407 protein-coding genes, 5 tRNA genes, 1 pseudogene and 1 riboswitch (2 of these 414 cut by a window edge) are annotated in these 460320 nt (G+C 56.8%); of the genes and pseudogenes, 158 read left to right on the forward strand and 255 right to left on the reverse strand.

Going from position 1 to position 460320, the window contains the following annotated elements; all coding sequences use genetic code 11:
• From ACOZ42_RS08290 to ACOZ42_RS08300, 3 genes are all read left to right on the forward strand, one after another.
• On the forward strand, positions 1–221 hold the 3' portion of the coding sequence (locus ACOZ42_RS08290) for a multicopper oxidase family protein (protein WP_426345816.1). 1288 nt of this gene lie to the left of the window's left edge; 221 of the gene's 1509 nt are visible here — the last part of the coding sequence; its start codon lies off the left edge, out of view; the stop codon is at positions 219–221.
• A gap of 153 nt (positions 222–374) precedes the next feature.
• Positions 375–1577 (forward strand): formate-dependent phosphoribosylglycinamide formyltransferase, encoded by a 1203-nt coding sequence (gene purT, locus ACOZ42_RS08295; protein WP_426345817.1) that lies wholly within the window; start codon positions 375–377, stop codon positions 1575–1577.
• A 21-nt stretch (positions 1578–1598) separates the two neighbouring features.
• Positions 1599–2057 (forward strand): hypothetical protein, encoded by a 459-nt coding sequence (locus ACOZ42_RS08300; protein ID WP_003799974.1) that lies wholly within the window; start codon positions 1599–1601, stop codon positions 2055–2057.
• Positions 2058–2250: 193 nt separating this feature from the next.
• Here the strand turns inward: ACOZ42_RS08300 and pap are convergent, their stop codons facing one another.
• The 3 genes from pap to ACOZ42_RS08315 all read right to left on the reverse strand — a co-directional run bounded on the left by pap (position 2251) and on the right by ACOZ42_RS08315 (position 7154).
• On the reverse strand, positions 2251–3780 hold the full coding sequence (gene pap, locus ACOZ42_RS08305; protein ID WP_059317621.1) for a polyphosphate:AMP phosphotransferase: 1530 nt from the start codon (positions 3778–3780) through the stop codon (positions 2251–2253).
• 347 nt (positions 3781–4127) lie between these two features.
• Positions 4128–6455: a MobH family relaxase gene (mobH, locus tag ACOZ42_RS08310; protein WP_426345818.1), complete on the reverse strand. Its 2328-nt coding sequence runs from the start codon at positions 6453–6455 to the stop codon at positions 4128–4130.
• A gap of 159 nt (positions 6456–6614) precedes the next feature.
• Complete coding sequence (locus ACOZ42_RS08315) at positions 6615–7154, reverse strand: hypothetical protein (RefSeq protein WP_131071802.1); 540 nt, start codon at positions 7152–7154, stop codon at positions 6615–6617.
• Between the two features lie 530 nt (positions 7155–7684).
• On the opposite strand from ACOZ42_RS08315, the gene ACOZ42_RS08320 reads away from it, so the two are divergent.
• From ACOZ42_RS08320 to ACOZ42_RS08435, 24 genes are all read left to right on the forward strand, one after another.
• On the forward strand, positions 7685–8239 hold the full coding sequence (locus tag ACOZ42_RS08320) for a hypothetical protein (protein ID WP_045931322.1): 555 nt from the start codon (positions 7685–7687) through the stop codon (positions 8237–8239).
• Entirely contained in the window at positions 8236–9468 is a 1233-nt protein-coding gene (locus tag ACOZ42_RS08325; RefSeq protein ID WP_257724048.1) for a hypothetical protein, read from the forward strand. Before ACOZ42_RS08320 ends, ACOZ42_RS08325 begins: the two co-directional genes overlap by 4 nt.
• Positions 9468–10040, forward strand: a complete 573-nt coding sequence (locus ACOZ42_RS08330) for a hypothetical protein (RefSeq protein ID WP_094196720.1) — start codon at positions 9468–9470, stop codon at positions 10038–10040. The genes ACOZ42_RS08325 and ACOZ42_RS08330 overlap by 1 nt, the downstream gene beginning before the upstream one ends.
• An 11-nt stretch (positions 10041–10051) precedes the next feature.
• Positions 10052–10843 (forward strand): transglycosylase SLT domain-containing protein, encoded by a 792-nt coding sequence (locus ACOZ42_RS08335; RefSeq protein ID WP_021446581.1) that lies wholly within the window; start codon positions 10052–10054, stop codon positions 10841–10843.
• The gene (locus tag ACOZ42_RS08340) at positions 10833–11384 is read left to right on the forward strand and encodes a PFL_4695 family integrating conjugative element protein (RefSeq protein WP_426345819.1); all 552 of its coding nucleotides are present in this window, start codon (positions 10833–10835) and stop codon (positions 11382–11384) included. The genes ACOZ42_RS08335 and ACOZ42_RS08340 overlap by 11 nt, the downstream gene beginning before the upstream one ends.
• Positions 11374–13638, forward strand: coding sequence for a type IV conjugative transfer system coupling protein TraD (gene traD / locus ACOZ42_RS08345; protein WP_426345820.1), 2265 nt, complete (start codon positions 11374–11376; stop codon positions 13636–13638). Before ACOZ42_RS08340 ends, traD begins: the two co-directional genes overlap by 11 nt.
• Positions 13635–14417 carry a TIGR03747 family integrating conjugative element membrane protein gene (locus ACOZ42_RS08350; protein ID WP_426345821.1) on the forward strand — a complete coding sequence of 261 codons (783 nt, stop codon included), beginning with the start codon at positions 13635–13637 and terminating at the stop codon, positions 14415–14417. The genes traD and ACOZ42_RS08350 overlap by 4 nt, the downstream gene beginning before the upstream one ends.
• 40 nt (positions 14418–14457) lie before the next feature.
• The gene (locus ACOZ42_RS08355; RefSeq protein ID WP_003799953.1) at positions 14458–14784 is read left to right on the forward strand and encodes an RAQPRD family integrative conjugative element protein; all 327 of its coding nucleotides are present in this window, start codon (positions 14458–14460) and stop codon (positions 14782–14784) included.
• A gap of 22 nt (positions 14785–14806) precedes the next feature.
• Entirely contained in the window at positions 14807–15058 is a 252-nt protein-coding gene (locus ACOZ42_RS08360) for a TIGR03758 family integrating conjugative element protein (protein WP_045931317.1), read from the forward strand.
• Positions 15059–15103: 45 nt separating this feature from the next.
• The gene (locus tag ACOZ42_RS08365) at positions 15104–15514 is read left to right on the forward strand and encodes a DUF2976 domain-containing protein (protein WP_426345822.1); all 411 of its coding nucleotides are present in this window, start codon (positions 15104–15106) and stop codon (positions 15512–15514) included.
• Between the two features lie 15 nt (positions 15515–15529).
• Positions 15530–16069: a TIGR03750 family conjugal transfer protein gene (locus ACOZ42_RS08370; protein ID WP_009454033.1), complete on the forward strand. Its 540-nt coding sequence runs from the start codon at positions 15530–15532 to the stop codon at positions 16067–16069.
• Positions 16066–16866 (forward strand): PFL_4703 family integrating conjugative element protein, encoded by an 801-nt coding sequence (locus tag ACOZ42_RS08375; RefSeq protein ID WP_080584946.1) that lies wholly within the window; start codon positions 16066–16068, stop codon positions 16864–16866. The genes ACOZ42_RS08370 and ACOZ42_RS08375 overlap by 4 nt, the downstream gene beginning before the upstream one ends.
• An 11-nt stretch (positions 16867–16877) precedes the next feature.
• The gene (locus ACOZ42_RS08380) at positions 16878–18038 is read left to right on the forward strand and encodes a TIGR03749 family integrating conjugative element protein (RefSeq protein WP_045931316.1); all 1161 of its coding nucleotides are present in this window, start codon (positions 16878–16880) and stop codon (positions 18036–18038) included.
• Between the two features lie 15 nt (positions 18039–18053).
• Positions 18054–19628 (forward strand): TIGR03752 family integrating conjugative element protein, encoded by a 1575-nt coding sequence (locus tag ACOZ42_RS08385; RefSeq protein ID WP_426345823.1) that lies wholly within the window; start codon positions 18054–18056, stop codon positions 19626–19628.
• Positions 19615–20124, forward strand: a complete 510-nt coding sequence (locus ACOZ42_RS08390) for a TIGR03751 family conjugal transfer lipoprotein (RefSeq protein ID WP_045931315.1) — start codon at positions 19615–19617, stop codon at positions 20122–20124. Before ACOZ42_RS08385 ends, ACOZ42_RS08390 begins: the two co-directional genes overlap by 14 nt.
• The gene (locus ACOZ42_RS08395) at positions 20114–23035 is read left to right on the forward strand and encodes a conjugative transfer ATPase (RefSeq protein WP_426345824.1); all 2922 of its coding nucleotides are present in this window, start codon (positions 20114–20116) and stop codon (positions 23033–23035) included. The genes ACOZ42_RS08390 and ACOZ42_RS08395 overlap by 11 nt, the downstream gene beginning before the upstream one ends.
• Complete coding sequence (locus ACOZ42_RS08400) at positions 23032–23511, forward strand: TIGR03757 family integrating conjugative element protein (RefSeq protein ID WP_426345825.1); 480 nt, start codon at positions 23032–23034, stop codon at positions 23509–23511. Before ACOZ42_RS08395 ends, ACOZ42_RS08400 begins: the two co-directional genes overlap by 4 nt.
• A 9-nt stretch (positions 23512–23520) precedes the next feature.
• Positions 23521–24867, forward strand: coding sequence for a TraU family protein (locus tag ACOZ42_RS08405; RefSeq protein ID WP_426345826.1), 1347 nt, complete (start codon positions 23521–23523; stop codon positions 24865–24867).
• A 19-nt stretch (positions 24868–24886) separates the two neighbouring features.
• Positions 24887–26278: an integrating conjugative element protein gene (locus ACOZ42_RS08410; protein ID WP_426344992.1), complete on the forward strand. Its 1392-nt coding sequence runs from the start codon at positions 24887–24889 to the stop codon at positions 26276–26278.
• A complete protein-coding gene (locus ACOZ42_RS08415; RefSeq protein WP_426344993.1) occupies positions 26275–26676 on the forward strand; it encodes a hypothetical protein in 402 nt (133 codons plus the stop codon). The genes ACOZ42_RS08410 and ACOZ42_RS08415 overlap by 4 nt, the downstream gene beginning before the upstream one ends.
• A gap of 14 nt (positions 26677–26690) precedes the next feature.
• Entirely contained in the window at positions 26691–28319 is a 1629-nt protein-coding gene (locus ACOZ42_RS08420) for a conjugal transfer protein TraG N-terminal domain-containing protein (RefSeq protein WP_426344994.1), read from the forward strand.
• 432 nt (positions 28320–28751) lie between these two features.
• Complete coding sequence (locus tag ACOZ42_RS08425; RefSeq protein ID WP_426344995.1) at positions 28752–29051, forward strand: hypothetical protein; 300 nt, start codon at positions 28752–28754, stop codon at positions 29049–29051.
• Between the two features lie 518 nt (positions 29052–29569).
• Entirely contained in the window at positions 29570–30286 is a 717-nt protein-coding gene (locus ACOZ42_RS08430; protein WP_426344996.1) for a glycosyltransferase family 32 protein, read from the forward strand.
• Positions 30283–32520 carry a family 16 glycosylhydrolase gene (locus ACOZ42_RS08435; protein ID WP_426344997.1) on the forward strand — a complete coding sequence of 746 codons (2238 nt, stop codon included), beginning with the start codon at positions 30283–30285 and terminating at the stop codon, positions 32518–32520. Before ACOZ42_RS08430 ends, ACOZ42_RS08435 begins: the two co-directional genes overlap by 4 nt.
• A gap of 320 nt (positions 32521–32840) precedes the next feature.
• Here ACOZ42_RS08435 and ACOZ42_RS08440 read toward each other — a convergent pair whose 3' ends face one another.
• The 3 genes from ACOZ42_RS08440 to ACOZ42_RS08450 all read right to left on the reverse strand — a co-directional run bounded on the left by ACOZ42_RS08440 (position 32841) and on the right by ACOZ42_RS08450 (position 33915).
• Positions 32841–33167 carry a type II toxin-antitoxin system PemK/MazF family toxin gene (locus ACOZ42_RS08440; RefSeq protein ID WP_321216509.1) on the reverse strand — a complete coding sequence of 109 codons (327 nt, stop codon included), beginning with the start codon at positions 33165–33167 and terminating at the stop codon, positions 32841–32843.
• Entirely contained in the window at positions 33164–33316 is a 153-nt protein-coding gene (locus tag ACOZ42_RS08445) for an antitoxin MazE-like protein (protein WP_426344998.1), read from the reverse strand. Before ACOZ42_RS08445 ends, ACOZ42_RS08440 begins: the two co-directional genes overlap by 4 nt.
• A gap of 227 nt (positions 33317–33543) precedes the next feature.
• Positions 33544–33915 carry a hypothetical protein gene (locus tag ACOZ42_RS08450; RefSeq protein WP_426344999.1) on the reverse strand — a complete coding sequence of 124 codons (372 nt, stop codon included), beginning with the start codon at positions 33913–33915 and terminating at the stop codon, positions 33544–33546.
• A 152-nt stretch (positions 33916–34067) separates the two neighbouring features.
• Here ACOZ42_RS08450 and ACOZ42_RS08455 point away from each other — a divergent pair, with 152 nt between their 5' ends.
• The 6 genes from ACOZ42_RS08455 to ACOZ42_RS08480 all read left to right on the forward strand — a co-directional run bounded on the left by ACOZ42_RS08455 (position 34068) and on the right by ACOZ42_RS08480 (position 38177).
• Positions 34068–34874: a SprT-like domain-containing protein gene (locus ACOZ42_RS08455; RefSeq protein WP_426345000.1), complete on the forward strand. Its 807-nt coding sequence runs from the start codon at positions 34068–34070 to the stop codon at positions 34872–34874.
• A gap of 92 nt (positions 34875–34966) precedes the next feature.
• On the forward strand, positions 34967–35455 hold the full coding sequence (locus tag ACOZ42_RS08460; protein WP_426345001.1) for a PH domain-containing protein: 489 nt from the start codon (positions 34967–34969) through the stop codon (positions 35453–35455).
• 21 nt (positions 35456–35476) lie between these two features.
• Complete coding sequence (locus tag ACOZ42_RS08465) at positions 35477–36235, forward strand: DsbC family protein (protein ID WP_426345002.1); 759 nt, start codon at positions 35477–35479, stop codon at positions 36233–36235.
• Between the two features lie 12 nt (positions 36236–36247).
• Positions 36248–36847 carry a hypothetical protein gene (locus tag ACOZ42_RS08470; RefSeq protein WP_426345003.1) on the forward strand — a complete coding sequence of 200 codons (600 nt, stop codon included), beginning with the start codon at positions 36248–36250 and terminating at the stop codon, positions 36845–36847.
• 11 nt (positions 36848–36858) lie between these two features.
• Complete coding sequence (locus ACOZ42_RS08475; RefSeq protein ID WP_426345004.1) at positions 36859–37752, forward strand: hypothetical protein; 894 nt, start codon at positions 36859–36861, stop codon at positions 37750–37752.
• Between the two features lie 104 nt (positions 37753–37856).
• Complete coding sequence (locus ACOZ42_RS08480) at positions 37857–38177, forward strand: H-NS family nucleoid-associated regulatory protein (protein WP_426345005.1); 321 nt, start codon at positions 37857–37859, stop codon at positions 38175–38177.
• A gap of 453 nt (positions 38178–38630) precedes the next feature.
• Here ACOZ42_RS08480 and gapS4b read toward each other — a convergent pair whose 3' ends face one another.
• The 15 genes from gapS4b to ACOZ42_RS08555 all read right to left on the reverse strand — a co-directional run bounded on the left by gapS4b (position 38631) and on the right by ACOZ42_RS08555 (position 52037).
• Positions 38631–39761, reverse strand: coding sequence for a GapS4b family protein (gapS4b, locus tag ACOZ42_RS08485; RefSeq protein WP_426345006.1), 1131 nt, complete (start codon positions 39759–39761; stop codon positions 38631–38633).
• On the reverse strand, positions 39758–40702 hold the full coding sequence (gene gapS4a / locus ACOZ42_RS08490) for a GapS4a family protein (protein WP_426345007.1): 945 nt from the start codon (positions 40700–40702) through the stop codon (positions 39758–39760). The genes gapS4b and gapS4a overlap by 4 nt, the downstream gene beginning before the upstream one ends.
• Before the next feature lie 2 nt (positions 40703–40704).
• Positions 40705–41715: a nucleoid-associated protein gene (locus ACOZ42_RS08495; RefSeq protein ID WP_426345008.1), complete on the reverse strand. Its 1011-nt coding sequence runs from the start codon at positions 41713–41715 to the stop codon at positions 40705–40707.
• A 393-nt stretch (positions 41716–42108) separates the two neighbouring features.
• Complete coding sequence (locus ACOZ42_RS08500; RefSeq protein WP_426345009.1) at positions 42109–42492, reverse strand: hypothetical protein; 384 nt, start codon at positions 42490–42492, stop codon at positions 42109–42111.
• A 165-nt stretch (positions 42493–42657) separates the two neighbouring features.
• A complete protein-coding gene (locus ACOZ42_RS08505; protein WP_426345010.1) occupies positions 42658–44955 on the reverse strand; it encodes an SNF2-related protein in 2298 nt (765 codons plus the stop codon).
• 112 nt (positions 44956–45067) lie between these two features.
• Positions 45068–45694, reverse strand: a complete 627-nt coding sequence (locus tag ACOZ42_RS08510; RefSeq protein WP_426345011.1) for a hypothetical protein — start codon at positions 45692–45694, stop codon at positions 45068–45070.
• Positions 45695–45775: 81 nt separating this feature from the next.
• A complete protein-coding gene (locus ACOZ42_RS08515) occupies positions 45776–46117 on the reverse strand; it encodes a hypothetical protein (protein WP_003799880.1) in 342 nt (113 codons plus the stop codon).
• Between the two features lie 109 nt (positions 46118–46226).
• Entirely contained in the window at positions 46227–46784 is a 558-nt protein-coding gene (locus ACOZ42_RS08520; RefSeq protein WP_003799878.1) for a JAB domain-containing protein, read from the reverse strand.
• Between the two features lie 280 nt (positions 46785–47064).
• Complete coding sequence (locus ACOZ42_RS08525; protein WP_426345012.1) at positions 47065–48180, reverse strand: DUF6094 domain-containing protein; 1116 nt, start codon at positions 48178–48180, stop codon at positions 47065–47067.
• Position 48181: 1 nt separating this feature from the next.
• Entirely contained in the window at positions 48182–48487 is a 306-nt protein-coding gene (locus ACOZ42_RS08530) for a hypothetical protein (RefSeq protein ID WP_426345013.1), read from the reverse strand.
• 107 nt (positions 48488–48594) lie between these two features.
• On the reverse strand, positions 48595–48930 hold the full coding sequence (locus tag ACOZ42_RS08535; protein ID WP_426345014.1) for a hypothetical protein: 336 nt from the start codon (positions 48928–48930) through the stop codon (positions 48595–48597).
• Positions 48931–49119: 189 nt separating this feature from the next.
• Complete coding sequence (locus ACOZ42_RS08540; RefSeq protein WP_026484857.1) at positions 49120–49428, reverse strand: hypothetical protein; 309 nt, start codon at positions 49426–49428, stop codon at positions 49120–49122.
• Between the two features lie 78 nt (positions 49429–49506).
• Positions 49507–49782 carry a hypothetical protein gene (locus ACOZ42_RS08545; RefSeq protein WP_003799870.1) on the reverse strand — a complete coding sequence of 92 codons (276 nt, stop codon included), beginning with the start codon at positions 49780–49782 and terminating at the stop codon, positions 49507–49509.
• A gap of 530 nt (positions 49783–50312) precedes the next feature.
• A complete protein-coding gene (locus ACOZ42_RS08550) occupies positions 50313–50927 on the reverse strand; it encodes a DUF3275 family protein (protein ID WP_426345015.1) in 615 nt (204 codons plus the stop codon).
• A gap of 411 nt (positions 50928–51338) precedes the next feature.
• Positions 51339–52037 carry a DUF3577 domain-containing protein gene (locus ACOZ42_RS08555; protein ID WP_426345016.1) on the reverse strand — a complete coding sequence of 233 codons (699 nt, stop codon included), beginning with the start codon at positions 52035–52037 and terminating at the stop codon, positions 51339–51341.
• A gap of 386 nt (positions 52038–52423) precedes the next feature.
• On the opposite strand from ACOZ42_RS08555, the pseudogene ACOZ42_RS08560 reads away from it, so the two are divergent.
• Together ACOZ42_RS08560 and ACOZ42_RS08565 are read left to right on the forward strand one after the other, a co-directional pair.
• Positions 52424–52965, forward strand: a pseudogene (locus tag ACOZ42_RS08560) (tyrosine-type recombinase/integrase).
• A gap of 282 nt (positions 52966–53247) precedes the next feature.
• The gene (locus tag ACOZ42_RS08565) at positions 53248–54270 is read left to right on the forward strand and encodes a hypothetical protein (RefSeq protein WP_426345017.1); all 1023 of its coding nucleotides are present in this window, start codon (positions 53248–53250) and stop codon (positions 54268–54270) included.
• 566 nt (positions 54271–54836) lie between these two features.
• Here the strand turns inward: ACOZ42_RS08565 and ACOZ42_RS08570 are convergent.
• From ACOZ42_RS08570 to ACOZ42_RS08580, 3 genes are all read right to left on the reverse strand, one after another.
• Positions 54837–55924, reverse strand: a protein-coding gene (locus ACOZ42_RS08570) for an IS3 family transposase (RefSeq protein ID WP_411762154.1) whose coding sequence is annotated in 2 segments (ribosomal slippage) — positions 54837–55672 and positions 55672–55924 — 1089 coding nt in all. Because the reading frame shifts where the segments join, the coding sequence is not laid out codon by codon here.
• A 758-nt stretch (positions 55925–56682) separates the two neighbouring features.
• Positions 56683–59109, reverse strand: a complete 2427-nt coding sequence (locus ACOZ42_RS08575) for an AAA family ATPase (protein ID WP_426345018.1) — start codon at positions 59107–59109, stop codon at positions 56683–56685.
• Positions 59110–59436: 327 nt separating this feature from the next.
• Positions 59437–59871 (reverse strand): C-terminal helicase domain-containing protein, encoded by a 435-nt coding sequence (locus ACOZ42_RS08580; RefSeq protein WP_240688297.1) that lies wholly within the window; start codon positions 59869–59871, stop codon positions 59437–59439.
• Between the two features lie 297 nt (positions 59872–60168).
• On the opposite strand from ACOZ42_RS08580, the gene ACOZ42_RS08585 reads away from it, so the two are divergent.
• Both ACOZ42_RS08585 and ACOZ42_RS08590 read left to right on the forward strand, forming a co-directional pair.
• Positions 60169–61377, forward strand: a complete 1209-nt coding sequence (locus tag ACOZ42_RS08585; protein WP_426345019.1) for a tyrosine-type recombinase/integrase — start codon at positions 60169–60171, stop codon at positions 61375–61377.
• A gap of 65 nt (positions 61378–61442) precedes the next feature.
• Entirely contained in the window at positions 61443–61820 is a 378-nt protein-coding gene (locus ACOZ42_RS08590; RefSeq protein WP_240688296.1) for a tyrosine-type recombinase/integrase, read from the forward strand.
• On the opposite strand, the gene mcrC is transcribed toward ACOZ42_RS08590, so the two are convergent.
• The 6 genes from mcrC to ACOZ42_RS08620 all read right to left on the reverse strand — a co-directional run bounded on the left by mcrC (position 61783) and on the right by ACOZ42_RS08620 (position 80447).
• Positions 61783–62949: a 5-methylcytosine-specific restriction endonuclease system specificity protein McrC gene (mcrC, locus tag ACOZ42_RS08595; RefSeq protein WP_086060014.1), complete on the reverse strand. Its 1167-nt coding sequence runs from the start codon at positions 62947–62949 to the stop codon at positions 61783–61785. The genes ACOZ42_RS08590 and mcrC overlap by 38 nt on opposite strands.
• On the reverse strand, positions 62949–65156 hold the full coding sequence (locus tag ACOZ42_RS08600; protein WP_426345020.1) for an McrB family protein: 2208 nt from the start codon (positions 65154–65156) through the stop codon (positions 62949–62951). The genes mcrC and ACOZ42_RS08600 overlap by 1 nt, the downstream gene beginning before the upstream one ends.
• Positions 65153–71107 carry a DEAD/DEAH box helicase gene (locus ACOZ42_RS08605; protein ID WP_426345021.1) on the reverse strand — a complete coding sequence of 1985 codons (5955 nt, stop codon included), beginning with the start codon at positions 71105–71107 and terminating at the stop codon, positions 65153–65155. The genes ACOZ42_RS08600 and ACOZ42_RS08605 overlap by 4 nt, the downstream gene beginning before the upstream one ends.
• On the reverse strand, positions 71107–76203 hold the full coding sequence (locus ACOZ42_RS08610) for an Eco57I restriction-modification methylase domain-containing protein (RefSeq protein ID WP_426345022.1): 5097 nt from the start codon (positions 76201–76203) through the stop codon (positions 71107–71109). Before ACOZ42_RS08610 ends, ACOZ42_RS08605 begins: the two co-directional genes overlap by 1 nt.
• Positions 76200–79478: a DISARM system SNF2-like helicase DrmD gene (drmD, locus tag ACOZ42_RS08615; protein WP_426345023.1), complete on the reverse strand. Its 3279-nt coding sequence runs from the start codon at positions 79476–79478 to the stop codon at positions 76200–76202. The genes ACOZ42_RS08610 and drmD overlap by 4 nt, the downstream gene beginning before the upstream one ends.
• 63 nt (positions 79479–79541) lie before the next feature.
• The gene (locus ACOZ42_RS08620; protein ID WP_086060011.1) at positions 79542–80447 is read right to left on the reverse strand and encodes a WYL domain-containing protein; all 906 of its coding nucleotides are present in this window, start codon (positions 80445–80447) and stop codon (positions 79542–79544) included.
• A 300-nt stretch (positions 80448–80747) separates the two neighbouring features.
• Between ACOZ42_RS08620 and ACOZ42_RS08625 the strand changes: the two genes are divergently transcribed.
• From ACOZ42_RS08625 to ACOZ42_RS08650, 6 genes are all read left to right on the forward strand, one after another.
• Positions 80748–81134 carry a hypothetical protein gene (locus tag ACOZ42_RS08625; RefSeq protein WP_426345024.1) on the forward strand — a complete coding sequence of 129 codons (387 nt, stop codon included), beginning with the start codon at positions 80748–80750 and terminating at the stop codon, positions 81132–81134.
• A 21-nt stretch (positions 81135–81155) separates the two neighbouring features.
• Positions 81156–82115 carry a DUF932 domain-containing protein gene (locus ACOZ42_RS08630; RefSeq protein WP_426345025.1) on the forward strand — a complete coding sequence of 320 codons (960 nt, stop codon included), beginning with the start codon at positions 81156–81158 and terminating at the stop codon, positions 82113–82115.
• Between the two features lie 80 nt (positions 82116–82195).
• The gene (locus ACOZ42_RS08635; protein WP_426345026.1) at positions 82196–83191 is read left to right on the forward strand and encodes a YqaJ viral recombinase family protein; all 996 of its coding nucleotides are present in this window, start codon (positions 82196–82198) and stop codon (positions 83189–83191) included.
• Positions 83192–83284: 93 nt separating this feature from the next.
• Positions 83285–83785: a JAB domain-containing protein gene (locus ACOZ42_RS08640; protein WP_426345027.1), complete on the forward strand. Its 501-nt coding sequence runs from the start codon at positions 83285–83287 to the stop codon at positions 83783–83785.
• A gap of 87 nt (positions 83786–83872) precedes the next feature.
• Entirely contained in the window at positions 83873–84766 is an 894-nt protein-coding gene (locus tag ACOZ42_RS08645; RefSeq protein ID WP_426345028.1) for a hydrolase or metal-binding protein, read from the forward strand.
• A gap of 53 nt (positions 84767–84819) precedes the next feature.
• Complete coding sequence (locus ACOZ42_RS08650; protein ID WP_180071034.1) at positions 84820–84966, forward strand: hypothetical protein; 147 nt, start codon at positions 84820–84822, stop codon at positions 84964–84966.
• Between the two features lie 53 nt (positions 84967–85019).
• On the opposite strand, the gene ACOZ42_RS08655 is transcribed toward ACOZ42_RS08650, so the two are convergent.
• Positions 85020–85265 carry an AlpA family phage regulatory protein gene (locus ACOZ42_RS08655; protein ID WP_180071035.1) on the reverse strand — a complete coding sequence of 82 codons (246 nt, stop codon included), beginning with the start codon at positions 85263–85265 and terminating at the stop codon, positions 85020–85022.
• A gap of 91 nt (positions 85266–85356) precedes the next feature.
• A complete protein-coding gene (locus ACOZ42_RS08660) occupies positions 85357–85938 on the reverse strand; it encodes a YagK/YfjJ domain-containing protein (protein ID WP_180071036.1) in 582 nt (193 codons plus the stop codon).
• A 593-nt stretch (positions 85939–86531) separates the two neighbouring features.
• Between ACOZ42_RS08660 and ACOZ42_RS08665 the strand changes: the two genes are divergently transcribed.
• A complete protein-coding gene (locus ACOZ42_RS08665) occupies positions 86532–87341 on the forward strand; it encodes a hypothetical protein (protein WP_221081205.1) in 810 nt (269 codons plus the stop codon).
• Between the two features lie 174 nt (positions 87342–87515).
• Positions 87516–87854: a type II toxin-antitoxin system RelE/ParE family toxin gene (locus ACOZ42_RS08670; RefSeq protein ID WP_180071038.1), complete on the forward strand. Its 339-nt coding sequence runs from the start codon at positions 87516–87518 to the stop codon at positions 87852–87854.
• A 178-nt stretch (positions 87855–88032) separates the two neighbouring features.
• Here the strand turns inward: ACOZ42_RS08670 and ACOZ42_RS08675 are convergent, their stop codons facing one another.
• The 12 genes from ACOZ42_RS08675 to ACOZ42_RS08730 all read right to left on the reverse strand — a co-directional run bounded on the left by ACOZ42_RS08675 (position 88033) and on the right by ACOZ42_RS08730 (position 100097).
• Positions 88033–89742, reverse strand: a complete 1710-nt coding sequence (locus ACOZ42_RS08675) for an SNF2-related protein (protein ID WP_426345029.1) — start codon at positions 89740–89742, stop codon at positions 88033–88035.
• 52 nt (positions 89743–89794) lie between these two features.
• The gene (locus tag ACOZ42_RS08680) at positions 89795–90232 is read right to left on the reverse strand and encodes a single-stranded DNA-binding protein (RefSeq protein ID WP_426345030.1); all 438 of its coding nucleotides are present in this window, start codon (positions 90230–90232) and stop codon (positions 89795–89797) included.
• A 66-nt stretch (positions 90233–90298) separates the two neighbouring features.
• The gene (locus ACOZ42_RS08685; protein ID WP_426345031.1) at positions 90299–90625 is read right to left on the reverse strand and encodes a hypothetical protein; all 327 of its coding nucleotides are present in this window, start codon (positions 90623–90625) and stop codon (positions 90299–90301) included.
• A 199-nt stretch (positions 90626–90824) separates the two neighbouring features.
• A complete protein-coding gene (locus tag ACOZ42_RS08690; RefSeq protein ID WP_426345032.1) occupies positions 90825–91943 on the reverse strand; it encodes a PFL_4669 family integrating conjugative element protein in 1119 nt (372 codons plus the stop codon).
• A gap of 45 nt (positions 91944–91988) precedes the next feature.
• Positions 91989–92378: a hypothetical protein gene (locus ACOZ42_RS08695; RefSeq protein WP_045929874.1), complete on the reverse strand. Its 390-nt coding sequence runs from the start codon at positions 92376–92378 to the stop codon at positions 91989–91991.
• A 184-nt stretch (positions 92379–92562) separates the two neighbouring features.
• Complete coding sequence (locus ACOZ42_RS08700; protein WP_426345033.1) at positions 92563–94197, reverse strand: hypothetical protein; 1635 nt, start codon at positions 94195–94197, stop codon at positions 92563–92565.
• Between the two features lie 7 nt (positions 94198–94204).
• Positions 94205–94801, reverse strand: coding sequence for a hypothetical protein (locus ACOZ42_RS08705; RefSeq protein ID WP_426345034.1), 597 nt, complete (start codon positions 94799–94801; stop codon positions 94205–94207).
• 6 nt (positions 94802–94807) lie between these two features.
• Positions 94808–95413, reverse strand: coding sequence for an STY4526/YPO1902 family pathogenicity island replication protein (locus ACOZ42_RS08710; protein ID WP_003799847.1), 606 nt, complete (start codon positions 95411–95413; stop codon positions 94808–94810).
• Positions 95410–97089, reverse strand: a complete 1680-nt coding sequence (locus ACOZ42_RS08715) for a ParB family protein (RefSeq protein ID WP_426345035.1) — start codon at positions 97087–97089, stop codon at positions 95410–95412. The genes ACOZ42_RS08710 and ACOZ42_RS08715 overlap by 4 nt, the downstream gene beginning before the upstream one ends.
• A gap of 62 nt (positions 97090–97151) precedes the next feature.
• A complete protein-coding gene (locus tag ACOZ42_RS08720) occupies positions 97152–98096 on the reverse strand; it encodes a ParA family protein (protein WP_426345036.1) in 945 nt (314 codons plus the stop codon).
• Between the two features lie 516 nt (positions 98097–98612).
• Positions 98613–99575, reverse strand: a complete 963-nt coding sequence (locus tag ACOZ42_RS08725) for a DUF4892 domain-containing protein (protein ID WP_426345037.1) — start codon at positions 99573–99575, stop codon at positions 98613–98615.
• A 93-nt stretch (positions 99576–99668) separates the two neighbouring features.
• Positions 99669–100097 carry a hypothetical protein gene (locus ACOZ42_RS08730; RefSeq protein WP_094196770.1) on the reverse strand — a complete coding sequence of 143 codons (429 nt, stop codon included), beginning with the start codon at positions 100095–100097 and terminating at the stop codon, positions 99669–99671.
• A 1068-nt stretch (positions 100098–101165) separates the two neighbouring features.
• Between ACOZ42_RS08730 and ACOZ42_RS08735 the strand changes: the two genes are divergently transcribed.
• On the forward strand, positions 101166–104732 hold the full coding sequence (locus tag ACOZ42_RS08735) for an AAA family ATPase (RefSeq protein WP_426345038.1): 3567 nt from the start codon (positions 101166–101168) through the stop codon (positions 104730–104732).
• On the opposite strand, the gene ACOZ42_RS08740 is transcribed toward ACOZ42_RS08735, so the two are convergent.
• From ACOZ42_RS08740 to ACOZ42_RS08845, 22 genes are all read right to left on the reverse strand, one after another.
• Entirely contained in the window at positions 104701–108693 is a 3993-nt protein-coding gene (locus ACOZ42_RS08740; RefSeq protein ID WP_426345039.1) for a type VI secretion protein IcmF/TssM N-terminal domain-containing protein, read from the reverse strand. The genes ACOZ42_RS08735 and ACOZ42_RS08740 overlap by 32 nt on opposite strands.
• Before the next feature lies 1 nt (position 108694).
• Complete coding sequence (locus tag ACOZ42_RS08745) at positions 108695–109375, reverse strand: DotU family type IV/VI secretion system protein (protein ID WP_415301705.1); 681 nt, start codon at positions 109373–109375, stop codon at positions 108695–108697.
• Positions 109376–109380: 5 nt separating this feature from the next.
• Entirely contained in the window at positions 109381–110778 is a 1398-nt protein-coding gene (tssK, locus tag ACOZ42_RS08750) for a type VI secretion system baseplate subunit TssK (protein WP_426345040.1), read from the reverse strand.
• Between the two features lie 7 nt (positions 110779–110785).
• Positions 110786–111427, reverse strand: coding sequence for a type VI secretion system lipoprotein TssJ (tssJ, locus tag ACOZ42_RS08755; RefSeq protein ID WP_426345041.1), 642 nt, complete (start codon positions 111425–111427; stop codon positions 110786–110788).
• Positions 111428–111429: 2 nt separating this feature from the next.
• Positions 111430–111834: a DUF4150 domain-containing protein gene (locus ACOZ42_RS08760; protein ID WP_240208672.1), complete on the reverse strand. Its 405-nt coding sequence runs from the start codon at positions 111832–111834 to the stop codon at positions 111430–111432.
• A gap of 29 nt (positions 111835–111863) precedes the next feature.
• Positions 111864–112535 carry a DUF3540 domain-containing protein gene (locus ACOZ42_RS08765; RefSeq protein WP_415301708.1) on the reverse strand — a complete coding sequence of 224 codons (672 nt, stop codon included), beginning with the start codon at positions 112533–112535 and terminating at the stop codon, positions 111864–111866.
• A gap of 13 nt (positions 112536–112548) precedes the next feature.
• Positions 112549–113505, reverse strand: a complete 957-nt coding sequence (locus tag ACOZ42_RS08770) for a pentapeptide repeat-containing protein (RefSeq protein WP_426345042.1) — start codon at positions 113503–113505, stop codon at positions 112549–112551.
• Positions 113502–116003 carry a DUF2169 family type VI secretion system accessory protein gene (locus tag ACOZ42_RS08775; protein ID WP_301605742.1) on the reverse strand — a complete coding sequence of 834 codons (2502 nt, stop codon included), beginning with the start codon at positions 116001–116003 and terminating at the stop codon, positions 113502–113504. The genes ACOZ42_RS08770 and ACOZ42_RS08775 overlap by 4 nt, the downstream gene beginning before the upstream one ends.
• A gap of 13 nt (positions 116004–116016) precedes the next feature.
• Positions 116017–118902 (reverse strand): type VI secretion system tip protein TssI/VgrG, encoded by a 2886-nt coding sequence (tssI, locus tag ACOZ42_RS08780; RefSeq protein ID WP_426345043.1) that lies wholly within the window; start codon positions 118900–118902, stop codon positions 116017–116019.
• A 3-nt stretch (positions 118903–118905) separates the two neighbouring features.
• Positions 118906–121587 carry a type VI secretion system ATPase TssH gene (tssH, locus tag ACOZ42_RS08785; RefSeq protein WP_426345044.1) on the reverse strand — a complete coding sequence of 894 codons (2682 nt, stop codon included), beginning with the start codon at positions 121585–121587 and terminating at the stop codon, positions 118906–118908.
• Positions 121574–122602, reverse strand: a complete 1029-nt coding sequence (gene tssG / locus ACOZ42_RS08790; protein ID WP_426345045.1) for a type VI secretion system baseplate subunit TssG — start codon at positions 122600–122602, stop codon at positions 121574–121576. The genes tssH and tssG overlap by 14 nt, the downstream gene beginning before the upstream one ends.
• On the reverse strand, positions 122566–124284 hold the full coding sequence (tssF, locus tag ACOZ42_RS08795; protein ID WP_094196780.1) for a type VI secretion system baseplate subunit TssF: 1719 nt from the start codon (positions 124282–124284) through the stop codon (positions 122566–122568). The genes tssG and tssF overlap by 37 nt, the downstream gene beginning before the upstream one ends.
• Before the next feature lie 40 nt (positions 124285–124324).
• On the reverse strand, positions 124325–124744 hold the full coding sequence (tssE, locus tag ACOZ42_RS08800; RefSeq protein WP_003799822.1) for a type VI secretion system baseplate subunit TssE: 420 nt from the start codon (positions 124742–124744) through the stop codon (positions 124325–124327).
• Positions 124745–124756: 12 nt separating this feature from the next.
• Positions 124757–125242 (reverse strand): Hcp family type VI secretion system effector, encoded by a 486-nt coding sequence (locus ACOZ42_RS08805; protein ID WP_003799821.1) that lies wholly within the window; start codon positions 125240–125242, stop codon positions 124757–124759.
• A gap of 143 nt (positions 125243–125385) precedes the next feature.
• The gene (tssC, locus tag ACOZ42_RS08810) at positions 125386–126873 is read right to left on the reverse strand and encodes a type VI secretion system contractile sheath large subunit (protein ID WP_003799819.1); all 1488 of its coding nucleotides are present in this window, start codon (positions 126871–126873) and stop codon (positions 125386–125388) included.
• A 2-nt stretch (positions 126874–126875) separates the two neighbouring features.
• Positions 126876–127379: a type VI secretion system contractile sheath small subunit gene (gene tssB / locus ACOZ42_RS08815; RefSeq protein ID WP_003799817.1), complete on the reverse strand. Its 504-nt coding sequence runs from the start codon at positions 127377–127379 to the stop codon at positions 126876–126878.
• Between the two features lie 38 nt (positions 127380–127417).
• On the reverse strand, positions 127418–128845 hold the full coding sequence (locus ACOZ42_RS08820) for a TssA family type VI secretion system protein (RefSeq protein ID WP_426345046.1): 1428 nt from the start codon (positions 128843–128845) through the stop codon (positions 127418–127420).
• A gap of 288 nt (positions 128846–129133) precedes the next feature.
• Positions 129134–129796, reverse strand: a complete 663-nt coding sequence (locus ACOZ42_RS08825; protein WP_426345047.1) for a hypothetical protein — start codon at positions 129794–129796, stop codon at positions 129134–129136.
• A 444-nt stretch (positions 129797–130240) separates the two neighbouring features.
• The gene (locus tag ACOZ42_RS08830; RefSeq protein WP_336579481.1) at positions 130241–130702 is read right to left on the reverse strand and encodes a GNAT family N-acetyltransferase; all 462 of its coding nucleotides are present in this window, start codon (positions 130700–130702) and stop codon (positions 130241–130243) included.
• An 80-nt stretch (positions 130703–130782) separates the two neighbouring features.
• Positions 130783–131910 (reverse strand): site-specific integrase, encoded by a 1128-nt coding sequence (locus ACOZ42_RS08835; RefSeq protein ID WP_240208665.1) that lies wholly within the window; start codon positions 131908–131910, stop codon positions 130783–130785.
• A 71-nt stretch (positions 131911–131981) separates the two neighbouring features.
• Entirely contained in the window at positions 131982–132494 is a 513-nt protein-coding gene (locus tag ACOZ42_RS08840; RefSeq protein WP_003799808.1) for a ClbS/DfsB family four-helix bundle protein, read from the reverse strand.
• Positions 132495–132575: 81 nt separating this feature from the next.
• The gene (locus ACOZ42_RS08845; RefSeq protein WP_415301713.1) at positions 132576–133160 is read right to left on the reverse strand and encodes a hypothetical protein; all 585 of its coding nucleotides are present in this window, start codon (positions 133158–133160) and stop codon (positions 132576–132578) included.
• Positions 133161–133374: 214 nt separating this feature from the next.
• On the opposite strand from ACOZ42_RS08845, the gene ACOZ42_RS08850 reads away from it, so the two are divergent.
• The 3 genes from ACOZ42_RS08850 to ACOZ42_RS08860 are packed head-to-tail and all read left to right on the forward strand — an operon-like array spanning position 133375 to position 135135.
• Positions 133375–133944, forward strand: coding sequence for a cytochrome b (locus ACOZ42_RS08850; RefSeq protein ID WP_240208663.1), 570 nt, complete (start codon positions 133375–133377; stop codon positions 133942–133944).
• Positions 133941–134504 carry a YceI family protein gene (locus ACOZ42_RS08855; protein ID WP_336579479.1) on the forward strand — a complete coding sequence of 188 codons (564 nt, stop codon included), beginning with the start codon at positions 133941–133943 and terminating at the stop codon, positions 134502–134504. Before ACOZ42_RS08850 ends, ACOZ42_RS08855 begins: the two co-directional genes overlap by 4 nt.
• Positions 134505–134562: 58 nt before the next feature.
• Positions 134563–135135 (forward strand): YceI family protein, encoded by a 573-nt coding sequence (locus tag ACOZ42_RS08860; protein ID WP_336579478.1) that lies wholly within the window; start codon positions 134563–134565, stop codon positions 135133–135135.
• Positions 135136–135167: 32 nt separating this feature from the next.
• Here the strand turns inward: ACOZ42_RS08860 and arsC are convergent, their stop codons facing one another.
• Entirely contained in the window at positions 135168–135512 is a 345-nt protein-coding gene (gene arsC / locus ACOZ42_RS08865) for an arsenate reductase (glutaredoxin) (RefSeq protein ID WP_003799803.1), read from the reverse strand.
• A 122-nt stretch (positions 135513–135634) separates the two neighbouring features.
• On the opposite strand from arsC, the gene ACOZ42_RS08870 reads away from it, so the two are divergent.
• The 3 genes from ACOZ42_RS08870 to ACOZ42_RS08880 all read left to right on the forward strand — a co-directional run bounded on the left by ACOZ42_RS08870 (position 135635) and on the right by ACOZ42_RS08880 (position 138139).
• On the forward strand, positions 135635–136333 hold the full coding sequence (locus tag ACOZ42_RS08870) for a glutathione binding-like protein (RefSeq protein WP_003799802.1): 699 nt from the start codon (positions 135635–135637) through the stop codon (positions 136331–136333).
• Positions 136334–136345: 12 nt separating this feature from the next.
• Positions 136346–137140 carry an RsiV family protein gene (locus ACOZ42_RS08875; RefSeq protein ID WP_426345048.1) on the forward strand — a complete coding sequence of 265 codons (795 nt, stop codon included), beginning with the start codon at positions 136346–136348 and terminating at the stop codon, positions 137138–137140.
• A 159-nt stretch (positions 137141–137299) separates the two neighbouring features.
• Positions 137300–138139, forward strand: a complete 840-nt coding sequence (locus ACOZ42_RS08880; RefSeq protein WP_003799800.1) for a DUF2789 family protein — start codon at positions 137300–137302, stop codon at positions 138137–138139.
• 160 nt (positions 138140–138299) lie between these two features.
• Here ACOZ42_RS08880 and ACOZ42_RS08885 read toward each other — a convergent pair whose 3' ends face one another.
• The 3 genes from ACOZ42_RS08885 to holB form a co-directional block, all read right to left on the reverse strand.
• Positions 138300–139154, reverse strand: a complete 855-nt coding sequence (locus ACOZ42_RS08885) for an ankyrin repeat domain-containing protein (protein WP_003799799.1) — start codon at positions 139152–139154, stop codon at positions 138300–138302.
• Between the two features lie 485 nt (positions 139155–139639).
• Positions 139640–140410, reverse strand: a complete 771-nt coding sequence (locus ACOZ42_RS08890) for a TatD family hydrolase (RefSeq protein WP_059317606.1) — start codon at positions 140408–140410, stop codon at positions 139640–139642.
• Between the two features lie 17 nt (positions 140411–140427).
• Positions 140428–141477 (reverse strand): DNA polymerase III subunit delta', encoded by a 1050-nt coding sequence (gene holB / locus ACOZ42_RS08895; protein WP_003799797.1) that lies wholly within the window; start codon positions 141475–141477, stop codon positions 140428–140430.
• Positions 141478–141613: 136 nt separating this feature from the next.
• On the opposite strand from holB, the gene ACOZ42_RS08900 reads away from it, so the two are divergent.
• Positions 141614–142423, forward strand: coding sequence for a hypothetical protein (locus tag ACOZ42_RS08900; protein ID WP_003799796.1), 810 nt, complete (start codon positions 141614–141616; stop codon positions 142421–142423).
• 86 nt (positions 142424–142509) lie between these two features.
• On the opposite strand, the gene mltG is transcribed toward ACOZ42_RS08900, so the two are convergent.
• Positions 142510–143517, reverse strand: a complete 1008-nt coding sequence (mltG, locus tag ACOZ42_RS08905) for an endolytic transglycosylase MltG (protein WP_003799795.1) — start codon at positions 143515–143517, stop codon at positions 142510–142512.
• Between the two features lie 202 nt (positions 143518–143719).
• Between mltG and ACOZ42_RS08910 the strand changes: the two genes are divergently transcribed.
• Positions 143720–144643 (forward strand): YgfZ/GcvT domain-containing protein, encoded by a 924-nt coding sequence (locus ACOZ42_RS08910; protein ID WP_301605764.1) that lies wholly within the window; start codon positions 143720–143722, stop codon positions 144641–144643.
• Here ACOZ42_RS08910 and mmsB read toward each other — a convergent pair.
• The 5 genes from mmsB to ACOZ42_RS08935 form a co-directional block, all read right to left on the reverse strand.
• Positions 144618–145514, reverse strand: coding sequence for a 3-hydroxyisobutyrate dehydrogenase (gene mmsB, locus ACOZ42_RS08915; RefSeq protein WP_301605766.1), 897 nt, complete (start codon positions 145512–145514; stop codon positions 144618–144620). The two genes, ACOZ42_RS08910 and mmsB, sit on opposite strands and share 26 nt — an antisense overlap.
• A 58-nt stretch (positions 145515–145572) precedes the next feature.
• On the reverse strand, positions 145573–146700 hold the full coding sequence (locus tag ACOZ42_RS08920; protein ID WP_003799788.1) for an enoyl-CoA hydratase/isomerase family protein: 1128 nt from the start codon (positions 146698–146700) through the stop codon (positions 145573–145575).
• Positions 146697–147845 carry an acyl-CoA dehydrogenase family protein gene (locus ACOZ42_RS08925; protein WP_059317602.1) on the reverse strand — a complete coding sequence of 383 codons (1149 nt, stop codon included), beginning with the start codon at positions 147843–147845 and terminating at the stop codon, positions 146697–146699. The genes ACOZ42_RS08920 and ACOZ42_RS08925 overlap by 4 nt, the downstream gene beginning before the upstream one ends.
• Positions 147846–147994: 149 nt before the next feature.
• Positions 147995–148348: an RnfH family protein gene (locus ACOZ42_RS08930; protein WP_426345049.1), complete on the reverse strand. Its 354-nt coding sequence runs from the start codon at positions 148346–148348 to the stop codon at positions 147995–147997.
• The gene (locus tag ACOZ42_RS08935) at positions 148341–148775 is read right to left on the reverse strand and encodes a type II toxin-antitoxin system RatA family toxin (protein WP_003799783.1); all 435 of its coding nucleotides are present in this window, start codon (positions 148773–148775) and stop codon (positions 148341–148343) included. Before ACOZ42_RS08935 ends, ACOZ42_RS08930 begins: the two co-directional genes overlap by 8 nt.
• 59 nt (positions 148776–148834) lie before the next feature.
• Here ACOZ42_RS08935 and smpB point away from each other — a divergent pair, with 59 nt between their 5' ends.
• On the forward strand, positions 148835–149299 hold the full coding sequence (gene smpB / locus ACOZ42_RS08940) for an SsrA-binding protein SmpB (RefSeq protein ID WP_003799781.1): 465 nt from the start codon (positions 148835–148837) through the stop codon (positions 149297–149299).
• 32 nt (positions 149300–149331) lie between these two features.
• Here the strand turns inward: smpB and ACOZ42_RS08945 are convergent, their stop codons facing one another.
• Complete coding sequence (locus ACOZ42_RS08945; protein ID WP_003799776.1) at positions 149332–150642, reverse strand: NAD(P)/FAD-dependent oxidoreductase; 1311 nt, start codon at positions 150640–150642, stop codon at positions 149332–149334.
• A 462-nt stretch (positions 150643–151104) separates the two neighbouring features.
• On the opposite strand from ACOZ42_RS08945, the gene ACOZ42_RS08950 reads away from it, so the two are divergent.
• Positions 151105–151626: a TetR/AcrR family transcriptional regulator gene (locus ACOZ42_RS08950; protein ID WP_426345050.1), complete on the forward strand. Its 522-nt coding sequence runs from the start codon at positions 151105–151107 to the stop codon at positions 151624–151626.
• A gap of 469 nt (positions 151627–152095) precedes the next feature.
• Here the strand turns inward: ACOZ42_RS08950 and ppsA are convergent, their stop codons facing one another.
• Positions 152096–154462, reverse strand: a complete 2367-nt coding sequence (gene ppsA, locus ACOZ42_RS08955) for a phosphoenolpyruvate synthase (protein ID WP_003799770.1) — start codon at positions 154460–154462, stop codon at positions 152096–152098.
• Between the two features lie 169 nt (positions 154463–154631).
• On the opposite strand from ppsA, the gene ppsR reads away from it, so the two are divergent.
• Complete coding sequence (gene ppsR, locus ACOZ42_RS08960; RefSeq protein ID WP_003799769.1) at positions 154632–155465, forward strand: posphoenolpyruvate synthetase regulatory kinase/phosphorylase PpsR; 834 nt, start codon at positions 154632–154634, stop codon at positions 155463–155465.
• A gap of 388 nt (positions 155466–155853) precedes the next feature.
• Here the strand turns inward: ppsR and ACOZ42_RS08965 are convergent, their stop codons facing one another.
• The 16 genes from ACOZ42_RS08965 to rpsB form a co-directional block, all read right to left on the reverse strand.
• On the reverse strand, positions 155854–156636 hold the full coding sequence (locus ACOZ42_RS08965; protein WP_131070601.1) for a TrmH family RNA methyltransferase: 783 nt from the start codon (positions 156634–156636) through the stop codon (positions 155854–155856).
• A 10-nt stretch (positions 156637–156646) separates the two neighbouring features.
• Positions 156647–157252, reverse strand: coding sequence for a ribonuclease HII (rnhB, locus tag ACOZ42_RS08970; RefSeq protein ID WP_131070602.1), 606 nt, complete (start codon positions 157250–157252; stop codon positions 156647–156649).
• Positions 157249–158430 carry a lipid-A-disaccharide synthase gene (gene lpxB, locus ACOZ42_RS08975; RefSeq protein ID WP_426345845.1) on the reverse strand — a complete coding sequence of 394 codons (1182 nt, stop codon included), beginning with the start codon at positions 158428–158430 and terminating at the stop codon, positions 157249–157251. The genes rnhB and lpxB overlap by 4 nt, the downstream gene beginning before the upstream one ends.
• 77 nt (positions 158431–158507) lie before the next feature.
• Positions 158508–159296, reverse strand: coding sequence for an acyl-ACP--UDP-N-acetylglucosamine O-acyltransferase (gene lpxA / locus ACOZ42_RS08980; protein WP_131070604.1), 789 nt, complete (start codon positions 159294–159296; stop codon positions 158508–158510).
• A gap of 3 nt (positions 159297–159299) precedes the next feature.
• The gene (gene fabZ / locus ACOZ42_RS08985) at positions 159300–159755 is read right to left on the reverse strand and encodes a 3-hydroxyacyl-ACP dehydratase FabZ (RefSeq protein WP_003799758.1); all 456 of its coding nucleotides are present in this window, start codon (positions 159753–159755) and stop codon (positions 159300–159302) included.
• A gap of 12 nt (positions 159756–159767) precedes the next feature.
• On the reverse strand, positions 159768–160898 hold the full coding sequence (gene lpxD, locus ACOZ42_RS08990; protein ID WP_426345051.1) for a UDP-3-O-(3-hydroxymyristoyl)glucosamine N-acyltransferase: 1131 nt from the start codon (positions 160896–160898) through the stop codon (positions 159768–159770).
• A 6-nt stretch (positions 160899–160904) separates the two neighbouring features.
• Complete coding sequence (locus ACOZ42_RS08995; RefSeq protein WP_003799754.1) at positions 160905–161459, reverse strand: OmpH family outer membrane protein; 555 nt, start codon at positions 161457–161459, stop codon at positions 160905–160907.
• Between the two features lie 61 nt (positions 161460–161520).
• Entirely contained in the window at positions 161521–163863 is a 2343-nt protein-coding gene (gene bamA, locus ACOZ42_RS09000; protein ID WP_003799752.1) for an outer membrane protein assembly factor BamA, read from the reverse strand.
• A 52-nt stretch (positions 163864–163915) separates the two neighbouring features.
• Positions 163916–165238, reverse strand: a complete 1323-nt coding sequence (gene rseP, locus ACOZ42_RS09005) for an RIP metalloprotease RseP (protein WP_003799750.1) — start codon at positions 165236–165238, stop codon at positions 163916–163918.
• Between the two features lie 11 nt (positions 165239–165249).
• The gene (locus tag ACOZ42_RS09010; protein ID WP_003799748.1) at positions 165250–166452 is read right to left on the reverse strand and encodes a 1-deoxy-D-xylulose-5-phosphate reductoisomerase; all 1203 of its coding nucleotides are present in this window, start codon (positions 166450–166452) and stop codon (positions 165250–165252) included.
• 40 nt (positions 166453–166492) lie between these two features.
• Positions 166493–167347 (reverse strand): phosphatidate cytidylyltransferase, encoded by an 855-nt coding sequence (locus tag ACOZ42_RS09015; RefSeq protein WP_003799747.1) that lies wholly within the window; start codon positions 167345–167347, stop codon positions 166493–166495.
• 13 nt (positions 167348–167360) lie between these two features.
• The gene (gene uppS, locus ACOZ42_RS09020) at positions 167361–168125 is read right to left on the reverse strand and encodes a polyprenyl diphosphate synthase (protein WP_039943063.1); all 765 of its coding nucleotides are present in this window, start codon (positions 168123–168125) and stop codon (positions 167361–167363) included.
• A gap of 25 nt (positions 168126–168150) precedes the next feature.
• On the reverse strand, positions 168151–168711 hold the full coding sequence (frr, locus tag ACOZ42_RS09025; protein WP_003799742.1) for a ribosome recycling factor: 561 nt from the start codon (positions 168709–168711) through the stop codon (positions 168151–168153).
• 19 nt (positions 168712–168730) lie between these two features.
• A complete protein-coding gene (gene pyrH, locus ACOZ42_RS09030; protein WP_003799741.1) occupies positions 168731–169447 on the reverse strand; it encodes a UMP kinase in 717 nt (238 codons plus the stop codon).
• A 93-nt stretch (positions 169448–169540) separates the two neighbouring features.
• Complete coding sequence (gene tsf, locus ACOZ42_RS09035; protein ID WP_039943062.1) at positions 169541–170419, reverse strand: translation elongation factor Ts; 879 nt, start codon at positions 170417–170419, stop codon at positions 169541–169543.
• 112 nt (positions 170420–170531) lie between these two features.
• Positions 170532–171281 carry a 30S ribosomal protein S2 gene (gene rpsB / locus ACOZ42_RS09040; RefSeq protein ID WP_003799736.1) on the reverse strand — a complete coding sequence of 250 codons (750 nt, stop codon included), beginning with the start codon at positions 171279–171281 and terminating at the stop codon, positions 170532–170534.
• Between the two features lie 785 nt (positions 171282–172066).
• Between rpsB and map the strand changes: the two genes are divergently transcribed.
• From map to ACOZ42_RS09060, 4 genes are read left to right on the forward strand one after another with little or no spacing between them, the layout of a single operon-like run.
• A complete protein-coding gene (gene map, locus ACOZ42_RS09045; RefSeq protein WP_059317597.1) occupies positions 172067–172870 on the forward strand; it encodes a type I methionyl aminopeptidase in 804 nt (267 codons plus the stop codon).
• Positions 172871–172873: 3 nt separating this feature from the next.
• Positions 172874–175438, forward strand: coding sequence for a [protein-PII] uridylyltransferase (locus ACOZ42_RS09050; protein WP_426345052.1), 2565 nt, complete (start codon positions 172874–172876; stop codon positions 175436–175438).
• 14 nt (positions 175439–175452) lie between these two features.
• On the forward strand, positions 175453–176166 hold the full coding sequence (locus ACOZ42_RS09055) for a MarC family protein (protein WP_003799729.1): 714 nt from the start codon (positions 175453–175455) through the stop codon (positions 176164–176166).
• 4 nt (positions 176167–176170) lie between these two features.
• On the forward strand, positions 176171–176671 hold the full coding sequence (locus tag ACOZ42_RS09060; RefSeq protein WP_426345053.1) for a disulfide bond formation protein B: 501 nt from the start codon (positions 176171–176173) through the stop codon (positions 176669–176671).
• Between the two features lie 396 nt (positions 176672–177067).
• On the opposite strand, the gene purF is transcribed toward ACOZ42_RS09060, so the two are convergent.
• The 7 genes from purF to aceE form a co-directional block, all read right to left on the reverse strand.
• The gene (gene purF / locus ACOZ42_RS09065) at positions 177068–178552 is read right to left on the reverse strand and encodes an amidophosphoribosyltransferase (protein ID WP_059317595.1); all 1485 of its coding nucleotides are present in this window, start codon (positions 178550–178552) and stop codon (positions 177068–177070) included.
• Between the two features lie 23 nt (positions 178553–178575).
• Positions 178576–179064, reverse strand: a complete 489-nt coding sequence (locus ACOZ42_RS09070; RefSeq protein WP_003799724.1) for a CvpA family protein — start codon at positions 179062–179064, stop codon at positions 178576–178578.
• Positions 179061–179891 (reverse strand): SPOR domain-containing protein, encoded by an 831-nt coding sequence (locus ACOZ42_RS09075; protein WP_426345054.1) that lies wholly within the window; start codon positions 179889–179891, stop codon positions 179061–179063. The genes ACOZ42_RS09070 and ACOZ42_RS09075 overlap by 4 nt, the downstream gene beginning before the upstream one ends.
• Positions 179892–179929: 38 nt before the next feature.
• Positions 179930–181327, reverse strand: coding sequence for a bifunctional tetrahydrofolate synthase/dihydrofolate synthase (gene folC / locus ACOZ42_RS09080; RefSeq protein WP_426345055.1), 1398 nt, complete (start codon positions 181325–181327; stop codon positions 179930–179932).
• Positions 181328–181413: 86 nt separating this feature from the next.
• Positions 181414–183186 (reverse strand): dihydrolipoyl dehydrogenase, encoded by a 1773-nt coding sequence (gene lpdA / locus ACOZ42_RS09085; RefSeq protein ID WP_003799719.1) that lies wholly within the window; start codon positions 183184–183186, stop codon positions 181414–181416.
• 9 nt (positions 183187–183195) lie between these two features.
• Positions 183196–184881: a dihydrolipoyllysine-residue acetyltransferase gene (gene aceF, locus ACOZ42_RS09090; protein ID WP_426345056.1), complete on the reverse strand. Its 1686-nt coding sequence runs from the start codon at positions 184879–184881 to the stop codon at positions 183196–183198.
• Between the two features lie 11 nt (positions 184882–184892).
• Positions 184893–187601 carry a pyruvate dehydrogenase (acetyl-transferring), homodimeric type gene (gene aceE / locus ACOZ42_RS09095; RefSeq protein ID WP_003799716.1) on the reverse strand — a complete coding sequence of 903 codons (2709 nt, stop codon included), beginning with the start codon at positions 187599–187601 and terminating at the stop codon, positions 184893–184895.
• 267 nt (positions 187602–187868) lie between these two features.
• Here aceE and ACOZ42_RS09100 point away from each other — a divergent pair, with 267 nt between their 5' ends.
• From ACOZ42_RS09100 to ACOZ42_RS09120, 5 genes are read left to right on the forward strand one after another with little or no spacing between them, the layout of a single operon-like run.
• Positions 187869–189626, forward strand: coding sequence for a PAS domain-containing sensor histidine kinase (locus tag ACOZ42_RS09100; RefSeq protein WP_003799713.1), 1758 nt, complete (start codon positions 187869–187871; stop codon positions 189624–189626).
• Positions 189623–190246, forward strand: a complete 624-nt coding sequence (locus tag ACOZ42_RS09105; protein ID WP_003799711.1) for a response regulator transcription factor — start codon at positions 189623–189625, stop codon at positions 190244–190246. Before ACOZ42_RS09100 ends, ACOZ42_RS09105 begins: the two co-directional genes overlap by 4 nt.
• The gene (gene folD, locus ACOZ42_RS09110) at positions 190247–191110 is read left to right on the forward strand and encodes a bifunctional methylenetetrahydrofolate dehydrogenase/methenyltetrahydrofolate cyclohydrolase FolD (protein ID WP_003799710.1); all 864 of its coding nucleotides are present in this window, start codon (positions 190247–190249) and stop codon (positions 191108–191110) included.
• 15 nt (positions 191111–191125) lie between these two features.
• Complete coding sequence (locus ACOZ42_RS09115) at positions 191126–193198, forward strand: M3 family metallopeptidase (RefSeq protein WP_059317591.1); 2073 nt, start codon at positions 191126–191128, stop codon at positions 193196–193198.
• Positions 193199–193228: 30 nt separating this feature from the next.
• Positions 193229–193840 (forward strand): SCO family protein, encoded by a 612-nt coding sequence (locus ACOZ42_RS09120; protein WP_426345846.1) that lies wholly within the window; start codon positions 193229–193231, stop codon positions 193838–193840.
• Positions 193841–193979: 139 nt separating this feature from the next.
• On the opposite strand, the gene ACOZ42_RS09125 is transcribed toward ACOZ42_RS09120, so the two are convergent.
• Entirely contained in the window at positions 193980–195365 is a 1386-nt protein-coding gene (locus tag ACOZ42_RS09125) for a dihydrolipoyl dehydrogenase (protein WP_426345057.1), read from the reverse strand.
• A gap of 129 nt (positions 195366–195494) precedes the next feature.
• On the opposite strand from ACOZ42_RS09125, the gene ACOZ42_RS09130 reads away from it, so the two are divergent.
• On the forward strand, positions 195495–195956 hold the full coding sequence (locus ACOZ42_RS09130; protein ID WP_426345058.1) for a MerR family transcriptional regulator: 462 nt from the start codon (positions 195495–195497) through the stop codon (positions 195954–195956).
• Positions 195957–196149: 193 nt separating this feature from the next.
• Here ACOZ42_RS09130 and ACOZ42_RS09135 read toward each other — a convergent pair whose 3' ends face one another.
• From ACOZ42_RS09135 to ACOZ42_RS09180, 10 genes are all read right to left on the reverse strand, one after another.
• Positions 196150–196719, reverse strand: coding sequence for a nitroreductase family protein (locus ACOZ42_RS09135; protein ID WP_059317587.1), 570 nt, complete (start codon positions 196717–196719; stop codon positions 196150–196152).
• Between the two features lie 50 nt (positions 196720–196769).
• Positions 196770–197507 carry a pyridoxine 5'-phosphate synthase gene (pdxJ, locus tag ACOZ42_RS09140; RefSeq protein ID WP_003799697.1) on the reverse strand — a complete coding sequence of 246 codons (738 nt, stop codon included), beginning with the start codon at positions 197505–197507 and terminating at the stop codon, positions 196770–196772.
• 55 nt (positions 197508–197562) lie between these two features.
• A complete protein-coding gene (locus ACOZ42_RS09145; RefSeq protein WP_003799695.1) occupies positions 197563–199026 on the reverse strand; it encodes an efflux transporter outer membrane subunit in 1464 nt (487 codons plus the stop codon).
• Positions 199026–202220 (reverse strand): efflux RND transporter permease subunit, encoded by a 3195-nt coding sequence (locus ACOZ42_RS09150; protein WP_059317584.1) that lies wholly within the window; start codon positions 202218–202220, stop codon positions 199026–199028. The genes ACOZ42_RS09145 and ACOZ42_RS09150 overlap by 1 nt, the downstream gene beginning before the upstream one ends.
• A 5-nt stretch (positions 202221–202225) precedes the next feature.
• Positions 202226–203464 (reverse strand): efflux RND transporter periplasmic adaptor subunit, encoded by a 1239-nt coding sequence (locus ACOZ42_RS09155; protein WP_003799691.1) that lies wholly within the window; start codon positions 203462–203464, stop codon positions 202226–202228.
• 308 nt (positions 203465–203772) lie between these two features.
• On the reverse strand, positions 203773–204567 hold the full coding sequence (locus tag ACOZ42_RS09160) for an ABC transporter ATP-binding protein (RefSeq protein WP_426345059.1): 795 nt from the start codon (positions 204565–204567) through the stop codon (positions 203773–203775).
• Entirely contained in the window at positions 204567–205463 is an 897-nt protein-coding gene (locus ACOZ42_RS09165) for an ABC transporter permease (RefSeq protein WP_059317583.1), read from the reverse strand. The genes ACOZ42_RS09160 and ACOZ42_RS09165 overlap by 1 nt, the downstream gene beginning before the upstream one ends.
• 79 nt (positions 205464–205542) lie before the next feature.
• Positions 205543–206511, reverse strand: a complete 969-nt coding sequence (locus ACOZ42_RS09170) for an ABC transporter substrate-binding protein (protein WP_003799686.1) — start codon at positions 206509–206511, stop codon at positions 205543–205545.
• Positions 206512–206609: 98 nt separating this feature from the next.
• Positions 206610–207371 carry a spermidine synthase gene (locus ACOZ42_RS09175; protein ID WP_426345060.1) on the reverse strand — a complete coding sequence of 254 codons (762 nt, stop codon included), beginning with the start codon at positions 207369–207371 and terminating at the stop codon, positions 206610–206612.
• 517 nt (positions 207372–207888) lie between these two features.
• Positions 207889–209070, reverse strand: coding sequence for an acetyl-CoA C-acyltransferase family protein (locus ACOZ42_RS09180; protein ID WP_059317581.1), 1182 nt, complete (start codon positions 209068–209070; stop codon positions 207889–207891).
• 194 nt (positions 209071–209264) lie between these two features.
• Here ACOZ42_RS09180 and ACOZ42_RS09185 point away from each other — a divergent pair, with 194 nt between their 5' ends.
• The gene (locus tag ACOZ42_RS09185) at positions 209265–209726 is read left to right on the forward strand and encodes a universal stress protein (protein ID WP_003799679.1); all 462 of its coding nucleotides are present in this window, start codon (positions 209265–209267) and stop codon (positions 209724–209726) included.
• A gap of 61 nt (positions 209727–209787) precedes the next feature.
• The gene (locus tag ACOZ42_RS09190; RefSeq protein WP_426345061.1) at positions 209788–210573 is read left to right on the forward strand and encodes an isocitrate lyase/PEP mutase family protein; all 786 of its coding nucleotides are present in this window, start codon (positions 209788–209790) and stop codon (positions 210571–210573) included.
• Between the two features lie 76 nt (positions 210574–210649).
• Here the strand turns inward: ACOZ42_RS09190 and ACOZ42_RS09195 are convergent, their stop codons facing one another.
• Positions 210650–210790, reverse strand: a complete 141-nt coding sequence (locus ACOZ42_RS09195; protein ID WP_157784319.1) for a hypothetical protein — start codon at positions 210788–210790, stop codon at positions 210650–210652.
• A gap of 282 nt (positions 210791–211072) precedes the next feature.
• Between ACOZ42_RS09195 and ACOZ42_RS09200 the strand changes: the two genes are divergently transcribed.
• Positions 211073–211966, forward strand: a complete 894-nt coding sequence (locus ACOZ42_RS09200; protein WP_003799675.1) for a LysR family transcriptional regulator — start codon at positions 211073–211075, stop codon at positions 211964–211966.
• 192 nt (positions 211967–212158) lie between these two features.
• Here the strand turns inward: ACOZ42_RS09200 and ACOZ42_RS09205 are convergent, their stop codons facing one another.
• Entirely contained in the window at positions 212159–214426 is a 2268-nt protein-coding gene (locus tag ACOZ42_RS09205) for an Orn/Lys/Arg decarboxylase N-terminal domain-containing protein (protein ID WP_426345062.1), read from the reverse strand.
• Positions 214427–214592: 166 nt separating this feature from the next.
• Between ACOZ42_RS09205 and ACOZ42_RS09210 the strand changes: the two genes are divergently transcribed.
• From ACOZ42_RS09210 to ACOZ42_RS09235, 6 genes are all read left to right on the forward strand, one after another.
• Positions 214593–214666, forward strand: a tRNA-Cys gene (locus tag ACOZ42_RS09210).
• Between the two features lie 562 nt (positions 214667–215228).
• Positions 215229–216011: an exodeoxyribonuclease III gene (gene xth, locus ACOZ42_RS09215; protein WP_003799672.1), complete on the forward strand. Its 783-nt coding sequence runs from the start codon at positions 215229–215231 to the stop codon at positions 216009–216011.
• 15 nt (positions 216012–216026) lie between these two features.
• On the forward strand, positions 216027–216356 hold the full coding sequence (locus ACOZ42_RS09220) for a hypothetical protein (RefSeq protein ID WP_003799670.1): 330 nt from the start codon (positions 216027–216029) through the stop codon (positions 216354–216356).
• 38 nt (positions 216357–216394) lie between these two features.
• A complete protein-coding gene (gene gmk, locus ACOZ42_RS09225) occupies positions 216395–217039 on the forward strand; it encodes a guanylate kinase (RefSeq protein ID WP_003799667.1) in 645 nt (214 codons plus the stop codon).
• 35 nt (positions 217040–217074) lie between these two features.
• On the forward strand, positions 217075–217278 hold the full coding sequence (rpoZ, locus tag ACOZ42_RS09230; RefSeq protein ID WP_003799665.1) for a DNA-directed RNA polymerase subunit omega: 204 nt from the start codon (positions 217075–217077) through the stop codon (positions 217276–217278).
• 21 nt (positions 217279–217299) lie between these two features.
• Positions 217300–219579, forward strand: coding sequence for a RelA/SpoT family protein (locus tag ACOZ42_RS09235; protein ID WP_219234867.1), 2280 nt, complete (start codon positions 217300–217302; stop codon positions 219577–219579).
• A gap of 136 nt (positions 219580–219715) precedes the next feature.
• Here the strand turns inward: ACOZ42_RS09235 and ACOZ42_RS09240 are convergent, their stop codons facing one another.
• From ACOZ42_RS09240 to ACOZ42_RS09255, 4 genes are all read right to left on the reverse strand, one after another.
• Positions 219716–220060 carry an AzlD domain-containing protein gene (locus tag ACOZ42_RS09240; RefSeq protein ID WP_100214767.1) on the reverse strand — a complete coding sequence of 115 codons (345 nt, stop codon included), beginning with the start codon at positions 220058–220060 and terminating at the stop codon, positions 219716–219718.
• 9 nt (positions 220061–220069) lie between these two features.
• Positions 220070–220753, reverse strand: coding sequence for an AzlC family ABC transporter permease (locus tag ACOZ42_RS09245; RefSeq protein WP_165477512.1), 684 nt, complete (start codon positions 220751–220753; stop codon positions 220070–220072).
• Between the two features lie 21 nt (positions 220754–220774).
• Positions 220775–221647, reverse strand: coding sequence for a peptidoglycan DD-metalloendopeptidase family protein (locus tag ACOZ42_RS09250; RefSeq protein WP_426345063.1), 873 nt, complete (start codon positions 221645–221647; stop codon positions 220775–220777).
• Positions 221648–221716: 69 nt separating this feature from the next.
• The gene (locus ACOZ42_RS09255) at positions 221717–223675 is read right to left on the reverse strand and encodes a SurA N-terminal domain-containing protein (protein ID WP_426345064.1); all 1959 of its coding nucleotides are present in this window, start codon (positions 223673–223675) and stop codon (positions 221717–221719) included.
• Between the two features lie 286 nt (positions 223676–223961).
• Between ACOZ42_RS09255 and ugpQ the strand changes: the two genes are divergently transcribed.
• A complete protein-coding gene (gene ugpQ, locus ACOZ42_RS09260; protein ID WP_240208839.1) occupies positions 223962–224708 on the forward strand; it encodes a glycerophosphodiester phosphodiesterase in 747 nt (248 codons plus the stop codon).
• 25 nt (positions 224709–224733) lie between these two features.
• Complete coding sequence (locus tag ACOZ42_RS09265; RefSeq protein WP_426345065.1) at positions 224734–225588, forward strand: 23S rRNA (adenine(2030)-N(6))-methyltransferase RlmJ; 855 nt, start codon at positions 224734–224736, stop codon at positions 225586–225588.
• A gap of 16 nt (positions 225589–225604) precedes the next feature.
• Here the strand turns inward: ACOZ42_RS09265 and ACOZ42_RS09270 are convergent, their stop codons facing one another.
• Entirely contained in the window at positions 225605–226339 is a 735-nt protein-coding gene (locus ACOZ42_RS09270) for a pseudouridine synthase (protein WP_003799654.1), read from the reverse strand.
• Positions 226340–226375: 36 nt separating this feature from the next.
• On the opposite strand from ACOZ42_RS09270, the gene ACOZ42_RS09275 reads away from it, so the two are divergent.
• The gene (locus ACOZ42_RS09275; protein ID WP_003799653.1) at positions 226376–226951 is read left to right on the forward strand and encodes a chorismate--pyruvate lyase family protein; all 576 of its coding nucleotides are present in this window, start codon (positions 226376–226378) and stop codon (positions 226949–226951) included.
• Between the two features lie 50 nt (positions 226952–227001).
• Positions 227002–228210, forward strand: coding sequence for an MFS transporter (locus ACOZ42_RS09280; RefSeq protein ID WP_336579456.1), 1209 nt, complete (start codon positions 227002–227004; stop codon positions 228208–228210).
• Between the two features lie 89 nt (positions 228211–228299).
• On the opposite strand, the gene ACOZ42_RS09285 is transcribed toward ACOZ42_RS09280, so the two are convergent.
• The 3 genes from ACOZ42_RS09285 to ACOZ42_RS09295 are packed head-to-tail and all read right to left on the reverse strand — an operon-like array spanning position 228300 to position 230865.
• Positions 228300–229142, reverse strand: coding sequence for an aldo/keto reductase (locus ACOZ42_RS09285; RefSeq protein WP_003799651.1), 843 nt, complete (start codon positions 229140–229142; stop codon positions 228300–228302).
• 57 nt (positions 229143–229199) lie between these two features.
• Positions 229200–229538: a P-II family nitrogen regulator gene (locus ACOZ42_RS09290; RefSeq protein ID WP_003799650.1), complete on the reverse strand. Its 339-nt coding sequence runs from the start codon at positions 229536–229538 to the stop codon at positions 229200–229202.
• Positions 229539–229551: 13 nt separating this feature from the next.
• Entirely contained in the window at positions 229552–230865 is a 1314-nt protein-coding gene (locus ACOZ42_RS09295; protein ID WP_003799649.1) for a mechanosensitive ion channel family protein, read from the reverse strand.
• A gap of 144 nt (positions 230866–231009) precedes the next feature.
• Between ACOZ42_RS09295 and argH the strand changes: the two genes are divergently transcribed.
• Positions 231010–232431, forward strand: coding sequence for an argininosuccinate lyase (argH, locus tag ACOZ42_RS09300; RefSeq protein ID WP_059317576.1), 1422 nt, complete (start codon positions 231010–231012; stop codon positions 232429–232431).
• Between the two features lie 166 nt (positions 232432–232597).
• Entirely contained in the window at positions 232598–233440 is an 843-nt protein-coding gene (locus ACOZ42_RS09305; protein WP_336579454.1) for an ROK family protein, read from the forward strand.
• Positions 233441–233721: 281 nt separating this feature from the next.
• Here the strand turns inward: ACOZ42_RS09305 and ACOZ42_RS09310 are convergent, their stop codons facing one another.
• Both ACOZ42_RS09310 and ACOZ42_RS09315 read right to left on the reverse strand, forming a co-directional pair.
• Positions 233722–236172 (reverse strand): penicillin G acylase, encoded by a 2451-nt coding sequence (locus tag ACOZ42_RS09310; protein ID WP_426345066.1) that lies wholly within the window; start codon positions 236170–236172, stop codon positions 233722–233724.
• Positions 236173–236326: 154 nt separating this feature from the next.
• Positions 236327–237739, reverse strand: a complete 1413-nt coding sequence (locus ACOZ42_RS09315) for an NAD(P)/FAD-dependent oxidoreductase (protein ID WP_426345067.1) — start codon at positions 237737–237739, stop codon at positions 236327–236329.
• A gap of 228 nt (positions 237740–237967) precedes the next feature.
• Between ACOZ42_RS09315 and ACOZ42_RS09320 the strand changes: the two genes are divergently transcribed.
• Positions 237968–238645, forward strand: coding sequence for a TetR/AcrR family transcriptional regulator (locus ACOZ42_RS09320; protein ID WP_426345068.1), 678 nt, complete (start codon positions 237968–237970; stop codon positions 238643–238645).
• Positions 238646–238963: 318 nt separating this feature from the next.
• On the opposite strand, the gene rlmD is transcribed toward ACOZ42_RS09320, so the two are convergent.
• From rlmD to surE, 4 genes are all read right to left on the reverse strand, one after another.
• Entirely contained in the window at positions 238964–240274 is a 1311-nt protein-coding gene (gene rlmD, locus ACOZ42_RS09325; RefSeq protein ID WP_426345069.1) for a 23S rRNA (uracil(1939)-C(5))-methyltransferase RlmD, read from the reverse strand.
• 295 nt (positions 240275–240569) lie between these two features.
• Positions 240570–241394 carry a peptidoglycan DD-metalloendopeptidase family protein gene (locus ACOZ42_RS09330; protein ID WP_003799634.1) on the reverse strand — a complete coding sequence of 275 codons (825 nt, stop codon included), beginning with the start codon at positions 241392–241394 and terminating at the stop codon, positions 240570–240572.
• A 23-nt stretch (positions 241395–241417) separates the two neighbouring features.
• On the reverse strand, positions 241418–242242 hold the full coding sequence (locus ACOZ42_RS09335; RefSeq protein WP_003799633.1) for a protein-L-isoaspartate(D-aspartate) O-methyltransferase: 825 nt from the start codon (positions 242240–242242) through the stop codon (positions 241418–241420).
• Positions 242239–242979 carry a 5'/3'-nucleotidase SurE gene (gene surE, locus ACOZ42_RS09340; RefSeq protein WP_003799631.1) on the reverse strand — a complete coding sequence of 247 codons (741 nt, stop codon included), beginning with the start codon at positions 242977–242979 and terminating at the stop codon, positions 242239–242241. The genes ACOZ42_RS09335 and surE overlap by 4 nt, the downstream gene beginning before the upstream one ends.
• Positions 242980–243094: 115 nt before the next feature.
• On the opposite strand from surE, the gene plsY reads away from it, so the two are divergent.
• Positions 243095–243736 carry a glycerol-3-phosphate 1-O-acyltransferase PlsY gene (plsY, locus tag ACOZ42_RS09345; RefSeq protein ID WP_003799629.1) on the forward strand — a complete coding sequence of 214 codons (642 nt, stop codon included), beginning with the start codon at positions 243095–243097 and terminating at the stop codon, positions 243734–243736.
• 3 nt (positions 243737–243739) lie between these two features.
• On the opposite strand, the gene tsaD is transcribed toward plsY, so the two are convergent.
• Complete coding sequence (gene tsaD / locus ACOZ42_RS09350) at positions 243740–244798, reverse strand: tRNA (adenosine(37)-N6)-threonylcarbamoyltransferase complex transferase subunit TsaD (protein ID WP_426345070.1); 1059 nt, start codon at positions 244796–244798, stop codon at positions 243740–243742.
• 187 nt (positions 244799–244985) lie between these two features.
• On the opposite strand from tsaD, the gene ACOZ42_RS09355 reads away from it, so the two are divergent.
• Positions 244986–246278 carry an NCS2 family permease gene (locus ACOZ42_RS09355; protein ID WP_426345071.1) on the forward strand — a complete coding sequence of 431 codons (1293 nt, stop codon included), beginning with the start codon at positions 244986–244988 and terminating at the stop codon, positions 246276–246278.
• A 120-nt stretch (positions 246279–246398) separates the two neighbouring features.
• Positions 246399–246779 (forward strand): thioredoxin, encoded by a 381-nt coding sequence (gene trxA, locus ACOZ42_RS09360; protein WP_039943056.1) that lies wholly within the window; start codon positions 246399–246401, stop codon positions 246777–246779.
• A gap of 62 nt (positions 246780–246841) precedes the next feature.
• On the opposite strand, the gene ACOZ42_RS09365 is transcribed toward trxA (ACOZ42_RS09360), so the two are convergent.
• From ACOZ42_RS09365 to tadA, 6 genes are all read right to left on the reverse strand, one after another.
• Positions 246842–247105 carry a DUF2024 family protein gene (locus ACOZ42_RS09365; RefSeq protein ID WP_426345072.1) on the reverse strand — a complete coding sequence of 88 codons (264 nt, stop codon included), beginning with the start codon at positions 247103–247105 and terminating at the stop codon, positions 246842–246844.
• Between the two features lie 24 nt (positions 247106–247129).
• Positions 247130–247672, reverse strand: coding sequence for a peroxiredoxin family protein (locus ACOZ42_RS09370; RefSeq protein WP_336579450.1), 543 nt, complete (start codon positions 247670–247672; stop codon positions 247130–247132).
• A gap of 201 nt (positions 247673–247873) precedes the next feature.
• The gene (locus ACOZ42_RS09375; protein ID WP_003799618.1) at positions 247874–248470 is read right to left on the reverse strand and encodes an IMPACT family protein; all 597 of its coding nucleotides are present in this window, start codon (positions 248468–248470) and stop codon (positions 247874–247876) included.
• Between the two features lie 8 nt (positions 248471–248478).
• Positions 248479–250077: an ABC-F family ATPase gene (locus ACOZ42_RS09380; RefSeq protein WP_003799616.1), complete on the reverse strand. Its 1599-nt coding sequence runs from the start codon at positions 250075–250077 to the stop codon at positions 248479–248481.
• A gap of 63 nt (positions 250078–250140) precedes the next feature.
• A complete protein-coding gene (locus ACOZ42_RS09385; protein WP_059317570.1) occupies positions 250141–251103 on the reverse strand; it encodes an LD-carboxypeptidase in 963 nt (320 codons plus the stop codon).
• Between the two features lie 40 nt (positions 251104–251143).
• A complete protein-coding gene (tadA, locus tag ACOZ42_RS09390; RefSeq protein WP_426345073.1) occupies positions 251144–251692 on the reverse strand; it encodes a tRNA adenosine(34) deaminase TadA in 549 nt (182 codons plus the stop codon).
• A 61-nt stretch (positions 251693–251753) separates the two neighbouring features.
• Between tadA and ACOZ42_RS09395 the strand changes: the two genes are divergently transcribed.
• The 7 genes from ACOZ42_RS09395 to ACOZ42_RS09425 all read left to right on the forward strand — a co-directional run bounded on the left by ACOZ42_RS09395 (position 251754) and on the right by ACOZ42_RS09425 (position 258546).
• Positions 251754–252698: an ABC transporter ATP-binding protein gene (locus ACOZ42_RS09395; protein WP_003799613.1), complete on the forward strand. Its 945-nt coding sequence runs from the start codon at positions 251754–251756 to the stop codon at positions 252696–252698.
• Positions 252695–253456 carry an ABC transporter permease gene (locus ACOZ42_RS09400; protein WP_003799612.1) on the forward strand — a complete coding sequence of 254 codons (762 nt, stop codon included), beginning with the start codon at positions 252695–252697 and terminating at the stop codon, positions 253454–253456. The genes ACOZ42_RS09395 and ACOZ42_RS09400 overlap by 4 nt, the downstream gene beginning before the upstream one ends.
• Before the next feature lie 341 nt (positions 253457–253797).
• Positions 253798–254598, forward strand: coding sequence for an arginase family protein (locus ACOZ42_RS09405; protein WP_003799611.1), 801 nt, complete (start codon positions 253798–253800; stop codon positions 254596–254598).
• A 31-nt stretch (positions 254599–254629) separates the two neighbouring features.
• Positions 254630–255379, forward strand: coding sequence for a YqcI/YcgG family protein (locus ACOZ42_RS09410; protein ID WP_336579449.1), 750 nt, complete (start codon positions 254630–254632; stop codon positions 255377–255379).
• Positions 255372–256280, forward strand: coding sequence for a DMT family transporter (locus ACOZ42_RS09415; RefSeq protein ID WP_426345074.1), 909 nt, complete (start codon positions 255372–255374; stop codon positions 256278–256280). The genes ACOZ42_RS09410 and ACOZ42_RS09415 overlap by 8 nt, the downstream gene beginning before the upstream one ends.
• Positions 256281–256294: 14 nt before the next feature.
• Positions 256295–257287: a cysteine synthase A gene (cysK, locus tag ACOZ42_RS09420; RefSeq protein ID WP_059317569.1), complete on the forward strand. Its 993-nt coding sequence runs from the start codon at positions 256295–256297 to the stop codon at positions 257285–257287.
• A 2-nt stretch (positions 257288–257289) separates the two neighbouring features.
• Positions 257290–258546 (forward strand): Zn-dependent hydrolase, encoded by a 1257-nt coding sequence (locus tag ACOZ42_RS09425; protein ID WP_165477514.1) that lies wholly within the window; start codon positions 257290–257292, stop codon positions 258544–258546.
• A 45-nt stretch (positions 258547–258591) separates the two neighbouring features.
• Here ACOZ42_RS09425 and ACOZ42_RS09430 read toward each other — a convergent pair whose 3' ends face one another.
• The 3 genes from ACOZ42_RS09430 to ACOZ42_RS09440 form a co-directional block, all read right to left on the reverse strand.
• Entirely contained in the window at positions 258592–259110 is a 519-nt protein-coding gene (locus tag ACOZ42_RS09430) for a GNAT family N-acetyltransferase (protein WP_235587616.1), read from the reverse strand.
• Between the two features lie 48 nt (positions 259111–259158).
• On the reverse strand, positions 259159–259644 hold the full coding sequence (locus ACOZ42_RS09435) for a YajQ family cyclic di-GMP-binding protein (RefSeq protein WP_003799603.1): 486 nt from the start codon (positions 259642–259644) through the stop codon (positions 259159–259161).
• Between the two features lie 74 nt (positions 259645–259718).
• Complete coding sequence (locus ACOZ42_RS09440; RefSeq protein WP_003799601.1) at positions 259719–261371, reverse strand: acyl-CoA synthetase; 1653 nt, start codon at positions 261369–261371, stop codon at positions 259719–259721.
• Between the two features lie 201 nt (positions 261372–261572).
• Between ACOZ42_RS09440 and crcB the strand changes: the two genes are divergently transcribed.
• Together crcB and ACOZ42_RS09450 are read left to right on the forward strand one after the other, a co-directional pair.
• Entirely contained in the window at positions 261573–261959 is a 387-nt protein-coding gene (crcB, locus tag ACOZ42_RS09445; RefSeq protein WP_003799599.1) for a fluoride efflux transporter CrcB, read from the forward strand.
• Positions 261956–262708, forward strand: coding sequence for a glutamine amidotransferase (locus ACOZ42_RS09450; protein ID WP_003799596.1), 753 nt, complete (start codon positions 261956–261958; stop codon positions 262706–262708). The genes crcB and ACOZ42_RS09450 overlap by 4 nt, the downstream gene beginning before the upstream one ends.
• On the opposite strand, the gene ACOZ42_RS09455 is transcribed toward ACOZ42_RS09450, so the two are convergent.
• Positions 262657–263484 (reverse strand): AraC family transcriptional regulator, encoded by an 828-nt coding sequence (locus ACOZ42_RS09455; RefSeq protein WP_003799594.1) that lies wholly within the window; start codon positions 263482–263484, stop codon positions 262657–262659. The genes ACOZ42_RS09450 and ACOZ42_RS09455 overlap by 52 nt on opposite strands.
• A gap of 85 nt (positions 263485–263569) precedes the next feature.
• Here ACOZ42_RS09455 and ACOZ42_RS09460 point away from each other — a divergent pair, with 85 nt between their 5' ends.
• Complete coding sequence (locus ACOZ42_RS09460; RefSeq protein WP_003799592.1) at positions 263570–264574, forward strand: bile acid:sodium symporter family protein; 1005 nt, start codon at positions 263570–263572, stop codon at positions 264572–264574.
• A gap of 170 nt (positions 264575–264744) precedes the next feature.
• On the opposite strand, the gene ACOZ42_RS09465 is transcribed toward ACOZ42_RS09460, so the two are convergent.
• The 14 genes from ACOZ42_RS09465 to ACOZ42_RS09530 form a co-directional block, all read right to left on the reverse strand.
• Entirely contained in the window at positions 264745–265560 is an 816-nt protein-coding gene (locus ACOZ42_RS09465; protein ID WP_003799590.1) for a TlpA disulfide reductase family protein, read from the reverse strand.
• Positions 265561–265652: 92 nt separating this feature from the next.
• The gene (locus ACOZ42_RS09470; RefSeq protein WP_003799588.1) at positions 265653–266321 is read right to left on the reverse strand and encodes a phosphoribosylanthranilate isomerase; all 669 of its coding nucleotides are present in this window, start codon (positions 266319–266321) and stop codon (positions 265653–265655) included.
• Between the two features lie 59 nt (positions 266322–266380).
• Positions 266381–268054: a TRAP transporter large permease gene (locus ACOZ42_RS09475; protein ID WP_003799586.1), complete on the reverse strand. Its 1674-nt coding sequence runs from the start codon at positions 268052–268054 to the stop codon at positions 266381–266383.
• 2 nt (positions 268055–268056) lie between these two features.
• The gene (locus ACOZ42_RS09480; protein WP_003799584.1) at positions 268057–268674 is read right to left on the reverse strand and encodes a TRAP transporter small permease subunit; all 618 of its coding nucleotides are present in this window, start codon (positions 268672–268674) and stop codon (positions 268057–268059) included.
• A 175-nt stretch (positions 268675–268849) separates the two neighbouring features.
• A complete protein-coding gene (truA, locus tag ACOZ42_RS09485; protein ID WP_003799582.1) occupies positions 268850–269674 on the reverse strand; it encodes a tRNA pseudouridine(38-40) synthase TruA in 825 nt (274 codons plus the stop codon).
• Between the two features lie 15 nt (positions 269675–269689).
• Positions 269690–271096, reverse strand: a complete 1407-nt coding sequence (locus ACOZ42_RS09490) for a type IV pilus assembly protein FimV (RefSeq protein WP_426345075.1) — start codon at positions 271094–271096, stop codon at positions 269690–269692.
• A gap of 2 nt (positions 271097–271098) precedes the next feature.
• The gene (gene asd / locus ACOZ42_RS09495; RefSeq protein WP_003799579.1) at positions 271099–272223 is read right to left on the reverse strand and encodes an aspartate-semialdehyde dehydrogenase; all 1125 of its coding nucleotides are present in this window, start codon (positions 272221–272223) and stop codon (positions 271099–271101) included.
• A gap of 45 nt (positions 272224–272268) precedes the next feature.
• On the reverse strand, positions 272269–273345 hold the full coding sequence (leuB, locus tag ACOZ42_RS09500; protein ID WP_003799578.1) for a 3-isopropylmalate dehydrogenase: 1077 nt from the start codon (positions 273343–273345) through the stop codon (positions 272269–272271).
• Positions 273346–273446: 101 nt separating this feature from the next.
• A complete protein-coding gene (gene leuD, locus ACOZ42_RS09505; RefSeq protein ID WP_003799577.1) occupies positions 273447–274097 on the reverse strand; it encodes a 3-isopropylmalate dehydratase small subunit in 651 nt (216 codons plus the stop codon).
• A 13-nt stretch (positions 274098–274110) separates the two neighbouring features.
• Entirely contained in the window at positions 274111–275514 is a 1404-nt protein-coding gene (leuC, locus tag ACOZ42_RS09510) for a 3-isopropylmalate dehydratase large subunit (protein WP_003799576.1), read from the reverse strand.
• A gap of 502 nt (positions 275515–276016) precedes the next feature.
• On the reverse strand, positions 276017–276844 hold the full coding sequence (locus tag ACOZ42_RS09515; RefSeq protein ID WP_003799575.1) for a M48 family metallopeptidase: 828 nt from the start codon (positions 276842–276844) through the stop codon (positions 276017–276019).
• Positions 276845–276909: 65 nt separating this feature from the next.
• On the reverse strand, positions 276910–277971 hold the full coding sequence (aroC, locus tag ACOZ42_RS09520; protein WP_003799574.1) for a chorismate synthase: 1062 nt from the start codon (positions 277969–277971) through the stop codon (positions 276910–276912).
• Between the two features lie 96 nt (positions 277972–278067).
• Positions 278068–279534 (reverse strand): protein adenylyltransferase SelO, encoded by a 1467-nt coding sequence (locus tag ACOZ42_RS09525; protein WP_003799573.1) that lies wholly within the window; start codon positions 279532–279534, stop codon positions 278068–278070.
• A 9-nt stretch (positions 279535–279543) separates the two neighbouring features.
• Positions 279544–279954 (reverse strand): DUF2069 domain-containing protein, encoded by a 411-nt coding sequence (locus ACOZ42_RS09530; RefSeq protein ID WP_003799572.1) that lies wholly within the window; start codon positions 279952–279954, stop codon positions 279544–279546.
• An 80-nt stretch (positions 279955–280034) separates the two neighbouring features.
• Between ACOZ42_RS09530 and ACOZ42_RS09535 the strand changes: the two genes are divergently transcribed.
• Positions 280035–281387, forward strand: coding sequence for a YihY family inner membrane protein (locus ACOZ42_RS09535; RefSeq protein ID WP_003799569.1), 1353 nt, complete (start codon positions 280035–280037; stop codon positions 281385–281387).
• Positions 281371–281832 (forward strand): CBS domain-containing protein, encoded by a 462-nt coding sequence (locus ACOZ42_RS09540; protein ID WP_003799568.1) that lies wholly within the window; start codon positions 281371–281373, stop codon positions 281830–281832. Before ACOZ42_RS09535 ends, ACOZ42_RS09540 begins: the two co-directional genes overlap by 17 nt.
• Before the next feature lie 21 nt (positions 281833–281853).
• Here ACOZ42_RS09540 and dusA read toward each other — a convergent pair whose 3' ends face one another.
• Positions 281854–282846 (reverse strand): tRNA dihydrouridine(20/20a) synthase DusA, encoded by a 993-nt coding sequence (gene dusA, locus ACOZ42_RS09545; RefSeq protein WP_237714390.1) that lies wholly within the window; start codon positions 282844–282846, stop codon positions 281854–281856.
• Between the two features lie 203 nt (positions 282847–283049).
• Here dusA and ACOZ42_RS09550 point away from each other — a divergent pair, with 203 nt between their 5' ends.
• Together ACOZ42_RS09550 and ACOZ42_RS09555 are read left to right on the forward strand one after the other, a co-directional pair.
• Positions 283050–284021: a homoserine kinase gene (locus ACOZ42_RS09550; protein WP_003799565.1), complete on the forward strand. Its 972-nt coding sequence runs from the start codon at positions 283050–283052 to the stop codon at positions 284019–284021.
• A gap of 14 nt (positions 284022–284035) precedes the next feature.
• Positions 284036–284812, forward strand: coding sequence for a BPSS1780 family membrane protein (locus ACOZ42_RS09555; RefSeq protein WP_003799563.1), 777 nt, complete (start codon positions 284036–284038; stop codon positions 284810–284812).
• 370 nt (positions 284813–285182) lie between these two features.
• Here ACOZ42_RS09555 and ACOZ42_RS09560 read toward each other — a convergent pair whose 3' ends face one another.
• The 20 genes from ACOZ42_RS09560 to ACOZ42_RS09655 form a co-directional block, all read right to left on the reverse strand.
• On the reverse strand, positions 285183–286049 hold the full coding sequence (locus tag ACOZ42_RS09560; protein WP_336579434.1) for a type II secretion system F family protein: 867 nt from the start codon (positions 286047–286049) through the stop codon (positions 285183–285185).
• Positions 286046–286894: a type II secretion system F family protein gene (locus tag ACOZ42_RS09565; protein WP_059317560.1), complete on the reverse strand. Its 849-nt coding sequence runs from the start codon at positions 286892–286894 to the stop codon at positions 286046–286048. Before ACOZ42_RS09565 ends, ACOZ42_RS09560 begins: the two co-directional genes overlap by 4 nt.
• Complete coding sequence (locus tag ACOZ42_RS09570) at positions 286891–288564, reverse strand: ATPase, T2SS/T4P/T4SS family (RefSeq protein ID WP_426345076.1); 1674 nt, start codon at positions 288562–288564, stop codon at positions 286891–286893. Before ACOZ42_RS09570 ends, ACOZ42_RS09565 begins: the two co-directional genes overlap by 4 nt.
• Positions 288554–289882, reverse strand: coding sequence for a type II and III secretion system protein family protein (locus tag ACOZ42_RS09575; protein ID WP_003799555.1), 1329 nt, complete (start codon positions 289880–289882; stop codon positions 288554–288556). The genes ACOZ42_RS09570 and ACOZ42_RS09575 overlap by 11 nt, the downstream gene beginning before the upstream one ends.
• A gap of 38 nt (positions 289883–289920) precedes the next feature.
• Positions 289921–290802, reverse strand: a complete 882-nt coding sequence (cpaB, locus tag ACOZ42_RS09580) for a Flp pilus assembly protein CpaB (protein ID WP_059317558.1) — start codon at positions 290800–290802, stop codon at positions 289921–289923.
• Positions 290799–291419 (reverse strand): hypothetical protein, encoded by a 621-nt coding sequence (locus ACOZ42_RS09585; RefSeq protein WP_426345077.1) that lies wholly within the window; start codon positions 291417–291419, stop codon positions 290799–290801. The genes cpaB and ACOZ42_RS09585 overlap by 4 nt, the downstream gene beginning before the upstream one ends.
• A 2-nt stretch (positions 291420–291421) precedes the next feature.
• Positions 291422–292018, reverse strand: a complete 597-nt coding sequence (locus tag ACOZ42_RS09590; RefSeq protein ID WP_003799551.1) for a hypothetical protein — start codon at positions 292016–292018, stop codon at positions 291422–291424.
• Positions 292015–293277, reverse strand: coding sequence for a hypothetical protein (locus ACOZ42_RS09595; RefSeq protein ID WP_240208628.1), 1263 nt, complete (start codon positions 293275–293277; stop codon positions 292015–292017). Before ACOZ42_RS09595 ends, ACOZ42_RS09590 begins: the two co-directional genes overlap by 4 nt.
• Positions 293274–293531, reverse strand: a complete 258-nt coding sequence (locus ACOZ42_RS09600; RefSeq protein ID WP_003799547.1) for a hypothetical protein — start codon at positions 293529–293531, stop codon at positions 293274–293276. The genes ACOZ42_RS09595 and ACOZ42_RS09600 overlap by 4 nt, the downstream gene beginning before the upstream one ends.
• Positions 293532–293804: 273 nt before the next feature.
• Positions 293805–294500, reverse strand: coding sequence for a fumarylacetoacetate hydrolase family protein (locus tag ACOZ42_RS09605; protein ID WP_003799545.1), 696 nt, complete (start codon positions 294498–294500; stop codon positions 293805–293807).
• Positions 294497–295033 (reverse strand): inorganic diphosphatase, encoded by a 537-nt coding sequence (gene ppa / locus ACOZ42_RS09610; RefSeq protein ID WP_003799543.1) that lies wholly within the window; start codon positions 295031–295033, stop codon positions 294497–294499. The genes ACOZ42_RS09605 and ppa overlap by 4 nt, the downstream gene beginning before the upstream one ends.
• A gap of 28 nt (positions 295034–295061) precedes the next feature.
• A complete protein-coding gene (locus ACOZ42_RS09615; RefSeq protein WP_426345078.1) occupies positions 295062–296564 on the reverse strand; it encodes a heme biosynthesis HemY N-terminal domain-containing protein in 1503 nt (500 codons plus the stop codon).
• Positions 296565–296567: 3 nt separating this feature from the next.
• Entirely contained in the window at positions 296568–297773 is a 1206-nt protein-coding gene (locus ACOZ42_RS09620; protein WP_230406166.1) for a uroporphyrinogen-III C-methyltransferase, read from the reverse strand.
• A gap of 177 nt (positions 297774–297950) precedes the next feature.
• Positions 297951–298751 carry a uroporphyrinogen-III synthase gene (locus ACOZ42_RS09625; RefSeq protein ID WP_415301739.1) on the reverse strand — a complete coding sequence of 267 codons (801 nt, stop codon included), beginning with the start codon at positions 298749–298751 and terminating at the stop codon, positions 297951–297953.
• A gap of 6 nt (positions 298752–298757) precedes the next feature.
• The gene (gene hemC, locus ACOZ42_RS09630; protein ID WP_003799535.1) at positions 298758–299720 is read right to left on the reverse strand and encodes a hydroxymethylbilane synthase; all 963 of its coding nucleotides are present in this window, start codon (positions 299718–299720) and stop codon (positions 298758–298760) included.
• Positions 299717–299842 carry a hypothetical protein gene (locus tag ACOZ42_RS09635; RefSeq protein ID WP_003799533.1) on the reverse strand — a complete coding sequence of 42 codons (126 nt, stop codon included), beginning with the start codon at positions 299840–299842 and terminating at the stop codon, positions 299717–299719. The genes hemC and ACOZ42_RS09635 overlap by 4 nt, the downstream gene beginning before the upstream one ends.
• A 4-nt stretch (positions 299843–299846) precedes the next feature.
• Entirely contained in the window at positions 299847–300551 is a 705-nt protein-coding gene (locus ACOZ42_RS09640) for a TerC family protein (protein WP_003799530.1), read from the reverse strand.
• Positions 300552–300844: 293 nt separating this feature from the next.
• Positions 300845–301726 (reverse strand): succinate--CoA ligase subunit alpha, encoded by an 882-nt coding sequence (gene sucD / locus ACOZ42_RS09645; protein ID WP_003799528.1) that lies wholly within the window; start codon positions 301724–301726, stop codon positions 300845–300847.
• Positions 301727–301747: 21 nt separating this feature from the next.
• Positions 301748–302908, reverse strand: coding sequence for an ADP-forming succinate--CoA ligase subunit beta (gene sucC / locus ACOZ42_RS09650; RefSeq protein ID WP_003799526.1), 1161 nt, complete (start codon positions 302906–302908; stop codon positions 301748–301750).
• A gap of 84 nt (positions 302909–302992) precedes the next feature.
• Positions 302993–303571 carry a DUF2889 domain-containing protein gene (locus ACOZ42_RS09655; RefSeq protein ID WP_039942913.1) on the reverse strand — a complete coding sequence of 193 codons (579 nt, stop codon included), beginning with the start codon at positions 303569–303571 and terminating at the stop codon, positions 302993–302995.
• Positions 303572–304072: 501 nt separating this feature from the next.
• Here ACOZ42_RS09655 and ACOZ42_RS09660 point away from each other — a divergent pair.
• On the forward strand, positions 304073–304993 hold the full coding sequence (locus ACOZ42_RS09660) for a LysR family transcriptional regulator (RefSeq protein WP_003799522.1): 921 nt from the start codon (positions 304073–304075) through the stop codon (positions 304991–304993).
• A gap of 180 nt (positions 304994–305173) precedes the next feature.
• On the opposite strand, the gene recX is transcribed toward ACOZ42_RS09660, so the two are convergent.
• The gene (gene recX / locus ACOZ42_RS09665) at positions 305174–305812 is read right to left on the reverse strand and encodes a recombination regulator RecX (RefSeq protein ID WP_235587613.1); all 639 of its coding nucleotides are present in this window, start codon (positions 305810–305812) and stop codon (positions 305174–305176) included.
• Complete coding sequence (gene recA, locus ACOZ42_RS09670) at positions 305809–306891, reverse strand: recombinase RecA (protein ID WP_426345079.1); 1083 nt, start codon at positions 306889–306891, stop codon at positions 305809–305811. The genes recX and recA overlap by 4 nt, the downstream gene beginning before the upstream one ends.
• A 206-nt stretch (positions 306892–307097) precedes the next feature.
• Between recA and ACOZ42_RS09675 the strand changes: the two genes are divergently transcribed.
• From ACOZ42_RS09675 to ACOZ42_RS09690, 4 genes are all read left to right on the forward strand, one after another.
• The gene (locus ACOZ42_RS09675; RefSeq protein ID WP_003799515.1) at positions 307098–307787 is read left to right on the forward strand and encodes a response regulator transcription factor; all 690 of its coding nucleotides are present in this window, start codon (positions 307098–307100) and stop codon (positions 307785–307787) included.
• Positions 307788–307889: 102 nt separating this feature from the next.
• Positions 307890–309260: a sensor histidine kinase gene (locus ACOZ42_RS09680; protein ID WP_003799514.1), complete on the forward strand. Its 1371-nt coding sequence runs from the start codon at positions 307890–307892 to the stop codon at positions 309258–309260.
• Between the two features lie 4 nt (positions 309261–309264).
• A complete protein-coding gene (locus ACOZ42_RS09685; RefSeq protein WP_059317549.1) occupies positions 309265–310938 on the forward strand; it encodes an MFS transporter in 1674 nt (557 codons plus the stop codon).
• A 167-nt stretch (positions 310939–311105) separates the two neighbouring features.
• The gene (locus ACOZ42_RS09690) at positions 311106–312002 is read left to right on the forward strand and encodes a recombination-associated protein RdgC (protein WP_003799509.1); all 897 of its coding nucleotides are present in this window, start codon (positions 311106–311108) and stop codon (positions 312000–312002) included.
• A 33-nt stretch (positions 312003–312035) separates the two neighbouring features.
• Here ACOZ42_RS09690 and ACOZ42_RS09695 read toward each other — a convergent pair whose 3' ends face one another.
• The gene (locus ACOZ42_RS09695) at positions 312036–313088 is read right to left on the reverse strand and encodes a helix-turn-helix domain-containing protein (RefSeq protein ID WP_003799507.1); all 1053 of its coding nucleotides are present in this window, start codon (positions 313086–313088) and stop codon (positions 312036–312038) included.
• Between the two features lie 115 nt (positions 313089–313203).
• Here ACOZ42_RS09695 and ACOZ42_RS09700 point away from each other — a divergent pair, with 115 nt between their 5' ends.
• The 5 genes from ACOZ42_RS09700 to ACOZ42_RS09720 all read left to right on the forward strand — a co-directional run bounded on the left by ACOZ42_RS09700 (position 313204) and on the right by ACOZ42_RS09720 (position 319183).
• Positions 313204–314811: a long-chain-fatty-acid--CoA ligase gene (locus tag ACOZ42_RS09700; RefSeq protein ID WP_003799505.1), complete on the forward strand. Its 1608-nt coding sequence runs from the start codon at positions 313204–313206 to the stop codon at positions 314809–314811.
• A 44-nt stretch (positions 314812–314855) separates the two neighbouring features.
• Positions 314856–315650, forward strand: a complete 795-nt coding sequence (locus tag ACOZ42_RS09705; protein WP_003799503.1) for a crotonase/enoyl-CoA hydratase family protein — start codon at positions 314856–314858, stop codon at positions 315648–315650.
• A gap of 51 nt (positions 315651–315701) precedes the next feature.
• Positions 315702–316019, forward strand: a complete 318-nt coding sequence (locus tag ACOZ42_RS09710; RefSeq protein ID WP_003799502.1) for a DUF485 domain-containing protein — start codon at positions 315702–315704, stop codon at positions 316017–316019.
• Complete coding sequence (gene actP / locus ACOZ42_RS09715) at positions 316016–317584, forward strand: cation/acetate symporter ActP (protein WP_003799500.1); 1569 nt, start codon at positions 316016–316018, stop codon at positions 317582–317584. Before ACOZ42_RS09710 ends, actP begins: the two co-directional genes overlap by 4 nt.
• A 78-nt stretch (positions 317585–317662) precedes the next feature.
• The gene (locus tag ACOZ42_RS09720) at positions 317663–319183 is read left to right on the forward strand and encodes a CoA-acylating methylmalonate-semialdehyde dehydrogenase (protein ID WP_003799498.1); all 1521 of its coding nucleotides are present in this window, start codon (positions 317663–317665) and stop codon (positions 319181–319183) included.
• A gap of 179 nt (positions 319184–319362) precedes the next feature.
• Here the strand turns inward: ACOZ42_RS09720 and ACOZ42_RS09725 are convergent, their stop codons facing one another.
• The 5 genes from ACOZ42_RS09725 to ACOZ42_RS09745 all read right to left on the reverse strand — a co-directional run bounded on the left by ACOZ42_RS09725 (position 319363) and on the right by ACOZ42_RS09745 (position 330067).
• Positions 319363–320658, reverse strand: coding sequence for an aspartate carbamoyltransferase (locus ACOZ42_RS09725; RefSeq protein WP_003799495.1), 1296 nt, complete (start codon positions 320656–320658; stop codon positions 319363–319365).
• A 212-nt stretch (positions 320659–320870) separates the two neighbouring features.
• Entirely contained in the window at positions 320871–321248 is a 378-nt protein-coding gene (locus tag ACOZ42_RS09730) for a hypothetical protein (RefSeq protein WP_003799494.1), read from the reverse strand.
• Positions 321249–321361: 113 nt separating this feature from the next.
• Positions 321362–321937: a hypothetical protein gene (locus ACOZ42_RS09735; protein ID WP_059317545.1), complete on the reverse strand. Its 576-nt coding sequence runs from the start codon at positions 321935–321937 to the stop codon at positions 321362–321364.
• A gap of 74 nt (positions 321938–322011) precedes the next feature.
• Positions 322012–324174 carry a penicillin-binding protein 1C gene (pbpC, locus tag ACOZ42_RS09740; RefSeq protein WP_426345080.1) on the reverse strand — a complete coding sequence of 721 codons (2163 nt, stop codon included), beginning with the start codon at positions 324172–324174 and terminating at the stop codon, positions 322012–322014.
• On the reverse strand, positions 324158–330067 hold the full coding sequence (locus ACOZ42_RS09745) for an alpha-2-macroglobulin family protein (protein ID WP_301605833.1): 5910 nt from the start codon (positions 330065–330067) through the stop codon (positions 324158–324160). Before ACOZ42_RS09745 ends, pbpC begins: the two co-directional genes overlap by 17 nt.
• 343 nt (positions 330068–330410) lie before the next feature.
• Between ACOZ42_RS09745 and ACOZ42_RS09750 the strand changes: the two genes are divergently transcribed.
• Entirely contained in the window at positions 330411–330947 is a 537-nt protein-coding gene (locus ACOZ42_RS09750) for a hypothetical protein (RefSeq protein ID WP_003799485.1), read from the forward strand.
• A gap of 77 nt (positions 330948–331024) precedes the next feature.
• On the opposite strand, the gene ACOZ42_RS09755 is transcribed toward ACOZ42_RS09750, so the two are convergent.
• Positions 331025–332173 carry an NAD(P)H-dependent flavin oxidoreductase gene (locus tag ACOZ42_RS09755; RefSeq protein WP_426345081.1) on the reverse strand — a complete coding sequence of 383 codons (1149 nt, stop codon included), beginning with the start codon at positions 332171–332173 and terminating at the stop codon, positions 331025–331027.
• Between the two features lie 122 nt (positions 332174–332295).
• Positions 332296–333717 carry an oxygen-independent coproporphyrinogen III oxidase gene (hemN, locus tag ACOZ42_RS09760; protein WP_426345082.1) on the reverse strand — a complete coding sequence of 474 codons (1422 nt, stop codon included), beginning with the start codon at positions 333715–333717 and terminating at the stop codon, positions 332296–332298.
• A gap of 196 nt (positions 333718–333913) precedes the next feature.
• Between hemN and ACOZ42_RS09765 the strand changes: the two genes are divergently transcribed.
• The 7 genes from ACOZ42_RS09765 (at position 333914) to ACOZ42_RS09795 (ending at position 340561) form a co-directional block, all read left to right on the forward strand.
• Positions 333914–336841: a monovalent cation/H+ antiporter subunit A gene (locus tag ACOZ42_RS09765; protein ID WP_003799479.1), complete on the forward strand. Its 2928-nt coding sequence runs from the start codon at positions 333914–333916 to the stop codon at positions 336839–336841.
• Positions 336841–337182: a Na+/H+ antiporter subunit C gene (locus ACOZ42_RS09770; protein ID WP_003799476.1), complete on the forward strand. Its 342-nt coding sequence runs from the start codon at positions 336841–336843 to the stop codon at positions 337180–337182. Before ACOZ42_RS09765 ends, ACOZ42_RS09770 begins: the two co-directional genes overlap by 1 nt.
• A gap of 44 nt (positions 337183–337226) precedes the next feature.
• The gene (locus tag ACOZ42_RS09775) at positions 337227–338813 is read left to right on the forward strand and encodes a monovalent cation/H+ antiporter subunit D (RefSeq protein WP_407927747.1); all 1587 of its coding nucleotides are present in this window, start codon (positions 337227–337229) and stop codon (positions 338811–338813) included.
• Positions 338813–339298 carry a Na+/H+ antiporter subunit E gene (locus tag ACOZ42_RS09780; RefSeq protein WP_003799469.1) on the forward strand — a complete coding sequence of 162 codons (486 nt, stop codon included), beginning with the start codon at positions 338813–338815 and terminating at the stop codon, positions 339296–339298. The genes ACOZ42_RS09775 and ACOZ42_RS09780 overlap by 1 nt, the downstream gene beginning before the upstream one ends.
• Positions 339295–339576 carry a K+/H+ antiporter subunit F gene (locus tag ACOZ42_RS09785; RefSeq protein WP_003799468.1) on the forward strand — a complete coding sequence of 94 codons (282 nt, stop codon included), beginning with the start codon at positions 339295–339297 and terminating at the stop codon, positions 339574–339576. The genes ACOZ42_RS09780 and ACOZ42_RS09785 overlap by 4 nt, the downstream gene beginning before the upstream one ends.
• On the forward strand, positions 339573–340001 hold the full coding sequence (mnhG, locus tag ACOZ42_RS09790) for a monovalent cation/H(+) antiporter subunit G (protein ID WP_003799467.1): 429 nt from the start codon (positions 339573–339575) through the stop codon (positions 339999–340001). Before ACOZ42_RS09785 ends, mnhG begins: the two co-directional genes overlap by 4 nt.
• Positions 340002–340183: 182 nt before the next feature.
• Positions 340184–340561, forward strand: a complete 378-nt coding sequence (locus ACOZ42_RS09795; RefSeq protein WP_219234895.1) for a hypothetical protein — start codon at positions 340184–340186, stop codon at positions 340559–340561.
• Positions 340562–340654: 93 nt separating this feature from the next.
• Here the strand turns inward: ACOZ42_RS09795 and ACOZ42_RS09800 are convergent, their stop codons facing one another.
• The 10 genes from ACOZ42_RS09800 to ACOZ42_RS09845 all read right to left on the reverse strand — a co-directional run bounded on the left by ACOZ42_RS09800 (position 340655) and on the right by ACOZ42_RS09845 (position 350835).
• Positions 340655–342541, reverse strand: coding sequence for a potassium transporter Kup (locus ACOZ42_RS09800; protein ID WP_051010389.1), 1887 nt, complete (start codon positions 342539–342541; stop codon positions 340655–340657).
• Positions 342542–342544: 3 nt separating this feature from the next.
• The gene (locus tag ACOZ42_RS09805; RefSeq protein WP_003799464.1) at positions 342545–343684 is read right to left on the reverse strand and encodes a sensor histidine kinase; all 1140 of its coding nucleotides are present in this window, start codon (positions 343682–343684) and stop codon (positions 342545–342547) included.
• A gap of 39 nt (positions 343685–343723) precedes the next feature.
• Positions 343724–344404 carry a response regulator transcription factor gene (locus tag ACOZ42_RS09810; protein ID WP_426345083.1) on the reverse strand — a complete coding sequence of 227 codons (681 nt, stop codon included), beginning with the start codon at positions 344402–344404 and terminating at the stop codon, positions 343724–343726.
• Between the two features lie 89 nt (positions 344405–344493).
• On the reverse strand, positions 344494–344994 hold the full coding sequence (locus ACOZ42_RS09815; RefSeq protein WP_003799462.1) for an ExbD/TolR family protein: 501 nt from the start codon (positions 344992–344994) through the stop codon (positions 344494–344496).
• A gap of 2 nt (positions 344995–344996) precedes the next feature.
• Positions 344997–345854 carry a MotA/TolQ/ExbB proton channel family protein gene (locus ACOZ42_RS09820; RefSeq protein WP_059317537.1) on the reverse strand — a complete coding sequence of 286 codons (858 nt, stop codon included), beginning with the start codon at positions 345852–345854 and terminating at the stop codon, positions 344997–344999.
• A 9-nt stretch (positions 345855–345863) separates the two neighbouring features.
• Positions 345864–346625, reverse strand: coding sequence for an energy transducer TonB (locus ACOZ42_RS09825; protein ID WP_426345847.1), 762 nt, complete (start codon positions 346623–346625; stop codon positions 345864–345866).
• 250 nt (positions 346626–346875) lie between these two features.
• Entirely contained in the window at positions 346876–347973 is a 1098-nt protein-coding gene (locus ACOZ42_RS09830; protein ID WP_426345084.1) for a sulfate/molybdate ABC transporter ATP-binding protein, read from the reverse strand.
• 18 nt (positions 347974–347991) lie between these two features.
• Positions 347992–348879 (reverse strand): sulfate ABC transporter permease subunit CysW, encoded by an 888-nt coding sequence (gene cysW, locus ACOZ42_RS09835; RefSeq protein WP_426345085.1) that lies wholly within the window; start codon positions 348877–348879, stop codon positions 347992–347994.
• Complete coding sequence (gene cysT, locus ACOZ42_RS09840) at positions 348876–349790, reverse strand: sulfate ABC transporter permease subunit CysT (protein ID WP_003799457.1); 915 nt, start codon at positions 349788–349790, stop codon at positions 348876–348878. Before cysT ends, cysW begins: the two co-directional genes overlap by 4 nt.
• Positions 349791–349815: 25 nt before the next feature.
• Positions 349816–350835 (reverse strand): sulfate ABC transporter substrate-binding protein, encoded by a 1020-nt coding sequence (locus tag ACOZ42_RS09845; RefSeq protein WP_003799456.1) that lies wholly within the window; start codon positions 350833–350835, stop codon positions 349816–349818.
• A 487-nt stretch (positions 350836–351322) separates the two neighbouring features.
• Between ACOZ42_RS09845 and ACOZ42_RS09850 the strand changes: the two genes are divergently transcribed.
• Positions 351323–351736, forward strand: coding sequence for a BON domain-containing protein (locus ACOZ42_RS09850; RefSeq protein ID WP_003799454.1), 414 nt, complete (start codon positions 351323–351325; stop codon positions 351734–351736).
• A gap of 140 nt (positions 351737–351876) precedes the next feature.
• On the opposite strand, the gene ACOZ42_RS09855 is transcribed toward ACOZ42_RS09850, so the two are convergent.
• The 4 genes from ACOZ42_RS09855 to ACOZ42_RS09870 form a co-directional block, all read right to left on the reverse strand.
• Positions 351877–352086, reverse strand: coding sequence for a cold-shock protein (locus tag ACOZ42_RS09855; RefSeq protein ID WP_003799452.1), 210 nt, complete (start codon positions 352084–352086; stop codon positions 351877–351879).
• 427 nt (positions 352087–352513) lie between these two features.
• Positions 352514–352589 (reverse strand) — tRNA-Val (locus tag ACOZ42_RS09860).
• A gap of 91 nt (positions 352590–352680) precedes the next feature.
• Entirely contained in the window at positions 352681–352953 is a 273-nt protein-coding gene (locus tag ACOZ42_RS09865; protein ID WP_003799450.1) for an HU family DNA-binding protein, read from the reverse strand.
• Between the two features lie 341 nt (positions 352954–353294).
• Positions 353295–353480, reverse strand: a complete 186-nt coding sequence (locus ACOZ42_RS09870) for a hypothetical protein (RefSeq protein ID WP_219234902.1) — start codon at positions 353478–353480, stop codon at positions 353295–353297.
• Between the two features lie 44 nt (positions 353481–353524).
• Here ACOZ42_RS09870 and cobA point away from each other — a divergent pair, with 44 nt between their 5' ends.
• The 7 genes from cobA to nirJ are packed head-to-tail and all read left to right on the forward strand — an operon-like array spanning position 353525 to position 358930.
• Complete coding sequence (gene cobA, locus ACOZ42_RS09875) at positions 353525–354307, forward strand: uroporphyrinogen-III C-methyltransferase (RefSeq protein ID WP_003799445.1); 783 nt, start codon at positions 353525–353527, stop codon at positions 354305–354307.
• Complete coding sequence (locus ACOZ42_RS09880) at positions 354304–354681, forward strand: c-type cytochrome (protein ID WP_272942514.1); 378 nt, start codon at positions 354304–354306, stop codon at positions 354679–354681. The genes cobA and ACOZ42_RS09880 overlap by 4 nt, the downstream gene beginning before the upstream one ends.
• Positions 354678–355841 carry a cytochrome D1 domain-containing protein gene (locus ACOZ42_RS09885; RefSeq protein ID WP_336579352.1) on the forward strand — a complete coding sequence of 388 codons (1164 nt, stop codon included), beginning with the start codon at positions 354678–354680 and terminating at the stop codon, positions 355839–355841. The genes ACOZ42_RS09880 and ACOZ42_RS09885 overlap by 4 nt, the downstream gene beginning before the upstream one ends.
• Positions 355831–356817, forward strand: a complete 987-nt coding sequence (locus ACOZ42_RS09890; protein ID WP_240208616.1) for an Lrp/AsnC family transcriptional regulator — start codon at positions 355831–355833, stop codon at positions 356815–356817. Before ACOZ42_RS09885 ends, ACOZ42_RS09890 begins: the two co-directional genes overlap by 11 nt.
• The gene (locus ACOZ42_RS09895; RefSeq protein ID WP_003799440.1) at positions 356810–357295 is read left to right on the forward strand and encodes an Lrp/AsnC family transcriptional regulator; all 486 of its coding nucleotides are present in this window, start codon (positions 356810–356812) and stop codon (positions 357293–357295) included. Before ACOZ42_RS09890 ends, ACOZ42_RS09895 begins: the two co-directional genes overlap by 8 nt.
• A 1-nt stretch (position 357296) precedes the next feature.
• Positions 357297–357794, forward strand: a complete 498-nt coding sequence (locus ACOZ42_RS09900; RefSeq protein ID WP_301605836.1) for an Lrp/AsnC family transcriptional regulator — start codon at positions 357297–357299, stop codon at positions 357792–357794.
• Positions 357795–357796: 2 nt separating this feature from the next.
• Complete coding sequence (gene nirJ, locus ACOZ42_RS09905) at positions 357797–358930, forward strand: heme d1 biosynthesis radical SAM protein NirJ (RefSeq protein WP_039942901.1); 1134 nt, start codon at positions 357797–357799, stop codon at positions 358928–358930.
• A 382-nt stretch (positions 358931–359312) separates the two neighbouring features.
• Here nirJ and ACOZ42_RS09910 read toward each other — a convergent pair whose 3' ends face one another.
• Genes ACOZ42_RS09910 through ACOZ42_RS09920 form a run of 3 tightly spaced genes read right to left on the reverse strand, consistent with a single transcriptional unit; the run spans position 359313 to position 362259 of the window.
• The gene (locus ACOZ42_RS09910; RefSeq protein ID WP_426345086.1) at positions 359313–360293 is read right to left on the reverse strand and encodes an NAD(P)-dependent oxidoreductase; all 981 of its coding nucleotides are present in this window, start codon (positions 360291–360293) and stop codon (positions 359313–359315) included.
• 48 nt (positions 360294–360341) lie between these two features.
• Entirely contained in the window at positions 360342–360686 is a 345-nt protein-coding gene (locus ACOZ42_RS09915; protein ID WP_003799432.1) for a c-type cytochrome, read from the reverse strand.
• Positions 360687–360699: 13 nt separating this feature from the next.
• On the reverse strand, positions 360700–362259 hold the full coding sequence (locus tag ACOZ42_RS09920; RefSeq protein ID WP_230406167.1) for a nitrite reductase: 1560 nt from the start codon (positions 362257–362259) through the stop codon (positions 360700–360702).
• A gap of 318 nt (positions 362260–362577) precedes the next feature.
• Between ACOZ42_RS09920 and ACOZ42_RS09925 the strand changes: the two genes are divergently transcribed.
• The gene (locus ACOZ42_RS09925) at positions 362578–364050 is read left to right on the forward strand and encodes a PLP-dependent aminotransferase family protein (protein ID WP_003799428.1); all 1473 of its coding nucleotides are present in this window, start codon (positions 362578–362580) and stop codon (positions 364048–364050) included.
• A gap of 13 nt (positions 364051–364063) precedes the next feature.
• Here ACOZ42_RS09925 and ACOZ42_RS09930 read toward each other — a convergent pair whose 3' ends face one another.
• The 3 genes from ACOZ42_RS09930 to rnr all read right to left on the reverse strand — a co-directional run bounded on the left by ACOZ42_RS09930 (position 364064) and on the right by rnr (position 368754).
• Positions 364064–365299 (reverse strand): cystathionine gamma-synthase family protein, encoded by a 1236-nt coding sequence (locus tag ACOZ42_RS09930; protein WP_039942898.1) that lies wholly within the window; start codon positions 365297–365299, stop codon positions 364064–364066.
• 158 nt (positions 365300–365457) lie between these two features.
• On the reverse strand, positions 365458–366204 hold the full coding sequence (gene rlmB, locus ACOZ42_RS09935; RefSeq protein WP_003799424.1) for a 23S rRNA (guanosine(2251)-2'-O)-methyltransferase RlmB: 747 nt from the start codon (positions 366202–366204) through the stop codon (positions 365458–365460).
• A gap of 72 nt (positions 366205–366276) precedes the next feature.
• Positions 366277–368754, reverse strand: a complete 2478-nt coding sequence (gene rnr / locus ACOZ42_RS09940) for a ribonuclease R (protein WP_003799422.1) — start codon at positions 368752–368754, stop codon at positions 366277–366279.
• 109 nt (positions 368755–368863) lie between these two features.
• On the opposite strand from rnr, the gene ACOZ42_RS09945 reads away from it, so the two are divergent.
• Positions 368864–368948: transfer RNA gene (locus tag ACOZ42_RS09945), tRNA-Leu, on the forward strand.
• Between the two features lie 512 nt (positions 368949–369460).
• Here the strand turns inward: ACOZ42_RS09945 and ACOZ42_RS09950 are convergent.
• Positions 369461–369703: a heavy-metal-associated domain-containing protein gene (locus ACOZ42_RS09950; protein WP_100214765.1), complete on the reverse strand. Its 243-nt coding sequence runs from the start codon at positions 369701–369703 to the stop codon at positions 369461–369463.
• Between the two features lie 678 nt (positions 369704–370381).
• A tRNA-Leu gene (locus tag ACOZ42_RS09955) sits at positions 370382–370466 on the reverse strand.
• A 151-nt stretch (positions 370467–370617) separates the two neighbouring features.
• A riboswitch (SAM-I-IV-variant riboswitch) is annotated at positions 370618–370711 on the forward strand.
• Positions 370712–370829: 118 nt separating this feature from the next.
• Between ACOZ42_RS09955 and ACOZ42_RS09960 the strand changes: the two genes are divergently transcribed.
• Positions 370830–371174 carry a hypothetical protein gene (locus tag ACOZ42_RS09960; protein ID WP_003799419.1) on the forward strand — a complete coding sequence of 115 codons (345 nt, stop codon included), beginning with the start codon at positions 370830–370832 and terminating at the stop codon, positions 371172–371174.
• Here ACOZ42_RS09960 and ACOZ42_RS09965 read toward each other — a convergent pair.
• Positions 371171–371971, reverse strand: coding sequence for a siderophore-interacting protein (locus tag ACOZ42_RS09965; protein WP_059317529.1), 801 nt, complete (start codon positions 371969–371971; stop codon positions 371171–371173). The two genes, ACOZ42_RS09960 and ACOZ42_RS09965, sit on opposite strands and share 4 nt — an antisense overlap.
• A 2-nt stretch (positions 371972–371973) precedes the next feature.
• Complete coding sequence (locus ACOZ42_RS09970; RefSeq protein WP_003799415.1) at positions 371974–372546, reverse strand: PadR family transcriptional regulator; 573 nt, start codon at positions 372544–372546, stop codon at positions 371974–371976.
• Positions 372547–372706: 160 nt separating this feature from the next.
• Here ACOZ42_RS09970 and ACOZ42_RS09975 point away from each other — a divergent pair.
• Positions 372707–372791 (forward strand) — tRNA-Leu (locus tag ACOZ42_RS09975).
• A gap of 726 nt (positions 372792–373517) precedes the next feature.
• Here ACOZ42_RS09975 and ACOZ42_RS09980 read toward each other — a convergent pair.
• Positions 373518–374591: an NAD(P)/FAD-dependent oxidoreductase gene (locus ACOZ42_RS09980; protein ID WP_059318860.1), complete on the reverse strand. Its 1074-nt coding sequence runs from the start codon at positions 374589–374591 to the stop codon at positions 373518–373520.
• Positions 374592–374894: 303 nt separating this feature from the next.
• A complete protein-coding gene (locus ACOZ42_RS09985; protein ID WP_415301755.1) occupies positions 374895–375575 on the reverse strand; it encodes a prepilin peptidase in 681 nt (226 codons plus the stop codon).
• A 225-nt stretch (positions 375576–375800) separates the two neighbouring features.
• On the opposite strand from ACOZ42_RS09985, the gene ACOZ42_RS09990 reads away from it, so the two are divergent.
• Entirely contained in the window at positions 375801–377828 is a 2028-nt protein-coding gene (locus ACOZ42_RS09990) for a DUF4139 domain-containing protein (protein ID WP_426345087.1), read from the forward strand.
• 2 nt (positions 377829–377830) lie between these two features.
• On the opposite strand, the gene ACOZ42_RS09995 is transcribed toward ACOZ42_RS09990, so the two are convergent.
• On the reverse strand, positions 377831–378709 hold the full coding sequence (locus ACOZ42_RS09995; RefSeq protein ID WP_003799407.1) for a LysR substrate-binding domain-containing protein: 879 nt from the start codon (positions 378707–378709) through the stop codon (positions 377831–377833).
• Between the two features lie 140 nt (positions 378710–378849).
• Between ACOZ42_RS09995 and ACOZ42_RS10000 the strand changes: the two genes are divergently transcribed.
• The 6 genes from ACOZ42_RS10000 to ACOZ42_RS10025 all read left to right on the forward strand — a co-directional run bounded on the left by ACOZ42_RS10000 (position 378850) and on the right by ACOZ42_RS10025 (position 385652).
• Positions 378850–379926 (forward strand): putative 2-aminoethylphosphonate ABC transporter ATP-binding protein, encoded by a 1077-nt coding sequence (locus ACOZ42_RS10000; protein WP_003799405.1) that lies wholly within the window; start codon positions 378850–378852, stop codon positions 379924–379926.
• Positions 379913–381724, forward strand: a complete 1812-nt coding sequence (locus ACOZ42_RS10005; protein ID WP_336579345.1) for a putative 2-aminoethylphosphonate ABC transporter permease subunit — start codon at positions 379913–379915, stop codon at positions 381722–381724. Before ACOZ42_RS10000 ends, ACOZ42_RS10005 begins: the two co-directional genes overlap by 14 nt.
• A gap of 7 nt (positions 381725–381731) precedes the next feature.
• Positions 381732–382598: a phosphonoacetaldehyde hydrolase gene (phnX, locus tag ACOZ42_RS10010; protein ID WP_426345088.1), complete on the forward strand. Its 867-nt coding sequence runs from the start codon at positions 381732–381734 to the stop codon at positions 382596–382598.
• A gap of 36 nt (positions 382599–382634) precedes the next feature.
• Positions 382635–383654, forward strand: coding sequence for a putative 2-aminoethylphosphonate ABC transporter substrate-binding protein (locus ACOZ42_RS10015; RefSeq protein ID WP_240208609.1), 1020 nt, complete (start codon positions 382635–382637; stop codon positions 383652–383654).
• Positions 383654–384784 carry a TIGR03364 family FAD-dependent oxidoreductase gene (locus ACOZ42_RS10020; RefSeq protein WP_003799398.1) on the forward strand — a complete coding sequence of 377 codons (1131 nt, stop codon included), beginning with the start codon at positions 383654–383656 and terminating at the stop codon, positions 384782–384784. Before ACOZ42_RS10015 ends, ACOZ42_RS10020 begins: the two co-directional genes overlap by 1 nt.
• Before the next feature lie 325 nt (positions 384785–385109).
• Positions 385110–385652, forward strand: a complete 543-nt coding sequence (locus tag ACOZ42_RS10025; RefSeq protein ID WP_003799396.1) for a GNAT family N-acetyltransferase — start codon at positions 385110–385112, stop codon at positions 385650–385652.
• Positions 385653–385715: 63 nt separating this feature from the next.
• Here ACOZ42_RS10025 and ACOZ42_RS10030 read toward each other — a convergent pair whose 3' ends face one another.
• Positions 385716–385958 carry a hypothetical protein gene (locus ACOZ42_RS10030; RefSeq protein WP_235587731.1) on the reverse strand — a complete coding sequence of 81 codons (243 nt, stop codon included), beginning with the start codon at positions 385956–385958 and terminating at the stop codon, positions 385716–385718.
• A gap of 146 nt (positions 385959–386104) precedes the next feature.
• Between ACOZ42_RS10030 and ACOZ42_RS10035 the strand changes: the two genes are divergently transcribed.
• The 3 genes from ACOZ42_RS10035 (at position 386105) to ACOZ42_RS10045 (ending at position 387805) form a co-directional block, all read left to right on the forward strand.
• On the forward strand, positions 386105–386767 hold the full coding sequence (locus ACOZ42_RS10035) for a dienelactone hydrolase family protein (protein WP_426345089.1): 663 nt from the start codon (positions 386105–386107) through the stop codon (positions 386765–386767).
• A 6-nt stretch (positions 386768–386773) separates the two neighbouring features.
• A complete protein-coding gene (locus ACOZ42_RS10040; protein WP_003799391.1) occupies positions 386774–386998 on the forward strand; it encodes a DUF3820 family protein in 225 nt (74 codons plus the stop codon).
• A gap of 99 nt (positions 386999–387097) precedes the next feature.
• Positions 387098–387805: a glutathione binding-like protein gene (locus tag ACOZ42_RS10045; protein WP_426345090.1), complete on the forward strand. Its 708-nt coding sequence runs from the start codon at positions 387098–387100 to the stop codon at positions 387803–387805.
• A 355-nt stretch (positions 387806–388160) separates the two neighbouring features.
• On the opposite strand, the gene ACOZ42_RS10050 is transcribed toward ACOZ42_RS10045, so the two are convergent.
• Positions 388161–389027: a pirin family protein gene (locus tag ACOZ42_RS10050; protein ID WP_426345091.1), complete on the reverse strand. Its 867-nt coding sequence runs from the start codon at positions 389025–389027 to the stop codon at positions 388161–388163.
• A 79-nt stretch (positions 389028–389106) separates the two neighbouring features.
• On the opposite strand from ACOZ42_RS10050, the gene ACOZ42_RS10055 reads away from it, so the two are divergent.
• The gene (locus ACOZ42_RS10055) at positions 389107–389754 is read left to right on the forward strand and encodes an alpha-ketoglutarate-dependent dioxygenase AlkB (RefSeq protein WP_003799381.1); all 648 of its coding nucleotides are present in this window, start codon (positions 389107–389109) and stop codon (positions 389752–389754) included.
• A gap of 11 nt (positions 389755–389765) precedes the next feature.
• On the opposite strand, the gene ACOZ42_RS10060 is transcribed toward ACOZ42_RS10055, so the two are convergent.
• Positions 389766–390554: a deaminated glutathione amidase gene (locus tag ACOZ42_RS10060; protein WP_426345092.1), complete on the reverse strand. Its 789-nt coding sequence runs from the start codon at positions 390552–390554 to the stop codon at positions 389766–389768.
• 1009 nt (positions 390555–391563) lie between these two features.
• Here ACOZ42_RS10060 and ACOZ42_RS10065 point away from each other — a divergent pair.
• Positions 391564–392736 (forward strand): MFS transporter, encoded by a 1173-nt coding sequence (locus ACOZ42_RS10065; RefSeq protein WP_426345093.1) that lies wholly within the window; start codon positions 391564–391566, stop codon positions 392734–392736.
• A gap of 89 nt (positions 392737–392825) precedes the next feature.
• On the opposite strand, the gene ACOZ42_RS10070 is transcribed toward ACOZ42_RS10065, so the two are convergent.
• Complete coding sequence (locus ACOZ42_RS10070; RefSeq protein WP_426345094.1) at positions 392826–394022, reverse strand: MFS transporter; 1197 nt, start codon at positions 394020–394022, stop codon at positions 392826–392828.
• A gap of 96 nt (positions 394023–394118) precedes the next feature.
• Between ACOZ42_RS10070 and ACOZ42_RS10075 the strand changes: the two genes are divergently transcribed.
• The 3 genes from ACOZ42_RS10075 (at position 394119) to ACOZ42_RS10085 (ending at position 396416) form a co-directional block, all read left to right on the forward strand.
• Positions 394119–394883 (forward strand): AraC family transcriptional regulator, encoded by a 765-nt coding sequence (locus ACOZ42_RS10075; protein WP_426345095.1) that lies wholly within the window; start codon positions 394119–394121, stop codon positions 394881–394883.
• A gap of 25 nt (positions 394884–394908) precedes the next feature.
• Complete coding sequence (locus ACOZ42_RS10080; protein ID WP_426345096.1) at positions 394909–396111, forward strand: benzoate/H(+) symporter BenE family transporter; 1203 nt, start codon at positions 394909–394911, stop codon at positions 396109–396111.
• 116 nt (positions 396112–396227) lie between these two features.
• Complete coding sequence (locus ACOZ42_RS10085) at positions 396228–396416, forward strand: DUF3008 family protein (protein WP_003799369.1); 189 nt, start codon at positions 396228–396230, stop codon at positions 396414–396416.
• Here ACOZ42_RS10085 and ACOZ42_RS10090 read toward each other — a convergent pair whose 3' ends face one another.
• Together ACOZ42_RS10090 and ACOZ42_RS10095 are read right to left on the reverse strand one after the other, a co-directional pair.
• Positions 396417–397175, reverse strand: coding sequence for a LamB/YcsF family protein (locus ACOZ42_RS10090; RefSeq protein ID WP_003799367.1), 759 nt, complete (start codon positions 397173–397175; stop codon positions 396417–396419). It lies immediately after the preceding gene.
• Positions 397172–398113, reverse strand: a complete 942-nt coding sequence (locus tag ACOZ42_RS10095; RefSeq protein ID WP_039942897.1) for a LysR family transcriptional regulator — start codon at positions 398111–398113, stop codon at positions 397172–397174. Before ACOZ42_RS10095 ends, ACOZ42_RS10090 begins: the two co-directional genes overlap by 4 nt.
• Positions 398114–398256: 143 nt before the next feature.
• Here ACOZ42_RS10095 and xdhA point away from each other — a divergent pair, with 143 nt between their 5' ends.
• From xdhA to ACOZ42_RS10130, 7 genes are all read left to right on the forward strand, one after another.
• Positions 398257–399750, forward strand: a complete 1494-nt coding sequence (xdhA, locus tag ACOZ42_RS10100; protein ID WP_219234912.1) for a xanthine dehydrogenase small subunit — start codon at positions 398257–398259, stop codon at positions 399748–399750.
• The gene (gene xdhB / locus ACOZ42_RS10105; RefSeq protein ID WP_426345097.1) at positions 399750–402077 is read left to right on the forward strand and encodes a xanthine dehydrogenase molybdopterin binding subunit; all 2328 of its coding nucleotides are present in this window, start codon (positions 399750–399752) and stop codon (positions 402075–402077) included. Before xdhA ends, xdhB begins: the two co-directional genes overlap by 1 nt.
• Positions 402074–403042: a xanthine dehydrogenase accessory protein XdhC gene (gene xdhC, locus ACOZ42_RS10110; protein ID WP_059318853.1), complete on the forward strand. Its 969-nt coding sequence runs from the start codon at positions 402074–402076 to the stop codon at positions 403040–403042. The genes xdhB and xdhC overlap by 4 nt, the downstream gene beginning before the upstream one ends.
• A gap of 24 nt (positions 403043–403066) precedes the next feature.
• Positions 403067–404392, forward strand: coding sequence for a guanine deaminase (gene guaD / locus ACOZ42_RS10115; protein WP_003799356.1), 1326 nt, complete (start codon positions 403067–403069; stop codon positions 404390–404392).
• A 187-nt stretch (positions 404393–404579) separates the two neighbouring features.
• The gene (locus tag ACOZ42_RS10120; protein ID WP_059318852.1) at positions 404580–405881 is read left to right on the forward strand and encodes a methyltransferase family protein; all 1302 of its coding nucleotides are present in this window, start codon (positions 404580–404582) and stop codon (positions 405879–405881) included.
• A 59-nt stretch (positions 405882–405940) separates the two neighbouring features.
• On the forward strand, positions 405941–406615 hold the full coding sequence (locus ACOZ42_RS10125; protein ID WP_003799351.1) for a response regulator transcription factor: 675 nt from the start codon (positions 405941–405943) through the stop codon (positions 406613–406615).
• A gap of 3 nt (positions 406616–406618) precedes the next feature.
• Positions 406619–407923: a sensor histidine kinase gene (locus ACOZ42_RS10130; protein ID WP_426345098.1), complete on the forward strand. Its 1305-nt coding sequence runs from the start codon at positions 406619–406621 to the stop codon at positions 407921–407923.
• Between the two features lie 278 nt (positions 407924–408201).
• Here the strand turns inward: ACOZ42_RS10130 and rpoD are convergent, their stop codons facing one another.
• The 19 genes from rpoD to ndk form a co-directional block, all read right to left on the reverse strand.
• Complete coding sequence (gene rpoD, locus ACOZ42_RS10135; protein WP_039942896.1) at positions 408202–410424, reverse strand: RNA polymerase sigma factor RpoD; 2223 nt, start codon at positions 410422–410424, stop codon at positions 408202–408204.
• Positions 410425–410682: 258 nt separating this feature from the next.
• The gene (dnaG, locus tag ACOZ42_RS10140) at positions 410683–412680 is read right to left on the reverse strand and encodes a DNA primase (RefSeq protein WP_003799346.1); all 1998 of its coding nucleotides are present in this window, start codon (positions 412678–412680) and stop codon (positions 410683–410685) included.
• Positions 412677–412889 (reverse strand): 30S ribosomal protein S21, encoded by a 213-nt coding sequence (gene rpsU, locus ACOZ42_RS10145; protein ID WP_003799344.1) that lies wholly within the window; start codon positions 412887–412889, stop codon positions 412677–412679. The genes dnaG and rpsU overlap by 4 nt, the downstream gene beginning before the upstream one ends.
• 122 nt (positions 412890–413011) lie before the next feature.
• Positions 413012–413557, reverse strand: a complete 546-nt coding sequence (locus ACOZ42_RS10150; protein ID WP_003799341.1) for a phosphoribosyltransferase — start codon at positions 413555–413557, stop codon at positions 413012–413014.
• A gap of 152 nt (positions 413558–413709) precedes the next feature.
• Positions 413710–415005 (reverse strand): adenylosuccinate synthase, encoded by a 1296-nt coding sequence (locus ACOZ42_RS10155; RefSeq protein WP_003799340.1) that lies wholly within the window; start codon positions 415003–415005, stop codon positions 413710–413712.
• A gap of 74 nt (positions 415006–415079) precedes the next feature.
• The gene (locus ACOZ42_RS10160; protein ID WP_415301766.1) at positions 415080–416237 is read right to left on the reverse strand and encodes an ATP phosphoribosyltransferase regulatory subunit; all 1158 of its coding nucleotides are present in this window, start codon (positions 416235–416237) and stop codon (positions 415080–415082) included.
• A 170-nt stretch (positions 416238–416407) separates the two neighbouring features.
• Positions 416408–417295: a protease modulator HflC gene (gene hflC / locus ACOZ42_RS10165; protein WP_003799336.1), complete on the reverse strand. Its 888-nt coding sequence runs from the start codon at positions 417293–417295 to the stop codon at positions 416408–416410.
• Positions 417296–417304: 9 nt separating this feature from the next.
• Complete coding sequence (gene hflK / locus ACOZ42_RS10170) at positions 417305–418624, reverse strand: FtsH protease activity modulator HflK (RefSeq protein WP_003799334.1); 1320 nt, start codon at positions 418622–418624, stop codon at positions 417305–417307.
• Positions 418608–419696 carry a GTPase HflX gene (gene hflX, locus ACOZ42_RS10175; RefSeq protein ID WP_039942895.1) on the reverse strand — a complete coding sequence of 363 codons (1089 nt, stop codon included), beginning with the start codon at positions 419694–419696 and terminating at the stop codon, positions 418608–418610. The genes hflK and hflX overlap by 17 nt, the downstream gene beginning before the upstream one ends.
• A gap of 78 nt (positions 419697–419774) precedes the next feature.
• Positions 419775–420011, reverse strand: coding sequence for an RNA chaperone Hfq (hfq, locus tag ACOZ42_RS10180; RefSeq protein WP_003799329.1), 237 nt, complete (start codon positions 420009–420011; stop codon positions 419775–419777).
• Between the two features lie 115 nt (positions 420012–420126).
• Complete coding sequence (gene hisC, locus ACOZ42_RS10185; RefSeq protein ID WP_131070664.1) at positions 420127–421209, reverse strand: histidinol-phosphate transaminase; 1083 nt, start codon at positions 421207–421209, stop codon at positions 420127–420129.
• A complete protein-coding gene (gene der, locus ACOZ42_RS10190; protein WP_003799325.1) occupies positions 421209–422567 on the reverse strand; it encodes a ribosome biogenesis GTPase Der in 1359 nt (452 codons plus the stop codon). The genes hisC and der overlap by 1 nt, the downstream gene beginning before the upstream one ends.
• The gene (gene bamB, locus ACOZ42_RS10195; RefSeq protein ID WP_426345099.1) at positions 422564–423742 is read right to left on the reverse strand and encodes an outer membrane protein assembly factor BamB; all 1179 of its coding nucleotides are present in this window, start codon (positions 423740–423742) and stop codon (positions 422564–422566) included. The genes der and bamB overlap by 4 nt, the downstream gene beginning before the upstream one ends.
• Before the next feature lie 3 nt (positions 423743–423745).
• Positions 423746–424381 carry a YfgM family protein gene (locus tag ACOZ42_RS10200; protein WP_003799318.1) on the reverse strand — a complete coding sequence of 212 codons (636 nt, stop codon included), beginning with the start codon at positions 424379–424381 and terminating at the stop codon, positions 423746–423748.
• Between the two features lie 2 nt (positions 424382–424383).
• Positions 424384–425667, reverse strand: coding sequence for a histidine--tRNA ligase (gene hisS / locus ACOZ42_RS10205; protein WP_003799315.1), 1284 nt, complete (start codon positions 425665–425667; stop codon positions 424384–424386).
• A gap of 42 nt (positions 425668–425709) precedes the next feature.
• Positions 425710–426996, reverse strand: a complete 1287-nt coding sequence (ispG, locus tag ACOZ42_RS10210) for a flavodoxin-dependent (E)-4-hydroxy-3-methylbut-2-enyl-diphosphate synthase (RefSeq protein WP_039942894.1) — start codon at positions 426994–426996, stop codon at positions 425710–425712.
• Positions 426993–427487 (reverse strand): helix-turn-helix domain-containing protein, encoded by a 495-nt coding sequence (locus ACOZ42_RS10215; RefSeq protein WP_415301769.1) that lies wholly within the window; start codon positions 427485–427487, stop codon positions 426993–426995. Before ACOZ42_RS10215 ends, ispG begins: the two co-directional genes overlap by 4 nt.
• Entirely contained in the window at positions 427484–428632 is a 1149-nt protein-coding gene (rlmN, locus tag ACOZ42_RS10220; protein ID WP_003799309.1) for a 23S rRNA (adenine(2503)-C(2))-methyltransferase RlmN, read from the reverse strand. The genes ACOZ42_RS10215 and rlmN overlap by 4 nt, the downstream gene beginning before the upstream one ends.
• A 150-nt stretch (positions 428633–428782) precedes the next feature.
• Complete coding sequence (gene ndk, locus ACOZ42_RS10225) at positions 428783–429208, reverse strand: nucleoside-diphosphate kinase (protein WP_003799306.1); 426 nt, start codon at positions 429206–429208, stop codon at positions 428783–428785.
• A gap of 253 nt (positions 429209–429461) precedes the next feature.
• Between ndk and ACOZ42_RS10230 the strand changes: the two genes are divergently transcribed.
• The gene (locus ACOZ42_RS10230) at positions 429462–432314 is read left to right on the forward strand and encodes a valine--tRNA ligase (protein ID WP_426345100.1); all 2853 of its coding nucleotides are present in this window, start codon (positions 429462–429464) and stop codon (positions 432312–432314) included.
• A gap of 397 nt (positions 432315–432711) precedes the next feature.
• Here the strand turns inward: ACOZ42_RS10230 and trmD are convergent, their stop codons facing one another.
• The 7 genes from trmD to ACOZ42_RS10265 form a co-directional block, all read right to left on the reverse strand.
• A complete protein-coding gene (gene trmD / locus ACOZ42_RS10235; protein WP_426345101.1) occupies positions 432712–433473 on the reverse strand; it encodes a tRNA (guanosine(37)-N1)-methyltransferase TrmD in 762 nt (253 codons plus the stop codon).
• A gap of 87 nt (positions 433474–433560) precedes the next feature.
• Entirely contained in the window at positions 433561–434160 is a 600-nt protein-coding gene (gene rimM, locus ACOZ42_RS10240) for a ribosome maturation factor RimM (RefSeq protein WP_131070666.1), read from the reverse strand.
• 32 nt (positions 434161–434192) lie between these two features.
• Positions 434193–434453: a 30S ribosomal protein S16 gene (rpsP, locus tag ACOZ42_RS10245; protein WP_003799298.1), complete on the reverse strand. Its 261-nt coding sequence runs from the start codon at positions 434451–434453 to the stop codon at positions 434193–434195.
• A 136-nt stretch (positions 434454–434589) separates the two neighbouring features.
• Positions 434590–434844: a sulfurtransferase TusA family protein gene (locus tag ACOZ42_RS10250; RefSeq protein WP_301605846.1), complete on the reverse strand. Its 255-nt coding sequence runs from the start codon at positions 434842–434844 to the stop codon at positions 434590–434592.
• Entirely contained in the window at positions 434844–437471 is a 2628-nt protein-coding gene (gene alaS / locus ACOZ42_RS10255; RefSeq protein WP_426345102.1) for an alanine--tRNA ligase, read from the reverse strand. Before alaS ends, ACOZ42_RS10250 begins: the two co-directional genes overlap by 1 nt.
• A 284-nt stretch (positions 437472–437755) precedes the next feature.
• Positions 437756–438688, reverse strand: coding sequence for an allantoinase PuuE (gene puuE / locus ACOZ42_RS10260; RefSeq protein WP_003799295.1), 933 nt, complete (start codon positions 438686–438688; stop codon positions 437756–437758).
• 11 nt (positions 438689–438699) lie between these two features.
• Positions 438700–439455, reverse strand: coding sequence for a GntR family transcriptional regulator (locus tag ACOZ42_RS10265; RefSeq protein ID WP_426345103.1), 756 nt, complete (start codon positions 439453–439455; stop codon positions 438700–438702).
• Between the two features lie 205 nt (positions 439456–439660).
• On the opposite strand from ACOZ42_RS10265, the gene uraH reads away from it, so the two are divergent.
• Positions 439661–440014, forward strand: coding sequence for a hydroxyisourate hydrolase (gene uraH / locus ACOZ42_RS10270; RefSeq protein ID WP_003799293.1), 354 nt, complete (start codon positions 439661–439663; stop codon positions 440012–440014).
• 58 nt (positions 440015–440072) lie between these two features.
• Entirely contained in the window at positions 440073–441305 is a 1233-nt protein-coding gene (locus ACOZ42_RS10275; protein ID WP_240208593.1) for a urate hydroxylase PuuD, read from the forward strand.
• A 125-nt stretch (positions 441306–441430) separates the two neighbouring features.
• Here the strand turns inward: ACOZ42_RS10275 and ACOZ42_RS10280 are convergent, their stop codons facing one another.
• The 8 genes from ACOZ42_RS10280 to ACOZ42_RS10315 all read right to left on the reverse strand — a co-directional run bounded on the left by ACOZ42_RS10280 (position 441431) and on the right by ACOZ42_RS10315 (position 453206).
• On the reverse strand, positions 441431–441919 hold the full coding sequence (locus ACOZ42_RS10280; protein WP_131070670.1) for a hypothetical protein: 489 nt from the start codon (positions 441917–441919) through the stop codon (positions 441431–441433).
• Positions 441920–443154: 1235 nt separating this feature from the next.
• The gene (locus ACOZ42_RS10285) at positions 443155–443997 is read right to left on the reverse strand and encodes a hypothetical protein (protein WP_059318844.1); all 843 of its coding nucleotides are present in this window, start codon (positions 443995–443997) and stop codon (positions 443155–443157) included.
• The gene (locus ACOZ42_RS10290) at positions 443994–445097 is read right to left on the reverse strand and encodes a TcpQ domain-containing protein (protein ID WP_426345104.1); all 1104 of its coding nucleotides are present in this window, start codon (positions 445095–445097) and stop codon (positions 443994–443996) included. The genes ACOZ42_RS10285 and ACOZ42_RS10290 overlap by 4 nt, the downstream gene beginning before the upstream one ends.
• Before the next feature lie 103 nt (positions 445098–445200).
• Positions 445201–446514 (reverse strand): extracellular solute-binding protein, encoded by a 1314-nt coding sequence (locus ACOZ42_RS10295; RefSeq protein WP_003799285.1) that lies wholly within the window; start codon positions 446512–446514, stop codon positions 445201–445203.
• A 7-nt stretch (positions 446515–446521) separates the two neighbouring features.
• Positions 446522–447775 (reverse strand): D-amino acid dehydrogenase, encoded by a 1254-nt coding sequence (locus ACOZ42_RS10300; protein WP_003799284.1) that lies wholly within the window; start codon positions 447773–447775, stop codon positions 446522–446524.
• Between the two features lie 37 nt (positions 447776–447812).
• Positions 447813–448847 (reverse strand): CDP-6-deoxy-delta-3,4-glucoseen reductase, encoded by a 1035-nt coding sequence (locus ACOZ42_RS10305; RefSeq protein WP_426345105.1) that lies wholly within the window; start codon positions 448845–448847, stop codon positions 447813–447815.
• Positions 448848–448908: 61 nt separating this feature from the next.
• Positions 448909–451218: a DNA topoisomerase IV subunit A gene (gene parC / locus ACOZ42_RS10310; protein ID WP_426345106.1), complete on the reverse strand. Its 2310-nt coding sequence runs from the start codon at positions 451216–451218 to the stop codon at positions 448909–448911.
• 20 nt (positions 451219–451238) lie between these two features.
• Positions 451239–453206, reverse strand: a complete 1968-nt coding sequence (locus tag ACOZ42_RS10315) for a DNA topoisomerase IV subunit B (protein WP_426345848.1) — start codon at positions 453204–453206, stop codon at positions 451239–451241.
• A 226-nt stretch (positions 453207–453432) separates the two neighbouring features.
• Here ACOZ42_RS10315 and trxA (ACOZ42_RS10320) point away from each other — a divergent pair, with 226 nt between their 5' ends.
• From trxA (ACOZ42_RS10320) to gdhA, 3 genes are all read left to right on the forward strand, one after another.
• Positions 453433–453759 carry a thioredoxin TrxA gene (gene trxA, locus ACOZ42_RS10320; RefSeq protein ID WP_003799275.1) on the forward strand — a complete coding sequence of 109 codons (327 nt, stop codon included), beginning with the start codon at positions 453433–453435 and terminating at the stop codon, positions 453757–453759.
• A gap of 69 nt (positions 453760–453828) precedes the next feature.
• The gene (rho, locus tag ACOZ42_RS10325) at positions 453829–455085 is read left to right on the forward strand and encodes a transcription termination factor Rho (RefSeq protein ID WP_003799272.1); all 1257 of its coding nucleotides are present in this window, start codon (positions 453829–453831) and stop codon (positions 455083–455085) included.
• A gap of 141 nt (positions 455086–455226) precedes the next feature.
• Positions 455227–456567 carry an NADP-specific glutamate dehydrogenase gene (gene gdhA / locus ACOZ42_RS10330; protein WP_003799268.1) on the forward strand — a complete coding sequence of 447 codons (1341 nt, stop codon included), beginning with the start codon at positions 455227–455229 and terminating at the stop codon, positions 456565–456567.
• 189 nt (positions 456568–456756) lie between these two features.
• On the opposite strand, the gene ACOZ42_RS10335 is transcribed toward gdhA, so the two are convergent.
• The 4 genes in view from ACOZ42_RS10335 to ACOZ42_RS10350 are tightly spaced (at most 32 nt apart) and all read right to left on the reverse strand, a layout consistent with a single transcriptional unit that may run on beyond the window.
• Complete coding sequence (locus tag ACOZ42_RS10335; protein ID WP_165477515.1) at positions 456757–457371, reverse strand: flavin reductase family protein; 615 nt, start codon at positions 457369–457371, stop codon at positions 456757–456759.
• 13 nt (positions 457372–457384) lie between these two features.
• Positions 457385–457990, reverse strand: coding sequence for an aromatic-ring-hydroxylating dioxygenase subunit beta (locus tag ACOZ42_RS10340; RefSeq protein WP_131070677.1), 606 nt, complete (start codon positions 457988–457990; stop codon positions 457385–457387).
• Positions 457987–459300 carry an aromatic ring-hydroxylating dioxygenase subunit alpha gene (locus tag ACOZ42_RS10345; RefSeq protein ID WP_003799263.1) on the reverse strand — a complete coding sequence of 438 codons (1314 nt, stop codon included), beginning with the start codon at positions 459298–459300 and terminating at the stop codon, positions 457987–457989. Before ACOZ42_RS10345 ends, ACOZ42_RS10340 begins: the two co-directional genes overlap by 4 nt.
• Before the next feature lie 32 nt (positions 459301–459332).
• Positions 459333–460320: the 3' portion of a dipeptide ABC transporter ATP-binding protein gene (locus tag ACOZ42_RS10350; protein ID WP_426345107.1), read on the reverse strand. The gene runs 899 nt beyond the window's last position; 988 of the gene's 1887 nt are visible here — the last part of the coding sequence; its start codon lies beyond the right edge, outside the window; the stop codon is at positions 459333–459335.

A 460320-nucleotide genomic window follows, 5' to 3' on the forward strand; every position in this document is an offset into this window, starting at 1 on the left:
CCTTCCATCTGCATGGGACCCAGTTTCAGGTCCTCGCCCGACAAACCGGGATGCAGTCGGTTCCAGAGGCGTTCCGCGCCTGGAAAGATACTGTCAATCTGCGTCCCAGAGAAACTGTGCGTCTGGCATTCCGACAGGAGCTACCGGGCCTGCGAATGTTCCACTGCCACATCCTGGAGCATGAGGACCTGGGCATGATGGCTCAGTTAATGGTGGAATAGAGGCCGCGCATCCTGCGGTCTCGGTCAACAAAGTCCGCCTTGCCGGTGTGTGTGCCGGCAGGGCGGACAAAGCCGTCCCCCCTTTTAAAAAGCAGGCACGGCCTGCATTACAATAGCGCTTTTGACTTTCTCATTTTCTGCGGAGCATGCACCATGAGCCTGTTGGGCACCCCCTTATCGTCGTCGTCGGACAAAATCATGCTCCTGGGCTCGGGAGAGCTGGGCAAAGAGGTGCTGATTGCGCTGCAACGTCTTGGGGTGGAAACCGTCGCTGTCGACCGCTACGAGAATGCGCCGGGGCAACAGGTCGCCCATCACGCGCGCACGATCACCATGAGTGACCCCGACCAACTGCGCGCCCTGATCGAAAAAGAAAAGCCCACCTTAGTGGTACCGGAAATCGAGGCAATTGCCACGGGCGTGCTGGAAGAATTGGAAGCGCAAGGTCTGGTCCGTGTCATCCCTACCGCTCGTGCCGCCAGACTCACCATGGATCGCGAAGGTATTCGTCGTCTTGCCGCGGAAACTCTGGGTGTGCCCACCAGCCCCTATCAGTTCTGTGAATCACTGCAAGAACTCCAAGCGGCCATTGACAGCAAAATCGGCTACCCCTGCGTAGTCAAACCGTTGATGAGTAGTTCAGGCAAAGGCCAAAGCAAAATCAGCGGCCCCGAGGACGTTGCCCAAGCCTGGGACTACGCGATGGCTGGTGGCCGCGTCAGCCAGTGCCGCGTCATCGTGGAGGGCTTCATCGATTTTGATTACGAAATTACCTTGCTGACCGTGCGCGCTGTCGGCGCCGATGGTCAGATTGAAACCCAGTTCTGCGATCCCATCGGTCACCAACAAGTGGATGGCGATTACGTGGAAAGCTGGCAGCCGCAGCCCATGAGTCCCCAAGCGTTGCAAAGCGCGCGCGAGATTGCCCAGGCGGTCACTCAGAACCTGGGCGGTCAAGGTCTGTTTGGTGTCGAGCTTTTCGTCAAAGGCGATCAGGTCTGGTTCAGCGAAGTTAGCCCGCGTCCCCACGACACCGGCATGGTGACCATGGCAACTCAATGGCAGTCGGAGTTTGAGCTGCACGCACGTGCCATTCTGGGCCTGCCTGTCAACACCGCCTTGCGTATGCCCGGTGCCAGCGCAGTGATTTACGGAGGGGTAGACGCCAAAGAGGTCGATTTCCTGAACGTAGCTCAGGCGTTGCGCATTCCGCAAACCGATATCCGCTTGTTCGGCAAACCCGAAAGCTTCGAGAAACGACGCATGGGTGTCGCTCTGGCGGCACATGACGACCTGGAAACTGCTCGTGAAAATGCGCGTCAGGCGGCGGCCACGGTGACCGTTCAAGCCCGCTAAGTCCAAAGACCGGTCGTCGCCATGCCCATTATCCTCGTCCTGCTGCTAATCGGCATTCTTGCGGGGCTGATGCAGGGCGGCGTGCAGCTTTTCAATCGGGTGAACGCCAGCGCGGGTGTAATGGCCGCTATCCTCAGTCTACTGGTGGCAGTGGCCATACTGCTGACACCATTCATCCTCTGGCGTCGTCATCACCTGGCTATTCACGGAAAAAAACAGCATGGCCAACGCATTGTGGAGCTGGCATTCGCTGATGGTTCCTTACGACTGGATGCCCTGCAAAAGCGGGGCCATATTCAGACCGGGCAGGGGAGCCGCGCCTTTATTTTTGCGGATATTGACACCATTGAAGTGCAGGGCAGGGGCTTGACGCTGCTACTGCGCAACCCCGTACAGCCTTGGCATATCCGTCCCACCAATGCCGCCGATCTCCGACGTTGGCACAAAATACTTCGTCTTGCCGCCAGCCAGGATCTCTAAGCGGCGTCCGCACTGCGGGACCAGGCCAAACAGCGCTAAATGAACGCGGTGCTGACGAGCCTGTGAGCGTAGCGTCAAGACACATCATCACGATCCGGTGTGCGTGTTCCCAGGGCCGCCCACCATTCCCACACAAATCCGCCCCAAATGCAGGATGACTGCATTTGGGGCGGATCATTAGCAGCCCGCTGTTTTATACCTGCTCACTGACCTGATCGGCCAAAGCCGGCTCATTCAGGCTGATCATATGTTCGTCCAAAGATTCCAGAGTCTCGACCACGGTGCGCAATACCTGGATGCGAGCGGCTTTTTTATCTTTACTGGGCACAATATGCCAAGGCGCCATATGAGTGTCAGTCTGAGCAAACATATCTTCAGCCGCCCGTTGATAAGCCGCCCAGTTTTCCCGATTGCGCCAATCTTCTGGCGTGATCTTGTAATTCTTGAAGGGCGTTTGCTCACGGGCCTTGAAGCGCTTGAGTTGCTCATCTTTATCAATATCCAACCAAAACTTGATCACGGCCGTGCCATTGGCAAGCAATTGCGCCTCAAATTCGTTGATTTCTTCATATGAGCGTTGCCAGGCGGCCCGGGAAATCAGCTTTTCCACCCGTTCCACCAGAACTCGGCCATACCAAGAGCGATCAAAAATCGCGACCTCGCCCAGCCGCGGCAACTTACGCCAGAAGCGCCATAAATATGGCCGTGCCCGTTCCACCGCATTGGGAGCGGAAATAGGATGAATATCGTAAATGCGAACATCCAGCGCTTCGGTCAGACGACGAATCGTGCCGCCTTTGCCAGCGGCATCGCGCCCTTCAAACACCAGTACCAGAGAATGATTACGAAACGCCTTGCTGCGTACCGCGGTCGACAGACGCCCCTGCCAATGCAGGAGTTCCGTGTCGTAATCGAGCACAGGCTCTACAGGGGGAGGGGACAGCAAGGAAGCGGCCGGAACATTCAAGCGAAACGGGAAGGCATGCGGCTCTCTGACCTGACGCGGGACAATAGGCTTGTCCATCGCTTGCAATACCACTTTTGCCAAGGACACATCACGCAGATTCTTGTCCGCACTGGGGATGACCACCCAAGGCGCATAGTTACGATGAGTCAGATTGATGGTCTGCGTGGCGGCGTTACGCAAGGTCTTGAAGTGTTTGTGAACTTTCAGGTCAGCCTTGCTAACGCGCCATGCCGTATTGGGGTCAGCCATCAGCATGGCACAACGATCCAGCTGCGCCTGGGCAGACAGGTGGAACCACAACTTGAGCACCTGCACACCCTGATAGGCCAATTGCGCCTCAAACCGGTTAATCAAGTGGGTATATAACGCAATCCTGGCCGGATCGGGCGTTTTACGCGCCAGCTCTTTCATCAGGGGTGCATACCAGGAGCCAAACACCAGTCCGGTCTGACCCCGTGCCGGCAAGCGATTCCAATAACGCCACATAAGGGGACGCATGGCTTCTTCTTCACTGAGTTTGCCGAACGCCAAGGTATGCACATGACGCGGGTCCAACCAGGTGTTCAGGGTGTTGATGGCAGATCCTTTCCCCACACCGTCCATGCCGGCCACCACAATCAGCAAGGTTTGATCGGCTTTTTCCAGCCGTTCGTACTGTTTGAGCAACAAGGCTTCGCGCAGTGTTTCGATCTGCGCCTTGGCCAACTCATCACTTAAGCTGGGGTCGCGTTCAGCAAACTGTAGTACATGGCCCATCGTGTTTTTGCTCCGTTTTACTTAGCAATCCACTATAACCACGCCAGGGAAAACTTAACTACCTTGGGCGTAAAAATAATCGGCGCAAGATAAACGGAGGGGAGACCGAAACGGAACTGCGCCTCAACCAGAAACATTGATCGATTCGCGACTTTACATAATATACATTATGCGATGTTTTCCAGCCGTCCTCTAGGGAGGAAAACGAGCCTGTTCAGCAGTCTTTTGCATTATGTGAAGTTAGGCACCTCACAGTAATCTAAACCGAAACCCCGTCGAAACGTTGAATTGCACGACTGATCGGACGGTAGCACAGCACTTTATCCTGTGTCAAACATCCCCTTCATTCAACGATCCAACTTCAATACTGGATTGACGGGCGGCACGGGTAAAACAAACCGGTCCGGGTCCATCAACACCACCGCCGCCAACGAGGCGACCGGCACATTGCCTTTGCCAATGATCTGGTAGCGCAAGATGTTGACCTTGCCACCACCTTCTATTTGCCGCATCCGATGCCACCCAGCTTTGATAACTTCTCGCTGAATCTGCATCCCCATGGCGTCGGCCTGTTCTTCAGGCCCTGTTTGAGCCGCGTAGAGCTTGAAAATCTTGGGTGAAATCAGTGCCATGCCTTCTTCTACAAAATGCACGGGGGCCCCAGATTCGTTGTACTTAATCTCACGGCTGGCCAAGCCTTGCTGCAGCCACTGTATAAACGCCATCGCCGCTTCGCTAGGTTCCTTCACAGGAGCTTCATGCGGCAGTTCTGGCAAGCTAGGCGTCAACACGACCGGCGTGGTGCTTGCCTGGCTGAACATACGTTGAGATTTTGCCTGTGTCTTTGGAGCAAGCTCTGGCTCAATAACCGACGCTTTAGGCGTCGGTAAGGCTGGTAATGCTCCAGGTGTGTGCTCAACAGAGGCTGGCACAACACTTTTAGCCTTTGCTGCAGCTATGGCTGTTGCTTCATGTTGATGTGATTTTTTGCCTGGGCGTGCGCTGCTAACCGTTGCTGTCGGCGCTGAGTTCACAGGCGTGGGCTTATGCGACGCTTGCGGTGGGCTGCGATGAATAATGTTGGATGCTGTATCAGCTTCATCCAGAAAATCATCGTCAACATCAAAGCCATCTACGGCGAGTTCGGCTGGCAAAATCACCGTCTCGTCGTCGTATACCTGAATTGAAGCAGTTTGGTGAGTATTGCTTGAGGTTGGCACAGGTTTGGGCTGGTTGCCGCTTTGCGTTGCGCCATTTTTCGGTGTTTGCCGCTTGGCTGCGCCAGTTGACGCATTTTTGGGCTTTCTAAACTCCATTGCTGGTACGAGATTACGCTTGGGTGCTGCAGTTTGGGAACGAGCTGAAGCAGTTTTGGCCGTTGTGGCCACCTTTTGCGGCAATATTCCTTCATCAATGTGTTCTGGAGCAGCTTTGGCTTGAATGACTGTTGTGTCAGCGCTGTGCTCACAATCAACCGCAGCTGGATCAGCCTCTGTTTCAAACTCATCATCGCCACGCTTGGCCCGGACATGGATCTCTCCGGACATCGCCGGTGGGTATAAGTTTGGATCATCATAGAGCTTTGACAGTGGAAAGCGCAGCACACTTAGTCTGTGTCGATATTGATGGGCTTCTGTGCCCTCTTCTGTTGCCGGCGTTTGCCCGTTGATTTCAACGTGCCAAATAGCTTGGCCAGAATGAGGACTGACTTGCAAGATTCCATATTCCTGCCATGTGTCAAACAGCCTATCGTTCTTGGCCTCTCCAGGTACAGACTCGTCAGGCTCATGCTTTTTAATCCAGGCCCGCGTGGCATCGGCCAAACGCTTAGCCACAAACCACACAGAGCCGTCATACACCCATCCGGCAGCTCCAGTACGATTGAGCGGCAATTCCGTTCCAGACTGCAACATGCTTTTGAGCGCTTGCATGAGTAAATCCACCAGCGGTACTGCATTAGCTGTCGCAAAACGAGCCTTACTGCCCTTCATCAATGCGTTGCTGGTGGAGGCCTGGTCAGCGCGTTTGATAATGTCAGCCAATAATCCATCCTTATGGCCAGACAAATAATGAGTCAGCGCATCAAAGGCGTGAGGCGTTTGAGACAAAAAAGTTAAGGCAGATTTTGGTGCAATCTGATGAAGCAGGGTCAGTGCCAGGCGATTATGGGCCTGGTAGTCCCGGCTGGCTTTTGGCTCAAACTCGACCCGATACTCCAGATCCAGACGCCCCTGCCCCACTTCGAACAAGGAGCCAGCCAGCGGTTTCCATCGCAACGGTTCATCCATCGCCCCGCCTCGCCATAAGATCCGTAGGTCTGTCATCGGTTTGGCAATGTCATGAAGCAGTGCCGCGTAGAAGACCACATAGGTCCACTGATCACGCTCGGCGTCAATCTGCTCAACGGGAGCATTCGTAGGTAAAAAATGCGCGTTTCGCCAGGTCATGGCTGCCAATACCATCTCCAGCGTATGGGCCAACAAACCACCAGCGTGGGCGTGATGGTGTGCTTCTGAGGCAGGCATAAGCTGGACGTATTCTGCATATCGTCGGATAGCTGGGATGAAATCTCGTCGAAAAACAGGATCTGCTACGCGAGACTGCAGGAACATTTGATGAACCGCTTTTTGAGCTTTCAGCAGACGGATCAAGTCATCAGACTCAAGAACACGCAACCACCCTTCCTCCCGCCCTGCTACACGTTGGGCAACTGGAACTGGTGGGGGGCTTGGAGGTGGCGGAACCGGTGCGGGCTTAGTCGTACTGGAGGCGCGTCGCGGAATAAAAGTGGAGAACTTCGAGATCCAAGGCGGGGTTCGGCGGTGAGTCATGCTCTAACGTTCAAGCAAATGGGCTCGCAACGTCTCCAGAGTCGGACGAGGATGTCGCAATGTGAGCAAAATATGCAGTGACTCAGTGGGATGTTGCGGATCGCCCAGCTGCAGGAAATGGAACCAGCTCATCTGCAGTGGATTCCATTGAATTGAATCAGGATCAGGCAGCATATTTTTGCCCCAGTGGGCCCGATAATGGACAAATGGCTGCTGCAAAATATCTTCAACAATGCTCTCTTTGCGCCCTGCGAGATCTACGGCCTGGCTGCTTTCTTGCGCCAGGTTCTGACAATGATTCTTCAAAATCTCTCTCACACACAGATGAGGATCATCTTCATCCTCGGCATAAATTTCTAATCCGTCATAACGCGATAGCCAGGCTGAAAAATGGGGGACCCATTCAGCCAATCCGAGCTCAGTCAGGAGCTCGACAATGCGGTAAATCGCATGAGCACGGTCGTGCGCATCACGCCCAAAATGGGGGAACCCAGGATCGGGGTATGGATGCTCGTTTTCAGCGAGGTGGGCGAGGATAGTCATAGCGGCCACTCTACAAAGCGGTTTGCTATCACTCAACGCGATACCGGGTGCGACGTAACCTAGGGTTCTCGCTTGCGCGCAACGTTAAGTTCTGATAAGTCACAGCCCGCTATGCTGGCCGAGGCCATTTGCAGCGCTTCACCCAGCCCCTGGGTGAAGCGCTGCGTAACCCGTAAGCCCCCTTTTCCCCTACCTGTAAAGCCTTTCCCGACGGCCACCGGATTTTTAGGTGGACGGCGGCCCTTTGGATAAGGCCCTTGACCCGTAGCAACCTTTTCCCAGTAGCGGATTGACGCCCCGGCAGTCCGTCAACACATTCTTGTTCTAGTTGTATTGTGCAATGCAAAACATTTTAACTTGAATACCCTTTCTTCACTTACTCAAAAACGCATATAGCAGGCCGCGCGGATAACGCACATAACTGTTTTCGTCAAGCTGAAACCCCGTGTTACGTGACCTTGGGTTAACGAGCGACACCTTGGGGTGCCTTTGCAACACTGAACGCCATTCTCAATCGGATGGAGTACTTCATGAGCTGGACAGCTAGACTCGCTGTTGCCGCGCCACTGGCTGTTTTGGCGTTGCAGGCCCAAGCCCAGGTCGGGGATACCTACGACAACGGCACACAGGTGCGAATAGGACAATACAGCACACAAGCCAGCACACCAGGGCATAGCGTTTCTGATCCCCTGTCTGTGTTTGTGGCACTGACTTACCCACGTCAAGACGTAGCCACCATTGATGGTGCGATTGAGTACACCCTCAAACGGACTGGCTGGCAGCTTGATCGCTCCAAGCTGTCGCTAGAAGCCGCGCAGTTTCTTCGCTTACCCCTTCCAGAGTCCCAGCGGTCGCTGGGCACGTATCGAGTGCGTGATGTCCTAAATGCACTCGTAGGTGAGACCTGGCGCTGGGACGAGGACCCCATCCGTCGCAGACTGTGGATCAGTCTAGCGGCACAGCCGACTCTGTCAGGCGTCGAACTGACACAGAATTGGCTCCACGCCCAAACCTACCCCGTCACAGTTGACCCTAAAAAGCCGTGGTTGCCCCTGACCGAGCGCATCAGCGGGGTGCAGCCATGAACCAACAAGATCAACAATGGCAACAGCAGCAAGACGATCTTCGCCGCCGGGAGCAAGCCGAGCAGCTAGAGCGTGAACGGCTCGAGCGCTTGGAACATGAACGAATGGAGCAAGACCAGCAGCTTGAGCGTGAACGCCAAGAAAAGCTGGATCAGCACGACTATGACTCCCGTCGTGAGTTGGAGGACGCTACCCCAAACAAGCCAGGTGTCTTGCGAACAGTCATGCAAATTTTGTTCTCTCGCAAAGAACCAACGGCAAGCGTTGAAAAACAGAACGTGGAGCCCGTGTTTTCGTCTGTAGTGGATCCCCTGACCGAGACGCAAAACAATGAAGCAGTCACCGATTTCTTTGCTGAACAAGAAAATCAACCGCAAGCAGCCAGCGTTACGCCATCCCCATTGGCATCCGCAGCGCTTACCGATGCTCCAACGCTCAAGAAAAAGACAGGCTATCCGTGGAAGCTAATCCTGGCGTTGGTGCTTTTTGCTGTCCTTTTCTTGAGCTGGAAATACCTGTTTAACCAACCTGTGGTTGAGCAAACAGCCGCCTTGTCGGCAGCCGAACCTTCACTGGCTGAAATCGAAGACCAGGTCGCCCCTGTTGAGGATGAGGAAAAGGGTTCTGAGCCCTCCCCTGCTCCCACCACCAGTGAACTAGGCAATGTAGAGAAAGCTTCTGACATGCCCATGGGAACAGATCCGATAGACACGGCAGAGTCAACGGAATTCCAAGAACTTTCCATTGATCTCGGAGAGTCGTTCCCATCGAACCTTGAAACATCGCAAGCCTCGTACGCCGTTCAAGAAACACCAACATTTGAGGTGCAAATCTCGTCCCTGCAACGTGATGTCAACGAAATCAGGCAGTTACTCAATGAGCTCTTACAACAAAACGAACAGTTGATTGCTCTGTCCACACCTGCACCTACACCTGAACCAGAACCAGAGGCGGTGCCAGTTGTTGAACCTGCCCCCGTGAAAAAGCCGGTCACTCGTCGAGCCAAGGCCGCACCGAAGCCAAGCGTTCGTCTGGTCTCAGTCGATATGTGGGATGGCAAACCCTCCGTTGTCGTCGCCAGTACACGCGCAGGCGACAACCAAACCTTAGTGATGCGACCAGGTGACACCGTCAACGGCGTCACGCTGCAAAGCGCAAGCGCATCCGAGCGCAGCGCCTCTTTTCTCGTAAACGGAAAAACCACCAAATTAACTGTGGAGGGCCAGTGATGCCGCGCCTTATGAAAATCAAAGCAGCAGCCATCAGCCTGCCCCTGTTTTTCCCTGCGATGGCGCATTCGCAAACCCAGGCCACCGCTCAGCAGCGTACCGAAGAAGTCGCCAATGCTACGCAGTCACAAGGACGTAATCCGATTGCGCTGGATGCCGTAGATCGCCTGCGCGCCAATATTTGGGGCTTAACCGACGAAGAAATGTTGCGCGCCAAAACCTTGCTGGAAGGCCCTCGCAAAGCATTCTCGGTGGAAAACCTCTCGCCTATCGAAGCGCTGGGCATTCACGCGACCTCGGAAGCAGAGCGCCGTAAGTATGCCGAAATGTTCGCCCGCGCCTTTCATGCCGACGTGGAGCGCTCATTGGCATGGAATCGTGCTTTCACCGAAGCGATGGCACGCCTTTACCCAAATGAGCCAGTTGTCAATTTCAGTCAAATCCCACCCGTTCCCGCCACGGTAGGTGCGGCTGACACATTGAACGTGCCGCGCACGGCCATCATCGAGACCCCCGCTCCGGGCTACACACCTCTGACTCAAAGTGTGCCAGCACAGGGCTCTGCGAAGTGATGGGTACCCCCATGCACCGCCGACAGTTTCTTGGCGCCCTCACGGCACTGACGGCCAGTGGCGTCATGACGCGCTCGTGGGCAATGGCTGCACCTGCGCAATCGGAGCTGGCGCAGCCTGAAGGCCTGGACCCGCAATGGTGGCCATATTGGTCAGATACGGCTGTGCGCATTGAGCCCAAGATCACACCCCAGGAGCAGACGACTATCCCCCACGGCTATGTTCGTCAGATGCCTCGCACACGCACCCGTCCTGGTGCGCCGATCGTGACGGCATCCTTGTTGCCACCCCGCGCTTATGACTGGGCGGGACAGCGCTGGAACATAGATCCGTGGCTGCTTTACGGCGTGGCACTGCAAGAGTCGCAAATGAAATTTGGTCGGCAGACGCTGCCCTACCCTTGGACTCTGTGCGTCAGAGGTGCTGCTAAGCGCTATGGCTCCTATGAGGCCACCCTCAAGGCCTTGCGCAAGTATGTGGATGTCAGAGGTATCCGCAATGTGGATTGCGGTGCGATGCAGGTGAACTGGGGCTACCACAACGACAAGCTCCAAAGCTTTGAACGTGCTCTGGATCCCTACCCCAATCTCGATGTAGGTGCACAAATTCTGCGTGAACACTTTGACCGCAACAGTTCCTGGCGTTTGGCGGTCGCTCTCTATCACACGGGCTCCAGAAATACGCAAGAACGAATCAGCCGCGGGAATCGCTATAGCCGTGGCGTTTTCAACAAATTAGCCAACCTGGGCTTAGATGCGTCGGAACTGGCCACTTCAACCGGTTGGAGGCGATATGCACCGTAATCTCGCCCTCGCCTTCTTTGCAGCGACCACACTGATCTCCAGCTCGGTCAACGCTCAGACTGCACCGGTCGTCCTGGACGATTCGGTTCCGGCTGTTTCCTATTATTCGGCCTTAATTTCAGGTGCAGACCAACCTGGTGTTGGTGCCGGCATCCAGTTTCCGCTGACGTCGAACTTGCTACAACCTGGCGTGCTTAAGCCATCGGCTGTTCCAGTATTTAACCCAAAATGGATGACCCAAACATTAGCTATTGTGGGTGACGACAAAGGCTCAGAAGAATGGCTCAAGCTCCATTTGGAACGCCTGCTTTCTCTGCAGGCCACTGTCATTGTGGTATCCGCAGCCAGTGAAAAACGCTTTAAAGACATCCAGCGACAAGCCAACGCATTGCCAATCGTCCCTGATCCCGGCCACTGGACACAGAGCCGTCTTGCCGCAGCGCATGTGACTGTCTATCCCGTGCTGATTGGCTTGGACGGTCAAGCGCGACAGATCATCTTCTCAGAAGGTTTTGAACGAGGTGAAGCGCATGAAAAATAACGCCGTCTTGGAAGCGTTACTGCGTCCACCTGTCGAAATTTGGAGTGCGGCAACGGCCTGGTCCGTCACGGCCACGGCTGCCCTGGCGCCTTGGGCGCTGATGATGCCCCCTTCTTTGGGCTACGTTGCAGCAGCAGGATCGGGCTACTTTGGCGGGGTCCGCTTTAAGCAGGCGATGCGGATCAAGCGTTATCACCATCACCTGAAATACTACAAAGTCACGAAAATTGCTCCCGCCAAAATTCCCGTGGCACCGGGCGAGTTTTACCTGGGCGAAGGGTTCGAGTGGTCGCAAGCGCACACACAACGTAAACGTGAGGCCTTGCAACCGCAGGCCAAGCGTTTTGTGCGTCCATCGGGCAAAGAGCTGGCTCTACGCAGCCTGGGTTCAAAAGCCATCGAACAAGCGCAAGGCAAAGGCCCCGTCAAACCCATTGTGCGAGCCATTGCAGGAATTGCGGGCATTGATCATTGGCTCAACCCATTGCAGCCTCATCCAGACTTAGGTGGCTCACCCATCGTGCATGGCGTGGGCAGCATGGACGAAGCCCCCGTCAAGATTCGCCAATCTTCTCGCAATGGACACATGCTGGTCATGGGCACCACGCGCGTGGGCAAGACCAGGTTGCTGGAGTTATTTGCCACCCAGGACATTCATGCTGGGCACGTCACTATCGTGATCGATCCCAAGGGGGATGCCGATCTGATGCTGCGTATGTATGCCGAATGCGCTCGTGCAGGCCGCCTGGACCAGTTCTACATGTTCCATCTTGGCTACCCCGAGATCTCAGCCAGGTACAACGGCATCGGCAACTTCTCCCGTATCACCGAAGTCGCCACTCGTGCCACCAACGCCTTGCCCAGCAGCGGAAACTCCGCCGCTTTTAAAGAGTTCTCCTGGCGTTTTACCAATATTGTGGCTCAGGCCCAAGTTGCGCTGGGTCGTGTCCCGACCTATGAAGCCTTGCTCAAAGATGTGACCGGCATTGATGGTCTGTTCATGGACTATGCCCGCATGGTGTTTGGCCAACAAGCCCGCCAAGGCCGTCTGATCGACTGGGAAGTAAGACTGGCCAGCCTTGAGCTCGCGCTGCAGGATCGCAAAACCGCGCCGCCGGGGCCAAGAGCCTTGGCCGATCGACAGCCCGAATTTGTAGCAATGTTTTTGCTCATCAAAGAGGCCAAGATCAACGATACGGTCCTCGCAGGACTGGCAGCCGCCTTTAGCTATGAACGTAGTTTCTACGAAAAGATCATCGCGTCCTTGGGGCCATTCCTGGAGAAGTTGACCACCGGCGCAGTAGGCAAACTGATCTCACCTGACTATTACGACCAAACCGATAAGCGTCCCATCTTCGACTGGATGAGCGTCATCCGGCAGGGAGGCGTGGTCTACGTAGGCTTAGATGCCCTCTCTGATTCCGTGGTCAGCTCTGCGGTCGGTAATTCCATGCTGGCCGACTTGGTCAGCGTGGGCGGCAAACTATACAAGACCGGACTGGACCCTCATGCCCCAGACGGCAAAATCGTGTTGCCGACCATTTGTGCGCACTTTGACGAGGTCAATGAGATTGCAGGCCCTGAATTTGTGCCCATGGTGAACAAGCTGGGGGGCTCGGGCTTTCGGATCACCGCGTACACACAGTCAGCATTTGATATTGAGGCAAAAGTCGGAGATAAGGCCAAAGCGGGCCAGATCCTGGACAACTTTAACCACCTGGTCATGCTGCGCGTGCGTAGTGTCACTACGGCCAAGCTGCTGACGGACCAGGTTCCCGAAGTCGAGGTGGTCCATCTCACGCCAATGTCAGGCGTCACAGACACCGCCGCCCAAGGCACCGGCGTCGATTTCATCAGTCGCAACGATGATATCTGGACCAAAACCAAGGTCCCTATGATTGAACCAGCCGATGTGCTGGAACTACCGCAAGGCCAAGCCTTTGCGCTACTTGAAGGCAATCGACGCTTCAAGATCCGAATCCCGTTGGCTGATGCAAGAAACGACGAATTTGTACCGCAGTCTTTGCAAAACGTCGCCGCACAAATGAAGGCCCGCTACCGGACTTCCGAGCAATGGGCCAGTGAAACCGACTGGTTCACTGAAAACTGGCTCAATAGCCAGCCAATCGCCGATGGCACGGGCATGATCGCCACTGATCTGGCGGTGCAGGATCCTGACCCCGATGACGACACTCAAAGCAACAGCGCGATAAACACTGACACGATGGGCCTGATCACAAGGGGGCACGGATGAGTACCAACTCGACCAGCCGCCCTGTTAAGCCCACCACTCGCGGCCCCATTTTGATGACATTTGAGATGGTCATGGGTTTGCTTATGGTCTCTGTCTCAGCATGTGTGCTGGGATTGTTCATAGAACTGGCCGGCATTCATACGATTTGGAAGGACCAAGGCACGGGCCATGCTCGCTCTATCGTGGAGCAGGACCTGAGCTATATCGAGGCTGCCCCGAAGAGCCTGATTATTCCCAATACAGTGGCCTTCTCAAACAAGATGCTCGGCTACATCTCATGGCCTTACGAGAAGTTCGGAATCTTGCAGTGGTATGCCAATAGCCATGACCCCTCCATGCAGCGTCAACAGGCCCTTCGTCGTGCACAAGAAATAAAGGCAAACGGCAACAGCCTCTCCTCCAGGCTGAAAACGATTGGCGCTGATGCCAGCCAATTTATCAGCACGGTACTCGTGCTTTCCATGTATGTCGCCATGGATGTAGCGCTTCGACTTTCGATTGCCCTTTATGCGCTGCCAGCCTTCGTTCTTGCGTGCCTAGTGGGTGCGGTCGATGGCCTGGTACGGCGTGACTTGCGCCGGTGGAGCGGCGGCCGTGAGTCCTCCTTTGTATATCACCACGCTAAGCGATACACCGCCTGGGCGCTGACTGGCGGATTCGGACTGTATTTGACTTGGCCCTTCGGTGGCTTCAACCCCGCTTACATGGTTCTGATTTTCACCGCGCTGGTTGCTGCAACGCTCAGCACCACAGTGGCTTCCCTCAAAAAGTATATGTAGCGCCTCTCGCTCACATCACGACATTGGAGAAACGACAGAAATGAAACCACAGCAATCTGGCCCCTCAGAACGTAAGACTCATCGCGCCTGGGCAGCCGCGCTCATGCTCGTCGCATGCGCCACCGTTCAGGCTGGTGATGCCGATAGTGAGCGCGAAAGTCTGGCACGAATTGAAAACGAGCTGGCCGTCGTACAGCAGATGGTGGCCGCGGCCTCTCGTGATGCCCCTCCATCTCAACGTGTCAATTTTCGATATGAGTGGTTGATCAATGATCTGGACGTGATGCGTCGGGGAATTCAACAACACCTTAATGCCCCTATGCAGCCGCGCCCGGTCGAGCCACTGCGAGGCGACTACCGCCAATGACGCAGCTTCAGGAGATCTCCTTATGGGCATGAACAATGCACAGCTGGGTTCGAGCATGAGAGAGGCGTTTGCAGCGGGCTCGGGTGTTGACCCAAACGCCATGAAAGTCGTGCTGACGATCATCACGGTTGCGATTGTGGTTCTGTTCTTTGCCTGGCTAGTGATGACCGCCCTGGATAACTACCGGGAGGGCCAACTCAAGCAGGAAGAGGTGGTCTGGGCCTGCGTCAAATTAGTTGTGCTGTTGTCCTTAATCCTGTGGGTGTTGGTTTGACGCTCACAGGACTTCTTAACACATCAAACCATACGGAGTTTAGCTATGACCACACTGAACGCTCTGTTGGCGGCACCCCGAGCGGGGTGGCAAAAAGCCAAGCGTCACTTCGCGCAAGCCACTTTGATCCCTGCTGTAGCGTTACTTTCGTCACCTGCCAGGGCGGCTTTGCCCACAATGCCCACACCGGGTTCTGGCATTGACGGGGCTCAAGTTGCCGATGGCGATTGGCTTGGAGCGATGGGCGCTTACTGGAAACAGGGCATCACTATTCTGGCCATGATCTTTGTCGGCTACTTTTTCCTGAAAGTCGTCATGGGTGCGATCACGAAGTGGAACCAATACACCCGCGGTCAAGCTGATATCAGTGACCTGAAAGAGTACGTAATTACTGGTGGCGTGTTGGCCATTGCACTCGTTGCCATGGCAACGTATGCCATCGCCACGCTCGGGTAAAGGGGAAAAGTCGATATGGCTCGCAAGCCCTCTGCCCCACACCTTGAACAGCTAGATGAGCAAGTTACCCAGGGCATCGCTACGCCGATAACCGATCGCGTGAATGTTCAACCAGCCATTCTGAACGGTATGACGGTCGATGAAGCACAAATCATCGGTCTGATCTCCGTCGTGGTGTGTCTGCTGCTGGGCTTGGTACTGCTGGCCATAACCGGCTTCTGGCAAACACTTTTGGCCATCATGCTATTTGGACCATTAGTCATTTTGTGGTTTGCCTCTAAATACCTGGCGGGACTTAAGCGCAACCGTCCTGACGGCTATTACAACCAGGCTATGCACCACTGGATGGCCTCTCGTGGGTGGGTGAAAGCCAAATTCATCCGCCACAACGGTTATTGGAGCTTGGGCCGGACCTTGCCCTTTAGCTTGTCCACTTCATTCAACCCTAAACCGTCCCGTCAGAACGTTGTTTCTACGGGCGAAACGGCCATCCCCTCTTCTTGCGCTGCTCAAGGTGTGACACCGATAGCGGATAAAGCGAGCAACAACGTATGAGTTCAAAATATTTAAACGCCCTGGCCACTGTTCAGGCGACAAATAAAAGACTGGGCGCACTTGTTTTAGTTGTCGCCGCTCTTGGGGCTGTGGGTATGTACTTTGCTGCCCGCACACCGCATCGAATCGACGTCAATTTGCACCCCAACATTCAAGGCGGGGATGTCGTCACCGTGACCGACGGCCAGTCGCCGGTCCCTGACGTCAATGTGTATGGCTTTGCCTACTACATCTGGCAGCAGGTCAACCGCTGGCAAGCCGACGGGTACAAGGACTACGGCAAGCAAATCTACTACTACCAGGCCTACATCACCCCGTCTTGTCGCGCTCAGCTAGAGAACGACATGAACACAAGAGATAGAGCCGGTGAGTTGCGATCACGCACACGCATCATGACCGAGATTCCAGGGTTTGGGTTTTCACCCAGACGAGTCATTTCGCAAGGCACCAACACCTGGACAGTACTGCTCGACATGCAATTGCAAGAGACATTTCGCGGTCAACAAATCAAAGACATCTACATACGGTATCCGATGCGTGTCGTGCGATATGACGTTGACCCCGAGAAAAACCCCTGGAAGCTGGCCATTGACTGCTATGGCAACAACCGCCCTGCCCGCCTGAATCCTGACGAAGTCGCCGCAGTACAGAAGAACAACCAAAGTCCCGAGCTGCCAACTGAGTCAGAAATCGTGCCCGCCACATTGCCCGGCACGATCACCGACCCGGCAACCAACGTGACCGACCCCGCTCCGACACCTATCCAGGTGCGACCCGTCCAACCTCAAAGCGAGTGAGATTGTCATCCATGAAAGCCATTCTTAGCATTCGCAAAACAGCTCTGGCCTGCGCTCTTTTGGGGCTGGCCCAGTACGCACAGGCACAAGTGCGAGACTTGGGGCCAAACTTGGAGAGCGTACCAGCAGATCTTATTGCTCCAGCCCCTGACAGCGTCAACTCAAGTGTCAATGTGGGTTCTGCAACAAACGCAGCAGTGAATAACGCGCCCGATCTGGGAGAGATTCCCAATCTTGGCTCCTCACCCTCTAACGCTGAGTATCAAACCGCTGGCGTCAATGTGATGGGTGACCAAGCTATGGTGGTGAGCACTGTGGATGCGGCCATTCAACAGGCCAAGGATAATCAGGACGAAAGCGGCACGACCATCCGCAAACCGCCACAAAACAAACCGCATGGCGTCGAGCGAGCCGTGTTTAATCGAGCTCCGGTACGTGCGCCACTGCCTGTGGGCATCGAACGCATGATTACCTTGCCTGCGCCTGCCGCCCTGCATGTGCCATCGGATATGTCCAAGATTGCCAGAATCGAAGTCATTGATCGCACGATGTACATCACGGCCCTCCAGCAGTTCACACCCGTGCGAATCATTGCTGAGCTCATTGACTCTGGGCAGCAAATTCCCTTCGATCTGGTTGCCGACAGCACAACAGCCAGTGCCCGTAGCGAACTTCAGGTTTTTGTCGTTGCTTCCTCATCGCCTGGTTCAGAGGAGATCGGAGGTGATGGTCCCGCTTCCCAAGCGGCAGCGCAAGCGACCAGCATGGCCAATGAACACACATTGAGCCAGCAAATGGCGGAATCAGCACCGACAGATATGGTCCAGCTCACCCGCTACGCCGCACGCCAGCTTTATGCCCCAAAGCGGCTTGCCACCCCGTTCTCAGGTGTGCAGCAGGTCGAAGTCACTGCTGAGCCAATTGCCAACCTAATACGTGGCGTCCATGTTGTATCCACCCCCGTTGGTCAGTGGCGTTCTGGCCAGCTCTATGTGACAGCCGTTCTCATCAAGAACCGGTCACATAACCCCTTGGAGATTCCACTTGAGCAAGTGCGCGGCCAATGGATTGCAGCCACCGCGCAGCACGGTCGAATTGGCCCAGCCGGTTCCGAGACGGACACCACCGCCATTTATCTGGTGTGCCAGCGCCGATTTGAAGCCTGCCGGTAATAAAGGAACAACAGCATGAGCAGCACGTCCAGCAACAAACTGATCCCCATCCTCGGTGGTGTCGCCGTCTTAATAGTCAGCGTGGTGATATACAGGCAATTTACGGGTTCAGGAGAATCTACCAACTCGGTATTGACCTCCATTCCTACACCTGAAAGTGCCACACTGCATACCGCGCAAGGAGCGGACAACGACAACGCCGCCGAAACCCTACGCACCGTCACCGCCAGCAATGAACAGTTGCGGCGTGATGTGGCACGCGTGATCGAGATGAACAATCAACTCATCGCCGAGAATAAGCGCGTGGGCGGTGCTAATGCCACGGTCTCGCGTCGCATCGAACAAGAGCAACGCGACACGCTCAATCTTGACGGACCCCGTACGGACTCGATCGACCCAACCGGCGACGAGACGGGCGCCAAAAACGCAGTCAACCTCACCTTGAAGCGTGGCTCCGAAGCAGTCGATACGTTTTCACGCGCCTTTCAACTGTCACCGGCCCGCTCTGAGACCGAAGCAGCCAATCGGGCTGCTCAGACGCGAACGACTCCCCTGGTCCCACAACAATCATTTTCCCTGGGAACAGAATCGCCCACTCCGACTGTTACCTCATCAGGGCCATACCGTGTTTTACCTCCCATGGGGTATAGCGCGGTAACGCAGTCCGAGCAGGGCCGCAATGGCAATGACGGACCAGCCATTACGCGCTATGTCCGCACCAGTGGCAATCAGGCCTATGCCAATAGCTCCATGGGCCCTGTGTCCAGGACCACCGCCACACAAACACGGTCAGCACCACAAGCCGCCAAGCCTGAACCGATTCCGTACTTTACTGTTCCCGAGAACTCGACACTGGTCGGCGCAGTATCGATGACCAGTCTCATCGGACGTGTGCCCATTGATGGCCGTGTCACTGACCCGATGCAGTTTAAAGCGATTGTCGGCCGCGACAACCTGGCAGCCAATGGCTTTGAATTACCAGCAGACATTGAGGGGATGATCGTCACCGGTGTGGCAATCGGCGATATGGCGCTGTCGTGCTCAGAAGGAAAAGTGCGCTCGGTCACCTTTGTCTTTAATGACGGCACGGTTCGCACCATCTCTGAGCGCTCCAAAGGCGGGGGGAATGCCAACGTCAATGGCGGCGGTAGCACCCAGGACCTGGGCTACATCTCTGACGTACACGGCAATCCCTGCATTCCTGGCAAATTCGTCACCAATGCCCCGGCCTATCTGGCCGACCTGGCCATGCTCAAGGGGCTGGATGTCGCCGCACAAGCTTACTCCGATGCCCAGCGCACCGTCTCCAACAATCTGGGCACGGGCAATACCACCTCTCAAATCACCGGCTCACGCAGTGGCTACGCCATGGGGCAAGCGGCCTCTGGCGCAACCAATGAGATCGTCGCATGGATGACCTCCCGTTTGAAGAATAGCTTCGACGCCGTTGTAACCCCGGCTGGCAAGCAAATAGTTATTCACCTGGATAAAGAACTGCAAATTGACAAGATGCCCAACGCCCGCAAGCTGGTGTACCGCCAGCAAGGGACGCAGCAGCTTTCTCGTGGAGCACATTATGGTCTGGAATAAAACTGCCCAACGCCTGGCGCTGACTCTAATCACCACCGCCATGTTCAGCGGTTGCACCGTCATGATGGATCGCGAATCCCCACTTAATGAGGTCACTAAGGATTCGCCAACGGTGCTGGACGTCTACCGGGGTACTGATTATCGAAACGAAGCGACTCGTCAGTCGCGCATTACCCCCCAGGAGCGGATGCGTGAGCGCACTCAGGCTAGACCGATTAATCCAGGTGATGAGTTAACCCAGCGATATTGGTCAGCTGTTGATTCCATGAACCAGCGATTCGCTCGGCTGCCAAATCCTGACCTGGTAATGGTGGTGTTTCCGCATCTGGCCAAGGGCCAGTATCCGGTTCCAGGCTACGTGACCGTCTTCCCGATGTACGACCAGACACAGTATGCGCTACCTGGTGAGGTCACCCAAGATTTACTGCAGTGGCGAGGTGACTACTTTGAGGCAAAATCCAGCGCCAAGAAGAAGGGAGGCGCAGATGATCGCTAATGTGGCCAGCTTGCTCGGATTCACGCGTCAACGTGCAGCGCAACCAGGCAGTAAGCGCGCTCCTCAAGTCACCGCACAGGCATCGTCTCCTGGCCAGACCGTTGCAGATCGTCGACGCATGGCCCTGCGGCCACCGTCGTTTACCGACATGCTGCCCTATATCAGCTATGCCCCCGATGAGCGCATTTTTGTGTTGCGTGATGGCAATACCCTCGGGGCAATGTTTGAACTCTCGCCCATTGCGACCGAGGCCATGCCTATCGAAATCCTGAATGAACACGCCCAGAAGATTCAGGAGGCCTTGCAAGCCATGCCATCGGTCAACGGCGCACCGTGGATTGCTCAGTTTTTTGTCAATGATGACCGTAACCTGGATCATCTTAATGACACTTTTACCGACTATATCCTGGAGCAACACAAGGACGATGGCCTGGGCCAGGAGATCCTTAACTCGCCTTTTACCCAGGCGGTATTGGATGAAGTGCGCTCGCACCTGTCGAATGTCTCGCAACCCAATGGTCTGTTCACCGATACGCTTGTCACCGGTCAAGTCTGGCGCGGGCAAATCCGCCGTGTTCGTTGTTGCCTGTATCGTCGATTTGGCGGTGCAGCCGATGATCCACAAACGCCGGTGCAGCAAATCGAGTCGGTGGCCAACACCATCATGGCCACGTTTTCCGAAGCCGGTGTAGCCGTTCGCCGCTGCACCGGAAAAGACCTCTATGAGTGGCTACTGCCGTTTTTTAACCGCGATCTACCCTGGGCGCCTGGCACGCAAATGATGCGTGAATTACCCTATCCCGGCGACACCCCGTTAACCGATGACGAGGACACGCCCATTTTTGGATGGGACTTGTCTGAGCTGTTGAGTATCAATGAGCCCCGTTCGGACCTGGAGCAAGGGTTATTTGAGTTTGATGGCGTACCGGTCAAAGCGCTGACTTTGCAAAATATGCGCAAGCAGCCAGAAATCGGACACTTCACGGCCGAGTTGGCCAATGGCAAGGAACGATTTGCACGTTTTGATCGGCTACCTCCCGGTTCGATGCTCTCAGTGTCCATTACCATCGCGCCGCAACACGTCGTAGAGTCACAAATTGAGCGGATCCGGGATGCCTCACGCGCCAAGACTGCGCAGGCCATCGAAACCTACCGGGAATGCACCAACGTTTTGAATGAAATAGTTCGGGGCAACCACCTGTTTCCAATGATGGTGACCCTGTACGCGACTGCCACCAGCACAGATGAACTCGATAGCAACATCAACACGATTAATGCGCTGTTGATCCCATCGGGCCTGAAGTTCATCAGTAATCAGCATGACCTGGTCCCGCTGGACACATTCATGCGGGCGCTGCCCTTTAACTATGACCCCGCCTTCGATAATCAGGTACTTCGTCGATCCCGCTTGACCTTCGCCTCCCATATTGCGCGTCTGTTGCCATTGTATGGCCGTGCCCGTGGCACACCTCACCCCGGCATGTGGTTCTGGAATCGTGGCGGGGAACCCTTGTTTGTGGATCCGCTCAACAAACGCGATCGTAAAAAGAACGCGCATATGCTGGTGCTGGGACCGACCGGAGCCGGTAAATCGGCCACCTTGAACTACATCGCCATGATGACGATGGCCATTCATCGGCCACGGCTGGTGATTGTCGATGCCGGGAACTCCTTCGGTCTTTTGGTGGATTTTTTTAAAGACCGAGGGCTATCGACCTACAAAGTTGAACTGAACAGTAGTGCAAAAGTGTCCTTGCCACCGTTCGTTCATGCGTACCAACTACTAGATGATAGTGAAGTGATGGAGAGTTTTGTGGCGGCCGAGCAGCAGGCACGAAGCAACGCAGGCCTGCCCGATGACGAACTGCTCAATGCCCTGCTTGGCCAAGATGATGGGCCGTCGGCTGCCGACGTGTCTTTTCATGAAACGTTCCAGGCCAGGGAAGAGGACGAAGAGCAGGACGACGAGCTGGATAAAAGAGACTTGCTGGGCGAGATGCTGATTGCCGCGATCCTGATGATCACAGGCGGTGAAGCGGACGAAGTCGCACAGATGAGTCGAGCCGACCGGTACTTGGTATCACGCGCCATCATCATGGCCGCGATCAGTTGCAAAGAACGGGGAGCCAAGCACCCGTTGACACAAGATGTGGCCCTGCAGCTGATGCACATGAATAAGGACCAGACCATGTCACCGGCGCGGCGTGCACGCGCCGAAGAAATGGGTCAGTCCATGATGACCTTCACCCAGGCGCTGCGAGGCAAATTATTCAATCGTGAGGGACAGGACTGGCCAGATGCAGACGTCACTCTGGTCGAGATGGGTACGCTCACTCAAGACGGCTATGAAGATGCCTTGGCAGTTGCGTACACAAGCCTCATCGACTCAGTACAGTCCCGTGCCGAGCTGAACCAACACTCTGGTCGCCCGATGGTGTTCCTTACGGACGAGGGCCACTTGATCACAACCAATGAGCTGCTTGGCCCCAAGATAGCCAAGGGCACCAAAATGTGGCGCAAATTCAATACCTGGTTCTGGCTTGCCACACACAACCTGAAAGACTTTCCCGACTCTATGGAGCGCGTGCTCTCGATGTGTGAGTACTGGATGCTACTGACCATGGACAAAGCAGAGATTGAAGAAGTGGTGCGATTTCGGTCGCTCACCAACGAGCAGCGAGCCATGATGGAATCCGCCCAAAAAGAGCCGCCGAAATACACGGAAGGGGTTCTGATTTCCGCGACCGGCCAGATGCTCTTTCGCAACGTCCCTCCAGCTCTCCCGATTGCATTGGCCATGACTGAGGGCCATGAGAAAGCACACCGACGTCGCCTGATGGAAAAGCATGGAATCAACGAAATGGGGGCTGCTCAAATGGTGGCACAAGAGCTGGCGCGGAGTCGCGCATGATCAAGATACGCTCACTTAGCAAAGGAGTTTCTCGTCTCACGGCTTGCATCGCGCTTCTGACTGCACTGCTTGCCGTCGTCACACCAGCGACTGCGCAACAGCCTGACCAAGACCTGTACGCAGGGGTCATGACCGTAGAGGTGTTTGCCAACACTGCCATGCCGGTAACACCAAGCACTTCACCACACTATGCCTTGTCCATCTACCGCTTGGATGCAATGAATAATCTCGAAGCTCAGATGAATGAAGGTATGCCACAAGACGAAGCAGAAGCGCGCCTATGGGTGGCTAACAATGAAGCCCGCTTACGACAAATGATCCAACCCATGGTCGCCAGTGCGGTTAACGGCCTGGCACGCGCACAGCGTTATCAGATTGACCGCTTACCGGCCGTGGTTATCAACCAGCGCTATGTGGTCTTTGGGTATGTCGACGTTGACCAGGCGCTTATGGCCTGGCGTGACAGCCAAAATTAAGGGGCGCTCATGTCTATCACTACTTTGCGCTTTAGGCACATGCTTGCGATTAGTTTGCTGGTACTGGCAACCGCGCTGCGGCCTGTTCAAGCAACAGCTGCCACAACCACGGCGGGCGTCGTCACCAATACGGTCGCAGCACTCCCCAGTTGCACGTCCTATCAGGTCAAAGGCATTTGCGTCTGGCTGGTCTGCATCCCGCTCATTGGCTGCTTCATCCGGACGTCGGTTCGGGTTGCACATTATGTGCCCGATGTCGTGATCAGCACCTACAACGATCCTCTGGCTCACCCTTGGGCTGAGGTGGGTAAGCCATTGGCGACGGCTATATCCTCAGTGGGATCAGCCGCAGTCGGCGCCCCAATCGATGCCTCAGCAGGAACACAGCGCGAAGGCACCGAGGTGACTACCTATAAGAGTGCGGATGCCATCGGCAACCCGGCAGGCTTGATTGCCAGTATCGCCGGCGGCTACATCCCCAGCTTTGGCAGTTCATTCCAGTTTCCAGGCTATAGCGAATTGTTGGCCTTCACTCGCACAGAGCTGCCTCGTATCGCGCAGTCTTGGAGACAAGTTCCTCAGCAACTGGGCAACGAGTTTATTGAAGCAGCCCGTGCCATGGCCAATGCACCAGCAGACATCATTTCCTCCGTCTCTGCATTTCCGGCAAAACTTGGCGAGTTGAGCTCATCGATTGGAAATTTGAGCAATGTTTTTGGTGGAAACGTCAGCACCCAAGCCATTGGTTTGTCCGGCGTTGATATGGTGGGTGCAGATTTTGGGCCTATCAGAGACATGGTGCAGATCGCTCAACGCCTGGGTGCCTCCGGTGGACTATCTGAGATGTTCTGCCCAGGCTCAGCGTCGGTGTTCAATCTGCATTTTCAGTCAGACATGGACGCGATGAGCTGGCGAGGGTTTTGGCCGCTAGAGATGCTCTACCCCCAATCATGGGTGCCTGGTACAGGGGAAGTAAGCACCTCGCCCCTTTCCACTACCTGGGGGCCTATATACCCACGTAACGGCGAGCTTGTGCAGTCACACCCAGTAAAGGCCTCCGCCGTGCTGGCCACGCGTGTCGGAAGCATCATCTCGCAATCGGCACAGCCCCACATTTACAAGCGTCTGCAACCCGGTAGTGGCTACAAGTACTTCCCCACCTCTAAGCCCACTACCTGGCAGATGATCTATCCGAGCGCTCAGCGGTCCTGCATGACCTTTGGTGCAGATGACTCGATGAGCCTGGCCAGCTTTGGCGATTACAAAACCGATGGTGCCGATGGCTATATGTGGAATATGTGGAACCACTATGACTGCTGCCGCATCCGTGGTGAGTTTTTATACAGCATCCCTTAAGCGAAGGACGAGAATATCTATGCAACAACCACAACGCCCGTTCACACTGCGCTTGAAACCAGCAGCCATGATACTGGCTCTTGCGTTGACCTCCATGAGCGTGATGCCCGACGCCTACGCGCAACCCGTACGCGGCGCTTCGCTGTATTACCGAATGGGAGGCGGCTCGCCCGGCGGCTCTGCAAATTATCGCGGCCAGGTCGCTCACAACTTAGGCTTTGGAGGAAATGCTCGACTGAACTATTCATGTGGCAAGTTTGATATAGGCCTATCTTGGGCCAACATCATGAACAACCTCAACAACCTGGGCCAGACGGTGACTGGGGCGATTCAATCTGGTATCGCTGCCCTCCCCTTGTACGTCTTGCAACGCGCACAGCCAGGCCTGTATCAGATTTTTCAAAACTATTCGCAAAAGGTGGATCTCCTGCTCGGGGCCAGCCTTAAATCCTGCGAAGAGATGGAGGCCATGGTCAAAGCGGGGCAGAACCCCTATGAGGATTGGATCAAGATGGCCAAAGGTGAAGGCTGGAAAATCAAGGCCTCTGCGCAAGGTGACATTTACCAGGCGAAAATCGACATTGAGAAAAATGAAGAGGCAAATAAAGCTGGAGTGCCATGGGTGTTTGGCCAGAATGCCGGGGGTGTAGGAGGCCGACCCATTGAGCCGGTGCGAGATCTCTCTGTGGCAGGCTATAACGCTACCCTCAACAAACCAATCACCGCATCGGAAACCACGGACTACAGTAATTCTCCAGCCGAGAAGAACTCTCGTCTGGTTCGTGCGTTTAAATCGCCGGCAGAACTTGCCCAATGGACAACCGAAGTCCTGGGGGATCAGAAGGTCTATACCTGCGGCCAGCATCACTGCCCCGCCCCAACCACGGTCGTGACCTCCAGCGGACTGGGGCCCAAATATGAAGCTGAAGTCGATTTCGTCCAGCCTAAGCTAGAAGCAATGGCCAACCCATCGAACTCGGCCACGTATGCCGATCTCGCAGAAATTTCAGCTCCTGGCTTTGCCGTGTCTCCCCAGTTGCTCGACTCATTACGGGCGATGCCGCCTGACACCCGCAGCATCGCTGTGAACCGCATTGCTCAGGAAATGGCGATGCACCGGGTGATCAATAAAGCATTGGTGGCGCGTAGCGTGTTGATGACAGGTCTGACCTTACCGGAGGTTACGGCCGCAGGAGATGCCATCCAAAACACCCAGGCTTCGGTCGATCGCTTAAGTGGCTACATTGACGACTTGATGTATGAGGCTCGGATCCGCAAGGATCTAACGTCCCAGACGGCATTGTCGATCATCAACACCCAGTCCGCCATTGACACACAATCACTGAACGTACCGGGTGGCAACCCTGTTGATCCTGCCCCAGCAGTGGGTGGACGGGTGCCTGGACTATGACACAAGTCTCTCTCACCAAAAAACGCAGCTGGCTGTGGCGAGCACTGATATGGCTCGCCAACGGTTTGGCCGGATTTCTCCTGCTCATTGGGCTGCTCGGCGCACTAGCGCAGTCGTTTATCGGACAGGAACATAAACTTCTGAGCCTTCTTGAGGGGACATCGTCAGTACGAGATATTGGAGCAATCGCGCAATGTCTGGCAGCACTACTCATTATTTGGCGCTGGCCAGCCGTCGTGCGCTGGCTCCAAGCCAGACATATTGTTCAAGGATTCGAATATGACGCCGTGCTGGCCAGCCGCCGCAAGGTGGCGGCATTTGCCACGCTGTACTTAGTTTTGATTCCGATTGGCCTTGACCGCATCTGGCGCTGGGTGACAGCGCTCATCGCGGCTTAGCTGGGGAATAAGCCATGCAACTAGACAGTTACCTCGAACTCTTTACCACTTTCTACGGGTGGGCTTTTGCCAATATTTTTGGCGAGATCGTGACCGGCACCGGCTTGGTCGTCATCCCCTTTCTAGTGGTAATCCTCAATGCCTGGCGCGAAGCTGGCCAGCGGGGAATGCAAGACATCGGCGTTATGGGGGTCATCAAAAGCGTACAAACGCAGCTCATCGTCATGTTGTTTGTGATGTCGGTCTGTTTTTTCACTTCGCCCATCACAAGCCTCACGTATGCGCGCTTGTCGTACGTGCCTCCTCCTTCGATTGATAACCCGAACCCTGTAGAGGCAACGCCTGGAGCCAGTGGCAGCACCTACGATACGGCACTACGCGATGCTATTGATGGAAGCATGAGCCAGGCCAGCGGGCTGAGTAACGTGCCCCTATGGTGGTATTCCATTATGTCCATCAGCTCTGGGATCAACAATGCCTTTCGCAATGGCATGAATAACTCCGGCTCTGATATGCGGGTTCTGGAGGATATGGCCAAGAATGCCACAATCGAAGACCCCGCGTTGCTCGGTGATGTGCAACGGTTTTATAGCGAATGCTTTATCCCGGCACGCAGTCAGTATTTGCGCAGCGATCGCAGCAGAATGAGTGCAACAGGCGCGTCAATCCTGGCAGAGTCAAATACCGACTATGGACCTACTGATGTGGATTGGATGGGCAGCCAGTTTTTCAGAACTGAGCCTGGGTATTACGCCTCCATGCGCAGCCGTGCTCCGGTCACCGGTTTTGCTATCGATTACTCCCGTGATACCGAATACTACGACCCATCAAGCGACGTGGATCCACAAGTCACCGGCGCGGTAAACCCAGAGTTTGGACGCCCAACCTGCAAGCAATGGTGGGAGAATCAGTTACGAGAGAAGCTGATAGACGGAAGCCCAGGTGTTCGAGCCTTCGCGTCGAGAGCGGCTAGTGTTCTCACGTTTACGTCATTCGATAAACAGAAGGATGAAGTGGCTAGACTGGCGTCAACCGCAGCCAATCCAGTCTTTGTCGATTTCGATCAAATGATGGGCACCCCTTATGATGCTGCCACAATCGCGGGTCGAACGATAACGGGCGCTGGGAGTACCCTCGGTGTAGGAGGCGCAGCTTTCATGGCCAGCATGGCTTGGATGCCATTGGTGACCTCGTTACCCATGATTCAGGCATTGGTCCTCATGGGTATCTACGCTTTTCTTCCCTTGGCCACTTTGGTCAGCGGTTTCAGTCTTCGGGTATTGTTCTTAGGAGCTATGGCCATTCTTACCATCAAAATGTGGGCATCGATGTGGTACATCGCCACCTGGATCGATGGCCACCTAATCAATGCCATGTACCCTGGTGCTCTGGGCAATATATTTGTCCAAGAAGCCATGATGATAGGTAAAGGAGCCATTCCAGCGGGCTACAAACGAATGGTGCTGAACACTATCTTATTGTCGTTGTATGTCGGGCTGCCAGTCATTTGGTCGTCAATGATGGCCTGGGCTGGGCTCAAAGTGGCGGGTGGTATCGATAAAATGGTAAGTGAAGGAGGAAACGGAGCAGCCAACTCGGGACGGCTTCCATTGTTAGGGAAGATTTTTGGTGGAAAGAAGTAAAATCTAATTGCTTAGTCACACCAAGCAAACACAACTTACTTATAGTTCTAGGAAGACGTTATGATTCCTAGAGCTCCACTTTATTTTTATCTGCTCTGACTTGACTCAGACAAATTATCGGTAATATAAAAAGTTTAAAAATAGATTTTTTATTAGAGTGTACAAATACACTAGATTGCAAACAGAACTTAAATACTCTTACTATGGCTTGATCTAGCAGGCAATAGCTGATCAAGTCTGGTGGATTTCAGAACATCTGCTTTCGGCCAAGAACAGCTCCTCGATCATGGATCTACCGTAGTCTCCAAAACCAAGAACAAGATTTTTTAGATACAGTAACAAATGACTCGCCTAATGAACGGAAGCTTCATACAGTGCTATGTCAGCTAGACATGCTTGATGCATTTCTTCTAACCGTTATTAGAGGTTTATATGTTTACGACTCCAATCATAATTGCGTATATTATTTGGTTTATTGGAACAACCATCATCATTTGTGTTGGACGCTTTTCTTCCAAAAATCGCGGATTGTTATATTCAGGTGGATTAGCTTTGTTAGGTGCGTTAGCTGGATATTTTGCAATTCACTATTTTTTTGAGACTGCTTTTCAATGCCAAAAGGCATCCTGCTGGGCGGAAAAAGTTAGTGCTGACGGCCTTGTGCAGTTCGTGCTCCTCACCTGGGGCGCAATGGGTGGTTCAATTATCGCTCGTGCTATTGATGTGAGGTAGCAAGCTACCCTAAAAGCTCATTCCGGCTGACCTGCATAGTATTGGTGGCTTATCTCTAGCGTGAGCGATTGTCTATAGTGGGTCGATAGCTGAACTGAAAGCTTGATACCAACCCACTGCTGCCATTCGTAATGTCCACAGCCACCTGCTGTGCAGCGATAGCGAACGTTGGTTGGTCGGTTCACGCACGCCCTACGAGCGTGCCTCGGTTTCGTCAGCGAGATCCGGGCCATATAAACGCTCGCGCGGCATGCACCGTGGCAGCAACAGGCGATAACCCGCGCATTTCTCAACGACACCACATCGTTGATTGCGCAAGATTTTTTTGTCACCCGAGAAAATCTAACTTGCTATTAAAACTCTTATACGACGAAAAAAGGCCATGAGAACCCATGCACCTCGAAGACGATAGCCCCAGTCATCACCGGCAACGATCAGACTTCTTTCGACGGCTTGTTCAAGCACCACCACCATCAACGGCTCCAGACAATCAGAGGCCATCAATTCCCAGGCGAATCGTGCAATACTGGCATGACTTGCAGGCGCTGCCTGCTGACGTGCTGGAGTGCATGAATTCTTGGTCGAAGTGGGGATCATGCGGATTCGAATACCGTATCTTCGATGCGCGCAGCGCGGCTCGCTTCATTGAACAATCGCTGGAAAGGGAGCATCTGCGGGCGTTCATGCGCTGCTACCACCCCGCGATGCAGGCGGACTACTTCCGATTGTGCTATCTCGTCATCAATGGAGGAATGTACGTCGATGCCGATGACGAGTGCATCGCCAACGACATCTCGGAGCTATTCGTCGGGAGCGGCGTTAAGGTTCAGCCACTTTGTTACGACATTACTACAGACTCGATGGTTCAGTGCGAGGTCTTCCTGCAAGCGGACACCAACTGGGACGGGTTGATTTTCTACGTCAATAACAACCCGTTGATCGCTTGCGAGGGAGACCCAATTATCAGTCGAGCACTTGAGCGTGCAACCCTGCGCTTGGACTGCGCAGCCGAGGATGAGCTGCTGGAGATTCAATCAACTACCGGCCCGGGCAACCTGTCACGCATCATCTTTGAAATGTGTGCGCAATGCCTTGATGATCACCAGCTGACCGTACTTCGGACCTGGGACTCGATCGGCATATCTAAGTGGCCGCTGAGCTATCGTGCCGACGGAAGAAACTGGCGAAGATCAAACGGGAAACGGTTTGCCTTTGATGGGGAGGGGGCACCATGAACCTCTTCAAGCCGCTGAGGGGCATCCGTCACCTATTGCACGCCATGTTCTTGCGCTTGCGCGTGCTGTTTCCGAAACAAACGGCCAACGCGTTCGGCCCCGTGGACGGAGCCTACTCGGGCAGGATCAGCGATATCTATGTGATTAACCTAGATCGGCAGCCGCAGCGATTGGTGGCTGTTTTCCGAGAGCTAGACCGCATCGTGGATTGCACGAGGCAGCCACTGTCAAAGCGACTTATCCGGCACGCAGCCTGCGACGCGCGGGCCCTACCGGCGGCGACACTTGCTGGTGTAGAGATTGAGCCCTACTACACGCTTGCGGATCAATTATCCGTCGACCCGTACCCACAAGTTCTACCGGACACGTTCGATCTGACTCGCGAGATCCGAATGAGCAATGCAGAAATTGCGGTGGCTCAATCTCACATTGACATTTGGAAGAAGATAGCCTGTTCTAAGGCACAATACACGCTGGTGCTAGAGGACGACGTGTGGTTCGAACAGAGCTTTGGCCGCCTTGTCGATACTGCGTGGCAGGAGATGCGAGAGAGCGACGGGACCGATCCTGACTTTGACGTGCTTTACTTATCGTTCAAAGAAGTGAAGCACGGTGCTCCCAAGGTTGCACTCTCGCGCAGCGTCTTTCGGCCAGAGCGTGGGCTTTGGTATCTCTCGGGCTATGTACTGTCAAAGCGTGGCGCTCAGCGGCTTCTTGCACGCCTGCCGTGTCGTGGACCAGTCGACCTTTGGATCAACCAGCAATTCTCAGTAATAGACGTTCGCGCTCTGTGCCGCTCTGTCATTCCTCAGCGCGTCGATCTGCTGTCCACGAACTCCTACTCAATTCTCCCCGTCTTAAGCCAGATTGGGGTTCTTTCCGATACAGCGCCTGGGACGTTCCATCAGCGTCCCACGGAAACACCGGTGTTTGCCTTTGGCTCTCAGAGCATTGGCCTATCCTCCCTGGCTATGGCCTTGTCTATGCTGGGCTATCGTTGCTGCAGCGACTTGGACGAACTTCCACCTATGGAGAGAGATCGCTTGCTTCGAGGTCAGAGCGGACGCGTTTTTGATGCCTACGTGAATGTCGCGGCGCTTGAACCTCACATCGCGCAGCTCAAGGAAAGGTATCCGGGGGCAAAGTTCATCTTCGTCGGTAAAATCCCGAAGATCTTACCGCTGCCCCCTGAGAGCGTCTTGCACCAGCCCGCCTTCCCCGAGGGCTGGGTAGAACTGTGCGAGTACTTGCGCTTGCCGCCACCCAGTGCCAGCTATCCTTACGCTGCGGAGCGAGGCTTTCGTCGTCTTCGCCTTCCTCCATCCGCAGGTGAAAGACAAGCAAGAGGCAAGCGGCTGAAGCATGATGTTTCGCCGTGGGTTGTTCCGCTATCGCACCACTGGCACGGTATCGACGTGGAGCAATGCGAGCCTAAGCCGTGGTGGGAGGCAGCTCGCGCTCGGTTTGACGACCATTTGAGCGAACTAGACATGTCTCGTTGGCTGCTGCGCGACGATACGTTCCCTGGAAACCTTGCACTCTTTAGACCTGATAGCGTGCGAGTTCTGCCTTCTGGTGGTTTAGATTTGGTGGTCGCAAATGCGTCGCTTGGTGTTCGTGAGCTAAGCGCAGGCGCTGTTTCCAGCCAAGGGCGGTTCCTGTATGGACGCTTTGAAGCAACTTTGAGAGCGACCAACATTCCTGGCCTAGTCTCGGGCTTTTTCCTCCACAGAGACCTTCCGCGCCAAGAGATCGATGTGGAAATCGCCGGTAATCGTCCAGACCTGATGCTGGCCAATGTCTTCTTCAACCCGGGCTGCGACGGCGCAAAGTTCGACTACGGTTACCGGGGCACACCTTTTGCCATCAAGCTCGGGTTCGACGCCTCTGAAGCGTTCCACACCTACGCAATCGAGTGGGCCCCTGACGAGATCCGATGGTTCGTCGACGATCGCCTTGTGCATCGGAGAGTTCTCTGGGATCCTACGCCGATTCCCGATCTGCCCATGACGCTGCATGTCAATACCTGGCCGACACGGTCCGAGGAACTTGCAGGAAGACTTGTATGCGAGTCTTTACCCGCTGTTGCTACGGTTCGGCGAATCATGGTGGATGCGAATAGCACCGACGTGCAGAATACCGCTGTCTCGGACAGTGAGGAGTTAGGGGGGGCTAGTCGATACGGTACAAAAAGCATAGCCGACATCCTAGTGAGAGAGGAGCCCGGCGCTTAAGGGGCCGCTTTCAGACTCAGCCGTTCGCCGTTACGAACCAGACGACAGCTTTTGGCCGAAAAAGTCTCCGAGGAATTACTCAGTCACTCACGATCTCCCCAGTAGAACTCCCAGCTAGGATCCATCCGATCCAACGGATCGGGGACTTCCGGTGCAGCCATATTGTTCCGATTCTCCCTGCTACTTGAATTAATCAACAACAGAAAGAAATCAACTGCGAGTATCACTCCTATCCATGCCACCTTGGCAAGAAAAATACTTCCATGTCGAGCTAGCTTCAAAGCATATTTCATATACCTCCGCCCTCCTCACACTCCGTATTACTTAGCGATTCCCAAGAAAACAGCAAGGCACCGTTCAATTTCCACCAGTGTATCAGCACTAATAGATCCAAAGGCTTGGCCAATCTTATCTCGTTTAACGGTCAATGCCTTATCGATCATGATTTGTGATGGTTTTTGTAGACCATTTTCTGGGTCTGGCTGAATGCTAATGCGCAATAAGGGCGCATTCACAATTGTGCTGGTCACTGGAAGTACAGTGACCGAGGAATGGGCAGCAAATAAATCCGCCTGGATCACTAACGCAGGCCGAGGCTTTCCAAAATCCCCTTGCATTGCAACAGTAACTAGATCCCCACGTCTCATTCTGTCCAACCATCCAGGTCAGCCATAGCCTCATCCATAAAATGTTCTGTATCCACATCGGTCTTGTCTGCCTTGGCTACCCGCTGCGCCTGGCGGCGGCATTCCGCCGCAAAATCAGGCCGACGTGTATCAGGCACCCAAAGCTGCACTGGGCGCAATCCTGCTTGCCGGAGGGAATCCCGGTGCTTCTGAACTCTCGCGTTTACATTTGCCATCTTGACCTCCATAACTATGCACTTATAGTACGGCCATCACCCGTTACATGCAACATGCTTCGACAGTTGTATGCAACGCCAAGACAAGGCCCCTTGAGTTCGTGATCGATAGCCCAGCGTCCCCCGCTCAAGCCGAAACAGCCATCAATTACATCACCCCATCAACGGAGCTTGCTTCGTGCCTGTTGGTTCCGCTCTTGCATCACCTGCATTACTTCCTCATGGGTGTACAACCTGGCATTGGGATCACTGACTTTACCCAGAGCTTCTTCAACCTCGCGGGCCATCCGCTCGTATTCCTCCGGCCATAGCACCTGCTCCATGCACAGCGACGCCTGCCCCAGCAAGTGCAGCAGGCCGAACAACCGCATGTCGTTGGTCGCGACGATATGATCCCGAATCCGTTCCTGTATTGCTACGCTGGCTTGGTGTGCCGCAGGCGTGGCCGTCCCTTCGTAGTCGGTTGGGAATTCCGTTTCCTCAGCAATCCGTGCCCAAATGCTGGCCAGGGCCTCAATGTTGGATGTACTCATTTCATTCCATATAGGCTTTAAAAAACTGCAGTTTCAGGAGCACGAAATCTCATGCAGTGACTAGGTTAACTGTCTCCAACCTCAAATTTGGCCAATACTTAGACGCTAAATATAGTGTATTGTGCAATACAAATACATATTTCAAGACCCCTATGAACAAGAGAACGGTACCGACCCACCAAACATATACCGAGCTGCAGCAGGCCTACGATCATTTCAATGACGCCCTGTTCGACGGCAAGCTGCCTAACTGCCTGATTACATTGCAGCGTGAGAAACGCTCAATGGGCTATTTTTCAAGCCAGCGATTTGTAGATGCTCAAGGCACCTATACAGACGAAATAGCGATGAACCCGGCCTACTTTGCCGTCGTGCCCTTGATCGAAACCATGCAAACTTTGGTACATGAAATGTGCCATCTCTGGCAATTCCATTTCGGCAAGCCTGGGCGTGGCAGGTATCACAATGATGAGTGGGCCTCGAAGATGGAAGCGATTGGACTGATGCCCTCTTCGACTGGCCAACCTGGTGGCGCTCGCACTGGCCAACTCATGGCTGATTATGCGATTGAGGATGGCAAATTTGTGAAAGCATGCGCCGATCTGCTCACCCAGTCATTTTGTCTGACCTGGTACGATCGCTTTTCACATGCCGACGCACCTCGTAGCGCCGCTGAGCGCTTGGACAGCTCAGTAGGAGGAGGAGCCCCTCCATACATCGCGCTTCCAGCACTCACTCAAGCCTTAGCATCCAGTGCCACCTCCACGAGCAACGCCGCCCAGGGCGACGGGAGTATGCCCGTAAAGCCCACCGGCAATTCAAACCGATGGAAGTACGTCTGCCCATGCGGCACAAGCGTCTGGGGTAAACCAAAGTTGAAGATTATCTGCGGATCCTGTGAAAGTACATTCACATCGCCGGACGCCGCTCGACTAAGCGCCAACAGCGAATCGGCCTAGAATTGATTTAAAGGCTTGTCAAGTCGAAACCCTTGGTTATGTGCCCAAGGGTTTGAACAGACACACACCTCATGCGGCCCTACAGTGGCCACATGGACCCATTCGACACCCCTCCTCCACTATCGCAGGCTGCTGCCAGCCACATTGCGCCTCCTGCTTCTACGCGAGAGACAGAACTTATTTGGGCGGGCACAGAAGGCCAGCTGGTCAATCTCGGCTGGTTCATTGTCGCCATCCTGTTTTGCTGGCCAGTCATTCCTGTCCTATGGGCGATATACCGTTATCTTAAAGTTGCCAATCATCGATATGAGCTAACGAACCAGCGCTTGCTTGAATACAGCGGAATCATCGTCAAGCATGTTGAAACCCTGGAGTTATATCGGGTCAAAGACATAGCCGTTTCAGGCACTCTCCTTCAAGCATTATTTGGCCGTGGCCGTGTCATTTTGCAAACCACCGACGTCTCCACGCCAACAGTCCACTTGAGCGCTATTACCAGCCCACAGCACGTATCCCAACTTCTTCGTGACGCGGTAGAACATTGCCGCGTAGCCCGTGGCGTACGCGCCTTTGATTACTGAAAACCAGGAACTTGCCAAACAATGACCGCGCCTACCTCTTCTCGTTCTCCTCTGCTGATGCGACTCGTTGCCAGCGCAAGCCTTGGTCTGGGCCTGGCCACAGCATCGTGGGCTCAGGAAGTACCGCCTGACGTACAAGCTGCCATCGAGCAGCACACTCAAGGGTCTGTACCGATCGATAGCATCTCCACTACACCTATTCCCGGCATGTACCAGGTCGTCAGTGGCAACGAGATTTTCTATAGCGACTCGACCGGACGGTACGCATTTGTCGGGGGGGCCCTCATGGACATGAAAGACCGCCGCGATGTGACCGCACCAGCCCTGGAGAAGCTCAACACGATTCCATGGGAATCACTACCGCTAAGCCAAGCTATTGTGGAAGTTCATGGCAACGGACAACGCAAGATGGCCGTCTTTGAGGATCCGCTTTGCCCTATCTGCCGCGTGTTCACAAAATTCGTCGATCAGCTTGAAAACGTAACGGTCTATCGATTTGTCTTTCCTGTTATTGACCCGCAATCAGCCCCCATCGCCCGCAAAGCCTGGTGCTCGCCAGATCGAAACACTGCCTGGAACATGGTCATGAATGGACGAAACATAGACGGTCGTGAAGACTGCGACATTACTGGGCTCGTGGAGATTTTAAAGTTCGGAGAAGCAAACAATATCGCTAACACACCTACAGTTATATTGGGGAACGGAAAGCGGTTAGTTGGCGCAACACCTCCCGAGCAATTTATTGCAGAATTAGATGCTTCTGGAATAACCACACATTAAGGGATATAAAAAATGAAGTTTTTAAAACTAGCGGGCTTATATTTTTTAGTATCGCTATCCTTTTCTGGTATTGCAAATGCGCAATCAGCAGCAAAACCAGTATCTTTTCCAGCCAATCTCAAATGGTCCCCTATGACACTAGTTGGGTTCAATACTGGAAATATGGAAATGCCCCACGCTTCACGTGCGGAAATCAGCCTGGCCCGCTCAATTTGGGACAAGGAAATAGAATCCACAGGCCCCGGCATTAAACCGAACACCAAAAGCCCATCTTTTATCTTACTGAAAGCCTTTTCAGCAGGAAATGAGCAATTTGTTTTTTCGATTTTTGACTCAGGCTTCTCCAACGGCTGCATCCCACCGGCCAATGGCCGTGGCATCGAGGATATGTACTCGATTTGCCCTATGCGAGTGACTCAGATGAATACCACCCAATCCGCGTCACAAGACTTCCCTGAATACTGCCACCTCTACCCCGAGCCAGCAGAAAAACCAGGTGAAATCAATCAGTCTCAGATCGCCTTTGATGCCAACACTATGACTGCATACTTCCGCACTATTCAGTACGGTAAACATGTGGCTGCCTGCGATCGAACTCTGCGTATCCAATAACGGGGGCATCAATGAGGATCTTCAAGCAGTTGTTACCAGCCTGGCTTGTAAATGCGGTCTCGGCAGTGGCAATTGCAGCCGCACTTGTCACTGCAACACAAGTGGCTGATGCTATTCGCAACTCGCCAAATGCGAGCCCATGGCTTAAGGCAAATGCAGATGCCGTTGGCCGCTTGGCCATGTTTGAGTCCAGCGGCCAGCTTGATGTCTACAATGGCTCCTGCTGCACTGGAATCCTGCAGATGAATAAGAAAAACATCCGAAAATATGCGGAAACATCGCCGGAGGACTTCAAAACCTGGGATCTGCAAAGTCAAGTTGATGCCTGGTCCAAGCTCACCACTGAAGCTATGCAAGCACGGGCGCCCAAGACTCTTGCTGGGCTGGGAACCTTCGATGGCCGAGAAATCGATGGTGATATGGTACTGGCATGCGTCCAGCTCGGAATCGGGAATTGCCAGAAAATGATCAACTCAGGCAGTTGTAACGGCTTTGCGGATATCAATGGGACGACCATCTGCAAAATGGCTGACCGTATACGAAATGGCCCGCCTACGGGTAATAACGGCGATCCAGTAGACGACATCATTCAACCCAACCCTGATCAAGGTGGCACCTACAGGCCACCCGTCGATCCGTGCATCCGTGAAGGTGAAGGCTGCCTGCCTTTAACCGAAAGCCTGGAGCAAGGATTTGCATCTGGATCTGGCGTCAGCATGGGTAACTTGCGACTCATCATTTTTGCGACATCCACTGCGTTTGTTATCCTTATCTTGATGTCGTTTATTACGGCGCTTTTTCGTAACTACTCAACTGGTTCAATCGAAAAGGTTGAGCTTGTAAGTGGCGTACAGAAAACCATCATGATCGGAATGTCATTCATTGTTGTGATGTCGTTGCTCTAACTCCAGCAAATCAAAAATAGCTAGGTCGTGTATATTTGGTCAATCTCCGTTTTAGAAAAGCCACCTTTCAGTTTAGTCAGTTGAGAGAAAACAATGAGGACTACATGAGAAAAGAATTTAACTCCGTCTCCGAAATAAAAAAAGAAATTACTCGACTGCAACGTGATGCCAATAAAATTAAACAAAAAATAAGATCTAAAGTAATCAGCGATATTCTTCGATCAATGAAGGAGCACGACCTGCGCCCTGAAGATATCGTTCAGGCGTTTCATCACAAGCCATCACGAACCAAAGCGGCATCAAAAATCAGATATCAGCATCCAGATGGCCATACCTGGACTGGTAGAGGGCGCACACCAATGTGGATCAAGCAGATCGAATCGGAAGGTCGCTCCAGGGAAGACTTTGCAGTTAACAGTGACTGAACCCAATCTTAAAAGGCAGGCATCATACTAGACCTGGAGCCAGATTGACCGATGCACATGCGCTCGATGGATGTCTCATTTCAACACTGTTCTTATGGAAACGGCGGCGCCGGACTTCTATAGCATGCGTAGCCATAAATGCTAGGTTACGCAACCAGGGAAGACCTACCGCTGCGTCAAGCCTAATCCGCCAAGACAGCATATAAGCATTCATAGTTGTGAACACTCAACAAAATCTAAGGCCTGGCAGAAATCCACCTGGGAGCCCCATCCGTCGACGCTATTGGCTCTTGCCCCCTTACGCAAGAATAGCCTCTTCGCCATGTAGAGATAGAGTCTTTTAGCATGCTCAAAACGTCTTCTTGGTTGGCGTGGCCGAACCGTAACGGGCAATTACGTTTTCAAGGCTTAATCAGTCTAGACCTGCCAGCTAAGTATTTACAGTTAAAGACCTTACATTCTTTCTGTGACAATACGCTCAAATTGGGTCTCAACTAGACCTCTAACGTGACGTGAAATCTGAGAATTAAGCTCTTTTTTAGAGTCAGAATTAACTGTGTGATCGTAAGTGACCCTTAGTACCTCAAAAGTAAGCTCTGCATCATCCTTCGCAGACTCAACTCTCGAAGGAGTGCTGAAAAAGAAGCTCACTCTGAATTCACCAGAATTTGCGGCTGAAGCGTATCCAAAGGTGACATCCATTCGTTGAACGTGGTAATAGGGATAATACTTTTCATCGGAGATAAGGAAGATGTCATTCAGTTTTTCGCCATCGATTTTTAGGCGCTTAACCGTTTGATTCATCCATGAGACTTGGGGATCATTGGGCAGCGGAGGGCCTGATGCATCGCGATTAATTTCCATTTCGTTTACGCTACCCTTAGCGATGAAACGCCCATACCCCCCAGTCAACCTTTTAAAGAACCGGACCCTCTCAACGTTCGTGAAGCTGTCAAATGTGATCCGTCGCTCAATTTCGCTCTTTGTGATGCCAGATTCTTTGAGCACCTTGGACATGCGAGCGGTCATCCGCCTACTCGCAATCTCCGTTTCCTTGGAGGAATGGGTTGAAGAAAAATCTAGCTTCAAACTCCCTCCTTGAAGTTCGATAGCTACTTCTCCATCAAAGCGTAGTTCTCGCTGCGTCCAGTCCTTGCTGAAATCTTTGCGAACGATAGAAAAAGGAATCCGAACCTTATCCTTGCCCTCGACAATAACTCCTGGCGTATCGATTACTTCGATATTCGCAATGCCTACGAAGGGATTGAAATCAGAGTCAAAGAGCTGCTTGAGTGGCGTAATCCAATCCACACCTGAGGCGACCAAGTCGAGAGCGGATACTTTAACTTTAGGTTTTGAGTCACGATCCACCGATGCCTCAATTAAAGCGGAATAGCCTGATGGCGTTAGTAGTGTGGCCGCTAAAAGAGGCACTGTAATCGACTTATCGTTGCTCCCGGAGAATATTCCCTTTGCCTTTAATACCGAATTAACTTCTCCATATGAGATGTGCTCACTATTGAGTAGCACCCTAAGTTCGGCCCCCAATGGAATTAGGTAGTTAGAATCCAGAACCTGCTTCATTGCGGTGCCTCCTGAAGAAGATCAAGAATCGAGCGATTGAATGAGAAAGGGGAGATTTTCTCTGGACGGCTATGAAAAGCGAGTCGCGCCTGAGCAGCTACCTCATCATCACGTGCCGGATTGTAGTTTGGCATACCGATTTTGATGCTGGTTATCAATCCTGACGCAAAGCTCAACCCATATGCCATCAAATTCTTGTATGAGGTGGAATCGAAGCTCTCGTTGGCATAGATGATTAACTCTTTTGTCCCATCTACCATCAAAACAGCGGGGATGATATCTGCAGCCAGCAGTTCAAGCGGAAGCTCTTTTCCTGTTCTCATCTCATCAACTGTTATTGATGTTCCGATGCGCGGATAGAAAAACTGATAATCACCATCCGTAGAACGCCTACGCAAATCGTCCACCACCTTCAGAAGAAATGTTGCCCGGCCGTTGTCAACCACATAAAATGGTGCATCAGTATTTAAATCAAGTCGGGACGGCGCCAGATCACTCAGAATGCTCTTTTCGATGTCTTCATGATCATTATGAAGCCAGATAAGAAGACCTGCGTGATATCGATTTTTTTTAGCCTTGAAGTTTGTGGCAATCTCGCGCAACGTCTGGTTGTACTTGGCGCATTCAATTGTCTGCTCTAACTCCTTAAGGTGCGCCTTGAATTGCGCCCTTAGTGTCCCCTCCTTTGGATAGCTACCGATGATGTTTTTGTTGGAAACATGAACAAAGTCAGTCCTATCGTCATGAAAAGGATTGTTGTAAAGATAAATTTGATCCTCGCCGTGACTTTGACGTTGATTCCCTTTGTCGTTGACATGAGTTGGCGTGTTGCAGCTAATCGAGATATTGTGGATTAAATGTTTCCAGCCGATCCGCTCAAGTAGCGCGCTGGCTAATGTCTCGCCGATCTCTCCCGATTTTTTTGATTTCTCCCCAGCCATCGCTACGCCCCTTTTACTTGAATGTCCACAACAACTCGAAATCCACTCTTGGTAGATTTCACGTCAATTGATGATATCTTTGCATCTGGGTTTGATACCAATAGACTGACTCCTTCCGCTATGCGTGCCTTTGTGACAACTTCTTTTGTGTATTTAGCTAGACGCTTGCTCTCGATCGGTAGGTCAGTATCTAGAGTGATGCCATATCTGAGACGGGTACCGACGAGAAGCTTATCTATGCTTTCATCATCAATGTAATTCTTTGAAATCCGCCGAAGATCTGTCAACGACAAAGATTCTCTCTCGGTGAGTAGATCCTCTACTTGTCGAGCGAACTCCAACGCATTACTCGGTGTCTCTACCTTGTTGGAAATGGCCTTAAGCAACGCTCCAGCCACTTGCGCACATTTTTTGGGTGTTTGGGCGGGAGAGGCTTTTAGGAAGTTTTCAATCCAGTACTTCGTCTTTTGACTGAGATTGTCAATCACAAGCACCTTGAGACTGCCTGAGAGGACAATTGCGCCTTTCTGAATCTTATCGAGAGATATACCGCTTCGCTCGATCACCCGGATGACACCTTCTTCCTCCCCAACATCTAGATAATCATCCTTCGTTTCAACTCTGAAAAAACCTAGAGCCTGGAGTACGTGCCCGTCGATTCTGATGTCGTCAAAAAGAATCACAATAAATTCCCCACCCCCTATATTTGGGTGACTGGAGCAGCTATATAGATGCTTTGCTATCGCCTCGCTACTTTCCTTGAACTTTTCCCGGTGGGAAAACACACTGGCAGCATAGTGATTGATGATGTTTAGGGAGATATCTGATTCATGAGCCAAATAATACTCTTGACCATTCCGTACGACCGGGGCCAAGAGATTTCTTAACAGGAGGTCGTCTAGTGTACTGGATCGTTGACACTCTATTTTCGATAAATTGAGTCCTTCATCCCTAATTTTGTTTCCAACCCTGTGAACAATGACTTTTAAAACCTTCGCTGAACTTATATCCATTTTTACACTTCTCAATTAAGTGGAGACTTTATCTGACATGTTATTTCTTGTTGGCTTAATGGAGGGGCTAGATTAGATATAGCATGACCTTTTTGGTCGTCTCAAATAGCACGCTCGCCAAGGTATAGATTGGATGGCGTATGACTCAATCCATGACTTGGAATCCAGGTTCCGCAAATTAGGCCCGGGCACACAAGGCCGACTACGGATTGTAATATAGGGTAATTTTTAGTCCAGCAGGCAATCTTCTGGTTACTAGCGGGCAGAGCTTTACAGGCTGCTTTTGAACTTGATGGGCCGCTCCTGGCCGAACTCAGTCCTTCACTGTAACCTCAAGTCAGGACAAAGCATGATGGGTAATGCCAAGTCAAATCTGCTTTACTAAAAATTGCTTCAAAATCCACCGCGCACTCCGAAAAGTTGGGTGATGAGCGGGTGTTTAGCTCCAAATTCTCTAATCTTCTGAGTCGTTTCCTTCCGTATATTCATTGCTGCGGTGACTGGTGACAATAGCTCTTTCGCCTTCTGCTTACCATATTTTGCAACTCGCTCTTCGTGTCCAAGCCCATCCTGAGGCTGAGCAGTTTGTATACTTTCGTATGCAGCCTGATCCGCCTTTATCAAAGCTTCGTACTTGCTTAAAAGTGCCTCACGCTCGCTCTTTGTGTAGAACTCATCAGCAAGTTTGAGTATGGCAAAAATCTTCAATGGCTTCTGGATTTCGGCTAGCGCCTTAACGATCTCCTGAGCTTGATCCACTCCTTTGTTAAACGACATTCGAATCTCTCCAATTTTCAATAAATAGATAAACAATTGATTGGTCGAGCAAAACGCTTTCCTAATGCTAGCCACTATAGCCAATATTCCTTCTAAAAATACATATCGTCTGTCGACAAAAAAATGCCCCTCACATAGAGGGGCAAAGTAGGAGTGATGTCAAGGCTAAGCGTTGGCCAATAACTGCTTTGCTAACTGCACTTCGATACTGTCACCGGCATCATTCAGAACATCCAAGCCACAATCAGGCATATCCCCTGACGTTGACTGCGTAACAGCGATCTTCTTGGCCATCAGCCTTAAACACTCCACCTGACTGGAGCCCGAGTAGCCTAAGAACACGACCTTGACTGGATGCTTCTGGCCAATCCGCCATGACCGCCTAGCCGCCTGCATTAACGTGTAGACGTTAAAACCAGACTGCATAAACACAAGCGTAGGAAACTCCAGCAGATCCAGGCCAGTCTTGACCAGCTCAGGATTGGTGACAAGGACGTCAATACCCCGCTCCACCTGGTCTCCGACCCAGTCTTCACGGCGAGCTGCGTCAACAGAGGCACGCAACACCGCAACTTTGAAGCCGTGCATCTCCAAATGTGCCTTGAGACGCGCTGTGGTGTCACGTGTACCCGAGTAAATCGAGTACACCAGCACCTTTCTTCCTTGGGCCTTCTCCTGTTTGCATAGATCCAAAAGCTGTTGCTCTTTGGGGGTAAGCTCAGACTCCTGAAAAACAGGCCCTTGAGAAAACAAGACTGCCTTACTTCGAGGGTGCCGGACGGTTTCTAGGCGAAAGCAGCACTCTGGCCAAGCCAGTAGCGTATTCATCACAACCCCAAGCAAGCTATTGTCCTTCTGGGCCAACGCCTTCTTGAGCTCGTACACCAGGTGCTTTGCCATGCGCTGATAGGCCTCATCCTGTGCCTGGCTCATTGGTACGTTAATGAAGTGCTCGTCATAGTCAGGCAAGACGTTCTGGCCAATGTCGCGCAACTTCAAGAAAACGGTGATCGGCACTACATACCGCATAATGCCAACCGGACCAAAGCCAGGAGCTTTACTGGTCCGTACCGTCATCTGCTTACCTTTAGCGGTGCGATGCGATGGGCCAGTGCTTTCCTTGTACACGTCTTTGAGCACGCCATGCTCACGCATGAACGCCATAGCTGCGCTTCCCATTGACCCATTACGAGCAGGTTTGAAGCCATCTTGAATCATCTGTGTCGGATTTATTCTCCACAAAAGATGAAACAAGTCATCGGCATAGCCCCCCATCAGTGTCCCAGTGAGCAGCAGTGTTTTTTGGCATTGGCTGGCCAGCACGCCCATGGCCTGGCCTTGGGCTGAGCCCTCATTTTTGTATTCATGGCCTTCATCTACAACCAAAAGACCGAAATACCCACGAGGCAAGTAGCGTTTGATGAACTCAGTGGCTTGATAGCCCCCCTCCCCTATACTGAACTCAAAGGACGCGAGGGATCGCTCCATACGCATGGCCTGCCGATCGGAGAAAACAAGCTCGCCAGACTCATCCATGAGGTTGAGAAACTCATAGACGTTATCGTCGAGCATTCCCCCAAGCAGATCCTCTCCAAAAATCGAGAGCAACTTGCGAGCGGTTTTATCTCCGATCGTCGGCATTTGCTTCAAAGCACCCAACACCAGATCGTGCATGGAGTCGATACGCTTACCTGCACGAATCAACGTCCAAAGCGTGCTATCGCAGTGGCTGCATTTGCAGCGTCTATCAGCAAGCATGAGTGCGGCCGCCTCAACGGAGAGCGGCATCATTTCACCATCCGCATTCTCACGTTCGATGGGTTCCATGCAATCAGGGCAGCAAGCAAACCTAAACCGTTGACCATCTTGCAATACCTGGCGAGTCAAAAATGCCGGTTTCCAGTGAAACCCCATGCGCATACGCACACGCCCAAGCACAAAGAACTCTGGCTTGCTGGTTTTCAAACCGAGGGCATTTCGTAGCGCCAACAGTTTGCGTAGCGTACCTGGCCCATTCAGAATCCAAACCTTGGCGCCAGGCACGGTGGCCAGAATCTCACGTCGCCACTTATAGACCAGGTGAGGCGGCGAAACGATCAGGGTACGTGGATGTGTACTCTGCATTAAAGCCGCAACACATATGGCCATCATGGTTTTGCCCGTGCCCATATCCGCATTGAGTACCGCTGCCGGTTCATTGTGATCCAACAACAGCTTCACAACGGCGTGTACAGCATGCGCCTGGGCTTCAAATGGCTGACGAGTCAGATTGTCCAGAACGTGTTGCCGCGCACGCCAAACGGGAGTTTGAGTGTCCAGGTCCGGATCGTAAATAGGCGGGTTCTGGCGACGGACTTGCTCCAACAAGCCCTCACCAAACTGATCAATAAAATTGGCCAGAGGCATATGCAGCTCATCGGCATCTTGCTCTGGGGTATCTAGCTGGGGATGTATAGCGCCCATACTGGCTCTCCACAAAAGGGATACGGGGAGCCAGCGGGGCTGCTCCCCGCATGGGTTAGAAAAAAATGTAGAAAAGGCTGGATCCGGTAATCAGCCAATCAGCTTAGAAAAACTACAACTGCAAACGTAGGCGCCCTACCCTGACCCCATCAGAGATGAAATCAAGAAAATGCTCACTTAGGCTCACCCGAACTGCCTTGACAGGGCCAAGCGTGGGATACAGATCGCTGCCCATTATCTGCACAGCGTGCTTATAACGGCACCACGCCAAAACCTCTGCACGCCAATGGTCCAGAAGGGCCACCGGCGACAAGCTTTTGATCAGTTGCCAGGCACGATCATCAAGATCATGCTCCTGAGCCTCGTTAAGGCTGGCCAGGTCGCTCTCTGCTGAGTAGTGAAGAGCCCAACCGATTCGATTCGCACGGTCTGGCTCCTGTAGATTCTTGTCAAATACCCACAGTTGCCCCAGAGGACCAAACAGGTTTTGCTTAGGCAACCTGCCGGTGTGTTTGCCTAAGCGATCCACACCGCCAACCTCCACTAAGTGGCGTTGGCCATCATCGCCGCGCAAGTGAAAGCGTTGTATACCGCCTTCCTTATTGCCCAACTGCATCGCAGCCATGAATTGCATCAGCGATCCATCGCGTCCATACAGCGAAACGAACAAAAAGCGACCGTCCAACTCTCGGATGCAGGCATCTGCCCAGACTTCAGGAAACTCCTCTACTTGGTACATCACCGAGCTCCATAGTTATGCGACTGGCCCCTTCCTCGCAAAAAGGAGGAAGAGGCCAGGCCGCGCCGTTTAGAGAGATGGTCAAACCGAGCGCACGGCAAATGAGCCGTTAGCTTGATGGGTGATGTCTCGATTCCCCACGTTGTTCCAGGAATCGCGTTCGACCTCAGTGAACATATTTGCTGGCACAGTGATTTTGAGCCGGTGCAACACCGCTTTAAAGTGCTCCAGGCTCAAACCAAATGGGTTTGATTCATAAAGATTGCTATACAGATACTGATCATCGAACGCGGTCACGTCCGGATCAACAAAATCCGCCCGCTTTTCGATTACCAGAAAATAATGACCTAAAGGTCTATCCCAGCCCAAGAGCACAGTGACGGGATGATCCTTGTACGTGGTTTCAAAGTAATGACGACTCATGACAAACTCCAGAAAATGAGTCGCAACGCCCCATAAGGGCCGCAGCGACCCCATGGGTACAGGTTAAAAACGCCCAAATGCGGGCTAAACAAACAAGAAATGACTCAAGTTACAGGTCGCCGTGCTCAGCGAACGAATAGCTAGTTGTGTCTGCTGAAGGCCCGACGATCAAATGGTCCAAAACCCTTACGTCGATCAGCTCCAATGCGTTTTTCAGCCGCTGAGTGAGTTGTAGATCTACCTGGCTAGGCTCTAACCTTCCGCTTGGATGGTTGTGAGCCAAAATGATCGCGCCAGCGTTGCTCCTGACCACCTCTTTAACGACCTCACGAGGATAGACAGCCGTTTGACTCAGGGTGCCGTGGAACATTTCTCGATACTGGATCAAGCGAAGTTGGTTGTCTAAAAAGAAGACAGCGAAAACCTCATGTTCTAGGCCAGCCAAACGAGCGACAGCATAGCGTTCCGCAATGCTCGGGGTTGACATGGGAGCTCCCGAAGGCACTAAAGACACAATCGCCTCACGTGCGGCCTCCAATATCTGCCCTGGAGTCGCCAACACGTAGTGCCCATGCGCATCAGCAACATGCAAATGCGCGGGTTCAGGCGCTGCCTGAGCGTATACAGACGGCGCGATGGGTAAAATCGACGTATTGAAAGAAGACATGGGTATCTCCAAAAAGCTGGAGACATCCGGCCCCTTGAGGACGGATGTCCCCAAGGGATAAGACGAGGCTACTGACATGCCATGCATGACGGCAGCAGATAAGAAAAACTACCCAGGCAGTCAAAGACCACCTTGATGCGTTTACAGGGTTGAACGCACCTATAGAAACCTCTTTAGGCTTGATGAGAAGGTTTCCCCAAATGGCCTGGACCAGGCCCCTTGAGGAACCCTTCTAATGAAGGGTGAATAGCGCCAACCATTGGCACTGAGGGGTAAAGCATCAGCTGATCTTCACTATCTGACCAAGCCGATGATCGGCAGTAAATTCAATTGCATTGATCGTAGGCACAAACTTATCCAGCATCGTGATGGTCTCTGAGACATTCCCTTTCTCATCCACCTCCAGGTTCTGGATACGTTCTTTCTTCTTAAAGGTATCCCCCTTTATCAGAAAAATCCGGCCGTCTTTCGATTCAATGCAGCCAGTCACCTGGCCGGCCGCCAGCGCAAGCGCCAGGTGCCATTGAGTCATCGTACGAAGCGGTCTTCTGTGACTGGTCCGCACCTGAGAGAAATGAACATCAAAGCCTTGCCACAATAGACTCGCCTTCCATGTATTGAGCTCGTCTTTCAATTGAGCGGCATCGATTCGCACCGCATGAAAGTCAAGCTCCGCATCAGCTGCTGGCACCTGGTAGGGCTCATCATCCCAGACCTCTGGCAATACTTGATCTACGAACTCTCCGGCCTGAGCCTGCGCAAGCCAATCAAGAACGCTTTTACGTGGATGTGTGCTTCGGATTTTGGTCCCGAAGATCACACATTGTTTGAATTGCTGTTCGGGGGCCATAAAAAACCGCAAATTGTCGAAATTACGGGCCAAAAATGTCCGAATCTCAGCATCTAAGGCGTAATACGGAATGATGTAGATAAGCACCCCACCCTCAACCAGGAATGATGCCGTTTTCTTTAAGAATGTGCGCTCCAGACGCTCGGCCTTGTCAGAATCAGCGTTGGCCAGGTTCGCTGCATCACTGATCCCAAACCCGTAAGGAGGATTCAGAAACAGTAGGCCAATACTGCGAGCCTTAACCACGACGTCATGAAGGTCCGCGTGAATAACCCTATCTAAGAGGGTTTTCGCGTGCCAGGCCCGTTCCTTATCAAACTCAACACCCAGAGCCTCAATGCTTACTGAATCTTCACCAGCACGCTCCTGAAGGCCAAGACGAATGTCAGCCAGTGCCGCCCCTTCCCCGCAACATGGGTCAAGCAAGCGCATAGGTCTTGATGCTGGCATGAGGAAGTGTTGAATCCGCTGCAAAGTCTCGTCATCGGTCGGGTAGTACCCGGCTTTGACGAAGTTGCGAGCCAAGCGGGTGAACAAAAGCGCCATTTCACACCTCCTGAGCATCAATGAGCGAGATCTCACGTCCAAACACCAGGCCTGCTGTTTCAGGTGAAGGCTCGCCATTCTGAGATATCCACCAACTGGGTGGTTGAAGGGGGTAAACAAGCAGGCCAAGGTATGGACCTTGTGAGGCAAAGCAAACGATTCTGCATTTACCAATATTGTTAAACCTGACCATCACAGTTTCGCCAATGGCTGGAACAGGTTCTGGCCCGGTCCAGATCAGTCGATCATCGGTACGGTTTCTGTCAGTTGTGTAGAGCGGTAAGGTGAAATAACGAACAACGATCATATGGGTCTCCGAAAAATACACGACGAGAGACCCAGACGGATCGTCCCGCCGGGAAAGTGATAGCGATAATGCAAACCCATTCAGATGGGTTTGCATGGGTTAGAGGATCAGTACTCCGATGGCAATGTCAGCGTGGTGCAGGATCGATCCGATTCTGTAACGATCCAGATTTTGAGATGGTCATTGACGCGATACGACGACATCAGTCGCCCTCCACACGCTAGAGACCGCTGGTTAAATCGCCAATCTTCGTGGCACAGATCGCCCCAATCACCAATAGCGTGACGAGCCAGGTACTCACAAGCGTTGATCGAGCCTTCTTGATCCAGCTTGGTAACACCTGGCGTAGCCACAACCACACCGAGCTCAAAGCGTGGCAGCACATCGGCAAGAGGCGAGAGATCGAAGGAATCCCTGCACACTGGTTGAGTCTGTTCAGTCATAGTCGGCCTCACTAAAAATGCGCAGGCCATACCCATGCGGGTCTGTGCCCGCAGGGTTGAAAATGGAAAAACAAAAGAAAAGCGAATGTCACCAAGCCTATGAAAGACCTGGCATACATTCGCTAATTTGGAAGAGCGCACTCCTCATTGGGCACACAGAGGTGTGCTGAAATGGTCGCGTGCTAAACGCTAGGGCATGAACATCTTCATGCCGCTTAAGATCAGACCGGCAAAACCAGCCAGCATCAAGCCAAGACGGATGGTCATATCCCGCTTGGTCACCTCGATGTCTTTTCTGGTCACCTCAATGTCGTGCTTCAGTTCAGTGCGAAGCGCGGCAATGTCGTGTTCAACCTTGGCTGTCCACTTCTCCAGCACTTGATCAAGTGTGAGTGCCATAGCACCCTCCATTGCGATGGCCACCTTTTCGGCAACCTCTTGCTTCATACCGGCATCAACCAGGCCCTGCCGCAGCAGGAACAAGTCAGATGGACTCATTGACATATAGTACCCCTTAAAAAATCAAGAGGGCTATCAACCCGCGAGGGTCAAAGCCCCCAAGGGTCAGTTAAAGAATCAAGCGGCTACCGCTGTAGCGCCGAATCGCAGCCAATGAAGTGCTTGCAGACGCTGCTTGAGATCACCTGGCAAGCGTTGGGCCAAATCTTGTCGAACAGAGCAACCTTGGACCAGACGTACGAACGAGCACACCTGTGCGGGTGCCAACTCATGTCGAACAGCCAGAAACTGCTCAAATCCCTCTTCATTCGCCTGGGAAAGCCAGTCATTAAAGAGGGAATGCAGACTCTTGCGCTGAGCCGTCGTGATAGGGAAAAAATGCAGTTGAGCCATGATCGTCTTCCAAAAAATGGGGACGACCAAGCCCCAGGGGACACGGTGTCCCCACGGGGTTAGTAAGAAGCGCAGGTTAAATCTGCGTGAGTGAATAAAGCGAGTTACCCAGGCAGCACTTACTGCCTTGGCGCGTTTACAGGGTTGAACGCACCTGATTGAAACCATCGTTGGTTTGCTTAGATGATTTCCCTTGCAGGCCTGGCCTGATTGTCCTGGCTCGCAAGGGAACCCATCTAGGTTCCGGGCTTACATAACAAATTAAAATTCATACCCCCTCACTCCCCTTGGTGGATCCAAGGTGTGCATCACCGAAATGGAGGTCCTGGTGACAAATGAAACGGCGCGCAAGTTACGTGGCTGATTTTGCTATCACCAGCTCCGGCTTAGCGCAAAAGCTGCGGGCGCATGGGGACGCCGCCTCCCAGATTCAACGATGCACCAATGCACTGTGCGGTCTGGCTCATGGTCTCGATCGCATCAAGAACATAAGTCAAACCGCCACCTTTGGGCGGTTTAGAAATGAGGGTTTACTGGGCAAACCAGATTTGTTGCTTCGCATCGAAACGGTAACCATGACGTTGGCCAAGTTCAGCTGCTTGCCGTCGTAGCAGCGCACGTTCTACAGTCGCATCAAGTTTGATGGGCTCTCGGTTGGCAATGGCACGAAGCATTTCTGCGTCAAGCAACCCATCATGCTCTCCCTGCGTAGACTCCAGTGGCACAGAATCCAAAGACCCTGACTGGGGCTTCCCACCCTTATTAAAGTGGCTAAAGTCTTTTGCGGTAGATGGCGGGGGTACTGACTTTTTAGATGCTGCAACCCGTATAGGTCGTTGCTCGTCAATGGGGTCAGGCTCAGCTTGCTCATGAGCAGTCGATAATTCGGCCTGGCTCTCAACTTGTAAATCGTGCAAACGCGCACGAATTTCTGTCACCCCTTTGCCAAACGCGATGTATTGCGACAGATAGATTTCACTAATCCACACAGTTGCCTGGTACTCACCTTCCTCAAACTGATCCAGGAGTGGGTCTTTGACCTTGAACTCACCAAAAGCAGTTGAAAGGTCTGCAACGCAGAACGCACCATTTCGACTTTGCCGAATCCGCTTTACGCGCAGCTGCGCTCCATCTATACGGATCATCGTGATCTCCTTCAGAAAAACAGGGAGACCACATCCAGCCGGAAGAGATCTCCCGGTGGGGTGTGAAATGAAAGTACCCGTTCAGCTTACGCCGGACGGGTACAGGGGGGCTTGAATGGTGGCCATCCAACTTGCGATCGGATAGTACTTTAGAGCACGTGAGGTTCCAGTTTGAACGTGCAATTCAACGGACGTACTCGTGTCAGATGTACCCCAACTCTATACAGAGCGTTCACGTTTCAGGGGTTGACGTGTCGTGCCCGAAGGCGACCAGGTTATTCAAGTGAAACCTGAAAACACTCGCAAAACCGAATTAGTTTAGTCGCTAATTTTTGCAGCATCAAGGAGAAGAAAACCCTCGCACAGCCCCCAGTGGGAACAGTAACGAGGGTTTTGATGAGGCATTAAAAATTAAGCAACGCTCTGATGGGCATAACTTGCAGCGTATCGAAGCGCACTACTTGCTCCATATCCTGCTTGATATGCCGCAGCGCCTTGGTTCACGGGCACCGGAGTGCTGTTGAACTTTGGCGTTGCTGTACCTTGAGCGCTCTCCTGTGGTGCTTTATTTTCAGACTGGTCTTGCTCAGGCACATCCTGAGAAGATTCATCATCGGTCGAGGAGTTCTGCAAAGGAGCATCCTCCTGAAAAGGAATGTTATCCATACTGGACTCTTCTTGCAATTCACGTCGGAAAATATTAACGCCATCAACAGTGACACTGTTGATCAACAACAGACGTCCCTTGATAAGTGCGGCAGGCTCTTGCTCGCCAGTTGTACGTCCCTTCTCATCGCGAAGGTTGCGCATGTAGACGTGTGTGTAGATATCACCCACACGAAACGATACGAAAACCTTACGTTTCGCCTCAACATCACCCATGAGCTTTTCCACCATTTCAATGGCTTCGCTCCCAGAGACCCGAAGGTCAAAGTAGGTGTAGTCAGGTTCATCAGTATTTCCACGCACGGCGGAAATCGAGCAAGCAAGAAAGGGTTGTGCCTTGCGGCCAGAACCTTTGGTTTCAACCCAGCGTACGCGGTTCAGATAACCGAGACCGTTAACGTGAAGATTGAAGTGGTTGGAAGTTTGAGCGGAAGCGGTCGTCATGATGGTGAACTCCAGAAAAATGGACTGGAGGAACACGCACCCACCCAAGAGCCGAATGGCCTGGACAGGGAAAGCGGGTTCCCTGTCCGGGTAGCAAAGAAGAAGATGTACTCTGGTACTGCCTAAGAGGATCAGTACGTGCGTCTTTCAAGAGTTGAGACGCCGCTGTGGGGTGCCTTATGGCGATTCACGTAGCAAAGTTATCAATGAGCAATGATAAAGTCAATAGCACGACTGATATACGCTAACTCAGGCTTGGTTTGGAGGCGCCTACTGATTTGGCCTCAACAGCCCCAGAGCGTCCGCTACCGGCCTTGGATTCAACCGGTCGAAAGCATACTGTTCGTTGGCAAAAATGGGGGTTCCTTTCATCGAAGGAGAATCCCATGAAATTGGATCTAAATGAAGCAAAACCGTTCTTTCCTTGGAACAAGGGAGGCTTGTTGGCCAAAAGGCTCCGCTGAACCTGAAAGAAATCTGCGCGATCCGCATACGGCTCCAGCTATCTGAAAAAGTGCGGGATCTGGCGCTATTCAACCTAGCCATCGACAGCAAATTACGTGGCTGCGATTTGGTCAGCTTGCGCGTTTTCGACATTTCACAAGGGAAGATCATCTACCCACGAGCTATCGTCATGCAGCGCAAGACACATCGACCTGTGCAATTCGAGATTAATGAATCGCCGCACCTGTCTACGCGGCAGTATGCACGCATCGTTGCCGGTTGGGTCAAATCGATCGGTTTAGACCCTGTGACATATGGCACGCACACTATGCGTCGAACCAAGGCGAAGCTTATCTACCGGCGAACGAAGAACCTTCGGGCCGTCCAACTATCTCTTGGACATACCAAGTTGGAGAGCACAGTGCGATACCTTGGCATCGAAGTCGACGATGCGTTGGAAATGGCAGAGCAGACAGAAACGTGAGGTTTGCTTACAATTGGACAGCGCATCTATCCAGATTGTCGCTGTTCGGCCACCTTCCGCCGTTCAGATTCGTCATCATTCGGATGCTTAGGCGTTGTCTCTGCTTCGGTAACCGGCCATCGGACTGTTAATAGTGCAGCATCCCCGTGCAGTGGAGAGGGCACCTGCTGACCAGAACGCGGCCGGGATCGATAACTCGCTTCAATCGGTAGTACTTCCTTGATCGAGAAAAAGTTGGCTTGGGTGATAATGCATAGCTCCTATCTCGAAAGGTCCCTCATCATGCTCAATCCCATGTTAGTACAGTACTTAGTCGGCCTGTGTTGTCTTCGCTACGATCCGGACGCAGTTGAAGTCACAATCGGTGACATGGTTTTGGATGAGGCCGCAGAGAAGGAGCGGGACGTTGACATCACAGTCACAATCGTCGACGAAAACGGAGAAATATCGGCGTTTAAAGCGTCGGAGGTAAAGCACGAGGGTAAACCGCTTGATGTTGGTGCTGTAGAGCAGTTGATCCTCAAACTAAACGACATGCCTAAGGTGACGCATAAGGCGATATTTTCAACTTCTGGATATACGAACGGCGCTCGTAAGAAGGCCGCTTCGCATAGCGTCGATCTCTACACACTGCAACCTTGGGAAAATCGAATTGAAAATGATTTTCCAGATTTCCCTGGCGTTGGTACACCTAGAGAATTTCTGAGTCATCTTTCGAGTAGCCTCTTGTGTTGGCCGCAGTGCAAATTATCCATTACAGGTGGTCCCGGGGCTCCGACGTCTTTTACCATTAATGAGGAGGATCGAATTTATGCCCATAACGGGTCTGCACACCAGGCGTATCCGACGTTTGGTGCATACCGACACGCACTTTTGCTGAAATCCACAGAGATCCTTTACAATCTGGAGCCTGCACAGACTATCCTTCATACGTTTCCCTACGGGTTGCACGAGCAAGGTGACTTATTTTTAGGTCCCGCATGGCCACACACGCACACATTGGATGTGCGCGCAGACGAGGTCTACGCAAATGTTGGCGAAGGAGTACCTTTTCGATTAGATTCAATCACTATATCTGGCCATCTCCAATGGCAGCGTCGGAATCCAAAAATTGAATTCAATATTTTGAGGCGTGTCACCGACAATGCTGTTTTTGCCGGTGCGGCCGTAGCTGCCCATGGCGTCGACGATGAAAAAATGTTCGCGATGATTTTTCCAGATAAAGGCCGTGAATTAGGAATTCATCTTTTCAGCATTTCTGAAAAGCAAAAAAATATGATTCGTAAGTTGAAAATAAAAGGCTAGCAGGCGTCAGAATTCCAGCTAACTCGGCCTTGATCGATGACACGCATGACCGCTTCGGTGCCAAAAAGAGACAAAGCGGCATGCCATCGCCGAACGGCAGAGAAGGGTCGAAAGCAGCAATTCATGACAGGCTATTTCCGGCCAGAAGCAGTCGGTGGTGACCGGTGAAAGCGGTCTCTCAAATTAGAAGTGAGCGGCCTGCGGGCTTTTCGCGCAGGTCCGCCCGACTGACAGGTTATGCATCAAATTAGCCAAGACCTAATGCCTTCAACTTTTCTATATAAGGCAACATCAATGCTTCGTCTGGAACGGACACCCAATCTGGAGGAGTAATAGCCGCAGGAGCGAACACATAGAGGTTTAGGCAACCCTTCGCGCCACCAGCACGATAGCGATCGACTTCTGCGCAAATAACTGCATGGTAACCGAGCTCCTTCGCTGGTGTTATGACCTCGTTGATCCATAGGCGCGTAAAGTTCTGCACCTCCTGGTGCGCATGCGCTCTTTCTTTTATGGAAGTGGAACGGTAATCCCCCCATTTTTAGCAATTGCCAGAAGTAGGCATGCTATGCGGCCATGGCCAACCGCTGTTTTGGGGTAACTCCGCCCAAGGCCATATTTGGGCGCTCATGATTGTATGACCACATCCACTGCGTGGCGACGCGCTGAACGTGATCCAGATCGTCCCAGTGATACTGGGACAACCATTCGTATCGAACGGTTCTGTTGAACCGCTCAACGTAGGCGTTTTGTTGCGGCTTGCCCGGCTGGATGTATTCGAGCTTGATGTCCCATGCGCCCGCCCATTCTACGATGGCTGTGCTCAGGTACTCCGGACCGTTATCACAGCGAATGGCTGAAGGCTTGCCTCGCCATCCGATGATCTGCTTTAGTGTGCGGATCACCCGTTCAGAGGGCAGCGAGAAGTCCACTTCGATACCCAACGCCTCGCGGTTGAAATCGTCGATTACGTTGAGTACGCGGATGCTGCGCCCGTCCGCAAGTTGATCGTGCATGAAGTCCATCGACCAGACCTGGTTGATATGCGACGGTATCGTTAACCGCTCAGGAGCCTGCCTAACCAGACGTTTTCGGGGTTTGATCCGCAGGTTCAGTTCAAGCTCGCGGTAGATCCGATATACACGCTTGTGGTTCCAGCCAAATCCTCGCACATTGCGCAGGTACAGGAAACATAGTCCAAAGCCCCAGCTGCGATGGTTGTCGGTCAGACGCAGCAACCAATGGGCGATCTCCTCGTTCTCGACGTCGGTCTTGGCGACATACCGATAGCAGGTCTGACTGATACCAAACGCCGCGCAGGCCAAACGCACGGATAGGCCTCGGTCTTGTACGGCACGTTGGGCCATCTCGCGGCGACGAGATGGCTTTACCACTTTTTTTCGAGTGCCTCCGTCACAATCTCGGCCTTGAGCTTCTCCTCGACATACATCTTGCGTAGCCGCGCATTCTCGGCTTCCAGCTCCTTCATGCGCGCCATCAGCGACACGTCCATGCCGCCGTACTTCGAGCGCCACTTGTAGAACGTCGCTGAGCTGATGCCCAGCTCCCGGCATAGCTCCGGCACCGCCAAGCCAGACTCCACTCGCTTGATGGCCTCTATGATCTGGCTATCTGTGAATCTTGATCGCTTCATGTTGTAGAACTCCTCAATGAGAAAATTCTACTTCTGACTGCATCGCTTTTGTGGGGGGATTACCGAACTATCATTCGCTATTTTTTGGAGATGTCCAAGGCGACTTCCTAGTTCCTGATTTTTTGTATGCAGGCGAAGAATTTCTCCCGTAGAACATGCGTCAATCCAGGTCTCAAAGCTCTGCATGAGGACATGGTGTCTCGCAATATCTTTCTTAATGAGACGCGTCCAGTGCTCTTTAGTAACATCAGATTTCTGACGAAGATCGAGCACCTTTGCCGAGTCTACGAGCTTAGCTCTGCATAGGCCTCCGCAAATTTCGCCAGCGCCTCGAGCCAGTTGCATGTCCTTCGTTAATGAAATGAATGGATGCGGATGTAGTTCGGGCTTGTACTTGGGAGTTGTGGGCGGCGTAGCCCACTCCAAGAAATACTCTTCAGTTCCGTGATACCAATAATCGATCTCTCCAGACATTTTCTTCCTCTTAGCTTCGCCCATAGCGGTCATCCGATTCACAAGATAATTTAGATCGCAAGGCCTGCGGGATAAACAGGACCGTGCGGGATATTATGAAGACTGAATTCTCCTAGAGCCGGCGTAAATCATAGGCCCTCAAGGGAAGACCTGTTCAAAAAATCTAGGCATATAACTCCGCAAAACCTCGTTAACTAAGTCAGCTTTCGACCCGTTACGGCCATGCGGCATGGAATGATTTATTTGGCGCTTCGCTCAGGCAATCGGCTATTGGGAGCGATCCTTTAGCCTACTCGCTCAGGCTCGCCAATGCTCTTCAACAGAGCGTTGTATTGCACCTTGTCGGCAGTGTAAATCTTATCCAAGACATAGTTAGCTACCTTGGCGATCTCAGGAATCTCCACGGGCTTAAAACCTCTATCTGGGACCGCCTCCAGGTGGGAAAACTCGTTATTAAGCCGATTAACCAGTGCAACTGCTGCATCTTCCTCTTCCCCAAAGAATTTCTTAATCCGTTCAAAGGCGTCGTTTTTATCATCATGATAGGGGTACTTGAAGAACAGAAAGGCTTCGAGAAATTTCCGCAGGTTGTTGCCAAAGCCGAAAAATGGTTCATGGCTATCTGCTGCGGCAGCTTGATCTTTGCATTTGTAGATTTGATGAAAGAGGTAGTGAAACTCAGTTATGTAGTCTTTGAGATAAGACGGCATGAGCAAGATGTTGCTTGAAGCGCCGTTGCGCTCGATCATGAAATGCTCGTGGTCATCGACACTTTTCGTCCTGCCTTCACCAGCAGGGATTTTCTTCTTCGGAATAGACAGGCGCTTGAGGTACTTTAAGAAGTCCAGATTATGGGTGGATATAAAAAGCTGCTTGTAGCGGTAGGCGTTTGAACCATCAGTATTCTTGATCGGCTTGGCAATCAAACTCTCAATTAAGCTGAACATGAAGAAGATATGATTTCCGTCTAGACTAGAAATTGGATCATCAATGTAGATGATCAGTTCTTTGCCTTTGCTCTCAGGTTCTTCTAGCTTGGCAATAAAATAGCAGAAGGCGATCAGGCTGCACTCGCCTTCGCTGAGGTTGTACGCGGCTTTGCCGTTTCGCGTGATTTCAAACTTGACAGTGGCGTTGTCTGCGCCGTCGCGGGCCTCAAGCTTGATACCATCATGGCCGAAGAAGTTGTTGAGCAGAGAGTTGACTCGCTCGGCCCCCTTCCGCTCATCCTTTTGCTTGGCTCGGAAATTTTGGACTTCTGCTTCCGCGTCACGGATCTCTTTTTCCGCGTCCGTATAGGCCATGCCTGCCGTGTCGGCGCTGGTCTTGAGGGTAGCTATGCGGGCAATCTCCTTGCTATAGGTGATCGCATCAATAAACGCGAACACGTCGATCAAGCGAAGCGCATCTCTGGCAGCAGTCTTGTCTTTTTCCAGGGTCCTTGTCTTGCCGTTGCTCGTGACGATCAGCGCATTAATGTCCTGAACATGCTTCTCGATCTCTTTGGCGTCGTGCGAAGGGGGCTTCAGAAGCACGAGCTGGAACAGATTGTTTTTTCGAGCCTCAAGCGACTTCTTCAGGAATTCCAAATCTTTTTTGTAGACATCAAGCGCTTCCGACAGTGCCTTGCTGCTCGCTTCAAACGTAGTACGCTCATCCGCATAAAACTGAGCACCTGTGAAGGTAATGAGCCCAGCAATGGATTTTATCTCGTCCATAACCGACGCTATAGCAGCATCCAAGGCAGTTTCTAAGTCGCCCGACTCTTTGCTGAAGTGCTCGTCCAGCACTTGCCAAATGTCGTGCGGCAAGTCTTGTTGGCAGAAAGCACAGGTATCCCGTTTGTCCCGGTGGTGTCCGATACCTTGTTTGACCCATAGCTGCAAAGCGCTGTCCTTGAGCAGTTCTTCAATCGCTTTGGTAGGCGTTATCATCTTGGACAGAAGAGGTTCAGCAGTGGCCCTCAGCGACTCCAGCTTGAGGGTGATGGCCAGAGTGCCTTGAATGTCAGGTAAGGCTTCCTGCTTGAGCAAGATGAGTTTGCTTGCTTGCTCCTCAGGGGTCAGTGCGATGAAGCCGGGCTTACTGGTGGAAGCAATGTCGCGTTTGATGTGGTCGATGGTGTAGACGGGCACGCGGTACAGGGGGTTCTTCTTGATTTTCTCAGCAGCATGTGAGCGCAGCTTCTGTTCCAAGCCCTTCAAAGCCGTGCTGTGGGCTGTCTTGGTGCGATCGCGCTCTCTCTTCTTGGCCTCCAGATCAAAGCGCAGTCCAGCCTTGCCCTCCACACTACCAAGCTTGGCCTCGAGAGCAGCAATGGCGTCGTCAATCTCTTTGTTCTGCTCACCGACGATGGCGAAGGTCTTAATAACGCCTCCGATCTCCTGACTGACCAGGAAGCTCAGGTTGTCGGTCACGAAGTCGCGGTTGTAGACCCGCACGTCATAGTTGTGGGTCAGCAGTTCCGCATCGGTGACGGCACCTTGCTCACCAGTCACGATGAAGGATGAGTCAATATAGTTCAAGGGTAGTTTGCGCGTTTCCAGAGCACGAAAAACACGAGAGAGAGTCGTCTTGCCAGAGTAGTTGCGTCCGTAGAGGATGTTCAGACGCTGGAAGAACTTGACGTTTTTGCCGCTGTCCCGAACGGTCTGTTTCCACTCCAGACCTTGGAAGCTACCAAAGCTTGCTATGTCTATCTGATTAATCACCGGCCCAGTCCTCCTATAGCGCCCCTCAGGCTGTTCGACACTGAATGTTGCTGCAGTCTACAAGGCTCCCTTTGCCTAAGGCAATGCCTTACCGGCCAAGGAGCATTTCCCTTCGATAATCGAGTGACTGGTTAGATAGTGGGTCGACGCCTGGACGTTCACCGTAGCCACACTTAAACGTCGATTTGTGGCCGATTGCAGCCAAATCCTAGTAGCCGGAACCGCCCCAAATTGGAAGTACGATGTGAAAAGCCCGATAGCTGCTTTGCAGGAGTTGCTTTCAGATCCGTCGGCTATCACCCGACTTGAACCATTTGCCCTCCTTGATTATCGGAGCGATTCAATAAGCATGATCACTGCGGCATCACTCGTTTGCAGCGTCGTTACAGCTTCTACAACATCAATTTCTGTCTCACGCTTGCCCTCCAGAATCTTCCACACAGCCTCATCAATCGTGTCGGGTATAAGCGGGACGATAACCATCACATCCCGCTGCTGGCCCATTCGATACGCCCTATCCTCGGCTTGGCGCATAAGCGCCGGGGTCCAGGGCATAGAAGCAAAGGCCACGTAGTTAGCAGCAGTCAGAGTAATCCCAACACCCGCTGCCATCGTGGTGCCGATGAACACCCTGACCTCGGGGTCATCCTGGAACATATCGATTGCCTTCTGCCGCTTGGTCGCAGAGTCAGCCCCAACCAGACGCACGGCCTTAATGCCGGCCGCCGTGAAGGCGTCATGCATGGCGTTGACTGTGCTCATGTACTCGCAAAAGATGATGATCTTATCTTCAGCCTGCAGACCTTCAACCGTTTCAATCAGGAATGGTGTTTTGAGCGTTTCCAGGCACAGGCGCAGAATATTGAGTGATGTAAACCGGGGTCAACCAAGCTCAATTTTTATTATAAAAATCAATTAGATAACGTATTTCCTAGTCAACCAAGGTCTACCTGCACTCACCAGAATCAAGCACCAAGTGGTGAGTACAATGGTGAGTATAATGCTCAATAAGCAGAAATTCTCTGCGGCCAGTGGTGAGTACATTTAGAGGAAGACGTTATGGCAGTACTTACAAGCAAGTCAGTTAGTGCAAAGCTCAAAGGACCACCCGGACATTTTGCTGATGGCAACGGCCTATACCTTGTAGTACCAGCCCGGGGACGCTCCTATTGGGCGCTGCGCTTCACGACCAACGCTAAGCGCAAGCAAATGACGCTGGGTAACGTGGATGACCTGTCTCTTGCTGATGCACGGCTAGCCGCTGCTTTACAGATGAAGCAGCTTCGTGAGGGTCTGGACCCTCTTGTTGAAAAGAAAAGAGCCAGCTATAGCGACATCAAATGTGTTGATGACCTGTTCAACGACTGGCACGAAGGCAACGTCAAGCGTCTGAAGCACCACCACATCCCCTTTCGGGTCTACACCAAAGAAATTTCACCTGTCATTGGGCAAATGAAGCCAGATGCTGTCACGGGCCGCGACATCAGGCAGGTCTTGAGAAACATAGCGGAAAGCAATAGACCGAGCACCGCCAACGATGCGTTGATGTACTGCAAGCAACTGTTTAACCATGCCGTCAAGCTGGATTTGATTGCCAGCAACCCGGCCAGCGCCTTCGCCGTAGACGATGCGGGCGGCATAGAAAAAAGCAGAGACAGAGCGCTCACCACCGAAGAGCTGGCCTTCATCTTCAAGATATTCCGGGAAGAATCAGATAGCTTCACCCGGGACAACTACTTGGCCTGTGCGCTCTTGGTCTTGCTCGGAGTCAGAAAAGCCGAGCTAACTGAAGCAAGGTGGAGCGAGTTCGATCTGGATGAAAAGGTTTGGTATCTGCCTCAGGAGCGCAGCAAATCCCGTGTAGCCATTGACATCCCCCTGCCAGACCTGGCTATCCAATGGCTGAACGAACTCAAGGTGCGCGCTTTTGGTTCCGCTTATGTCTTCCCTAACAGACGAGCAAGCAAAATGCCCCACATGGGCTCGGACACTTTAAATCGGGCGATATCCAAACTGTTTGGGAGAGAGCCAGGAAGAGCAGTACAGCCTGAGAACAAGATGGGTGATCTTGAACACTTCACCGTCCATGACCTGCGACGCACGTGCCGCAGCCTGTTGGCCTCATTAGGGGTGCCTGGCCATGTGGCCGAGCGATGCCTTAACCACACACTGAAGGGCGTGGAGGGTATCTACAACCGTCACGACTACTTCAATGAACGAAGGGAGGCGTTGGAACTACTGGCCAGAAAACTGGCGCCGTTGATGTGAGGCTTATGTACGCCAAGAAGTGCATGTCCCCTGCCGCCCCGTCGGGTATAAAAGCAATAATATTAATGAGACGCATTTATAATTGGTCGGGTGATAAAGAACTGATTTTTACGAGCGACAATAATTCCCAAACAGCCATGAGTGAGAACACCATCAACAAGGCGCTTCGGACCATGGTCTATGACACCAAGTCTGAGGTGTGCGGCTATGGTTTTCGAACCGTGGCATGTAGCGCTCTGATCGAATCGGGCTTGTGGTCGAGAGACGCAGTTGAACGGCAAATGAGCCACCAGGAACGGAACTCCGTCCGGGCTGCGTATATTCATAAGGCCGAGCACTTGGAGGAAAGGCGGCTGATGATGCAGTGGTGGGCGGATTTTCTGGATGCGAACAGGGAAAAGGCGGTTAGCCCGTACGAGTTTTCTCGAAGGGAAAATCCATGATCTGCATCGCGCGGTCTGGCGCGCAGAGTCGCAGCAGCTGCGCTCGAATGACCGCAGGAGTTGCCGTCAAATCCACAGTGGCGAACCGAATGGCGTGCCCCTGGATCAGCACTGTCTCGTCCACCATCTGGCCGATCGCAGGATGCAACATTAATCCGCTCGCGCGATCTGCAAGCGCATCGCCGCACCCAACCTGGGAGCGCAGATAGGCATAGATCTGGTACACGTATCCGCTGCGCAGGGTTTCCTCACGGTACCAACCGCTCGTCACGATCGAGGTGAACTTGGTATCGATGACAATCCGCCGCCCGGTCGACGGGTTTTCGAGCACGATATCCGTTCGCATCGTCGGCAGAATCTTGTCGATTCCCGCCGTCTTCTGCTCGATCTGCCAGGACAGTGTCCCGCCGCAACGCACACGCCAGCCCTGCGGGCTCAATACGACTTCGTAGAAGCCGCCGACAGCTCGCTCGAATAAACGGCGCACCCAAGTTGCCTCGCGGTCTGGCAGAGAAAGCACATTCGCACCAGACGCCTCCGTAGGCAGCGCCAGATCGAACGCCAGCTTTGCGGCCGCAACCATGAAGCGGTCGTCCGCATCGTTACGGCCAAAACGATCGGTGCTCATTTGGGCACGGGTCGGAGCGTCGCCTGATACACCCATTGCCTTCATGCCACCCGCAAGTGCGCGGCACCGATGAGCAACGTCCTTCCTCTGAACGATTCTGGAGATGGATTCCAAAGCTGCTCGGACGAAACGATTGCGTGGGGTGTCGATGGTGAGTTCGTCAAACCGGCACGCCACCAGGCCTCTATCCATCAACTGATGGCGTTCGGTGGTCAAGACGTCGATCCGGCCACGCACGCGATTGATGACTGCGTCACGAGGTCGATATCCAAGACTCAAGCGGCGACGCTGCCGCACCTCAACCGCGTGGGCAAGGATCTCCGCAACTAGATCCGGTAGATCGTCCGGGCTGTCTTCCAAGCCGATCTTGCCGATGCCGCGAGTGCGGAACAGGTCAGAGGCGTAGAGCATCAGCAGCCAGAGGTTGCGCACCGGAATGCGTCCGATGAACCCCTCAGCGCTCATGGATGCACTTTCCACCTGTTCTGCGACGGCGGTCATCACCAGCCCTGCGTCAGCCGTGCAATCGCCTTTTGTGCTTCGTCGGGCGCATCGAACCAGTACTCATCCAGCAACGGGCCGACCTCCGTCTCCACGACCTGCTGGAACCACTTCTTCGTGTCTCCCGCCTCCAGTCGATGTGCAGGTGTCACATAGCTGTGACCAATTCGGAATTGCTTGCCAAGGCGCGCATCCGCCGCGATCTGGTCGTTCAGCTCGGTGATACGGCGCTCGATGTCCGCGACTAAGCCCGGATCGACAGCACACTCCTTGACCACCCACTCCCGCCAAACCTGGCCCAGTCTTGGCTCCAGCCCAACGAAAGCAAAGCGGCGACGCAATGCCAGATCGACCAGTGCAAGCGATCGGTCGGCGATATTCATGGTGCCGACCACATAGAGATTCTCGGGAATATGGACGGGACGTCGTTTGCCGTCCGCATCCGGATAACAGAGTTCCAGCGCTTCGTTGGGCGTCCGCTTGCCGGCCTCAAGCAGCGTCAGCAACTCGCCGAAGATCTGCGCTGGGTTTCCACGGTTGATCTCCTCGATCACCACGACAAACTTCGACGAAGGGTCCTTTGATGCGGCCTTAATGGCTTCCATGAAGACGCCGTCCGCCAGCGACAACTTGCCTTCGCCAGTGGGGCGCCATCCTCGAACAAAGTCCTCGTAGGACAGGTTGGGGTGGAACTGCACTGCGCGGACCTTGCTGTCGTCCTTCTGGCCCATGAGCGCGAACGCGAGCCGTTTGGCTAGCCAGGTCTTGCCCGTGCCCGGAGGCCCCTGAAGGATGAGGTTCTTTTTTGTGCGCAGACGATCGAGCAAGCGGTCAATCTCGGCCCGCTCCAGGAAACAGCCGTCCTTGAGGATGTCCTCCACCGAGTAGGGAACGATTGGCGCTGCCACCTGAAAGGCTTCGCGAACTTCACCTTCAGTTTCCTGTTCTGCTCCGGCATTGGTACCGATATCGCCAGCCGGCACAGGCTCGTCAACCGTGTCTTTGTACATCCAGGACGCAAGCGACAAGTCAGGGAAACTGTGGACCGGATAGCCGTCTTCGCCGAAGCGCGAACGCAAATCGTCCAGCAGCTTCAAATAGGCCTGACCATCACATGGGCCTTGCTGACCACTGATGGCGACATTCAGGCCGAGCCGCTTGTTGATGTAGTGGCGCGACTGGCTATCCAGGGTCAGGAATTCCCACGGATGCGCCCAGTAGAGACCTGTCGAAAGGTTCCATGCGACACCCCATACTTGGGTTGCCTCGTCATAAGCCCGGATGAAGGCATCGCGAGTGTCCAACTGGTCGCCATCGACCATCTTGCTCGCGGCAACGAATACCTTCCATAGCGCGTCGATGTCGCCCGCACCACGCTTGTCGGCATAGGCAAAAAACCAGGAACGTTGGTTGTTAAGAACGGGAATGCCTTCGAATGAAGGCGGGACCGGCACCGTCACACCCAGCAACTTGGCAAGTTCACCCGCGATGATCTTGCGGTTGGCATCGGTCATGGATCGGTTAAAGGTGCCCATCGTGGTGAATGGGCAAATGTCCCGCAGCGAACCACTGGTTCCATCGGGAAACTTATCCTGGAGATAGGTCAGCCCCGGCACCCGGGACGCGATCTCGTGGATGCCCTCGATGAGCGAAGTTCGATCGTCTGCGTGGGCCAGCAGCTTTTCGGCCACTGCCTCGTAGAAGTCCGTCCACTCGAAGCGCTGCTTTTCTGGCAACGTCGTGCCGTAACGCTCCCGCCAAAAGGGCTCGTTGCGAAAGCGATCCACATCCTGCGGCTGGCCGTCAAACGCAAATGCAATCAGCGCATCATTCATCCATTCGCCGGGAAGCACACGCCAGACGGTCCCTCGGTGAGTGTAGAAGTACCATTCTCGTACCGGCTCGACCTTGGCCCAGTCCACCTTCACCCTCTTCCCGTCGTTCAGATTTTCAGTGATGGTGCCGACCGCCTTGATGCCCATAACCGAAACCGCTCGACCTCGGCTATCGAAAGGCAGACCGTGTTTTCGCGTATAAGACGACTTGATGGCGATCCGCTCTCCCGGGCGCATGGAACGCACTACATCGAGGAGTTTGTCGTCATAGCCATTCTCCCAAATTCCATCTGCAAGAAATCGCGGCATCTGGTCATCAGTACCGCCGTAACTGGCCCCGACGAACCAGGTTGCACGGTGCTCCACACTCATCCCACCACCTTTACAAACTCAGCAATCACTCGAACAGACCCTTCATCTTTAGGCTCCAGGAACAGTGGCTGATAAACAGGATTCAAGGGTTTCAGCGTAATGCGGTCGTGCTGCCATTCTCCGTCAGCGTGGGCAACTTTTTCACTGCTGTACACCTTCAACGTGTACTCGCCCCCAGTGTCGGCATCGGTTACCCCTGCGTGCCAAACCAATAACTTTCGCCCCTGCCGGCTACCGGCGGGGACTGGCCGGAACAGGCAGTAGCTACCATCAGGTACCAGCGGCTCCATGGAACGCCCCACGACCTGAGCCAGGAACATCCCCGGCTCCAGCTTGTGGTTATCAATGCTCACCCACTCCTCAGCATAGTCAGCCAGTGCCACCAGGCTTTCCTGCTCATGACTCCAGGCGCCTGCGGCAGCCTGCAGCCCTATCAGAGGTACGCAATTAGCGTAGGGCTCAAAGGCAGAATCAGAGGGGCTGACCGTTCTGAAGGGCAGCACATTGCTTTTTACCGCATTAGGCTCAGTAGTTACCTTCCCGGCCTGATCAAACCATGCATCATCGTCAGCCAGCTCCTTGGCTCTGGCCCTGCCAAGCACGGCGCGAGCAATCCGGCGCATATGCTCACGCATCACCGTTTTGTCGTACAGCTCCTGGAACTGGATCTCGATGACTTCGTAGTCAGTGTTCAGCAGTTCCTGACGGATCTGTCGGTCCTTGGCAACTGTCTGCGCGTTGCCATGCAGATGCTCACTCATACCGTCCAGGTAAATGCAGACACCTTCGTACTGGTCGTTGGGTTCATGGAAATACACATCCGGACGAGTGGTGATACCGCCGGAAAGCAGTATCGGGCGTTCCGTTTCGAATGCCGGCATACCGGCGGCTTTGAGCAGCGCTACCAACTGCTGTTCAGGGGGATTGCCCGGTTGCTGGGTCAGGGTCTCATCCGGCAAAACCGGCGCCAGCTCGTGACTGAGACTCAAGCTATCGCCCCAGTCATTGAATGCTTCCAATGCCGTATGGCGGTTTAGCTTGTCGTGGTAGAAGGAGTTGCGGAAATGCTGCAAACAATCCACACAGGATGACTCGCAGGCAGATGGACACTCCTCGGCCAGTCGGCGGGCTGCTGCCACCACATCCGGCCAGTGGGCTAGCAACTGCTCCAGCAGGCCAGAACCACCCGGCATAGGGTCATACAGCAATGCATCGACCGTTTCGCTGCCAGGCTTGCCAATCACCTGCACCTGCAGGTCGGAGATCTCCATGTCCAGCACTTCTGCCGCCCCCTGTCGCAACGACTCCATGACGCTGTAGGCAGTTTCCTGGGAGAAACAGTCCTGCAGTACCAGCGCGTCAGCTACCACTTCGGCGTAGAACGCGATGTTCTGAATAGGCCGCCCGCATCGTTCAACATGGTGCTCGTTAAACTTGTCGAGCTCCTGCTGACTGCTCATAGCTGAGCGACTGGCACCACAGACCAGACACAAGGGATAGCCCAACAAGGCACCAGAGCGCACCTGGGAGGCAGCGCCGACGTTGACCAGACGCATGTGCATACCGTGTTTAAGTTGCAGCTGGGATTTACCCCACTCGTAAAGACTACCCCCGGAATGCCGCCCCTGATCCTGGGCAAATACTGCCGTCGCCATCTGGAAGCGGTAATCTTCATCATCGGAAATATAAGAGTGGTGCGGTGCATCCACATCGCAGATAGCGACACCCGGAATTTGCGCTATCGACATCGAGCTGGCTTCGCTGCCCGCCTTGGATGTCGGGCCTGTCTCCTGAACAGATTCACTGGCGACATCCACGGCAAAGGTCAGCGGTTCTTCCGGAATCAGATGAAAATGCCGCGGCACAAACTTGTGAGCGTTGGCATAGATCAAGTTGCCGGGCACGTACTCGCGCACGGCCAGCGCCGTGTTGCGACGGAGTTCCCAATCGCTGATGTCACTGCTGTGGCGGGGTGCCACATGGGTCAGGGTGACCGCGCCGGTATCTAGGCCGTAACCCGGCAGGAAGCCTTCAGCCGCCAGCACGCCGTAGGTGTTGGTATCGTCGATGCCTTCAGCCTGATTGCGGTTGCGGCGCGCCTCACCCTTGAGTTTTTTCACCAGACGCTCGCAACGGGCACGCAGCGCCTCTTCGTCAGCATCCAGCGCACCCTTGCCTGCGGCGACCTTACGCAGCCGCTCCAGCTGGGCGAGCGCCCACTGCAAGCGCTGGAACAGGCGATCGATCACCGCTTGCAACTGATCGGCAAAACCTCCGATGACAGATTCTAGCTGTTCACGGCTGACCACTTCGCTGTCGCTAGCCGGCCAGCCCTGCTGGAAAGCTTTCAATACGGCACTCAGCAAAGCCGGTTGATGCGCCGCGATTTGTTCTGCCAGTGGCGCAACCGATAAGGGCGCCTCACGCACCATGCCTTCGGCAGTAAACAGATAAGGCCGGATCTGGCCTGGCAAACAAGTACCCAGCGCCTGCTCCAGATTCCTTTCTTGCGTGTCTGGCAAGCTGTTGGAGCGCAGCATCTGCAGCAGGGTGGTCAGCACTGTCGCGTTGACATGCTTGGCCACCATAACCGGGTTGCGCAGGTTGAAGCTGGGGGGCTCCACCAACCCTTCGAGCATTTTCAATGGCTCGTTGAAGTAGGCACGGTCATGGCTGGTCGTTCGGGCGTAGGTCAGATCCAGCGCCATGCGGAACTGGCGCCCAGCCCGGCCGGCACGCTGCCAGTAGTTGGCCGGCAATGGCGGTACGTTGCGCATCAGCACCGCATCCAGCGCACCGATATTCACGCCCATTTCCAGCGTGGGTGTACACACCAGCGTATTGATGCGCTCACTTTCACCCTTGAAAGCATTCTCGATGCGCTCACGTTCAGGGCCGGGAATCTGTGCCGAATGCTCGCGGGCGCGCAGCATGGAAAATTCTTGATCCAGCAAGAGCAAGTCGTAGTTGTCCGGGTTTTCCTCCTCGAACACCAGCTTGCCGTTACAACGCCAGGCCATACAGGTCATCCCCGGGTTGACCCGGGCATGCAGCCGACGGCAGGTCTGGCAGCGGTACATGCCGGTGGAGGGCACCAACATCAGGTTGTCCACGTGCACCTGGGTGGAGCCGTGACAGCCCGGCAGGTTCTTGCCACGGGCACCCTTAAGCTGGACCTGGGTGAGCAGCTCAAGCTCATCGCTACACAGGCGCCATACGTCGTGCAAAAACGCCTGGATTTGGTCATGCGGCACGCCCCAAGCGCCAGCCGCCTGCTTGGCTGAGCTGTCGTAGTTGCTGAACCATTGCTTGATGCGGCCCTTGTCGTGCTGGCCATCCCGTTCGAATACCAGCGCCTCAGGCACACCGCGCATGATAGGCAGATAACCGCGCAACACCTCTTTCTCGCCATCCAGCCAGAACTTGGAAAACATACGGGTAATGGGATCGAACAGCATACGCCGGGAGCGGGCGGCATCCAGCAGCGAGGCAATGCCTTCACGCAGGTCCTGCGCCGTGCACCCCAGGCTTGCTGCCCACTTCTGAATCACCGGATGAGTCTCATCCAGCCCTCGGTAATGAATTTTCAGTCGGCCCAGAGGTTCCAAACCGGTGCTTTGTCGTGCACCCAATGTCAGCTCGCGTAGCACCTGGGCACGCAGGAACCATTTGCGTTCCTCGGCGTGCGCCAGACTGGTTTCCGACTTGCTCTCCACCCGCCAGACTTCAGGAATCAAGGCGCGCGACAACTCGTCGTCGGCATCCAGGTACTGATCCAGCCACAGCACCAGATCACTGACCGACACCGCACCGGCACTCAGTTTCTTGTAGATCAACTCCCGCAGACGATAGCGGCGCGAACGGTCCTGCATCCACCCGGCCTGAAAGGCCGCATCCTGTCGATTGTCTGCAAATACCAGCAGACGCTTGCGCTCGGCCCGGTGAATCATGCTTTGCGCTAGTACATGCACGTCGGCCACACCGGTGGCACGCACCGGACGCGCCGGCTCACGGTAACTGCCGGTCACCCGGCGGCCGTGGGCGCCACAGGACACACAGCGGGTCAGGCGACCAATGTGGTCTTCTTTTTGTTGCACAAAATGCAGCGCCTTCAGCACCTTGTTACGGCCGCAGCCGACGCACTCCGGCAACTGCCGGTCGTGGGTGGTGCCGCAGTAGCGGCAGACAAACAGCACTTCGGTGCGCGAAGGCTCCTCCTCCCCATCCGAACCCACCTGGTGGTCCAACGAAACCGCACGCACCCCACCCAGGGTAATGTCGGTTGCCCGCCAAGCGCGGTTCTTGCCTTCAGCGGAGCCGCCACCCGGTTCGCTGCTGGTGAAGTTGAAGTCTTCCAATCCGTGCTCGAAATAATGCTGGCCGCAGGTGGTGCAGCTGGATAGCGGGAAGGGCTTCAACTCTGTGTCACGGCCTGCATCGTCGCTGATGGCATCTTCGGCAGACAGCCACAACCTGGCAGGCTGACCTTGGCCTTCCTCGAAGGTCACCACCGCACCGCTAACCCCGCGCACGAAGCCGTGCACCACCGGGCGCAGCAAAGGCCGGTCGCCATTTCGTGCCGCCGCGCCCAGCGCCAGCCAGATCAAAATTTCCTCTTCGGTAATCGGGCGACCCAGGGCTGCGTTCAAATCTTCCAACAGACTGGCTACCGCTCGCGGCCTGCGCAGGGCCTCGGCAATTTGGTAGACCACCTCGTTGTGGCTGAGCCACTGGTTCAGCGCTTCACGCCAGTTATCGCCGGCCATGCGCATGCCACTGGTGGTTTGGAACCAGATGCGGAAGGCTTGCAGGTCAGCAGCATCAACCTCGGCCTTGTCCAGGGTGCCAAGCATTTCCAGCACGGTTTTCAGCTGCATGGCCTGATCGCCATTGAACGGCGCACTCACGCTGCGCGGCTCGCCCCAGATGTCCTCTTCGTAGGCCTCTCCAATCAGCTCGACACTTTGGCCATCAATGCCAAAAAAGCGGCTGGCAAACTCGCGGCCAGCCTCGATGCCGCGACGCGGATCGGCAATGGTGGCCGAGGTGGCGATGCAGGTGGTGCTGTTTTCATCCTTGCCGCAATAGGCGCGCAGTCGGCGGATCAGGCAGGCGGTTTCGGCACCACCGGCGCCGGTAAAGGTGTGCGCTTCGTCGAAGACCATGAACTCCAGACGGGCGTTATCGAACAGTTCCAGGTCCTGCTGCCGGGTCAGCAGCAGTTCCAGCTGTTTGACGTTGGTCAGCAGAATGCGCGGCTGCTGGCCGTTGGTGCGCATGGCTTCGCGGCTTACCCGCTCCTCCGCGGGATGCAGGGCGACGTCGATCTTCTGCTGCTGCATCTGCTGCAACTTGCTGCGGTAATCCACCACCGTGCTGCCAGGATCGAGCCGTACACCATTCACGTCCGCTTCGGTACGCGGGGTCTTGCCCACATACATGCCAAAGGTAACGCCTGTGCCCACCAGCAGCTCGCGCATGCGCTGCAACTGGTCTTCGGCCAGGGCGTTCATGGGGTAGACGATCACCGCTGTGACACCCGCCTCAACACCTTCATCACGCAACTGCAGGCAGCGGCTGATGATCGGCAGCAGGAAAGATTCTGTCTTGCCCGAACCGGTACCGGTCGCTACCAGGGTGGTACGACCATCCTTGATGGAACGGAAGGCTTTCTCCTGGTGCAGGTAGGCTCCAGGGTACGGGGACAGCTGGCGAATATGCGGATGCAGCACGCCTTCCTTGACCAGTTGCTCCAGGCTGGCACCCTTCATAAAGGTGCGCGACAGTGAAATAAACGGCCCCTTCATCAGCGGCGTATTGCGGGTGTGCTCCAGATTGAGCAGGTCGCGCATCTGCCGATACAGCCCCTCATCGGCAAAGGCATAGGTGCTGAGCTGGTAGCGCAGAAAATCGCTGACCACATCTTCGGTATAGGTAATGGGGTTCAGCATCAGAACAGTGCTCCCTGCGGTGATTCTGTTTTATAAGTCGCCTGCTCTTCGGCAACGCCGTCGGCGGGCTCGGGCTCGGGCAGCGGCACAATGCGGCGGATCAGCTCGGCATGGGCGGCGCATTCCTGCCAGGAGCGCTCCACATCCTCGTTGAGTTGCCAATCGTAGAAGCGCGGTCCAAGGCGCGAGGCCACCGGCTGGTATTCCTGCGCACGCTCATCATGGCCCAGACCATAATCGGCCAGGCGCAGCTGTTCGGGGATCATCCAGCCTTCCCCATCATTCTGAGCGAGGAAGGCGTCGAGGCCTTTTTGCTGCAGGTCGTGGAAGGCGATCAGCGAAAGGACGGTATGGCGCAATTCCGGGTCTTTATCCTTGTCGATACGCCAGAAGCCTTTGGGGTCAATGATTCCTGAGTACTTTGAGTCTCCGTGGCCACCAACAGGCACATCGCAGCCCCTGAGAAGGAAAGACATTTCCCGCACAGACAAGTTATAGAGATGGCCGTAGATGGCATCCAAAATTGCTCGTACACGCAAGCGTTCACTGTTAGAAGTAGCCCAACCTTTCCGCCATGATTTCCGTTTAATTGTCGCATCTAATTGGGGCTCTTCTGCAACCAAGGCGCAAAGTGCCATGGCTTGAGATGGTGAACAAAAAAGCAGACTAGTGATATGCGCGATTAATTTGTTATTGGCTCTAATACTGGATGGCGAGACCACGGATGTCTCATCCATGATGAACTCGCTGAGGTTTAAGCCTCCAACTCTATTGCGTAGGTGGTAGTCGTACGCCAAAGAGTTCAGATTTGTACTTACGGCAACAGATGTCAGATACGATCGCTTATGCGGCCTATAAAAGAACACGCTATCGCCAGCAGGATAAATATCCAGAAAACTGGAAATAGCTGTTCTTGAGTTTGTAGCAGACCCAATACGCATGTACGCGATTTTGGGATTCATATTGCATTTAGGTGATCCGGCAACATCGTCGAGCGCAGCCATATATTGCGGCTCAATTACCTTCTCCTCAAACGGAATATCCCGCCATACGGCCGAGCGCCCCTTACCACTCACCCACCCCTTCTCACTGAAATCGAACTGCCCAATCATCCGCCCTTCATAGAGCGGCAACGCCACATCCTCGATCTCGTCCACCTGCAGCGCTTGCCGCCCATCTCGCGACAACACCAGCCCCGGCTGACGATCCAGAATGTGCTGCGGGCCGTTGTAATCCTGCCAGGGACCTTTCAGCCAGTGGCCATACTCGTCGGGGCGGTAGCCCTTCTCCTCCCATTTGGGCCGCGGCGGGAACAGCTTGGAGTCGTTGGTCATGTGAAATTCGGTGGCGTACTTGATGCCCCAGCCGTTTTCACTCTGGTCGCCCAGCAGCACGCCGTTGGCGTAGATCTTTTGCAGCACGCGCAAATCCTGCTCGCTGCGGATCTCAAGAATGGCCTTGGAATACGGTGAAAACTCCTCCACCCGCGCCCGCGGATAGGCCAGCACATGGCGCTCGGCCTGCTCCCAGTCGTCCACGTTGCGGTGCATAAAGGCGGCGCGGATGGCCTGGGTTTGCCCGCCCTTTTGCACAATCAGCGGGCAGAATTTAAAGGATCGGTGAATATCGAAAATGCCTTCGCGGTTTTCAAAGCCAAACAGCCATTGCCAGTCGCACTGGGCCAGGAACAGCTCACGCAGGTCGGTGGTGCCCTTGTCGGTATAGATACCGCTGGGCACGATCATACCCAGCCGCCCCTGGGTGCGTAGCAGGGCGTGACTCAGCTCCAGGAACATCTTGTAGGTGTTCAGGTCTGCCGAGCCTTGGTGGATGAACGGGTGTGCGGTATCAGCGAAGCCCTTGTTTTTCCTACGCTGCTGCTGCCACTTCTTGTGCAGGGCCAGCGAGGCGTCAAAGCTATTCTTGCCTCGTCCCCCCAGGTTGAGGTCGTGCCACTGCTTTCCATCCTTCTGGTTGAGCCTGTCGCCAAACGGTTGACCAACGTATTTAGCCCAGTTCGACAGGCCCTTGAGGTTGGCGTTGTAGGCAATCCAGTCGTGTTCCAGTTGCGGCCAGGCGCCGAAGTAGTCCAACTGTTTGCCCAGGGCATCCTGCTTGCCATAGGCGCGGTACAGCGGGTCGTGATTGGAGAAGAACTCCTTGGAGTTGGGCTTCTGGATTTCCCACGGCGGGTTGCCCAGCAGCGCATCAAAACCGTCCTGAGTGGCGGTGAATACATCCGGGAATTCCAGCTCCCAGTGGAAGAAACGCTGGCGGCGCGCCACCTCGGCGGCAATGGCCAGTGCCTGTTCACCAGGGTTGGCAAAGTCTCGCGGCAAGGGGGCCAGCTCGATCTGCTCACCCGTCCAGAACCACAGCGCGCACCACAGGTCCATGCGCGCTTTCAGCGCGTGGTAGTGCGGGTTGTTCAGCACCTCCTGCTGGTATATCTCGGCGCGCTTTTCGCTTTCATGCACCGGCAGGCGGTGCAGCTTGCGGAATACCTTGAGCAGCTCGTCGTGCACGTTGGCCGCGTCCAGCCCGCCTTCCAGTGTCAGCTGGCCGCTGAGCAGCGCCTGTAATTGTTCAGGCACGGCTTTGGCTCGCGCCTTGATCGCATCGGTAAAGACGTCGCCCTTGCGCTTTCCTTTAGCGTCCTCGTACCAGTGGTTGATCAGGTTGTCCGGCTTGTTCTTCTGGTAATCCTTGTCACCGCCCTCGCGCTGCCAGGCCATGGCCGGGTAATCGCGGTAGGTATCGAACCAGGTACCAACCAGGGCGTTACCGACCTTGAGCTTGTGGTCGAGGAAACCAAAGGGCAGGTCGCGATCCATGGTTTCGACCCACAGCGCCATACGCCCCAGTTCCACCGCCAGCGGATCAAGGTCCACACCGTACAGGCATCGCTCCACAATGTGACGCTTGAGCTGGGCGCGCAGGGCCTCTTCAAAACCATCATCCTTGGGGTTGAGCTTGGTCATCTCGTCGCTGAGCAGTTCAGCCAGCTTGCCGTCGGCCATGCGCGGCACACCGCCGTCTTCGCTGCGCTCGATCAGTTTGTGATGGAACAGCGACTGGGTGAGCGCTTCGGTGAGGTAGCGCAGGGCACCAGCGAGGAAGGAGCCAGAGCCCATGGCCGGATCGCACACCTTTAGGGCCAATATCTGTTCCGGGGTTTTCGGTGCCCACTCCACCACGTTGTCCAGGCCGGTGCGCGGGTCGGTCTCGGTTTGCACGGCGTCGTAGGCCAGCGGCTGCAGGGTACGGCGCACGGTGGGTGCGGCCAGTTGCGGACGGGTATAGAAGGTGCCCGCGCCCTTGCGGGTGCCACCCCAGCGCACCAGAAAAAACTGGCCGGGCGCCACAATGCGGGCGCAGAGCTGCTTGGCGGCCCTTTCCAGCGCCTGCTGGGCTTCGTCGGCAGCGGTATTGGCTTTGCGGCCACGGGGCTTTTTCACCAGCCCGGCAATCTGCGCGGCATGCTGTAGCCAGGTGTTGGCGCGCAGCAGATGATCTTCGCTGAGGGTCAGCTCTTCGCTGTCGTCACTGGTGTTGGTGTCTTCCTCTGAGTCGTCTTCGACGGCGTCTGCCTCTTCATCGCTGCTGTCATCGAGGTCAGCGGATTCTTCGGCGCCCTCATCCGCCTCCTCCTCACTGTCGTCACCGGTGGAGTCTTTTTTCTTCAGCGCCTCAAACAGCTGCTTGATCGCCTTGTCATCCATGGCTTCCAGCTGTGACAGGGTCAGCGCCGGCTGGTTGCCGACCGCCAGGAAGATGACCGGGTCGTTATCAGCGGCTTGCTTCAATTCAAAATCAAGCAGGCCCTCATAGAGAATGCCGATGTATTCCGAGGACAGGGTGGAGAAATCCACCGGCGCATCCACCCAGCGGCTGCTGCGGCCCTGACGCACTTTCATCTTGGTGCGGGTCAGCAGGCGCAGCAGTTTGTGCACCTGCAGGTCGCTGACCAGGTTCTGACTGCTTTCCAGCAGCGCCAGCGCGCAGGAAATGCCGTCGTCACTGGCAGGGTTGCCCGGCTCAAACAGCGCGCCGCCGTATTGCGGGACGCTAAGGCGTTCATGGGCCGAGCCTTCGTGGATCAGATTGAACAAGCCAATCAGGCGCGGCCAAGCACTACGGCCCTGACTCAAGCGCTCGTTGCCGCGGCCACCGGCACGCCGATCCAACTGATGACGCAGCCCTTCCAGGCTGTAGGCCTGCTGATAGATGGGGTTGTCGACCGGCATCAGCCCACGGGCTTCGGCGAACAGGGTAATAATGCAGCGCATGATGATGCGCGAGCCGGCGACGTACAGATCCTTGTAGTCGTGGGCCTGCCCCTGCTGCTGAGCCTGCTCGATAGCGACGTGGGAGGCGGTAATCAGCTCCTCGACGCCCTGACGAACACGCTCGCCCAGCACATTGGACAGTTCCGCCTGGCCCTTGCGTGAGGCGCTGATGGCCTGCAACAAGCGGTTCTGACCTTGCTCTGCCAGCAGGGTGCTGCGGTTGAGCAGCGTGCGCCAGATCAGCGTTTGCGCTGCCGGCTGCCCCTCACTGAACCACAGTTCGATATCCCATTCACACCAGGCCTCGTAATCGGTGCCGGCGTGTACCAATCGCCACTGCCGGCCATTGGTAACCAGCGCCAATGCCTGCCCGGTACGACGCAGCCATTCCACCACCCGGCCAAGCAACTGCTTTGAGCGCCCGACACCCAGGCGGCTGGCAAATTGCCGCGAACCGCTATCGTCGGGGGTGAACAGAGCCAGGGTTTCGCCGTTAGGCCCCAGCCACAGGCGTCGGGGTTTGATCTGAACACCAGTGAAGCTGCGTACCACCCAGCGGCTGTCGACAGCCTGGGCTTTTTGCCACTCTTCGGCAGGCAGACCAGAAAGATCCTGCAGGATGTAATCCAGCAGGTTGCCCAGACTCTCGCTGCTGCCATCAAAGGCCGTGAGGGCGCGACGGAGCTTTTCAGCCTGGTAATCGGACATGGCCGCGGCCGGATCTGGAAAGAACTCATCCAGTTTGGCCGGAGATATCAACAGGCCGCCATGCCGCAGCTGTGCCCATCCTTCTGCATGCAGACTCATGCACCCACCTCCGGAAAGCGAATTTCAATGGTGACCGGGAATACCTGGGCTTCGCCACGCAGGGCAAAGCGGCGTGGCAGCACCTGTTCAAGAATGCGGGTTTTCTCTTGACTCAGGCGCTCCTGCAGGTCGCCAAACTGGTTCTGCCGACGTTTGAGTTCATCCTCCAGATCGCGCAGGCGCTTTTCAGCCAGGGCGTCGGCATCGTCCAGCAGGCTGTATTGAATGTGAGTGGCACGTTGGGCTTCAATTTCGCGCTTGAGCTTGTCGATACTCTGCACTTTCTGCAGGGCTGCGACTTCACGGATGCGTTGCTCAAAGGCCTCTTTTTCATGGCTCTTGGCCTGGTCATAGGCAGATTTCAGCTGGGTGCGCAGGGTCTGAGTCAACTCGCGGCGATAGCAGGCCAGCAAGGTTCTGATGTCGTCTTCGATGTCATCCCAAAGATCACGGGCAGCGGCCATATCACCTGCGCTTTGTCTGCCAAGTTGGCCACAGTGAGGCCCGTTGTAGGGTAACGGCTGACCCAGTGCGCTGTTTTGCACTGGAAGTGCCAGAGTTCGCGTCCAGTGGTGAAAAGTTTCACGCAGATCGTTGACGGCCATTTCCTCAACCGTGAACAGCACCAGCGCCTGGGCGCCGGCGGGGACCTCTCCCCGACTCACCAACCAGCGGCTGGGCGGCTGGAAGTCAGTCTGGCCACCGGGGAAGCGCAGACGCGCAAAGGCATTGAGTGACTGACGCAGCAACGGATGCCCCAGATGCAGCAATACCGTGTCGGGAGAGGGGCGAAATACCGGCCGGCCATTGACGTTGTGAATGAAAAAACGGTTATCGAACACCAGCCAAGGCATGGCGCCGCTGACACCCTTTTGTGAGGGCAGCCGCAGACTGTCATCGACCACGGCCTGCCAGCGGCTGGGTAGCGGCGTGCGAAGCCGCATCCGACCCAACGCATCCGGCCCCTCCAGTACCTCGCGGGTCGCACCCAGTCCCATGGCGATAGCCAGGGTTGCCTTGAGGGTGTCGGGGCTTAAATCCAGATCGTCCATCAGTTGTTGCAGACGCTGCTTTTCCTCTTCGCCACGCTCTTCGGTGTGCACCTGGGCATCTTCCGTGGCGCTGCGTCGGTTATTGATCTGCAGGTCCAGATCACCCAGCACATCCTGGTCTTCATTCATCTCCATCATGCGGCGCTGGAAGGCGGCATCAAAGAGTTCACCGACCGATCCCAGATCCTCGCGGATATCGTTGACCTTGCCCAGTACGCGGGCAACAAACTGCAGGTCGCTGTCGTCTTCGCTGGTGAAGTGGAAAATGGTGACGTCGCGTGACTGGCCGTGACGGTCGATACGACCATTACGCTGTTCAAGACGCGACGGGTTCCAGGGTATCTCGTAGTGCATCAGCAGGCGGGCAGTGTGCTGCAGGTTGAGACCTTCGGAGGCTGCATCGGTGGCCACCAGAATACGCACCGGGGAATCCGGGTCGTTAAAGGCGCGCTTGACGGCCTCGCGCTCATCCTCATGCATGCCACCGTAGAGCTGACAAATGCTGCCGGGCTCGGTGCTGTATTCGTCATTCAGGCGATTGACCAGGTAATCGAGGGTGGTTTTGTACTCGGTGAAGATGATCAGGCGCTCATCACCTTTCCACTGCTCGGCATTACGCAACTCCTTGCCAATCAGTTCACGCAAACGCTCAAAGCGTGCATCCGATTTCGGCTTGGCTTCGATAACAGGCTGCTTATCCAACCCCAGTGACGTGAGAGCTGCATCGATCGCCTCAATTTCTGGCTGCAGTAGCTCGACATAGGGATGCATCCAGGCGCCGACCACCTGAGCGGCATGTCGGCTGCGGCTCTCGCGCTCCTGGTCATCGTCGATGTCTTCCTCACTGGCGCGGCGGGCTGCTGCGACTTCGGCGGCCTGCAGTGCCTCCTTCGTGGCCAAGCCCTCCTTGAAGCGCAGCCAGCTGTCGGCAAAGGCTACCGGGCACGACAGCAACCGTTTGCGCAGAATCTCAATGGCAAAATTGAGCACCATGCGCGCTTCCGGCGCTGTACGGATGATGCCTTTCAGTTGCGTACAGAACTTACGCACGGCAACCGCCAGCTCCTGCTCCGGCCTAAACATATACAGCGGCAGCGGTTCAAGGTAACGCTTGGCAAATCGCGGCGCGCGGCCTGCCTGACGGTCCTGATCGTTGATCTCACTTTTTAGTCGGCGGATCAGCACATCGCCGATCATCTTGCGTTCTTTGTCGGTGAAGTCCGGGGTTTGGGTGAATCGTACCGGGTCCAGTTGTTCCAACAGCCCGGAGAAGCACCGGGTATGCCCGTTATGCGGGGTCGCTGTGAGGAACAGTCGGTGCTCGAAATACGGCGTCAGCAGCCGCAGCATCTTGGCCAGGTCGCTGTCTTCACCAAAGTTGGACGGCATCAGGTTGTGCGCTTCATCGACAATCAGCAAATCCCAGGGCAGCTGTGCCCCGCCCCGCTGCTTGATCGATTCACAGTTGGCAATGAATTGTTCCAGCACATCCGGCTGACGCAGATAGTGGTAGGACGTGATGATCCGCGGCAGTGCCCGCCAGGGGTTGGCGTCCAGCCCCATTTCCTTTTGCAGCTTGTGGGTGGCAGCCTTGTCGACAATGTCGAAGCCGAGAGAGAACTTCTCTTCCATCTCCTGCTGCCACTGGGTGCGCAGCGATGCCGGGGTAATGATCAGCACGCGCCGAATGCGACGCTTGCGAATCAGCTCGGCAAGGATCAACCCGGCTTCAATGGTTTTACCCAAACCCACGTCATCAGCCAGTAACAGCGACACACGCGGCATACGCATGGCTCGAGCCAGCGGCACTAACTGGAAATCATCAACACTCACGGCACCGTAAACAGGAGCAGTCGGTACCGGGTCGGAGCGCTCAGCCGGATTGCTGGCTGACAAGAAGGGAGTGAGCGCACTCCAGCGAGCGGCGCGCTGCAGGGCCAGAAACTCGTCCTGCTGCATGGGGGCTTCGCGATCTAGTCTGGGCAGTGCGTTGGGTTCCAGCACCACCGGGGAACGTTCACGCTCCCACAACAGCGACTCTTCGGCATCACCATCGGCATCACTGAACTCGATAGTGACCAAATGCAGAAGGGCTGAGCTTTTGCTGTCACTGAAAGGTTCGACGGCGGAGATAACGCCACGGCGGTTGCGAACGGTGGCGAGCATGCCGACACGGGGAAGACTGTCCTTATCCAAACCCGGATTATTTTTTTCTTCTTTCATGGTCATTCCTGTGCCAGACAAGGTACACCAGTAGCATCGGCGCGTTTTGGGTCGTAGGCCACGTTATTGCTCTCCCTTGTTTTGGTCGGGCGAGCGGTACCCGGGCGCCAACACAGCGTTCTTGACGCCGTACAGCGCCAGGTGATCTTTAAGCCAGAGCCTGAACTCATAACCGCGCAGACTGTGGTCCGGAGAGCAGTCCACACTCCACTGCCGCAATATGTATCCAGCGGTGGCAGCACGCAGCTTCATTCGCAGTGACCCGCGAACCATGCCGTAATCCATCTCCGTAATTTCAGGGCGAGGCCGGTCCGGGTGCGGCACGATCTCCAGCTCAACAATCCGGGTCCATTGGATGTCCTGATCACTGCGCTCATGGGGCTGCACATCTGCACCCTTCATAAGGACCGGGCGCTTGATCCGAGTGATGACGAAATCCCGGAACTCCTGCGACTTCCGGTCGAAGGCACGGACGTGCCACCGCAACCCGTTGTCGATCAGCGCGAACGGAACGATTTCCCGCTCGGTCAGGCCACTGGAGATGGAGTGGTATTCGATGCCAAGCGGACACTCCTGGTGAATCGCTCGGGTCAAGCTTGCCAAGACATCCAGGTCTGGTTGAGTGAGCCGTGACTGGCTTTCGCTCGCCACCCACGCCTTGAGTCTCGTCGGCTCGCCATCGCCGAATCCCTGAGTCAGCCACGACAACACCCGTTCGGGCGGAGAGTCAAATATCGGTCGGAATTCCGGACCCAAGACATAAGACTTCCCCCTGGGGTCGTAATTAAGGTTGCCGGGCGCCAAGTCGCGGTACAGCGCTAGATCTCGGGAGGCAGCAGCAGACTGGATCCCAAAACGCAGAACCACGTCCTGACGACGTATTTCCCCCATAAAGCGTACGCGCAACTCCACAAACGCGAGCCGGTCACGTTGTGGCTGGGTGAGCTCTGCAAGCTTTTCTAAAGACATTGTGACTAAATGGGTCCAGGTATTACTACGTAAATATCGACGTCAGTATATTGACCATATCAGCAGACGTCCATCGTATTTTTTTGATACGCACCTGAACCCTATTTTTATAACCACCGCTTTTAGTCACAAGGCTGTGGCGTTGCCAGGCCTGGGTAAAGCTAGACTCAGCAAGCGCATTACAGCTCGAAAAACGCCCTGGTTCGGATCGCAGATTTTTTCACTCACATATCACCTTGATGAACGCAGGCAGCAACTGCTGCCTGCTTATGCCGTCTTCCTCTTCATCAAGGAGTTTCAATGTCTAAAACCTTCGCTACCCCGCCCCCGGGTGAGCAGCAGGCTCCGCATCCCTCTCGAGGCATCATCTTCTGCCCGCGCTGCGGCTCTCCCAAAACCCAGACCAAGAATCGGGCCAAGAAGCTCGGTGGCGCCTTCGGTACGTGCTTCGGTATCGCCAATTCGTTCTCTGGCGCTGCCAAGGGCGCCGCTGCCGCTGCTGCCATCGGCCTGAGAGCAACTGCCCAAACTTCCTCTCTGAACAGCATCACCGCCTCCGTGCTTGGTGCCCTGGCCGGTGGAGCGATAGGTTGTGCCAGCGGTGCTGCCTTAGGCCAAGTTATCGATGACACGGTATTGAACAACTACCTGTGTCTGCACTGCGGCCATTCCTTCCCGACCCCATAACCCTTCTTCTGGAGAACCATCATGGCTCACCTCATTGAACAAATGGCCTATGTCGGCCAAACGCCCTGGCACGGTTTGGGTAATCAACTCTCTGCCAACCAACCCCTTGAAGTCTGGCAAAAACAAGCCGGAATGGATTGGGACATCAAAGAAGCGCCCGTTCAGTTCATGGATACCGTCGATGACCACCAGAGTCGCCTCGTCACCTTTCCTCAAAGCAAGGTCCTGTACCGTTCCGACACGCAAGCTCCTCTGTCTGTTGTCAGTCAGCGCTATCAGGTCGTGCAGCCCCGCGAGATTCTGGAGTTCTACCGAGATCTCACGGAAGTCTCCGGCTTTCAACTGGAAACAGCCGGTGTCCTGAAGGGCGGCAAGAAGGTCTGGGCGTTGGCACGTACAGGCCACTCGGCCACGATTCAGGCGAACGATGTCACCAACGCGTATGTGCTGCTGGCTACGGCTTGCGATGGCACCTTGGCGACCACAGCTCAGTTCACCGCCGTGCGGGTCGTCTGCAACAACACGCTGGCTGTCGCCATCGATGACAGCCGTGGCGCCGTAAAGGTGCCTCACAGCACCACCTTCGATGCAGAGGCCGTCAAGCGTCAATTAGGCATCTCGGTATCCAGTTGGGACACGTTCATGTATCGCATGAAGATGCTCAGTGAACGCCCGGTCAAGAACTCCGAAGCGGAAGCGTTCTTCCGGCAACTGTTTACCGATCCACGCCAAGATGCCGCTGCACAGCCTAATGAACGGGCCATGTCCAAAGCCATGGAGATCTATAACGGTCGGGGTCGGGGTGCAGAGCTAGGCTCTTCCAAAGGAACAGCGCTCGGTCTGCTCAATTCCGTGACGGAGTTCGTTGACCATGAGCGACGCGCGCGCAATACCGACTACCGACTGGATTCTGCCTGGTTCGGCCAAGGCGCAGCCCTGAAGCAAAAAGCGCTGGATCGCACTCTTGCGATGCTGGCATGAAACATACCCTTTTCACGATCACGGCATAAGGCCCGGCAGCTGGAGAGCGCCGGGCCTTATGCTTTTTATGGAGTTCACTCATGAATACCGCTGTTCAAATTCAGCCGCAGCTTCGCCCTGCTCTGCGTCTGATCAAAACCAATACGCTCTCCCGCGATGAATGGCTGGAAGTGCGCAAACATGGCATCGGCAGTTCGGACGCTGCTGCCGCCGTCGGTCTGAACCCCTACAAGAGCCAGCTACAGCTGTGGATGGAGAAAACAGGTCGGGATGCTGATCTACCCCAACCCGATCCCGACGATACGACGTCTCCCGTCTATTGGGGTACGTTGCTGGAACCCATCGTCGCCGCGTCCTACACCAAGCAGACCGGTCGCCGAGTACGTAAGGTTAATGCGGTGCTACAGCATCCCGAGCGGCCTTGGATGCTTGCCAATATTGACCGTGAAGTGATCGGTGCGGGCGATGTGCAGATTCTGGAGTGCAAGACAGCCGGGGAATTCGGCGCACGTCTCTGGAAGGATGGCGTTCCCGAGTACGTTCAAATGCAAGTGCAGCATCAGTTAGCCGTGACGGGCAAACACGCAGCAGATGTCGCCGTATTGATTTGCGGACAACAGCTACAAGTCCACCGGATTCAGCGTGATGATGATCTGATCGCCAAGCTCATGATGCTTCAAGAGCGGTTTTGGCATTACGTAACCAGCGACACGCCGCCCCCTGTCGATGGTTCAGATTCAGCGGCCACTGCGTTGCAATGCCTCTATCCTCGCGATAACGGGGACCGTCTGGATTTCAGCCAGGACAGTCAAATGTCTGCACTCTTCACTGATCTCCAGGATGCGCGTTTCCAGTTGGATAAATACAAGAAGCTGGAGGAACAGTACAAACAGAAGATCCTGCAGGCCATGGGTAATGCCAGTCACGCCACGTTTGAAACTGGCTCAGTCAGCTGGAAGCGTAGCAAGGACAGCACTGCCTTGGACACCAAGCGCCTTCTGGCCGATTCGCCGGAACTCTTGGCGCAATACAGCCTCACCCGCGCTGGAAGCCGTCGTTTCTTGATCCAGGCATGACGCATTGGCGCAGAAACAAACTACCTACACCCCATCCCATTATCTTCATCTGGCCGTCCTTCGGGGCGGCCTTTTTGTTATGAAGGACACAGCATGCGGTATCACAAACTGAAAGCAAGCTCAGAGCCGGGCAGCTACCTCATGGAGTCTGCACTTGTCACGGAAGACGACATCCTGACGATGGCCAAACAGCTCTCTCGCAAACGGTTAAGCAAAGGCCGGTCGTTGACGGCACCACACGTCGTCAAAGACCACGTTCGCGAGCTCATGCACGACTATCAGCATGAAGTCTTCGCGGTACTTCTGCTCGATTCCAGGTTCAGGATCATCGGGTTTCATGAGTTGTTCCGGGGCACCATCAGTACGGCCAGCGTTTACCCGCGGGAAGTCGTCAAACTGGCTTTGGAGCACAACGCAGCCGCGCTCATCATGGCTCATAGCCATCCGTCAGGCGATCCCACCCCAAGCATTGCTGACGTCGACCTCACCAAGACGCTGAGAGACGCCTTGGCACTGGTCGATGTAAAGGTGCTCGATCACATCGTTGTAGCGACTGAAGGGTGCGTGTCACTGGCTGAGCATGGTGCCATATAAACGCCCATCATCTTTTTCGCATCCGCGTTATCCGTTTACACATGCCCGTTGGTTGACCAGCGGGCGTTCGTTTTTTTGGAGATCACCATGATCAAAGGACTATCCATCACGCCGCCCGTACTGGGGCGCATCTCCATCGGTCGCGTCGTTGAACGTAACGGCAAGCGTTTACCTGAAAAGGACGACCAATTCACCATCACCAGCCAGGTACAAACCAAAGACGGTTGGGTTCTTCACCCCTTCGATGAAACCTTGCGTAAGAACAGCCCCAACGGAAAGCTGCGCTCGATTCCCGTGACCCTGCTTTTCAATGACCCTGATCTGAACCTGCGTGCAGAGTATTCACTCTTCGACCGTAACAACGGACGTCCGATGTGTGTCGGGAACGGCGAAACATGCCGACGAGTTACCACGACTGGCATCCACACCCTGCCATGCCCAGGCACCGATGGCTGCGAAATGGCCAAAGGCGGTGCCTGCAAGCCTTACGGACGACTCAACGTGAAGTTAGGTGACGACGATGAACTGGGCACCTTCATCTTTCGCACCACCGGCTACAACAGCATCCGTACCTTGGCGGCACGTCTGCATTACTTCAAGGCCATTTCCGGCGACCTGCTGGCCTGCATGCCCCTGGAGCTACGTCTGCGTGGGAAAAGCACTGCCCAATCACGTGGTACGCCGATCTACTACGTCGATCTGACCGTACGAGAAGGAATGACGCTGGACGAAGCGCTCACCCACGCGCAACAGACCTATGCGCAACGCCAAGCCCTTGCTTACGACCAGAAGGCCTTGGATGCCGTCGCTCGGGCTGGATTTGGCAATGGCGCGTTCGAGGATGATCCAGATGAGGCGCTGGATGTGATGGAGGAGTTCTATTCAGGCCGGCCGGTAGAAGACTCCAAGCCCATACAAAAACCGTCGTTGAACGCAAAGCTGGAAAGGATTGCTGCGGAAGCGGAAGTGGCATCAGCCTGATGACGCGGTATCGCACCGAACGCCAATTCACCCAACGATAAAGGAGAGCATCGATGATCAAAAACTTGCTTGCCACCGTAGGCTTCGCCGTGTTCGTGCATTACGGCTACCAGCATTACCTGCGGTATCAGAGGCTCAAGGCAGAGAACGCCTGTTTGCGGGAGAAATGGAAGGACTGTGTGGGCAAGGCTAATCCTTGAACCCCATATGAGTGACGTACGTGATGACGTCGGTTACGGCTGAAAAGATCCGATCAAGCGGCCCGAGATTCCTGGATGCGTTCCTGTATCCAGGTTTCCAATTCACTTTTCAACCACCTGGACCTCCTTCCAAATTTCACTGGTTTGGGAAATTTCCCCTCTTTAATCAGCTGGTAGAACCATTTATCAGTCAGCCCAGTATAGCGAGCTATGAACCCCATATCGACGAATTGATCTTCGAGCAGCGATATGGGAATGGGTGTGGGCTGAGCGCTTGCAATGGCAGCAGGTGTGGTCATGTTGTTCTCCTGTCTTGTTAAAAGGCAGGAAGTCGACGTCGACCGAAGGGGCCAACATCTCTTCCACAACATGACCCAACAGAATAAAAAACTACAAGCTGCTCCCGATTGATCTCTCTCCATCCCCATAGCGCTTGGTCAGGTTCTTTGCCAGATAGTCCGCGATTACAAGCACACCTTGAATCTGAAATCTGATATCGGCACTATTCTTATCAAGATAAAAGGTTCGTCCAAACTCAACCAACGGGAAAAAATCCGGGTGATTCAAGTTTGTTGCGCTGAGCCAAGCCTGTCTTATCATGGAAGATAAATTACCGGCTATGGCCAGATAGTCTCCCAACGAGTGGTATACATCTTTGTTAAGAAATAGCAGAATGTGATAATGCTTCTTCCTATTGACGTCGCCGTACTCCCGCACCCAAACGTAATTCAGGTTACAGGATAGTTTCCTTCGCCAAGCCTTCTCTTTCCGTTTTAGATCAGCCCTGATTTTGGCTTTCAGTGACGCGAAAAATCGTGTAATCACACGCGAGTCAGTCTGTGCCAGTGTTTCGACTTCAGGAAACCGTAAATCACAGCGAACAACAAAAAGTCTCGGATGAACCTCCAAGGCTTTCAGAGTCGTATTGAAGTTTATTGCTTGATACTCAGGGTTATAGCGATGCGATTTCATTCTCATTACCTTTGGCGTTTATGTCATAGGTAATGGGTGTTCAATGTTTTTTTATTTAAAACAGCATTCATAGCAATACAGGCATTTGGATGCCCGATTACCTCATCAGCTTCTAACTCTATTACTAAACCAACAATATCTGGTTGAGAAATGGGTGTGAAACATCCCTTTCTTGGCACCCGCATGGCTGACGGACTGGCGTCTTGAACGGCAAATATTGCTCTGATGTTATCTGGCCGTAATTACCTTTCCACACTTGAGCAACCACGCTGCAAATTCGACCAGCCTTACATCCACTACGACTCTTTGACGAGGCTAAGCGAAGCGTGCTGCCGCACCACAGAAACGTCCCAGCATCGGACGTGAGGTAAAAAATCGGAAGGCACAGACCTAGACTGGTGTTGTTCACACACGCATTGCAGACTATGATGCGTCGTTTTCCCTTCGTTTCCATAGGGGATTACGTAAAATTTTCGCTATGTAGTGGAAAGATAGTTCGCGTATAGTTCCTATGTAGCGACGTCATAGCTCAGAGCTAGTTTCTCAGTAGTTCCAAATAGATAATAACTATCAATATTAGTAAGAATATAGGTATGGCTGTCATCATCAAAGATGAGTTGCAAGGTTTGTTTCCACACTGGCCCTTGGGGCGTCGCGAGACCATTTGGCTATGGCTTTATCTCCGATCGAAAGGAGCAGGCTTCCACCGCGACAGTTTCGGCACACGCAATACTCGCGCTCAAATCGCGCACTATATAAAGCGAAATAACCTTACCGCCACAATCGATAATGAGCGGAACCGCACTCTCCTTCCCGAGCATGTATTCGACTGGATCGAGAAAAGGGGACGGCAGGCGACTTGGCTACTTCGAAAGGCGGAGCATACGTATAAGGGGAAACCGATATTTCCTGTTCACCTGACGCCAAGGGAACGCCTAGTAGCATGGTTTGATTATGAGAATATCGAGAAGATAGAAAAGCTAGATAACCTAAAATATTTGAACGAATCTTGGGTCAAACAACAACTTCAAGATAAGTCGCTATCTTGGTACGCGAGCGCGGGGAAAGAAAGGCAGAAATGTGAAATTGCTTGGATGTGGTATCAGGAGCATCACAGATCGGTAGCCTTGCGGGCTACAGAGTTCTCTAGCCTTGAAAATATTTTGGAGTTTCTAGATGGCACCACTTTCAGTCACGAAGAGAAGCTTCATCATCTTGAGCAAATCAAGAGGCGATTCAAGGCCAAGCAAACGCAGGCCAATCGCCAAGGCAAGCGACAAACCAATCTCTCTCTGTCGGATGCCGCCAGGACACAGCTCGACCAACTTGCCAAAAGGGAACGCATGAGCAAGACCGAAATTATCGAATTTCTCATTCAGAACGCCCATGAGAGAGGGTTGTGAAGCACCTGGGATATACGACAGCAAAATACTCATTTGCCGGGGCTGACCGGCAGGTAACAGCGATACCATGACAACCATCCGCTTCGAGAAAGACTCGCTCAAATCCTATTCGGCACGGGCATAGCGACCATTGCCACCATTGAATCTATCCGCAACTTGCGTATAATTTGACTGATGAAAGCCGTCTTCGTCGAACTGCCCGCCTTCACCCGTTACCGGGCCGATTACCTGGACGACGAGCAATTTCGTAGTCTGCAAGTAGCCATGATGAAAAACCCAGAGGCGGGCGACGTCATAGAGGGTACGGGCGGCCTGCGCAAGCTGCGGCACGGTGACCCGCGCCGAGGCAAGGGCAAACGCGGTGGTTTGCGAGTGATCTATTACTGGTGGGACGGCGGCTCGCAGTTTTGGCTTTTCACCCTGTACGACAAGGACGAAATGGCCGATTTGAATCCCGACGAGAAGAAGGCGCTCAAGGGTATGTTGAAAGTAGAATTGGAGGCGAGGCGATGAAAAAGCGGAACCTGTTTTCAGAAATCACTGAGGGCTTCGACGCCCTGGCGAACGCACGCGCCGGTAAGCAAACACTGCGTACGCACGAGGTAGAAATCAACCCCGCACCGGAGGTAACCGCAGCCGAATTGACGGCGCTGCGCGAGCGCCTGAACCTATCGCGCCCTGTGTTTGCACGCTACCTGCGCACCAACCCACGTACTCTGGAGAACTGGGAACAGGGTCGTGCCAAGCCCAACGCCCAAGCTGCCCTGCTGATCCGTCTGGTCGAGAAGTTTCCCGACACCATGAAGCGACTGGCGGAGGTATGAACCCCTGACAAGCCTACACCGTAGCCAAGTGGTGGGTACATTGGTGAGTACAATCGTAAAAATAGATAAAAAATCAATATAACTAATTGATTATAAACAGTCTTTTTATTCTGATCGACATACAGGCGCAGCTTAGTGATTTTGGGCATGGCCATCAGGCTCATATCATCGTAGATCTCCTTATAGGCCGCCAGGCCTTCACTAGGCGAGATGTAACGGACTGAATGGGTCTTGGCGCCCAGGTCGAGTACATCCTTACGCCTGCGTAGCATCCACCCGCCCAAGGCGCGGGCTAAGGCCGCTCGACGATCACGGGAGCCGGTGAACTCTTTGCGGAACTCTTTCAGTTCCATACGGCCAAGCGGGTGGCCGGTAAGTCGCAAGAGCGTGTGCAGCTCAATTTCACGATTCAGAAGAGGTGTACCGGTTACCACATAGCGTTTCGGAATACGCGTGGCCATCACAAAAGCATTGCGCGTACGCCCGGATTTATGCTCCTTAAGATAATGCGCTTCATCAATAGCCATGGCCCCAAACTCAAGCTCGACCTCGCGCACCAGGCCACCCAATCGTTCGTAATTCGCAATGACCCACTGACAACCGTACAAGGTTGAGATCCGATCATCCCCGGCAAAGCCGACTACAGCATCGGGATACACTGCGTGGATCTCGCGTTCCCAGTTGATACGCAAAGAGGCGGGACAGACTATAAGCACTCTACCCTGCCCCGCAGCTAGACGAGCACCTACAACAGTCTGCCGTGTCTTACCCAAGCCCATATCGTCGCCCAAGCACGCTCCTGTCTGACCTGCTAGGTGACGGACGCCATCGACTTGATACTCCCGTAAACCTGCGCCCACAGCGATCGCAGCCAGCACTGCTTCATCGATGTCGACCGCGTTGCTTTGCTCCAGGTCGGCAGACAAAAAACCCGCTCCATCCACATCTTGGGCGGGGCCGCTTTCCCCTTGCTCAGGAGTCGCAGCAGGTACCTGGATGGGCGATTCATCCGCGCTTGATGAAACCAGTTCTTCGAGTACGACGGGCTGCTCATGCACGAACGTATACTCAGGCGCCACGCCTGCCAGGTCACGGAGCACGTGCTGGATGTGCGCCACTTCACCGCGTACTTGCCACGCCGCAGCGGGCTTATGAAATCTCCCCTGTAGCGCACGCATGGCACGCACGCACAGCCCATCGTAAGAAAAGCTGACGGCATGTTGGCCATGGTTGAGCTCGCCTCTGGCCAGCTCAAAAATTTGGACGTCGAGCAGTTGGGTAAAGTAATCAGGCTCGGGGGCCCTTATAGCCGCCTTTAATAGCACAGCAGCCCCGTCAAAATCAACATGCTCACGCAGATAGTGCGCCTGCAACCAAGCTAAGGCATGGTCAGCACTGCCCTGCTCCAATACCCACATCCGCCGTCCAGGACACCACCATGCCCCAGCTTTAGACAACCGGGCGGCCATTCCTGAAATATTGAACAGTTGTAGCCCAAGCCTGCGCCCATCAAAAACAGCTTGAATAAGTAACTCAGGGGCCTTAAGCGAGATTGGGACAATATTCAACGGCAGCACCTTACTTTCATAACACCTCCATATCTATGAACATTGCCCCCTATCTTGTTAATTACGCTGGAACATCCTCATCCGTCGGCACATCTTGATCACGCGCTGCCGCAGGCCGGTTTGCTTGTTTGTAGGTGATCGACTCAATGCGAGTGAGCTGCAGGGCTACATCCTCAGCAACGATTTTGATGACTTGTACCTCGGCATTCGTGGTCTCATCTTTGGCAAAGAAGTCCCGCTCCTCGCCAATAACCAGCACTCGGGCCCCCTTGCGCAAAAACTGCGCGCACGCCTCGGCCTTGCTGCCATAGATCTCGACCTCGCGCCAGAAACCCCCAATCTGCCCAACTTCGCCAGTGGCCTGGTCTACCCCATAACGTCCAAAGTACACACGCATACTGCACACACTAAACTCTTCGCCCGAATTGTTCTTACGAGGAATACGTTTCAAGGTGGGTGAGTCGCCCAGGTTGCCCTTACCAATAAACAAGTTCTGCATATCAACTCCTTTCGGTGAAAAACAATCGACTTGACCGTATGGTCAGACCGCCCTGCATTAGCTAGATCACGTCCCACTTCGGCTCGGAATTGGCCTGGCAAAAGTGGGCACTTTGCGCTGCTGACTCAGTAACTTCAGTTCACGTACGAGTCCACGCAATTTGAGGTGTTGCGAATTGAATTCTTGTGCCTGAGCATTGGCCTGTTCGTACCACTGCCGCAGCACGGTCGGTAGGACCGCATATCTTGAGTGCGCCTCCTCCCATGACAGATGCTTTCTTGTGCCAATCTCTCGCCAACGCAGCGCCATATAGCCGTCCGCTTTACGACGGTGCTCGGCCAGATACATGGAATAGCCAGCCACTTTCTTTGTGGCAGCACAGAGAGCAACCATGTCTGCCTCAACCTGGTCAACTTGCATGAGATGGTGGCGCAGCGACTGGGCGGTGCCCCTACCCGTAAAGGGCTTTGTGTCAATCACGCTCTGACACGTTTCGTTCCCCAAGGTCTTCCTTGCCCACTCAACCACATTGACACGTAGACTTCGAGTTCGCTTCGTCATCCTTTCGCCCTTTCCTCACAGAATCCTTTCTTCACACCAAATCCGAATCGGCATCTTGAAACTGATTGGCTTCGCGCTGTGCTTCAGCTTCGGCCAGTTGCACACCTACTGACTGCAACAGGCTCCTTTCCTTCTCAGTTAATGTGTATCGTCGCCGAGAATGTCGTGGTTGCAGCTTGGCGGTAAACACGTCGGCAGGGACCATGCCGAATACTTCGCGCACGAATTCCACACGCTGCTTGCCCTCTTCTGAGGCATGCTCCGTGATGAAGTCCAATCGGGACAGCGCATTGATGTCTGGCTGCATGAGCCAACGTGAGAACCTGGCGACCTCATTGAATACGCGACGGATAAAGCGTGTCATTTCCGTGATTGAGCGTCGCATCTGCTGGTCGCTTAAGAGCGTCTTGCGACCCAGTGTTTTCTGCAAACGGATGAAGTAGTCATAATCAACAATCAAGCGGCTGATGCTGTAGCCATAGGGGGATCGGAACCCCAATTGCAAAGACTGCGGTTGAGCAGACTTCAGCACGGAATAACTCAACCCTCGTTGCTGCTGACTGGACAGCAAAGTCTCGGCAGCCTTGATCTCCTCTTGCAGCCGCTCATTCACTTCTTCCATGGATTGCTCATGACGCAGCAAAGACCAGTCAGCGTAGGGATTGTCATTACCCGTCAACAGCCATAAGCTGCGCAAAGAACTGGCGACACGACGACCACCTACGATAGGGGCCACATCCGAGCCAGGCTCACGAACACGCCCCATAAACAGCCTGAATGCCTCCTTGGTATGCAGGGTCATCAGATCGTCTTCCGAATCGACCAGAGAGCCCAAGTCATCCATAGCGAAGAACTCGGCTGGTTTGACGTCAGGGTCCGAACCCTTGCGCGTCTGGAACTTGGCCTGCATACGTGCCAGTTGATCTTTACGATCTTCCAGTTCGATATACCGCTCATAAAGTGGATCATCCTCACGCATCGGCCCTGCCATATACGCGGCCAGCAAGGCTTCCTCACCGGTGATCGAATATCCATCGGCGAAGGGGGAGTTCTCCTCCGTAGAGAACCCAATAAGAGACTTGGGTGCGGGAACTACAGCGGGCTTGTCACTAGATTTGAGTCGTGGCTGCTTATCAGTCGAAGTAGGCATAGGTAGTCACTGAGAAGAAAAATGAATAGAAGGTGACGGACATCATCAGATCGTCGACCCCTTGAAATCTGCCAGCGGTGTTACGTTGACAGCATCCAGAAATGGGAACGTATTGGCACGGAATCCAGGCAACATGCCGCTCAAAGGGTCTTGATTGAGGAATTCCAACAAGGCGTCACTGTTGACTGTGACCAAGGTGCGGTAATTAGGCTGAGGCATCACGTTAATAAGTCCCATGGACTCCAATCTTTTTAATGATCGCTGCACCTGCTTGGGTGACACTTGCCCCCTCAATGAATCCAAAGCCATCTTCACTGCTGAAGTTTTGACTTGGCGTTTATCTCCATGGTCTTGCAAGACAGTATGTAAAACTAAGGCATCGCTGTATTTGCAGATGCGATGCAAAAGATGGACAAACAATTGTTCGTTAGTCATAGAAACGATCTCCTGAATCTGTTTAAGGCATTGAGACAGAATGTCCCACCTCCCAACCGTTGGGCATTGAGACAAAACGTCTTACCTCCCACCCGGTGGGGATTGAGACAGAATGTCTTACCTCCCAACTGTTGGGGATTAAGACAAAATGTCCTACCGAATGGGGTACGGATGAGTCCGGCGGTCATGGCAGCTTCCTCATGGTCTGCACCTGCTGGCGCAACTGAGCAAAGGCCTCCTCTTTCGTCATTGGAGGCAGAGTTGTCGTCAGGTTTGTATTGAGAGCCTTGATGTGCTCTTGGACGGCATCTTGAGCATGTCGATTTTGTTCACGCTGGCTCGCAATGCTTTGCGCATATGCCAGTTGCACACGACCGGATTCCAAGCCGACACGCAGCGAATGCAAATAGCCTGGAGGATTCGTGATTTGCTTCCCTGGATTGCGCAACTGACCTTCCAACTCATCAAGCAAACTCTGACGATGCTCTGGCTTGGCAATGGACAGCACCTTGCGCACAGCCTCATGCCATTGCTTGCCAAGCACACTGGGTAAGCTGATATCAACCTCGTCGTTTTGAACATTCAAATCATCACGACGACACCCCGCTATCTCGGCCAGTGCTTTAGATTTATCCCCTCCAGACGCCGTGGTAATAGCGGGTCTTGTAGTTGTTTGAAGAGATATTGTTGTATTGTTGTTTCGCGGTTTGGGCAGCTTAGTTTCGCGTTTTGGGCAAGTTAGTTTTGCGGTTTGGGCAGCAAGTTTCGCGGTTTGGGCAACAGGGCCAGTTGTGAGATCGCTTGTTTTTGTGAGTTGTTCACAAGCTGCACCAGGACTCACTGAGGTCTGAGCAAAGAGACGTCCAGGATTCATGCTGGCAGGGTCACGCAACGCGTGCTGGACGGTTGCATTCGCCCGTGCTGCGCCAGCACTATCCAAATCAAACAGTGGCCTTTGTGACTGTGTGCCAGCTCCAAATAATTTGCTTGATCGTGATGGCGCAGGCTTCTGCCCATTCACAGGAACAGGTTTAGATACCGATGTCAGTTTCGGAGCATCAGCAATGGGTGGCTGATCGGTAGGCTCAGACTTGAGGGGGAACTGCTCCTGTCCATGTAATAAAGGGCATAAAGCCAGCAGGTTAATGCGTATACGATTGCCTGCTTCCTGGAGTAGACCCATCTGTTTCAGGCGATCACGGGCATTGCGTTGTGTTTTGCTGGTCAAGCAGAGGGCGTTACGAATCGCCTGTTGAGACAGCGTAAATTCACCCTCGATGCTTCGGCTGTAAGTGAGAACATGCCGTTGCTGAATCAGCAGATACGAGAGGTACAAGCCAGAGGCCACATTGCCCGCAATATCCGCCAAGGGCCGATAAAAGCTCACGTAACGTTTCAGCAATGGTGCGAGCTGCGCCCAGCTTGCTTTCTGATCAACAACCGAGATCCCCAAGCAAGAAGCAAGACGATCCAGGTTGATACGGTAATGGAGCTTGGCCGGTCTACCAGCCAGCTTTTCCTGAATCAGCGAATGTTGAACAAGTAAGAGACGAGCGCTCTCCTGCTCTCGGGTACTCAATCCCGTTGCTTGCGTACACTGTTTTGCCGTCAGAAAGAACCAGCCATCACGATTTTTATAGTGAACGGCAGTATGCCGAGCCCAATAGAGCGCGTGCCCCAGAAACAAAGCAGCTTTGAAATTACCCAGCGCTTCAGCCAGGTTTGGGTAGTACTGCACAAACCCTTGGCTGGTGAGCAACTGTATAGCCTCATCAATTAGAGACGCCGTCGTTGTATCGGTGTTTAATGCGGCACCCATAGCCATCTCATCCGTATCGCTTGGAAAGAACGGGTTGTGACGACGATGAGCCTTGTTGTTGATGAACCTCTTCGAGCGAGTTAGCCAATGAAGCGGATGCTTGGAGAATGGCATCCGCAACAACATTCAGATGCAAGCGGTATTCCGGCACACGCCCTGGCCCCGACTGTTCACTTAACATGCCCAGTGCAATCAAGTCGCGTCGGCATGTCCGCTGCTGAGAGGCAGTAATCCCGGTGACCTGATGACATTGAGTCGCCGATAGGCGAAACACATAATCATCCTCCTGGAACTCCTCGGGCATTGCTTGAGCAACCCGTTCCAGCACAGACGAAAGCCATAATCCCGTGATGACATTGCCCGTGATATCGACATATAGGCGATGGAAGCTGATTGGCGTTTGCCCCATCAAATTCAACAGCGCCGCTTGCGCTAAAAAGTCTTCCCTTGGTGCGTCTTTATGATTCTGGGAGCCATCGACATGAGAGGACGGTAAGGCCCACCCTCCCTGTGTCTGGCCATCACAATTACGTTCTGACGCAGGCAGAGTCGAAGGACGCGGCGCAGTTGTAGAAGTGCTTGGCATAGTCATAATTTCATCCATGTGGCTTTATCCTTGCAGTGGTGGTGTCGTCGGTTTTATTTCCAAACCAAGCTCATCATCTTCAGCAAACTCGACAATGGTTTGCTGGAGGACACTGATTCGCAGCTCAGGAAACTGTTGGTGTAAGGCGTAGATTCGGTCTCGGCAGGGTTGCTCAGACATCGATTGCTGAATATCGAACCAGGCTCGATGGATGGCATCACGCACAGCGACTGGAGGCAGGGCCGTACGGCCGCCAGGCTCCCCTCCCGGCCTGAGCTGTGCGCGCAAGTCCCGGTACTCCTCGTGGGACAGCTTGAAATACGCACACACCATCCGACGCGAAGCGCCATGAATCACAAAGTATTCGCGTAACTTGGCGTGCTCACGCCGCATATCGAGCAGATGTAACCCCTTGCTGATGACTTGTTCAGACAGTGAGAACCACATTTCCTGCGGAGAGTTGGCCAGATTCGTGATGTCCCGAGTGGTTCGGTAACGCAAATCATCGAGAAACTCGGGTGAGTAGCCCGCACGCAGTAGAGAGTCCATGTGCCCGCCATCGATTTGCTCAATAATGTGGGCCAGCAACATGCGCCGTAGAACAGGACATTGAATGGGAATTTTGTTCATGAAATCTCCTCCATCACATCCGGCATGAACAAGGGCACAAACCCGTCCAGTTGACGCTCTGGGTAACGGGTCCGAACCCGTTCCATTTCTGAGAGCAGACGTGTGACCAACGGCCCCAATTGCTCATGCCGCAATACCAGGCTCACGGTTTGGAGCGAGACATGGTCAAATGCCTCGCCCAGTAATTCCTGTGCTCCTTCCTGAAACTGTTCCTCGCCCTGCTCCCAAAGCTGTTTCCAAGCAATGGTGAAGCCATCGGCTTCGTGTGGAATGAGCTGCGTAAATCGACGATCAAGCTGACCGGTGAGGCTGACCAGGATTTTCCACAAGGCTCTGCGGTAAATAACCAATTCTGGTTCCAGCTCAATCCCATCGACATACCCAATACCTTGTGAAGGAAAGTCCAGGTAAAAGCCAAAGATGTGGTGGGGCTGATCGCTTTTAAAAAGCACATCCGACATGTCGATCAGGCTCTGAAACTCGCCTAACACCGTAAATATCGGCTGTGGATCGAACCCTTCCCCCTCTCCGCTCAAGACCACGTTCTGGGAGACCGATGGGGAAGCTGGCAAAAAGGCACCGCCAGAACTGTCGGGCTTACTCTTAGGCGTAGGCACACTGGCCAACATTCGACCGAGTGGAGGCTGAGTAGGTGGTTGAATTGCTAACGGCTTGGGGTCCACTGGCGCCGTGGGAGTGGCTTCGATCAGCCTCAGGGTCTCAACCTCCAGGCGCGGGTTCGCCTCTAGAGCCTGGGCCATGGCCAGCAGTTTCTCAGGGGCTACACCCAAGGTGTCAGCGATGGCTGCGTTGACCTCATCAAGCAACTGCGAGACGTCTACAACCTGCTGAGCACTCTGATCTGCCGTGACAGATTGTTGGCTCATCACAGCGGCGTACTTGTGCAAGATTGTCTGTAGCGCTGTTTCAGCGACTGCTTGCTGGCCAAACTTGTCAGCCAGCTTCAGCCACTGTGAGATCTGCGGTTTCAATAGCAGGTTCACATCGCGCGTTTGTAGCCAGCGCCCGATCGGGGTCAGATACTCAACCGCAAAAAGGAAGTTTTGCAGCATACTCATGCCGAAATTCAGGCCGCTGGCCTGGCGCAACTCCCTGTTCAGTTCCGTGGTTGAAAGCGATTTGCCCGATTCTTCCTCGAAATGCTCCTTAAACGACAGCACGCCCTGAGCTTTCTCCCAGAACGAAATCTCGCCACGCTGCTCGTTTTCAGCCAGGTGCGCCGCAATGGTCGGCGCGTCCCCTTTCCAGACCTTGACGATGACCGTCAGCCGCGCAAAGCGTTGGTCACCCTCTTCGTACAGCTCTTTCGCAATACGCAGCCGTGTATTCCCGCCACCGTAGACCATATAACGCGGCTGACCAGGACGCCTGGTAACGCTGATATGGTTCAGGATCCCATTGGCCCGAATCGACGCCTTGATCTCGTCATAGAGTGGGTTGATTTCGGTACGCGGGTCAAATTCGTACCGATCAATATCGGTAACCGCCAAATTTGAAATACTGCCATCGACCACATCCATGGGCGTCATCGCACCCATGGCGTTCAGCGGTGGCGGCGTGCCCATCAGGGAACGTTTGGCGATATCTTCGTAATTCGATTTTTTTGAGGACACGGGACTGGTCTCTCTTAGTGTTGAGCTCAACTCAGCGTTCATGCGCAACTGCGCGGCACGCTGACTGGCGGTCAGCAATTCCGGAGTTTTAGACATGGCACGCTCTACGAATTAGTCGTGAGCGGGCTGTCTGGCTCGTCTGACTCAGAGATAGGGACATGCAATGCCGCTAGCGCGGGAGCTAACTCATTGCGGTGATTGGGAGTGAATTTATTGCTCAGGTTGGGGATCAATTCCCACAGCAAACTGTGCATGTGATCGCCCGCTCTAACCGGATCAATCCAGTGAGCCGGGACTTGAGCAGTAGCGGCTTTTTTGTAGGCGACCGCTTGGGGAATCTGGGTGGCCAGCACGGTCACACGCCCGCTCATTTCAATGAACTGATTGCGGATTAGGCTGGACATGGTGCGACTGTCGACCGTGTTCTCGCTACGGTTAATCACGCACTGGATTGCGGGCACTTTGTAGCCCAGGTTGGAGGCAGATTCGTGACGGGCGACCAGTTTGATCGTACCGTCAACAAACTCACGGGCCGACAGAACATCAGGGGCTACAGGAGCGAGAAGCACATCCGCCGCATTGACGGCTGCGTCTTGTAGGTGGCCCACTGCCCCTTGGGTGTCGATGATGCAAACGTCGTACTGAGCACGGATATCCGGGTTACTCAGGGCCATCCGGATACGCACCAGGCGATCAAGCTGATTAGATAACCAGATTTGAAGGGGGCTGTCGTCACGCTGAGTGTCGGAGCACACAATATGCAAGAAACCGCCCTGCACATTCAAACTTGAACGATCACTCTCAAATTCAGCAGGAGGAAACTCGACGTGACTAATGCAGTCCGTGGTGAGTGCTCCCGACATCACCATTTGCGTTAAGCCATAAGGGGCTTGATGAGCCAGTTTGTAATAGCGAGTCAGAGATGGCTGAATATCCGCATCAATTAAAAGAACGCGATATCCGAAATCAGCAAGCAATCCACCTAAATTGGCAGTTAATGTAGTTTTGCCAACACCACCTTTAGTGGCAACAGTTGTGAACGTAAGCATTTTAAAAACCTCGTTGAAAAAGCAACGAGTTTTCTGCTTAAATTACTGTATAAAAAATACTAATAAACAGGTGGACTTAACATAAAGCGACATTATGCGATAATTACCAGCGAACTAAACAAGAGGTCTTTATTTGTCCCACACAGCAGTCTCGCAGGACCTTCAAGCAACTGATTTTCAAGCAAAAAAGCATTCAATACAGTCAAAATCCGGCCGCCTGTCGTTGCTTCGGTGCACCGGCCACCTGCACCCATAAGGTCTACACCCAATCCTGGGCAATGCGCGCTTTCAGTTCCCTTATATCGGATTGATTGCCCCTAGGGCTGGGCTCGATGTGTTTTGTGGCATGAGTGTAGCCACCACAAGCACGCCCAAGCACAGCCGCTCAAGATCAACCCGCCACAGATACAGAGCGGTGTAGGACGACGGAACGAACGCAAGCCCTATCCCTGATCGCCCGAGCCCGCAGCCAGCACACTGGTTCTGGTCATCTCGTTGCTTGCGCCTGAGATAGTGTTACTGCACTACCAACTCAACTCGTCTATTGCGCGCGCGCCCTTTTTCGTCTGCATTGCTTGCTACCGGAGAAAAAGATGCGACCCCTTTAGCCAGCAAGTTTTCCGCCTTAACACCATATGAAGTATGTAAAGCCTGAACAACTGCCTGAGCTCTACTCTGCGACAAGGTCAGATTGGCATCAAGCGAACCTTGATTATCCGTATGGCCCACCACATATACTTTTAGGTCTGGATGGCTAGAGAGCAATTTAGCCATTTCTGATAAGGCCGTATCCGATTCTGGTTTTATCTCTGCTTTAGCGCTATCGAAGTAAATGCCTGGAACCGTGACATACCCTTGGCGTTCGAGTGATTGTTGCAACTCGTCCGCTTGTAGCACTTTAATTTGATCCAGTTCCAATTGGGCACCTTCTACGATTTCCTGATAGAGATAGGTCCTGTTATTGGACACATCATCCACCACATGCAGAAAAACGTGGACCTCTCCTGCCTCATCACTACGACGGGTGAGCAAAACACGCTCACTGGAACTACCAAAGACCGCATCGCCAAATGCAGTAGGTCGAACGCGTCCTTCAAGGGAAATAAAGGGCATCATATCCGGACCACACGTCTCTGGGCCATGGCAGGCAAACAGCGTTTCAAACCCGCCTTGCTGCAGCGCTTTCTCGTAATTTCGCAGAACCTCCAATGCTGAATGCTCGCCCGGAATCCGGTAAGCGATGCGAGTGACCTTGCCCTCCAATTCAAGCAATTGCCCCGGTGCTTTCTTGTCCTTAATGATTCCCGCAGGCAACACGGCGGCATCGTAGTTTTTTCTCAAATAGTTGCGAATCTCTGCCCCTGGGAATCGACTCAAAAGCGGATGATCGCTAGAACCTTTGACGTCAGCGGCAAAAACAGCTGGTGTATCCACTATCAGCAACACCAGAAACACGAAAGATAAAATTGTCTTTAACATATATTTTAATTATAAAAATAAACCGCTATTTATTACTATTTACATTCTGATTTTTTGATTCTTGATTTCTATGAGCATTAATATTTTTTGTTGTTATAGGTTCCGCAATGCACGTCGGACTTCTCCACATTTTGCGGGATTGGTGAGTTCAAAATCCGTCACCAAACGCGTCTTTGGATCGTAGGACATCGTTAACTGACAGGGACGGAGTATGTCTCTGTCCTCATAAATAATACCTGTCGTCATTCCTGGTCGATCCAAGTTATGGTATGCGTAAGTATCTGCCTCCACGGTGACTCGTTGGTAGTAGGAAAGATTCCACTTATAGGCAGGCTCTCCATTCAAAACGGTTTCAACTTCCCCGCTACGACCAAAAGCATCACGATATTTTTCTATGCTCTCCCCCCTTACCATCGGTTTTTCTATAAGCTGAATACCTAACGCGGAGCCTATTTCAGCAGCACAGCCACCAAGACTTATCAGGGTTAAAAACGAAATAATTAATTTTATGATGTGTGTCATTTTATATAAAGAGATACAAATTGTATTAAACGATCAGCTTGGCATAATTCCAAAAGCCATGCGTTTTTAACACACATTCTGCAAGCTCAGGCTTAAAATTTTTCTCTTTTCCAAAGCATGCTCGATAAAAAAACTCTAAGAGAATCTGCACTCTTTTTCACTCATAGCCATGTTGCAAGGCTATGACGGAACGCCTGGCTAAGCACTCAACGACTCAGCCCATATCCATTAAGCCTCCACAATCGCCATAGTCGTTTTAATACGCAACTGTGTACGGCAAGCCCCTTCTTTTAAACGCAAGGTCAAAAGTATCTGGGTTGTTTGCCTTCTAGAGGGAAGCGGACACCCACTGCATACGGCGTGTAGTGATTTGCTCGTAACTAGCATTGAACAATCCCACATGGAGGGAACGGTCTGTGCCCAGTACAGAGAGAAACAATGACTTCCGGTGCCCCAGCCGTTCTGAGTACACGTCAAATCCCGACAAGGAAAGCACCATAAGGTTGGGGCACAGACCCAAGCCGACAAGGGCAACCGCCCTGAGCCTTGCGTGCAAAGCGCAAGACCAGCCATGCGCGACAGTTCTGGCGAATCTGAGCACGGCCGGAGCAACACCATTCTATCGGGACCTGTACCCTGCTCCGTCGATCCTGCTACGCAGACCGGCCCGCCAATAGTCGTTTTTTCAGCGCTATGTGATGTCGCGTTTGAGCCGCCGTAATCCTCACAAAGCCATTAACAGCCAATTATCGCCCCCCATGTGATCTATGTTTTGCCACAGCCGCGTAATAAATCAGAGGCCTAATTAGTTTTGTTACAAGCCGACGCGGCCCGCTGCATGCCTTGTGTTCGCGCGGCCAAGCTTGATGGGTCCCTCATAGCGGTATTGGGGATCAGGTTTCCTTCCCGGTTAAACCAAAAATAAACGCCTGCAAACCAGAATGAAGCCTTTTGTTGCATCACTCTAACATTTACTAACGCAGGGTGCAGTCGGCAGGGATGGAAAACAAGATGGGAATGCAAACGGGGATCTCGAGACAGGGTCCCAACCGAATTGAACTCTATTGTTTGGGAACCTTTCGTTTATTGATCGACGGGCAGGACCGCAGTCACCTGTTAAGTTATGACAAGGTCAAGCTGCTGCTCGCTCTTTTGATGCTGGCACAGGGCCAGGCAATAGCACGAGTCAAGCTGGCCGATATGCTCTGGCCCGAGAGCGACCCCGAGCAGGGGCGCGCTCGGGTGCGCCATGCCTTGTATGTGTTGCGTCAGGCATTGGCCCCCCTGTCCAAGGTGCTGCTCAGCTCCACGGCAAGCCTGACACTGGAGTCCGATACCGTCTGGAGTGACGTTCTGTACATAGGCAGTTCCACGGCGACCGAGCTGGACGAAGCGCGCAACAAACTAAGCCTGTACCAAGGTCCATTTCTGGAGGGCCTTAAATTGCCCGGTAGTGACAGTTTGATGAGCTGGCACAACAACTGGAATGCACGCCTGGACATCGAGCTGGCGCAATGCCGACACCATCTGATCAAGGCATTGATGGCCAGCGAACAGCAGCAGGCAGCCCTGGCGTATGCCAAAACCTGGGTCAATCTGTGGCCTGAGGATGAATCCTGCCACCGTTTACTTATCCGACTTTTGGTGCAGGACAATGATCATGACGCGGCCATGCTGGCCTATCAGCAATGCTGTGATGTGCTCCAGCAGCGTCTGGGTGTACAACCTGACGCACAGACGCGCGCTTTGCTGGGCACCGGTGTTAACGCAGCGCCCGCCTTACATGGGCCGTCCGATCCCGAAGGCTACCACTTTCGGGCCATGGCTACGGTAGCCATTGCGATTGGCTGGCGCCCCAACCCGGACAGCGGCGACGATCCCATGGAGACGGATTACGAAACCAGAACCTTTCTCCTGCGCGAAACGCATGAGCGTGTGGTGCGCTGTGCTCGCGAACACGGGGCCTGGATAGAACAGGAACATAACGCCACCTTGCTGGCGCATTTCGGTTACCCCGCCATCAATGAGCGTCCCGTGGCCCCTGCCCTGACCCTGGCGCGCACGCTGGCCGGTCTCAGCCGGCCAGCCCAAGTCAGTCTTGGCCTGGCCGTTCATGCTGATGTACTGCCCATTGATCCGACCACGCCCATCAACGCACACCATTTGCTCTGCCAATCCGTCATTTCCCTGGCCTGGCAAGCAGACAATGGGGCGGTCTTGCTCAGCAGTCAGGCGGCTGCACGCCTGTCGTCCTGGTCTCTGGAGGCCTTGCCATCAGGCAAAGAACCATCCTCATACCAGTTACGCCTGAGCGAAACCGCCACCGATACCGGCCGCATTCACGGACGACTGCGCGAGTTCGATATTCTGCTTCAATACTGGAGCGGTCGTCTTAGCGCGGCGCCACGCATGCTGTTGCTGCATGGTCATACCGGAATGGGCAAGACCAAGCTGCTGCGTTCGCTGCAGGACTATGTGCGCAATGTGGAAGGTGCCGTCGTGGCGCTGCAGACCCAGGAAAATGATGTACGCAGCCCTTACGCACCGGTATTGCGCTGGCTACAAAAAGAGCTGCGATATGTCACACCGAATACCGCCGACACCCGTAACGGCGAGCAGGACGCGCAGCTACATCAACGATTGATGGCCCAGTACGACCTGAGCGTTGCGCAGGCCGATATTCTGCATCAGACCTTGATTGAACCGTCCACACTCGGCCAGAGCGTAGTGCGTGAACAAACGCAACACGTCTTGCTGGCCCTGTTGCACGCGCTTTGTCGGAACCAGACCTTGTTGCTGACCTGGGAGGACTTGCACTGGTGTGATGCCGCCAGCCTACAATTGTTGCAGCGTCTGCTGGCAGGCGAGGAGCGGCTGCGCATCGTGGCCACCTCTCGCCAGGCCTTGCCCGAGTCCTGGCCTGTCCTGCCCTTGCGGATTGGCGCACTCGCCCACCAGGACATGAATGAACTGATCAGTCAGCGCAGCCGCTCGATCAAGCTGCCTCGCGATATTCGCACGCACATCATCGAGCACAGTGAAGGCAGCCCCATGCTGGCACGCGAACTGCTGCACTTATATCAGCTCGGTCAGGACCTGACCCTGGTGCCGCGCTTGCTGGACCAGTGCGCCGCCCATTTGCGCCGCCTGACGCCGCTACAACGCGAACTGGCCTACTTGGCAGCCCTGCTGCCCGATATTGACGAGCGCCTTGCCAGCCGTTTGCTGGAGCAACCCCAATCGACCATCCGTACCGCTTTGCAGATCCTGGAGCAGCATGAATGGTTGATGTCCACCGAGCAATCCCGCTGGCGCTGCCCCGATATACTGGGCAACTGTCTGCGCCAGCTCATTATCCGTCCCGAGCGCGAACGACTCGGACGGCGGCTGGCCGAGCATATGGTCGAGCATAATCACGCGCCATCGGCTATTGCCACCCTACTGGGGCAAGTTCGCTACCAGGATACGGTCCAGTGGTGGCAACGCGCCATCGAGCACGCACTCGAACACGGCCAGTTACAGGAAGCCGAGCGCTACCTGTCACAGGCTTTACGCAGCCGGCGCTTCATCGCCGATCCCACCGTGCATTCACAAACCAGTTTTGCACTGCACCTGACTAAAGCCTCCTTAAGCACCGCGGCCACGGGCCCGGGCTCTCCCCGTTCGGTAGAAGCCTTCGAGCAGGTCAACGAGCTCAGGGACCCTGAAGAGCCCCTGACCTTGCTGGCCAGCCTGTGGGGCGAATGGTTGACCCGTCACAATCGCGGACAATTGGACGGTTCCTTGCCGATTGCCGAAAAAGTACTGCGCTTGTCCCAGGATCAACTCAACGAGGCTTGGCAAGGCTGGGCCTGGTACGCATTGGCCCAGCATCGCCTGTGGCGGGGCGATCCGGTACAGGCAGAAACGTTGCTGGTGCGGGCCCTGCCGTTGATCGGCATGTCGGCCGAACCCCAGGATGCCCAGGCCCTGCCATCCCAGAAGCCCTCGCAGGCGCTGGCCTATGCCTCGTTGGGATTGTGTCAGGCCTTACAAGGCCATTTTTCCACTGGTTTGCAAAATGCCCGCCACGCCGTCACCCTGGCCAGCTACCACCATCATCCTTTGGCGGGCGCCATTGCCTCCCGGCTACATCTGATGCGTATTTACTACCTGGCCGGAAATCTGCAGGAAATGGCTCAGGAGAGTTTGGCGTTGACTGGAACGCAGTCACCGGCCAAGCCCGATACGGTCTGGATTGCACTGGCGCAGATGCATCAATTACTACCCGCTGTGCTACAGACCCGCAACGCGGACCTGATTGAGCCCATGCAGGCCGCGATCGAACGTATACGCATGGATATGCCTGTTGCTGTGGAAGGACAACTGTGCATGCTGGCTCGCGCCCTGCTTAGCCTGGCGCGCGACGACGCCGCGTTTGCCGTATTGGCCGAAGCCGAACAGATCAGCGAACAACACGGATCCGTGCTGATGCTTCCAGAAATACAGTGTCTGCGCGGCGATATCTGGCTACAGCGCCAATGCCCGGACCTGGCCAGCCAACACTGGCAGCAGGCCCGGGAAAGCATGGACCAGCATGGGCTGCTGGCCTACCAGCACTGGCTTAACGATCGCCAGGCACTAATTCCGGGTTGACCCGCAAGGCCTGGGCAATCTGCCCGGCCACGATGCGGGCTTGTTCGCGGCTGTCATAAACCGGGCTTTGCACCCGGTACAGATCTTTGCGTCCCGGACGAGGCAAGGGAATCTGCACCGCGTCAATCCCCAGCGCATCCAATTGCTCCACGGCAGCGCGGGGATCGGCAAACACCCCCACCTGAACACGCCAGCCCTGCTGCGACCGCTCCTGAGCCGGCGTCGCTAATGAGGCCGCCACTTGCTCGGGCGCAGGTTTGGCGGCCCGTTTTGAAGCGGGCTGAACAGCCTGCTTTTGCGGTGCCGGTGCAGTCGGGGCCGAATCGGGCGGCAATGGTCCCTCCTCCTGAAACACCGTTACTGGCGAACGCCAGCACTGGGTCACAATGCGCTCGGGCACCAGATCCTGCGTCCAGCTCGGTTGCGCCATCGGACTGCTCACGCCGGACTGCGCCTCGCGCAGGGTCAGCAATTGCTCGTTGATCTGAGCCTGTCGGGCCTGAATGCGATGCAACTGGTTCACGTTATCCACCAGATTACGTTGCCCCTGCAAACGCCAGTTCAAGACCAGCCACTGTACGCCGGCATCGATCAGACGCTCTTCTTGCTGCGGGAAGTCGCTGGCCTGGAAACGGTGCTCACCACTGCTGAACTCGTGCAAAAAGTCGATAAAGCCTTCTGCGCCCGGATAGACCCGCTCCAGCACAAAGCCTGGAAACTGAATCTGCAGCACTGCATCACCACACTGCCCCTGTGCCCATGCAAAGGTAGCCCTGGAGGGGAAGTTGAAGTTATCCAGCCGCGTCACACCGCTGGCACATTGCAAACTCAGGCGGGTGCGTTGAGGCAATTGACGCGCCCCGGTGTTGAGCAGCGGCGGCTCGGCATCGATCACAACGGCAGCGGCCAAGGACTGAACCGCTTTGGCCTGTTTATCCAGCTCAGCCAGCTCCTGCTGCAAGGTTTCGATCTGGCTACCGCGCACACGCGCCGCCTGTTCATCGTGCAGGCGCGTTTCGGCATGCGCCACCTGCCGCGCCTGAACGGCGTTCGCGTAGGCATAGAACTGCCCACTAAGCGGCATGCTCTGCCCCAGCGCACTGCGCGGTCCGTAACTTTGCGCATCACGGCTCACAAAGTAGCGCAAATCACCCTGCAAGAACTGAGGCACGGTGCCACGATCACCGTACAACAGTTCATAGGCCAGGACGGGACTGCGCACACCCTGTACCACACTCAAGACCGAAGCGGCCCATTGATCCTGCAAACCGCAGGCGGTGCGCCGGGCGGTGTAATCCAGCACCAAGGCCAGCGGACCACGCATCAGAGTCCACACGGCATCCTCACGGGCTGTATCGCGCTGCAACTGGGTGCGCAAGTCATCCAGGCTGTGTTGGGCATCGTGCAGCAACGACTCTTGCACTTGCGGGTCCTGTCCAAACCCCCAGGTCTGGCGTGCCAGTTCCTGCGCGCTGCCCGGCCCCTGCAACAAGCGCTTGATCGCATCGGCAAGTTGAGTCTGATAGGCACGCAACGGCGCAATGCCCGCCAGACTGGCGCTGACGCCCTGCATGCTTTGTGTCAACGACTCCCCCTGCTGCACCGAGCGCAGCCCCACATGCCCCAGTGCATTGACGCGTTGAGCCTGATCCAGCCAGCCTGCCAGACCCTCCTGGGCGGGGGCCTGACGGGCGGCCAGACGCAGTTGCTGCAACGTCAGCATACTAGCCACCCAAGCCGGGCGTTCTCCGGCAGGCACCTGCTGAAACAGCCCATCGACCGCTTCAAAAAGACGGGCATAGGGATCAGCCACTGAAAACAGACTGCTGATGGCGCCATCCCAATCCGATTCGGTCTGCAAATAAAAACGGGCATCGTTAAAGCGCACAATGAAGCGATACCAGGCGTCGTAGGACAGTTGCCGGAAACCCTGTTCCAGCACATCACTTTGCCCCATCCAGAAACTGCGCTCACCCGAGGCTTCGGCCAGCTCCTGGACAAAGCCCGAGATCGCTGCCGTACCGGTCTGCGTCAAACCGGCAGCGATCACAGGCGCCCTAGCATCGGGCCGGACACTCCAGAAATCCGCCAGCGTAATCGGACGGATGCTGTTTTGAAAATCCGCCCAGGCCAGCAACCAGGAGGGCGAGCGAGCACGCAAGCCCAACTGGCGCAGCGCAGCCTGCAACGCATCCAGCTCCCCTTGCAGTTGAACCCGCTCGGGGGACCAGCGCAGATAATCCACATATTGTTGACCAAGCAGCACACCCGTCTGCAGACCGACTTGCCGGGAGGCCGAGTCACCATACAAGGTCGCCAGCTCCATGCCCGGCAAAGGCCGACCTTCAAGCGGGCTGCCGCGTAACTGGCCGGCCACCAGATTGATGCGACGCACCAAATACTGACTCCAGGCAGCCACTTCTGTCTCGCTGCCGCTACGACTGACGCGTGGCAGATCCTGCACAATCAATGGGTCCAGAAACGCCTGCAGGATTTCGCGCCGGAACGCATCCACAAAACGTTGCTGGTAAAACTGCTGTACCTGGCGCACATGGCCCTGAAACGGCAACCAGGCCTGGATGCCGTGATTGGCGCTGTCCAGCCTGCCAATGGCACTGCGCCAGATATTGAGCGACTGCACATCTTCGTCCAGCGCACCCTTTTGCATGCGTGTTTCGAGCTGCTGCAACGGTTGGGCCGCAAAGGCTTGCAAACTCGAGCGGGCACGTTCACTGGAGTAAAACAAGCCGCCTGCCAGCGCACCACACAAGAGCAGCCAGGCCAGAACCAGAGAATGACGCAACACACGGCGCCAGGGCGACCAGCGGTCGAAGACTTGCCAGCCATACCGGCAAGACGGCAGGATGCGATCGAGCACGTCGCGGGCAAAGGCAATGCCTTCACGAGTTTGATGCGGAGTGCGCACCTGCCAGTACAGGCCACGCAATAAAGGGGTGGCCGAATACGGCGTGGCCTCGAAAGCCGGGGCCAGCAAGTCTTGCAGGATGGCTTGTTGTGCCGCGATACGTTCGGGCAATTCAAACACCGGCGCAGGCTGCACTCCATGCTGACCGAGTACAATCCGCAATTGCGCCATTCGTCGCCCCACGGACTCGAACGCCTGCGCCAGAAACTGCAGCGAGCCCTGCTCGGCCCCTTGTCCGCCCACCATATAGCCCAGCGCCTGATCGTAGACCTCGGGCGGCAATTGCTGCAGCCAGGCAGACAGACCGGGAACCTTCTCGCCCCCTTGCAACATCAGCCAGACAGGAATGCGCGCCTGAAAAACACGCGCCAAGGCATCATGGCGAGCCCGCATCTGCTTGCCCGCCGCCTGCAACTGTTCCTGATTGGCCTGCAATAGCCAGGACAAGTCGATATTGAAAACCAAGCCGTTAAGCGGCTCGCGTCGGCGCGTGCGCATCAGTTGGTGCAACAGACGCGACCATGCCGCTTCTTGGGCCGTGTGCTCATCCGCGCCGAGCACCGGCCCAGCCCACACCATGACACTGGCTTTCATGAAAAACCAGCCCACGCCCTGATCCAGGCCTGGCCCCGCTGCGGGCAGCGATTGCACCGCGAGCCGGGCATAATCGTCCTGAGTCTGGCAAGGTCCAACATCCAGGCTCAGCATCCAGGGCAAGGCATACAACGATGAACGCCGTCCCCCCAGTCGTGCCTGACGCAGCACCTGCAAGCCGGCTCCCCATTGGGCGTCAAACGCGGCATGCTGGCTGCCCTCCACACGCGGCATGTCGCGCGCCAGACGCCGGCGCAAACGCCACGCCAGCCAGCGCCGACGCAGCCCCGCGGCCAGCCAGATCAGCAATAGTGCGACCAGCACCAGCGTTGGCAAGGCCCACAGCGGCCAGCCCTTGTGCATCACATACAACCAGGCCAGCCCCGTCAGCACGAGCAGCAGCGCCAAGAAGCCCAGCACACGCAAACTTCGTTTCAACATATCAATGGTCCATCAACAAAGCGCTGGCCAGATTGGCCAGTGAGTGATCCAGATACAGATACAGCACCAGCACCAGCAGCAACGGTGCCAGCAGCAGCGTCACCGTGTATCCACTGGGCCGCCCCGTCAATCGCCCGGCTGGCCGCGGGGGCGTGGCCTGTCCGGTACCCGACTGCGGAAACAGCGCCTGTCCCGCCGCAAAACCCGGCATGCCCTGCTCATGACGTATCTGCTCGAGCAACTGCACTCGCCAGGACTCAAACTCACCGGGCGCGCGCGCCGCATATTCACCCTGAAATCCGGCAACCAGCACCAGGCCGTACACCTCACGCACCTGCGTGGCATTCTCGGGCAGGGACTGCAACCGTTGATAAAACTCGCTGCCAGCGCGCGTGGTGGCAAAGTAATGACGCTGCAACGGCGTCAAACGCCAGTGTCCGGCCCCGGGCCAGGGACTGGTCATGGCCGCCTCGTCAATCCAGGCCACAATCGCAAACAGGGCGGCACCGACCTCGGCCTGTTCATAGCCGCGCTCACGGGCGCGCGCGCAGGCCTGATCCAGCGCCTCGATCAACGCCGCACCGCTTTGGGCTGCATCGGCTTCCTGAGAAAAGTGAGTACGCGCCTGACGCATGACCGTCAAAAAGAAAGAAGCCAGGCTACTGTCCTGTATCATGGGCATCGCGCTCACCATTTGCTGACAATCAGTTCAATCTGCAGGTTCTCGGGCGCGCCTAGCGCAACCAAGGACACTGCGCGTGTCTGCTCCAGTGCCGCCCAGCCCGGCGACATGGGATCGATGTAGCAGTACAAGGCTCCCGGACGACGAGGAATGCCGCGTGGCGGTTCGGCCAGTTTGAGCAGCTCGACCCCTCCCAGCGAATGGGTCACCAGCAATTCAACCTGATCGGGAGCACACAGCTTGAAGTCGCCCGCCAGCGATTGCAAACGCTCTTGCTGCTCGACTCCGGCATAGGCCACCAGGTGATAGCGTTGCCGAGCGGCAAAAAACGCGTCCGGCAGCTCAGCCTCGTACAAGCCTGCGCTGGCGCCAACAGGCTGCAAACGGATCAGCAATTCAGGAGCCGCAACAATTTCATTGAGCAAGGCGCTGATCAGGGTGCTCATGGCGTGAAACCCCGCTGCCAGATCTTCGTGCTGATACGGCGGGGCCAGCACCTTGCCATCCCGGGTCTCGCCCATCATGTCGTAGCGTTCCGAGAACGTGGACAGCTCGCCGACCAACTGCCGCAACAAGCCGTAGACCTGCCAGGGATGCGTCTGCGGAGCCTCCAGCACATGATTGAGCATGGGGCCATAACGATTGAGCACCTGCAAAGCCACCAGCAAGCTCAGGTGGTTACCGTCCAAATCCTCCGTCCTGCCCAAGCCGCCAGGTTTAAAGACTTCCAACTGCCGTGCGCGTCCGGTCAGCTCGTCGCGGATGCGTCGTATCGTCTCGATCAGCCAGGGACTGGCCGACAAATTCAGGCTGGGGGGGATGTACTGGCGCTGCAAACGCGCCTGATCGCCGTCCTGCTCCAGCCGCGCCACAGCCAGCAGTTCATAATGACCCAGCTGAGGCAATTCCTCGTCCCAGAACACGCGCAAGACGTAATTCATCAAGTCCAGTTGCCCCTCAGGGCCATGCGCGTAATCATCCGCCACCGTGACCGGATCGGCAGCCGCCACCATGCGCGTGCTCACCGTCTGAGCCTGGCCCGGATCGTCAACCACACTCACATTGGCCTGGCCAGGCATCATGCGCCGCAGTCCAAGGTACACCGTACGGCCAGTGGCCAGATCCGCCAGTTCAAAACCGCGCGACTCAATCACGGCATTGCCGGGATACTGAATGAAACTGCCGTCGCGCAGCCGCGCTGTTAAGGCCAGCACCCTGAAATCCAGCGTCTGGAATGCCGCCTCGTCCAACTCCAGTTGCAGCACACCCCATGGGTACGGCTGAGTCTGGGCCATGAATAAAGCCAGACGCTGGTAGAACAGATTGTCGTTATGCTGGAAATGCTGGGGCTGCAAAAACAGACCCTGGTGCCAGAAGATCGGTTGCAAAGGATGAACGCTCATGAAATCTCTATGGGTGTTGGTGACCGACGGGCCAGGGGCCCGCTGCCGGCAAGGTGGCCGGGGGCGGAATGACAGTATCAGTCTGACTCTCGATGATGGCTTGCGGGCCCAGCCGCAGACGAATGCGCAACGGCTCGGGCCGGGCCTCGTACTCACGGAACATCAGGCCATGGCCGTCAAGCTTGGCGCCAAACTGATAAAGACGGGTGCTGCGGGCGGGGTCCAGGTGCTGATAGCCCAGCGCGACGGCGACGTAACGGGCCTTGTCCATGCGTGCCAGCCGGATGCGCCGCTTGACGCCCGGCTCGATAAAAATACGATCCAGACTGAGCAAACCCGTCGGCGCGCTATCGGCCATCAACAGACTGGAGAGCTGATCGGGGCTGCTTGAATACGGCTCAAACACTGAGGGTTCGACCATCTGCGCCACCACCATCAGCACCGTATGCGCCTGCCCTCCCCAGGTGTTCAACTGTGGGTCGGCATTGACCTCCAGCACCAGCGCATCACGCTCGTACTCCCACTGCAGATCCTTCAAGGCCTCGTCCTTGGACTTGGTCTTGAACATGCCGCAGCCGGTCAACACCAGTGCGGCCAGCAAGACCAGCGCGGCGCGGCGACCCATACGAACACTATGACTGTGCCTCATCCTCAGCTCCCCACCATCACGGTACTTTGACTAGGGCTGATCACCGTCCCGACCGCATTGACCGGCATGCCGTTGTGGCCCGTCATGCAGCCCATCCGCACAGCCGGTTTGCCACCCACCATCACCGTCATGCTGCCGTTCATGAACTGCACTTCACCTTTGATTCGATTGCTGGCTACGCCGCCGACGGTGCCAACCTCATCACCGCTGCTCATCATGATTTTGCTGGCCTGATTCAAAGCCGGCATATTGACCACCAGCACATTGCGCACCAAGCCCGAGGGCTGGGCCATCTGCGTCGTCGCCAGATTGGGAAAAGGCGTAGGCACGGGACCGGCCGGAGTCGGCACCTTGCACACATCGGGAATTGCATTGGCCTGCGCCCCGCCATTGTTGAGCATGAACATAAATAAAAATCTCCTTGGCAATACCGGGCCTAGCCCAGATGCACCTGCTGGCCGTCCACGACCACACGTTGGGCGCCACGCAGCTCAGCGCTGCGGGCCCGCACACGCCAATCCCGCTCGATGACCAGCCGCTGAGAGGCAGCCGCATAGTCATCGTGTCCCGCCACACGCGTAACGCGCTGACCAGCATGTAGCTGGCTCTGGCCATCGACCTGCTGACGCTGGCCGCTATACTCCTGCCGCTGTGCAAAATAGCTGTGCAGGGACTGTCCGGCCAGATGCACGTTCCGGGCCTGTAACAGATACTGTTCCGCCTGTAGCGCCACATCCGCCCCTTGCAGCACTACGGCCTGCGCCGCTTGAAAATGCAAACCGCCGCCAGTCTGGACACGGACGCTGCCAGCACTGCGCACCACGGTATCAGCGGGCAGATGCAGCTGCGCCGTGTGACCGGAGCGCTCCAACACCGCCAGGATGTAGGCCTGCCGCCCATCGAACGTCAGCAAGACCAGATCGCCTACTTGTGGCTGCAACAGGCAGGAGGCTGCCAGCGGTGCAAAGCAACTGCCCATCGTGCCAAGCACGCCCCAGCGCTGGCCGGCCTGGACATAGACTTTGGCCGGCACGGTTTGCCACTGAGCGACCTGCGAGGGCTCCTGCGCGATGGACGGCTGCTCAGAACCTGAACTCAGACAAGACATCTGCATCTCCTTTTTATAGAGCCGACAAAGTCCAGCGCGCGTCGGCACGCCAGCGCTCGGCCTGCAGGCGTGGGATATCGTCACCCTGCAGATCTTGCTTGTCACAGCCATCCCAGCACACCTGATGCAGATCGGCTCCGTGTACGCGCATGCCTTTGGCCTGCGCGCTGCTCAGATCAGCCCCTTGCAAACGCGCATAGCTCACATCGGCATATTCCAGACAGGCGCCCGACAGGCAGAGCCCCTGCGCATGCGTATGCCCCAGTCTGGCCTGTGCCAGACGGGCTCCGCGCGCACTGGCCTGCGGCAAGCGTGCATAATTGAATATGGCCCCCTCCAGACGGGCCCCGTCCAGGCAGGCTCCATCCAGCGTGCTGTAAGCCAGCGACAGAAACGGAGCCACAATCTGCGACAGGTCGGCTCGCTCCAGATCACAATGCTCAAACGCACATTGTTCGAAACGGCCTTGTGCCAGATGCGCGTGCGCCAGACTGGTGCGACGCACCTGAACCTGAAACCACTGCGCGGCCACCGCCTGCAAGCCAGCCGCCTCACAATCCATCCATAAGGCCGGCCCGATTTGCTCGGGCAGGCGCAAGCCCCTCAGATCGCAGTGTTGCCAGGTCACGCCGTGCATGAGTGCCTGACTAGCCTGCACCTGGCTCAAATTGCACTGCAGCCACCAGCCATCGTCCAAAGAGGCCGCGCTCAAATCCGCGCCGCTGAAATCGCAGCGCTCAAAGTGCGCCCGGCTCAGTGCGGCCCCGCTCAAGCGCGCCCCCTGGAACTGGCAGTCGACCAGCACCGCATCCGATAAATCACAGGCGCTCAGATCGGCACCGCGCAGGTTCAATCCGTCCGCCCGCAAACCGTCGAATTTCAAACCACTATATTGACCGCCGGACAAATCCAGATCTCGAATTGGGCCCAGTTCGATCAGGGCCAGCAACTGCTCTGCACTCAAACTCATCGTGATTTACCTCCTTGTGTGTGTCGGGCCCAGTCAGGCAAATGGCCTAGCAGCGCCCCTTCCAAGTCCACGCTACGCACTGTGGCACTGCCCAGTTGCGCTCCATACAGATTGGCTCCACGCCAATCGGTTTGGTCAATCAAGGCGTAATCAAACGCCGCATCCAGAAAATTGGCGCCGGGCCAGCGCGCTCCTGTCCAATTCACTTCTTTGAAAATGCTTCGTGCAGCTTGCACCTGCCAGCCCGTCGCAGCGCGTAAATCGCAGATCTGTAAAAAAGCATCGCTCAGATCAGCCTGGTCGAAGCGGCTGCCGCCCAAGTCACTGTCCTGCATACTGGCCCCCCGCATATCGGCAGACCGCATATCGGCCTCACGCAAGATGCAGCCACTGTCCAAGCGCACATCGGCCATCTGCGCGCCCACCCAGTCCACAGCGTGGCCCTGCGCGCCGGAAAAAGTGGCGCCCCGTAATACCGCTTGCGAGAAACACGCCCGATCCAGCGTGCATTGCGACAGATCAGCGCCATCCAACTGTGCGGCATGCCAATTACTGCCTGCCAGACGGCAACTCGTCATTCCCAGGCGCTCGGCCTGTGCCTGGGCAAAGCCGCCACCTTCCAGCGAGCAGTTTTCCCATTGCCCAGCAGCCAGTCGGGCCGCGCTCAGAACAACGCCCTGCAAATCACAGTTCTGTAAACGAGCACCGGTCAGATTCAATGCATCGATCCTTTTGCCCGCCAGAATGCATGCTTCCAACACGGCGCCGCTCAGATCGGCCCCGTCGAGCTCCACACCCCGCAGATCCAGCCCCATCAGATGACACCCGCGCAGGCTATGGCCCGCCTGTCGGTGGGCATGAAATTGCTCCAGCGTGTCGATAAACTGCTGCGGTGCTCCTTGAGCAGCCAACCCAGCCTGCAACACGGCCAGCTCGGCAGCCAGACTGTCCAGACGCTGATCCATTTCGGCCAACTCAGCGTGCAGGCTAGTCCCTTGCTCCTCCAAGGCATCAAAGGCGGAAGGCGGCACATCGGCCCAACCGGCCTTGGCAGCCTGTATCTCGGCCAGCATGTCCACCGGTCCGGAGGTCGAGGGGGCGCGAGGTAATTGCGCCAGCGCCAGCAAGGGCTTTTCATCCAGCTCCAGACGCGTGGCCACGTCCTTGACCTGCGCCAACAACTGGTCCTGTCCCTGTTGCAAGGCATGTTCGATGCTTTGCAGCGGATCGCTATCCTCGGCCTTTTCGCTCAGAACCAGAGCGGCCAAAGGCGCAATGCGCGGCAAGGAAACCGGGCTATACGGAGCCAGACGTTCTTCCATATCCGCAATCCAGGCATTGCCCTGCGCTCGACCTTGCTCCAGGCTGTCCTGCAACTGGGCCAGGATCTGCGGGTCCGCCTGCGACGCGTCGGCCATCTGCGGCAGGTCGCTCAACGGCTCCATCTCTTTGTCCTGCGGTGTTTCGTGCGCCATACCCTGCGCACCAGCGGCTGCATGCAGCGCTGTCCAACGTGCCTGCAGATCAGGCAGGCTGCCAGCCGGCTCGTGCGCGTACTCGGTAAAGACTGCCGCAGCGGCAACATCGGCCGCATCGGCACGCTGGACCGGGATGCTGGCCCGATACAGCATCAGGACACGTTCATCTTGAGGAAACAGCCACACCGTATCCAGATCAAGGACCGCCTCCTCAATCCGTTCACTCCCTTTTCTGCGCAGCAGCAAACGGGGGCGCAGGCCTGGCAGGCGGCCCGACACTTCCGGTCGTTGCGGATGCATCCCCTGCACACGCCAGGACTCCGTGCCTTGCCAGTAACCATCCCGTACCTGATCCTGAGGAAAAGCATCGAACAATCGCGGATCAGTATCATCAGGCAGCCAGGGAAAGCGCTCTTTCTCCCAGCGTTCATCCACCGTCCCCACCCAACGCATGCGTGAGCCAGCGCCAGCGGGCAGACGCGTCAATATCGCCGGCCCCCATCGGTCAGCCGGCGAAAGCACCGGCGTATCCGGATGTTCGGTATGAGGCAGCAAGACACCCTGCGCCTGCTCCGGGTCTTTCAACCACCCGCAACCGTATGGGTTTTCGTTGTAGCCTGCGCCACCATACGCCTGGCGCAAGGTCAAGGGCAGCGACTGAAACGGCTCGGCAGCACTAGCACGCCAACCTGCCAGCGTGTGTTGCCAGCGACGCGTGCCATGCACATGGAGGGTTTTTTGCAAGTGGCCCAATTGGACCTGGACCGCCATGGCCGTCGTGTGCTGCCCAGGGGGCGCCCAGGCCTGTCCCGCTACGCCATAACTGCCCCGTGTCTTTTTCAAACCCGCATCAAAGGCCTCATCCGGAAAATGCGCCAGCAACCACGGCCAGGCCTGGGCTTCGGGCAGGCATCCGCCCGCTTGCCAGACATAGCCCAAGGTCACCACCCAGCGCGCTTGACCTGCCTGGGCATGGTAGGCCTGCATCAGCAGCACATCATCGGGTTTGTCGATATCCATAGGGGCAATGTTCCTAATTGAGCTTCACAATGCCGTTGGCCTTGATATTGACCGAGGCCGTGCCATTGATGCGTACGTTCTGGCCGGCCACATCAATCATGGGAGCCTTCATGTAAACCACCGTGTCTTTCACCTTGAGCTGCCCCGTCATGGACATGGATTCCAGAATCACACCCGCATTACCCGCTTTAATCACGACCTGAGCCTTGCTGATCTTGATCTTGGAGATCAGGACTTCCCAGGACAGCAAAGACGTGGGCGCTCCAGTTACGGTGGCATTGCCAGCGATCAGCGTATCGATTCCTCCGGTTCCCACGACATACTTGATTGTGCGGCTGGTCAGCGAGTAGGCATTGGCCACCGTAATGGACTGCTTGCCATAGGTGCCCTCCATATCCACCACCTTGGTGCTTTGACTGCGCACCACCCGTTTCTCGGCCCCCAGGATGATCTTCTTCTCATCGCCTTTGGTAATGCGGCTCTGATCGCTCAACTCGACTTTGGTGTAGTCGCGCAGATCCAGCTCCTTGGAGCCGCTATACTTGATCCCCACGCTATAGCCCACGGTAATGCTGCTTTTGAGCGAGGCTGAGGCACTGACTTCCGCGCCCAGCGACGTGGATATCTTGATGGGATTGACATTCAGCAGCGAAATATCCAGCACCTTTTCCGGTGCCTTGAGGTAGGACAGATCAACCCAGCCATCGGTCCCTTCCTTGACCTTCTTGGCCGATTGATTGATCTCATCCATCAGTTCTTTGAACTTTTCGCTGGACGTTTTTTCCTTCTTTGCCTCCGTCGTATCCTTCTTGTCTCCGGTATCCTCGCCCGCTGCCTCCCCTTCTTTTTTGGGTTCCTCAGATACGGACTTGCCTTGCTCGAGCCTGTCCAAAGCGCTATCTAGTTTGGCCAGCAGGGCTTGCAACTGCTTTAAGGCCCCATCCAGATCAGGCTGCCCGCCTGCCGTGGCCTGCGCATTCTTTTGCAGTTGGGCCAACATCTGCGCCAACAGCGCCCGTTTGGCCTCCAGGGCTTTCATCTGCACGGGCGCGGTGGCCGTCGGCAAGCTGGCCTCCTCTTCCAGAAAGTCGGCCATGGCCTGATTCTGTGCCTGCTTCAGGCGTTCGCGCGGTTCGGGATCGGTATCAACATTGCCCTTGTTGCCCACTTCCAGGTGGTAAACACCAGGCACTTGTTGAATGAACGAGCGTCCCAGCAGGCCCATATGCCCCTGTGTACTCAGACGCACGCCCGAGCGATGGGGGCTGGCCGGGTCCGCGCCCAGATGGAAAGTGCTCCCCAGCGTAGGCGAGGACAAACGCGTATGCTGGGCGCCCAGTCTGTCCTCGAACTCCAGAGCATTCTGACCGGCCGTGCGCAAGCCCGGCTGAGTCGCCGTATCCTGATTGCGAATGCTAGGATTTTCTTCGTTTGGAATGGCCGAAACAATCACCGGCCGGTCCGGGTCGCCGCCCAGAAACGACACCAGCACCTCCGTTCCCTTGAGCAAAGGAAAATTCATGCCATGCTGGCTGCCCGCATACGGCGTGGCCATGCGCACCCAGGCGGAGTTGCCACCATCGGGGCGATTCGCATCAACAGGGGCAAACAAAAAGCGTATGCGGTAACAACCGTGCTCGTTGATCTGGGCATATTCGCCCTGGCCTTCGGCCACGACGATCGCGCTCAAGAAGCCAACCACACGGGGCTTGGGAGTGACGCGCGCCGGGCGAAATTGACGCACCTCGGGCAGCACCGTCAAGGAAGCCTGATAAAAAACCTGCTCATGCCCCGCCGCACCACTTTGGCGCGGCAAGGGCTGGCGCCCCTCGTGGCGCAGCGCAATCACAAAGTAGCGCTGGTTGAAATCGTGGCGGAAATGCTCATGCAACTGCACGGGATAACCGGCCCGTACTCCCGGCGCCAAAGCCACACCCTGAAAACGACTACGCTGGCAGGCAATTTCTTCGGCACGCAAGCTCGCCATGCGCTCGCCATCGTCCTGCTTGCTGAAGTGGGCCCCATAGATCTCCACACTTCCCACGCCATCGAACCTGTCTTGTGGCGGCTGCCCCTGCGGGTCGATAGCCGCTTTCATGGTCAGATTCAATGAAGGCTGGCTAACCGAGAAATCCCGCAGCACCACCGAGCGCGGCGACACACTCAGCGCATGATCGAAACGCGAAACCCCAATCCGATTCTGTTCACCGCTCAAGGCACCGGCCGGTCGCCAATACAGGGGGACAGCCTGCCGAGGCTGGTCCGTGCGCTCATGACCAAACACCAGAATTTCATGGTCTGCGCCCTGTTCGAACCAGTAGTAAACGCCCTCGTGCTCCAGTCGCCGCGAGAGAAAGTCCAGGCTGCTCTCCTCGAACTGACAAATAAACGCAGTGCGCGTCGCCATCAACAGGTCGGAGGACAAACGCAGGCAATACTGCGCGCCGGCATCCTGGGCTGGCTCGCCTTGCCGGCTCAGGCCGCACTGCGCCAGTACCATGCGAATGATGGTGCCCAGATCAGGTTTACCGCCTGCCTGTGCATCGGCTTCCATATAAACTCGCGACAGGCGAAACATGCGCAGCAGCGCCGTTTGCGGCTCAAGCACGGCTCGATAATGGGCAAAGCCATCATCACGATGCGTCTGCCGCAATTCGGTAATAATGCCGTGCCAGGGCAGCCAACGCTCCTGCGCATCAAGCACGCTCAAGGTAGCACGCGCTCCCAGCAGTTCTTCCAGATCGATATCGTCGCGTGCGGAGGCCAGCTCGATCTCGAAACGATAAGGCCGCGACACGGCCTCCTCGCCGGACCAGCGCGTCACCAGAAAAAGGTCAGGATCGGCCAGGCCACAACGGAAGCTGGCCAAGGCCTGTTCGGTATCGTAGTCATTGAGCATGCCTTAGCTCCCCATCCGTATCACCCAGGGCTGCGATGCCTGCGGACCCACATCTACACTCAAGGCGGTCGAGCCATCACCGTCGGCCATCCAGGCCAACACCCGGTCAGACAGCGCCGGCAACAGGCTCTTGCGCAAAATAAAGTCGATATTGCGCGCGCCACTGTCTACCTCGGTACAACGCGCCGCAATGGCCTGAGCAACCGCGGGGGTAAATTCCAGACTCAACCCATTGCTAACTTGCAAGCGCTGCACGATGCGAGCCAGTTTTATCTGCACAATCTGCGCCAAAGCCTCATCCGACAGCGTGCCGTAGGGCACCACCGTCATGCGCGCCAGCAGAGCCGGCTTGAAATGCTGCGACAGTGTCGGGCGGATACGCTCGGCCAGTTCATCAGTCTGCGGCGGGGGGGACTCGGCCCGGGCGGCCGTCACGATGTCGGTGGCCAGATTGCTGGTCAGGAAAATGACCGTATTGGAAAAGTCGATCAGCCGACCTTCGCCATCGGCCAGCGAGCCTTTGTCAAACACCTGATAAAACAGATTGACCACATCCAGATGAGCCTTTTCCACCTCGTCCAGCAGCACCACACTGTAGGGCCGTTTTCTGACAGCTTCGGTCAGCACGCCGCCTTCGCCATAGCCCACGTAGCCGGGAGGTGAGCCGACCAGCCGGCTGACAGTGTGTTTTTCCTGAAATTCGCTCATATTGATGGTGGTCAGCGCCTGCTCACCGCCGAACATCTCATCGGCCACCGCCAACGCTGTTTCTGTCTTGCCCACCCCCGAAGGACCGACCAACAAAAACACGCCCAGCGGCTGGCGCGGATCGCGCAAGCCGGACTGCGCCGCCTTAAGCACCTGGGCTATCTGCGCGAGGGCCTCATCCTGACCCCGGATGCGCTGACACAACTGCCCCGCCAGTCCCAGCACGGCACTGGCCCCATCGCGCTGCATCTTGCCCAGTGGCACGCCGGTCCAGTCCGAGACCACCTGCGCGACCGTATCGGGCCCGACCTCCGTAAACAAGAGAGGGGCATCGCCCTGCAGGCGGCACAATTGCTCGCGTGCCTGGCTCAACGCCTGGGTCAAATCCTCGGGCGACAAGTCCGGCTCCACCGCCGCATCACCGTGTTCAGGTCCGGCCTTGTCGGGGTCTGCCTGCAAGCGGGCCAGACGCTGCCGCAAATCCAGGACCTGCTCGGCAGCTGCCCGTTCGGCCTGCCAGCGTTCGACCAGCGCATCCAGATCCTGTTGGTCCTGCTGCACGTGTGCATCGATCTGCTCAAGACGCGCCGCCTCGATACGATGACCGTGCGCCTGATCGCGTTCCAGGGCCTCACGCTCGCGGGCCAAACCCGCCAGACGACGTTCTATCCGCTCCACCCCGGCAGGCTTGACTCCTAGACTGATACGCACGCGGGCTGCTGCCGTATCCAATAAATCCACAGCCTTGTCCGGCAACTGTCGACCCGTGATGTAGCGCTCCGACAAGGTGGCTGCGGCCTGCAAGGCATCGTCGCGCACGCTCACACCATGCACCGCCTCGTAGCGGCTCTTGAGCCCACGCAGTATCTGCACCGCCGTGGCACTGTCAGGCTCGTCCAGTCGAATCAATTGAAACCGTCGCGTCAGGGCCGGATCGCGCTCGAAATACTTCTTGTACTCGGCCCAGGTGGTCGCGGCAATGGTGCGCAGCTCACCACGCGCCAAGGCCGGTTTGAGCAGATTGGCGGCATCGCTGCCACCGCTGGCGCCACCGGCGCCAATCAGCATATGCGCCTCGTCGACAAACAAGATAATGGGCTGCGGTGAGGCCTTGATGGCATCAATCACACCACGTAGCCGTTGCTCAAACTCCCCCTTGACGCTCGCCCCGGCCTCCAGCAGCCCCAGGTCCAGGCCCAGCAAGCGGGTACCGCGTAAAAACTCCGGCACATCGCCTTGCTCGATGCGCAAGGCCAGCCCCTCGACCACCGCTGTCTTGCCCACGCCGGGTTCACCCACGCAAATGGGGTTGTTCTTGCGACGACGCGCCAGAATGTCGATCATCTGGCGGATCTCATCGTCACGCCCGAATACCGGATCTATCTCACCGCGCGCCGCCTTGGCGGTGTAATCTTCGCAAAACCGCGCCAGTGCGCTATCAGCGGCCGAGGTCGCCGTGGGCGGTGCCCCCTTGGACGCGTCGAGCGGCTCGTAAGCCTGCTCAGCCGACGTCCCGGTCCAGGCGGCAAACTGCTTGTGCAATTGCTCACTGGAGAGGGCGCGCAAACTCTCGCCCCACGGTGTACCTGCGGCGTAATAACCCAGCCGCATCAACAAGGCCAGCAACACGGCACCACTACGCACATGGCGGCCCCCCAGATTGACCGAGGCGACCAGCCAGCTGTCTTGCAAGCACTCCGTCAGCATGGGCGAGAAAACCGGGCGACCCGGATTGCCGCTTTTGAAGCGTGCCAGTGCATCCTCCAATTGGGCGGCCAGTCGCAGGCTATCAATCTGGCTCTGGGCCAGAATGTGAGCCAGATCGCTGCCCGTCTCGCTCAGCAGGCGATGCAACAGGTGCTCAATGCTGATTTCATAATGCCCCCGTGCCAGGGTCAGGCCTGCGGCAGACTCCACGGCCGCTGTGCACAAGGGATTGAGCCTGGCAAACAAAGGCTTTAAGTCAACGAGCATCATGATCATCGTTCTCCGCAGTAAAAAGATTCAAGCCGAAACGCACCGGCCGCTCGGCCAGTACGCGGCTACGGCCTTGGCCCAGCCATGTATTGCATCCCAGCCGCTGCCAACCCCGGCCCAGACAGGCCCCCTGGCGCTGCTGCGGCTCCAGCCACAACTGCAGCTCACACTGCAGCGGAGCCTGTAAATACCAGGCCACGGTGCGGCTGACCCGATCAAACAAGGGCGCACCCGGCAATAAGTCGTGAAACAACTCGGCCTGCAAAGGGCCAATTTCGATATCGGCATTGCCGGCGCAATCGAGCACCTGTTCGCCCAGCACACTGTCCTCACCCAAACTACAGGCCTGTCCGCCCAAGCGGCTGCGATAGACCGGGGCAATGCGGACAAAGCGCGGTGCACAGGGGTGGACCCGCACCGGCAAGCCCCCCAACAAACCTGCCAACAGGCTTTGCAAACCCAAGGCGGAACGTGACTTCATGCCCAGATTGCCGGCAAAAGGCAGGAGCGCCTGTGCATCATCCTGGCGCTCAGGCGTCTCACGCAGCCCTACCAGGGCATATAGCTGGCGCAGGCGCTGGCCGTCACGACGCTCGTGCACAGCCAGCCAGATGCGATACTTTTCCCAAGCCTGATACAGCAGCGGATAAAGCGCCGCATGCACAATGTCGATAAAGTCGCGGCGGGCCGAATATCCCTGCATCGCCTCTTGAATCAGGTCCTCGGTATAAAACGTGGGCAGCGGCGAGGTCACCCCATACAAGCCAAAGAAATTGGCTTCAATATGAAAACGGCCATCGACACCGCATTCGACCTTGGCCAGATCCGACTCGGGGAATGCCAATGTCAATGCCGGCCGAATACGCACGCGCTCGCGCAAGGCCGCATCGTCGCCCAGATGCTGGCGCAGCAAACGCGCCGCCTGGAAAAAGCTGTATTGGGGGGCCTGGGTCTGCAAATCCTGCAGCAGCCCAGCCTCTACAACAGGCGTTGCTGACCGATTTGCGCTGGCCATTGCAGCGTCTCCCCATGGACCGTGTCATGCAGCGTCAAGGCGATGAAGGTATTCATCGTGGCGCAGCCGGACAAAAATTCGTTCAAGACAGAACCGAACAGATACAGGCTGCCGGGACCTGAGAAATGATCTCCTGCGCACTCGATGCGAACCGTACTGCCCTGCACAGGCATGCCGCGCACCATGCGCCGCTGGCTTTGCACCTGCACCTGCTGAATAGATTCGATCTGGCGCAATCCGGCGGCCCGCTGCCCGGACTCCCCGCGTTGCTCGGGCAGATACAGCAACAGCAATTTGCGCAGACTCTCGGCGCTGGACAGCGCCATCTGATTGGCCTGCATGTGCGAGAGCACGCGCCAGAGCAAATCCTGCGCCAGATAGGGTTCGCGATAGGAGGTGACCCCGGTGATGTTGGAGAAGGTCACTCGCACCGGCGACCGGTCGGTCGCCTCGCATATCTCGCCCAGGCGCAGATCATCCGGCCCGCTGCCGTCTGTGCAGCTCAGGCGCAAGGACAGGACCTGCTCACCGTCTTGCGCCAGCCCAGCGCCTGGCAAGCTTAAATAATGCTCACAACCCGAGCCCAGTGCCGAGGCACGTACGCGAATGTGATAGGACTGGGCGCCCGGCACACAGTCGCTGGCCGGCTGATAGCCTTGTTCCAGCCCATCCGCACTGCGCAGGTCCACCCGGTCCACACTGTAAATCTGAGCACCCTGACGCCCCGTGACTGGCCGGATACGATATTCCGGCTGCCGGTGATCCACGTACAAGGGCTGGCCATCCAGGGGGTACAAGTTGACGGCCGGGCTCGCATGTAAGACAAAATTGTCCACACTGACCTCAGGAGCCCAGTCGGGCAGACGGTCAAACTCAAAACGCAACACCAGCCGCGTCCCCTGGCGGGCACGCCAGCGCTCCAGTCCCTTTAGTTCCAGAAAACGCAGCTTTTCAGGCAGGGCAAAATATTCATGCAAAATGCGCCAGGCCGGATGCGCGCCTGCCGGCCAGGGTAATAAAGGATAGGCGGGGTCAAAGCCAAACGGACGCAGACACGCCGGCTCCAGCCGCACCATGCTGCCTTGGGGCGAGCCGACATAGATGGCGCGCGTGTCACGCATAAGAATTCGAAACAAGCCGCTGGCCACCGTCTCGCTGCCGCCCAGCCACAGCCGTAACGAGTTCCCTTCCCATTGAGCGGCATCCAAGCCTGTCAGAGCCAGTTCCAGCACCAGCGCCGGCACCTGACTGGCGCGCTGACCTGCATCCCAATAGGCGTGTTCCAGACGCAAAGGCTCAACAGCGACCGGATAAATCGCATTGAATACCGCGCGTTCACCGCGCTCGCCGGAAGAGGAAAAAGTCGTACCGACCGGCACCTGCAAGGTTTCACCGGTCACGCTGCGCGGACTGTACTGCATGATGGTCATGCACGGCACCGGCCGCAGGAACTGCGGAAACATCAGTTGCGCCAGACTTTGCACAAACTCAGGAAAATCGTCGTCCAGACGCTGGCGCACAAGCCCCGTCATGAAGGCCACACCTTCGAGCAGACGCTCTACATCCGCATCGACCGCGGCCGCACTGCCCAGCAAGGGGGCCAGAGCGGGATTGCGACGCCCAAACTCCGCGGCCAAGGAGCGCAGATTATGCAGTTCCTGTTCGTAGTATCGATTCAACATTCCCATTTCCCTGGAGCACACGCAATGGCCAACACGTTTGTCATTGCGCTTGCAACGACACCCGGCCAGACGAGGAGATTGACGTAGCCAGCCGTATTGGCAGCTCGTGGTCGTCTACCTGCACCAGACCTTCGAGCGAAAAGCTCAAGGACAGCACTTCACTGCCCTGCTCGCTGACCTGCACTTTGGGCGCTTTCAGGCGCGGCTCGTAGCGTTCGATCATGCGGGTGATACTGTCGATGATCTCGCGCGTGGACCCGCTGCTAAAGGAGCCGGCCAGATTGGTGAAATCCGGCACCCCGAACTCCGGGTCCAGTGGCACGCTGCCGCGCCGGGTATTGAGGATGCGCTGCAGATGCTCGCGTATCGAGACCACCAGCACCTGGGCACGCGTGGCCTGGGTCTGGATCTGTCCCGTCTCCAGCGCAGCAATGCGCTCCAGCAGACGCAACTCGCGCATCCCTTTTCCCTCTTACTTTGGTGTGAGCCAGGAGTCTTCGGCCTCGATGCCGTCCGGCTCCCAGGTCCAGACGATTTTTTCGTAGGTCAGGGCGATGTCTTCCATGTGGCCGAACTGGCGGTTCTCGGGAGCCAGGCAGTTAGGGACCCAGGTGCGCGAGCTGGTGACGACGGCCTTTTCCAGGCGAATCGTGTAGTACTTTTCTTCCGTGCCCTTGGGGCTAATACGGTAAAACTCCAGCTCGACTTTGCTCAGTTGTTCGCCCGAGCACTGTGCCTGGAAGATCTTGGGCGAGGACTTGTCGATTTCCTTGGTCAAGGTAATACCCAGGTGCTGGCGCTTGCCCGAGGGCAGGCCCGTCTGGGGGCTCTTGGGCAGTTCAATACGATGATCGACGGCCTGGATCAGAATCTTGCCGCTGTGACCCTGAACTTCGCAGGACCCTTCGATCTTGCCCTGGGTTTCGCCTTCAAGCGTGAGATAGCATGGCATAGGCATGGTAAATTACTCCTGTTGTTAACTGACTGTGTGATGACTTAAGCAGTAGTTGCCAATACCGGGTACACCACGACGTCTGGCTGGCGTCGCGCCGGTGCCTCAAGGCGGCGATCCTGTGTCAGCAGGATCGCCCGCCCTCAAACTCAGTTTTTGTCCAGCTTGCCCACCAGCGACAAGGTGAACGATGCGCCCATGTACTTGAAGTGCGGACGCACTTTCAAGCCCACGCGGTACCAGCCTGGATCGCCTTCCACATCCGAAACGGTCACCTCGGCCTGTCGCAAAGGCCGACGGCTGCGTACACCCGCGCTCGGGTTATCCATATCGGCCACGTACTGACGAATCCACTCGTTCAGTTCGGCTTCCAGGTCATTGCGCTCTTTCCAGGTGCCGATGTTCTCGCGCTGGATCACCTTGATGTAGTGCGCCAGACGGCTCACCACATAGATGTAAGGCAGTTGCGTGCCCAGCTTGTAGTTGGTCTCGGCCACCTTGCCTTCTTTGTTGTTGCCAAAGAACTTGGGCTTTTGCGAGGAATTGGCCGAAAAGAAGGCCGCATTGTCCGTGTTCTTGCGCATGGTCAGGGCGATAAAGCCTTGTTCGGCCAACTCGAATTCGCGTCGTTCGGAGATCAGCACTTCGGTCGGGATCTTGGTCTGGGTCTCGCCCATGGCCTCGTAGTTGTAAATAGGCAGATCCTCGACCGCCCCGCCGCCTTGCGGACCGATGATGTTGGCGCACCAGCGATAACGTGCAAAGCTGTCGGCCAGTCGGTCTGCAAACGCAAAGGCCGCATTGCCCCACAGAAAGTTCTGATTGCCGCCCGACACATCTTCGTTGTAATTGAAGGTCTTGGCCGGTACCGTGTCCTCGCCATAAGGCACGCGCAGCAGAAAATGCGGCAAGGTCAGGCCCACGAAGCGGGCGTCATCGGACTGACGAAATGAATTCCACTTGGTAAATTGCGGGCCTTCAAAAACCGCACTCAGATCTTTCAGATTGGGCAGTGCCGAGTAATTATCCACGCCAAAAAACTGCGGTCCGGCCGATGCAATGAAGGGCGCGTGCGCCATGGCCGACACGCTGGCCAAGGACTGCAGCAGCTTGATGTCCTGGGTGCCGGGACCAAATTCGTAATTGCCGATGATCGAACCAAACGGCTGACCACCGAACTGTCCGAATTCCGCCGTGTAGACAGCGGTATACAAGCCCGAGCGGGTGATATCGGTGGCATCCTCAAAGTCTTCCAGCAGTGCCTGCTTGGACACATTCAGAATGGCCAGCTTGTTGTTCTCACGAAAATCCGTGCGATCGACCAGAAATTTCAGCCCTGTCCAGGCCGACTCCAGACGTTGAAAATCGGCATGGTGCAAAATCTGGTCCACCTGACGGCACAGTTTGCGATCCAGATTGGCGATCATTTCATCGATCAGGCCCTGGCTGATCTTCTCGCTTTGGCGACCTGGCTCAAGCAGCTCGGCTACAAAGGCTTCCAGCCCCTGGCGGGTAATGGCATAGGCCTCATCATCAGGACGCAGGCGAGTCGATTCAATCAGCTCATCGAGCAGCGAACCGCCTTCCTGGGCGCCTTGCGCAGTCTGAGCCTGCTGTTCCGGTGTGTTTGCAGTCATGTTTATTCCCCTTGCTTGTCCTGTACGCCCAACTCAGCCAGCAGACGCTGACGCGTGCCTTCGTCCTGTACCAGTCCCTGCAGACGCTTGCGAAAATCAGGCAGATTGCCCAGTGGCCCTTTCAATGCCTTGAGTGCGTCGCGCAAGGCAATCAACTGGCGCAGTTCGGGCACCTGATCGACCAGCGCATCGGGCTGAAAGTCGCGCATGGACTCAAACCGCAGGTCCACAGTCAGTTGATCGTCCGGCCCGGCCTGCTCATTGAGCTTGTCCTGCACCAGCAAGGTCAGCGACAGATTCTGGGCCTTGAGCACGTCGTTGAACGTATCCTTGTCCACGCTGACCGGCGTACGCGCATCCAGGGGCGTACTGTCTTCGCGCAAGGTAAAGTCGCCCAGCACTAACTGGCGAAACGGCAGCTCCACCTGCTCCTGGGCATCACCCGTGGCGGGTTTGTACACAATATTGACGCGCTCTTTGGGGGCGACGGAACCATCAGCAGCCATGTCGGTTTCTCCTGTTTAGAAAATCGGGGTCTGTTCTTTCATCGGGCGCGCATCAGTTGCTCGCCACCCGTCTTTAACCGCGCCAACGCTCCATCCAGCAAGCGTCGCGCAGCTTCGGCCTCGGCTCCAGCCGCCATGACCAGAGAGGTCAGGCCAAACACATCCAATCCTTCACCGTCCCGCGCCGTCTCTGTAGGCGGTTCGGCATGGCCAGCGGCCGGTGCAGGCTCAGTCACCCGCGTCCCGGACGCGGTCAGCCACGCACGCGTCTGCTCATCGGCAAAGGGACGCCCATCGCTAAAAGCCAAGCGCTCCAGCCCCGGTAAACGCTGCAAGATCGCTTGCGTTTCGATCAGAATGGTTTGCGCACCGGGCTGTCCCTGAGGCAAAGCCTGCGCCGCCTGATAGGACAGGCGGTTCAAATCCAGCCAGAAACGCATGCGTCCCAGGCGCGACTCTGCAAAGCGCAATATCGCCGCCGGGTCCTGAGCTTCGCTCAGGCGCTCCAGCACTGCCAAGTCCGCGACAGGCGGCGGAGCAACACGCGTCACCCCTTCCTGGGCATGCGGCAAGGTATCCAGAAACAGCCAGGCGCTTTGCCGGTTCAACCGCAGCAGCCAGGCCGTAGCCAATAGTGCATCGTCCAGAGTCAGCAAAGACTCCTGGATCGTCGCGACGCTTTGCTCTACATAGCGCTCGGCCGCGACCACGTCGCTTAGCGTTGCAGCAGCGATGGCAAGGGCCTTGTCGCTCACGGAATCAGGCGCCACCTCAGAGTGCACAGGCTGAGCGACTTCTGTGGCTACACGTACCGGGGCGGCCGTCTGGGTCGCTACCGCAGGCTCGTCCTGAGCCGGTTCAGAACGCGGGAAATCAGGAACAGGCGTTTCAGACGAAGTCTGTGCATCAGGGGCCTCGCTCTGGGCGGTCGGCAACAACTCTCCCAGACGCTTGCCTAAACGCCACCACGCCGGCGGTTCATCGTCTTTAGCCTGCCAGAACGCATCCAGCTCATCACACAGGGCAAGAACCTCGTCGCGTTGCTGCGAATCCAGTCCCTCTGTGTCCCAATCGGGCTCGGACAATACTGCGTCACATTCGTCCAGCAGCCATTGCACCTGATTGCGCCGGCCACGAATGCGTGCCGCAGGCGGACTCATGACGTCCCAGTACACCGTATGCAGATCGCGGATCACCTGCAGTCCAGCTGCCAGACCACGCGTACCGTACTCATGCAACCAGGCTGCGCACAACCACACCCCGGCACTCAAATCCTTGCCCTCTTTATCCAGTACCTGAGTTGCCAGAGAGGCGACCAGTGACCAGTCCACCGGCGTGGCGGCATGCATGTCCACACGCTTTCCGACTTCAGCCTGAAGCGACGCAAATGTCTCACCGTCACGCGGCATGTGCCCATGAGTGAGTGTTTCATTGATGGCCCGTACGCCTAGCTGCTTGTCCAACATCTCTACGTGCTCCCTGAGTCGGATCACCGGAAAAACGGCGATCTGCTACTGATGAACCTAGTGTAGAAATGTCACGTTTAATGACCGTCCAAATCTTATTGTTGCTGTTTCACCGTTTGAGACGATTCAATAAACACTTGGTAAACGCTCAGCCGTTTACACCCGCAGCTTGGCTGCAGCTCCCGCAAAGCGGATGTGCTAGACAACAGTGCCACTTGACATCATCAAGGAGTCTGGGGGCGGGAAGGTTGGATAAGACGGGAACCGGTTATTTCTGGGGCTGTTTTCTCAAGGCGCTAAGGGTAGAGCCGCATTGGATCGCATGGAGGCATCGGGGTTGCGAATGCCAAGTGCAGGGTTCAGTACCGGACTTCCTACCGGCATATGATCTCTGAATTTGAAAGTCTGAAAATTAGCCAATGAAATCGCCCGTATACCATTAATAAAATGGAAAGGGATGATAATTTCCTCTTCACTGGCGGTATGCGGCCCTCGATAGATGAAACCTTGCAGTCCCAGACTCTGAATCAGCGGTTTGTCATCTGGAATTTTTATACCAATTTCACTTAATGCTTCCCTGACCAATTTTGATTTCTCTGATTGCGGAATTTCAGGGTCTGCGATTTCATTACCGGCAATATCAACAAAATGGGTTTTTTCCCCCTTACCTGCGAAATTGTTAACGGTTGAGGTCTCTATATAAATCAGATTGATATAGGCTTCGCCGGTACCATCCGGCGGTAAAGCGTCCGGTAAATACCCTTCTGCCGTGAGTCTATCCTCCGCCACATACAAACCCGACCAATCGTCTTTTTTGCCTTCCGGATAAGACTTGATCGTGCTGCGATAGCGCTTGTCATTGGCGCTGACACCAGCGGACTTGTAGCCCAGAAACACGCCGGTCGGGCCGGGCTCAATGGCGATCTCCCTTGTTTTCGCTTTGACACTCATCGGACTCTCTCCCTGTCTAAGACATGTACTGCAGCGTCAATCCATTCCGTCTTTGACTTTATGGTGATTAAGAATAGAAAGCAGCAACAGGAAAGATAGATCGAGCAAGAGTCAAACGTCAATCAAACCAGAATACTCAGTTTCATTGATTCCTTATTATCAGGCCCTTTAGAAATAACGCCGGGTTCATCATCAGGCAGCGTCACGCCGGATTTTTTTGCGCACACACGAGAACATATTTTTTAAACGAAGAATAGATAAAAACCATATTCAATGAAATGGTTCAGCGTCAAAAAGCCATAACACCTCGGCTGCGCCTTATTCTGCCTACAGACAGGCTCGAGCGCTTGTTCTTGAATTCGAAAAAACTCCTTGCTGTCTGAGCGGTCTTTATCGTTCTTGTTCGCACCGCGCTCCCTGGCAAACTGCCTCAACAAGACAGGTTTACAGAGTCAGCTTGAAACCCTTGTGGCTGGCCGTAAAGCCCAGCTGTTCATAAAACCGATGTGCATCCGTTCGGGCCATATCGGAAGTCAGCTGCACAATACGACATTGGCGCTGACGGCACTGCTCGACGGCCCACTGGATCATCAAACGGCCCAGGCCGGAACCACGGGCCGAGCTGGCAATACGAACAGACTCGATCTCGCCCCGCCATGCGCCTTGGTGAGAGAGTCCCGGCATATAGCTGATCTGCAACGTACCCACCACACGACCATCCAGTTCCACCACGACCAGATACTGATTGGGATCTGCCTCTATGGCGGCAAAGGCATCCAGGTAGGACCGGGCTAGGGGCAAGCGTGTATCTTCGCGTTTTTGGCCCAGAATGTCGTCGGCCAACATGGTGACGATCGCCTCAAGATCGGTTGCAAGCGCCCGACGAAAAACAGGTGTGGATGTCAATTCAAACTCCTTGGTCAAAAAACCGGCTTAATGGATTTGAAATTATGCCCCTTGGAAGCGAACAAACCATGACTAGCCCTTCAGTCTGATTGCGTACTGGGCCTCGTTAATGAGGTCGCCACCACTTTTTGCGCCTGCAACCAAGCCAGCCAGGCAGCCTGCAGACGCCAGGCGCTGGCCGCGCCCGGGGCGTAACCCATCACCTCTTCAATTTCAGGCAGAGAAAAGCCGCGTTCAATCAGGCCAGCACCAAAGGTGTTGCGCAAGCGTTGTGGCGTCATCAACAAATCCATCTGCTTGATGCCCCATTTACTGACGATACGCGCCAGGGTGGCCGGATTCATCTGCGCCTGGGGACGAGCCGCGCTGATCTGACGGCTGCCCGGAAAGACGCGACTCTCTTTCACCCAGGCTCCAGCGTCTTGAAGGCCACTGAAGATCAACCAGCTACGCAACATCTCATCACACCATACGGGCACCCTGACATCGCGCTTTGCCACGCCCGAGAGACTGATGAGCAGGGAGCCATCGCGCCAGAGGGCCATGCCCTCGTCCTCATCGGCCTGCCCGTCAGAAAGGGGGTCAACCCCCACTTGGGTGGCTCTGATGGCCGAGGGATGCAGCTGTTCCAACTCCACCGGACGCAGACCCGTCGCCAGCATCACCGCCACAATCGTCATGTCCCGATATTCGCGCCACCGGGTGGCGACCGTCATATCAGTGGCCAGCTCCAGAACGCGGCGCCGATGACGCAATGACTTGATCGTCGCCCGACATTGTTCGACCGACAGAAATTGAGTGGCCTGATTGTCGGGCGCTTGCCGCCAGCTTTCCTTGAAGGGATCGTTGATGGCTGGCGCCAGAGCGGGGTTTTCGGAGCGACCATCCTGACGACACAGTTCCTCGTAGGCGCGGGCGATGACTTGTTGATAGCGTTCGCGCTGAGGTCGGCGCACATCGTCCAGATTGCTCAAAAAGTCACGAATATCCGTGGGCTGAATCTGCGTGTACTGTTTTTGATGCTCATGAAGGGCCTGCAAAAAGCGCCGCCATAAGGTTCGATACACTCGTTGCGTACTGGCTGCCATGGGGGGACGCTGATGCTGCAGCCAAGTATCAAACAAGGCTTCCGCCGAAATGTCGGCGGCTTTTACGCCCAATAGTGGCAGGTCAAACTGCCCTTCTTCGCGTGTAGACCTTTTTTTCATGGCGTGCCTGTTTTTTCCGTTAATTGCATTTTATGATAAGCCCCCAGGGAGCTGCGTGCAATATGGCCGGCTCAGGCCAGCGAATTTGCTTTCTTCCATTGGCGCAGCCGATTTCGCGCATTGGCATACGGCGAGGCCGTATTGAACTGAATCATGCGCCCCTGTGAGTAGGTCTTGTACCAAGGGGCACCGTACAAGGCCTGGTCGGTACAGTGTCCGACCAGCTCCACAATCCGGCCATAGACATCCTGGAGACGGGTAAGCAGTTCCGAATAAGAAAGATCGGCATAATCCGCGTAGAACTTCTGTGCCAAGGCCCCCAGCTCGTTCCATTTGAAACCACGTTCGGGAAAATCGACCGCTTCCCCCCGGGCTTTGGCGTGACTCCACTTCAATACCAGTTCGTTCCAACCGATTAAATAAGCCACCAGATCCGACACGCTCATCTGTGTTCCTTTGACATGCCCTTGCAGGCTGCGCTCGCGGCATCGCTCCTCAGGAACCGTCAGCAACTCTGCCCTGAGTTGTTGATAGCTACTAGAGATAGCCTGCAGTAACTCCTGTTTGTTTTGCGGTACTGCCATCGGTGCCCTCCCCAGGTCTTGGTTGTTCAAGTCCGGCGCGCCGCCCCCCACGCAAGACAGACGGCAGCCAGACCGCCTGACTTAACGAAAGAGATTTTGGTGTACCCAACCCTTATTGGTCAGAATCAACCGTGCCTGCCCTTGAACTTCTGGTGCTGTCAGTGCACGCAGGTCCTCGTAGGCATCCAGAACGGCTCCATCCGTAATCCACAGCGCGGCATCAGCCAGATGATAAACATAGTTAACTTGGCTGACGGTAAATCCGCCTGCACTGGCCGGCTCTGTGAAGTAGTTGATGCGTTTGAGAACCAGACGGCCCGTACAAAAGGCATCACGCTCACCCTGGGACGGCTCGGAGCCTGCACGTCGCAAATAGGTATCGGCCTGAGGCGTCAATTCGTAGCGCGGTGCCTGCTCTGTCCCCACCTGACGCACGAGCCCCACCGAGGCCAAGGCCGCCAGACGAGCCCGATCCTCCACGATCAGGGGCGAGTCATGCTCAGCCTGGTAAGGATAACTTCGTCCCGGCACACCGACACATAAACCATCCCGGCTATCCAGATAAGACTGGATAGCTGTGCTGAAATTTTCCTCATTGGCCTGCCTGGAGTCCTGACACCCTGCCAACAAGGCGGCTGCCCCAACGACCAACGCTGTCTTCCACATAGATACTTCCTTGCTCGCGAGCTGAAAAATCGAGTGTATCCCGCGCTCGCACCACCCTAACAGCCTTGTCACACGCTGACAAGAAAAGACGCCGATAGCAAGGTCGCAGCGCGACTACCCTCAAATTTGCATTACTGCATTGCAAAATCTGGTCTTTTAGGAAGCTTACAAACAGGTTAAAGTTTCCAGGCTTCGTAAATGAAAGGCATTATCAATGAGCAACACTTCTGTCCCAGAGGATCAGCCCCGTTACACCCGTATCGCCCGCATCTTGCACTGGATCATGGCATTGGCGCTGACTGCCTTGGTCATCGTGGGCTACACCATGAAAACCTTGCCGCTGTCCCCCCTGAAACTGCAAGTCTATTCCTGGCACAAGTGGGCTGGCATCACCCTGCTGCTACTGCTGGTGCTGCGCCTGATCTGGCGTTTGTTGCACCGCCCCCCTGCCTTGCCCGCCAGCATGTCTTTCTGGAGCCGGGCGCTGGCGCATAGCGGCCATGCCCTCCTGTATCTGTTGATGCTGGCCATCCCTCTGACCGGCTGGCTGATGAGCTCGGCCAAAGGATTCCAGACGGTCTGGTTTGGCGTGATCCCCCTGCCCGATCTGGTCTCCAAAGACAAACCTTTGGGAGAGTTGCTGGTCCAAGTACACATCTTTTTGAATTACGCCCTGATTGCCATGGTCAGCCTGCACGTTCTGGCGGCCCTCAAGCATCAGTTCATTGACCGTGACGGCTTGCTCGGCCGCATCACCTTTACTTTAGGCAAAGCCAAATCATGAAAAAATCTGTCTTCGTGTCCCTTCTGGCCGGCTCCTTGGGTCTCAGTCTCAGTCTGGCGGCCAATGCCAAGAACTACCAGACGCTGGATGTCCAAAATAGCGAAATCGGCTTTCAGTATTCGCAAATGGGCGTGAAGCTGGATGGCCAATTTCGCAAGTTTGAAGGCGAGCTGAACTTCAACCCCGACGCCCTGGATCAGTCCAAGGTGGTGTTGAAAGTGGCACTGGATAGCGTGGATACCGGTTCGGAAGAAGCCGATGACGAATTGCAGGACGTACGCTGGTTCGACATTGACGCGCATCCCCAGGCCGTTTTCAGCTCCAAGCGTTTCCGTGCCGTCAGCGCCCAGCAATATGAAGTGCAAGGCACGCTGCAGATCAAAGGCCGTGAACAGCCCGTTACTGTCATGGCAACCATGGCACCCGAAGGCGATAAAGCTACGTTCAGCGGCGCTTTTGACATTAAGCGTGGCGACTTCTCGATCGGTGAAGGCTCCTGGTCCAGTTACGACATCGTGGCCAACGAGATCACCGTCAATTTCAAGATTGATGCCCGGTAAACCGACGCATCAGCCCTCATTCCTCTTTTCTACCCGCATCAGCAAGGATTACACCCTCATGATCAAACCAGTGATTGCTCTGTCCGCCAGCTTCCTCCTTGTCTTTGCCGCTCAAGCCGCGCCGGTGAGCTATCAGGTTGAGCCCAGCCACACCTTTGTACACTTCAGCTACAAGCACCTGGGCCTGAGCACTCAAAACCAGCGTTTCGACAAAGCACAAGGCACGGTTACCCTGGATCAGCAAGCCAAAACCGGCAGCATCGACATGAAAGTCGACACCCGTTCGGTCAGCACCGGCTTTCCCCTGTTCGATGAACACATTCAAGGCAAGGATTACTTTGATACGGCCCAGTTTCCTGAAGCCACGTTCGTATCCAAGGAAATTCAATTCGACGGCGACAAGCCTGTGTCCGCCAAAGGCGATCTGACCATCAAGGGCATTACCAAGCCCGTTACCATGAACATTGAGTCGTTCCTGACCATGCCCAAGCACCCGATGTTGAATAAACCCGCCCTGGGTGCGGATGGCAAGATCGAGATCAAGCGCAGCGACTTTGGCATGGCTGCCAATGTGCCCCATGTCGGTGATGAGGTCACCATCCGTATCGCCCTGGAGGCCATCGCGCCCTGATCCAGACCTGCCCGCCGTTGCAGGAAATCCAGTTACAGGATTTCCTGCACCACTTCCAGGGGACGCGCCAGACGCGTCCCTTTTTCCGTCACCACAATGGGACGATTCAGCAAAATGGGGTTGGCTTCCAGGGCAGCGAGCAACTCCTCGTCGCTTAAATCCGGATTGTCCAGATTCAACTCGCTGTAAATCGCTTCTTTGCTACGCATGGCCTCACGCACCGTCAGACCCGTGGCCGCAATCAGCGCTTTGAGTTCGCTGCGCGACAAGGGGGTTTTCAGGTATTCAATGATCTCGGGCTCCCGTCCTTTTTCTCGCATCAGGACCAGGGCATTGCGCGAAGTGCTGCAGCGCGGATTATGATAGATTTTGCTCATAACAGTCTTTGACTTCCTATAAACCGTATTCAGGCAAACAATAGTAGCCCAGCGCTGCCGGCCCCGTCATCCGGCCTGCTTGCGGCAAACAGGCCCGCATCTTCATTCAGCCAGGAGAACCCATGATCGACCTGTATTACTGGACCACTCCCAACGGACATAAAATCACGATGTTTCTGGAAGAGTCCGGTCTGCCTTACACCCTGTACCCCGTCAATATTGCTCAGGGCGACCAGTTCAAACCCGAGTTCCTGCGTATCGCCCCCAATAATCGCATTCCCGCCATTGTCGACCACGCTCCGCAAGACGGCGGCGCGCCCATCTCCTTGTTTGAGTCAGGCGCCATCTTGCAGTATCTGGCCGAAAAAACCGGACAATTCCTGTCCGCAGACTTGCGCATCCGCACCGAAACCTTGCAGTGGCTCTACTGGCAAATGGCAGGGCTGGGCCCCATGGCCGGTCAGAACCATCATTTCAATGTGTATGCCCCGGTAAAAATCGAGTATGCGATAGATCGTTATGTGCGTGAGACAGGTCGCCTCTATGGCGTGCTCAACAAGCATCTGGCGCAGCGCGACTTTATCGCCGGAGACTATTCCATTGCGGACATGGCCAGTTACCCCTGGATTGTCTCGCATGAGCGCCAAGGCCAGAACCTGGACGACTTTCCCCATTTGAAGCGTTGGTTCCAGCGTATTGCCGAACGACCAGCTACGGGTCGTGCCTACGCACTGGTCGAGACAATCAACCCAGGCTCTCCCGTCCATGATGAGAAAGCCCGTCAAATCCTTTTTGGCCAAGACTCCAAAACCATTCGATAGGACTACGACTCCATGACCTTACAGCGCCCTTATCAGCTGCTGCTTATTGGCCTGACAACCCTGGCTCTGTCGGCGTGCTCCAGCACGCCAAGCTCCAATATTTCCCTGATCCCCACGCAAACCCAGGATCAGACGGAAAAAGACGGTGTCTTTACCCAATCCCTGAACTACAAGCACATCAAGCCTGGCTGTACCGGCGAATGCCCGCGCCTGGAAGTCAAATCCCTGATTTTCCCCGGTAATCCTGAGCTAACCGGGCTGGTCGATGAAAGCCTGGCACACATGACCGTCATCACCGACCGCCATCCCGGTTATCGTGGTTTGAAAGAGTTCGAGAACTACTACTGGGCCACGGCCAATCATCGCGATGAAATTCATCTGTCAGCCCGTACGCGCTACCGCAACCGCGATCTGACCGTTGTAGAGCTAAGTTCAGGCATTTACATGACCGGTGCCGCTCACGGTATTACGGCCACGCAGTTCATCAACTGGGACAATCGCCTGAAAATGGCCCTGCCCCTGGATCGTATTATCGCCCCAGGCAAGATCAAACCTTTCCAGGAACTGGTACGTCAAGCCCATCAGAACTGGCTCTCCGGCCTGAGCGAAGCGCGCGAGGATCGCGCCGGCTGGGACAGAATGTGGCCTTTCCAGCCCGCTCAGAATATTGCGCTGACGGACCAGGGGCTACTGGTGAAGTACAACCCCTATGAGATCGCCCCCTATTCCTTCGGTCAGCCTGAGTTCTTGCTGCCTTACTCCCAATTGAAAGGCATATTGCGCCCCGACTATCTGCCCGCCAACTAGCCAAACCGCTTGACTGAGCAGACAGGCGGCCTTCCTCTGGTCGCCTGTCCTAGCCCACACGCTGTTGCACGCTACCCCAAGCCCGGCATCGCTGCCCTGCCGATCCGAAACCCAGCCTGCTGCCAGCGCCCTGTTCCCTCTTTACCTGGTCCCGCCATCATGTCTGATAATTTGTTCCGCTTTCACGACCTGTTTGCCCAATTGGGTTTGCCGAACTCACCTGAGGCGATTGCCCGCTTTCTGAACGAACACCGCCCCTTGCCCAACGACGTCCTGCTGGCGGATGCCCCTTTTTGGGATGCCTCCCAGGCGGATTTCATTCGGGAAAAACGCCTGCAGGATGCGCCCGAATGGATTCAGGTCATTGATCAACTCAGCGAAGCGCTGCGTGAGACCAGGGACGTCGTAAGTTCAGATAGGCCTTGTCGTGTGCTGGCCCTCTCTGGGAGCCTGCGCCAGGGCTCTTTCAATACCGCCTTGGCTCATGCAGCCCAAGCCCAGGCCCCTCAGGGCATGACGGTTGAAGTGGCAACCTTGCACGGCATCCCCCTGTATGACGGTGATCTCGAAAGCAGCAACGGCATTCCAGAGGCGGTACTGAGCTTGAAAGCAAAAATTCTGAATGCAGACGCGCTCCTTCTGGTCACCCCCGAATACAACAATGGCATACCCGGCGTGTTCAAGAACGGCATTGACTGGCTGTCACGCACTGATAGGAACGCCATTTTCTCAGAACGTTTAACGGGGTTGATCGGTGCCTCCATGGGGGGATTTGGCACGATTTCATCCCAGGCGGCCTGGCTGCCCACACTGAAAATGTTGGGCGTGTCCCTCTACAGCGGGGGCTCTTTGATGGTGTCTCGCGCACAGAACTCCTTTGACGCAGCGGGCACGTTACACGATGAGCACACCCTGAACCTGCTGAGCACGTATCTGCAGGGTTTCCACCGTTTTGTCCAGGCCTCCCAGCCAAGCAGAGCACATCAAACAAGCGCGTAACCGACACGGCCAGAAGTGCCGGGTGGCCTGATCGCTTTTACAAAGCAAATCGACACGCACAGGTACAACAGAAAACGGTGGGATCAGCACCAGCAAGCCTTACAAGTTCGCCGTCTCAGCAAAAAGGAGCCTTGAAGGCTCCTTTTTTATTGCCCAAGGCTTAAGGCTGAACGGGCTTGTCGAAACGATCCAGATCAAAGTAACGACTGGTACCACTGGAAGCGGCGGGAGCAGAACTTGTACTGTCCGCCGCAGGCGAAGCGGCAGGCTCGACCGTGACAGTCTGGACCCGATTAAGATCGGGCTGCTCCACGCGTTCGGGCACACCATAGGTCTGTACACTCTCTCCCGAAGATGATCCTGCGGGAGGAGGAGTCGAGCCGGCCTTGCGGGCAAGCGTCTGTTCGAGATAGGCGGCCAATTGATCGTGGTTGGCTGAACGCGCCCAGTCTGCAGCGCTCAAACCCTGGGCATTTTGCATGCCTGGGTCTGCACCGGCCGCCAATAACAGATCCACCACCGCACGTTTGCCCGATAAGGCCGCCATCATCAAGGGACTGGTACCGTCGGGTGCGGGCGCATTCACAATCGCTTTTTGCGACAGCAGGTAGCGTACCGTGTCTTCATGACCTTTAGAGGCTGCGTAGTGCAAGGGCGACCAACCCACTCGGTTCACTTGCCCTCCTCGTGCCTGCAAATCACGTAAACGGTCGGTTTCCCCCATCAGGGCCAGATACATCATGGGGGTTTCACGGGCCTCGTTCTCGATGTTCACATTGGTTTGGCGATTGGCCAGCAAGGTATCCACCACTTTCCAGGACTTGTTGCGGATCGCCAGCATCAAAGAGGGATTGCCCTTGGAGTCCACCGCATTAGGGTTCGCCCCTTTGATGAATTCCTGCTCAATGATGTTGGGGCGATCATTTTCCAGCGCCAAATACCAGTTCCGGCTTTCCAACTCAGGCTCCTGCGCCTGCACAGAGGTGGACATCAGCAGGGCCAGAGGCAGCATCATGGAAAGAACAGGCCTTCTTATTACTTTTTTATTAAAAATCATTAACTTAAGTCCTTTTCTTAAGGTGCTTGATGAGGTATTGAAGCGGAAAAAAAAGCTCTTTCGAATCTCAAGCCGTTCCCTCTTGGCAGTAGGTATTTTCTCAGAAAAAGGATCATATAAATCCGCTAAGCAATTGATAATAAACATCAATATAGTCTTAAAAATCTGGAAATGCCTCAGACACTAGACGCCCGTCAAAGCCGTGCGTGACTAGCATGACCGCGCTGCCTTGTTTGTCAATATCGCCGCCTATTGCTCCGTCCGGAGCGAGGGCTTATCCGCGTTCACCCCATCCTGAAAACACAGGCACTACTTATTTAAAATCAATCACTTAGCCTGACTATTTGACACATTACCTAAGAATCAACAGGCATCCCACGTTCTGCTGGCTATGCTCTACTCAATCCCGCAGAGTAGTAAACGAAACTCTAATTCAGATTAACTTAGAGCCGTACCTTATTGAATAATCTGAAAAAATTCTCTGTGCTGGCTTCTTCCACCTCCTTGACGGAAATACCCCGCAATTCTGCAATCTTCTCGGCCACATGAATGACCAGAGCAGGATTATTGGTTTTACCTCGATACGGAACTGGAGCCAGAAAGGGCGAATCGGTTTCAATCAGCAAGCGGTCCAGCGGCACCCGTTGCGCCACGTCTTGGAGCTGGGTGGCATTTTTGAAGGTGACGATGCCCGAGAAGGAAATGTAGAAATTCAGGTCCAGGGCCGCCTGCGCCACTTCCCAGGTTTCCGTAAAGCAATGCATGACGCCCCCCGCAAGCTGAGCCTGCTCCTGGCGCATGATCGCAATCGTGTCCTCACTGGCTGAACGCGTATGAATAATCAAGGGCAGGCCCGATTCACGACTGGCCCGTATATGGGTACGGAAGCGCTCGCGCTGCCACTCCAACGGCTCTTGCAAACGATAGTAATCCAGGCCCGTCTCTCCGATAGCCACGACTTTCGGGTCCTGAGCCAGCGTCACCAGCTCCTGCACGGTGGGCTCGGTCACCTTTTCGTAGTCCGGATGTACACCGACCGAGGCAAACAAATGGGTATGCGGACGGACCAACTCCATCAAACCGGGCCAGTCGTCCATATCGACGCTGACCACTAGCGCACAGCCCACCTGGTTCTGACGCATCTTATCCAGAATGGCGTCCAGATTTTCAGCAAGTTCGGGAAAGTTAAGATGGCAATGCGAATCAACAAACATGATGAGAGGTACTTTTCTTAAACACGACGACATGCCTGGTGCAAACGGTCCAAGGCATGATGAACCAACAATTTAGCATTGAGCGGATGATTGCCCAGCGCCTTTTGCTGGGCCAGCCATTTGAGCGCTTCGGTAAGGGCCGCCGAATTGGCCTGAGCCGCCAGCGCATCAATCTGTTTTTGCAACGAGGGATAGTAACGCGCCGACTGGGCAAAACCACTTAACTGAATATCAACGAACAAACGTTGCCAATGATCGACCCATTCCTGAACCGGAAGTTTTTCCAGCGTATCGGCCAGCGACAAGTCCGCTTCACGGCCAGCTTTCAAGACACCCTCGATCCAGGCACTGAGCCAGTCCGGACACGGCGCCTGCATCGCCTCACTGGCGCTGAACGCCTTTAAGGGAGCTCCCCCCCAGGCTGCCAACCAATCAGATGCGTGCTCTAGCCCCTGCTGCTGCAGCCATTGCACCGATTGCTGAGCATCCGGTACCGGCAAAGGCAAGCGGCGACAGCGTGAGACAAGCGTTGGCAGCAGTCGATCGGGGGCATCGGCCACCAGCAAAAAAACAGTACGATCGGCCGGTTCCTCCAACACCTTCAGCAAGGCATTGGCAGACACCAGATTCAAGGCCTGAGCCGGATACACGACCGCGACGCGCCAGCCTCCCCGATGCGTGGCCGTATTGAACCAGTGCTGCAACTGTCGCAACTGCTCCACCCGGATTTCCCGAGACGGATTTTTACGGGCTGCCGCGTCCTTGGCCAGATCGCCCTCCTGCATGTCGGGTCCCTGCTCCTCCAAGGCAATCGCATCAGGACGCAACAGACGCAAATCCGGGTGATTGCCCCCACGCACCCACTGACAGGCCTGACAGTGGCCGCAAGCCAGTCCCTGAACAGGCTGCTCGCACAATAAACTGGCTCCAGCCGCCCGGGCGAACTGCGTCTTGCCGATACCGGGCAGACCATGGATCAGCCAGGCATGGGCAAAACGCTCTCGATTACCCAGCCAGGCCTGAGCCGTCTCGATTTGCCAGGGTAGAAAAGTCAAACTATCAGACACCGTATTGCCTCAAGGTTGCACATCAACAGGCCTGATTCACGCCAGAAAGACAAGATGGTCTCCCTTGCCTGAACGGCTCAGCGCACATTGTAATATGAACCGGTAAAATGCCTGCTCCACTACCAAGGATGATGAAGTGAGCTTATTGATCGGGCTGGCCGCCAAAGCGCGTTCAGGCAAAGATACCGTGGCCAATCTTTTGCTGGCCCACACCCCTTTACTGGCTGCCTATGCCTTGGCCGACCCTGTCAAAATGGGCTGCGAGGTGCTGTTTGGCCTGAGTCCCGCCCAGGCCTGGACTGACGACAGCCTGAAAGAAGTCCCTATCGCGCTATGGCAGCGCTCCCCGCGGCAGTGCTTTCAGTTGCTGGGAACAGACTGGATGCGCGAACGCGATCCCGATCACTGGTTGCGCCGCGCCCAACATCTGCTGAAGTTCGGGCCAGGCGCCGCCCTGGTTCGCAAACCGCAGGACTATTCGGTCTGGGCCCTGGCTTTGCCCGCTCTTTACGGCTTGTCGGCCGAACAGTTGGACGGCGAGCAAGCCGACCGTGTGGACAGCTTTTGGGGACTCAGTCCACGTCAGGCCGTTGAACACCTGCGCAGCCGGGTCCTGTCGCAGTATCCCGACTTCGAGCAACGCCGTCAGGCCTTGCCCCTGCGTGCACCGAGCCACCAGCTACCGGATATGAGCCAGGCACGCTGCCTGCTGATTAAAGATATTCGCTACGAAAACGAAGCCGACTTCATCCGTCAAAATGGCGGGGAGATATGGCATATTGAACGCCCTGGCAACCCGGTCATCAGCCAGCACTCCTCGGAATGGGGGATCGCGCGTGCCCCGCAAGACTACCTGATCCGAAACGATGCCGGCTTGCCAGAGCTGGCAAACAAGGTCCATGACCTCTGGCGCGGATTTACCCAGCGCCACGGCTTGCTGGCGTAAGAGGCCGCCAGCTCGGCCCCGGTCGGACAGGATCTACCATGGCCGGCCTTCCTTCATCGAGCGCCGGCCTGTCTTGCACTCTGGCGCTAACGCTTGAGAATGTACTTGGCCACGGCCCGGTTATGCGCCGCCAGATTGGCCGAGAACTCGCTGGTACCGTCACCCCGCGACACAAAATAGTAAAAATCGTGCTTTTCCGGATGCAAAGTCGCCAATAAGGAGGCCTTGCCCGGACTGGCGATCGGAGTGGGCGGCAGACCCGCACGAGTGTAAGTATTCCAGGGCGTATCGGTTGTCAAATCACGCTTGCGGATACGACCCTCATAGGCTGAACCCATTCCATAAATCACCGTCGGATCCGTCTGCAAAGGCATACCCACGCGCAAGCGGTTCATGAACACCCCCGCCACTCGCGCCCGATCCTGGCTGTGACCCGTCTCACGTTCCACAATGGAGGCCATGATCAGCGCCTCATAAGGCGTTTTCAACGGCAAATCAGGATCACGGTCGGCCCATAACTGCTCCAAGAGCTCCTGCTGGGCCAGAAAACCGCGTCGCAAGATATCCACGTCAGCCGTACCCGGAACAAAGACATAGGTATCGGGGTAAAACAAACCTTCGGGATGTCCGACTTCAACACCCAGGCGGCTTAACAAATCGGCATCGCTGACCTCGCCCAAGGTCTGTCGAACCTGCGGGTTGTTCGCCAGCGTGTCACGAATGCGCTGATAGGTCCACCCCTCCGGAATGGTCAGGCGGGTCTGCAGCATATTGCCGCTGGACATCCGCTCCATCACTGTCCAGGGGGTATCACCACGCACCGCCTCATAGGCGCCGGCCTGCAGCGAGGTATCCAGACCCGTCAGGCGCGCCATCCAGACGAAGGCGTCCTCCTGGATATCAATGCCAGCCTGCTGCATGCTGCGCGCAATCGCACGCGGCCCAGAACCGGCAGGGACCACATAATCAATGCGTTCAGCACTCATGTTCACGGGCAGCTTCTTGGCCCAATACCAGGCGCCACCCGCGAGAACACAGGCGGCAACCACCACAAGGCCCAACAGGGCAGAGAAGATTTTGACGTTTTTTTTCATGCGAGCGCTATTGTAAACAGAATGGGGCGGCCTGTTCTTGACGATGTGTCACAAGGCGGCATGGAAATGACGTGCGCCGATCGCCCCCTTAACACGCGAACACGCACATGCCCTGTTGTCAGCGGGGATATGAGCCTGGAACAGGCCCTACCCACGGTATCATTGATGTTTAAATTTATTCTTTCGCTCAGCCATGACCGGAATGTCTGCCCCTCTCTCGTTCACCTTGCCCGATTTGTGCGTCCTCCAGTTTCAGGGAGCGGATGCCGTCTCCTTTCTTCATGCCCAAGTCAGCAATGACCTGGAACATCTGGCTGCCGATCGTGCCTGTCTGGCCGCCTACTGCACCGCCAAAGGGCGCAGCCTGGCGACCCTGGTGCTCTGGCGCGAAGCGACCGACACCGTATTTGCTCTGGTGCGTCGTGATCTCAGCGAAGCGCTGATCAAGCGCCTGCGCATGTTCGTGCTGCGCAGCAAGGTCACCATCAGCCTGGCCGAGTTGCAGGTTTATGGTGTGGCCGATCAATCTGCCGCCCAAGCCGTCTGGAATTTGCAGCGCGAGGGTGGCGACACCCTGATTCAAGCCCCCGGCACGCTGGAGGGCATGAATCGGCACTGGCGGATTTCTTCGCAGCAAGATGCGAACGCGCAGGCTTCTGAAGGCCGTTGGGAAACAGCAGATATTTTGGCGGGCTTGCCCTGGGTCAGCGCCGCTACGCAGGACCTGTTCATTCCCCAGACCCTGAACCTGGACCTGATCGACGGGATCAACTTCAAAAAAGGCTGTTATCCCGGCCAGGAGGTCGTGGCGCGCAGCCACTATCGGGGCACCATCAAGCGTCGCATGATGGCCGCCCGCACGGACCGGCTGGATGCGCCCCCTGCGGGCCAGGAATCAGCAGACGTATTCTTAGTCCCTTCCGAGGGAGGGGCCGAGCCGATCGTTGCCGCCCGTATCATTAATCGTGCCTGGCAGGCCCAGCAGCAGCGTCTGTATGTCTTGATGGAAGTGGTACTGGCGGACCTGGAGCAAGGCCAGTTTCAACTGGAGCAAGGACAGGCACTGGAATTGCAGCCCCTGCCCTACGCTCTCCCAGAACTTAGCGCTTCTGACGGTACAAATTAAGAATGCTGGAAAAATCCAGTCCGGCATTCTGACCCTGGGCCGCATGCAAGGCGAACAGGTTACGGGCCAGTTCGCCTAACGGCGTCGCGCTATTTTGGCTCACGGCGGCATCCGCAGCCAGACCCAGGTCCTTGAGCATCAGACCGGTGGCAAAGCCCCCCTGATAGTCACGCGAGGCCGGCACATCCGGCATGACACCGGGCCATGGGTTGTACAGTTCGGTGGCCCAGTTGCGCCCCGAGCTGCGCGCCATGATGGACGACAACACGGCAGGGTCCAGACCATGGGCAACGCCCAGCGCCAAGGCTTCAGCGGTACCCGCCATCAAAATTCCCAACAGCATATTGTTGCAAATCTTGGCAACCTGACCCGCACCGGCTTTACCGGCGTGGAAAATGTTCTTGCCCATCGCATCCAGATAAGGACGCGCCTTTTCCAGCGCCTGATCCTCACCCCCAACCATAAAGGTCAAGGTACCGGCAATTGCGCCACCCGTACCACCGGAGACAGGCGCATCCAGCATCAACAAGCCCAGCTTGGCTGCCTTGGTCGCCAGATCCTGGCTGGTTTGCGCATCAATCGTGCTGCAATCGACCAGCACCGTGCCCGGGGCCACCGCCTGCAGCAAGCCGTTCTCGCCCTCGTAAACCTGACGAACATGGCGACCAGCGGGCAGCATGGTAAAGACCATCTGTGCCTCTTTGGCGATTTGCGCGGCTGACTCGCCCACCTGCGCCCCCGCCGCCTGCAATTCCTTCATGGCTTCCGCATTCAGGTCAAAGACTTTCAAACGATGACCGGCTTTGAGCAGATTCAGCGCCATGGGTTTGCCCATATGGCCCAGCCCGATAAATGCAATCGTGTTACTCATTTTGTCTCCTCGTCATTATGAAAACGGCGCCGTCAGGCGCCGCAGCGGTCTGCCTGAATTACAGGTCAGCCAAGGGATGAGTCCTGTCTGCAGGCCACGCCGGAACAAAAAAGCGTTCCACCCAGCGGGCATCGGCCTGTTCCAGCGACGCCGGATTCCAGCGTGGCTGTTTGTCCTTGTCAATCAGCAGTGCGCGTATGCCTTCCTGGAAATCGCCTTGCACGCCACACTGGAGCGAGACGATGTATTCCAGACGGAAAACATCGGCCAAGGACAGGTGGTGCACGCGCTCCAGTAACTCAAAGGACAAGCGAGCCGAACCAGGAGCCCCTTTGGCGAAGGTTTGTGCAGCACGCGACAGCCAGGGGTCGGCACTATCCTGCCACTGCTGCAGAGCCTGTGTCATGCGTTCAAATTCACGGCTGGCGCAGACATCACGCAGCATGGCGTAATTTTGCTCCAGTGGGCCGCTATCGGGGCGAGCGCCCTCTGCCAGAGTGCGCAGGACCTGATGCAGGCTGCTGTCACGAGCAGCGCGTTCATCAGACCAATCCGTGGCTTGCAGGGCCTTGAGCAAGGCGTCGAAATGCGCTCGTGGCAAGTACGCATCCGCCAAGCCCAGGAACAGGCAGTCCGAGGCGTTGATTTGCGCGCCGCTCAGGGCCAGGAAATGGCCGATCCCCGCAGGCAGATGCGACAGCATCCAGGTACCGCCCACATCCGGGAACAGACCAATGGAGATCTCGGGCATGGCAAAACGCGTGGTATCTGTCACCACACGATGGCTGGCGCCGTTGAACAGGCCCACGCCCCCACCCATCACGATACCGTCACCCCAGCACAAAATCGGCTTGGGGAAGGTATGGATCAGATAGTCCAGGCGGTACTCCACATCGAAAAATTCGCGGGCGTACTCATTATTCCAGGCCGAGCCCCCCTGGTTCTTTTGCATCGAGGCGTACAGCGAATGCAGATCGCCCCCTGCGCACAGCGCCTTTTCTCCGGCACCGCGCAAGACGATCATGGCAATACTGGCGTCCTGCGCCCATTTCTGAAACTGCTTGAACAGCAGCTGGCACATTTCCAGATTAAGTCCATTCAGGGCTTGCGGGCGGTTCAGCGTAGCAACACCGATCGCCTTCCCGTTCTGGCCGGGCAGGCGATCAAACAAAACAGAATCCGTCATCGAATATCAGCTCCAAGATCAATGATTTGTCGTGCAATGATGACACGCATGATCTCGTTGGTGCCTTCCAGTATCTGGTGCACCCGCGTATCGCGCACCAGACGCTCGACAGGATAATCCTTCAGGTAACCATAACCGCCAAACAGCTGTTGCGCATCCACGCAGGCCTGAAAACCCAGATCGGTGGCCATACGTTTGGCCATGGCGCAGTAGGTACTGGCCTGGCTGCTACCGGCGTCCAGATGAGAGGCCGCCAGCCGCACCATTTGGCGGGCAGCCACAACGCTGGTCAGGATATCGGACAATTTGAACTGCAGCGCCTGAAACTGATCCAGCGGCTTGCCGAACTGGCGGCGCTCCTGCATGTACTGACGGGCCGCATCGTAAGCGCCTTGGGCGGCGCCTACCGAGCAGCAGGCGATATTGATGCGCCCACCGTCCAGGCCCTTCATGGCCAGTTTGAAGCCCTCGCCTTCCTGGCCCAGCATGGCCGAGGCAGGAACGCGCACGCGCTCAAAGGTAATGCCGCGCGTGGACTGACTGTTCCAGCCCATTTTCAGTTCTTTGCGACCATAGGTAATACCCGCCGCATCCGCAGGAACCACAAAAGCCGAAATGCCTTTGGGACCACCGCCTCCGGTACGGGCCATCACCACCAGCACATCGGTATCGCCCGCTCCGGAAATAAAGGCCTTGCTGCCACTGATCAGATAGTCATTGCCGTCACGCTCGGCACGGGTACGCAGCGAGGCCGCATCCGAACCCGAACCAGGCTCTGTCAAGCAATATGAGCCCAGTTTCTGTCCGCTGCTGAGCAGTTCGCCCCATTGGGACTTGACCTCATCCGTGCCCCAGGTGCCAACCATCCAGGTCACCATATTGTGGATCGTCAGAAATGCCGTGGTCGAGGGATCAACCGCCGCCATTTCCTCAAACACCAGGCTGGACTCCAGACGCCCCAGCCCCAGGCCGCCGATGGACTCCGGAGCATACAAGCCGCAAAAACCCAATTCACCCGCTTTACGGAAGGCCTCGATCGGGAAAATCTGTTCCTCGTCCCAATGCGCCGCATGGGGTGCCAGCTCACCTTGCGCAAACTCGCGAGCCGCTTGCGCAAACGCGTTCTGATCGTCTGTCAGTATCATGTCCGTCTCCTTATTTTTACCCACCATAATGCGAGCTGCCCCCTTTAGTTGTCGTGCTGATGACAATCAGCCGTTTCATAGGGGGCAGTGGACGGCAGGAGGCGACAGTCTAGCCGAAAGTAGCGGCCTGACGCGCAGGCGCAGAAGAACTAGGCGCGGACGGGCTTGCGGCGGGGTCGGGCAGCAGCGCGAGCCGCCAGCTTGTGCGCATAGCGGCGGCGGCGGGAGTCCATGGGGTCAAAGACCAGTTCACGGTAGATCTCAACGCGATCCTGATCACGCAACACCTGATCGAGCTGACAGCGCTGGCCATAGACGCCGACCTTCAAGCCCTCCAGGCCCGACGCCTCATCCAGGGGCGGCAAGCCACATTCACGCAATCCTTGCGCAATACCGGCCTGTAGCAAAGCGTCACGCACACAACTGCCAGCCGGCAAGCACAAGGCGGCTTTCCAGACCTGGGCCTGGGTTGCCACCACAACGCTAACGGATAATTCAGTCACCGTACACCTCTTGTGCGCGACGGGTGAAGGAGTCGATGAAACTGTTGGCAACACGGTTGAAAATGGGACCGACCACCATCTCCAGGGCGCGACTTGAAAATTCGTACTCCATGGTGAACACGATCTTGCACCCGTCTTCCCCCAAGGGCGTAAACTGCCAGTCCCCCGTCAGGGCAGAAAACGGCCCTTTGACCAGGCGCAGCACAATGCGGTTAGGATAGTCGTGCTCGTTACGGGTGGTGAAGGTCTGGCGAATACCCGCGATGCTGATGGTGACTGAGGCTTCCATCCCCTTTTCGTCGCGCTGGCTGACACTGGCGCCACCACACCAAGGCATGAACTCAGGGTATTTTTCCACCTCTGCAACCAGGTCAAACATCTGTTCGCAGCTATAAGGAAGAAGGACGGAGCGTTTTACTGTATGCATCAGGTCTGGTTAATAGATAGAATGTTCTGATTTTACAATCTATGGTTGGCAATTAATTCATGAGTATTGTTGATAATCGCAAGGCTACCCACGAATACTTTATCGAAGAGCGCTTTGAGGCCGGTCTGGTCCTGGAAGGCTGGGAGGTCAAGGCGATCCGGGCTGGGCATGTCCAGCTCAAAGAAAGCTATGTCATCGTGCGCGAGGGCGAGTTGTTTATTTTGGGCATGCACGTCAGTGCCTTGCCCACCGCCTCAACCCATATCCGGCCCGACGCGACTCGTACCCGTAAACTGCTGCTCAAAGCCGAGGAGATCAGTAAACTGATCGGCAAGGTTGAGCAGCGCGGTTACGCCCTGGTTCCCCTGAACCTCCACTACAAAAAAGGTCGTATCAAGCTGGACTTCGGTCTAGGGCGCGGTAAAAAACTGCACGATAAACGTGATGTCTCCCGCGACAAAGACTGGAAGCGCGAACAAGAACGCTTGATGAAACACGACACCCGCCGTAAGACAAATGAATAAAACGGGCTGAAAAGCCCGTTTTGTTCTAAATCTCAATGTAATTTAACACGAGGGGCGGCCCGTTTGCTGAGCAAGCGGCCCAAAGCCAGGGTTGCGGTACGTGCAAACCCCAAAATCGCCATGTAATGCATCAGGTGCAGGCTCATGTACATGATGCGCGCCAGCAGCCCTTCCACAAACCAGCTTTTGCCGGACAGCACCCCCATCAGGCTGCCGACACCGCGACTGTGGCCCACCGATACCAGCGAACCATAATCCTTGTAGACAAAGGGCGCTTCATCAACCGGCCTGCCCTGAATGCGTGCCGCCAGCCGCTTGCGCAAATAGCTGGCTTGCTGGTGAGCGACCTGGGCACGGGCAGGCAAAAACTGACCCTCTTTGTCCCATGGCACCTGTGCGCAGTCTCCCAAGGCCCAGATGTAAGGGTCCGGCGTGGCCAGGCAGGCATCGAGCACCAGTTGATTGATTCGGTTAACGGGCAGACCCAACTGCGCCAAAAAGGCGGGGGCTTCAATTCCAGCCGCCCAGACGCAGAGATCATTGGGATATTGCCCCCCTTGCGCGTCCTCAATGTAATCAGCGGCCACTCGGCTGACCCTGACCGAGGTACGCACGGCCACGCCACGCTGCGCCAGCAAACTTTGCGCGGTGGCAGACAGTTTGGGCGGCAAGGCTGAAAGAATACGATCGGCACCTTCCAACAGGGTAATGCACACCTCGCGGTCAGAACTGCTGCCTGGAATACTGTAAATACTCAAATCCGCACGAGCCTCGAGCAGCTCAGCGGCCAGTTCCACCCCGGTTGCCCCGCCCCCCACAATATTGATATAGAGTGGCGCCCCCGGTTCTCGCTGCGCGCGACGGGTCACACTGATCAGTTCATTGAGCAACTTCAAACGAAAACGCTCGGCCTGATGTGTCGAGTCCAGCGCCAGCGCATGCTCATGGGTGCCCGGCGTATTGAAAAAATTCGATTTGCTACCCACAGCCATCACCAAGGTGCCGTAGCTCAGGCTGCGCTCGGGAAAGACCTCGTCATGATCGGGCCCCAGAACCGGGGCCAGCGTGATCGTGCGTCGGGCACGGTCTATGCCGGTCATCTCACCTTGAATAAAGGTAAAGCCACAATCGCGCGCCAGCATGAAATACGACAGGCCCTCGCGATGAATATCCAAGGTGCCCGCAGCAACCTCATGCAAGGACGGCTTCCAGATATGGTCGCTGTCTTTATCGACCAAAAAGATATGTTGGCGCCCGAACTGACGCCCCAGCTTGGCGGCCAGCTCCAGCCCACCTGCCCCACCCCCAACGATTACCACTTGATACGGCTGCGTAGTAGACATCCAAAACTCCTTGGGACTTACCTCAAGCAAAGAGAGTATCAGAACCGTCGCCTTATACTTTAAATCAAAACAGATAAGGACTATAGCGATACGCAAACACGATCTGGGTCACTCAGCCAGACGAGCTTGTGGACCGCCAAGGACCCGTGCTGTTTTTAGAGGCCTGAATGGGTAGCAGATCAAAGACTGACGCAAAGAAATACGTCTTTGCGTGGTGCATGGCGTAAAATCGGGACGTTAGTCTTGCCTTCCCTTAACGATCGAAATAGGGCAGCAGCACAACAGCCATTGATACGGTATGATGCTGACTTTGTCCTGTTCACTTCCTTTCTGCCTGCCACTATGCATGACGATGTTCCCCGAAAATCCCAACGTGCGACTCGAAAGGGGCGCGAACGCCGCGACAAAATCCTGGAAGTCGCTTCCGAGGTTTTTCGTGAGAATGGTTTTGAGGCTACGTCCATGTCCCAAATCGCCGCATTGGCAGGCGGTTCCAAGGGCACGCTCTACAATTACTTCCCCTCCAAAGAAGACCTCTTGCTGGCTGTCCTGCTGACGGGAGCCCAGAGATTTACCGAGCAGGTCCTGACCAAGCTGGACTATGAAGGTGATATTCGCGAGGAGTTGCGGCGTTTCCTGCTTCCCATGTTGAGCAACCTGTACTCGAAGCAAACGGCTCAACTGCTACGTATTGTGGTTTCGGTAGGTGGCCATAGCGATATTGGCAAGCGCTTCATGGACATGCTGGACGACCAGATCTGGGATGGTGTGAAGCGTTTTTTTGCCCGCCACATCGAGCGCGGCACCCTGCGCAAGCTGGACCCGACCTTAATGGTGGAACACTTTCGCTGCCTGAGTGAAAGCGAGATTGTGCTGCTGCTCATGGGAGCCATGGAGCCCTGGAGCGAAGAACGCATTCAAAACGAAACCGAACACATTCTGGATATGTTCCTATACGTTTATCAGCTTGACCCAGCCAGTTAAGACACTGGCTTCCTGGAAACCTACCCGACTACGCTGCGCCGCCCGCAGCGTCTTTGCGCCGCCAACCCGGCACACGCACCCCACACACCGAGCCCGCCCTCTGCGCGAAGGCAGCCTAGCAAAGGGGCTTACACCCCTCCTTCCCTCTACCCTGTCCGATCGATAAGGAACTGCCCCTCCTAGGCCTGACCGTGTCCGTGTTCGCGAACGGTGCGTTGAAAAACCGTAGCGGCCTACAGAGACGTTTCGCAATATCGAAGGAGCGGCTAAGGCAAAAGTGAAGTGACGCACAGAGGTCCAGCCACCAGCAAGCAAATCCCAGATCGGCCGGGTGCCGCAACCAAGATAACCCTGCCCCAAGATGCAACAACACCCCGGCCTGCCTATTGCACACCGGGGTGTTGTTGTGGCGCTTAGCCACTGGCTTCCGCCAGCACCCTGCCAGGCAGACGCTGGCAGGAATCAGGACTTAAGCCTTGGCCAGACGCTGCCAGGTGTCCACAACCGTGTCAGGGTTCAGCGACAGCGAAATAATGCCCTCTTCGCTCAGCCACTTGGCCAGATCAGGATGGTCGCTGGGGCCTTGGCCGCAAATACCAACGTATTTGTTCTGGGCCAGACATGCCTTGATGGCACGGCTCAGCATGAACTTCACCGCCTCGTCGCGCTCGTCGAAGTCGGCAGCCAGCAGTTCCATACCGGAGTCGCGATCCAGACCCAAAGTCAACTGAGTCATATCGTTGGAACCGATGGAGAATCCGTCAAAGTATTGCAGGAACTTGTCGGCCAAAATGGCGTTGGAAGGTACTTCGCACATCATGATCAGGCGCAGACCGTTTTCGCCACGAGCCAGACCGTGGGAAGCCAGCAGATCAACCACACGCTCTGCCTGACCCAGGGTACGCACAAATGGCACCATGATCTCGACGTTGGTCAGACCCATTTCGTCACGCACTTTCTTCAGGGCTTCGCATTCCATCTTGAAGCATTCTGCGAAGTCTTCGGACAGGTAGCGAGCCACACCGCGGAAGCCCAGCATGGGATTCTCTTCCTCGGGCTCGTAGCGCGAACCACCCACCAGCTTGCGGTATTCGTTGGACTTGAAGTCCGACAAACGCACAATGACGGGCTTGGGGTAGAAGGAAGCGGCCAGGGTCGCGATACCTTCAGCCAGTTTCTCCACGAAGAAAGCACGTGGGCTGGCGTAGCCACGAGCAGCCGATTCCACCGCCTTTTTCAGGTCGCTATCCACATTGGGGTAGTCCAGAACCGCCTTGGGGTGAATGGCGATGTTGTTGTTGATGATGAATTCCAGACGAGCCAGACCCACACCATCGTTGGGGATTTGCGAGAAATCGAAAGCCAGTTGTGGGTTACCCACGTTCATCATGATTTTCAGACCGATCTCGGGCATCTGGCCCCAGCTGACTTCTTCGATCTCGGTTTCCAGCAGACCGTCGTAAATACGGCCTTCGTCGCCTTCCGCACACGACACCGTCACTTCCTGACCTTCTTTCAGCACGTCGGTGGCGTTGTTGCAACCGACCACGGCGGGGATGCCCAGTTCGCGAGCAATAATCGCAGCGTGGCAGGTACGGCCGCCACGGTTGGTGACAATAGCCGACGCCAGCTTCATGATGGGTTCCCAGTTGGGGTCCGTCATGTCAGTCACCAGCACGTCGCCGGGTTTGACCAGATCCATCTCGGAGGCGTCAGCCACGATGCGGACTTTACCCGAGCCGATCTTCTGGCCAATGGCGCGGCCAGTGACCAGCACCTCGCCCGTGGCTTTCAGGCGGTAACGCTCTTGCACATCGTTGCTGCCTTGCTGGGACTTCACAGTCTCGGGACGGGCTTGCAGGATGTAGATCTTGCCATCGATGCCATCACGGCCCCACTCAATGTCCATAGGACGCTGGTAGTGTTTTTCAATGATGGTGGCGTAACGGGCCAGTTCGATCACTTCTTCGTCGCTCAGGGAGTAACGATTGCGCTCGGACACAGGTACGTCCACGGTACGCACAGCGTGATCGGTGGTACGACTTTCGTCAAATTCCATCTTGATCAGCTTGGAGCCGATACGACGGCTGATGATGGGGTAGTGACCGGAAGCCAGGGTTGGCTTGTACACGTAGAACTCGTCCGGATTGACCGAACCTTGAACCACGGTTTCGCCCAGACCATAGGAGGAGGTCAGGAAAACGACGTCCTTGAAGCCCGATTCGGTGTCCAGGGTGAACATCACACCGGCGCTGCCCTTGTCCGAGCGCACCATACGCTGAATACCCGCGGACAGCGCTACTTCAGCGTGGGCGTAGCCCTTGTGGACGCGGTAAGAAATAGCGCGGTCGTTGTACAGGGAAGCAAACACGTGGTGAATCTTGCTCAACACCTCGTCGATGCCCACCACGTTCAGGTAGGTTTCCTGCTGACCGGCAAAGGAAGCATCAGGCAAGTCTTCGGCGGTGGCGGACGAACGCACGGCAAAGGAACCCTTGCCGTCAGCGTCCAGCTCGGCAAACGCCTCACGTACAGCTTTTTCAAACTCGGCCGGGAACGGCGTGTCGATGATCCACTGACGGATTTCGGCACCGGCCGCAGCCAGTTCACGAACGTCGTCGGCATCCAAAGCGTCCAGACGCTGCTGAATGCGCTTGTCCAGATCGTTGTTTTTCAGGAAAACGCGGAATGCTTCGGCTGTGGTGGCAAAACCACCTGGCACGCGCACACCGGCATCGGCCAGTTGGCTGATCATTTCACCCAGCGAGGCGTTTTTACCGCCTACTGTGTCGACGTCCGTCATGCGGAGCTTGTCGAAACCAATTACGTAAGACATAAGTCACCTTGAATAGAAAAAAAAGCGTGTTTGCTTAAGACAGGGACCGTCACAGCGGTGTCTGTGCAATCTGTCTTAAGCAAACCTGCCTTTCCATACCCCGATTCGAGCGGTAAATGGTAATCTTGCAAATTGTACCGTTTCCCGAGCTTTGTGCACGACTTATTCCATGTCTTCTTCTCCTATTGAGCGTACCGTCTTTGTCGTTTCCGACAGCACGGGCATTACCGCCGAAACTTTCAGCAACTCCGTCCTGTCGCAATTCGCTCAATTCGAATTTCAGGCCGTCCGGATTCCCTTCATCGACACCATCGAGAAAGCCCAGTCTGTCGCAGACCGCATCAATCAGTGTGCCCAGGACCAGGGTCAGCAGCCCCTGGTGTTCAGCACCTTGGTCGACCCCAAGATGGCCCACATCATTGGCGCGGCCAACTGCACTTTCCTGGATTTGTTTGGTGCCTTTGTACGACACATTGAGCGTGCCCTGGGCGTGAAATCCAGCCGTTCCGTAGGCCGTTCGCACTCGGGCGGCATGTCCAAGCGCTATAACAGCCGCATTGAAGCCATCAACTTCAGCCTGGCCCACGACGATGGCCAGTATGTGAATGGCCTGGAACAAGCCGATGTGATTCTGGTGGGCGTGTCACGCTGCGGCAAAACCCCGACCAGCTTGTACTTGGCCATGCAGTACGCTGTCAAGGCCGCCAATTACCCGCTGATTCCGGAAGACTTTCAGCGCGGCACCCTGCCAGCCACCCTGGCCCCCTACCGAAAAAAGATCTTTGGTTTATCCATTCATCCGGACCGCCTGTCCGAAGTGCGCAATGAACGTCGTCCCGACAGCAAGTACGCCTCGATTGAGCAGTGCCGCATGGAAGTCGCCGAGGCAGAACGCCTGATGCGCATGGAAGGCATCCCCTGGTTGTCGACCACGACCAAATCGATTGAGGAAATCTCCACCAAGATTCTGGATGATGTCGGTTTGGACCGCCGTTCTTACTGAAGTCGACGCCAGTGTTTGCCCGCAGTGCAACAAAGCGGAGCGGCAATGAGCGTAAGGCCTGAGTCGGTGTTTCACCGAACTCGGGCTTTTTTTATTTAACCCTTCTCCGGCCCACTTATCACGCAGCACCAGCCGTATGTACGGCAGAATGTACCTCCCTGATCTGCCTTCGCCCCGGCTCTCAGGCGCGAGCACGCCCATTACGCTGGACGGCAGAGTCATCACCGCTTGTTTAGCCCCTCAAGACACGCCACACGCGACATCGTCAAGGTCGTGGAGAGGGGGATTGCAAGGCTGTCTGTCCGACCCGTGCCACGACAAATTCAGCCCACGTCTTGCCCAGGCCACGCAGGCAGCATGCCGCTGCCACCTACCCACAGCAGCGCTATTACTTTCTATGCTGGCGACGCTGTTCGTACAAACACAGCGCCGTGGCAATGGCCACATTCAGGGACTCCACCCCGGGCGCCTGGGGGATGAACAAACGCTGGCTGGCTTTGGCCAGCAAAGCAGGACTGACGCCCTGCCCCTCGTTGCCAAACACCCATATTGCGTGTGCAGGCAAGGCAGATTCATACAGGTCTTGAGTGTCAGGCCCCAGAGAGGTCACCAAAACCGGCAAGCCGGCTTTCTCAAGCAGTTCCAGGCCCTCGACCTGCTCATGAATCTGAATAGAAAAATGCGCGCCTTGTGCGCTACGCAGCACCTTCTGGGACCAGACACTGGCGCAGCCCGGCGTCAAGTAGACCGCCTCCATGCCCACCGCCACGGCGGTTCGCAGTACGGTGCCCACATTGCCGGGGTCCTGCACCTGATCGAGCAAGACTGCACTTCCAGCAGGCGCTGTCCACGCCTGCCCGCGCGGCACACGCACAATAAAGCCCACGCCTTGCCCCTGGCCTACCTGGGACACCGCATTCATCAGCGTGGCATTGAACGTCACACTGAGATGACCCGGTAAAAAACGAGCCAGTTCCAACAGCTCGTCCGAATGGCGATCCATTTCAAACACCGCCAGTTCCGGCAAGCCACGGCGCTCCAGCCACATCTGGCAGAGATGGATGCCTTCCAACCAAATCAGCTGATCGCCCCCATCCAGCTCGCGTTTATCGTGAGCCAGGCGCTGCACTCGTTTGAAAAGCGCATTATCTTTGGATTCAATCAGCCTCATTTTCTTCAACTTACCTAACTAGAGATGCGCGTACCGGCGCGAAACTTCGACGATGCTCGGGACACGGCCCGTGCTGGGACAAACGTTGCAGATGAAAGGCCGTCCCATAGCCTTTGTGCTGGTCAAAACCGTATTCGGGATAGTCTCGGTGCAATTCCAGACAGACTGCATCCCGCGCTGTTTTCGCCAAAATTGATGCAGCCGCAATGGCAGCATGGCTGGCGTCACCTTTGATGATGGCTTCTGCCGGGCAACACAGGCCAGTGGGAATGCGATTGCCGTCCACCAAGGCCTGTTCGGGTTTGACACTCAGGCCATTGCAGGCTCGCTGCATCGCCAACATGGCCGCGTGCAAGATATTGATGTCGTCAATTTCCGCCACACTAGCGCTGGCAATTTCCCAGGCCAACGCCCTTTCCTTGATCAACACCGCCAAGGCTTCACGCCGTTTGGCGGTCAGCTTCTTGGAATCATTCAGGCCTTCAATGGGATTGCTCGGGTCCAGAATCACGGCAGCGGCAAAGACGGGACCTGCCAGAGGGCCACGCCCTGCCTCATCCAGCCCCGCCACCAAACCCGCCGAGGCATTACTGACTAATAAATCCAGCTGCTTCATGCACGCGCCATATTCACAATGACCTCGGCCGCCAACGCGGGCGTATCCCGACGCAAGGTCAAATGCATTTCGGTAAAGACTTGCTCGATATGTGCCACATAGCTCTGATCGCTCAAGGCTTTCCAGCACTCTTGCGCCAGCTTCCTGGGCTCGGCGTCTTCTTGCAGCAGTTCAGGTACGACAAAATCCCGAGCCAGCACATTAGGCAAACCCACCCAAGGCACATAAGGCCGGTCCTGACCAGACTTCCACCGTATGATGCGCTCCATCATGGGGCTGAGCACATATGAAATAACCATAGGCCGCTTGTACAAGGCGGTTTCCAGACTGGCAGTACCACTGGCCACCAGCACAGCGTCACTGGCTTCCATCACCGTCCAGGCGGGTGGGCGAACCACGCCTTCCGAATCAGGCTGACGAATACCGGCTGTATTGGCATCAATAATGTGCAAGTTACGGACGGGGTGTTGGGCCAGTGCTTCCTCAAATTCCTGACGGCGCTTAGGATTGACCATGGGCACCAGAATCATCAAATCCGGCTCCTGGTCCTGCAAGATCTGCACCGCCTGCAAAAAACGGGGTGACAGCATCTTGACCTCGGAAGACCGGCTGCCAGGCAAGACGCCCAATATACGCCCTGTCTCGGGCAAGCCCAGCCGCCGACGCGCGTCGGCCTTGTCCGGCTGCAAGGGAATATTCGCCGCCAAGGGGTGACCCACATAGGTCACGGGAATGCCTTCCTTCTCGTAGATCTCGGTCTCGAAAGGAAACAGCACCAACATGTGAGACACGGCTTCGCGGATTTTATGGATGCGCTCATAGCGCCAGGCCCAGATGGAGGGCCCCACAAAATGCACCGTTGGAACCCCGGCCTGACGCAGACGATGTTCCAGACGCAAGTTGAAGTCGGGGGCATCGATGCCTACAAACACATCAGGGCGTTGCCGCAACCACTGATTGCGCATGCCCAGGTAGGTAGAAACCAGCCCGGGAATGCGTTTCAGCGCCTCGACATAACCGAATACCGTCAAGGCATCCATGGGATAAAACTGATGAAATTGCTGCGTCGCCATTTCGGGTCCGCCTATGCCCTCTACCCACAAGTCGGGATGGCCTTGGCGCAAGCCTTGAATGATGCGAGCCGCCAGCAAATCGCCAGAGGGCTCACCCGCCACCATCCCAATGCGCAAATCCTGCTTGACCCCTGTCTGCCCCGACCCGCCTGAACGTGCCGCTACTGGGCTGGAGGCGCTGCTCATGGTCGGCAAATACCCCGACTGGAATCGTTCAGAAAATCGATCATGACCTGAACCGCTGCCCGGCAGTCGGGCTGCGCCTGCTGCAAGGCCTGCATCTGCTCAACGGCCTGCTCGACGGTCAATTTACGACGGTACAGCAGCTTGTAGCTTTCCTTGACGGCCGAAATCGCTTCGGCAGAAAAGTGACGACGACCCAGGCCTTCGCTATTGACACCGACTGGACGGAATGGATCACCTGCACCGATCACGTAAGGAGGAATGTCCTGACGGACCGAGCTGGTGCCACCAATCATGCTGTGCGCACCGATGCGACCGAACTGATGCACGGCGGTCAAGCCGCCCAGAATGGCCCAGTCGCCAATATGCACATGGCCGCCCAACTGAACACTATTGGCAATAATCGTATGACTGCCGATCTGGCAATCGTGCGCAATATGGGTGTAGGCCATGATCCAGTTGTCGTTGCCGACACGGGTCACTCCCACGTCCTGCACCGTGCCGGTGTTAATGGTGACGTATTCACGAACCATATTGCCATCGCCGATTTCCAGACGAGTGGGTTCCCCGGCGTACTTCTTGTCCTGCGGCATGCCCCCGATGGAGCAGAAACGGTAGAAATGGTTGTTGCGACCGATCGTGGTCACGCCATCTATCACGCAGTGCGGGCCTACTTTGGTGCCCGCCCCTATCGTGACATTGGGCCCAATGATGCTGTAGGGCCCGACCTCGACATCATCGGCAAGCTGAGCGCCCGCTTCGATAATGGCCGTTTCATGAATACGCATAAACTATTCTTCCAATTGTCGGATAGCACACATGATTTTGGCTTCGGCGACCACTTGGCCGTCCACCAATGCGCGACCCGTGTACTTGCACAACGCGCGGCTGATGCGGTCAGCCGTCACTTCCAGGCGCAGTTGATCGCCCGGCATCACGGGTTTGCGAAAACGCGCACCATCCACGCCGACCAGATAGTAAGCCAGCTTGTTGTCCACTTTCGCGTACGGATCTTCAGGATCAGTAAACGAGAACAAGGCGGCGGCCTGGGCCATGGCTTCAATGATCAAGACCCCAGGCATAACCGGCATGTGCGGAAAGTGGCCAGTAAAAAAGGGTTCATTCATCGACACGTTCTTGATGGCGACGATGCTCTTGCCAGGCACCAGTTCCAAAACGCGATCCACCAGCAACATCGGGTAACGATGAGGAAGGCGATCCATAATTTGTCGAATGTCGAGTTCCATGTCCTGTCCTGCTTAATTTTTATTGATATGTTCAGATGATTCATTTGTTCCATCCGCCTGCTGCCGTTCCAAGGAACGCAGGCGACGGCGCAAACCGCTCAATTGCCCCAGCACGGCAGCATTTTTCTGCCAGTCCTGATGCCCCGCAAAGGGATAAACTCCGGTGTAACGTCCGGGCTTGCTGATGCTGGAAGTAACGGCGGTACCGCCCGAGATGTGCACATCATCACCCAAGACCAGATGCCCGGACAGCATGGCCGCCCCGGCAATCGTGCACCGCGCCCCGATCCGGGTTGAGCCGGCCACCCCCACACAGGCCGCCATGGCCGTATGTTCACCTACCTGCACGTTGTGCCCGATCATGATCTGATTGTCCAGCTTGACCCCATTGGCCAGCACCGTATCGTCCAACGCTCCTCGGTCCACCGTGGTGTTGGCTCCGATTTCAACATCGTCACCAATCCGCACGTGACCGATCTGCGCAATCTTGGCCCAGGCGCCCTGACCCTTGACGGGGTCCGGAGCAAAACCAAAGCCGTCTGCACCAAGCACCACACCCGAGTGCAAAATGGCGCGATCACCAATATGCACCTCGTGATACAGGGTCACGCGCGCATGCAGCAAACAGTCCTGCCCCAAGGTAGAGCCTGCGCCGATCACGCAATGCGCACCCAAGCGGGTGCCCCGTCCGATCTTGACGCCTGCCTCCACCACACAAAATGGACCGATCGACACACCATCGGCCAATGCAGCACTGGGATCAATCACAGCGCTGGGGTGAATACCCGTGGGCAACTGAGCCATCCGCACTTGATCAAAACGCTGTGCGAGCAGCGCATACATCAAATACGGCTGAGAGCACAGAACCGGGATAAAGGAGGGCTCAACGTCCAGACCTTCGTAGACTTGCGGCGTCAAAATCACCACCGCGGCGGCAGTCTGCTGCAGCAGATCCTGCATCTTGGGATTGGATAGAAAGCTGATTTCTTCCGGGCCCGCAGAAAGCAAAGAGCCTAGGCCCCGAATCCGGGGCATAGGCTCTTTCACGCCTTCTGGCAGCTTGCAATCCAGTCCGGTCTTGTTGATGGCGTCTATAAGTTCAGACAGCTGTACAGCCTGATCAACGTTCAGCAATACCGGCATAGTGCATCAACCGCCCAATGCTTTCAGAACTTCCTCGGTGATGTCCACACGTGGGCTAACCGTTACGGCGTCCTGAATGATCAGGTCGTAGCCCTGGGAGTCAGCAATACGTTTGATGGCGGCATCAGCCTGCTCAACAATGGCCGAGAATTCTTCGTTGCGGCGACGATTGAAGTCTTCCTGGAACTCACGGCGTTTGCGCTGCAGGTCGGAATCCAGATCAGCCAGCTGGCGCTGACGCTTGACGCGATCAGACTCGGACAGCACAGGAGCGTCCTTGTCGAATTTCTGAGCTTGCGAACGCAGGTTGTTGGCCATGCGCTCCAGCTCTTCGTCACGGCGCTTGAATTCTGCCTCGATCTTGGTCTGGGCCGCTTTGGCTGGCTTGGAGTCGCGCAAAATGCGCTCTGTGCTGACAAAACCGATTTTTGTCTGTGCCTGAACAACAGGTGCAGCGGTCATGGCGCCAACACCCAGCGCGGCAGCCAGAACGAGCGCTTTATTGCCACGCGACAAGCTGCGGGCGATGTTTGTAAGTTTTAATGCGATGTTTGACTTCATGAAAAATCTACCTTGCAAATTAGGCTGCAGAATAGTGCAATTGTGCCACTAAACACGAACATCAGAAAGCGGTACCAATCTGGAACTGGAAGGCTTGTTTATCGTCGCCTTCCTTGGCGCGCAAGGCGCGACCGTAGGACAGCTGCAAAGGACCCAGCGGGGATTCCCACGACAAGCCCAGACCGGCGGCGTACTTCCAGCCGCAGGGATCTTCAGATCGACGATCAGGGCGACCCATTGCACAACCACCGCTCGTGTTGTCGACCTTGCCAGCATCGGCAAAAACGAACCAACGCAAGGTGCGGTCACGTGATGCGCCTGGGAACGGCAGGTACAGCTGAGCATTGGCCACCATACGGCGCGAACCACCCAGATAGTCACCGGTCAGGGTGTCTCGTGGGCCCAGGGACGCACCCTCGTAACCACGTACCGAACCGATACCACCGGCGTAAACGTTCTTGATAACCGGGAAAGTCTTGCTGCCAATGCTGCGACCATAGTCAATCGCTCCATTCAAGGCCAGCGTGTATGCGCGACCCAATGGAATGTAGTGCTGATGGCTGGCGCGCAGCATGTAGTAGCGCAAATCCAGCGTACCCATATCGGCCGACAAGCTGGTCAGGCTTCCCTTCTTGGGAGCAATCGCGCTGTCACGGGTATCTTTGGACCAACCCAGATTGAAAATGAAGGTGTTGGTACGCTCACCATACTCCTGCACATAATCCTGGTAGGCAAGCGGAGTGTACTGAGGGCTCAGACGCGATAGTTTGTTCTGCTCGAAATTGACGCCCATGAAAATACGGTCGTATTCCGAGATGGGCACACCAAAGTTCAAACCGGCACCGATGGCGGTGTTCTGGTAGTCGCCCCAGCCGTCATTGGACTGGTAGGGCGTAGTACGCCGATAGTAAATCGAGGTAGTTTTGCTGATGCCGTCTGTTGTCCAATACGGATTGGTATGGCTGATTACCGCTGTGCGGTTCACCTTGCTGGTATTGACCTGCAAGGACAAGCTATTGCCACTACCGAAAATATTGTCCTGGCTGATCCCGGCCGAGAGCATCAGCTTATCGGTGGAGCCATACCCGACACCCAGGTTGACCAGACCCGTGGGTTTTTCCTTGACGTCCACCTGGACGTCCACCTGATCCGGCGAACCGGGCACAGGCTTGGTATTAACATCCACTTCATTGAAGTAGCCCAGACGATCCACGCGATCACGGGAGAACTTGATGGCGTCCGAATCGTACCAGGCAGCCTCCTGCTGACGCATCTCACGGCGCACGACCTCGTCACGCGTGCGGACGTTGCCGCCCACCTCGATACGGCGCACATACACGCGACGGCCCGGATCAACATAGAAGGTCAGGTCAGCCGTATGATTTTCGCGATCCAGGACCGGATTGGGGTTGGCGTTGGCGAACGCATAGCCCAGGCCACCCAGGTATTCGGTAATGGCTTTCACCGTACCGCTGGTTTTCTCCGAGGAGAACACCTCCCCCTCTTTTTGCTGAACCAGTGGTTGAATCTGATCATCCAGACCCAGCAAGTCACCGGCCAGCTTCACGCTGCTCAGCGTGTACGGCTTGCCTTCATGAATCGTCAGGGTGATGTAAATGTCTTTGCGATCGGGCGAAATCGACACCTGAGGCGGCTCGGCGGAATACTCCAGAAAGCCTCGATTCAGGTAGTAGGAACGGATGCGTTCCATGTCACCTTCCAGCTTCTCGCGGGAATACTTGTCGGTGCCCGTGTACCAGGTCATCATGCCCGAGGTGGTCAGCTCCATCTGGTCGAGCAAATCGCTTTGCGAGAACGCCTCGGTACCGACAATGCGAATTTCCTTGATCTTGGCCAGACCGCCTTCAAAGATGTCAAAGCTGACGCCGACACGGTTACGCGGCAACGGCGTGATGATAGGGGTAATTTCCACCCCGTACTTGCCCTTGGACAAGTACTGCTGTTTCAGCTCAAACTCGGCCCGTTCCAGCATGGAACGGTCAAAAACCCGCCCCTCTCCAAAGCCTACCTGAGCCAGGGAGTTGGTAATATTCTTGGCATCGAACTCGCGCATGCCGTTAAAAGATATGGAGGCGATGGTTGGGCGCTCTTTGACATTGACGATCAGCACATTGGTGCCCGTGTCAATTTGCACATCACTAAAAAAGCCTGTGGCGTACAGACGCTGAATGGCATCTGCGGCCTGCTCTTCCGAGAAGGACTCACCAACCTTGACAGGCAAAGACGCGAACACGGCGCCGGGATCGACCCGCTGGATACCGTTGACTTGAATATCGCGCACGACAAACGGTGCAAATGCATTCGCCAAGGCGGGAGCAAGCAAACTTGCCACCAATACGGGCAGAACACGCAACGCAAAAGTAGGTTTCCGGCTAAACGACATCCTGGACAATCCTTGGTCGGTCAAATGGTTGGAAATTGTATGCCACCCGCTCTCAACTGAAAAGGCGGGTGATGTCATTAAAAAAAGCAATACTCATCAGTACGGCCAACAAGGCCAAACCCAGGCGCTGACCCAGCAGCATCATGCGCTCCGAAGCGGGCTTGCCGCGTACGGCTTCGATGGCATAGTACAGTAGATGCCCGCCATCCAGCATAGGTACGGGCAATAAATTCAGTAAACCAATGCTAATACTGATCAGCGCCAGGAAATTCAGGTAGGCGATCAAGCCTATTCTGGCGGTCTGACCCGCATAATCGGCAATAGTAACCGGCCCGCTGACATTCCGTACAGAGACTTCCCCGGTAATCATGCGCCCAATCATCTTCAAAGAGAACCAGAATGTCTGAGCCGTACGGGTAAATCCGCGCTCCACGCTCTCGATAGGGCCATAACGTACCAGTGTCATGGGCATGTCTGCCGCCACCTGCGCACCAATGCGTCCCAGCCCTTGCGAATCGCTCGCGGGCGTGACCAGCAAACGCTCAAGCTCACCCGCACGCAGTACATCCAGCTCCAGGGTCTGGCCGGCCGATTGTTGCACTTTTTGGACAAACGGGGTGATGCCGGGCTCGGCCAGATCACCCAGGCGGACGATGACATCCCCTTCTTTCAACCCGCCCTGCTCGGCCGCACTTTCCTTGAACACTTCCTGCACAATCGAACGAGCCGGACGCAGAACCAGGCCTGCCTGGGCCATCAGGTCCTGTCCATCCGGCAAAATCTCGCCGGCCGGCAAAGTCAGGTAACGATTTTGTTCCCGCCCCAGTTGGTCTTTCACCCCCACTTCCAGCTCGCCGCCGGAAGACAAGGCATCCATGAATGCCCAACGCGCCTGCAACCAGGAATCAACAGGCTTGCCATCGACCGACACCAAACGGTCTCCCGCCTGAAAGCCGGCCTGTGCAGCAGGCGTCCCTGCAGGCACGGGGCCGATTTGCGCAATGGGCTCTTGCGTGCCCAACAAACCGACCACGGCGTAGATCACCACGGCCAGGATCAGGTTCGCCAGGGGACCGGCCAGCACAATGGCGGCCCGCTGACGCAAGGGTTTGTGATTGAAGGATTCGTTGATCTGCGCCTGCGTCGCGTGAGCAGGTGGATCGTTCTGCATGGCCACATAGCCACCTAAGGGCAGCGCCGATACGGCCCATTCAGTGCCGTTCCTGTCGAAACGACGGTACAACACCTTGCCAAAACCAATGGAAAAGCGCTCGACACGGACTCCACAACGACGAGCCACCCAGTAATGACCCAGCTCGTGAAAGGTCACCAGCACGCCCAGGGCCACCAGGAAAGCCAGAACGGTGAAGAGCATGTTAATTCCTGTTAAATACGCGCTGAAAATCGACAATAGTCCAGCGCCAGTGACCGTGTCTCGCTATCCAGTGCCAGAACCCCATCCAGGGCATCCAAAGCCTGACTGGCCCGGCCATTGAGCTTGTCCAGACAGTGCTCGATCACCGCCGGAATTTGAGTATAGCCAATCTGTCTTTCCAGGAAACGGTCCACGGCAATTTCATTGGCCGCATTCAGGGTCACACAGGCGGCTTGACTGTCGCGCAAGGCCTCATACGCCAGCTTCAAGCAGGGAAAACGTTGAAAATCGGGCTGTTCAAAGTCCAGGCGTCCCATCGTGGCCAGATCGAGCAGACCCACGCCACTGTACAAGCGCTCCGGAAAGCCCAGACCATAGGCAATCGCCGTACGCATATCAGGCTGCCCCAACTGCGCCATGACGGACCCGTCTATATACTCGACCATGGAGTGAATCACGCTTTGCGGATGCACCACCACATCAATCTGGTCAACGGGCACAGAAAACAGCCAATGCGCCTCGATGACCTCCAGACCCTTGTTGAGCATGGTGGCCGAATCCACCGAAATCTTGCGACCCATGCTCCAGTTGGGATGAGCACATGCCTGCTCCGGTGTAACCGTCTCCAGCTCAGAGAGTGCGCGCGAGCGAAAGGGCCCACCCGAAGCCGTCACCAACAAACGACGCAAGCCGGCAACCGGCTGGCCAGGCTCGGCAGGCAGTTCGCCCGCCAGACATTGGTAAATGGCACTGTGCTCGGAGTCGATGGGCATCAACTGTGCCCCGCCCTCTTGCACAGCTTGCATGAAAATACGTCCTGCGGCGACCAAGGCCTCTTTATTAGCCAGCAATACCCGCTTACCGGCACGCGCGGCGGCCAAGGCCGAAGGCAAACCAGCCGCGCCAATAATGGCCGCCATGACGGTAGTTACCTGGGGGTCGGCAGCCGTGTCGGCCAGCGCCTGTGCGCCTACCCGGATTTCCGGCAAAGCACCACCCTGCCATGCATCCAGAAAACGGCTGCGAGCCGCCTCGTCCGGCACCAGAACAACGCGAGCCGCACTGTCCTGAGCCTGTTGGGCGAGCAGCTCCATGCGACTATGGCCACTCAAGGCATATACCGCCATCCGATCAGGATGACGAGCAATCACATCAAGTGTGCTGACACCAATAGAGCCAGTGGCCCCTAACACACATACTTGCTGGAAACTCATGAGTTCTTCCTTGACGCATACTCGTCCAAGTCACACCGGACTAAAAGAGCCACGCCCCACTTAACAACAAGGCCACAGGAGCAACCGGCAACAAGGCATCGATACGATCGTATACGCCACCATGGCCAGGCAACAATTGGCTGGAATCCTTGACTGCAGCACGGCGCTTGAGCAAAGACTCGAACAAGTCACCCACGATGGAAAGGGCGGCCAGGGCAACACCCAATACCGCCGTGGCCACCCAGCCCCAGCGCTGCATCACATCAGCACCAAAACTCCCGGGCCAATTGGCGCTGATCAGCATCCAGGCGGAAGCGGCAACCATACCACCCACTGCCCCGGCCCAGGTCTTGCCGGGACTGACACGCGGAGCCAGCTTGGCTTTGCCAAAGGCACGGCCCGCAAAGTAAGCGGCGATGTCCGCCACCCAGATCAGGACCAATAGGGAGAGCACATAGACCATGCCCTGCGTATGCAGAAACAAATACAGACTGGCCCAGGCGACCAGGGGCGCCAGTACGCCCATCACACTGAGCAAAACACCTTGAGCACGTTGTGTGGCCTGACCTTGCAGCACCAGCCCAGTGGCACCCACCACCCACAAGGCCGCCATTATTGGTACAAGCCCCCGGTACACCAGGTCAGCAGCCTGCCCCTGCGGACCGGTTTCATACCAGTACACACTGAGCCACAGCATCAGGGCACCATTGAGCAAGGCCAGCGGCCAGGCCCAGCGCTGCTGCGCCTGAGACAGGCTCAAACGCTCCCACTCCCAGCAGGCCAAGGTGCTCATCAGCACAAAAATCGCCAGCAAAGGCCAGCGTACGGGAGCGAGCATGGCCGCGCCCAGAATGACCAGCAGGACCAGGGCGGTAATGACTCGTTGTTTCAACATAGACTAGGCTCCGTCAAGGCGCGAGGGTACCCTGCACCTGGGCACTGGTGCGCCCAAAGCGCCGCTCGCGCCCACGATACCACTCAAAGGCCTGTTCAAGCTGCGCCCGGTCAAAATCCGGCCAGTACACGTCTGTGAAATACAGCTCGGTATAGGCCATCTGCCAGATCAGAAAATTCGAAATACGGCGCTCGCCCCCCGTGCGGATAAACAGATCTGGCTCAGGAGCGTAGGACATCGCCAGGTAGGGACTGAACAGGGCCTCATCCAGTTGTTCGGGATGATCGACCAGCTGGGGATTGGCAGCCAATGCTTTTTGCGTCGCCTGCAAAATATCCCAACGACCGCCGTAGTTGGCGGCAATCGTCAAATGTAAGGTGTCGTTATCGCGAGTCTGCTCTTGAGCGTCGGCAATCAGGCCGCGCAACTCTTCACTAAACGCAGACAATTCGCCAATAACATGAAGTCGGACGCCGTTTTTTTTCAGTGTTGCCACTTCTTTTTGCAGCATCTTGACAAACAGGCCCATCAACAGGGACACCTCTTCCGCAGGGCGTCGCCAGTTTTCGGAACTGAACGCAAACAGGGTCAGATAGCGCACGCCAAGCTCGCCACAGGCTTCAACAACACGCCGGACAGTTTGCACACCCCGCAAGTGCCCTGCCGTGCGAGGCAACAGACGACGGGTCGCCCATCGTCCATTGCCGTCCATGACAATCGCCAGGTGGCCAGGAACCTGACCGTGTTCCGGAATCGTTTGGGTAGAACTGAATGAAATCACCTAGCCACCTGTGCAAAAGCCGTTAGACCGTCATGATCTCGGCTTCTTTCTGGGCGATCAACTTGTCGACCTCGGCAACATACTTGTCGGTCAGCTTCTGGACCTCGTCCTGGGCACGACGTTCCTCGTCCTCGGAGATTTCCTTGTCCTTGACTTGCTTTTTGAGCGTGTCATTGGCATCACGGCGCAGATTACGGATGGCGACCTTGGCATCTTCACCTTCGCTACGCACCACTTTGGCCAGATCGCGACGACGCTCTTCGGTCAAGGCAGGCATGGGAACACGAATGCTCTCGCCCATGGAAATCGGGTTCAATCCCAGGTCGCTGTCGCGAATGGCTTTTTCAATCGGGCCGGCCATATGCTTTTCCCACACTTGCACATTCAGCGTGCGGGCATCCACCACCGTGATATTGCCCACCTGGCTGACGGGAACCATAGAGCCGTAGTACTCCACTTGCACGTGATCCAGCAAGCCCGCAGTGGCGCGGCCTGTGCGGATCTTGGCCAGGCCCGTCTTGAGAGACTCGATGGACTTGCCCATACGATTGTCGGTCGATGCTTTGATCTCGGAAAGACTCATGGACTAAATTCCTATAACTTTAAACGTGAACCAGGGTGCCCTCGTCCTCGCCAGAGACCGCGCGAGTCAACGCACCGGGCTTGTTGATCGAAAACACTTTAATGGGCAGTTTTTGGTCGCGACACAGCGCAAAGGCCGTGGCGTCCATCACTTCCAGACGACGCACGATCGCTTCGTCAAAGCTGATACGCGAATAACGAGTCGCGCCTGGATCTTTATTGGGATCGGCACTGTAGATGCCATCGACTTTGGTGGCTTTCAGTACGATTTCCGCTCCCACTTCGGCGCCGCGCAGAGCCGCTGCCGTGTCCGTGGTGAAGAACGGGTTGCCCGTACCAGCCGCAAAAATAACAACTTTGTTTTCTTCCAGATAACGCAGCGCCTTGGGACGAATGTAAGGCTCTACGACCTGTTCAATATTCAGGGCGGATTGCACCCGGGCATCCAGGCCACGGTGCTTTAAGGCATCTTGCAAGGCCAGGGCATTCATGACGGTGGCCATCATGCCCATGTAATCGGCTGTCGCACGATCCATGCCCTGGGCACCCGGAGCGATGCCGCGAAAGATATTGCCCCCGCCAATCACGATAGCCAGTTGTACCCCCAACTGGGCAACCTGGGCGATCTCCTCCGTCATACGAATGATTGTGCTGCGATTAATACCGAACGAGTCCTCGCCCATCAGCGCTTCGCCGGAGAGCTTCAACAGAACACGTTTGTAATGAGGGGTAGTCATGGGTGGGATTCCAAGTGACGAAGACAGAAGAGAGTGTAAAGCAGCAGGGCAGGCACCGCCACTACGGTGCCTGCCCTGAAAAAACAAGCTGGATTAGGCTTGGCCGGCAGCGGCTGCTACCTCAGCGGCAAAATCCTCAACACGCTTCTCAATGCCTTCACCCACTACGTACAGGGTAAAGCCAGCGATCGATGCTTTTTTCTCGTCCAGCATTTGCTGCACGCTTTGCTTGTCGTTCTTGACGAAAGGCTGGCTCAGCAGCGTCACTTCCTTCAGGAACTTGGCTACAGCGCCATCGACCATCTTGGTAACGATATCAGCAGGCTTGCCGGATTCAGCTGCTTTCTGAGCTGCCACAGAGCGCTCAGCTTCGATTTCGGCAGCGTCAACACCCGACGCGTCCATGGCTTTGGGGCGAGTTGCCGCGATGTGCATGGCCAGATCCTTGCCCACTTCTTCGTCGCCACCGGCGAAATCCACCAGCACGCCGATCTTGCCACCGTGAACGTAGCTGGCCAGCTGACCAGCTGTTTCGTAGCGTTGGAAGCGACGGATCGAGATGTTCTCACCGATTTTGCCCACCAGAGCGGCGCGCACGGTTTCAACGTTGCTGTCAGCCAGTGGCAATTCAGCCAGAGCGGCCAGATCAGCAGGATTATTCTTGGCAACCAACTGAGCGATATCGTTGATAAAGCCGATGAAATCATCGTTCTTGGCGACAAAGTCCGTTTCGCAGTTCACTTCAACCACGGAACCGGTCTTGCCATCTTCAGCGATGTAGACCGACACCAGGCCTTCAGCGGTAACGCGGGTAGCTGCCTTGCTTGCCTTGCTGCCCAGCTTCACGCGCAGGATTTCTTCAGCACGAGCCATATCGCCGTCGGCTTCAGTCAGTGCTTTTTTGCATTCCATCATGGGCGCGTCGGTTTTCTCGCGCAATTCTTTAACCATCGATGCGGTGATTTGAGCCACGGTTTTCTCCAATTCTGTAGAACGTGCCCCGGCCAAGCCGGGGCGATACGAAAGGTCACTGTAACTGCCTGCCATGACAACTTATGGCGTCTGACAGGCAGCCGTGAGCCTGTTACTCCTGAGAGTCAGCCTGAACTTCAACGAACTCTTCGTCAGCGGCAATTTCTTCAACCAGACCGTTCAGGTTCTGCTCGCGGCCAGCCAGCACGGCGTCAGCCATGCCACGGGCGTACAGAGCGATTGCCTTGGCCGAGTCATCGTTACCAGGAATCACGTAATCCAGACCTTCTGGGGAGTGGTTGGTATCAACCACGGCCACAACGGGGATACCCAGCGTGCGGGCTTCAGCCACGGCAATCTTGTGGTAGCCGACGTCGATCACGAACAGGGCGTCAGGCAGGTTGTTCATGTCCTTGATACCGCCGATGGCCTTGTTCAGCTTTTCCAGTTCGCGTTCGAACATCAAGGCTTCTTTCTTGCTCATGGTTTCCAGACGGCCTTCAGCCATCTGACCTTCCATTTCTTTCAGACGCTTGATGGAAGTCTTGACCGTTTTGAAGTTGGTCATCATGCCACCCAACCAGCGGCTGTCAACGTAAGGCATACCGCAACGCTCGGCCTCAGCAGCCACCAGTTCGCGAGCAGCACGCTTGGTGCCTACGAACAGCACGTTGCCGCCACGAGCGGCCAGTTGACGCAAGAATTTGGTTGCTTCTTCGTACTGAACAACCGTTTTTTCCAGGTTGATGATGTGGATGTTGTTACGCTGACCGAAGATGAACGGAGCCATCTTGGGATTCCAGTAACGGGTTTGGTGGCCAAAGTGCACACCGGCTTCCAGCATTTCACGCATCAAAGACATAAAGTTCTCCAAGGGTTTGGTCTTGTAACTGCCCGGTATCCGGTAAGGGCCGCAGCCTAGGCTGCATTCCAGACACCCCGAGACGGGCAATCACGCGATTTACAACTTAAAACATAAAAACGCAGCCCAACATGGGCATACGCCTGCACTACAACGGATTTGCACCTTGTAACGGACCACACGTCCGCCACCCAGGCCCAAATCTGTAACTTTTCTGGCCACCGCCTGCATACAGCACCGGGTTTGCAGGTGTATCCTAGAGGATTGCCTAGCCAGCACCGCCCGAACAAGAACCGGGCGTTGCCCAGGTTGCTCTTGCAAGGCCTGGCAACGCTGGCTGACCATATATTCGTTGTGAATCATGCCTGTGCTACACAACACGCTTCTTTTTAAAACAGCAGCACGTTTATCTCAGTTCCGGCTAGTCCGGGCAGACTGGATAAAGCCTGAGTTTGATCCAAGCACTTGTCCGGCCGTATTTTCCTGGTCCTGCCAGCGTCTACAAGCCAGCAAGCCTGAAGGATCAACCTGTGGCCCGCTTTGCCTGGCGGCTGTCGCTTGGCACCCGTTGCCGGGTAAGCTGTTGTTTGCAAGCCCTGTTGTTGCACGCCGTTGTTTGAAACCCGTTGTTCGGGCTCCCTTCCGGCTCTTCTTTAAGCCACTTATTCGGATTGACCAAACCGTCCGAATGAGCCAAAGCGGGGCTAAACCGACCCAGCGCACAACTGCAAAATTCACAAAAGCCTATAATTCTACTATTTTTCAATAGACCTGTTCAAGTTGCTATGAGTATTCTCGTCACAGACCCCACTGATCTCGAAAAAATGCGCGCCGCTTGCCAGACGGCGGCATCCATCCTTGACTACCTGACCCCCTTTGTCAAAGCAGGTGTCACCACGGGCGAACTGGACCGTCTGTGCATGGAGCGGATCAATGAGCTGGGAGTCAAATCCGCCACAGTTGGCTACGCGCCTCCCGGTTACCCGCCTTTTCCCGGTTCTATCTGCACCTCCGTCAACCACGTGATCTGCCACGGCATTCCTGGCGATAAAGTGTTGAAAAATGGCGACATTCTCAATATGGACGTCACCATCATCCAGGACGGCTGGTTTGGCGATACCAGCCGCATGTACTACGTGGGCGAACCCAGCATCCTGGCCCGCCGCCTGACCGAGACCACCTACGAATGCATGTGGCTGGGCATTGACCAGGTCAAGCCGGGCGCCACGCTGGGCGATATTGGTCACGCCATTCAACAGCACGCCGAAAAGCAGGGCTTTTCCGTCGTACGCGAATACTGCGGACACGGCGTGGGCCAGAAATTCCACCAGGACCCGCAAGTGCTGCATTACGGCAAGCCCGGCACCGGTGTAAAACTGGAACCGGGCATGATTTTCACCATTGAGCCCATGATCAACGCCGGTCGTCGTGAACTGCGCACCCTGGCCGACCAATGGACGGTGGTGACCCGCGACCACAGCCTGTCAGCCCAATGGGAGCACGCAGTCCTGGTGACCGACACCGGTTACGAAGTGCTGACAGTCTCGCCCGGCATGCCGGCCCCTCCAGCCATCATCAACAAGGCCTGAACCATGTCTTTCCTGGCCCAGCTTCGCGACAGAATTGCTGGCCGCCGGGCTCGGGCCTACGAGCGCTTCAGACAGGATCTGCATTGCGACCGCTTGCTCAAGAGCCTGTGCAGGATTTGCGATCAGGGCCTGCGTGAGTTGCTGGAGCATTATCCCCTGCCCCGCCAGGCCAGCCTCGCGGCTCTGGGCGGGTATGGGCGCGGCGAACTGTACCCGCATTCGGACGTAGACCTGCTGATCCTCCTGCAGCGCGAACCTAATGCGCAGGATATTGATCGCATTCAGGCTCTGGTTGCCGCTCTGTGGGACATCGGGCTGGCACCCAGCCACAATGTGGCCACGCCCGCTCAATGTCTGGAACAGGCCAGCCAGGACATCACAACGGAAACCGCCTTGCTGGAGAGTCGCTGGCTGGCGGGTTCATCACTCCTGCTGCGCCACGCCCAACGGCAGCTACAAAGCCAGATGGACCCGCAGGCCTTCTTCTTGGCCAAGCAGGCCGAGCAGCAGCAACGTCATGCCCATCTGCAGGACACCCCCTATTCGCTGGAGCCCAATTGCAAAGAGTCTCCAGGTGCCCTGCGCGATTTGCAGGTACTGCTGTGGATGGCCCGGGCCGCCGGCTTGGGACGCACTTGGGCGGCTGTGGCCCAGTCAGAATTACTGACCGAATCCGAACTGAACGCCCTGCAACGCGTCGAGCAAGCCTTCAAGCGCCTGCGCATTGAGCTTCATCTGTTAACGGGCCGCGCCGAAGACAGGCTGCTGTTTGATCTTCAGCCGCGTCTGGCAGAAATCTACGGTTTCCAGCCCACCGCCACCCGCCGCGCCAGTGAATTGCTGATGCAGCGCTACTACTGGGCCGCCAAAATTGTCAGCCAGCTCAATCTGATCCTGATGCGCAGCATTGAGGAACATTTATTTCCACAAACCGATCAGGACCCGATCATTCTGGACAGCCAGTTCCAGATTCATCACGGCCAGCTTGAGCTGCGCCAGCCCGACGGCTTCGAGCAGGACCCGTCGCTGATCTTTGTGGCCATGCTGCATTTGCAGCAGCAGCCCAATCTGCGCGGCCTGAAGGCCGACACCTTGCGGGCCCTGTGGCATGCACGGCGGCTGATCGACGCCAAGTTTCGGGCCGAGCCCAAAAATCGACGCCTGTTTCTGGAGATCCTGCAACAGAACAAGGGGATTGTGCATACCCTGCGGCTGATGAATCTACTGAATCTGCTTCCCCGCTACCTGCCGGTTTTCCGGCGCGTGGTCGGACAAATGCAGCATGACCTCTTTCACGCCTACACCGTGGACGAGCACACGCTGAAGGTCATACGCAATCTGCGCCGCTTCACCATGGCCGAGCACAGCGAAGAGTTGTCCATGGCCAATCAGTTGATGAGCGGCTTTGACCGTCATTGGCTGCTCTACATTGCCGCCCTGTTCCATGACATCGCCAAAGGCCGTGGTGGCAATCACTCCGAACTGGGCGCACAGGACGCACTGGCGTTTTGCCTGGATCACAATCTGATACCCATGGACGCGGAACTGGTGGTGTTTCTGGTGCGGGAACATCTGACCATGTCTCAGGTCGCCCAGAAACGCGATCTGAGCGACCCGAATGTCATCTTCCAGTTCCTGCAGACCGTGGGAACGGAACGACGCCTGACCGCGCTGTACCTGCTGACCGTCGCCGACATCCGCGCCACCAGTCCGACCGTCTGGAACTCCTGGAAAGGCAAACTGCTGGAGGACCTGTACAACCTGACGCTGGCAGCGCTGGGGAGACAGGCTAAGGACGGGGTTTCCGTCCTGGATCAGCGCAAGCGCGATGCCGCAGGGGAAATCCGTCTGGCGGGCTTGCTGGACGAGGCTCGCGAGGAATTCTGGCAGTGGCTGGACAAACCCTATTTCCTGCGCCACGACGCCAGCGAAATCGCCTGGCATACCATTCAGCTCTACCACCAGTCGCACAGCCAGACGCCCATTGTGCGCATACGGCCGGCCGGACAAACCGACGCCCTGCAAGTGCTGGTCTATACCAAGGATGCCAGCGGCCTGTTTCTGCGCATCTGCCGCTACTTTGACAGCCAGTCCGTCAGCATTCAGGATGCCCGTATCTACACCACCCGGCATGGGTGGGCGCTGGACAGCTTTGTTGTCATGCTGCCCGCCTACGACCATGCGCTGCGACGCGACCCGTTGCTGATCGAAACCGAGCTCTGTCAGGCACTGGAGCAGGAAGTGCTGCCCTCAGAGCCCGCTCATGACCCCTACCGCGACATTCGTTCTCGCCGGGCCCGTGTGTTTCCTATCCAGCCTACCGTGGACCTGCGTCAGGACGAGCAGGGACAAGACTGGATTTTGACGCTTAGCGCCACGGACCGGCGCGGTTTGTTGTACAGTCTCGCCCAGGTATTCGAGCGCCACGACGTACGTCTGCGCTCGGCCAAGGTCATGACCTTGGGTGATCGCGTCGAAGACGTCTTTATCCTCAGTGGCGCCGCCCTCGAACACAACCGTCATCAATTGCGCCTGGAGCGCGATGTCCGTTTAGCCCTTTCTCAATAAGCCCGCCCCCTTTAATGGAACTCTCCTCCGTATTCGCCGATGTCAGCCGCAGCTTCCTGTTTGCATTGGCCACGCTCTTGCCCATGCTCAACCCGCCTGCGGCCGCTCCTATTTTTCTGACGCTGACCGAAGGCGCCAGCGTGCCCGATCGTGCCCGCCTGGCCAAAAAAGTGGCCGTCAACATCTTCATCATGCTGGCCATTGCAATGGTCGCTGGCAATATCGTGCTGAACTTTTTTGGCATTTCCCTGCCTATCATTCGCATTGGCGGGGGCCTGCTGGTGATCGGCACCGCCTGGCGCCTGATCAATGCCTCGGACTTTGACGCGGCCCATGCCCAGAACATGGCCGAGTCCTATTCCTGGGAGCAGATTCGCTCCAAAGCCTTCTATCCACTGACTTTTCCCATGCTGTGCGGCCCTGGCTCGCTATCGGCGGCGCTCACGGTCGGCGCGACCTTGCACGACAACTCGGTCACCGGCACCATGAGCAAGCTCGCGGGGGCCTTACCGGCGATTGCCGCAGCCAGCGTCATCGTGTTTCTGGCCCTGCGCTTTGCCTCCCAGTTTTTATACAAACTGGGTAAAAATGGCACGGCTGTCGTGATGCGTCTATCCGCCTTCATCCTGTTGTGCCTGGGCGTGCAGATTACCTGGGCCGGTTTCCATGAACTTTTCCTGGGTTTGCTGCACGAAGCATCCACCTTCCATTCTTTAAATGCATCTTGATACCATGGCCGCCTCTTTCCGCCAGTCCGCTGCACCCTTTTATCTGATTGCCCTGCTCGCCTTCGCAGGTGTGGGTATCGCCCTGCTATCGCAGCACGTCTTTAGCATCCCGCCTTGCGCCTGGTGCGTACTGCAACGTCTGATTTTCATTGTGCTGGGTCTATGTAGCCTGGTGGCCGGCGTCCTGCGTCAGCTCGGCCATTCGGGCAGCGCCACCTTGTTCAGCCTGCTAGGGTTGGCGACGAGCGTGGGCGGTGTGCTGGCGGCCTGGTATCAGGTTTCGGTCGCACAGCATTTATTCAGCTGCGACCAGACCTTTGCGGACCGTTTCATCACCCAGTCCGGCCTGGAAAGCAGCCTGCCCTGGCTGTTTGGCATTTACGCCTCCTGCATGGATGCCCGTCAAGACCTGCTGGGCATTGAATATGCCTACTGGGGCCTGGGACTGTTTGTGCTATTGGGGCTGGGCTTGCTGCTGACCCTGCTCACGCGACGCCGTGCTTGATACAGCCAGCCCTCCTGAAAAGCCCTGCAGTCTTGCAGGGCTTTTTTCAAAGCGCATTGCCCTTGACACAAGCACAGCAAAGCACAGCCCAGTTCAGCTCTACGCACCACGGCTACGGTGTCAATCGGCACATCGGGTGGATAACCGTAGCACTCCTATGAACGCGCAAAGTGCTGCGCTCGATTCCATACCCCTGTCAGAGCCTAGCAATCCCCAAAAGCGAAAATAGGCCTATTAGGGGCCCGTGACGCCAAGCACATAACACCAAGCCAAAGAAGCAGGCGCACTACTGGCGAACAAGAAAAATTTACATCACCCTACACGCAAGGCATCCGGAACAGGGAATAGAAAAAGCCCGCTTTAGAGCGGGCTTTTCTCCAACGAGCGGGCATCCGCTTAATCGGTCACATCCGGAACATCACGGCCACTTTTACGACCTTCCGCCAACAGATTCAAATATGCCTCATCCACATCGCCAGTTACGTAGTCGCCACTAAAGCAGGAAGACTCAAATCCAGCAAAGCGGGGATTCAGATCACGCAGTGATTGCTCCAGGTCGTGCAGGTCCTGATAGACCAGTCCGTCCACCCCAATTTCCTTGGCAACCTGGTCCACATCGCGACCAGTGGCGATCAGCTCAGAAACCGTAGGCATATCAATGCCGTAAACGTTCGGGAAGCGAACCGGTGGCGCGGCCGACGCAAAAAACACCTTGTTTGCGCCCGCGGCACGGGCCATATCCACGATCTGACGGCTGGTTGTGCCACGCACGATGGAGTCATCCACCAACAGCACATTCTTGCCACGGAACTCCATGGGAATGGCGCTCAGTTTCTGACGCACCGACTTCTTGCGCACTTCCTGACCGGGCATGATGAAGGTACGGCCCACGTAACGGTTTTTGATAAACCCTTCGCGGTAGTTCAGGTTCAAGTGAGCCGCCAACTGCATGGCCGATGGACGGGCCGAGTCAGGGATAGGCATGACGACATCAATATCGGCCAGACGCAGGTTCTTGGCGACATTCTCGGCCAGGTACTCACCCATTAACAAGCGGGCGTCATAAACCGATACGCCGTCGACCGTGGAGTCAGGACGAGCAAAATACACGTATTCAAAGACACAGGGATTCAGGCGTGGGTTCTCGGCGCACTGACGGCTGCTGAGATTACCGTCCAGATCCACGATGATGGCCTCGCCGGGCTCCACATCACGGACGAGCTCGAAACCGCAACCCGTCAGGGCTACGGACTCGGAGGCGATCATCCATTCTTCACCCTTCGGGGTCACGTTGCGACCCAGGCACAAGGGACGAATCCCGTTCGGGTCACGAAAGGCAACCAGACCGAAGTTCGCGATTTGCGACACCACCGCATAGGCGCCCCGGGCACGACGATGCACGGCAGCCACGGCCTCAAACACTTCGTCCTGAGAGAGTTCAGGGCCGGTAGCGGCACGCTGCAACTCGTGCGCATACACATTCAGCAGAACCTCGGAGTCCGAGTTGGTGTTGATGTGGCGACGATCAATGGTGAACAGTTCTTCACGCAGCTCACGCCAATTGGTCAGATTGCCGTTATGCACAAAGCTCAGACCAAAGGGGGCGTTCACGTAAAAAGGTTGCGCCTCCTCCACGCTCTGGCTGGAGCCGGCCGTGGGGTAGCGCACATGGCCAATACCACTATTGCCGGGCAAGGAGCGCATGTTGCGAGTACGGAATACGTCCCGCACCAGGCCAAATGCCTTGTGCATGCTGAAGAACTGGTCGTGCCAGGTCGCCAGCCCCGCGGCATCCTGCCCACGGTGCTGCAGCAAGAGCAAACTGTCATAGATCAACTGATTTACAGGGCTGCGCGCAACAACCCCTACAACTCCACACATGATTGGTTCCCGTTAGTGTGTTCTCAATAAGGTAGCCATTCTGCCAAAGACGGCGGCAGCATGGCCTTAATCGACTGCACCGCGCGGATTGCAGGTTCAGCCAGCTTGGCCTGCTCCCACCACGGCTCTTTAGGTAAATCGGTATGCCCGGCCAGGATGACCAATATCAGCACCAGCAGCACGCCACGGGCCACGCCAAACAGGCCGCCCAAACCATGGTCGGCAGGCGTCAGCCCCGTTTGCTCGATCAAGCTGGCCAGCAGCATGTTCAACAGCCCCACCAGCAGCAAGACCATAAAAAAAACGGCTCCGTAAGCCAAAGCCGTACGTAATAAGCCGTTTTCTACCCAGACTTGTATCCAGCCTGATGTGCGTGGCCCCCACCAGATTGCGGCCATGAAAGCCAGCAAATAGGCGCTGAGCGAAAGCACTTCCTTGATCAATCCGCGTATCAGGCCCAGCAGGCCTGACACACCCACAATTCCAAGGACGATATAGTCGAAGCTGCTCACTTAGCCGAGATAAAGCTGTTCTCATAACCGAGCGAACGCAAGCGCGCCTGGGCCGCCTGAGCCGCTTCGCGCGTAGGGAATGGCCCCACGCGCAAACGATAGGTTGGTTTGCCACCGCTTTGCGCTGTCTCCACATAGGCATTGGTCACACCGGCCGATACCAGTTGATCACGGCGCGACTGGGCATCGTTCTGATTGGAGTAAGCGACAATCTGCAAAATGAAGTTGCCTTGTTGCGCGGCCGGTTTAGCGGCAGGCGCAGGCTTGTTGGGTACACGCCCCTCCAGCAGAGCCAAGGCATACGAACCATCATCCGTACGACCGTTTTGAGCCGGGGCGGGAGCTGGCTTGGGTTTTTCAACAGGCTTGGGTTTTTCCACGGGCTTGACGGGCTCTGGAGGGCTAGTCTCAGGCGCTGGCACAGCAGGCGTGCCAGTCTGGGCCGGATCGGTTTGCAAGCCGGGATCGACCACGGCCAGTCCACCATCGCTACTGGTAGCAGGGTCGGCGACCAAGGGTTCGTCGGGCTGCTCAATCACCGGGGTGGGCGTGTTTTCCTGCACCACCAGCTCGCCAGAGCGAGTCTGCGTCGTACCCTGCCCTGCGGGCTGAGTAATCGGGCCCAGCGCCAGCGACTGTTCCGGCTCGGGCGGAGTTTTGTCAGCAGTCAGCATGGGCACCAGCACCACCACGGCCAGCACCAGCGCCAGCGCACCGATCAGACGGCGACGAGCCCGTCCACGCAGTTCCGATAATTGTGAATCGCTGGAAGCACTGGAGCGGCGACCCGACGATGAGGAAGTATCGTTACGTGAAAATAAACCCATGAGCCCTAGACCTATGAAATAAGCAGTCTTGCCGATAATCAGGAAGATGTGCGCTCGTTTGCGGCTTCAAGAATCGGCCCTACTGTCGCAAACGAGCCAAACACGACAATTCTATCATTGTCACCGGCCTCTTTTAATGCCGCCTCGTAAGCGAGCCGGGGACTGTTGTAACTGGATACGACCGCTGACGCTTTACTGACCGAAGCACGCGCAACAGGGCGCACACCGGGTCGATGCCCGCTGCTTTCCGCTTCAGGTGCCAACACATCAGCAGGCATCTGATCGCTGGCCAGAACGGTACGCACATGCTCCGCCAACTCGTGACCCGACAGGCTGCGCGGCCCTTCCAGGCTGGCGCACATCCAGTGGTCAATACGGCTTGCCAGACGTGCGATGACGCCATCCACATCCTTGTCCTTGTACATACCCACAACGGCAATTGTCTTGGGGTAAGGAGGCATATTGTCCAGGTTCTGCGCCAGAGCGGCAGCAGCATGCGGATTATGCGCCACATCGAAAATGACACAAGGCTGACCTGGCTGAATCTGGAAACGTCCCGGCATATGCGCACGCAGCAAGCCCGCACGCACCGCCTGGGCAGGGACGGCCAAACGAGGATGCAAGGACTCCAGCGCCGCCAGGGCGGCAGACGCATTGAGCAGCTGATTGGCGCCACGCAGGGCCGGATAGGCCAAGGCAGCCCGTCGTTGACTACGCCCGCCATACGCCCATTGCTGGCGGTCGCCGGAGTAGTTGAAATCCTTGCCAAACAACCAGAGTTCGGCGCCAATCTCCTGGGCGTAATCCAGCATGGTCTGTGGTGGCACTGGATCGGCGCAAATGGCGGGACGACCGGGACGGAAAATATGGGCTTTTTCCCAAGCCACCTGCTCGCGGGTATTGCCCAGGTATTCTGCGTGATCAATATCAATGCTGGTAATGATCGAACAGTCGGCATCCACGATATTGACGGCGTCCAAACGCCCGCCCAGACCGACTTCCAGCACCGCCACGTCCACACGCTGCTCCTGGAACAGCATCAAGGCAGCCAGCGTGGAAAACTCAAAATAGGTGAGCGTCAGATCACCACGGGCTTCGTTGATACGAGCAAACTGCGCCGTGATCTGCGCGTCCTCCGCCATCTCGCCATTTAAGCGGATGCGCTCGTTATAACGCACCAGATGCGGGGAGGCGTACACCCCTCCTTTGTAGGCCGCGGCCAGCAGAATCGCTTCCAGCATGGCACAGGTCGACCCTTTGCCATTGGTACCACCCACGGTGATGACCACACCATCCAATTTGATGTTCAGACGTTGGGCAACCTCGCGAATCCGGCCCAGACCCAGGTCGATGGTCGACGGATGCAAGGTTTCCAAATAGGACAGCCAGTCGCTTAGCGAAGAGTCGGCTTTCAGAACAGGATGAGTCATGGACAACACCAATTACAAAATAAAAACGGCAGGCGCTGATGATAGCACCTGCCGTGAGCCAATACGCCTTAACTATCAGGCGAATACTGGTATTACTTGCGACGTGTTGGCGGCAAGTCCGTGCACGTCCCTTCAGCGACGGCCGCAGCCTTGCTGACCGACTCGCACAAGGTGGGGTGCGGGTGAATGGATTTGGCCAGATCGACCGGGTCCACCCCCATTTCGATGGCCAGCACCAGTTCACCGATCAGCTCGCCTGCATTGGTACCGACAATGCCGCCACCCACGATACGGTGGGTTTCCGCATCGAACAGAACCTTGGTAAAGCCTTCATCGCGGTTGTTGGCAATGGCACGACCAGACGCAGCCCAGGGGAACACGCCCTTCTCGACCTTGATACCGTCTTTTTTCGCCTGATCTTCGGTCAGACCCACCCAGGCGATTTCCGGATCGGTGTAGGCCACCGAAGGAATCACACGAGCATCAAAGAAGGATTTCTCGCCGGCGATGACTTCAGCGGCCACGTGCGCTTCATGCTCGGCCTTGTGTGCCAGCATGGGCTGCCCCACGATATCGCCAATGGCGTAGATATGTGGCACGTTGGTGCGCTGTTGCTTGTCAACCGGAATGAAGCCACGGTCGGTGACATGTACGCCCGCTTTCTCAGCACCAATTTTCTTGCCATTGGGCGAGCGGCCCACGGCTTGCAGAACCAGATCGTAACGCTGCGGCTCGGCTGGCGCATTCTTGCCTTCAAATGTCACCCAGATGCCATCATCACGAGCTTCGGCAGCCACCGTGCTGGTTTCCAGCATCATGTGGTCGAAGCGGTGCTTGTTCATCTTCTCCCACACCTTGACCACGTCGCGGTCTGCGCCCGGCATCAGGCCAGTCTGCATTTCCACCACGTCCAGGCGTGCGCCCAGCGCCGAGTACACCGTACCCATTTCCAGACCGATGATGCCACCACCCACGATCAGCATGCGCTTGGGCACAGACTTCAGTTCCAGCGCGCCGGTGGAGTCCACTACGCGTGGATCGTCGGGCAGGAACGGCAGTTTTACCGACTGGCTACCGGCCGCAATAATGGCCGAAGCGAACTTGATCACTTTCTTGGTGCCGTCGTTGGCGGTCACTTCGATGTGATTGGGGTCCAGGAACTGGCCGTTACCGACCACAACCTGCACCTTGCGGCCCTTGGCCATACCGGCCAGACCACCGGTCAGCTTGCCGATCACCTTGTTCTTGTAGTCGCGCAGCGCGTCGATGTCGATTTGCGCTTCACCGAACTTGATGCCGTGTGTTGCCAGGGACTTGGCTTCCTCGTAGACCGCTACGGTATGCAGCAAGGCCTTGGAAGGAATACAACCCACGTTCAGACACACACCACCCAGGGTGCTGTAGCGTTCGACCAGAGCCACTTTCAGGCCCAGGTCAGCGGCACGGAAAGCCGCGTTGTAACCGCCCGGGCCCGCGCCCAGAACGACCACATCCACGGAATCATCCGCAGCACCCTGATGGCTGGCAGCCTGCGGAGCAGGTGCCGCGGCCGGAGCGGCAGCGGCAGGAGCCGCTGCTTTAGGTGTTTCCTGTTTGGCGGGTGCTGCAGCGGGGGCCGCCTGGCCCTCCGCTACTTCGATCTTGGCAATGGCCGACCCCTGGGAGACCTTGTCACCCACTTTGACCAGCAATTCCTTGATCACCCCTGCCTGAGCGGCAGGAATTTCCATGGAGGCCTTGTCGGACTCCACGGTGATCAAGCTTTGCTCGACTTCGACCGTATCACCGACCTGCACCAGCACTTCGATAACATCCACCTCGCCGGAGTCACCGATATCCGGGACCGTCAGATCAATCAGACTCATGACAACTCCTTACAATGCGATGCGACGGAAGTCAGCCAGCATCGTTGCCAGGAAGGCATTGAAACGGGCGGCAGAGGCACCATCAATAACACGGTGGTCGTAGGACAGGGACAGCGGCAACATCAAGCGTGGCTCGAACTCCTTGCCATTCCAGACTGGCTGTATGGAGGAGCGCGACAGACCCAGAATGGCCACTTCTGGCGCATTGATGATGGGTGTGAAGTCCGTGCCGCCAATACCGCCCAGCGAAGAAATGGTGAAGCAACCGCCCTGCATCTGAGCTGCGCTCAACTTGCCGTCACGGGCCGCGGCGGCCAGTTCGCCTGTTTCACGCGCGATATCCAGAATGCCTTTCTTGTCGGCATCACGGATGACAGGCACAACCAGACCGTTAGGCGTATCAGCGGCAAAGCCGATGTGGTAGTACTGCTTGAGCACCAGATTGTCGCCGTCCAGCGACGCATTGAACTCGGGGAATTTCTTCAGGGCAGCCACGGCAGCCTTGATGACGAAAGCCAGCATGGTGACGCGAGCGCCGGACTTCTTGTATTCCTCGTTCAGCTCTTTGCGCAACGCTTCCAGCGACGTGATGTCAGCCAGATCGTTATTGGTGACATGCGGAATCATGACCCAGTTGCGATGCAGGTTGGCACCCGAGATTTTCTTGATGCGCGACAGGGCTTGGGTTTCGACAGGACCAAATTTGGCAAAGTCCACCTTGGGCCAGGCCAACACGTCCAGACCACCGACCTGGGCAGCAGTACCGGCAGCGGTAACCGAAGCGGCACCGCCCGCCATGACCTGCTTGACAAAGCCGCGCACGTCGTCCGCCGTAATCCGGCCTTTGTCGCCGGAGCCATGGACCTTGGCCAGATCCACGCCCAGTTCGCGAGCGAACTTGCGAACGCTGGGCGACGCATGGGGAAGATTGCGCAAGGAAACTTCGGCATCCGCAAACGCTGCAGTAGGCGAAACACGCTCTGGGGCGGGAGCACCCGCACCCACCACCACCGAAGAGCTGGCAGCAGAAGCTGCTGCAGCGGGTGCCGCTTCGGCCTTGGGAGCGGGGGCGGCCTCGGCTTTGGCTGGCGCAGGCGCTGCGGCGTTACCTTGCACCGTCAACTCCAGGATGTCGCTGCCCTGGCTGACCTTGTCACCCAGCTTGACCTTGATGGCGGTCACCACGCCAGCGTGGGAAGACGGCACTTCCATGGAGGCCTTGTCCGACTCCACGGTAATCAGGCTTTGATCCACCTCAACGGTGTCACCCACCTGCACCATGATTTCAATGACGTCCACATCGCGAGCGTCGCCGATATCAGGAACCTGCACGGTCACTTGCTGCTCGCCACCGGCGGGAGCTGCCGCGGCAGCGGCAGGCGCCGCTTCAGCTTGAGCAGCAGGAGCAGCGTCGGCCTTGGCAGACTCAGCAGCAGGCGCGGCCTGCGCGCCTTCGGCGGCTTCCAGTTCCAGGACCAGACTGCCTTCCTTAACCTTGTCGCCCAGCTTGACCTTGATCGACTTGACCACGCCCGCGTCGGACGAGGGAATCTCCATGGAAGCCTTGTCGGACTCCACGGTAATCAGGCTTTGCTCGACCTCGATGGTCTCGCCTTCCTTGACCAGGATTTCGATCACTTCGACTGCGTCGTCAGCACCGATATCCGGGATTTTGACTTGAATGATATTGCTCATGGTTCAGTCCCTTATGCGTGCTGCGGGTTGGCCTTGGAAGGATTGATGCCGTACTTGGCAATGGCCTCGGACGCTTTGCTGAACGGAACCTTGCCCTCTTCAGCCAGTGCGCGCAACGCGGCCAACACCACAAAGTGACGGTCAACCTCAAAGTGCTCACGCAACTTGAAGCGGTAGTCGGAACGACCGAAACCATCGGTACCCAGCACCTTGAAGGTACGATCTTTGGGCACGAAAGGACGAATCTGGTCGCCAAAAGCCTTGACGTAGTCGGTCGAGACCACGATGGGGCCATCGGTTTTGGCCAGTTGGGCCGTCACGTACGGTACGGGCAGGTCCTTGCCTTCAGGGTTGAGCAAAGCTTCACGCTCGCAGTCCAGACCATTGCGGCGCAATTCGGTAAAGCTGGTCACGCTCCACACATCAGAGCCAATGCCCCAGTCTTTTTCCAGCAGCTCTTGTGCTGCAATCACTTCACGCAAAATCGTGCCCGAACCCATCAGCTGAACGCGCAGCTTGGCGTCCTCAGCGACCGATTTGAATTTGTACATGCCACGCAGGATGCCTTCTTCGTCACCCTCGACCAGACCGGGCTGGGCGTAGTTCTCGTTCATCAAGGTGACGTAGTAGTACACGTCTTCCTGATCCTGAACCATGCGCTTCAGACCGTGCTGCATGATCACCGCCACTTCGTGCGCGAAGGTCGGGTCGTAAGACACGCAGTTGGGAATCAGCGAGGACTGAATATGGCTGTGGCCATCTTCGTGCTGCAGACCTTCGCCATTCAACGTGGTGCGACCGGCGGTACCGCCCAGCACGAAACCACGGGCTTTCATATCACCCGCTGCCCAGGCCAGATCGCCAAAGCGCTGGAAGCCGAACATCGAGTAGTAGATGAAGAACGGGATCATGATGCGGTTGTTGTTGGAGTACGACGTGGCAGCCGCAATCCAGGAGCTGAATGCACCCTGCTCGTTAATCCCTTCCTGCAACAACTGACCATTGGCCGTTTCGCGGTAGTACATGACCTGATCTTTATCGACCGGGGTGTACTTCTGGCCTTCCGGCGCATAAATGCCGATTTGACGGAACAGACCTTCCATACCAAAGGTACGCGATTCGTCAGCCAGGATGGGCACCGCACGCGGACCGACCTGCTTGTCGCGCAGCAAGGTATTCAGGAAACGGACAAATGCTTGCGTCGTGGAGATCTCACGGCCTTCGGCGGTGGGCTCCAGCATAGGTTTGAACGCCTCCAGGGTCGGCACGGTCAACTGTTCATCAGCCTTGGTGCGACGCTTGGGCAGGTAGCCGCCCAAGGCCTTGCGACGAGCGTGCAAATACTGCATTTCAGGCGAGTCGTCAGCAGGCTTGAAGTACGGCAGTTCTTCGAGCTTGTCATCGGGTACCGGAATATTGAAACGGTCGCGGAACTCGCGCACAGCGTCCAGATCCAGGCTCTTTTGCTGGTGCGAAGGGTTCTTGGCCTGGCCAACGTGGCCCATGCCATAGCCCTTGATCGTCTTGGCCAGAATAACGGTAGGCTGACCTTCGTGCTTGGTGGCAGCGTCAAACGCCGCATACACCTTGTGAGGATCATGACCGCCGCGGTTCAGGCGCCAGATGTCCTCATCGCTCATGCGGCTGACCATCTCCAGCAGCTTAGGATGCTTGCCAAAGAAGTGCTCACGAACATAGGCACCGTCGTTGGCTTTGTACGCCTGGTACTCGCCGTCCACGGTTTCTTCCATGACCTTGCGCAAGATGCCTTCCTTGTCGCGCGCCAGCAACGGGTCCCAGTAACCGCCCCAGATCAGCTTGAGCACGTTCCAGCCAGCGCCCCGGAAGGTTCCTTCCAGTTCCTGGATGATCTTGCCGTTGCCACGCACAGGGCCGTCCAGTCGCTGCAGGTTGCAGTTCACGATGAAAATCAGGTTGTCCAGCTTTTCACGGGCAGCCAGACCAATTGCACCCAGGGATTCAGGTTCGTCCATCTCGCCGTCGCCCAGGAACACCCAGACTTTACGGCCACTGGTATCGGCAATGCCGCGGGCATGCAGATACTTCAGGAAACGGGCCTGGTAAATGGCCATCAATGGGCCCAGACCCATGGATACCGTGGGGAACTGCCAGAATTCGGGCATCAACTTGGGATGCGGGTAAGACGGCAAGCCTTTGCCGTCCACTTCCTGACGGAAGTTGTTCAACTGATCTTCGCTAATCCGGCCTTCCATGAAAGCGCGGGCGTAGATACCGGGCGAGGAATGGCCCTGGAAAAACACCATGTCGCCGCCGTGATCTTCGGTCTCGGCGTGCCAGAAATGGTTCTGACCGCAACCAATCATGGTCGCCAAGGAGGCAAAGGACGCAATGTGACCGCCCAGACCACCCCCATCAGGAGGGGTTTCGCGGTTGGCACGCACCACCATGGCCATGGCGTTCCAGCGAATGTAGGAACGAATGCGCTCTTCCAGAGCGAGGTTGCCAGGGTGCGCAGGTTCCAGACCGGGAGGAATCGTGTTCACATACGCCGTGTTGGGCGAGAACGGAATATGGGCGCCAGAACGACGGGCCAGATCAATCAGCTTTTCAATAAGCTCGTGAGCGCGGGCCGGGCCTTCACGGTCCACCACCGCTTCCAGGGCGTCAAGCCACTCTTTTGTTTCTAGGGCCTGGTCTTGACTGACCTGAGCCGAACTATTGTCTTGGGTTGAGGACATATAGTGTCTCCATATATGTGGTAGTAGTCCGGTCTTGCTCGACGCTGAGCCGCCCATCTCCTGAGAAGTAAAGCGATCCTGACCGAAGCGGGTATTGCGGACTGTGAGCGTTCAAGGCGGGGTACGCCTGCACCAACCCATTCTAGGAAAGAACCTAGAAACGCTCAAGCAAAATTTCATTTTATGGTATGTGTTTTCATAATACGAAATATCACTAAAAAAAATAGCCCTACATTACAATCCAGCCATACTTCTTTTCGTGCAGTTATGGCCACTCATCCTAAAAAGTCTCTGATCCCTTCAACCTTCTACGATCAGGCCAAGCAGAACCGGCGTGGATTCTATTGGCTGACGCCGGTTGTCGTGCTGTTTCTTTACCTCTGTGTCATGGGGGTATTTCTCTGGCTGCAACGTCTGCAAAACGACAGCGTCATGTTTGTGACCATCGATCAGGAAACGCGTCAGCAGCGTTTGATGATGGTGATTCTGGCCCTGTCATTGGTCATTGTGGTCAGCCTGCTGGCCTTGTGGCGCTATACCCGCTTTCGCACCCACGCCGAGGCCGCCCAGACAGCCGAGACCGGGTTTCGACGCGCCATGGAAAATTCCATGTCCACGGGGATGCGCGTCTTTGACATGCAAGGCCGCATTGCCTATGTCAACCCTGCGTTTTGCAGAATGATTGGCTGGAACGAGGCCGATCTGGTCGGTCGCACCGCCCCTTTCCCCTACTGGTTGCCCGGTCGTCATCAGCAGCACCAGGAAACGCTGGATTTGCTCTTGTCCGGACGAACCCCCAGCAGCGGACTGGAAGTGGAAGCCCAGCGACGGGACGGATCGCGTTTTACCGCCCGCATGTACGTCTCGCCTTTGCGCGCCCCCAACGGAGAGCAGATCGGCTGGATGACTTCCATGACCGACATTACCGAACCCAAACGTATCCGTGAAGCCCTGACCGCCGCTCACGAACGCTTCATGACCGTACTGGAGGGTCTGGATGATGCCATTTCCGTGGTCGCCGATACCTCCGAGGGCCTGGAGCTGCTGTTTGCCAATCGCACTTATCGACGCTTCTTTGGCGCCCAGTCCAACGGCCATGCCGAACTGCTGGGAGGGCGTCTCGGTCGCTTCACGGACGAGACCGTGGAAATTTATTCTGAATCAGCGGCCCGCTGGTTCGAGGTCCACCATCGTATGCTGGCCTGGACCGATGGCCGCCGTGTGCGTTTGCAAGTGGCACGCGATATTACCGACCGACGCAAACACGAAGAGGCTTCGCGCATTCAACAGGAAAAAGTTCAGCTGACCAGCCGTCTGACCACGATGGGCGAGATGGCCTCCTCGCTGGCCCACGAATTGAATCAGCCGCTGACGGCCATCAACAACTACAGCATGGGCGCGGTTGCCATGCTCAAGTCAGGCCGCTACCAGCCCGAGACCTTGCTGGCTGCCTTGGAAAAAGCGGCCCAGCAGGCCGAACGGGCCGGCAAGATCATCAGCCGCATCCGCGAGTTCGTCAAACGCAGCGAGCCGCGCCGCACGCGCGTCAAAGTCATGCGCATTGTGGAAAATGCCGTGGGCTTTGCAGAAATTGACGCCCGCAAACGCCAGATCGAAATCGAACTGAGCATCCCCGATCCCGTTCCAGACGTCATTGCCGACCCCATTCTCATAGAACAGGTATTATTGAACCTGCTCAAAAATGGGATCGAAGCCATGGAACACAGCGAGCATCATGTGCTTCAATTGGTGATTACCCAACAAGAATCGCTTTTGGAGATGGCTGTCATCGACCGTGGTCATGGCCTGAAAGATCCCGAGCGCCTCTTTGAACCGTTTTACAGTACCAAGTCCGAAGGCCTTGGGATGGGCCTGAACATCTGCCGCACAATTATTGAATCGCATCACGGCCGCCTGTGGGCAGTCGGCAATCCCGAGGGTGGAACGATCTTTCGTTTCAGTCTACCTTGTGCAGCGCCCGATGTAGCGGACACCCTTGATAACAAACTGGAGATACCCGAATGACCAGCCCGCAAATGCCATGCACCATCTACGTAGTCGATGACGACGAAGCCGTACGGGACTCCTTGCGCTGGCTACTGGAAGCCAACGGCTACCGGGTCCGCTGCTTTGCATCGGGCGAAGAGTTTCTGGGTGCGTACGACCCGGCCCAGGTGGCCGTGCTGATCGTGGACGTGCGCATGCCCGGCATGAGCGGCCTGGAGCTCCAGGAAGCGCTGATTGCCCGCAAATCCACTATCCCGATCGTGTTCATTACCGGTCACGGTGATGTCCCCATGGCCGTGAGCACCATGAAGAAAGGCGCGGTCGACTTTCTGGAAAAACCCTTTAACGAAGCCGATCTGCGCACCATCGTAAGCCGCATGATTGAACAGGCTACCGCTCGCGCCTCGCAGGCGCAGGCGCAAAAAGATCAACAAGAAGTCCTGGGCCGCCTGACAGCGCGCGAGCAACAAGTGCTGGAGCGCATTGTTGCCGGTCGCCTGAACAAGCAAATTGCCGGGGACTTGAACATCAGCATTAAAACTGTCGAAGCGCATCGCGCCAATATCATGGAAAAACTGGAAGTCACTACGGTTGCCGACCTCATGAAAATCGCCCTCACCAAGTCCGAGGACGTGTAAATGAGTGCTCGTATTATTGATGGAAAAAAGCTGTCCACCGCCATCAAGGCGGACGTTGCAGAACGTGTTGCCAAACTCAAGCAGACTCACGGCATCCAGGCAGGCCTGACCGTGGTGCTGGTCGGGGAAGATCCCGCCTCGCAAGTCTATGTGCGCAACAAGGGCCTGGCATGTGAAGCCGCCGGCCTGAAGTCCGACATCATCCGCCTGCCTGCAGATACCAGCGAAACGGAACTGCTCGCACTGATTAAGCGCCTGAATCAGGACAGCTCGGTACACGGCATTTTGGTCCAGCTGCCCCTGCCCGCCCATCTGGACGAGCATAAAGTGATCGAAACCATTGCTCCCCACAAGGACGTGGACGGCTTTCACGTCAGCAACGCGGGCATGCTCATGACCGGCAAACCTCTATTTGCTCCCTGCACGCCCTATGGCGTGATGAAAATGCTGGAGTCGGAAAACGTGGCCTTGCGCGGTGCAGAGGCCGTCGTTGTTGGCGCCAGCAATATCGTGGGCAAACCCATGGCCATGCTCTTGCTGGCGGCGGGCGCTACGGTCACCCTGTGCAACTCCAAGACACGTGATCTGGCCGCTCAGACCCGCCGCGCCGATGTGCTGGTCGCGGCTGTAGGCCGCCCCGGCATCATTACCGGTGATATGGTCAAGCCCGGTGCCGTGGTGATCGACGTGGGCATCAACCGCGGTCCCGACGGCAAGCTGTGCGGTGACGTGGACTTTGCCAGTGCCAGCGAAGTGGCCTCGGCCATTACGCCCGTGCCCGGTGGCGTCGGCCCCATGACCATTGCCATGCTGCTGGTCAACACCTTGGAAGCGGCCGAACGCTCGGCCACCATCAGTCTTTAATTTATTCAACGGTTTATGACGACAAATCCCTTACTGGTTCCTATCGACAGCCTTATTGACTATCCCGCCATCCAGCCCGAACACATCGAGCAGGCGGTGGACCAACTGCTGGCCCTGGCCCGCCAAGCCGTAGAGACAGTCTCCAACGACGATAGCGAACCCAGCTGGGACAACATCGTCGAGCCCATCACGGACGCCACCGAGACTTTGTATCGCGCCTGGTCGGTAGCCGGTCACCTGAATTCGGTTATCAACACGCCTGAACTGCGGGCCGTCTACAACCAGTGCCTGCCGCGCATGAGCGAGTTCTCGACCTGGGTGGGCTTGAACCGACCTTTATTTCTACGCTATCAGGCCCTGGCAGACAGCCCGGCCTTTGCGGCCCTGACACCTCAGCGCCAACGCATCATTACCCTGGCCCTGCGCGATTTCCGCCTGAGCGGCGTACAACTGGAAGGTCAGGCTCGTGAGGACTACGCCCGCATTTCCGAGGAACTGGCGCAAACCTCGCAGCAGTTCTCCGAGCACGTACTGGATGCCATTGATCAGTGGCATTACCTGGTCACCGATCAGGCTGAGCTGGACGGCATCCCGGACGATGTGCTGGCCGCAGCCCAACGCGCCGCTCAAGAGAACGATCAGCAAGGCTGGCGTCTGACACTGAAAATGCCGTGTTACCTGCCCGTCATGCAGTACGCCCGCAATCAGGCCTTGCGCGAGCGGATGTACCGGGCCTACACCACCATTGCCTCCGATCAGGGGGATGCGCAATTCGATAACTCCCAGGCCATCGAAACCCTGCTGAGGCTGCGTGCTCAGGAAGCCAGCCTGCTCGGTTTTGCCAGCTACGCCCATATGCGTCTGGAAACCCGCATGGCCGACACTCCCGAACAGGTGATGGGCTTTTTGCGCGACCTGGCGGCCAAAGCACGCCCCTACGCGCGTCAAGATCTGGACGAGTTGCAGGCCTTTGCCCAGAAAGAGCTGGGTCTGGACAATCTGCAAGCCTGGGATGTCCCCTTTTGCTCTGAGCGCCTGCGTGAACAGCGCTACGCCTACTCGGAAGATGAGGTCAAACAGTACTTTACCGAGCCTGCTGTTCTCAACGGCCTGTTCAAGGTCATTCAGCGCCTGTTTGATGTGACCTTGCGCGCCAGCGACGTCCCCGTATGGCATCCTGCCGTGCGTCCATTTGAAGTTCTTGCCTCGGATGGCAAAACCTTGGGCTACCTGTATATGGACCTGCACGCCCGTCAAGGCAAACAAGGGGGGGCCTGGGTCGATAGCGAACGCAGTCGCCGCCGCCTGGGTGAGCAACTGTGTCTGCCGATCGCCTATCTGGTGTGCAATTTTGCCGAACCCCAGGCAGGTCGCCCGGCCCTGCTGACGCATGATGATGTAATCACCCTGTTTCACGAGTCGGGCCACGCCTTGCATGCCTTGCTCTCACGCGTGGACGATCCAGCAGCGTCGGCCTTCTCCGCCGTGGAATGGGACGCCATCGAACTGCCTTCGCAGTTTATGGAAAACTTTTGTTGGGAGTGGCCTGTCGTCCAGATGCTGACCGCCCACGTGGAAACGGGCGAGCATCTGCCGCGCGCGCTCTACAACAAGCTCAATCAAGCCCGCAACTTCCAAAGCGGCATGCAAATGGTGCGTCAGCTCGAGTTTTCCCTATTCGACATGTTGATCCATTCGCGCGACAGCGGTCTGGACATCGATGCCGTCATGGAGATTCTGGATCAGGTACGTCAGGAAGTGGCCGTGCTGTTTCCGCCAGAGTGGCACCGCTTCCCGCATCAGTTCTCGCACTTGTTTGCGGGTGGCTATGGCGCGGGTTACTACAGTTACAAATGGGCCGAAGTCCTGTCTGCCGATGCCTACTCGGCCTTTGAGGAAAAAGCCTATACCCATTCGGATGGGGCGCGTGATACCCTCGATAGCAATACCGGCCATCGCTTCTGGCGCGAGATTTTGTCCGTGGGGGGCGAGCGTCCCGCTGCCGACTCCTTCCGTGCTTTCCGAGGTCGAGACCCTTCCATCACCGCCCTGCTCCGTCACAGCGGGCTCACACCCGAGCCCGCCTAAACCCAGAGGACGCTCATGACAGCCAGCCGGATGCGGCCCAGCCCAGTAAACCCCATTCTTGTCTTGTTTAAGCAATATGGTCTGACACTGGCGCTGAGCTTGCTCCTGCTTGGCAGCGCGACTGCTGCCAATCTGCATCCCGTACGGGGCTTCCTGCCCGATCTGCGCTTTTCCCTACAAGCCGCTGGTCCCAAAACACTCACTCAGGATGACTTCAAAGATAAAGTCGTCATGATGTTTTTTGGTTATGCCAGTTGCCCCGATGTCTGTCCCACTACCCTGGCCCAGTTAGGTGCCGTCATGGACGCTCTGGGAGACAAGGCTGAGCAGGTGCGCATCCTATTTGTCAGCGTGGACCCGCACCGCGACACCCCGGATGCACTGGCCCGCTACGTGGCCGCCTTTGATGGCAAGCACACGACGGGACTGACCGGTTCAGAAAAGCAGATTGCAGACCTCGCCCGGCGTTATCGGGTGGCATACCAGATCGAAAAACCAGCCCCCAAGGCGCCGGAGAACTACGAAGTCTCGCACAGCCGTGGCGTATATATCTTCGATCAGCAAGGCAGGGCGCGCTATCTGGCACCGGATACGGAGTCGGTACAGGTTCTGGCAGAGGGTGTGCGAAGTCTGCTACCTTGAAAAAGCCCCCTTCAAGAGGGGGCTTCGTCTTTCTGGCGATTCCACTACGGGCACGACCTGGTGAACAAACGCAGACATGCCCACGCTCTCTGCCTGACAGGCCGGCAAACCACTGCTGGCCGACCCGCCAACCCCTGAGTTATTGGCCTCGCAACGCAGACTGTGCCTGGCGCAAGGCTGTACGCAAGCCCTCTTCCAGTACGGGATGATAGAAAGGCATGGCCAGCATCTGGTCCAGCGTCAGCCCCATCTGCAATGACCAGGCTAATAAATGGGCAATATGCTCTGCTTGAGGCCCCACCATCTCAGCCCCAAGAAATGCCCCGTCCTGGTCTGCATACACATGCAGCAAGCCACGGTTGACCAGCATGACCCGCGCCCGTCCCTGATTACCAAAGTTCACACTACCGGTCACGGCCCCTTGCGGAAGTGATTTAAAGGGAGTCCCCACCACGGCCACCTGCGGATCGCTGAATACGACCGCCATACGGGCCCGGCGAGCCATCGGCTCGTCCTGCCCCTCGCTCAGGGCCTGCAAAGCCGCCAGGCGACCATCGTCAGCCGCTTCATGCAGGATAGGTGCACGCTGGTTGACATCACCCGCAAGGTAAATAGAGGTTCCTTTGATCTGCAGGCTGGTCATGTCATAGACCACCCGGCCTTTGTCGTCCCATTGCGCAGGCGTATTTTCCAGGCCCAGATCATCCAGTTGAGGACGGCGGCCGGCCGCTCCCAATACATAATCATAATCTTCGACACGTTCCTGACCGTCCACCTTCAGATGCACCCGTGCCTTGCCATTGACCACTTCGCTACCCAGCACGGTCACGTCCGCGCGGATATCGAGCTCCTGACTGAAAATAGCCCGCCCAGCCTCGCGCACTGTCGGATCGGACAGTCCCGCCAGACTCTGACTGCGGTTGATGATCGATACATTAACGCCCAGCCGAGCCAGAGCCTGCCCCAGCTCCAATCCGATCACGCCCGTCCCTACTACCAGCACGCTGCGCGGCAAATCAGTCCAATCAAAAACGTCCTCGTTACTGATCAGCAAGGCGCCCAAAGGCTCCAGCTCTTTCGGGCGCACTGGCGTGGAACCCGTAGCGACAATCACACTCCCTGCCGTGATGCGGGTGTGCTCATCCACCTGCAGCACGTGCTCCGACAAGAAACGGGCGTGGCCGCGTATCTTGTCCTTCTCATCAAAGCCGTTCACATCCTCCACTACAAAACCCACAAAACGGTCACGCTCGCGACGCACGCGATCCATTACCTCTTTTCCATCGATACGGATTGCGCCATCCACATGAACCCCAAAAGGCGCGGTGTGACGAGCATGATGGGCGGCATCCGCAGCCGCAATCAGCAGTTTGGAGGGCATGCAGCCAACCCGGGCACACATCGTGCCATACGGGCCAGACTCGATCATCAGCACTCGTTTACCAGCTCGTTTAGCCGTACGATACGCTGTCATGCCCGCTGTTCCCGCTCCGATCACGGCAACATCACACTGAATTTCCTTCATAAACCGCTCCTTGAGTGTGTAACAAGGCTATCAGGGCCCAGATGACCGGTCCGACAGCCCGTTCTACAATGTGCAGAATTGAACCGTTTAATCATAACGCAGTCCTTTTGCACTGCCAGAGGAAAGCCCATGCTGATTAGTGAAGCGGCCCGCCTCACCGGCCTGACACCCAAGATGATCCGGCACTATGAGGATCTGGGCCTGGTAAATAGTGTCCGTGCTCCGAACGGCTATCGTATCTATCAGGCTCAGGACCTGGACACCTTGCACTTTATCGTCCGCGCCAAAGAACTGGGTTTTAATCTGGCCGATATTCAACAACTGACCAGTCTGTGGCGCAATCAGCAGCGCCCCAGCTCTGAGGTCAAGCAGTTGGCTCAAGCCCATATTCAGGACCTGGAAAGCCGGGCGGCCTTGCTGCTGGATATGGCTGCCAAACTGCGTGTCCTGGCCGAGCAATGTCAGGGCGATCAGCATCCCGACTGTCCGATCCTGGATGGGCTGGAGGGCGGCTGTTGTAACCCGAGTACGCCAGATAAGACTGCCGTGCCGCCCCGAAGTAATCGTGCATCCGCTGCAGGCCCGCTTTGAGACATCGGCCCCGGCGGGTGGTAAGCGGCTTCCCCCAAGCCGATCTACGCCGCTGAAACAGCGTGGACTCTGACCGCTTGTGCCGACTTGCCACCTTCACCCGCACAAACACAAAAAAGCCTGAGCTCAAGGAGAGTTCAGGCTTTTGCTTCTTGTGTCTTGGATGGGCTGCTCAGCCGCACCGACTTCGGGCTCAGGCCGCGCGCCACTCCGTCACAAATTGCTGCGGCTCGGGACGTTGCGCAGGACCTAGCGTGTGAATGGGCGTACCCACCGACACAAAGCCCAGGAACTGATAATCCAGGGAGTCAAAGCCCAAGGCTTCAGGAACTTCCTCACCGTAGGTCCCCAGGCCCGTGCTCCAGAACGCTCCAAAACCCAGTTGGTGAGCCGCATGCAGCATATTGCTAACCGCAGCACCCGTTGCCAGAACACGCTCCAGCTCAGGAATTTTTTCCTCGCCATGATCGATGTGGCTAGCCACGGCAATCAGCAAAGGGACTTTTGCCAACCAGGCACGTACGCTGGCCGCCTTCTGCTCGGTCAAGGGTGTGCCCGCGCGTTCGTTAGCCGCAATCGCCAACTCGCCCAAAGCCTGTACATTTTCACCACGAATCAGGCAAAAGCGCCAGGGCTGCAAACGGCCATGATCGGGAGCGCAAACGGCAGCGCGCAAAATCAGGTCCAACTCCTGTTCGCTCGGGCCGGGGCCTTGCACCAGCTTGATGGAACGTCGGGACAACAAGGAATCAATGGTACTCATAGTGCTTCCAGAATCAGTAAAGAATGCCCTGCCCGGCTGGCAGGGCTCGGTCAGGCGTGAGCAGGAGCGCCCGCTTGTACCAGCAAGGCTTTCATGTCGCGCACGGCTTTTTCCCAACCATCAAAGACAGCCTGCGCAACAATGGCGTGACCAATATTGAGCTCAGCCAGACCTGGTAACGCCGCGATGGCCTGGACATTGCCGTAATGCAGGCCATGACCCGCATTCACACGCAAACCTTGCGAGACGCCTTGCGCGATACCCGCACGAATGCGTTCCAGCTCGCTGGCAGCCTGCTCGGGCGTTTGAGCATCCGCATAGGCGCCGGTATGCAGCTCGATCACCGTGGCGCCCACTTGACTGGCAGCACGAATTTGCGCGGGATCAGCGTCAATGAAAAGCGAAACACGGATGCCCGCAGCCTGCAACTGCTCAACCGCTGCCCTGACCTGATCCAGATGCCCCAGTACATCCAGCCCCCCTTCGGTGGTCAGTTCGGCTCGGTGCTCGGGAACCAGGCAGACATCATCCGGCTTGATACGGCAAGCGATGTCCAGCATTTCGGTAGTGATGGCGCACTCCAGATTCATCCGGGTGCGCAACACAGGGCGCAGGGCCTCGACATCGGCATCCTGAATATGACGCCGATCTTCACGCAGGTGTAAGGTAATCAGGTCCGCTCCGGCTTCTTCTGCTCGCAAAGCGGCCTGAATAGGATCAGGGTAGGTGGTCAGACGCTGCTGGCGCAGCGTCGCCACATGATCGATATTGACGCCCAGTTCTAACATTCCCCAAGGACCTCCGTAGTTTCAGGGATGAATGACCAGACACATTATCGCCTGTTTACTCCGGTGCTGTCCCGGCTGCCTGGATCTTTGTGTCAGGCTGGACGGTTTCGGCAGACCATCCACCGCCCAAGGCCTTATACAACTCCACCCGGTTCATCAGCGAGGCCAGACCCGTCTGGATATAAGCCTGACGGGTTCCATACAGGCTGACTTCGGCCGTTTGCACCTGCAAAAAGCTGTCTATCCCCACCTCGTAGCGCAATTTGGCCAGACGCAAGGTCTCGCTGGCAGCCTGATCGACTTCCTGCAAGGCATCAATCTGCTGCCCATAGGTCGCCTCGCCCGCCAGTGCATCGGCCACCTCACGGAACGCATCCTGAATGGTTTTCTCGTACTGGCTGATCGCAATATCACGACGCGCCTGGGCCAGATCCAGATTGGCCCAGGTGCTGCCCGAGAGCAAGGGCATGGTAATTTGCGGCTGGAACTGCCAGTACCGGTTGTCTGAGCTGAACAAACCACCCAGCTCCGGGCTCATGAAGCCTAACAAACCGGTCAGACTCAAACGCGGGAAAAAAGCCGCGCGCGCCGCACCAATGCTGTAGTTCGAACCGCGCAGCACGTGCTCGGCGGCCAGAATGTCAGGACGACGCTCCAGCAACTGCGCCGGCAAGCCCACCGGCAAACGGGGCATCAACTGCGCACGGGTGAAGGGCAAGCCAGCGGGCAGATCATCCGGGATCTCACCACCCAGCAGGACTTGCAAGGCATTCAAAGCACGTTGACGATCCCGTTCGACCGCCTGCATATCGGACCGCACAGTGTTGTATTGCACCTTGGCCTGATTCAGGTCCAAAGCAGACACCGTGCCGGCATCGTAGGACGACTGCACCAAACGCAAAGTCTCTTGACGACTGCGCAAGGTGTTGCTCATCAAGGCATGCAGCTCTTCAGCCGTGCGTACCTTGAAGTAGGCCTCCGCCGTTCCCGCCACCAGCGCGATATGGGCCGTGCGTTGGGCCTGCTCAGTCGCAAAATACTGTTCGCGAGCGGCACGGGCCAGATCACGCACACGACCGAAAAAGTCCAGCTCAAACGCAGTGATGCCCACTCCAGCCTGGAACGTGCGGGTCACCGGAGCCGAGGTCGGGCCAGCAGGACGCAGCTCTGCGGGCGTGTGAGTGGCCTGCTGAGCTGCCTGAACGCCAATGCTGGGCAGTTGATCGCTGCGCGCCACGCCATATTGGGCGCGCGCCTCTTCGATACGTTGAGTCGCAATGCGCAAGTCGCGGTTGTTCTCCAGAGCGCGCTCAATCAGGACATGCAAGCGTGGATCGGTGAAGAACTCACGCCAGCCCAGATCGGCGGCCTGCACCGCCTCCGTCTGGCCCTGCTGGGCCAGGGGAAACTGAGCGGGCACCGGCGCCGCCGGACGCTCATACTTTGGCGCCAAGGAGCATGCCGACAAGGCAAAGGCTACAGCCAGCACCAGGGGACTACGTAAAAACATGCTAGACATCAGTGCTGTCCTCCTTGCGAACCGGGCTGCTGCGCAGCTTGCTTGGCCAGTTCTTCCTCGTGCAGTTTGGCGGCTTCGCCAAACAAGCGAGGCTTGGTTTTAAAGAGCTTGAGGATAACGACGAAGAAGGTCGGCACCATCAAGACAGCCAAAGGCGTGGCGGCCAACATGCCACCGAGCACACCCAGACCCACGGCGTTCTGGCTAGCTGCGCCCGCACCGCTGGAAGTCGCCAGTGGCACCACCCCCAGCACAAAGGCAAAGGAGGTCATCAAAATAGGACGAAAACGCAGACGGGCTGCTTCCAGGGTGGCGTCGATCAGTGTCGCGCCCCGGGCATACGCATCCTTGGCAAACTCCACAATCAGAATCGCGTTCTTGGCTGATAGCCCGATCACCGTCACGATACCTACCTGGAAGTACACATCATTCGGCATGCCCAGACCAGAGACCAGCAACACCGACCCCAGCATGCCCAACGGCACCGCCAGCATCACCGACAGTGGAATGGCCCAGCTTTCATACAAGGCCGCCAGCAGCATGAACACCACCAACACAGCCAGCCCCATCAAAATTGTCGACTGACCCGCTGCCTGACGCTCCTGGTATGACAGACCGGTCCAGTCCACCCCAAAGCCGCTAGGCAGCTGCTTCATCAGGTTTTCCATCTCGATCATGGCTTCGCCGGAGGTGTAGCCGGGTGCAGGACCGCCACCAATACGCACCGACTCGTAACTGTTGTAGCGTACGATCTGCACAGGACCCTGCTCAGTTGTCTGGCTGACAAAAGCGGACAGCGGAACCATCTTGCCTTCGCTATTGCGCGCGTTGAGTTTGAGCACATCATCGATGGTCATGCGGTAGGGAGCATCAGCCTGCAGCCAGACGTTTTGCACCCGACCCTGGTTCGTGAATTTACCCACAAAGGACGAACCCAGCGCACCGCTGATCAGGGACGAGACTTCGCTAAAGTTCACCCCCAAGGCCGCGGCCTTGTCCCGGTCAATCTCCAGACGAATTTGCTTGCCCGGACTCAGGCCGGTGATACGCACACTTTGTGGATCAAAAACAGGGCTTTGCTTGGCCAGGCTTAACAACTGATCGGCTGCCGCCATCAGTGCGTCGTGGCCCATGCCTGCCCGATCTTCCAGCCGCATATCGATACCCGAGGAATTACCCAGGGCAGAAATGGCCGGCGGCACAATGGCGATCACCATGGAGTCAGGCAAACCGAACAGCAGTTGACCCATGGCCCGGCCGGAAATGGCCTGTGCCGAGTTTTCCTCTCCCTTGCGCTCGTTAAAGTCCTTCAAGGGCACAAAGGCAATGGCCGAGTTCAAGCCGCTACCGTTAAAACTGAAACCCTGCACGGCAATGATGTTCTCGACCTGAGGCTGCTCTTTGAAGTAGTCCTCGACCTTGGCGATGGTTTCAATGGTGCGGTTGGCGGTCGAGCCGGCGGGCAGCTCAATATTGGCAATCACGTAGCCCTGGTCTTCTTCGGGCAGGAATGCAGTGGGCATGCGCACATACAGGAAGCCGAGCACCAACACCATAAGCAGATAGATAAACATCATCCGGCCGCCACGGCGCAAGGTCTTGCCTACAAAGCTTTCATAGCCGTTGGTCGTACGCATGAAGACACGGTTGAACCAGCCAAAAAAGCCACGCTTGGTTTCGTGATGACCTTTCGGAATCGGTTTCAGCAAGGTCGCGCACAGCGCAGGCGTGAAGGTCAAGGCCAGGAAACCGGAAAACGCGATGGACACGGCCATGGCTACCGAGAACTGACGGTAAATGACGCCGACCGAACCGGCCATGAAAGCCAGGGGCAGGAACACCGCCGACAAGACCAGCGTAATACCTACAATGGCGCCACTGATTTGCGGCATGGCTTTCTTGGTCGCTTCTTTAGGCGAGAGCCCGTCCTCGACCATGATACGTTCGACGTTCTCCACCACCACGATGGCGTCGTCGACCAAAATACCAATGGCCAGCACCATCGCGAACATGGTCAGCACGTTTACCGACATGCCCAGCACCTGCATCACCGCAAAGGCACCCAGAATGGCCACGGGCACCACCAAGGCCGGGATGACGGTGTAACGTACGTTCTGCAAAAACACGTACATCACGATAAACACCAGCACCATGGCTTCCAGCAGGGTGTAGACCACTTGCGTGATGGACTTGTCCACGTAAGGCGAGGTGTCGTAAGGAATATCGTAGCGAATATTATCCGGGAAAAACTCGGAGAGCTTTTCCATCTCGGCCTTGATGGCCGCCGCGGTATCCAGGGCGTTGGCCTCGGGCAGCAGGGAAATCGCAAAGGCCGCTGTAGGTTTGCTGTTCAGGCGCGCCCCAAACTGGTAGTTGTCCGCCCCCACTTCGACCCGCGCCACATCTTTGATACGCACCGTCGAACCATCCGGCTGGGAGCGCAAGATGATGTTCTCAAACTCTTCCACGGTCTGGAGCTGGCCATTGACCGTGATGGGCGCTGCCACACGCTGACTTTCCAGATTAGGAGGCCCCCCCAAGATACCGGCAGACACCAGCATATTCTGCTGGCGGATGGCCGTGGTGACGTCCGAAGGGGTCATCTGATAGCCGACCAGCTTGGCCGGATCAAGCCAGACCCGCATGGCTCGACCAGAGGCAAACAACTGGAATCGGGCCACACCAGGCACACGGGAAATCGTGTTTTTGATGTTGCGCTCGATGTAGTCGGCCAGCGCGGTCTGATCCAGGCTGCCGTCTGTCGAGGACAAGGTGGCCACCAGCAAAAAGCCGGTACTGGACTGCTCGACGTGCAGGCCCTGCTCCATCACTGCCGTCGGCAAGGACGCGGTAATGTTGCTGACCCGGTTCTGCACGTCCACCTGCGCCAGATCAGGATTGGTGCCGGGACGGAAGGTGGCGGTAATCTCAGTGGAGCCATAGGAGTCACTGACAGACTCGTAGTACAGCAGCCCCTTGGCGCCGTTCAACTGGTCTTCAATCACACTGGCTACTGTGCTGGCCACATCCTCGGCCGTCGCCCCCGGGTAGGTCGCCCGGATCGTGACCGAAGGCGGTGCCACATCGGGATACTGCGCCACGGGCATATTGGGCAATGCCAATAAGCCAAATAGCGTGATCGCCAAGGCAACGACCCATGCAAAAATGGGCCTTTCAATAAAAAACTGAGGCATGTCGCTTACTCGCTAGACTTGGCTTCGTTTGGCTCAGCCGCTGCGGCCGGCTGCTGTGCGGGAGTCGCATCAGAGGCTGGCGCCGCGGCGGGCTTATCCCCCTTCCAGGGAATGGTCTGGACCGGGGCACCGGGGCGAATCTTCTGGAAACCCTCAACAATGATCTGGTCACCGGCCTGCAGGCCTTTGTTCACGACATACTGGCCATCGTGCTCAGGTCCGAGCACCACGGGTACGGACTGAGCTTTTCCGTCACGAACCACGTAAAGATTGGATGAGCCATCCGAGGTGTACTGCACTGCCTGGGCAGGCACCAGCAAGGCATCGGGAATAACCCCTTGCTCCAGACGCAGGCGAACATACATACCTGGCAGGAGAATTTCATCGGGGTTGGGGAACACGGCCCGCAGCGTAACCTGGGAGGTGGACGGGTCCACACTGACACCACTAAACAGCAGCACGCCGTCCTGGTCGTACAGCGAGCCATCTTCCAGCACCGCCTTGGCTTTGGCCTGGCCCTCGCCGGCCGACTTCAGGCTCCCATCGGCCATGGCTCGACGCAGCTGGCTAAGTTCGGCGGTCGAACGGGTCACGTCTATATACACACGATCCAGTTGCTGTACCGTTGCCATGTGCGTGGCATTGGTCGCTGACACCAAAGCGCCTTCGGTAATCAGCGCTCTGCCAATGCGTCCGGCAACAGGAGAGACAACCTTGGTATATCCCAAATCGATAGTGGCGCTTTCCAGGGCCGCCTGGGCGGCGGCAATGGAGGCCTCAGCCTGCATGGCCCGTGCCTTGGCGTTATCGTAATCCTGACGCGAAACCGCGTTTTCCTTGATCAGGCGCTCATACCGCTGTGCCAGTTGACGGGCGCTTTGCGCATCAGCCTGAGCATTTTTCAACTGGGCCGCCGCCTGATTGCGCACCGCACGGTAAGGGGCGGGATCAATGGTAAACAAAAGCTGGTCCTGCTTGACCTCAGCGCCTTGCTCAAAGTTGATCTCTTCAACAATGCCGGACACACGGGCACGGATTTGTGCATCTTTGATCGCTTCGACTCGTCCAGGCAGCTCGGAGAACAACTCGGTAGAGGTCGGTTGGACGGTAATCACGCTGACCGGGACCTTCATCCCGCCGGCCGGAGCTTGAGGCTCTTTGTTGCCGCAGGCGGCCAGAAGAACCAGGGAAGAGAAGACAGCAATGCGAAATGGCTGTCGACCCAGCAAGCTTTTAAATGACATGAAGAACTCCTGAGCTAAGCGTTGCATGGGAGTTTAACGCTTAAACTGACTGGATTGTATGGTTTGGACAAGCAGCAAGTATATGTCGAAAAAGCCTAAATCAAACAGCAAAATTTGCGATGAGACTCATTCCGATCATGCAATCATTTGGCGCCTACGAGTAGCCCGCTCCCACCTGATCCCCGTCCCGTCGTCGGCCCACCTCAAAAGAACACGTATTATCATATACCTAGGGTTTGATGAATATAAAAAAACCGCGTTTAACCCCCTAGAGTTGACGCGGTTTTCCAGATCCGGAATAGTGCTTTCTAACCGAGCAACAAACTATCGTCGGCCAGAGTTTCACCCCGCACCTTCTCGAACATCTCCAGCAAATCACGCACATCCAGACCCTTGCGCTGTTCACCGCTGACATCCAGCACCACCTTGCCCTGATGCAGCATTACCGTCCGATCGCCGACATCCAGCGCCTGACGCATACTGTGCGTGACCATCATGGTGGTCAGCCCGCCCTCACGCACAATGCGGTTGGTCAGCTGCAAAACAAAGTCGGCTGTACGCGGGTCCAGAGCGGCGGTATGTTCATCGAGCAGCAAAATTTTGGAGGGGCGCAAGGCGGCCATCAGCAAGCTGACCGCCTGGCGCTGACCGCCCGACAACAGACCGATACGATCCGTCAGACGGTTTTCCAACCCCAGGCCCAAGGTTTCCAGACGCGCTGCAAACTCGGCGCGCATGGAGTGCCGCACTGCACGGCTTAAACCGCGACGACTGCCCCGACAGGTGGCCAGCGCCATATTCTCTTCGATCGTCAAGTCTTCACAGGTGCCCGCCATGGGGTCCTGAAACACCCGGGCCACCCAGTTGGCGCGCTCCCAGACGGGACGGCGTGTGACATCCACATTATCGATCAGGATTTGGCCTTCATCCACGGACTGATCGCCCGATATGGCATTCAAGAAGGTGGACTTGCCCGCGCCGTTGGAACCGATCACGGTTACAAACTGGCCTTCAGGAATCGTCAGAGACAGGCCGCGCAAGGCACGGGTTTCAATAGGCGTGCCTGGATTAAAGGTCAGGCACAGGTTTTTTGCTTCCAACATTACTGGGCCCCCTTCTGTTTACGAGCACGCTTTTTCTTGAGCAACGGAATCACCAGCGCCACCGTCACCAACAAGGCAGTCACCAGGTTCAGATCCTGCGCTTTCAGACCGATCACATCCGCGTTCAGCGCCAAGGCAATGAAGAAGCGGTACAGAATCGCACCGAGCACCACGGCCAGCGTCGCATAAAACAGCTTGCGGGCAGGCAGGATGCTTTCGCCCACAATCACGGCAGCCAAACCAATGACGATGGTCCCGATCCCCATGGAAATATCGGCCCCGCCCTGCGACTGAGCAAACAGGGCTCCCGCCAAGGCCACCAGAGCGTTGGAGATGGCCATGCCCAGCAAAAGCATATTGCCGGTTGCCACACCCTGCGCACGCGCCATGCGGGCGTTGGCTCCGGTAGCCCGCATCGCCAGACCCGTTTGCGTGCCGAAAAACCAGTCCAGTGCCAGCTTGGCCACCAGAACCAGGCCAATCAACAACAACGGACGCGCAATATAGTCGGCGATGGCGTCGGGCTGCAGAATCGTAAAGACCGTTGGCTCCATGATCAAGGGCACATTGGGGCGTCCCATGATACGCAGGTTGATGGAGTACAAGGCAATCATCATCAGGATACTGGCCAGCAGATCCATGATTTTCAGACGCACGTTCAACCAGCCAGTGATGGTGCCCGCGATGGCACCGGCAAAGGTTGCGACCACGGTGGCTATAAACGGGTCATTGCCCTGGCTGATAAGGATGGCGGCTACTGCCCCACCCAAAGGAAAACTGCCATCGACCGTCAGGTCAGGAAATCGCAGGATGCGAAAAGAGATCAGAACCCCCAGAGCAACCAGTCCGAAAATCAGACCAATTTCCAGGGCCCCCCACATTGAATAGATAGACATATTGTTGGACGTCTAGGATACAAAAGAAACAGGCGGGCAGCTTGTGGCAACCCACCTGCAAGAAGCAGTCAGCTCAGGTTTATTCGACGATTTTTGTGGCGGACTTCACGAAGTCCTCGTTGAGCGAAACACCTTGACGCTTGGCCGCGCCCGGATTGACGTAGAGCTCCAGTTTGGTGCTGGTCTCGGAAGCCATGTCGCCCGGTTTTTCGCCTTTAAGAATACGAATGACCTGCTGACCGGTTTGCAGACCCAGATCGTAATAATTCACACCCAGGGCCGCAATGGCACCGCGGGCCACGCTGTCGGTGTCCGATGCAATCAGAGGCACCTTGGCATCAACGCCCACTTTGACCAAGGACTCGTAAGCCGACACGACGTTATTGTCAGTATTGGTGTAGATCACATCGACCTTGCCCACCAGACTGCGCGCCGCTGCACCCACGTCCACGGTACGAGGAGCAGTGGCTTCAACCAGCGTCATGCCGTGTTTGGGCAACAGCTCTTTCATTTCTTTAACAACCACGGCGGAATTGGCTTCGCCAGGGTTGTAGACCATGCCCACGCGCTTGGCATCGGGCACAACTTTCTTAATCAGATCAACCTGGGCTTCCAGGGCCAGGGCATCGGACACACCTGTCACGTTGGTGCCCGAGGGCGCCATGCTGGGCACCAGATGCGCGACCACGGGATCGGTCACCGCGGAATACACCACAGGAATGGTTTTGGTTGCCGACACCACCGCCTGCGCGGACGGCGTCGAAATGGCCACGATCACATCTGCCTTGTCGCCGACAAACTTGCGGGCGATCTGGGCGGCAATCGCAGGGTTGCCCTGCGCGGTCTGAAACTGCCATTTGAAGCCGGAGGCTTCGGTGTACCCGGCATCGGTCAGCGCTTTGTGTACCCCATCCTTAATGGCGTCCAGGGCCGGATGTTCCACAATTGACGACACCGATACAGATTGCGCTTGAACGGCAGCGCCCGACATCAATCCAACACAAGCCAAAGCGGCCGCCACCTGATGCACCGATCTGATCAGTTTCATCCAATACTCCTTAGATGCAAAAAAACGAAAATTTTAGGTTTTAAGTCTAACGCGAACAGCCGGAATTTTCCCCCTGAGGTAATCCCTGCCCCAAGGCCTTATTGGCCCTGCATCTGGCGTCGAAACGAGAGCAGCTCGCGCGCCCAGCGCGTAGCCGGCAAACCATAATCAGCCTGCACCTGCTCGGCACGACTGAGCAGTTCGCCCGCGGTCATCTCCAGGGTGCTGCCTTTAAAGGCCAGAACGACCTGATTGCCCTCATCCATTTCGGGCAAGAGCAGTACTTTGCCATTAAAAGCGGCGCGAATGTTGTCAATATTGTGTTTGAAGCTGGGATGCGCGCCAAAAAGATTGACGGTCATGATGCCCTCGTCTTCCAGAACGGCACGGCAGTCCTGATAAAACTCCAGACTGTCTCGCACAGGACCTTGCGCATCGGCATCATACAAATCCACCATCAAGGCCCGATATTGACCATGTTGCGCGCTGTCTTGTACCCATACGCCGGCATCGGCCTGATCGATCAGCGAGCGCGCGCTGCGAGGCAAGCGAAAGAAAGCATGACACATGCCAATGACCGAGGGATTCCACTCGACGGTCTGAACCTGGCACGCCGTCTGCTTCAAACAGAAACGCAGCAAGGACCCGGCTCCCAGACCCAGAATGGCCAGCTTGTGCTCAGGTTTGGGGTCTTCCATGAACAGCAACCAGGCCATCATTTGCTGCGTATAAGCCAAGACCAGCTCCGCGGGCTTGCGAATGCGCATCGCGCCTTGAATCCACTCCGTGCCAAAGTGCAGATAACGAATCCCTTCGCTTTCCGACAATGTGGGGCTGTCATCCCCCTGCTCACCTGCCATGAAACTCTTCCTTGCAAATCAGTCAGGCCCGCCCGCTCAGACCGAGTGCTCAGCGCGGGGCCACGCCCTGGTCCGAACCTGCAGACACAGAAAACATCGCCGGAAGGCGGCATTGCGCCACTTCCGGCGTTTTTTAGCAAGGCGCCATCATAACAGCGATCACCGCAGAGCAAAGAGCAGATTCAGACGCGCCCCACCATGACGACCGTATCCTGACCGCCATTCCAGACCCAGGGTGGTCAAGGCGTAGCGGGCTCGACCGCCTTGAATTCGAATCTGCCATTATCCCGATCAGAAGCCGCGAAGACTGGCTGCTCGACCAGCCAGTCCTAGACGTGATTTCAACGCAATTCCGTGTTATTGACTGGGTGCTTAGGGGCCCACAAGAGGGGACGTGATTAGACCGGTTTTGTCAGGATGTATACGCCTGAACAAAAAAAAACCGGAGAGCGGTTTGATCCGCTCCCCGGGGTTTTCCATCCTCTCATCAAGGCCGGGACAACCGACCTGCGCAAGCTCAGGGACGCTCAAAAATAGCGGCAATCCCCTGCCCGCCCCCAATGCACATGGTGACCAGGGCATAGCGGCCCTGCACACGCTGCAGCTCATGCAAGGCCTTGACCGTAATGGCGGCACCTGTCGCCCCAATCGGGTGACCCAGGCTGATACCACTGCCGTTGGGATTGACTCGCGCCGGATCCAGCCCCAACTCGCGCAATACCGCGCATGCCTGGGCGGCAAAGGCTTCATTGGACTCAACCACATCCAGATCAGACACGCTCAAGCCCGCACGTTCCAGCGCCAAACGGCTGGCTGGCACAGGTCCAATGCCCATAATGCTAGGGTCCACACCGGCGTGTCCCCATGACACCAGCCGGGCCAAGGGTTTGAGGCCGCGTTGGCGAGCTTCATCGGCGCACATCAGCAAAACGGCGGCCGCTCCGTCATTCAGGCCCGAAGCGTTGCCGGCCGTCACACTGCCTCCCTCGGGCAGGAACACTGGCTTCAAACCCGTGAAATTGTCCATGGTGGCATCCAGACGCACGTGCTCATCCTGATCAAACACAATCTCGCCTTTGCGGCTTTTCTGGATGATCGGCACGATCTGCTCTTTGAAGTAGCCCTGTTCAATCGCCCGCCGCGCACGCTGGTGCGACTCCAGGGCGAGCTCATCCTGCTCGGCACGGGTGACGCCATATTGACGGGCGACGTTCTCGGCCGTGATCCCCATGTGAACGCGATCAAAAGGATCGGTTAACGCCCCCGTCATCATGTCCATCATGACCGAATCACCCATGCGCGCGCCCCAGCGATGAGCGCTGGCCATGTACGGGGCTCGGCTCATACTTTCTGCTCCGCCTGCCAAAGCAACCTTGGCATCACCCACCAGAATGCCTTGTGCGGCCGAGACAATCGCCTGCAGACCGGAGCCACACAGCCGATTTACATTCATGGCCGGCGTTCCATGTCCCACGCCGGCTTGCACGGACGCCACACGCGACAAATACATGTCACGCGGCTCGGTCTGAATGACTTGCCCCATCACCACATGCTGAACGTCTGCCGCTGATACACCGCTTCTGTCCAGCACCGCCCGCAATACGGTGGCCCCCATTTCAATGGGGGACACATTTTTCAAGCCCCCCCCAAAATCCCCAATCGCGGTACGACATGCCTGGACCACCACCACTTCTTTCATATGAATCTCCCTCCATCCCATTGGGATAAGATGACCTGCATAAAAAAAGCCAAGCTGACAAAAACGTTCACTCGAATATACACGGCTGCCATGGAAAACTATAAAGCAGACACAAAGACCTTAATTCGCAGTATGGTTTTATACCTTACCCACAAGACACGTTCTTGATAACTCTTTTTAAAGGATTGCCCCTCATGTACGAGCGTATCCTGGTCTGCACCGACGGCTCAGAACTGTCCGCCCATGCTGTCACCCATGCATTGAACCTGGCTAAAGCCACCGGCGCCAAACTGCTGGCTTTGCGCGTCATTCCCCGGTACCGCCAAAGTTACCTGGAAGGAGGCCCGATTCTGGATCAAAAACTCGATAGCCGCATCGAAGCATCCTGGGTGGAACACGCACAATCCGAACTGGCCGCAGTCAAGCAGGCCGGTAAAGATATTGGCGTGTCTGTCAAAGGCCTGGTGGTGAAATCAGAACTGGTAGCCGATGCAATCATCGCCACTGCCGAAAAACAAAAGGCCGACTTGATCGTCATGTCCTCGCACGGACGCAAAGGCTATAAACGTCTGTTGCTGGGCAGCGAAACCCAGCACGTATTGACGTATTCGGAAATTCCCGTGTTGGTCATCCGCAAAAAAGCCAAGAAAAAATAACACGCGACCAAGCATCTAAACGCAAACTCCGGTTTGCGTTTTTGATTCTCAGGAGGCTTGCATGAGCGTCAGCACACAGGAAAAACGTCGCCATTTTCGGGCCTTGCATGAAAATGGCCTACTGATTCTGCCCAATCCCTGGGACATAGGCAGTGCCCGCCGGCTCGAGCGCATGGGCGCTCAAGCCCTTGCAAGCAGCAGCGCCGCGTTTGCCTGGTCCAGAGGATTGGAAGACTTTGAAGTGGGGCGCGACGCCCTGCTCGGCCACTTGCGCGAGCTGAGCGCCTGTACCAGCCTGCCCATCAACGCCGACTTTGAAAATGGCTTTGCCGATGAGCCCGAACACGTGGCCACTAACGTCAGTCTGGCCATTGAAACCGGCATCGCCGGTTTGTCCATTGAAGATCGGCAGACGCAGGGCCTGTATGACCTGGATCTGGCCGTTGCCCGGATGCGAGCCGCCAAACAAGCGATTCGCGAGAGTGGTGAGGATGTCATGCTGGTGGGCCGCTGTGAAGGCCTATTGATCGGTGCGCTCAGCCTGGAGGAGACCATAGCAAGACTACAGGCCTTTGCGGCGGCCGGGGCTGACGTGGTTTACGCCCCCGGTTTGCGAGTGCTGGACGACATCGCCCGTCTTGTTCGGGCACTGGCCCCTACCCCGGTCAATGTTCTGCTGATCCACCCCGGCCTGACCGTGCCCGATCTGGCCGCCATAGGTGTGCGACGAGTCAGCACCGGTTCCCAACTGGCCTTGGCAAGTTGGAATCATTTCGAACAAGTGAGCCTGCAACTGCTGGAGCAAGGCCACCTGCCCCCCACTGCAGCGCATCGCCCTTGGCCTTAGCGTGCCGTGACAGACCGGGCAGGCATAAAAAAGCGCAAGCAACCGGGCTTGCGCTTTTTAAGCTCTCAGTCAGAACTCAACTGTCCTGATTCTGCTCACTGGAAGTGTCCGCCTTGGACTTCTGATCGGCTTCCACGACAGCTTTCTTGGGAGCCACCCAATTCAAGGGCTCGACCTCAAAGGCTTGCTTACGACGTACTGGTTTCGATTTGCTCACGAATAACTCCTGCTCAATATCGACAGGGGGCGCTGCCCTTAGCACCCCGATTTCTTTATTATATCAATGATTAGACCGCAAATCAATTCCACACGCGTTATAAATGCATTATCAGATCAAATTAGACGACGTTGAGCAAAAATAAAAGAAATTAAAACCGAGCTTTTCATAAACAAAAAGGACATCGACTTCTTCGCCCTGCCTTGCTGGCAGGAACCGAACAAGGCCCGGCCCTCCCCTCTCGCTTCACAAGTTGGATTACAACAATAAAGAGACCACGACATGCGCGATTCACACCCCACCGACCACCTGGATCGATCCTTGCGCAGTTTTCTGCGTATTGCACAATTAGGCTCCGTCAGCAAAGCGGCTGAAGATTTAGGACTGAGCCAATCGAGTCTGAGCAAACAACTGAGCGCACTGGAGCAAAGCCTGGGCCAGACGCTATTTATCCGCACCGGACGCGGCGTCAGCCTGAACGATGCGGGCGAGCTACTGCGCCAGGCAATTGAACCGGCATACAGCCGCATTGACAGCGCTATCCACGCCGTGCGCCAGGAACATGGCATCCATTCGGGCACGGTACGGCTGGCGACGGTGCATACCCTAAGCTACTACTTCATGTCGGATGTTGCAGCCGCTTTCATGAGCACCCACCCTGGCGTGAACTTGTCTCTGTTGGGGCGCAGCTCACCAGAAGTGGTGGCCTTGGTCGAAAGCGGCAAAGCCGACGTAGGATTTGTCTACGATTCGGCCGTAGACTGCGGAGGGCTGATTTCCCATTCTTTGTTTGACGATCATATGTGCCGCATCTCTGCCAGACACGAGGCCGTGCCCAGCACGGACCTCCGTCATCAGGACTTGCGCCTGATTGGTTTTCCGCCCCACTATGCCCTGCGCCGCATGATTCACAGCAGCGGGCTGCATCCCGAGTTTGTGGCTGAGGTCGAGACTATAGACGCCATGTTGCGACTGGTGGCGTCCGGACTGGGCGACTGTATTTTGCCCAGCCGTATTCCCGACACCTTGCTGCACGAGCATCAACTGCATAAATACCCCATCGAGCTCCCCAGCCTACAACGTCGGGTGGTGGCGATCTTGCGGGCAGACCGTGACCCACAAGCCCTGACCTCACGGCTGCTCGAATGTGCTTTACGAATAGCTCAAAGCGTGTGACAAGACACTGCAACAAGAGCGTGTCACAAGGGCTCACAGATAGCCAAGCCGTAAAAAAACGGGCCTGACGACCGACATTTCAAGTCTGGAAATTGCCCAGAATCTTGAAGGCCCATCACCTGGCCCGCTCACTTAACGGCTCTAGCCCAAGGCCGGGTTCCCTCTGCGGCCTTGGATTGCACACTGCTTTATTTACTGTGCCACGCAGTCCACGTAGTAGCGTTTCTGACCAGTGGCATCCACCTCTTCCACGAAACCATGAATATCAGTCCCAAAACCCGGGCACTGACGATGCAGTTCACGCGAGAACTTCAGGAAGTCCACAATCGTTTTGTTGAACGCTTCACCGGGGATCAGCAATGGAATACCCGGTGGGTACGGTGTAATCAGGTTCGTGGTGACACGACCTTCCAATTGATCGATCTCCACGCGCTCTGTGCGGCGCTGCGCAATGCAGGCAAAGGCATCCGCCGGACGCATGACCGGCACCACATCAGACAGGTACATATCGGTCATCAGGCGGGCAATGTCGTGCTTGGCGTAAAGCTGATGCACATGCTGACACAAGTCGCGCAAGCCCATTTCCTCGTAGCACGGGTACTGGCGCGCAAACTGCGGCAGGACACGCCAGACTGGCAAGTTGCGGTCATAGTCATCCTTGAATTGCTGCAGGGCAGTCACCAGGGAATTCCAGCGGCCTTTGGTAATGCCAATCGTGAACATGATGAAAAAGCTGTAGAGCCCAATCTTCTCCACGATCACGCCGCGCTGCGCCAGGAACTTGGTCACGATGGAGGCGGGAATGCCGGTTTCCCCGAATGCCCCCTTCAGATCCAGGCCGGGTGTGACAATCGTTGCCTTGATCGGGTCCAGCATATTGAAGCCGTCTGCCAGGGGACCAAAACCGTGCCATTCGCTATGCTCGGGATCGTCCGTGATGATCCAGTTCTCGGGCTGGCCCACCCCATCTTCGGCCAAAGTCGGCGGGCCCCAGACTTTGAACCACCAATCGTCCTCATCGAACTGGGATTCCACCTTGCGCATGGCGCGGCGAAAATCCAGTGCCTCGATAATGCTCTCCTCGACCAGCACGCGACCGCCGGGCGGCTCCATCATGGCGGCCGCCACATCGCAGGACGCGATGATCGCGTACTGCGGGCTGGTGCTGGTATGCATCAGATAGGCTTCATTGAACAAGTGGCGGTCCAGGCTACGGGTAACCGAATCCTGAGCCAGCACATGGCTGGCCTGACTCAGACCAGCCAGTAATTTGTGCGTGGACTGGGTGGAGAACACCATCGTCTCTTGAGGACGCGGGCGGTTCTTGCCCATGGCATGAAACTGACCATAGAAAGGATGAAACGCCGCGTGCGGAATCCAGGCTTCGTCAAAGTGCAGCACTTCCACATAACCATCCACCGCATTTTTGATGACCTGAGTGTCATAGATGATGCCGTCGTAGGTGGACTGAGTCAGCGTCAGCACACGCGGTTTCACCGTATCGGCATCCAGATGAGACAGCAACGGATGGTTGCGGATCTTCTCGCGAATGGTTTCGATATCAAATTCGCTACGCGCAATGGGGCCGATAATCCCGAAGTGATTACGAGTCGGACGCAAAAACACCGGAATGGCACCGGTCATCACAATGCTGTGCAGGATGGACTTGTGGCAGTTGCGGTCGACGACCACCACATCACCCGGTGCCACAGCATGGTGCCAGACAATCTTGTTGCTGGTGCTCGTGCCGTTGGTCACGAAAAAGCAATGGTCAGCATTGAAGATGCGCGCCGCATTGCGTTCGCTGGCACCAATGGCACCGTTGTGATCGAGCAATTGGCCCAGTTCCTCGACGGCATTGCAGACGTCGGCCCGCAGCATGTTTTCACCAAAGAACTGGTGAAAAATCTGCCCCACCGGGCTTTTCAGAAAGGCCACGCCACCGGAGTGACCGGGGCAGTGCCAGGAATAGGAGCCGTCCTCGGCGTAATCGAGCAAGGCTTTCAAAAAGGGGGGTTTGACCCCTTCCACGTAACTGCGCGCCTCCCGCACGATGTGACGCGCCACGAACTCGGGCGTGTCCTCAAACATGTGAATGACGCCTTGCAGCTCGCGCAAAATATCGTTTGGCATATGACGAGCGGTTTTGGTCTCGCCATAGACATAAATGGGCACATCGGTATTGCGTCGGCGAACAGCACGGATAAAGGCCCGCAGATTGACCAGCGCAGGCGCACTGTCTCCATCTTGCGTGAACTCCTCATCATCGATGGACAAAATAAACGCACTGGCACGACTTTGCTGCTGGGCAAACTGACTCAGATCGCCATAACTGGTGGTTCCCAACACCTCGAAGCCCTCGGCCTCGATCGCATCTGCTAATACACGAATGCTCAGACCAGACGCATTTTCAGAACGAAAATCCTCATCGATGATCACAATGGGGAATTGATATTGCATGCCATGTCCTTAATACAAGGGAGTGCCGCAGGGGGCGGCAAAAAAAGGGAGGGACGCCAGTCGCTTTTGTGCTGCAGATCGTACCGATTTTCACGTCCCGTCATTTGACACTTGCTTTTCCCTACGTCCTTGGGCATAATTTTACATGTCCCAGGACAAAACAAAAGGCGTGGTGACAGATTGGCTATGTGACGGACTGCAAATCCGTTCAGGTTGGTTCGATTCCAGCACACGCCTCCATCTTGCTTGCAGTCAAGACCGACAAAACTGGCTTAAGTTCCGGTTTGATGCACACAGAAAAAGTCGCCTTTAGGGCGATTTTTTTATTCACTTTTCCTGGGCTGCAAATCGGCACACTCTGCGCTGCGGCCAAGCATTTTCATCCCACTTGGCCCACCAATCCAACTTGGCCTGCAATTTAACACAAGCACGCGCGTGATCTGCGCAAAAAGCCCGCTTTTTCGTGCCCTAAAAACATCACTGCGCATGCAAGACCCGCGAGGTCTTGAACCCTGTCTTTGGAGCTGTTACATGCAAATAATGAACAGTGAAACTCCTGGCCTCACGTGTCTGCTTTTTACTACGACCTAGTACAAACATCCGCCATCCGTATTTGATTCACCCCCGCAAGCCTGCTGGCTTTAAAACCAGCCTTTGGCCTGCGCTGATATGATGGCGGCATTCGCGCATGCTCCAGGTCATCGAGCGGCTTTGTCCGCCTTGCTGGCCGCCTCTGCCTCACCCATAACCATAAGACCGTCTGCAAACGGTTTTCACCGATTCAAGTCGATTGTCGAACACCATGAAATTAACCACCTGGAACGTCAATTCTCTGAACGTTCGTCTTCCCCAAGTGCTGGACTGGCTGGCAGCCAACCCCGTTGATGTACTTTGTCTTCAGGAATTGAAACTGCCGGACGAACGTTTTCCTTTGGAGGCCTTTCAGGAAATGGGCTATCACGCGCATTGGGCTGGTCAGAAGACGTATAACGGCGTGGCCTTGATTTCCCGCGAGCCAGGCACGGACGTACAACGCAATCTGCCCAATTACGAGGACCCCCAGCAACGGCTGCTGGCTGCCACCTACCCCTCGCCGGATGGCCCGGTCCGTGTCGTCAGCGCCTATTGCCCGAACGGGCAATCGCTGGACAGCGACAAATACAGCTACAAGCTGGAATGGTTCGCCGCCTTGCACGACTGGCTGGAAAAAGAATTGCAGCAGTACCCCCGACTGGCTATTTTGGGCGACTATAATATTGCCCCGGCCGACCAGGATGTCTACGATCCCGTGAAATGGGGGGTGGATGTGCTGGTCTCCCCGCCCGAGCGCGCGGCGTTCGAGCGCTTGCTGGCCCTGGGACTACATGATGCCTACCGTCTGTTTGAGCAAGAGGGTAGCCCGTTCACCTGGTGGGACTATCGCCGTTTTGCGTTTCGCCGTGATGCCGGGCTGCGTATTGACCATGCCCTGCTGTCTGATGAACTGAAGGCGCGCTGTCTGGCCTGCGAGATTGACCGTGAGCCACGCGCCAATGAGCAACCTTCGGATCACGCCCCCGTTACCGCCATCCTGTCTTTTAGCTGACACACTCACTTCATTATGCAAATTCAAAGCCAAATCATCGAGCAGACCGACTCGGCCTATGTGCTTGAGATCACCTTGGAAGAGGAACACAAGGTCTGGGCCTATCTGGCCGTCAGCGAACCTGATCTGGATGCGGTTGCCACCATTGTGCCTCCCGAACAATTCGAGGCCGGAGGCGATGTGCATGTCATGGCCATTGCTCAGGCAACGGACGCCCCGCAGGAAGTGGAAGCCGTGCTGTTTTCCATGAACCCCAACGATACGGTCGTCTTTCTGTGCGCCGACACGGCCAGTGTGCAGGCTGTCCTGAATGAGTTTGGGCAGACCGACCCAGACAGCCATTAATTTTTTTATAAAAACACCACTATTTGAGTCCGCTCTCCATGTCCACGAGCTATCCTGGCACCGTTTTTATGGTTGTCGCCCCTAGCGGGGCCGGCAAATCCAGTCTGGTCAACGCCCTGTTGACCAACGATTCCAACATCATGCTGTCCATCTCGGCCACCACGCGCGCGCCGCGTCCCGGAGAGAGTCACGGCGAGCACTATTTCTTCGTGGATAAACCACGTTTTGAGCAGATGTGTGCTGACAACGCCATGCTGGAATGGGCTAAAGTCCATGACAACTACTATGGCACCCCGCGCGAACCCATTCAGAAAGCCTTGCAAGAAGGCCGTGATGTGTTGCTGGAAATCGATTGGCAAGGCGCTCGTCTGGCCCGAGCCCATTTTCCTGAGGCCGTAGGCATTTTCATCCTGCCGCCCTCCTTACCCACCTTGCAGGCGCGTTTACGCAAACGCGGCCAGGACAGCGAAGAGACGATCGCCCGTCGCCTGGAGGCGGCCGAGCACGAAATCGCCCATGTTCACGACTGTCAATATGCTATTATCAATGAGGATTTTGATACGGCATTACAGCAGCTATTGAGTATTGTGCAGGCCAGTCGTTTGCGCACTGCCACTCAGTCAGTACGGCATCGCCAACTCTTTCAACAATTAGGCGCAAATGCCCTGCTGAACCAGGGCTGATCTCCTTCTTATTTCTTTTTGATAACAGGTCTACTATGGCTCGCATCACTATCGAGGACTGCCTGGAGCAGGTCCCTAATCGTTTCAAGCTCACTTTGGCCGCAGCTTACCGTGCGCGTGAACTGGCCCAAGGCCACGAACCACGCCTGGAGAGCAAGAACAAGCCTACGGTTACCGCCTTGCGAGAAATTGCCTCGGGCGCGACCGGTCTGGAAATGCTGCGTAAAGTTCCTACCTGATCGACACGGGCGGAGCACAGTATGGCATTTTCTGGTTTACGGGGCGCATCGTCTGGGCTGTTGGCCGTCCTTAAAAAAGGTTCACGGCTAGGGCGGCGCAAGCCTAAAGAGAAGACGCCCGCGGCCCAGGCATCGGCCGTGCCAGACAGCGCCAACCCGCCGATTGCCTCGCTGGCTCCCCTTACCAAGATCATCTCGCAGTACCTGGACCCCAAAGATGTGGAACGGGTACGCGAAGCCTACCGCTTCTCCGACCAGGCGCATCTGGGGCAGTTTCGCGCCAGTGGTGAACCCTATATCTCGCACCCGATTGCGGTTACGGAAATCTGTGCCGGCTGGAAGCTGGATACCGATGCCCTGATGTCAGCCCTGCTGCACGACGTGATCGAAGATCAGGATGTCACCAAGCAGGAACTGGCCGAGAAGTTTGGTACAGATGTAGCCGAGATCGTGGATGGCCTGTCCAAACTGGAACGGCTGGAGTTTGCCACCAAAACGCAACAGCAAGCTGACAGCTTTCGCAAGATGCTGCTGGCCATGTCGCGCGATGTACGCGTCATCCTGATCAAGCTGGCTGACCGCTTGCACAATATGCGTACGCTGGACGCGGTCAAGCCCGAAAAGCGCCGCCGTGTGGCCCAGGAAACCCTGGACATTTATGCTCCGATTGCACATCGTCTGGGCTTGAATGCCCTGTTTCGCGAGCTGCAAGACCGCTGCTTCAAGGCCATCTATCCCAACCGCTATAAAGTGCTGCACAAAGCCTTGCTGGCTGCGCGTGGCAACCGCCGAGAAGTCTTGAGCAAGATCACCGAAGCCGTCAAGATTGCCTTGCCGGCTGCCGGGATTGATGCCGAAATTTCCGGCCGCGAAAAGTCGCTCTACAGCATTTTCTGCAAGATGGTCGAGCAGAAGAAATCCTTTTCGGATGTGCTGGACATTTACGGCTTTCGCGTCATTGTGCATACCTTGCCCGAGTGCTACCTGTCTTTGGGCACCCTGCACCAGCTCTATCGCCCCGTGCCAGGGAAATTCAAGGACTACATTGCCATCCCTAAAGTAAATGGCTATCAGTCCCTGCACACAACCTTGATTGGCCCCTACGGCACCCCCGTCGAGTTCCAGTTCCGCACGCGTGAAATGGACCATGTGGCCGAGGAAGGTGTCGCCTCTCACTGGCTGTACAAAGAAGATGACGTCACCCTGAACGATCTGCAAAAGCGCACACACCGCTGGCTGCAGTCCTTGCTGGATATTCAAAGCCAGACGGGTGACTCCACGGAGTTTCTGGAACACGTCAAGGTTGACCTGTTTCCCGATGCCGTTTACGTTCACACGCCTAAAGGCAAGATTATTTCTCTGCCACGCGGCGCGACGCCAGTCGACTTTGCCTACAGCATCCATACGGATATTGGCAATCACGCCGTGGCGTGCAAGATCAATGGCGAGTTCGCCCCCTTGCGCACTGAGCTGAAAAGCGGTGACTCGGTGGAGATCATTACCTCCCCGGCTGCCCGACCCAGTGCCCAATGGTTGAACTACGTCCGTTCGGGCCGCGCCCGTTCGGAGATTCGCCACTACCTGCGCACCGTCAAATACGAGGAATCCGTCGCCTTTGGCCGTCGCCTGCTCGATCAGGCCTTCGACCAGCTAGGTTTGCCTCACGCCACAGACGACGATCCCAACTGGGACAAACTGGCCAAGGGATCGGGTGCCGCATCCCGTGAAGAAATTCTGGCCGATATCGGTTTGGGCAAACGTCTGGCCGCCGTGGTAGCCCGGCGCTTTGCCCCGGAAAACCCTTTGCTGGAAACAACAGCTGCTGAATTTGACGAAATCAGTGCCAACACCTCGGCCCCTATTCTGATTCATGGCAACGAAGGTCAAGCCGTGCAACTGGCCCCCTGCTGTGGGCCTTTGCCTGGTGACGCCATTATTGGGGGGATTCGCCTGGGCCATGGCCTGGTAGTGCACATGGCGGAATGCGCGGTGGCACAGCGCGCCCAGGCCAAGGAGCCGGAGCGTTGGGTGCCGGTGATGTGGGACAGTAATACCGCCCGCCATCTGTCCACCCGACTGGATGTCACCACCATTAATGAACGGGGCGTTCTGGGGCGTCTGGCGGCTGAAATTACCGATGCCGACTCCAACATCTTGCACATCTCCATGCCCGACGAGTCGGCAGCCACTTCCGTACTGCATCTGACCGTTCAGGTGGACAGTCGTACTCATCTGGCCCGCGTTATCCGGGCGATTCGACACGTTCCTCAGGTTCAAAAGATTGTGCGTGTCAAAGGCTAAGCCCATCCGCCCAAGCAAGGTCTGCCCTTAAAACAAAAAAGCCTACTGACAACAGTAGGCTTTTTGTTGGCTTGCCGCCTCAGTCAGCGCGTAGATATCGGCCTACCGTGAAAAAGACAAGCGCGGGCCACAGCATTCAGACCCCGACATAGGCCGTACACAAGCCATAGGCCACCACGCCCAGCAATGTTGATCCCGCAATCCCCCCTGGCCAGCGACGGCCCAGCAGGACGCCGGCCAGGCCGGCCAGCAAAGGGGGCAAATCCAGGGCCAACTGATCGGGACGCAGCAAGGATATCAAGGACACGACCAATAAGGACACCACGCCCGCAGGACCAATCGCACCGAACAAACGGGGCCAGATCGAAATACGACTGGGATCAGCTTTGTGCTGACGTCCTCCAAGGCGCAAAGGTAGATAGCGAATCAAAAATGTGCCCAGTCCAGCCAGCACAACCATGAGCAGGAAACTCCAGTCCATCTCCACCCCCTACGCGCGGCGCAAAGCCATCAAACCCCCGGCCAGCATGCCCACAATAATGGCCAAGTACGAGGGCAGCAAAGTCATGGCAAGCAAGGCTCCCAACGCCGCAGCCAGCAGCACGGCCATGGGTGCCGAGCGGCGGATTTCCAGCAGCAAGGCAAAAAACAGCGCTGGCAGAACAAAGCCCAAGGTTTTTTCCAAAACCGGTGACTGCCCCAACAAGTCGCTGGCAAAATACGCGCCTACCGCCGTACCCAGCACCCAGGACAGATACGATCCCAGTTGCAAACCGCAATACCAGGACTCCTGTTCCAGGGGTGGTTGACGCGCTATGCCGGCCGCAGAGGCCGCAAACACCTCATCGGTCAGGCCAGGAGCCAAAAACAGGCTGGAGACCGTCCTGGGACCGGTAAAAAAACCCATCAGGCTGGGGCCATAAAACACATGACGCAGGTTCATTACCAGCACAATCCCCAAAATACTGGGATAGGCGGCACCAGCAAGCAGCAGGCTGATCAATATAAACTGGCTGGCGCCGGCGTACACGACCAGAGACACCAACACCGCCAACCACGGCGACAGACCCGCATGCACGGCAGCCAAACCAAACGAAATGGCGACGGGCACATAGCCCAGAGCAATGGAGGCGCTGTCGCGCAAACCACGTCGATACGCCGAACCGATCATCATGAAAAACCTTGTTGCGCCTGTCTAGGCCTGAAAAGCACCAATAAAGATCGCTGGATCTACCCGAGCATTGTTCAGACTGACATTCCAGTGCAAGTGAGGGCCCGTTGCACGGCCCGTCGCACCCGAACGTGCCACCACATCACCCCTGCTGACGCGGTCGCCCACTCGTACATCAAAGGTCGACAAGTGGCAGAACATGGTGATCAGGCCCTGACCATGATCCACAAATACAGTTTTGCCGTTGAAGAAGTAATCCGCCACGATGGTCACGATTCCGTCTGCCGGCACCTTGACCGCCGTGCCGGTCGGCGCTGCGAAGTCCAGGCCGGAATGGGGGTTGCGCTCTTCACCGTTGAAGAAACGGCGTAGACCGAAAGGACTGGTCAGACGCCCCGGCACTGGTTTTTCAAAAACCACATTGCTGGGTCCCTCTTCGCGGAAACTGGCATAAGCCTGCATCTGCTCTTTGTACTCACGCTCGAAACGGGCCTGCTGTTGCGGGTCCGGATTCACATGGGACTTGTTCTTAAGGGTGATACGCTGCTCACGATACCGTTTGCTGCCCACCTGGAACCCCACCGCAAGCTGGCCTTGCACCACGAGGCTGTGTTGACCAGGCCGTGTTTTCAGGTCCAGGCCCACAATGGCTTTCCAATGCCGGTCAGCATCCTGAATCACCAGGACACGCTGGCCGTTAAAGTTCGCTACCGGCATCGTGGCGGCCGTTCCCAAGTCCAGCACGGCCACTCCGCCCGGCACTGGGTGGTGCAGCGTACGTTCGATGAATGTGCCCGCAGGCGGCGCCGCGTGGGCCCACCACGGAGCGGTCAAGCCCCAAACAGTTGCGGCGCCTATAAGGCGCCGCCGTACCATCGAAATATCCGTGTGAGTCATGCTCATACTCTTTGAAAATGCCCCTGGAGCCCACGGGCTCCAGGGTTGTGTCGTGTGATGCGCGTCGCCTTATTCGTTATCGCCGCTAGCGCTCAACTCTTTTTCCGCCTCGGGCAGAAGCTGAACCTTTTCCTCAACACGCATGGCCTGCAACACAGCCTGCGTCTCGGTACGAGCCATGGCTTGTGTCAGTTGTGCAGTCAGCATGTCCAGGCCAGGATTGCCCGCCTTGCCTGGCTGATGGCTCAAAATCTGCACCACCGTGTAGCCCTGGGGCTGACGATCACCCACATAGGCGGGCAGCTTGTCCACCGGATTGGCCAGCACCTTGTTCAACAAGGCCTCATCCATCTCCGGGAACTCGGCACGGCTCACGGCAAACTGGGCCGAGAAACTCTCAGGCGCTGCCCCCGCCTGCAGCTCTTTCAAGTAGTCCTCACCGGCCTGAACGGCCAATGCAGCAGCTTTTTCACGACGCAGGTTTTCTTCGGCAATACCGCGCACCTTATCCAGTGCCGGCACATGCGCTTGCTTCACATCCACAACGCGCAGCGCGATCAACGTGTCTGGCGAGACTTCCACGACACCCGCATTCTTGCGCGAGGCCATGGCTTCAGCGTTGAACAAGGCCTGCCGCACGCGACTGTCATCGAGCACGGCCGCATCGGGACTGTCGGCCGCAGCCAATTCACCGTCAACCTGGGAAGCCGGAATCAAACCCTGACGGCTGACGCCTTGGGCCTGTTTCAGGGTCAGCCCCAGTGCATTGGCGGCCGCTTCCAGATTGTCTTCATTTTCGTATACCAGATTGGTCAGCTTGCTGGCCATATCGGCAAAGCGCTCCGAGGCCAGCTGTTTGCGCACTTCATCCTGCACCTTGCTACGGGCTTGCTCAAAGGACTCACCTTGTTCTGGCTGAACCTCATTGCTCTTGAAGATATGAAAACCATTAGGCCCTTCGATTACACCCGACACATCGCCTTTTTTCAAGGCGAACACGGCGTTCTCCAGCACGCTGGGCCAGGAACCTTTGCTGATCCACCCCAGTTCCCCGCCTTCACGGGCGCTACCCTCGTCCTGGGAATGGGCGCGGGCCAAATCGGCAAAACTCTCTTTATCGGCCTGTGCCTTTTCAGCCAGCTCGCGCGCCTTGGTCTGGCCCGCTTCGCGTTCGCTGTCAGAGGCGCCAGCCGGCAAGGTCACCAGAATATGACTGATATTGACCCGACCGGCCTGCACATAACGCGCCTTGTTTTGCTCGTAGTATTGCTTGAGCTGCTCATCGGTCGGGGTGGGCAAATCCTTGGAGGCCGCCGCTTCATTGAGCAGCAGATATTCCACCTTGACTTGCTCGGGCAGTTCCAACGATTGCTTGTTCGCGTCATACCAGGCTTGCAAGTCGGCATCACTGATCTGCACCTTGGATTCAAAGTCACGAGTCAGGAAGCTGCGAACACGCACGCCACGCTCTTCCGTCAGCGCGATCTCCAGCTTGTTCATCACGCTGGGCAGCATGGAGGCGCTGGCTGCCACTGGGCCGAGAACACGTTGCAGGGCCAACTGGCCACGCTGGCTTTGTTCGAAATCGCGGGTATTGATACCGGCCGAGGCCAATACCTGGCTATACAGAGCCGGCGAAAAGACGCCATTTTCCTGAAACTCCGGCATGGAGGCAATGTAATCGCGCAGCGCAATGTCAGACACGTTGAAGCGGTCAGCAGTAGCCACTTCAATTTGTACTCGCTGATCGATCAAAGACTCCAGCAAAGCACGACGGCTCTCTATGCTGTCGGCCTGGGCCAGATCAAAACCGGAAGGATTGTTGCGCTGCATATCATCGAGCTGCATGCGGCGCGCACGATCAAATTCCTGGCTGGTAATAGCGCTATCGCCAACTTTGACAATATCGCTATCGCCAGAAACATAGCTGGAGTAGCCGCTGACGCCAATCAGTACAAAAGACGGCAGAATCAGCACTAACAACACCAGCTGCATGACGCGTTGGTTCTTACGGATAATCTCGAACATTAATCATCACCTACTTTCGCTTGCAGCAAGGTGCTGCGGGCGGCGCATCAGACCGGAGAGAGAGCCCGGCTCGGCCTGAAAATATACCGTGTTTGGATCAAGTGTGTTTGGCTTAAACTGTGGCTTCACGAAGTACCCAACAGCGCTCAAAATAGGGCGTTATGAGTACTTGATGTGGCCTAGGATCGGATTGTAAATCCAAAACCTTAACCGTACAGTGTACAGCCCCGGTTAAAATAGTACATTGGCTTTTTATCACGCCGCTAGCGAGTCCGCCATGCCTTCAATGAATCATCACTGGCCCTACCCCGCTTTGATCGCCCACCGTGGTGCAGGCAAGATTGCGCCGGAAAATACCCTGGCCGCCATTCGGGTCGGTACACAGAACGGTTTTCGCATGATGGAGTACGACGTCAAACTGAGCCGTGATGGGGTTCCCGTGCTGCTGCACGACGACACGCTGGAGCGCACGTCGAATGGACAAGGCTTGGCCTCCCGACTGACACTGGCCGAACTGTCCGCCCTGGACTTTGGCGCCTGGCATTCCTCGGCCTATGCTGGAGAGCCCATACCCACTCTAGGTTCGATTGCCGCCTTTACCCTGGCCAATCAGGTTCACAGCAATATCGAAATCAAGCCCACCACGGGACACGAGGCGGAAACCGGACGTCAGGTCGCCCTGGCTGCCCAGGCTTTATGGGCTCAGGCCAGCCTGCCTCCGCTGCTGTCCTCTTTTTCCGAAGTCGCTCTGGAGGCGGCGCAGCAAGCCGCACCTACCTTGCCCCGAGCCCTACTGATTGAAGAGGAAGTTCCTGCTGATTGGCCGGAGCGTCTGGAGCGTCTGGGCTGTATGGGGCTGAATCTGAACGACCGCTTTGTCAGCCAGGCCCTGGTGCAGGCGGTCCGTAGCAAAGGCTATACCGTCGCCGTCTGGACCGTGAACGACGCCGAGCGAGTGCGCGAACTGCTGGACTGGGGATGCAATGCCATCTTCACCGATAAGGTCACCACGATCCGCCCCGACACGCTTTAACTCAACCGCAACACCAGGATTTCTTTTGTTCAGCTATCGTCACGCTTTTCACGCCGGCAACCACGCGGATGTACTCAAACACGCCACCTTGCTGCATATTTTCAATTATTACGCTCACAAAGACAGCGCGTTCAGCATCATCGACACCCACTGCGGTGCTGGTATCTATGATCTGGAACACGACTGGGCGCAAACCAAAGGCGAGTTCTACGACGGCCTGGACCGCGTCTTGCAGCAAGATGAGTACCCGGAGCTGGTGGAGCACTATATTGACGCCATTGCCGACCTGAATCCGGACGGAACCGCCCGCTATTATCCCGGTTCTCCCTGGCTGGCCCTGATGCATCTGCGTGCGCAAGACAGCTTTCATGGCTTCGAGTTGCACCCGACTGAATTTGACGTTTTGAGCACGAACGTGGCGCGACTGTTTCCTCAAGGAAACCGCCGGGTGCGCCTCTATCAGGAAAATGGCTTTGAACAGCTGGGACGGCTACTGCCGCCGCCATCACGACGCGCCATCGTGGTAATGGACCCTTCGTACGAGGCCAAGTCCGACTATCAGCAAGTCTTGAACAGCGTCAGAAACGCCCTCAAGCGTTTTGCCCAGGCCTGCATGGTCGTGTGGTATCCGATTGTGCAACGCCCCGAAGTACAGGCCTTGCAACGCAAGCTGGAGCAACTGGAGACACCTTGGCTGCATGTGAGCCTGACGGTTCGTACTCCGGCCAAAAATGGTTTGGGTTTGCATGGCAGTGGCCTGTTCATCAGCAATCCTCCCTGGACGCTGCTCAACGCTCTGGAACAAAGCATGCCTTGGTTAACAAAAACGCTGGCCCAGGATGACAAGGCCAGCTTTCAACTTCGTCATTCGGGGCTGTAAACCGCCCCGTTTGCCTTTAGGCCAGACGCTCGGACTCTTTCATGTAGCGCCACTGGCCCATAGGCAGATCACCCAGCACCAGTTCGCCAATACGCACGCGCTTCAGGCCCACCACTTTCAGGCCAACCAGTTCACACATGCGGCGAATCTGGCGTTTCTTGCCTTCGCGCAAGATGAAACGCAGCTGATCATCGTTTTGCCAGGACACTTGGGCAGGCAGCAAAGGCTTGCCATCCAGGCTCAAACCAAAGTTCAGCAGCTCCAGCCCCCGTTCGCTGAGCTTGCCGGTCACTCGCACCAGATATTCCTTGTCGATGACCGAGTCTTCGCCAATAATCTGGCGCGCAATACGACCGTCCTGTGTCAGGATCAGCAAACCGGTGGAGTCAATGTCCAGACGGCCTGCAGGCGCCAGACCGCGCAAATGCGCCGGGTCAAAGCGTTGACTGCCACGGCCGCCCTTGTATTGGTTGGCGGCACTGATCAGCGACACCGCATTGCGGTAACCGGCCTCGGCCTGTCCCGACACATAACCCACGGGCTTGTGCAGCAAGATGGTGGCACGTTGAGTCTGACGCTGACGCGCCTGCTTTTCCAGTGTGATTTTCTGATTGGGGTAGGCTTTGCTCCCCAATTCAGAGACGATTTGACCGTCCACACGGACCCAGCCGCGCTCGATAAAAGCGTCCGCCTCACGGCGTGAACACATGCCGCGCTGGGCCATCAATTTTGAGATACGTTCTTTTTCCATGAGCGCTATTTTATGGCTTTGGCGATAATACAGGACATGAAATTTCCCTCCAGCATAAAAAAACCTTGGCATGCGCAGGTCCATCCCAGCGCAAGCCCTGCTCAAAAGTACTGGCTTCATCGTCCGGGCGCCCTGACCGCGGGCCTGCGTCGGCTGGGCCTGGTCCATCTGGACGTCGTGCGCGAATACGCCTGCCGCCTGAACCCGCAAGAGGCCGCTTTGATCCGAAAGCCGCCGGGCACGCTGGCCTGGGTACGGGAAGTGTCCATGAGCGTGGACGGAATCCGCTGCGTGGTCGCCCGCAGTTTCACGCCCTTGGCTGCCTCCCACAGTGTCTGGCAAGGCATACGACGGCTGCGCAGCCGCCCGCTGGCCGACATGCTTTATAACGATGCCCAGATACAACGCTCGGCCTTTCTCAGTTGCCGTTTACATCGCGGCATGAGCTTTTTCCGCAGTGTTGAGCGTGCCTGCAAACAGGATAAGGAGCCGGTACCCCACGCGCCGCTGATTCTGTCACGCTGCTCGGTTTTCTGGCGCCACGGTCAGCCCCTTTTGGTGGCCGAGTCCTTCATGCCCGCCTTCTGGGATCACGGTGCTACACTGGCTTAGTCATATTTCGACATTAGTTAATAATACTGAGTTATATAACGAGCCTAACCATGTCCACGCAAGTCGATCAAAGCCGCCGCAACGCCTTTATTCTGTCTGGAATGCAAGCGCTGGGGGGAGCAAATCCGGCATTGGTGGTGGCCTTGAGCAGTCTGGTCGGCCAGAAAATGGCCAGCAGCCCCGATCTGGCAACCTTGCCGGTGGGTATTTTCAATCTGGGCTTGGCAGTCGGTATTTTGCCGGCCGCCTATCTGATGCGCCGCCTGGGACGCCAGGGCGGCTACCTGATTGGCGCCTTGCTGGGTGTCGCAGCGGGTCTGCTGGCCGCTGCAGGAATCTATGGCCTGTCCTTTGCCATGTTCTGCATGGGCACACTGCTGGCCGGATTCTATGCCTCCTACGTGCAAAGTTATCGTTTCGCCGCCGCCGACGAGGCCAGCGAGATCTTCCGACCCAAAGCAATCTCCTGGGTGATGGCCGGTGGGCTGCTCGGCGCCATTATCGCCACCCAGACCATTATCCATACGCAAGACATCTGGCCTGACCATCCTTTTGCCGCTGCCTTCCTGGCACAAGCCGCCTTGGCAGCTCTGGTGTTGCCTTTCGCCTTCAGCTTGCGTCTGGCACCCGGTACACGCCACCAGCGGCAGAAAGTGCCCTATACCGGCCGCCCCTTGCGCGAGATTGCCTCCAATAGCTACTTCATCATTGCCCTGATCGCCGGGGTCGCCTCTTATGTGCTGATGAACTTTCTGATGACGGCCTCGCCCTTGGCTATGGTCATGCATGGCCACAGCCTTAAAGAATCCACGCTGGGCATTCAATGGCATATTCTGGCCATGTTCGGCCCCAGTTTTTTCACCGGCCATCTGATCAAGCGCTTTGGCAAGATCCCGGTCACCTTTGTGGGTGTGCTTTTGCTGGGTCTGGCCAGCATGGTGGCTTTACTGGGCATGACCGTACCGCACTTTTGGGTCAGTTTGATTTTGCTGGGGCTGGGCTGGAACTTCGGCTTTATCGGCGCTACCAATATGGTGGTGGATTGCTACCGCCCTGAAGAGCGTAGCCGGGTGCAGGCCCTGAATGATTTCATCATCTTTACCTGTGTGGCCTTGTCCTCCTTCACCTCGGGCCGTGTGCTGGCCGTGTATGGCTGGTATGGCGTCAACACCTGGACTTTACCGATTTCCGCCGTGGTGATGCTGGCTCTGGCCTGGTTGTACTTCAAGAACAAGCGTCAGCCCTACTTCGCCAGTTAAGCAAAGCGACAACCGCAAAGCGACGGCTCATGGAAAACGGCCCCAAAGCCCTGGATGGAACCCTGGCTTTGGGGCCGTTCTTCTTGCGTTCAAATCATCGGCAAATAAGGCGGCTTGGGCCCGCGTGGAAACTGGGCATCCAGTGCCTGAATATGCTCGGGCTGCAATATCAGATCCCCAGCAGCCGCATTTTGCTGGGCATGAGCCGCACGTGATGCCTTGGGAATCACAAACACATGGGGGTCACGCAGCAAAAAGGCCAAAGCTACTTGACGCGCGGTGGCCTGATATTGGGTGGCAATCTCGGCCAACAAGGCCCCGCCTTCAGAATCCGGCTCCGGAAAATCATCATGACCGAAGGGACTGTACGCCACCACGCTAACTTGATGCTCCTGACACCAGGGCATGACCGCGTGTTCAATCGCACGCTCATTCAGGTGATACAAAACCTGATTGCAGGCGATCTCGCCCGGGCCCACGATGTCGTACAGCGCTTCCAGTTCCGGCACGTCAAAATTGCTGACGCCCCATTGCTTGATCTTGCCTTGCTGCACCAGCTTGTCAAAGGCTGCGCAGGTTTCTTCCAAAGGAATCTGGCCCGGCCAATGCAATAAGTACAGATCCAGATAATCGGTGCCCAGACGCTTTAGGCTGGCCTCGCAAGCGCGGATCACGCCCTGCCTACTGGCATTGAAGGGCAAAACCTTAGACACCAGAAACGCCTCATGGCGACGACCTTGCAAGGCCTGCCCGATCAGGCTTTCTGCCTGACCATCCCCATACATTTCTGCCGTGTCGATATGGTTCATTCCTGCATCCAGGCCCGCCCGAAAGGCCGCAATACTTTGCGCCCGATCCGACTGCTCGACATACCAGCTGCCTTGTCCCACGCGCGAGACGCGCGAAGCGGAACCCAAGGGTGCGTATCGCATCAGTCCGTCCTTATCGTGCTGCGCTCAGAGCCCGAGATACCGGGACACGGGTGCCTGTTAGAGGGCATCGCGGCCGCTTTCCGAGGTACGAATACGGATAGCCTGTTCGACCGGCGTCACAAAAATTTTGCCATCGCCAATCTTGCCGGTATGAGCCGCTTTGATAATGGCTTCGATGATGGCATCACAGCGATCTGCCGCCACCACAATATCCACACGAATCTTAGGCAGAAAGTCCACCACGTATTCAGCCCCGCGATACAGCTCGGTGTGGCCTTTCTGACGGCCAAAGCCCTTGACCTCGGTCACGGTCAAGCCGTTCACATCCAGCTCTGCCAGAGCCTCACGTACTTCATCCAGCTTGAAAGGTTTGATAATGGCCGTAATTTGTTTCATGGTTACTCACACGTCAAATTGAAAGAGATTCTTTGCCACTGTCCCGCAAGGAGCGGTGACTTTCTGCTGCCAGGCTCAGGCCCAGACTGAGATCCCGGCCAGTAGGCGACTGGAACAGACGCAAACCGATTTCAGGCAGCACCGCCAGAAAGTGATCAAAAATATCGCCCTGGATACGCTCATGGTCCACCCAGGCCGTTTTATTGGTAAAGCAATACACCTCGACAGGAATACCCTCGGCAGTCGGCTCCATCATGCGCACCATCTGAATCATGTCCTGATGGATTTCAGCATGGCGCTTGATATAGGCCATGCAGTAGGCGCGAAACGTACCCAGATTGGTCAAGCGGCGATAGTTGACCGCATCCATGCCCGCACGGCTGAGCTCCTGGTTGGAGCGCTCCAGATCTTCTTTTTTCTCGTTCAGATAATCGCGCAGCAAGGCAAAACGCGACAGGCTGTCCACTTCGGAAGGGGTCAAGAACCGCACGCTGGACGCATCAATACTCAAGGTGCGCTTGATCCGTCGCCCACCAGACTCGAACATCTGGCGCCAGTTGCGATAACTTTCGGAAAACAGCTTGTAGGTCGGAATGGTAGTGACCGTCTTGTCCCAGTTCTGCACCTTGACGGTATGCAAAGCGATATCAATCACAAAGCCATCCGCACCGGCCTGTTTCATCTCGATCCAGTCACCAATGCGCAGCATGTCATTGGTGCTCATTTGCGTACTGGCCACCAGCGACAGCAAAGTGTCTTTGAAAACCAGCAGCAATACCGCCGACAGCGCGCCCAGACCGGAGAGCAGCAGCACAGGGGATTGGTCCAGAATAATGGAGATCATGACGATGATGCCCACCGCCCAGACCGCGATCTTGGCAACCTCCACGTATCCCTTGATGGATTTGGTGCGCCCTTTGCTGGAGTTGGCATAGACCTCTTGCCAGGCCCCCAGCAAACTGACAATTGCCATGATGAAAAAGACCAGAAAGCCCAGCAGAGCCACGCGCTCGACCACCTCCAGCAAGGTCTTGGTCAATGGCAGCAACGTCAGGTTGGAGCTGACCACCAACAAGGGCACGGCATACCCCACATTGCGCACGAAGCGCTTTTTAACCAAAGCCCGCGCCCAATCATCCTTGCCTGCCACTTTCAACAAACGCCGTACCAGACGGGAAAGCACCGACGTGGTCAACCAGCTGACAATCCAGACCAGCACGGTCAGCATGGCCAGGCCGGCCAGGATCTGTACCCAGCGATCCTGCGGTAAATACGCCTCGATCCATTGCCAGCCCAACAAATCGGCAAAGGTGCGTTCTTGCTCCATGTCGTGTTCCTTATCCAGCCAGCCCCAAAAAGGTCTGCCTGGTTTCCTAGAGTCTGAAAACTCTCTAATATACTGCACAGCGTCTGTTTCCTGCGGGACTGGATGACCTGCGTTCGTCCGTCCGATCCACTATAATTGCCCTCTATGTCAACACACACCCCCCCCTCTTCCCAAGACCAGTTTGCCAATAAAGCCATGGCCTGGTCGGCTCGTTTTTCCGAGCCCGTCTCTGATCTTGTCAAACGCTACACAGCGTCCGTGGACTTTGACAAGCGCATGGCCCGCTTTGATATTCAGGGTTCCCTGGCCCACGCCAGCATGCTGGCTGCTGTCGGTGTGATCACCGAGCAGGACAAAGCCGACATTGAGCGCGGCATGAGCCAGATTCTGGACGAAATCGCCCAAGGCCAGTTCCAGTGGTTGCTGGATCTGGAAGACGTGCACCTGAACATTGAAAAGCGCCTGGTCGAGCTGATTGGCGATGCCGGCAAACGCCTGCACACGGGCCGTTCGCGCAATGACCAGGTGGCAACCGACATTCGCCTGTGGCTGCGCAATGAAATCGACATTGCCCTGGACCTGCTGGCCCAGATGCAGCGCAAGCTGGCCGAGCTGGCCCTGGCCCAGGCAGATACAATTTTGCCCGGCTTTACCCACCTGCAAGTGGCCCAGCCCGTTACTTTTGGCCACCATTTGCTGGCTTACGCCGAAATGTTCCAGCGCGATGCCGAGCGTCTGCAAGACTGCCGCAAACGCGTGAACCGTCTGCCTTTGGGCGCTGCCGCCCTGGCCGGTACCAGCTACCCCATCGACCGCGAAATGGTTGCCAAGCTGCTGAACTTTGACGATGTGTGCCGCAACTCGCTGGATGCTGTGTCGGACCGCGACTTCGCCATCGAATTCTGCGCCGCTGCTGCCCTGATCATGACGCACATCTCCCGCTTCTCCGAGGAGCTGGTGCTGTGGATGAGCCCACGCGTGGGATTTATCGATCTGGCCGACCGCTTTTGCACCGGCAGCTCCATCATGCCGCAAAAGAAAAACCCCGACGTTCCCGAGCTGGCCCGTGGCAAGACGGGTCGCGTCAATGGTCACCTGATCGCCTTGCTGACCTTGATGAAAGGCCAACCGCTGGCCTACAACAAGGACAACCAGGAAGACAAGGAAGGTCTGTTCGATTCGGCTGATACCATTCGCGACACCCTGACCATTTTTGTCGACCTGATCTCCGGCATCAAGGTCAAGCCAGAAGCGATGCGCGCCGCCGCCCTGCAAGGCTTTGCCACCGCTACCGATCTGGCCGACTACCTGGTCAAGAAAGGCCTGCCGTTCCGTGACGCCCACGAAACCGTGGCCCTGGCCGTACGCGAGTGCGAACAACTGGGCTGCGATCTGGCTGATCTGAACCTGGAACAGCTGCAGAAATTCGACAGCCGTATCGAGTCGGACATTTTTGGCGTGCTGACACTGGAAGGCTCGGTCGCTTCGCGCAAACACATCGGTGGCACCGCCCCCGAGCGTGTCCGCATCGAGGCACAGCGCATTCTGGATCGTGTAGCAGGTTGATAAACGCTTCGCCTGAAAGCAGAAAAAGCCGCTCCTGTTCCAGGAGCGGCTTTTTTTACAGGTGTTGACTCAGATTTGGTCTGACGTGTTTTGTCAGTTGCGTTAGGCTTAGGACTGGAACTGCTGCTCTCAGCCAAAAGCGGACACAACTCTACTGAGGTAAAACATGATGAATCAGGTCTTCCAGTCCGCTGTAGGAGTTGATCTTGGTGGGACAAAGCTACTACTGAGGTATCGGGATCACGTCCTGCGGTTCGAAACCGGACCCGATTTCGGTGCTGCTGATCTAAGGAATATCTTAAAGGATTTTATTGGGCAATACGTCGAACCAGGCGTTGTGATTGGCATCGCTGTACCTGGCGTCGTCGAGAACGATACTGTGGTTGCCTGTGATGTCTTGCCGAAACTTGCTGGGTGGAGAGCAAATACTCTGCTTTGCCAAAAAGTCGACCAGGTTTCCTTGGTAAACGATGCGAATGCAGCACTACACGCTACTGTAATTGACTTGGCTAGTGACAAGACAGCCGTCACCGTTATGGTGGGTACTGCCATTGGTTGTGGTCTTATGCTCAACGGCAAAGTATTCCGCGGTGCAAGGGGGTGGGCTGGCGAACTTGGATATTGGCCAGTGCAGGCATCTGGCTCACAGTGGGAAAGACTCGACGACATCGCTGGTGGACGCTACATGGCCAATAGACTTAACGTTGACGCAAACCAGTTAGCACTGTTAAGCCAACGAGGTCATCTGGCGGCATTAGAAGTGATTGCGGAAGGAGGACGCGCTCTTGGGCGTGCACTTGGGGGAATCATCAATCTATTGAACCCACATCGTCTTTCAGTCGGCGGGGGCACCCTCAAACTTGTTGGGTATTGGGCAGAGGCGCAAACCCAAATCGAAGCCTCGGCGATCCCAAGCATGCTAAAAAAGTGCGAGATACGGACAGTTCACGAATTGGAGGATCTTGTCGCGATGGGCGCCGCTCAAATTGCGCTGACAGCTCCTCGCTGAGTTCGGGGCTCACCACCTATTTCCGCTCCGGGTCGTTTTCTGCCCAATAGACCTGCCAGAGTCTGTCAGATCAACCTGAGTCAATACATTTATATCGCTTCAACCCACTTCCGATCCTGCCCGGATTTGCAGCTTGGACTTCATACTCAGCTTCGCTCCTGATACTGACAGGCTATTTTTACTAATTTACAACTTCGGGCTACATCTCCTGGCCAGCTAAGCCCTCCAGCAACGATCAAAAAAAGCGGCACCGCCTCAAAGCGCAGGTGCCGCACTCAACGTTAAGGCTGAGGCTGAATCAACAGCATCGTGCTGCTTTGCGCATTACGACGAATGTCCGCATGCGTCACATCCATCGTCTTGCACTCGAAGTTCTCGTACAACTTCAGCTGATCCTCATAATGCGGGCTGCGCACTCCATTGCGGTCGGTGAAACCGCTTTGGCCGGGCGGCATGGCGTCGCAGAACTCCACGCCCTTGGCATCAAACACCACGCGGTTATTTTCCGTGCCTCGATTCTGATAGCCGGTAAAGGCCAAGGTATTGCCAGGCATCGTCTGCGGGGTTCCCGTGAAGTTCTTGTCGCTGAAACGATGCACGGAGGTCGGCATGGTCCAGCGCGCCATCTGAGCGCCCTGCTCCTGGCTCAAGCGAGCCTGCGCATGTCGCAAAGCCTCCAGCATGATTTCTTCAGAAGAGCGCTCACCAAAGACATTCACACGCTTGGGATCGGGATGGGCTTCCAGCGCCAAGGCACGCAACAAGACCTTGGTGCCCATGCTCAAGTTGATGGAACCGGGGTTGGGACCTTGCTGCGTGGCAAAACCAGTCTGGCTATACATGGCGCGATGCGATTCAGGCACCACCGGCATCAAGACCTGCTTGTACATTTCTTCCAGCCAGGTCTTGAAGAGCACCCGCGCCGGTCCGGCATTTTGCCCTCCCTGATCCTGTTCCATTCCATCCCAAGCGAGCAACATCGTCAGCGCCGCCTTGCTGCTATCGTCGGCCGGCAGCTGTTGCGCCAGCTTTTCCAGATGTGGGCGGAAGTAGCGCCAGTTCACATCGCTATAGGAGGCTTTTTGATTGAACTCCCAGATCTCCTGCACACTGAAGAGGTCTTTCTGCTGGTACTGACTGACCAGTTCATTCATGCGGTCGCCATAGGTCCAATAGTAAGTATCCGTATTGGTTTTGTCCGGCGCAGGCTTGTTGTTCCAGTTGACCAGATAGCCCTGGGGTGGATTGTAGGCTTTGGGAATCGCGTCGAAACTCTTGATGCCCAGCCACTCCATGCTGCCATCCCCCTTGGCAGGGACACGGATGTCCTGATCGGCAGGACGCTGGGGCAGGAAGGCCGGCGAGACATAACCAATATTGCCGTGCTTGTCGGCGTAGTACCAGTTGATCGAAATCGCCATCTTGCTGGCTTGATCCAGAAACTCCGTCCAGTTGCGGGCCTTGGCCACGTTCAACCAGGCCAGCAAGGACTGCACCTCATAGCCATCCCAGCTGCGTTTCTTGCTGTACGCCGCGCCCTGATCGTAATCAAACTGCATCACAGGGCCGTGCACGGTGCGCCAGATCGTCATTTCCCGATCAGCCTGACCGCGTACCTGGATACGTTCCTTGCGCTGCTCCATCGTGCGCCAGGCATTGTTGAACCAGTACTGATCGGCACGCGAGGGGTTCAATTTTTCCTGATATATGTCCACCACATCTTGCGGGCCAGCAGTCGCCCCCCAGGCAATCTCGCTATTGGTGCCAAACAGTACGATCGGATAGGCAAAAGGCGTATTACCCACCACATCGAAGCCGGCGCCATGCAAGCCAATGCCATAGGTGTAGGCCGGGTTGTACCAGCCAAACTGTGGGCCGTTGATCAGTACGGTCGAGCCCTCCTGCACTCGCTCGGGGCGAGTGCTCCACAGGTTGCTGGCCTTGGGCGCGAAGTCCGGGCCACGGCCGCCCCAGTGCTTGTCCTGGCGCTCTAGCTCGGTAGCCAGTACTGGCGAGGAAACATGAGCCAGATCCTGCGTCCCTGCTTGTGCCTGCGGCTTGTGCTCGGCAGCGGGGGCCGGAACCGTAGTGGGAGCTGTTGTGTCATTGATCCACAGCAGCTCATCAAACAAGGCACGGCCTCGTTCCGGGCCGTGCTGTTTCTCCAGAGACTGACGCATGGCCAGTGCCGTCACTTCCAGATTCGTGTCGGAGAAGCGATTGGCCATGGAGCCCACCCAGATCATGACCACATCAAAGTCGGTCAGCGGCTCGGGCTGGAAATCAAAATCCACATATTCTTTGGGCAGCAACTCAGGGCGACGCCGCACCTGCTCCAGATAGGCGTTATAGCCATCGGCATAGCCACGAAAAATATCGCGCTCATCCTTGGACAAGGCCGCGATCTGCCGCTGTATGGAAGCCGGGGTGAAGTTCTGCCGCACCTGCATGTCGTACTTGACGTAGGCATCTTGCTCACCAGGGCCTAAGACGGCGGCGGTTGTGCCGACAAAGGAGCGACGCGCCATGTCCATCTGGAACAGACGGTCTTGGGCGACCGCATAACCATAGCCGTAATACAAGCCATAGTGGCTGTCGGCAAAGACGTGCGGCACGCCATAACTGTCCCGCATCACCTCTACCGACTGCACTTGCGCGTGGGTCGGTGCCCCCGCCCAACCCAAGATCAAACCAGCGGCCACAAGCCCGGTACGAACAAGCCCTTTCTGCATATCTGTCCCTTATTTTTATGATACTGAAAATTATTATGAACCTAAAATATTGAAGCCAATACAAATAGGAAATCACAATGTAAAGCAATCAGGATCGAAAACAAGTAAGGGCTTGCCCTAGTCAACGCCGCTGAGCAGGGACTTGAAAGCGTACTTAGAACGACACCAGGCGACCGGGATTAACCGCGCTCATCATGCCTATCGCGGCCTTGACCACGGGGATGGCCAGACCCGATAAGTGATGGCCCAAAGGGATGCTGCGGTGGGTAATATCCGTCAGCATGGCAAAGTCCTCGTTGCGACCCATGACGTCGTCACTAATGGCTTTACCAATACGCACGGTTTGCGCCACGCCGTGACCACTCCAGCCATGCACCATGTACACGGGAACCGCATCCTCGGTCTTGCGCGAGTCCGTGGCACCGTTCAGAGTAAAGTCACTGATCCCGCTCCAGGAAAAGTCCAACTGCACCTGCTCCAGCTGCGGGAAAACCGTCTGGATACGATCCAGCAAGTAGTCATTGATACGGTCAGGAGACCAACTGGTACCGGTGCCCTGCCCGCCAAACAGCAAACGGTTTTGACGCACGGCTCGGTAGTAGTCGATCTGGAATTGTGTGTCATACACCGCACGGTCGGTTGGCAGCAGCTCGCTGACTGGACACTCCAGGGGTTCAGTCACACCTACATAGGTATAGAACGGAACAGTGGTATTGGACTGCGTGGGCAAGAACTGCGAAGTCGTGTCATGCACGGCCAGCACCAAGGCCTGACGCGCCAGAATCGTGCCACCGGGGGTGATGGCCAAGGCGCCCTTTTCCGTCTGCTCGATCTCCTGGACCGGGCTGCCTTCGTAAACTCGACCGCCATGCTGAACCAGGCCATACACCAGTCCGCGCAGCAGCGCCAAGGGGTGCAGTTGACCACCCAAGGTATCCACCACGGCACCGTGATACAGCGGCGAGCGGATTTCCTGCTCCAGCTCGTAACTACCCACAATTTCCACACTGGTATCACCCAGATAGCGGCGGGCATCCGCCCCCTCTACCAGAGCACCCATATGGCCGGCATGAACGGCAGCCGTCAAATGGCCGCGGCGACGATCAAAATCCAGTTCGTAATCCTGAGCGATCTGATCCAGTAGATCCATGGCTTCGTGCGAGGCAAAGCGCCACAAGCGACGAGCTTCATCCAAGGGCAGATGCGCGATCATGTCCGCCGCTTCCCATCGAGCCAGACCCGGTGTCAGTTGCCCGCCGTTGCGGCCTGAGGCCGCCGAGCCAATACTGTCTTTTTCCACCAGCACCACATCCAGACCGGAGCGGGCCAGGTGCAAGGCGGTCGAGGCCCCCAGCAGGCCGCCACCGACCACCAGCACATCGCAGTGCGTGTCAGCTTGCAGGGGTTCAAAGCAGGTCCAGGGTGCAAGAGACGCCTCGTAGTAGGTAGCAGGCGCGACCGCGTCGTTCAGATGGCCTTGCCGCCAGTTCCACAATCGAGGATTACTGGTCAACAAGCTCTGTGCATGAGAAACATCGTTTAAAAGCGTGGGTTTGGAAATAAGCATAAATGTCCTGTGTCTGTTACGGCCCTTTGGCCGCCTGGATCACAGAGCGGAATGCTCCGGTGACGCCCCGTCAACGCGGCGTTCCGTTCTGTCTCGTTATCAACATCCCGTTGCAAAAACGGAATGGAACGATCTTCTTCTACGCTGTAGAATTGAATTTATTCTACTCTGTAGAGTTAAACTTGGCAAATTGACCCGTTACTCTTTTCTCGCACTAAAGGAACACTATTGGCGCACGCATCCCCTCTCACCACGACCCGAACACGCAAACTCAATAAGAACGAGCTGGTGCTGGCGGCCGTCAACTTGATCGAAGAAGCTGGGGATCATGGCTTTTCACTGCGGAAATTGGGGGAACGGGTAGGCTGCGACCCCATGGCCGTGCTCTATCACTTCAAGTCCAAAGAAGGGCTGCTGCGTGCAATGGCGGATTACTTAAGTGGTCGCATTCAACCCGTAGACCGTCACCAGCCCTGGGACGAACGACTCTATGATCTGGCCCGACAATATCGGACTCTGGCGTTGAATTATCCGCAGACTTTTCAACAAATGCAGCGTTTTCTGAATACCGGCAGTGCCGACTACCTGGTCCTTGAGCAGGTGTATGGCGCTTTGCGCGATGCAGGGTTGAGTGATGCCGAGATCCCCGCCGCCTGTGTAGGCTGGTATGCCGCCCTTTACGGCTTGATTCAAGGTGAGCTAAGTGGTTTGATCCGTCCCGTGACAAGCCAAGAACTGGACGAACTTCAACAGTGGCCTGCTGAAGACATCCCCATGCTGCGCCGGGTTCTGCCGCGCTTTGTGCATTTGCACTCCGAGCAGGTATTCAAAATGATGATGGAACTGATACACGATGGCTTGGCTGCCCACGCCAGCAAAGCGGCCACGCCTTCCCCAGACCTGTAACAGCAGAAACGGGCTCACTCCGGATCACAGCACGGATCAAGCTGCGTGGCCCCTACGCGCCCGAATGCAGAACAGCGTGCTACCCGCTGGCATGGCAAAAACAGGAAGTCCACTCCGAGCGCCCGACCGAACAGTGCATACGGCCTTGAGTCAACCTTCGATCCGCCTTTAAACGCCGTTCAGCCCACGTTTTTGGGCTTGAAAGCAGCAGCGTAGGCGATTGAGTGGCGGGGCTGGCGTGAGGAAAAAAAACGCCCCGCAAACTGGAACTCTGTCCACTTTGCGAGGCGCTCTATAACAAGTCTGTCCAGGGCGTGCTTAACGCGTAAAAACAGCAATCGACTCAACGTGCGCCGTATGCGGGAACATATTCACCACGCCCGCCGATTCCAATGTGTAGCCACCTTGATGAACCAGCACACCAGCGTCACGGGCCAAGGTACCAGGGCTACAGGACACATAAACCAGACGCTCGGGACGTTCGTGCTTTTCCAGTTGCGCCAAAGCGGTGGCCACCGCGAAGGCACCGTCACGCGGCGGGTCAATCAACATACGATCAAAATGGCCCAGATCACGTAGCCATTGCACATCCACTTCAAACAGGTTCAGCGTTGTGAATGTAGCCTTGGCCTGCAAGCCGTGAACCAAGGCCGCTTCACCAGCACGTTCGGTCAAGGTGCTGCTGCCCTCAATGCCGACCACTTCGGCAGCACGACGTGCCAGGGGCAGGCTGAAGTTACCCAGACCACAGAACAAGTCGGCCACACGGTGCTCGGGCTTGACGTCCAGCAGGGTCAAGGCACGCGAGATCAGGCTACGGTTAATGTCGTGGTTCACCTGCGTAAAGTCCGTAGGACGATACGGCATGCGCAAGTCAAACTCGGGTAAGGCATAGGCCAGCTTGTCCGCATCTTCGCGCAACAAGGGGTGCGCCGTTTCCGGGCCCTTGGGCTGCAACCACCAGCTAATGTCGTGCTCTTGCCCGAAATCCTGCAAACGCTGGATATCCTCGCTGGTCAGCGGCTCCATATGACGCAGGGTCAGGGTAATGACCCGGTCGCCCATGGCCAGCTCAATCTGTGGCAATCGGTCCGGGCGCGACAGGCCTGCCAGGCAAGTGCGCAAGGGCTCGAGCAGAGCCGATACCTTGGGAGGCAACACGCGGCATTCAGTCATGTCCACAACATAACGGCCATTCTTCTCACGAAAGCCTACCAGCACTCCTCCCTTTTTGGGCACATAACGCATGGAGAAGCGCGCACGGTAGCGGTAGCCCCAGTAGGGGCCATGCAAGGGCGCCAGCACCCGGCCCGGCTTGACCTTGCCGATGTGCGCCAATGAATCCTCCAGCACACGCTGCTTAACCGCCACCTGGGCCGAGGGCTCCAGATGTTGCATGGCGCAACCGCCACAAACCCCGAAATTGGGACAGGGAGGCTCGGCACGCTGGGACGAAGCCTGCAGCAAAGCGGTCATGCGGGCCTTGTCATACGAGTCTTTGGAGCGCACCGTCTCGGCCAACACTTTCTCGCCTGGCAGCGCGCCTTCCACAAACACCACTTTGCCCTCTTTGTGGGCGACGCCGCGGCCTTCCAGATCCAGCGACTCAATTAACAATACGTCAGACATTCGATAAAAACCCAAATAAGCGTCCTGCCAGGCAGATAGGCGCAGTTGCACCGCCGCTAGCGATGGCGAATCGATGATTTTACAATGAGCATCCGGCTCAACGGGTAAAAACAAGCACAATCCGACCATGGCGGTTCCGCAAGGTCACTACCTATGCGGCACATAGATACCACAGAAGGCTGTTGGCTTCCCCCTCAAGATCCGTCTTGGGATCATTCAGGCCCGGCGCTCCACTCCAAACACGTCAGACAAAAAAAGCGGCCAGAAGCCGCTTTTTTCAGACACACTACCGAGTTTATCGCGCAGGCAGATAAGACATCGGGTTAACCGGCGTACCGGAGCGTCGAATCTCAAAGTGCAGACGAGGCGAGGTCGTGTCCGACTGGCCCAGATCGGCAATACGCTGACCCTTCTTCACTTGCTGACCTGTTTTTACATGCAGGACGCTGTTATGAGCGTAGGCGGTAATAAAGCCATTGCTGTGGCCGACCAGGACCATGGAACCCAGGCCACGCACGCCGTTACCGGCATACATGATCTTGCCGTCAGCCGCCGCTACAACCGGGTCCCCCACCTTGCCTTCAATATCAATCCCTTTGGTGGAGGCATTGAAACCCTGGATAATCTTGCCACTGGCTGGCCAGCCCCAGGCAATGAGCGCCGCATCACTGGCGCGAGGGGCCGACACCGGCGTTTCCGTCTTGACAGGGGTGGCAGGACTGACCGGCGAGGTCTGGGTGCTGCCGCTGCTGGCAGGACGTGTAGTGGTCGCCGCCATCGACGTACTTCCATCCAGACGCAGGGTTTGGCCCACACGCAGCATGGATGGATCGGTAATCTGGTTCAACTGTATCAGCGAGTTCACGTCCATGCCGTGCGCTTGTGCAATCTTGTAGAGCGTATCGCCGGGGCGTACGACGTACGTACCCGAAGCCGTGCTGACACTGCCCGCTGCTGAAGAAGAACTCAGGTCAGTGACTGGGGCGCGCTCGGTACGGCTTGCACAACCAGCCAGCAGGGTACTGGTGACCACAGCCGCCACCAGGCACTGACGGGGCGTCAAGAACCACTGTGTACCGGTGGAAGCAGCGGTTAACGGTAACCTGACTGCATGCTGCATATAAATCTCCTGAGAATATCTGACTAAATCTGGGTTCCGGCTCGCATCGGCACGAAGCGAACCGCATCAAGTTCTTCACGACGCCAAGCAGCCTGTCCGGTGCGTTCCACCAAAACCAGGCGCTGTTGTGTCGTACCTTCGGGAGCGATCAGTCGCCCCCCCACTGTTAATTGTTCCAGCAGGCTTCTCGGAATGACCGGGCCGGCTGCCGCCACAACAATAGCATCATATGGCGCCGCCGCCGGGTAACCTTGCATTCCGTCACCAAACATTATGCGTGCCCGTTGCGACAGGCCCAGTTGGCGCATGTGGTCACGCGCCAGATCGCACAGGCCTTTGATGCGTTCTACGGCATACACTTCTTTTACTAATTGTGCCAAAACAGCGGCCTGATAACCACACCCGGCCCCCACTTCCAGCACTTTACTCGGTATTTTATGGTCGCATACCAGGCTGATCATGTGGGCCACGACCCACGGCTGAGAGATGGTCTGCGCAAAGCCGATAGGCAGGGCGTCATCTTCGTAGGCCCGACTGGCCAGACCCTGATCGACAAACTGATGGCGCGGCACCGCCTGCATGGCGGCCAGCACCCGTTCATCAGTGATACCCTGTCGGCGCAAGCGCTCGATCATCATGCCACGCGAGCGTTCCGAGTTCAAACCCAGATTGACACTTGTTGACACTTGTGCAGACAACACCACCGTCGGTGCGGGTTGTAACTGACCGCGCTGCACAATACGGGTATTGCTGTTGGTGGCCGACAGACCACTGCCCAGGCTGGATTTTCCAAACCGGTTGCGTGTTCCGTCCGCAAAAGGATAGCGCTTGCCTGGCTTACTTGTCATTGCACCCAGTCCCGCAAACCCGCCAGCTGCTCGTGATGAGTCAAGTCGGCACGCAAGGGAGTAATAGAAACGGCCCCTTGCTCGACAGCACCAAAATCTGTTCCCTGCTCACTATCGGATACCCCGCCAACGCGACCAATCCAATAGACCGGCTCTCCATAGGGCGTCTGACTCTTGACTACCGGCTCCGAGGGATGCCGCTTGCCAAGACGGGTCACCTGCATGCCCTTGAGCGCCTCATAAGGCAGACACGGAATATTCACGTTCAGCAAGGTATTGGCCGCCAAAGGACGCTGCTGGCAGCGCTCGACCAAATCGCGCGCCACGCGGGCAGCACTGTCCAGATTCTTCCAGCCGCGCTCGATCAGGGAAAAAGCGATGGCGGGAATACCGAACAGATGGCCTTCCATCGCTGCGGCAACCGTACCCGAATACAAGGTGTCATCACCCATATTGGCGCCATTATTGATGCCGGACACAATCAGATCAGGACGAAAATCCAGCAAGCCGGTCAGGGCCACGTGGACACAATCGGACGGTGTACCATTGACAAAATAAAAACCATTGTTGGCCTGGCGCAGCGACAAGGGACGATTCAACGTCAGGGAATTGCTGGCACCGCTGCAATTGGTCTCGGGTGCAATGACAGTGAGCTCGCCCAGTCCTTGCAAAGCTTCATACAAAGCCTCGATACCGGCTGCCGTGTAGCCATCATCATTGGAGACCAGAATACGCATGCTTTACTTTTCCGTTAAAAATCTAACAGGGGCAACAAATTGTACCCGCTGCCTTTGGTATTTTGCTGCAAGGCCGGTAGAATCCGCGCAACAATAATTGTGGAGCTCGATCCTCATGAACGCCGTTTCTTTTGCCGTGGCCGCCCCGCTGGTCGCTCTCTTGTCCTATTTGCTCGGCTCCTTGCCGTTTGCCGTCATCGTGAGCAAGATCATGGGCTTGCAGGACCCGCGCACCTTTGGTTCGAAAAATCCGGGAGCCACTAATGTACTACGTAGCGGCAATAAAAAAGCAGCCATTCTGACCTTGCTGGGCGACGCGTTCAAGGGCTGGCTGGCTGTCTTTCTGACCCAACAAGCCATCAGCAATTGGGGCTGGGCGCCTGCCTTGCTGGGAATCAGTGCCTTTTGTGCCTTTCTAGGTCACCTGTACCCGGTCTTTCTGGGATTCAAAGGCGGCAAAGGTGTGGCCACCGCACTGGGGGTCATTTTAGCGCTGCTGCCCTGGCTGGCGCTGGCCACCGCCCTCACCTGGCTGATCATCGCCTATGTCAGCCGCTACTCTTCGCTGGCCGCCCTGGTCAGCGCGATCTTCGCCCCTTTGTATTACCTGCTCGGCGCCAAGGTCGTCTGGCCCATGAATACTTCCATTGCCACCGCTCTGGTCCTGATCAGTGCCTTTTTACTGTGGCGTCACCAGGAAAACATCCGTCGCCTGATGACCGGCAAAGAAAGCAAGATCGGCGCCAAAAAGAAGTAATCTTCAGGGCTTAAGCTGGGACACGGACTGATTGACGCAGGCCAGATCCCAGCGAGGTCGGATGGCAAAGCCATGCTGACTATCGTCCAGGCGGGCCAGGCCATGCTTGACCCGCATCGCCGCCGCAAAAGCAATCATGGCCCCGTTATCGGTACAAAACTCCAAGGGCGGAAAAAATACCTCGCCCTTCAGACGCGCCACGGCCTTTTGCAAATAGCCGCGCAAATGACGGTTGGCGCCCACCCCTCCGGCCACCACCAAGCGCTTCAGACCAGTTTGCTTCAAGGCCTTGATCGCCTTGGCCGCCAATACATCCACGATGGCCGCTTCGGTGCCGGCAGCCAGATCTGCACGTTGCTGTTGCGTTACCCCTCCCTCCTGCGCCTCCAGCTTGCGCAAACGAGTCAGCACGGCAGTTTTCAGGCCACTAAAGCTGAAGTCCAGCTCTTTGCTGTGCAACATGGGCCGCGGCAGCTCGTACACCGTGGCATCGCCTTGCTCGGCCAGGCGCGACAAGGCTGGCCCACCGGGATAGCCCAAACCCATCAGCTTGGCGCTTTTATCAAAGGCTTCACCAGCCGCGTCGTCCAGCGTTTCGCCCAGCAGCTCATACTGCCCCACCCCGTCGACGCGCATCAGTTGCGTATGCCCGCCCGACACCAGCAAGGCCACGAACGGAAATTCCGGTCGCGGTTCTGCCAGAAGCGGCGAGAGCAAATGGCCTTCCAGGTGATGGATGGCAATGGTGGGTTTTTTCAGTGACCAGGCAATCGACTGCGCCACACTGGCCCCGACCAACAAGGCGCCCGCCAGCCCGGGACCGGCGGTGTAGGCAATGGCATCGACCTGATCGAGTTGCATCTGACAGGAGGCCAGGACCTGACGGGTCAAGGGCAGGACGCGGCGGATATGATCGCGAGAGGCCAGCTCAGGCACCACACCACCGTATTCACGATGCATGGCAATCTGGCTGTGCAAGGCATGGGCCAACAGGCCCTGTTCCGTACTGACCAGCGCCACGCCGGTTTCATCGCAGGAACTTTCAAATCCAAGAATATTCATGGCACTTATTTTAGCCTGCTGTATTGGGGAAAACAGGAATTTATCCCTTCCTTGAAACCAGCCGATAGTATCGGGGTTGTGCCGATACATCGCATAAAAGGGGGGGACGCAGTGGCACACTCGTGGTTAAAATCCCGCATCGATACACTCACGCTCCGATCGCCTAATAATCACAAGGAGGCTGCCCATGTTTGAACGTCTCTTCAAACTCGCTGAGCACGGCACCAACGTTCGCACCGAGGTCCTGGCAGGTATTACTACCTTCCTGACCATGTCCTACATCATTTTTGTGAACCCAGACATCCTGTCGTCCACCGGGATGGATCACAATGCCATCTTTGTAGCGACCTGCCTAGCCGCCGCTCTGGGCACCTTCATTATGGCCTTTGTCGCGAACTGGCCCATCGGCATGGCACCGGGCATGGGCCTGAACGCCTTTTTTGCGTTCACTGTGGTCGCAACCCTGGGCTATAGCTGGCAACAGGCACTGGGCGCCGTGTTTATCTCGGGTGTCATCTTCCTGATCCTGACGGTGACTGGCATCCGGTCATGGCTGATCCGGGGCATCCCGAAATCCCTGCAAAGCGCGATTGCCGCCGGTATCGGCATGTTCCTGGGCCTGATCGCCCTGATGAACTCGGGCATCGTCGTCGCCCACCCCGCGACCAAGATTGGTCTGGGTGATCTGACCCAGCCCGCGGCCCTGTACGCGATTCTGGGCTTCTTTATCATTGCTGCCCTGGATGCACTGAAGGTACGCGGTGCGATCCTGATCGGTATTCTGGCTGTGACCATTCTGTCCATGCTGACTGGTCATAGCGAGTTTGGCGGCGTGGTCTCCGCGCCTCCGTCGCTCATGCCCACCTTCATGCAGTTGGACATCATGGGCGCCCTGCACACGGGTTTTGTTCACGTGATTCTGGTGCTGGTTCTGGTTGAGGTATTTGACGCTACCGGCACCATGATCGGGGTTGCCAAACGTGCCCGTCTGATCGAAGAAGGCAAACCCAACCGTCTGGGCCGCGCCCTGCTCGCTGACAGTACCGCCATTGTGGCCGGCTCCATGCTCGGCACCAGCAGCACCACCGCGTATGTCGAGAGCGCCTCAGGCGTGCAGGCCGGCGGCCGCACGGGCCTGACGGCCTTGACCATTGGCGTACTGTTCCTGCTGGCGCTGTTCTTCTCGCCGCTGGCCGCGACCGTTCCCGGTTACGCCACCGCCCCCGCCTTGCTGTACGTAGCGTGCTTGATGATGCGCGAAATTACCGAAGTGAAATGGGATGACATGACCGAGGCTGTGCCTGCTGCGCTGGCCGCCTTGACCATGCCGTTCACCTACTCCATTGCCAATGGTCTGGCCTTTGGCTTTATCAGCTATGTGATCCTGAAGCTGAGCACGGGCCGGTGGCGCAGTATTCACCTGGCCACGCTGATTGTTGCCATTTTGTTTGTGATCAAGTACGCAATCGCTACGGAATGAAAAACCTTACAGCAAATTCGTGTGGCGCTTTAGGGCTGTCTGGAAAACGAGTACACTGATTGCATGTTTAACGAAGCGGCTGAACACCATCAGCCGCTTTTTTATTGCGGAGGCTCCCCCATGAGCATCGTCGAACTGAACGAAGAAACATTCCAGGCCGCCGTGGAAGACGGCAAGCCACTGATTATCGACTTCTGGGCGCCCTGGTGCGGTCCATGCCGCCAATTTGCCCCCGTCTTTGACGCGGCAGCGGCCAAGCACCCGGATGTCACGTTTGCCAAAGTCAACACCGAGGAAGAGCAGGAGCTGGCCGCGGGCCTGCGTATCCGCTCCATTCCCACCTTGATGGTGTTTCGCGAGCGCGTTCTGCTGTTCTCGCAGGCCGGCGCCCTATCGGCGGCCCAGCTGGACGACCTGGTCGAACAAGTCAAGGCGGTGGACATGGAAAAGGTCCACGCTGAAATTGCCGCCCAGCAAAACCAGGAGCCTGATCAAGCCTGATCGGCTTCCCAACAAGAAAAACGCCAGACATGCAGTCTGGCGTTTTTTTGTCTGCAGCAAGCCTACTCGCAGTTCTCCAGCTCAATGATGGCAAAGCCCCGCCGTTTGATTTCGTTCTCTACCGGCGCCGAAGCGATTTCCGTATGGCAAAAACGGCATTCACGCGAGGTGAAAGTCTCCACATTCACCCCTTTGGCCGCCAGATAACGCTGGCCATAACTTAACACCTTGTCCATATCCTTGGCGTCGTCATTGACCAAAATATCAAAGTGCATGCGACGCCCATCAGGGCGCACCACATAGGTATCAAACACCGCAATCTTCATGACAAACCCTTTTCAGCAAAAAACTCAGTAGGTACACGTCGGCCCGCAAGATGCAGAACCATTCTTGTCCGCGACCGCTTGTGCCTCCTCCCCTTTCTTATCCTGCACATGAGTATTTCGGGCAATCAGCTGACCGACAAAGGCCCCCAGACGTAAATCATCCAGATGCCCCAGCTCTTTCAACGCCAGCTTGCCGTCTCGATCAAAGATGATCGTTGAGGGCGTCCCCCCCAAACCCCATGCCTTCATGGTACGCGGCAAGGGGCCGGTGTCTGAGGGCTGGTCAATGGCGATGGGAAAATTCAAACGGTACTCGTGAACAAAAGCCTGCAAAGCGGCAGGCCCCATCACATCGTGGTGCTCGAACACGCTATGCAAACCGATGATGCGCAGATCATCACGCGAAAACAGAGTATCAAGTTTTCTGGCTTGTGGCAGGCTGTTGATGACGCAACCAGGGCAAAGCAGCTGAAAGGCGGTGACGACCACTACCCGGCCCCGCAAGGACGCCAGGCTTAAAGGTGCCGAGGTGTTAAGCCACTGGCTGGCATGGATTTCATAAGTCATGACGTACCCCCAATGCAGACTGGACCCAATCGAACCCACTGGCCGGATAAGGACGTAAAAGGAGTCACAGAGAGGTAGTATGGCCACAGACTGGACGGCACAGAGAGACAATCGTCTGGAAAAGATACCTTTTCGTCCAGAAAACCGCAGCAGACGCTCTAGCGACAACAGACCAGAGCCAGTCTGCCGTAAAGCGATCATTTATGCCTGTTCGACAGGCTCGCATTCACCTTGGCCGCGCGTCATATTGATAAAGGCTTGCTGAAAGTCTGCTTGATGCCCGAGCGGCAGATTCAATAGCCAGCGCACGCCTTCTGCATCGAACTGCTCGTCCTGAACCTGAACGCCAAAACTGTCGAAACGGGATTGCACCAGGGCCAGATCGGCAAATGAACAGCGGCAGCGCAAGGCGGCCATGGGAATCAGTTCCTGCTTGTCAGCAAGACGCAAACATTGAGCGGCGACGCCGCCATAGGCACGCACCAGGCCACCCGTGCCCAGCTTGACGCCCCCAAACCAGCGAATGACCAGCACCGCGACGCGGTCGCAATCCTGGCCTTCTATCGCTTGCAAAATGGGACGCCCGGCTGTGCCGCCGGGTTCGCCATCATCGTTAAAGCGGTATTCAGACCCGATCTTGTAGGCCCAGCAATTATGCGTGGCATCGGGCACACCCCTGGCCTGAAAGAAGGCCAAGGCCTGGCTGGCACTGTCGACAGGCGCAGCCAAAGCCAGAAAACGGCTTTTTTTGATGTCCTGTTCGAAGCTGGTGGGCTCACGCAGGGTAAAGACCGCCACCCCTACCCTCAGTCCTGTTCGCGACTGGCCAGGTAGTCTTCATAGCCGCCGCGGTAATCCACCAGACGGCCTTCGGGCATCACTTCGATAATGCGGGTTGCCACACCGGAGACGAACTCACGGTCATGGGACACGAAAATCAGGGTGCCTTCAAACTTTTCCAGGGCCATCTGCAAGGATTCGATCGATTCCATGTCCAGGTGGTTAGTCGGTTCATCCAGCAACATGACATTGTGACGGCCCAACATCAGGCGGGAGAAGGTCATGCGGTTTTTCTCGCCACCGGACAGTACTTTCACAGGCTTGATGATGTCGTCGGCTGAAAATAGCATGCGGCCCAGTACGGAGCGCAAAGACTGATCATCGTCGCCGGCCTGACGGAACTGACTGATCCAGTCAAATACATTGTCGTCCGTATCGAACTCATCCGAGACGTCCTGCGCCATATAACCGATATCGGCATTTTCGGACCAGACCACCGAACCACTGTCGGGGGCCAGATCGCCGGCCAACAAGCGCAACAGGGTCGTCTTACCCACGCCGTTCGCACCCACAATCGCGATTTTCTCGCCCGCTTCAATCATGGCAGAAAAATTCTTGATGACGGGATGGTCATAGGATTTGCTCAAACCCTCGACCGTCACCGCCAGGCGGTGCAAGACTTTTTTCTGCTCAAAACGAATAAACGGGTTTTGGCGCGATGAGGGCTTGACCTCGATCGTGTCCGCCTTGAGACGACCAATCTGCTTCAGACGCGAGGTAGCCTGGCGGGATTTGGACTTGTTGGCCGCAAAACGACGCACAAAGTCCTGCAGTTCCCCTATGCGTTCCTTGGCCTTGGAATTGGCTGCCAGCACACGCTCGCGCGACTGCACCGAAGCCAGCATGTAATCGTCGTAGTTGCCGGGATAGACACGCAGCTCGCCGTAGTCCAGGTCGGCCATGTGGGTGCAGACCTGGTTCAGGAAGTGACGATCGTGGCTAATGATAATCATGGTGCTCTGATAGCCGTTAAGCACATCTTCCAGCCAGCGGATGGTGTTGATATCCAGGTTGTTGGTCGGTTCGTCCAGCAGCAGGATATCGGGATTGGAGAACAGGGCCTGAGCCAGCAGCACGCGCAGTTTCCAGCCCGGCGCAATTTCGCTCATGGGCAGTTGATGCTGTTCGACCGGAATTTCCAGGCCCATCAGCAATTCACCGGCCCGGCTCTCGGCGGTATAGCCGTCGTACTCGGCAAAACGGGCCTCCAGCTCGGCGGCCTTCATATAGTCTTCTTCAGTGGCTTCCGGATTGTCGTAGATGGCATCACGCTCTTGCATGGTGTTCCACATTTCGGTGTGGCCCATCATGACGACATCCAGCACCCGCTGGTCTTCGTAGGCAAACTGGTCCTGACGCAACTTACCCAGACGCACGCCGGGGTCCAGCGATACATTACCCCCACTTGGCTCCAGGTCGCCGCCAATGATTTTCATGAAGGTAGACTTGCCCGATCCATTGGCACCAATCAGGCCGTAGCGGTTGCCTCCGCCCAGTTTGACACTGACGTTTTCAAATAAAGGCTTGGCACCAAACTGGATCGTTAAATTAGCGGTGGAGATCACGTAAACGTACTTTGAAAAAGGTTGAGTTCAACCCAGTAGTGTATCAAGCAGGCGCGAAATCCGTTAGTGCTCGTGCTCATCGAGGACCAGATAAGCCATGCCATCCTCGGTGGCCAGACCCACTTCCTGCCCAATAGGCAGACTAACCTTGACCTCCACATGGCCATAAGGTAGTCCCGTTACGACCGGAACCTTGACGGTTTCACGCAACCAGCGCACCACCGACTCCATCTCGAAGCCGTTATCCGAAGCTCCTGTCTTGTAGGCAGTGAAACGACCCAACACCACCGCCATTTGACGGTTCAGCACGCCGGCATGCCAAAGCTGTGTCAACATGCGCTCGACCCGGTACGGAGCTTCGCCCACATCTTCGAGAAACAGGATTCCGCCATCCACCTGCGGGAAATACGGGGTGCCCAGCAAGGAGCAAACCAGGGCCAGATTGCCGCCCCACAGCACACCGTGACCGTCGACCGCATCCGAATCCTCGGACTCAAAACTGAACAACTCCAACTCGCCACGCATCAACTCACCAAAGAGCTCGGTGGTCAGTTCATCCGTTTCCTCTCCGCCAAAATCCGCAATCGCAGTAGGCCCGGTGTAGCTGATGGCGCCGGTCTGGGCAAGCAGCGCTAAATTGAAGGCCGTGAAATCCGACATGCCCACAAAACGCTTGCCACTATCAGCCACCGCACGCCAATCGATCTGACCCAATATGCGGCTCAGGCCGTAGCCACCTCGCGTGGCCATCACAATGGGCTGAGGCTGCTGCAAGGAGCGCTGCACGGCGGCCAGACGCTGAGCGTCCGTGCCGGCAAAGCGTTCGTGGACGGCCAGGGCATCGGGGTCGATATCCACGGCAAAACCCTGTTGCTTCAGTCGTTGACTGGCCAGCTCCAGCCGTTGGGGTTCCATGAGGTGCCCAGAGGGCGAAAACAGGTAGATGCCCGAGCTGTCCGGCTGCCCACACTGGCATTGGCCATGCTCGTGGTGATGATGGTGAGGGTCGTGCTCGGGGCTGCTCATGATTAACCTTGATAATAAAGTGTTTGTTATTTTAGCCAGACTACGGTGCGCCATCCACCAAGGATTGGCCTTGCTGACCCTGCTTTTGCAACCTCTTTTGCTCGCGCCGTTGGCGAAAGAAGTCGCGCAAAGCCTGAGCGGCCTCGTCGGCCATCAGCCCACCTGTCACCCGGGTGTGATGATTAAGTGTGGGATGCAAATGCAAGGACTCCACGCTGCCGCATACCCCGGTCTTGGGATCAGCCGCCGCCCACACCACCCGTGACAGGCGCGCATGCATCAAAGCGCCCAGGCACATCATGCAAGGTTCCAGGGTCACGAACAAGCTCGCTCCGGGCAGGCGGTAATTACCCACTTTACGCGTTGCCGCCCGCAGAGCCACGATCTCGGCATGCTGGGTGGGATCATGATCGCAGACAGTGCGATTGGCACCCACGGACAAAAGTCTGCCGTCTGCATCCAGCAAGACTGCACCGACCGGCACCTCTCCCAGGCTCGCTGCCTGCCGCGCCTGCTCCAGGGCCAAAGCCATGGCCTGGGCATCACTCAAAACCTCACTCTGCGTTTGCGGTGGTAAGCTAGTTGGCATCGTCATATCCATTGCGTTATTCAAACCCTCTCAGCCCAGCAAAAGGGGCATTTTACTGTCTATGCGCAACACTCCCGATTCTCACGCTATTTTGCGTGTCCGAGGCCTGAGCAAACAATACGCGAACGGGCATCAAGCCCTGCACTCATTGGATCTGGATATCTGGCGAGGCGAGATTTTTGCCTTGCTCGGCGCCAACGGTGCGGGCAAAACCACCCTCATCAGCATTATCTGCGGATTGGTCAATCGCAGCAGCGGCACCGTGCAGGTCGATGGCGCCGACAATGTGAGCGACTACAAACGCGCCCGCCAGAAAATTGGCCTGGTGCCACAAGAGCTTAGCGCGGACTCGTTCGAGACGGTCTGGAATACGGTCAACTTTAGCCGGGGCCTGTTTGGCAAAGCGCCCGATCCGGCTCTGATTGAGCAGATTCTGAAAGACTTGTCCTTGTGGGACAAAAAAGACAGTCCCCTGATTACCTTGTCGGGCGGCATGAAACGGCGCGTCCTGATCGCCAAGGCGCTCTCGCACGAACCTGAAATCCTCTTTCTGGATGAACCCACCGCTGGCGTGGATGTGGCTTTGCGCCAAGGCATGTGGGCCCTGGTCAAACGACTGCGCAGCCAGGGCGTCACCATTATTTTGACTACGCATTACATTGAAGAAGCGCAGGAGATGGCCGACCGTATCGGTTTTATCAATAAAGGATCGCTGCAATTGGTGGAAACCAAAGACAAGTTGATGCGTCGCCTGGGCGGCAAAACACTGCTCCTGAATCTGGCTGAGCAGTTGGTCGCCCTGCCCGCCTCCTTGGCCGGCCTGGGTCTGCAAGCGGCCGCTGATGGCATGAGTTTGTTATACCCCTTGGCCAATCGCGAGCAGGACCATGATTTGAGCGCCCTGTTGGCGGCAGTGGGACAGGCCGGCTTGCGAATTACCGACATCCACACCCGGGAGCGCAGTCTGGAAGATATTTACGTTGAGTTTGTAGGGGCACAGTCATGAACTGGTACGCCATCCTGGCTATTTATCGCTACGAAATGTCACGCACCCGTCGCACCCTGCTGCAAAGCATTGTGGCGCCCGTGATCTCGACTGCCTTGTATTTTGTGGTGTTTGGTGCGGCCATTGGCCATCGCATCAATGAGATTGGCGGCATCTCTTATGGCGCATTTATCGTGCCCGGGCTCACCATGCTGTCCGTGCTGACCCACAGCGTCTCGAACGCAGCCTTCGGCATTTACTTTCCGCGCTTTACCCGCAATATTTACGAGATCCTGTCGGCCCCCATCTCCCATTTTGAGATTACCCTAGCCTTTGTCGGCGCTGCGGCCACCAAATCGCTGTTTCTGGCCGCCATCATCCTGATCACCGCGCGGCTCTTCGTCCCTTATGAGATTGCCCATCCGGTCTGGATGCTGGCCTTTCTGGTGCTCACCGCCCTGACCTTCAGCCTGCTGGGCTTTATTATCGGCATATGGGCCGACAACTTTGAAAAGCTGCAATTTGTGCCCATGCTGATCCTGACTCCCCTTACCTTTTTGGGCGGCACCTTCTACGCCATCGACATGCTGCCCCCATTTTGGCAAAAGCTGACCTTGCTCAACCCGGTCCTGTACCTGATCAGCGGTTTTCGCTGGAGTTTTTTTGATCTGGCCGACGTCAATGTCTGGCTCAGCCTGGGCATGACACTGCTGTTTTTAAGCCTTTTTCTAGGCGTAGCGGCCTGGATATTCAAGACCGGCTACCGACTCCGCCCCTGACAGACCGGCCTCAACGCTACTCGGGAAAAATCCGGTGCCTGCCTGTCCTGGCAGGCACGATAAAACCTACTTTTCGGGCGCTGGCAATACAAAAAAAATATATAGAAACTCAAAAATCGGCTAAGCAAGTATTAAGAAAGTCGAATCCTGAGAAAACACCGTAAATTATTAGCTCATTAACAATAATTAACGCACTTGATAACGCTAAAATTTTTTCCATCAGTCTAGAAAAATCAAGTGTTTATATGGCCTGTTTTTTTGACACAGGACAATATTGACAGTAATAACAAGCCTAAATACTATCGAAAAGTCATTTCAACGATTTTTCGGAATAGATCCTCATGGATATCAGCTTGTTATGCTCGCAAGGCCGTGTTGCGGACCGCACCGACAATACCTTGGCAGGCTCCCGCTATACAGCACAGCATCTTGCGGCCTTACTGGGCAAAAAAGAAATTACAGTCGGTCAACTCAGCCCGGCTGAAAAAGACAAATGGCCCGAAAGTCTGGATAAAGCCCGTCCACACTTGGAAAAAATGGCCGCTGCCCTCAGCCAGGAGCTCAGCAAGAACAAGCGGGTCATCCTGACCACCAGCACCTGTCCCACCAGCCTGGCCACCATTCCTGAAGTCGTAAAAAAATATCCTGATATCAAGCTGCTTTGGTTTGATGGCCACGGCGACTTCAACACCCCTACCAGCAGCGATTCGGGATATCTGGGTGGCATGGTGGTCAGCGCCGTCTGTGGAGTCTGGGACGCCGAGCTGGATGCCACCATCCCTCCCGAGAACGTGATTATCGTCGGCGCCCATGATATCGACGCTGCCGAGCAGATCCTGCTGGAGCAGCACCGCGTTCGCGTCATCCCACCCGCCCACGTAAAGCCCGAGACGATTCTTCCGCTGATTGGGGACTCGCCAATCTGGATTCACGTGGATTGGGATGTGCTAGAACCCGGCAACGTGCCCGCCGAATACAAAGTCAAGGGTGGAATCACCCTGGAGCAATTGCGCGCCATTTTCCGTGCCCTGCCGATTGATCAGGTCAAAGGTCTGGAGCTGGCCGAGTTCAGCGCGCAGGACGACGACAACCAGCCGTGGCTAAACAATATTGAAACCCTCGTCACTGACTTACTGAACTAGTCTTGCTGTCACACCGCCCCGGGAGGAGAGAATGTTGATTTCACAGCAGGATCTGCACGAGAAGCTGCCGTCAATGCAGGCGTGGGAAAACACAGCATGGAATGAAATCGAGCAAAAAATACAAAATCCCGATTTCCCCTGCATCTTCAGTCTGAAAGCATGGAAAATCCAGTCCCTCTATCTGGTGTTCTGTCATAAAGGATCACCCGGCAACGAGTATGAGGATTTTATTCAGGGCCTGAAGTCGTATTCCGAGTTCATCATCACCACCCCTGAAAGCGAGCGGCTGTTCAATCCCTTGCTCGTGGTTTTCTCGCCGGATTTTCACGATGGCCACAGCCTGCTGGCCCATGGTTGGGAAGCACTCAATCACGCGCATCGCCATGATCCCTCCCCTTGGCCGGACAGCGTCTCACCCAACCCCGATGACGCCAGCTGGAGCTTTTGTTTCTGCGGGATTGAATACTTTATCAATATGAGCTCTCCGGAGCACATTCAACTGCAAAACCGAAACCTGGGCTCTCATCTTGTATTCGTGATCAATGCACGCCGAAACTTTGATCTGGTTGCCAATGGGCAAACACCCGATGGCCAAGCCACCCGTACACGGATCAGGGACCGCGTCGCCGACTACAACCAGGGTTTCAGACCGGTGGAACTCGGTTCCTACGGCACCGTCGAGAATCTGGAGTGGAAACAATACCAACTTTCAGAACCGCAGGTACCGCGTCCGGCCATCTGCCCTTTCACACAGAAAAAAACGGGAGAAAATTTTGCCTAGCAATGACAAAAACAAAGGCCTGATAGAGCTCTTGCTCGCCATGATCATGATGGGCACAGTGGGCCTGTTCGTTATCGAATCGGGTCAAAATGCCTACAACGTCGTCTTTTATCGATGCCTGCTGGGCTCGGTTTTTCTGCTGATCTACTGCCTGGCGAGCAAGAAATTCAGCGATAGCCAGCTTACGGCCCGAAACCTGATGCTCATTATTGCCAGCGGCATATTCCTGGTCTTTAACTGGGCTTTGCTGTTCGAGTCCTTCAAGGTCGCCTCCATTTCGACCTCCACCACGATCTACCACACCCAGCCCTTTTTCTTTTTGATCATCTGGTCGGTCATCTTCAAGGAAAAGACCGAAAAATCCAAACTGTTCTGGATGCTTATTGCGTTTGTAGGGGTAGCGCTGGTCGCCGATCTTGCCCAGACCTACGACTCGCTGTCCTTCACCCAACTATGGGGAACACTGCTGGCTCTTTCCGCTGCCGTGTTATGGGCCTTGTCCGCCGTCCTCGTCAAGTTCCTGTCTCAGATTTCGCCGTTTATCGTCACCCTGATACAGCTGGTGGTAGGAATTTTCGTGCTTTTCCCCTTTGCCGAACTACAGACTGTGGGAACGATCACCCCGACTCAATGGGCCTGTCTGGTCACGCTCGGCCTGGTGCACACCTGCTTGACCTATGTCTTGATGTACTCGTCCTATAAAAAACTGCCGGCCAGCACCATTGCCATCATGACGTTCATCTACCCGGCCGTCGCCATCTTCATTGACTATCAGTTCTACGATCAAAGCCTGAACGGTTTCCAAATTGCCGGGATTTTCATGATTTTCCTGAGCAGCTATGCCTCCACGCAGAATTTGAAGTTCCCCTTCAAATTATTCAGCCGTCAAGAAACACAATAAACCCTCTCATCCCTATGACAATCCATCATTCCATTCTGGACACGATCGGCAACACGCCCATCGTCAAACTCAACAACACCGCCCCCGAAGGGGTTGAGCTTTTCGTCAAACTCGAATCGTTCAACCCGGGTGGGTCGGTGAAGGACCGGCTGGCCCTGTCGGTCATCCTGGACGCGGAGGCCAAGGGTGAGCTCAAGCCCGGAGACACCATCATCGAATGCACCTCGGGCAATGTCGGGATCGCGCTTGCCATGGTGGCCGCCGCACGCTGCTACAAGTTCATCGCCGTCATGGGGGATAACTATTCAATGGAACGCCGCAAACTGATTCGGGCGCTGGGCGGCGAGGTCATTCTGATTCCGGGGCATCTGGGCAGCAGCGGCGGCAATAAAATCGCGGATGAGCTGGCCCGAGAAAATGGCTGGTTCCGGCCCCGGCAATTTGAAAACCCAGCCAATCCCAGTTATCACCGCATGACGACCGCCTCCGAGATTCTCAGTAACTTCGCCGGCAAACGACTGGACTATCTGGTGACGGGTTTTGGAACCAGCGGAACGCTGACCGGCGTGGGGCAAATGCTGAAGCTGGCTCGACCAGACATCAACATTGTCGTGGCCGAGCCCGAGAACGCCCAGATCCTGGCTAAAGGTCACTGGGAAGTCCATCAGATCCAGGGCTGGACGCCGGATTTTGTCCCCAGCTTGCTCGATCGCGATGTCATCGATTCGCTGGTAACGATCACTGGGCAACAAGCTCTGGAAACCGCCCGGCTCATGGCCGCCAAGGAAGGAATTCTGGTGGGCATTTCGGCGGGCGCCACCATTGCGACAGCAATGCGACTGGCTCAATCTGCGGCACCTGGCAGTGTCATCCTGGCTATGGCTCCCGATACCGGCGAGCGCTATCTCAGCACCGAACTGTTCAATGAGCTGGGTCAGCTGGAAACCGACCCTGGCATCCGATACTGGGAATCGGCCCTGCAAACCCTTGAAAACAGCGAGGCCTGATCATGAGCACCGCCTTGAGCGCCAACACCGAAACAGTCCGCATCAATATTGACAGACTGTGGGACTCACTGGAAAAAATGGCCGAAACCGGCCCAGGCATTGCTGGAGGCTGCAATCGACAAGCCCTGACCGACGAAGACGATAAAGGACGCAAGCTGTTCGTAGAGTGGTGTCAACAGGCCGGTCTGTCCGTTACGGTCGATCAAATGGGTACCCTCTTTGCGAGTCGGCCCGGCAGCGACCCGCAGGCAGCTGGCATCTATATTGGTTCTCATCTGGATACCCAACCGACGGGCGGGAAATACGATGGCGTCCTGGGCGTATTAAGCGGTCTGGAAGTAGTACGCACCCTTAATGATCATGGCATCCGTACTCAACGCCCGATCGTCATCAGCAACTGGACCAACGAGGAAGGCTCCCGCTTCGCCCCCTCCATGCTCGCCTCAGCCGTCTTTGCAGGGGTCTATTCCTTGGAGTATGCACATGGCCTGAAAGACCAGGCGGGCATCACGCTTGGCCAGGAACTGACGCGTCTGGGCTGGCTAGGGTCAGAACCTGTGGGCAAACGCACGATGCACGCCTATCTGGAATACCACATCGAGCAGGGCCCCATTCTGGAGGCTCAGCACAAAACGGTGGGGGTGGTCACGCACTGTCAGGGCCAATCCTGGCTGGAGGTGACCTTGACGGGACGTTCAGCTCACACCGGCTCCACTCCCATGACCATGCGCGCTAACGCCGGTTTGGCGATGGCACGCATTATCGATGCGGTCGACCACATTGCCATGGCCCATCAGCCCAATGCAGCCGGCTCCGTGGGGCAGATCAAGGTCTATCCCAACTCCCGCAACGTTCTGCCCGCCAAAGTCATCTTCACCATCGATATACGGGCGGCAGACAAACATAAATTCGACCGGATCTGCACTTTGGTCAGGGACAAAATCCGCGAGATCAGTCATGCCCATGGCGTGGCCTTCTCCATTGAAAAAATAGGCCACTACGATCCTGTCGAATTTGATGCTGACATGACGGGAATCATTCGCCAGGCTGCTGAGGACATGAACTATCCACACATGGATATCACGTCGGGCGCCGGACACGACGCCACCTGGATTGCCCGTGTGGCGCCCACCGCCATGATCTTTTGTCCTTGTGTCGGCGGCGTCTCCCATAACGAATCGGAAGCGATTTCCCCGGAATGGGCGCAGGCGGGAGCCAATGTCCTGCTGCAAACCGCCCTGCAACTGGCCAATACCTAAGGTGCCCCCACGGGCTTCACCGCCCGACCGGCTCCTCCAGGCCGCTCAGTCCAAAGGCAGCAAGCAATGCATAAAGCGTGCTTGCTGCCCATATTGCCGCAGCTTGTTTTCCAGGACCGCGGGCTCCATGCCCTGTACAGGCTGATACCCCCGTTTGAGCCAATAGTCGACCGACGGCCCCAACGACACCAAACTACCCCGACGCAACCCCCGTTGCCGCGCATACTGCCGGCCGGTACGCAGCAGCGCCCCTGCAATGCCACGGCCCTGTCCATGGCGTCGCACGGCACAATCGTGAATGAACCATTGATCGGCCAGCGAAGGCAACTCTTCAAGCGTGTCTCCCAGCGAGGGAGGTAACAGCCCTGCCCAGGGATAAGACACCAGATACCCCTGCAATTGACCGTCCCGGTCACGTGCTACCCAACAGCTCTCGGGGGACAGATCCAGACGGTTCTGATAAAAGTGGCGGTCTTCCAGAATATCTGCGTCATACACATCGGCCTGAACGTCCAGCACCTGGTCCAGGTCGTGCAAACGCATTAACTCAATCTGTAAGGTCATAACAGCTACACGGCGGCCCAACATCACCACCGTGCCATTTCACTCGGTTTAATCGCGGAAGTTATCGTACTGCAAGGGCAGTTCCACATCGGTCTGCTTCAACAAAGCGATGGCCGCCTGCAAATCATCCCGCTTTTTGCCGGTAACGCGCAGCTTCTCGCCTTGAATCTGGGTCTCCACCTTAAGTTTGGCATTCTTGATGGCGGCAATCAGCTTCTTGGACGTAGGCTGATCCAGCCCCTGACGCACCTTCACTTTCTGACGCGCACCTGCCACATTCTCCAGCACCTTCTCGGTTTCCAGACAGCGCACATCAATGCCACGGGCGGCAATACGGCCACGCAGAATCTGCATCATCTGCTCGAGCTGAAAAACGCTGGGAGCCGACTGCAAAATCGTGGTTTCATCCTCAAGTTCAAATTTGGCATCCGTACCTTTGAAGTCAAAACGGGTGGCCAGCTCGCGGCTGGCCTGTTCGACTGCGTTACGCAGCTCGTGCGTGTTGACCTCGGATACAACGTCAAAAGATGGCATTCCTAACCGTCCTGTTCCATAAGTGCCTACAGGCCGCCCGAAGCGACCTGTGTGCTTTTTAAATAACGCCGGCCTCAGTCCGAAGCGACTTGCTTGGCCTGCTGACGCAGCGCGAATTTCTGTATTTTACCGGTTGCCGTTTTGGGCAATTCCATAAAACTGAAATATCGCGGTATTTTAAAGCCAGCCAGGTGTTGCCGGCAATGCGCGCGCAACTCCTCGACCGTGACCTGGGCGCCAGGGCGCAGTTCGACATAGACATGCGGCGCTTCGCCCCAGCGCTCGTCGGGCTGGGCAACGACGGCCGCCGCCTGCACCGCCGGATGCCGGTACATGACATCCTCAATTTCAATGGAGGAAATATTCTCGCCCCCGGAAATGATGATGTCCTTGCTACGATCCTTGATGCGCACATAGCCATCGGGTTCACACACCGCCAGATCGCCAGTATGAAACCACCCCGCTCCCAGGGATTCCTGGGTAGCCTCGGGGTTTTTCAGATACCCCTTCATGGTGATATTGCCGCGGAACATGATCTCACCCATGGTCTGACCGTCTGCCGGAACCGGCTGCATGGTTTGCGGGTCCAGAACCTTGACCGCCCCTTGCAGGTGATAACGCACCCCCTGTCGGGCGTTGCGCTGCGCGCGCTCCTGGATGCCCAGCTCATTCCAGGGAGCGTGCTGCGCACAGACGGACGCCGGACCGTAGGTTTCGGTCAGCCCATACACATGGGTCAGCGCAAAACCCATGCGCTCCATGCCCTCGATCATGGTGGCCGGTGGAGCCGCACCCGCCACCATGGCGGACACGCCTTTGGGCAAACGAGACTTCAGGGTTTCATCGGCATTGACCAGCAAGGAGTGCACGATGGGCGCGCCACAGTAATGGGTAACACCGTAATCGACCATATTGTCGACCATGGCCTGCGCTTCCACTTTACGCAAACAGACATTCACACCGGCACGAGCCGCGATCACCCAAGGGAAAGTCCAGCCATTGCAATGGAACATGGGCAAGGTCCACAAGTAAACGGCATGCTTGGGCATGTCCCACTCCAGCACGTTGGACAGCGCCCCCAGATACGCCCCCCGATGATGATAGACCACGCCTTTTGGCTTGCCCGTTGTGCCACTGGTGTAATTCAGGGCAATCGCGTCCCACTCGTTGGCCGGCAGTTGCCAATCGTAATCTGGATCTCCACCATCCACAAACGCTTCATAAGTTTGCGAACCGATCCCTTCGGCCCCTTGGTCGAAATAGGGGTCCACCACATCAATGACCAGGATGGGCGCTTTGCTCTCACGCAGGCTCAAGGCTTCCTTCATGACGGCGGCAAACTCGCTGTCGACCAGCACGGCCCGTGCTTCACCATGATCGAGCATATAGGCGATGGTACTGGCATCCAGACGGGTATTGAGCGTATTCAAAACGGCACCACACATGGGTACGCCGAAATGTGCCTGCACCATGGGAGGCGTGTTGGGAAGCATCACGGCCACGGTATCGCCCTTGCCGATGCCGGCCTTGGACAACGCGCTGCCCAACTGACGGGTGCGGGCATACAGTTGCGACCAGCTCATCTTGATACCGTCTTGGGCGGGCCCGTAAACCAGAGCCGGGTAGTCAGGGTAGACAAAAGCACTGCGCTCGATGAAATCCAGCGGCGACAAAACACGATAGTTGGCGTCTGTCTGGGGCAAATCCTGATCGTAAATACTCACCACAAAGTCTCCAAAAAAGGGCGGTCTAACCGAAATTCACGGTGGTCCGTCTGATAATTGCGCTCTTACATTAGCTGGACACAGCGCTTTGGGCAAGGTCGCCTTTTCAGCTGTACAAGAGCATAATGACACGCTATCTAAGGTATATATCGCGATCGGCTGACTGCTCGCTGACAGTTTGCCCCCCCTACCCGAAGGCCTTTCATGCCCGTAGCCATGCTTTATATTGCCGCCGGCGGCGCCCTGGGCGCGCTGGCACGCTGGTTCCTCAGTCAGGCACTCAACACCCTGTTCCCCACCTTGCCACCAGGCACCTTGCTGGCCAACTTGATCGGCGGCTATTTGATGGGCATCGCCATGGCCTGTTTCAACCAGTGGGGACTGGGTCACGAAGGCTGGCGCATGTTTGTCATGACCGGCTTTCTGGGTGGCCTGACTACCTTTTCCACCTTCTCTGCCGAGATCATGACCTTAATGATGCAGCAGCGCTATCTGTGGGCACTGGGCGGCATTGCCGTGCATGTCATCGGTTCTTTACTGATGCTGGGCTTGGGCATGGTCACGTGGAGCCTGTTTCGAGGGCAAGCATGATGGACGTCCATTTTCTTCAGGCCGGTTCACCTCCGCCGGATGTTGAGCAGCGCTTTGGCAATCAGAACGCCTGGTTCAAACGTGCACTGCAAACACTGCCGGTCAACATCCGTACCTGGCGTGTGCATCAGGATAAAGCCTTGCCCGCTGCAGACTGCCCGGACCCTGTGGTGATCAGCGGTTCCTGGAACATGGTCACTGATCGTCTTGACTGGAGCGAGAACCTGGCCGCCTGGATTCGTGAGCGTTATCAGACTCAAATGCCTCTGCTGGGCATTTGTTACGGTCATCAACTGATGGCTCATGCCTTGGGTGGACGCGTCGATTACGCTCCAAAAGGCGCTGAGGTGGGCTATTTACCTGTCCAGCTCTCAGAGCAGGCGCAACACCATGAACTGCTGGCAGACCTGCCCATGCAATTTCCTGCCTTGCTCACCCATCAACAAAGTGTGCTGAGCCTGCCCGATCACGTAGAAGTGCTGGGTCGTTCCGCGCAGGACCCTCATCAAATCCTGCGTTATGGCCCATCGCAATGGTCGGTCCAGTTTCACCCCGAATTTTTCGCCGGCTTGCTGCGCTACTGTGTCTTGCGCAAGGCCGACTTCTGGAGAGCACAAGGCATCGACCCACAGGCACTGGCCGACCCGATCCAGGACACGCCCGACGCCCACCGCCTGCTCTGTCATTTTGTGCGGACTTACTCATCCAGCGGGCCCAAGGGGCGACGGAAAAACTCGCCTGGCGTTTGACCCATCAAGTCTCTAAATGCCGCCACAAAAGCCGACATGCTTTCGTAGCCACAGGCCAAGGCTACATCAGTCACGCGCTCGTGGCGCTCTAACAAGGGCAAGGCGCTCATGACGCGCAGGCGCTGGCGCCACACCCGAAAAGTCAAACCAGTTTGTTGCCGGAATAGACGGCTTAGCGTTTTTTCTGACAAACCTTGCTGCTCAGCCAGCTCGTGCAAACTCCAATCGACCGCTGGCTGAGCCTGAAGCTGCTCACAGACCTGCAACAAGCGTGAGTCCGATGGCCAGGGCAGAATCAGACCGCTTTCAGGGGCGGCCAACAGGCGATCGAGCAGGACCTGTACCAAACGCCCTTGCGCCCCCTCTCGCTCATACAGGACCGGCAATAAACTAAACTCGCGAATCAATTCCCGCAATAAGCGGTCCACCGCCACCACCCGACACGCAAGGGGTGCCTGCGGCAAGGCGCTGACATCAATATAAAGACTGCGAATCTGGGCATCGGGTGAACTGCGTACCCCATGCTCGACGCCTGCTGGCACCCAGACCGCCTGCTGGGGCGGTGCCATGAAGCGCCCACTGGCCGTGCGCACCTCAATCACACCGGTCAGCGCATAAGAGAATTGCACCCAAGGATGACGATGCGGGCGCGCAATGGCCTGATTGGGCAAGGTACGTTCCTGACCATAGAGTGGTCTGGGCAGATACCGCAGCTGCTGCAAACTCTCTGGAATCCGCTCGGCGGGTTGCAGAATGTCCGTTTGTCGATAATCCATATCCGTTTAGCGATAAACACCCAAAAAAGTCTACGGTAAAGTGAGGCCTTTCATAACGCAAGCCTTTCAAGCCTCTCACAAACCCATGCTCTCTCAACTGCGACTGCTTTTTGACAACTTCACTCTGATCCTGATCGGCGTTGTGGCGCTGGCCAGCTTCTTTCCCGCCTATGGTCAGGGCGCCGTGATTTTTGATGTGATTACCGGTCTGGCCATTGCCCTGCTGTTTTTCATGCATGGCGCCAAGCTGTCTCGCGAGGCCATCATTGCCGGCGCAACCCACTGGCGTTTGCACCTGTTGGTCTTTGCCTGCACCTTTGTGATGTTCCCTCTTTTGGGCCTGATCTCCAAGCCCATTTTGTTGCCTTTGCTGGGCATGCCCTTATTTGTCGGCATTTTGTATATGTGCGCCTTGCCCGGCACCGTGCAATCGGCCATTGCCTTTACCTCGATTGCTCGCGGCAACGTACCAGCCGCCATTTGCAGTGCCTCGGCCTCCAGCCTGATCGGCATTGTGCTCACTCCCGTGCTGCTCAAGCTCTTGCTGGACGCGGACGGCGGCTCGGCCAGCTCGACGGTGGACGCCATCAAGAAGATCAGCCTGCAATTGTTGCTGCCTTTTGTCGTGGGCCATCTGATGCGCCCCCTGATTGGCAAGTGGATGGATCGCAACCGCAAATGGCTGCGCAGTGTGGATCAGTCTTCCATCCTGCTGGTGGTCTACACGGCTTTTAGCGCGTCGGTAATCGGCGGTCTGTGGCAAGCTGTTCCACCCAAGTCCCTGGCTATTCTGACCGTGGTCTGCGTGGTGTTACTGGCCATTATCTTGTTTCTGACGACCTGGATGGCCCGCAAGCTGGGCTTTAGCAAGGAAGACGAAATCACGATTGTGTTCGGCGGCTCCAAAAAAAGTCTGGCAACCGGTGTGCCCATGGCCCAAGTGCTGTTTACCGGCGCTGCGATTGGCCCCGCTCTGCTACCCATCATGATCTTTCATCAGATTCAATTGATGGCCTGCGCCTTCATTGCGAATCGATACGCACAGCGCCCGACAACACCAGAAGAAAAGATGTCTCTGCAAAAAGCCTGATACGTAAGCGATGATGGCCCAGTTTCAGGAACACTGGGCCATTGCGTGCCAGGGCACTGAAACGCAACCAGCCGCAGGTCTTCTCAGCCAAAAGCTGTTCGTCGCCGCCCTCACTTGCTCTCTAGCGCGCCGTAGCTCATTGAGAACGCCATGGACAATGCGCCCCCCGCTCACTGCAAGGTATTGATCTTGTCATTCAAGGTCGCTGCCGACAATTCTCCGGCCCGCACATCCACCAGACGACCCTGCTTATCCAGAAACAAGGTCGTTGGCAAACCCCGGCTGCGCACGGCCTGCCCCAGCTGCATATGCGGATCGCGCCACATATTGCCCAATTCCAGGTTTTCCTCATTCAGATAGTGCTGGATCGCCGTCAGCTCCTCGCCCTGGTTGGCGAACACAATATTCACATCGCTTCGGCTGGCTTGCACTTGCTGGAATGCTGGCATCTCGCGGCGGCACGGCGGGCACCAGCTGGCCCAGAGATTCACGACGGTTACCTTCCCCTTGTACTGATCCAGATTGTCCGGCGTACTGAAGTCCGCCTGCAGGGGAATCAAGTCTATCTCGGGCAAGGGGATGGATGGTTCAAGGCCACCTCGGCCCGTTGCGACCATAACCAGCGAAAACGCAGCGACACCAATAGCCAGGCCACCGGCCACCGCTGGCAAGACCGCCTTGTCACGCAGCACACGCCACAGCACGTAGAACCAGCCCGCCGTCACTGCAGCCGGAATCATCAAACCGCCATCGCGCACATCCAGCCAGCTCAAGGGGTCGTTTTGATAGAACTCCCATTGCTGAATGAGAAAGCCCAGGCGGCCGACCAAGACCCCCAGAAGAACGGCGCGCCATAAGACTGATTCCGCCCGGGTCTGTCGGCGTCTGTCCAGCCAGGCCGCCAGAAACAGCCCCAAGAAGGCCGCGACCAAGAACGCAAACAAGGACGTGGCAAAGGTAAAAGGACCGAGCTGTATGCTTTGCATAACCATAAATCCTGACAAGACCAGATAAAAACAGACCCGCCTTAAGCGGGTCGGGCCAACAAGAACAGACAGCCATCGCGCGTAAAGATTCCCTAGTTCAGGGAAGCCTCGCTCAACATCTGCATGAATTGACCCATCTTGGCAGGGCATTTGACGCCGGGCTCCAGCTCAACACCGCTGCTCACATCAATCGCATAAGGTCGATGCAATGCGACTCGATCGGCCACATTATCGATACGCATGCCTCCAGCCAGAACCAGGGGCGGCAGGCCTTCCTGGGAGCGCAGACGCAGTTGCAGGCCCTGGATCAAGGCCGGATCGAAGGCCGTACCCGTGCCGCCATAAGCATCGTGATAGCCGTCCATCAACCAGGCTCGCGCATCGGGATACTTCATGCACTGCTCAAACAGGCTGTCTACCGTGTCCAGGCCGGGCGCCCCGACACGGAAAGCCTTGATATACGGATGAGCATAGCGCCGGCATTCTTGCGGACTTTCTTCCCCATGAAATTGCAGCAGGTCCGGTTGCACCTGCTCCAGAATCTCCCGCACAAAGCCTTCGGGGGCGTTCACAAACAGACTTACCGCCTGCACGAATGCCGGGACATGGGCGCGCAAGGCGACAGCCTGCTGGGTGCTGAGCATGCGGGCACTTTTCGGATAAAACACAAACCCCACCGCATCCGCGCCCAATTGGACGGCAGCATCAATATCCTGCGCTCGGGTAAAGCCACAAATCTTGACTCGGGTACGGCTGTACATCATTGATCCTCGAATAAAAAACGGGGGCCCGATGCCCCCGTTTGAAAGATGGAACGACTTTATTGGAAACTGCTGGCGGCGTCATCCATACCAAAGCCATAGCTATCAGAGCCGTAGGTCGACTCGGTACCAAACTGGATCTGCGAGTCCTCCAACAGAACTTCGCCGTCTTTGTAATGCGTGACCAGCCCGGGAAAGACCAGCACAGCGGCGACCATCAATAACTGGATGATAATAAAGGGCACCGATCCCCAGTAAATATCGGTCGTTGCCACTCGCTTGACCCGCTCGCCCGTTACCTTGTCGGTGTAATCCTCTTTCGGAGCGACCGAACGCAGGAAAAACAGCGCAAAGCCAAAAGGCGGGTGCATGAAGGAAGTCTGCATATTGACCGCCAGCAAGACACCGAACCAGATCAGGTCAATCCCCATCTTGTCGGCAATCGGCCCGAGCAACGGCACAATAATAAAGGCCAGCTCAAAAAAGTCCAGAAAGAAGGCCAGCAGAAAGGTCAGAATGCTGACAATGATCAGAAAGCCCCACTCTCCGCCAGGCATGTCGATCAGCAGGTGCTCCACCCACAAATCGCCATTGATGCCGCGAAAGCTCAGGCTGAACACCGTAGAGCCCACCAGAATGAAGACCACAAAGCAGGACAGACGGGTGGTGGACTCCATCGCCTGACGCAACAGCTTCCAGGACAAACGCCCACGCGATACGGCCATGATGATGGCCCCTACAGCCCCCATTGCCCCGCCCTCGGTCGGTGTCGCCACGCCAATAAAGATTGTGCCCAGCACCAGAAAGATCAGAAACAGGGGCGGCACCATCACGAAGACCACGCGCTCGGCGATCCTGGAGAGCATCTTGAGCTTGAGCAGCTTATTGGCCAGCGCGATCAACCAGGCCGTCATGCCCCACAGCAGCATCAGCACAACAATATGCTCGTCCATCGGAATATTGGGATGCGTGGCAAAGTAGTGCTGAGAACCAAAATAGGCCACAGCAGACGCCACGATCGTCAGGACTACCAGGGAAGTCAGGCCACGACTGCCATCAGGCTCCATGTACACACGGGCCTCGGGCGGCAGGGCTGGCGCCGACTTGGGCTTGATGTACGACATCACCACAATGTACAGAATATAAATCACCACCAGCAGTAAGCCAGGCAGCATCGCACCGCGATACATGTCGCCTATGGATCGACCCAGCTGGTCAGCCAGAATAATCAACACAATTGAGGGAGGAATGATCTGCGACAGCGTGCCCGAAGCAGCGATCACGCCGGTAGCAAGTTTGCGGTCATAGCCATAGCGCAGCATGATGGGCAAGGAAATCAAGCCCATGGAAATCACCGAAGCCGACACCACGCCTGTGGTGGCGGCCAGCATGGCACCGACCAGTACCACCGCAATGGCCAGTCCGCCGCGCAAGGGGCCGAACAACTGCCCGATGGTATCAAGCAGATCTTCCGCCATTCCCGATCGTTCCAGTATCAGGCCCATCAAGGTAAAGAAGGGAACGGCCAACAAGGTGTCGTTCTCGACGATTCCAAATACCCGTTGCGGCAAGGCCTGGAACAAGGCCGGCTGCATCATGTCCAGCTCAATGGCGACCAGACCATACAACACCCCGATCGCCGACAAGGTAAACGTCACGGGGAAACCCAACAGCAAAAACACGATCAGGTTAAAAAACATGATCGGAGCCAGATTATCAACCAGAAATTCCATTGTTACTGGCCCTTAGAAACAGAAATCGTTGCGTCATTTGCCCGGGCTATCTCCAGGATCTCCTTGGCCAGCTCTTCCTCAGCACTTAACCCGCCGTTTTTAAGCAAGGGGTTGGGACAAGCACCCCGCAAAAAGCCGATGCATTTGATCAGATGCGAAATACCGGCCAGTGCCAGCAAGGCGAATCCGACCGGAATCAAGAGCTTGACTGGCCAACGCGCCAGCCCACCCGTATTGGAGGACTGCTCGTTCAACACATAAGACTGCTCAAAAAATGGAATGGAGAGCCAGAAAATCAACAGCGTGGCGGGCAAAAGAAAAAAGATGACGCCAAAAATGTCGATCCAGACTTGAACACGAGGTGGGAAGCGTTCTGCCACGGCATCCACCCGTACATGCTCATTGACAAAGAAGGTATAGCCCGCCGCCAGCAGGAAAATTGCACCGAACAAATACCATTGCAATTCCAGCCACTGGTTGGAGCTAATGCCGTAGACCTTGCGCACCACGGCATTGATCGCACTGACCAACACCACAATGAGGGTCAGCCAGGTTACGGATTTACCAACGACCGTGTTCAGTCGGTCGATCAAACTAGACAATCGTAAAAAGAATTTCATGGCCTTGCTCAGGATATGGTCGCCTTCAGGACTCGCTTGTGGCGGATGCCCGAAGGTGGTCGGCCTTATACAGATAAGAATGTAAGAAAGAAAATGGCTTCACATTTTATACGATTGAAACAGGTGAAGCCGATTCGGATACCGGGGATAAACCCTTTAGAAATGCGCTAGATCATCATTTATTTTCAGCTGCCTTGGCAAAACGCAGTCCGCTCAATTCATAGAGCAAGTCATCGGGGTCCGATGTGGGGAGATCAAAGTGAGCCGGATAATCCACCCCGGCCAGATACAGGCCACTGGCCTCAAAAGTCGGAGCCGACAAGCGGCGATCACGCTGGGCCAGGAGATGCAGCACCCAGGAGGGAGGCTGGCGGCCTTGTCCGATATAGACCAGCATGCCCATCAGATTACGGATCATGTGATGCAAAAACGCATTGGCGCTAAAGCGAAATAGAAAAAAATCACCCTGCTGCTGAATCTGAATCTGGGTCATGGTCCTTACGGGACTGGCAGCCTGGCACTGCGAGGAGCGAAACGCACTGAAGTCGTGCTCACCCACCAAGTGCTGGGCAGCTTGCTGCATCAGGGACAGCTCCAAAGGACGAAACACCCAGGCAACCCGCCCCTGCAACAAAGGGGAGCGTACCCGGTGTTGGCGCAGCAGGTAGATATAGTGACGTCCTTGCGCGGAAAAGCGCGCATGGAAGTCTTCCGGCACTTCGCGCGCCCATTGCACCGCTACCGAGTCCGGCAACAACGCGTTAAGCCCGCGCACCCAGGACTCCAGACTACGCTCGACTGTCGTGTCCAGATGAACCACTTGATTGAGCGCATGAACGCCCGTATCCGTGCGCCCGGCGCAGATCGTAGAAACGGGCTGGGCCGTAAAACGGCCCAGTGCCTGCTCCAGAACATCTTGAACGGTGTTGCCACCGGCCTGACTTTGCCAGCCTAGCCAGGGCGTCCCCTCATAGCAGACACCCAGTGCAATACGTTTCATGGTGGGTTTTTTGCCTTACTGACGTACAGGAGGCTCGTCCGAAGGCGGCTGATCCAGGTCCAGATTGATTTTTTCCAGCTTCTCCCGAACCATTGCCTCGCTGACAGGCGCAGGCGAATCATCACCATGACGATTTTCGGTATTGGCCCGGCGCAAGACCCAGGTCACCAGGACCACGATCAACGCCAGTACCACGGCCATGACGGCCAACATATGTTCTTGTATCCAGGACACGGTCTTTTTTGCCTTGTTAACTGCACCGGCCATCTTGCCCTGCTCGGGCTCGGGAGGCACGGAAATCGCTCCTGCCACCGCGGCAGAAGAAGCGGCGCCAGAAGCGCCAGATTGAGAAGATGGGTGGGTCGTCTCACTGCCGGACTGGCCCAGACCCAGCTCGTTAGCAGAGTCCAGAATCAAGTCTTTGGCCGCCTCGCCTTGGGACTGCAAGGCACGGCCCAGCGTCGAGACATTTTCTTCCAACTGCGAAACACGATCCCCGGTCTCACGTAATTCGTGCTGCAATTGCTGCTTGTCATCACGGGCTTGAGAATCGGCCGACAGAAGCAGACGATCCTGACCTGCCCCATTTGCAGCGGACTCGCCACTCTCGGTCTGCATCCGACCTTGGGACGCATCGCCCTGATCGCCTCCAGCTTGCGCTGCCAAGCGCAACGCCTGGGCCTGATCCACGTAGAAACGGCGGGCCTGGGCATCGTTTATCGCCAACATGGCCGCCGCATCCGGAATCTGCAGAGTCTTGCCGGCCTTCAGACGATGCATGTTCTGATCGATGAAGGCATCGGGGTTGTGCTGCTGCACCGCCCGCATCCACTGGTAAGCGCTGACACCGGCCACGGCGTGGTGACGGGCCAAAGCATGCAAGGTATCGCCCGAGCGGACGCGCACCGCATTCGCGCCTTTCGTATCCGATGAGTTCGACGCAGCTGAAACCTGCACCGCCACAGAGGCCGAACGAGCCACCTGAGCCTGGGCCACCGGCCGGACAGTCAGTGGGGCGGGAGCCAGAACACTGACCTGATGCAAGAACTGCCCGCTGTCGCTTTGAATCTGCAACAGCACATCCGCAACAGAACCCGAGAACATCTGCGCGGAGGACAGCCGGATACGTCGCACCTGCCCCTGCTCGTCACGCTCGATGAATGCTCTGAGAGAGTCCAGGTCAACGGGCGGTGTCAAGCCAGCCTGTTGCCAGGCCGACAAAGGTGCGGGCGCCACTTTCAATGACAGACTTTCTTCGGGATTGATCTGGCGAATACCCACATCCAGCGTGAAAAGCTGATTGGGCGTGGACACCAGACGACTATGACCGAGCTCCAGCGCGCACACCGGCGCGGCCGCCAGCATCCCGGCCACAAGCAGGGCCGAACCCAGCGTACGTACAGGATGCAGACGGCCAGCCATGATCAGAGCTCGCCCAGGGCAATACGCAACATGCGGCGCAATGGCTCGGCAGCACCCCACAGCAACTGGTCGCCCACCGTGAAGGCGCTCAAGTACTCGGGGCCCATGTTCAGCTTGCGCAGACGACCTACCGGGATGTCCAGCGTGCCAGTCACGGCAACCGGCGTCAGCGCTTCTATCGTGGCCTGACGCTCGTTGGGCACGACCTTGGCCCACTTGGAGCCCTCCGCCAGGATGTCCGTGATCTCGTCCAGGGGCACATCACGGGTCAGTTTGATGGTCAGTGCCTGACTGTGACAGCGCATGGCACCAATACGTACACACAGGCCGTCGATAGGAATGTGCTTGTCCTGTGCACCGCGGCCCAGGATCTTGTTGGTTTCCACGCCGCCCTTCCACTCTTCACGCGTCATGCCGTTGCCCAGGTCGGAGTCGATCCAGGGAATCAGGCTGCCGCCCAGTGGAACACCAAAGTTTTTCTGAGGCAGATTGGGATCGCGCTGAGTCTGCAAGACACCGCGATCAATATCCAGAATGGCCGAAGCAGGATCGTCCAGCAAGCTGGCAACGGACTGGTTGATCAGGCCAAACTGCGTCAGCAGCTCACGCATGTGCTGAGCGCCACCGCCCGAGGCAGCCTGGTAGGTCATGCTGGTCATCCACTCAACCAGATTCTGGTTGAACAGCCCCCCCAGGCCCATCAACATGCAGCTGACCGTACAGTTGCCGCCAATGAACTGCTTGCCACCTTTGGCCAGCGCCGCGTCAATAACAGGACGGTTGATGGGGTCCAGCACGATCACGGAGTTTTCATCCATGCGCAGCGTGCTGGCCGCGTCAATCCACAAACCGTTCCAGCCGGCGGCACGCAGCTTGGGGTAGATCTGGCTTGTGTAATCTCCACCTTGGGCGGTCACAATAATGGGCAGCTTTTTCAAAGCGTCAATATCGTGAGCATCCTGCAATGGGCCAGCGCCATCAGCCCACGAGGGAGCTGCGCCGCCAGCATTGCTAGTCGAGAAAAACACCGGCTGAAAAAGGGAAAAATCACCTTCGTCGCGCATGCGCTGCATGAGCACGGAGCCCACCATCCCACGCCAGCCGACCAAACCTACCGCTTGAGTCATGGTAATACCACCTGGATATATAAAAAAATAAAACGATAAAAGATACTATCGCAAAGCCTTGAGCACTGCATCCCCCATCGCGCTGGTGCTCAGCAATTGACAACCGTCTTCGTAGATGTCGCCGGTACGCAGGCCCTGCTCCAGCACGCTGGCAACCGCCGCCTCAATGCGTTTGGCCTGATCTTCTGCATTGAGCGAATAGCGCAGCAACATGGCGGCAGACAAAATGGTGGCCAGGGGATTGGCTTTGTTCTGGCCGGCAATATCGGGGGCCGAGCCATGGCTGGGTTCGTACAAGCCTTGCTGGGAGGCATTCAGAGAAGCCGAGGGCAACATACCGATCGAGCCCGTAAGCATGGCGGCTTCATCCGATAGGATATCGCCAAACAGGTTGCCTGTGACAATCACGTCGAATTCTTTTGGCGCACGCACCAATTGCATGGCAGCGTTGTCCACGTACATGTGGCTCAATTCGACGTCCGGATACTCACGGGCCACATCAATCATGATGTCGCGCCAGAACTGGGATGTTTCCAGCACATTGGACTTGTCCACGCTGCACAAACGTTTCTGCCGTTTTTGTGCGGCCTGGAAACCCACGTGGGCAATACGGCGCACTTCGCTTTCGGCGTAGTGCATGGTGTCGAAACCCTGACGCTCGCCTGCGAAGTTACCCTCTTCCACGGTACGCACGCCACGCGGCTGGCCGAAGTAGATATCGCCCGTCAGTTCACGCACGATCAGGATATCCAGACCCGACACGACTTCTGGTTTCAAGGTGGAAGCGTTGGCCAGTTGCGGGTACAGGATGGCGGGACGCAGATTGGCGAACAGGCCCATAGCACGACGCAGGCCCAAAATGGCCTGTTCGGGGCGCAGGTGGCGCTCCAGCGAGTCATATTTCCAGTCACCCACGGCACCGAACAGCACGGCGTCGGAGCGTTGAGCCAGGCTCAAGGTTTCGGGTGGCAGGGGGTGACCGTGCAAATCGTAAGCGGCGCCGCCCACCGGGGCCACGGTCATCTCCAGATCCAGGCCCAGAGCGCCCAGCACACGCTGAGCCTGTTCGGTAATCTCGGGACCGATGCCGTCACCGGGCAATACTGCAATTTTATGAGTCATGATCAATGGGACGTAAAAATGAGAGAGTGGAAGGGAAAGGTTCCGGCCCGATCGCCGGAACATCCCAACAAAATCCTAGCGGGACGATCTTGCGCCTGGCATCAGGCCCCTGGCTGGCCCACCAGCCAGGGATGACGGGCCAAACGCTCGGCCTCGTACTGACGAATCATGTCCGCCTTTTGCAAAGTCAGGCCGATTTCATCCAGTCCATTCAAGAGGCTGTGCTTGCGCGATGCATCAATGGTGAACGGCAGCTCACGACCTTCGGGCGTAATGACGCGCTGTTCAGCCAGGTCAATACGCAATTTGTAGCCAGGAAAGGCTTTGACCTCATCGAACAGACGGGCTACATCCAGCTCGTTCAATACAATGGGCAACAGCCCATTCTTGAAGCTGTTGTTAAAGAAAATATCGGCAAAGGACGGCGCGATAATGGCGCGAAAGCCATATTGCATCAGGGCCCAGGGGGCATGTTCGCGACTGGAGCCACAACCGAAATTCTTGCGGGCCAGCAGCACGGAGGCGCCCTGGTAACGGTCCTGGTTCAACACAAAATCCGGGTTCAGCGGACGGCGGGAATTGTCCATGCCAGGCTCGCCGTGGTCCAGATAACGCAGCTCATCAAACAGATTGGGGCCAAAGCCGGTGCGCTTGATGGATTTGAGGAACTGCTTGGGGATGATCAGGTCCGTATCCACGTTTTCCCGATCCAAGGGAGCGACCAGACCTTCATGAGTAGTAAATGCTTGCATGGTGTGGATTTCCTCAGTTGAACGAACGCACGTCGACAAAATGGCCCGCAATGGCGGCCGCTGCGGCCATGGCCGGGCTGACCAGATGGGTTCGTCCACCCTGCCCCTGACGTCCTTCAAAGTTACGGTTGGAGGTTGAGGCACAGCGTTCGCCCGGCTCCAGGCGGTCGGCGTTCATGGCCAAACACATGGAGCAGCCTGGTTCGCGCCACTCAAAACCGGCATTCAGAAAAATCTTGTCCAGCCCTTCCTGTTCAGCCTGACGCTTGACCAGGCCAGAGCCGGGGACGATCATGGCCTGCTTCACATTGGAAGCCACTTTGCGCCCTTTGGCCACGGCGGCTGCGGCGCGCAAATCTTCAATGCGGGCGTTGGTACAGGAGCCGATAAACACGCGATCGATACGGATATCAGTCAGGGGCATATTAGGCGTCAGGCCCATGTACTCCAGGGCACGCTCCATACCATTACGGGTGACTTCATCTTTTTCTTTATCGGGGTCCGGCACCCGGCTGTCGATGGGCAGTACCATTTCAGGCGAGGTTCCCCAGGTCAGCTGAGGGGTAATCTGACTGGCATCAATCTGAACCACGCGATCAAACTGCGCCCCTTGGTCAGTATGCAAGGTTTTCCAGTACGCAACGGCCTGATCCCACAACGCGCCTTTGGGCGAATAAGGTCGACCACGCAGGTACTCAATGGTTTGCTCATCGACGGCAACCATCCCTGAACGAGCCCCGGCCTCAATCGCCATATTGCACACGGTCATGCGTCCTTCCATGGACAGGGCACGAATGGCCGAGCCACCGAACTCAATGGCGTAGCCCGTTCCCCCGGCAGTGCCGATCTGCCCAATGACATACAGGATCAGGTCTTTGGCCGTGCAGCCAAAGGGCAGCTTGCCATCCACCTGAATCAGCATGCTTTTGCTTTTTTTCATCAGCAAGGTCTGGGTGGCCAGCGTATGCTCAACTTCAGAGGTGCCAATACCGAAGGCCAGAGCGCCCACGGCACCGTGCGTACTGGTGTGAGAGTCGCCACACACCACCGTCATGCCGGGCAAGGTAGCCCCCTGCTCAGGACCGACAATATGCACAATGCCCTGACGCACATCATTCATGCGAAATTCGGTAATGCCAAACTCTTCGCAGTTGGCGTCCAGGGTATCGACCTGCAAACGCGAAATGGGATCTTCAATGCCATTCTGACGCGAGGTGGTGGGGACGTTATGATCTGCCACCGCCAGATTGGCACTGACGCGCCAAGGCTTGCGTCCGGCCAGAGTCAGACCCTCGAAGGCTTGCGGGCTGGTCACTTCATGCAGCAAGTGGCGATCAATGTAGATCAAACAGGTGCCATCCGTGTCCTGATGTACGACGTGTTCGTCGAACAACTTATCGTATAAGGTTTTTGCCATTGCACTCTCGCGATTCAGTTGTGATTGCGTCCCGCAGCACACGGGGCGCACTAAAATTTGCACTTATTATGACAGGCGCAGTAACTGGGACAAGACCAATCACCATCCTAGTATTGGAACTACCACGATAGGACGCTTTCCCCGAATCCAAGGCAGACACTCAAGCCATATTCTGCTTCGCGCAGTCAACTCCCGTGATTCACAGCCAGGGCTTGGCTAAAGAGTGATAAGCACCACTCGCCTCCCCGACTAAACGCTGTCACCCTAGGCCTCATTCAGACCAAACTGGCGCTGGACAAAAGCAGCCTGGGCAAAGTGTTGGTCGAGCGGGTGTATTGACACACTTCACCAATCAAGGACGGCTCTTTCTGTCTGGACATGCATGCCACCTCGCTGGGCAACCCGGGTGTGGCGAACGCCAAGCATGGGCAAGTAAACCGCGTTCCATAAAAAAACCCAAACCGGTACCGGTTTGGGTTGTGGTCCGAACGCGGTCACCCCGTCACGGCTTGGCCGCCTGCTGATACAAGGGCATGACCCGCTCCGAGATCGCCTGCAAATCTGCAATGCGAGTTGAGGACGCCGGGTGAGTCGACAAGAACTCGGGCTGGGCTCGGCTCTGCTCCAAAGACCCCATTTTCTGCCATAGCGTCACGGCAGCCCGTGGGTCATACCCTGCACGAGCTGCCAATTCAACACCGATCAAGTCTGCCTCGGATTCATGCGTGCGACTATTGGGCAATTCGAACATCACTTCACTCAGCGTGCCGCCCAGATCATTGACCGCTTGTACCCCTGTCAGGGCGGACAAGACTGTCAGCCCCAAGGAAGTCGCCATTTTCTGGGACACCTGCTCGCGTGAGTGCTCTCGCAAAGCGTGCGCGATTTCATGACCGATCACCGCTGCCAATTCAGCGTCGCTAGGGGCGATGCGCTTGAGCAAACCACTGTAGACCGCAATCTTGCCTCCGGGCATGCACCAGGCATTGACCTCGTCCGCATTGATGACATGCACCTCCCAGTTCCAGGCAGGAGCATCGGCACGGAACGCGCCAACCTGTCCAATCAAACGTTGAGCGATCGCTTTCACCCGCTGAGTCTGGGCAGCGTCCGTATCCAGCGCCTTTTGCTGGCGTGCTTGCGACAGGACCTGCGCATAGTTCTGGGCGGCAGCCTGATTCAGCTCGGCCTCAGAGACCAGATTGGAGATGAACTGTTTGCGTTCGACCCCCACTGCCCCGCTTTGCGTGGTCTGGACCGACGCACAACCCGCGCTAGCCAGTATCAAACCGACCGCCAAGACGCGTTTTCCGTTCACAATACCTTTCATGATCAGCTCCTGCAAACCAACCTGACTAGAAAATGACGTGCCGGCCTCCGGCGCAAACCCTTACATCAGACTCCGCATTGCGAGCGGTGACGCAAGCAATGATCCATCAGCACAATGGCCAGCAAAGCCTCGGCAATCGGTGTGGCACGAATACCCACGCAGGGATCATGACGACCCAGGGTTTGAACCTCGACCGCTTCTCCGGCCCGATTAATGGAGGGGCGCAGGGTACGAATGCTGGCGGTCGGCTTGATCGCCAGCGAGACGGTAATGGCCTGCCCTGAAGAAATACCACCCAGCACGCCCCCGGCCTGATTTGTCTTGAATCCATCCGGGTACAGCGCATCACCATGCTCTGAACCTTTTTGGGTGATGCAATCAAATCCGGCCCCGATGGAGACACCTTTAACCGCATTCAAGCCCATCATGGCGTGAGCAATATCAGCGTCCAGACGGTCATAAATCGGCTCTCCCCAACCGGCAGGCACCCCTTCGGCCACCACTTCAATGCGGGCCCCAATGGACTCACCTTCTTTGCGCAGCTCGTCCATATAAGCTTCCAACTGCGGCACCACATCCAGATCGGGGGCATAGAAGGGATTTTGCTCGACCATGTCCCAGCTTTTGAACGGAATGGCGATGGGGCCCAGTTGGCTCATATAGCCGCGAATCTTGACGCCGACGTGTTCGGCCAGCCATTTCTTGGCAATCGCCCCCGCAGCCACAGTAGGCGCGGTCAAGCGAGCCGAAGAACGCCCCCCTCCACGCGGGTCACGGTTGTCGAACTTTTTCCAGTAGGTGTAATCGGCATGACCGGGACGGAAAGTATCGAGCAGATTGCCGTAATCTTTGCTGCGCGCATCGGAATTGCGAATCAGCAGACTAATGGGCGTGCCGGTTGTGCGGCCTTCGTAAATGCCGGACAGAATTTCCACCTGATCAGGTTCGCGGCGTTGGGTTACATGGCGCGATGTGCCTGGACGACGGCGATCCAGCTCAAACTGAATGTCCTGTTCAGACAGCTCCAGACCCGGAGGGCAGCCATCGATCACTGCGCCAATCGCTGGACCATGGGATTCGCCGTAATTCGTGACGCGGAAGCTTTTACCTAGAGTATTGCCGGACATAAAGAAAGTGAACGCAAAGAAATGGAAAATTAAAAGTCAGGCACGATTATGGCATTGTTCCCGAATCCGGACATGCCCTGGACCGCGCCCGGTCTTTTAGGAAGAACAACTGACGGCCAGTTCCGCACTGCCTTCAGGCGGCGGCATGGCATAGGCCTCAAAACCGGCCCGCTCGGTGTAAGGATCTCGCAGCAACATCAGCAAGGTGTCAATTTCGCTGGCATCGTCCTTGGCAGCCGCCTGAATGGCCTGCTCGGCCAAGTGGTTACGCAAGACATACAAGGGATTGACGCGATTCATGGCCTCGCGCTGCTCAGGCGTGTCGGAGCCGTCCAGAGTCAGACGTTGGCTATAGGCTTGCCACCAGGCCCGAGCCTGATCTTCTGAGCCATCAAACAGGCTCAGAAAGGCCTCAGGGGCCTTGCTGGCTTGTGCCAGAGCACGGAAGGACAAGGTGAAATCCGCCCCGCTGTTATGCAGCAAACGCCACCAGTCATCGACCAGTTGGGCATCGTCCGCCCGCCAGGTACGCAGGCCGAACTTGGCCTGCAAGTTGGCGTGATAGCGATTCAGGAAACTGGCTTCGAACGTCTGTAAACGCTCTTTCACCACTTCCACATCCAGGCCCAGCACCATCAAGGCACTGGCCAGGCGATACAAGTTCCAATGCACAATCGCAGGCTGCGCATTCCAGGCATAACGGCCTTGATTGTCGCTGTGATTGCAGACGTGATTCACACGAAATCGGTCCATGAAGCCGTACGGGCCGTAATCAATGGTCAGGCCCAGGATGGACATATTGTCGGTATTCATGACTCCGTGGCAAAAGCCGACGGTTTGCCAGTCCGCCACCATCTCGGCACTGCGGCGCGTGACCTCCTGCAAGAAGCGGCAGACGCGCTCCTGCTCCGAATCGCCGTCCTGGCGCAGTTCGGGATAGAAATCGCGCAGCACATAGTCCAGCAGCTCACGCAAGCGCTCGGCGTCGTTCGCCCAATGCTCAAATGAGCCAAACCGCACAAAACTCGGGGCGACGCGGGTGACAATCGCGCCCGTTTCCACGCTTTCACGATAGACAGGCGTATCGGAAGTGACCAGCGCCAACGCGCGACTGGTGGCAATGCCCAGACCCGCCATCGCCTCACTGGCCAGATACTCACGCACACTGGAGCGCAGCACGGCACGACCGTCACCCATACGGGAATATGGCGTTTTGCCCGCGCCTTTCAATTGCAGCTCCTGAGGGCCTTCGGGCGTATCAATCTGTCCCAGCAGATGCGCCCGGCCATCACCAAGCTGCCCTGCCCACACACCGAACTGGTGCCCGCTATAGACGGCCGATACGGTCAGCCCCCCGGGCAAGGGAGACTGGCCACTGACGACATCGAGAAACTCTGGCTCGCCCAGGCGTGACACATCCAGACCCAGTTGCGCCGCCAGCGCCTGATTGACATGGAGCAAACGGGCATTTGCCAAAGGTTGCGGCGGCACTGCCGTATGGAAAGCCGACGGCAGATCGGCAAAATGATGACTGATGGTCAGACCATCGAACGCACTGGACATACGCCCCCCTCAGGCTGATTTGGCGGCTTTGGCAGCCTCGGCTTTTTCGGCTTTGCTGCGCTGCTTGGCCGCTTTTTTGGCAGGCCAGAGATAAAAAATGGCGCAGAAATAATAGATCAGGGACAAGACAATTTCTGCCACCGCCCAGGGTAAAACCTCTGCGACCGGATCGGACCAGGCACGCATGACCCCTTCTGCGAAATACAGAAGAATCATCATGGACGTCCATTGCAGCGTATATAAATTGCCCTTGAGCACGCTGCGCAACGGCAACACCAGAGGGATGACTTTCAGCGCCAGCCAGGAGCCGCCCGGTTTCAGGGGCGCAAAATGCAGCTCCCAAGCCAGACACAAAACAATCAAGGCGACCAAGGCCAGGGCCGCCACTCGATGAAGTATGGGGTTTAAAGGTTCATGCATGCTGTTATTATCACCTGAACCCTGTCGAAAAGCAGCGTCCGCCGCATCAAACCGCTATGAAAAACGACGAGAATCCTCCTATGCCCTCTGAGCAAGCTGAACCCACAGACTTGAACCCAGACACAACAGACCCTGCTGTCGGGCAGAAGCCCCCGCCACCCACTGCCAGACACCACTTTTTGAATGTGCTGCGCTTTGCGATCAAGCGGGTAGCAGAAAAAGATCTGATGAAGGTGGCCTCCAGCCTCACCTACACCACGATTTTGGCTATTGTGCCTTTATTGACCGTGGTGCTGGCCCTGTTCACGGCGTTCCCCCTGTTTCAGGAATTTGAACATGCCCTCGAAGGGTTTCTGACGCGCAATCTGATGCCCGAGGTGGTTTCAGAGAACGTCATGCTGTATCTGAACCAGTTCGCCGCCAAGGCCTCGGGTCTGACGGCAGTAGGCAGCTTGTTTTTGATCGTCACCTCCATCATGCTCATCATGACCATTGATGAGACGTTCAACAATATTTTTCAGGTCCATGTTCAACGTCCGCTGGGCCAGCGCCTGTTGGTGTACTGGGCCATTATTTCCCTAGGCCCGATTCTGACCGGTGCCAGCTTGTGGGCAACCACCATTCTGGCGCGCGAGTCCATGGGGTATATCGGGGACTTGTCCGGTATTGTGTCTTTCGCCCTGGCCTACGTGCCCTTTTTGTTCACGGCGCTGGGGCTGACTGCACTGTTCATGTACGTACCCAACCGGCGCGTATGGTGGCGCGATGCGCTGATCGGCGGGGTCGTGACAGCGGCCCTGCTGGAGCTGATGAAAGCCGGCTTCGCCTTTTATCTGACCCGCTTTCCCACCTATACGATTATTTACGGCGCCTTTGCGATCTTGCCGATCTTCTTGCTGTGGATCTATATCTCCTGGCTGATCGTCCTGCTCGGAGCTTCCATGGTCGCCATCTTGCCCGACTGGCGAGGCCGCAACTGGGTCAAAACAAATGTGCCCGGCATCGCCTTTACCGACGCCGTCAATCTGCTCCATCAACTCTGGCTGAACCGCCAGAACCCGGAAGGCCTAAGCGTCAGAGAGCTCAGCCACACACTGGAACGAGACCCCGACGAGCTCTACAACGTTTTATGCCAGCTCAAGTCCATGGGCCTGATTGCCGATACCCAACTGAACAATGACGAGCAATGGGTATTGAGCTGCGATCTGCGGCTGGTCAGTCTGAATCAACTTATCACCGCATTTTTGCTGGACCGCGCCCATACGCACGAGGGTCCGCTAGAATATGTATTCAACTACCTTTCTCAGTTTTTCGATCAGCGACTCTCTAATCTGGAAGCACTGTTCGAGTCGCCGCAAGGCATTCTGACAGAGCAACCAGCCATACCAAACGCCGATCCCGGTCAGGAGACCCAGTATGCTAAAAGTCAGTGAAATCCTGCGTGTCAAGGGAGACACGCTTTATACAGGCACCCCCGAAATGACCGTCGAAAAAGCGGTGCAGAGCATGAGCGAGCTCGATATTGGTTCGCTGGTGATCATGGAGCACGGTCAGTTGGTGGGTATGTTGACCTTTCGCGAGATCATTCGCCACTGGCACGCCCATGGCAATAAGGCCCCAGGCTTTACCGTACGCAGCATCATGGATGACGCCCCCGTCAGCGTGACTCCTAATACCAGTGCCGACGAAGTCCAACGCCTGATGCTGAACAACCACGCACGCTACATGCCCGTCATGGATGGCCCGGTGCTGATGGGTGTGATTTCCTTCTTTGACATGGCGCGCGCCATTGTTCACGCTCAGCAGTTCGAGAACAATATGCTCAAGGCGTATATCCGCGACTGGCCGACCGATTCCGAGGCTGCCAGCGCATCCTGATCCATCCGATTCGGGCCCGTTTTACTGGCGACTCTGCAATTGCTCCCAGGCCTGCGCAAGCAGGCCTGGATCGTTTTTGGACAGCCACGTGTGGTCCGACAAGGTACGGCGCCACTGACGTGCGCCTTTTTTGCCATGCGGCCAGCCGAGCATGCTTTTGATCACGATACGCAAGGGCACACCGACTTGAACATGATGCCGGGCGTAATCAATCATGCGCTCGACCACGGTGTTTTCGTCCATCAGGGGATGTTCGGGCCACAAACGACGATGTATCTCGCTTAAGACGGCGGGCGTATGCCAGGCCGCCCGCCCCAGCATCACCCCATCGAACTGCTCTTGCAAGGCCACCGCCTGATCAGGCTCCTGGATGCCTCCGTTCAAGATAAACAAGGCCAGGGGAAAGTCTTTTTTCAATTGCAGCGCCATGTCGTAGCGCAACGGTGGAATTTCCCGATTATCTTTGGGCGACAGACCTTTCAATACCGCATTGCGGGCATGCACGGTAAAGACACGGCAGCCGGCTTCAAACAAAATCCCGACAAAGTCGCGTACAAAATCGTAGGACTCGTTGTAATCCAGACCCAGCCGGTGCTTAACGGTAACAGGCACCGATACCGCATCTTGCATCGCTTTGACGCAATCGGCCACCAGGCGCGGCTCGCTCATCAAACAGGCACCAAAAGCCCCTTTCTGGACTCGCTCCGACGGACAGCCACAATTCAGATTGATTTCGTCGTAACCCCACTTCTCACCGGCCAGGGCGCTGGTGACCAGGGCGTCCCGGTCACTGCCACCCAATTGCAGGGCAACTGGATGCTCCGCCTGATCAAAGTCCAGATGGCGCGCCTGATCGCCATGAGTCAAGGCGCCGGTCGTGATCATCTCCGTAAACAGCAAAGCGCGTGGCGCTAACAGACGATGAAAAAAGCGGCTGTGGCGATCGGTCACGTCAATCATGGGCGCCACACTCAAACGCCACATCTGGCTGTCCGGCATCACAAAATTAGTCATAAGCAAGGGAACAGATGGCCTGACTTCAGGCCTGATACGAAGAAGAAACGTTCATTTTAATGGTTTCAGACCGGCACAGGATGAAGATAAAGCGCGGTAAATTGTCGCAAGACTCCAAAAAGGCGGCGCACTGGTCTAAAATCGGCCGTTTGACATACTTGCGCGCCCGATAGTGCGCCAACAACCGGACCCTCACTGAAAGCATGGCTGTTTTTACTTCTGTCAGCGAACTTGACGCCCGCGAACTGCTGGAACACTACACAATTGGCGAGTTTGTTTCCTTACGCGGCATTACCGCCGGCATTGAAAACACCAATTACTTTCTGAGCACGACCCAGGGTGAGTATGTTCTGACCTTGTTTGAAGTTCTGACCCAGGAACAACTGCCTTTTTACATCGAACTCATGCACCACCTGGCCGCCAAAGGTGTGCCGGTGCCCCAGCCCATGACCCGCCGCGACGGCAAACGCATTTGCGTCATGCACGGCAAGCCCTGTTCGATCGTCACGCGCCTGCGGGGAGGCTACGAGCCCGAGCCCACCGTTGAGCACTGTCGCCAGATCGCCCGCACCCAGGCCCAGGCCCACCTGGCGGCTCAGGATTTCCCGCTGGAGCAACCCAATCTGCGGGGGCTGAGCTGGTGGAAAACCACCGTGCCGCAGGTGCTGCCTTTTCTGGACGACAGCCAGGCTGAGCTGATCCTGGCCGTCCTGCAGGAGCAGGCTGAATTTGCCGACAGCGACACCTACCGCTCCTTGCCCAAGGGGCCGGCCCACTGCGATCTGTTTCGCGACAATGTATTGTTTGCGGGTACATCGGACGCTCCGCAAATGGGGGGCATCATCGACTTTTACTTTGCCGGCTGCGATACCTGGTTGTTTGATGTGGCCGTCGCTGTCAATGACTGGTGTATCGATCGGCTCAGCGGAGCCCTGAATCAGGAAAAGACCCAGGCCTGGCTGCAGGCCTACGCGCAGGTGCGTCCTTTTACCGAAGCTGAGCATGCCGCCTGGCCTATACTGATCCAGGCTGCCGCACTGCGCTTCTGGATCTCGCGCCTGTACGACTTTTATCTGCCCCGCCCCGCTCAAACCCTCAAGCCGCACGATCCACGGCACTTTGAGCGCGTACTGCGCCAGCGTCGCGAACAGGCTGTGCCGACGCTTCCTCGATAAACACGGATACTGATATGCAAGCTGCCAAACTTCCCTTTCTCTACGGGTGGTACTGGATTCAGGAAGGGTTGCGTTTGTTCAAGCTGCAACCGGCCGCCCTGTTTTTCTGGAGTTTGATTACTTCCATCCTGATCAACCTGAGCAATATCTTTCCCATCTTCGGGCAGATGGTGCTGATCGTGCTGGTCCCCACCATGACCTTCATTATCCAGAATGCCTGCCGCCGCATTGATGCCGGGGAAGTGATGCGTCTGGGCATGTGGACCGAACCCTTAAAGCCGGTGCCCGTGCGCAACCGACTCATCAAGCTGGGCTTTATTTACCTGTTGGCCTGTCTGGCCGTGGGTTTTATTGCGACCTTCCCCTTTGTCAGTGAATTGTCGCAGTTGATGGATAACCGCGAGGCCAGCCCTGAAGCCATCATGGCGGCGTTTCGCAAACCTATCTTCCTGTTCTTTATCCTGTACCTGGGTTTATCGGCCTTGTTCTGGCACGCTCCTGCCCTGGTAGGCTGGCACGCCATCCCGGTCAAGCAAGCCCTGTTTTTTTCCATGGTAGCTTGCTGGCGTAACAAAGCCGCCTTTCTGCTCTACGGCCTGTGCTGGGCTGCCGCCTTCTTCACCATCCAGACACTGGGCGAGCTGCTGCTGGGTGCCGGTTTAAGCCCGGGCACAGCCACTTTGGTGCTGACACCTATCAATCTGGCAATGGCGGCTATCCTGTACGCCAGCTTCTACCCGGCTTACCGCAGCGTGTTTGGTGACTCAATCCGCGACCAACACCGCATCTAAGGTCGATTCATCCATACCCCGCCCCCTGACCGCCGCAGCTGTTGCATAGCAGCGGCCCAGGGGGCAAATTGTTCTGGCCTTGACAGTGAGCCGGCTGGAGCCTCCAACACCGATCTGGCCCGCATGAGCCAGCACACCCTCCCAGGCGATACCGAAGGACAGAATCTTAAGGGTTGATCGCGATCGTCCAGAAAGCAAATATCCAAGGGCTGGGTCATTCCCCACAGATGCACCGCAAAGCAGGGGCGCAGCCAGACCGCCGCCACACAGCCATTCGTCTGTGGTAGCGCTTTCAAACCTCGCCAACGCGTCCAAAAAGTGCGGGCTTCCAGCAAATAAATAGGCTGCAGCATTGCGCCCGGAAGGCTCGTCATCCTGCCCCTCCTGCCAACCAGGGCCCGAGCAGGCTCATGGCGATCACCAGAAATGTGCAGGGAAAAATGCACACCACTAAAGGGGCCAATAAGTACACCGGTAGCTTGAGCGCTCGTTGCTCGGCTTCAAGCTGCAGATGGGCGCGCAGCTTTTCCGCCTGCGATCGCAGCAACAAGGCCAGAGACAGGCCTGTGTCTTGCGCCAGTTCCAAAGACAAGGCCAATTCCTCCAGCTCCACCACTCTGAATGTCGAGGCAATCTTGCGCATGGCCTGGGGCAAACGTCTGCCTGCCCGAAGCTCTCCCTGCACCTTGTGCAAACTGATCGACAAACTGCCCTGCGGGGTGGCCTCCAAGGCACGTGCCCAGGCTTGTTGCAAGCCCAGACCCGACTCTACCGCCAGCACCAACAAATCCAGGAAAAACGGCAGATCCCGTCGGCAGCGAACATGATGTCGGCGCTGAAGCGCTCTACCTCGTGAGGCTGCCTGCAGCACACTCAGCAGCAAACCGGCCGCAGCCATTCCCAGAATATCCATCAGGGCGCCACCCCAACTCACGTACCAGGCCCCTATCACGGTCACCAGCAAAATGAGTATGGCCACTCGCTGACCCAGGTAAGCTTGCATCTGACGGGTATAGGCTCCCCACGATCGCTCCGACCACTCATGTACAAAGGGCAGGGACAAACACAGGCTCACCCCCTGGGCAAACGGGGCTTGCCAGGCCTGCCATGCAGCCTGCCCCAAACTGCTTCCCCCTTGCAGAAAAAACAGGTAGCGCTTGCGCCAGGCCCATAAACAACCCATTACCAACAGGACCGCACTTGCAGCAGACAACAGCCAGATCAGGGAAAGTGTCATTCCCCGTCTCCTTGCAAGATCCTATGCATCCACCAAAGCCCAACAAGCAACATGGCGCCGATGATGGCACTTACCCAAAGACCGATGATATTGAACCAGGCTTGCCTGAATGCATGGGAATCCAACATGTACAAGGCACCAGCCACAAAAGCTGGCAGACAAAACATGATTCGCGCTTGCAAGCGCGCCTGGGCAGTCAGCGCAAGGATTTTGTCCTCGATGTTCACGCGTGCCCGAATCGTCTGGGCCAGTATCTTCAGACGCTCGCCCAAACCTGCGCCCGTGCTTTGCCCCATTTGCAGTGCGCTGGTCACCATCGCGAGCTCGGACACCGGGACGCGCAGCAAGAGATTTCCATAGGACTCCCGAGGACTTAAACCTACCCGCTGCTGGCGCAAGAGCAAGCGTAGCTCTGGCCCCAACGGGGCCGGCAAAGACTGCGACAGTTGCTGCATGGCAGCTTGCAAGGCCAGTCCTGCCTGCAAGCTCAAGGCCAATGACAAGACAAAATCCGGCAACTGCCGTCGAAGCAGCTCCAGCCGTCTTCGTTCCATCCAACGCAACACCACCAATGGTGTCGCCGCAACAAACACTGTTACAGCGACTGCCAGCCAGAACGACTGAATCAGCCACCACGCCAGCAATAAGCTCACGGGCAAGAGTCCCCAGGCCAGGCCCCCAAGATAGTGACTGCGCACAAAAACAAAATGTGACTGCAAACTACGTTCAGACTGTCCGAGCAACTGCTGTCTGTAATGCATGAGCAGCCGGTGCCCCAAACGCAAGCACACATAGGCCAGCAGGCCAGCGCCACAAACTGCCAGCAAGATACTCAAAAGCCTCATGCTTGCTCCCCTGACTGAAAGAGATGTTCGGACCTGAGGCCACTGGCTGCAAAGCCCAGTTCAGGGCGATAGCAGTACAAGGTCTGTAACTGGATACGCTGCGCCTCGATGCCGGTAAGCTCCACAATTTCATGAACCAGGCGCCTGCCATCGGGCAAGCGGCTCAGTTGCACGATAATATGCAAGGCCCGGGCGATATGTTCACGCACCACCTGCAAGGGCAAGTCCAGACCAGCCATCAACACCATGCCTTCCAGACGCGACAAGGCATCCCGAGGCGTGTTCGCGTGCAAGGTTCCCATTGAGCCTTCATGCCCGGTATTCATGGCTGACAACATGTCGAAGGCCTCCGCTCCACGGCACTCCCCCACCACGATCCGGTCAGGCCTCATCCGCAAGGCCTGGCGCAGCAAACTTCGTATATCTACCTGTCCCTGACCCTCTGCATTGGCGGGGCGGGCTTCCAGCGCAACCCAATTGCTATGCTGCAGCTGCAGCTCGGCCGCATCCTCCAGCGTCACCAGGCGCTCACCCTCATCAATACAGGTACTGAGAACATTGAGCAGTGTGGTCTTACCGGTCCCTGTTCCACCGGACACCAGAATATTGCAACGCCGTTGCACTGCCTGCCGCAGAAATGCGCCCATCTCTGAAGACAGACTACCCATCTGCAACAAATCCTCCAGACCGAGGCGGCGCTTGGGAAATTTGCGTATGGTCACGCAGGTTCCCTTGACGGCGATGGGCGACAGGACCGCATGGAAACGGGACCCATCTGCCAGTCGCCCATCCACGGCCGGAGAACTGATATCCAGGCGTCGTCCCAGCGGCGCCAGAATTCGGTCGATGACGGCGCGCAAGGCTGCATCGCTACTGAACACCATGGGATGAGCCTGCAGCCGTCCGGCCTTTTCCACAAACACCCGGTCATAACGATTGACCATAATCTCCGAAACAGCCGGGTCAGCCAGCAAAGGCTCCAAGGGCCCCAGACCCACCGCCTCCGCGCATACACTGGCCTGCAATCGGGCCTGCTCATGGGGCGGTAGCGCACATTGCGTCTGAATCAGACGGCCCAGACAATCAAACGCCTCCTGTTCAAGCTGCTTGTCCGTTACGCGAGACAGATCGCGACGCTCCAGGTCCAAGGCCGATAACAAAGCCTGGTGCAAGCGCTGCTGCTCTTGCCTGAACAGCTCGCTGTTTGATAAAAGTGGCGCCCCCTGCCCCTGCACATGTTCAATCTGCTCCTTAGCGGATGTCTGATCCGCTTTGGACGGAGCAGACACTGATACAGGTATGGAAGCAGCAGTTGCTACGGCCATCGCCGACACCCGCGTTTCTGGCTCAGTCATGGGGGGCGCAGAGCCAGGTCGTGGTGGCGACCCCAAGCCAGCAATGCGCAGTTTGAACCCCCCGGCAGTGAGCACGTCACCGACACGCAACGGCCCATCGTCGTACACCCTTTTGCCGTTGAGCTGCACCCCTGTCAAGGAGCCATGATCCTGGATATACACCGCTCCCGCCCGATTCAGCAGGCTGGCATGCTGACGCGCGATACGCCAGGAGGGCAGGACTACGTCACAGGCCGGGTCGCGGCCTATGAGCGCTGGCAAACGAAGGGTGCAGGAACGAGTTGTCCCCAACTCCGACTCAAGTTCAAGGTTCAACACGAAACACCTCGCTCTGTGGCTCTACCCATTGCGACCATCGACCTTGGCGGCTCCCCTCGGACAGGGCACGAACAGGCGTATTCAACCGCGGTGCATCAGGGAAGCCCTGCTCCAGCCACTGAGCGGCATTCGCCTGCCGGGCCAGCAAATCAGGATGTTCGGCCGCCACCAAAGTGGGGGTCACAAATACCGCCAGCTCTGTTTCCTGCCGGGCAAACCGTTCAGAACGAAACAGGGCTCCCAATACCGGCAGACTAGCCAGTCCCGGCAAGCGATCCATATGCATGGACTCTTCCCGCGATATGAACCCGGCCAAGACCAGTGTTTGACCCGAACGTACGTTGAACTCGGTCGACGCCCGCCGGGTTTTCAAGGATGGCCCGGCAGGCTGGGACAGACTGGCATCCACGGAACTGACTTCCACCTCGATCTGTGATCGGACCAGCCCCCCTCGCTCGACGCGCGGAACGATGCGCAGCGATACACCGTAGGGCTTGAAGCTGGTCCTGCTGTTTCCTTTGTCGTCGGTGGTGGTATAAGGCAGCTCGCCCCCTGCCAGAAATTCGGCCTGTGAACCGCTGCGCGCCAAAAGCTGCGGTTGGGCCAGCACCAACGCGTGGCCCTCCTGCGCCATGGCCTGGACGCGTGCGGACATCAAGGCCCCGACGCCAAAAAAGGCGGCCCCCTGACTGGCAGGAAAAGCCAAGGGAAGCACCGCTTCGCCAGGACGATCCAAAAACTGATGCGTCGCTGCGTCCCAGGCACCGCCCATGCTCAAGCCACCTTGGGACTGCCCCTGCCAGCGTACACCCAATTCGCGCAAACTGTTGCGCGGCACCTCGACCACCTGCACATCAAGCAAAACCATGGGCTCCCAACCATCTTGCTGCGTGAAATCCAATAATTGGGGATGCTCCTGGCTCAAGGCCTGAATACGCTGCTTGTCCTGATCACTCAGTCCCTCTCCTTCCAGCACCAGCTTGCCGCCTAGTTCACTGATGCGAAGCTCTGGAATACGCTCCAACAAACTTCGTAACTCCGCCAAAGTCTGCCTGTGATTTTCGGGTAGCACCTCAATCTGATAAGACTGGCTTTTTCCTGCCAGAGACCAGACCTGCACTACCGTGCTGCCCGTCTTGCGTGCGAACAGAATCAGCTCACCGGACTCGGTCGTGACCGCATGGACAATATCGCCATCTCCTACCGCCACCCGCTCAACCTGCGTATCAGGCAGCACCATCAGCTCACCGACTTGCAGCCCCAGATCCCGAGCTGCACTTTGCACGCTGACGAGCAGCAAGGCGGCAACAAGCATTCCCAACACCAAGCGCCTAGACCCCGATCGATTCATGCTCATGGCTGCGGTCCCAATGAAAAGCTGTCAGGCATATCAAGCCAGCCCAGACGCTCTGCTTCTGCCTGAACCTGCTGCCCTCCCGGCCTGTTGCCATACAGCACCTGCACGGGCGGCCTGGCCACCACACTCTGTCCCAGCCCCAAAATATCAGCCAGCTCTCCCCGGACTGCCGCCTGATGGGGAGTGTGGTCCTCGGGGTTACGCAACAAAGCACTGATACGCCCATGCTGCCTGGCCGCCAGCAACTTCAAGGCATCGTCGGGGCCAACATCCAGCGTCAAGGTGTTGTAGACATCCTTATCCGTGCGCATCGTTGCAGAAGCCTCACCCGACTTTTGCCCAGTCGCCAGAACCAGTACCGACTGCAGCAAAGGAGCCGTCACCCGCCTTTGTCTGTCCTCGAAACTGACATAGATATCAATCAAGTCTCCTGGCCGGATCAGGCCCGACACCGAGCTGATCGCATCGACCGGCACCGTCAAGGCACGCCTGCCGGATAAGAGCTGCTGAGAGAAAGGGCCGCTGGCCTCCTGCACATGCGCATTGCTAATCAGATCACCTGCCCGTAATGGCTGGCTGAGTACCCGTCCCAACAAGTTCTCAAACTGTGCTGCGTCCCAGCTATCGCTGGGCACCAAGTCGGCAGGAAAGGCTCGCGCCGCCAGATGCTCCGCTTGCAGCACCGTTCCCGCAGGCAGGCTGGAGGCCGCTACCACCCTGTCCAGATGGGCACGCTGCGCAGCCTGTCGCAAAGCCTGCTCCTGCCGCTCCAGGTAACGGCTGCTGGCCCCCGCCGCCATCAGGCCAGCCAATAAAGCCAGGAGGCCAAAGCCGACGCTGGGATGACGGCATAGCCAAAGAAATTTTGCCCGAATCATGACGCCTCCTTCTCACAGGCACGGCAGATCACGAGCAAATAGGCTTGCTGCTCGTGTTCCAGTTCCATTACATCTAGTTCGGCGGGACCTCTTCGCCAGTAACGTCCATCCGTTTCCGCACCCCACTTGTTGCGGCGCAACTCCGCTTGCCAGCCTGGCTCAGCCAGCAGCAGCCAGCTTTGCGCCTCTCCCGGTTGTTCGTGTTGCCACAAAACGGTGCCAGCTACGGGTGCTACTGCCTGAATATATGAGGGAACAACCGTCTGAGCCGGCTCGGAAACACTTAACAAGCCTGACAGAGTGGGTGCCGCTATATCGTCCACCCACAGCACACAGTTTCTGCCATCACGAGCGCGCAGAATGATCCACTGCGCTTGCAGGCGGATTGCGCCATAGTGGCTACCGCAGAACGGCTCAAGACTGTCTGACAAGACGTGTGCCTCCAGATCGGCTGTCAGTCCCCAGCTCTGTATGGGCCCAAGTGCGGTCTGCGTGATCTGCCCTTGATCCCAATGAATCCTTGCATCCGGAACAGGGCCAGACACGGTCTGTGTTTTGACAGGCAGGGGGCTCAGCATCCACAAAAGTAATAAAAACAAGGCATATACCCGTCTCATGCTCACTCCCTGCCTCGGTGATCGGGTGAAAAATCCTGCCAGGGTCCCAACCAGTCCAGGTCAACGTCTGCCCGCCCCCACGCGGCATCCAAGGGACCCGCAACCCGTATTGTGTCCTGCGCCGCTCGCCTGCTAGATTCCATCGCCTGTGCCCAGGCCGTTCTGCTGCTTTCAAGCCGCCGTCGCGCTTCTTGTGTGGAGGCCGCCTGCCCCGCAGCAGCCCACAAGTGAGACTGCCGTTGGAGTTGTGTTAGGCGGGTCAAGGAACGCAGCCACTGTGGCCACGGAAGGGAAAATCGTGACTCCACCGCCCAGAAACCATCTGACAGGCTCAAAAGCTCCTGCTGCAAAGACGGCGCGGGCGATGTAGGGAGCTCCAGAAAACCGGCAGTCACCGTGCTGGGACTCGGAGAAGAGCTCAGAGAAACCGGCGCTCCTTGGGCGTCATGCAGGAACAGGCTCAGATGCGTGGCTTGCTGCATCTGCTGCAAGCGGTACTGTTGCTGCATCAGCCAACGCCCTGCCATCACCATCAGGGCCAGCACCATGCCCAGCAAGCAGGCCTCCAGTAACGCCATCCCTTGTTGCCGCTCGCTCATGATCGCCGCCTCCCTGCGTCCTTTAGTCGCGCCTGCCAGAAAGGCATAAACAGGCTGGGCTTTGGGCCTGCCCCAGCATCTGTGCTACCCGGAGGCAAAGAGAAAAAAGACTGGGCGGCTGCCCGGGTATAAATGGTCTGCCCCAGATGACCACGAGCCTGCAAGGTCAATACCAGATCTGGCCCCTCATTCCGTCTGGAATCAGCCAGCGCATACCCCTTTACCCACGGACGTTGACTCCAGGGGCGGGCATCGCGCCGCGCCCAGGACTGCGCCACGGTATTGCTCTTAGCCGACAACAAGGAACTGTTACCCTGCTCCAGCGCCCACTTCCAAAAACTTTGTCCTGAAAAGTCCTGCGGCGCATCAATCCCGGACGCACCCGCTGGCGTCTGTAAGGCCCATGCCATGGCATATTCGCGAAAGTAACAGCCTATCCAACGATTGGAGCGCACCATATGCATGGACTGCGTATCGTTGGAATGCCAACGGCCCAGATGATCAAGCGCGGTGCGGCCAGCGCGACGCAATCGATGCTGCCACAAAGGACAACGCCGATCGACGCCAGGGTAGGAGCGGGCCTCGTAATCACGCGGAGCCAGAAAGCCGTACAAAGAAATCAGATGCCTCAGACCGCTATCCCATTGTCCTTGCCCTGACTGCAGCAGGAGGAACTGAGGCCAATCGTCCTGTTCGGTGTGCCAACGAATCACCTGCTCCGGCCAATCTGGCAGGCTGCCGTCCAGAGTGGCTTGAATAATGGCTTGTCGTCGTTGTGGCAAGCCCTGCACCAACTGTTCCTGAGCTTGCGCCAACACCTCATAAATCACATGTTGATGTGCTTGAAAAGCCTGCTGCAAAGCGTCCTGATTATCTCCGGCCGAACGTGCCCGGGTGTACGCCAGGCCATGCGCAGAACCAAACATCATCGCGACCAAGTGTGCAGGCGGATTGGCCCGACGCACCTGTCCGGACTGTGTTTGTGCTGCCCTGTCCCAGGTTGCCAGCGTCAGCAGGTGCCCGAGGGCAAGCTGATGTCCCAACTGCGCCCGATTGATATAGGCCAGTAGATTCAAGGTGCGCGCCTGTTCGGTTGCCGCCCCATAGGCCGCCGCATCCAGCACCAGGGACAAGCGTCCTTGTTGCTCCGCGATCTGGTTCACATGAAAGTAGCCGCCCCATGCAACAGACAGGAGCGCCAGCGCGATCAGGCCCCAGGCCAGTGCCGCACCTTGTTGCGGATGGATGGGGCGTCTCATTGCGCGTTGCCTGTAAAGGATTTCAGGCTCTTGGCAGCGCCTTGAGCGGCCGCCGCTGATGCAGCAGATTGCGCTTGTTGTGTCTGCTCGGAGCCGTCCTCGCCGGCCAGCTCCTTGGCCATGGCTGCGGTCTGGTTGCGAATGACCTGACCAAATGACTGATAAACGGCGATGGCTGCCACGGCAACCAAAGCCACAATAATCAGGTACTCGACCATGCCCTGCCCGCGCTGTCGTCTGGTGAACTGTCTCATTGGAATCTCCCAAAAGTCAGTTCACAGTCTGCCTGCCGTCAGGGGGCCGTACTATTCGGAAAAGCCGAGCGGGACGGCTTTGTCTCGCCAGCCTCTATACGCCAGCAGCGCGCAAGACCTCGTTATTCGTGTCAGCATCCGATCACTCAGCACGTTTCCTTTGCTCCTGCTCGTCTGCTGCTTCTTCGTCAGACCGGAAAGACAAGGGGCCCCAGGGCTGACAGTCATAAAAAAACCCGCCTGATGGCGGGTTTTTCTTCAAACTCATATAGATCAGACCAGACGAACGTCTATGCTGCCCAGACCCTCGATCACCCCGTGCATCACATCACCACGTTCCACCGAGCCGACACCGGCCGGGGTTCCCGTGAAAATGATATCACCCGGGAACAGCTCGAACAGACCTGACAGATAAGCGATGGACTCAGCGACATTCCAGATCAGCTGATTCAAATCGCCAGTCTGGCGTCGCTCACCGTTGACGTCCAAGGTAATGGCCCCTTGGGATAGATCGCCAATACGGCTACGAGGCACCAGCGGGCCCGTCGGTGCGGAGTGGTCAAAGGCTTTGCCCACTTCCCAGGGACGACCGGCTTTCTTGGCTTGCGTCTGCAAATCCCGACGGGTCATGTCCAGACCCACCGCGTATCCCCACACACATTCAGCAGCCTGCTCCACCGTCAGATCACGCCCGCCCTTGGACAAAGCCACGACGAGCTCGATCTCGTGATGCAGATCCTGGGTGCGGGAAGGATAAGGCATGTCGCAGACTTGGCCGGGCAGCACATTCAAGATGGAGTCGGCCGGTTTGCAGAAGAAGAAAGGATCTTCGCGCCCGGTAAAACCCATTTCCTGTGCATGCTCGACATAATTGCGGCCGACGCAATAAATGCGGCGTACAGGAAAAACCTGCTCACTGTCCTGTACGTTCAGCGCCGCAACCGCTGGCGTGGGGATGACGGTACTCATTTTGCCTGGCCGTCAGCAAAACGCTTGGCGCCGTCTACCAGTTCTTTCTTGGCAGCTTCGATGCCGTCCCAGCCCTTGACCTTGACCCATTTGCCTTTTTCGATGTCTTTGTAGTGCTCGAAAAAGTGCTTGATGCGCTCCAGCTCTTCAGGCTGCAGATCTTCAGGCGACTTCACGTTGCGGTACAGGGGGTACAGCTTGTCGGTTGGCACAGCCAGTAGTTTGGCATCACCACCGCCTTCATCATCCATGTGCAGCACGCCGATAGGGCGGCATGGAATAACCGCACCGATCTGGATGGGGAAAGGAGCAATCACCAGCACGTCAACCGGGTCGCCATCATCCGAAATGGTCTGCGGAACGTAACCATAATTGCAGGGGTAGTGCATGGCGGTCAGCATGAAGCGATCCACAAACACCACGCCGTTTTCGTCAACTTCGTATTTGACGGGGTCCGAGTTCATGGGAATTTCGATGACTACGTTGATCTCGTCGGGCAGTTTTTTGCCAGCTGGTACGTGGGCGAGGCTCATTCGTGCAAACCTTTAAAAATAAAAGAAATTAATCATTGGATCGTCGAGGACGATCCGAAGTTTGAGAGAGATCGACCCCGGGAATGGGAGCCGTATCAAAGTAATCATCCAAATCAGCGGAAGAGCTCAGGCTGTCTTGTTCCGGTTTTGCAGCAGGCACAACAGGCTCTGCAACCACCGGCAAAGGCCGACCCTGATCGGGTAAATCCTCGGCCACGACGCTGGCTGCGTAGGTGTAATGCGGCAGGCCCTCGTCCTGCGAGGGCAGGCTGTCAGCATCGGTATGGCTGGGGTCATGACGGGTATCGGCCGCTGGCAAGGCGGTGCTGACGGCTAGAACCGGTAGGGTCCCCGCCATGGACGCGGCCTTGCGCCAGTACGAAACAGCCTCGTCGTGACGCCCCAGGCTATCGTACAGATTACCCAACAAGGCATGATTGCGCAGATCGCCCTGAATTTTCAGACTGCGCAACAAGTAATGCTCACCCTGCCCCCACAACTGGCTGGTCAGGCACAAATGACCCAGCGTGGACAACAGAACCGGATTATTGGGCTGGCTACGCAGCCATTCCTCGGCCTTGGCCAAGCGACGCCCCACAAACTCCGGCGGACATTGGGCATAGGCTTCGAGCAGACGACTGTCAAAGCTAGCTGCGATTGCTGGCTCCAGGATACGACCGGCTTCTTCATAATTGCCGTCGCGCTCCTGAATCAAGGCAGCCTCCAGGGCCACACCCGGCAAGGTTTTCTCTTCAGACTTCAGATCGGACCACAAGGCCTTGAACTGCTCTGCCCCGCCGGCGCACAATCGAGCGGCAGCCGCAAATTCAATGTGACCTAGCGCCTCTTGGCGTTCAATGCCACTGCGGCGCATCAGCAAGCGAGTCAACTCATACACACGTTCGGCATTGCCTTCTTGCCGATAAGCACGCAACAACAAACGAGTGGCATGCAAATGGCGGGAGCTGGCATCCTGCAAATCCTGAAGCAGCTCGATCGCTTCTTGCGTGCGGTGCTGATCCAGATACAGTTCAGCCGAGGCTACGGCACTGGCTTCTTTCAAACGCACATCATTGCCAGCGGCAGCACGGGCGGCGGCCAGCGCCTGATCACGCTGAGCAATTTGCCCCTGATAATGTGCGGCACGCGCCGCTGCCAAACCGGCCACGACTTTGCTTGACTGCGAGCGGGTCTTGCTCATCAGCTTCATCAGGTCTTTTTCAGCTTGCTCGTAACGACCTTCCAAAATACTGATCCAGCCTGTTTCCAGCAAGGTCTGGTCACGTCGCTGTGCACGGCGTCCCCGCCACAAGCGAAAACGCTCCGGGCCATCACCAAACCAGGCCAGCAAACGCAACAGTACATACAGCACAATGAACAAGCCCAGTATGCACAGAACCACGTAGGTCAATGAAGCACGGGCCAGATAATGCGGAGTCACCAGATAGACATTACCGGCATGCTCACGCAAGACCAGCGCCAGGGCAACCGCGGCGATAAATAGGATAAGTGTCCAAAACCAGGTACGCATAGTTTACCCCTGCGCCTGAACGGGCGGTTCCGTCTGGGATGAAGCCGCAGAGCCAGACTCAACCGGCTCAGCGACAGGGTCAGTGGGCTCCTTGCTGTCGGGCTGCGCGGATTGAGAGGGGTCAGGCAGAGCGGAATCTGCATCGTTCTGTTCAGTGGCCGAGTCGGGCACACTGTCCTGAAGGCGACCCGCCTGGGCCTGACGCAGGCTTTCAATCGCCGCCAGCGTATTATTGACCGTCGGCAAGCGCGCCCCAATGCGGGTGTCTTGCAACTGCCGTGTCAGGCGCAAGGCTTGCTGAACCTGAACAGACTGCGTGTCAAAGCGCTTTTCCAACGCGGTAGCCACAGCATTGAGCTCTGTTTGCCATACAGCAGACTGATTCATCATCATGGCCAGTTGAGCCGCCATGACACGTAGACGCAAGTTCTCACGCAAGCGGGCAGCCTGATCGGGTGACATCAACAAAGCGGCAGCATCGTCCACGCGTCGGATGGAGACAAATTGTCCCAGATCATGGCTGAGCGATCGCCACGCACTGCTGCCCCACTGTTCAACCGTGTTCCAGCCGCGCTCCCACCAGGGGGCATCTGCGGGCAACTCGGGCGCCGGAGCAACGGCATCAGAGGACAAGTCCAGCGCTTGCGTATGAGCTCCCCCCGCCACATCATCCGGTACCAGCAAGGGAGCTTCCGACACGTAGCGCGAGAGAGTATCGAGTTGACGCGACAGCGAGGCCACATCGACAGTCGCTGCCGCACGCAGGCGCTCCAGATCACCATTCAGGGTTTGCTGCAAAGAAGCCAGACCCACCCGATTGGCACGCGCCAACTGGGCCTGGGCGGCTTCCAGAGAAACGATGGCATTGGCCACATTGCCACCGAGCATCAGTTGCTGCTGGGCAATAGTGGCCAGATGATCGATGTCGTTAAGCAGAACCAGCTCAGAGCCGCTATCGGTCATGGTCTGGAAAGCCTGGCTCAGATCATGAAACTGTTCGGTGGAATCCTTGAAGGATTTTTCCAGCTGCTCAAGCTTGTCAGCCTGCCGCTGTGCCAATGCCAGAGCCTGCTGGGCCGTCTGACGCGCTTGTTCCGTGGAATTGATATTGGTCGCCAGTTGAGCCTGCAGCTCAGCCTTGTGCTTGTCCAGCAATGAATTCTGGTACCAAAGACCGGCAGCGGCCAGCACCACAACAACAGCTGTCAAGGCATAGGCCGGACCCGCCGCGCTTTTACGCTTGCCAGGTGCCCTCGTGCTGTCTTGAGGTTCAGAATACGGACGAGGCGCCGCTGTACTGGCTGGGCTGGAAATGGGAGTCCCCGGTTCGCTTGCGGATGCGTTCTCTGTTTTATCGTTCATGGCAAGATTGTAATCCGTGTGAGGCTAATCGCGCGAGAGCACCGCCATCATGGCAGCGACAATGTCATCATCGTCTGGCGTACACCTTTTTACCATTGGTGGCGCTGTGATTCCAGCCTGCAGCAATAAGGACTGTAAATGTTCTTCAATACGCGGATGAATGACCACGTAAGCACACTGCGACCACACATCCGTCAAGCCCAGGCTTTGCACGTTGGCAAATACGGCGTCGGCACTTTGGGAGCTGCTGAGCAAAACAGCCAGGCGGCCTGCCTGCAAGCTGTCACGAATTTGACGGCCCTGCTGCACGCTCCACTTGGCAGGGCTACGCTGGTAAATGGCCAGACGCTGAACCTGAATGCCGTGGTTCTCCAACTGCTGCCCCAACCATTCACGACCGCTATGGCCACGCACAATCAGAACCCGCTCGAGTTGTGCGAGTCGGGGCTCCAGAACCGCCCACAAGGCCTCTGAATCCTGCAAGGAATCAACGCCTTCAGGGTGAAGCACGGCTTCCGGGGACACGCCGGGCTGGGCACGCAGACAGGCAGCAGTAGCAAAACCAACGGCAGCCAGCAAGACCTTGTCAGGCCAGTTTTGACCGCGCGCCTGCAAGGCGGCAAAGTAGAACTTGACCGCACTGCTGCTTACAAAAAGCACCAGGTCAAAATCCTTGGGGTCTTGCCATTGCGTTTCGGAGAGGTCTTGCGGCTCCAGGCTCAAGGCGGGCAAAACCAAAGAAGAAAAACCCTGCGCGGCCAGGGCGGCCGACAGGGTTTCGTTCCGTCCCGCGGGTCGGGTCAATAATGCGCAGGGCAGGTTCATGCCGCTTTACTCGCCCTCTGCAGGCTGCTCCGTCAGCAAGCGATCCAGAATGGCTTGAGCACCTTGTCGTTTCAGATCCTCGGCCAGCGACAGTCCCAGTTCTTCCGCATTGTTAGCTGGACCATGAATCTGCGCGCGGTAAACCGTGGAACCATCCGGCTCGGCCACCAGGCCACTCAGAGTCAGTTCGTCGCCATCCAGCGTGGCATACGCAGCCAAAGGAACCTGACAGGAACCACCCAAAGCGCGGGATACAGCACGTTCAGCCAGCGCGCACACATGGCTGGTGGAATGCGCCAAGGGCGCCAGCCATTGGGCCACATCGCTGCGAGTTTTCAGAATCTCGATACCCAGGGCGCCCTGCCCAGCGGCCGGCAGGCTGTCTTCAATGGAAATGTAATCGCGGATACGCTCGGCCAGTTCCAGACGGCGCAAACCGGCCGACGCCAGAATGATGGCGTCGTAATCGCCCCGATCCAGCTTGGACAAACGTGTCTGAACATTGCCACGCAAGGGGCGAATGTCCAGATGTGGATAACGCTCACGAATCTGGGACTCGCGGCGCAAGCTGGAGGTGCCTACGATGGCACCAGCAGGTAAAGCCGCAAGATTGGGATACGTATTGGAAACAAAAGCATCGCGTGGATCGTCCCGTTCCATGATGATGGGCAGATCAAAGGACTCGGGCAATACCACCGGCACATCCTTCAGGGAGTGCACGGCCAGGTGAGCACGGCCATCCAGCAAGGCCGTTTCCAGTTCTTTGACAAACAAGCCCTTGCCGCCCACTTTGGACAAGGTGCGATCCAGGATCTGATCACCACGTGTTGTCATTTCCAACAAGGACACCTTGCACTGCGGATACAGCGTTTGCAAACGGTCGCGCACATGCATGGCTTGCCACAAGGCCAGTTGACTGGCACGCGTGGCAATGACCAATTCTTCTGGAGTAGAAACCACAGCGGTCATGCAGCAAAGTAGCGCACGATGGCGGCTGCAACAATACCGATAATGGCCAGGATTCCTAAGCCCTGTAGCAGGGACAGGCCGCTTTCCTGACCTTTGGCGTCAGAGGATTTAAAAATTGCCATAGAACTATGTTTCCTTGGTAGAACCTTTACGGCGCGCCAGCCATTTGCCCAGCGCCACCACTAATAAGGCACAAACAATCTCGACCCCGAGTTTAACAGGCTGTGGCTGGAGGCCAAATTGATTTTCCACAATCTTGTCCGTGACCAGCATGCCACCGGCAATCCAGCCCAACAAGGCGCCGCCCAGGGTCACCACGACAGGAAAGCGGTCGATCAGCTTGAGCACCAGGGTACTGCCCCAGACAATAATGGGAACGCTGAGCAGCAAGCCAAAAATCACATAGCCCAACTGGTGGTCCAAATGCGCATTCTGCGCCGCCCCGGCAATGGCAATCACATTGTCCAGACTCATCACGAAGTCCGCGATGATGATGGTTTTGACGGCAGCCCAAACAGTGCCACCGCCTTGAATATTGCCATGCTCGTCATCATCGGGCAGCAAGAGCTTGATACCGATCCACAAGAGCAACACGCCGCCCACCAACTTCAGGAAAGGCAGATCCAGCAGGGTCAACGCAAAAAAGATCAGGACGACGCGCAATATAATCGCCCCTACCGTCCCCCACAAGATTCCCTGCATGCGCTGCTGCTTGGGCAGGTTACGACAGGCCAGCGCGATCACGACGGCATTATCACCGCCCAGCAAAATATCAATCAGTACAATCTGAAACAATGAACCCCAATGCAGGGTCTGGAGAAATTCGATCATGGTGTTCCCGTGTCGCTAAAGATGAACTCTCTTTCCAGCCGCTGGACACTTCTTCTTTTTCTGTCGCCGGGCTGTCCCAAGACAACAATGCCCCATCACGCACAAGGCTGAGCGCCAGTGTCGCAGGGGGCTTCTTTTTACGTCATTCAATTCAGCATGAACAGGCTGGCCAGATTCGGGAAGGAATGCGCCGGGTTGTGGTGTTTTTCTTGACGAAACCGGCTGGCCAATCGTGTCGGACTGCCAGGTAGCCGGACAAGGAGCCCGCCTTGGCGGGCCCCCGTACTACTTGTTTACAGCACCGATTTGAGCAACTTGCCCATTTCGGATGGGTTGCGTGTGGTACGAATACCGCAAGCTTCCATCACTTCCAGCTTGGCGTCGGCCGTGTCGGCACCACCGGAGATCAGGGCACCCGCGTGACCCATGCGTTTTCCGGGAGGCGCTGTCACACCAGCGATAAAGCCAACCACAGGCTTGGTCATGTTGTCTTTGGCCCACAAAGCCGCGTTGACTTCGTCTGGACCGCCGATCTCGCCAATCATGATAACGGCATCGGTATCAGGATCGTCGTTGAACATCTTGAGCACATCGATGTGCTTCAGGCCGTTGATTGGATCGCCACCGATACCCACAGCCGAGGATTGACCCAGGCCCAGTTCAGTGACTTGAGCAACAGCTTCGTAGGTCAGCGTGCCGGAGCGGCTAACCACACCGATGCGGCCCTTGCGGTGAATGTGGCCGGGCATGATACCGATCTTGATCTCATCAGGAGTGATCAGACCGGGGCAGTTCGGGCCCAACAGCAACGTTTTGCGGTTTTCAGCGCGCATGCGGTTGCGAACTTCCAGCATGTCGCGAACAGGGATGCCTTCGGTAATGCAGATAACCAGATCCAGGTCAGCTTCAACCGCTTCCCAGATAGCTGCTGCAGCGCCTGCAGGTGGAACGTAAATAACCGACACAGTCGCGCCAGTTTCAGCCTTGGCGTCGGACACGGAGGCGTAGATAGGTACGCCTTCGAAATCCTCGCCAGCACGCTTGGGGTTCACGCCAGCCACAAAGGCTTCCATGCCGTTACCGTATTCACGGCACATGCGGGTGTGGAACTGGCCGGTCTTGCCGGTGATCCCTTGCGTGATGACTTTGGTGTCTTTATTGATCAGAATCGACATTTGCTAATCCTCAACCTTTTCTTACTTGGCGGCAGCGACAACAGCAGTCGCCGCTTCGGCCATGGTGTCAGCACTGATGATGGGCAGACCGGAATCGGCCAGCATCTTCTTGCCCAGCTCTTCGTTGGTACCCTTCATGCGTACCACCAGAGGCACGTTCAGGTTGACGGCCTTGCACGCAGCGATTACGCCTTCAGCGATCACGTCGCAGCGCATGATGCCGCCGAAGATGTTAACCAGAATGGCTTTGACGCCCTTGTTGGCCAACATGATCTTGAAGGCTTCAGTAACTTTTTCGGCCGTAGCGCCACCGCCCACGTCCAGGAAGTTGGCAGGCTCGCCGCCAAACAGCTTGATGGTGTCCATGGTCGCCATGGCCAGACCGGCGCCGTTGACCAGGCAGCCGATATTGCCGTCCAGCTGGATGTAGGCCAGATCGTATTTGCTGGCTTCAACCTCAGCAGGATCTTCTTCAGCCAGATCACGGAACGCCACGATATCGGGGTGACGGAACAAAGCGTTGCTATCGAAGTTGAACTTGGCGTCCAACGCAATGATGTCGCCCGAGCCGGTCAGGATCAGAGGGTTGATCTCAGCCAGTTCCGCGTCCGTTTCGGTGTAGCACTTGTACAGCTTCTGGAATTCGGCAACCGCCTTGTCGATCGAAGCGTCAGGCACGCCAATACCGCGGGCCAGCTTGGTAGCCTGCTCATTGGTCAAACCGACAGCAGGGTCCACGAACTCTTTCAGAATGGCGTCGGGGTTGCGCTCGGCCACTTCTTCAATTTCCATGCCGCCTTCGCTGGATGCCATCACGGCTACACGCTGGGTAGCACGGTCGGTCACGATACCGACGTAGTACTCTTTCTTGATGTCCGCGCCTTCCTCGATCAGCAGGCGACCCACCTTCTGGCCTTCAGGACCGGTCTGGTGAGTGATCAGCTGCATGCCCAGGATTTCCGAGGCCAGTTGACGCACTTCGTCAATCGAACGAGCCAGTTTGACGCCACCGCCCTTGCCACGGCCACCGGCGTGAATCTGGGCTTTGACAACCCACACAGAGCCACCCAGCTCCTGCGCAGCTGCAACCGCTTCATCGACGGAGAAGGCAGGAATTCCGCGTGGCACGGCAACGCCAAACTGCTTAAGCAGTGCTTTGCCCTGATATTCGTGAATTTTCATGTGATACCTGTCAGTCTAAAAACACAATAAAAAAAGAAGGCAGGAACTCCAGGCCTGAGCCTGAAACCTGACTAAAACAAAAAACTACTCCACCCCATCCGTCACTTTGGGTCGATACCAGACGGGGTAAAACTCCTCAACCACGGGACCGCTCAAGCGCAAGGCATGGCAGCCATCCAGATGGAAAGGCTGCTTGTCGGTACGATAAATTTCTGATTCCCCGCTACTGCGACGCCGACCGGCCATGGTCTGCACGGCTGCGGTGGGCAGGACCAGCGCCAACTCGCTCATGTGCGTACAGCCTGCCGAGCGTCCGAAACGCTCTTTGACACCCTGACGAAATTGCTTGAGCAAATTCAGACCGACCAATTTGCGATAGGCATCTGAAATGGACGAACAGTTGTCCTGGTAGGGAGCTGCGTCATAGACCGCCACGGCATCCACAATGGCAAAGCTGCTGTCGATGGTGACACGCAGATGCATCAGGTGAACAGGATCGCCCGCCTTGTGGGTCTGACCGTTACGGATGGGAAAGTCATAGGACTTGATATCCAGCAACGACGCCTCCAGATCCCAAAGGCCATCTTCCCGTGCGAACGACTGTACCGTGATGGTACGCGTATGCAATGGTTCACGGGCAACGGACGGCGGAGGCAAAGGCATTGATATGAACGAGGCGGCAAGATTGAAACTGATCAAGTATAACGCACCTCGTATGTTCCGTATCAGCCACTTACATAATCTGTAAGCGCATTCCAGGCGGGCCAAACGCAGGTTTCATGCGCGGTGCATCCTACGGTATACCAAATTCGCATGAAAAAAACGACCCTTTGCCGGACAAGCCCATCCACCCTGCCTCACCGTTCCTGTGAACTTGGTCAGGTGTGCCGTTTTACCCCCCCTGTCCAGTGCAACCAGGCATTTCCGTTTCCCCGCTGGGGAGCGCGGAACCTGAACGCTTCCGCTCGGCTTGGCCGACTAAAGTGGTTCCCAAGCCTGCCCTAGCCCGATGCTGGGGCACCCACACCCAGATCATGAACAACTGTCATCATCAACACGCTGTGCATCAATAGAGATGCCCTTATCAAGCAGGAGCGAATCATTGCCTCTGTATAATTAGTAAGAAAATCAGATACGCTGTGTGGAATATGAGTTTTTCTCAACATGCTTGAAATCCGTCACCTGGAAACCCTAAGCGCCATCCGTGACAGCGGAAGCTTGCAAGAGGCCGCCGAGCGCCTGAATGTCACCCAGTCTGCTCTCTCGCACCAGTTACGCGATCTGGAGTCCCGACTGCACGTGCCACTGCTGAACCGTCGCACCCGCCCCGCCCGTCTGACCACGGCCGCCTTGCGTATCCTGATGTTGGCTGATGACATCTTGCCGCGTGTACGCGCTACCGAGCGTGACCTGCAGCGTCTTGCCGCCGGGCAAACGGGGCGCCTGCATGTCGCCATCGACTGCCACTCCTGCTTTCAATGGTTGATGCCGGCATTGGATGCCTTCAGACAAGAGTGGCCCGATGTCACACTGGATTTGAGCGCAGCTTTTTCTTTTGCCCCCTTGCCCGCCTTGATGCGCGGGGACCTGGACGTGGTGATTACATCAGATCCTCAGGCCGATCCGGCTGTGCATTACGAGCCTCTTTTCCGCTACGAGCTGGTTCTAGCGGTTTCCAGACAGCACCCCTTGTCGCAATATCGCTATATAGAACCGTCTCAACTGGCAGATCAAGTTCTGATTACCTATCCGGTAGAGCGCCACCGTCTCGATATTTTTACGCAATTTCTGACACCAGCCGATGTAGAGCCTGCTGCGCTTCGGCAAGCCGAACTAACCCCTATGATCGTGCAATTGGTGGCCAGTCAGCGCGGAGTGGCGGCTCTGCCCAATTGGGCCTTGACGGAGTTCTTGAACCCGGCCTCAATTCGCACCTGTCGCCTGGGGGAGCATGGTGTGTGGCGAACGCTTTACGCAAGCGTCAGAAGTGAAGATGTGCAAGCGAACTATGTGCAAGCCTTCCTGGCACAGGCACGCGCGACCTGCTTTAAAAGCCTGCAAGGGATTGTGGCTGCTCAAGCGTGACTCATTGACTCCTTGCGGCAAAAGGATAAACCCCGCGGGTCAGATTGAAAATTCAGGCAAGGGGCGGCAGTCAGACATGCCCCAAGCCGAGAGGGTTCAACGTAGGCAAATGGATCGGATTACCGGCAACTGCGCCCCGCAATCACCAAGTGCGCGAGCAACGCAAAAGAGTCAGCTTGCTCAGGCTAGATCGTCTTCCCAGTCGCCCAGGATCTGCTGCAAGATACGACCCGAAAAGCCACGGCTGGCCATGAAACGATACTGCTTTGCGTAACTGCGAGGGTCATCCGGGGGGGCGCTGAACTTCTTGCCCCACACCTGTTTGGCACGCTCCAGTTCAGTTGCCATCAATTCTTCTTTAATAATTTCAGTCTGATGCACATCGACGCCATGCTGGCGAAGCTCTTGCAAAATGACCCGGGTGCCCACCCGCGAGGCGCGACGATTGACGACGCTGTGCGCAAAACGTTCGTCAGACAGCCACTTTTGCTCGACCAGTGCGTCAAGCAGGGCTTCCACTTCTTCTGCACTATCAGCATGGGGCGCCAAGCGCCGGCCCAACTCCAAACGTGAATACTCACGTCTGGACAGAAAATTCAAGGCTCTGGCCTTAAGCGAAAGCCCCGCCCGTTTGGAGGTCGCTTTCTTTTCTACAGCCGACGCATCATCGCCAACGCTGGCAGGCTCGCCATTTCTGCCCGAGTTTGTAGATCGGGCAGAAAGCGCAGCGATACGCTCCCTTTGAGCCTGCTTCCGTTCCCGGATTTCTTCCGGATCGGTCTCAAAGGGTTCCTCATCGAACTCAGGAGGAGAGATCAACGATCACCCTCGGGCGCGTCAGCAACAGGCGCAGCTTCGGCACGGCTGACCGTGGTGCTCATCAAGGCTACGCCCAGTTTCTCGCGAACCTTGTTTTCGATTTCACGCGCCAGCTCCGGACGCTCTTTCAGGAATTCCCGAACATTGTCCTTGCCCTGGCCAATCCGGTTGCCGTCGTAGCTGTACCAGGCGCCCGCCTTGTCGACCACACCAGCTTGTACGCCCAGATCGATAATCTCGCCTTCACGCGAAATACCGCTACCGTACATGATGTCGAACTCGGTCTGTTTGAACGGAGGCGCGACCTTGTTCTTGACCACTTTAACGCGGGTTTCGTTACCCACCATTTCGTCACCGCGCTTGATCGAGCCGATGCGACGAATATCCAGACGCACGGACGAGTAAAACTTCAATGCGTTACCGCCCGTGGTGGTTTCGGGGTTGCCGAACATGACACCGATCTTCATGCGGATCTGATTAATGAAGATAACCGTACAATTGGCACGCTTGATGGTGGCGGTCAACTTGCGCAGGGCCTGACTCATCAGGCGGGCTTGCAGACCAGGGAGGGAATCGCCCATATCGCCTTCGATTTCAGCCTTGGGGGTCAGCGCCGCGACCGAGTCTATGACAATCAGGTCCACCGAGCCCGAACGTACCAGGGCTTCGGTAATTTCCAGGGCCTGCTCACCCGTGTCGGGCTGAGAGATCAGCAGATCAGCCAGATTAACGCCCAGCTTTTGAGCATACTGCACATCCAGCGCGTGCTCAGCGTCAATAAACGCGCACGTTCCCTTGAGCTTTTGCATTTCGGCAATCACTTGCAAGGTCAAGGTGGTCTTACCCGAGGACTCCGGCCCATAAATCTCGATAACGCGACCACGAGGCAGACCACCAACGCCCAAAGCAATGTCCAAACCCAGCGAGCCCGTGGAAACCACCTGGATGTCGTGCTCGACGGTGTCGTCGCCATAGCGCATGATCGAACCCTTGCCGAACTGCTTTTCGATTTGCGACAGAGCGGCGGCCAACGCCTTGGAACGTTCCGAGGCCACTGCTTTGCTGTTTTTATCGTCCATGAAAAATCCTTGACTGTGGAATGGCGCCCCAACGGACGGGCACGACAATTAAAATTCAAACCTCATTATTGCATCAAATTATACTGTATATATACACAGATATTCAAATAAATTAGGCCTGCAGCCTCGTTATCCCCTACTGACCGGCCTGACAGCCTTGTGCCACAATGCCAGCCAGCCATTCAATCATTTGTTTGTGTAGGGTCATGCGCATACTCATAGCTGAAGACGACAGTATTCTCGCGGATGGACTTTCTCGCTCCTTACGCTACGAAGGCTATGCGGTCGATGTCGTGCACGATGGCGATAGCGCCGACTCGGCCTTGCAGCTTCAAAGTTTTGACCTGTTGATTCTGGACCTGGACTTGCCCAAAAAGCCTGGCCTGTCCGTATTGCAGTCCATCCGCCAGCGGCAGGACACGCTTCCCGTGCTGATACTGACTGCCAGCGACACGGTGGAGCAGCGCGTGCGCGGCCTGGACCTGGGCGCAGACGACTATATGTCCAAGCCCTTTGCCCTGACGGAGCTGGAAGCGCGGGTACGCGCCCTGACGCGGCGCAGTACCGGCACCAGCAGCGCCTTGCTGCATCACAAACGGCTGAGCTTCGACCTGAAGGGCCGTATGGCGTATATTGACAATCAACCCCTGGAGCTGTCAGCCCGCGAAACCAGTTTGCTGGAGATTTTCCTGTCGCGCAGCGGGCGCATGATCAGCAAGAACCAGTTCGTGGATCTGCTCTGTGAGTGGGGGGAGGAAGTCACCCCTAATGCCATTGAGGTCTACATTCACCGCCTGCGCAAAAAGCTGGAGCCCAGCGGCGTGCGCATCTTGACTGTGCGGGGCCTGGGATACTGTCTGGAACCGGAAAAACTGCGAGAAGACGCTCCAGCCTAAGCGAAGGGATCGTCCATGCAGCCCGCGTCGCCCCCATCACGTGCCACTGTCGCGCCCGCTCGAAAAAGGCGCGGGGCGCCACGTCCGCTCATCCACAAGATCATGATCTGGATTTTCGGGCCCTTGTTTCTGCTGTGGACCGTGGGCATTGTCATTACCTATTTCATCGCCCAGCATATTGCTAACTCGCCCTATGACCGCACCTTGCGCGATCATCTGGACCTGCTGCGGGTGGAAATCAGCCGCCAGGACCTGAACCAGCCTATTGAGCTGTCGCACGGCGCGCAAACCATTTTGCGGCAGGAAAGTCCCACGCCCACCCTCTGGCAAATCCGCGATGCCAATGGAGCCCCGTTGGCCGGCAATGCCCATTTGCCAGTTCCCGACAGCTGGAGCTATGACACCGACCTGCTGCGTTACCGGGATGTGGTTCTGGACGATCAGAGTCTGCGTCTGGCCTATGTCTGGGGGGGCAAGGACAAAAACAACACGCCTTTTCTGGCGGTTGCCGCTGAAACGAATGAACATAGAGCGGTGCTACACCGGGAAATCCTGATCGGAATGCTGACTCCGCAATTCATTCTTGTGCCGCTGGCAGCCATGCTGGCTGGACTGGGGCTGACGCATGGGCTGGAGCCCCTGAACCTGCTGCAGGCGCGCCTGCGAGCCCGGGCGCCGGGCGACCTGTCGCCTGTGGACCAGGAACAGGCTCCGGCCGAAATTGTGCCGCTGATCGATGCCATGAACGGTCTTTTGGCTCAGCAGGCCCAGTTCTCCGCCACTCAACGACAGTTTGTTGCCAACGCAGCCCATCAGTTGAAAACTCCTCTGGCGGGCATACGCACACAAGCCGAACTGGCCCTGCGAGAGCGTGACCCCCAACAAACGGAAGCCAGCCTGCAACAGCTGGTCCGCGGCACAGAGCGCGCCACGCGGCTGGTCACGCAAATGCTGGCGCTGGCGCGCGCCGAAAGCAGCGATGCCCTTTATGCCCCCACCAAGCAGAGCCTGGACCTGAACACCTTGACTGAACTGCATGTAGGCCAACGGGTGCCGGACGCCCTGAGTCTAGGGCTGGACCTCGGCTTGGAAAACCACCCCAAGGCCATCCTTTTGCAGGCCGATCCGGTGTTACTTGACGAGCTGATCAACAATCTGCTGGACAACGCCCTGATCTACACACCGGCCGGTGGCTGGATCACCCTGCGTACGGGTCAGGCAGCCGGCAAAGGCTGGCTGGAGATTGAAGACAATGGGCCCGGTATTCCCGCGGAGCATCAGTCACGAATCTTTGACCGGTTTTATCGCATCATGGGCAACCAGGCCGACGGCAGTGGTCTGGGCTTGGCCATCGTGCGGGAGATTGCTGACATTCATGGCGCCTCCATCGACTTCATGCCACTGACGGGAGGCCAACCCAGTGGCCTGCGCTTGCGTGTCAGTTTCCCACTGTCTTTGCCTTGGAGAGCCTGAACGCATGCCCCAGACAATCACCAGTGTCGCCTCCCCCAAAACCAAGAACAAACTCGACACCCAGGGACGCAAGGTTATTTTTGCCTCGGCCCTGGGGACCATGTTCGAGTGGTACGACTTCTATCTGTATGGCTCCATGGCGGCCATTTTGGCCCAGCACTTTTTTTCTGCCGTCAACCCGACGGCCGGCTTTATCTTTGCCTTGCTGGCTTTTGCGGCGGGCTTTGCAGTGCGCCCCTTTGGCGCCCTGATCTTTGGCCGCATCGGCGATCGTGTCGGACGAAAGTACACTTTTCTGATCACCATTTTACTGATGGGCCTGTCCACTTTTTTGGTGGGCGTCCTACCCAGCTATGAGGCTATCGGGATCGCCGCCCCCATCATGCTGATCGTCCTTCGTCTACTGCAGGGTCTGGCCATGGGAGGTGAGTACGGCGGCGCTGCAACCTATGTGGCCGAGTACGCTCCCCAGCACCGGCGCGGCTTTTATACCAGCTGGATTCAGACCACGGCTTCAGTCGGTTTATTGCTGTCGCTGCTGGTCATCATGGGCATACGCAGTCTGGTCGGCGAAGAAGCTTTTGTCGTCTGGGGCTGGCGTATTCCATTTTTGATTTCCGTGCTGCTGCTGGCCATTTCCGTGTGGATACGGATGAACCTGAAAGAGTCGCCCGCCTTTCAGCACATCAAGGAAGAAGGCACGTTGTCGACCTCGCCCATTACCGAGTCCTTTGGCCGTTGGGCCAATCTGCGCATCGCTCTGCTGGCCTTGTTCGGGCTGACGGCAGGCCAGGGCGTGGTCTGGTATACGGGGCAGTTCTACGCTTTGTTCTTCATTACGCAAATGCTGGGACTGCAGGCCACGCTGGCACAAACCCTGATGGTCATCTCCCTCTTGCTGGCCACTCCCCTGTTCATCTTTTTTGGCTGGCTATCCGATCAGGTCGGACGCAAACCCATTATTCTGACGGGCTGTCTGCTGGCTGCACTCACCTACTACCCCGTGTTTCAAGGGCTGGCTTATTTTGCCAACCCTGCTCTGGTGCAGGCCCAACGCAACGCCCCGGTTACGGTCATCACCGATCCGACCCGTTGCTCCTTCCAGTTCAATCCAGTGGGCAGCCATACCTTCACCAGTTCTTGCGACATTGTGAAGTCGTATATGGCCAGCCATGCGGTCAGCTACAACAACGTCAAGGGCGCCCCCGGCCAGGTGGCCCAGGTCCGAATTGGCGATCATGTGATTGATGGCTTTGAGGGTGGGCATCTGAGCCGGGCCGATTTTGCCCGGCACTCGCAGGAGCTGAAAAACGAACTGACCGACACCATGCGTCAGTACGGATACCCGGACAGGGCCGATCCCGAACAGGTTAACAAGCTCATGCTGGTGGTCTTGCTGACTTATCTGGTAGCGCTGGTCACGGCAGTCTACGGCCCTATCGCCGCCATGCTGGTGGAGATGTTCCCGATTCGTATCCGCTACACCTCCATGAGTCTGCCCTATCACATCGGCAACGGCTGGTTCGGCGGCTTCTTACCGACCCTGTCTTTTGCCCTGATTGCGCTTACCGGCAATATTTATGACGGCCTGTGGTACCCGATTCTGGTGTGCCTGCTCACCGTCGCCATTGGTGCGCCTTTTGTGCGAGAGACGCGCCATAACGATATCAATCGTTAGCCCTGTCTGCAGGCGGATAGCCTGGCGTGTCGCAAAAAGGCCAGATGGACTGGCAAATGCAAGGGTGCGTAAATGGCCGGGCGGCACAAGAACATCTGCGCGTACAATCGAACATTGCCTCGGGCTGTATGCCCGCTCCTTTTCTACGTTTATTTATCTTCGTCTCCATGTGGTTTAAGAATCTACGCATCTATCGCCTCTCCCCCGACTGGACATGTTCCGCCGCAGAGCTGGAAGAAGCTCTGGCCAAACACAGCTTTACGCCAGGCTCCAGCCAGGAACCCTTGAGCCTGGGCTGGGTTAGTCCCCGTGAAAACAATGCCCTGGTGCATGAGGTCAACGGTCAGTATCTGATCGCCCTGCGCGCCGAAAAGAAACTGCTGCCCACCACAGTCATCAATCAGGTCGCGCGCGAGAAGGCGCGTGATATTGAGGAGCAGCAAGGCTACAAGCCCGGCCGCAAGCAGATGAAGGAAATCAAGGAACAGGTCATCGTAGATCTGATGCCGCGTGCTTTTGCGGTCTCGCGCGACACCCGGGTCTGGCTGGACACCCGCAACCACTGGCTGGCCATTGATGCGGCGGCTACGGCTAAAAGTGATGAAGTGCTGGGGCTGCTGGCCAAAAGCGTGGAACCGTTCCCTGTGCAGCCGCTTTACACCGAACAATCCCCCGGCGCCGCCATGACCTCCTGGCTGGTGGAAGAAGAACAGCTGGCCAATTTCACCATTGACCAGGACACCGAGCTACGTTCGACGGGCGATAGCGGTGCGGCCGTGCGCTACGTCAAGCAAAGTGCCGATATCGACGAAGTGCGCAAGCACGTCGAAGCGGGCAAGCAATGCACCCGACTGGCCATGACCTGGGCGGATCGCATCAGCTTTGTACTGACCGACGCGCTGGACATCAAACGTGTCGCACCGCTCGATATCCTGACGGAAAAGCAGGATGTGACTGCCGTCAACGACGAAGAAATCTTCGATGCGGACATGACGCTGATGACGTCCGAACTGGCTAAAATGATCAGCGACCTGGTCGAGGTGCTGGGCGGTGAACGCAAGTAAGCCCACGTCCTTCCTGGACTGCTGGCCCCCACTTCAGCTTAGCTCCTGCTGAGCGGCACGATACACACCGGGCGTCATCCCCGTCCAATGACGGAAAGCCCGGTGAAAGGTCGCTGGCGAACTGAACTTCAATGCATACGCAATTTCAGCCAGCGACATATCTTTGCGCAGCAATTTGAAAATCGCCAGATCCCGGCGCAATTCATCCTTAATCCCTTGAAAGGACAGACCTTCTTCCTGGAGTCTGCGGATCAGGGTACGCGCCGAAATATGCAGTTTCCCCGACACGTCCTGCAGGGTCAAACCCAGATCGGTGTGCAAAATCTCCCGTACTTTCAATCGCAGGGCATGCTCATGATACGAGGTGAAAATCCAGTCGCGCGGGGCCCGCTCCAGAAAGGCCCTGGCCTCCACCTGAGTGCGCTGCGGACGCACCTGACCGAGTTCCGCGCCAAACACAATGTGCGAGCACGGCACATCAAAACTCACTGAAGCAGGAAACAAGACGGAGTAATCCGCCGCGAACGCTGGCCGCGCAAACGCAAAAGCCACTTGTTGCACGGGCACCTCACGCCCCATCAGCCAGGACACGATGCCGTGCGTGAGCTTAAGCATCAGGGCATGTCCGAAACGATGCACACAGGCATCCCCATAGCGGGGCACCAGCTCAATACCCAGGTCTGTATCGGTGCGGATCAGATTCAGGCTGAAATCGTCCAGCAACAGGTTCCAGAACTGGGTAAAGCGGTACAAAGCCACATTGATGGACGGCGCATCCCGCACCGTGCGCACGATGTATTTCAAGGCTCCCGCCCGTATAGGCCGGGTCCAGAACCCCATCATCTCATCGCCTGTTTTACGGGCGCTGACCTGATACAAGCGCACCAGTTGATCCCGCGTCAGACGAGCGCCAGGGCGATCAATAAAATCCTTCACGATGCCTGACTGCTTCAGGCAATGATCCAGCACCTGTTCCGAATAGCTGGTGCGCAAACTGTGAAACCAGTCCTGCACCAGATCCAGCGCCACCGTGGCAGTGTGCGCAGCATCGACAGGAACCGGTAGCGTGCCGGGCAAAGCATTCATCTTTCCATGACCCTTCAAAGATTGTCACTTTTTGCATATTCAACGGCAGTATTCGCTATTGGGCAAGGGGCGAAACCATCCTATGCTGATAGTCATAATACAAGGAGACATCACCATGTTAGGCACTGGAAATATGATGCACATGCCCTTGCTCATCAGTTCAATTCTCACCCATGCCGTAGAGAATAACCCGGAGCAGGAAATCGTCACCGCCCTGGACAATGGCGAGCTGCATCGCTACCGCTATTTTGACTTTGCCCAGCGGGTTCAGGATTTGGCCCAGGGACTGCGACAGCATGGGGTACAAGCGGGCGAGCGCGTGGCGACATTAGCATGGAACACCTATCGTCACCTGGAAATTTACTATGCCACCTCGGGTATCGGTCTGGTCTGCCATACCGTCAACCCCCGCCTGACGCGCGAGCAAATTGCCTTCATCATCAATGATGCCCAAGACGCGGTGATGTTTTATGACGAACATTTTGAGGACCTGGTCAGCGATCTGCGCACCCAGTGTCCCAGCGTCCGACACTGGGTACGCATGGGTAGCAAGGCACAAGGTGACCTGGCCGACCAGTATGAAGATTGGCTGGGCAACGATACGACGGGCTTTGAATGGCCGGTCTTTGACGAGCACACCGCCAGCGGCCTGTGCTACACCTCCGGCACCACCGGCGACCCCAAGGGCGCGCTCTATTCCCATCGTTCCACCCTTTTGCATGCCTATGCCTCAGCGCACCCCAATGCGCTGTGCATTGCCAGCGCCGACGCTGTCATGCCGCTGGTGCCCATGTTTCACGTCAATGCCTGGGGCCTGCCCTACTCTGCGCTGATGTCCGGCGCCAAACTGGTACTGCCTGGCGCCAATCTGCAAGGTGAGCGCATTTATTCCCTGTGTGAGCGCGCCGGCGTGACGCTGTCCGCTGGTGTACCCACCATCTGGAAAACCGTGCTGGATTACGCCAACGCTCAAGGCAAGACATTTAGCACCTTGAGTCGCATTTTGATTGGCGGTTCGGCCTGCCCGCCCAATATGATTGCCAGCTGGGCTCAATACGGCATTACGGTACGCCATGCCTGGGGCATGACTGAGACCTCGCCGCTGGGCACCGTCTGCCAACTACTGCCCAAGCACCGCACCTTGCCCGAGGCGCAGAAACAGCACGTTCTAGCCTCTCAAGGCCGTGCCCTGTTCGGTGCACGCCTGAAGACCGTTGACGACCAAGGCAATACCTTGCCACGCGACGGCAAGAGCAGCGGCCACCTGCTGATCCAGGGCAACTGGATCATGGACCGCTATTACGGCAAGCCCGATCTGGCCAGCGAAAACGGCTGGTTCCGCACTGGCGACGTAGGCTCCATCGACGCCGACGGCTATGTCTACATTACCGACCGTAGCAAGGATGTGATCAAGTCCGGTGGCGAATGGATCTCTTCGATCGAGATCGAAAACATCGCCATGGAAGAACCCTTGGTTGAGCTGGCTGCCTGTATCGCCCAGGCCGACGACAAATGGGGCGAACGACCAGTCCTGTTCGTAGTGCCCCGCGAAGGCGCTGAGCTGGACGAGATCCACCTGCTCAAGCGCTACCAGGATCGCGTCACCCGCTGGTCCGTACCCGACAAAGTCATTTTCATCGACCAGATGCCCATGACAGCAACTGGAAAAATTCAAAAAATGGCGCTGCGCAAGATGCTGACCGATCAAACCGATCCCCGCTGACTTGCACCACTGCCCTCGCATTTACGTAACACAAGGAGTTTTTTATGGCCGCCCCTTTCCTGCTCACCACCGAGTTGGACAACATCGGAATTGTCACGCTGAACAAAGCGCACAAGCGCAATGCCCTGGATGAAGAGGCCATCGCTGAAATTGACGCCTACTTTTCCAATATTCCCGAGCATATCCGGGTAATTCTGATGAAGGCCGAAGGCGATCACTTTTGCGCAGGCCTGGACCTGAAAGAGCACCACGATAAAGAACGGAGCGCGGTGGACTTTCTGCGTGTCTGCCAAAGCTGGCACCGGGCCTTTGACAAGATTGAGCACGGCGGCATTCCCGTCATTGCCTGCCTGCAAGGCGCAGTGGTCGGAGGTGGGCTGGAACTGGCCAGTGCCGCGCACATCCGCGTTGCCGACAGCAGTACCTTTTTTGCCCTGCCCGAGGGTACACGCGGCATCTTTACTGGCGGTGGTGCCACCGTGCGAACGGCAAAAATCATCTCTCCGAACCGCATGATCGAACTGATGCTGACAGGTCGTGTGCTCGATGCCGTGGAAGGAGAGCGTCTGGGGCTGGCGCATTACGTGTGCAACAACGAAGCCAATCCCAAAACAGCCTATGAGCTGAGCCTGGAACTGGCCCAGCGCATTGCGGGCAATGCCCTCTTATCGAACTACGCCATCGTCAGCTCGATCAGCCGCATTGCCGATATGTCTGCCACCGATGGTCTCTTTGCCGAGGGCTTGATGGCAGCGGTCGTACAGACCGGGCGGGACGTACAAGAGCGCCTGGGCGAGTTCGTTAACAAGAAAGCTCATAAAGTGAAGCCGAGCAAATAACATCGGCCAGGCGGACATGGGCAGTAATCACAACAATACGGAGACAAAACCATGCTGTCGCATCAAGAGTTAAGCCGGGCACTGTCCGGACTACAGGAATATGAACAACTCAAGTCGCAGCGTCGGCGTCTGGCATTTGCCTGCGCCGGCATCTGCCTGGGACTGACGGGCCTGTTTATTGTGATGGCCATTTTCTGGCCGACTGTGTTGACCCATGACCTGGGCGGTGGAGGAGCCGTCAACGCAGGCATGGTGTACGGAATAGGACTGATTGTTGTGTCCTGGTTATTGACTGGCGTGTATATCCACATCGCCAACACCCGCTTTGACCCCTTGTGCGAGCGCGTACTGGCCAAGGTGAACCCATGAATACTCAAGCCATTTTGATCTTTGGGGCCTTTGTCGTGGTGACCTTGGGCATCACGTACTGGGCATCGTCGCGCACGCGCTCCAGCTCGGACTTTTACACGGCGGGCGGAGGCATTACCGGCACACAAAACGGTCTGGCCATTGTGGGTGACTATATGTCCGCAGCGACCCTGCTGGGCATTTCGTCCCTGGCGTTTACCAACGGCTTTGACTCCTTGCTGTACGCCGTCTGCGCCTTTATGGGCTGGCCGATCATCATGTTTTTGATTGCCGAGCGTTTGCGCAACCTGGGCCGCTACACCCTGAGCGATATTGTCTCGTACCGTCTGGATGAACGCAGCACCCGCATCTTTACCGCCATCAGCTCGCTGACCGTCGTGCTGTTTTACCTGATCGTCCAAATGGTCGGTGCCGGGCAACTGGTACAACTGCTTTTTGGTATTGATTACACCTATGCCGTGGTAGCGGTGGGTCTGCTGATGATGGTATATGTGGTCGTTGGCGGCATGGTGGCTACCACCTGGGTACAAATCATCAAGGCCGTCCTGATGATGGGTAATGGCTTTCTGATGGCGGCCCTGGCCCTGTATTACTTCAACTTCGACTTTTCCGCTCTGGTCAGCGCTGCGGCCGACCATCACCAGGCTGGTACTGCCATGAAAGGCCCCTGGAAACTCATGGCCGATCCCTTCTCCGGCCTGTCACTGGCCGTCTCGCTGGTGTTTGGCATTGCCGGTCTGCCGCACATCATGATGCGCTTTTTCACCGTGCCCGATGCGCGAGCCGCTCGCAAATCCGTCTTTGTGGCGACTGGCCTGATGGGTGTGTTCTTTGTGGTGATCTGTTTTCTGGGCCTGGCTGCCATGGCCATCCTGCCGAATCACCCCGAATTCTACGTGGACGGCAAGGTGGGCGGCATGGTGCTGGGCGGCTCGAACATGCCTATCATGCATCTGGCTACGGCCCTGGGCGGCAACCTCCTGTTCGGTTTGCTGGCCGCGGTCTCCTTTGCCACGATTCTGGCCGTGGTCAGTGGCTTGACCCTGGCCGGTGCCTCGGCCATTGCGCATGACTTGTACGCCAAGGTGATCCGTCGTGACGAGGTCACCCCCTCCCAGGCCATGCGCGTCAATCGTCTGGCTTCCATTGGCATTGGCCTTGTCGCCATTTTCCTGGGACTGTTGTTCCGCGATCAGAATGTCGCCTTCCTGGTTGCCCTGGCTTTCAGTATCGCGGCCTCGGCCAATTTCCCGGTCTTGCTGATGTCCATGTACTGGCGCGGGGTGACGACTCGCGGCGTCATTTATGGCGGTTTAAGCGGCCTGCTTGTGGCCCTGGGGCTGGTGATTCTCTCGCCCGCCGTCTGGGTGCGCATTCTAGGCTTTTCCGAAGCCGTATTTCCTTACGACTTCCCCACCCTGATTTCCATGCCTTTGGCATTTTTCATGATCTACCTGGTATCGAAGCTGGACAGCAGCCGCCGCGCCAGCCAGGACCGCGCCGGGTTTGACGCCCAGCAGGTCCGGGCTGAAACCGCCGTCGGCATTGCCGCCGTGTCTCACTAGATAACTGGTACTCTGGCGGCAAGTCACCTGACGAACTTGCCGCCCCTTGTTTCCATTCATCCCAGCAGGAGCATCACCATGACAGAGTTAAACACCCCCGAAATTGCTCACTACATCGGAGGTGGCCAGCACGCTGGCGCCGGCACACGCACTCAAGCGGTATACAACCCGGCTACCGGCCAGGTCAGCGCCAAGGTCAAACTGGGTAACCAGCAGGATATCGACAACGCCGTGGCCAGTGCCCAGGCCGCTTTCCCAGCCTGGGCCGACACGCCGCCGCTGCGCCGCGCCCGTGTGTTGTTCAATTTTTTGGCCTTGCTCAATGAGAACAAGGAAAAACTGGCTGCCATGATCACTGCTGAGCACGGCAAGGTCTTATCCGATGCTATGGGCGAGCTCACCCGAGGCATTGAGATTGTGGAATTTGCTTGCGGTATCCCCCAACTGCTCAAAGGTGATTTCACCGAACAGGTCAGCACCAATATCGATAACTGGACCCTGCGCCAGCCTCTGGGAGTCGTGGCGGGCATCACTCCCTTCAACTTTCCCGTCATGGTTCCCATGTGGATGTTTCCTGTCGCTATCGCGGCCGGTAACACGTTCGTACTCAAACCCAGTCCCATTGACCCCAGCCCCAGCCTGTTCATCGCCGAGCTGCTCAAGCAAGCCGGCCTGCCCGACGGCGTATTCAACGTGGTGCAGGGTGATAAAGACGCGGTTGAGGCCCTGGTCAATCACCCGGATGTTCAGGCAGTATCCTTTGTAGGTTCCACCCCGATTGCCAATCGTATTTATGAAATGGGCGCAACGGGCGGAAAACGTGTTCAGGCGCTGGGCGGCGCCAAGAACCACCTGGTCGTCATGCCTGACGCCGACATCGACCTGACCGTGGACGCCCTGATCGGCGCCGCCTACGGCTCGGCTGGCGAGCGTTGCATGGCCATCTCGGTGGCCGTGCTGGTGGGTGACTCTGCCGAACGCATCCTGCCCAAGCTGGAAGAACGTACTCGCAGTCTGAAGATTCTGAACGGCACCAATGCTGCCGCCGAAATGGGCCCCATCGTGACCCCTCAAGCGCGCGAACGCATCCGTGGCTGCATCGACAAGGGGGTACAAGAAGGCGCCAAGCTGCTGGTGGATGGCCGTAACTTTGACGGCGCCAAAGCCGGTGAAGGATGCGAGGACGGTTTCTGGATGGGCGGCACCCTGTTCGATCACGTCACCCCCGACATGAGCGTGTATCAGGACGAGATCTTTGGCCCTGTTCTGTGCTGCGTACGCGTACCGGATCTGGCCAGCGCCATTGAGCTGATCAACAAGCACCAGTTCGGCAACGGTGTGGCTTGCTTTACCAGCGACGGTAACGTGGCCCGTGAATTTGGCCGCCGCATCCATGTGGGCATGGTTGGTATCAACGTCCCTATTCCTGTCCCTATGGCCTGGCACGGCTTTGGTGGCTGGAAGAAGAGCCTGTTTGGCGATATGCACGCCTACGGTGAAGAAGGCGTGCGCTTTTACACCCGCCAGAAATCCATCATGCAGCGCTGGCCTGAAAGCATCTCCAAGGGTGCGGAATTTGCCATGCCTACGTCCAAGTAAAGGTGGATTTGCCGGGCTGACTCTTCGCCTCCTGGCGGCGATTCGGCCTGGCATATCGCTCTAAGCCTGCTCACCCAGCAGACTTAAAAAGCACTTTTATCAAAGACAAAAAACCGGGGCTCTGATTCAGAGCCCCGGTTTTTCTATTCATGTGTATTTAGCGCTGACGCCTGCTCCACTTAGTACATACCGTGGAAAACCGCATCATCAGGACCGACGTGGGAGGGAGGATTCCAGGTCACATCCCGCATCGAGTGCTGCACCAGCGTTTCCACACCCAACAAAACGGCAAAGATAGCCATGCGGACAGGAATCCCATTGTCAGCCTGGCGGAAAATAGCCAGACGAGGGTCGTGGTTCAGATCCACGCTCAAATCATGGGCCCCTTCGCGGCTATCGCGTGGCAGCGGGTGCATCACAATCACATCCGGGCCGCAGCAGCGATCAATAATCGCCTTGTTAACTTGAAAGTCGGCCGTAAAGCTGCCGTCCTGCCCTTCCTCAAACCGCTCTTTTTGTACACGCGTGGCGTAAATCACGTCCACACCGGGCAAGCCTTTTTCCAAGGAACTGGTCTGCTCGATCACATGCTTACCTTGCTTGGCCACCTGCTCGACAATATGTTCGGGCATCTCCAGGCCAGGAGGCGCAATCAATGTAAATTTCAGGCCGCGGTACATGCCCAGCAGCTTGATGAGCGAATGCACGGTACGGCCATATTTCAAGTCACCCACCAGGGCGATATGTGCGCCGTCCAACAATTTGCCCAGACGGGAGAACTCCGTGCTGATGGTATACAAATCCAGCAAGGCCTGGCTGGGGTGTTCACCCGCCCCGTCACCACCATTCACCACCGGGATGTTGGTGGCGCGCGCAAATTCAGCAACCGAACCCTGTTCGGGATGACGAATCACCATGGCGTCCACGTAACCGCTCATGACGCGGCTGGTGTCGTAAATGGATTCGCCTTTGGCCATGGAGGAAAAGGTGAAGCCGGTCGTGTCACACACAGAACCACCGAGGCGGCAAAAGGCCGAGCCGAAGCTGACGCGGGTACGAGTCGAGGCTTCAAAAAACAGGTTACCCAGCACAGCGCCTTCCAGCACGCGCGATACTTTCTGACGGCGGGCGATAGGCTGCATGATGTCGGCCAGACTGCACAGCTCTTCCACGGTTTCACGGGTGAACTGGTCTACAGACAAGAGCTGATGTTTGCCGCCGGTGGCAATGCGATCACGCAAGGGGCCGGACTGTGCGCTTTGCGCATACTTGCTCAACAACGCTTCGTTTTCCACGATTTCCGTGACAAAGCGCTGCACCACTTCGGGCATGGCCCGGGACTCCAAGGAGCCTTCCGGCAGCAGCCAGGTATCAAGAGCACGACGCTTCACCCCAATACGTGCCGCAAAAACGTCACGAGTCAGGTTCAGGCGACGCATTGCATCACGCAAAAAAACTTGTTGGGAGACGGCCATATCAGCTCTCGCTTATGAAATATACGCAATGCGCATATTTTAAAACCGCAAAGCTGAAAAAAGCGAGGAGGAATTGGGGCTATTGCAGAAAATACAACGCCAATCTACGCAGCAGATGGCAGGACCCGACATGCGAAAGCCCAGCCTGCTGGCATGGCATCGTTCAAGGATGCTGCCGGATCACTATTGGGTACGCTAAAAACCGGTCCGCTTTACTGGCCTGTCAGCCATTCACTATGTTGATAGGCAAAGTCGGCCAAACCCAAGGTGCCCCAGACGCCAATCACAAACAGCGCCAAGCTCAGGGCCAGAAAGAAGGCAGAACAGAATCCGGGTATCCAGGCCCAACGGCGCCCTGTCCTGGAACTGTGCCAGACCAAGGTCCACTGGCTCCAACACAAGGCCAGAAAGGCTGACACCACCCCCATTAAAAAGACAAACAAGGGCAGGCGTAAGAAGGCGGGAACAAAAACTGATGAGATCGCCCCCGTGCCCATCAACATGATGAACACAAGCGCCGCCCCGTGCAGGGCGATCAGAACCCGGAAAGAAAGAATGTAGAAAGCAAGACTGCCTGGTGGGTTCACCATACCGACTTTCCTGTCAGGAACAAGAGCAGCGGGCTGGCGCCCACCGCGTTTTTCAAACAGCCGGACTTGGGTGAACCCAGGGCCAGAGCAGCATTCAAATCAAACAATCGCGCTTACTTCTTGCCGTTGTTTTGGGTCGCCTGCGGGCCGGCTATGGCGCGAGCCGCCGCCAGCGCATTGGCTTCCGTGCCTACCATGAAAATCAGGCGGCCGTCTTTAACGGGCGAACCATACGCAGGTGCCGCCAACATGGTGTCACCCACGACCAAAGCCAGACGCTTTTTGGGGAACTGGGTCGTCACTTGCAGCAAACGCTGAGCCGCTTCAGGCGTCAGATCCAGCGCCAGCAAACCCTCTTTGCTGTCGTTGGTGCCGGCCTGCACGCCCACCAAATCCTCACGCACCACAACGGCGCGTGGATTCACGAACAGCACACCATTGGGCTGCACATCGACGCGAGCCCAACCTGCTTGTTCCTGTGTATCAGCCAAAAAGATCTGCACAGGCGCTGCCTGTTGCTCGGCCCCGGCCTGAGCGGGTGCTTGTTGCGCTGACGTAGAGGGAGCCTGCGTTGCCGCGCTGGACGTACCGGCAGCGTCACTCGGCTTTTCTTGTACGGTTTGACAAGCAGCCAAGGCGAGCAGACCAACGGGCGCCAAAATTCGAGCCAGTGTGCGTAAAGTCATCATAGTGAAGTTCCCCCCTCTCTTTACGAAGTATCAATAAGGATAGCAGTGTATCAGTCATGCAAAAGAGCAAGCGGTTAATCTTTGTTAAAGCTTGTCATTTGTGCACCTCTAATTTGTACACTGACTTGGTCCATCAACCGACCTTGTTCGGTTTTCAGTTCAATGCGCAGCGTACCGGGTACCAGGGGAATACGCACTTGGGCCCCACCGCCCGCTTTCACGCCCTGGACCCACCATTCCAACGCTTCGTTGATTTGCCCCTGCGCCAGCAAGCGCAGTTGCTGGTTTTGCGGCGGAATATCCGGGTCCAAGGCCAAGATCGTACCGTCGACGGGCTCCTGGATACGGGCCGGACCGGCATAGGCCAGATTTGCATCGTTCAACTGAATACGATCGGTCTGCGTGCCCTCTACAAAAAACTCTTCACGACTGGGCTCCAAAGCCGGCACAAACACGATTTGTCGAAGCTGCACCTGCTCTGGCCGGACCGTTTGACGACCGGGTCTGTACTGGTTCAGGACAGAGATGACCTCGTGCCAGATCGGTGCGGCCCCACTGACGCCGGATACATCTTGCATACTTTGTCCTGCACTGTTGCCAACCCAGACGCCCACTGTGTAGTGCTCCGTCCAGCCCAGAGCCCAGTTATCACGCATATCTTTACTGGTTCCGGTCTTGACCGCGCTCCAGAACGGGGTACTCAAGGCACTGTCCAAGCCGAAGGTCAGCACACGGGCCTGACGGTCAGACAACATATCACCCACAATCCAACTGGCTCCAGGGTCCATGACGGGACGAAACGCTGCCATGGACTGATCCATACGCACGTTTACCGCCTGAGCCTGGCCCAGATTAGCCAGAGCACGGTACGCGTTGGTCAGCTCCAGCAAGGTGACATCAGCACTGCCCAGGGCCAGGCTGTAACCATAAAAATCACCGTCCTGCCGCAAATTAAGCCCCAGTTCGCGCAAACGCTCCACCAGACTGGCCGGCCCCAGCAAGGTCAGAACGCGTACGGCAGGGATATTCAGGGACGAAGCCAAAGCATTGCGCGCACTAACCCAGCCAATAAACTGCTTATCGTAGTTTTGTGGAATATACAGACCATTGCCGGTTGGCAGATTCAAGGGTGAGTCCTGCAGCAAGGAAACGGCCGTCAGCAGACGCTTCTCGATGGCCAGCTCATATAGAAAAGGTTTGAGCGTGGAACCTGCCTGACGCAAAGACCGGGCATGATCGACCTGCGCGGCTTCGGACAGGTCGCCGCTGGAGCCCACATAGGCCAGCACCTGCCCCTGATGATTATCCAGCACCACTACGGCCGCATCCTGCACACGGGCGGTGCGCAGATCCAGCAGATGTCGTCGCACACTGGCTTGAACCTGCCGTTGAAGACGCGAATCCAGGGTAGTGTGCAAGCGATCCCCTGCTTCGGTCTGTGGACTTTGCTCCAGAACCCAGCGGGCGAAATGCGGCGCCAGTTGCGTCTGCCCCAGTGGTGCCTGCCCGGCTCGACGCAAGGCCACAGGCACCAGATGACTTAATGCTTGGCACTGCTGGGCGCGTCCCATTGCCTGCAAGGTCAAGCAGGCCCGACGCTCGACCGTCAAGGCCGAGGCATTGGGGCCTCGCAGCAAAACGGCAGCAATCGCTGACTCGCGTGCATCCAGCGCAGCGGCCTGCTTTTGAAACAGGGTGCGTGCCATCGCATCCACCCCGACAAGCTCGCCCCGAAAGGCTACCTGATTGAGGTAAGCCTCCAGAATTTGCGGTTTGGTCCAGGTATCTTCCAATGATTGAGCGGCAACTACCTGATCCAGTTTTTGCCACACCGAACGCCCGCCCCGTCCGCCAAGCAGCGTATGATCCAACAGCCCGGCCAACTGCATGGTAATGGTGGACGCGCCTCGGCTCCGTCCCGCAAACACACCGTCCCAGGCCGCAGAACCCACTGAAAGCCAGTCCACCCCGCCATGCGATTCAAAACGGCGATCTTCGGACATCAAGACCGCCAATTGCAAAGCCGGGGAAATCTGCTCCAGCGCCACCCAGTCGCCGCGCCGTTGATGAAAGTCCAGTCGCACCCGCTGGATGAGCTGGCCCTGGCGATCCAGGACCTGCACATCAGACGATCGGAAGGACTGACGAACGTCTTCATAGCTGGGTGTGGCCTGTCCGGAGCTGGCCCATAGGGCCAGTCCCGACAACAGCAACCCTGCTTTAATGGCTTGGCGCATCCACAACGTCCAAAACGTGCTCATTAGGCCAGAGAGCAAAAACATCGGGCTCGTACAAAGCCTCGGCCCGCGTGGCCGGCAATACAAACTGGCCCACCGTGTTCAGGCGCAGTGTGTAACTGACTTCCGTCGTGCCTTCCTCAAAACGCTCGTAATACGCCCGGTAACCATCGAAGCGGCGCTCGATAAAGCTGGGCCATTGACCGGACTGCGTCTGACCAGCCGTGGCCATGGCCGAATCCCGACCCAGCCCACTGCCCAGAATGGTCGCGCCGGCAGGAACCGGGTCAGACACGACCACCCAACTGGCCTGGCCTTGCGCCTTGACCTTGATCGTCACCCGCATGATGTCGCCACGGCTCCACACGCCTGGTTTGGCCTGCTCCACAGCCTGCACCTGACGCTCTATGCTCAAACCGGCCGCCACAGGCTTGGTCACCGGCACAGCGGCCAGAGAGCGAACGTCAATCCAGGCCTTGCCCTCGCCTAGTTGCTCAACGCTCAAGTTGTCTGCCTGCTCGCCACGCCAAGGGACATCCATTTTGGTGGAGCGTACGCCCTGGCCGTCGGGTGTCAGCATATCCCAGTCCACCACCTGGGCCGTTTCGGAGCCCAGAATCACCATGGACTGTCCTGTCGGGGCCTGCTCGTGATGACGGCTGAATTGCTCGATGGCCAGGCTGCCCAAGAGGTTCTCCGTCGTCATGCGCCAGGCACCACGCTGTTGCTCGGCCAACAGACCTTGGGCCAGACGAGGCATGTCCTCAGTCCAGTCAGGCATCTCATTGACCAAGAGCATCAGGCGAGCCTGATTGGTCACCCGGCTGGTCATGGCCCAGGGACTGCCATTGAGTGCATCGTCGCCAAACACCAGACGGGTTCCGCGGCTGATCAGACGTGCCTGAATCAGCCCCAGTGCTTCTTTACGGCTTTGCGCAGCTTGCTTGATCCCGGGCAGGCGCTGGGTCAGATCCACCCATGCCAGCAGAATATCGGTCGGCCAGCTTTGCAAATTCAACTCGACCGAATCGAGCATTGTGACGCGCGCACGGCCGTACTTCGCCAATACGGCAACCGCACGAATGACTTCGATATCCCGCTCCTGGCGAGAAACGGTCTGCATGGACGGGATTCGGCCATTGACCACGTTCTCCAGTCCTTGCAGCATCTCGTTGCGAAAGCCGTCAGGAATGGGATAGTTCAGCCCCATGGACTGAGCCATGTAGCTGATATCCAGAATGTAGCTGGTCAGTACACGGCTACCCCAACCGTAATTGCTGGGGAAATAACGCAGCAAGCCATCCTGGTCTAGATAGGAAGGCAGACGCTGCATCAGACCAGCCCATGCGCCTTCAGCACGCAGGCCCATGAAGCGGGAGGCTTGCTGTTCAAAGCAGGTATAAGGATAGCGTTCAAACCAGGCCCGCACCCCTTCCATTCCGCCCCCCAAGGAGGAACGGAACAACATTTGCAGGCCGCCCTGCACCCCGCCCTGCTCATTTTTCAGGGCGCCGGCCGGCACTTGCACCGACATGTTCAATGGCTGCTCCATGGACACGGACACCAGCGTTCCTTGCTGAACCGTTACCGGCGTGGCCGTAAAGACTTCCTGCTTGATGGAGAGGCTGTCCTTGGCAGGTTTGCTCTTGCCCGCCGCCTGCAGCACTTCCTGCGCATCCAGTGTCCATTCCAACTGATGCGAATCAGCCGAGCCACTGGAGGCAGGGACCGTTATGGGCCAGGAGACCACTTTGGCCGAACCGGAAGCCAGTTCAACGGTTTGCTCAGGCAAGGCGGCTGATGGCAAGCCCTTGCCACGGTACTGTGCCTGCACGTTGACCGTCATGGCACGCGGGCTGCTGTTTCGCAGCGTAAGCTGAGCCTGGTACTGATCGCCTTCGCGAGCAATCGCGGGCAAACCAGGAATGATCTGCAGATCCTGCGTGGTGACGATCTGGGCGGAGCCACTGCCAAAACGCTCACCAGCCAAATCGGCAACGGCCACGATGCGGTACTGGGTCAAGGAGTCTTTGAGGGGGACCGTCACGGTCGCGCGTCCTTGAGTATCCAGCTCCACATTGCCCTTCCATAGCAACAAGGTGTCGAGCAACTCGCGGGTGGGGCTCTTGCCGCCGCCACCGCCTGCTGCCACCGCCTTGCGGCCATAATGTCGACGTCCCACAATCTCGGACTGTGCTGTAGCGGTCTGCACGTTGTAACCCCGCAAAGCACGCATGGCCGTGAGCAGGTCCCAACTCGTGTTAGGGCTCAGTTCCAGCAAGGCCTGATCCACGGCCGCCAGGGCCACGGAAGCACCGGCTGCGGGTGAACCATCCGGTTTGAGAACCTGAATATCCACCTGGGCCTGCTCACGGATGGCGTACTGATTGCGATCCGTGCTGACTTTCACATCCAGCGCATCTTGCTGGCTACTCACTTCGATACCGGCCAGACCAAAGCGATAGCTGGGCTTGGACAAATCTACCGTGGTAGTCGGGGCCACAAACTCGCCCCCCCCTTCCGAGTAGGCCTTGTACCAGGTCAGAGGCTGGCTCCAGCCCCAGCTGAAAAAGGAGTACCAGGGAACATCACGCAGACGCCCCCGCAGCACCAGCACGGAAACGTAGACATTCGGCCCCCATTCGGGTTTGATCTCCACGCTGACGGTCGGATTGTCGCCTTCGAGCTGGACAACCTGGGCCTGCAACACACCCTCGCGCTCCACCGACACCAGGGCGGTGGCCTCACGGAATGGCATTCGCACCTGGAACTGCGCCTTTTCGCCCGGCGCCCAGGTCTTTTTCGCAGGAATGACATCTATCCGGTCATCATTCTGACCACCAAACCACAACGAGCCCGAACCGCTGACCCAGACCGTGCTGGCGGCCACCGACTCACGGCCCTTGTCATCACGCGCAATGGCACGCAGCTCCACCTGGCCGCCCTTCTCCAGTTTTACATCGCACTGCACCAACCCCTGTTCGTCGCTGCGTCCCTCGCAGACCGTACCCAGGTCTTGGCGCTGCTCCTGGTTGTCGTAGCTGTAAAACCCGCCCACCATACGCTTACGAATCGAGAAGCGCTGCACATTGGCGGCCTCAATACGGACTGGCACATTCTTCAAGGGCTTGCCGTCAGGGCTTAAGGCAATAGCCGAGAGCTGGGTGGATGAACCCGCCGCCAACCAAGTGCCTGCACGCAAGCCCGCCACCACATCGGCAGGCCATACCGCAATCGTCTGGGTCAGGGTTTGAATCTCGCCATTGGGATCGGAAAACGTCGCCTCCACCAAAAACTCGGAAGGCTGATCCACTACAGGCAACTGATCCAGCTTGGCACGCAACCCGCCTTGGGCATCGAGCTGGAAGCGTTGTTTGTTCAAGAAAACGCGAGCCTCTGACATCGCCGACTGATCCGCTTTTTCAGGCGGCGCAAAGCTGTAGTCACTGTAAGTGCTGAACGCGGGCGACTGACTGCGCACCACCGCCGACAGTTGTACAGGCAGGAAATCCGCCGGGCCACCAGACAGATAACGCAGCTGCAGATCAGCCTGCATCTGCTCAGGACTGATCAGATAGGGACGATCCTGACCATCACTTAACTTGATACTACCGCCCAGCACAGGCAGCTTGAATTGCTCAACACGGAAATCACCAAAATTGAAGTACTGGTTCTCGCCTTCGGTTCGCAGTCGGTAGACACCCAGCTCCGCATCCTTGGGGATCGTCCAGTCGGTCAATGCAAATACGCTACCGGCCGCCGTTTTTTGCCATTTCAGTGGCAACTCAATCCGTTTGCCGCTGCCTTCATGTTCGACGATCATCGTCTCGGGATAACGAACTGGAGCCTTGAAGCCATCGCGTACCCGCTCACGCAGGTAATGTTTCATGTGCGCGACTTCACCGGCACGAAACAGGCTGCGATCCATCACGCTATGCGCAACCGGCTCATCGCGACCGCCCCAGTTATAGGGCACATTAAAGCGCCATGGCTCGATACCGGCGTTCCATTCGCTCAGCGCGAAACTGAACTCGTCTTTGCCCCTGGCCATGGGGTTATCTTTATCGATGCGAGCCGTCACAAACAGGCCGGACAGGCCAGTCTCATTGCAATAATCCGGGCTGGAGACAGGATGGGGGTGATGAAAAACCCCGTCCTGCCCTGTTTCGCCCTGCACCAGCTCTTCGCCGCGGCAATTCATGACACGGATTTTGGCGCCGGGCACGACTTTGGCATCATCCAGGGTAGTGACCCAAACCAGCAGGTCATCACCACCTTGCTTGATGTGTACCCCCAGATTGGTGACCAGCACCGAACTACGCACATACATGGTGCCCGCCGACTCCAGCAAGGAGGCGCCCAAGCGCGGCGAGGCCACTTCCAGAACGTGGAAACCGGGCTCTTTCAGCGGCACGCCAATCAGTTCAAAAGGACGCTCGTTTTTCTGGTCCATGCCGGGCAAATCAAGCTTTTTAAGATCCTTGCCCTGAAGCAGAGGCTGAGCGCGCAGATCCAGATAACCGTTTTGATCGATGGGAGCGGTTACGCGAAAATCGCTGCCCATCATGCTCTTCAGCGTGTCCGCTGCCACCGACCAGGAATAGTTAAGCTGCCGCAGCCGGGAATACCAGGCCAGGACCTCCTTATCGTCCTTGACCGCCATCGCCCCCACCTGCCCGGCCGACACCAGCATCTGCTGAGTGGTCAGATTCGCTTCCACATTACGCAAGTTCAAACCAATGGCGGGTGGGTCAGCGTCATCCGAGCCATCGCGATCAGCATGACCAAAGCGCTCGACAATCCCAAAAGGCTCCACCACAAACTTGACCAGCGGCGGATACGTCGTCGTCTTCATGCCGTTGCTCAAGACCTCGGGATTTTGCAAGGGCCGCCCGGCATCGTCCGTCAAGGAGTCTGGAACCTGGATGGTCAGCTGGGCATTTTCCGGAAAAGGCCCCTCAAATCGTACATTCTGGCCGGGACCACGGTCTTGCCAGGCCTCATCCTGGTCGGACACAGGCTCCCATACCTTGTCGCCGGCTTGTAGACGAATCTGCTGCAGGTGCTCATAGGCAACCGGTGCCGAGAACTGTACAGCCACACTGCCAACAGGCGTGCAGGGCGCCTCAGCGCGTTCGCGCAGACAAGAAAGCGAAGCCGTGAAATGTGGCCGCACTGAAAAATCGAAGGTATAGCGGTCGGTATTAGGCACGCCCTTGCGATTGGCAATCGCTGTCGTGATGCCCGGCTCGAGCACAACCGACACGCTGGCATCGGCGGGCAAAGGACGCGCGCATTGCACGGCCTGATAACGCTCATCCACCTCATCCACATAGAAGGCAGAACGAGCCAGGGCATCACGCTGCGCACCTTCAATGGCCTTTAAGCCAATGCGCTCGCCAATGCCCTCAACCCGGCAATACCCGTGCTTGACTAAAGAAGCACTATTAACGGGCGCATTGAAATTAAATAAAAATACCTGGTCTTCATCAATAATGCTGTAATACGGGCGGCTGGATTCCAAAATGGCGCCACCGGAATTGAAACGATATTGAGCCGGTCCGCTAATCGCTTCATTATTAATGCTGCGAAAGCTCTTGGACACCACGGCGGTACAAGTCAAGCCAGGTCCTGGTCGCTCATCAAACTCATAAATCCAGCGACGGGAATCCAGCCAGCGGCCCTGCCCCGCAACGGAAGGATCATCACACTGGACCTGGACAGGTGCCGGCAGTTGTGAATCGCCAAAATGAACAGCGGGCTTGGCAAAGGTAACTTTGACATCCCGTAAATCGGACGTCGCCCCTTGGGGCGAAAAACTGCTAATCGTAATGGCTTGGGCGCTACTGACGCCCAGCAAGAACATCAAGCCCAGCAAAGACTGGCGATGCATCGTTCTTCCCCTATGGATATGCTATTTTCGGCGCCAGTTTAATGGAAATCCGCTACGCTGAGCGTGTATAAACTCTTACATGCATGCTTAAAGAATGCCACCAAGTGCAACAAAAAAAAACGCCGGACTTTAAATCACGGCGCAATGGCTTTGAAGGGGCAAACATGGCATTTGAAAGTAAAATTTTCAAATGCGACCAAACACCCCCTTTTTTCCTCAAACTGGCGACATCAACTACGATAAATGCCATACGAACAGACAGCAGCACTGGAAAACCAGCCCACTAACCCCATATAGAGTGAGGCTTGTGAAGACCCAAGCGCTTCGATTTCAGGAAAGACACATGAGCACCATGACCCTGCAGGAACTGGATAAGACCCGAGAGGAATGTCGCAAACTGATCAGTCGACGCGCCCTGCTTTCAGCCGCCGCTGCCGTTGTCCCTGTTCCCGGCGTGGACGTAGGTACCGACGTGGCCATTTTAATGAAGGTCATCCCCATTATTAATGCCCGCTTTGGACTGACGGCCAGCGATGTGGACGCCCTGAGCCCCGAGCTGAAGAAGCTGGTGGTGGTCGGTGGAACAAGCATGGGCTTGGGCCTGGTGGGCCGCGTTCTGAGCACTGATCGCATCATCAATATTCTGGTGCGTCTGGGAGCAAAAAAGCTGGCCGGTAAATATGGTGCCAAATATGTCCCGCTGATAGGCAGTGCCATTTCTGCCTCTATCAGCTTTGTCGTACTGCGCAAGGTCGGCAACCAGCACATCGAGGAGTGCTATGAGATTGCCCGTCGTCTGGCATTGGAGACACAACGACGGGAAGCTGTCCATACCATCGATGCGGCTGAAGAAGGCCTGATACGCGAGCTCAAGGGCTAAGACACCGCTTGCGCGCCTTAGTCTGGAGAGCGTCCTGCTTCAGTTCGCACCCCAGACAGTTCGCCCAGCCCCGGTCCTTAGACTGCAGGGACCACACCCGGTGTTTTGCTGCGACCATTCAACATATAGTCCATCAGTTCGCGCACAGACTTCATGGCCTTGCCGAAAGGCAAGGCCTCTGAACTGCGAAAGAACAGACCCCGCTGTACATCGCCTTTCAAGGCATACGCCAATTGACGGTCAATGCAAAACTGTCCATGACGCTGCACACCGTCGCGCAAACCGCAATGAGCCAGGCAGTCAAAGCCTTCGGTGCACGGCCGTTCGCGAGCCACCGATTGCAGTTTTTTCTCTTTGTGCAAATAAGCGTCCAGCCACGGTGTACGCACGGCACGAGCCGGCAATCCGGCCACGCTCATGAAGGTCACGATGTCCTTGGCTTCCGCATCCAGCAAAACACGCTTGAAATTCTCGTGGGCATCGCCTTCCTCGGTCACCGCAAACGCCGTCCCCATTTGCACGCCATCCGCCCCCCAACCCATAAGCTGGCGCAACTGTTCAGGACGGTGAATCCCACCGGCAGCGATCAAAGGGATGCGCTCGGACTCCAGGCCCAACTCTCGGAATAAGGCACGACATCCCTCCAGCACGCGCTGAAACGCATATTCCGGTTTATTCAGAGACTGATCATCGGCTGCGCCCAGATGGCCAGCCGCATACCGGGGATTCTCCAGAACAACGGCATCGGGCAATCGCTTGCGACGCAGCCATTTCTTTACAAGCAAGGTGACGCCGCGCACGTCGGACAGAATGGGGATGAGCGCGACCTTGGGATGGTCCTGCACCAGTTCGGGCAAGTCCAGCGGCAGACCGGCACCCACTACCACGGCATCCGCACCGCTCTCGCACGACTGGCGCACATACTCGGGATACTGCGAAACCGCCTTCATGATGTTGACGGCGATGCCGCCATTGCCGCCCGAGCGCTCTCGGGCAAGATTGATTTCACGATCCAGCGCCTGCAAATTGGCCGCATCGACCACACCTTTTTCGACTTCACCCTGAGTGCTGTCCATCAGGTCTTCGTGATGACGCCGTAAATCCACGCTGGAGATGGTTCCCAGCCCGCCCAGTGCAGCCACAGTGCCGGCCAGTCGGGACGCCGATATACCGACTCCCATGCCGCCTTGGACAATAGGCAAAAGCAGTTTTCCCTTCAGGGACATGAGACGTAAATCCGTCTTTAGCACGATGTAAATACCTTAGGTTGATGCAAGAACCTGCCGGCCACGTCGGGACCAGAAACAGGGCAATAAAAAGGTGGCCGTCTTTGACAACGGCCACGGTGTTAAATCAGGCGGGAATAGCGTGCGCCGCTTTCCTGGCTCAAGTACTTGTCAAACACCATGCTGTAGGCGCGCACAAACAAACGGCCCTTGGGCAAGACCTGAATGGACTGAGAGTCGACGGTCAGCAAGCCCGCTTGCGCATAGCTGCTGAGCTCTTGCAGCTCAGCGGAGAAGTAACTGGCAAAATCGATGCCGTAACGCGCTTCCAGACGCGCAATCGGTACGGGCATGCTGCACATCAAGTGCATGATGACTTCGGCGCGCAGGCGATCGTCCTGCTGCATCACAATCCCACGCTCGATGGGCAAACGCCCCTGGTCAATTTCGGCGTAGTAATTACGCAGACTGCGGGCATTTTGCACATGCATCGTCCCCACTTGCCCAATGGACGAAACGCCAAAGGACACCAAATCACAGGCTGACCGCGTGGTGTAACCCTGGAAATTGCGGTGCAAGCTGCCATCCAGGCGGGCCAGATTCAACTCGTCGTTGGGCAGTGCAAAATGATCCAGACCGATATAGACATAACCCGCATCCAGCAGGCGCTGCGAGGACATCAGGAACAGTTGCAGACGCTGGTCGGCATCGGGCAACTGTTCTTCGTTAATTAAACGCTGAGCCTTAAAGCGAGTGGGAAGATGCGCATAGTTGTACAAGGCAATCCGATCCGGCCTCAGTTGCACCAGTAAATCAATGGTGGATGCAAAGCTCTCCAGGGTCTGCAAGGGCAGACCGTAAATCAGATCCGTATTGATGGACTGGAAGCCAGCGGCCCGGCCTTGCTCGATGGCACGTTCGACCATGTCGAAAGGCTGGATACGGTTAATGGCTTTTTGCACATTAGGGTCAAAGTCCTGAACCCCAAAGCTGGTACGGTTAAAGCCCAGAGCCGCCAAGTTCTGGAGTGTGTCGTCGGACAGGGTGCGTGGATCGATCTCGATGCCCAGCTCAGCATCGGCCGTGAACATGAACTGCTCCTTGAGCTTGGTCATCAGCCGGGTGAGTTGTTCATTGTCCAGGAACGTGGGCGAGCCGCCGCCCAGGTGAAGTTGCTCGGTGCGCCTGTCCTCCCCCATATACTGGGTGACCATATCGATCTCGCGCAGCAGGTAATCCAGATACTGCTCGCTCTTGCTGCGATCTTGAGTGATGATCTTGTTGCAGGCACAGAAATAGCAGAGCGACTGGCAGAACGGGATATGCACGTAAACCGACAAGGGGGGATTGCTGCTGCTTAAGGCGCGCCGCGACAGCTCATGAATGTAGGGCTGTGCGGGGAAATCCTGAAAAAAACGGTCTGCGGTAGGGTAGGAGGTATAGCGCGGTCCGGAACGATCAAAGCGCCGAATCAAGGCTTCCGAGATCTCGATATCCTGTGTGGTCGGGGCGCTGGCGTCCGATGCTTCCAAGGTTTGCGGCATAGAGGGTCCTCCTGCAAAAGACCGATTTCTTCTAGTCAAGCATTCATTGTGAGAGAAAATCGCGGGTACACGCTTGACCTGCATCAAGGCCACAAGAACTAAAAAAACGCTTTTTTTATGACTGTTGGGCTGAAATTAGCTTCATATATCGTATTATTAAGCGCTAGCCGCCTAAATTACCGCCTGTTGGAGCCAGATGTATTTGCTCGTGATCCTAGCACTGCCGTTTATCGGCAGCTTGCTATCTTCCCTGATGCCCGCGAACTCTCGCAAACTCCAAGCATCTCTTGCCGGCGCTGTCGCCGTTACCTGCGCCCTACTGACCCTCTACGCCTATCCGGACATCGCTCGCGGAGAGGTGCTCGAGTCCTCCCGTTCCTGGATTCCAGCCCACGGCCTGACCTTCAAGTTGCGCATGGATGGTTATGCCTGGCTCTTTAGCATCATCATCACGGCCATGGGGGCACTGATTGCCCTGTATGCGCACTATTACCTGTCAGCCCAGGACCCGGTACGACGCTTTTTTTCCTTTTTGCAGGCCTTCATGGGTTCCATGCTGGGTGTCGTGCTGTCGGGCAACCTTATCCAGATGGTCGTGTTCTGGGAGCTGACCAGCCTGTCCTCGTTCATGCTGATTGCCTATTGGTATCACCGCATGGACGCGCGCCGGGGCGCCCGCATGTCGCTCATCATCACCGGCACCGGAGGCTTCTGTTTGCTGGCAGGCGTGCTCATGCTCGGCCAGGCCGCAGGCAGCTACGATCTGAGCGTGGTACTGGAGTCGGGCGAGCAGATTCGCAATCATCCCTGGTATACCGGGATGCTGATCCTGATTGCTCTGGGCGCCCTGAGCAAAAGCGCCCAGTTTCCCTTTCATATCTGGTTGCCTCACGCCATGGCAGCCCCCACTCCCGTCTCGGCGTATTTGCACTCGGCCACCATGGTCAAAGCCGGCGTATTCTTACTGGCCCGTCTGTGGCCGGTGCTGTCGGGCACCACGGAATGGGCAGTCATTATTGGCGGTGCCGGCTTGTGCTCCCTGACACTGGGAGCTTACGTGGCCATGTTCCAGCGTGACATGAAAGGGGTTCTGGCCTACTCCACCATCAGTCACCTGGGCCTGATTACCTTGCTGCTTGGCCTGAGCAGCCCCCTTGCCCTGGTTGCTGCGGTCTTTCACATGATGAACCATGCCACCTTCAAGGCCTCTTTGTTCATGGCGGCCGGCATTGTGGATCACGAAACTGGTACCCGAAACCTGAACCGCTTGTCCGGGCTGCGCCATGCCATGCCCCTGACAGCCACACTGGCAACCGTTGCAGCCGCTTCCATGGCCGGGGTCCCACTGCTGAACGGTTTCATTTCCAAAGAAATGTTCTTTGCCGAAACTGTTTTGGCCAGCAACGGCAATACCTGGGAATACGCTTTGCCGGTGGTAGCCGTCATTGCCGGCTCCTTTAGCGTGGCGTACTCCTTGCGCTTCATTGCACAGGTATTTTTTGGCCCCGTCGCCAAGGATCTGCCCCGCGAGCCCCATGAGCCACCCCGCCGGATGCTCATACCCAGCGCCATTCTGGTGCTGACCTGCCTTCTGGTGGGCATTATGCCAAGCCTGACCTTCGGGCCCTTCCTGCATACTGCTGCCAGCGCTATTTTGGGCAGTGAAATGCCTCAGTACGACCTGGCCCTGTGGCATGGGTTCAATCTGCCCTTGGTCATGAGTCTGGTGGCAACGGTCATGGGCGTGATTTTGGTCCTTATCATCAACCGCTTCTATAAGAACCGCCAAGGGCGCACCCCGCTGCTGACACGCGCCGATGGCCGCCGCTTTTTCGAGCTGGCCATGGAGTACCTGGAAGTGGCAGCCAACTGGGCGGTGGGCAAACTGTATTCGCCGCGTCTGCAGCGCCAGATCTTGTTGATTATCGTCGTGACGATCAGTGTGGCGGCCCTGCCGCTGGCTCGCGGCAACTGGTTCAAATCCACTATCTTCACCCCGATTGATCCGTTCTTCGCCCTGATGTGGGTGGTCGGCATCGCCTGCGCCATCGGCGCGGCGCGTCAGGCCAAATTCCATCGCCCGGCTTCCCTGCTCCTTTCAGGCGGCGCCGGTCTGGTGACCAGCCTGACCTTTGCCTGGCTCTCGGCGCCCGACCTGGCCTTGACGCAATTGGCCGTGGAAGTCGTCACTGTCGTGCTGATCCTGCTGGGCCTGCGCTGGCTGCCACAACGTGTCAGCGACATGCCGGGCGCTCAGGACAACAGTGGACGTGCCCTGTTGCGCCGCAGTCGCGACTTGATCATTGCCATTCTGGCCGGCGGTGGGATCGCCGCCCTGGCCTACGCCATGATGACCCGCCCCCACCCCAGTGGAATTTCGCCCTTCTTTATCGAGAAGGCCCTGCCCCTGGGCGGTGGCGCAAATGTGGTCAATGTGATTTTGGTTGATTTCCGAGGCTTTGATACCTTTGGCGAAATCGTCGTATTGGGTATTGTGGCGCTGACCGTCTTTGCGCTGCTGCGACGCTTCCGGCCCCCCATCGAGGCCATCGCTCAGCCGCTGGCCCGTCGTCAGAACGTCAAAGACAGCCGTGAAGCCGTTTTTGTTGAGCCCGACCCCAAAACACCTCTGCCCGAGGGCATCATGCAGATTCCAGCCGTGTTGCTGCGATTGCTGCTGCCCATCTCCACCCTGATTGCCCTGTATTTCCTGCTGCGGGGTCACAACCTGCCCGGCGGCGGCTTTGTGGGCGGCTTGATTATGGCTACTGGCATCATCTTGCAATACATGGTCAGTGGCGTGGTATGGATGGAATCGCGCCCCTTGATTCAGCCTCAAACCTGGATTGGTCTGGGTCTGCTGACTGCTGGCGTAGCCGCCATGCTGGTCTGGGTCTTTAACAAGCCCTTTTTGTCTGCCCAAAGCTGGGATCTGCACCTGCCCCTGATCGGCGAGGTACATACCTCCAGTGCGCTGATCTTCGATATTGGCGTATTCATGCTGGTGATTGGTTCAACCATCCTGATTCTGATCGCGCTGGCCCACCAGTCATTACGTTTTTATCGCAAACTGCCGTCGCTGCAATCCGCCTCGAACGCTGCATCCGGGATGGAGAATAAATAATGGAAATCGTGCTTTCAATTGCGATTGGTGTCCTGGCGGGCTCGGGCGTGTGGCTCTTGCTTCGCCCGCGTACCTTTCAGGTCATCATGGGACTGGCCCTGGTCTCTTACGCCGTCAACCTGTTCATTTTCAGCATGGGACGACTCACCATCAGTGCCGCGCCCGTTATTAACAGCAGTGAGCTGGGTGCCAGCTATGCCGATCCCTTGCCGCAAGCCCTGGTACTGACGGCTATTGTGATCGGCTTTGCCACCACGGCCTTGTTTCTGGTTGTTATTTTGGCCAACCGCGGCCTGAGCGGCACCGACCACGTTGATGGCCGCGAGGAAGACGACCTGTGAGTCTGCTCAATCAACACCTGCCCGTATTGCCCGTCGCCATCCCCATGATGGCCGCGGCCCTGATGGTGATGCTGCGCGACAAGCGCCGTCACTACAAACTGCTGATCGCCTTTGCCTCCTTGCTGGCCCAGTTGTTGTGTGCCGTCTATCTGCTCTTGCTGGCCGATGGGACGCTGGCACCCATTTGGCCGCAATCGGTCGGGGTGTACCTGCTCGGTGACTGGCCCGCCCCCTTCGGGATTGTGCTGGTCGTAGACCGGCTGGCAGCCTTTTTGCTGGTGCTCACCAATGTACTGGCGTTTTGCTGCTGGTTCTATTCGCTGGCACGTTGGGATCGCGTAGGGGTCCATTTCCATTCTTTGTTCCAGCTACTGCTGATGGGGCTGAACGGTGCCTTCCTGACGGGGGATCTGTTTAACCTGTTTGTGTTCTTCGAGGTGTTGCTGGCGGCATCGTATGGGCTGATGTTGCACGGATCAGGCGCGGCGCGTGTCAGTGCCGGCCTGCACTACATCGCCGTCAATCTGATTTCCTCGTTCCTGCTACTGATCGCCATTGCGCTGGTGTATGGCGTCACGGGCACCTTGAACATGGCAGACCTGGCCTTGCGCGCCGGCTCCATGCCGGATTCGGACCGCCTGGTATTTGAGGCAGCCCTGGCCATCCTGGGCATTGCCTTCCTGATCAAGGCGGCCGCCTGGCCTCTGAACCTGTGGTTACCCAACGCCTATGGCAATGCCTGCGCACCGGTCGCCGCCATGTTTGCCATCATGACCAAGGTAGGCATATACGCCTTGCTGCGTATCGGCTCCTTGCTCCTGCCCACGGGTGCTCCTGCGGCCTTCGGCGTAGCATGGATGTTCCCTGCCGGAATTGCCACCCTGGCGTTTGGGGCTATCGGTGTCATAGCGGCCCAACAACCCGAACGCCTGGCCAGCTATTGCATCATCGTGTCCTCGGGCACCTTGCTGGCGGCACTGGGCATGCCCGGCGTGATTCTGACAGGTCCCGCCCTGTACTACATGCTCAGCAGCGTGCTGGCGCTGGGCGCGTTTTTCCTGTTGCTGGAACTGGTCAGCCGCACCAAACCCTTTGGCGCCGATCTACTGGCTGTCAGCCAGGAAGTCTTTGATCTGGATGACCCTGAATCCGAAGACCATAGCGATGATGTGGTCGGCGTCGCCATCCCCGGCGTGATGGTTTTTCTAGGCATGTCCTTTATTGCCTGCGCCTTGCTGATTGTCGGCCTGCCTCCCCTGTCCGGTTTTGTAGCCAAGCTGTCCTTGCTGACGGCCGCACTCAAGGCTTCGGGCCAATCACCGGAACCCCTGAACGCCTGGATTCTGACCGCCGCGGTCCTGATTTCAGGAGTGGCCGGTTTGATCGCCATGGTGCGGGTGGGCATTCGTCTGTTCTGGAGCAATAGCTCACTGACCATCCCTCGTCTGAAATTGATCGAGGCAGCGCCAATTGCCAGCATTATTGTCGCCTGCGGGATTCTGAGCTGGTATGCCGGCCCCATCACCACGTACCTGGAACAGACTGCTCAGCAACTGGATGAACCACGTATTTATATTGGTTCAGTCCTGCGACAAAACCCTGTGCGCTCCGTTCAGGCGGAGGGACTGTGATGAGACGCTATACCAAACACCTGTTCCTGCCCTTGCTGTTGCTGGGCCTGTGGCTGCTGCTGAACGACTCGCTATCGCCAGGCTATCTGGTGCTGGGCCTGTTTCTGGCTACTGCCCTGAGTCTGGCAGCCATCCCGTTCCGGCCCGTCAAGGCCAGCATCCGTCACCCATTTCTGGCCTTAAAGCTGATTGGACAAGTTGCCTGGGACATCGTGCTGTCCAATATCGCCGTGGGCAAACTGGTCCTTAAAGGCAGCAAGGCGCCGCGTCCCGGTTTTCTGGCCATCCCCCTGCGATTGACCGATCCGCATGCTCTGGCTGCTCTGGCCTGCATCATTACCTACACGCCTGGCACGGTCTGGTCAGGGTTTGATGAGAAGACCCGCATCCTGACCTTGCACATTCTGGACCTTCAGGACGAGCAGGTATGGTTAGACACGATTCAGAAGCGCTATGAAACCCCGCTGCTGGAGATTTTCCAATGATCGATATTGTTTACTGGGCCTGTCAGTTTGCCCTGGGCTGCTTTGTTCTGGGCATGTGTTGTGCCGTCATCCGTCTGCTCAAAGGCCCATCCGCCGCTGACCGCGTACTGGCACTGGACACCATGTACATCAACGGCATGCTGGCCTTGCTGGCCCTGGGAATCCGCTTTGATTCAACCCTGTACTTTGACATTGCCTTGCTGATTGCCCTGTTTGGCTTTGTAGGCTCCGCCGCGATGGCGAAGTTTTTGCTGCGCGCCGAGGTCATCGAACCATGACAGACACATTGTTGCCCTGGTGGCTTGCCATTCCAGTCGCCCTCTTACTGGTGCTAAGCGGCATTGTGGCCTTGATCGGCTCGGCGGGCCTGCTGCGTTTCAAGCATGTGTACTCGCGTATTCACGCCCCAACAATGGGAAATACGCTAGGAACATTTTTCATGGTACTGGCTGTGGCGATCAGCGCGAGCCATTTGATGAGCCGTCCTATTTTGCATCCACTCATCATCAGCGTGCTCCTGATCATTACCTCCCCGGTCACCGCCATTTTTTTGATGCGTGCCGCCATCAAACGTGAATATCGTCAACGTCTGGCCGAATACGGGCCCGATGAGCCCGGCTATCTGGACATGCCGCACAAAGCCCCCCTGCCCGCAGACCTCCTTCCGCCACAACCTGAGCCCCAGGAGCAAACCCGCCAGTAAGGAGTTGGAAAAGTTTTATTACCCTCACTTGCAACTGCTCCACTTATACTGATAGGTGTTTACTGCGTGTCAGGGATTGCCCTATACGCAGCTGCTTTTGGGGCTTTGCGGCCTGCTCATACCTACTCGTGACAGCGCTCGCCAAGCCGGTGATTCCCTTAGCAAGTAAAGGAGTGAGATTGATGAGTCTACATACACGCCCATCCCGAATCCTGAGTGCAGGCTTGCTCAGTCTAGGTTTACTGTCCTCTGCTGCCTGGGCTCAAACCCCGACCAAAGACTATCGCCACGACATCCAGCGCTGCGAGCAATTTACCGGTGAGCAGCGGACCACCTGCCGTCGTGAAGCTGGTGCTGCCTTGCAGGCCGAGCGTCAGCATAAGCTGGACAAACAGGATCACAATCTGGAGGCCAATCGTCAGGCACGGTGCCATCGTCTGCCCGCTGATCGGCAGCAAGACTGCCTGAAAGCCATGCGCGGTCAGGACACCACTGTACGCGGCAGCGTGGAAGGTGGCGGTATCCTGCGCGAGACCACAACGGTGGTGCCCGCTCAATAAACCTTCGCGGACACACTTTTGCCTGCGCAGGCTGGCTGTTAAAAAGAATGGGCCTTACCAGGCCCATTCTTCGTTTTGAACGATACTCTCGGTTTACAACTCGACCTGCATGCCCATCTCCACCACTCGATTGGGTGGAATCTTGAAAAAGCGCGTGCTGCGGCTGGCATTGCGAGCCATGAACGCAAACAAGCGTCGACGCCATCCCAGATACCAAGGCTGTCGCGATTGGATCATCACGGTCTGACGGGACAAGAAGTAAGACGTTTGCATAGGTTCCAGATTGAGCTCTGGATGCTCCAGGGTAATCTGCTCGAGCAACTGAGGTACATTAGGCTCTTGCTTAAAGCCCCATGAGGCAACAGCCTGCCAGCTTCCCCGGCTCAGACGTTGCAGCGTATAGCGCTCACCAAAGGGCACATAGGGTACGCCCGCACTGCTCACCGTCAAAAACAGGACTTGCTCATGAAGCACTTTATTATGTTTCAGATTATGCAATAAGGCTGGGGGAACCGAATCTGGGATGGTGCTCATAAACACTGCTGTGCCCGGTACACGGGTTGGAGCATATTCCTCCAGGTTGAGCAAAAACTCCTTCAAAGGTTGTTTGTTTTCCAGCAAACGCTCGTGCAACGCAGCGCGCCCCTGCCTCCATGTCAACATCAAGCCAAGCAGAACCGCCCCCACCAGCAAGGGCAGCCACCCCCCTTCCAGCAATTTAAGCGCATTGGCCGAGAACAACAGCACGTCCAGTACCAGGAAAATACCCAAAAGCCCCAGCCAGGCCCAGCGCTTGAGTCCGTGGGCGCGACGCGGCAACAGCATCAAGGCCAGCAAACTGGTCATCAGCATGGTGCCCGTTACCGCAAAACCGTAAGCATGAGCCAGACGGTCCGAGGAACCAAAGCTCAGCACCAGCACCATCACCGCCACGCATAACAGCAAATTCACCCGAGGCAGGTAAATCTGTCCCTCTTCTTTGGCCGAAGTATGTTGAATGACCATACGAGGCCAGAAACCAAGCTGCACTGCCTGCCGGGTTACGGAAAACGCCCCCGAAATCACGGACTGAGAAGCGATCACGGTTGCGACCGTTGCCAGCATCACCATGGGTACCAGCGCCCAGTTCGGTGCCAGATAAAAGAAAGGATTACGAATCGCGGTCGGGTCGGATATCAGCAAGGCGCCCTGGCCGAAATAGCACAAAACCAGACAAGGCATCACCACCAGGAACCAGGCTTTACGAATCAAAGGACGACCAAAATGGCCCATGTCGGCATACAAGGCCTCCGCTCCGGTCAAAGCCAGAACCAAAGCGCCAAGCAGTAGAAACGTTTGCCAGGGCGCCTGGGCAATAAAAGCCACCGCCCAACGCGGGTCCAAGGCCATCAGCACTTGCGGATGTTCGATCACACGCCACAAGCCCAAGCCACCCAGAACCAGAAACCAGATCAGCATGATGGGGCCAAACAACTTGCCCATGGTTCCCGTTCCATGCGACTGGATCAGGAACAGTGCCAGCAAAACCCCCAGGGCCAGTGGCACCACCCAGGGGTCAAGCACATGCGAGACCATGCCAATGCCTTCCAATGCAGACATCACGGAAATGGCCGGCGTGATGATGCTGTCCCCATAGAACAAAGCGGCGCCAATCAGCCCCAAAACCACAATGAGCTGGCGCTTGGGCCCATGAATACCACGGGCAGCCAACTCCATCAAAGCCAGGGTGCCGCCTTCGCCTTTATTATCCAGTCGCAGCACCACCGTCACGTACTTGATGGAAACCACCACGGTCAGCAGCCAGAACAGCAAGGACAGCACGCCATACACCTGCTCGGCACCAGGCTGACTGTAGGCACTCAAGGCCACTTTCATGGTGTAGAGCGGGCTGGTCCCGATATCCCCATATACCACGCCTAACGCGCCCACTAACAAGGCCGCCCGAGCCGCTTTTCTGGGGTTTTCTGTTGCTGTGTTCAAGGCTTAATTTCCAATCAAAGTATCGTGCCGGGTCAGACGCGCACCAATACGCGGGCCAGGAAAAACAATGGTAATACGGGTACCGGGAAAATCAGGGCGGCTCATCAAACTCCACCAGGCCCCATGCGCACGGGCAATTTCCTGCACAATGGCCAAGCCCAGACCGGAGCCTCCGGCCTGCGTGCCGGGTGAACGGTAAAAGGCTTCAAAGACACGTTGTTGCTCGCTGGCCTCAATACCCGGACCATGGTCCTCGACGGACAAGGACGGCGGGTTGCTGGCCACGCGCAGAACAATGCGGTCCGTTCCTTGACCATAGCGCAACGCATTATCCATCAGGTTGGACAGCAGCTCGCGCAGCAGTACGGGAGCCGCGTCAATCCAAACCGGCTTTTCAGGCGCCAGCAAATGGATCTCTGCACCATGCTGACGGGCCTGCAAAAACCAGTCACCGCCCTCCTCACGCGTCCACTCACACAGATCCAGGCGCACAAAACTGTCTTTGATATTGGTATCGGCATCCGTGCGGGCCAGCACCAGCAACTGCTGACCGAGGCGAATCATACGATCCGACACACTTTTGATGCGCTCGGCGCGCTGGCGAATATCGTCCGGTAAGGGCTTGGCCAACATCAGCTCCGATTCCAGCTGCAAACCGGTCAGGGGAGTACGCAACTGATGCGCAGCATGACCAATAAAGCGCTTTTGCGCCTGCAGGGTATCACGCTGACGCTCCAGCAACTCGTTAAAGTGCTCCACCAAGGGCACGATTTCCGCCGGCAAGGCGCTCGCATCCAGGCGTTCAAAATCATCATCGGCCCGATTGCGTATTTGTTGTGACAAATCATCAATCGAGGCAAGCTGAGAGCGAATACCGGATAACAGCACCCAGGCGATCAAACTGACCAGCAAGACCTGGCTCAAGGCCATGGTCCAGAAAATATCGCGCAGCAGCCAATCCTCCAGGCTCATACGACGTGTCAGCACCCAGGTAACGCTCAGATCCAGTACAACAAGAATGGAAATCGGAGGAAAAAGCCGGCCCATCAATTTGCGGGCCAAAGAGCCGGGAGCAAGAAAGCGTTCCAGCCATGATCGCAACAAGGAGGTTTTTTCCGCTGAAGAAAGATGCTGATCGGGCATGGTTGACCTAAAGTGTCTGGCAGCGGGCACGGGCTGCCGTTATGCTCCGGCCACGCTCTCCACATCGAGCAGATAGCCAAAGCCGCGCACAGTCTGTATCACTGCCCCGGTGCCTTCCAGGCGTTTGCGCAGACGATACACATAAACTTCGACCGCATTGTCGCTGAAATCGGCATCCCAAGCAGACAAGGAATTAATAATCTGCTGCTTGGTGACCACACGACCGGCCCGCATCATCAGCATTTCCAGGACGGACAGCTCACGCACCGACAGGTTCACGCGTTGCCCCGCGCAGCGCAGCTCGCGGCCAATCGTATCAAAACTCAAGGGCCCGACATCAATAACAGGCTGCACCTGCCCGCTGCGGCGGCGGCCAAAGACACGTACCCGGGCAGCCAGCTCGGACAGATCAAAGGGCTTGATCAGGTAATCATCCGCACCGGCATCCAAACCGCCCACGCGATTATCCACGCCGTCGCGCGCGGTCAGAATCAGAACGGGTATCGCATTGCCCTGCTGGCGCAACTGCCGCAATACCTCCAGGCCACTGATGCCTGGCAGGTTCAAGTCCAGGAGCAGCAAATCGTAGACTTGGGCGGACAGCTCCTTCAAGGCGCTTTCACCTTCCTGAAGCCAGTCAACCGCATAGCCCTGATCGCTGAGAAACTCCTGCAGTGCGGCGCCCAGTATGGCGTCGTCTTCAATAACTAGTACACGCATTGTGGGGATTTTATTACGAAACTGGCCCCTCGCGTCGCGGATGCAAAGCGAGGGGCCAGAAAAAACAACATGAGGGATTACGCGCAGCGTTACGGAGCCGGTGCCGGCTTGCCCGTGGTCTCGCCCGTTGATGGACCTTTCTGTGCGTCACCCTCTTGTACAGGAGCCTGGGTCGTTGGGCCTGGACGGGTGATGAATCCCAATCGGGTCAGGCCAGAAGCCTTGGAGCGGCTCATGACCTGGGCCAGTGTTTCATAGCGAGTATCGGTATCGGCACGGATACGCAGTTCCGGCTGCGGCTGCTCCTTGGAATAGGGAGCCAAAGTAGCCGCCAAATCTTCCAGGGCCACCAGTTGCTCATTGACAAAAATCTGCCCTGCCGCATCAATAGCCAGATCAATCGTCTTGGGATCTTGCTGAATCGGCTCGGAGCTTGCCTGGGGCAACTGTATCTTGATGGAGTGCGACAGCAAAGGAGCGGTGATCAGAAAGATCACCAGCAGCACCAGCATCACATCGATCAGCGGCACCATATTGATTTCAGACAACGCAGAGCCCGAATTACGATTATCAAAGCTGCCAAAGGCCATGATTAATGCTCCCGCTTGGCAGCGGCTGCCGAGCTCGATGCTGCACCGCCACCCGAACTGGGGACACGGCGCAGAACAGGTTGCGTATCCTGCACCGGCTGACCGGTCGTCAGGAAGGTAAACAGATCATGCGCAAAAGCGTCCAGCTGGGACAAGTAAACGCGGTTGGTGCGCACAAACGCGTTATAGGCCAGCACGGCAGGAATGGCTACGGCCAGACCCAGGCCAGTCATCACCAATGCCTCGCCCACAGGGCCAGCAATCTTGTTCAAGGTGACGCCATCGGACAGACCGATATTGATGAGCGCGTGGTACACCCCCCACACCGTGCCAAACAGGCCTACGAACGGAGCGGTGGAACCGACCGAAGCCAACAATGTCAGGCCGTTTTCGAGTTTGGCGGTTTCCTCGTCCATCACCTTGCGCATGATGCGCGACACAAACGCACCCGTTGAACCTTTCTCCTCCAGCCGCATCGCCCCGTACTTGACGTGATGCTTTTGAGCGTGAATGGCGTGACTGGCCAGATGGCTGAACGGATCACGTGCACCGTGGGTAGCGATCTCGTTTTCAACCTGCTCAAGCGAGCTGGCCGACCAGAACTCGCGCATGAAACTTTGCGAGCGGCGTTTCAGACGGAAAGACAAGATGCCCTTGACGATAATCAGATACCAGCTGGCAATCGACATCAAGGCCAGAATCACAAACAGGGTCTTGCCGACCACATCGCTTTGCTGGATAAAGTGCAGCACCCCGGTCGCTTCCTCAGCAGCAGCAACACTGGCGGCAGCCTGATCGGCAACAGGCCCTGCAACTTGTGCCAGGCTTACCCATACGCTTTGAAATAGTTCCTGCATCATTGATCTATCCTAGTAAACAAAGTCGAAAGGAATATCGGCCATGGCACGATAGGCCACACCATTTTCCGTATACGGTTTAAAACGCGCTGTGCGTACAGCCTTCAGTGCAGACTCATCCAGACGCTCATAGCCTGAGGAGCTTTGCACCTTGGCTTCCAGCACGGTTCCTTGGGTTGAAATCACGACACGCACCACTACGCGGCCCTGCTCGCGACGGCGTTCCGAAGCCCGCGGGTACACGGGCACGGGTCGACGACCCAAATAATCCACACGGCCAATCAGTTTGGGACGATCGCCCTGTGCAGAACGTGCCGCGGCTTGAGCCGCATTATCCGTGGCCGGTCCAGCCTGGGCAGCGGGTGCTGCCGGTTGGGCAGGCTGTGGCGTTTCTGCTGGCGGTACTTCCGGTTTGGGCTGCGGCTTGGGCTTGGGCTTTGGCTTGGGTTTCGGTTTAGGCTTGGGAGGCTCTGGCACCGGCGGTTTTTCCACAATCGGCTCTGGCTCTGGCTCGGGCTCCACGATTGGTTCAGGCTCAGGATCGGGCTCCACCTCAGGTTCTGGCTCAGGTTCGGCCACCACCTGTTCGGGCGGAGCACTGACCTGCTCTTGCTGGACCGGCGCTTCCGTTACCTCCAACAAGGTCACTCCCACCACATCAATCGGAGCAGGTTCACCCACCATCTTGGGGCTTTCCGTCCACAAGATGGTAGCCAGAACCCCCACGTGCAATCCCAGTGCTAATGCCAGCCCGGTTGCCTTCAAGGCCAGCATCGAGCGATTATTCGTTTGAGAAGCAATTCCGGTCATAATCCGTTCTACACATTCTGCAACCCGCATGGACCATGAGGGGACCGGACAGGATGCCCAGTGAAGTATCGAATCTTAACAGAAACAGGAATGATTCTCAATACTGGAAAATAGGAAAATATCCTGTGTTCAGCCTGCTTTGCAAGAAATTTTCCTGATACTAACGCAAACAGGCCGACTTACGGTCAGCCTGTTACGCCTCGTTTGCGAAAGATTAAGACGGACGGACGTCGGACGGGGTTTCCAAAGGAAAAGCACTGAATTTGCGCGGCAAGGCCAAGGCGCGCTCGCCGGGTGACAAGTCCAGCTGAGACCAGCGCTGATGATCGAACTCCGCCTCCCAGGCCCGTTCTCCTTCGTTCAGAGCCAGCTCCACCCGCACCGTTGCCCCCAAGGGAATAATACGCTGCACCGCCACCACAATACCTTGGCCATCCAGTTTGCGCTGCAGGTCCAGATCATGCGGACGCACATAGCCCACCGCTTCGCCCTGCCCGGCGCCCTGCCCGTTCAAGGCCTGGCTGGACTCGAACTGACCCAGTTGAGGATCAGCCACAAACCGTCCCTGCCGGAACTGACCAGGCAGGCGATTTGCCGCCCCCAGAAACTCGTATACAAAGGGGCTGGCCGGATGGTTATACACCTCTTGCGGAGCGCCCTCTTGTTCGACCCGCCCTTTGTTCAGCACCACGATACGGTCAGCCACTTCGATGGCCTCCTCCTGGTCGTGAGTCACAAACAAGGTGCTGATATGCAAGTCATCATGCAAACGACGCAGCCAGGAACGTAACTCTTTACGCACCTTGGCATCCAGAGCGCCAAATGGCTCATCAAGCAACAAGACTCCAGGCTCTACAGCCAAAGCGCGCGCCAAGGCGATACGCTGTCGCTGACCACCCGACAAAGCGGCAGGATAACGATCTGCCAGCCAGTCCAGCTGCACCAGCTCCAGTAGCTCGTGCACACGCTGACGAATCTGTGCTTCGGGCAGGCGCTGTTTGCGGGGTTTGATGCGCAAACCAAAGGCCACGTTCTCAAATACGGTCATGTGGCGGAACAAGGCGTAATGTTGAAACACAAAACCGACTTGACGATCGCGGGTGCCAACCGAAGCCACATCCTTGCCATTGATGAGCACCTGACCCGCATCCGCATGTTCCAGACCTGACACAATCCGCAGCAACGTCGTCTTGCCGCAACCCGAAGGCCCCAGCAAAGCCACCAGCTCGCCCGCTGGAAAATCCAATGTCACATCACCCAGTGCCGTAAACGCACCAAACTGTTTAGATAGATGACGAACTTCGATACTCATAATGAACTCCGAATGCGGTCATCCACGATGACCGTCTTGAACCATTTTGCGCTCGGCCCACAATTTAAGCGCCAGCGTCAGCAAAGCCAAAACTGCCAGCACCGAAGCGGCGGCAAAAGCGCCCACGGTGTGATAGTCGTTGTACTCAATCTCTACATGCAAAGGCAGGGTATTGGTCTGGCCACGTATATGACCAGACAATACCGACACTGCCCCGAACTCGCCCATTGCACGGGCATTGCACAAAATCATCCCATACAGCAGACCCCATTTGATCTTGGGCAAGGTCACGCGCCAGAACATCTGTCGCCCGTTGGCTCCCAACACCCGCGCGGCCTGCTCTTCGTCGCTACCCTGCATTTGCATGAGCGGGATCAGCTCGCGCGCCACAAACGGGAAGGTAACAAACAGGGTTGCCAGAACCAGCCCCGGCAAGGCGAACACAATACGGATGTTATTGGCATCGAGCCAGTCCCAAAACGGGCCCTGACGACCAAAAATCAATAGGAACATCAAACCCGCGATCACTGGCGAGACCGAAAAGGGCAGGTCAATCAAGGTGGTCAACAGGCTTTTACCACGAAACTCAAAACGGGCAATAGCCCAGGAAGCCGCCAAACCAAATGCGATATTCAAGGGGACGGCGATAACAGCCACGAGCACGGTCAAACTGGCCGCATGCAAGGTATCGCTCTGACTCAGTGCCGACAGATACGGCAAGACACCCCGGCTGAACGCTGTCATGAATACCAGGATTAAGGGCAGCAGCAAAAACAGAACAAAAAACAGCAAGGCAAGGCCGATCAGTACCGCCTTGACGACCGGCCCCTCATCCTGCGCTGCCCGCAGGCGTGCCCTTGGCACCGACACCACAGGTACAGCGGGTTCCATCGCCAGGCTGCTCATCGGGCGCCCTCCAAGGCAAAAGGCGCAGCCACCCTGGCCGCTTTGCCACGCGCCTGCCCAGAATGACGGGCTTGCAAATACCACTGCAAACGATTGATTGCCAGCAAGATAATGAATGACAAGACCATCATCAGAACCGCCAGCGCCGAGGCGCCAGCGTAATCAAACTGTTCCAGCTTGATCACGATGAGTAAAGGCGTAATTTCAGAGACCATCGGCACATTCCCGGCTATGAAAATAACCGAGCCGTACTCCCCTACTGCGCGGGCAAACGCCAGGGCCACACCGGTCAGGCAGGCCGGCAAAATGGCGGGCAGAATCACTTTACTGACCGTCTGAAAGCGATCGGCTCCCAAACAAGCACTGACCTCCTCCTGCTCTTGCTCCAATTCCTCCAGAACTGGCTGAACGGTGCGCACTACAAACGGCAGGCCAATAAACACCAGGGCGATCAATACCCCCCAGGGAGTGAACGCAATTTGCCCGACATAGGGTTGCGCCCATGCCCCGATCCAGCCGGTAGGTGCATAAATCGCCGCCAGAGAAATCCCAGCCACCGACGTCGGCAATGCAAAGGGCAAGTCAATCAAGGCATCCACAAGACGGCGACCTGGGAAACGATATCGAACCAGCACCCAGGCCAGAATCAAACCAAATACGCCGTTGATCACAGCGGCCAAGGCCGCCATGCCAAAAGTCAACTTCAACGAGGCCAGGACACGCGCGGCGCTGATGGTCTCCCAAAAGGCCGACCAGCCCATAGAGGTGGTCTTGAGCAAAACAGCCGACAACGGTATGAGCACAATCAGACTTAAATAGCTGATGGACAAACCCATGGTCAAGCCAAAGCCTGGCAAAGCCCGCTGCTTGCGGCCAGCGGGCAGAAATCCCCAAAGACGAGCCTGTGACATCGAACGGTCCTCAGTAAGAGTGGGGTTATTTGCTCAAATAGATGCTGTCGAACACACCACCGTCCGCAAAGTGTTTGGCCTGAACCTGAGTCCAGCCGCCCAGCTCATCATCGACCTTGTACAGCTTCAACGCTGGAAACTGATCGCGGTACTTGGCGGCCACCGACTCCAGTCGAGGACGGTAAAAATGACGTGCAGCGATTTCCTGACCTTCCGGGCTATACAAATACTCCAGATAGGCTTGGGCCACTTTTTCCGTACCATGCTTGGCGGCATTGGCATCGACCAGCGCCACAGGCGGCTCAGCCAGGATGCTGCTGGAGGGCACCACAATATCAAAACGATCGGGCCCCAGATCCTTGACGGACAACAGCGCCTCGTTCTCCCAGGCAATCAATACATCACCGATACCCCGCTCGACGAAGGTCGTGGTCGAGCCACGCGCGCCGGAGTCCAGCACGCTGACATTACGGTACAGCTTGGCCACAAAATCACGCGCCTGCTCTTCATCCCCATTGGCTTGCTTTAAGGCATACAGCCAGGCAGCCAGGTAATTCCAGCGCGCGCCCGCCGAGGTTTTAGGATTGGGCGTCACCACTTTGACGTCCGGGCGAATCAAGTCGTTCCAGTCGTGAATGCCTTTAGGATTGCCCTTGCGCACCAGCAAGACAATCGTAGAGGTATAAGGGGTGCTGTTGTCCGGCAAACGCGCCTGCCAGCCTTTGTCCAGCAAACCAGACTGCGCGATCTGATCGATATCGGAAGAGATCCCCAGTGTCACCACATCCGCAGGCACCCCGTCAATCACGGTACGCGCCTGCTTGCTGGAGCCGCCATGAGAGCTGCGTATGACCACCTGCTCACCCGTTTGTGACTTGTAGTGGGCCTGGAAAGCCTTGTTGAACTCAGCGTAGAGCTCACGTGTCGGGTCGTACGAGACATTCAGAATACTGACTTCGGCTGCCACCGCACTTGCCGCCGCCAGCACCAGTGCCAGCAAGGCTCCTGCCCGCACGCCTTTCCACTTCTGTTGAAACCGCTTCATTCCCCATCCCCCCTGACACCATGTCCAAGCAATGAGAACGAGTCTAGCAAGGGTGTTTCACACCGCTAAATACCGATTCTTTGGTTAGATATAGCGGGCAGATAGAGGGGCCAAGAAGACTGCACTGACAAGGGAAAGAGCCGGCCGTAGACAAGGCGGATGCGCAACTCTTTCTGTACTTCGAGCCACTGCTCATACCAGGTCTTCGCTTCGTTACGTTTTGAACCGTAAAGAAATGGTTGGCCCGCCGGACTATGAAAAAATCCAGACGTGGTGGCGTCCTACGTCGATTACACAAGCGTCGCCCACAACATATCGAGCCCGTCTGTCTCGCCGGGCAGCCGAACCCAAATGGCCGCCCCGATCGTTGAGCACGATAGTTAGATACAAACGCCCTATCCCATCGCATCCAAGCAGGTCCCTCTGTTCTGACGTGCGCCCCCTGTTTAACGGTGCACTCTGAAAGCTAACCAAAAAAGGTGAAAAAATGAACTCCAGAACTCTTTCTAACTTGCTACTTGCTTCTACGCTCAGCTTAGGATTTAGCACGGTCGTCATCGCGGACAGCAAACCCTCTCACCCGGATCTTTCCGCAACAACCGGGCATGCAAGCAAAGACCCCAAAACACCAGGGGAAGCAAATGCCAAAGAGGTGAGCACCCACCGCGCTGGGGCGGGGGACAAACACGGTGACGCCGAAATCAGTCAAAAAATTAAAGCGGCACTCCATGCCGATCATGCACTCAAAGACAAAAACATTGCTGTTGAGATGAACGACGGAGTTGCAACACTAAGCGGAACCGTCTCCAACGACAGCGAGTACAAGAAAGCAGTTGCAGTGGCTGAAAAAACCGAAGGCGTAAAACAGGTGAAGGCCACCGGACTGAGCGTCAACAAATAAGAGAACCGCTCGACCCGTCCCAAGGAGCCAGGACCGAAGATCTGAGCGTCAAGCACCCAATAAAAAAACCGGACCCCATGCTTCATGGGGTCCGGTCTTATCGATCAACGCTACACTAGCCTGACAAGGCTAGCAGGAGATCAGATGATTTGGATCTGGGTAGCGCAAGGGCCTTTTTGGCCTACGCCTGCAACGAAGGAAACGCGTTGGTTTTCTTCAAGAGATTTAAACCCAGAGCCCTGAATTTCACTGTGGTGTGCGAAGAGGTCTTTACCGCCACTCTCCGGCATGATGAAGCCGAAGCCTTTTTCGTTATTGAACCACTTCACGATACCAATTTCTGTTTTCAATGTATGTCCTAAATAATCAGGGTAAAAATGTCCCTGGACACACTATGGCCGAGATTCACAAATATAGATAGCACCGTTACAAAGTAAATAGCCAGACGGCCCAGACACTGATCGCAAATGCGCACGGATGACCGGAAGCGGACCGTAAAGCGCAACTCTGTGCTGGTTGCCACCACCCATGACCCCGTCTTACTGCCTGTTCCCTGTACCAAGCCGCTAAGGCTCGATCAAACCTGAAAGGCGAACCTAGGAGTACGTTTACGAACGCTTACAGCCACTTTACCGCCTGTTGGCAGCATCTGAAGGCCTTTTTCCCGGTCTGGTCTGCCTGTTCAATCAAGAGCGAACGCACGTATAAGGCCAATAAAACAGGCACAAAAAAAGCACTTAGTTTTACCTAAGTGCTTGATTCGACTAGCAAAAGAAATGGTGGGTGCTGAGGGGTTCGAACCCCCGACCTACGCCTTGTAAGGGCGCCGCTCTACCAGCTGAGCTAAGCACCCATTTCTGTGATGCCGTTCTTCTTGTGAAGAAAAAGAATTATAGGACCAAAGAATTTTTTTTGCAAGCCTTTTGCGCCAATTAATTTATAAATTAATTCACAGCGTCTTTCAGAGCCTTACCGGGACGGAACTTGGGCACGTTGGCGCCTTCGATCTCGATAGTTTCACCGGTACGTGGGTTACGACCCGAACGGGCAGCGCGTTCCGACACAGCAAAGGTGCCAAAACCAACCAGAGTAACCGTATCTTTTTCTTTCAGCGTGGTGGTCACGGCATCGATAAACGCATCCAGTGCACGACCAGCGTCAGCTTTGGACAGATCGGCTTTGGTGGAAATGAATTCGATAAGCTCGGTTTTATTCATTGAGAAAATACCCCTGAAAATTATTTTACGGGCCCCCAGCGGGAACCAGTTTGTGGCGGTCAGACTTAATAGTGACAAACGACCGGACATCTAAGCGCCCTGTCTGTCATGGCTACCGGGCGCACAAGTGCCCCGGTTGGCTACCGCGTATTAAGCCTTCGTTTAATACCCGTGTCAAGCAAAAAAACCTCTGTAACCCGCATCATTGCTCACTGTTGATACAAGTTGCAGGACTTTCCCTATTTTGCTGCGAGAAACTTAACAGCCTGCCGCAAATATGTTATTTGGGCATCGCCCGGCACAAAATTAGCGGGCTGATACTTGCGTTTTTGAATAATCTTTCAAGCACTTGCACGCCTATCTGCGTCCCCCTGCTCGGTGCGCATCGACCAAGCTCGCCTGACGGCATCGTCCTTGCTCATCAGCAGCATCGCAATGGTGGTCAGAAAGGTCACTTTCCGCACCCATTCCCTGAGCATGAACCATACCCATGCCAGGTCCTGCACGCCTCCTACAATTTTCTGCATTGTTCCCCTGTATTTCATATTTAGCGACAGCAAGGAGCGCAGCGATGCACGGCAAGGTTTATCTGGTTGGAGCGGGTCCGGGTGACCCTGAACTTCTCACAGTGCGGGCTTTATACCTGCTGCAACAGGCCGATGCCGTCGTCCACGACCGTCTGGTCAGCCGCGCGATCATGAGCTGCGTCAACCCGGAAGCCAGTTTGCACGATGTTGGAAAAGTGGCAGCCTGCAGAGCCGGTATGCAAGACGACATCAATGCCTTGCTTTTGTCGCTGAGCAAAACACACCAGCATGTCGTTCGCCTCAAAGGTGGCGATCCCTTCGTCTTTGGGCGAGGTGGCGAGGAGCAGCTTTATCTGCATCAGCATGGTGTTCAGGTAGAGGTTGTGCCGGGTATTACGGCTGCCATCGGCGCGGCTGCCTCCCTGGGTATTCCCCTGACCCATCGCGGTCTGGCCAGCAGCATGCGTGTGGTCACCGGTCACCTGCGTGATAACCGGGGTCTGGAACTGGACTGGGCGTCCTTGTCCGACCCCTCCTGTACGCTGGTGTTCTACATGGCCATGGCTAATTGCGGCCATATCGCCCAGGCCTTGATTCAGCATGGACGCGACGCGGACACTCCTATCGCCCTGGCTCAGGATGCCACGCTTAAAAATCAGCGCTGGGGTTTAGGCACATTGCAAACCTTGCCGCAACTGGCAGAGACATTCAGTCCACCTGCCCTGCTGATCATCGGAGACGTTGTGCGTTTGCATCCCGATTACCCCCGGCCCCGAGCACCCGCTCAGGACACAAGGCACGTTGAGCCATTCGGAGCATTGACGTGAGCGCCAGGCATTGCTGCCGGCGCCCTGATATCGCCCGCTTCCTGATAAAGCTATGGCCGGCTGCGTTGTTCGTATTTCTTTTGCCAAAGCAGCTCGCCGCCCATGAGCCGCCCCTCAGCCCGGAACGTCAAGCATCACTCCGTAGCTTGCTGCATCAGGAATGTGGTTCGTGCCATGGTCTGAAGCTCAACGGCGGGCTGGGCCCAGCCTTGACGAGTGACGCCCTGCAAGGCCAAAGCGCGGCGCAGATCGCGCTGACGATCATGCACGGCCGTCCAGGGACGGCCATGCCCGGCTGGAATCGCTTTCTCCACCCCTCGGAAAGCCTGTGGCTGGCCGATTTTCTGCTTCGAACCCCGGACAAGAAACCATGAAAGCTTTGATAACGCTTGGCCTGCTGCTTGTGCTAAGCGGCTGCTCGACCCCACCACTACGAGGCACTCACGATCTGGGACTGGTTGTCGAGCGCGCCACTGGCAGCGTCGTCGTGATTGAAACCAGCCAGCAAAGCCGTCTGGCGCGCATCGAAGGTCTGGGCGATCTGTCCCATGCTCACATCACCTATTCCCGCGACGGGCGCTACGGCTATGTGTTTGGTCGTGATGGCGGCCTGAGCAAGGTTGATCTGCTTGGGCAAGTTCTGGTGCGACGCATCATTCAGTCTGGCAATGCCATCGGTGGCGCCATCTCGCAAGACGGCAGACTGATTGTGGTACAGAACTACGAGCCAGGCGGCATCCGGGTTTTCGATGCCGATACCCTCACTTTGCTCAGCGAGGTCCCCTCTACCTACGCCCCCGGCAAGCGCGCCAAAGTGGTGGGTCTGGCAGATTTGCCCAATCAGCAGTTCGTCTACTCTCTGTTCGAGGCAGGCGAGATCTGGTTGACCGACCTGTCCAATCCCCTCAGGCCTATCACCCGTCGCTTTCCGGCCGGCCGCCAGCCCTACGATGCCATGGTGACCCCAGACGGACGGTACTACATTGCCGGGCTGTTTGGCGAAGACGCCTTGGCGTTGCTGGACTTATGGAACCCTGAACAAGGTGTCCGAAAGATCCTGGCTGGCTATGGTCGGGGCGAATCGGCCTTGCCGGTATACAAGATGCCGCATCTGCGTGGCTGGGCACTGGCAGGCCAGAATGTATTCCTGCCTGCCATAGGGCGCCACGAGGTGCTGGTTGCCAGTACCTTGGACTGGCAAGAAAAGGCCAGCATTCCGGTCCTGGGCCAGGCCGTATTTGTGATGGCCCAGCCTGATGGTCGCCAGGTTTGGGTGAACTTCGCCTTTCCAGACAACGACAAGGTGCAGGTCATTGACGTCGCGACATCCAGCGTGATCCGGACCCTGGAAGTGGGCAAGGCTGTGCTGCATATGGAGTTTACGCCTCGAGGCGAGGCGGTTTGGATCTCGGCACGCGATGACAACCGGGTCAACGTATACGACACCCGCAGTTTCAAACACCTGAGCAGCCTGAGTATTCATCAGCCCAGTGGCGTGTTTTTTACGCATCGGAGCAGTCGCATTGGTTTCTGAACTCTCCCCTTCCGCTTTCCAACTACTCAATGCCTGGCAACACGGTTTCCCCCTGGAGCCACGTCCTTTTCGCAAACTGGGACTGCTACTGGGCCTGAGCGAACCAGCAGTGATGGACTACCTCCGAGGCTGGCGCGACCAAGGCATCATCAGCCGCATTGGACCGGTTCTGAACCCCGCCTGCATAAGCAGCACGTTGGTCGGCATGCAAGTTCCAGACCGAGAGCTGGATGGCGTGGCAAACTGGATCAGCACGCTACCGGCCGTCAACCATAATTACGAACGGGAGCACGCCATCAATCTCTGGTTTGTGCTGACCTGTTCAGATGAAGCAGAACGGCGCGCAACGCTCGATCACATCGCGTGCCACACGGGCTTACGGCCCCTGTCTCTGCCCATGCTCAAGGCCTATCACATTGATCTGGGTTTCAGCCTGCTTCATCACACCAAAGTAAACAACCCTATAGCGCCCGGCAGCGGTCTGCCTGCCTTGGGCAGCGTTGAACGCAAGCTGCTTGAATGCGCATTAAAAGGCGTGGAGATTCAGGCCGAACCGTTCAAACCCTGGGCTCAGTACGCGCAAATAAGCGAGGCGCAAGTACTGCTGCATCTACGCCACTTTCTGGCGCAAGGGATTTTCAGGCGGTTTGGTGTGGTTCTACACCATCGCAAGCTGGGCTATCAGGCCAATGCCATGTGCGTCTGGACAGTAGACACGCAGCATATCGACGCCGTGGGCGAAAAACTGGCCAAGCAAAGCGGCATCACGTTGTGCTATCGGCGCCAGCCCTTTCCACCCTATTGGAATCACAATCTGTTTTGCATGATTCACGGTAAAGAACGTGGGCAGGTGCTGAGCCAACATGCACAGTTGAACGACGATTTGGGCTTGAGCCTGTTGCCCCAGGAAGTTCTGTTCTCCAAACGTTGCTTCAAACAACGGGGCGCATTGCTTAACCAGCCTCATCATGACTAATACGAATCTCCCCTTACGCCACACACCGGTCGAATTGGACGCTGCCGATCGACCTATCCTGAATCGCTTGCAGGAGGGATTCCCCATCTGCTCCCGTCCTTTTGCGCAACTGGCTCCTGATTTTGGTTTGAAGGAGTCCGAACTAATCGCACGCGTGCAGCACTTACACCGATCCGGCGTCCTGACCCGCTTTGGCCCTCTCTTTCAGATCGAAGCCCTGGGAGGGGCTTATTGCCTGGCCGCAATGGCCGTGCCGGAAAAGCGCTGGGAAAGCACCGTCAAAGCGGTGAACCGCCACCCGGAGGTAGCGCATAACTACCGTCGCACTCACGCCTTGAATATGTGGTTCGTGCTTGCCGCCGCCAGCATGCTGGAGATCGAGTCCTGCCTGAGGATCATCGAGGTGGAAACAGGCTTGCCGGTTTTCGCATTCCCGAAAGAGCGGGAATACCTTCTTAGCCTGAAACTGGAGCTTTGACATGCGGCGCTTAACTCAGCCTTACATCGCTTTGATTCATGCGTCTGAACAAGGCTTGGCGATAGAACCCCAACCTTATCTAAAACTAGCCCAAGAGCTGCGGGTGTCCGAAACCTATGTCATGACACAGTTTCAAAACATGCTGGACCACGGCTTGATCCGGCGTATTGCAGCCGTCCCCAATCACTATGCCTTGGGCTATGTAGCCAATGGAATGTGCGTCTGGAACATTGCAGACGACAAACTGGACACGGTAGGCACATGGCTGGCTACACAAGCGGGCATCAGCCACTGCTACCGTCGACCCCGACGCCTACCCGAGTGGCCCTATAACCTGTTTGCCATGTTGCATGGCAAAGACCATGACACGGTGCGCGCCCAGGCACTACACATCAGTACACAAATCAGGCAGGACTTTCCGGGAGTTTTGAACGATCACGATATTTTATTTTCCACGGCCATTCTTAAGAAAACTGGCTTGCGTCTGCGGAGGCCTTAAGCATGTTTCGCCTATCCCGTTTTGTTGCTGCGTTGCACTCCCCGGTTCCCCCTATGCGTAAAAGCAAGGCCCCGGTGGTCATCTGGAATCTGATCCGGCGTTGCAATCTGCATTGCAGCCATTGTTACTCAGCCTCGACCAACAAGCATTTTCCTGGGGAGTTGAGCCATGAACAGGCGTGCCGGGTCATGGATGATTTGCATCAGTTCGGCGTACGCGCATTAATTCTATCGGGTGGCGAACCCTTGCTACGACCCGATATTTATGACCTGGCCCAACGAGCAAAAGCCTTGGGTATGTACGTTGGACTGTCATCCAATGGCACGTTGATCACAGAGCAGACTATTGATCGGATAGCCGACTGCGGCTTTGACTATGTGGGTATCTCGCTGGATGGCTTGCAAGCCAGACATGACAACATTCGGGGCGAGAAAGGAGCCTACGCGGCATCGTTGCAAGGTTTGCGTCTATGTCGTGAAAAGCATCTGAAAGTCGGCCTGCGCTTTACATTAACCCAAGAAAACGCACTTGATTTGAATGGTCTGCTACAGGTGATGGAACAAGAGCAGATTGACCGTTTTTATCTCTCTCATTTGAACTACGCGGGCAGGGGTCTGGGCAACCGCTCCCTGGCCAGTCACCACGCGCTCACCCGATGGGCAATGGAACAACTGTTCACCACCTGCCTGACCTATCAGCAAGCTGGCACCCCCAAGGAATTTACCTCGGGCAATAACGATGCTGATGGTGTTTTCTTTTTACATTGGGTACGACGGCACTACCCCGAACATACGCAGAAAATTATCGACATGTTGCGGCAATGGGGAGGCAATTCCTCTGGCCAGGGCATCGCCAATATCGATAACCGCGGCAATGTGCATCCCGACACCATGTGGTGGCACTATAGTTTGGGCAATGTACTGCAACGCCCTTTCTCAGAGATTTGGTCAGACCAGCAGGAACCCCTGCTAAGGGGACTACGCCAGAAGCCACGGCAGGTACAAGGGCGCTGCGCGAGCTGCGCGTATCTCGACATCTGTAATGGCAATACCCGCACCCGCGCAGAAAAGAGCACCGGCAATGTATGGGCTGAAGATCCGGGCTGCTATCTGAATGACCAGGAAATCACTCGCTAAGGTCGCCCCTCTTTATTGCGCAAGGTTGGGCACTGCCGACGAAGCAGCGCCCACCCACACCCACGCTCCCATTCACATTCAAATTCACACTCACAACAGATCCTGAGCAAGATTTATAAGGACATCCCCGCTAGATCTGCACGCCAACTTCTACAAAGACACAATGGCAGCTGCTTGAATAAAACATCGACAAATGCTGCATCGGCCCCAGCAATCAATAATGCAGGTACCAGCCTGTGCGTTTTGTATGGTGAGCCATTACCAATGGCAGGTCAGTCAAAGCCCAGAACGCAGACACGAATAAACACACATCGTGCCTGAGTCAAGTAGCTGAACATAATGCAGCATCTGCCCCCAACCGCAGCCGTAATACGCAGATTGTTTAAGCCAGTTCGCCCTGCACGCCATGGTGACGCAACAGATCAAGCAAAGGCTGCACAGGCCACGATGCTTTCCAGGTGATCACAATACGCTCTCCGGGTGACCAGGAACGGCACAGCGGCGCCCAGAAATCCCGATTCAACAAGGTTTCCTGCAAAACCACGCCCCCCTGATCCAAAGGCATCAGGCGCGCATCGCGACGGGCCTTTTCGAGAATTGCGGGCAAGATAAGCGGCAAATATAAAACCCAGTCCGCCTGGTTCAATTTGCGCAACGCACGAAGGGTTAACAAATCCACTGCGTCCAAATCTGCAATCGGCAGTATGGTGACCACAATAGTCTGAGGAGGCACCTCCTCCTTTAATGCCGTCTCAAAAGCCGTCTGTGCCTGCTCAGGCTTACCCTGGGCAAACAGATCGGGAATAGGACTATCCAGAACAGAATCAAAAAACTGACGGCGCGTATGGGGCTCGGGAAAAGCCTGTTTGATCTCTGCTCGACGGCGAGCCAGCAGCCCCGCCAGTTGCCCTAGCGATTCGGGAAGCTCGCTTTCTATCCATTCACGGACCCGTCGAGCCAGAACAGGAGCCGAGCCGGCAAACGAAATCGCAATCATCAAGGGCGAGCGGTCCACCATGGCCGGCACCTGCACAGTCGAAAGCTCACCGTCATCGACCACATTGCAGGGCAAATGCAAGGCTTCGGCTGCCTGCGCCACGCTACGGTTTATCTCGCGCCGACCGGTGGCTGCGATGACCAGCCAGGCATGACGAATATGATCCGCCACAAAAGAGCTGAACAGACTGGTCAAGGCACCAGCTTGGGCGCTGGCCCGTAACCATGGGGTTTGCTCGGGCGCTACAACGGTAACTCGTGCCCCAGCACGCAGCAAAAGACGAACCTTGCGCTCGGCGACCGTCCCCCCACCGACCACGACGACGACCTTGCCAGTCAGATTGAAGAACAAGGGAAACACATTCATGGCATCACATCCTTCAGGCGTCAGTGAACACTGACGCCCGGTTCATTGCTACTTCAGACTGGCAAAGTAAGCAGCCAGCTCATTGACCATTTCAGGGCTTAAGGGCTCAGCCATCGGACTCATGATGGGGTCATTGCGCTCTCGCGTTTTGAACTGCTGCAACTGTTTGACCAGATATTCCTCTTTTTGCCCAGCCAGGTTGGGATACAAGCCCACTGTACTGATTCCCTCTAGCCCATGACATGATGCACACAGGGGCAGCATGGCAGAGGCCTGAGCCGACAATTGTGACTGCCCATGTGAACCTTGCAATCCGGCCGGCTCGTCCGCCGCCCTGGCTGCATTGACTGCCATCAGTCCAGCCAGGGCCAGACCCATCAAAAGCTGTTTCATGATGTTCCTTTGCTTAGAATTTTTGGGTTTCAGGCTGCCCGATGGTGAGCCAACGGGTGCGGGCACGCGAGAACACACCGGAGGGGCTTTCCATCTTGTGCTCGGCCACCAGCTCCAGACTGCGGCTGTCATAGATCTTCAGACGATCACCCCAATAGCCAGAGCTGACGTACAGGTAATCACCCGTACGGTTGTAATTGGGAAAGAAGGCGTGACCGCCCACGTCCAGGGTTTTCACGACGGACAAGGTGTTTTTGTCGATCAGCTGAATCCAGGCGGCACGCTTGTCTTTGTCAATAATGTCGACCGCGACATACGGGGCATTGGGGTGAGCAGCCGGCGATTCGGTGGCGCCCGCCACCGGAATTTGTTTCACCACCGAAAAGTCTTTGGTATCCCAGACGGTGACCACAGAGCCCAGTTTGCAACTGCCCATATTGGTGCCGAAAGCCAGCATACGCCCATTGACTTCCGTTACCGCTCCCGAACCGGCATGAGGCTGGCAGCCAGCCGGAATATCGCGCACCACTTTGTCGTCTTTCAAGTCGATGGCCACATACTTGTTGTCATCGTAAGAGGCAACCATGGAATAGCGCCCATCCGGGGTGAGGAAAGTATCGTGCAACATGCGCCCCACCTTGGCCAGTTTGGTCACGGGCATGTCGGGCTTGTCCGGGTCGATGATCCAGATCTGTCCTGCTTGCCGCAGCGTCAGTGCAAATTTGTTATTGATGCGACTACCGATGATCGGACCGCCAGCGGATTTAATGAAATTGCCATCGGGGTCCTCGCCTTCCAGCGCGAGATATTTCACGGGCTCCAGGGTGTCGGCTTTCAAGATAACCATGCTGTTGGGCACGAATGAGCTCAGCGCCAGCCACTTACCATCCTTGGACAGTGCTATCCCGGTGCCCGTCAGACCAATCTTGGCCTGTCGCACAATCTGCAAGGTGTACAGGTCGATTTTATAGACATGGCCATCATCACTTTTCAGATAGGCCCAGCGCTCATGACTGGGGCTGAACTCCATGATGTGGGGTGCTCCCACCGTCGCAATTTCGCCCACTTTCTGGTTGTTCTGGCCATTGATGAAAACCGCACGGGCCTGATTGGCGCCGTCACCCCGACCGTAGCGTCCACGAGCCATGATGACCATCAGATCGTAGACAGAGTCGATCTCGTAATTGGGCTTGTCGGGTAAGGTGGACTCATCGACCAACACCTTCACGCTGGCGCGGATCTGGTCCATCCCCCAGTGACGTTCCACCACAGGCTCATTTTTGATCAGCCTGGCCAGGGCACGGATATCCTCATCGGGCAAACGCCCCACGAAAGGCGGCATCAAGGTATCCGGGATTCCGGTCATGATGGTGCCGCGCAAGGCAATCTCACTTTGAACGAGACGATCCCTGTGCAGACCCGGCGCAATGTATCCACCCCGGTCGGCTGCGTGACAGACCGCACAGTTCTCCTGAAACAGCTTGTCCACCCGCACTTGCTCTTGCGTCGGTTCCGCCAGTGCCGTGCTGACGGTGGCAGACAGGAAGGCCAGGGTCATCATTTTTCTATACATTCCATTACCTCCAACATGTGACTTGCCAAGGGGCAAGGCCATTCAAACTATAACGATTGTTATTTTTTGATGAGAAGGTATGGATACGGACCAAAGAATGGTGACGGTTTTTTTATATCGCAATTACAGTAAATTAAATACTCTTACCGAGATAAAAAAATCGCTGACGATGGGTAAGGTGACAGATCAACAAAGCGGACAAATTTATCACGAACGAAACATCACATTGAGCCAACTCAAGTTAAAAGAGAGAGGGGTTACCTATAGTGGCCCAGCCTGGCTCGCTCTCGATGGTTTTGATTCCTTTCCAGTCCCACCATGTTTTCTTTACCGATTACGCTCTCCCATACTCATAGCCCGCCCTACAAACGACAAATTGCCCGTCAAATCGAAAGCCTGATTTGCTCAGGGCGCTTGCAAGAAGGTAGTCGCCTGCCTTCGATTCAGCGGATGGCGTCTTTGCTTCAAGTGTCCAAAAATACCGTGATGGGTGCCTATGACCTGCTGATTGATTCCAATCTGATTCATAGCGAACCTAGCCGGGGGTTTTTCGTGGCCACCCCTACCCGTCATGGACGCAGTCGTCTGGCACCGGATTTTGTGTTGCAAACGGCGCATTGCTCACGCAGTCTGCGCACCAGCACCGCCCAGGCCAGCGGGGTTCATGTGCCCGCCCCCAGTCTGCCAGTTCGCTTCGATTTCAAGGTCGGACGGCCTTCTGCCCATGCTTTTCCACTGCGTCAGTTTATTCATCTGTCCAATCAGTTGCTGCGCTACGCCGGCTCAGCCATGGCGGAGTACCCGCCACCGGAAGGGCTATGGGGTTTACGTCTGCAGATTGCGGATTATCTGGCGGCCAGCAAGGGAATACTGGCCGACCCGGAACACATCATCATCACCGCAGGAACTCAGGAGTCACTCAGCCTGATTACGGCGCATTTCCTGGATGAGCATAGTTGTGCGGTGCATGAATCACCCGGCTATAACGGGTTCAGGCATCTGCTGGAACGGCATCGGGCACAAGGCATTCCAGTGCCGGTGGATGAGCAGGGTTTATGCACCGGCCACCTGCCCGACAGGCCCGTCCAACTGGCCTTTGTGACGCCATCGCACCAATACCCTTTGGGACATACACTGACGGTGCGGCGGCGTCAGGAACTGCTGGCCTGGGCCAGCACCAGTGGCGCATTGATCATCGAGGATGATTACGACGGAGACTTCTGTTACGGGCCGGCCTTGCCCGCAGCGCTCAAGGCCATGAGCCCGGGACAGGTCATTTACCTGGGCTCATTTTCCAAAACCCTGGGTCCCGGCTTGCGTTTGGCCTACATGGTCTGTCCGCCCCAGCTAAGCCAAGACTTTATCGCCCGCAAGGCGCTGCTCAACAACGGCTCCCCCTGGTTAACACAAGCTGTACTGGCACGCTTCTTTGATGAGTACGACTACCCACGTCACCTGCAGCACTTGCGCCGCCGCTATCTGGACCAGCGCAATATCCTGCTCCAGGGCCTGAAGCACATATGGGGAAATACAGGTGTGATCAGCGGGCAGAATGCCGGCATGCATCTGGCCTTTCGTTTGCCATCGCAAAGCCCGAACGCCGATCACCTGGCCTCGACCGCGCTTCACTATGGCATACGGCTTTACCCTCTGGCCCAGGCCGCCAGCCAGGAAGCAGACGGCACCAAACCGCGCCATCTGCTATTTGGCTATGCCAATCTGGAGCCGGGAGAGCTGCAACAGGCGATGCAGCATCTTGCCCTGATACAGCCTAGGCTGAACCAGGACTAGACAGAGCATGTATTCAGGACTGAGCCAACGCTTGATCAAAGTCCGTGGTCAGATCGACAATTTCCTCGATGCCAACGGAGATACGCAACTGGTTATCAGCAATGCCCATCAAGGCGCGCTGCTCGGCCCCCATTTCATAATAGATGGTGTGCGCAACCGGCAATACCAGACTGCGGTTATCGCCCAGATGGGTAGCCAGCACAAAAACCTTCAGACGATTCAGAAAATCGAAGATTTCGATTTTGTCTTCCAGCACCACGCTCATCAGGCCTCCAAAGCGATTGCCGAACAAGTGGGCGGTGCGCTCATGCTGAGGATGGTCTTCCAGGCCAGGATAACGCACGTGTTTTACCTTGGGGTGAGCCTTCAGATGACGCGCCAGCGCCAGGGCGTTAGCGCAAATGCGTTCCATGCGCAAAGGCAGTGTTTCCGAACCCACAGCCAGACGATGGGCCACGTCAGACGACAAGGTGCCACCCATATCACGCAATCCCTTCTTACGGATCTGCACCAGCCCCCAGTTCTGGGGATTGCCGTTGCGATAGACCTGGGCAATGTTGGGATAGGTGGTCCAGTCAAACAAGCCCGTGTCGGTCACCATGCCACCCAAGGCATTGCCATGACCGCCGATGTGCTTGGACAGGGAATTGATCACCAACGAGGCCTTGAACTCCCGACCCGGCAACAAATACGGCGAGGACAAAGTGGCATCCACCACGTACAAGAGGCCCTCGTCCTGGCACCATTGCCCCACCCCTTGCAGATCGGCCACCTGAGTGCCTGGGTTGGCAATCGTTTCCAAAAAAACCATACGGGTGTTGGGCTGTCGTGCTGCCTGAACTTGCGCCAGATCCGTCGCATCCACCAGCGTGGTCTGCACACCCAGATCCCGCAAGGTGCCCAACAGACTATTGGTATTGCCAAACAAATATTTGCTGGCAATCAGGTGATCGCCCTGACGCAACAAAGTAAACAGGGTCGCCGTCAGCGCTGCCATTCCAGTGGCGAAACTCACGCTGCCCACGCCTTTTTCCATGCGTGTAATCTTGGCTTCCAAGGCCGCCGTTGTGGGTGTGCCCTGACGAGAATAGGTGAAGCCCGATTTGCCTTGAAAGACCGCGGCCAACTCACGTGCATCCTGAAAGCCAAACTCGGTCGATGGGTGCAATGGCTGATGAATAGCGCCGTACTGCGTGCCCAAGCGACGGTCAGAATGCAGGGTGGAGGTAATAAAGCCGTTTTCGTCCATGATCATTTCAAAGCCCAAAATGCAAGTACATCCCATCAACCTTGGTGGGCTTGTGCCCGGCTGATAGCCAATCACTTATTATCTGGTGAAGCAGCCGCTGAAAGCGGCTGTCTTTTATACAAATAAGTAATTAAGTAAGTAACAAGACTTAAAAGAAATTAAGCCTGGCTACGTTGGCGTAACGTCTCGTACAAGCAAACCGCGCTGGCAACACTGACGTTCAGGCTCTCCACAGCCCCCATCATGGGAATGGAGACCAGCTCATCGCAAGTCTCACGGGTCAGCCGACGCATACCCTCTCCCTCGGCCCCCATCACCCAGGCCATAGGCCGACGCGCATCTACCTGATGAAAGGTATGACTTGCCTGGTCGCTGGTCCCCACCAGCCAGACGTCACGCTCGCGCAGCATGCGCATGGTACGAGCAAGATTGGTCACGGTAATGTAGGGAGTGGACTCTGCCGCCCCACACGCGACACGCGACACGGTGGCATTCAGGCCCACGGCACGATCGCGAGGCGCAATCACGGCATGCGCACCCGCGGCATTTGCACTGCGCAGGCAGGCGCCCAGATTGTGAGGGTCAGTAACCCCATCCAAAATCAACAGGAACGGAACCTGGCCAGCCTCTTCAAGATCATCCAGCAATTCGTTGACATCAACCGCCAATTCCTGCTCGAGAGCCAAGGCCACCACACCTTGGTGGCGAGTGCCTTTGGCCAGACCATCAAGACGCTCGACGGGCACTGCCATGACTTTCAGACCCGCCTGCTCAACCTGTTCGATAAAGGCCAACATCCGCTTGTCGCGCCGGGTCTGATCCACATACACCTCCCGCACCGTAGCGGCGCTATAACGAACCCGGGCAATAACGGCATGAAAACCGGCCAAAACCTGCTGAGCCATAACAATCCTTGGAGGAAATAAATCAAAGCAAATAAAGAAAGCCGGGCAAAAGCCCGGCTTGATATTGTACGCCTATCGGCGCCGGCCTCTTGGGCTACGCGTGGATTTGGCCGCTTTGGCCGTCTTTTCCGCGCTGCGCTTTTCATCCCGCTCGGCCTGCTTTTGGGAGGCACGCCGTTGGGACGCAGTAGTGCCCTTTAACGCCAAAGGCTTGGTCGGAGCAGCTTTCTTGATGGGACGCTCGGAAGGATCAGACGCTTCAGCCGCTGCCTTCACAGCCTTATACCCGACTCCCTTGACCAGACGAAACTCGATGCGACGCGCCTCCAGGTCAACGCGGGCTACCTGTACTTGCACGGCATCGGTCAGGCGATAACGCAAGCCCGTGCGCTCGCCACGCAGCTCATTCAAAGTTTCGTTGTACTGGAAATAATCCGCGCCCAGTTCAGAGACATGGACCAGACCCTCTACATACAGAGTATCCAGGGTGACGAAGAGGCCAAAACTGGTGACACCGCTGATCTTGCCGGAGTACTCCTCGCCCACATGCTCTTTTACAAACCAGCATTTGAGCCAGGCTTCCACATCTTTGGAAGCCTCGTCAGCGCGACGCTCGCGAGCCGACAACAACGCCCCCAGTTTTTCCCACCGCGCAAAATCCCGTTTACTGGCGGGCAGCGCCGCATCCCCCGGGTCCTCATCAATAGCCGGAACATAGCGCTCGCCCTTCAAAATACCCTTGATGACGCGATGCACCAGCAAATCGGGATAGCGACGAATCGGCGAGGTGAAGTGGGCATACTGCGAATAGGCAAGCCCAAAATGTCCCGTTTTCTCCGGGCTGTAAATGGCCTGCTGCATCGAGCGCAAACACATGGTCTGAATGATGGCAAAGTCCGAGCGGCCACGCGCTGCCGCCACGACTTTGGCGTAATCGGCCGAGCTGGGTTCATCGCCCCCTTCCAGGGTCAAACCCAAACTGCGCAGATACTCGCGCAAGGCTTCCAGCTTGGGCGGCGTGGGGCCTTCGTGCACACGGTACAGACCGTTGCGACGGCTACGAGCAATGAAATCAGCTGCGCAGGTATTGGCTGCCAGCATGCATTCTTCAATCAGTTTGTGAGCATCGTTGCGAACCAGGGGCTCAATACGCTCGATACGGCCCAAAGGATTGCACACGATCTTGGTTTCGACAGTATCGAAATCAATCGCCCCCCGCGCAGCACGTTGCTCGGCCAGCACACGATACAGGGCATACAGATTCTGCACGGGCTCCAGCACATGCTGGATCTGATTGGCCGCCGGGCCTGTGGGCTGCTGCAGGGCGCTCCAGATATCAGAATAGGTGGTGCGCGCATGCGAGTGGATGACCGCTTCATAAAACTGATAGGCTGAAACGGTGCCGGACTTGGCGCCATCCGCCAACACGACCATATCGCAGACCATGACCAGACGGTCTACCGATGGATTAAGCGAACAGATTCCGTTGGACAGACTTTCGGGCAGCATAGGAATCACGCGGCGCGGAAAATACACACTGGTACCCCGCTCCAGCGCATCCTCATCCAGCGCGTCACCCGAACGCACATAATGGCTGACATCTGCAATTGCCACCAGCAAACGCCACGCCCAGCGGGGCCGTTTACCGGTTCCGATATCGACACGTTCGCAATACACCGCATCATCAAAGTCGCGGGCGTCTTCCCCATCAATCGTAATGAATGGCACATCGCGCAAGTCGACACGGCCTTTATATTCCGAAGGCTTGACCTTGGCAGGAATGCGGGCGGCTTGCTTGAGCGCCTTGTCGGAAAAATCGACCGGCACCTCAAACTTGCGCACGGCAATCTCGATTTCCATGCCAGGATCGTCAATTTCCCCCAGCACCTCAATCACACGCCCCAAAGGCTGACGATGCCGCTCCGGCTGTTGGGTAATCGCTACGGTGACGACCTGACCGGGCTCGGCCTCGCCCTGCTCCCCGCTTGGAATCAGAATGTCATGCTTGATGCGCTGATCTTCAGGCACCACGATAAACGTGCCACGCTCGCGCAGGAAACGTCCCACCAGCTTGCTGGTGTGACGCGCCGTCACTTCTACGATCGAGGCGTCTGGCTTGCCGCGGTACTCTCCGACGATGCGCACCATAACGTGGTCGCCGTGCAACACCTTGGCCATTTCTCGTGGGGACAAGAACAGATCAGGCTGCCCGTCGTCACGCTGCAAGAAACCAAAGCCGTCGCGATGACCCAACACCTTGCCCGCGATAAAACCAGTCTGGCTGTTTTTGCGAATCTTGCCTTCGGGGGAGATCAGCAGTTGTCCATCGCGCTCCATTGCGCGCACACGCCGCTCAAAACCCACCGTAATCTCTTTGCCCAGGCCCAGCTTTTGTGCCAGAGCCTGCATGGTCAGGCCGTCTGCATCTTCGCGCAGCCCCGCCAGGATCGCTTCCCGCGTCGGGGTATCCGGGTCGAAGTCAGGCGGCAATTCATAACGGCCCGTTGTTTGAATACGGTCCTCAGTACTGTCTTGATGTTTTTTATTCAAAAGGACACTTCCATTATTAATAAAGTATGCCTATAATCCTTTTTCTTTGCTGCTTACGCAGCAAAAACGTTGAAGGCTTTTGGCACAGTCATAAGCATACAACGATATTGCCCAGGTGGCGGAATTGGTAGACGCGCATGGTTCAGGTCCATGTGCCTTCGGGTGTGGAGGTTCGAGTCCTCTTCTGGGCACCAAATTCCTCAAAAAGCCGATCATCTTTCGATGATCGGCTTTTTGTTTTGTGCGCCCATACAGCAAGGCGCTTGGGCACCGAGGCAAGGCCCCATGAAAGGTCAGGCCCGCAGCCCCCACTCCACGTGTACGTCCCAAGCCACACCCTTTGCCGGGCTCTTGCGCGTTGACAAGCCATTCGCTGGGCGCCCAGCAAGCCTTCTTATTTTCTTGTCCCAGACTGGACTTGAGAAGGTACGCAGCGAGCAAGGCTTCAAGCCCAAGGACTGCCGTAACGGCAATACAGGCGCATGATTGATTAAGCACGGGCACTTCCGAATAAGAAATCAACACTGCATGATCGGTGGCTTTCTTTACAGGCCTATGAACACATCACCAATCCCATGCGGGAGAAACAAGGGGATCTTTTTCTGCCTGCCACGGCCCCTGCCTCAAAAACCCCGCCTGATTTTTGGGACAAAAAAAACCGACTGCGTTTGAACAATCGGTTTTCCATTTCATAAAGTCGCCGCTATTAACCGCCGCAGCCGCCACAACATGCGCCATCCTCTCCATGCGCTGGCTTGGCAATCTGATAGCCCGCCTGTTCAACCGCGGCATGCAGATCTTCCAACGACACCTGGGTTTCATCAAAACGCACCGATGCCTTCGCATTCTCAAACGAAGCGTCTGCCGCTTGCACACCCTGAACCGCTGCCAAGGCATTCGCCACTTTGTCAGCACACTCAGGGTGTCGCAGACCCGCCAATTTCAACATTCCCACTTGCATTTTTCATCCCTTTAACATGAGGTGAGGCAGTTGATGAAATCGCCACCGCCCATAAAGATATATATTAAATACATCTTATAAATACGGCAAGTGACGATTAGCCATTCAGTACAGGGGTGTACGCACTCCTCCTTCAAAGAACAAGACAAGGAACGAGGACGGCAAGCAGGCTAACTGACAGATCAAGCTACTACTACCACTCGACTGACTGAGTAACTGACCAAATTGCTAGCTAGGCAAATAGGCTTGTTTGCCCATCAGATCGATGGCTGGCTGACAGCACGTGGACGAAGCAAGATCGAATGAACAACGGCGATGGTTGAAAGAACTGGATTCAAACGCCAGCTCAACTGCACCTGAACAAGGCCAGGGAGAAGAGTGCACTAACCATCCTGCCTGGAGAATAAAAGCCATCAAACAGCGCATCGACCTGAGCTGCCTAATACAAAGCAATCTTTGCAGGCAGAAGAACCAGCCTTGTAAGCGCCGTTTACGCTTGAACGCGAACCCAACCGCACAGTCCCTTACCGGTCGGACAGGCTGGCTCCGTCGGGGGCATGAAAAGAGCCAAATTGAACTGCGCCTGGATATCTATACGACCCCGATTTCCCAAACCACAATACAAAAAGCCGACCATCTTTCGACGATCGGCTTTTTGAGGAATTTTGGTGCCCAGGAGAGGACTCGAACCTCCACACCCGAAGGCACATGGACCTGAACCATGCGCGTCTACCAATTCCGCCACCTGGGCTCTGACTGCAACACTTGTTTTTAAACACTTCATTGCAAGACAGAAGATAACTATAACACAATTTTCAATTCGCGCAAACTATTTCTGTTTTTTTATGATGGACAGAAGTTTGTCGGCCTCTTGCGCTTCATGAAAATCGCTTTTATGCTTATTGCAATATCAAGAGTTGGGGTAACCCATGCCAACCTGTGTACCCGCACAAGGTGGATTCAAGATATGGCCATCTGGCAACCAAAGGGATCGTTATGACAACAACCCGCTGCCAGCGGGTTTTTTTATGCCTGACCTAGCAGGCGCTCAACGGGTTCTTTAATCCAACTTGCTCACCCGGAAGCCGCTTCCAAGAGCTAAACAGGAGAAACTATGTCTGCACCGTACTGCTATCACCTCACCCTAGAACAGCAAAGCTACCGCATTGTGCTTCGTCCTGGCTGTTCGCGGCTGGCCGTTGTCCGCGAACAGCATGCGGATACTGTCGGAGATTATGAGCCTCGCTGGCTGGGCTCCAGTTGTCGAGGCGGCTATTGGACCCGTTTTCAGCCTGATATCGACAGCACATTGCTGCTGAACATGGATGCGATCGCACGCCTGATTGACCAGCATCGCCTGGCGCATCCCGAGACAACGCTGGACACAGACCTGCAGCCAGTGCTGCACGTGGGTGGCCGCTTGCGCGCCCAACCCTACCCTCAGCAACAAGCCGCTTAATCCAGACGAGGGGCCTGATCGCCCTGATCGCCTTGGCGCCAGTAACTGCTGGCCCGAATCGCGTTCTTATCCAGGCCACGCTCCTGCACCCAGTATTCACGCAGCCCTTGGGCAACTGCGTATTCTGCCGCCACCCATACATAGCCGGTGCCGCTGGGCTGCGCCGCAGCCCGCAGCGCGTCCAGAATGCCCGGCAACCCGGCCAGTGATGGAATCCAGTTCACCGTAACGTGATCGGGCGCCGCTAGCGTCCCTACCGTCAATAAATTGCGCGCCAAGACATACACCTGCACGTTCACCGTGGCAGGCAGTTCATGGATGCGTCGTGCCATCGCAGGTATGGCAGTTTCGTCACCGATCAGGACTTGCCAATCCAGTTCCTTGCTGAGCAGAAAGGAGCCACGGGGTCCCGCGACCCCCAGCTTATCACCTTCCTTGGCTTGCATGGCCCATCGGCACGCCGGGCCGTCACCGTGGAGCACAAAATCAATATCCATCTCCTGTTCCGCCGCGCGGTAGTCGCGCGGCGTGTAATCACGGATGGGAGGTTTTTCCTGCCCCGCCGCAAAGACCATACCGCGCTCACCCATTTGGGGCAGACGCAGGGAATGGGTGGCTGGATCCGGAAAAATCAGTTTGACGTGATCATCAAACCCCGGCGAGTAAAACCCCTCTAGGTCAGCACCCGTCAGGGTAATGCGCAGCATGTGAGGTCCCAGCTCACGGCGATGCTTGACGGTGAGCAATCGCAACTTCAGGGGATGGGCCACTTTTTGCGTTAATTGTTCGGACTGCATGCTTAAGACTCCTTGGGCAAATTGCGTATTTCGGCGATGGCTTTCTCCAGAATTGCCACCACGTCAGCCTGTCGTGCCAGACTGGCTGTCGATTGTTCAAACATGGCCTGTTTAAGACTATGGCGTACCTGGACAAATTCGGGCAGCCAACCCGTCTGTTCCTGCGCGGCCTTTAAATCCTCGTCACTACTCTGTTCAGCCAGCATCTGCCGTATCCATACCCGCTTGCGCCCGCGGTAGGTCAAGGACTGCAGTAGGTAGTCACACTTCTCTTTCTGCGCCTCAAGATACGCCAGCCCCTCCGGAGTCAGGCTGTACATCTTGCGGCGCCCTTGCTCCTCAATCAGAACCCAACCTTGAGTCGCACAAAAGGCCAAGGCCGGATACACCGCGCCGGCGCTGGGCACATAACTGTTCTGGCTGATCTGCGCAAAACGACGGATTAGTTGATACCCATGAGTGCTGCCTTCCTTGAGCAAGGCCATCAGCATGAGCTGCATAGCTCGGGCAGAGTACTTTCGACCCTGCCCCATATCCTGCAACATGCGCTCGACATCCATTGTGTTGAATTTCATAGTCACACTCTTATGCTATATCACTCGACACATATTAATGATAATGAGAATGACAATCAACCAAAAATCAAAATAAACCGTGCCCAATGAAAATGCTTGCATTTACCAAAAGATTCATCCTATAATTTAATGCTTGAGACGGGCAGCAGCCCTTATCAAAGCCCAGGTGGCGGAATTGGTAGACGCGCATGGTTCAGGTCCATGTGCCTTCGGGTGTGGAGGTTCGAGTCCTCTCCTGGGCACCACAAATTCCTCAAAAAGCCGATCATCAAAAGATGATCGGCTTTTTGCTGTGTCCGCACCCAAACGCTAAGATCTTCGAGCCCCTTACAGGAGCGCACGAGGCCCCCACCCCGACCTCCCCCCCCTGAAGTACAGCAGTCAAGCTGAACACCAAACGCAAGCACCGCGATCAGATAAGTACTAAAAATCGGGCAACTTACCTTGATATCTGGGCAGCGCTTCCCCAGGGGCGGACAAGCTTAGCGCCGGGCCCAAAGCGAGCAGCAGAAAAGCCACAAGAAAAATCAGGCCAAGAAGAAAAAAGTTTGGATCAACAGTCACTTACACTACCTGAAACCAGGAAAACCAGTTCGTGCGGCCCAAGCACATAACATGCCCATTACAAAATACGAATAGCGGCTATATGTTCATTCTTTTGAGTAAACGCGTACGCCGTCCTATCGAGCTACCACTCAGTCTGAGCTGAAACCGTGAAACCAGCAGCGCAAAAGACCAGTTTGAAAAGCCCCAGAAAGTTCATGGCCTCGCACGGAGGCGAACCTGCCCTGATCGACAGATCTGATGTATACCCCCTTGCCAACGGGCACAACCGTCAGGGGGAGACACCGATCTCCTTGACCCCGAAGATCCAGCGACAAAAAAGCCGAAACAGATGCTTTATTCTGCTTCGGCTTTTTGACATGCACAGGCCCATCACCTTTTGCTCGGCTGGCCCACCCTTTTGCTGACTACTCCAAAGGGCGATGACGGCGTTGCCAGAATGGCTGCGCCGCATAACGCTGCTCCCTACCGTACAGGGCATGTTGAGCATTCAGGTGACGCACCAGACCCAGCAAATAGTCTTTTTCATACGATCGTGCCGGCTCAGGGTTTCCTTGCGTCAGGGCCAGAGCCGCCTGTGCCGATTGCGAGCCGCTCCACAGAGCCGTAGCCAGACCATTGGCCGCCAAGGGGTCCATGGCGGCGCCCGCATCGCCAGCGCGAAGGAGACGGCCTTCAACAAAGTGAGACACGGTGGCGCTGGCAGCTGCGCTGACGGTAGGAGCACAGTCGGCCATTTGATCGATCAAGCCCAGACTTTCCATACGCACGCGCGCTGCATCGGCGCAAGCCAGTAAACCGGCCCACGTCGACCCATCATGACTCAAAGCGTCAGGCAAGAGATCCGCATCCGAGAACAAGGCCACCGTCAAACGATGGCCGGGCATGGGAGACAAATACCACCATCCCAACTCCGCCGCTTCGACCAATGAAGCCGCCAGAGGCTCCGCTCCCTGCGGTAGATCAAAAACACGCCAGGCCGCGACCAGCCTGTCCAGTCGTTGACGCTTGGCAACCGACCCGCAAGATACTGCCGCGCGACCGCTGCAATCGATCAAGGCAGCGGCTTCCAGGCTCGTGCCATCCGCCAATCTGACAGTAAGCCCGTGAGGCTGGTGTTCCAGGCTCAGAACTCGTGTGCGACGCAAGCTGAGTTTCTCTTCTTTCTGCAATCGTTCAAGCAGCACCTGCTCCAAACGTGCCTTGTCCAGCAGGTACCCCTGACCATCCTCGTCCTGCACGGTGCGCAGCCCTTCATTTCCCCATACCGAAAAACGCCCCTGAGAACGCAGAGCCACCGTCTCATCCAGGCAGCTTTCCCATCCCAGACGGGTCAAGACCTGGGCACCGCGTTCAGACAAGGTTTCACCCCACGAAGGCTGCCGCTCTGGCGGAGCCACCAGCGTCACAGCCTGACCTTGCATACTCAGACGGCGCGCCGCTGCCAAACCCGCCACACCAGCACCAACAACAATAATCATCCCTTCATCCCCAGGTTCCCGTCCGCTTTATCAGCGGGATAATGTCCATAGAACCGCCTTGTGCGTCTGCTGACCGCTTGGGCACAATGGCTGCCAGCCCGACTGGCCCGGGACGTTTTACCACGACTGCCCTGCCAGCCCCAACTATCACCTATCGGCCGGGAGCGAGTACCCAGGATGCCAAGCGAGATGCGCCGCACTCACAAAAGGGTCAACACGACCTGTCGGTGGACACTTCCGGCCCCTGCGGCGGGCATGGGCAAACCATCAAATCTTGTTTAGCTGAGCGAATGCCCCTGCTTCTTAAAAAAGGCGAGGCAGAGAAAACAGCATGATCCAGCCCCCCAGGACCAGATAAGGCCCAAAATGAATGGCCTGCCCTGCCGCCAGCCGACCACCCAAGCGCAAGATCAGCACGGCCAGCAAACCCAGGACAGAGGCAGACAAGAGAATGCCGGGCAGGGCACTTGCCCCCAGCCAGGCCCCTAGGGCCGCCAGCAGCTTGAAGTCGCCGTACCCCATGCCGGCACGTCCGGTCAGCAGCAGGAAACCATGATTCAAAAGCCACAGCAGACCATAACCCAGCGCTGCACCCAGCACCGCCAAGGGCAACGTGGTAAAGGTGTGATCCAGATTGACCAGCAGGCCCAGCCACAACAAAGGCAAGGTCAGGCGATCGGGCAGGTAGCCGGTTTCCGCATCAATCCAGGCCAGTAAAGCGGTAACGGCGATCCAGACACAGGCAGCCACTGCGGCCGGAGTCAGTTGCCAGCGCCACCCTGCCCAAAGCATCAGCCCCAAAGCCAGGGCCTGGCACACCCACCCCCATTGCCGGTGTAGTCGACGTGGGCGTGTACTCAAGCCGGACTCCAGTTCGATGGGCAGACTCCAGGACAGGCGCCGGGCGGGCCAATAAAAACAGACGGCCAAAACCAGAGCAACTCCCATTCCCGCCCAGGCATTGCCCCACGACGTCCACATCATAATGATCCTTCACCCGATTAATGAAAAGTGCGTGTCCCACAGTCTCGCTGACCAAATCCTAGCAGAGGCGTGTGCGCTTTTGATGACGTAAGCATTTTTTGCTCCAGGCTGCGGGAAATCGAAGCATGGCATTTTTTGTTACCCGAATGACAGACAGAGCCCAGCAAGGCTAGGCATAATGCGCTTCAACCCTTTGTTTCGCTTATGGATGAATAAGGAAGCGCCATGAACCAATTTATGCCCCACGCGGCGCGTGCTCCACGCCTGCGCTCGTTGACCGGTGCTTTGATGCTGGTCTGGATGGGCTCAACAGCCAGTGCAGCCTGGGCCCAGCAGATCGAAGCGATCACCTTATCCAGCGCCGGTATGGCCGAGATCGAACGACAGATCCCGATTACCGACACAGGAACCGCCCAACTGCGCGTGCCTCTGAACCAGGTCGATGATATTTTAAAAACCCTGATGGCCGTAGACGGCAAAAGCCGCATTGAATCGCTGACCCTGTCCGGTCTGGCCCCGTTGAAAGAGAGCTTTGACAGTTTGCCCTTCTCGGCCAAGGATCTGGGCTCGCCCGCCGCCTTGGCGCAGGCCCTGCGAGGGCAACAACTGAGCGCCAGCTCGCAAGGTCGCCAGGTGCGCGGTGCCGTTCTGGGTGTACAGACCATTGCGGCCACTAACGAGCGCTCCTCCCAGGCCATCCTGAGCGTGCTCACGGAGCAAGGCCAGATTCAGACATTGGAGCTGGGTCCCGACACCAGCCTGGAAGTGCTGGATAAAACCGTGCAGCAACAATTGCAGCAAGCCGCGCAGGTCTTGGCCGGACAAAACAATCAGCAATCGCGTGACATTCAATTGGTCCTGAACAAGACCGACACCAAGACCGCGCGTCTGTCCTATCTGATTCCTGCCCCAGTCTGGAAAAGCTCCTACCGACTGATGATGCAAGAGGGCAAAGCCCGACTGCAGGCCTGGGCCATTTTCGAAAACACCACTGGCGAGGACTGGAAAAACGTCAAGGTCACCTTAAGCTCGGGTTCACCAGTGATGCTGCGTCAACGCCTGCTGGAGCGCTACTGGAACGAGCGCCCCGAACTGCCCGTTGCCGTGGGCAGCGCCATCGCCCCGAAAGCGGACACCCAGGCAAGCGTGCGCGCGAATCAAGCTCATCCGGCCATGGCTAATGCCATGCGTGCCCGCATGGCCCCCCCTGCCCCTGCCCCCATCGCTGAAGCAGCCTACATGGCAGACAGCGTCCTTTCCAAACAATGGGCCGCGGGTGGTGCCAACAGCGACGCTCAAGCTCAGGAAGGTCAAACCCAGGTACGCTTTAGCTTGCCCGAGACAGTGAATGTTCCCACCGGCCAGACAGTCGCCGTCCCATTTATGGACACGTCCTTGCAGGCTGAGGCTCTGTCGGTATATCGCAGTGGTCAGGCGGGCGATCATCCCACGGCCGCCATTTGGGTCAACAATCAGCAGGCCAATAGCCTGCCACCGGGCATCATCACCGTCTTTGACCAGCAAGACGGTCATGTGGGGGATGCGGAGCTGGCCGGGCTGCCAACTGGAGAGCAACGCCTGATCTACTTTGCCCAGGACAGCAAAGTGCAGATCCGTGAAGAACAGACAGAGGAATATCGCCTGAGCAACACGCGCGTCAGCGATGGCGTGGCTCGATCGGAATGGACCCGCTTTCAAAACTTCCGTTTCGAGATCACGGGTCCCGCGAACGAAGATAGGACCGTCCTGATCCAGTTACCGCGTCAGGATGGCTGGTCCTTCAAATCCGATGCCCACGATAGCGACACAGCCCAGGAACACCGCCTGAAAGTGAAGGTACCCAAAGGTAAAACCATCACCGTCACGGCTCAGCTCAGCCTGCAGGACCAGACGGAACTGCGTCTGGAAGACATCGACGAAACCCTGCTGGTGCAATGGCGAGGCAACGGCCAGGACCAGGCCCTGCAGGCCAAGATGGACAAGCTGATTGAGTTGCGTCGGCAACTGAGCCAGGCCCAGCAGGCGCAGAACCTGGCGGTCGAGCGCCTGAATGAGACGATTGCAGAGCAGGAGCGCATCCGCGCCAATCTGGCCGCGGTCAGCGCACAGAGCACCTTGGGCGAACGCTTTAGCGCACAGCTGGCCCAGCAAGAGGACCAGATTGCCAGCCAGCGCCAGGCGGTTCAGGATCAGCGTGATGCCGTTCAGAAGGCCCGTCAGGCCTTCGAGAAAGGCTTGGCTGAACTGAACTGAACTTAGCCTCCCGGTGCGGGCAACTGGGCCTGCACCTGCTCCAGAAACGCGCGTATGGCATGACCCTGCGCGCGTTCTTTGAGGCAATACACAAACTCGCTCAAGTGCGCCGAGACATCGCTCAAGGGCAAGCTGATGATGTCCGGGTGCGCCGGCACTTCACGCAAAGGCAGCAAGCTGGCGCCCATGCCGCACACCACTCCCCACCCAATGGCCTCCCGGCTGCCTATTTCCAGAATGTGTGTGGGCTCCTGCCCCGCCTGTCCAAAGACCTGGTAGCAAAGCTCCCGGGTCATGGACCCAGACTCGCGCATCAACATAGGGTAGCGGCACAGATCCACAATCCGCAGGCGTTGGCGGCTTGCCAGCGGATGATCCTTGCGCAGCACGGCCACTAAAGGATCGGAGGCCAGCACCAGACGCACCAGACGTGAGTCATCCACCAGCGCCGACGAAGCGATCACATCCAGTTGGTAATCGTGCAAGGCACTCAGCACCCGATGAGAGTTGTCGATACTCAAACGCATTTTCACACCTGGGTAGGCCTGATGAAAATTCCGTAATACCGCCATGATGTAATACGGTCCGGTCGCCCCTACCCGCAATATGCCGCTTTTCAAATCACGCAAGTCTCGCAGACTGAAATCAATCTGCGCGGCCTGCTGCATTAATTGTTCAACTTGCGGCAGCAGGCGTTCCCCTTGCTGGCTTAAATAGACTCCTTTGCCCTGCCGATAAAACAGCTCCACCCCGTAGCGGCTCTCCAGTTGCCGCAGATGCGAGGTGACCGTGGGCTGGCTGATACCCAGCAACTGGGCCGCCTTGGTAATCGAGCCACAATGGGCCGTCGCGTGAAAGGACTTTAGTTCCAGAGCCAGCATGCTGCCGCTCTCCTTGGGAAAACTCAAAACCCAAATTATCCGATTCTCGTATTACAGAAATTCGTTGTACTGTCATCGGGCCGCCATATAGGACTCCCATACTGACGTTCATGACATTCATGACAAGTCGGAACCTCGGGATGAGCGCCAAGCCTGCTTTTTTAACCATACAAGGACTGCACAAGCAGTTCGGCTCCTTTACTGCCCTGGACCAGGTCAGCCTGGATATCCAGGCCGGTGAACTGGTCTGTTTGCTGGGCCCCTCGGGCTGCGGCAAAACCACCTTGCTGCGATGCATTGCAGGCCTGCAACAGGCAGACCGGGGCAGCATCGTTATGGCTGGACGTGACATCACTCAACTGCCCCCCCAACAACGCGACTACGGCATCCTGTTTCAGTCCTACGCCCTGTTTCCCAACCTGACCGTGGCTCAAAACATTGCTTATGGGCTGTCGCCCCGCAAAAACCTGGCCACACAAGTGCGTCAGCGGGTCTCGGAAATGCTGGATCTGGTGGGTTTGTCCGGTTCGGAAAACAAATACCCGGCCCAATTGTCCGGCGGCCAGCAACAGCGCGTGGCCTTGGCCCGCGCCCTGGCTCCTTCACCCTCGCTGCTTTTGCTGGACGAGCCCATGTCCGCCCTGGATGCGCAGGTGCGCGAACGCCTGCGCAGCGAGCTGCGTGCGTTGCAAAAACAGCTGTCCATTACCACCTTGATGGTGACGCACGACCAGGAAGAGGCCATGGTCATGGCCGACCGCATTGCCGTGATGGATAAAGGCCGCCTGGTTCAATTTGATCGTCCCCAGGCTCTGTATCGCGCCCCGGCAGACCCATTTGTCGCCGGTTTCGTGGGCGAGGCCAACTGGCTGCCGTTCACGCCTTTGCATGATTGCTCGGTGCTGGTCGAGCGGGTCCGTCTGGATCTGAGCCAGGAGGCACCAACCAGTGCCGGACGACTGTTCATACGTCCCGAGAACATCCGCGTTCTGGACAACAACAGCCCCACTTCGGTCACCAATACGTTTCTGGCAGACATTGTGGATGGCATCTTCCTGGGTCGCCACTACAAACTGACGCTGCGTCCGGAGGGCATGGACGGCTTGACTGTGCAGGCCATCGTCAATCCGGAGCAGGGAGACCGCCTGCTTGACCCACTGGCTGCACGACGCTGTCGTATCCAGCTTCCCAGCGAGGCCTTGCATGCCCACCACTAATACTGCCGTGCCGCCAGCTGGCACGGCCGCCCTGCCCTCGACCAGCCTGTACGGGCTACCCCTTGCCGACACACGCGTGAAGAATCCCCCGCTGACTCGTCGCGTCTTGCCTGCCTGGATAGGCGCGGCAGCACGACGCGCCCTCTTGATTGCCCTGTTTGCCCTGCTGGTGCTGTTTTTGGCCCTGCCCATGCTGTTTATCCTGCTGCGAGCCGTTCAGGACAGCGAGGGTCAGTTGGTCGGGCTGGGCCAGTTCTGGTCCATCATCAGCGCCCCAGGCTTCATGCACATGGTGGGTCGCTCGATTCTGGTTGGCCTCACCACCCTGACCATTGTCATTCCCGCTGCCTACGCCTTTGCCTTTGCCCTGCAGCGCTGTTGCATCCGGGGTGCCGGTCTGTTCCGGGCTTTGGGACTGCTGCCCTTGCTGGCGCCCTCGCTGATGCCGGGCCTGTCCTTGATCTATTTGTTCGGCAATCAGGGACTGCTGCGTCACTGGATAGGCGGCGAGACGATCTACGGCTTCTGGGGCATTGTGCTGGGGGAGGCTTTTTATACCTTCCCCCATGCCTTGATGATTTTAAGTACCGGTCTGGCTCTGGCCGATGCCCGCCTGTATGACGCGGCGCGCGCCATGGGCGCCAACGCCTGGCGTCGCTTTATGACCGTGACGCTGCCTGCCAGCCGCTATGCCGTCTTCTCCGCCGCCTGCCTGGTCTTTACGTTGACGGTCACCGACTTTGGGGTACCTAAGGTCGTGGGGGGCTCCTACAACGTACTGGCTATGGAAGCCTATAAGGCCGTGGTCGGCCAATTACAGTTCTCCAAAGGCGCTGCCATTGGGGTGCTGCTGTTGATCCCGGCCGTCCTGACCTTCTTTCTGGACCGCCACCTGCGTGCCCGTGCTCGCGGTCAGGCACAAGGGTCTTTAAGCGCCTATTCGCCCCAGCCACACCGCCGCCGCGACCGCTATTTCATGGGGGTCATGGTGCTGATTTCCCTGGCGATCCTGACCATCGTGGGCATGGCCGTCTGGGCCTCCCTGATCAAGTTCTGGCCTTACAACCTGAGCCTGTCCCTGAAGTCCTACGACTTCAACAATATGGATGGCGGCGGCTGGCTGGCCTGGCGCAACAGCCTGACCATGGCCTTGTTCACCGCCGTGATCGGCTCGGCCCTGATTTTCCTGGGTGCCTGGGTGCTGGAAAAACTCCCCGCCCGCGGCCGGACCGACAAAGGTCTGTACAGCCTGTTGCAGATGCTGGCGCTGGCCCCCATGGCCATTCCCGGACTGGTCCTGGGTTTGGGTTACATCTTCTTTTTCAACCATCCCAACAACCCCCTGGCCGGCTTGTATGGCTCCATGACCTTGTTGGTCCTGTGCAGCGTCATTCACCTGTACACCAGCGCCCACCTGAACTTCGTGACCGCCCTGAAGGCGATTCCCGCGGAGCTGGAGGCGGCCGCGGCCTCCTTGAAAGCGCCACGCCTGTCCACCTTGATGGGGGTGACCTTGCCCCTGTGTCTTCCTGCCTTGCTGTCCGTGGCGCGCTATTTGTTTGTCTCGGCCATGACCACCGTGTCTGCCGTCGTATTTCTTTACAGCCCGCAAACCGTGCTGGCCTCGGTCGCCGTCATGAATATGGATGACGCCGGCTTTATTGGCCCGGCAGCGGCCATGTGTACGGTCATCATGCTGAGCTCCGGTTTTGTCTGCCTGCTGGTTCATGTACTGAGCCGTGCCGCCTTGCGCCGCAGCCAGGCCTGGCGCTCTCCCTCTCTTTCTCCAACCCGATAGGACCGCAATGCCCTCCCCTACTTGCGCAAATACGCCACTTGATACATCCACCTCCCAGGCCATGCACCTTGAAGCCCTGATTTTCGACTGGGCCGGCACGCTGGTGGACTTTGGCTCCTTTGCTCCCACTCAAATTCTGGTTGAAGCCTTCAAATGCTTTGATCTGACCCTGAACCTGGACCAGGCTCGCAGCGCCATGGGCATTGGCAAATGGGACCACATCAAAGCCATGCTGGAACTGCCCGAAGTGCATGCCCAGTTCGTGGCCCTGCACGATCGCCAGCCTGATGATAACGATGTGGACCGCATCTACAACACGTTCCTGCCCATGCAAAACGAACGCGTGGGCGAGTTCTCCGCGGCCATCCCGGGTGCGCGTGAAACCTTGACTTGGGCGCGTCGCCAAGGCCTGAAGATTGGCTCGTGCTCCGGCTACCCGCGTCTGGTTCTGGACAATCTGTTGCAACACGCCCATCGCCAGCAAGTGCTGGTGGACTACCACGTGGCCTTCGATGAAGTGCCACAGGCGCGCCCCTGGCCCGCCATGGCCTTGGAAAACGTCATCCGTCTGGAAATCCGCAATGTCAGCGCCTGCGTCAAAATTGACGATACGGCGGTCGGAATTGAGGAAGGCCGCAATGCCGGCATGTGGACGGTGGGTTTGCTGCTCTCGGGCAACGCCGCCGGTCTGACCGAGCTGGAATTTCTGGCCTTGGATGAAACGAGCCGCCAGACCCTGCGTGATCGCGCTGCTGCCACGTTTGCCCACGCCCAGCCTCATTATCTGATTGATACCGTTGCCCAACTGCCTGCCGTGATTGAACAGATCAATGAGCGCATGGCCCAGGGCGAACACCCCAGCGACTCTCTCTAACCCCTCCCCCTTTTGCTGTCACAAGGACATTCCTTCATGAAAACCATTGTTCTGAGCTCCTTGGCCGCCGCTTTGATGGGCACCGCCTCTTTGGCACACGCTGCCACCACCCTGACGGTGTATACCGCGCTGGAAGCCGATCAGCTCAAAGCCTACCAGGCCGCTTTTGAAAAAGAGAACCCCGATATCAAGATCCAGTGGGTCCGCGACTCCACCGGCATCATCACCGCCAAGTTGCTCGCTGAAAAGAACAACCCGAAAGCTGACGCGGTCTGGGGTCTGGCCGGCTCCTCCCTGGGCCTGATGGCCAGCCAGGACATGCTGCAGCCTTACGCCCCCAAGGGTTTGGAAAAAATTGACGCCAAAATGCGCGACCAGAACAATCCGCCCAGCTGGGTCGGCATGGACGGGTTTGCCGCTGCCTTGTGTGTGAACACCGTCGAGCTGGAAAAAAACAAGCTGCCCATGCCGACCTCCTGGGAAGATCTGACCAAGCCGGTCTATGCCGGCAAGATCGTGATGCCCAACCCCGCCTCCTCGGGCACCGGCTTCCTGGACGTCAGCGCCTGGTTGCAGCTGTTTGGTGAAGATAAAGGCTGGGCCTTCATGGACGGCCTGCACAAGAACATTGGCGCCTACACCCACTCGGGTTCCAAGCCTTGCAATATGGCTGCTTCCGGCGAGTATGCGATTGGCGTGTCCTTTGACTACCGCGGCGCCCGCCTGAAAGAAGAAGGCGCTCCCCTGGAGCTGGTGTTCCCCAAAGAAGGTCTGGGCTGGGAAATTGAGGCCGCGGCTATCATGAAAGGCACCAAGAACCTGGAAGCCGCGCAGAAACTGGCTGACTTTTCTGCCAGCGAAGCCGCCAACCATCTGTACAAGAGCAACTTCGCGGTTCTGGCCATTCCTTCCATCGCGACCGCCAACCCCCATCTGCCTGCAGACCTGAACCAGCGTCTGATCGACAACAACTTCGTATGGGCTGCTGAAAACCGCGAGCGCATCATCGACGAATGGACCAAGCGTTACGACGGTAAATCGGAAGCCAAGAAGTAATGAGCACACAACACTACGACGTGATCGTGGTGGGGGGCGGCATCCTGGGCATGGCACATGCCTGGGCGGCTGCCCGCCGCAAGCTACGGGTGGCTGTGCTTGAGCGCAGTCATCAGGCCCAAGGCGCCACCATACGTAATTTCGGTCAGGTCCTGGTCACCGGCCAGGCTCCGGGCATCATGATGGAACTGGCTCGCCAAAGCCGCGGACTGTGGCTAGAACTGGCCGCGCAAGCGGGCTTTCATGTGCGCAGCAATGGTTCGCTGGTACTGGCGCGCAATCATCTGGAACTGGAACTGCTGGAAGACTTCGCTCAAGGCCGTGCAAAGGATGAAGGTGTGGCATGCCAGATGTTGAGCGGCAAGGAACTGGCCGCCTTGTTTGAAGGCCGCTTGGGGCATCACCACGGTGCGCTGCAAGGTCTGGACGATTTGCAGATTTACTCGCGCGACGCCCTGCCCGCCATTACCAGCAGCCTGCAGGCCATGGGCGTCGATGTGTATACCCAAGCACATGTGCATTATGCCCAAGCGGGTCAGGTACACAGCAGCGTGGGCGACTTCACGGCCAACAGCATTTTTGTGTGCCCAGGCCATGACTACAGCAGCCTGCATCGCGAACTGCTGGAGACCGTCAAACCCTCGGTGACCCGTCTGCAAATGCTGAAAGTGCGTGCACAAGACGCGGGCTGGGCCTTGGACCGACCCTTGCTGACAGGTTTGTCCTGCCTGCACTATGGTGCCTTCAGCGACCTGCCTCTGGCAGCCACACTGCGCGAGCAGGTACAGCAACGCCACGGCGTGCTCTTGGAGCAAGGCATTCATTTGCTGATGAGCCCAACCCCTCAGGGCGACCTGATCATTGGGGATTCGCACGACTACGGCCAGCAAGCCAGTCCCTTCAACCAGGAAGAAACAGACCAGTACCTGCTGGCTCTGGCTGAAACGGTGCTGGGATGCCCGGTTCAGGTGCTTCAACGCTGGCAGGGGGTGTACGGTGCAAAAGGACCGGCTCCGTTTTCCGTCTTGCAGGCCGATGGCAGCACACTAGTGACGGTCATGCACACCGGCTTGGGCATGACCACAGGTCTGGCAATCGGCGAACGCAATATCGCCGCTCGCTACGATTGATGGCTGGGCGTGGAGGGTTCGACCAGCGGATCAGCCTTTACCCACGCCACAAGAGTGCCAAAACGCGCAGCCCACGCTGCGCGTTTTTCTTTTCTTCAGGCATGCATCTGGAGGTCAACATCAACGACCTCAAAATAAAGCACACTGCGATACGTTCTTAGCAGGAATTTCCCACTGGCAACCCAACATAGTGGAATAAAATACGCCACACGATAGGCCAGAGCTACCGCTCATGAGCTTTAGCACTCCACACAGCCAGGCTGGCGCCCCACCCCCGTCACCATCGGTGATGACGGCTTGGCTTGCTCAGAACAGGAAGAGATCCATGAAAGACAGTGACAGCGGGCTGCGTTTTATAGACTGCGATGAAGAGCAGCATGCAGCCGCTATTTTGGCGATCCTGAACGACGCTATCGTGAACTCCACCGCGCTTTACGACTATGTGCCGCGCCCACCCGACGCCATGGTGAGCTGGTTTGCCACCAAACGCGCCAACGGCTTTCCCGTGGTGGGCGTCATGGACGATGCGGGCACGCTGATGGGCTTTGCTACCTGGGGCAGCTTCCGCGCCTTTCCCGCCTACAAATACACCATGGAACACAGCGTGTATGTACACCCGGCGCATCGCGGCAAAGGCCTGGGCAAAATTCTGATGCAAGAGCTGATCCGCCGTGCCCGTCTGGCCAATGTGCATACGCTGGTGGGCTGTATTGATGCCAGCAATGCGGGCAGTATCCACTTGCATAAGCGTCTGGGCTTTACCCATTCGGGCACGTTCAAGGAAGTGGGCTTCAAATTTGGGCGCTGGCTCGATGCCGCCTTTTACCTGCTGACGCTGGATACGCCGACCGAGCCGGTGGATGGCTGACGCGCAAAAAAACCATCGCGGCCTACTGCCTGCGATGGTTTCTTTCAGGCCATTGCCCCGGACTCAGGCGCTGGCTTTCTGCTTTTCGTAACACACGGCAAAGGCAATCAAACCCAGCACAATACTGAAAATGCCAACGCCCACTGCCACGGCAGCCAGCAGCCCCAGGCCTACTGCCACAAACACGCCAGGAAAGGCGTAGCTTCGCAACCAGGAAGGTTGCTTGGGAACAAGAAACAGCCCTAGAAACAAGAACCAGGGCATCACAATCGTCCAGAACAGACTGTCCATTAGCACGTCACGCATCATTATTCCATTGAAGTAGAAGGGGCTTGGGCAAGTGGTCAAGCTACTCGCCATTCCGGGTGGATTGTAAACGTCCCTAGGCTGGCGTCCCTGCATGGGCGACTGTTATAAGAGAGAATTATTGTTTTATAGCTAAAGGACCCGCCATGAGCATGCTTAGCTTGACTAGCGCAGACCAGCACCGTTTCGAGGCCTATGCCGCCGGCGATGAACAGGCCGAACGCGGCTTGATCGTGCTGCAGGAGATTTTTGGTGTAAATCAACATATCCGTGACACCTGCGAGCGCTTTGCCGAGCAAGGCTACCGCGTACTGTCACCCGCCCTGTTCGACCGACAAGAGAAAAATGTACAACTGGGCTACACCGCCGAGGACGTGCAAGCGGGTCTGGCGCTGCGCAATCGCATTGCGCTCGACAAAACCCTGCTGGATATTCAGGCCTGCGTCGATGCCTTGGGCTCCTGCAAGGTGGGTATTGTGGGCTATTGCTGGGGAGGGTCCTTGAGCTGGCTGGCCGCCTGCCGCTTGCAGGGTCTGCAAGCCGCCAGTTGCTGGTATGGTTCACAGATTGCCCAGAACGCCCTGGAACAGCCCAAGATCCCGGTGCAAATGCACTTTGGCGCTCTGGATCATTCCATCCCTGCCAGCGCCATTCAGACCATTAAAGACGCGCAAAAGGACGTGGCCATTTACGTGTACGAGCCTGCCGGACATGGTTTTGGCTGCGATCATCGCCCCGATTTTCACCCAGCGTCCTACCAACTGGCTCAAGAGCGTACACTCGCTTTCTTTGCCGACCATCTCCGTTAAGCCCCCATGCTTGAATCCAGCGACGACCTGCTTGCTCTGTTGAACACCACCATGCCTTACGGGAAATACAAAGGTCGCTTGCTGGCCGACCTGCCGGGGCATTACCTGAACTGGTTTGCCCGGGAAGGCTTTCCTTCCGGGCGGCTGGGGCAGCTACTGGCCCTGATGCACGAGCTGGACCACAACGGCCTGAAATCCTTGCTGGACCCCTTGCGCCCGCGCAGCCGCTAAGCGGCACAAATCCCTTACTGGGTGGCGGGCTGCGACGGTATGTCGCCGTACCGCTTGCTACTATCAAGGCTTCCTCTACACCCCATTGTGAAGGACCTCATGACTATCGATCTCTCCGCCTTCCCCATCACCCGCAAATGGCCGGCACAGCACCCCGAGCGCCTGCAACTGTATTCCTTGCCCACCCCCAATGGCGTCAAGGTTTCCATCATGCTGGAAGAAATTGGCCTGCCTTACGAGCCACATCTGGTCAGCTTTGAGCGCAACGATCAGCTCAGCCCGGAATTCATTTCACTTAGCAGCAATAACAAGATTCCGGCGATTCTGGACCCCAATGGCCCTGGCAATAAACCGCTGGCCTTGTTCGAGTCCGGTGCCATCCTGATCTATCTGGCAGAAAAAACCGGCCAGTTGCTCTCTGCGGACCCGGTCCAACGCTATGAAACCCTGCAATGGTTGATGTTCCAGATGGGCGGCGTCGGCCCCATGTTTGGTCAGCTCGGCTTCTTTCACAAATTTGCCGGCAAGGACTATGAAGACAAGCGCCCCCGTGACCGCTATGTCAACGAGTCCAAGCGGCTGCTGGGCGTGATCGACACGCATCTGGACGGTAAGGACTGGATGGTGGGCAACCGCTACTCCATCGCCGATATTGCCCTGTTCCCCTGGATTGCCAACCTGATCGGTTTTTACGGCGCAGGCGAGTTGGTGGAGTACGAGCAATTCAAGAACGTGGCCCGTGTCCTGCAGCAATTCCAGGCCCGCCCGGCAGTGCAACGGGGCCTGAACATTCCTGCCCGTGATTGATGGATCAGCAGGCATGATCGCTGGCTATCAGTGGCACCGCACACCACCTTGCAATAGCCCTGCTATCGAACTGGTCTTTTTTGTTTCATTTGTTGGCAATCCGTACAATTGCCTTCCTAAACATTCTGCGCAAGCGGTACTATTCCGTTTGCCAGGCTTGTTCGTCAATCAAAAAACCAGTCTGCTCATGGAGCAGATACAGGCAAATCCACCAGCCTGATGAGCAAGCCTTCAAAGCCCTGGATTCTTTCCAGGGCTTTTTTTTGTGTGTACGATTTGGCGCCCCCACAGCGACTGTTTTAGCTGCACGCCATTTTCCAGGTGCAAGGCCTGCACCGTCACAGTCAACCTGAGCCTACACCGCAGGCAAAGGGATGAACTGCTCATCGTCCAGTGGCGGCAGGCAGATGCGGCCATTGAGCCAGTCGTCCTTGGCCTGCTCGATGCGGTCTTTGCGCGAGGACACGAAGTTCCACCAGATATGGCGTGGTCCCAAAGGCTCGCCGCCCAGCAGCATCAAGTGGCTGCTCTGCTCGGCAAGGATACGGGGGCTGTCACCTTTGGCAAAGACCAGCATCTGGCCAGCTGGATAACGCTGACTACCTATTTCCAACCCACCCGCACAGATATAAATGGCGCGCTCGTCGTGGCCGGTTGGCAAAGGGACAGACTGCCCGGCCTGCACGCGCAACTCCATGTAGAACAAAGGCGAGGCCACACTGGCGGGACTGCACAAACCCAACGCCGAGCCGGCAATCAGGCGACCTTCCAGGCCCGTATCCTTAATCAGAGGTAGCTGCTCGGCCTCATAATGCACAAAGTCCGGATTCTGTTCTTCCTTGTGTTCCGGCAAGGCCACCCAGGCCTGGATACCATCCATGCGACCCCCTTGCGCGCGCATGGGTTCAAAGCGCTCGGAATGGCTGATGCCTGAACCCGCGGTCATCCAATTGAGCGCACCCGGTGTAATGTCCTGCTCCACGCCCAGACTGTCGCGGTGCGTCATGGCCCCTTCAAACAAATAGGTCACGGTAGACAGGCCGATATGCGGGTGTGGGAGCACATCATTCTCCGTCCCTACCGGTGCCGTCAACGCCTGCGGCCCCATGCGATCAAAGAAGATAAAGGGCCCCACCATACGCCGTTGGCGAAAGGGCAAAACGCGCCCCACCTCAAATGCACCAATACTGTGCTGGCGTTGTGGAATCAGCAGCTCGACCATAGACACCTCTATTGGGAAGTCGCAAAAATGCAATCCCGATTACTATACTCTGGTCCCTGATTGGTTCGCTTACTCCCGCATGCCCACGCTCTCACTCTTTGATCCCGATCCCGGCAACGTCCTGACTCTGGATACCGGCCTGATCGCCCTGCCGGGTCTGGCCCTGCCCTATGCCGCCGCTTTGGCGCGGGCGGTTCAAGAACTGCTGCACAGTGCCCCCTGGCGACATATGCAGGTTCCATCAGGACATCGCATGTCAGCCGCACAAAGTAGCTGTGGAAACTTGGGATGGATATCGGACGAGCACGGCTATCGCTACAGTCCCACCGACCCGCAAAGCGGTTTGGGCTGGCCCGCCATGCCTCCGGTCTTCAAGGACTTGCTGACGCACATTGCCCAGGAGTCAGGCCAGGGCCCTTTGCAGCCAGATACCTGCCTGATCAACTACTACGACGAGCACGCGCATATGTCCTTGCATCAGGACAGAAACGAGCGCGACTTGCAGCACCCGATTGTCTCGGTGTCCTTGGGGCGTGAGGCCTTGTTCTTATGGGGTGGCGCAACACGCAGCGCCCCGGTGCGTACCCTGCGGCTGCGTGACGGTGATGTGCTGATCTGGTGGGGGCCTTCCAGATTGAATTTTCATGGCATACGCAGGCTGGAAGGCCCGGCCCATCCCCTGTGGGGCTCAGGCCGGGTCAATCTGACTTTTCGCAAGGCGGGCTAAGGCCCCGCTCGTCAAGCCAGTTCAGGCGGTGCAAAGCGACGGTTTTCCAGAACAGGCAAAATACGGCGGGCGTAAGCCAGACGCTCCCGATCAAGATCCACCAGCAACAAGGTTGGCGTCTCCGCCGCCTGCGCCACGATCACACCCAATGGGTCTACCACCAGACTTTGACCAATATTGCGTTCACCACATTCACCGACAGCCACCATATAGGCTGTATTTTCCAAAGCACGAGCTGTCGTCAGCACTCGCCAGTGATGCTCTTTCAAGGGCCCTTTGAGCCACGCCGAAGGTGCCAGCAACACCTGCGCCCCCTCGATGCACAAGCGTCGGGCCAGCTCGGGAAAGCGCAGATCATAACAAGTCATCAAACCCACCTTGAAACCGGCCACCTCGATCAAAGCGGGGATCTCGGTACCCGGCTGCACATAGCGCGACTCTTGCACCGAAAACGCATCATACAAATGCAGCTTGTTGTAATGCGCCACGACCAGGCCATCACGCAAGACCACCAGCGTATTCCAGACCTTGCCCTCACTGGCAGGGGTATGAATACAAAACACCACCGTAAGGTCAGTATCACGGGTCGCGGCCCGCAGTCGGCTGACAAACTCACCGTCCAGTGTTTGGGCCGATTTCAGCACCAGCTCCGGGTCGGCCACATTTCTCGCCAGAACCCCTTCCGGCAACACCAGCAACTGCGCCTCAGAGCGCAATGCCTGTTCGATCAGCCCCAGACAGGTAGTCAGGTTCTCCTGGGAATCTTTGGATACGGCCATCTGGCCCAATGCAACTTTCATGATCACCTCCTTGGCTGTGCGGCCTGATCGATTCTAACGCAGCCGTCGCCTCTGAGCAGGCCGGACCGGGGCCCGAACGCCCATCACCCTATCCGCTACCCCGCTCCAGCCGCGCTTTTTACCGATGGCTGGCCCCAGGTCCACAAGGAGAGCGCCATGCTGCGCGAACCTCCACAGCAGACAAGCCTCCCCATGAGCGCCTTGACGTGCTCATAGGCCTCCCAGCGCAGGGGGGCCATGCCCACCTTTCAAACAAAAGCGAGCATGCGTGCCAGCGAATTAATTGCTCTCTCATGCAGCATGGTTAAAAAACACATCTCAATGAGATATAAAATTTATTCATGCCTTAAATAAGATAAAAGAAATAACAAAGAAAAAATTCGACCTTATACCGAAAAACAGGCTGACCAGCTTAAACAGAGAATCAACTCAGCCAGCGACACGCTTTAATTCGTTAAATCCTTTACTCCTTTTACCAGCTTTTAATATGACCGGACATATTGTTTTTTATTTTCTACTGAGCAACATAAAAAGAACGAAAAAAAAAGAGTCTGGCGTAAGCATCCGCAGACTCTGTCATTCATACTGGGGCAGCGCCCCTTTCTAGGGCCAAAACGTGAGAACGCTGTTGCAGGCCGCTTTGCGCTTGAATAATCAATGAACTAATGATTGAAATTGAAAATAAATAGCATAAAAAAAACCCCCGATTTCTTGCAAAATCAGGGGAAAGCTACCACAGGAAAATGATTGGATACAAAAAACCCAATACCGTGATTCTATATAAAAAAAATAAAAAAATCAGCATACGTTGTTTAAGGCAGACGCTATAGATCCTTAAATTAATTTGTGCTAGGACGTAGAGATAATTAAAAATTAGAAAAACGTATCTACTTCCGACCTTGGTAGACAGCTATTGAGCCGCGGAAAATCTTGAGTCCGTACCCGGGAGTACGCGACAATACCCGGTCAGGGACCTACCCTCCCTCCCTCTTGTTTTTCAGGCCTTATCTTGTCCTCCTCACATCCTTCCTTATCCGCACAACACGTTTTACGGGCCATCCTGGCTTTAGCCGTCGGTGGCTTTTCCATCGGGACTGGCGAATTCGTCATCATGGGGCTCTTGCCTGATGTGGCCCGGGATCTGGGCATCAACATCCCGACCGCCGGCCATTTAATCAGTGCTTATGCCCTGGGCGTGGTGATCGGCGCTCCGGTACTGGCCGTACTGGGCGCGCGCTGGCCCTGGCGCCGCCTGTTGATTGCCTTGATGGCCGCTTACGCAGTGGGCAACTTCCTGACGGCAATTGCCCCCTCTTATGGCACGGTATGGGTCACCCGCTTCCTGGCCGGCTTCCCCCATGGCACCTACTTTGGTGTCGCCGCCCTGGTCGCTGCCCGCCTGGTCGCCCCCCATCGCCGGGCCCAGGCTGTCGCCTACGTAATGTTGGGCCTGACGGTGGCCACCTTGCTGGGCGTACCCATCGCTACGGCGCTGGGTCAATGGCTGAGCTGGCAGGCAGCATTCATTTTCGTCAGCGTGATTGCCGTGCTGACCATGGCGCTGATCCTGCGTTTTGTCCCGTTTGTCCCTGCCAATACCCTGGCCAGTCCTTTACGGGAACTGGGTGCCTTAAAACGCAAGCAGGTCTGGTTGACACTGGGCATAGGGGCCGTTGGTTTTGGCGGTATGTTCTCGGTGTTCAGTTACGTCAAATCCACATTAATGGACTTGGCCGGCTTGTCTCTGAGTGCCATCCCCATGGTGCTGGCCCTGTTCGGTCTGGGCATGGTGCTGGGGAATCTGCTGGGTGCCCGCTATGCCGATCGCCATCTGGATCGTAGTATCCAACTGGTGTTGGTCTGGGCCAGCGGCGTCCTGCTTTTATTTATGATGACCGCCCATCACCCTGTTCTGGGCTCACTGAACATCCTGCTGATCGGCACGATGGTCGCCTTGGGGCCTGCCTTGCAAATTCGCCTGATGGATGTAGCCGGGGACGCCCAGACCTTGGCAGCGGCCCTGAACCACTCTGCTTTCAATCTCGCCAACGCACTGGGAGCCTGGTTGGGCGGTCTGACCATTGCAGCTGGCTGGGGCTGGACCTCCACCGCCTGGGTAGGCGCACTGCTGGCGCTAGGTGGTTTGGCCTTGCATACCCTTTCGCTGCGCATCAAGGACTGAGTAGATGGCCCCCTGGACCGCACGCATCTGCCAAGGGGCTGCTTTTTCATCTCTCCCTAACACTGAGCTGCGTGACGCCCCTGACAGCATCAGAACGTGCGGGGCACTGCTGGACGAGCAGCCAGCCAACCCGCATAGGCCATACCGAAGCTGACCAGAATGCACAAACCCAAAGCCCAACCCCAGCCGTTAAACATGTCATGCAAGCCCCCCATGGCAGGAGGTCCAAAGGCGGCCAGCAAATAGCCCATGCACTGCGCCATGCCCGACAAGGAGGCGGCCTGCGAGGTAGAGGTGGAACGCACCCCGATCAAGGACAAGGCAATCAAGAAGACACTACCGCTACCAAAGCCAAACAAGACTGCCCACAGCGATGACCAGGACGGCAGGACAAGAAATCCCACAAAGGTCAGCGTCTGAAGCACGGCACCTGCCAAAGCCACCACACGTTGATCATGCAAACGACTGAGTAGCGGCATCAAGAGCAAAGCCGGCACGGCGGAGGCCAGTTGCATCAAACCATGGATCTGGCCGGCATGATCGGGTTCAAAACCATAACTCACCAACATCACGGGCAACCAGCTGGCCACCATGTAGTAGGCCAAGGAATTCAAGCCCATATACAGCGTGATATACCAGGCTAGCGGCAAGCGCCATACCGGAGCGCCGGACGCCGACGGCGCGGGGGCATCTTGTGCGGCACGTCGGTCTGCACCCAGTTGCGTTGCCCACACTGCCACGCTGGCCAAGGCCATGATTCCCACCACAATCAGGGACGACCAACGCCAGCTTTGGCCCGTCCACTCGGCCATGGGCACCGCCAGAGCGGAATTGAACGCCGCTACCAAGCCCATGAACAAGACATACAAAGACGTGACAAGGCTGATGCGCATGGGGAAATGGCGTTTGACCAGCGACGGCAACAGCACATTGCCCAACGCAATGCCGACCGCCAGCAGACCAATACCCGCAAACAGCTCGCCTACCCCACCCAGAATGCGCAACACCACACCGGCGGCGATCAGCACCGAAGCGATAAACAAAGAACGAGACAGGCCCACCACCCGAGCCATGCCCGCTGCCAGCAATGAAATCACAGCAAAGATGAACAAAGGCATGGCAGTGAGCAGGCCGGCCTGCGTGGACGACAAAGACAAATCTGTCTGAATCAGGTCCAGCAAGGGCGCTATACCCGTAATCGGAGCCCGCAGATTGCCCGCAATCAGCAACACCCCCACTAATACCAGCATGGGGTGGGCAAACCAGGAAAAGCGAGAATGGGACATGAAAAACGACCAGTAGGTAAAAACCCTAGTCTATCGTTTTACCGCTTCGACGCAAACAGGATATTATGACAATTTATACCTCTAAACAGACAAACCATGAGTTTTAGCGCTGACCCGCAGGGAGGGCCTGTTTTCAGCATCAAGATGGCGATGGGCAGCACAACCGAAAATCCCCTGCATACCCATCCCAATGGCCAACTGATCATGACGCAATATGGCTCGGTGACCCTGCAGACCGACCAGGGCTACTGGATGGTGCCGCCCCTGTGCGCGGTCTGGGTGCCGGTGGGCATCCGGCACCGCGCTCATGTTGACGATCAGGCCCTGATCCATTTTCTGTATATTGAGCCCGGCCTGGATCAACTGCCCGAGCACTGCTGCACCCTGCAGTTAAGTCCCCTGGTGCGGGAACTGATTATTCACCTGAGCGAGCTCAAGGCTGACTACGAGCTGGGCAGCCAAACCCATAGACTGGCTCTGGTGCTGCTGGAGACCTTGAACCAGATGCCCACCCGCCAACTGCACGTTCCCGTGCCGGAAGACAGGGTGTTGCAAACAATTGCCCAGCACATGCTCAAGCAGCCTGATTCACGCCCCACCATGGCCGACTGGGCTCAAGAACTGGCTATGAGCGAGCGCACCCTGGCCCGACATATGCTAAAACACACAGGGATGAGCTTTGGGCGCTGGCGTCAACAATTCATGATCATGCTGGCCTTGCAAAAACTGGGTTCAGGCATGTCTGTCAAAAGCACTGCCAGGGAGTTGGGTTACACCTCGATCAGTGCCTTTATCAGTGTTTTCAAATCCATTGTGGGCGAGACCCCCAGCCGTTACGTAGGCCAGAGCCCATCCTCTTAAGCCCCCTTACCCTCAACACACATCCATGACCTCCACACCTCTGTCCCGCACCGGATATCTGCATCGCTTATTAAGTTGGTTTCAGATCTCTCACCTGTCGGCGGGACTGATCGCCGTGCTGGTGGGCTACACCAGTTCCGCGGCCATTGTTTTTCAGGCGGCACAGGCGGCCGGGGCCAGTACAGCCGAACTGGGCTCCTGGATGTGGTCCTTGGGTATTGGTTTGGGCCTGCTGTCGGCAGGCCTGTCTTTGCGCTACAAAATTCCCATTCTGACGGCCTGGTCCACGCCCGGCGCGGCCTTATTGGCCACCGGACTGGTGGGGCTGCCCATGTCCCAGGCCGTGGGAATTTTTCTGTTTTCCTCCTTGCTAACCGCCATTTGCGGCCTTAGCGGCAGCTTTCAAAAGTTGATGCACTACATGCCACGCAGCATTGCCGGCGCCATGCTGGGCGGAATCCTGCTGCGCTTTGGTCTGGATTTGTTTGGCGCCATGCAGACCCAATGGCTACTGTGTCTGGGCATGTTCATTGTATTTTTGACGGTGCGCCTGTGGTCAGCACGCTATGCGGTCCCTCTGGCTCTGGTGGCCGGTGTCACCATCGCCGCGCTGCAGGGCCTGTTGAAAATGGAGATTTTGAGCTGGACGCCCGCTACGCCCGTACTGGTCTGGCCGGAGTTTTCCTGGACGGCCCTGATCGGGGTGGGCATACCGTTTTTCATCGTAACCATGAGCTCGCAAAACATTCCGGGCGTGGCCGTCTTGAAGGCCCATAACTATGATGCCCCCAACTCCACCGTCATCAGCTGGACGGGGATTGTGGGGCTGATCTTCGGCCCCTTTGGCGGCTACGCCTACAATCTGGCCGCCATCAGTGCGGCCCTGTGCATGACGCCGGAAGTCGATGCCGACCCAGGCCAGCGCTACCGCGCCAGTGTCTGGGCCGGTATTTTTTATATTGCCGCCGGTATTTTCGGCGCCACCGTGGTCAGCCTGTTTGCCGCTTTCCCCACGGAACTGATCGCGGCCATTGCCGGGCTGGCTTTGCTGGGCACCATAGGCAATAGCATTCACATGGCGCTGGAAGCCCCGGATACCCGTGATGCGGCCCTGGTCACCTTTTTGTCCACCGCCTCGGGCATGAGCCTGCTCAATATCGGCAGCGCCTTTTGGGGTCTGATTTTCGGCATGGCTATCTATCTGATTCAGAAACGAAAAGTGTCCTGAGTGGGCTTTTCCCTCAGCCTCTGTTCAAGACGGCAAACAAGCCTCACATTTGCTTGCCTTGCCGTCTTTGCCATTTGGCACACTACAGACGTGACTCTTTTTTATGGAGGTGCGTTATGCCTGCTTTATCTCAAGCTCAACAAAAAGCCGCTGGAGCAGCCTTGTCCGCTAAGCGCGGGGAGACGCCTGTGTCCAGCTTGAAAGGAGCGTCTTTGGAGATGTACAACACCATGAGCGAAAAAGAGCTGGAAGAGCTGGCCAGTACCGACACAGCTCGTCGCAACCTGCCCGAACACAAAGCGTAATCAGACTGCCTGTACGCGGATGCCGCTTTGCGCAAAGGCTTGATGCAAACGCTGAGCAAACTCGGCAGCTCCTGCCTGATCGCCATGCAAACACAAGGTGTCCGCTGACAATGACACGGTCTTGCCGGACAGGCTGGTCACTGTCCCTTGCTCGATCATCTGCATCACTTGACGTACCGACTGCTCCGCATCGGTAATCATAGCGCCAGGCTGTTGCCGCGGAGTCAGGCTGCCATCATCCTGATAGCTGCGATCGGCGAACACTTCCTGTGCCACCTGCAGGCCGGCATCGCGCCCGGCCTGCACCTGGACACTGCCCGCCAGGGCGTACAGGATCAGGCTACGATCAATATCGGCCACCGCCTGAGCGATGGCGCGGGCCAGTTGAACGTCCTTGGCGGCCATATTGTAAAGCGCGCCATGCGCCTTGACATGATGTAAGTGGGCTCCCTGGGTGCGGGCCACCGCGGCCAGCGCTCCCACCTGCACCACGACCAGGTCATAGACCTGCTCAGCCGTCACTGCCATCACCCGGCGGCCAAAACCCGCCAGATCTGGTAAACCGGGATGGGCGCCCAGCTTGACACCGTGCTTCAGGGCCAGGGCGACCGTCTTGCGCATGGTGCCCGGGTCCCCAGCATGAAAGCCGCAGGCGATATTGATGGAACTGACCCAGGGAATGACCTGCTCATCCTGGCCCATGACCCACGCCCCAAAGCTCTCGCCCATGTCGCAATTCAAATCTATGTTCAAGCTCATGCTGTTCCCTCGGATAAGCCGTCCAGCCGACCGGCAGCCTGGGCAATGCAACGCCGAAACCACAGCAGCTCGGCCGCATTGTGGGTGCGCGGATGCCACAGCTGATAGAAACGCATCAGCGGAAAATGGATCGGACAGGGCAAGACCGTAATCGGCAAAATACGAGCATAGTACTCGGCAAATTGACGATTGGTGGTAAACACCATATCGGTACGACTCAAAATACCGGGCACCAAGCCGAAATACGGTACCACCATCTGTACCTGCCGACTGATCCCCTGCTCGGCCAGACAGCCGTCAATAAAGCCACGCTTGTCCGTGACATGGGCCGAGGGAGCCAGGTGCGGCATTTCCAGATAATGCTGCAAGGAAAGGCCACGCTGGGCCAGTGGATGATGGCGGCCCAGCATGCAGACCACCTCATCATCAAACAGACGCGCCAGATGCAGCTTTTCCGGGGGCTCCAGCCAATTGCCGATCACCACATCCAGCTCGCCCTCCTCCAGGGCCTGCACGTAATCCAGATCCGGGTTGATGGTATGGACCACCAGACGGGCCTGTGGAGCCTGGCGACGTACCCGCTCCGCGATATCCGGGATAAAAGCCCCGTCCAGATAGTCTGGCGCCCCCAGATTGAAAACCCGGGTAGACTGGCTGGGATCCATAGGCTCTGCGGCGGCAGAAATTCGCTCGATTGCTTGGAGGGCTTCCGTGGCATGTGCCAGCAAAAAGGGGCCGCGCTCGGTAGGCACCATCCCCTTTTTACCGCGCAATAAAATCGGGTCGCCCGTGATTTCACGCAAGCGCCGCAAGGCATTGCTGACGGCCGGCTGGGACATGCCCAAGCGGATGGCCGTACGCGAGACGCTGTGCTCTTTGAGCAGCGACTGCAATACCCGCAGCAAATGCAGGTCTAGTTGTTCTCGTAATTTTGGCATGATCAAAATAATACAAGCGCTGGCCCGCGCCGTTGATCCGTATAGACACTCATACGCCTATATAGTGAACATCATTCCAGGCAAATGTTCGCGTCCTAAGCAAATGCTATCTTCGATCCGTAAAAAACCAGTCGAGTGAGATCATGGAGACAAGACCAATTCGTTTTATTTATCGCGGCCAGGTACAGGAAGTGGCTCACGCCCCCACCACGCGAACCGTTTTACAGTACATCCGTGAGGATCAGCACTGCACCGGCACCAAAGAAGGCTGTGCCGAGGGTGACTGCGGCGCTTGCACGGTCATGATTGGCGAACTGGACCAGAACAATCAATTGCAATTGCGTGCTGTCAACGCCTGTATCCAGTTGCTGCCGACCCTGGACGGCAAAGTGCTCTATACCGTTGAGGATCTGCGCCAGCAAGACGGCACGCTGCACCCCGTACAACAGGCCATGGTGGACTGGCATGGCGCCCAATGCGGCTTTTGCACGCCCGGTTTCATCATGTCGCTGTGGGGCCTGTACATGGGCCACTCGCCTGAGGATGGTCCCGTCTCCCGGGCGCAAATCGACGATGTGCTTTCGGGCAATCTGTGCCGCTGCACGGGCTACCGTCCCATTATTGATGCCGCCAAGGCCATGCACAGTTACCCCGCTGTCAGTCTGGACCGCGCAGCCCTTGAAGACACCCTGCGTACCATCCGCCACAAGGACATGCTGGCCTACGAGTACCAAGGCCAGACCTTCCACGCCCCCCGCACACTGGATCAACTGGCCCAGTTGCGCGAGCAGTATCCTCACGCCCGTATTCTGGCCGGCAGTACTGATATTGGCCTGTGGGTGACCAAGCAATTCCGCGACTTGCCACATCTGATCTACATCGGCCAGGTGGCCGAGCTGCGTGAACTGAAACCCATCGAGGACGATCTTTACATTGGTGCGGGCGTGCTGCTGAACGACGCGTTTGACGCCCTGATCGAGGACCACCCTGAGTTGACAGAGCTGCGCCAACGCTTTGCCTCCTTTCCGATTCGCAACGCCGGCACGCTGGGAGGCAATGTGGCCAACGGTTCGCCCATTGGCGACTCCATGCCAGCCTTGATTGCGCTGCGTGCTCGCGTCGTGCTGCGCAAAGGCGCCGTCGAACGCGTCATGCCTTTGGAGGACCTGTATCTGGCCTACCAGAAGACCGCCATGGAACCGGGCGAATTCGTGCAAGGCCTGCTGGTCCCCCGTCACAAGGCCCAGTGGCAATTTCGCACCTACAAGCTGTCCAAGCGTTTTGACCAGGACATTTCCGCTGTCTGCGCTGCCTTTGCGATAGAGCTGGACGGCAAGACCGTCAAACAGGCCCGTATTGCCTTTGGCGGCATGGCCGCGACACCCAAGCGGGCCAGTCAGGCCGAGCAAGTATTGCAAGGCCAGGCGTGGAGCGAGCAAAACGTACAAGCGGCCATGCAGGCGCTGCAACAAGACTATCAGGCCCTGAGCGACATGCGTGCCAGCAGCGAGTATCGCCAGCAGAGTGCCGCCAATTTGCTGTACCGCTTCTTTCTGGAAACCCACCCTGAACACGCTTTGAGTCCCGCCCAGCTAAACGTCTTTCACCGAGCTCAAGCCAGCCTGGAGACTTTGTGATGAAAATTGACTCTATCGACCACCTGAATACTGCAAGCGCCCAGCGGGTGGGCGTGTCCTTCCTGCACGAATCGGCCGAGCTGCATGTCAGCGGCACCGCGGACTACACGGACGATCTGCCCGAGCTGCAAGGTACCGCGCATATTGCTCTGGGGCTGTCCGAACGGGCCCATGCCCGTTTGCTGAGCGTGGACCTGGACGCCGTGCGCCGCGCGCCGGGAGTCATTGCGGTTCTGACGGTTGCCGACATCCCGGCCGCCAATAATTGTGGCCCGATTCTGCATGACGATCCCATTTTGGCTGATGGCGTGGTGCATTACTTCGGGCAGCCGGTTTTCGCCGTTATTGCCAAGTCTCATGATCAGGCACGTCGTGCAGCCCGTCTGGGCCAGATCACCTATGAGGATCTGCCAGCCATTCTGACACCTCAGGAAGCCAAAGCGGCTCAGGCCGGCGTGCTTCCCGTCATGAACCTGAAGCAAGGCGATGCCAAAAAGGCTCTGGAAGCTGCACCCCATCGCCTGCAGGGCAGCTTTCAATGCAATGGGCAGGAACAGTTTTATCTGGAAGGCCAGATTTCCTACGCCATACCCAAGGAATACGGTGCCGTGCATATCTGGTGCTCCACCCAGCACCCATCGGAAATGCAGCAACTGGTTGCCCACTGTCTGGGTATTGGCGCTCACAAGGTCCATGTGGAGTGTCGACGCATGGGCGGCGGTTTCGGTGGCAAGGAGTCCCAGTCTGCGCTATACGCCTGCGTGGCCAGTGTGGCCGCCGTCAAACTGCAACGTCCCATCAAGCTGCGCCTGGACCGCGACGACGACTTCATGATTACCGGCAAGCGTCACGGATTCTATTACGAGTACGACATTGGTTACGATGAGGACGGTCGCCTGCTGGGTGCACGCCTGGACATGACCGCCAACTCAGGCTTTTCCGCCGACCTGTCCGGCCCGGTAGCCACCCGCGCAATTTGTCACTTTGACAACGCCTATTACTTGTCCGATGTCGAGATGAGCGCACTGTGCGGCCGCACCAATACGCAGTCAAATACCGCTTTTCGCGGTTTTGGCGGCCCGCAGGGTGCCTTGGTAATGGAAGTGGCGCTGGACGCGATCGCCCGCCGTCTGGGCAAAGATCCACTGGATGTGCGCCGCATCAACTTTTACGGCAAGAAAGAGCGCAATGTCACGCCCTACGATCAGACCGTGGTCGACAATGTGATTCACGAGCTGGTGGCCGAGCTGGAAGCAAGCAGTCAGTACCGTGAGCGTCGTAAACAAGTCCGTGCATTCAATGCCAGCAGCCCGATCCTGAAAAAGGGTCTGGCATTGACGCCAGTGAAATTCGGCATTTCCTTTAATGTGCCTGCCTTTAACCAAGCGGGTGCGCTCGTTCACGTCTATCGCGACGGCACCGTACTGGTTAACCACGGTGGCACAGAAATGGGGCAGGGGCTAAACACCAAGGTGGCTCAGGTGGTCGCCCATGAGCTGGGCCTGAATCTGGAGCATATCCGCGTTACGGCAACCGATACGACCAAGGTGGCCAATACCTCGGCCACGGCCGCATCCACGGGTACAGACCTGAACGGTAAAGCCGCCCAAGATGCCGCCCATCAGATTCGCCAGCGTCTGACGACAGTGGCTGCCCAATTGTTCTCGGTAGAAGAATCCAGCGTGAAGTTCGAGCGTGGTCAAGTCCAGATCGGTGAGCAGACCATGCCCTTCTTCCAACTGGTTGAGCACGCCTACCAAGCCCGTGTCCAGCTGTGGTCCGACGGCTTTTACGCCACCCCTGGCCTGCACTGGAACTCCAAGGTCATGAAGGGCAACCCATTCTACTATTTCTCCTACGGAGCGGCGGTCGCGGAAGTGCTGATCGACACACTGACGGGGGAGTCTCGCCTTTTGCGGGCCGATGTTCTGCACGATGTGGGCCGATCCATCAACCCCGCCCTGGATATCGGGCAGGTTGAAGGTGCTTTTATCCAAGGCATGGGCTGGCTGACGACTGAAGAGCTGGTATGGAATGCCCAAGGCAAGCTCACCACGCATGCCCCGTCGACGTACAAAATCCCGGCCATCAGCGACTGTCCCACCGACTTTCGCGTCAAGCTGTTCGACGGTTGCAATGCCATGGACTCGATTCATCGCTCCAAAGCCGTGGGTGAACCGCCTTTGCTGCTGCCATTTTGTGTCTTCAATGCCATTCGCGACGCCGTGGCCAGCGTGGGCAATAACCAAATCGAACCTGAGCTGAACGCACCCGCAACGGCGGAAGCCGTGTTGCGGGCAGTTACGGCGATTCGCGCTGCGAAATGAGTAACTGGCCCTCTCTTGCCCTCGCCCGTCTAAAAGCGGGCGAGCGGCTGGTGCTGTGTTCGGTGGCGCTGGCCAAAGGCTCCACGCCGCGCACGACAGGGACCGTCATGCTGTTCAGCCAGACGGAACAATGGCTGACCATTGGTGGCGGGCATCTGGAATGGGTGGCCGCCGAGCAGGCTCGTGTCTTGCTCGGCCAGCCGGGCGGACCGACCTGGAGCATGAGTCGCCTGCCGCTGGGCCCCAGTCTGGGCCAATGCTGTGGCGGTGTCGTTACCTTGTTGTACGAAACCTTGGACACGGCAGATCTGGACTGGCTGGAGGCGCTGGACGGAACCCTACGCGCCGGGCAGGCCGTCAGTCGCCGCTCTCGGTTACGGCCAGATGGCAGCAAGCTGGTGGATATCCAGTGCCCGTCTCTCGTCGACGAGTCCCGACTGGATTACGACGGCTCGCAAGGCGTCTGGCTGGAAGACCTGCCCCCCGCTCCTCTGACCATTTTGCTGTTTGGAGCAGGGCATGTTGGCGAGGCGCTGGTGCAGATCCTGGGCACCCTGCCCTGCCGGGTTCTGTGGATTGACGAACGCCCCGAACTCTTTCCCGCCCAGGTTCCCGACAACGTCAGCCTGGAAGTGACGGATATCCCCGATGCCCTGATCGAACAGGCTCCTGCCAATAGCTATTTTCTGGTGATGACGCATAATCACGGCCTGGATCTGGCGCTGTGCCAAAAGATCTTGCGCCGCCCCGATACCGCCTATGTGGGCTTGATCGGCTCCATGACCAAACGCCGTCAGTTCGAGCGCCGTCTGCAACAACGCGGCATGCCCGAATCCCGGATTCAGGACCTGGTCTGCCCCATCGGCATGCCCGGCATCAACGGCAAGGCCCCGTCGATTATTGCCGTGGCCGTCGCCGCGGAATTGCTGGCCCACGCCTACGCAATGGGCCGGCTCAGTCGCTGAGGCGACCCCGACTTCAAGGACACTATGACTACCTCTTTACACCCTGCCTGCGCCTACCGCGCCCAACTGCTGTACTTTGTAGCGGACCCCGCCACGCTGGAAGACCCTGCCGAGGCAGTACGCTACCATAGCGACGGTCTGTTGCTGGTCAATGAACAAGGCCGGATTCAGGCCTGCGGCGACTGGTCCGAGCTGTCGGACACGTTGCCTGCCGGTACGCAAACGCTTGATCTGAGCGGGAAAATCATCATGCCGGGCATGATCGACACACACCTGCACTTTCCACAAACGGATATCATCGCCTCTCCGGCCAGCGGCCTGCTGCCCTGGCTGGAAACCTACACGTTTCCGACAGAAGGCCGTTTCGGTGACAGCGCACATGCTCGCGAAGTGGCCGGCGTTTTTCTGGATGAGCTGCTGCGCAATGGCACGACGACTGCCCTGGTCTACGGCAGTGTCCACCCCCAGTCGGTGGATGCATTTTTCGAGGAAAGCCACGAGCGCAATCTGCGCATGATTGCGGGCAAAGTGATGATGGACCGCAACTGCCCGGATTATTTGCAAGATACGGCCGAGTCCGGCGCGCGCGATTCGGAAGACCTGATTCAACGCTGGCATGGCAAAGGCCGCCAGCTTTACGCCCTGACCCCCCGTTTTGCGCCCACCTCTAGCCCGGAACAATTAGCAGCCTGTGGCGAGCTGGCCCGTGCTTACCCTGACGTGTTTTTACAAACCCATGTGGCCGAAAATAAAGACGAGATCAAATGGGTGAGTGAGCTCTTTCCCACGAACCGCAGCTACCTGGATGTGTATGACAGCTTTGGCCTGCTACGCCCTCGCGCTATCTACGGTCACAGCATCTGGCTGGATGAACAGGATCGGGCACGCATGCATGATACTGGCAGTGTCGCGGCCCATTGCCCAACCTCGAACCTGTTTCTGGCCTCGGGCCTGTTCGACTTTCAATCCATCCGTCAAAGCAAGGTTCTGCACACGCTAGCCACCGATGTCGGCGGCGGCACCTCGTTCTCCATGCTGCGCACCATGAACGAGGCGCACAAAGTAGCGCGTCTGAACAACTACCACCTGACGGCGACGTCTATGTTTTACATGGCCACCGAAGGCGCCGCCCGCGCCCTGGACATGCAAGGGCAAATCGGGACGCTGGCACCCGGCGCCGAGGCCGACTTTATTGTCCTGGACCCCAAGGCCACCGCCTTGATGGCGCGCCGCAGCGCCTTGCTGAACTCGCTGGAAGAACAGCTATTCGTACTGGCCCTGCTGGGCGATGACCGCTGCATTCAAGCCAGCTACAGTGCCGGTCGCCGGGTCCATGAGCGCGATCACTAACACAGACAGGCACGCATGCCCGGGCTCGGTCATCGACCGCTGACCGAACCCGGGAACGCTGCTTCGCTCTCATCGGCCCGCTGGGGCCTGGCGCAATTTCACGCGGATTTTACGCTGCCAACGATACATTGAGCCCGTCAGCAGAGAACCAGTTCCGGTTCCCTCTTATTCTTGGCGAGATTTCTTTATGTCCGGCACCTCTATCCAGGTACAGCGTAACGCTTTGTTTTACCTCTTAACCCAGGTTCTAGGAGTCACTTTCTTGTTTCTCTGGCTGGCCAGCCTGACTCAGGACTGGTCACCGCTCAACCCGTTACTGGCCGTCAGCCGTCAGCCTGGCCATATGGCCCATGAAATGAAAGAAGCACAAGGCCTGTTGACCGGCTTGATTGCGGCTGCTGGCCTGTCATTTGCCGCCTGGAAACTGTTGCGTTTGCGTGGACAGGACGCCTTGCCGGGCAAGCGCATCATGCTGTTGGGCACCAGTCTGTTTCTGGCGGTTCCCTTGTTGATGCTACTGCTGCAGCGTACGGCTGATTCCTACGGGCTGCACATCATGTACTTGTGGGTGCCCGAGCTCAAACCCCTGCTGGGTGTGGGGGCGGTCGTTGCGGTGGGAGCCGGCCTGCTGCATTTGTACTTTGCAGGCTGGGCCTTGAACCAGTCCCGCCTGCGCTGGGGCGGTCTGCTGGCGGGACTAGTGTGTGCATTTTTGCTGGGCCTGCTGGAAGCCGACCAGGAGCGTCTTGACCTACCACAGGTATTTGCCTCGCTGGCCATTGTCTGGTTGCTGGGCAGCCTGGCTTTCTATCCCCTGATTGTGAACCCCAAGCGCTGGTCCGCTTCACATAGCCAACGCGCCACCGTCGAACAGGCGTGGGAACACCTGGCCAGCGTTCAGGTGCAGCGCCGTCGCACCTTGGGGGTGTTTGGCGGTCTTATGGTCCTCATTTTGCCGTTCTTTGCGCCCACCTGGCAGGCCGACTCACTGGTGTTCCAGTTCACACGCATGAGCGGGCTGGGCCTGGTCCTGATTGCCGTACTGGGCCGTTGCTGGTGCATGCTGTATCTGGGCGGACACAAAGGTTCCAGCCTGATCAGCCAGGGCCCCTATTCCATCAGTCGCAACCCTTTATACCTGTTTTCACTATGCGCGGTCATGGGTATGGGAGCCCTGTCGGGCAGCCTGCTACTGGGCCCTGTACTGGCCCTGTTCGTCTACGCCGTATTCAATAATGTGATTGACGAAGAGCAGGTCCTGCTGCAAAAGGTGTTTGGTCAGGCCTATCTGGATTACTGTGAGCGCGTCCCTCGTCTGGCCCCACGCCTGAGTCTGTGGAACAGCCCTGCTGAACTGCAAGTCTCTTTAGGCGGCCTGGCACGAACATTGCGTGATGCGCTACCCTATTTCCTGATCTGGCCCGTTTTCGCGCTGGCCCAATGGCTGCAGATCAATGGCTGGGTACCTGTCTTGCTGCGTCTACCCTGAACAGCCTTAGGTGCAGTAAGCTCACCAAGAACCGGCCTTACTCTGTGGAACAAGCTGTCATGCGTGTCCTGATTGTTGAAAACGATACAACGATTGCCGAAAATCTCTATACCTACCTGGAGTTGAAAGGCTTTGTGGTGGATGCCGCCTACGATGGCAATGGCGCCCTCGCACTGCTGGAGGAACAGGATTTCGATGCCCTGGTGCTGGACCTGGGCTTGCCGGGCCTGGACGGTTTTGGGGTGCTTCAGGCCTTGCGCCAATCCCGGCATAGCCCCATCCCCACTCTGGTTCTGACCGCCCGCAGCCAGTTGGAGAGCAAGTTGACCGCCTTTGACCTGGGCGCAGACGATTACCTGATCAAACCCTTCGCGCTAGCCGAGGTCGAGGCACGCTTGCGGGCCTTGTTGCGACGGGGGCCGCCACAGGTCCAACATGGCTCCCTGCGTTGGGGGAGTCTGGAATACAACCTGGATTCCGCATTGGTCAGCGTGAACGGGCAAGAACTACACCTGAACTTCAAGGCCCGCCAGCTGCTGGAGGCCTTGTTGCGTGATCCGCAGGCCATTTTGACGCGTCGCGCACTGGAAAAAACACTCTGGCCACAGGGTGCCCCTTCGCCTGAAGCATTGCGCAGCCAAATCCATCTTCTGCGACGGGCCCTGTCGGAAGCCGGTGCAGGCACCATCGAAACCTTGCCGGGCATGGGCTGGCGTTTGCAACAGGAGAGTTAAACCATGGCCCAAGCACTGCGCCGTAGCCGTTTCATGAGCACCCTGACCCAGCGCGTATCGTGGGCCCTGACCCTGATTGCTGCTCTGCTCGTCGTCATTATGGGAGGCTTGGCTTATATCGCGTTTGCCCGCATGGAAGACGGGATGGTCAACGCCATGTTGGTCTCTTACGCGCGCAACCCCTCTTGGCTGCCCGACAGTGGCTATGGCCGCAGCGAGGCACTGGGAGCCGAACTGGATACCTACTGGTTTGTACCCGAGCAACCCAAGGACAATCTGCCCCAGTTCGCTCGCGTGCCCGAACCGGGGCTCTACGAATTTCATATAGGCAGCGACACCTGGCACGTACTGCGGCAGGACAAGGAGCAAGGCCAGCTTTATCTGGTGTACCGGGCCACCCCGCACGAGGACCGGGTACGGGAGTTCGGCCTGATTCTTTCCCTGATCGGCTCCGCCACGATCCTGTTGGTTTTCCTGCTTGGTCGCCGTGTTGCCCGCCATGCAGTCGCGCCCATGCTGACACTGTCCCGTCATCTGGAAAACTGGGCGCCGGGCCGCTCTGGCCTGCCAGAGCATCAGGATGACGAAGCGGGCCGCCTGATCCGGGCCTTTAACCGTATGCAGGAGCACGTTGAGGAACTGCTTAACCACGAACGAGAGTTTGCCGCCAATCTGGGCCATGAACTGCGGACCGGACTGACCGGCATACGCAGTGATTGCGAGCTCTTGCTGCTGCAACTGCCTGAGGGGCCATCACAGCAACGGTTGAAACGCATGATGGTTCAGGCCGATGCCATTAGCGCCAGTCTGGACGCGGCGGAAAGTCTGGCCTATACGGCCGAACGCCATGTACGCGAGGTCGATATCCGCGAGCTGGCCCAACAAACCTGGCAAGCCGTCGCCTTGCTGGATGCCAACAGCAGCAATGTGCGATGGAGCAACCAGTTGCCCGACACTCTGCTCTACACCCTGGACCCCTACGCCTTGTCCATGTTGTTGCGCATCCTGATGCGCAATGCCATCGATCACGCCGCGCCCTGCAAGCTGCAACTACGCTGGATTTCGCCCAGCGTACTGGCCTTGCAGGATGACGGCCCCGGGATTGCCGAGCAAGATCGGATTCTTATTTTCGAGCGCCATTTCAGCCAAGGTAAACAGTTGCCGACAGGCACCCGAGAAGAAGGCCACCGAGGAATAGGTCTGGCCTTGGCCCGCCAACTGGCGCTGGCACAGGGCTGGAGCTTAAGCGTGCAAAGCGGACCTGATGGCAAAGGCTGTGTCTTCAAGCTGGACCTGGACCCGGCCTGATCTCCCGAAACAGCCAGACTCTCCCTGCTCTCTGTTGCCCCCATGGCAAGGAGCAATAAAACCATTTAGTCCGTCAAAAAAGACGCCCTCCCCGCCCCGATCGAAGGCCGCGTCCAAGCCTTGAAAACGCACCTCGTCAGGCTGGGCGGAGCACTAGGAGCACTAGGAGCACTAGGAGCACTAGGAGCACTAGGAGCACTAGGAGCACTAGGAGCACAAAAAAACCCGGTCTTCGCAGACCGGGTTTTTTTTAAGCTCTATACAGACTTGCTCACAACTTACTGGCTTTCCAGGAAGCTCTTCAGTTTGTCTGCACGACTAGGATGACGCAGCTTGCGCAAGGCCTTGGCCTCTATTTGACGAATACGCTCGCGCGTAACGTCAAACTGCTTGCCCACCTCTTCCAGCGTCTGGTCGGTGCTCATCTCAATACCGAAACGCATGCGCAGCACCTTGGCTTCGCGGGGCGTCAAGGAATCCAGGACGTCTTTGACCACATCGCGCATCGAACCGTGCAAGGCGGAATCCGACGGCGAAACGGTGTTGTTGTCCTCAATGAAGTCGCCCAAATGAGAATCGTCGTCGTCACCGATCGGCGTTTCCATGGAGATAGGCTCTTTGGCGATCTTCAAAATCTTGCGAACCTTGTCTTCAGGCATGTCCATCTTCTGGGCCAAGGTTGCCGGATCAGGCTCAACGCCGGTTTCCTGCAGGATCTGACGATTGATACGGTTCATCTTGTTGATCGTCTCGATCATGTGAACCGGAATACGAATCGTACGGGCCTGGTCGGCAATCGAACGCGTAATGGCCTGACGAATCCACCACGTTGCATACGTGGAGAATTTGTAGCCACGACGGTACTCGAACTTGTCCACTGCCTTCATCAAACCGATATTGCCTTCCTGAATCAGATCCAGGAACTGCAGGCCACGGTTGGTGTACTTCTTGGCAATGGAGATCACCAGACGCAGGTTGGCCTCGGTCATTTCGCGCTTGGCTTTGCGTGCCTTGGCTTCGCCCGTGGTCATGCGCTTGTTGACCTCTTTCAGATCCTTCAGCGGCAACACAACACTGGTTTGCAGGTCGATCAGCTTTTGCTGGATTTCCTGAATCGCAGGGATGTGACGTTCCAGAATGGCGCTGTAGGGATGGCCGGCAGCCACTTCCTGCACCACCCAGTCCAGATTGGTTTCGTTGCCGGGGAACGCCTTGATGAAGTGGGCGCGTGGCATGTCCGCCCGATCCACACAGATGGTCAGGATTTCACGCTCATGCTGACGCACGATCGCAACCTGTTCACGCATGGTATCGGCCAGCTTCTCCACCATTTTGGCAGTAAAGCGAATGCCCATGAATTCGTTCAGAATGGTTTCCTGAGCCTGCACATAGCCCGGGCTCTTGTAGCCTTCGGTCTCAAAAGAGACGCGCATCTTGTCAAACCACTCGCCGATGATGTCGAACTTCTTGAGCGACTTGTTGCGCAGATATTCAATCTGCTTGCTGCTCATGCCGCCGGCTGGACCTTCGTCCTCGTCGTCGGCAGTGACACCGGAGCCGGCGTACTCTTCGCCATCATCATCCACCAGACCGTCAACCACTTCGTCGATCTGCATGACGCCTTCACGTACACGCTGAACGTAGGCCAGAATTTCGTTAACGGTGGTAGGACAAGCGGCAATAGCCATCACCATGTGCTTCAGGCCGTCTTCGATACGCTTGGCGATTTCAATCTCGCCCTCGCGCGTCAGCAACTCCACCGACCCCATCTCGCGCATGTACATGCGCACCGGGTCTGTGGTGCGACCGAAGTCGGAATCCACGGTGGTTAGTGCAGCTTCGGCTTCGTCCTCGACATCATCGTCGCTGGATGCCATGGGCGCGTTATCGCTCATGAGCAAGGTATCCGCGTCGGGAGCCTGGTCGTAAACCGAAATACCCATGTCACTGAAGGTGCCGATAATGCCGTCAATGGCTTCGACATCCACCAGATCGTCGGGCAGGTGGTCATTGATCTCGCTGTAAGTCAGGTAACCCCGGTCCTTGCCCAGCTTGATCAGTGCCTTGAGGCGATTGCGACGCGCTTCCTGTTCTTCCGGGCTCAACTGGCCGCGCACACCGAACACGTCTTTTTCGGCCTTGGCGCGCTTGGCTCCACGCTTGGCAACCGGTTTGAGATCAGGAATGACCTCTTCTTCGCCCATTTCGTCGTCATCGACAAAATCGATGCCGTCGTTATTTGCGTTTTTTGCAGGACGTCCACGGCGACCGCCGGTAGCGGCCTTGACCGCTGTTTTCTTGGCAACCGCTTTTTTGGCTACCGTCTTTTTAGCAGCCGCCTTTTTAGCTGCCTTTTTGGCAGGCGCTGCGCCTGGCTCTCCACTTTCGTGAAGCTCATCGAGCTCTACCGAGCTTGATGCCCCTGATTTTGCTGTCGCGGCCAAAGTTTTCTTAGCAGACCGAGAGACCGTCGTCGAGGTTTTACCAGTCGTTTGAGTCATATTTTCTTCCATAGACGCCATTTACCCCTGTGGCACTAAATATGTAGCCACCGAGTCGTACAGGCAAGAGCCTGATAATGAGCGTGTTCACAACCGGCTTGCTCCTGGACGTGCTGCGCTAGCGAACCCTAAATAAATGTAATCCCTGGCTCCGGGCTCAAGGCATAAGGTGGTTCACAATCCGCTACCCGCCACATTTGCTCGCGTACCAGTTTTAACCCCCTGGCCGGCCACAAACACAACACATAACCCAATATTTTACTTCACTTGCCGAGTATAAGCAGCATTCAACAAAGCAATACGGCGTGTCAATTCTTGATAACGCTGACGCTGTTCAGGCTCTTTCAGGCCTGTGGCCACCAAAGCCGATTGCTCTGCCTTGATCGCATCGAGTTCAATGCGATAGAGCGCATCACGCCATTCGCCTTGCGGGTCGGGCAATTCCTCTTCGCCCAACAGCTCGGTGGCCAGCGCTTCCAGCACGGGTGCCAGATCAGACTCGGGGTCCACCGCCTCCAGCAACGCACCTGCATGACGCGCCGAGCTGATATTGCTTAACGCAATCAACTCCTGCACAAGACGCAAATGGGGGCTTTGAGCCAAAATTTCAAGCTGTTGATCACCCAGTTCACCCACCAGAGTAGGATGTCCGATCAGCAAGCGCAGCAATCGCTTGGCCATCGGAGTCACCGCACGGCTACCGCCCAGCGGAGCGCGATCCGGGCGTGGGCGAGCATTTCTGTCCTTGCCTCGCGCTGGAGCAGGACGCTGCTGATAATCCGGCTGGGGTTGCCAGTCGGCATCATCGTGCCAGCCATCCATGGGCAGGCTGTCAGCAAACGAACCGTCAAAACCATCCTCAAACGGTTCCATCCCGTCCGGTGCGGACTGCGCAGGTACAGGCGGCCGGGCCACCAGACCGTCCTGGGCTGCCGGTGCATCAAGCGCCGGTCGGCGCACCGGCTCTACCGTACTGAGACGCTGCGCCAGCTCGTCCGGGGTCAGCATCACCATGCGGGCGAACTCATGCTGAATCTGCACCTTCAAGGTGCTGTCAGCCAGCTCCAGCAACAAAGGCAAGGCTTCGTGGACGCAAGCAGCGCGGCCTTCTGCCTCGTCCATGCGATGATGGGCCGCCAGCTCATCCAGGAAAAAGCGCGATAAAGCGGCGGCTTGCTGGGCTTGTTCGCGAAACGCCTCCGCGCCAAATTCACGAACAAAGGAATCGGGGTCGTGATTATCCGCCAGAAACATGAATCGGATCGAGACATCATCACGAACCAGAGGCAGACAGGTAGTTAAGGCACGCCAGGCGGCCTTGCGACCCGCACGGTCGCCGTCAAAGCAAAACACCAGTCTGTCACTGGCGCGCATCAGCTTGGTGATGTGATGTTCCGTGGTTGCCGTACCCAAGGTCGCGACGGCATTGTGCAGGCCGTGCTGCGACAAGGCAACCACGTCCATATACCCTTCCACAATCAGAACAAAGCCTTCTTTGCGTATGCCCTGGCGCCCTTCCCACAGGCCATACAGTTCGTGGCCTTTGGAGAACAGCGTGGTTTCCGGAGAATTAAGGTATTTAGGTTCGCCTTTTTCAATCAGACGGCCACCAAAGCCAATGATATGGCCCTTGGTGCTGCGAATCGGAAACATGATGCGCGAACGAAAGCGGTCATAGCGACGACCATCCTCGGACTCGATCACCAGACCGGACTCAACCAGTTGCTTGTCTTCGTACTGTGGAAACACAGCCGACAGCCCACGTCGCTCGGTACCGGTCCAGCCCAGGCCGAAACGGGCAGCCGTCTCCCCATCCAGGCCACGACGCTTCAGATAATCGATGGCAATGGGTGACTGTTTCAGTTGACGGAGGTAATGCCCCTGTGCCGTTTCAAGAATATGATGCTGGCGCGATAGTTCGTCTTTTCGACGGGCATCGGCCGCTCGTTGGCGCGGGGTACGATCTGCTTCGGGCACGGTCATCCCGACGGAGGCAGCCAAGCTGCGTACCGCTTCAGGGAATGAAGCCCCTGTGTGTTCCATCAGGAACGAGATTGCCGATCCGTGAGCGCCGCAACCAAAGCAATGATAAAACTGCTTGGTCGGACTGACTGTAAATGAAGGGGATTTTTCGTTGTGAAAAGGGCATAGGCCAAGCAAGTTGGCCCCGCCTTTACGCAACTGCACGTACCGCCCGACGACATCTACGACATCGACACGGGCGAGCAGTTCCTGAACAAAAGATTCAGGGATCAATACAAGCGTGGGGGCAGTTGCTGGCTGCGGATGCGTTTGTAATGACGCTTCACGGCGGCAGCGTGCTTGCGCTTGCGCTCGGCCGTTGGCTTTTCGTAGAATTCGCGCGAACGCAGTTCGGTCAACAGACCGGTTTTTTCAATAGTGCGTTTGAAGCGGCGCAGAGCAACTTCAAAGGGTTCGTTTTCTTTCAGGCGAACAATGGACATGTAATCCCTGACCTTTGTAAAAAGAGTTAGCGTAACAGATAGCCCATTATGGTAGCACGATTGCAGGCATACACCAAGCAAGGCGCAAATGGGCTATCCACCAAGTATCTGAATGCCGGCGATCAAGCCTGGCCAGTACCCTTGCGAATCCAGGCGTCCAGCTGATGAGGGCGAATGCTATCGTAGTCCTCAAAAGGCTGATGAATCCAGGGATTTGTGGGCAACTTGGACACGTAATAGTCCGGGTCGACCTGGGCGTGGCCTTTCCACCACAAAACGGCGGTTTTCAACTCGGTGATCGCCGGAAATTGTGCACGCAAGTGATCGCGCACACGCATAAAAGTCTTGCCTGTATCGACCATATCATCGACCAGCAGCACATTGCCATCCAAGGTGCCACGAGTAATGGTGATGTATTGCGCAATATCCAGTTCGCCCTGCTCAGTGCCCGCCGCTTCACGATAGCTGCTGGTTGCCAGGATACCCAAAGGTACATCATAGATACGCGAAATAACGTCCCCCACCCTCATACCACCGCGGGCCAGGCAGACAATTTTGTCGAATTTCCAACCTGATTCGTGAATGATCAGGGCCAATTGCTCAATCAGACGATTGTATTGTTCCCAGGAGACCCATTCATCAGTATCGCTATTTGGGGGCAGACTCATATGTATTCCAGATTAAATGCACTTACTGCGCGTTGATACCTGCAAAACAAGAGTCTGGTAGGCCGCGCAGCGTCCAGAACGACAAAGCGGCCTTTTAGGCCGCTTTGTACGCACCGTACAACGGTGCAAGGCATTATAACGCGATAAATTGCTTATTTGGTAAACGGATCGCGCAATACGATGGTTTCGTTGCGATCTGGCCCCGTGGAAACCATATCGATCGGCACATCGCACAGCTCGGCAATGCGTTCCAGATAGCGACGTGCATTGATAGGCAGCTTGTCGTAATCGGTCACGCCTACGGTGGACTCGGTCCAGCCGGGCATTTCTTCCAGAACCGGCTCGGCTTCGGCCACTGCATGTGCGCCGTAGGGCAAGACGTCCAGGAACTCGCCTTTGTAGCGGTAACCCACACCAATCTTGATCTGCTCCACGCCGTCCAGCACGTCCAGCTTGGTGATGCACAGACCGGAAATACCGTTGATCATTACCGAGCGTTTCATGGCGGCGGCATCAAACCAGCCGCAACGACGTGGACGACCGGTAACCGAACCAAACTCCTTGCCAACCGTTGCCAGACGCATGCCAGTGTCATCCAGCAATTCCGTCGGGAATGGGCCCGAACCCACGCGCGTGGTGTAGGACTTGGCAATACCCAGTACATAGCTCAGTTCCTGGGGGCCGACGCCCGAACCGGCAGAAGCCGCACCGGACAGGCAGTTGCTGCTGGTAACGAAGGGGTAAGTACCGTGGTCAATATCCAACAGTGCGCCTTGAGCGCCTTCAAACAACAGCTTCTGCCCAGCCTTCTTGGCCTGATACAGATTGTTGGAGACGTCCGCCACCATCGGAGCGAGCTGCTCGGCATGCTTCATGGCCTGATCACGCACCAGCTCAGCCGATACCGCTTCCGCGCCCAGATACTGAGTCAGCACAAAGTTGTGGTAATCCAGCGCTTCGGACAGTTTTTCGTCAAAAATCTCAGGATCATACAAATCCTGCACACGCAGAGCGCGACGGGCCACCTTGTCTTCATAGGCTGGGCCAATACCACGACCGGTTGTACCAATCTTGCCGTCACCCTTACGCTTTTCGCGCGCCTGATCCACAGCAATGTGATAGGGCAAAATCAGCGGGCAGGCAGGCGAGATCTGCAGGCGCGAACGCACATCCAGACCGGCTGCTTCCAGCTCGGCGATCTCGGTCAACAGGGCTTCGGGCGAGAGCACCACGCCATTGCCAATGTAGCAAGTGACGTGCCCGTGCATGATGCCCGAAGGAATCAAGCGCAAAATCGTCTTTTTGCCATTAATCCACAATGTATGGCCAGCGTTATGCCCACCCTGGAAACGAACCACGCCATGCGCGGACTCGGCCAGCCAGTCGACGATCTTGCCTTTGCCTTCGTCACCCCACTGGGTGCCAATCACCACAAGGTTTTTGCTCATGTCTAGTATCAGAATAAAGGAGGCCGGCACGGTGCCGGACCGATAACAATCACCAACGCCACAAGCCGTCTGGCTTACAGCGCCCTAACCTGCCACTGACCGTCCGACGAGAACAACTCGCGGTCGATCACGAATTCATCCAGACTCAGTTGCTGACCGGGCAGCATCTGAATCACAATTTCACCGCGTTGACGCAACTGCTTTACCGCCGCAATCAGGGCGGCATCGCTCCCCCAGGGAGCGCGTACGGCACGGGCCGCCTGGGCCGGCGCCAGCCCGGCCGAGAGTTTGCGTAAATCCAGGCTGAAGCCGGTTGCGGGACGGGCACGACCATACATGCGCCCAATACCGTCAAAGCGTCCGCCCTTAACCAAAGCGTCATGCCAACCTTCGGCATAGACCGAGAAAATCAAACCCGAATGGTAGGCATACCCACTGCCAATATCGGCCAGGTCCACCGTAATCTCGTGGTCGGGCAAAGCATCAATAAAGCTGCGCAGGCTGCCCAAGGCTTCCCGCACCTCGGGCTCATCGGGCAAGACACTGCGAGCGCGCTCCAGCACGCTGCCATCGCCATACAAGGAGGTCAAGGCCAGCAGATAGCGGGTCGTTTCAGGCAGACAGCCCGAATCCCGACCCAGGGCCCGCAAGCCAGAAACATCTTTGGCATTGAGCAGTTCACACACTTCCGCCACGCGGCTTTTCAAAATAGGATCGCGCTCGATCAGAAAGCGCCCCAGATCGGGGTAATTCAAGTCCAGGCGAGGATGATGAACCCCTGCCCGGCCCACACTTTCCAAGGCCAACTGCACCACTTCCAGGTCAGACTCAATACCGGCATGGCCAAAAATTTCCGCGCCAATCTGCAGCAACTCACGATCCGACAGCAAGCCCGCCGGACGCGCATGCAAGACCGAGCCGCAGTAGCAAAGCCGGGTCACGCCCTCGCGGTTGAGCAGGTGGGCATCGATGCGGGCCACCTGAGGCGTCATGTCGGCACGCACCCCCATGGTACGACCCGAGATTTGGTCGACGACTTTGCTGGTACGCAGATTCAGATCTGTGCCAGATACCGCTTGCAGGGATTCCAGATACTCCACCAAGGGCGGAGCGACCAGTTCGAACCCGTAAGTACGATACAAGTCTAGCAAATCGCGGCGCAGTTCCTCGATGCGACGCGCCTCTGCAGGCAAGATATCAGCCAGGCTCTCTGGCAACAACCAATTGGACATACTCGTGCCTCGGACTACTTATAAACGAAAGTTCCAGCCAAACAAAAAGCGACTTGGGGCCTGTAAGCCGCCTAAGTCGCATGCGAAGTGGTGTTAGTAACTTACACGCTAGTATAAACGATCAGGGCCGCGGGTGGAACACCCCGCGGCCCTGAGTTCTATAGCGCTGATCAGTTCGCAGGTGCTGCGGCTGATCCTTGCTTGCCCCAATACTTGAAGAAATCAGAATCGGGACTGATGACCAATGTATCGCTTTGCTGGCTGAAGGCACTGCGATAGGCTTCCAGACTGCGATAGAAGCGGTAGAACTCGGGGTTCTTGCCATACGTCTCGGAGTAAATGGCAGCTGCTTCACCATCACCTTGACCACGGACGGCCTGGGCCTTGGCGTAGGCATCGGCCAGCAGCTCTTCACGCTGACGGTCTGCCTCGGCACGAATACGCTCACCTTCCGCAGCACCGGTCGCACGCAGACGATTGGCTTCCTGGGTCCGTTCCGCTTCCATACGGCGGTACACAGATTCCGAAATCTCGGGAGCGAAATCAATACGACGCAAACGCACGTCCACCACTTCCACGCCCAAAGGACGTGCGCGGGCCTCAACAGACGTCAACACTTCACGCATGATGGCATCACGCTCGGTGGAGACCACCTCTTTCACGGTGCGCACGTTCACCGCAGCGTTCAGCGCATCACGAATCTGCGCCTGCAAGCGCTCGACCGCACCACGATCGGTTGCGCCAAAGGTCACGTAAAACAGACGCGGATCGGAAATACGCCATTTAACGTAAGAGTCGATCAGCAGGTTCTTCTTTTCAGAAGTCTGAATACGCTCGGGATCCTTGGTTTCAATGGTCTGCAGACGCTTGTCCAGGAACACCACGTTTTCAAACGGCGGTGGCAACTTGAAATACAGGCCGGGGCTTGTAATGGTGGTGCGCACTTCACCCAAGGCAAAAACCAGGGCCGCATCGCGCTCACGCACGATAAAGACCGAAGACAGCAGCAGACCGACAATTACCGCCAAGGCCACCAGAGCAGGAAATAAACGTTGCATCAAGCTCTCCTAGCGTGCGTATGGGGAATAAGGACTGACCAAAGAGCCCAGCGAGGTATCCAGACTGGCTGGATTGGCGGGTGCTGGCGCCTTGGAAGCCGCGGCCGGGGCGGCCGGGCGGGAGGTCTGTCCTTGCGAAGCAGCCGACGCAACGGGAGCGGAAGGCTCCATATCAGTACGACTGCCCACCTGACGCACAATCTTGTCCAAAGGCAGATAGATCATGTTGTTATCGCTACGGGTATCAACCAATACCTTGCTGGTACGCTCCAGAATTTCCTGGATCGTGGACAGGTACAGACGATCGCGGGTCACACCCGGCGCCTTCACGTATTCAGCCTCAACACTGCCGAAACGAGCGGTATCACCCTTGGCATCGCCGATCACCCGAGCCTTGTAGCCCTCGGATTCCTGCATCATGCGTGCCACTTGACCAGCCGCTTCCGGCAGGACCTTGTTGGCATAAGCCTGACCTTCATTGATCTGACGCTCGCGGTCCTGACCAGCCTTGACGGCATCGTCAAAAGCGGCCTGAACCTGCTCGGGCGGCTGTACGTTCTGAATGGCAACCGTGCTGATCTGAATGCCGGTGCGGTAGCGATCCAGAATGGACTGGGCCAACTGCTGCACATCCGAGGCAATCTGCGTACGGCCGGAATACAGCACCGAGTCCATGGGCTGCTTGCCCACGACTTCACGCATGGCGGTTTCTGCCGCCTGACGCACCGACTCATCCGGGTTGTTGGTATTGAACAGATAATCGGGCGCGCCGTTGGGCAGCAGTCGATACTGAACCACGTACTGCATGTCGACGATGTTCTCGTCGGTCGTGAGCATCAGTGACTCAGGCAGGACTTTATTGCGGGAGCTGCCACGGTAGCCCACCTCAAAGGTGCGCAACTGGGAAATATTAACGATCTGGTAATCTTCGATCGGCGCGGGCCAGCGCCACTGCAAACCGGGATTCAAGGTTTTCGTATACGCGCCAAAACGCGTCACTACGGCCACCTGCCCTTCCTGCACGATGGTAAAGCCACTGGCCAACCACAAGCCAACTGCCACCACACCGCCGATGACGAACAGCTTGGGGGAACCCTTGGGAAGGGACGGGCCAGTGCCACTACCGGGCGGCGTGCCGCCGGGAGGGGAGCGACGTCCCTTTTTGCCAAATAAAGATCCCAGGCGACTGTTGAAGTCACGCCACACCTCGTCGAGGTCAGGCGGGCCATCTTGTTTCTCGGGGCGGCGAGGTGGCTCGGAACCGTTTTTGCCACTGTCTCGTCCCCAACCGGGATCATTGAGATTGAATATTTTATTGTTCAGACGCATTGTTTTCCGCGAAATGACCTGATTCGACGATTGCCGTACGCAACCCATCCAATCCGATGCGCTCTAAAGCGCTAACAAAGACTCGGGCAATAGTACCATGTTCGTCCCGCTCTACCCGTGGCTCGTAGCCGGCCTGGTCAATTTTGTTGTAGACCAGAATGCGCGGTATTTCATGGGCCCCGATGTCTTCCAGAACCTTATGAACTTCAGCGATTTGTTCATCGCGTTGCGGGTTGGCCGCATCAACCACATGCAGCAGCAAATCCGCATGGACAGTCTCTTCCAGCGTGGCCCGGAAGGCCGCAATCAAGGTCGGTGGCAGATCACGGATGAAACCTACCGTATCCGAAATCACAACCTGCCCGGCCCCTTCAATCCAGATACGACGTGTGGTGGTATCAAGCGTGGCAAACAATTGATCCGCCGCGTACGCATCCGCCCGGGTCAAGGCATTGAACAGTGTGGATTTGCCTGTATTGGTATAGCCCACCAGCGACACTGACAAGGTGCCGCTACGGGTGCGGGCACGACGCTGCGTGCTGCGTTGACGCTGCACCTTGGCCAGACGCTCGCGCAAGGTACGAACCTTGTCGCCAATCATGCGACGGTCCATTTCCAGCTGCGATTCGCCCGGACCCCGCATCCCGATCCCGCCTTTCTGACGCTCCAGGTGAGTCCACATGCGCGTCAGCCGAGAAGTCAGATGCTGCAACTGGGCCAGCTCGACCTGCAATTTCCCTTCGTGACTTTGCGCCCGCAAGGCAAAAATATCCAGAATCAGGGCGACCCGGTCGACCACGCGCAACTCCAGCTTGCGCTCCAGGTTGCGCTGCTGGGCCGGACTGAGGGCATGATCGAACAAGACGACTTCGGCTCCCGTGGCCTTGGCCAGCGCGACGGCCTCTTCCAGCTTGCCGGTTCCGATGTAATAGGCCGGATCCGGACGGGAACGACGTACCACCAGCAGCTCAGCGATCTGGGCACCGGCACCTTCTGCCAACATCAAAAACTCTTCAGCATGGGCTTTGTAATCCAGCTCGCCCATGTCCACACTAATGACCAGTGCCTTCAACGCTTGCTCCAGAAACAAAGACCCGCTCGCGGGCTCCGCGAGACGGGTCTTTCAGAGTACAACGAACTGGGCGAGGACTTATTCAGCCTGCTCATCCGCAGCCAAAGTGACGGGGCGTGCAGGAACGACAGTAGAGATCGCGTGCTTATACACCATTTGAGTGACTGTATTGCGCAGCAGTACGACATACTGATCGAAGGACTCGATCTGACCTTGCAGCTTGATGCCGTTGACCAGGTAGATCGACACAGGGATATGCTCCTTGCGCAGCGCGTTCAAAAACGGGTCTTGTAGAATTTGCCCTTTATTGCTCATTGGTGAGGCTCCGGTTATGTTGTTTTTCCAGAAATGGAAGCGAATCCCACTACTTTACCGGGTTTTCCCTGAATCCGCACGTTCCAGACTGGAGTTTTTTATCTATAGGTGTATATCAGGCGCTCTGCCCGAGAATCTGCCGCAAACTGTTGCACAGTCGGGCACATTGTTCGGGCGATCCTACCGTAATACGTAAATACTGCTCAATGCGTGGCTGACGGAAATAGCGAACCAGAATTCCATGCTCACGCAAGGCCTGCTGAATACCAGCAGCTGAATGCTTAGGGTGCGTAGCCATCAAAAAGTTCGCTTTGGAGGGCAAAACCTCAAAACCGAGCTGCTGCAGGTCGGCGCGCAACTGTTCACGGGCATCAATGACTGCCTGACACTGGCGTTCAAAATACGCCGTATCCTTCAGGGAAGCCACGGCACCCACTTGAGCGATGGTGTCCATGGGGTAGGAGTTGAAACTGTCTTTCACACGCTCCAGGGCTTGAATGATGTCCGCGCTGGCCAAGGCGTAACCCACGCGCAGACCGGCCAGCGCCCGCGACTTGGACATGGTCTGGATGACCACCAGATTGTCGTATTTTTCCAGCAGACCAACCGAGGACGTACCGCCAAAGTCCACATAAGCCTCATCCACCACTACCGTCGTGTCAGGGTTAGCGGAAAGAATCGCTTCAATGTCTTCCAGCGACAAAGGAATCCCGGTCGGCGCATTCGGATTGGCAAAAATAATGCCGGCGGGCGGCAGGCTGCGCTTGCGCACATAATCCTGCACATTCAGCGTGAAATCCTCGCGCAGCGGCACGATGTCAGCCGGCACGCCAAAGTACGAACAATACGTGGTGTAAAAGCTGTAGGTGATATCCGGCAACAGGACCGGACGCACGCCGCGCAGGAACAAGGCGCTGAACACATGGGCCAGCACTTCGTCCGAGCCGTTGCCCAGGAAAACGTTATTGGCGTTGACGCCGTGATTGTGAGCCACCGCGTCACGCAGCTCCTGGGCGCTGTAGGACGGGTAAAGACGCAAATTATCGGTCGCCGCCTGACGAATCGCTTCCAGCGCTTTGGGCGACGGACCGTAAGGATGCTCGTTTGTGTTCAGCTTCAAGAGGTTATCCAGCTTGACCTGCTCACCCGGAACATAGGGAGAAAGTCCAGCGACATGATCACTCCACAAACGGCTCATTACGCATCCTTCAAATAAGGGTTCTTAGATGATTTGAATTCGATTCGCAAAGGGGTGCCTTCCAGCTTGAAGGCCTCGCGAAAACGGCTTTCCAGATAGCGGCGATAACTGTCCGAAATTGCGTCCAGGGCGTTGCCGTGAATCACCACGATCGGAGGGTTCATGCCCCCTTGGTGAGCATACCGCAACTTGGGACGGAAAATGCCTTTACGCGGCGGCTGTTGCTGTTCCACCGCTTCTTGCATCACACGGGTGAGCTTGGGTGTAGACAATTTCGAGAAAGCGGCGGCATGGGCCTCATTGACCGATTTGAGCAAGGGATTGATGCCCTGCCCTTTCAACGCCGACAAGGTGTGCATCTTGGCAAAGTTCAAAAAGCGCAGCTTGCGATCGAACTCGCGCTTGATCCACTCGCGCTGATACTCGTCCAGCCCGTCCCACTTATTGATGCCCACCACCAGCGCACGCCCGGTTTCCACAACGAAGCCGGCAATACTGGCGTCCTGGTCGGAAATTTCCGTATGTGCGTCAATCATCAGCAAGACTACGTTGCAGGCCTCAATTGCCTGCAAGGTCTTGATCACCGAAAACTTTTCCACCGCCTCGAACACCTTGCCGCGCTTGCGCAGTCCGGCCGTGTCGATCAGGGTGTACTCCACCCCGTTGCGTTCGAACTCGATTTCGATGGCATCGCGAGTCGTTCCGGGCTGGTCAAAGGCAATCACACGCTCTTCACCGACCAGGGTATTGATCAGGGTGGATTTGCCCACATTGGGTCGGCCCACAATCGCCAGCTTGATACGGTGCTGGAATTGCTCGTCGTCCTGCCCATCCTGATCAGGCTCAGGACTGGGTACCTGCTCCAGGGCCAGATTGATCAGCTCTTCCACCCCGTCGCCGTGAGAGGCCGAAATCAGGTAAGGCTGGCCCAGGCCCAGCTCGTGAAACTCGACACCGCCAGCCTCATAGCGCATGCCCTCGGCCTTATTGACAGCCAGCAGCACTTTCTGACCCAGCTTGCGCAGTAACTGCGCAATTTCCAGGTCCAACGCATTGACGCCCTCGCGGGCATCGACCAGGAAGACAACGACGTCGGCTTCGGCAATGGCTTGCTGGGTCTGGCGAGCCATCTCCAGCAGCATGCCGGTTTTAGCCACCGGCTCGAAACCGCCCGTATCGACCACGATATAGGGACGGCTGCCAACCCGGCCTTCGCCGTAATGACGGTCGCGAGTCAGGCCAGGGAAGTTGGCCACCAGCGCCGCGCGCGAACGCGTCAGGCGATTGAACAAAGTGGACTTGCCAACGTTGGCTCGACCGACCAAAGCCACAACGGGCTTAAAAGAAACGCTTTTCAATTGATTCCAACCAAGACCAAATTACCATTGCCCGTCTGGACCAGAACCCCACGCGGGGTTCCGACCAAAGGCGACACAATGGCACCACCGCCGACACTGACCCGGCCCAGCAAGGTGCCGTCCAGTCGCGATAGAAAGTGAACATAGCCTTCCTTGTCACCGGCGGCAAGCGCCTGGGGCAAGACGGCCAAAGGAGCCAGACCACGGTTTCGCAATGCCTTTTGCGTCCAGATGGTTTGCCCGTCTGTCAGGGCAAACGCGTCAATCTGATCGCGGCTATTGGCGGCATACAACATCTGATTGTCCGCTGCGATACCGGTACCGGCCGAAAATTCCCTGTCCCACACCAGGCGACCGCCCTGGGACACGTCAAAGCACGCCACCCGACCCTGATAGGTTGCGCCACACAGCAAAGGATCGACCACTTGCGGAGCGCCCACAACGTCGTTAATGCGTTCCAGGTCGGTGGCGCCGCGGGACACGGAAATGCTGCCCTCCCAGACCAGACGACCTTGAGCCACGTCAATCGCCATCAAGCGACCATTGGGCATGCCGGCCAACAACAGGCCATCAATAATGCGCATTTGCATGCTGGTCTTCAACGACAGTGCCGGCCCTGGACGCTGCAGACTCCAGCGCAGATCGCCTGTGCTGGCATCAAAGGCTTGCAAACGATAATCGCTGGTACGCACCACCACCACGCCGGCCCCGACGGCAGGCGGCACATTCACAGCACTGCTGCTACGGCTGCGCCACAATTCCTTGCCCGAGTCGTCAAATGCAATGACATTACCGTCTACCGAGGCAACTGCCGTCACCACTCCATCCGAGCCAGCACCGGCGGTCAACTTCTTGCCCGCATTGGCCGACCATTGCACACGCCCCGTGTCCAGATCCACTTTACTGACCTGACCGGAGACGGTCGCCGCGTAAACCGAGGAGCCGGCCACCTGTGGCGCAAAGCCCGAATCCGCACCGCTGCCAATCGAGGTGCTCCAGCTGATCTTGGCCGCCACACCCGGGGTGTACTCTGTCAGGGGAGCCGGCTCAAAGCGCGGGTCCTTGCTGGAGAACATGGAGCAGCCAGCCAATGCGGTCAGACTGAGTGCCAAGGCACTGAGACGCAAGGCACGCATGGCAGAAGACGAGGATTTACGAATAGTAGGAAGAGACATGAATTAAGCTCCTGCCAGGGCATCAAGTTTGATCTGTACCAACTGCGAAATGGGGTCTTGCTTGAGCAGCTCGACAGCCTGTTTCCAAGCCTCGCGTGCTGCTTCATTCTGTCCCTGAGCGGCCAAAATATCGCCTTTTCGATCCGCAAACAGACCGGCAAAGCTGGCAGGAGGATTGTTCAGCTGAGCCAGGGCCTCGTCATACTCTTTCTGCTCCAGCAAGATACCGGCCAAACGCAGACGGGCCAAAGGCGTCAGAGCGGGGTCGTGGTTGGTCTTGACCATCCACTCCAGCTGCTCACGAGCCGGTGTCAGATTGCCTCGCTGCTGCAAAGCATGGGCAGCCAGCAACACACCTCGAGAGGTGTAGCCGGACTTGGGGAAATCGTTACGCAAGGTCGTGCTAGCGGCCAGAATGCGCGTCTCGGCCTCTTCACCGGTCTGGGTCGTGGCGCTTTCCAGGGCCTCGAAATAGCCCATGGCCTGCCCGGCCTGATGGCCTTGATACCACTGCCAGCCACGCCAGCCTGCTACGGCAGCCAACGCGGCAAACGCCAGCACAATGCACAAGGTGCCCCAGCGGTCCCACCATGCCCGCATGGCATCCAGTTTTTCCTGTTCTTCAAGATCGTAGGCCATGCTCAAATCCTTGCTGACAAAACACTGGCGAGTTCAGAGAAATCAACAGACTGTTGCTGCTGGGCGCCATCCGCAGCACGCAACCATTTCACACTGGCCTGTTCTTTTTGAAGTTCGTCCTCACCCAATATCACGGCGGCCTGTGCACCACTGGCATCGGCCCGCTTGAACTGGGACTTAAAGCCGCTGGAGCCGGCGTGAACAATCACCTGCAGGCCGGCATCACGCAGCTGCTCGGCCAAAAGCGAGGCCTTGCGCTGGGCAGCCTCACCTTGGTGAACCATGTAAACCTGGCACTCAGGGGCCTGCTCCTGCTCACCCTCTTGGGAGCACAAATCCAATAAACGCTCCATGCCAATCGCGAAACCGACGGCGGGCGCAGGCTTGCCGCCCATCAGCTCGATCAGACCGTCGTAGCGTCCCCCGCCGCACACCGTGCCTTGCGCACCCAAGCGATCGGTTACCCACTCGAACACCGTTAGATTGTAGTAATCCAGACCCCGCACCAGACGCGGGTTCAAGGTGTAGCCAATACCGGCATCATCCAGGCGGTCACACACACCCTTGAAGTGGGCGCGGGACTCCTCGCCCAGAAAGTCGAACAGACGCGGAGCCGCATTAGCCATATCCTGCATGGCCGGATTTTTGGTGTCCAAGACCCGCAAGGGATTGGTGTACATGCGCCGCTGGGCTTCCTCGTCCAGCACGTCCTTGTGAGCTTCCAGGTGTTCGATCAGGGCGGCGCGGTGAGCGGCACGCTCTTCAGCCTGCCCCAGTGAATTGAGCTCCAGACGAATGTCGGTAAGCCCCAGCTTCTTCCACAAACGGGCCAGCATGACGATCAATTCGGCATCCACGTCTGGACCAGGCAAACCAAGCGCTTCCACGTCGATCTGGTGGAACTGACGATAGCGACCACGCTGCGGGCGCTCATGGCGAAACACGGGGCCCATGGCGTAAACGCGATGGGGCCGGTCATACAGAAGGTTGTGCTCAATCGAGGCACGCACCATGCCAGCCGTAAACTCGGGACGCATGGTGAGCTTGTCGCCATTGAGCGAGTCGGTAAAGGAATACATTTCCTTTTCGACAATATCGGTCACTTCGCCAATGCCACGGGCAAACAACTGGGTATGTTCCAGCACGGGAGTACGCATATTGCGATAGCCGTAACTGGCCAGCCATTCCCGCACCAGAGCCTCCAGGGCCTCCCACTGTGCGCTTTCACCCGGTAGGGTGTCTTTCATGCCCGTCAGGGCGCGGAGCTTTTGAAACTGCTGCGTCATAATTCTAATGGTTTGCTCGCCATAGACTGACAAGCGTGTTGATCAAACCGTTGGCGCCCTGCCGTAGCGTCGCTCAACGTAATTCTGGACAATGGTCTGAAATTCTTGAGCGATAGTATCACCCTTCAGGGTCACCACCCGCTCACCATCCACATAGACCGGCGCCGAGGGCACTTCCCCGGTTCCCGGCAAACTGATGCCTATGTCCGCGTGCCGGCTCTCGCCCGGACCATTGACCACACAGCCCATGACCGCGACGTTCATGGTTTCCACGCCGGGGTACTGATCCTTCCAGACAGGCATCTGGTCACGCAAATAACGTTGAATATCGTTGGCCAGTTCCTGGAACACCGTACTGCTGGTGCGACCACAACCCGGGCAGGCCACGACCATAGGCGTGAAGGCACGCAAGCCCATGGTCTGCAGAATTTCCTGAGCCACCACCACCTCACGGGCACGATCACCGCCCGGCTCAGGCGTCAGGGAAATACGAATGGTGTCACCAATGCCTTGCTGCAACAACACGGCCAGGGCCGCGGTCGAAGCCACAATTCCCTTGCTGCCCATCCCGGCTTCAGTCAAGCCCAAATGCAGCGCGTAATCGCAGCGTGCCGACAAATCCTGGTAGACCGTAATCAGGTCCTGTACATGGCTGACCTTGCAAGACAGTACGATCCGGTTACCCGACAAGCCCAGCTCCTCAGCACGCTGGGCGTTGCTGATGGCAGAGATGACCAGGGCATCACGCATGACCGCCTGGGCGGTCCAGGGCTGAGCGCGCTGATTGTTCTCATCCATCATGCGGGCCATCAGCTCATGATCCAGGCTGCCCCAGTTCACGCCAATGCGCACGGCCTTGTCATACCGGCAGGCAATATCAATCATCTTGGCGAAATTATCATCACGGCGCTTGCCGCCGCCCATATTGCCCGGATTGATTCGGTACTTGGACAGGGCCTGGGCACACTCGGGATAATCCGCCAGCAATTTGTGGCCGTTGTAGTGAAAGTCGCCGACCAGGGGGACATTCACCCCCATGCGATCCAGCTGTTCACGAATGGCGGGCACCTCACGGGCTGCCTCGGGGGTATTGACGGTGATACGCACCATCTCGGAGCCCGCTCGGGCCAACTCCTTCACCTGAATCGCCGTCGCAATCGCATCGACCGTATCGGTGTTGGTCATGGACTGGACCACAACCGGTGCCGAGCCCCCCAGTTTAACGACATGATTACCCCAGCGCACATCCACGGTACGCGTCACCCGTTTGGGCTGGGCGCCAACCGGCAGAGGCTGGCAAGCAGAGGAAGTTTCGGGACCCTGCGTCATTTCTTCAAGTCCTTGAGCCAATCAAATACCAGCCATTCCTGGGGAACCCAGCCCCGGTCAATGGCATAAAAGCCCGCTACCAACAACAACACAACAATAATCAGAATCCAGACCCAGCCAAAACCGCCGCGCGAATCGGCATACAGACTCAAGTCGGCTTTGCCCAGTCCTGAACCGGAGGGACTGCGCGGCACGGGCTTGGGTGCCGCCGTGTCACTGACCTGGGCTTCCAGCATGACCAACACCGCCGACACGTCAGCCTGCAGAAAACGCGCATAGTTGCGCACCATCCCCCGCAACGGCTGGCCACCGGGGAGCTGATCCCACTCCTGGGCCTCCAGAGCCTCAAGCTGACGCACGGAAAACTTCAAACGGGTGGAAGCTTCGTTAAGCGTACAGGATCGCGCCAGACGCAACTCCCGCAGTGTAGGGCCTACCCCTGAGCCCGCATCCGGAGCCGATTGATGGGAGGAGTCCAGAGTCTCGCTCATGCACGTTCCTGTTTGATTTGAATGACCGCCCGATCAGGCAATCGCTGTTCGATGCGGGTGCGATCTCGTATATCGCCCGCCAACTGCCCACACGCGGCGGCGATATCATCGCCGCGGGTCTTGCGCACAGTCGTTACCACCCCACCATCCATCAGCCTCTGGGCAAACTGCTTGACGCGCGCTGCCGAAGAACGTTTCAGACCGGACTGCGGAAAAGGGTTGAATGGGATCAAGTTAAATTTACAGCGCACAATACGCGCAATATCCAACAATTCCTGCGCATGCTGATCCGTATCATTGATACCGTCCAGCATGATGTATTCAAACGTGATGAAGTCACGCGGGGCATGCTCCAGATACCGGTTACAGGCATCGAGCAGCTCAGCCAGCGGATACTTCTTGTTCAACGGCACCAGCCGATCGCGCAGCGCGTCATTGGGCGCATGCAGGGACACCGCCAGGGCAACCGGGCAATCCTGAGCCAGACGGTCCATCATCGGCACTACGCCGGATGTGGAAACCGTGACGCGGCGGCGAGACAGACCGTAGGCGTTATCATCGAGCATCAGGCGCAAGGCACCGAGCACCTGATCGTAATTGAGCAAAGGCTCCCCCATGCCCATCATGACCACATTGCTGATCACCCGGGTACTGGTTTGCGCGGCATCGCCAATACGAGCGGTTTCCGGCGCACTAAGCAAGGCCCGACGGGCATACCACAACTGACCAATGATCTCCGCAGTGGTCAGATTGCGATTAAAGCCCTGATATCCGGTCGAACAGAACGGGCAGGCAACGGTACAACCTGCCTGACTGGAAATACAAAGCGTGCCCCGATCGTCCTCGGGAATGAAAACCGCCTCAACCGCGTTGTTGCTACCGACATCAAACAGCCACTTGCGGGTGCCGTCGGCAGAAATATGTTCGTGCGACATGCTGGGCGCGGTGACAAGGCAATGAGCCGTCAATTGCTCGCGGAACTCGCGCGCCAGGTCGGTCATCTGCCCAAAGTCGTCCTGTTGCCGCTGGTGTATCCAGCGCTGCAATTGGCGCGCTCGGAAAGGCTTGCCACCCCATTGGGCGACCAGTTCAACAAGTTGCTCCGGGCCCAGGCCCAGAAGATTGATAGGTTCGAGCGATGACATAAAAAAATAATACCTTCACGCCGTCTGGCATTTATCTTGTTGCACAAGCGCAAACAAGTCTCTTTTCTGAGAGGTGCCCGGCGCACCACCGTTGCGGCGGGCCGGGCAATTCCTGATCAGAGTGCCGCCAGTACTGCGCGGTTCAGCCTATTAACGGCTGTAAACGTTGCACTCTGGAAAGAAGAAAGCGATTTCAACCGCAGCGGTTTCCGGCGCGTCGGAACCATGCACGGCATTGGCGTCAATGCTTTCAGCGAAATCAGCGCGGATGGTGCCGGGCTCAGCTTTCTTGGGGTCGGTGGCACCCATCAGCTCACGGTTCTTGGCAATGGCGCCTTCGCCTTCCAGAACCTGCACGAACACAGGACCGGAAACCATGAAGTCAACCAGATCCTTGAAGAAAGGACGCTCGGCGTGGACGCCGTAAAAACGCTCGGCTTCGCCACGGGACAAGTGAACCAGGCGACCAGCGATCACTTTCAGGCCAGCGCCTTCAAAGCGGGAAATAATCTGACCGATCACGTTTTTAGCAACAGCGTCGGGCTTGATAATGGACAGAGTGCGTTCAATAGCCATGTGAAAATCCAAATAAGAACAATATAGTGTAGTCTTTGCTGCGTAAAGCAAAATGCAGATCCGACGGTTCGCGCTAAATTTTTTAATGAAAACAAGCACTTTCATCAGATTTACGGCAACCCGGCATTTTACCACGCCAAAGACGCACGGCCACATCTTAAAATAGTGCATCTTACATTCGTTTTTTACCCAGGATTAGTTCCGCCTTCTGCGGCACCTACCGTGCCATACGAGGGGGACAGACCGCATCACCATGACCAACTCATCCGCAACGACCTCCGACGAGCAGCTATCCAAGAGCTTTGAACCCCAGGAAATCGAAACGCGCTGGTACGCGCGCTGGGAACAAGCCGACCTTTTCAAGGGTGGCCAACACGTCCAGCCCTTGGGCGATCATCAGTCAGAACCTTTTGTGATTCAGTCCCCGCCGCCGAACGTCACCGGGACGCTGCACATGGGTCACGCTTTTAACCAGACCATCATGGATGGCCTGACGCGCTACCACCGCATGAAAGGCGACGATACGGTCTACATTCCTGGTACCGATCACGCCGGGATTGCCACCCAGATCATTGTGGAGCGCCAGCTTGATGCCCAAAACATCAGCCGCCACGACCTGGGCCGCGAGAAATTCCTGGAAAAAGTCTGGGAATGGAAGGAAAAGTCCGGCAATACCATCACTGGCCAGTTTCGTCGCCTGGGTGCTTCCTGCGACTGGAGCCGCGAATACTTCACCATGGATGACAAACTGTCCCGTGGCGTGCTGGAGACCTTCGTGCGCTTGTACGAACAGGGGCTGATTTACCGGGGCAAGCGCCTGGTGAACTGGGACCCCGTGCTGGGTACCGCCGTATCCGACCTGGAAGTGGTGAGCGAGGAAGAGGACGGCCACCTGTGGGAAATCCGTTATCCGCTGACTACCCCCCAGGGGGAATTGACCCATCTGACGGTGGCCACCACCCGCCCTGAAACGATGCTGGGCGACGTCGCCCTGATGGTGCACCCTGAGGACGAGCGCTATATCGGCCTGATCGGCCAAACCGTTACCCTGCCTCTGGTTGGCCGCTCCATCCCGATCATTGCGGACGACTACGTGGACCCGGCCTTTGGTACCGGCGTGGTGAAGGTAACTCCTGCCCACGACTTCAATGACTACGCCGTTGGCCAGCGCCACGGCCTGGAAATGATCAGCATCCTGACTCTGGATGCCCACATTGCGGATACTGCCCCCGAAGCCTATCAAGGCCTGGAGCGCTTTGCCGCGCGCAAGCAAATCGTGGCCGATCTGGAAGCCCAGGGACTGCTGCAGGCCGTCAAGCCTCACAAACTGATGGTGCCGCGGGGCGACCGCACCAATACGGTCATCGAACCCATGCTGACCGACCAGTGGTTTGTAGCCATGAGCAAGCCCGCTCCGGAAGACTCGCTGCACCCCGGCAAAAGCATCACCCAGGTTGCCCTGGACGTGGTGGCCGATGGCCGTGTGCGCTTCTACCCTGACAACTGGTCCAACACCTACAACCAGTGGCTGAACAATATTCAGGACTGGTGCATTTCCCGTCAGCTGTGGTGGGGTCACCAGATTCCCGCCTGGTACGCCGAAGACGGCAGCCTGTTTGTCGCCCGCTCCGAAGAGGACGCTCTGGAACAAGCCCGCGCCGCTGGCGTGACAGGCCCCTTGCGCCGCGACGAAGATGTACTGGACACCTGGTTCTCCTCCGCCCTGGTGCCCTTTACCGACCTGGGCTGGCCCGAAGAAACGCCTGACCTGGCGCGCTACCTACCCTCCAGCGTGCTGGTAACCGGTTTCGACATTATTTTCTTCTGGGTGGCCCGCATGGTCATGATGAGCATGCACCTGACCGGCCGCGTTCCTTTCAAGACCGTCTACGTGCATGGGCTGGTCTGCGACATGGAAGGCAAGAAAATGAGCAAATCCAAGGGCAATACCATTGACCCGGTGGATTTGATCGACGGCATAGATCTGGAAAGCCTCCTGCACAAGCGCACCTTTGGCCTGATGAACCCCAAGCAGGCGCAAAGCATTAGCAAGCGCACCAAGAAAGACTATCCCGATGGCATCCCCGCCTTCGGTACGGACGCGTTGCGCTTTACCATGGCCGCCTATGCCACGCTGGGCCGCAACATCAACTTCGACATGAAGCGCTGCGAAGGTTACCGCAACTTCTGCAACAAGCTGTGGAATGCCACCCGCTTTGTGCTGATGAACACCGAAGGCCATGAGCTCCACACGGATGCTCCAGCCGAATTGAGCTTTGCCGATCGCTGGATCATCAGCTTGCTGCAAGGCCTCGAGCAGGACGCCGAACGCGGATTTGCCGACTACCGTTTCGACAACATCGCCAACGCCATCTACCACTTTGTGTGGGACGAGTACTGTGACTGGTACCTGGAGCTGGCCAAGACTCAGATTCAAAATGGCACACCCGAACAGCAGCTGGGCACCCGTCGCACCCTGATCCGCGTGCTGGAAGTGGTGCTACGCGTTGCGCACCCCATCATCCCTTTCATCACGGAAGAGCTGTGGCAGAAAGTCTCGGTGGTGGCTGGCAAGCGCGCTGCCGATGAAACCACCAGCATTTCGGTTCAGCCTTACCCGATTGCCAACCCTGCCGCCATTGATGAACAGGCACAGGCACAGGTCGCAGAGCTGAAAGCCCAGGTCGACGCCATTCGCGCCCTGCGAGGCGAAATGAACATCTCGCCCGCCCAGCGTGTACCGCTGATTGCACAAGGTGACGCCGCCACCCTGAAAGCCAACAGCCCTTACCTGGCTGCCTTGGGCAAACTGGAAAGCGTGGAAATTGTGGACCAGTTGCCCACAGACGCAGGCGCACCCGTACAAGTGATTGGCACCACTCAGCTCATGCTGCATGTAGAGATCGACGTGGAAGCGGAGCGTATCCGTCTTTCCAAGGAAATCGAGCGCCTCCAAGGGGAGATCAACAAGGCCGGAGCCAAACTGGGCAACGCCAGCTTTGTGGAGCGCGCCCCTGCCGCTGTGGTCGAACAGGAGCGCCAGCGCGTGGCTCAGTTCGGTGAAACGCTGGCCAAGGTGAAGCAGCAGTTTGATCGTCTGGGCTGATACCGCGACGTAAACCCAGGCAACAGGCAACGGCCCTGCACTCGTGCAGGGCCTTTTTATTGCCATCAAGGGCTTAGCCTACAGATCACTTACGAGGGCAGCGCGCCGATTCAGCACCACGAGCGGAGCGTTCTTGCCTCTTAAAAAGCCGGCAGCCTCTCTTGCCTGCGCTACACCGCCATCACAACACGTCCGTCACCGAGCATAGCGATCCACCCTGACACAAGGGGCCCAGCCCGTGGCAAGGAGCCGCTCTCGCAAATCACAGATGACACAAAGCCTGCTCCGAGGGGCAGAGCGTCAAAAAAGTCGTTGGGCATAGCGACGTGGGCGAGCCTGCCGGCAAGCCCAGCCCCGCTTGTTCGACCTGCTGATAGCTCAGCAAGCGCAAGCTGGTTCAATCAGGCTGTTGTGCCGCCAAAGAAGCCAAAAACCGTTCATCCGCCTTGCTAAGTTCGCCACGCTGGCGAGCCAGCTCAATCAGCTCAGGACGGCGCGTCACGGTCAAACGCAGGGATTGCTCTCGTCGCCAAGCCCGGATACGACCATGGTGACCAGACATCAACACCTCAGGCACCGCTTGGCCGCGGTAAACCTCGGGGCGTGTGTAATGTGGACTATCCAGCAAACCGCTGTTGCCCGCATGAAAGGAATCCTGGCGCGCCGAATCAGCGTCGTTCAGCACTCCCGGCAAGAGGCGGACCACGCTATCGATGATTGCCAGGGAAGCAATCTCGCCGCCTGACAACACAAAGTCCCCCAAAGACAGCTCCTGGGTAACCCGTGCATCAATAAAACGTTGATCGATACCCTCATAGCGACCACAAACCAGAACTGCGCCGGGACCTTGAGCCAGTTCCTGCGCCACAGCCTGATCAAAGCGTCGCCCTGTAGGACTCAGCAAGATAACTTCCGGACTATCGCCACGATCAGCCAAAGCCTGATCCAGCGCATCATTCAAGGGATCAGCCAGCATGACCATGCCCGGGCCGCCGCCATAAGGGCGATCGTCCACGGTACGATGCACGTCCGTGGTGTAGTCACGCGGATTCCAGGTCCGCATCTGCCAGATGCCCTGCTTGTGTGCGCGGCCGGTGACACCAGCCTCGCTGACCACATCAAACATGTCCGGGAACAGGGTCAGGGCATCAAATCGCATGAGGGCTCGGCAAGAGAAAAAGTGGCTGGAGCATGACGATACAGAGCCCAGCGGGCCGTAGTATCGCAATCGCTAGGCAGGGAAGGGTCAAATCGCCCAGTGACTATGCAGTTCGCGAGCAGGCAAATCGACCGTATGCACAATGGCTTGCACAAAGGGCACCAGCTCTTCCAGTGGTCGGCCCTGCTCGTCTTTCTCAGGCGCAAAGACGCCGTTGGCGTCCCAGCAGCCCCGATGCACGACCAAAATCGAATGAGCGCCATTATCCAGCACTTCTGCCACCTGGCCCAGAAGGTGCGCCTGGCCCTCCTGCTCGCCAAAAAAGCGGCAGCCGATCAGATCAACCCAATAAAACTCATCGTCGTCCGCCGGGGGAAAAGCGGCACGGGATACCCAAACCGTATGCCCTTTAAGGGCTTGGGCCACCTCTCGATTATCCAGACCTTCAAACTGCGCCACGATGGTTGCCCCATGCTGCTTGGCTGTTTGGATCTGTCTTGGCGATGCAGACGCAAAAACGCCCGCCTGAGATCCAGGCCGGGGCGTTTTTAACCACCATGTTTTTGCATTTAGCAGTGCTTTGGTCTGCATGGAATGCGGCTGGATCTTAACCCAGCCACGCACGCCATAAGCGGAAACAATGCGTCCCAACTCAACAAGGTCAGCAGGAATCGCGTCTTGCTTCACACTAAACACTACCAAAAAACAGGTGAATCAACTTAGGCAGCCGAAGCAACCTTAGCCGAGTATTCTTTCAACAGGCGAGCCACAGCGGGCGAAACCTGTGCACCGTTGTCGGTGAAGTGCTTAACGCGGTCCATTTGCAGACGCAGGTTTTCCTGACCTTCGCCAGCAACGGGGTTGTAAAAACCCAGACGTTCGATGAAGCGACCATCACGGCGTTGGCTCGCCTCGGCGGCTACTACGTTGTAAAAAGGACGCTTTTTGGAGCCACCACGGGCCAAGCGAATTACCACCATTGATAATCCCTTTATTGTGTAAGGTAAACAAAAAATTCTAGCACTATTCTGGCAAGCATGCCAAAAGTAACACGCTAAGATAGCAGATTCAGTGCTAGATACGCAACAGACAAAACAGTATTCTACCGCCGTCAGCTTAACGACGGCGTAAAAAATGCAGAGTTTTTTCGGCTTGCTGGTCTTGAGCCAACAATTCGTTGCCAGTTTGGCGACAAAAAGCCTGAAAATCCTGAATGGCGTGCTGGTCGGTGGTGATAACTTGCAACACTTGCCCGGACTCCAGTTGCGCCAAAGCTTTCTTGGCACGCAGGATGGGCAAGGGGCATTTCAGCCCGCTTGCATCCACCTGCAGATCGCTGTTGGGCAAAGCGCCAGTCTCGCACATCGCCATTACGCACCCAACTTGCTTTGGACCCAGGCCTGCACCGAGGCATTGGCCTGTGGCAAGACGCTGGCATCGGTACCGCCGCCCATGGCCATATCAGGACGACCACCACCCTTCCCGCCCAACTGCGAGGCTACAAAGCCCACCAGGTCACCCGCCTTGACCTTGGAGGTCAGGTCAGGCGTTACGCCTGCCACCAGGCTGACCTTTCCGTCCGCCACGATAGACAGCAGGATCACGGCAGACTGCAGCTTGTTCTTCAACTGATCGGCCATTTCGCGCAAGGCTTTGGCTTCCACGCCTTGCAGCGTGGCCACCAGCAAGCGGCTGCTGTCATTCAAGGGTACGGCCTGAGCCAACAGATCCTGACCAGCCGAAGCCGCCAGCTTGGATTGCATTTGCTCGCGCTCGCGCTCCAAATCCTTGATCTGACCTTGCAAGGCGTTGATACGGGTTAGCAGACCTTCTGGCTGAGTACGCAGGCTGGCGGAAGCCTCGCTCAGCAAGCGCTCCCGCGCTTGCACCCAATGCAGGCTGTTGGTGCCGGTAATGGCCTCGACACGGCGCACGCCAGCGGCGACACCACCTTCCGAGACAATCTTGAACAAGCCGATGTCGCCCGTGCGTTGAACGTGAGTGCCACCGCACAGTTCACGCGAGAAACCGATATCCAGCACGCGCACTTCGTCGCCGTACTTTTCACCAAACAAAGCCATGGCACCGCCACTGACGGCGTCGTCAAAGGACATCAGTTGGGCTTGCACGGCCTGGTTCGCCAGAACCTGCTCGTTCACAATCGCTTCGACTTGCGCGATTTGCTCGGCCGTCATGGCGGCATCGTGCGCAAAGTCAAAACGGGTTTTTTCAGCATCTACCAGGGAACCACGTTGCTGAACGTGACCGCCCAGCACCTGACGCAAAGCCTTGTGCATCAAATGCGTGGCCGAGTGGTTACGAATCACACGCTCGCGGCGCTCGGTATCCACCTGGGCTTGAACGGTCTGGCCCACTGTCAGGGTGCCTGCGTTCAACACGCCTTGGTGCCCGAAAACCTGATTGGAAATCTTTTGGGTATCTTGCACCTCAAAGAACAAACCCGCGGCATCGCTCAGGATACCTGCGTCACCTACCTGACCACCGGACTCGGCGTAGAAAGGGGTGGCATCCAGAACCACTACCGCTTGCTGGCCCGGGGTCACGGACTGCACGGAGGTGCCATCCACATACAAGGCAGTGACCGTGCCACTGCCTTCCAGGGTGGTGTAACCATCAAAACGAGTTTGCACCCCGGAGTAGCTCAAGCCTTCGGCTGTTTTGAACTTGCCCGAAGCGCGTGCCATCTGGCGCTGGTTTTCCATGGCGACTTCAAAACCGTCCAGATCGACCTCAATGCCACGCTCGCGGCAGATATCGGCGGTCAGGTCCACAGGGAAACCATAGGTGTCGTACAAGGTAAACAGCGTCTGACCGTCCAGCTTGGCATCCGCTGGCAGGTTGACCAAGGCACCTTCCAGAATGCGCATGCCATTTTCCAGCGTTTCGCTGAAACGCTCTTCCTCTTGGCGCAGCACCTGTTCGATACGCTCACGCTGGCTAATCAGCTCGGGATAGGCTTCGCCCATGACCAAGCCCAGGTCTTGCACCAGGCGATAGAAGAACAGGCCCTTCTGACCCAGCTTGTGACCGTGACGCAGAGCGCGTCGAATAATACGGCGCAACACATAGCCGCGACCTTCATTGCTGGGAATGACCCCGTCAATAATCAGAAAGCTGCAGGCGCGGATATGATCGGCAATCACCTTGAGCGAGTTGTTGCTCAGGTCACTGGTCTTGGTTTCGCGTGCGGCGGCCTGAATCAGGGATTGGAACAGGTCGATTTCGTAGTTGGAATGCACGTGCTGCAGCACAGCCGAAATACGCTCCAGACCCATGCCCGTATCCACACAAGGCTTGGGTAGCGGCGTCATGGTGCCGTCAGCGGAACGTTCGAACTGCATGAACACCAGGTTCCACACCTCGATGTAGCGGTCGCCGTCTTCCTCGGGCGAACCGGGAGGGCCGCCCCAAACATCAGGACCGTGGTCGTAGAAGATTTCAGAGCACGGCCCACAGGGACCGGTATCGGCCATCTGCCAGAAGTTGTCCGAGTTGTAGCGCACGCCACCCTTGTCGCCAATGCGGATGATGCGCTCTTTGGGCACCCCAATTTCCGAGGCCCAGATATCATAGGCCTCATCGTCTTCCTGATAGACGGTGACCCAGAGTTTTTCGGCAGGCAGTTTGTAAACCGTCGTCAGCAGTTCCCAGGCATAGCGAATGGCGTCTTGCTTGAAGTAGTCGCCAAAGCTGAAGTTGCCCAACATTTCAAAAAAGGTGTGGTGACGAGCGGTGTAGCCCACGTTTTCCAGGTCGTTATGCTTGCCACCGGCACGAACACAACGCTGAGAGCTGGTCGCACGGTTGTAGGGGCGGGTTTCCTTGCCCGTGAACACATCTTTGAACTGCACCATCCCTGCGTTTGTGAACAGCAAGGTAGGATCATTGCCTGGCACCAGCGAAGCCGAGGAAACGATGTGGTGTCCCTTGGATTCAAAAAAAGAAAGAAACTTCTGACGAATTTCTGAGGTTTTCATTACATGCAACGCGATGGAAAATTTAACTGCCTATTATAAGACGATCAGCCTTGCAGCCCATGCGCGCGCTGCGCTGGCACAACACCTGCCGCCCCGGCAAAGCAGTGAGAAGCCAGGACGCCACACTCCCTGTACGAGCGGCTGCGTAAGCGACAAATAGTACTGTTTTCAGCGGGTAGAAACAACAATTCCGACCCTTGCGAGTCGGAATGTCCATGCACCCTGCTCAAATTCAGGATGCCATCTTGATGGGCCAGGAGACACAAACCCTGGCCCTGCCCCGGTCAAGCCTTGGACGGATAGGGATGGTGCTCGGCCCAATGACGGGCAATATCCACACGGCGGCAAACCCAGACACGCTCGTGCGACTGCACATAATCCAGGAAGCGCTGCAAGGCGCGAAAGCGCCCAGGGCGGCCGATCAGACGGCAGTGCAAACCGATGGACAGCATCTTGGGAGCGTCTTCACCTTCTTCGTAGAGCACGTCAAATGCGTCTTTCAGGTAGGAGAAGAAATGGTCGCCCGTATTGAACCCCTGAGGGGCAGCAAAACGCATGTCATTGCTGTCCAGCGTATAGGGCACAATCAACTGGGGCTTGACCGTATTGTCGCTGAGCTGAACTTCGGTCCAGAACGGCAGGTCATCACCGTAATAATCGGAGCTGTACAAGAACTGACCCTCTTCGGCCACCAGACGCAAGGTGTTGGGGCTGTCCCGACCGGTATACCAGCCCTCGGGATGATGGCCCAGCAAGTCCGTCAGCACTTTTACGCACTGGCGCATATGCTCGCGCTCGACTTCTTCAGACACGTTCTGGTAGTGAATCCAGCGGTAGCCATGACAAGCAATTTCATGCCCCAGGCGCACAAATTCCTGTGCCAGCTCGGGGTGACGCTCCAGCGCCATGCCCACACCAAAGATGGTCATGGGCAGGCCGCGCTTTTCAAACTCTTTCAGAATCCGCCAGACACCCGCCCGCGAGCCGTATTCATAAATGGACTCCATGGACAAGTGACGGTCCGGGTAGGCTGCTGCGCCGATGATCTCGGACAGAAACTGCTCAGAGCCCGGGTCACCGTGCAGGACGCAGTTCTCCCCCCCTTCTTCATAGTTCAAGACAAACTGCACCGCGATGCGCGCCCGATCAGGCCATTGTGCATGGGGCACGTTTTTGCCGTAACCGACCAGGTCACGAGGGTACTTACTCAAGGACATACCGTCTCCGTTTAGCGTTTTACGCTGAGGGCCAGCCAAGGATCGGCAACACTGCCATCACCCGCTTCGCTCATGCGATGTTCACAATCACTTAAGTGATGATGCATAGCCAGATGCGCGCCTTGGGCATCTCCCTGGCTAAGCTTGTCCAAAATCTCTTTATGCTCATGAAACGAGCAGGCCTGTTCGCCCGGCGTGTCGTGATAGGCGATGATGAGCGTGGTGCGCGCACACAAGGTGTGCATCAGCTCGGTCAGTTCATCGTTGCCGGCGCAGCGCGCCAGCATCACGTGAAAGGCATTGGACAGGCGCAACCAGCTGATGCGATCGCCGTGCTCAAACGCGTGCTGCTCTCGCTCCACCATGTCGTACAGACCGGCCAAACGCTCGGACACATCGGGATAAGCGAGCAGTTTTTTCAGGATCAGCGACTCCAGGTCGCGCCGCAGCTCGAAGACGTCGCACGTTTGCTTGGCCGTGGGCTTCCAGACAAACGCACCGCGATTGGGCTCGATGACCACAATCTTGTCGTGCTCCAAGGCAGCCAGGGCGGCACGCACGGTCGCCCGCGAACACTCGAAGATCGTGCATAGCGTGGCTTCGGTCAGTTTGGTGCCAGGCAAAAGACGACGATCGACAACCGCATCGAAGATCTGGCTATATACACGCCCGACCTCGGTATCTGCCAGGCCACCCTCGAGCAGCGAGGAGGCGCTTGGCGCTTGGGATTCATTCGTCGTCCCCTCTTGCCGCCGTATCTGAAGCATAGAATTTCTCGTTATTGACTATTGACAATTATTCGGTACCCCGACAAAATCGTCAACATAAATTGTCGACAATCTGATTCCTCAAACAGAGCGACAGTTTCGGGGCCTCAACCCAGCGCACTGATCCTTGCACCGTTGGCCCCCGGCCGGTTCTCAAAACTGGGCTCGCTGGACCTTTTTTGATCACCATAAACCGGAGACATTTATGGGAAAGCTATCTACCCATGTCCTTGACACGACTCAAGGTCGCCCAGCCAGCGGCGTGCGCGTCGATCTGTATGCCATTGAAAACGATCAACGCACTCTGATCAAAACCACTCACACCAACAGCGACGGTCGCTGTGATGAGCCCTTGCTGCAAGGCCAGGCCATGCACACGGGCGTATTTGAACTGGTGTTTCATGCCGGTGACTACTTTGCCGCCAGTGGTGTGGCATTGCCTGAACCCCGCTTTGTGGATCAGGTCGGCATTCGGTTCGGTATCGCCGATGCCAACGCCAACTACCACGTTCCCCTGGTCGTGACCCCCTGGTCCTGGTCTACCTATCGCGGCAGCTGATCGCGTATCCAAGTCGACTTTTCGCTTCTATACGAAACCACTCTGATACGAGATCTTTATGTACGCTTACCTACTTGAGTACGGCAACCTGCTGCTGCGCTGGTTGCACGTGATTGCGGCTGTCGCCTGGATCGGCGAGTCCATCTACTTTGTGATGCTGGACAACGGCCTGAAACCGCCTAAAGGCGAAGAAAGCAAGAAACGCGGTGTGTTTGGCGAGATGTGGGCAGTCCACGGCGGCGGCTTCTATCACAACCAGAAATACCTAACCAACCCGGCCGAACTGCCCGATGACCTGCACTGGTCTTTCTGGAAGTCCTACACCACCTGGTTGTCCGGCTTCTTCCTGTTCGCCCTGCTTTACCTGACCAAACCCGAGTTCTATCTGGTCAACCCCAACAGTCCCTGGGAATGGGCGGCCCAAATGTCGGGCACGCAGGCTAATGTGATGGCCATTGCTTTCCTGGTGCTGGGCTGGGTGGTCTATAACGGTCTGTGCCGACTGATCAGTCCCAACATGAACCGCGACGGCCTGCTGAGCGTGGCTGTGGCCATCATGATGGTCGTGGTGGCTTACCTGAGCGCCCACATCTTCTCGGGTCGTGCTGCCTTCTTGCTGACTGGCGCCGTGATGGCCACCAGCATGTCGGCCAACGTGTTCTTCTGGATCATTCCCGGCCAGCGCCGCATGGTCAAGGCACTGAAAGCCGGTCAGGCGCCCAACCCTCTGGATGGCAAGCGCGGCAAACAGCGTTCGGTACACAATACCTACTTCACGCTGCCTGTCCTGTTGCTGATGCTGAGCAACCACTACTCGTTCACGTATAACAACCCCAACGCGTGGATCATCATGGTGCTGTTCATCTTTGCCGGCGCCCTGATCCGTCAGTACTTTGTGCTGATGCATGCCGGCATCAAAAAGCCAGCCTACCCGGCTGCCGGTGTGGTTCTCCTGCTGATCGTGGGCTACCTGGCTGCCCCTGCCAATCTCAAAGGTGAGGTTGCCAGCGCTCCAGCAGCCGGTGAGGCCGCCGAAACGATCACGGTCGCTCGCGTCCAGGAAATCATGGATGCCCGATGTGTACAGTGTCACGCGGTCAAGCCCAATGCAGACTTTGGCTTTACCGCCGCCCCTGCCGGCATGCTGCTCGATACCATCGACAACACCGTGTTGCACGCAGAACAGGTGAAAACCGTGGTGCACTCCAAGTACATGCCTTTGGGCAATATGACTCAAATGACTGACGAAGAGCGTGCCGCGATTGCCGCCTGGAGCGGTACACGCGACTAGGAGTGCCCCAGGCCAAGCCCTGACAGGGCCATCAGCCCGCTCCCTCCAGCCCCGATGTGACACATGTCACGTCGGGGTTTTTTCTTATGGCGCCACGCACCTGGTAGCGAAGACTGCTGCGGGCTTTACCCACTCCCTGCCGCCAGACATAGCTTGCCAGATCGGAATGACTGCATCGCCTGCCGGGGCTGACTGTGTGTATTGGCTTGCGCATTGCGATAATTTCCAGCTTGATGCCGTAAGGGAGCGTGGCCTGCCCCCCGTGCCTGAGTTTGCTCCTGTGCTTGGGTTTGACCGTGCTCCCGAACCTGGGTTTGGCTCTGGTCTACCGCGTGTGGCTGGGTGTGAGCGTTTGATGGAGTCTGGCCTTGTACCCGGCTTTGGGCCTGTGCTGGAGGAGGGACAGGGGCTGGCGTTGAGGTTGGAGACAAACTCTGTCCTGCTTCAGGCTCGAATTCAAGCTCGATACAACGACTGTCCAGTGACAACAAGCGGATTTGCCGATCACGCTCTCGTCCCACGGGCCATACCTGCCCCTGCTGAAACAACAGCACACGCTGACCGATCTGCACCTCGGCCAGCAAGCGCGTATCGCGACCGTAGATCGCTTTCAAACTTGCCCAGGACTCAGGCCTGAATGATTGAGGCGCGCTTTCTGCGACCCTGGAAGGGCGAGCATGGCCCACTTTCTTTTCTGTTTCCTGTCGCAGACAGGCCCACACACTGTGACACTCCCAGGCATCGAACGACGCACGACGGTCTATGTGCCGCAATTGCCAGCCTCGCCCTTGGTGAGACGTGTCCCTTATCGACAAATTCGCTGCAGACCGCTCCTCGGGTTGGGCCGCCTGCTGAAGAAGGGCGAAGGCACGGCCCGCATCCTGCCCTGAAGTGAGTTCCAAACCTGCAGTCGCACTTTGCCGGGAGGGAGCCCGTAAGGCTGAAGTGGGAGCTGGCAAAGGAGCTGAAACCGTGAGCAAGCCAGGGGAGGTAACGGAAGCCAAGACCCCAGTCGAGGCAGCGGCCGGGTCCGGCTCCTGATCTGACTCTACACTGGAGCTTGAGTCTGAACCTGAGTTTAAATTTGGATTTGGATTTGGATCATCGTCTAAGTCTGGGCCAGAAGCGGACACCAGGCTCTTGGCTGGGTCAAGACGAGGGGTGAACTGAAGGTGGAGACTTGGCTCAATGCTTATCTCAAAACCCGGGCTGTCAGGGGACCCTCCTCTGCTGTTCTGGTCCCGTAAACCCACCGACAGCACGCTAGCCACTCCCATCATCAAGAACAGAGACAGCGTGAACAGGCGGATAAACGTTTTTTTTGTATCTCCGATCCTGGTGATAGATTGACGCAGCATGCGTGTATGGGTACGACTGCCCTGCTCCAGGCATATCCATACATCATCAGGTTGCCGCAATTCACGCAGCCTGGGATACCGTGTCCGCATCGCTTGCCGCAAGGCATGCACTTGCCCGAGCTGAGACAGCACGCAGTCACTGCCCTCCACCACCTTACCTTGTTCCAGCACCAGGAACCACAGCAGTCCAGGGGCTACGGCCCATAACAGGAGCACCGTTTCCTGAGGGTGATGAACCGCCAGGCAGGCGGCCGCAGAGTGGGCTTGGATGCCTCTCAATCCCGAGCGCGTCGGCCCCGTCCGCGCCAGGCGGAGTACCGAGCCACGACGCCGGTGACGCAGTTGTTTGCCCCACACCCAGCCCAGTGCGGGCCGTTCCGCTCCCATACGACATATCCATCGAGAGCGACCCGGCGGGCCACCAAACGGCCTCTGCTCAGTCTCAGTCCATTGCAAGCCAAACCAGTATTCGCGCGGCAAGGTGGCGGAGATCATCGCCCCCCCTTGAGCTGTGTTTTACCGGGCAACATTCCATCCCGGTGCCATAACTCGGGCTGTTGCTTCAGGGCCAAGCCCAAGGCACTCAGACGGGCCGGCGTGTCTGTCACCAGCAAGGCATGAGGAGGATGCCCCAGAACTCTGACCTTTCCGGCCCGGGACAAGAACATTTCCGTCATGTCCTGCAGATACGCGGCAGCCGAACGGCCTCTTCCCTCATCCTGACCTCGGTCAAGCACCGTATCACCCACGCCGCCCCTATCAGCGGCTTGAGCGGAACGGACATGCTGCTCTGTGGCGGCGACAGGCAGATCAAAACGACGGGTTTCTATACGATACAGTTCGATGCGACCGGCATGGAGCCGCCAGCTCAGACTGTAGACTGCGGCGATTTGATCCAGTAAATCAGACAAGCGCAATTGCTCAAAGACCAAACCCCCACGCGGCGCTGGCTCAAGAGCTTCCTCGTTCACGTTCAGGCGCGGTAAAAAGTGTGCCAGGGGCAAACGGGCTTCAGGACTGATCGTGACCGATAGATCAGACAGGGCTGAAAGGCGGCGGGCTAGCTCATCCAGGCTGGGTAAAGGTTCCTCCAAAGAAAAGCTGAAAGTCTGTCCGGGACGCAGGACAGCCGGCATAACAGGCTTTTTTCTCAAGGGAACTGCGTCTCCCAACAGCCAAGGTTTGTCGACAGACTGTGTGACACTTTCCGACCGTTGCTCTGCTGAATCCAGCACAAACGCCTCATCAAACCAGGCCTGCTCAGCCTGGCGTCCGCCTGTTTGCAAGACGCAGCCTGCCATGAGCAACACCAGTGGCAAAACGACGCACTTCATGATTGCCCCTCCCCCCGTCGCTGAGGTTTGCAGGTTTGGGGCCAGCTCAGCACCCGCAAGACCCGATTGGAGTAAAAGCAGGCCTGTAAAGGATGCGCATTCAGCTTAGCCGCATCCAGCAACTGGGCCACCGCCGTCTCAAAATCTCCTTCAAATCGGGCGGCCGTCTTGATAGGAAAATCCACCTCCAAGGCCCAATGCTCAGGCGTAAACACCCATTTGGCCTGCCTGGCCCAACGAATCAGCGCTTGTCGTAGCGTTTTATCTTTCAGGCGCAGTTCAAAAACAGACTGTGTTTTTTCCTCCCATGGCCCCTCCACAGCCTGCTGGTTCTGTCCTTTCACGCGAGGAGTCGCTGCCTGCCCCTCCCCCTCTATACGCGCCCACTTTCCCCCATCAAGATCAGAGGGCGGGGTTGCCGGGGATGTTTCCCCCTCTGCAGCAGATGCTGCTACAAGACTGTCTGCCGGGCGCTCTGGCGGCATTGGGCGCTTCAGTGGAGCCTCTGGCAGCATCTCCAGGCGCGCAGATGACTCAGATCGCAAGGACGTCCCAGACCTGCTCTCGGACTGAGCACGTCCATCCGTGACGGAAGGAGCCGCTACTCCCAGAGACGTATCACCAGACAGGCCGGGCTTCCCCAGGGCAGCGTTCTGCCGTGACTGCCTGTCCGAAGGGGCCGGCGACGACAAAGCAGCAGCCCCATCATGCTGACGATGCGAGGCGTCGTCTGTTGTCTGCGACGGTCTCAGACTTGCCCTGGCTTGCGCCCGCCCAGCGCGAAACACCAGTTCCGTCCACAATGCATCAATGACGTGAAATTGACCGGACACGTTCAATGTCAGCAAAGTCTCCTGACCGTCATGCCATCCAAACACAGCAGGCAATCTCTGGCCCGGCGCAAAATGCAGCCAGATACGCGTGCCATTATCAAAAACCTGCATGGGGCCGGCTTGCGGGTCGCCTGACAAACGCCAGTCGAAATTGAACACACGCGTAGCCGGGTCGGCCAAGCGGCCATCGCTCCCCCGTCCAGTCTGACAGGCAGACATCCCAAGGCAACATAGCAACAACACGATAAAACGGGCAAAGACGCGCATCACAGACATCCATAGAAAAAACCCCATGTCCCGTCAGGGGCATGGGGTTTATCTTCGGTGATGCTCGCTCAAGCCGCCAGATCGGCTTGTACGGACAGATAAATCAGCGTCCTTTCTGAGCCACCAGACGGTTGGCTTCGGTAGCAGCCGTACGCAAGGCCGTCAAGGCCGGCTGATGACCATCCAGCGCGCTATCCAGACTTTGATTGAACACGGCGCGGATCTGGCGGTAATTACGGAAATTGCCTTTGGCCGTACCCGAGGTGCCGCTGCTGTACGCGCCAACCAGGTGCATCCAGTCGCCCTTGTCCTTGTAGTAGTCACTGCCCGTCGCGTTAAACGCTTCGCGGCTCACAGGCAGAAAGCCTGTGTTCTGATACCAGCGTGCCGCATTCTCGGGCTGAGCCAGCCAGTTGATGAAACGGGCCGAGGCCTGATTCTGTTCAGCATTATGACCTTTAACAGCCCACAAGGCCGAGCCCGTTACGAAGGGTTTACCGGGCGTTTGAGTCACTTCGGGGTAGTACGGCAAACCCGTCACGGCATATTTTAGTCCGCGAGTATTGCTGTACTCGCCAATATGACCAGAGTTGGACAGCATGACTGCACATTCGCCTTTTGCAAAACGCTGGGGCGACTCTGGCAGGGTGCCCGGCTTAACCAGCAATTCCGACTTGACCCAGCTGATCATCATGGACAGGTGACGGATATACATCAGATCAAAATCAAAGCCGACCTTGCCTTTGACTTTGGGGCCGGGAGCCAGACCGTAGATCTGATTGTTGACCGCAGCCAGATTCTCAAGATTGATAGACACCGACTGATCCGAGGTCAGCGGGCAACGGCGCGAACCATTATTGGCCAACTGCACCAACTGGCCTTGCAAGTCCAGCCAGACCCGGCTGGGAACCGCGGGCTCGACCTTGGCCTTATCAAAGGCATTGATGTTGTAGTACATGACGGGGATTTCGGCCATGTAAGGGAACCCCTGCAATTGACCACGGCCATTGCGCACAAATGAGTTCGAGGCCAGGAACCAGGACACGTTGTCCATCTTTTCCCGTGCCAGCAAGGTGTGCATGGGCAGGATGTAGGGGCGATCGGCCACCTCATCCAGACCGGACATCTCGCCAAGCTGCACCAGATTGGGCAGATCCTTGCCAGCGCTCATGAGCTGCTCGAGCGCCGCTTCGGTTTCATGCGCCTTGACCGTCACTTTGACGTCTTTCTGGCTGCGATTGAAATCCCGAACCAAACTTTCAAACTCGCCCTGATTGTGCGCGTTCAAAGCGGTCCAGACCTGAATGTCAACGGCTGCCAGGGCATTGGACCCAAACAGCAAAGCGGCTGAGCCACCCGCTGCCATCGCCAAAGCCATAACACCACGTTTCAACAGTAATCCGCGTAGATTTTTCATACATCCTTCATGATAAAAAAGGAAATTCAGGTTCGGGTTTGTGCCCCATGATAAGGTCAGCCAGGGCTCGACCAGAGCCTATGCCCATCGTCCATCCCAAGGTGCCATGCCCCGTATTCAGGTACAGGTTGGGGATGGAGGAGCGGCCTATCAGCGGAACATTTGAGGCTGTGGCAGGACGCAGTCCTGACCAGAAAGAAACATTATCAAAATCCAATGCACTTGGGAACAGATCAGCCACGTGCATTAACAAAGCCTGACAACGTGCCGGGTTCAAGCTGCGCGAATAGCCCGACAGCTCGGCGGTTCCGGCAACTCGCAGGCGGTCACCCAAACGGGAAAATACCAGCTTGTTGTCCTTATCGGTCAGGCTCACGGTGGGCGCTCCCTGCGGAACCAGCACCGGAAAGGTGGCCGAATAGCCTTTGGCCGGGTAGACGGGGCAGGCAATGCCCAAGGGCTGCAAGACCGATGGACTGAAACTGCCCATGGCCACCACAAAGGCATCGGCCTGGATAGACTCATAGCCGCCATCCGTCCCGATGACCTCCACCCCAAGCACTCGCCCTTTGGCGGTCAACAAACGGGTGATCTGGGTGGAAAAGCGAAATTCCACCCCGGCGCGCCCGGCCATGGCGGCCAAACCGCAGGCAAACTGGTTGGCATCGCCGGACTCATCGTCCTTGGTGTAGTCGCCCCCCACAATCTGACCACGGGCCGATGCCAGTGCGGGCTCAAGCTGCACCAGCTCGTCCACGCTCATGATACGGCGATCTACGCCCATATCGCGCATGACATCGGCCATTTGCTGGGAATCGTCCAGACTTTGGGCATCCCGGTAAAACGTGATGATGCCTTTTTCCTGATGGCGATAATCAAAATCCAGATCAGGGCGCAACTGCTTGAGCGTGCTGCGGCTATATTCTGCCATGGCCACCAAGGCGCGCACATTGGGCGCAACCCGTCCGGGCAAGCACTCGCGCAAGAAAGACAGGCACCAGCGCCATTGGCGCAGGTCCAAACGCGGACGGAATAGCAAAGGTGCGTCATCCTGCAGCAACCATTTCAGCAGTTTGAGCGGCATTTTCGGGTTGGCCCACGGCTCGGCGTACGAGACCGAGATCTGCCCGCCATTGGCTCGCGAGGTTTCCTGTGCCGGGCCCGTTCCCCGGTCCACAACCACCACCTCGCAACCGTGCTGGCTGAGCCACCAGGCAGTTGATACCCCAATAATGCCGCTGCCCAGAACTGCTACTTTCATGTGTACTGTCCGCTTGTTGAGCTAGTGTTCAAGACGCTTACTTGACGTCTGCCAAGGATGTAAAGGCATCTGCAAAATAATTATCCGGATTCAGGTGAGCCTGCTCCACGAAGTCCTTGCGGGCCGCTTCAACCATGCCCGGCGCGCCACAGGCGTACACCTGCCAGCCCGACAGATCCGGCAAATCAGCCAGTACCGCCTGATGCACAAAGCCCGTGCGGCCTGTCCAGCCATCTTCTGGCTGGGCGTCGGAGATCACCGGAATGAAACGCAAATTGGGCAATTCGCTGGCCCATTTCTCGGCCAATTCGGACTGGTACAGATCCTTGGGCCGACGACCGCCCCAATACAGAGCCACCTCACGCTGGCTCCCGGTTTGAATCAGGCGTTCGATCAACGCCTTGATAGGGGCAAAACCCGTGCCGCTGGCCAGGAAAACCATCGGTGCTGCACTGTCTTCTCGTAGGAAGAAAGAACCCAAAGGTGCTTCCACACGCAGAATCTCGCGCTCTTTCATGGCGGTGGCGCCGGCACCAAAGACGTGATCGGTAAACACGCCACCGGGCATGTGACGGATGTGCAGTTCGACCTGATTATCTTCCCGAGGCGGCGTCGCCATCGAGTAACTGCGACGGCTGCCGTCTTTCAGAATGAACTCCAGATACTGGCCCGGATAGTAGCGAAATGGTTCGGAGGACGGCATTTGCAGACGGACGATCATGACATCATCCCGCACTTTTTCCAGGCTCACTACGCGCGAGGGCATCTTCCGGATCTGGATATCGCTCGCCATGCGAATCTCATGAGACTCGATCAACAGGTCACTGCTGGGCTTGGCCTGACAAAACAGAGTATAGCCAGCAGCAAGATCCTCCTGGCTGAGCAATTGCTCGGGCGCCCGACCGGCATCGTACTGCCCGTCAATAACCTTGCCGCGGCAAGATGAACATGTGCCATTGCGGCAGCTATAGGGCAGGACAATCCCTGCATTCAGCGCGCCATCCAGCACCGACTGGCCAGGCTGTACATCAAAACTGTGCCCGCTGGGCTGAACCGTGACTTTGAAACTCATATCCAACACTCTACAAAGAAATCCATCAGGCGGAGGACCAACCTCCGGCGGCAATATACACTCAGGCCAGGTCGGGCCGATGCAGCACGGGCTCGTTCAATTTGAGCGACAGGGTCTTGCCCTTGCCGGCGCGCTTGCCCAGATACATGGCCAGCATATCCAGGTCCATCACAATGGTGGACGCACGCTTGCGATGCACTCCACTGACCGCCAGACCGGTTTCCCCAAAGGCTACCCATTGACTCAGCGTGTCTCCCTCGTTCAGCTTGATCAGCACCGTGCCACGCCCCCCCTTGGACAGGACTTTCAGCTCCTTGATGTCCACGACCAGGAAACGTCCCTGTTCGCTAAGCAGCCCCACATAGAGATCGTCGGGGCGCAAGGCCAGGGGTTTGAGCAGTTTTTTACCCTCTTCAAGCGTAACAAACTGCTTGCCCGCCCGCTGTCGGGTGTTCATATCGCCCTGTGAGGCAACAAAGCCGTAGCCATCGCAGGCTGCCAGCACATAGTTCTGCTCCGGCGCGGCCCCCAAAATGTGCTCGATCGGCGCACTGGGGCTCACATCAATCATGGAGGTAATGGGCTGCCCATCGCCTCGAGCCGAAGGCAGGCTGGAAACGGGCACAGTATAGACCCGTCCATCCGTGCCGATGGCAACCAGATCCGTAGTGCTGCGGCATTCCAGTGCATCGCGCAAGCCATCGCCGGTCTTGAAACTGAACTGCGTGGCATCATGGCCGTGTCCCTGACGCGAACGCAACCACCCTTTGCGCGACACGATGACCGTCACCGGTTCATCAACCACTTTGGTCTCAAGCACGGCGCGCTCGGCCGCTTCAATCAAGGTACGACGATCATCGCCGTAGGTTTTGACGTCCGCCTCGATTTCACGAATCATCAAGCGCTTCAAGGCCTTGGGATCATCCAGAAGCTTTTGCAAGGACTGCTGTTCATCCAGACGCTCTTGCAACTCTTTTTCGATCTTGAAGCCTTCCAGACGCGCCAGCTGACGCAAGCGCATTTCCAGAATGTCGTCCGCCTGACGCTCGCTCAGATCAAAGCGCTCCATCAGCGCAACGCGTGGTTCATCAGACTCACGAATGGTTTGAATGACCTCATCGACATTCAGATAGACCACCATGCGCCCTTGCAGGACATGAATCCGGTCAGTGACTTTGTCCAGACGGTAGCGGGTACGACGCTCCATCGTATGACGACGAAACTCCAGCCAGTTAAGCAGGATCTGACGCAAAGAGCGCTGGCCGGGGCGGCCATCCGTATCAATGCAGACCAGATTGATGGAGACGTTGCGCTCCAGGCTGGTTTGCGCCAGCAAGGTGGTCACGAACTCGTCCCGGTCAATGGTGCGGGATTTGGGCTCGAACACAAGACGCACCGCCGCCTGCTTGCCCGACTCGTCGCGCACGGCATCGAACATGTTCAGCATCAAGGCCTTGGTTTGCTGCTGCTCGGTGCTCAGCGATTTCTTGCCGGCCTTGACCTTGGGGTTGGTGCGCTCCTCAATCTCCTCGAGAATCTGCTGAGAAGAGCTGCCGGGTGGCAATTCCGTGACAACCAGCTGCCATTGCCCCCGAGCCAGTTCCTCAAACACCCAGCGGGCTCGGGCCTTGATCGAGCCACGACCTTGTGCATACACCGCGGCAATATCAGCAGCGGCAGAAATGATCTGACCACCACCGGCAAAGTCCGGGCCGGGGACGATCTCGTGGATTTCCTGATCGCTCAAATTCGGATTGCGCAACAGGCTGACGCAGGCTTGCGCAACTTCACGCAGATTGTGAGACGGAATCTCCGTAGCCATCCCCACGGCAATGCCCGATGCACCGTTAAGCAGCATGATGGGCAAGCGTGCCGGCAAGGTCACCGGCTCTTTCTGACTGCCGTCATAGTTGGGAATGAAGTCCACCGTCCCTTCGTCCAGCTCATCCAGCAGCAGACGGGAAAACGGGGTCAAGCGTGCTTCCGTATAACGCATGGCCGCAGCATTGTCACCGTCGCGCGAGCCAAAGTTGCCTTGCCCATCCACCAGGGGATAACGCAGCACAAAATCCTGCGCCATACGCACCATGGCGTCATAGGCGGCCTGGTCACCGTGCGGGTGATACTTACCCAGCACATCCCCCACCACACGGGCCGATTTCACGGGCTTGGCCGTTGGGCCCAGGCCCATGGCATCCATCGCGTACAGAATGCGGCGTTGTACCGGCTTCTGGCCATCGGTCAGGTCGGGCAACGCACGTCCGCGTACCACTGAAACGGCGTAATCCAGGTAAGCCTGTTCCGCGTAAGTTGCCAGCGTGATGCCATCGTCCGATCCCGCCGGTTCAAAATCCAATTGATTGCTGTCCATAAATAACTCTTAAGTCGGGCTCAGACGTCCAGATCGGCCAAATTGCCTTTTTCTTCCAACCATGCACGGCGGGCAGAGGCCTCGCCCTTGCCCATCAGCATGGTGAACATGGCTTGCGTGCCGCTCAAGCCGTCTTCTCCCCAATGCACGGGCAACAAACGACGGGTATCGGGATTCATGGTGGTATCCCACAATTGCTCCGCGCTCATTTCACCCAGCCCTTTAAAGCGGCTGATGCTCCAGGACTCGTTACGTATGCCCTCGTTACGCAGCTTTTCCAAAACCGCATCCAGCTCGCCCTGATCCAGACAGTAAATCTTGCGGGCCGCACGCTTGCCGGCGGCAGGCACGTCGACGCGGAACAGGGGCGGACGCGCCACATAAACGTGACCAGCCTCGATCAGCTTGGGGAAGTGGCGAAAGAACAAAGTCAGCAAGAGCACCTGAATGTGCGAGCCGTCCACGTCCGCATCAGACAGAATGCAGATGCGACCATAGCGCAAACCGGACAAATCCGGCTCGGACTGGGCATCGTGCGGGTCCACGCCGATGGCCACGGAAATATCGTGAATTTCCTGATTGGCAAACAGCCGGTCCCGGTCCACTTCCCAGGCATTGAGCACTTTGCCGCGCAGCGGCAAAATGGCTTGAAACTCCTTGTCGCGGCCCATTTTGGCGGAACCGCCGGCCGAATCACCCTCGACCAGAAACAGCTCCGAATTGTCCAGATCGTGGGACTCGCAATCCGTCAGCTTGCCCGGCAAGACCGCCACGCCCGAACTTTTGCGTTTTTCCACTTTCTGAGCCGAGCGGGTACGGGCCTGGGCCTGACGCACCGCCACTTCAGCCAATTTGCGACCCTGGTCCACATTCGCATGCAAATGCAGTTCCAGTGCGTTGCGCACATAACCACTGACCAGACGCACGGCGTCACGACTATTGAGCTTTTCCTTGATTTGCCCCTGAAATTGCGGGTCCAGCACCTTGGCCGAGAGCACAAAGCTGGCCCGGGCAAACACGTCCTCGGCCTGCAGCTTGACGCCCTTGGGAATCAGACTGTGCAGTTCGGCAAAACTACGCACCGCCTGGTAGAGGCCATCACGCAAGCCCGATTCGTGCGTGCCTCCCGCCGGGGTGGGGATCAGATTGACATAAGACTCACGCACAATCTGGGACTCCAGCGTCCAGGCCACCACCCAGTGGGCTCCTTCACCCGGGGAGAAATTATCGTCATCCTGCGGCGCATACTGGCGGCCCTCGAACAAGGGCACCAACAGCTCCACGCCCTGCATTTCTTCCTGAAGATAGCCGCGCAATCCGTCCTCATAGCGCCACTGCTGACGCTGGCCGGTCTTTTGCTGCACCAGCTCTACCGTCACCCCCTCCAGCAACACTGCTTTACTGTGCAGGATATGAGTCAGCTGGGCCAGGGGTATCTGAGCGGAGTCGAAGTATTTGGGATCGGGCCAGACGCGCACCCGGGTTCCGGTCTTGCGCTTGCCCACCGTCCCCGTCTGGGTCAGGGGCTGCTGCAACTCGCCATTGGCAAACACAATCTCATTGGCTTGACCATCCCGCCAGACGAGCACCTCCAGACGGCGCGACAAGGCGTTGGTCACCGATACGCCCACCCCATGCAACCCCCCGGAGAACGCGTAGGCGCCCCCGTTCAGCTTGTCGAACTTGCCCCCCGCATGCAGCCGGGTAAACACCAGCTCCACCACCGGCGCGTTCTCTTCAGGATGCAGACCAACGGGAATCCCCCGCCCGTCATCCTCGACCTGTATGCCGCCATCCTCCAGCAAGGTAACCGTCAAGGTGCGTGCAAAACCGGCCAGCGCTTCATCGGCCGCGTTATCGATGACCTCCTGCACAATGTGCAGGGGATTGTCCGTGCGGGTATACATGGCCGGGCGCTGGCGGACCGGTTCCAGCCCTTTGAGCACCCGTATAGAAGATTCGTCGTAACGTGTAGTAGACAACTTGATTCCCGGTAGATCGTACAGAAAAACGCTATTTTACGAGTGCTTAGGCGCCAATGGGCAAACGCTTTATTGACGCGCACTGCGCGGCGAATGCACATTATCAGGCAGACGCAGTGGTATCCTGTCAAAAATTGGCAACAAGACCGTGGCAAATGGCCGTAGAATACATTGTGCTCAGGTCACGCCACCCGTATAGTTTTTCGTTATCTCTCTTTTTTTGTATCTAGCCATGAGCGACTCCATCAAACACATTACGGACGCCTCTTTTGAGTCTGACGTCCTCAAAGCCGACCTTCCCGTTCTGGTCGATTACTGGGCTGCATGGTGCGGTCCTTGTAAAATGATTGCTCCTTTGCTCGATGAGGCGGCCGAACTGTACAAAGGTCGTGTTATCATCGCTAAGCTCAACGTCGATGAAAATCCCGACACCCCCGCTCAATACGGTGTTCGCGGTATTCCAACGCTCATGCTGTTTAAAGACGGCAAAGTGGCCGAGACAAAAGTCGGCGCACTTTCCAAGTCCCAACTTAGCGCGTTTCTCGACAGCTCCCTGTAATCTCTGATTAACCGCACGCAGGCCCTATGCTGGCCTGCGGTCTGCTGCTGAAAGCCCTTCCCCACACCCATGCACCTGAACGAATTAAAAGCTCTGCACGTCTCGCAGCTGCTAGAAATGGCTGCCACTCTGGAAATCGACAACGCGAACCGCTTGCGCAAGCAAGAGCTGATGTTTGCCATCATGAAAAAGCACGCCAAAAAAGGCGAGCAGATTTTCGGTGACGGGGTGCTTGAAGTCCTGCCTGATGGTTTCGGTTTCCTGCGTTCGCCCGAGACCTCTTATCTGGCCAGCACAGACGATATCTACATTTCTCCCTCGCAGATTCGCCGTTTCAATCTGCACACGGGTGACTCCATCGAAGGCGAAGTGCGTACCCCCAAAGATGGCGAGCGCTACTTTGCCCTGGTCAAGGTGGACAAAGTCAACGGCATGCAGCCCGAGGCCATCAAACACCGCATCATGTTTGAAAACCTGACGCCGCTGCATCCGGACCAGCCCATGCGGCTGGAGCGCGACATCAAAAGCGAGGAAAACATCACAGGTCGTATCCTGGATATCTTCTCGCCTATCGGCAAAGGCCAGCGCGCCCTGATCGTGGCCAGTCCCAAGTCGGGTAAAACCGTGATGATGCAGCACATCGCTCATGCCATCACCACCAATTACCCCGAGGCCACCATGATTGTCCTGCTGGTGGACGAGCGCCCGGAAGAAGTGACCGAAATGCAGCGCACCGTGCGCGGCGAAGTCGTGGCCTCGACCTTTGATGAGCCGGCCACGCGTCACGTGCAAGTGGCCGAGATGGTCATTGAAAAGGCCAAGCGCCTGGTTGAATTGAAAAAAGACGTGGTGATCCTGCTCGATTCCATTACCCGTCTGGCGCGCGCCTACAACACCGTGGTTCCTGCTTCCGGCAAGGTATTGACCGGTGGTGTGGACGCCAATGCCCTGCAGCGCCCCAAACGCTTTTTTGGCGCTGCCCGTAATCTGGAAGAAGGTGGCTCCCTGACCATTATCGGTACTGCCCTGATCGAGACCGGCAGCCGTATGGACGAAGTCATCTATGAAGAATTTAAAGGTACCGGCAACTCCGAAATCCATCTGGAGCGCCGTCTGGCCGAGAAACGCATTTACCCTGCCATCAACCTGAACAAATCAGGCACACGTCGTGAAGAATTGCTGATCAAGCCCGACCTTCTACAAAAGGTCTGGGTTCTGCGCAAATTCATCCATGGGATGGATGAAATTGAAGCCATGGAGTTTATCCTGGACAAAATCCGGGCTACCAAGACCAACTCCGAATTCTTCGACATGATGAAGAAGTAAATCGAACATCCTGCGCAAGCCTCTCTATACGAGAGGCTTGCTTGCGATGGGCGTATGATCGGGTGCATTCCCGTGCATCCATTCTTTCAATCTGCTGAGTTCCACTCGAAATCTCAGTATTGCAAACAGAGTTCGCTTGCAATGAAATCTATCTCTCTAGAACAGTTCCTAGCCAGAGTACAGTCCCGCGACCCTCATCAGCCTGAATTCATGCAGGCCGTACGGGAAGTGATGACCAGCTTGTGGCCCTTCATCGAGAAAAACCCCCAGTACGCCGATCATGGTCTGCTCGAGCGTCTGGTCGAACCCGAGCGCGCTATCCAGTTCCGTATTTCCTGGGTAGATGATCGTGGCCAGGTTCAGGTCAATCGCGGTTTCCGTATTCAGCACAACAATGCCATCGGTCCTTTCAAGGGCGGCATGCGCTTTCACCCTTCGGTGAACTTGTCCATTCTGAAGTTCCTGGCTTTTGAACAAACATTCAAAAACGCGTTGACCACCTTGCCCATGGGCGGCGGCAAAGGCGGCTCGGACTTCGACCCCAAGGGCAAATCAGACGGCGAAGTGATGCGCTTTTGCCAGGCCCTGATCGTTGAGTTGTACCGTCACCTGGGTCCGGACACCGACGTTCCAGCCGGTGATATCGGTGTAGGCGCGCGTGAAGTGGGTTTTATGGCCGGCATGATGAAAAAACTGTCCAACAGCGCGGCCAGTGTGTTCACCGGCAAGGATTTGTGCTTTGGCGGCAGCTTGATTCGTCCCGAGGCTACCGGTTATGGCACCGTCTACTTCGCACAGGAAATGTTGGCTCGCAAAGGCTTGTCCTTTGACGGCATGACCGTGTCAGTGTCCGGTTCGGGCAATGTGGCTCAGTACGCCATTGAAAAATGTCTGGATCTGGGCGCGAAAGTGGTTACCGTTTCCGACTCGCAAGGCTGCGTGGTGGACATGGACGGCTTTACCCGCGAAAAACTGGCTGCCCTGATGCACGTCAAGAACGTTCAGCGTGGTCGTCTGGTGGATTACGCCAAAGAACATGGCCTGCTTTTTGAAGAAGGCAAACGCCCCTGGCATGTGCCGGTCGACATCGCCCTGCCTTGCGCGACTCAAAACGAGCTCGACGGCAAAGATGCTGAAATCCTGATCAAAAATGGTGTGCGTTGCGTGGCAGAAGGTGCCAATATGCCCAGCACGCTGGATGCGGTCGATGCCTTTATTCACGCCAAGATTCTGTACGCTCCCGGCAAAGCCAGCAATGCCGGCGGGGTTGCCGTCTCTGGTCTGGAAATGAGTCAAAACGCCCAGCGCCTGAACTGGACACGTGAACAAGTTGACGCAAAGCTGCACTCCATCATGCGTGACATCCACGAAAATTGTGTGAACTATGGTCAAGAAAATGACTTCATCAACTACGTTAACGGCGCCAATATTGCCGGCTTTGTCAAAGTCGCCAGTGCCATGCGTCATCAAGGCGTTTATTAAGTTTTGCGCCTTGCTCAGTAGTCAAAAAAACCGCCCACAAGGCGGTTTTTTTTATGGCTATCCCAAAGGGGTAGGATCCGTCGCACATTTGGTAAAGGCCTCAGCCCCGCAACGTACGCTGCTGTGGACCGGCTCTGGTTGTCCACCAAAAACGAACCGCAGAAGGCTCACAACGGCCCATCATTGAAGTCAAGGCTGAAAAATCCCTCCCCGCTCGCAATAATACGGCCCAGCCCACCGAGCCAAAGGCCGATACACCTCCAGATCCACTTTCCCCTTTTCGTCCATCAAGGATGAATCCACATGGAAAGCCAGCACTTCCAGAATATGCAGCTGGTTCACACCTCGCCCCAAATCCACCACCTGATCCAGCTTGCACTCCATCTGCACGGCTGCCCCATCCAGACGGGGCACACACACATGCTGGCTGGGCACGAGATTCATGCCCAACTCCTTTACCTCGCTCTGACCGGGGGGCAAGGCTGCCGCACTGGCATGAACCGCAGCCAGATCAGACTGGCGGCATAACTGCACCACACATTCCTTATTCGCCTGCAAATTACGGGCCGTATCCTTCAGGCTGCCGTCCTCATTGCGGTTGATATTGATCGCCAGCATCGGCGGGCTGTGCGCCACGTAGTTAAAGGAGCTGAAGGGGGCCAGATTCACACTGCCCGACTCCTCCAAACTACAAACCCAGGCAATCGGGCGCGGCACGATCAGGGACGTCAGCAGGCGGTAAGCCATGCTGTCGTCCATGTCCTCACAAGACAGGCTGCGATAGCGGGGTGTCGTGTCAGTCATGTGCATAAGCCGCCTAAATGAAGAGCTGAATGGTGGGCAAATAACCATCCACACTCAACAAGTCCACTCGCTTCTCCACGATCTCCCAGTCCTGATCGACGGCGCGCAAACGGTAGGAGGCAGTAGCCGGCAGAATCTCGGTTTTTTGCTTCTGATACTCCGAATAAATCAGATTGGTGCGCACGCAATAGCAGCCATCCTCGTCAGGATGTTCAGATTGAACACGCGGGTTTTGAATCACGCGCAGACCACGCACGCCGGGCTGCAAGGAAAAGGCACGATGATGCGACAGGCGGTCGATACGCAAGCGCATCAACATGCGGTTTTCCAAAGCAATGCACATGCGTCCGTCGGGGCTTTCCTGCCCGGATTCACCCGGAATCCAGTACAAGCCATCTTGCGCAAACAGCTCGTACCATTCATCAAAACGTCCTTCATCCAGCAAGGCGTTCTCTTGCCATACGAAGTTCTGCAGGCTTTGTTGCAGGTTCGTCGTTTGGTCCAGACGCCGACCTTGCTCCTGGCTTTGCTGCGGATGCACTTGTTGCTGTTGCTGACCTTGCTGGGCAGCCTGCACTTGGCCAATCCGTGGGCCCTGCTCATGCGCTATCCCCATCATTCCTGCTCCTGCTGCTTCATGCCTTGTTTCCAGGCACGGTATTGGTTACGTATGACCCATTCGTTATTGGCATCGTCGAAACTGCCCTTGTCCTGCTCGCGTTCCTGCGCATCGTATTGACGCAGCAGATTCACCCACGGATTGCCTTGGGCTTTCAGGCTGGCTTGCTGGCTCTCGAACAAATGCACATCATCGTGCGCCACCACACTCATGGGCGAATAGACCAGACGGCTATAGCTCAGACCACGATCCAGCATTTCACGCGGTGCCCCTTTGGGTTGAAACACCCACACTTCCAGCAAGGTCCGGTCCACTGCCAAAGGCCGCAGCACACGGATGATCTGCGGCGACCCCTTGGCCGCCATGCTGGGATAAAACACCACATTCTGCGGATTGAAGCCCAGCACCCGACCTGCTTTTTCCTCGCCCCAGGCCTTTTTCATCATGGCCTCATAGCCCGGAATGCCCGAGTAATCGGTATGAATGCTGAACTTGGTGCCCAGAATGCTGTGCCCATTCGGATACGTTTCCACACCCATACGGGAATAGAAGTCATAGCCCGAGCCAAAGGGCAGCAATTGCTCCAGCGCGGTAGGGTCTTCCTCCTTGAAGACTTCACCCACCTTGGCTGCCGAGCTGGAGGCGGACTCATGGGTAGAGATGGGATGCACCGTGTCGTTGATGTTCTCCATGTACATCTTCCAGTTGCAGTTGATGACGGTTCGAATCGAACCGCCCGCCACCTGCAACTCCCCTTCCGGAGAACGATCCGCCATATTGTCCAAGGCCTGCAGCACATCACCGAAATACTCTTGCAGGCTGAACCCTTCCTTGCTGAGACGGGCAAACACAAAGCCGCGATAGCTTTCCACCGCCCCCGGCGTGGACAGGCCGCCAGCGGCCGGACACTGTGAAAACTCCGTGTTTTCATAGGCATTTTTCAGCGGTACGGCCAGCAACGAGCCATCCAGCTTATAGGTCCAGGCGTGATAGGGACAACGCAGCATCTTGCCCACATTACCGCTGGATTCGCTGACCAGTCTGGCGCCTTTGTGGGCGCAACGATTCATCACCACCCGCACCGAGCCATCGCTATGACGCAGCATGATGACAGGGCTTTGCGCCAGGGTCACCGAAACATAGTCGCCCGTCTTGGGCACCTGACTTTCATGGCCCACATAGAGCCAGGCACGGCTGAACAGCCGTTCCATTTCAAGTTGAAAAACGTCCTCGTCCAGATAGGCATCCCGATGGACTTGATGATCCTGGGTCAGGCCCGACAAGGCGGCCTCGTTATTGGCATAACTCATAGTGCTTCCTGTAAATACGAGTAAAACGGGATTCAGACCGCCATGGCGGGTACGAGAGCGGGCGCGATCTCACCAGGCATCTGGCGCAGGCCGACCAGGGGCGCGGGCCAGATCTGGCTGGAGTCGTCTGGCGGCACGCTGCCCAGTAAAACGCGGGTATAGGGGTGCTGCGGATCGGCAAATACCTCTGCGGTATTGCCCTGCTCCACCACTTCGCCGTTTTTCATTACCAGCACCCGTGTACACAGATAGCGAATCACGGACAGATCGTGAGAAATGAACACCACCGCCACGCCCAGTTCTTTATTCAGACGCAACAGAAGATTCAGAATCAAAGCCTGCACCGATACATCGAGTCCCGACACAATCTCATCGGCCACCAGCAAACGCGGCTGCACACACAAGGCGCGGGCGATGTTCACCCGTTGCTTTTGTCCGCCGGACAGCTCCGCGGGGAAACGCAGACCGGCATCCTGGGCAAGGCCGACCTGCTTCATCAACTCGTCCGCTTTCAGGCGGCGCTGCTCCGGTGTCATGCCCGGCTGCAACTCCAGAACCTGCGTAACCAGCTGCTGAACGCTGCGACGTGGATTGAGAGCCGAATCAGGGTCCTGAAACACCATCTGAATCGTCTGCGACAAGGACGCGCCCTGGCCTTTGGCAAACTGCTCCCGGGACTGGCCCTGCACCAGCACTTGCCCACCGCTGGGCTGCAGCAAACCCACCATCAAACGGGCGACGGTACTCTTGCCACTGCCACTTTCGCCCACCACACCGACCATCTCGCCGGGACGTACGCTCAAGGACAGGGGCCGCAAGGCATACATCAGGCTGCGGCGACCATTGCGCGTCACTCGGTAGCTGCGCTCCACATTCTGAAACTCCACCAATGGGGCCAACTCTTCAGACGGCGCTTGCGGCAAGACATGCAACTGGCCTTGTGCCGCCACATCACCCGTCATGCAGGGACCCGCACAACTTACCCAGTGGCCTGGCTTGACCGGTGCCAACGCGGGCGGA

Origin of the sequence: Alcaligenes sp. HNGD-HTN06 (genome assembly GCF_049932565.1) — a bacterium.
Taxonomy (GTDB): Bacteria; Pseudomonadota; Gammaproteobacteria; order Burkholderiales; family Burkholderiaceae_B; genus Alcaligenes; species Alcaligenes ammonioxydans.

What these genes read in the sequence shown, in the direction of transcription:
- ACOZ42_RS09960 (WP_003799419.1), top strand. Translation starts at nt 370,830, where the DNA reads ATGTCTGCACCGTACTGCTATCACCTCACCCTAGAACAGCAAAGCTAC.
- ACOZ42_RS08600 (WP_426345020.1), bottom strand. Translation starts at nt 65,156, where the DNA reads ATGAGTGTGGAGCACCGTGCAACCTGGTTCGTCGGGGCCAGTTACGGC.
- ACOZ42_RS08880 (WP_003799800.1), top strand. Translation starts at nt 137,300, where the DNA reads ATGTCTGATAATTTGTTCCGCTTTCACGACCTGTTTGCCCAATTGGGT.
- ACOZ42_RS09730 (WP_003799494.1), bottom strand. Translation starts at nt 321,248, where the DNA reads ATGGTGAACCCACCAGGCAGTCTTGCTTTCTACATTCTTTCTTTCCGG.
- ACOZ42_RS10295 (WP_003799285.1), bottom strand. Translation starts at nt 446,514, where the DNA reads ATGAAAAATCTACGCGGATTACTGTTGAAACGTGGTGTTATGGCTTTG.
- ACOZ42_RS08395 (WP_426345824.1), top strand. Translation starts at nt 20,114, where the DNA reads ATGATCGCTAATGTGGCCAGCTTGCTCGGATTCACGCGTCAACGTGCA.
- ACOZ42_RS09145 (WP_003799695.1), bottom strand. Translation starts at nt 199,026, where the DNA reads ATGTCTAGCATGTTTTTACGTAGTCCCCTGGTGCTGGCTGTAGCCTTT.
- ACOZ42_RS09550 (WP_003799565.1), top strand. Translation starts at nt 283,050, where the DNA reads ATGGCTGTTTTTACTTCTGTCAGCGAACTTGACGCCCGCGAACTGCTG.
- ACOZ42_RS08375 (WP_080584946.1), top strand. Translation starts at nt 16,066, where the DNA reads ATGAGTTCAAAATATTTAAACGCCCTGGCCACTGTTCAGGCGACAAAT.
- mnhG (WP_003799467.1), top strand. Translation starts at nt 339,573, where the DNA reads ATGACAGACACATTGTTGCCCTGGTGGCTTGCCATTCCAGTCGCCCTC.
- ACOZ42_RS08700 (WP_426345033.1), bottom strand. Translation starts at nt 94,197, where the DNA reads ATGGGTGCCGCATTAAACACCGATACAACGACGGCGTCTCTAATTGAT.
- plsY (WP_003799629.1), top strand. Translation starts at nt 243,095, where the DNA reads ATGAACGCCGTTTCTTTTGCCGTGGCCGCCCCGCTGGTCGCTCTCTTG.
- rlmD (WP_426345069.1), bottom strand. Translation starts at nt 240,274, where the DNA reads ATGTCTGACGTATTGTTAATTGAGTCGCTGGATCTGGAAGGCCGCGGC.
- ACOZ42_RS09165 (WP_059317583.1), bottom strand. Translation starts at nt 205,463, where the DNA reads ATGTCTATCTATTCAATGTGGGGGGCCCTGGAAATTGGTCTGATTTTC.
- ACOZ42_RS08770 (WP_426345042.1), bottom strand. Translation starts at nt 113,505, where the DNA reads ATGAGTTTGAGTGCAGAGCAGTTGCTGGCCCTGATCGAACTGGGCCCA.
- ACOZ42_RS08720 (WP_426345036.1), bottom strand. Translation starts at nt 98,096, where the DNA reads ATGCTTACGTTCACAACTGTTGCCACTAAAGGTGGTGTTGGCAAAACT.
- ACOZ42_RS09460 (WP_003799592.1), top strand. Translation starts at nt 263,570, where the DNA reads ATGCTCTCTCAACTGCGACTGCTTTTTGACAACTTCACTCTGATCCTG.
- ACOZ42_RS08935 (WP_003799783.1), bottom strand. Translation starts at nt 148,775, where the DNA reads ATGCATACAGTAAAACGCTCCGTCCTTCTTCCTTATAGCTGCGAACAG.
- ACOZ42_RS09335 (WP_003799633.1), bottom strand. Translation starts at nt 242,242, where the DNA reads ATGACAAGTAAGCCAGGCAAGCGCTATCCTTTTGCGGACGGAACACGC.
- ACOZ42_RS08425 (WP_426344995.1), top strand. Translation starts at nt 28,752, where the DNA reads ATGTTTACGACTCCAATCATAATTGCGTATATTATTTGGTTTATTGGA.
- trxA (WP_003799275.1), top strand. Translation starts at nt 453,433, where the DNA reads ATGAGCGACTCCATCAAACACATTACGGACGCCTCTTTTGAGTCTGAC.
- cysK (WP_059317569.1), top strand. Translation starts at nt 256,295, where the DNA reads ATGACAATCCATCATTCCATTCTGGACACGATCGGCAACACGCCCATC.
- ACOZ42_RS09525 (WP_003799573.1), bottom strand. Translation starts at nt 279,534, where the DNA reads ATGTCCAGTGCGTTCGATGGTCTGACCATCAGTCATCATTTTGCCGAT.
- ACOZ42_RS09965 (WP_059317529.1), bottom strand. Translation starts at nt 371,971, where the DNA reads ATGCAGTCCGAACAATTAACGCAAAAAGTGGCCCATCCCCTGAAGTTG.
- ACOZ42_RS08450 (WP_426344999.1), bottom strand. Translation starts at nt 33,915, where the DNA reads ATGAGTACATCCAACATTGAGGCCCTGGCCAGCATTTGGGCACGGATT.
- ACOZ42_RS09535 (WP_003799569.1), top strand. Translation starts at nt 280,035, where the DNA reads ATGCCCTCTGAGCAAGCTGAACCCACAGACTTGAACCCAGACACAACA.
- ACOZ42_RS08515 (WP_003799880.1), bottom strand. Translation starts at nt 46,117, where the DNA reads ATGAGTCGTCATTACTTTGAAACCACGTACAAGGATCATCCCGTCACT.
- ACOZ42_RS08710 (WP_003799847.1), bottom strand. Translation starts at nt 95,413, where the DNA reads ATGAACAAAATTCCCATTCAATGTCCTGTTCTACGGCGCATGTTGCTG.
- lpdA (WP_003799719.1), bottom strand. Translation starts at nt 183,186, where the DNA reads ATGAGTCTGATTGATCTGACGGTCCCGGATATCGGTGACTCCGGCGAG.
- ACOZ42_RS08590 (WP_240688296.1), top strand. Translation starts at nt 61,443, where the DNA reads ATGAGACGCATTTATAATTGGTCGGGTGATAAAGAACTGATTTTTACG.
- ACOZ42_RS09810 (WP_426345083.1), bottom strand. Translation starts at nt 344,404, where the DNA reads ATGCGTGTACTAGTTATTGAAGACGACGCCATACTGGGCGCCGCACTG.
- ACOZ42_RS08730 (WP_094196770.1), bottom strand. Translation starts at nt 100,097, where the DNA reads ATGACACACATCATAAAATTAATTATTTCGTTTTTAACCCTGATAAGT.
- ACOZ42_RS08565 (WP_426345017.1), top strand. Translation starts at nt 53,248, where the DNA reads ATGCTCAATCCCATGTTAGTACAGTACTTAGTCGGCCTGTGTTGTCTT.
- ACOZ42_RS09250 (WP_426345063.1), bottom strand. Translation starts at nt 221,647, where the DNA reads ATGACTCACACGGATATTTCGATGGTACGGCGGCGCCTTATAGGCGCC.
- ACOZ42_RS09775 (WP_407927747.1), top strand. Translation starts at nt 337,227, where the DNA reads ATGATGGCCGCGGCCCTGATGGTGATGCTGCGCGACAAGCGCCGTCAC.
- ACOZ42_RS10340 (WP_131070677.1), bottom strand. Translation starts at nt 457,990, where the DNA reads ATGATGGGGATAGCGCATGAGCAGGGCCCACGGATTGGCCAAGTGCAG.
- rpoZ (WP_003799665.1), top strand. Translation starts at nt 217,075, where the DNA reads ATGGCTCGCATCACTATCGAGGACTGCCTGGAGCAGGTCCCTAATCGT.
- purT (WP_426345817.1), top strand. Translation starts at nt 375, where the DNA reads ATGAGCCTGTTGGGCACCCCCTTATCGTCGTCGTCGGACAAAATCATG.
- ACOZ42_RS09950 (WP_100214765.1), bottom strand. Translation starts at nt 369,703, where the DNA reads ATGTTGAAATTGGCGGGTCTGCGACACCCTGAGTGTGCTGACAAAGTG.
- ACOZ42_RS09770 (WP_003799476.1), top strand. Translation starts at nt 336,841, where the DNA reads ATGGAAATCGTGCTTTCAATTGCGATTGGTGTCCTGGCGGGCTCGGGC.
- leuD (WP_003799577.1), bottom strand. Translation starts at nt 274,097, where the DNA reads ATGCAAGCATTTACTACTCATGAAGGTCTGGTCGCTCCCTTGGATCGG.
- ACOZ42_RS09015 (WP_003799747.1), bottom strand. Translation starts at nt 167,347, where the DNA reads ATGTTGAAACAACGAGTCATTACCGCCCTGGTCCTGCTGGTCATTCTG.
- ACOZ42_RS09470 (WP_003799588.1), bottom strand. Translation starts at nt 266,321, where the DNA reads ATGTACAGCCGTACCCGAGTCAAGATTTGTGGCTTTACCCGAGCGCAG.
- ACOZ42_RS08300 (WP_003799974.1), top strand. Translation starts at nt 1,599, where the DNA reads ATGCCCATTATCCTCGTCCTGCTGCTAATCGGCATTCTTGCGGGGCTG.
- ACOZ42_RS09135 (WP_059317587.1), bottom strand. Translation starts at nt 196,719, where the DNA reads ATGAGTACCATTGATTCCTTGTTGTCCCGACGTTCCATCAAGCTGGTG.
- arsC (WP_003799803.1), bottom strand. Translation starts at nt 135,512, where the DNA reads ATGAGCAAAATCTATCATAATCCGCGCTGCAGCACTTCGCGCAATGCC.
- ACOZ42_RS09370 (WP_336579450.1), bottom strand. Translation starts at nt 247,672, where the DNA reads ATGACTTATGAAATCCATGCCAGCCAGTGGCTTAACACCTCGGCACCT.
- ACOZ42_RS09395 (WP_003799613.1), top strand. Translation starts at nt 251,754, where the DNA reads ATGCGCAACACTCCCGATTCTCACGCTATTTTGCGTGTCCGAGGCCTG.
- ACOZ42_RS09060 (WP_426345053.1), top strand. Translation starts at nt 176,171, where the DNA reads ATGGCCGCCTCTTTCCGCCAGTCCGCTGCACCCTTTTATCTGATTGCC.
- parC (WP_426345106.1), bottom strand. Translation starts at nt 451,218, where the DNA reads ATGGACAGCAATCAATTGGATTTTGAACCGGCGGGATCGGACGATGGC.
- ACOZ42_RS09600 (WP_003799547.1), bottom strand. Translation starts at nt 293,531, where the DNA reads ATGAGACAGTTCACCAGACGACAGCGCGGGCAGGGCATGGTCGAGTAC.
- ACOZ42_RS09745 (WP_301605833.1), bottom strand. Translation starts at nt 330,067, where the DNA reads ATGCATCGCCAGTCTTTGCTGGGCTTGATGTTCTTGCTGGGCGTCAGT.
- ACOZ42_RS09725 (WP_003799495.1), bottom strand. Translation starts at nt 320,658, where the DNA reads ATGGCCGTCTCCCAACAAGTTTTTTTGCGTGATGCAATGCGTCGCCTG.
- ndk (WP_003799306.1), bottom strand. Translation starts at nt 429,208, where the DNA reads ATGGCTATTGAACGCACTCTGTCCATTATCAAGCCCGACGCTGTTGCT.
- hfq (WP_003799329.1), bottom strand. Translation starts at nt 420,011, where the DNA reads ATGAGCAATAAAGGGCAAATTCTACAAGACCCGTTTTTGAACGCGCTG.
- ACOZ42_RS09750 (WP_003799485.1), top strand. Translation starts at nt 330,411, where the DNA reads ATGAGCACCATGACCCTGCAGGAACTGGATAAGACCCGAGAGGAATGT.
- ACOZ42_RS09690 (WP_003799509.1), top strand. Translation starts at nt 311,106, where the DNA reads ATGTGGTTTAAGAATCTACGCATCTATCGCCTCTCCCCCGACTGGACA.
- ACOZ42_RS09820 (WP_059317537.1), bottom strand. Translation starts at nt 345,854, where the DNA reads ATGATGCAGGAACTATTTCAAAGCGTATGGGTAAGCCTGGCACAAGTT.
- bamA (WP_003799752.1), bottom strand. Translation starts at nt 163,863, where the DNA reads ATGTCGTTTAGCCGGAAACCTACTTTTGCGTTGCGTGTTCTGCCCGTA.
- rlmN (WP_003799309.1), bottom strand. Translation starts at nt 428,632, where the DNA reads ATGTCATCGCTCGAACCTATCAATCTTCTGGGCCTGGGCCCGGAGCAA.
- ACOZ42_RS10005 (WP_336579345.1), top strand. Translation starts at nt 379,913, where the DNA reads ATGCCCACCACTAATACTGCCGTGCCGCCAGCTGGCACGGCCGCCCTG.
- ACOZ42_RS10120 (WP_059318852.1), top strand. Translation starts at nt 404,580, where the DNA reads ATGTCCGGCACCTCTATCCAGGTACAGCGTAACGCTTTGTTTTACCTC.
- ACOZ42_RS08920 (WP_003799788.1), bottom strand. Translation starts at nt 146,700, where the DNA reads ATGACGGATTCTGTTTTGTTTGATCGCCTGCCCGGCCAGAACGGGAAG.
- rseP (WP_003799750.1), bottom strand. Translation starts at nt 165,238, where the DNA reads ATGCTCTTCACCGTTCTGGCTTTCCTGGTGGCCCTGGGCGTGCTGGTG.
- ACOZ42_RS09255 (WP_426345064.1), bottom strand. Translation starts at nt 223,675, where the DNA reads ATGTTCGAGATTATCCGTAAGAACCAACGCGTCATGCAGCTGGTGTTG.
- ACOZ42_RS08995 (WP_003799754.1), bottom strand. Translation starts at nt 161,459, where the DNA reads ATGAAGTCAAACATCGCATTAAAACTTACAAACATCGCCCGCAGCTTG.
- ACOZ42_RS10000 (WP_003799405.1), top strand. Translation starts at nt 378,850, where the DNA reads ATGAGCGCCAAGCCTGCTTTTTTAACCATACAAGGACTGCACAAGCAG.
- ACOZ42_RS08850 (WP_240208663.1), top strand. Translation starts at nt 133,375, where the DNA reads ATGAGCAACACTTCTGTCCCAGAGGATCAGCCCCGTTACACCCGTATC.
- hflC (WP_003799336.1), bottom strand. Translation starts at nt 417,295, where the DNA reads ATGCAACGTTTATTTCCTGCTCTGGTGGCCTTGGCGGTAATTGTCGGT.
- leuC (WP_003799576.1), bottom strand. Translation starts at nt 275,514, where the DNA reads ATGGCAAAAACCTTATACGATAAGTTGTTCGACGAACACGTCGTACAT.
- aroC (WP_003799574.1), bottom strand. Translation starts at nt 277,971, where the DNA reads ATGTCCGGCAATACTCTAGGTAAAAGCTTCCGCGTCACGAATTACGGC.
- ACOZ42_RS09410 (WP_336579449.1), top strand. Translation starts at nt 254,630, where the DNA reads ATGTTGATTTCACAGCAGGATCTGCACGAGAAGCTGCCGTCAATGCAG.
- aceE (WP_003799716.1), bottom strand. Translation starts at nt 187,601, where the DNA reads ATGTCCTCAACCCAAGACAATAGTTCGGCTCAGGTCAGTCAAGACCAG.
- hisC (WP_131070664.1), bottom strand. Translation starts at nt 421,209, where the DNA reads ATGAGCCGTTTGTGGAGTGATCATGTCGCTGGACTTTCTCCCTATGTT.
- ACOZ42_RS09640 (WP_003799530.1), bottom strand. Translation starts at nt 300,551, where the DNA reads ATGATCGAATTTCTCCAGACCCTGCATTGGGGTTCATTGTTTCAGATT.
- ACOZ42_RS09310 (WP_426345066.1), bottom strand. Translation starts at nt 236,172, where the DNA reads ATGCAGAAAGGGCTTGTTCGTACCGGGCTTGTGGCCGCTGGTTTGATC.
- ACOZ42_RS09275 (WP_003799653.1), top strand. Translation starts at nt 226,376, where the DNA reads ATGAAATTTCCCTCCAGCATAAAAAAACCTTGGCATGCGCAGGTCCAT.
- ACOZ42_RS09450 (WP_003799596.1), top strand. Translation starts at nt 261,956, where the DNA reads ATGATGGACGTCCATTTTCTTCAGGCCGGTTCACCTCCGCCGGATGTT.
- ACOZ42_RS08890 (WP_059317606.1), bottom strand. Translation starts at nt 140,410, where the DNA reads ATGTTTGTTGATTCGCATTGCCATCTTAACTTTCCCGAACTTGCTGAA.
- ACOZ42_RS08645 (WP_426345028.1), top strand. Translation starts at nt 83,873, where the DNA reads ATGATCAAAGGACTATCCATCACGCCGCCCGTACTGGGGCGCATCTCC.
- ACOZ42_RS08860 (WP_336579478.1), top strand. Translation starts at nt 134,563, where the DNA reads ATGATCAAACCAGTGATTGCTCTGTCCGCCAGCTTCCTCCTTGTCTTT.
- ACOZ42_RS09845 (WP_003799456.1), bottom strand. Translation starts at nt 350,835, where the DNA reads ATGAAGCGGTTTCAACAGAAGTGGAAAGGCGTGCGGGCAGGAGCCTTG.
- ACOZ42_RS08585 (WP_426345019.1), top strand. Translation starts at nt 60,169, where the DNA reads ATGGCAGTACTTACAAGCAAGTCAGTTAGTGCAAAGCTCAAAGGACCA.
- ACOZ42_RS08385 (WP_426345823.1), top strand. Translation starts at nt 18,054, where the DNA reads ATGAGCAGCACGTCCAGCAACAAACTGATCCCCATCCTCGGTGGTGTC.
- ACOZ42_RS08840 (WP_003799808.1), bottom strand. Translation starts at nt 132,494, where the DNA reads ATGGCAGTACCGCAAAACAAACAGGAGTTACTGCAGGCTATCTCTAGT.
- trmD (WP_426345101.1), bottom strand. Translation starts at nt 433,473, where the DNA reads ATGCGATTTGATGCCCTGACCCTGTTCCCGGACATGTTTGATGTGGTC.
- ACOZ42_RS08330 (WP_094196720.1), top strand. Translation starts at nt 9,468, where the DNA reads ATGCCGCGCCTTATGAAAATCAAAGCAGCAGCCATCAGCCTGCCCCTG.
- ACOZ42_RS08370 (WP_009454033.1), top strand. Translation starts at nt 15,530, where the DNA reads ATGGCTCGCAAGCCCTCTGCCCCACACCTTGAACAGCTAGATGAGCAA.
- sucD (WP_003799528.1), bottom strand. Translation starts at nt 301,726, where the DNA reads ATGTCGATTCTGATCAATAAAGACACCAAAGTCATCACGCAAGGGATC.
- ACOZ42_RS08505 (WP_426345010.1), bottom strand. Translation starts at nt 44,955, where the DNA reads ATGGGCGCTATACATCCCCAGCTAGATACCCCAGAGCAAGATGCCGAT.
- ACOZ42_RS08610 (WP_426345022.1), bottom strand. Translation starts at nt 76,203, where the DNA reads ATGAGTCTGCATGCAGAAGGATGGGCACAGCTGCGGCATGGCGGCCTG.
- ppa (WP_003799543.1), bottom strand. Translation starts at nt 295,033, where the DNA reads ATGAGCCTCGCCCACGTACCAGCTGGCAAAAAACTGCCCGACGAGATC.
- ACOZ42_RS09695 (WP_003799507.1), bottom strand. Translation starts at nt 313,088, where the DNA reads ATGAATGCTTTGCCCGGCACGCTACCGGTTCCTGTCGATGCTGCGCAC.
- ACOZ42_RS09455 (WP_003799594.1), bottom strand. Translation starts at nt 263,484, where the DNA reads ATGGATTATCGACAAACGGACATTCTGCAACCCGCCGAGCGGATTCCA.
- ACOZ42_RS09385 (WP_059317570.1), bottom strand. Translation starts at nt 251,103, where the DNA reads ATGAGCAGCCCCGAGCACGACCCTCACCATCATCACCACGAGCATGGC.
- rpsB (WP_003799736.1), bottom strand. Translation starts at nt 171,281, where the DNA reads ATGTCTTTGATGCGTGAAATGCTGGAAGCCGGTGTGCACTTTGGCCAC.
- ACOZ42_RS09425 (WP_165477514.1), top strand. Translation starts at nt 257,290, where the DNA reads ATGAGCACCGCCTTGAGCGCCAACACCGAAACAGTCCGCATCAATATT.
- drmD (WP_426345023.1), bottom strand. Translation starts at nt 79,478, where the DNA reads ATGAAAGAAGAAAAAAATAATCCGGGTTTGGATAAGGACAGTCTTCCC.
- ACOZ42_RS08740 (WP_426345039.1), bottom strand. Translation starts at nt 108,693, where the DNA reads ATGTTGAAACGAAGTTTGCGTGTGCTGGGCTTCTTGGCGCTGCTGCTC.
- ACOZ42_RS08950 (WP_426345050.1), top strand. Translation starts at nt 151,105, where the DNA reads ATGTCCCAAATCGCCGCATTGGCAGGCGGTTCCAAGGGCACGCTCTAC.
- rho (WP_003799272.1), top strand. Translation starts at nt 453,829, where the DNA reads ATGCACCTGAACGAATTAAAAGCTCTGCACGTCTCGCAGCTGCTAGAA.
- ACOZ42_RS09980 (WP_059318860.1), bottom strand. Translation starts at nt 374,591, where the DNA reads ATGATTATTGTTGTTGGTGCTGGTGTGGCGGGTTTGGCAGCGGCGCGC.
- ACOZ42_RS09995 (WP_003799407.1), bottom strand. Translation starts at nt 378,709, where the DNA reads ATGCTGGCTCTGGAACTAAAGTCCTTTCACGCGACGGCCCATTGTGGC.
- mmsB (WP_301605766.1), bottom strand. Translation starts at nt 145,514, where the DNA reads ATGAGTAACACGATTGCATTTATCGGGCTGGGCCATATGGGCAAACCC.
- ACOZ42_RS08765 (WP_415301708.1), bottom strand. Translation starts at nt 112,535, where the DNA reads ATGTCTTGTCTGAGTTCAGGTTCTGAGCAGCCGTCCATCGCGCAGGAG.
- ACOZ42_RS09565 (WP_059317560.1), bottom strand. Translation starts at nt 286,894, where the DNA reads ATGAGGCTTTTGAGTATCTTGCTGGCAGTTTGTGGCGCTGGCCTGCTG.
- ACOZ42_RS09705 (WP_003799503.1), top strand. Translation starts at nt 314,856, where the DNA reads ATGGCCGCCCCTTTCCTGCTCACCACCGAGTTGGACAACATCGGAATT.
- ACOZ42_RS08465 (WP_426345002.1), top strand. Translation starts at nt 35,477, where the DNA reads ATGACCGCGCCTACCTCTTCTCGTTCTCCTCTGCTGATGCGACTCGTT.
- ACOZ42_RS08530 (WP_426345013.1), bottom strand. Translation starts at nt 48,487, where the DNA reads ATGATCGTTGTTCGTTATTTCACCTTACCGCTCTACACAACTGACAGA.
- purF (WP_059317595.1), bottom strand. Translation starts at nt 178,552, where the DNA reads ATGTGTGGAGTTGTAGGGGTTGTTGCGCGCAGCCCTGTAAATCAGTTG.
- lpxD (WP_426345051.1), bottom strand. Translation starts at nt 160,898, where the DNA reads ATGCCGGTATTGCTGAACGTTGATCAGGCTGTACAGCTGTCTGAACTT.
- uraH (WP_003799293.1), top strand. Translation starts at nt 439,661, where the DNA reads ATGGGAAAGCTATCTACCCATGTCCTTGACACGACTCAAGGTCGCCCA.
- ACOZ42_RS10020 (WP_003799398.1), top strand. Translation starts at nt 383,654, where the DNA reads ATGAGCACACAACACTACGACGTGATCGTGGTGGGGGGCGGCATCCTG.
- ACOZ42_RS08390 (WP_045931315.1), top strand. Translation starts at nt 19,615, where the DNA reads ATGGTCTGGAATAAAACTGCCCAACGCCTGGCGCTGACTCTAATCACC.
- ACOZ42_RS08680 (WP_426345030.1), bottom strand. Translation starts at nt 90,232, where the DNA reads ATGCAGAACTTGTTTATTGGTAAGGGCAACCTGGGCGACTCACCCACC.
- lpxA (WP_131070604.1), bottom strand. Translation starts at nt 159,296, where the DNA reads ATGCGTATTCATGAAACGGCCATTATCGAAGCGGGCGCTCAGCTTGCC.
- ACOZ42_RS09735 (WP_059317545.1), bottom strand. Translation starts at nt 321,937, where the DNA reads ATGATGACTTTACGCACACTGGCTCGAATTTTGGCGCCCGTTGGTCTG.
- hflK (WP_003799334.1), bottom strand. Translation starts at nt 418,624, where the DNA reads ATGCGTCTGAACAATAAAATATTCAATCTCAATGATCCCGGTTGGGGA.
- hemC (WP_003799535.1), bottom strand. Translation starts at nt 299,720, where the DNA reads ATGACCGCTGTGGTTTCTACTCCAGAAGAATTGGTCATTGCCACGCGT.
- ACOZ42_RS09915 (WP_003799432.1), bottom strand. Translation starts at nt 360,686, where the DNA reads ATGAAACAGCTTTTGATGGGTCTGGCCCTGGCTGGACTGATGGCAGTC.
- puuE (WP_003799295.1), bottom strand. Translation starts at nt 438,688, where the DNA reads ATGTCCTTGAGTAAGTACCCTCGTGACCTGGTCGGTTACGGCAAAAAC.
- ACOZ42_RS08870 (WP_003799802.1), top strand. Translation starts at nt 135,635, where the DNA reads ATGATCGACCTGTATTACTGGACCACTCCCAACGGACATAAAATCACG.
- gmk (WP_003799667.1), top strand. Translation starts at nt 216,395, where the DNA reads ATGTCCACGAGCTATCCTGGCACCGTTTTTATGGTTGTCGCCCCTAGC.
- ACOZ42_RS10305 (WP_426345105.1), bottom strand. Translation starts at nt 448,847, where the DNA reads ATGAGTTTCAAAGTCACGGTTCAGCCCAGCGGGCACAGTTTTGATGTA.
- aceF (WP_426345056.1), bottom strand. Translation starts at nt 184,881, where the DNA reads ATGAGCAATATCATTCAAGTCAAAATCCCGGATATCGGTGCTGACGAC.
- ACOZ42_RS08635 (WP_426345026.1), top strand. Translation starts at nt 82,196, where the DNA reads ATGAATACCGCTGTTCAAATTCAGCCGCAGCTTCGCCCTGCTCTGCGT.
- ACOZ42_RS10290 (WP_426345104.1), bottom strand. Translation starts at nt 445,097, where the DNA reads ATGCGCGTCTTTGCCCGTTTTATCGTGTTGTTGCTATGTTGCCTTGGG.
- ACOZ42_RS09295 (WP_003799649.1), bottom strand. Translation starts at nt 230,865, where the DNA reads ATGGAGCAAGAACGCACCTTTGCCGATTTGTTGGGCTGGCAATGGATC.
- ACOZ42_RS09765 (WP_003799479.1), top strand. Translation starts at nt 333,914, where the DNA reads ATGTATTTGCTCGTGATCCTAGCACTGCCGTTTATCGGCAGCTTGCTA.
- ispG (WP_039942894.1), bottom strand. Translation starts at nt 426,996, where the DNA reads ATGACGCAGGGTCCCGAAACTTCCTCTGCTTGCCAGCCTCTGCCGGTT.
- ACOZ42_RS09355 (WP_426345071.1), top strand. Translation starts at nt 244,986, where the DNA reads ATGTTTGAACGTCTCTTCAAACTCGCTGAGCACGGCACCAACGTTCGC.
- sucC (WP_003799526.1), bottom strand. Translation starts at nt 302,908, where the DNA reads ATGAAAATTCACGAATATCAGGGCAAAGCACTGCTTAAGCAGTTTGGC.
- ACOZ42_RS09605 (WP_003799545.1), bottom strand. Translation starts at nt 294,500, where the DNA reads ATGAGTACCGTCATCCCCACGCCAGCGGTTGCGGCGCTGAACGTACAG.
- ACOZ42_RS09400 (WP_003799612.1), top strand. Translation starts at nt 252,695, where the DNA reads ATGAACTGGTACGCCATCCTGGCTATTTATCGCTACGAAATGTCACGC.
- crcB (WP_003799599.1), top strand. Translation starts at nt 261,573, where the DNA reads ATGCCCGTAGCCATGCTTTATATTGCCGCCGGCGGCGCCCTGGGCGCG.
- ACOZ42_RS08625 (WP_426345024.1), top strand. Translation starts at nt 80,748, where the DNA reads ATGTCTAAAACCTTCGCTACCCCGCCCCCGGGTGAGCAGCAGGCTCCG.
- guaD (WP_003799356.1), top strand. Translation starts at nt 403,067, where the DNA reads ATGACTACCTCTTTACACCCTGCCTGCGCCTACCGCGCCCAACTGCTG.
- ACOZ42_RS09865 (WP_003799450.1), bottom strand. Translation starts at nt 352,953, where the DNA reads ATGAATAAAACCGAGCTTATCGAATTCATTTCCACCAAAGCCGATCTG.
- ACOZ42_RS08690 (WP_426345032.1), bottom strand. Translation starts at nt 91,943, where the DNA reads ATGCCTACTTCGACTGATAAGCAGCCACGACTCAAATCTAGTGACAAG.
- ACOZ42_RS08820 (WP_426345046.1), bottom strand. Translation starts at nt 128,845, where the DNA reads ATGTTGGACAAGCAGCTAGGCGTACGGGCCATCAATGAAACACTCACT.
- ACOZ42_RS09710 (WP_003799502.1), top strand. Translation starts at nt 315,702, where the DNA reads ATGCTGTCGCATCAAGAGTTAAGCCGGGCACTGTCCGGACTACAGGAA.
- ACOZ42_RS09560 (WP_336579434.1), bottom strand. Translation starts at nt 286,049, where the DNA reads ATGACACTTTCCCTGATCTGGCTGTTGTCTGCTGCAAGTGCGGTCCTG.
- ACOZ42_RS09930 (WP_039942898.1), bottom strand. Translation starts at nt 365,299, where the DNA reads ATGGACGAAAACGGCTTTATTACCTCCACCCTGCATTCTGACCGTCGC.
- pyrH (WP_003799741.1), bottom strand. Translation starts at nt 169,447, where the DNA reads ATGACTACCCCTCATTACAAACGTGTTCTGTTGAAGCTCTCCGGCGAA.
- frr (WP_003799742.1), bottom strand. Translation starts at nt 168,711, where the DNA reads ATGAGTCTTTCCGAGATCAAAGCATCGACCGACAATCGTATGGGCAAG.
- ACOZ42_RS09635 (WP_003799533.1), bottom strand. Translation starts at nt 299,842, where the DNA reads ATGGCAATTTTTAAATCCTCTGACGCCAAAGGTCAGGAAAGCGGCCTG.
- ACOZ42_RS08365 (WP_426345822.1), top strand. Translation starts at nt 15,104, where the DNA reads ATGACCACACTGAACGCTCTGTTGGCGGCACCCCGAGCGGGGTGGCAA.
- traD (WP_426345820.1), top strand. Translation starts at nt 11,374, where the DNA reads ATGAAAAATAACGCCGTCTTGGAAGCGTTACTGCGTCCACCTGTCGAA.
- ACOZ42_RS08650 (WP_180071034.1), top strand. Translation starts at nt 84,820, where the DNA reads ATGATCAAAAACTTGCTTGCCACCGTAGGCTTCGCCGTGTTCGTGCAT.
- ACOZ42_RS09625 (WP_415301739.1), bottom strand. Translation starts at nt 298,751, where the DNA reads ATGAACCTGCCCTGCGCATTATTGACCCGACCCGCGGGACGGAACGAA.
- leuB (WP_003799578.1), bottom strand. Translation starts at nt 273,345, where the DNA reads ATGACTCATAAAATTGCAGTATTGCCCGGTGACGGCATCGGTCCCGAG.
- ACOZ42_RS09895 (WP_003799440.1), top strand. Translation starts at nt 356,810, where the DNA reads ATGACTAATACGAATCTCCCCTTACGCCACACACCGGTCGAATTGGAC.
- ACOZ42_RS09985 (WP_415301755.1), bottom strand. Translation starts at nt 375,575, where the DNA reads ATGATGTGGACGTCGTGGGGCAATGCCTGGGCGGGAATGGGAGTTGCT.
- ACOZ42_RS09105 (WP_003799711.1), top strand. Translation starts at nt 189,623, where the DNA reads ATGACCAGCCCGCAAATGCCATGCACCATCTACGTAGTCGATGACGAC.
- ACOZ42_RS08495 (WP_426345008.1), bottom strand. Translation starts at nt 41,715, where the DNA reads ATGGATATAAGTTCAGCGAAGGTTTTAAAAGTCATTGTTCACAGGGTT.
- truA (WP_003799582.1), bottom strand. Translation starts at nt 269,674, where the DNA reads ATGAAACGTATTGCACTGGGTGTCTGCTATGAGGGGACGCCCTGGCTA.
- cysW (WP_426345085.1), bottom strand. Translation starts at nt 348,879, where the DNA reads ATGAGCAGCCTGGCGATGGAACCCGCTGTACCTGTGGTGTCGGTGCCA.
- ACOZ42_RS09075 (WP_426345054.1), bottom strand. Translation starts at nt 179,891, where the DNA reads ATGGGTTTATTTTCACGTAACGATACTTCCTCATCGTCGGGTCGCCGC.
- xdhC (WP_059318853.1), top strand. Translation starts at nt 402,074, where the DNA reads ATGAGTAACTGGCCCTCTCTTGCCCTCGCCCGTCTAAAAGCGGGCGAG.
- ACOZ42_RS08475 (WP_426345004.1), top strand. Translation starts at nt 36,859, where the DNA reads ATGAGGATCTTCAAGCAGTTGTTACCAGCCTGGCTTGTAAATGCGGTC.
- ACOZ42_RS10075 (WP_426345095.1), top strand. Translation starts at nt 394,119, where the DNA reads ATGAGTTTTAGCGCTGACCCGCAGGGAGGGCCTGTTTTCAGCATCAAG.
- ACOZ42_RS08580 (WP_240688297.1), bottom strand. Translation starts at nt 59,871, where the DNA reads ATGAGCACAGTCAACGCCATGCATGACGCCTTCACGGCGGCCGGCATT.
- ACOZ42_RS09830 (WP_426345084.1), bottom strand. Translation starts at nt 347,973, where the DNA reads ATGAGTATCGAAGTTCGTCATCTATCTAAACAGTTTGGTGCGTTTACG.
- tssC (WP_003799819.1), bottom strand. Translation starts at nt 126,873, where the DNA reads ATGACTGCAAACACACCGGAACAGCAGGCTCAGACTGCGCAAGGCGCC.
- ACOZ42_RS09850 (WP_003799454.1), top strand. Translation starts at nt 351,323, where the DNA reads ATGAACTCCAGAACTCTTTCTAACTTGCTACTTGCTTCTACGCTCAGC.
- ACOZ42_RS08855 (WP_336579479.1), top strand. Translation starts at nt 133,941, where the DNA reads ATGAAAAAATCTGTCTTCGTGTCCCTTCTGGCCGGCTCCTTGGGTCTC.
- ACOZ42_RS08665 (WP_221081205.1), top strand. Translation starts at nt 86,532, where the DNA reads ATGGCTGTCATCATCAAAGATGAGTTGCAAGGTTTGTTTCCACACTGG.
- ACOZ42_RS09235 (WP_219234867.1), top strand. Translation starts at nt 217,300, where the DNA reads ATGGCATTTTCTGGTTTACGGGGCGCATCGTCTGGGCTGTTGGCCGTC.
- ACOZ42_RS08670 (WP_180071038.1), top strand. Translation starts at nt 87,516, where the DNA reads ATGAAAGCCGTCTTCGTCGAACTGCCCGCCTTCACCCGTTACCGGGCC.
- tssB (WP_003799817.1), bottom strand. Translation starts at nt 127,379, where the DNA reads ATGGCTGCTGATGGTTCCGTCGCCCCCAAAGAGCGCGTCAATATTGTG.
- ACOZ42_RS08405 (WP_426345826.1), top strand. Translation starts at nt 23,521, where the DNA reads ATGTCTATCACTACTTTGCGCTTTAGGCACATGCTTGCGATTAGTTTG.
- dusA (WP_237714390.1), bottom strand. Translation starts at nt 282,846, where the DNA reads ATGACTAATTTTGTGATGCCGGACAGCCAGATGTGGCGTTTGAGTGTG.
- ACOZ42_RS10345 (WP_003799263.1), bottom strand. Translation starts at nt 459,300, where the DNA reads ATGAGTTATGCCAATAACGAGGCCGCCTTGTCGGGCCTGACCCAGGAT.
- ACOZ42_RS09885 (WP_336579352.1), top strand. Translation starts at nt 354,678, where the DNA reads ATGAAAGCTTTGATAACGCTTGGCCTGCTGCTTGTGCTAAGCGGCTGC.
- ACOZ42_RS10040 (WP_003799391.1), top strand. Translation starts at nt 386,774, where the DNA reads ATGCTTGAATCCAGCGACGACCTGCTTGCTCTGTTGAACACCACCATG.
- ACOZ42_RS08640 (WP_426345027.1), top strand. Translation starts at nt 83,285, where the DNA reads ATGCGGTATCACAAACTGAAAGCAAGCTCAGAGCCGGGCAGCTACCTC.
- rpsU (WP_003799344.1), bottom strand. Translation starts at nt 412,889, where the DNA reads ATGTCCATTGTTCGCCTGAAAGAAAACGAACCCTTTGAAGTTGCTCTG.
- ACOZ42_RS10285 (WP_059318844.1), bottom strand. Translation starts at nt 443,997, where the DNA reads ATGAAGTGCGTCGTTTTGCCACTGGTGTTGCTCATGGCAGGCTGCGTC.
- ACOZ42_RS09180 (WP_059317581.1), bottom strand. Translation starts at nt 209,070, where the DNA reads ATGAAAGAAGTGGTGGTGGTCCAGGCATGTCGTACCGCGATTGGGGAT.
- ACOZ42_RS08480 (WP_426345005.1), top strand. Translation starts at nt 37,857, where the DNA reads ATGAGAAAAGAATTTAACTCCGTCTCCGAAATAAAAAAAGAAATTACT.
- ACOZ42_RS09530 (WP_003799572.1), bottom strand. Translation starts at nt 279,954, where the DNA reads ATGCATGAACCTTTAAACCCCATACTTCATCGAGTGGCGGCCCTGGCC.
- ACOZ42_RS09155 (WP_003799691.1), bottom strand. Translation starts at nt 203,464, where the DNA reads ATGTCATTTAAAAGCTTGCTGGGTCGACAGCCATTTCGCATTGCTGTC.
- ACOZ42_RS08320 (WP_045931322.1), top strand. Translation starts at nt 7,685, where the DNA reads ATGAGCTGGACAGCTAGACTCGCTGTTGCCGCGCCACTGGCTGTTTTG.
- ACOZ42_RS08545 (WP_003799870.1), bottom strand. Translation starts at nt 49,782, where the DNA reads ATGGCTCAACTGCATTTTTTCCCTATCACGACGGCTCAGCGCAAGAGT.
- xdhA (WP_219234912.1), top strand. Translation starts at nt 398,257, where the DNA reads ATGGAGACAAGACCAATTCGTTTTATTTATCGCGGCCAGGTACAGGAA.
- ACOZ42_RS09815 (WP_003799462.1), bottom strand. Translation starts at nt 344,994, where the DNA reads ATGGCCTTTGGCAGCTTTGATAATCGTAATTCGGGCTCTGCGTTGTCT.
- ACOZ42_RS08965 (WP_131070601.1), bottom strand. Translation starts at nt 156,636, where the DNA reads ATGAGGCTGATTGAATCCAAAGATAATGCGCTTTTCAAACGAGTGCAG.
- ACOZ42_RS10070 (WP_426345094.1), bottom strand. Translation starts at nt 394,022, where the DNA reads ATGTCCCATTCTCGCTTTTCCTGGTTTGCCCACCCCATGCTGGTATTA.
- ACOZ42_RS09315 (WP_426345067.1), bottom strand. Translation starts at nt 237,739, where the DNA reads ATGCTTATTTCCAAACCCACGCTTTTAAACGATGTTTCTCATGCACAG.
- ppsR (WP_003799769.1), top strand. Translation starts at nt 154,632, where the DNA reads ATGTCTTCTTCTCCTATTGAGCGTACCGTCTTTGTCGTTTCCGACAGC.
- ACOZ42_RS09055 (WP_003799729.1), top strand. Translation starts at nt 175,453, where the DNA reads ATGGAACTCTCCTCCGTATTCGCCGATGTCAGCCGCAGCTTCCTGTTT.
- ACOZ42_RS08435 (WP_426344997.1), top strand. Translation starts at nt 30,283, where the DNA reads ATGAACCTCTTCAAGCCGCTGAGGGGCATCCGTCACCTATTGCACGCC.
- ACOZ42_RS10055 (WP_003799381.1), top strand. Translation starts at nt 389,107, where the DNA reads ATGCCCACGCTCTCACTCTTTGATCCCGATCCCGGCAACGTCCTGACT.
- ACOZ42_RS09290 (WP_003799650.1), bottom strand. Translation starts at nt 229,538, where the DNA reads ATGAAACAAATTACGGCCATTATCAAACCTTTCAAGCTGGATGAAGTA.
- asd (WP_003799579.1), bottom strand. Translation starts at nt 272,223, where the DNA reads ATGACTCAAGCGGTAGGTTTGGTCGGCTGGCGTGGGATGGTGGGCTCC.
- rpsP (WP_003799298.1), bottom strand. Translation starts at nt 434,453, where the DNA reads ATGGTGGTAATTCGCTTGGCCCGTGGTGGCTCCAAAAAGCGTCCTTTT.
- xdhB (WP_426345097.1), top strand. Translation starts at nt 399,750, where the DNA reads ATGAAAATTGACTCTATCGACCACCTGAATACTGCAAGCGCCCAGCGG.
- mltG (WP_003799795.1), bottom strand. Translation starts at nt 143,517, where the DNA reads ATGAAAAAAAACGTCAAAATCTTCTCTGCCCTGTTGGGCCTTGTGGTG.
- ACOZ42_RS09365 (WP_426345072.1), bottom strand. Translation starts at nt 247,105, where the DNA reads ATGAAGATTGCGGTGTTTGATACCTATGTGGTGCGCCCTGATGGGCGT.
- ACOZ42_RS09825 (WP_426345847.1), bottom strand. Translation starts at nt 346,625, where the DNA reads ATGCTGGCCTTGAAGGCAACCGGGCTGGCATTAGCACTGGGATTGCAC.
- ACOZ42_RS10200 (WP_003799318.1), bottom strand. Translation starts at nt 424,381, where the DNA reads ATGGCCTACGATCTTGAAGAACAGGAAAAACTGGATGCCATGCGGGCA.
- ACOZ42_RS09240 (WP_100214767.1), bottom strand. Translation starts at nt 220,060, where the DNA reads ATGGACTGGAGTTTCCTGCTCATGGTTGTGCTGGCTGGACTGGGCACA.
- ACOZ42_RS09925 (WP_003799428.1), top strand. Translation starts at nt 362,578, where the DNA reads ATGTTTTCTTTACCGATTACGCTCTCCCATACTCATAGCCCGCCCTAC.
- gdhA (WP_003799268.1), top strand. Translation starts at nt 455,227, where the DNA reads ATGAAATCTATCTCTCTAGAACAGTTCCTAGCCAGAGTACAGTCCCGC.
- ACOZ42_RS09475 (WP_003799586.1), bottom strand. Translation starts at nt 268,054, where the DNA reads ATGGAATTTCTGGTTGATAATCTGGCTCCGATCATGTTTTTTAACCTG.
- ACOZ42_RS09405 (WP_003799611.1), top strand. Translation starts at nt 253,798, where the DNA reads ATGGATATCAGCTTGTTATGCTCGCAAGGCCGTGTTGCGGACCGCACC.
- ACOZ42_RS10155 (WP_003799340.1), bottom strand. Translation starts at nt 415,005, where the DNA reads ATGAGCAAAAACCTTGTGGTGATTGGCACCCAGTGGGGTGACGAAGGC.
- ACOZ42_RS08415 (WP_426344993.1), top strand. Translation starts at nt 26,275, where the DNA reads ATGACACAAGTCTCTCTCACCAAAAAACGCAGCTGGCTGTGGCGAGCA.
- ACOZ42_RS09785 (WP_003799468.1), top strand. Translation starts at nt 339,295, where the DNA reads ATGATCGATATTGTTTACTGGGCCTGTCAGTTTGCCCTGGGCTGCTTT.
- ACOZ42_RS09285 (WP_003799651.1), bottom strand. Translation starts at nt 229,142, where the DNA reads ATGCGATACGCACCCTTGGGTTCCGCTTCGCGCGTCTCGCGCGTGGGA.
- cobA (WP_003799445.1), top strand. Translation starts at nt 353,525, where the DNA reads ATGCACGGCAAGGTTTATCTGGTTGGAGCGGGTCCGGGTGACCCTGAA.
- ACOZ42_RS10335 (WP_165477515.1), bottom strand. Translation starts at nt 457,371, where the DNA reads ATGACTGACACGACACCCCGCTATCGCAGCCTGTCTTGTGAGGACATG.
- ACOZ42_RS09910 (WP_426345086.1), bottom strand. Translation starts at nt 360,293, where the DNA reads ATGAATGTGTTTCCCTTGTTCTTCAATCTGACTGGCAAGGTCGTCGTC.
- ACOZ42_RS09330 (WP_003799634.1), bottom strand. Translation starts at nt 241,394, where the DNA reads ATGCAGCATGCAGTCAGGTTACCGTTAACCGCTGCTTCCACCGGTACA.
- mcrC (WP_086060014.1), bottom strand. Translation starts at nt 62,949, where the DNA reads ATGACCGCCGTCGCAGAACAGGTGGAAAGTGCATCCATGAGCGCTGAG.
- ACOZ42_RS09205 (WP_426345062.1), bottom strand. Translation starts at nt 214,426, where the DNA reads ATGCAATATCAATTCCCCATTGTGATCATCGATGAGGATTTTCGTTCT.
- ACOZ42_RS08555 (WP_426345016.1), bottom strand. Translation starts at nt 52,037, where the DNA reads ATGACGACCGCTTCCGCTCAAACTTCCAACCACTTCAATCTTCACGTT.
- ACOZ42_RS08440 (WP_321216509.1), bottom strand. Translation starts at nt 33,167, where the DNA reads ATGAGACGTGGGGATCTAGTTACTGTTGCAATGCAAGGGGATTTTGGA.
- ACOZ42_RS09050 (WP_426345052.1), top strand. Translation starts at nt 172,874, where the DNA reads ATGTCTTTCCTGGCCCAGCTTCGCGACAGAATTGCTGGCCGCCGGGCT.
- ACOZ42_RS09685 (WP_059317549.1), top strand. Translation starts at nt 309,265, where the DNA reads ATGCCCCAGACAATCACCAGTGTCGCCTCCCCCAAAACCAAGAACAAA.
- ACOZ42_RS09655 (WP_039942913.1), bottom strand. Translation starts at nt 303,571, where the DNA reads ATGCCTTTGCCTCCGCCGTCCGTTGCCCGTGAACCATTGCATACGCGT.
- ACOZ42_RS09680 (WP_003799514.1), top strand. Translation starts at nt 307,890, where the DNA reads ATGATCTGGATTTTCGGGCCCTTGTTTCTGCTGTGGACCGTGGGCATT.
- ACOZ42_RS09280 (WP_336579456.1), top strand. Translation starts at nt 227,002, where the DNA reads ATGTCCACGCAAGTCGATCAAAGCCGCCGCAACGCCTTTATTCTGTCT.
- ACOZ42_RS09190 (WP_426345061.1), top strand. Translation starts at nt 209,788, where the DNA reads ATGAGCGTCAGCACACAGGAAAAACGTCGCCATTTTCGGGCCTTGCAT.
- alaS (WP_426345102.1), bottom strand. Translation starts at nt 437,471, where the DNA reads ATGAAAACCTCAGAAATTCGTCAGAAGTTTCTTTCTTTTTTTGAATCC.
- ACOZ42_RS08845 (WP_415301713.1), bottom strand. Translation starts at nt 133,160, where the DNA reads ATGTGGAAGACAGCGTTGGTCGTTGGGGCAGCCGCCTTGTTGGCAGGG.
- ACOZ42_RS09175 (WP_426345060.1), bottom strand. Translation starts at nt 207,371, where the DNA reads ATGGCAGGTGAGCAGGGGGATGACAGCCCCACATTGTCGGAAAGCGAA.
- ACOZ42_RS09595 (WP_240208628.1), bottom strand. Translation starts at nt 293,277, where the DNA reads ATGAGACGCCCCATCCATCCGCAACAAGGTGCGGCACTGGCCTGGGGC.
- ACOZ42_RS08760 (WP_240208672.1), bottom strand. Translation starts at nt 111,834, where the DNA reads ATGTTCATGCTCAACAATGGCGGGGCGCAGGCCAATGCAATTCCCGAT.
- nirJ (WP_039942901.1), top strand. Translation starts at nt 357,797, where the DNA reads ATGTTTCGCCTATCCCGTTTTGTTGCTGCGTTGCACTCCCCGGTTCCC.
- ACOZ42_RS09590 (WP_003799551.1), bottom strand. Translation starts at nt 292,018, where the DNA reads ATGAGCGAGCGGCAACAAGGGATGGCGTTACTGGAGGCCTGCTTGCTG.
- ACOZ42_RS08910 (WP_301605764.1), top strand. Translation starts at nt 143,720, where the DNA reads ATGTCTGCCCCTCTCTCGTTCACCTTGCCCGATTTGTGCGTCCTCCAG.
- ACOZ42_RS08335 (WP_021446581.1), top strand. Translation starts at nt 10,052, where the DNA reads ATGCACCGCCGACAGTTTCTTGGCGCCCTCACGGCACTGACGGCCAGT.
- ACOZ42_RS10215 (WP_415301769.1), bottom strand. Translation starts at nt 427,487, where the DNA reads ATGAGCGAGACTCTGGACTCCTCCCATCAATCGGCTCCGGATGCGGGC.
- ACOZ42_RS10025 (WP_003799396.1), top strand. Translation starts at nt 385,110, where the DNA reads ATGAAAGACAGTGACAGCGGGCTGCGTTTTATAGACTGCGATGAAGAG.
- argH (WP_059317576.1), top strand. Translation starts at nt 231,010, where the DNA reads ATGTCAACACACACCCCCCCCTCTTCCCAAGACCAGTTTGCCAATAAA.
- ACOZ42_RS09540 (WP_003799568.1), top strand. Translation starts at nt 281,371, where the DNA reads ATGCTAAAAGTCAGTGAAATCCTGCGTGTCAAGGGAGACACGCTTTAT.
- ACOZ42_RS08835 (WP_240208665.1), bottom strand. Translation starts at nt 131,910, where the DNA reads ATGAAAAAAAGGTCTACACGCGAAGAAGGGCAGTTTGACCTGCCACTA.
- rlmB (WP_003799424.1), bottom strand. Translation starts at nt 366,204, where the DNA reads ATGGCTCAGCAGGTTTTGGCCGGTTTTCATGCCGTTATTGCCCGGGTT.
- ACOZ42_RS09585 (WP_426345077.1), bottom strand. Translation starts at nt 291,419, where the DNA reads ATGAGACGGGTATATGCCTTGTTTTTATTACTTTTGTGGATGCTGAGC.
- ACOZ42_RS09200 (WP_003799675.1), top strand. Translation starts at nt 211,073, where the DNA reads ATGCGCGATTCACACCCCACCGACCACCTGGATCGATCCTTGCGCAGT.
- actP (WP_003799500.1), top strand. Translation starts at nt 316,016, where the DNA reads ATGAATACTCAAGCCATTTTGATCTTTGGGGCCTTTGTCGTGGTGACC.
- map (WP_059317597.1), top strand. Translation starts at nt 172,067, where the DNA reads ATGAGTATTCTCGTCACAGACCCCACTGATCTCGAAAAAATGCGCGCC.
- ACOZ42_RS08655 (WP_180071035.1), bottom strand. Translation starts at nt 85,265, where the DNA reads ATGACCACACCTGCTGCCATTGCAAGCGCTCAGCCCACACCCATTCCC.
- ACOZ42_RS10275 (WP_240208593.1), top strand. Translation starts at nt 440,073, where the DNA reads ATGTACGCTTACCTACTTGAGTACGGCAACCTGCTGCTGCGCTGGTTG.
- ACOZ42_RS08945 (WP_003799776.1), bottom strand. Translation starts at nt 150,642, where the DNA reads ATGTCTACTACGCAGCCGTATCAAGTGGTAATCGTTGGGGGTGGGGCA.
- ACOZ42_RS09555 (WP_003799563.1), top strand. Translation starts at nt 284,036, where the DNA reads ATGCAAGCTGCCAAACTTCCCTTTCTCTACGGGTGGTACTGGATTCAG.
- ACOZ42_RS08775 (WP_301605742.1), bottom strand. Translation starts at nt 116,003, where the DNA reads ATGGATATCGACAAACCCGATGATGTGCTGCTGATGCAGGCCTACCAT.
- ACOZ42_RS08400 (WP_426345825.1), top strand. Translation starts at nt 23,032, where the DNA reads ATGATCAAGATACGCTCACTTAGCAAAGGAGTTTCTCGTCTCACGGCT.
- ACOZ42_RS09780 (WP_003799469.1), top strand. Translation starts at nt 338,813, where the DNA reads ATGAGACGCTATACCAAACACCTGTTCCTGCCCTTGCTGTTGCTGGGC.
- ACOZ42_RS09430 (WP_235587616.1), bottom strand. Translation starts at nt 259,110, where the DNA reads ATGACCTTACAGATTGAGTTAATGCGTTTGCACGACCTGGACCAGGTG.
- ACOZ42_RS09010 (WP_003799748.1), bottom strand. Translation starts at nt 166,452, where the DNA reads ATGAGTTTCCAGCAAGTATGTGTGTTAGGGGCCACTGGCTCTATTGGT.
- tsaD (WP_426345070.1), bottom strand. Translation starts at nt 244,798, where the DNA reads ATGAATATTCTTGGATTTGAAAGTTCCTGCGATGAAACCGGCGTGGCG.
- cpaB (WP_059317558.1), bottom strand. Translation starts at nt 290,802, where the DNA reads ATGATTCGGGCAAAATTTCTTTGGCTATGCCGTCATCCCAGCGTCGGC.
- ACOZ42_RS08715 (WP_426345035.1), bottom strand. Translation starts at nt 97,089, where the DNA reads ATGAACGCTGAGTTGAGCTCAACACTAAGAGAGACCAGTCCCGTGTCC.
- ACOZ42_RS08325 (WP_257724048.1), top strand. Translation starts at nt 8,236, where the DNA reads ATGAACCAACAAGATCAACAATGGCAACAGCAGCAAGACGATCTTCGC.
- ACOZ42_RS09100 (WP_003799713.1), top strand. Translation starts at nt 187,869, where the DNA reads ATGGCCACTCATCCTAAAAAGTCTCTGATCCCTTCAACCTTCTACGAT.
- ACOZ42_RS09270 (WP_003799654.1), bottom strand. Translation starts at nt 226,339, where the DNA reads ATGGAAAAAGAACGTATCTCAAAATTGATGGCCCAGCGCGGCATGTGT.
- ACOZ42_RS08380 (WP_045931316.1), top strand. Translation starts at nt 16,878, where the DNA reads ATGAAAGCCATTCTTAGCATTCGCAAAACAGCTCTGGCCTGCGCTCTT.
- ACOZ42_RS10090 (WP_003799367.1), bottom strand. Translation starts at nt 397,175, where the DNA reads ATGAGCTTGAACATAGATTTGAATTGCGACATGGGCGAGAGCTTTGGG.
- cysT (WP_003799457.1), bottom strand. Translation starts at nt 349,790, where the DNA reads ATGTCACAGGCTCGTCTTTGGGGATTTCTGCCCGCTGGCCGCAAGCAG.
- ACOZ42_RS10230 (WP_426345100.1), top strand. Translation starts at nt 429,462, where the DNA reads ATGACCAACTCATCCGCAACGACCTCCGACGAGCAGCTATCCAAGAGC.
- ACOZ42_RS10050 (WP_426345091.1), bottom strand. Translation starts at nt 389,027, where the DNA reads ATGGTCGAGCTGCTGATTCCACAACGCCAGCACAGTATTGGTGCATTT.
- ACOZ42_RS08360 (WP_045931317.1), top strand. Translation starts at nt 14,807, where the DNA reads ATGGGCATGAACAATGCACAGCTGGGTTCGAGCATGAGAGAGGCGTTT.
- folD (WP_003799710.1), top strand. Translation starts at nt 190,247, where the DNA reads ATGAGTGCTCGTATTATTGATGGAAAAAAGCTGTCCACCGCCATCAAG.
- ACOZ42_RS10150 (WP_003799341.1), bottom strand. Translation starts at nt 413,557, where the DNA reads ATGAGTCTGCCCCCAAATAGCGATACTGATGAATGGGTCTCCTGGGAA.
- ACOZ42_RS09170 (WP_003799686.1), bottom strand. Translation starts at nt 206,511, where the DNA reads ATGAAACTGATCAGATCGGTGCATCAGGTGGCGGCCGCTTTGGCTTGT.
- ACOZ42_RS08455 (WP_426345000.1), top strand. Translation starts at nt 34,068, where the DNA reads ATGAACAAGAGAACGGTACCGACCCACCAAACATATACCGAGCTGCAG.
- ACOZ42_RS10095 (WP_039942897.1), bottom strand. Translation starts at nt 398,113, where the DNA reads ATGCCAAAATTACGAGAACAACTAGACCTGCATTTGCTGCGGGTATTG.
- ACOZ42_RS09720 (WP_003799498.1), top strand. Translation starts at nt 317,663, where the DNA reads ATGACAGAGTTAAACACCCCCGAAATTGCTCACTACATCGGAGGTGGC.
- ACOZ42_RS10265 (WP_426345103.1), bottom strand. Translation starts at nt 439,455, where the DNA reads ATGCTTCAGATACGGCGGCAAGAGGGGACGACGAATGAATCCCAAGCG.
- surE (WP_003799631.1), bottom strand. Translation starts at nt 242,979, where the DNA reads ATGCGTATTCTGGTCTCCAATGATGATGGCTACACGGCAGCCGGTATC.
- pap (WP_059317621.1), bottom strand. Translation starts at nt 3,780, where the DNA reads ATGGGCCATGTACTACAGTTTGCTGAACGCGACCCCAGCTTAAGTGAT.
- ACOZ42_RS10045 (WP_426345090.1), top strand. Translation starts at nt 387,098, where the DNA reads ATGACTATCGATCTCTCCGCCTTCCCCATCACCCGCAAATGGCCGGCA.
- hemN (WP_426345082.1), bottom strand. Translation starts at nt 333,717, where the DNA reads ATGCCGCAAACCTTGGAAGCATCGGACGCCAGCGCCCCGACCACACAG.
- ACOZ42_RS10300 (WP_003799284.1), bottom strand. Translation starts at nt 447,775, where the DNA reads ATGAAAGTAGCAGTTCTGGGCAGCGGCATTATTGGGGTATCAACTGCC.
- ACOZ42_RS08685 (WP_426345031.1), bottom strand. Translation starts at nt 90,625, where the DNA reads ATGGTTGCTCTCTGTGCTGCCACAAAGAAAGTGGCTGGCTATTCCATG.
- ACOZ42_RS08620 (WP_086060011.1), bottom strand. Translation starts at nt 80,447, where the DNA reads ATGTCTTTAGAAAAGCTTGCAGAGCTCACCCAGCCACAACGTGACCGG.
- ACOZ42_RS09900 (WP_301605836.1), top strand. Translation starts at nt 357,297, where the DNA reads ATGCGGCGCTTAACTCAGCCTTACATCGCTTTGATTCATGCGTCTGAA.
- ACOZ42_RS08805 (WP_003799821.1), bottom strand. Translation starts at nt 125,242, where the DNA reads ATGCCTATGCCATGCTATCTCACGCTTGAAGGCGAAACCCAGGGCAAG.
- ACOZ42_RS08350 (WP_426345821.1), top strand. Translation starts at nt 13,635, where the DNA reads ATGAGTACCAACTCGACCAGCCGCCCTGTTAAGCCCACCACTCGCGGC.
- ACOZ42_RS09160 (WP_426345059.1), bottom strand. Translation starts at nt 204,567, where the DNA reads ATGTTGGAAGCAAAAAACCTGTGCCTGACCTTTAATCCAGGCACGCCT.
- ACOZ42_RS08520 (WP_003799878.1), bottom strand. Translation starts at nt 46,784, where the DNA reads ATGTCTTCTTTCAATACGTCGATTTTACCCATCGCGCCGTCTGTATAC.
- ACOZ42_RS10250 (WP_301605846.1), bottom strand. Translation starts at nt 434,844, where the DNA reads ATGGCGATGTGCGAGACTGGCGCTTTGCCCAACAGCGATCTGCAGGTG.
- ACOZ42_RS09150 (WP_059317584.1), bottom strand. Translation starts at nt 202,220, where the DNA reads ATGCCTCAGTTTTTTATTGAAAGGCCCATTTTTGCATGGGTCGTTGCC.
- ACOZ42_RS10085 (WP_003799369.1), top strand. Translation starts at nt 396,228, where the DNA reads ATGCCTGCTTTATCTCAAGCTCAACAAAAAGCCGCTGGAGCAGCCTTG.
- ACOZ42_RS09465 (WP_003799590.1), bottom strand. Translation starts at nt 265,560, where the DNA reads ATGCAAAGCATACAGCTCGGTCCTTTTACCTTTGCCACGTCCTTGTTT.
- ACOZ42_RS08500 (WP_426345009.1), bottom strand. Translation starts at nt 42,492, where the DNA reads ATGTCGTTTAACAAAGGAGTGGATCAAGCTCAGGAGATCGTTAAGGCG.
- ACOZ42_RS09970 (WP_003799415.1), bottom strand. Translation starts at nt 372,546, where the DNA reads ATGAAATTCAACACAATGGATGTCGAGCGCATGTTGCAGGATATGGGG.
- ACOZ42_RS09660 (WP_003799522.1), top strand. Translation starts at nt 304,073, where the DNA reads ATGCTTGAAATCCGTCACCTGGAAACCCTAAGCGCCATCCGTGACAGC.
- tssJ (WP_426345041.1), bottom strand. Translation starts at nt 111,427, where the DNA reads ATGAGGCACAGTCATAGTGTTCGTATGGGTCGCCGCGCCGCGCTGGTC.
- ACOZ42_RS09575 (WP_003799555.1), bottom strand. Translation starts at nt 289,882, where the DNA reads ATGCTTGTTGCCGCCTTGCTGCTCGTCAGCGTGCAAAGTGCAGCTCGG.
- ACOZ42_RS09220 (WP_003799670.1), top strand. Translation starts at nt 216,027, where the DNA reads ATGCAAATTCAAAGCCAAATCATCGAGCAGACCGACTCGGCCTATGTG.
- ACOZ42_RS08745 (WP_415301705.1), bottom strand. Translation starts at nt 109,375, where the DNA reads ATGCCCATGATACAGGACAGTAGCCTGGCTTCTTTCTTTTTGACGGTC.
- ACOZ42_RS08695 (WP_045929874.1), bottom strand. Translation starts at nt 92,378, where the DNA reads ATGACTAACGAACAATTGTTTGTCCATCTTTTGCATCGCATCTGCAAA.
- ACOZ42_RS09990 (WP_426345087.1), top strand. Translation starts at nt 375,801, where the DNA reads ATGAACCAATTTATGCCCCACGCGGCGCGTGCTCCACGCCTGCGCTCG.
- ppsA (WP_003799770.1), bottom strand. Translation starts at nt 154,462, where the DNA reads ATGTCTTACGTAATTGGTTTCGACAAGCTCCGCATGACGGACGTCGAC.
- ACOZ42_RS09245 (WP_165477512.1), bottom strand. Translation starts at nt 220,753, where the DNA reads ATGATGATCGGTTCGGCGTATCGACGTGGTTTGCGCGACAGCGCCTCC.
- lpxB (WP_426345845.1), bottom strand. Translation starts at nt 158,430, where the DNA reads ATGGTGGCGGGTGAGCCCTCTGGCGATTTGCTGGCGGCTCGCATCATT.
- hisS (WP_003799315.1), bottom strand. Translation starts at nt 425,667, where the DNA reads ATGACGCAGCAGTTTCAAAAGCTCCGCGCCCTGACGGGCATGAAAGAC.
- ugpQ (WP_240208839.1), top strand. Translation starts at nt 223,962, where the DNA reads ATGAATCATCACTGGCCCTACCCCGCTTTGATCGCCCACCGTGGTGCA.
- ACOZ42_RS08725 (WP_426345037.1), bottom strand. Translation starts at nt 99,575, where the DNA reads ATGTTAAAGACAATTTTATCTTTCGTGTTTCTGGTGTTGCTGATAGTG.
- ACOZ42_RS09125 (WP_426345057.1), bottom strand. Translation starts at nt 195,365, where the DNA reads ATGAAGGAAATTCAGTGTGATGTTGCCGTGATCGGAGCGGGAACAGCG.
- ACOZ42_RS08340 (WP_426345819.1), top strand. Translation starts at nt 10,833, where the DNA reads ATGCACCGTAATCTCGCCCTCGCCTTCTTTGCAGCGACCACACTGATC.
- ACOZ42_RS09920 (WP_230406167.1), bottom strand. Translation starts at nt 362,259, where the DNA reads ATGTATAGAAAAATGATGACCCTGGCCTTCCTGTCTGCCACCGTCAGC.
- ACOZ42_RS08410 (WP_426344992.1), top strand. Translation starts at nt 24,887, where the DNA reads ATGCAACAACCACAACGCCCGTTCACACTGCGCTTGAAACCAGCAGCC.
- ACOZ42_RS08630 (WP_426345025.1), top strand. Translation starts at nt 81,156, where the DNA reads ATGGCTCACCTCATTGAACAAATGGCCTATGTCGGCCAAACGCCCTGG.
- ACOZ42_RS10015 (WP_240208609.1), top strand. Translation starts at nt 382,635, where the DNA reads ATGAAAACCATTGTTCTGAGCTCCTTGGCCGCCGCTTTGATGGGCACC.
- rpoD (WP_039942896.1), bottom strand. Translation starts at nt 410,424, where the DNA reads ATGACTCAAACGACTGGTAAAACCTCGACGACGGTCTCTCGGTCTGCT.
- tssH (WP_426345044.1), bottom strand. Translation starts at nt 121,587, where the DNA reads ATGATGCTCGTTGACTTAAAGCCTTTGTTTGCCAGGCTCAATCCCTTG.
- rnhB (WP_131070602.1), bottom strand. Translation starts at nt 157,252, where the DNA reads ATGAAGCAGCTGGATTTATTAGTCAGTAATGCCTCGGCGGGTTTGGTG.
- ACOZ42_RS08470 (WP_426345003.1), top strand. Translation starts at nt 36,248, where the DNA reads ATGAAGTTTTTAAAACTAGCGGGCTTATATTTTTTAGTATCGCTATCC.
- ACOZ42_RS10125 (WP_003799351.1), top strand. Translation starts at nt 405,941, where the DNA reads ATGCGTGTCCTGATTGTTGAAAACGATACAACGATTGCCGAAAATCTC.
- ACOZ42_RS08660 (WP_180071036.1), bottom strand. Translation starts at nt 85,938, where the DNA reads ATGAAATCGCATCGCTATAACCCTGAGTATCAAGCAATAAACTTCAAT.
- ACOZ42_RS08540 (WP_026484857.1), bottom strand. Translation starts at nt 49,428, where the DNA reads ATGAGTCCATCTGACTTGTTCCTGCTGCGGCAGGGCCTGGTTGATGCC.
- gapS4b (WP_426345006.1), bottom strand. Translation starts at nt 39,761, where the DNA reads ATGAAGCAGGTTCTGGATTCTAACTACCTAATTCCATTGGGGGCCGAA.
- ACOZ42_RS08535 (WP_426345014.1), bottom strand. Translation starts at nt 48,930, where the DNA reads ATGACTGAACAGACTCAACCAGTGTGCAGGGATTCCTTCGATCTCTCG.
- tadA (WP_426345073.1), bottom strand. Translation starts at nt 251,692, where the DNA reads ATGCCAACTAGCTTACCACCGCAAACGCAGAGTGAGGTTTTGAGTGAT.
- fabZ (WP_003799758.1), bottom strand. Translation starts at nt 159,755, where the DNA reads ATGGAACTCGACATTCGACAAATTATGGATCGCCTTCCTCATCGTTAC.
- bamB (WP_426345099.1), bottom strand. Translation starts at nt 423,742, where the DNA reads ATGTCTCTTCCTACTATTCGTAAATCCTCGTCTTCTGCCATGCGTGCC.
- ACOZ42_RS09115 (WP_059317591.1), top strand. Translation starts at nt 191,126, where the DNA reads ATGACGACAAATCCCTTACTGGTTCCTATCGACAGCCTTATTGACTAT.
- ACOZ42_RS09515 (WP_003799575.1), bottom strand. Translation starts at nt 276,844, where the DNA reads ATGAAAGGTATTGTGAACGGAAAACGCGTCTTGGCGGTCGGTTTGATA.
- ACOZ42_RS08315 (WP_131071802.1), bottom strand. Translation starts at nt 7,154, where the DNA reads ATGACTATCCTCGCCCACCTCGCTGAAAACGAGCATCCATACCCCGAT.
- pdxJ (WP_003799697.1), bottom strand. Translation starts at nt 197,507, where the DNA reads ATGTTAGAACTGGGCGTCAATATCGATCATGTGGCGACGCTGCGCCAG.
- xth (WP_003799672.1), top strand. Translation starts at nt 215,229, where the DNA reads ATGAAATTAACCACCTGGAACGTCAATTCTCTGAACGTTCGTCTTCCC.
- ACOZ42_RS09700 (WP_003799505.1), top strand. Translation starts at nt 313,204, where the DNA reads ATGTTAGGCACTGGAAATATGATGCACATGCCCTTGCTCATCAGTTCA.
- ACOZ42_RS10060 (WP_426345092.1), bottom strand. Translation starts at nt 390,554, where the DNA reads ATGAAAGTTGCATTGGGCCAGATGGCCGTATCCAAAGATTCCCAGGAG.
- ACOZ42_RS09305 (WP_336579454.1), top strand. Translation starts at nt 232,598, where the DNA reads ATGATGAATCAGGTCTTCCAGTCCGCTGTAGGAGTTGATCTTGGTGGG.
- ACOZ42_RS09870 (WP_219234902.1), bottom strand. Translation starts at nt 353,480, where the DNA reads ATGCAGAAAATTGTAGGAGGCGTGCAGGACCTGGCATGGGTATGGTTC.
- ACOZ42_RS08510 (WP_426345011.1), bottom strand. Translation starts at nt 45,694, where the DNA reads ATGTACCAAGTAGAGGAGTTTCCTGAAGTCTGGGCAGATGCCTGCATC.
- tssE (WP_003799822.1), bottom strand. Translation starts at nt 124,744, where the DNA reads ATGCGCGAGTTGCGTCTGCTGGAGCGCATTGCTGCGCTGGAGACGGGA.
- ACOZ42_RS09795 (WP_219234895.1), top strand. Translation starts at nt 340,184, where the DNA reads ATGAGTCTACATACACGCCCATCCCGAATCCTGAGTGCAGGCTTGCTC.
- ACOZ42_RS08885 (WP_003799799.1), bottom strand. Translation starts at nt 139,154, where the DNA reads ATGATGCTGCCTCTGGCCCTGCTGATGTCCACCTCTGTGCAGGCGCAG.
- ACOZ42_RS10080 (WP_426345096.1), top strand. Translation starts at nt 394,909, where the DNA reads ATGACCTCCACACCTCTGTCCCGCACCGGATATCTGCATCGCTTATTA.
- ACOZ42_RS10035 (WP_426345089.1), top strand. Translation starts at nt 386,105, where the DNA reads ATGAGCATGCTTAGCTTGACTAGCGCAGACCAGCACCGTTTCGAGGCC.
- ACOZ42_RS08875 (WP_426345048.1), top strand. Translation starts at nt 136,346, where the DNA reads ATGACCTTACAGCGCCCTTATCAGCTGCTGCTTATTGGCCTGACAACC.
- ACOZ42_RS08605 (WP_426345021.1), bottom strand. Translation starts at nt 71,107, where the DNA reads ATGCTGAACCCCATTACCTATACCGAAGATGTGGTCAGCGATTTTCTG.
- ACOZ42_RS08420 (WP_426344994.1), top strand. Translation starts at nt 26,691, where the DNA reads ATGCAACTAGACAGTTACCTCGAACTCTTTACCACTTTCTACGGGTGG.
- smpB (WP_003799781.1), top strand. Translation starts at nt 148,835, where the DNA reads ATGAGTATTGTTGATAATCGCAAGGCTACCCACGAATACTTTATCGAA.
- pbpC (WP_426345080.1), bottom strand. Translation starts at nt 324,174, where the DNA reads ATGCGCCAAGCCATTAAAGCAGGGTTGCTGTTGTCGGGACTGGCCCTA.
- ACOZ42_RS09120 (WP_426345846.1), top strand. Translation starts at nt 193,229, where the DNA reads ATGCGGCCCAGCCCAGTAAACCCCATTCTTGTCTTGTTTAAGCAATAT.
- tssG (WP_426345045.1), bottom strand. Translation starts at nt 122,602, where the DNA reads ATGGCCAGCGCAAATCGGTCAGCAACGCCTGTTGTAGAGGCTGGGCTG.
- tssF (WP_094196780.1), bottom strand. Translation starts at nt 124,284, where the DNA reads ATGTTGAATCGATACTACGAACAGGAACTGCATAATCTGCGCTCCTTG.
- ACOZ42_RS10130 (WP_426345098.1), top strand. Translation starts at nt 406,619, where the DNA reads ATGGCCCAAGCACTGCGCCGTAGCCGTTTCATGAGCACCCTGACCCAG.
- tssK (WP_426345040.1), bottom strand. Translation starts at nt 110,778, where the DNA reads ATGAGCGTTCATCCTTTGCAACCGATCTTCTGGCACCAGGGTCTGTTT.
- trxA (WP_039943056.1), top strand. Translation starts at nt 246,399, where the DNA reads ATGAGCATCGTCGAACTGAACGAAGAAACATTCCAGGCCGCCGTGGAA.
- ACOZ42_RS10160 (WP_415301766.1), bottom strand. Translation starts at nt 416,237, where the DNA reads ATGTCCAATTGGTTGTTGCCAGAGAGCCTGGCTGATATCTTGCCTGCA.
- ACOZ42_RS08705 (WP_426345034.1), bottom strand. Translation starts at nt 94,801, where the DNA reads ATGGATGAAATTATGACTATGCCAAGCACTTCTACAACTGCGCCGCGT.
- ACOZ42_RS09130 (WP_426345058.1), top strand. Translation starts at nt 195,495, where the DNA reads ATGCTGATTAGTGAAGCGGCCCGCCTCACCGGCCTGACACCCAAGATG.
- ACOZ42_RS09185 (WP_003799679.1), top strand. Translation starts at nt 209,265, where the DNA reads ATGTACGAGCGTATCCTGGTCTGCACCGACGGCTCAGAACTGTCCGCC.
- tssI (WP_426345043.1), bottom strand. Translation starts at nt 118,902, where the DNA reads ATGCTCAATGACTACGATACCGAACAGGCCTTGGCCAGCTTCCGTTGT.
- ACOZ42_RS09490 (WP_426345075.1), bottom strand. Translation starts at nt 271,096, where the DNA reads ATGGCTGGCCGTCTGCATCCTGTACGTACGCTGGGTTCGGCCCTGCTT.
- ACOZ42_RS08550 (WP_426345015.1), bottom strand. Translation starts at nt 50,927, where the DNA reads ATGATCCGTATAGATGGAGCGCAGCTGCGCGTAAAGCGGATTCGGCAA.
- recA (WP_426345079.1), bottom strand. Translation starts at nt 306,891, where the DNA reads ATGGACGATAAAAACAGCAAAGCAGTGGCCTCGGAACGTTCCAAGGCG.
- ACOZ42_RS09675 (WP_003799515.1), top strand. Translation starts at nt 307,098, where the DNA reads ATGCGCATACTCATAGCTGAAGACGACAGTATTCTCGCGGATGGACTT.
- ACOZ42_RS08460 (WP_426345001.1), top strand. Translation starts at nt 34,967, where the DNA reads ATGGACCCATTCGACACCCCTCCTCCACTATCGCAGGCTGCTGCCAGC.
- ACOZ42_RS08925 (WP_059317602.1), bottom strand. Translation starts at nt 147,845, where the DNA reads ATGATACTGACAGACGATCAGAACGCGTTTGCGCAAGCGGCTCGCGAG.
- ACOZ42_RS09480 (WP_003799584.1), bottom strand. Translation starts at nt 268,674, where the DNA reads ATGAAATTCTTTTTACGATTGTCTAGTTTGATCGACCGACTGAACACG.
- ACOZ42_RS09435 (WP_003799603.1), bottom strand. Translation starts at nt 259,644, where the DNA reads ATGCCATCTTTTGACGTTGTATCCGAGGTCAACACGCACGAGCTGCGT.
- ACOZ42_RS08825 (WP_426345047.1), bottom strand. Translation starts at nt 129,796, where the DNA reads ATGAGTGTCAAAGCGAAAACAAGGGAGATCGCCATTGAGCCCGGCCCG.
- ACOZ42_RS09615 (WP_426345078.1), bottom strand. Translation starts at nt 296,564, where the DNA reads ATGCGTACCTGGTTTTGGACACTTATCCTATTTATCGCCGCGGTTGCC.
- phnX (WP_426345088.1), top strand. Translation starts at nt 381,732, where the DNA reads ATGCCCTCCCCTACTTGCGCAAATACGCCACTTGATACATCCACCTCC.
- gapS4a (WP_426345007.1), bottom strand. Translation starts at nt 40,702, where the DNA reads ATGGCTGGGGAGAAATCAAAAAAATCGGGAGAGATCGGCGAGACATTA.
- ACOZ42_RS09805 (WP_003799464.1), bottom strand. Translation starts at nt 343,684, where the DNA reads ATGCCCGATCAGCATCTTTCTTCAGCGGAAAAAACCTCCTTGTTGCGA.
- ACOZ42_RS10030 (WP_235587731.1), bottom strand. Translation starts at nt 385,958, where the DNA reads ATGCGTGACGTGCTAATGGACAGTCTGTTCTGGACGATTGTGATGCCC.
- ACOZ42_RS08355 (WP_003799953.1), top strand. Translation starts at nt 14,458, where the DNA reads ATGAAACCACAGCAATCTGGCCCCTCAGAACGTAAGACTCATCGCGCC.
- ACOZ42_RS08525 (WP_426345012.1), bottom strand. Translation starts at nt 48,180, where the DNA reads ATGGCGCTTTTGTTCACCCGCTTGGCTCGCAACTTCGTCAAAGCCGGG.
- ACOZ42_RS09755 (WP_426345081.1), bottom strand. Translation starts at nt 332,173, where the DNA reads ATGTCCCTGAAGGGAAAACTGCTTTTGCCTATTGTCCAAGGCGGCATG.